The sequence below is a fragment of the Streptomyces sp. NPDC032721 genome (assembly GCF_055579625.1).
This window is the reverse complement of the sequence record NZ_JBVIMX010000001.1, coordinates 230,370-688,932: the sequence shown is the minus strand read 5'-3', so window position 1 is coordinate 688,932 and position 458,563 is coordinate 230,370. Positions and strand designations below refer to the sequence as shown.

Sequence of the window (458,563 nt, the reverse complement as noted above, 5' to 3'; positions counted from 1 at the left end):
CGGGAGCCGCCGACGACCGGCGGGGAACCACCACAGGGAAGTACCGGGAAGAACCGGGGAAGAAGGGGAACGCCGTGGCGAAGGGCCGCAAGAACGGTAGCTACTCAGAGATATCCGAGGAACTCTCCGCCCTGATGCGGACGGGATGGGCGGACACCGAGCGGCACGACCTGGAGCTCGACGAGCAGGCCCCGTACGCGGCCCGCCGCCGCGCGGCGCTCTCCGCGCTCTTCCCCGGCGAGCGCCTGGTGATCCCCTCGGGGAACCTCAAGACCCGCTCCAACGACGACACCTACCCGTTCCGGGCGTACACCGGCTATGTGCACATGTCCGCGGACCAGGCCAGGGACGGTGCCCTCGTCCTGGAACCCCGTACCGACGGCGGCCACGACGCGTACTGCTACCAACTGCCGCGCGACAGCCGGGACGACAACGAGTTCTGGATCGGCAACACCGCCGAACTGTGGATGGGCCGCCGCCGCTCCCTCGCCGAGTCCGAGCGCGTGCTCGGCCTGCCGTGCAGGGACGTCCGCACGGCCGCCGCCGACCTGGCGGCCGCCGCCTCCGCCGGCGTACCGACCCGGATCGTCCGGGGCATCGACCCGGCGCTGGAAGCCGCCGTCAGCACCGACGAGGACCGCGACGAAGCGTTCGAAGAGGCGCTCAGCGGGCTGCGTCTGGTCAAGGACGAGTGGGAGATCGGCGAGCTCCGCAAGGCCGTGGACTCCACGGTGCGCGGCTTCACCGACGTGGTCGGCGAGCTGTCCGCCGCGATCGCGTCCTCCGAGCGCTGGATCGAGGGGACCTTCTTCCGCCGCGCCCGCCTGGAGGGCAACCACGTCGGCTACGGCTCGATCTGCGCCGCCGGCGAGCACGCCACGATCATGCACTGGACGGACAACGACGGACCGGTGCGGCCGGGCGAACTCCTGCTGCTCGACGCCGGAGTGGAGACGCACAGCCTCTACACCGCCGACGTCACCCGCACACTGCCGATCAACGGCACCTTCACGCCCCTCCAGCGCAAGGTGTACGACGCGGTGTACGAGGCCCAGGAAGCCGGCATGGCGGCGGTGAAGCCGGGTGCCGCCTACCGGGACTTCCACGAGGCGTCCCAGCGCCACCTCGCGGCCAGGCTGGTCGAGTGGGGCTTCATCGAGGGCCCGGCCGACCGCGCGTACGACCTCGGGCTCCAGCGCCGCTTCACGATGGCGGGCACCGGGCACATGCTCGGCCTGGACGTCCACGACTGCGCCCAGGCCAGAAACGAGGACTACATCGACGGCCCGCTGGAGCCGGGCATGGTGCTCACCGTCGAGCCCGGTCTGTACTTCCAGGCGGACGACCTGACCGTGCCCGAGGAGTGGCGCGGCATCGGCGTCCGGATCGAGGACGACCTGCTGGTCACCGACGACGGCAACGAGAACCTGTCGGCGGGGCTGCCGAGGTCGGCGGACGAGGTCGAGGAGTGGATGGCGCGGTACGCGGGCTGAGCCGGCGCGGGTTCGCGCATTCGGTGCGCCGCCCCCTGCCGGTCGGCTACCGCCCGTCCAGCAGCGGCCGCAGTGCCACGACCAGGCGTTCGTACTCCTCGGGCCGGTTGTAGACCTGCCCGCAGACACGGATGCCGCCGCCGCCCTGCCAGGGCCAGATCAGCACCCGGAAGCCGAGCCGGGCCGCGATCTCCTCGCGCAGGGCGGCGGCCTCATCGGGCGTCCTGGCCAGCCCCGGCGGCAGCCGCAGCGACCGCATCGGGAGGCGGTCGTCGGCGGGCAGCGGGGTCAACCCCGGCAGCCCGGCGAGGAGTTCGGCGCCGTACGCAGCCAGCGTGCTGTTGTGGGCGCGTACGCGGTCGGCGCCGAGGTCCGCGAGCAGGCCGAGGCCGTCGGGGGCGGCGAGCCACCCGGTGTAGTCGACGGTGGCCCGGAACTCGACCGCGCGCGGGAAGCCCCGGCCGTCCTCCCAGGAGGGGACGGGCGCGGGTACGCGCTGCCGGTGCTCCGGGGACGCCACGAGCACGGCACTGCCCGGCGGCGCGTATGCCCACTTGTGCAGGTTACCGAACCAGAAGTCGGGCCCGCCCGCCAGGGGTTCGGCGAGCGTCCCCGGCGCGTGGGCGCCGTCGACCACGGTGGCCACGCCCCGCTCCGCGAGGTCCGCGATGAGCGCGGGGGTGGCGATGAGGCGGGCCGTGGGCGAACTGATCTGGTCGAGCACGGCGACCCGGGTACGGGGCGTGAGTGCGGCGAGCACCGCCTTGCGCACCGCCTGCTCGTCCGGCAGCGCCGGGTCGAGGGCGGCGGTCACGACGCGGGCGCGGCGGGCGGCGGCAGCGGTGACCGTGCCGTAGCCGTGGTCGGTGACCAGGACCTCGTCGTCGGGCGCCAGCCGCAGCGCGTCGAGCGCGAGGTGGGCGCCCTCGGTGGCGTTGGCGACGAACGCGGCGCCCTCGGGGTCGGTACCCAGGTGGGCCGCGACCCGGTTCCGCGCCTCGGCGACTCGGTCGGGGACGCCGATGAAGAAGGAGTCGGGGTCGGCCGCGGCTTCGTCCGCGATGCGCCGCTGGACTTCGGCGACGGGGAGGGGAACGGCACCGAAGGACCCGTGGTTGAGGTGGGCCACCTGGCCGGAGAGCCGGAACAGCTCGGCGCCGCCGGGGAACGCGGCGGGCTCGGTGATCGGTCGTCTCATCGGGGTGAAGTTAGGTTGACGCCTTTTCCGTGTCAAGGGAGCCCGCAGCGCGATGGTCCGGTCCGGGCCGGTGTGGCACGATGGTCTGCCCAATACCCCCAGGAGGTATCTGAGGGGCGGGTGAGGACCAAGTGGACCAAGGGGTGGTGGAGATGAAGGTGGAAGGTTTCGCCGAGGCCGGTTACGAGGAAGTGCGCCGGGTCTTCCAGCAGTTGGTCGACGACGGCAGGGAGACCGGCGCGGGCGTCTCGGTCTGGCGCGACGGCCGGGAGGTCGTCCGGCTGAACGGCGGCTGGGCCGACGCCGCCCGCCGCCGCCCCTGGCGCGACGACACGTTGGTGCAGCCCTACTCGCTGTCCAAGACGTTCGTGACGCTCGCCGCACTGGTGGCGGTCCGCGACGGCGCACTCGAACTGGACGAGCCGGTCGCCGGGGTCTGGAAGGAGTACGGGGTCCGGGGCAAGGAGCGCACCACCCTGCGCCAGGTCCTCACGCACCGCGCGGGCCAGCCGCGCTTCCCCGCCGAAGCGGCGGGGCTCGACCTCCTCGACTCCGCGGCCCTGCGCAGCAGCCTCGCGCAGGCGGCGCCCGAGTACCCGCCGGGCACCGCGCTGGGGGAGCACGCGCTGACCTACGGCCACCTCGTCGACGGCATCCTGCGCGCGGGCTGCGGCGTCACGCTGGGGGAGATGTACGACGAGGTGGTGCGGCCCGCACTGGGCCTCGACGCCTGGTTCGGCGTCCCCGACGAGGCACTGGACCGGGTCGCCGAGTTGGAGTACGCGGACCCGGAGTGGCCGCGACAACTCCACGCGGCGCCCTGGCTGCAGGTGCCCGACGGATTCCTGGACATCGGCCGTATGAACACCCGCGCCTGGCGGCAGTCCGTCTTCGGCGCGGCCAACCTGCACACCACCGCCACCACGACGGCCCGCTTCTTCGCCACCCTCACCAGCGCGGAAGGACCCCTGCGCGAACTCCTCGGCGAGCGGCTGCACACCGAGCTCCTCACGTCCCAGGTCACCGGCCACGACGAGGTGTTCGGCACCAGGATCACCTGGACCCTGGGCTTCGTACGCGACCGGGGGAAGATCGCCAAGGGCGGAATCGGCGGCTCCGCCGCCTGGTGGTCCCTCGGCCACCGCCACGCGTGCGCCTATGTGACCCGCCGCTTGGCCGACCACTCCCGCGCGGCGGAGATCGCCGCGGCCCTCGGCGACGACCTGTCGGTGGTCGGCGAGGACTGAGCGCGGGCGGGGCGCGAGGCGGGGTGCGCGGCGGGGCGCCGTCAAGGAGCCGTCAGCATCCACGACCGTCCCGACAGGGAGCCGTCAAGGGAGGGTGACCGGACACCGGACGACAGGTTGCCTGATCAAGGGCAACCGGACCCGAGGGCCCGACTCAAGCCTCAAGCCTCAAGCCTCAAAGGGAGTTGACCGTTCATGAGCCTGGAGAACGTCGTCGGCGTCGTCGTGGCCCTCAGCGTCGTCGGATACCTGGTGGCCGCGATGCGCCACCCGGACAAGTTCTGACACCCGGCCGTCGGGGCCGTCCAGAAGATGGTGTCCCGGAGTATCGTCCCGAACGCTTCGATGTGGGGCGCCTCGGCGGGCGCGCGGGCGTGCGGGCGTGCGGGCGCTCGGGTCAGGAGCGGTGCGGGGTGACCAGGCCGGATTCGTAGGCGAGGACGACGAGTTGGGCCCGGTCGCGGGCGTGGAGCTTGGTCATGGCCCGGTTGATGTGGGTCTTCGCCGTCACCGGGCTGATCACCATGCGGCCGGCGATCTCGTCGTTGGACAGGCCCTGCGCGACCAGGGTGACGGCCTCGCGTTCGCGGCCGGTCAGCTCGTCGAGCCCCGTGACGGGGGCGGTGGCGCGCGGCTGGGCGATGTACTTGTCGATCAGCTTGCGGGTGATCGCCGGGGCGAGCAGCGCCTCGCCGCGCGCGGCCACGCGTACGGCGTGCAGGAAGTCCTCCGGCACGATGTCCTTGACGAGGAACCCGGCGGCACCCGCGCGCAGCGCGTGGAGCACGTACTCGTCCAGGCCGTAGTTGGTCAGGATCACGACGTGCACGGCGGCCAGCGCCGGGTCGGCGGCGATGCGACGGGTCGTCTCGATGCCGTCGAGGACCGGCATCCGGATGTCGAGGAGCGCGACGTCGGGCAGGTGCTCCCTGGCCAGGGCGAGGCCCTCCTCCCCGTTCGACGCCTCGGCCACCACCTCGATGTCCTCTTCGAGATCGAGGAGCGCGCGGAACCCGCTGCGCAGCAACGGCTGGTCGTCGACCAGCAGGACCCGGATCATGACGGCTGCCCGACGGGGAGTTCGGCCTGGACGGTGAACCCGCCCTCCGCACGGGGTTCCGTGCGCAGCCGGCCGCCGAGGGCGGTGACGCGTTCGCGCATGCCGAGCAGGCCGAGACCCGGGCCCGGTGTCGGTGTCGGGGCGCTTCCCGGCGCGGCTCTGCCGTCGTCATCGATGCGTACGGCAAGGGAGTTGGGGCGGCAGTCGATCCGTACCGACGCCGCGGCGGCGTTCGCATGGCGCGCGGTGTTGGTGAGCGACTCCTGGACGATCCGGTAGACGGTACGGTCCACCGCCGCCGGTATGCCGAGCGGCTCTCCCTCGATCGTCAACGTGGCGTCCAGGCCCAGCAGTCGGGCCCGTTCCACGAGTTCTCCCACGTGCTCGATGCCACGCGGCGGGGCGGTGTCGTCGTCGCGCAGCGCCTCCAGGGTCGCGCGCAGTTCCCGGCTCGCCTCGCGTCCCGCCTCCTGGATCGCCAGCAGCGCGGGCGGCACCTCCTCGCCCCTCCTGCGCGCCACGTGGACGGCGACTTCGGCCTGCACCTTGATCACCGAGATCTGGTGCGTGAGCGAATCGTGCAACTCCCTTGCGATACGCAGCCGTTCCTCGTCGGCACGGCGCCGCGCGGTCTCCTCCCGGGTGCGCTCGGCCTGCTCCGCCCGCTGTTCGGCCTGCCGCAGGGCCTCACCGGCGGCGCCCGCCGCGACCAGCCAGGCGATCTCCAGGGCGCCCCGGGCCTGCGCGAATGCCGCGCCCGTGTCGTGCAGGCCCGAGGCCAGGGCCGCGAGCGGAAGCACGGCCAGCACGCCCACGCTCGCCGTCACAGTGAGGACGCGATGCCCCGCCCGGACGGCCGCGTACACCGCGAACAGGTAGGCGACGGCGGGTACATCGAACCCGACCGCCTGGTACCCCACCGAGCACAGCCCGGTGACGGCCAGGACGGCCACCGGAGCCCGGCGGCGCGCGAGGAGCGCCAGCCCGCAGGTCAGCAGCAGCCCGTAGCCGAGTGCGTCGAGGCCGGTGTCGAGGTCGTCCGTGGCGGAACGTTCCACGGAACCCTGCTCCGACAGGCCGGTGGCCACGAGTGCCGCGGCCACACCGACAGCGATCACCAAGTCCGCGACACGCGCCCGGACATCGGGCTCACCTGCACTCATGTGCGCACCTTAGCGGGCGGTCGCGACGGGGCGAGTCCCCCTGGTGGGCGAGCGGCGGACTACCGCGTACGCAGTAGCCGTACGTCCTGCTGCCGCGCTCGCGGCAGGCGGATACCGCGCGGGTGGCAGCGTGAAGAGACTGCGTTCGCCGGACGACCGGAAGCGGGTCCCGCGGACATGCTCGGACAGCACCCCGTCGCAGAACGATGAAGGAGCCCCACCATGTCTGTCCGCCGCCTGCTCGCCGCCGCTGCCTGCGCACTCCTGGGAGGCGTCGCGCTCGCCGTACCCGCTGTTGCACAGTCCTCGCTGGAGTCCGCCGCCGTCAGCGTCTACACCTTCAGCCTCGGGCGGATCGGCGCCACCACGGGCGGGCTGCTGGGGCTGGCGGCCCTGGTCGTTGCCGTACTGGCGCTGACCCGTCCCACAGGACGCTTCGGCGCCGCCAGGGGATCGCGCGCGGCTGTGGTGGCCCTCGCGGCTGGGCTGGTCAGCACGGTCCTAGGCGTGCTGGTCGCGGCCACCGCCGACGGCGGCCTCGGCACCGGCAACGGGCTGGGCGGCGCCTATGTGGCCGTGCTGCTGGGACTGCTCGGCACCGCCCTCGCGGGACTGGCCCTGCGGCGCGCGCGCCGCACCGCGTGAGCTGCGGGGAGGAGGGCGACAGGCTCCGGCATCGACCCGCTGGAGCCGCCCGCGTGGCAGGACACTTGTCGCCACAAGTGTCCTGCCACGCAAGCTACTTGTTCACCGCGTGCCTCTGCCGCCGTTCCGAAGCAGTGTGCCGAAACTCTTGTCGGAGTGGGTCGGCCTCTCTAATGTGAACCTTCAAATCTCCAGGAATCTTCTGTGCAGCACCAGTTGGGACTAATTTTGAACGATCAAATCCATCCGGGGGAGGGCTACCTCGACCACGCCAGGGTCGGGCCGCTCTCTCCTCCCGTCTTCGCCGCGCTCACCGCCGCGACCGCGCTCGCCGGCAGGCTCGAACCCGCCGACCTCGACCGGCTGTTCGCGCTCGCCGACGCGGCCCGGGTCTCGGCGGCGCGGCTGCTCGACGCCCGTCCGCACGAGATCGCCCTCGTCCCGTCCACCAGCAACGGCCTGTTCACCGTGGGCGCCGCGCTGCGCGGCCCCGGCACGCTCCTCGTATCGCGCACCGAGTTCCCCGCCAACCTCTACCCCTGGCTGCGCTTCGCCGGGCGCGGCGGCCCGGCCGTCCGGCTCGTCGAACCGGTCGACGGGCGCCACCTCACCCCCGACCTCCTGCGCAGCCACCTCACCCCGGACGTCACCGCCGTCGCCGTCAGCGCCGTCGACTCGCTGACCGGACACCTGGCACCACTGGCCGCGCTCAAGGAAATCCTGGGCCCCGGGCGGCTGTTGATCGTGGACGCCATCCAGGGACTGGGCGCCGTACCGCTCGAAGCGGACGCCGCCGACATCCTCGTCAGCGGCGGCCAGAAGTGGCTGCGGGCCGGGTGGGGAGCGGCCCTGCTGCTGATCCGCGACCGTTGCGAGGGGCATCTGGCCGCCGGGCTCGGCGGCTGGGCGGGCGTGACGGAGCCCTTCGCGGACCTGCACCCCATGCCGCCGCTCCCGGGCGCAGCCGCCCACCTCGCCACCAACCCCGACTTCACCGCTGCCGCAGCGCTCGGTGCGGCCCTCGACGATCTGGCCGAACAGGGGGGCCCGACAGCGGTCGGGGCCCGGGTCAGAGCCGCCCTGGCGGAGCTGCTCGACCGGGTGCGGCGGGCCGGCGGCGACGTACTGCTGGAGGATCTCGACCCGTACGAGCGCGCCGGAATCGCCTCTTTCCGGCTGCCGGGTCACGACCCCGCCACCGTTCACCAGGCTCTGGAGACGTCAGGCGTGATCACCACCCGACGCGACGAGTGGATCCGGCTTTCCCCGCACGCCTGTACGCCGGGCACGGCGCCGGACCTGCTGACCGAAGCGCTGCACGCGCTCACGCACACGCACAGGCGCGCACACACGCACACGGTCTCGCGGGGCGCGTCCGCACCGCCCCCTCCGCGCCCGCCCCCTCTGCAATTGCTCACCCCACGCCCCAGCCACCCCCAGGACCACACCCTCACCAGGAGCCGATATGTCCCACTCCTTCTCCCTGAGCCGCCGCCGCATCCTCCAGCTCGCCGCAGCCTCCGCAGCCTCGGCCGCCGGGTTCGGCCTGACCGCCTGTGGTGACAACGGGGCGGGCGGCGCGGCGGGCGGTGACGGCGACACCGGCCGGATCACCGTCTGGAGCTGGACCACCGCGGCCGAGGCCCTGCGCGGCGTCGTCCCCGACTTCGAGCGGGACAACCCCGGCATCAAGGTCAATGTCCAGGACGTCGGCAACCCGGCGATCTGGGACAAGATCACCGTCGGTCTCGCCTCCGGCGGCAAGGGCCTCGCCGACGTACTGCACATAGGCGTCGACTACCTGCCCGGCTACCTGGAGAAGTTCCCCGCAGGCCTCGCCGACCTGTCCGCGCTCGGCGCCGACCGGCACAAGGACGCCTTCGCGAAGGGGCTGTGGCCCACCGTCATCGGCAAGGACAAGGCCGTCCACGCCCTCCCCTGGGAGGTCAACCCGCTCGGAATGTTCTACCGCAAGGACTACTTCGACAAGGCGGGCGTCGACCCCGGATCCCTCCGCAGCTGGGACGACCTGATCGCCGCGGGCCCGAGGATCCGCTCCGCCACCGGCGCCCAGCTCCTCGGCCTCGACAAGCCCGGCACCACCCAGGACATGGACTTCTTCCAGAACCTGATGCAGCTTCAGGGCGCCTTCTACTTCGACGCCGACGGCAAGGTCACCCTCGCCTCCCCGGCCGCCGTTCGGGCCCTCACCGTCATCAAGCGCCTCAACGACGCCGGGCTGATCGCCGACACCGCAGGGGAGGGCACCGGCAAGCGCCTGCTCAGCCAGGGCAAGCTGGCCACCGACCCGAATCCCGCCTGGGCCGTGGAGTACCTGGCCACCAAGTTCCCCGACCAGAAGGGGAAATGGCGTGTCATGCAGCCCCTCGCCGCCGTCCCCGGCGGCGGCCGCAGCGCGCTCGTCAACTCCACCTACCTGGCCGTCTCCGCCGCCAGCCCGCGCCGCAAGGCGGCCTGGCGGTTCATCGAGTACGCGCTCACCAAGCCCGCCGAGATCAACCGGATGTTCGCCTCGGGCGGCGTGTTCCCCGCCCTCACTGCCGCGTACGCGGACCCGAGGTTCAGCGCACCGCACCCCTACTACGGCGGCCAGAAGGTACTGAAGTCCTTCGTCGACTCGCTCGGCGCCGGATCCGGGGCCACCAACTTCACCGGCGACTACCCCCGTGCGCTCAAGTTCGCCAGCGACGCCCAGAGCCAGGTACTGCTGAAGGGCGCCGACCCGGCCACCGCCCTCAAGGCCGCCGCCGAGCAGCTCGCCCGGCAGACCGGCCGCCGGCAGGCGGTCTGAGCATGTCCCTCGCACCCACCGAGCGCGCCCCCGCCACCGCCACCTCGGCGGGCCGCAGGACCCCCGGGCCAAGCGGACGGGCCGGCCGTGGACAACGGAGCCGGCGGGGGCAGCGCCAACTACTGACCCGGCGCTCCGTCCCGTACCTGCTGATCATGCCCGCCGTCCTGGGCTTCGCGCTCTTCAAGGCGTACCCGATCGTAGCCTCGCTCTGGATCAGCCTCACCACGGGCAACGGCGCCGACCGCCGCTTCGCCGGACTCGCCAACTACCGCCGCCTGCTCGACGATCCGCTGTTCTGGACCGCCCTGGAGAACACCGCGCTGATCCTGGTCGTCCAGGTGCCGCTGATGCTCGGCCTCGCGCTGCTCGTCGCCCTCGGCCTGGACTCCGCCAAGGTCTGGCTGCGCCCGCTGTGGCGGCTCGGGGTCTTCATTCCCTCGCTGACCGGGCTGGTCGCCGCGGGCGTGATGTTCTCGGTGATCCTCAACCGGGACGCCGGAGTGCTGAACTGGCTGCTGTCCCTGCTGGGCGTCGACCCGGTGAACTGGCTCGGCAGCCCCTCCTGGGCGCGCGTCGCCATCGTCCTCGTACTGACCTGGCACTACACCGGCTACAACGCGGTGATGTACCTGGCCGGACTCCAGGGAATCCCCACCGAGTTGTACGAGGCCGCCAAGGTCGACGGCGCGGGCCCGATCCGCCGCTTCGTCTCCATCACGCTGCCCCAGCTGCGGCCGATCCTGCTGCTCACCGTGGTGCTCTCCACGATCGGCACCCTCCAGCTCTTCGACGAGCCGTACGTCCTGACCGGCGGCGGCCCCGACAACGCCACCCTGACGGTGACCATGTACCTCTACAACAACGGCTTCAAGTACTTCGACTTCGGCTACGCATCGGCACTGGCGTACGTGCTCGCGCTGATCGTGTCCGTACTCGGGATCCTCCAGGTCAGGCTGGCGGGGGAGCGCCGATGAAGACGCTGAGGTCAACGAGTTCAACGACGAGGGTTGCCCGCAAACCCCGTAACCCCCGCAATCGCCGCAGCCCCCTGCTCACCCTGATGCTCGCTGGTGCCTTCGGGCTCTGCGTCGGCCCGTTCTACTGGCTCGCGATGGCCGCGACCCAGGACGACAAGGACGTCTTCTCCTGGCCGCCCAAGCTGCTGCCCGGTGGCCATCTCATGGAGAACCTAAGGGGGTTGGAGGAGTCCATCGGACTGACCCGGGTGCTGTTCAACAGCGTGCTGGTGGCGGGCCTCCAGACCCTCGGCGCGGTCGTCGTCTCCGTACTGGCGGGCTACGCCTTCGCCAAGTTCGACTTCCGGGGGCGCAACCTGCTCTTCGTACTGCTGCTCAGCACCCTGGTCATTCCCGACACGGTGATGCTGATCCCGATCTTCGAAATGATGATGGACGTCGGTCTGATCGACTCCTACCAGTCGGTCGTCCTGCCCGGCCTGGTCACCCCGTTCGGCATCTTCCTGATGCGCCAGGCACTGCGCTCGATGCCCGACGAACTCCTGGACGCGGCCCGGGTCGACGGCGCGGGCGAACTGCGGGTGCTGTGGCGGATCGTCGTCCCGGTCAACCGGCCGGTGATCGCGGCACTCGCGCTGTTCGTGTTCCTCGGTGCGTGGAACCAGTTCGTCTGGCCGCTGATCGCGCTGCGCAGCCCGGAGATGTACACGCTGCCGGTGGCCACGGCCACCCTCCAGGGCCTGTCCACCACGAATTACGCGCAGGTGCTGCTGGCCGGAGCGATCGCCGCCATACCCGTGATGGCCCTCTTTCTTGTCCTGCAACGCCAGTTCATCTCCGGCCTGCTGGCCGGGGCGACGAAGGAGTGACACCCATGTCTGCCGAACTCCCAGCCGAACTCCCAGCCGAACCGGGCTCCACCGCACCGGACAGCACCGCCCCGCACGACGCCCCGCAGTGGCCGGTCCAGGCCTGGCGCCCGAGCGTCCCGGACGGGGGCACCCGAGCGTCCGGCAGCCCGGATCGGCAACTACGGCTCGACACCGGCCTGTTCCACACCACCGGCGACCCCCTGGTCGTACACCTGCGCCTTACGGGGGCGGCCGACGACGATCGGCACAACCAGTTGGAAGCCACGGTCACGTCGGCGGGCGACGGCGCGGTCCTGATCGAAGTCACGGCCACCACTGGGGACGCGCCCGCGCACCACCCCACCCCCCTCGCACCCCTCACCCTCCACGCCGAATGGCGGGTCCCCTGCGTCGGCGCCACCGCCTACTGGACCCCCGACACCAGCGCCTCCCGCTGGCTGCCGCCGTCCTGGATCGCGCCCCGCACCGTTTCGCTCGTGCTGGGCGCCCCGGTCGCCAGCCTGGTCGGCGCCGACGACCGGGCCCTGTGCACCGCGGCCCTGGGGGAGACCGCCGAGCCGGTGCGGGTGGGCGCCGGGGTGGTGGAGGAGAGTGGCGAGTTCGCGTTCACCGTGGAACAGCAACTAACCCCGAACGGAAGGCCGTTGAGGCTCCGAATAGACCTGGGAGGCACCGGGGGAGACAAGCGGCACTTCGCCGCCACCCTCCAGGACGTGGCCGCCTGGTGGGGCGAGGGCCTGGACCACCCAGGGGTCGCCCCGGCCGCCCGGATGCCCGCGTACTCGACCTGGTACAGCCTGCACCAGAACGTCGACGCCGCCGCCGTCGAACGCCAGGCCGCCCTCGCCGCGGACCTCGGGTGCGAAAGCGTCATCGTGGACGACGGCTGGCAGACCGCCGACCGCAGCCGGGGCTACGGCCACTGCGGCGACTGGGAACCCAACCCCGAGTCCTTCCCCGACCCCGCCGCCCACGTCGCCGTGGTCCACCGGCTGGGACTCGCACATCTCCTCTGGTACGCGGTGCCCTTCATCGGCCGGCACAACGACGCCTGGCACCGCTTCAAGGGCATGGTCCTGCGCGAGGAACCCGAACTCGAAGCGGCCGTGCTCGACCCCCGCCACCCCGAGGTCCGCGGGTACCTGATCGAGAAGATCTCGCAGGCGGTCGAGCGGTGGGGCGTGGACGGGCTGAAACTCGATTTCCTCGACCGGTTCGCCGTCAGCGACCCGCCGCCCGCACCGCAGGGCGCCGACCGCGACGCCGTTCACGAGGGGGTACGTCAGCTCCTCGCCGACCTGGACACGCGGCTGCGCCGTACCCGCTCCGACGTGATCGTCGAACTCCGTCAGCCGTACGTCAGCCCGGGCCTGTGGCCGTACGCCAGCATGGTCCGCGCCACCGACTGCCCGCTCAGCCCCGCCGAGAACCGCCAGCGCACCGTCGACTGCCGGCTCACGGCCGGACCGCTCGCCGTGCACGCGGACATGATCATGTGGCATGCGGCGGAGAAGCCGGAAGCGGTCGCCGTGCACCTGATCAACGCGCTGTTCTCGGTGCCGCAGATATCCGTCGACCTGGCCGCCCAGAATCCGGACCAGCTGGCCGCCGTACGGTTCTGGCTGGGCTTCTTCCGTACGCACGCGGAGGTACTGCAGCAAGGGGCCCTGGAGCCCGCACACCCCGAACTCGGCTACCCCCAGATCCGCGCCCACGACACCCGCACCACCGTCGTCGCCCGCTACGCACCGCTGCCCGTCGCACTCCCGGGCGGGACCGGGCCGCGTGCCCTCCCCGGCGGGACCGGGCCCCGTACCCTCCTCGTCGCCAACGCTGACAGCGACCCCGTGGTCCTGTTGACCGCAGCGGGACCCGAACGGGCCCTGGCCCGCGTGCAGGACTGCCGCGGTGAGATCCTGTCCGAAACCACGCTCTACCTCGTCGCCGGTCCGAATCCGGTGACCGTACCGACCGGTGGCCTGCTCACCCTGACCCGCGAGCACTGAAGCGCGGGGCCGGGGACGGCCGTCCGCCGCCCCGGCCCCGCCGCCGCCCCCGCCGCCCCCGACCACCCAGAGGAACGCTGCGATGACCGCTCGACCGGTGACCATCGAGGACGTCGCACGCGCGGCCGGGGTCTCCCGCCAGACCGTTTCGAACGCCCTCAACGCCCCCGGCAGGCTGCGCGCCGGCACCCTCGCCCGGGTCACCGCCGCCATCGACGAACTCGGCTACCAGCCCGACCAGTCCGCCCGCAGCCTGCGCACCGGCACCCGCAAGGTCATCGGCTACCCCGCCCCCGCCGACAACCCCGCCGACCCCAACCCCCTGATGGGCGGCTTCCTCCAGGCCCTGGTCACCGCCGCCGACGCGGTCGGCCACCGGATCCTCCTCTTCCGCTCCGACCCGGGCAAGGGCGCGGCCGCGGTTGCCAAGTCCTTCCACGGGCTGATCGCGTCCCGCCAGATAGACGGGTTCGTCCTCTCCGACGTGGTCCACGACGACCCCCGGGTCGACGTGCTCACCGAGGCGGGCTTCCCGTTCGCGGTCTTCGGCCGCACCGCCCCGGGCCGCCCGCAGAACTGGGTGGACATCGACTCCACCGAGGCCACCGCCGAACTGGTACGACTGCTCATCGGCCAGGGCCACCGCAGGCTCTGCTACCTCAACTCCGCCGCCTCCCTGCCCTGGCTGGCCGACCGCAGAGCGGGCTTCCTCCAGGCGGCGGCAGCCGCCCCCGACGGAGCCTTCGAGGTCGGCGTACCCGACGACGACCCGGCCGCCCTTGCCCTGGCCGTCCAACGCCTCCTCACCGGCCCCGACCACCCCACCGCCCTGGTCTGCGCCTCCGACTGGCTGGCCCTGACCGCCTGCGAGGCGGTACGCGCCGCAGGTCGCACGGTCGGCACGGACATAGCCGTCACCGGCTTCAACGACCTCCCCCTGTGCACCCTCCTCCAACCCGCCCTCACGAGCGTGCGCCTCCCACTCCCCGCAATCGCCCACGCGCTGGTCGACCGCCTGATCACCGCGGTGGAAGACCCCACCACCACCCCGACAACGGGCCTACTGCTCCCGGCAGAGCCGGTAGTCCGCGCCAGCACACCGCTTCGCGCCCCATAGCGGCGGCGGCATTGCCACCCGTTGCACCCCGGTGTGTTTCCTCGTCGAGTAATTCCGGTCGGAGCCCTTTCCCGCATGCCTGCGCGTACGGAACTCGCAGGTAGGAATACGGCGTGTACGGAACCCCTGCGTACGGTTACGGCCATTGCGCGCGTGCCGCTCCGTCCGTTATCCGCCGGTCGGCCAGTGGCCACCAGAAGGGGTCCCCGGAATTGCTGCGCATGCCCATGCCGGTCCCCGGCCTGCCGGGCTCAAGTTCCTCAGGAGGCACATCTTTTCATCGTGACCGGAATGCATTCGCCTCAACTCTGCACCGACGTACCGCGCTTGATCGTGCATCACCCGAATCACATACTGCGCTGACCGGCGAGAGCGGCAATCCGCCCAGGCCGAAAGTTCGCTCTGGCCCCCATATCCCAAGCTCCTGGGGGAGACTTGCGCAGGAAATTCATCAGAAGACCAAAGGACGCACGGGCCTTGGTCATCGTGACGGCCACCTCGGTGGCCCTCGTGGCGGGCATGACGGCACCGGCGACAGCCGTCCCGGCCCCCGGCCCCGTCCCCGGCAGTACCGCCGCGAAGGACGCGGCGCGTTCCCATGGCAGCCAGCGGATCCAACTGGTCACGGGTGACCACGTGACGGTCGGCGCCGACGGCAGGCCGGCGGGATTCGAGCCGGCCAAGGGCCGTGAGCGCATACCCGTACAGGTGCAACGCGCCAAGGGGCACACCCTGGTGGTCCCCATGGACGCACAGCGCCTGATCGCCACCGGCAAACTGGACCGGCGGCTCTTCGACCTGGCGGAACTCGCCGATCCGCAGCTGCGCAGGAGCCACCGCGACGGACTCAAGCTGATCGTGCAGTACGAGCGGGGCGCGAGCACCGCACGGGCCGAAACGCGGGCCGCCGCCGGGGACCGGCGTACGTTCCCCACGCTCGACGCGGACGCCCTGCGCGCATCGGCGGGCGACATGGCCAAGGTGTGGGAGGCGTTGACCGACCGTCAGCAGAACGGCGTGCGGGTCACCGGCTCCGGTATCTCCAAGGTGTGGCTGGACAGCGTGCGCCGGGCGAACCTGGATCGCAGCGTGCGGCAGATCGGCGCCGACAAGGCGTGGCAGGCCGGGTACGACGGCAAGGGTGTCAAGATTGCCGTCCTGGACACCGGCGTCGACAAGACCCACGCCGACCTCACGACGCAGGTCGTCGGCGAGAAGAACTTCTCCGACTCACCCGACAGCACCGACCGGGTCGGACACGGTACGCACGTCGCCTCGATCGCTGTCGGCACGGGCGCGGCGTCGGGCGGGAAGTACAAGGGCGTCGCCCCCGGCGCCAGGGTCATCAACGGCAAGGTGCTCAACGACCAGGGCGTCGGCGACGACTCCGCCATCCTCGCGGGCATGGAGTGGGCCGCCGCCGAGGGCGCGGACGTGGTCAACCTGAGCCTCGGCGCCGACGACTTCCCCGAGATCGATCCGCTGGAGGCTGCGGTCAACAGACTGTCCGCAGAGAAGGGGATCCTGTTCGCCGTAGCGGCGGGCAACGAGGGCAGGTACGGCGCATCGTCCCTGGGCTCGCCGGGCAGCGCGGACGCCGCATTGACCGTCGGAGCCGTCAACAAGGACGACAAGCTGGCGTCCTTCTCCAGCACCGGCCCGCGCGTCGGCGACGGCGCCGTCAAGCCGGACGTGACCGCGCCCGGCGTCGCCATCGGCGCGGCAGCCGCGCCCGGCAGCCTGCTCGACACCGACCCCACCGTCGCGCACCCGGCCCCCGGCTACCTCCGGCTCGACGGCACCTCCATGGCGACCCCGCACGTCGCGGGCGCGGCGGCGATTCTCAAGCAGCGGCACCCGGGCTGGAAGTCCGCCGAACTCAAGGGCGCCCTGACCGGCTCCGCCAAGGGCGGGCCGCACACCGTCTTCCAGCAGGGCGCGGGCCGCGTCCAGGTCGACAAGGCGATCGCCCAGAGTGTGATCGCCGATCCGGTGTCGCTGAACTTCGGCGTCGCGCAGTGGCCGCACGCCGACGACAAGCCCGTCACCAAGAAGGTCGGTTACCGCAACCTCGGGACCAGCGACATCACCCTTGACCTGACGGTGGCCGCACTGGACCCGGCAGGCAAGCCCGCCCCGGCCGGATTCTTCACGCTCGGCGCGCAGAAGCTGACCGTGCCGGCCGGTGGCCGCGCCGAGGCAGACCTGACCGTGCACACCAGCCTCGGCACCGCCGACGGCACCTACTCCGGCTACGTCACCGCCACCGGCCCCGGCCAGTCCGTCCGTACGGCAGCCGCCGCCGTGCGCGAGCTGGAATCGTACGAGCTCACGCTCAGGACGCTCGGCCGCGACGGCAAGGACGCCACGTACTTCTCCAACAGCCTCACCGGCTTCTCCGGGCCGGGCAAGAACTTCGCTACGGGCATCCACAACGAGCCGGGCATCCACAAGATCCGCGTCCCCAAGGGCTCGTACGTTTTCAACGCGGGCATTTCCCAGGACCCGATGGACTCCTCCCGGGGCATCGACTGGATCGGACAGCCGAAGCTCGACGTGAACGGTGACACCACGGTCACCGTGGACGCCCGCACCACCAAGCCGGTGAAGCTCTCCGTGCCCGGCATCAGCCAGTCCGACTTCGGTGCGGCGGTCTGGCAGCGCGGGACCGGCGCGGACGCGGTGGGCGCCGGTTGGGTGCTCGGCGAAGGCTACGTCGACTTCCGTTCCGCCCACCTGGGCCCGGACGTCACCGACAGCCCCCTCGTACAGACCTGGGACGCCCACTTCGTGAAGGACCCCGCCACCCAGTACGCGGTGTCCTACGGCGGCAGGACGCAGCAGCTCGCGACCGGTTTCGTACGGGACACCAAGGCGAAGGAGCTGGCGACGCTCAAGGTCGACCTGGGGGCACCGGCCCCGGGCAAGACCACCATGTCCTCCCCGCACGCCCAACTGCCGGGCGCTTCGACGGGCTGGGGATACCTGGTGCCGCAGACCGCACTCGGCACGCGCACCTTCCACGTCTCCACCGGCGACGGCGTCCGGTGGCTGACCGACTTCGAGCAGTACGGTGCCCCCGACGCGAACGGCTACCTGCCCTGGGAAAGCAGCCACTGGATGGCCGGGGCGAAGCGGTACGAGGCCGGCCGGACCTACCGGGAGACGTTCAACACCGGCGTCTTCGGACCGCTCCTGAACAAGGACGCGGGCGTCTTCCGCACCGCACCGGATCCCGACTCGGGTGAGCAGCAGATCGTCGGCTCCCTGCCGCTGCTGGCGGACGGCAGGGGCCACCTCGGCCGCGCCTCGCTCACCTCCGCGGCCACCACCCTCTACCGCAACGGCGTCAAGGTCGCCGCGAACACCGACCCGCTGACCGGCGAGGCGCCCTTCCCCGTCGACGCCGCCGACGCCGAGTACCGGCTGACGGCCTCGGTCGAGCGCCCGGCGGAAGCCGCCGCCGTCTCCACCCGGGTCGACGCCGACTTCACCTTCCGCTCGAAGTCGGTCACGGCCCGCACGGCACTGCCGGTCTCCACGGTCCACTTCGCCGCTCCCGTCGATCTGACCTCGCACGCGCCGGCGGGCAGGACGGTGCGCGTCCCGGTGACCGTGCAGGGCTCGGCGGCCGGAGACAACCTGAAGTCCCTTGACGTGTCGGTGAGTTACGACGCCGGAAAGACCTGGCGGTCGGTCAAGGTCGAGAACGGGAGCATATCCGTGCAGAACCCGGCGAAGGACAAGACGGTCTCCTTCCGCGCCGACGTCGTGGACAAGCAGGGCAACAGGTCGGCCCTGACCATCCGTCACGCGTACATCGGCGCGTGAGGTAGGGCGGCAGGGAACAGCAGAACGGGCGGTGTGCCGGAGACCTTCCGGCACACCGCCCGCACACGTCCTGCACCGATGTCCCGCCACCGAGCACCAGTGCTCACTCGGTGGGCCGGATCACGGCGCGTCGGAGAACTGCGGATCCTTCTGCTGGTCGTAGATCTTCTCGCCGGACGCGTTGTAGGCATGGACGTGGGGGTCGGGTCCCGTATCTTCCTTGTCCGGGTTGCCGGCCGAGAGTTCCGCCGCGTAGACGAACGCGCCGCCTGCCATGACCGCCGGGTATTCCTTCGGGTCGTCGCCGTAACTGATGGTGACCTTGGCGATGTCGGGCGTGTAGTGTCCGGCGCCCACCACCTGGGACCTGCCCTTGCCGGCGGGCGTGCTGGTGGTGTCGAAGTAAGCGATCTTGCGACCGGTGCCCCACAGGCGATCGTTGATGAACGTGGGCGGAGAGCTCTCGCTCTTCCCCCGGTCGCCCTTCGCGACGCATTGCACGTACTTCCCGGCGGAGTTGACCGCCACGAGCACGCCGTCCCGGTCCGCTGCGGAGACGGGTGCGCGGACGGCGGCGACCGGGTGGAACCCCGAGGCGCCCGAACCCAGGCAGGAGGCCAGCACCTTTTCGGCGGTCCCGGCGTCGATCGGAGTCGTCTTCGCGCTGGTGACGGAGAACGACGTCTTCGGGACGGAACCGTGCCCGGTACCCGCGCTCGGCGGCGCGGTCGCGGGGCGCGGCGGGTTCCCGGCAGGGCCGGCGAGAAGCGGCTCGGCCTCCCCCGTCCCGCCGCTGACGGTCGCGACCGCGACGCTCATCGCCGCGACGCCGGCGGCGATGCCGAGCGGTACTCCCCACCTGCGTCGCAGTGAGGCACGGTTGCTCGCTGTGCTGTGCTCCGGGCCGTTCTCCGAGCCGATCTTCATCAGTAGCTCCTCTCGGATCCGCCGGTGGTCCGGCAGATCGCGATCGGAAGGAGCCGCGGGAATTCCGGGTGTGTGATTCATCGTGCGACCTCTTCCGGATGGACGGGATTCCTGGAACTGAACGACGCCGGAGCCGCGGCTCCGCTCACGAGGTCGGCCCCCAGCCTCCGGCGGGCCCGGTGCATCCTCGACTTCACGGTTCCGACCGCGACTCCCAGCGCCACCGCGGCCGCCTGCTGATCCAGGCCCGACCACATGCAGAGCTCGATGACGTCCCGTTCGTGGCGCGGCAGCCGGGCCAACGCCCGGTGGATCTCCGACATGCGACGCTCATCGTCGACCATGCCGGCGACCCGGTCCGCGTGGTCGGCCACCGGCTCGTCGTGCGAGACGAGCCGGCGCAGCAACGCCTCGGCCCGCCTCAGCCGCCGCCGGGTGTTCGACAGCAGCCGATCGGCGATGCCCAGCAGCCAGGGCAACGCCGAGTCGCGGACGAGAACCGTCTCCGACCGCCGCCGCCAGGCGTGCAGGAACACCGTCGACGTGAGGTCCTCGGCTTCGGACCAGTCGGCCGTACGCCGGAACAGGTGGTTGTAGACGGTTCTTCCGTGACGGTCGAAGATCTGACCGAACGCTTCCCGGTCGCCCTCGACAGCCCTCACCCACAGTTCCCTGTCGGGCTTCCCTCCGATCGGTACGGCGGGACCAGCATCGTTCAGTTCCATGCCCTGTACGTGTCCGGCACCCGGCCGAAGGTTCCCGTGAGGACGACTTCGTGGTTGCCGGCCACGCGGCTGCCGGGGAAGTGGCGGTGTATCGAGTCGCACGGCAATCGGCTCGGTCACGACTTCCACAGCTTCTACGGCCGGTCCCGCTGTGGGCGCGGAGAGGACGGCTGCCCAGGACGAGGCCCGGACCGAACTGTGCTTCGTACGACAGTCTCCTTGAAGGCCGCCGCCGCGCGCCCGGTCAGGACGAGCCTGCGCGGGCGGTCGTCGGCGTGGGTGAACTGGACGACACCGTCACGCCGGCCGAGGCTGATGTTGGTGAAAACGTAGCCGATCCTGACGGGCCCGGGTTCCCGGCCCTTCAGCCGAGCCGCAACGACGTCGGCCACACCCCGGCCCATGGGCAGGGCCGCCTGGCAGGACATCCGGCTCGGCGCTCCGCCCACCGACACTCCGGCAGCCGCGTCACCGACGGCGTACACCTCGGGGTGCGAGATCGAGCGCAGGGCGGCGTCGACGAGCATCCGGCCGCTCTCGTCCGTCGCGAATCCTGCCGCGCGTGCCAGCTCCGGCGCCTGGAACCCGGTGGTCCACACGACGGCGTCAGCGGCGAACGACGCGCCGTCGCGGGTGTCGAAGCCGTCCTCCCGCACCGCCGCGACCAGGGTCTTCGGATGGACCGAGACGCCCAGCCGGTCGAGAGCGTGCCGCAGGTGGGTCCGGGCGCGCGGCGCGAGCCCGGACCCCACGTCATCGGCACCGGTGAACAGCCGGACTCGCAACTCGGGGTAACTCTCGGCCAGTTCCGAGGCGGTTTCCAACCCGGTCAGCCCTGCGCCGACCACCGCGACCGTGCCGCCCGACGCGATGTCGGCGACCCTGCGCCGCAGCCGTGTTGCCTGCTCAGGATCGGCGACAGCGTACGCGTGCTCGGCTGCCCCCGGGACATCGTCGAGCCGCGCCCGGCTGCCCACCGCGTACACCAGAGTGTCGTAGCCGATCACTCGGGGCACGGCGCCCATACACACGGTCCGGCCGGCGCTGTCGATCGCGGTCACGCGTCCGACGACCAGTCGCACCGATGTGCCGCCGAGCTGTTGACGCAACGACAGCGCCGCCAATCGCTGCCCGGCGGCCAGCTGATGGAGCCGGACCCGTTCGGTGAACCGGTCCGAAGCGTTGACCAGCGTGATGGTGACATCGCTGCGGCGCAGCTTGCGGGCAAGGCGCTTGGCCGCCGACAGACCGGCGTAACCGGCGCCCACGACAACGAGGCGATGACTCATGGCATGACTTCCTCTGTGAAAACGGGCGGCTCCGGCGCCACCTCGGACAATCGATTGCCGCGCATCGGAGTCAGGCCGCGGACCGGGCCACGGCGACCGCCCAGGCGATGTACAGGAAGTTCACCACCAGCCGAGCCACCGCACCGGCCGGCCGCTCCAGCAGCCGGGGCCGGTCCGGGCGCGCGCGGCGCAGCGCGTCCGCATGGGACACCAAGTAGCAGGTGATCAGAACGGCGGCGGCCCAGCCCCCGAACGTCCTGGTGTGCGGAACCAGCACCAGCGCACCCACCACGACCTCCGCCGCCCCGCTGACCGCCACGAGGAGTCGCTCCCGGCGGAGCCACGCGGGTACCAGCATGCGGAAGTAGTCCGGGGCCAGAAAATGCATGACCCCGGTTACGGCCAGGAACACCGCCAGGGCGACGGCAGCGATAGCGTGCATGCCACGATGATCCATTCACCTCGTGCCTGGGCACTTGAACAAAACGATCGCCGCATCGTCTTCGCCTCCGGCCCCGAGGCGACGATGTTCGCCGAGTCCCGCCCGTTCAGCGTCGCCCAACACCGGTTGCCCGCGTGGAAAGCCGTGCTGCCGATCGGCGGCCACACCGAACTCCTCCAGCAGGGACGGCCCGTGGTGGCGGCGCCCGGGCTGATCGTTCCGCCCCAGCTGACCCACACCTGTGCGGCGACCTCTCCCTACATCGCCCTGTTCATCGACCCCTGGCTGCTGCCCTCCCGCAGCGTGCCGATACGGCTCGGTGCAGAAGAGGTCCGCCGCTTGCTCGCCGCGCTCGGCCCCGTCGATTCCAACGGTCCCGGCACCTGCGCGGACCTGGCCGCCGGATACGCCGAGCTGCGGACACTCGCCGGGCGCCCGCCCCTGCTCGATCCGAGAGTCGCCCACGCCGTCGACGTGTGTACGGCGAGCGATCCGGACATGCCCCTCACCTCCATCGCCACCGAGGTAGGCCTGTCGGCCCCACGGCTGCGCACCCTGGTCCGGCAGAACGTGGGCATCACGCTTGCCCGCCTGCGCCGATGGGGCCGGCTCCGCACCGCGATCGCCGACCTGCCGGACTCGACTGCCGCCCTGGCCGCAGCCACCGCGGGCTTCGCCGACCAGGCCCACCTCACCCGAACTGCGCGGGACTTCATCGGGCGCACGCCTGGCTCGCTGCGACGCGCCGAAGCGTAGGGGGAGCCCCCTTGACGGCCCGTCATGCCGCGCACCCCGAGAGAGACGTTCGCCGGTGCGCATCCGGCCGACCTGTCCGGCTCGGCTTCTACAGCCAGTCCCGCTTCTTGAAGACGACGTACAGGCTCACGCACACCGCTGCCATCAGCAGGATCGCGAAGGGGTAGCCGAGCGTCCAGTGCAGCTCGGGCATGGTGTCGAAGTTCATGCCGTAGATGGTGCCGACCAGGGTTGGGGCGAAGAGGATGGCTGCCCAGGCCGAGATCTTCTTGATTTCTTCGTTCTGTTCGAAGCCGGCCACCGCCAGGGCCCGCATTTCGGCGTTCTGCTGTTGGGTGACGAGGGTTGCGTTGACGGTGAGGATGTCGGTGAGGGCCTGGCGGAAGCCGTCGACGCGTTCGCTGGTGTGGGTGACGTGGTCGGCGACGTCGCGCAGGTAGCGCTGGAGTTCCTCGTCGGTGCGGTACTTGGTGAAGCCGGCCATCAGGCCGTTCAGCATGCCGATCAGGGGGCGGGTGGCGCGCTGGAACTCGACCACCTCGCGGGAGAGCTCGTAGATGCGGCGGGAGACTTCCGGGTCGCCGCGGAAGACCTCGGTCTCGATCTCGTCGATGTCGGTCTGGACTCCCGAGACGACGGGTGCGTAGCCGTCGACGACCGCATCCAGGATCGCGTACAGCACCGCCTCCGGGCCCAGGGCGAGGAGGTCCGGAGCCGCCTCCATCCGGCGGCGCACGGCGGACAGGTCCGGGGCCGCGCCGTGCCGGACGGTGATCACGAAGTCCGGGCCGACGAAGACGTGCAGTTCGCCGAAGTCGACCTCCTCCGGTGCGTCCAGGTAGCGGGCGGCGCGCAGGACGACGAAGAGGGTGTCGCCGTAGCGTTCCAGCTTGGGCCGCTGGTGGGCCTCCATGGCGTCCTCGATGGCGAGGGGGTGCAGGTCGAACTCCTCGGCCAGGGAGAGGAGTTCGGGTTCTGTCGGCCGGTGCAGTCCGATCCAGGCCATGCCGTCCGGGTGCTCGCGCAGCTGGCGGAAGGTCTGCGCGAGGGAGTCGGGGGTGGCCACGCGCACCCCGTCCCGGTAGAGCGCGGCGTTGACCACGCTCTCGTGGGAGTGGGGGGCGGGCCGGTGTGGGGTGTGTGGTGTGGGGGTCGGAGGAGCTGCGGGTGTGGGTGCGGGCTGTTTGCGCCACGGGCGCTTCTTCGCTGCCATGGGTGCGAACTGCCCTCCTTCGCCGGATTACGAAGCAGGATATACGGGGTAAATGGCGCTGGCATGGTGAAGGGTGCACCCCTGCTCTAGGTGGTGGTGGGGAAATGCGGACCGAAGTTGTCCGCAAGGGTGCGTAGCGTGTGGTGCATGACGACGAACGGCAGGGCCCACGCCAGTGCACCCCTTCTCGGCCGCCGCGCCCTCAATCGCGCCACCCTCGCCCGGCAGCTGCTCCTCAGCCGTACCGCCATGCCCGTCAAGGACGCCGTCCAGCACCTCGTCGGCCTCCAGGCGCAGAACACCAAGCCGCCGTACCACGCGCTCGCCGCCCGGCTCGACGGGTTCGCGCCGCAGGAGCTGTCCGGGCTGATGGCCTCGCGCGAGGTCGCCCGCATCGTCACCATGCGTTCCACCATCCACACCCTCACCGCCGACGACTGCCTCACCCTGCGCCCGCTGGTCCAGCCCGTCATCGACCGTGAGCTGCGCGTCTTCCTCAAGCGGCTGCCCGGTGTCGACGTGGCCGAGCTCGCGCCGCTGGCCAGGGAGCTCGTAGAGGAACGGCCCCTCTCGCTCAAGGAGCTCCGCGAAGGGCTGCTCGCGCGGTGGCCGGACAGTGATCCGCAGGGGCTGGCGACCCTGGCGCGCTGTGCGCTGCCGTTGCTGCAGACCACTCCGCGCGGGCTCTGGGGGGAGAGCGGGCAGGTCACGCTGACCACGTCCCGCAAGTGGTTCGGGCGGCCGGAGCCCGAGTTCTCGGCGAGCGAGAGCGCCGAGCTCCTCGACGCGACCGTGCTGCGCTACCTCGGCGCCTTCGGGCCCGCTTCCGTGCGGGACGCCCAGGCCTGGTGCGGGCTGACCCGGCTGCGTACCGCCTTCGAAAGGCTTCGGCCGCAGCTCCTCACCTTCCGCGACGAAAACGGCACCGAACTCTTCGACCTGCCCGACGCACCCCGCCCCGACGAGGACACCCCTGCCCCCGTCCGCTTCCTCCCCGAGTACGACAACCTGCTGCTCTCGCACGCCGACCGCAGCCGCGTCGGGCCCTCCGAGTACGCCACCCGCACCTGGTACGTCAACACCAGTTACTCCACCTTGCTGAGGGACGGCATGCTCGCGGGGATCTGGAGGATGGAGTCGGAGGGGGCGAAGGGGGCGGAGGGTGCGAAGGGTGCGGAGGGGGGTGGCGCAGCCCGTATTACCGTTGAGCTCTTCTCCCCGGCCACCCGTGCCCAGCGGGCCGAGATCGTCGAGGAGGCTTCGTACATGCTGTCCGTACTGTGTCCGGGTGCCGAGCACGACGTGCGGTTCGGGGAGTTCTACGGGACCAAGCTCAGTGGCTAGTCCGCCCGGCTAGTTCCCACTGCTAGTCCGCCCGGCCCGTCGCCGCCACCGTCACCCCGAGCCCGATCATCGCGAACCCGCCCGCGCCGCCGATCATCGACAGCCGTCGGTCCGACCGGGCGAACCAGTTACGTGCCGCCGACGCACCCAGCCCCCACAGGGTGTCCGTCACCAGGCCGATCGTCACCGGGACCAGCCCCAACAGCAGCATCTGGAGCGGGAGATGTCCCGCGGTGTGGTCGACGAACTGGGGCAGTACGGCGGCGAAGAAGACGATGCCCTTCGGGTTCGTCACGCCTACCAGCAGGCCGTCCAGCACTGTTCGCAGGTCGCCGCGTTGCTCGCCGGGCGAGGCGGATGAGGCGGATGAGGCCGACGGCGTCGAGGACGACGATGGGCCCGCCAGGTCCGTCGCGCGCAGGGACTTGCGGTGTCGGAAGGCCTGTACACCCAGGTAGATCAGATACGCCGCCCCCGCCAGCTTCACCGCCATGAACACCGTCGCCGAACTCTCCACCAGCGCCCCGATGCCCAGCGCCACGGCCACCACCAGGAAGTACGAGCCGATCAGATTGCCCAGTACCGTCGCCAGCGCCGTACGCCGGCCGTGTGCGAGGGCCCGGCCGATCACGAACAGCACGCTCGGCCCCGGAATCGCGATCACCAGCAGCGACATCGCCGCGAACGCCAGAATGCGCTCGGTGGACACCATGTCCTCACCACCCCTTACGGTTTTGACCGTTCTACCGTCGCACGGGTGCATCGAGCCCCGGGCGGCCATCCGGAAAGCAAGGGGAGCGCGCAGTGCGAGTGGTCATCGCCGAGGACTCGGTCATTCTCCGGGAGGGCATGGTCGAGTTGTTGACCGCCCGGGGCTGTGAGGTCGTGGCGACCGCGGGGGAGGCGGAGGGGCTGCTGGCGGCGGTGGCCGAGCACCTCCCCGACGTCGCCGTCGTCGACATCCGGATGCCTCCCACCCACACCGACGAGGGCATCAGGGCCGCCGTTCAACTGCGCGCGGACCACCCCGAGGTCGGCGTCCTCGTCTTCTCCCAGCACGCAGACCCCTCCTGGGCCGCCCGGCTGCTGGCGGGCGAGGCGTCGGGCGTCGGCTATCTGCTCAAGGAACGGGTCTCCGCCACCGCCGACTTCATCGAGTCGCTGCGCCGGGTGGCGGCCGGTGGGGTGGCGCTCGACCCGGAGATCGTCAGCCGCATGCTCAACAGCGGCACCCGACCCCTCGACCGGCTGACCGCCAGGGAGCGAGAGGTACTCGACCTCATGGCGCAGGGGCACTCCAACCGTTCCATCGCGGGACTGCTCGTCATCGCCGAGCGGTCCGTGGAGAAGCACGTGGCCTCGGTCTTCGGGAAGTTCGACCTGCCCGCGACGGATGCGGACAACCGGCGGGTCAAGGCCGTCGTCGCGTATCTCCAGGCGGTCGGGTCGTAGCCCCGAAGGTGCTGAGGGGGCGGATATCCGCCCCCTCAGGACGGGCGCTACCACCGTGGTCCAAAGTCTTCGTACGACCAAGAATTGAGTCATGTCACTGAGCACCGAAACCCCTCCCCGCCCCCTCGCGAAACCCGGCTGGGGCATCCGCGCCGAGAACCTGCGCCGCTCCTACGGCCGGGGCCGCGACGCCGTGCACGCGCTGCGCGGGGTCGACGTCTTCTTCGCACCGGGTACGTTCACCGCGGTGATGGGCCCGTCCGGGTCGGGCAAGTCGACCCTGCTCCAGTGCATCGCCGGAATGGACCCGCCGGACACCGGCACCGTCCACTGGGGACCCACCGACATCACGGCGCTTGCCGAACGGCGGCTCGCCCAACTGCGGCGCGCCGAAGCCGGGTTCATCTTCCAGGCGTACAACCTCATGCCCGCCATGACCGTCGAGCAGAACGTCGCCCTCCCCGCCCGCCTGGCGGGCGAGCGGGTGGACCGGCGCGCGGTCGCCGACGCCCTAGCCCGGGTCGGTCTCGCCGACCGGCGCAAGGAGCGTCCCGGCCGGCTCTCCGGCGGGCAGCAGCAACGCGTCGCCGTGGCAAGGGCGTTGTACGCAGGACCGCGCATCCTCTTCGCCGACGAACCCACCGGTGCGCTCGACCGCGCCACCGGCCGCGACGTGCTGCGGCTGCTGCGCGCGGGCGTCGACCACGAGGGGCGTACGTGCGTGATGGTGACGCACGATCCGGTCGCGGCAGCCTTCGCCGACCGGGTCGTCCTCCTCGCCGACGGGGTCGTGGTCGACGATCTGATACGTCCCACCGCCGCGCTGATCGCAGAGAAGCTGAGCGGGGGAGCGGCATGCTGAGGTTCGCTCTCGGGGCGCTGCGCGCCAGGCCGGTGTCCTTCGCGGGGCTGGCCGTCGCCCTCCTGCTGGCCGTCTCCGTGATCACCCTCTTCGGGACCCTCGTCGCCACCGCGATCAGCGGCACCGGCGGCGAACGGCTCGGAATGATCGGTGGTGCGTTCGGCGAGATCGCGATGGTGATGGCGCTGTTCGTGGTCGCCAACACGCTGTCGTTCTCCGTACGGCAGCAGGCCCGCGACCTGGCGCTGCTGCGGACCAGCGGGGCCACGCCGGTCCAGGTCAAGCGGCTCGTCCGCTGCCAGGTGGTACTGGTGACGCTCCTCGTGTCGCCGCCCGCCTGGGTGCTCGGTGCCTGGGGAGCGCGGTGGTTCCTCACCGGGCTCGTCGAGCAGGGCATCGTCCCGGCGGGCGCGCACGGGCCGTGGTCGCCGTGGCCCCCGCTGATCGGGACCGCCGCCACGCTGCTCGTCGGGACGGGTGCCGCCGCGATCGCCGCACGGGGCACCGTCCGGGGCAGACCCTCGTCGGCCGTCGGCCGGACCACTGAACAGGGCGGGCTGGGATGGCTGCGGGGCGCCGCAGGCGTCCTCGTACTCGGCGGCGCCGTACCCCTCGTCGTACTCACGGCAGGGCAGCCGGTGGAGAAGGCCGCCCAGGCCGCGCTGCTCGGATCGCTGCTCATGATGGTCGCGGTCGGACTGCTCGGACCGCTCCTGGCCCGGCTCGCCGTGGCACTGCTCGGGCTGCCGTTCCGGCTGATGGGCGCCACGCACCGGGGCGACGCGGGCGGCGCGCTCGCCGCCGACAACCTGCGCGGCCACGCCCACCGGCTGTCCTCCGCCGTGGTGCCGATCGCCCTGCTGGTGGGGCTCTCGACCACGTTCGCCGCCGTCACCGGAACCATGGAGCAGGTCGCCCCGCCCGGTGCGAACGCGGCGAGCGACATGTGGCTGCGCGGGGTCGAGCTCGCCATGCTGGCCGGCTTCGGCGCGGTGGCCACCGTGAACACCCTCGCCGCGATGACCGCGTCGCGGCGCCGCGAGTACGCACTGCTCACGCTGAGCGGCGCGACCCGGCGGCAGCTGATGCGCATGCTCGGCGCGGAGGCGACCCTTACCGCCATGACGGGAGTGCTGCTGGGGATCCTGGTCGCGGCGCCCATGAGCTCGGCGTTCGCGGTGGCCGCCACGGGCGGGCCGCTCCCCACGATCCCGGTGGCGGACTACGCGCCGCTGGTGCTGGGGACGGTTGCGCTGACCGTGCTGACGGTCCTGTTCACCGGCGTACGGGCGACAGCGGAGCCGGCGGTCACCGCCGTGGCGGCGCCGTGAAGGGGGCCGGGCGCAGAACCCTAGCCTTCGTCCTCATCGGCCTGCCGCTCTCCCTCCTCGGCACCGCCTACGTCCTGGCCGTTCTCTACGTCGGCGGCCTGCTCTCCCTCACCCTGATCGGCCTGCCGCTCCTCGCGGTCGGCCTGCGCGGCGCCCGCCACCTCGGGCGGCTGCACGCCCGGCTGGTGGCGGCGCTGCTCGGCGAGAAGGTCGACGCACCCGCGCCGCCGCCCGCAGTCACCGGTACGGTGCGCTGGGTCCGGGGCAGCCTGTCCGACGTGACCGCCTGGCGCAGCATGCTCTATCTGTTCCTGCGGCTCCCGGTGGACCTCGTGGCGTTCGTGCTCACGGTCGGCCTGCCGGTGTTCGCGGTGTGGTGCGCCGTGTGGGTGGTGGCCGGAGGGCGGGGGCTGTGGCTGTCGGTGGCCGCTGTCCTGGGCGGGCTGGCCGTTCTGGCGTGCACGCCCGTGGCGGGCCGCACGATGATGGGTCTGCACCGCTCGCTGGCCCGTGCGCTGCTCGGCCCCAGTGCCTCCCAGCTGCGGGTGAAGACCCTCGAACGGGCCCGGAGCACTGCCCTTACGGAGGGCGACCGCGACCTGCGCCAGGTCGAGAGGGACCTGCACGACGGTACGCAGGCCCAACTCGTCGCCCTCGCGATGACCCTGTCGCTGACCGCCGACGCGCTCGACGGCGAGGGGCTTGGCGGCGAGGGGCTTGACGGTGATGCGCTTGACGGCCGCGGTGCGCTCGACGGCCGGAGTGCGCTCGATCGCCCCCGTACCCTCGTCGCCCGCGCCCGTACCCAGACCGACGCAGCCATTGCGGAGCTGCGCCGCCTCATCGACGGCATCAGCCCCGCCGCGCTCGACCGCGGACTCGCCGAAGCACTCCCGCAGTTGACGGCTCAGGCGGGTGTGCCGGTCGCGCTCAAGGTGGAGGTGGCGCGGCGGCCCGACGCGGTGATCGAGCGGGTGGCGTACTTCTGCGTCGCCGAGCTCCTCACCAACATCGCCAAGCACAGCGGGGCGACACAGGCGTCGGTGCACGCGCGAACCGCCGGAGGGCTGCTGCACATCACGGTCCACGACAACGGCACCGGCGGCGCGACCGTCGGCGCCGGCAGCGGACTGGTGGGCCTGCGCGAGCGGCTGGCCTCGGTCGACGGCACCCTGACCCTCGACAGCCCGCCCTCGGGCCCGACGACGGCCGTACTGGAAATGCCGGTCCGCATCTGACCCCCTGAGCGGAGCCGAACCCATCCGCCGCCGTGCTGGGCCGGGGGGCGGGCGTCCCGGGCAGTAGTTCCGTGATCCACCCCTGTTCGGGGGTGGTGAGAACCGGGCCGGTGAAACAGGATGCTAGCGACCACTCGACTCGTAGGAAGCAGGGAAGAACGATGCGCGTCCCGATGACGATTGCCGACTTCCTGGACCGGGCGGAACTCGGGTTCGCCACCAGCCCCGGGGTGATCGACGAGCCGGACCAGCCCGCCCCACCGGTGCCGGTGACCACGTACGGGCGGCTCGGCGAGCGGGTGAGAGCGTGGCAGGCGGGCCTCGACGCGCTGGGCGTGCGCGAGGGGGAGCGGGTGGCGGTGGTCAGCCACAACTCCGCCCGCCTCCTGGAGCTGCTGTTCGCGGTGCCGATGAGCGGGCGGATCGCCGTACCGGTCAACTTCCGGCTGAAGACGGAGGAGATCGAGTACCTGGTGCGCCAGAGCGGTGCCTCCGTGCTCCTCGTCGACCCCGAGCTGGACGGGGCCACCGCGGGCATCAAGACGGACCACCGGTTCGTCCTGGGCGAGCAGACCGAGACGGAGCTGATGCGCTTCGGAGTGGACCCGCGCCCGTGGTCGAACCCGGACGAGGACGCCACCGCCACCATCAACTACACCTCGGGAACCACCGCCCGCCCCAAGGGAGTTCAGCTCACCCACCGCAACATCTGGGTGAACGGACTGACCCTCGGACTGCACGCCCGGGTGTGGGAGAGGGACGTCTACATGCACACCCTCCCCATGTTCCACTGCAACGGCTGGGGCATGCCGTTCGTGATGGCCGGTCTCGGCGTCAAGCAGGTGGTGCTGCGCAAGGTCGACGGGACGGAGATCCTGCGCCGCGTCGAGGAGCACGGGGTGACGCTGATGTGCGGGGCCCCGGCGGTGTGGAACCTGGTCCTGGACGCGGCGGCCTCCTGGCAGGGCGAGATCCCGGGCCGGGACAAGGTGCGCATCGTCTGCGCGGGCGCACCGCCGCCCAGCCGGACGATCCAGCGCGTCGAGGAGGAACTGAGCTGGCAGTTCACCCAGATCTACGGTCTGACGGAGACCTCGCCACTGCTGACGTTCAACCGCACGCGGCCCCAGGACGCCGGACTGCCGCCCGCCGAACGGGCCCGCAAGCTCTCCCAGGCGGGACTGCCCGCGCTGGGCGTCAAGCTCAGGGTCGCCGACTCCGGCGAGGTGCTGGCGCGGTCGAACGTCGTGCTGGACGGCTACTGGGAGAAGCCCGAGGAGACGGCGGCGGTGCTGAAGGACGGCTGGTTCCACACGGGCGACGGCGGCACCCTCGACAAGGCCGACGGACACCTGACCATCTCCGACCGCAGGAAGGACGTGATCATCACCGGTGGTGAGAACGTCTCCTCCATCGAGGTCGAGGACGCGATCTTCAGCCACCCGGAGGTGGTCGAGGTCGCCGTCATCGGCGTACCGGACGAGAAGTGGGGCGAGACGATCAAGGCGCTGGTGGTCCGCGAGGCGGGGGCTTCGGTGACCGAAGCCGACATCATCGCCCACTGCAAGGCACGCCTGGCGGGCTACAAGGCGCCGACGAGCGTGGAGTTCCGGGACGACATCCCGCGCACGGCCACCGGCAAGATCCAGAAGTTCAAGCTGCGCGAGACGTACTGGGAGGGCCGGGAGCGGGAGATCAACTGATACCCCTGCCCCTGCACCTTGCCCCGCCCGGTACTAGGCCCGCCGGATGCTCAGCCCGCCAGTGCCTCGGTGATCTGGCGGGTGGTCTGGGCGGCGACGCGGGGGTTGGCCGCCGCATAGGCGGTGTAGGCGTTGAGTCCCGTGGTCAGGGCCCAGCCCCGGCCACGGGCCCAGGTCGCGTCGTCCACGGCGAGCGCGGTCCTGAAGGCGGTGCGGGTGTCGGCCGTCATCAGGGTGTACGCGATGGTCAGGTCGCAGGCCGGGTCGCCGATCCCGAGGTTGCCGAAGTCGATCACGGCGCTGAGGCGGCCGTCGACGGTGAGCAGGTTCCCGGTGTGGAAGTCGCCGTGGAACCAGACCGGCGGACGGCCCCAGGCCGGGGCGTCCAGGGCCGCGTCCCACAGCTCGGTCATGGCGCGGGCGTCGAAGGTGCCGTCGACCTCCGCGATGGCGGCCCGGGTCGTACGGTCCCGGTCGGCCAGCGACTCGGAGGCGAGGTCAGGGCCTGCGGTGCCCGCCGCCGGGAACCCCGTGGGGGTGAACTGCTGGAGTGCGGTGAGGAATTCGGCGAGCTGGACGGCGGCGCCGGGGGAGTCGGCCAGTGCCTCGGTGGTCGCCACCTCGCCGTCCAGCCAGCGGGACACCGCCCACGGCCAGGGGTAGCCGAAGCCGGGCGCGCCCACCGCCACCGGAACCGGGACGGCCAGGGGAAGGTGCGGGGCGAGCCGGGGGAGCCACTCGGACTCCTTCGCGGCCTGCCCGATGGCGTCGGCGTGCCTGGGGAGCCGTACGGCGAGCTCCTCGCCCAGCCGGTAGATCACATGGTCCGAACCGGCCGGATCCAGCAGCTTCAGGGGCAGTCCGGCCCACTGCGGGAACTGGCTGCCGACCAGGCGTCCGGCCAGCTCGGCATCGATCGCGGGGCGGGGACGGGCGGAACTCCCGGTTGCCAAGTGCTGCTCCTGTACTGGGGTGATGGGCGTGGTCCGCATATTCTCGGGGGAACCCGGGGTGCGAGCGATGAGTTTTCGCGAGAACACCGGTCTGAACACGTACAAGACACGGCAACGGCAACAGCAACGGCAAACGGCAACTGCAACGGCCAAGCGCCGGCATACGGAACGCCCCGCAACGAGACCTTGAGGATCCACAGATGCGCACTCTGATCAGCACCGCCTTCATCTCGCTCGACGGAGTGGTGGAGGCCCCGGGCGGCGAGCCCGGCTACCGCAACTCCGGCTGGACCTTCAAGGAGATCGAGTTCCTCCCCGAGGCGTTCGAGATCAAGGGCCGCGAGCAGCAGGAAGCGACCGCGATGCTGTTCGGCAGGACCAGCTACGAGGCCTTCAGCCAGGTGTGGCCGGACATGCCGGAGTTCGCCGAGTACAAGCCGATGCCCAAGTACGTCGTCTCCAGCACCCTCAGCGAAGACGCCCTGGTCACGAACTGGGGCGAGAACACCATCCTGCGTACCCTCGATGACGTCGCCGCGCTGAAGGAGACCGAGGGCGGCCCGATCATCATGCACGGCAGTGCCACCCTCAACCAGGCACTCTCCGACGCCGGGCTGATCGACCGCTACCACCTGCTGGTCTTCCCGCTGCTGCTCGGAGCGGGCAAGCGGCTCTTCAGCACCACGGACAAGGACACCCAGAAGCTGAAGCTGGTCGAGCACGAGGCCTACGCCAACGGCCTCCAGAAGAACGTCTTCGACGTCGTCCGCTGACACCGGTGCGGGTGCGGGTGCCGGTGCCGGTGCCGCCGCCGGTCCGGACGCGCATCCCCCTGTGTCTGCCGCGCTCTGGTCACGCCGGTGATCCACGCGGCATGCTGACCCCCATGACAGCCCTCTCGTACGCCCACGGATCCGGTACGACGCCGCTGCTCGGCGACACGATCGGCGACAGTCTGGACCGCGCGGTCGCCGCCTTCCCCGGGCAGGAGGCGCTGGTGGACGTGGGGTCGGGGCGGCGCTGGACGTATCGCCAACTCGGCGCCGATGTCGATGAGTTGGCGCGGGGGCTGATGGCGCTGGGTGTCGGCAAGGGGGACCGGGTCGGCATCTGGGCGGTCAACTGCCCCGAGTGGGTGCTCGTGCAGTACGCCACCGCCCGGATCGGCGCGGTCATGGTGAACATCAACCCCGCCTACCGGTCGCACGAGTTGGCGTACGTACTCAACCAGTCGGGGGTCTCCCTCCTCATCGCCTCGCTCACCCACAAGGGCAGCGACTACCGCGCGCTCGTCGAGGCGGTGGCCGACGACTGTCCGGAGCTGCGCTCCGTGCACTACATCGGCGACCCGAGCTGGCGGGAGCTCACCGCCGACCTCGCCACGACCGGGCAACTCGCGGCACGCGTCGCCGAGTTGTCCTGCGACGACCCGATCAACATCCAGTACACCTCCGGCACCACCGGCTTCGCCAAGGGAGCCACCCTCTCCCACCACAACATCCTCAACAACGGTTACTTCGTCGGCGAGTTGGTGGGATACACGGAGAACGACCGGGTCTGTGTGCCCGTGCCCTTCTACCACTGCTTCGGCATGGTCCTGGCCAACCTCGCCGCGCTCACCCACGGGGCGTGCATCGTCGTCCCCGGTCCGTCCTTCGAGGCCGCCGCCGCCCTGCGCGCCGTCGAGGCGGAGCGCTGCACCGCGTTGTACGGCGTACCGACCATGTTCATCGCGGAGTTGGGGCTGCCGGACTTCGCCTCGTACGACCTCTCCACGCTCCGTACCGGCATCATGGCCGGATCGCCCTGCCCCGCCGAGGTCATGAAGCGGGTGGTCGCCGAGATGCGCATGGCGGAAGTGGCCATCTGCTACGGGATGACCGAGACCTCGCCCGTCTCCACGCAGACCCGGCGCGACGACGACCTGGCGCGCCGCACCGGGACCGTCGGGCGCGTCATGCCGCACCTGGAGGTCAAGGTCGTCGACCCGGCGACCGGGGTCACCCTGCCGCGCGGCCGGAGCGGCGAGCTGTGCACCCGTGGCTACAGCGTGATGCTCGGCTACTGGGACGAGCCGCTGAAGACCGCCGAAGTGATCGACGCGGCACGGTGGATGCACACCGGGGACCTCGCGGAGATGGGCGAGGACGGCTACGTCAGGATCGTCGGCCGGATCAAGGACATGATCATCCGGGGCGGCGAGAACATCTCCCCGCGCGAGATCGAGGAGTTCCTGTACGGGCACCCGAAGATCGCGGACGTGCAGGTGGTCGGGGTGCCCGACGAGCGGTACGGCGAGGAGATCCTGGCCTGCGTCGTGCCGCGCGACCCCGCCGACCCGCCGACGGCGGCGGAAGTGGCCGAATACTGCCGGGACGCGCTGGCGCACTTCAAGGTGCCGCGCCGGGTGGAGATCATGGAGGCCTTCCCGCTCACCGTCAGCGGCAAGGTGCGCAAGGTCGAACTGCGGGAGCGGTACGGGAGTTGAGGGGGTCGCGGGACCGGCGGGACACCCTGGCCGTGGCGCCTGCGGGCCACCGTCGCGGCGCCCCCGGTGGCCGGAATCCCTTGCTCGTACGGTGCTGCTGCGTCAGGATACGGGCCGGGGGATACGTGGCACGGGGGAGTGCGCGCCGGAGACGTGGTGCGCGCTGTGACGGGCGGCGGCGACCCCGCCCTGTCCGTAAACGGCCCCATTGAGGCGAGTGCACCCCATGAACCCAGTTGCCAGAATCCTCCAAGTCCTGTTCATGATCGCCGGGTTCGGCCTGCTCGTGTACGGCTACATCGAGACGGACGACGAGAAGGCCGAGAAGCGGCACACGCTGGAATGGGTCTGCGGGTTCGACATGGGCTCCAAGGAGAAGCAGCGCTGCGCGAGCTCCGGCCCCAACAACCACACCTTCTCCAACGGTGCCGAGAACACCGGCCTCACGATCTCCCTCGCCGGCGTCGGCCTGCTGGTCGCCTCCGCGTCCGTGGCGATCGGCGCGGGCCGGCCCTCCGCCTCGGCCGCTCCCACGGCCCCGTCCGGTGTCACTCCGGGCTACGGCGGTCAGCCCAACTACGCCCCGAACAGCCAGGGTTACTGATCAGCGCCGCATGCACACCCTCGGCCAGCGGTCGAGGCCCAGCGCCGCCTCCTCGGCGACGATCTCCCGCAGACCGTCCGTGAGTTCGGCGTCGGTGAGCGTGACGAAGCCGAGGCGCGCGTAGTACGGAGCGTTCCACGGCACCTCCGCGAAGGTGGTCAGGGTGAGCCGGTCGAGCCCAGCCACCTTCGCCAGGTGCTCGATCAGCGCGCGGCCCACCCCGCGCCGGGCGGCCCGCGGATGCACCGACACCTGGTCGATGTGCGCCGCCCCGTCCACCGGCTGCCAGATGAGGTACGCCACCGCACGGCCTTGCTCGCCGTCGAACACCCAAGCCCTGCCGTCGAGTTGGTACGAACTGAGCAGGTCGAGCGGGGGCGGGTCGTCGTCCGCGATCTCCGGCATGCCGAGCGCGCGGAAGGGCTCACCGGCCGCGCGCTCGATGTCCTGGAGGAGCGGCAGCTCGGCGGCGGTGGCCAGACGTACGGACATGACACGAGTATCGCGTGCCCCGGGCCCTTTCACGCCCCGCTGAGGAGCAGGGAGTCGGCCGTGGTGTTGGCAGGCTGCGGAGTGCCGGTCCGGTCGATGACGAAGAGCGGCACGCCGAGCGAATCGGCGCGGGCGCGAGTGTCGTGGGCGTACCCGGCCAGCGAGAAGAACACGCTGAGCGCCGATGAGTTGAGCCCGTGCAGCCACAGCGTTTCGACGTCCCGCAGGGTGGACGGCTCGGTACGCGGATCCACCTGCGCGACGAGTCCCGGCGCACGCAGGTCGATGCCGGAGGCGGGATGCTCGGGCGACTGGAGGATGTCCCGGAACCCGAGCCACTTGAGATAGAGCGCGGCGGCGGTGACGGCATCCCGCGCACTACGAATGGCCAACGGCCGAAACGGCGGCCGAGGCCGCGGGGGCCGTACGAAGGAGGGCCGGTAGACGGGGTCATCGGCGGAGTCACGGCCGTCCGGAACCCCCGGAACCCCGGAGCCACCGGGAGCCGCGCCGATCCCACCGGGGAAGGCCCCGGACCCGGTCGGCCCCGCGCCGGAACCATCCGGCCCCGCACCAGGTGGCACCGCGTCCGCCTCGGGCGTCCCCCGCCACACCCGCGCAGCCCCAGCCCCCAGCCCGGGCGGCCCGTCGGCCGGGATGCCCCCGGGGCCGCCCTGCGCACCTGGCCCCGCCGGAGAGGGCGGCACCCCAGCTGCGCTACGGGCGCCCGGCGCCTCCGGATGGGCGGGGACACCCGACCCGGGTGGGGTGTCCGGTGTGCGTGGGTCTGTCCAAGCGCCCGGTCCGCCCGACGGTCTCTCCGGGCCGCCCTGTCGTCCCAGTCCGCCCTGTTGGTCCGGGAGGGTGCCCGGCCCTTCCGGGGCGGGGGTTCGGTCACGGTCCGGTGAGGTCGGGGCAGGGCGGACCGGTATGCGTAATACCGTTCCGCAGCTGCAGCCCAGTTCCGGTTGGGGCCACTGGTCCTGGCGGCCGCAGGACGGGCAGCGGACCGTTACCCAGGAGTCCGTCCAGGTGCGGCGGGTGATCGGTTGCGGTGGGGCGCCGCGCAGCAGGGGCGGGGCCAAGGGTGCGCCGCACGCGCAGGGGAAGACCGACGGTACGAACGCGTGATCACGCCGGCACGCGGGGCACCGCACCGGCACGCTGCTTCCCATGGGGCGACCTCCCAGGTGGGGTTCCGGGCAGTAACGGTTCAGCGGTTCTGTGGTTCAGCGATGAGCACAGGGGCGAGTCGCCCTGGAACTTGGTGTGACCGGCCGATGCGCTCTGTCGTCCATGGTCACACCAAGTGTGAAGGCTTTGCAGGCACTTCCGCTTCTTTCTGTCCGGTTGTTGAAGCCGGCCCCGCCTCTCGAACCGTGGACGCATCCCTTGACGTCGCCACCCTCGCATCCTATGTTGCTTCCACATAGCAGAACAGTACTTCCGCATTACGGAAAACCGGCCTGAAGCACAGGAGTGACCCGATGCCCCGTATGACCGCTGCGCTCGCAGCAGTTGAGATCCTCAAGCGCGAAGGCGTGAGCCACGCGTTCGGCGTGCCCGGCGCGGCGATCAACCCCTTCTACAAGGCCCTCCAGGCCGGCGGCGGGATCAAGCACACGCTCGCCCGCCACGTCGAGGGCGCCTCCCACATGGCGGAGGGCTACACCCGTAGCAACGCCGGCAACATCGGCGTCTGCATCGGTACGTCCGGCCCCGCCGGCACCGACATGATCACCGGGCTCTACTCGGCCATCGCCGACTCGATCCCGATCCTCTGCATCACGGGCCAGGCGCCGGTCGCCAAGCTCCACAAGGAGGACTTCCAGGCGGTCGACATCGCCTCGATCGCCAAGCCGGTCACGAAGAAGGCGACGACCGTGCTGGAGGCCGCCCAGGTTCCTGGCGTCTTCCAGGAGGCCTTCCACCTGATGCGCTCCGGCCGCCCCGGCCCGGTCCTCATCGACCTGCCGATCGACGTGCAGCTCACCGAGATCGAGTTCGACCCCGAGACGTACCAGCCGCTGCCGGTCTACAAGCCGACCGCGAGCCGCGCCCAGGTCGAGAAGGCGATCTCCTTCCTGCTGGAGTCCGAGCGCCCGCTGATCGTCGCCGGTGGTGGCATCATCAACGCCGACGCCTCCGAACTCCTGGTGGAGTTCGCCGAGTTGACCGGCACCCCGGTCATCCCGACCCTCATGGGCTGGGGCATCCTCCCCGACGACCACGAGCTGAACGCCGGCATGGTCGGCCTCCAGACCTCGCACCGCTACGGCAACGCGAACTTCCTGGAGTCGGACTTCGTCCTGGGCATCGGCAACCGCTGGGCCAACCGCCACACCGGCGACCTGGCCGTCTACACCAAGGGCCGCAAGTTCGTCCACGTCGACATCGAGCCCACCCAGCTCGGCAAGATCTTCGCGCCGGACTACGGGATCGCCTCCGACGCCAAGGCCGCCCTGGAGCTCTTCGTCGAGGTGGCCAAGGAGCTCAAGGCCGAGGGCAAGCTCCCCGACCGCAGCGAGTGGTCCGCCTCCACCCAGGAGCGCAAGGCCCAGCTCCAGCGCCGCACCCACTTCGACAACGTGCCGCTCAAGCCGCAGCGCGTCTACGAGGAGATGAACAAGGCCTTCGGCCCGGAGACCCGGTACGTCACCACCATCGGCCTCTCCCAGATCGCCGGCGCGCAGATGCTGCACGTCTACAAGCCGCGCCACTGGATCAACTGCGGCCAGGCGGGCCCGCTCGGCTGGACCATCCCGGCCGCGCTCGGCGTTGCCACCGCCGACCCCGAGGGCCAGGTCGTCGCCCTCTCCGGCGACTACGACTTCCAGTTCATGCTGGAGGAGCTGGCCGTCGGCGCGCAGCACAACATCCCGTACGTCCACGTGCTGGTGAACAACTCCTACCTGGGCCTGATCCGTCAGGCGCAGCGCAACCTGGACATCAACTTCCAGGTCAACCTGGAGTTCGAGAACATCAACTCACCCGAGCTGGGTGTCTATGGCGTCGACCACGTCAAGGTCGTCGAGGGCCTCGGCTGCAAGGCCATCCGGGTCACCGAGCCCGACCAGCTGCTGCCCGCCTTCGAGGAGGCCAAGAAGCTGGCCGCCGAGTTCCGGGTGCCGGTCGTCGTCGAGGCGATCCTGGAGCGCATCACCAACATCTCGATGAGCGGTGCCGGTATCGACGCCGTCAACGAGTGGGAGGACGTCGTGACCGAGCCCGGTCACGCGCCCACCGCGATCCGGCAGTTCGTCGGCAAGTAGCAAGTAGCAAGTAGCAAGTAGCAAGTAGTAAGTAGCGCGCAGGCGAGTGCGGTTCGCTCGCCAGGTCGTAGTCGTACGTCCCCGCTCGGCGGATCGGGGACGTACCACCGCATTCGCGCACCCGGGGCCGGTCACAGCAGCACGCGGCGACCGGCCCCCTTGCCGTGCAGTCCCCGTCACGTAGCCCTCGTCATACCTGAGAGCTACGTGCAAGGTCCACTCCCGCGCGGGACGCCGACGACCACGGGTGATCCATAACTTCGGTACCGGCAACGCACGTTGCCAGGTACGGAAGGACCACCCGCCACCATGACGCCCCGCCCCAGCCCTCGCAGCCGTACCCGAGGCCCGCGCGCCGCCCGCCCCGGCAGGCTGCGCCGTACGCTGCTCGCCGCACTGGTCGCAGCCTCGGTGGCCGTACCGGTGGCGGGCGCGGCAGGGGCGACAGAGGTGCCCGCACCGGCGCCGACCGCCCTGGGGCGGCTGTACTCCCCGACCGCCGACGACCTGGCCGTACGGTACGAGACCCGGCGCGAGGACATCCGCGCCGCCGCCCGCGCCGCCGACGCGCACGGAGCGCACAAGCGGGCCGCCGTACTGCGCGAACTCGCCTCACCTGTAAGGCAGTTCCTCTCCTTCGACGGCCGTGACGGCGGACGCACCACCGAAGTCCTCGGCGACCTCGCGACGGCCGACCGGATCGCCGTCCTGGTCCCCGGCGCCGACACCTCCGTGGACCGCTACGGCCGGCTGCGCGACGGAGCCGAGGCACTGCGGGACCAGCTGGGGGAGGGGGCGGCGGTCGTCGCCTGGGTCGGCTACCGCACCCCGGCCACCATCAGCACGGACGCCGTGACCCCGGACCGCGCGGACGCCGGAGCCGAACAACTCCGCCTTCTCTCCGCTGAGTTGGAGCGGCTGCGGCCTGCCGCACACGTCTCCTTCCTCTGCCACTCCTACGGCTCCGTCGTCTGCGCCCGCGCCGCGCGCGGCCTCGACGCCGACAACCTCGTCCTCTTCGGCAGCCCCGGCACCGGAGTGTCCGACGCCGCCGCCCTCGGCACCCGAGCCACCGTCTGGGCCGGCCGGGGCAGCGCCGACTGGATCGCCGACGTACCGCACGTTTCCGTCGAACTCCCCTTCCTCACCGTCGGGTTCGGCGAGGATCCGATGAGCCCCGTCTACGGCGCCCGGCACTTCGACGCGGGGGACGGCGACCACAGCGGCTATCTGAAGCGCGGCTCGGTCTCGCTGCGGAGCATCGCCGGGATCGTGGCGGGCCGCGATGCGTAGGTTCCGCCCGTACGCCCTCGCCCGCCGCATCGACGCCGCAACCCCGCCCGGACGCGACCGCGCCGTGGACGCCCTGCGCGCCTTCGCCATCCTTGGCGTGGTCCTCGGGCACTGGCTGGTCACTGCGCTCGTCGTCGACACCGGCACCGTCCACAGTGCCAGCCCGCTGCACGGCATGCCTCAACTCGCCCCGATCTCCTGGGTGTTGCAGACCCTCGCCGTCTTCTTCATGGTCGGTGGGCACGTCGGCGCCAAGGGGTACGCCGCCGCCCGCGCCAGGGGTGAGACCTACCGGGGCTGGCTGGCCGCCAGGATGCTCCGGCTCTCCCGGCCGATCGCCGCCGTCGCCGTCACCTGGGCCTTCGTCGCCGCCGCGGTGTTCGTGGGCGGGGTCGCGCCCGACACCCTCAGCACGCTCCTCAAGCTGGTGCTCTCACCGCTCTGGTTCCTGCTGGTCTTTGCCGCGCTCACCGCCGCCACCCCGCTGGTGGCGAAGCTCCACCCGCTCTGGCCGCTCGCCGTCGTCCTGCACGTCGACCTCGTCCGCTTCGGGCTCGACGGCCCGCAGTGGCTCGGCTGGATCAACGTCGGCGCGGGCTGGCTCGTTCCGTACTGCCTCGGCGCCCTGTGGGCCAACGGCGGACTCCAGCCCCGGAAGATACGTACAACAGGGGTGAATCTGTTGGTGGTTGGCGTTGCCTCGACCGCCGCCCTCGTGGTGTTCGGGGGCTACCCGGCCTCCATGGTCGGCGTCCCCGGCGCGCAGGTCTCCAACCTCAACCCGCCCACCCTCGCCGCCGTCTGCTTCGGACTCGCCCAGTGCGGTGCGGCCCTGCTCGTCCTCGGCCCGCTGCGCCGGGTGCTGCGACGCCCGCTCGCCTGGGCGGCGGTCGCCCTGCTCAACCTGTCCGCGATGACCGTCTTCCTCTGGCACCAGACCGCGATGATGGCCGTCACCGCCCTCGGCCTCTTCGCCGGGCGCCCGCTGCCCGGACTGCACACCGAACCCACCGGCGCGGCCTGGATACTCGCCAGGATCGGCTGGCTGCCGGTGTTCGGCTGCGCGCTGCTGGTCTGCGGGGCGGCCTTCCGGGCGTACGAACAGGGAGTCGTACGAACCCGCACAGCACCGGCACCACCTGCCCGGGAGCCGGTGCGGCGCCATGCATAAGGTGACCCACATGGGGGGAGCGAAGGCCATGAGCCGGACGAAACAGCAGGTCACGTCGGCGGCGAGGCAGGTCAGGGAGGACCTTCTCACGCTGCGGGCCGACCCGCTGCCCAGGATGCAGGACGGCTGGCCGCCCCTGCTGCCGCACGTGCTGGTGTGGACCTTCGCGGTCGTCGTCTTCTTCTTCCACATCAACAACCTGCACTACGGCTTCGGGATCGACCGCGATCTGAGCGTGCTGTTCTCGGCGGTCCTGGGCGTGGCGATTGCCGGAGCGCTGATCTGGCCCGCAGCCGCCTGGTGGGTACTCTCCGCGAACACGCTGGTAATCGCCCTGTCGGCAAGGGACGGCGCCTTCGAATCGATGGCGGGAGCGTGGTCCGGGGCCGGGCTCGTCGGCCAGGCCATGGGGCTGTTCCTGCTCGCGCTGCGGGTCCGGCTGGTGCCGGTGGTGGCCGCGCTGGTGGTCACGATGTCGGCGGCACTGGCCGTCACCCCACCGCAGGAGCGGCTCTCCACCATCCCTCTCACGGTCCTCGCCGTCTCCGCACTCGCCGGAACCGCCCAGCGGCGGGCCAGGCTCGCCCGCAGCCGCCTCGTCGCACAGGAGGGCCTGACCGCCGAGGAACGCGCCCGCCGCACCCTCCTGGAAGAGCGCAGCAGGATCGCCCGCGAACTGCACGACGTGGTCGCCCACCACATGTCGGTGATCTCCATCCAGGCCCAGGTCGCCCCGCACCTGGTCGACGACCCGTCCCCGGAACTGCGCGAGAACCTCGCCGGGATACGGCAGAACGCGGTCGAGGCACTCACCGAACTGAGGCGCGTCCTGGGCGTGTTGAGGAACGGTGACGCCAAGGACGGCAGCACCGCCGGCAGTGCGGGACAGACCCCGCAGCCCACCCTCGACCGCCTCGACGACCTCCTCGCCAACGTCCGCGCGACCGGCCTGACCGTCGAGGCGCGGACCACGGGGGAGGTGCGCCAACTGTCCCCGGGCGTCGAACTCTCCGCGTACCGCATCGTCCAGGAAGCCCTCAGCAACGCCATGCGGCACGCACCGGGCGCCACCGTCCGGGTCACCGTCGCCCACCACACGGCGGCCCTCACCCTCAAGATTGCCAACAGCGCCCCCGCCAGGCCCGTCGCCCCCTCGCCCGGCGCCGGGCACGGACTGCTCGGGATGCGCGAACGCGTCGCCATGCTCGACGGCGAACTGGCCGCCGGACCCCTGCGCGACGGCGGCTACGAGGTCGTGGCCACCCTCCCGCTCACCACCGCACCCCACACCGACCGACAGGGGAGAGCCCGCCCATGACGAACCCGATCCGGGTGATGATCGCCGACGACCAGATGATGGTCCGCCAGGGCTTCACCGTCCTGCTCAACGCCGAGCCGGACATCGAGGTCGTCGGCCAGGCGGTCAACGGCCGCGACGCGGTCGACAGGGTCGCCGAACTCGACCCGGACGTCGTCCTGATGGACATCCGGATGCCCGAACTGGGCGGCATCGACGCCACCCGCATCCTCACCGAGCGGCCCGAGGCACGCCTGAAGGTCCTGGTCCTCACCACCTTCGACCTCGACGAGTACGTGTACGAGGCGCTGCGCGCCGGGGCGTCGGGCTTCCTCCTCAAGGACGCCTCCGCCGACGAACTCGCCCATGCGGTACGGGTGGTGGCGGGCGGGGACGCACTGCTCGCCCCCCATCTGACCAAGCGTCTGATCGCCGAGTTCGCGCGCGTCAGCTCCTCGGCGAAGGGGCCGCTCAAGGCACGGGTGGGCGAACTCACCGAGCGGGAGACCGAGGTGCTGTCCCTGGTCGCACAGGGCCTCTCCAACGCGGAGATCGCGGTCGAGCTGGTGGTCGCGGAGCAGACGGTGAAGACGCATGTGAGCCGCATCCTCCAGAAGCTCACCCTGCGGGACCGCACGCAGGCCGCCGTCTTCGCGTACGAGACGGGCCTGGTGCGGCCGTCCGGGTACTGATCCGGGCACTGATGCGCCGGACACGCCCTAACGCACCTCGGCGAGCACCCCGAGGACCGCCTGCTCGTCCGGTGCCGCCAGCAGCCGTTCCCGGAAGCCCGGGTCCATCAGTTTGCGTGACAGCAGCGCCAGGATCCGCAGGTGCTCGTCGCCCGCGGCGGCCTCCGGCACCGTGATGATGAAGATCAGCCGGGCCCTGGTCCCGTCCATCGACCCCCACTCCACGCCCTCCGCCGACCGGGCGAAGCCCACGACCGGTGAGGTCACCGCGTCCGTCTTGGCGTGCGGAATGGCGATCTCCTCGCCGAGCCCGGTCGTCCCCTGGGCCTCCCGGGCGAGGGCGGCGCGGACCAGTTCTGCCGGGTCGGCGACCTTGCCGGTGGTGGCCAGCATCGCCACCAGTTCGCGGATGGCCGCGTCCTTGGTGTCCGCCGCCAGTTCCGTACGTACGGTCCGCGCGGTCAGGTACCCGGACAGCACCTCGTCGTCCGCCGGACCCGCGGCCGGCCCCGAGGCCACCGCTCCCGTGCTCACCGCACCTGCCGCGGCACCGGCCGCCACCATGGCGGACTCCGTCGCGCCCACGGGTGCGGGGGCCGGCTGCCGTGCCTTGATACCGATCAGCGCGTTCGTGGTGAGCGCGGTGACCACCGTGCCCGCCGCCAGCGCCAGGAAGAACATCGGCACCCCGCCAACCGCACCGAGCACGGCCACGATCGGCCCGCCGTGCGGCACCGCGTCCGTGACCCCCGCCATACCGGCGATCGCACCGGCCACCGCACCACCCAGCATGTTCGCCGGAATGACCTGGGCCGGCCGGGCGGCGGCGAACGGAATGGCACCCTCCGAGATGCCGAACAGGCCCATGAACAGGGCCGCCACACCGGTCTCCCGCTCCTGCTCGGAGTAGAGCCCGCGCCGCAGGAGCGTGGCCAGGCCCTGGCCCAGCGGCATGACGGCGATGGCCGCCGCGCACATGCCCATCACATGGGAGTTGCCGGTGGCGATGAGGCCCGCGCCGAACAGGAACGCCGTCTTGTTGACCGGACCGCCCATGTCGAAGGCGATCATCAGCCCCAGGATCGCGCCCAGCAGGATCGCGCTGGTACCGGTCATCCCGCCGAGCCAGTCGGTCAGATGCGTGAACAGCCAGGCGATCGGCTTGCCGCACACATAGATGAAGAAGAGCCCGAGCGCCGTGGTCGAGATGATCGGGATCACGATGATCGGCATGATCGGCATGGCGAACTTCGGCACCGGGACCTTCTTGATCCACAGCACCAGATACCCGGCCAGGAACCCGGTCACGATCGCCCCGATGAACCCGGCGCCCGCCTCCGAGTCGTAGTACGAACCGTCGTTGGCGATCCACCCGCCGATCATGCCCGGCACCAGCGCGGGCCGGTCGCCGATCGCGTACGCGATGTACCCCGACAGGATCGGCACCATCAGCTTGAAGCCGATGACACCGATGTTGTTGATGTTCTCCCAGAACGACCCCTCGGGGATGACCAGTCCCTCGGGCGTCGCCTTGCCGCCGATGGCCAGCGAGATGGCGATGAGCAGACCGCCCACGACCACGAACGGGATCATGTACGAGACACCGTTCATCAGCGCCTTGTACGCGAGACTGCGCTCATGGCCACCGCCACCGCCCGACGCCCCGCCGGAACCGCCCGAACCGCCGGAACCCCCGGACCCGCCGCCCGCGCCGCTCTGCACGGGCGCGTCCTTGACCAGCTCGATCAGCTGCTCCGGGCGCCGGATGCCCTCGGCGACCCCGACGGCCAGCACCTTCTTGCCCGCGAAGCGTTCGCGGTCGACGTCCTTGTCGGCGGCGATGATGACGCCGTCCGCCTCGCTGACGTCGGCGGCGGAGAGCACGTTGTCGGCCCCGATGGACCCCTGCGTCTCCACCTTCATGTCGACGCCGAGCGCCTCGGCGGCCTGTGCCAGCTTCTCGGCAGCCATGTAGGTGTGCGCGATACCGGTCGGACAGGCGGTCACCGCGATCAGCTTGAGCCTGCGCTGCTCGTCGGACGGCCCACTCGGCGGACTGGCCACGGGAATCTCCTGACGCCGCACGGCGCACGTCGGGCGCGCGCCTTCTCCTGGTCCCTCCAGCATCGGGGCCGGGGATCGCGTACGTACTGGTGGGAGCGGGTCCGTTGGGCCGAACGGGGGAGGGGTGCGCAAAGGGCGCGGAGTACGGGACCGTCCGTACTCCGCGCCCTGGCGCTGCGTGCTGGTGAGAATGAGGCCGCGGTGGAGCGATGAGTGGCAGTGGACCGTTCCGCTCAGGTCGAGGAACGGACCTCTGCCACCTTCACCACCGCACTGGCTCGCGCCACCGCGGTCCTCGTATCGGCCCGTACCGCCGACCACCCCTCATTTCGGGCCGGCGGCACGGACAGCGACCTGGATCTGACCTCCCGTCAAATCCGGGTCGCAGTCTGTGAGTTACCAGTAGTGGCCAGGAATCGGTGGCTACTGGTTCTCGCGGAGCTCGCGCACCGCTTCCTCGACGCGCTTGCCGTACTCGGCGTCGGCGGCGTGGAAGTGCGCCAGGTTCTTCTCGACCACGTCGTCGCGGGTGACCTGCGAGAGGCCGCCGGCGATGTTGGCGATCAGACGGGCCTGCTCGTCGGACGACATCAGGCGGTAGAGCTCACCGGCCTGGAAGAAGTCGTCGTCCTTGACGTGCGCGGCGTTCGCGTACGTACCGGTCCAGCCGGACAGCTCGCGCGGGGCGCCCAGCGGGGCGTCCGTCTGCGCGGGACCGTCGTACGAGTTGGGCTCGTAGTTCTTGTCGTGGCGCGAACCGTAGCGGGTGGCGTGGTGGCCGTCGCGGCCGTAGTTGTCGGCGGGCGCGTTCTTCGGCGCGTTCACCGGCAGCTGGGTGTGGTTGACGCCCAGGCGGTAGCGGTGGGCGTCCGCGTAGGCGAACATGCGGCCCTGGAGCATCTTGTCCGGCGAGGCGGTGATGCCCGGGACGAAGTTGTTCGGGGAGAACGCGGCCTGCTCGACCTCGGCGAAGACGTTGTCCGGGTTGCGGTCGAGCACCAGGCGGCCCACGCGCTGCAGCGGGTAGTCCGAGTGCGGCCACACCTTGGTCACGTCGAACGGGTTGAAGCGGTAGTCCGCCGCCTCGGCCGCCGGCATGATCTGGACGTACAGCGTCCAGGACGGGTTGACGCCGCGCTCGATGGCCTGGAGCAGGTCCGTCTGGTGCGAGTTGGCGTCCTTGCCGGCGATCTCGGCGCCCTGCTCGGCGGAGAGGCAGCGGATGCCCTGGTTCGTCTTGAAGTGGTACTTGACGAAGAAGGCCTCGCCCTCGGCGTTCGTCCACTGGTAGGTGTGCGAGCCGTAGCCGTTCATGTGGCGGTACGAGGCGGGGATGCCGCGGTCGCCCATCAGCCAGGTGATCTGGTGCGTCGCCTCGGGGGCGTGCGCCCAGAAGTCCCAGACGTTGTCCGGCTCCTGCTTGCCCGTGAAGGGGTCGCGCTTCTGGGAGTGGATGAAGTCGGGGAACTTGATCGGGTCCTTGATGAAGAACACCGGGGTGTTGTTGCCGACGAGGTCGTAGTTGCCCTCTTCGGTGTAGAACTTCAGCGCGAAGCCGCGCGGGTCACGGACCGCGTCCGCGCCACCGAGGTTGTCCGCGACGGTGGAGAAGCGGATGAACGTCTCGGTCCGCTTGCCGACCTCGCTGAGGAAGTTCGCGCGGGTGAAGCCGGTGACGTCGTCGGTGACCTCGAAGTAGCCGTAGGCACCGGAGCCGCGGGCGTGCACGACGCGCTCCGGGATGCGCTCACGGTTGAATCGGGCGAGCTTCTCCAGCAGGTGCTGGTCCTGGAGGAGGAGCGGGCCACCGACACCGGCGGAGGCGGAATTCTGGTTGTCGGCGACCGGGGCGCCTGACTCGGTCGTGAGCACACGCTTCGACATGGTGACCTTGGGACCTTCCTGCGGGATCTGCTGGCGGCGTGAGGAGCGTAAGTACGCGGAGAACGCGGCGTCAACAGTTTGTTGAATTTAAGAATGGAACAAGTGTGAGACCCGGGCCGCGGCAGCGCCTGGGCGCGACAGGACAGGTGTCAGCGCCGCCGCAGCCCGGAGAGTGGGGGCGGCTTCGGTGAGGAAGCCGCAGGTCAGGCCCAGTGGCCCAACGGGTGTCAGGCTCAGTGGCCCGACGGGTTTCAGACCTGCGAGCCGGACAGCCGCTCGACCGCGCGCAGCAGCGCCGAGTGGTCCAGGCCGCCGTCGCCCTGGGCGCGCAGCGAGGCGACCAGCTGGGCGACGACCGCGCCGACGGGGAGCGCCGCACCGACGTTGCGGGCGGCGTCGGTGACGATGCCCATGTCCTTGTGGTGCAGGTCGATCCGGAAACCGGGCGCGAAGTCGCGGTTGAGGAAGTTGTCCTTCTTGCGGGTCAGTACGGTCGACCCGGCCAGACCGCCGTTGAGGACGTCGAGCGCGGCGGTGAGGTCCACGCCGGACTTCTCCAGGAAGACCACGGCCTCGGCGCACGCCTGGATGTTGACCGCGACGATCAGCTGGTTGGCGGCCTTCACCGTCTGGCCCGAACCGTGCGGACCGCACAGCACGATGGTCTTGCCGAGGGCCTCCAGGACCGGCTTGGCGGAGTCGAAGTCCGCCTGCTCGCCGCCGACCATGATGGACAGTACGGCCTCGATCGCACCGGCCTCGCCACCGGAGACCGGGGCGTCCAGGACGCGGATGCCCTTGTCCTTGGCGGCCTTCGCGAGGTCGATGGAGGTCTGCGGGGTGATCGAGGACATGTCGACCAGCAGCGCACCGGACTTCGCGTTCTCCAGGATGCCGTCGGCGCCGTAGGCGATGGCCTCGACCTGCGGGGAGGCGGGCACCATCGTGATGACGACGTCGGCGTCCTTGACGGCCTCGGCGATCGAGCCGGCACCCTTGCCGCCCGCGGCGACCAGACGGTCGATCTTGGGCTGCTCCAGGGTGTACCCGGTGACGTCGTAACCGGCCTTCAGCAGGTTCTCGGCCATGGGGGAGCCCATGATGCCGAGGCCGATGAATCCGATCTTGGGGAGGGTGCTCATGAGGGTGCCTCTCAAATGCGGTGTCAGTGAAGTCAGTTGGCGGCGCGGAGCGGCTGCGGGAGCCACTCGAACGCGCCGGCGCTCGGGCGGTCGCCCGGCTTGTACTCCAGGCCGACCCAGCCCTCGTAACCCGCCTTCTTCAGGCGGCCGAGCAGGTCGACGAAGTCGAGGTCGCCGGAGCCCGGCGCGCCGCGGCCCGGGTTGTCGGCGATCTGGACGTGGCCGGTCTTGTCGGCGTACGCGTCGATGACCTCGTTGAGGTCCTCGCCGTTCATCGACAGGTGGTAGAGGTCGAGCAGGAACTTGGCGTTGCCGAGCCCCGTCGCCTCGTTGACCTTGTCGACGACCGCGATCGCGGACGGTGCGCTCACCAGCGGGTAGAGCGGCGACTCCGGCTTGTTCAGGGCCTCGACCAGCAGGATCGCCCCGACACGGTCGGCCGCGCGGGCCGCCAGGACGAGGTTCTCCAGGGCCAGGGTGTCCTGGATCTGCGGGTCCACGCCCTCGACGCGGTTGCCGTAGAGCGCGTTGAGCGCCTTGCAGCCGACCGAGGCGGCGAAGTCGGCCGCCACGTCGATGTTGGCGCGGAAGCGGTCCGACTCCTCGCCGGGGAGCGAGAGCGCGCCCCGGTCCGGTCCGGGCAGTTGGCCCGCGTAGAAGTTCAGGCCCACCAACTGGGTGCCGGCGTCGTCGAGCGCCTTCTTCAGGGCGTCGAGCTCGGCCTGGTCGGGGGTGGGGGTTTCGATCCAGGGCCACCACAGCTCGACCGCCGTGAAGCCGGCCGCGGCGGCTGCCGCGGGACGCTCCAGGAGCGGGAGTTCCGTGAAGAGGATCGAGAGGTTCACATCGAAGCGCTGGTCCGTGCCGCGCTTGTCCGAGAAAAGAGGGGCCATAAGGCGTTCGGGCTCCTTCCGTATTGCGGAAGTTGTTTTCTGCTTGATGGAAGGTTGCAACTGGAGCTTCGCACTTGTCAAGAGGGGCTGCCGGATTTCATGGATCGCCGGTTAGGTTGAGCGCGTGCGATTGAGAGTGGAGTTCACGACCGAGCCCTTCGATCTCGACGAGGCGCCCCCGCATGCGGTGGCCGCCCGTGAGGTGATCCAGGCGGCCGAGCTGGACGCGGTCGACGTAGGCCCCTTCGGCAATACGGCGGAGGGCGGGGCGGACGCGGTGCTCACGGCGGTCGACGCCCTGCTGCGCAAGTCGCTCGCGGCCGGCGCCACCCGCGTCTCGCTGCAGGTCAACGTGATCGGCGAGGCCGCCGCCGACGATGGGCGGGACCGGAACGGGGAGGCTGGATAAATGACGGAGCCCGGGGATCACCCACTCGTCACGGCGGTCAAGCCGCTCGTCGACGCCATGGGGGCCGAAATGATGGAGCCGGGCCTGGCCGGCCGCGACGACGTGGTGCTCGCCTGGGAGGGCGAGGACGTCATAGCCGTGCGGCTGCCCCAGCTGTCGGACTCCCTCGACCACATCCTGGCCGCCCTGGAGCGGGGGCACGGCATGCCGCTCGCGGAGCTGGACCGCAAGTCCAAGCAGTCGGTCGTACGGACCCTGGAGGCGCGCGGCGCCTTCTCCGTACGGCACGGGGTGGAGACGGTGGCGGGGGCGCTCGGTGTCTCCCGCTTCACGGTCTACAACTACCTCAACCGGGAGAACGCCTCCAAAGGGGACTAGCTGAGGTCCGAAGTGCCCCTTTGGAGGGGGTGGGCCGCACCCCGTTTGATCGATCATTTTTGGCCGCCGCCGTCCTCGCAAGGGGACGGCGGCTTTTGTGTTCGCGAAGTTTCAACAAACTGTTGACGTCCAGTTGTTGAGAGCGTTAGCTATGCGCAGCCCGTCCAGCACAAGGCCACGGAGGCTCCCGTGACTTCGGTCCAGACACCGGGCCTCACCCGGTTCAACACCCTCTCCGAGACCGCGGCCCAGGCCGAACTCCACGAGGTGTGTGCCAGCTCGGCGTGGGGGAGCAAGCTCAGCGCTCAGCGCCCGTACGCCACCGCAGAAGAGCTTTTTCTCGCCAGTGACGCCGCCCTCGCGGAACTCACCGCCGAGGACCTCTCCGAAGCAATGGCGGGACACCCGCCGATCGGCCGCCCGAAGCCCGGGGACCCGACCTCAGCGCGCGAACAGCGCTCGATGGCCGGCGCCTCCGAGGAACTCAAGGCCGAGATGCTCGAACTGAACCTGGCGTACCAGGAGCGGTTCGGACACGTCTTTCTGATCTGTGCCACCGGCGCGACCGGTGAGTACATGCGCGATGCGGTGAAGACGCGGATCGAGAACTCGCCCGAGCAGGAGCGGGAGATCGTCCGCACCGAACTGGGCAAGATCAACCGCATCCGGCTGACCCGCCTCGTGGAATCGGAAGAAGAGAACTGATGAGTACCGCCACCACCGCCTCGGTGTCCACGCACATCCTGGACACCAGCATCGGCCGCCCCGCCGAGGGCGTCGCCATCACGCTGACCGCCCGCAGCGGCGCCGGCGCCGACTGGACGACGCTCGGCGGATCGAAGACCGACGCGGACGGGCGCTGCAAGGACCTCCCGGCCCTGCCGGAGGGCACGACCCACGTCCGGCTCGACTTCGAGACCGAGACCTACTTCGCCAGCAAGAAGAGCAAGACCGAAGCCGAGGCTCAGCAGGACGCCCCCCGCGTAAGGGACAGCGGCGCGTTCTTCCCGGAAGTGGCGATCACCTTCGCCGTCGTACCGGGCGAACACTTCCACGTACCGCTGCTGCTCAACCCGTTCGGCTACTCCGTATACCGAGGGAGCTAGCACCGATGCCCACCATTCTCGGCCAGAACCAGTACGGCAAAGCAGAGAACCGCGTCGTCAGGATCACGCGGGACGGCGACACCCACCACATCAAGGACCTGAACGTCTCGGTCGCACTCTCCGGCGACATGGACGACGTCCACTACTCCGGCTCGAACGCCAACGTGCTCCCCACGGACACCACCAAGAACACGGTGTACGCGTTCGCCAAGGAGCACGGCATCGAGTCCGCCGAGCAGTTCGGCATCCACCTCGCGCGTCACTTCGTGACCACGCAGGAGCCGATCAAGAAGGCCCGGATCCGGATCGAGGAGTACTCCTGGGAGCGCATCGCGACCTCGGACAACAACTCCAAGTTCATCGGCTCCGACGAGGTCAACCACTCCTTCGCCCGCAAGGGCCAGGAGCTGCGCACCACCCAGATCACCTTCGACGGGACGAACTGGGAGGTCATCTCCGGCCTCAAGGACCTGACGGTGATGAACTCCACCAACTCGGAGTTCTGGGGTTACGTCAAGGACAAGTACACGACGCTCAAGGAGGCGTACGACCGCATCCTGTGCACCGACGTCTCCGCCGCCTGGCGCTTCAACTGGACCAGCGACGACGACCGGATGCCCAACTGGGAGAAGTCGTACGAGCAGACCAAGAAGCACATCCTCCAGGCGTTCGCCGAGACGTACTCCCTGTCGCTCCAGCAGACGCTGTACCAAATGGGTTCGCGGGTCATCAACAGCCGTAGCGAGGTCGACGAGATCCGCTTCTCGCTGCCCAACAACCACCACTTCCTGGTCGACCTCGAACCGTTCGGGCTGAAGAACGACAACGAGGTCTATTTCGCAGCCGACCGCCCGTACGGCCTCATCGAGGCCACCATCCTCCGGGACGGGGTCGAGCCGCAGATCCCGGTCGACATGACCAACCTCTGACGCGGTCACGTCCGCGCCGCTCCCCGCCCGCAGTAGGGAGCGGCGCCGATCGACCGGAGGGAACGAACATTCATGGCACAGCCAGCAAAGGGGCCGGCAGCAGAAGGCCCGTGTTCCACCCGTAAAGAGGAGAGCACTCCGCTCGGGCAGCCGGTCGACCTCCTCGACCCCGTGCACCCGGTGGACGAAAAGCTCCCCGCCAAGCGGCTCGTCCCCGCCGCGCTCCAGCACATCGCCGCCATGTACGCAGGCGTCGTCACCCCTCCGCTCATCATCGGCCAGGCCTGCGGTCTGGACGCCGCCGGGATGACCCGGCTGATCGCCGCGAGCCTGCTGATCGCCGGACTCGCCACGATCCTGCAGACCATCGGCCTCACGAAGTTCGCCGGAAACCGGCTGCCCTTCGTCAACGCCGCCTCCTCCGCCGGCATCGCCCCGATGCTCGCCATCGCCGAGACCAGCGCGCCGGGACACCAACTCCCCGCGATCTACGGTGCGGTGATGGTCGCCGGAGTGTTCTGCCTCGCCATCGGCCCCTTCTTCGGGAAGCTGCTCCGCTTCTTCCCGCCGCTGGTCACCGGCGTCGTGATCACCCTCATCGGGGTGACGCTGATGCCCGTGCCCGTCGCCTGGGCACAGGGCGGCAACAAGGAATCCGCCGACTTCGGCGACATGAAGTACCTGGCGCTCGCCGCCTTCACCCTCGCCGTGATCCTGTTGATCCAGCGGTTCGGCAAGGGCTTCGTCAAGCAAGTCGCCCTGCTCTTCGGCATGTTGATCGGCACGCTGGCCGCCATCCCGTTCGGGCTGGCCGACTTCAGCGGGCTGAAGGAAGCCCCGATCGCCGCGCTCCCCACCCCCTTCGCCTTCGGCGCCCCCGAGTTCCAGCCCGCCGCGATCCTCTCGCTGTGCATCGTGATGCTGGTCCTGATGACCGAGTCCTCGGCCGGGATGCTCGCCCTCGGCAAGATCTGCGAACGCGACTGCGACGGGAAGACCATCACCCGGGGCCTGCGCACCGACGGCATCGCGACCCTGATCGGACCCGTCTTCGGCGGCTTCCCGACCAGCGCGTTCGCCCAGAACGTCGGCGTGGTCACGCTCACCAAGGTCCGCAGCAGGTACGTCGTCGCCGTCGCGGGCGGTGCGCTGCTCTTCCTCGGCGCCTTCCCCGTCCTCGGTGCGGTCGTCTCGATGGTCCCGATGCCCGTGCTCGGCGGCGCCGGAATCGTCCTCTTCGGCTCGATCGCGGTCAGCGGCATCCGTACCCTCTCCGAGGCCGGACTCGACGACAGCTCGAACATCATCCTCGTGGCGGTGGCACTCGGCGCGGGCATCATCCCGCTCGCCGCGCCCACCTTCTACGCGGACTTCCCCGCCTGGGCACAGACCGTCCTCGGCTCCGGCATCAGCGCCGGCGCACTGGTCGCGGTCCTGCTCAATCTCTTCTTCCACCATCTCGGCACCCGCGAGCGGCGCACGCCAGCGACGCCCGTGGCACTCAAATCCTCCTAGGGTCCTGCCGTGCCCATTCATCACAGAGGTAAAGGAACCAGTCCCATGGCAGCACCGGCAGCAAAAGCTTCGCGCGAGCCCGTCTCTCGTATCGTCATCGAGAACTGCGCGATCGCGACCGTCGACGCCAACGACACGGAATACGCGTCGGGCCACGTCGTCGTCGCGGGCAACCGGATCGAGTCCATCGGCGCGGGCACGGCGCCCGAGGGCCTGGAGAACGTGGTCCGCCGCATCGACGGCACCGGACATCTCGTCACTCCCGGCCTGATCAACACGCACCACCACTTCTACCAGTGGATCACCCGGGGCCTGGCCACCGACCACAACCTGTTCAACTGGCTCGTCGCCCTCTACCCCACCTGGGCGCGGATCGACGAACAGATGGTGACGGCGGCCGCCCAGGGCTCCCTGGCCATGATGGCCCGCGGCGGTGTCACCACCGCCATGGACCACCACTACGTCTTCCCGCGCGGCTCGGGCGACCTGTCGTCCGCGATCATCGGCGCCGCCTCCGACATGGGGGTACGTTTCACCCTCGCGCGGGGCTCCATGGACCGGGGCGAGTCGGACGGCGGCCTGCCGCCGGACTTCGCCATCGAAACCCTGGAGGGCGCGCTCGCCGCCACCGAAGCCACCGTCGACCAGCACCACGACGCGTCCTTCGACTCCATGACGCAGGTCGCCGTCGCGCCCTGTTCCCCCTTCTCGGTCTCGACCGAACTCATGAAGCAGGGCGCCGAGTTGGCGCGCCGCAAGGGAGTACGGCTGCACACCCACGGCAGCGAGACGGTCGAGGAGGAGAAGTTCTGCCACGAGCTGTTCGGCATGGGCCCCACCGACTACTTCGAGTCGACGGGCTGGCTCGGCAGCGACGTGTGGATGGCGCACTGCGTCCACATGAACGACTCCGACATCGCCGCCTTCGCCCGTACGGGAACCGGCGTCGCCCACTGCCCCTCCTCCAACGCACGTCTCGCCGCGGGCATCGCCCGGGTCCCCGACATGCTGAAGGCCGGAGTACCGGTCGGCCTGGGCGTCGACGGCACCGCCTCCAACGAGTCCGGTGAGCTGCACACCGAGCTGCGCAACGCGCTCCTCATCAACCGCCTCAACACCGAGCACCGCGAGCGGGCCCTCAACGCCCGCCAGGCGCTCCGCCTCGGCACCTACGGAGGCGCCCAAGTACTGGGCCGCGCGGCCCAGATCGGCTCGCTCGAAGCCGGCAAGCTCGCGGACCTGGTGATGTGGAAGATCGACGGCCTCGGCCACTCCACCATCGCCGACCCGGTCACCGCCATCGTCTTCGGCGCGGCGGCCCCGGTCACCCTGTCCCTCGTCAACGGCAAGCCCGTCGTCGAGGGGAACCACCTGATCACGGTGGACGAGGACGCCATCGCCCGCAGCGCGCGGGACGAGGCGCGCCGACTGGCCCGCATCGCGGCCGAACACTGATCGAACACTGATCGACATCACCGCGAAACGGCGGTGATCAACAATCTCCGGTCGGGGGGGACGGCCCCCGACCGGACCTGAACGGCCGAGCGGGCTGTTCAGGTGCCGCCCCGGGACATGGCCCAAAGCCTCGTGTCTCCGGGGCGGTCAGTACTACCTGGGCGCACCACCAGCAGCACCCGCACCACCGGCACACCGCACCGCCGCTCCACCCTCGGCACCGCCGTGCCTCCACAACTCCATAGCAAGCCCTTGCACCATGCACCACCTCCCAGAAGCGCGTGCCGCCCAAGTCGGTACTGGAAAACAACCGGAGGAGCCGCAGTGGCCACCAAGCCCAGGTTCACCAAGCAAGGCAACACCCCTTCAACTACCGAGCCCCCCGCGGCTGTTCACCCGGTGGACGAGAAACTCCCACCCCTGAAGATGGCCACCACGGGCCTCCAGCACGTCGCCGCCATGTACGCGGGCGTCGTCGCGCCCCCGCTCATCGTCGGCGCCGCCATCGGCCTCTCCCCGAAGGAACTCACCTTCCTCACCGGCGCCAGCCTCTTCATGGCCGGCATCGCCACCCTCCTCCAGACGCTCGGCGTCTGGAAGATCGGCGCCCGCCTCCCCTTCGTCAACGGCGTGACCTTCGCCGGCGTCGCCCCGATGCTCGCCATCGCCGACGGACAGTCCAAGGAGGACGCACTCCCCGTCATCTTCGGCGCGATCATCGTCGCGGGAGCCATCGGCTTCATCGGCGCCCCCTTCTTCTCGAAGCTGGTCCGCTTCTTCCCGCCGGTCGTCACCGGCTCGGTCATCACCCTGATCGGCGTCTCCCTCCTCCCGGTCGCCTTCGGCTGGGCACAGGGCCCCAACCCCAAGGCCGCGGACTACGGTTCGACGACCTTCCTGGGCCTGGCCGGCATCACCCTGGTCATCGTCCTGCTGCTGCGCCGCTTCACCCGGGGCTTCGTCAAGCAGATCGCCGTACTCCTGGGCCTGGTCATCGGCACCCTCATCGCGATCCCCTTCGGCGCCACCGACTTCAGCGCGGTCACCGAGGCGTCCGTGGTCGGCTTCCCGACCCCCTTCCACTTCGGCGCCCCGCAGTTCGTCGCCGCGGCGATCATCTCCATGTGTGTGGTCATGCTCGTCTCGATGACCGAGTCCACCGCCGACATGCTCGCCCTGGGCGAGATCGTCGAGCGCCCCGCCGACGAGAAGACCATTGCCGCCGGTCTGCGCGCCGACGCCCTGGGCTCCGCCGTCAGCCCCTTCTTCAACGGCTTCATGTGCAGCGCCTTCGCGCAGAACATCGGCCTGGTCGCCATGACCAAGATCCGCAGCCGGTTCGTGGTCGCGGCGGGCGGCGGCTTCCTGATCCTGATGGGCCTGTGCCCGATCGCCGCCTCCCTGATCGCGGTCGTTCCCCGCCCGGTCCTCGGCGGCGCCGGCATCGTCCTCTTCGGCTCGGTCGCGGCCAGCGGCATCCAGACCCTCGTCAAGGCGGGCCTGGAGAAGGACAACAACGTCCTGATCGTCGCCGTCTCGCTCGCGGTCGGCATCATCCCGATCACCTCGCCGAGCTTCTACCACCACTTCCCGGAGACCGCGAAGATCATCCTGGACTCCGGCATCTCCACGGGCTGCGTGGCGGCCGTCCTCCTCAACCTCGTCTTCAACCACATCGGCAAGCGCCGCGACGACGACGAGGTGACGGCCCCCATGGAGCCGGGCGCGGAAATCCCCCACCAGAGCGCGAAGCCGACAGCGGCCGCCCACTGAGGCCACTTCGGCCGAACGGTTCACAGCAGGGGCGGGCCCCGGAAAGTTGCCACAGCGCAACCCCGGGGCCCGCCCCTGCGTCATACCTCAAATCCCTTCGCCCGTACGTCAGTTGGCGTCGACCAGCGCCTCTCCCACGCCCGTCCGCGCGTACAGCACCACCCGCCCCGTGCGATGCGCGTCCACCAGGCCCGCCGCGCGCATTGCCGTCAGGTGCTGGGAGGCGCCGCCCGGGGTGATGCCCAGGCGGAGGGCCAGGTCGGTGGTGGAGGCGGGGGTGGTGAGTTCGGCGAGGAGGCGGGCCCGGGTGCGGCCCAGGACGCCGGCCAGGGTGTCCGAGCAGGCGGTCCGGGGTGGCTCCCAGAGGGTGCCGATACCGCGGGCCGGGTAGTGCAGGGTGGGGATGGGCTCGTCGTCGGCGAAGGCGGAGAAGATCCGCGGCCAGGTGAAGGCCGAAGGCACCAGGAGGAGACCGCGTCCTTGCAAGCGGCGCGGCCCGCTGTAGCAACGGTTGGGGACCTGCAACGTGCCGGTGTCCCAGGTGAGTTGGGGATCGAGGTCATCGAGAAGCGCCTGGGTGCCGCCCTCGGCGAACCGTTTCGCGCGGTGCGCGATGTCGCTCTCCAGAAGCCCGCTCAGACGCGGCCAGTACGGGGCGATGGCCACCTCCCAGTAGGCGGCGACGGTGTCCGCGAGGCGGGCCAGCTCCCGGTCCGGGTCGGCCCGGACGGCCGCCATCGCCTCCGTCAGTTCCGCCGATGTCGTACGGAGCCGGTGGGGCGGTGTTGCGCGCAGGGCTGCCAGTTCCACGTCAAGCGAGGGCTGCGGGGTGGTCGGCGGGGGCACCAGTACGCCGGGAATGGCGAGCGTCGGCACGATCACCAGGTCGAAGAGCGGCGCGAGATCGAGCTTGGCCGCCGCCAGCATCGGCCGCACCTGAGCGGCCCAATGCCGGTGCAGACCCTGGGGGTCGGCGCCCTTCAGCACCCGGACGCTGGCCACCACCTCCCACAGTGGCGACACCGCGAACCTGGTCCGCGCCACGTCTTCGAGCGTGAACTCGATCTCCAGGGTGCCGCCCGCCGGGTGCCGTGTGGTCATTTAGCCGAGGCTAAATCATTGGAACGCGTGGTGCGGCCCCTGCACCGTAACGCCCATGCAGTCAAAGAGATCTGTCCGAGCCGCGAGCCCGTGGCGGCACGCAGGGTTCCGTGCCCTCTTCACCGCCACCGCACTCAGTCATCTGAGCACCCACATCGGTTATGTGGCCGTGCCCCTGATCGCCGTGTCCGCGCTCGAAGCGACACCCGGGGAGGTCGGACTGCTCGCCACCCTGAGCACCCTCGCCTTCCTGCTCATCGGGCTGCCCGCCGGAGCCTGGGTGGACCGGATGCGGCACCGCCGGGTGCTGATCATGGCGGACCTGACACGCGCCGCGCTGTTCGCCTCGGTGCCGGTGGCCTGGGCGGCGGGCGTGCTCACCCTGGAGCAGCTGTACGCCGTGGTGCTGTTCAACGGCTGTGCGACCGTCTTCTTCGATGTGGGATCGCAGAGCGTCCTTCCACAACTAGTAGGCAGAGAAGGCTTGTTGGGGGCCAATGCCGCCGTGGTGGGCGTGCAGGCCGCCGGGACCGTGGCGGGCCGGGGCGCGGGTGGCGGACTGGTGGTACTGCTGACCGCGCCCTTCGCCGTGGTCGGCATGGGCCTCATCTATCTGGCCTCGGCGCTGCGGCTGCGTTCCCTGCCGGTCACCCCCGTCCCCGGCCGGCCCCCGCATCCCGTACCCCTGCGGGTGCAGATAGCGGAAGGGCTGCGGCATGTCCTCGGGCGCCGGGAACTGCGCGCCCTGGCCTTCACCGCATCCCTCTCCAATCTCGGCGCACAGCTCATCAACACGCTCCTCCCGCTGCTCTTCATCCGCGAACTCGGGCTCTCCGCGGGCTGGCTGGGCCTCTACTGGGCCATGGGCGGCCTCGGAATCCTGCTCGGCTCCCGGTGCGCCCGGCCGCTCGCGGCCCGGTTCGGCTACGGGCGGGGGATCGGTCTGGCAGGGCTGGTCCTGGCCCCCTCCGCGCTGCTCGTTCCGCTCGTCGACAAGGGGTTCTGGCTGGTGATCGCCGCGGCAGCCTGGCTGCTGACCAGCTTCGACTTCGGCGTCAACAACGTGCTGGGTGTCAGCCTCCGCCAGAGCCTCACCCCCGCCCCGCTCCTCGGCCGCATGAACGCCACCTTCCGCTTCATGCTCAGCGGCTCCCTCGCCATCGGCTCCGCTCTCGCGGGCCTGCTGGGAGAGTTCATCGGCATCCGCACCACGCTGTGGGTGGGGGCGGGCTGTCTGGCACTCGCCTTCCTTCCCGTATTCCTCTCACCGGTGCGCAAGCGGTATCAACTTCCGCAACCACAGGAAGAGTTGGCGTCGCCGCGACGTCAGCCGATCCGGTAGTCGTCCCCGTACACCTTCCACTCCAGCGGGGGCCGCAGCTCGAAGTTCTCCTCGTTCACGAAGACCCGCTGGGCCGTGTCGATGCGGCTGGTGTCCTCGTGTGCCTCCTCGCGCTTCATCGTCCGCTTCCGTACGTCGAGGAACGCGTGCAGGTACGCGCCCTGGCTGCCGCCGTCGGCGGGGGAGTCCGCCTTGCGCAGCGCGTGTGCGCGGATCGCGTCGAAGCCGTCGGGGCCGCCCGCCCCGTGCATCACCATCGCGTCGTAGTAGACGAACTGCCCGAGCGTGCCGAGCCCGTCCCGTTCGGCCTGCCGCACCGCGGGGTCGAAGTACACCCGGTCCCGCTCGTGGTTCTGCGCCTGCCGGAAGCCCGGGTCGCGTGCGGCTTCCTCCCAGTCGCGCACGAAGCGGGCGCCGAGCCCGCGGTGCGAGTCGGAGCCGTTCACCCGGCGCAGGGCGGGGAGGTACTTGGCCAGTACGTTGTCCGGGTCGGTGGCGGTGTAGCGCTCGACCAGCTCCAGCATGTCGCCGGTGCCGGAGCAGAACCCGATGATCCCGGCGGTGTAGCCGCGCCCGTCGCCGATGTCCTCGATGTAGCGGTACTGCTTCTTCCACTCCAGCGAGGAGTTCTCCGCGCTGGACACCAGCCGCATCGCGATGTCCTTCTTCTCCGGATCCCGCAGACCGGACGAGGCGCTGGTACGGGAATCCTCCCGCCTCTCCGCCGCCTCCGCGGTGCCCGCCGTGGCCGGTACGGCGGCCAGGGTCAGACCGAGCAGGGCGCGGGCGGCGTTCTGGGCGCGACGGGTGAGGGTGAGACGCATGGGACCTCCGGGGTCAGAGGGGACAAGGTTACGGATACCGGCCACCCTGAGACGGGCGGGCCCCCGGAACGGCTCCCTCACCCCGCCCGGTAGGTGTCCCCGTAGACCTTCCAGCGCAGCGGGGTGCTCAGCGAGAGGTTCCCCGCGCGCAGGAACACCCGCTGCGCGGTCTCTACCCGGCTGAGGTCCCCGTGCGAGGGCTCCCGCTTCATCGAGGTGACCCGTACATCGAGGAACGCCTCCAGGTACGCCCGCTCGTCGCCCCCCTCGGCGGGCGGCGCGGCCCGCTTACGGGCGCGCTCGCGCAGGGTGCGGAAGCCGGTCGAGTTCGGGCTGTCGCCGAGCCCGTGCATCACCAACGCGTCGAAGTACACGAACTGGCCCAGCGCCCCGAGCCCGTCCGCCTTCCCCTGCCGTACCGCCGGATCGAAGTACTCCCGGTCCCGCTGGACGTCCTGCGCGGCGCGGAACAGCGGATCGGTGTCGGCGGCCTCCTGCCACGCCCCGGTGAAGGGTTCGCCGAGCCCTGCGTGCGACTCGCTCCCCTTCACCGCGCGCAGGGCGGGCAGATACTCCGCCAGTACGTTGCCGGGGCGCGCGGCGGTGTAGCGCTCGACCAACTTCAGCATGTCGCCGGTGCCGGAGCAGAAGCCGACGATCCCGGCGGTGTAGCCGCGCCCGTCGCCGATGTCCTCGATGTAGCGGTACTGCTTCTTCCACTCCAGCGAGGAGTTCTCCGCGCTGGAGATCAGCCGCATGGCGAGCTCCTTCTTCGCGGGCGCGTCGAGGTCCGCCGGCCGGGCTGGAGCGGCGGGCTTCCGCGCGGCCGGCCGCGCGGGGGCGGGCGTCGTCGCGGGAGGTGTCGGTGCGGGTGGTGCCGGTGCGGCAGGCGTCACTGCCGTAGCCGCATCCGTGCCCCCGCCGTTCCCACCCGTATCCACGCTTACGCACCCCACCAGTACCGAGACGGCGGCAACCGGTCCCAGTACACGCATCACGGAATTCACCCGCTGACCTTGGCACGCGGGCACCCCCTGTACCGTCGGAGTCATGGAAGATCACTCCGTCGTCGACGTGGGCGACGTACGCATGGCGTACCGCTCCTGGGGCGACCAGCACGGCGCCCCCGTCATCCTGCTCCACGGAATCGGCAGTTCCGCCCTGAGCTGGGAGAAGACCGGCCAGGCGCTCGGTGAGGAATGGCGGGTGTACGCGCTCGATCTGCGCGGCCACGGCGAGAGCGACTGGCCCGACGAATACGACCTGGAGCTGATGCGGGACGACGTCCTGGGCTTCATCGAGGAGTCGAAGATCGACCGCGCGGGCGTGGTCGGCCACGGCATGGGCGGCGTCGTCGCCTACCTCTTGGCACAGGACCACCCGGACCGGGTGGAGCGTCTAGTACTGGAGGAGACTCCGGCACCCTTCGCGGGCGCGGAGGACGTGGTTCCGTCGGACGGGCCCGTCGACTACGACGAGAACGCCGTCCCGGAGATCCAGGCACAGCTGGCGGACCCGCCGTCCGAGTGGCTCGACCGGCTGGGCGAGATCGTCGCCCCGACGCTGATGGTCACGGGCGGCCCGGACAGCGAGATGGACCAGTCCTGGCTGCCGGACATGGCCGACCGCATCCCGGACTGCGCGCAGATCACGCTGCCGGGCGGGCACCGGATCCACGAGCGCAGTGCGCAGCAGTTCGCGGACAAGGTGAGCGACTTCTTCAGCAGCTGACGGGGCCGCCCGCGCGCCCGCACCCTGGTGTCCCCGCACCCCCGCATCCCCCGCTCAGCCGTCGAGCCAGTCGCCGTCCAGTGCGGTGGGCTCGTGACCCAGGCTGTTCCACAGGAAGTGCGGGTGCGCGGCGCCGAACAGATAGATGAGCAGCACGGTGTTCTCCCGCCAGCCGGGAGCACCGCCCATGTTCAGGGTGTGCCAGTAGTCCGCGCCGACCTGGCCCGAGCCGTTCTGTATCTCGTCGACGCCCTCGCCGCCCGACGCCGCGGCCGCGAGCGCCGCGACGTAGGTCTGGCGCAGGATGTCCCAGGTGGTCGCGGTGTCGCCGCGCCATTCGCCGTGCAGCGCCTCGAATCCGGCGAGTTCGGAGTGGAACAGTTCCCAGGCGGTGGGGAACTCGCTCCGGCACCGGTCGGAGAGCTCCGTGGCGCGCGGGCCCAACTTCTCCACGGCGGGCCGTTCTCCGGTGCGCAGGGTGATGCCCGAAGTCAGCAGTCCGGTACAGGGGTTGGGCTGGAGCCGGCACAGTACGCAGTCCTCGACCGGGGACAGGCCGGCGGTGATGCCGTCGTACCAGAGGGCGTGCCGGCCGTTCAGCCCCATCCACACGGCGGTGGCCCCGACCAGCCCCTCGTTCCACAGGACACCGCGCGACTCCGGCATGCACGCGTACTTGATCAGCGCGATGACGCTCGCGGCCAGCATGGTCTTGTCGTGCGCGGGTATCTCCGCCAGCCAGAAGTTGTTGATCTCGCCGGAGGCGGCGTCGGCGCGTACGTCCACCATGTCGTCCACCAGCCGGGACATCACCAGGATGGCGAGGTTCTCCTCGCGCCAGAGCTGGTCGTCGGGGGAGACGTGCCACCACAGGCAGTCCATCGTCTGGAGCATGGTGTACGTGGCCCGGTCCAGCGGGGTGGACTGCGGGAGCGCGACCTTGCCCTGCCGGTGCAGGTCGATCCAGTACTCGTCCACCGACCGCTTGTAGTTGATGAAGATCCCGCTGATCAGGGCACGGGCCCCGTTGATGTCGAAGTCTTCGGTGAGGCGTTCGTGGACGGTGCGGGTGGTGGCGGGGATGTCGAGGGCCATGCCGGTGCGTTTGTACTCGGGGAAGGTGAGGATGTCGTCCTCGTAGCGGTACCTGAGGGCACGGCCGGTGTCGGCGTCCTGGAGCGCCCTGTTCCACACCCAGCCGCCGGTCAGGACGGAGTCGAGCTCCTGGCGGTAGGGCCAGATCTTCACGGCGAGGGGCATGCCGTCGCTGCGGCGGAAGGCGTAGTCGCCGATGCGGCGCGGGGGCGGCTTGGGAAGCGTGGAGCAGAACAGGCACGAGCAGGGGGCGTGCTGCTCGTCGGGCGTGGCGGCGCGGTGTGCCGGAGAGCCCTCCGCGCGCTCGCGCCAGGCACCCTCCAGCATCTCGGCGACCAGCCTGCATAACGCGGCGTCGGTCTCCAGGGCGGGGAACGCCGCCCGGACGACGGCGAGTTCCTCGTCGAGCGCGCGGAGGCGGGCGGCGCCGTGTTGATCCGGCGCGGGAAACTCACGGGGGCGGCCGGTGGCGAGGGCTCCGTCCAGCCGGAGCGTGGTGTCGCCGCGAGGCCGGGGCGCGGCGTCGCCGACGAGCCGCTTCAACCGGGCGGCCCCCTGCGCCTCGCGCTGTTCGTAGGCGTCGGCGCGCGGCCGGACGTTCGCCTTGATCGTGTGCGCGAGGTGCTCGCTGATCCCGGCCTGACTGATCCCGTCTCGTTCCATAGTTCAGGACTCCCTGTGTCACCGGTCGTGCAATTCGCCGGGACCTGCGTACGCGGTGGGCTCCGGGAACCGCGGAGGGGAAGTAACTGGGCCTTCCCGCTGGCCAGTTACAGGCGGTTCGGGGTGGGGAATCGCGCCGCTGTCGACACCCGCTCACAAGGATTTCCGTAATCAGAGCAGAACAAACGTTCCAAGTTTCATGAGTCACTGAGCGGTGAAACGGCCGCGGCGGGACGGCTGCTGGGGCCGCGCGGACCGACCCGGCGACGGCGGTGGCGGGCGCCAGGCCGATGCGGGCATTTCTGCTGTTCAGGGGTGTGCTTACGGTACGCAACTCGACGTCCCCTGCGGGAAGTTCGCCGGAGGTGGAGCGAGTGTCCCGACGGGAGGGGTGTCTGCGCGGCGGAATCTTTTTCCGATGATCATGTTCGAGTGATGTTCGAGATTGAGCCATGAGGAGGGGGTGGGGGAGGGGAGGTGGCGGGCCCGGCCACGGCCGCCGGCCATGTGCGGGTGTGTGCGTGGCTGGCCGCGCAGTTCCCCGCGCCCCTGGATGGCTGGGGGCGCGGGGAACTGCGCGAGCAACCACACTCGACCCGCTGCTCACAACCCCTGGCCCCGCGGAGCGGTTTAGGGAAGGGGCGGGGAGGGGCACCTGCCCGCCGCAGGCGCGACACCGTCCGGTGTGGGGATTGGTGGTTCTGGGGGTTGTGGCGGGCCGACGACCGTGGCATACAGGTCTGGACCATTGCCCCCACGGATGAGAGGTCCAGTCGTGCAACGCCCCGCCGTGTACGCCGCGTTGACCTGCACCGCCCTCCTGCTCGCCACCACCACCGCCTGCACCGGTGCCAAAGCCCAGGCTCCGCTCGATCGGACCAGGCCCTCCACCCCCGGCGGGGTCACCGCCCAGGCGGGCAGCGCCACTTCCGTGCACGTCATGTGGAGTCCGGCCTCCGACGACATCGGAGTGGTGGCCTACGAGGTGTACGAGAAGGGCGCGAAGGTCAAGTCCGTCGCCGCCCCGGGCACCATGGTCGACGTGGACCGGCTCGCGCCCGCCACGGCGTACGCCTTCACCGTGCGCGCCCGTGACCTCGCCGGGAACCTCTCCGCGCCGAGCACCGTCGTCGCGGCCCGCACCCCGGCCCCCACCCCGGACGACCGCAAGCCGCCCACCACGCCCACCGGGCTCAAGGGGGAGGTGGCGGGCGCCGACGCGGTGACCCTGAGCTGGGGGCGGGCGAAGGACCCCGGCGGCGGCGTCACCGCGTACGACATCTACCAGGAGAACTCCCGCATCCACAGCGTGCGCGGCACCGAGACCAGCACCCGGGTCGGCGGACTGCGCCCCGGCACCGTCTACACCTTCACCGTCCGCGCCCGGGACGCCGCCGAGAACTCGTCCCCCGACAGCCGCTCCGTCGACCTGACCACCGCCGCCGGGCCGGGGCAGGGGCCCTCCACCGCTCCGACCGGGCTGACGGCCACCGCCCGTACCGCCGCCGGTTCGGGCGAGCGGACCGTCGTACTGAGCTGGACACAGCCGCGTACCGGCGGCGAAGTACGGGAGTACCAGCTGTACTTGAACGGGAAGTTCGCCACCACCATCGCCTGGGGTGCGGCCCCGCCGGACGGCCCGGCCACGTACACCTTCACGGTCAGCGACCCGCCCGGCACCCGCTACAGCGTCAAGCTGCGCGCGAAGCTGCCGGACGGGAAGTGGGGGGACTTCTCGGCGGCGCGGACGGTGACCTCGGGGGGTTGAGGCAGCGGGCGGGGACGGCGGCCGTTTCCCTGGCAGGCGCGGTGTTGCCCCTGGTCATGGGCAACCGGGAAACGGGGCGCGCGGCCCGCGAGCGGGGGCAAGGTCTTCGGTACCGGCAACGCCCGTCCAGGGCCGCCGGGTCCGGGTCCTCACCAGGTCCTTGGGCATCCTCAGCCTCAGAAGGAGAAGCGTGATGAGTCACCGCATGCGCATCGCCGCCGCGACCCTCAGCGCCGGACTGGTCCTCGCGGCCACCGGCCTCGGTACGGCCGCCCAGGCATCCGCACCCACGACCCCCACCGCCACGACCGTCAACGGGCCCGCCGCGGCGCCCTGTTGGGCCAGCGGCGGCAAGTGGTGGTGCAACAACAAGAGGGGCGCGGCGGTCTGGGCGGCCGACAGCGTCACCATCGTGGGCTACATGCACAGCAACCCGTCCTGGTTCGACTGCCGCCTGGAGGCCGACCCCACCGGCGGCGGTGGCCCGCACCCCAACCGGTGGCTACTGACCACCGCCGACAACGGCAAGCGGGGCTGGATGAAGGACAGCGACATCTACAGCGAGACGAACACCGTCGAAACCTGCTGAGCGGCGGGCCCCTCGGCCCGGTCCTGCCTCAGACGGTCCCCGCCGAAGCTCAGCTCCGTTCCAGCCGGCTCCCGCCGAACGCGCCCGACCCGTCCGCCGTCTCCCACCAGGCGGTCAGGTCGGGCTCGGTCATGCTGCGCCAGTTTGGGGTCTCCCGCACCATCGCCCGGCCCAGCGCCCTGCCCAGATCCACCATGGCGCGGCCCGCCGGGGCCCGGGCGGTGTCGTACGCGGCCAGGGCTTCGGCGGGGGTGCCGGCCGAGGTCATGGCCTGCTGGAGCGCGGCGGCGTCCTGGAGGGCCTTCACCGCACCCGCGCCCGTGTGCGGGCGGGCCACCGTCGCCGCGTCACCGACCAGGGCCAGCCGGTCGGTGGCGTAGTGCGGTGCGGTGAAGTCGTACAGCGGCTGTACGAAGCGGTCGGCGGGCCCGGTGGCCTCGATCAGGGCGGTGAAGAACGGCGGGAGGTGGTGCGTGGTGAGGTGGGCCAGGTGCTCCGCGAGGAGCGGGGTGAGGGCGCGCAGGCCCTCCGCCGGGAGCGTGTAACCGGCGGGCGGGGCCGTGTAGAAGACCCAGTTGACCCGGTGGCCGCCCTTGTCGTCGGGGATGCGGTAGATGACGATGTGCCCGCCGTCGAAGACCACGTACGCGCACTGGTCGACCGGCCACAGGTGCGCGTCGGGCAGCTTTGACTCGGGGTAGGCGCCCCGCCAGGCCAGGTAGCCCGCGTAGTCGGGGACGACCGACGGGCAGGCCGCCGTACGGACGAGGGAGCGGTAGCCGTCCGCGCCGATGGCGAGGTCGTACTCCTCGCCGTCCAGGTCGACGCCGCGCGTGGTGAGCCTGAGCTGCTTCGCCGCGGCACCGGTGCGGAAGTCCACCGAGTCGGGGACCCTGGCGCGCAGTTCGCGCCAGAGCGGGCCCCAGTTGTACGTGCGGAACGTGAAGGGCATGCGGGCCAGGTGGCGGCCGAGCGGGGAGGTGGCCGAGTCGTCCCGTACGTACCAATGGCGGTGGGTGAGCTGTACCCACGGCATGCCCGTGTCCATAAACCCGGCCGCCTCCAGCTCCGCGTACCTGGCGTCGTGCATCGCCACTCCGACGCCCCGGTCCGCGAGCCGGCCGCCGGTGCGTTCGTACACGGTGATCCCGGCGGCACCTCCCCGGTGCGCGGCGAGCGCCGCCGCGCAGCCCGCGATCGATCCGCCCACGACTGCGACCCTGCTGCCACTGATCATGTGCTCATTGTGACAGGGGAGTTGGGGCTCGGTCGCCCAGAGTAACGACGGGCGTGTGCCGCCGGGAGGGGTTACGAGGCCGTGGTCAGGCGGTGGTGTTCGGTCTCGTCGACCTGTTCGCCGGAGGACGGGAGGAGCTGGGGGATGCCGTCGACGATCGGGTAGCGGCGGTGCAGCCGGGGGTTGTAGAGGATGTCCTCCGCGGGGAGGAGGGTGAGCGGCCCCTTGTCCAGCGGGCAGGCGAGGATGCGGAGCAGCGGGTCAGTGGGGTTCATGGCTCAGTTCCTTTTCGGGGGTGGGCTCTCGGGTGGTCGAGGGGAGGGCGAGCAGGACGGCGATCGCGAGTGCCGCGCCCGCCACCCGGAGGGTCAGGTGCAGCGGGTCGCCGGGCAGCGACTCGCCGAACGCGACGCTGCCGAGGGTGGCCGTGTACAGGCAGGACGTGGTGGTGCAGACCGGGACGACGAGCGAGGCGCGGCAGCGTTGCAGCGCCGTCTGCGAGAGGATCAGGCCGCTCGCGCCGGTGACGAGGAGGAGGTAGGGGTACGGGGAGGAGAGCACGGCGGTGAGGGTGCCGAGGAGGTCGCCGGGGTCGAGGTGGGCGGAGACGCCCTTGATGGCGAGGGAGCTGACGCCGTAGACCAGACCGACGGCGACTCCGTAGGGGACACCGCTGGTGGGGCGGGGGGCGGGGCCTCCGGCGGTCGCACCTTGCCGGTCGGTGGTCGCGCCGTCCCGGTCGGTGGTCGCCCCGTCCCGGGCGGTGGTCGTGCCGTTCCGGCGGGCGTCCCTGCGGTCGGCGGACACGTACACCCAGAAGCCCGCGCCCAGCGACAGCCCGCTGAGCAGCAGGATCAGGGCGGGCGGCGAGTAGGTGCCGATCGGTTCCGAGCCGTCGTTCAGGGAGAGGACGACCATCAGCAGGGCCGCCACGATCGCCGCCATGGCCCAGCGCTCGCGGCCCGAGGTGCGTTCGCCGAGGGCGCGGGACGAGAAGAGGAGCAGCAGGACCAGACCGGAGATGAACAGGGCCTGGGCGACGGTCATCGGCAGGGTCCGGTAGACCACCAGCTGCGCCACGAAGCCGCCCGCGAGGGCGAGTGAACCGCCGATCCACAGCGGGCTGCCGATCAGCAGCCGTACGGCGCGGGCCGGGCGCCGGATGTCGAGTCCCGGCAGGCTCGTCAGGGCCCGCTTCTCCAGTACGAAGCCGCCGCTGTAGAGGACGTTCGCGAACAGCGCCGCCGCCACGCCCCACCACATCACTTGCTCCGATCGCCGTCGGGGGAGGGTGCGTCGGGGTCGCGGCGGCGCCGGGCGTGCACCAGGAGGATCGACGCGGCGGACGGCGTGGCGCAGGCCAGCCGGTCGAGCCGGCGCAGCGGGCGCGGTACGCCGTGGAAGGGCGCGCCCGCGATGCGTACGACGTCGAAACCGGACGCCGTCAGGAACTCCCGCAGGGCGCGCGCCGTGTAGAGCCGCAGGTGGCCGACGACCTCGCGGCCGGGGCGGCCGTGGATGCCGCGCAGGCTCACCTCGGAGAAGACGGGCTGGACACCGGCGAGGAGCAGGGCGCGGTTGTACCAGGCGGCCAGGTTCGGGGTGGAGAGCATGAGGTGGCCGTGCGGGGCGAGTACGCGGCGGATCTCGTCGAGGGCGCTGTCCGGGTCGACGAGGTGCTCGATGACCTCGCTGAAGAGGACGGCGTCGGCGGCGCCGTCCGCGAACGGCAGCCCGCCGTCGGTGAGTTCACCGCGTACGGCGTGCAGCTCGCCGGGCGCTGCGGCGAAGGCGGTGCTCGCCCGGCGCAGCGCGTCCTGCGACCAGTCGACGCCGACGATGCGGTGGCCGGTGAGCAGGGGAGCGGCGGTGACCGCAGCGCGGCCGTCGCCGCAGCCGATGTCGAGGACGGTGGCGCCGGGGGTACGGGCCAGCGCCCCGGCCAGCATCCGGGCCTGCCGGAGGCTGCGGGCGTCGCCGGAGGACACCGGGACTGCGGGGTTCTCGTAGAAGTCGCGGAGATGGGCGGGACGGGTGGCCTCCGTCGTCGTGGTGACGTCGGTGGTGGCGGCTTTGTCAGTCGCGGCCGTCATGAGGAACGACCTTTCTCGGCAGTGGAGTTGAGGTGCTGCTCGAAGATCTCACGCAGGTGCGTGCCGTCCTGCGGGCCGAGCAGTGCGCCCGACCAGCGCAGGGCGAGGTGGAGCCGGCCGTTGGTGCTGGCGGTGGTCACGGTCAGGCCGCGCGGCATCCGGGCGGGCGCGGAGAACCACACGGCCGAGGCCCGTCCGACGTCCTCGCCGAAGTCCAGCGGGTACGGGACGCGGCCGATGTTGCTCAGCAAGGTGGTCGACGTCCACGGCGCGAGGGTGCGGCGGATCTGCCGGGTGAGGGCGGCGCGTACGGCGACGGGGAGGACGGGCGCGGTCAGCAGCGCGGCGCCGTGCCCGAGCTGGGGCCGGGAGAGGGCCTTGAGCGCACGGGTGCGGTCGGCGGTGCGACGCAGCAGAGTATCGGTCGGCTCTCTCAACTCATCCGGAGTGAAGGGGACTTCGACCAACCGGGTGCCGTTGCCGATGGGCATGTCCATTCCGCGCGGGCGGTCGTCCACCGGCATGGTGATCCGCAGGGGGCGGGGCGGACCGCCGCGCTCCTGGTTCCAGTCGGCGATCATCCGGGCGGTGGCGACCATCAGCTGGTCGTTGACCGTGTACGGGGCGCCCTTGGGCCGCCGGGGGACCGGGAGGTCGGCGACGAGGATGCCGTTGCCGTCGCCGTCGGCGAGCGGGGTCCCCGGGGCGACGCGCGCGACCGGGGCGAACCCGGGGGAGGGGGCGGGCTGTTGGGGGTGCGCTTCGGGGCGGGGCGGGGCCTCGGCGGTCGGGGGCGAGTTGTCGCGGCCCCCGTAGATCTCGGCGGCCGTCGCCAGGATGCGCAGACAGGCCGGGCCGTCGAGGGCGGTGTGGTTGATCACCAGGACGAGGACGTTGCCGATGGCTTCGAGCCGGATGGGCGGCGAGAGCGACAGGGGCGGCGCCTGGGCCAGGGCACGGGCGCGGGCCAGCGGCAGGGCGTCGGGGGTGGGGTCGGGAAAGGTGACGACGGCGTCGGTGTCGGGCCCGTGCGTCAACTGCCACTCGTACCGCCGCCGGTACCAGGGCCCCGGCGCCTCGCGCATCAGAATGCGCGGATGCCGCCGCAGGGCCTCCAGGAAGGCGGCACGGAGCCGGGCAGGGTCAGGCGCGGCCGGGAGGTGCACCTCGATGTGCACGGTCTCGGGCTCGTGCGGGTCGAGGCAGTGCCGGGTGATCTCGTCCACGACGGAAAAGGGGGCGGTACCGGGCGAGCCGGGAATGGGGCGGGAGGTGTGCATCGTGGTCATGGCGTCCGATCTCCCTCGGGCGGATGGATCGTGGCGGCGGACGGAAGAATGGTGGGAAGAGCGGCCGGAGCTGTGCCTGGAACGGCAGCAGGAGCTGTGCCTGGAACGGCGGCAGGAGCTGTGCCTGGCACGGCGGTGGGAACAGCGGCCGGACTCGTGCCTGGAACAGTGCCCGGACCCGTGCCCGGAGCTGAGCCCGGAACCCCGCTCGGAGCGGCAGCCGGAGTCGTGGTCGGAACAGTGTCTGCAACCGTGCCCGGAACAGTGTCTGCAACCGTGCCCGGAACAGCGGTTGAAACCGCGGCCGGAAGCGCGCCCGAGGTGCCGCGGGGCGGGCGAGGGCCCCCACCCGGGCCCGCGCCCGGGTGGGGGCCCGGGTGGGGGCCGCCCGGTGCGGAACGGCCGGGGGCCGGGCGGGGCCGGCGCGTTGCCCGTGCGCTCACGGCACACCCCCGCCTGCGACCACCCGTCCCACGCACCCTCACTCCCCACCCGTTCCGCGCCTCCGCCAGCCGTCGCCGAGGGTTACCACCGCCGCCACCAGTGCGGTGAGTGCCAGTGCCTGGGCCAGGGGGCCGAAGGCGCCGGTTTCGGCGGAGGCCGGCATTCCTGCGCTCCAGGCTGCCGTGATGCCCGCGCCGGCCATCGCGGCCAGGGCGATCGGCGGCAGCAGGGTGTGGCGGAAGTGGGCGACCGCTGCCAGTGCCGGGACCAGCAGGGCCAGGGGGCCGGCCACCAGCACCATGACCACGGTCAGGGCCGCCAGGCCCAGGACCGGGCCGGGTGAGGGGGCCTCAACCCGTACGGTCGCGGGCTCCGGTTCGGGGTCGCGGCGGAACCACACCACCAGCCCGATCAGGGCCAGCAGAGCCACCCCGCCCCCGATCAGCCCGCCCACGTACCACTTGGCGGGCTCGAACTCCAGGGTGATCTTTCCGCCCTCGCCCTCCGGGATCAGCCAGCCCTGCTGCCAGCCGTCCAGCCGGACCGGGGCGAGGTCCTTGCCGTTCAGGGTGGCGCGCCAGCCGGAGTTCTCGTTCTCGTACATCTGGAGGTACGAGGCCTGGCCCGCGCCCACCGTCGCCGTACGGTCGTCGCCCGACCAGTCGGTGAGGTCCAACTCCCGTGAGGGAGAGTTGGATTCGGGGGAGGATGCGCCGGTGTTGTTGCGGCGCAGGGTGATGTCCGTGATGGCCAGCGGGCCCACGTCACCCGCCTCCACCCGGTGCGTGCCCGGTGCCAGCTGGGCCGTGCCGTCCCGCTGTTCGCCCGCGCACAGGGACACGTCGATCGGGCGTCGCTCCGTCAGATCGCGGAGGCTGCCGCTCGCGCTCGTCGCGTGCAGAGTGCCGTCGATGGACAGGATCGGACCCTGGCCGCACGGCAGCGTGAAGGTGCGGTCCGGGCTCGGCTGCGGGACGCGGAACTCCTCCAGCGCGGGGACGTACACCTCGCTCAGGCCGACCGGGAGCTGCAACTCCCCTTCCGCCACCGGGTTGTGGATGGTCAGCGGCGCCACCTTGGTGATGGTGATGTCCAGCCGGTCGGTGTTGATCGGCTCGAAGCGGGCGAGTCCGTTCTGGTCCACGGACGCCGTCGCCGCGCCGTCCGGGGAGCTGATCTCCACCTGCTCGGGACGGGTGGACAGGCCGCCCGCCGCCGCGAAGACGATCTCGCCGACCGGCCGCTTCACCGGCCAACGCAGGTGCAGCACCGACTTGTTGCCGGAGATCCAGGAGGTGGTGAGGTCTCCGTCCACCAGGTTGCGCGGGGTGAGGGAGGCGCCCAGCTTGGCCGTCGAGTCGGCCGTCGCCGTCAACTGGCGTCGCTGGTCCGGGGCCTGACGGTAGAGGAGCTGGTCCAGGGCCTCGCCCGGGACCGGGAGCGCCGTCGCCTTCAGCGAGTACGCGCCGTCCTCGTGCGTGGTGAACTGGCGGTGCAGGCCCACCTCGGCCGAGACCGGGGAGAGACCGCCCGGGTCGCTGCCCCGGTGCATCGAGAGCACGTCGGCGTCCGGTCCTCCGGGGCCCCGGGTGTCCGTGTCGTCGGGCAGCGCCAGCAGCTTCGTCACCTGGACACCGGGGATGTCGACGGCCGTGAAGCCGGCGCCCATCAGGCCGGGGCGGCCCTGCTGGGCCTCCTCGATCGTGATGCGCAGCCAACTCGCCTCGCCCGCAGGTGCCTTGATGCTCTGCGGCTGGCCGTTCGGCTGGAGGGGGCTGGTCTCGCTGCCCCGGTCGGTGTCCACCCGTACGACGGTCGGAGCGGCCCGCATCCCGTCCGAGGGGAGAGGAGTCACCCTGAGGGAGGAGGGGACGTTCGTCCGTCCGGTGAAGTCGACGCGCAGCCACTGTCCGGCCGGTTTCGCCGGGCTGCCCTCGGTCCACGCGGTGTCCGGGTTGCCGTCGAAGGCGTTCACCGGGTCGTACTGCGGCAGGTGGAAGAGCCAGTTGCCGCTGCTGGACGCCGTCACCGACTTGGCGCCGCGCAGCACCGCCGTCGTCTGGTGCTGCCGGCCCTGCGTCGGCAGGATCTGGCGCGGCTCGCGGCCGGGGTCCTGGAGGCTGCCCGGGTGATTGCGCTCCGTGGCGGTGTAGGTGTACGAGGTGTTGGTGTTGACCAGACCGAACCGGGTGTCGGCACGCCGCAGTCCGTCGCCCGCCGCGCGCAGCGAAGGGGAGCCCAGGCCGGGGGTGTTGTCCCCGGCGAGGACGCTGGGACGGTTGCGCATGGTCGGGTCGGCCGACAGCTGGAGCAGCGACTCGGGGCCGCCGCTCACCACGGCCGTGTCCGCGACGGGCTTGAGCCCGGCGCGCCCCGGCTCCTGTGCGCGTGACGGAGGCGCGTACACCTCGACCGCCTGCTGCCTCGGGTAGAGGCCCTCGACCTGGACCGGGGTGTCGTCCGGGATCCGGCCGCCGGTCAGCACCGGGCCGAACCCGGTGACCCGCTGGTAGCCGGAGAACTCCAGCGTCCGCTTGACCGTCTGCGGGGGTACGTAGCCGATCTGGTCGGGGTCGAGGTCATTGCGGACGACGACGTAGTGCAGCCCGGCCCGTCCCAGGTAGTCGGCGAGGCCGGGGACCTCGCCGCCGGACATCAGGGCCTGTTCGACCGCGTCCAGGGCGCGCCGGTTGCCCGGGGTGCCGAAGGGCACGAAGTCCCTTTGCGCCCAGGGGGATTCGGCGAGCACGTCCAGCGGCTGGTCGATGGTCGAGCCCCAGGTCTGGATGCCGTGCGCGGTCGCGGGGACGACCAGGGCGCGGCTGTCCGCGGAGTTCTTCTTCAGCCAGCCGGCCGTCTCCTCCCAGTGGCCGGGCAGCGCCTTGAAGGCGCCCGGCTGGAGGATGCTGCCGTTGACGTACGGCAGGAGCAGACCCGGCAGGACGAGGAGGGCCGCGAGCGCGGGCGCGTACCGGCGGCCGGGCACCGGCCTGGCGCCGCGCCGCTCGGCGGCCACGGACACCGCGTGCATCAGGCCGAGCACCAGCACGAGTGCCAGCCCCGACTGGAACTTGTAGATGTTGCGGAACGGGACCAGCCAGCCGTTCAGCCAGTCCTGCACCGTGCCCGGGAACAGCGCGCCGAGCGAACCGCCGTACCCGGCAAGGGTGACGAGGGCGACCGAGACGACCACCAGCAGCAGCCAGCGGCGCTCCGGCGCGTCCCGGCGGGCCAGCCCGGCGAGTCCGATGGCCGCGGCGAGCGCCGAGCCGAGGATGGTGAGTACGGAGGCGGCGACGGTCCAGCCGGCGGGCAGCCAGGGATCACCGAAGTGGAGGTAGGCCGTCCAGTTGCCTGCGCCGCGCAGCATCTCGGTGGCGGACATGGTGCCGGTGGTGGTCTGCGCCTGTTCCACGTACGGCATGAAGTTCTCGCCGTGGATGCCCAGCATCAGCAGCGGCACCACCCACCACAGGGTGGCGAGCAGCACCCCGGGCACCCACCAGATGATCTGGGTGCGGCGCCGTGGACCGGCGGGGCGGCTCAGCAGGTACAGGCCCACCGGAAGGAGGGCGGCGAGCGTGGACGCCGCGTTCACTCCGCCCATGAAGGGGATCAGCAGCGCCGAGCGCAGCGCGGAACTGCGCGCGCTCAGGCGGGAGTTGGTGAGGGGCAGGAGCACCCACGGCAGCAGGGCGCCGGGCAGGGCCGCCGCCGAGGTCGAACCGATGACGATGGTGTACGTCGGCCAGAGCGCGTACGCGGCAGCGCCGAGCAGCCGGGTCGGCGACGTGCCGATGCCCAGCCGCTCGGCGAGTCGCAGCGCACCCCAGAACGCCACGGTCACCACGAGCGACAGCCACAGCCGCTCCGCCAGCCAGACCGGCAGCTGCACCAGGTCGGACAGGGCGTAGTACGGCAGCATCGGGAAGGCGTAGCCGACGTACTGGTCGAAGATCCCGCCGAAGCCGGCCCGCGAGTGCCACAGCTCGCCCAGGTCGGCGAGGAACTTGAACGGGTCGGCCGCCACCCCGAGCTTCGTCTCGAAGGTCATCCGCCCCGGAGCCACCGCCAGGAAGGCAACCAGCACGGCGGCCCAGAACCCGAACAGCCAACGGCGCGATCTGGGTTCGTCGCCCCCGGGCCGGGAGCCGCCGGGAGGCGGCGCGGCGTGCGACGGCGGGCGGGGCGGAGCCGGGAGCGTACTGGTCATGGGCACCGCCGGAGGATGAGGAGGAGATTCCAGGTGGTGAATTCGCGCAGCACCGGAATCTTGGGGGCAAGGGACGGCAGCAGCGGCCAGTAACGGGCCCGCGCCGAAACCACGGAGACATCGCCGCGCGCCCTGACCTGGCGCAGCGTCGTACCGATATGGACCCGGAAGAGGTTCTCGCCCACCGTGTGCTTGGCGGGCCGGCCGGTGCGCCGCTCGTAGCGGCGGCGGCCCCGCTCGGCACCCAGGTAGTGCCAGGGCGCCCATTCGTGGCCGCCCCACGGCGAGTACCAGTTGGTGAACGAGACGTAGATCAGCCCGCCGGGACGGGTCACCCGCACCATCTCGCTGAGGAAGGTCTGCGGATCGTCCACGTGCTCAAGGACGTTGGAGGAGAAGCAGACGTCGGCGGCGCCGTCGGCGAGCGGCAGCAGATAGCCGTCCGCGACGACCGCGCCCTCCGGCGGCTTGCCCCCGTCGGGGGCCAGCTCCTTGGAGTCCGGCTCGAAGAGGAAGCACTCCGCACCGCGCCGCCGGAACTCCTCGGCGAAGTGGCCGCTGCCACCGCCGATGTCGACCACGACCCGGCCTTCGAGCGGAACGTACCGCTGGACCTGGTTGACCGCGTCCCTGGCGAGCAGCGAGTAGCAGTGGTCCGGGTCGTGCTGCTCGCGCATGAACGCCTTGAACAGTGCGGCGGAGCGGCGGAACGAGGGGTCCTTGAGAGTGGTGGGACGAACGCTCCTCATCGCAGTGCGGCCGCCTCTGTGGTCACGGCACGCGCCGCGGCGGATCTCGCCGACGCGGGGTGCATCGCCGCGGCCTCCGCGGCCACCGCGCGGAACTGGCTGACCGTACTGGACCAGCGGTAGGTTTCCGCGCGGGCGGCGGCGGCCCGGCCCATCGCCTCGCGGCGCTCCCTGCTGAGCGTGAGCGCGCACCAGGCGGCGGCGAACGAACTCTCGCCGCGGGCCAGCACACCGGTCACGCCGTCCTCGATCGAGTCCCGCAGCCCGGGGACGTCGAAGCCGATCGACGGAGTGGCCCGGGTCGCCGCCTCGGTGACCACCAGCCCCCACCCCTCGACGGCCGACGGATGCAGCAACAGCCAGGAGGCGCACAGCAGTTGGTGCTTCTCGGCCTCGGACACGTACCCCTTGAAGATCACGTCGGGGCCGGCCATCGCCTCCAGCCGCTGCCGCTCGGGGCCGTCGCCGACGATGACCAGCTTGCCGCCGGTCACCGGGCGCACCCGCTCCCACAGCCGCAGCAGCAGATCGATGCGCTTGTACTCGACGAGCCTGCCCATCGCGAGGAACACCGGCTCGGCCGAACGCGGGGAAGGTACGCCGGGGTCCTCGACCCCGTTGTGCACGACGCGGATGCGCTCGCGGTCGACGCCGAGCGCGCCGAGCGCGTTCGCGGTGGACGCCGACACGGCCACCAGCAGGTTGTCGCGCTGGGCCGCGGAGAGCGCCCAGTGTTCGAGGCGGCGTCCGATCCCGGCGGCGGGGCCGGGGAAACGCATGCCCCACAGCTCGGTGTGGACATGGTTGACCAGGCAGAGGGTGGGGCCTCGGTGCCAGAGGGGAGTCAGATAGGGCAGTCCGTTGCAGACCTCGACCATCAGGTCACAGCCGCCGACCTGCCGGGTGAAGGCGCTCGGGGCCCTGAGGAAGTGCCCCAGGTCACCGCCCGCCGACACGACCCGGTAGTTGCGGTACGCGGCCGGGCCGCCGCACAGCAGCGTCACCTGGTGGCCCAGCGTGGTGAGCCCGTCGGCCAGCCGGTCGACCAGCAGCTCCGAACCGCCGGCGGCCGGGTTGCCCAGGTCACGGCGGGACAGGAAGACGATTCTGCGCGGATGTGAAGGGGGTTCGTGGGTCTCTGGGGGCTCCGGTGACCGGAGTGCCCGCAGCGGTTTCGCGGCTTGCAGGGTGGGGGGTACGTGCTGGGGCATCCGAGCTCCAACTCGTGTCGAGGGTGTGGAACGTCCGAAGGAACGTCTGGAGGAACATCTGGAGCGGCACTGGGGCAACATCGGGAGGAACGTCTGTAGGAACGTCTGAGTGCGGGATGATGCGTGCGGTGGGGTGGGTAGGTAGTTTTCGCCACACAGTTCGGGGCGGCTACTCACCTGGGTGACAATTTCGGCACCGAATTCGGCTGATGCCTCATCACAATGTGAAGTCGGTAAGCGAGTCCGGAAATTACGGTGCTGTCCGCCGGCCCCGTACGACGAAGACCACCCCGGCCGCCGCCAGTGCCGCACCGGCCGCCCCGCCACCCACCGGCAACGTCTGCCCGACCAGCTTCAGCTTGCTGCTGTCGGCCTTGGCCAGCTCGACCTGCGCCCGCTGCGTGTCCTCGGTGAACTCCAAGCGGCGGCTGTCCAGCAGCACCATGGAATCCTTCTTCGAACCCGGTGCCCGCACGGTCTTCCGGGGGCCGATCATCGCGTACATGATGCGCCCGGTGCGCTGGTCGACGACCAGCTCGATGTTGTGGTTGGCGTACCACTCCTCGGCGAGCACCTGCCCCCGGTCCGGCAGTCCGACCAGGCGTCCCGGCACCATCCGGGTACCGGTCTTGGCCGCAGGTACGGAGCCGGTGAACCGGTAGCCCTCGTACCCCTGGATCTTCTTCGGACCGTCGAAGCGGAGGGTGACGGTGGAGCCCAAAGTGCCGTCCCACCAGCGGTAAGAGCGCTTCTCGACGTCGAAGGGGAACTTCAGGTAGGCCTCGCCGTCGAAGGTCGGCTGCTCCTTGCAGCAGTGCACCGGCTCATTGGTGCGGCGGTCGGTGACCCAGCGCTCCAGCGTCCACTGGAGGGAGTCGGTGGTGTCGGCGGCGGGCAGCGAGTCCTTGGTGTCGATCGAGGTCGACACGTCCCAGACGGCCCGGCCGCTGCGCTCGCTGTCGGCGACGTCACCGCGGACCTGCCGGGTGATGGTGAGCGGCTCGTTCTCGACGGTCTTGATCTGCTTGGTGTCGAAGTAGCTGCCCGTGCCGGTGAACACCGTCGTGGTGTCGATGTCGATCGGGGTGCTCTTGGCGCGTGGGCTGACGTACCAGGCCAGCAGGGGTGCGAGCACCAGCAGGAACACGCCGGTGCCGAGCAGGACCAGCGAGAGCGGTGAGGCAGTGCGACGCATACGGGCGCTCCAGGGGGACCGTGGCGGGGATGACTCGGAGGGTGACGCGGAATCTGTCACGCGGGGTGACGCGGGGTAATGCGAAGTGACTCGGGGCGGCTCTGAAAGGCACCGCGCGAGGTGACGCGGAGGTGGACCATGTGCACGGTGCGTATGGGCCGGGAACCGTAGGCGTGGTCTTGACGAGCTGTCAATCTCCTGATGACACTGTGGACTTGCTGTCAGGCTGCCGGTGGGGACCAGCGTCAGAGAGGCCTCCCGCCATGCCCAGACTTTTCTCCGCGCTCCTTGTATCCCTCGCCGCCGCCGCACTCGCGGTGGGCGCGGCGTTCGGCATAGTGGCGCTGCTGAACGCCACTCCGGAGCAACCGAATGTGCCCCTGATCAGCTATGAGACGGCGACACCACGGAAATGACCTCAAGTGAGACTTCCCCCACGGTGGCGGGCTACGGAGTGGTGGGTGATGTGGTGGCAGGCGGTGGCGTAGCGACCGGCGTCCCGGGAGTCCCCGGCGTCCCCGGCGTCCCGCGCAAGGAACAGCCCGCGGAACCGTCCGCCTGGGCGGACGTACCGCGCCTGCAGATACGGCAGTTCGCCGACCGGGCACTGGCCGAAGTGCCCTCGCTCGCCCAGCAGATCCTCGACGAGATCTGCCGCGAGCACCCCCGGATGCCCCTGCTCGTCGACGAGCACGGCGACCTGATGGCCCTGGTCGGGATCCGGCGCGCGCTGGAGGACTTCGTCCAGCACCTGGTACGCCAGGACGGCCGCCGCCCGCATCTGCACCTGGAGGTCTTCCAGGAGTTCGGCCGGGGCGAGGGTCTGCACGGCCGCTCCCTCAACTCCCTGCAAGCGGTCTACCGGTTGGGAGTACGCCTCGCCTGGCGGCGGCTGGCCGAGATCGGGCAGCAGGTGAGCATCCCGCCCCCCGCGATGTACGAACTGGCAGAGGCGGGCTTCTCCTTCCTGGACGGACTGGTCGACGAATCGGTGCGGGGCTTCGCGGAAGCGGCGGCCCGCCAGGCGGGCGAACGCCTGCGCCTGCAACGCAAGTTGGCCCAGGCGATTCTCCGCGAGCGGAAGCTGAAGGGCGACGGCGACCCCGCCGAATCCCTCGCCGAACTCGCCGCCCACGCGGCCCGGATCGGCTGGACCCTTCCCGAACGCGTCGCGGTGGGCGTGCTGTTGCGCCCGTCGCGGGAGAGTGTGGCACCTGCGGTGGGGGAGGAGGTGCTGCTCGACATGGAGAGCGAGCAGCCCCTGATGGTGGTGCCGGACCCGTCGATGCCGGGCCGCCCGGAGCAGCTGCGGCGCGCGACAAAGGGCTGGACGGGCGCGATCGGCCCCGCCGTCCCGCTGGCGGAGGCGGCCAAGTCGCTGCGCTGGGCGGCGGCGGCGGTCGGCCTGATGGAACGGGGCCTGCTGCCGGCGGGCGGCCTGCTGCACTGCACGGAGCACACGGAGGCGCTGGTGCTGCTCCCCCCGGAGGAACTGATCGGCGACCTGACGGCCCGCTGCCTGGCCCCTCTGGCGGGCTGCGGCCCCACCCAGGGACGCCGGTTGGCGGAAACGCTGCTGGCGTGGCTGGAGACGCGGGGCGGGGCGCCGGAGGTGGCGGCGAGGCTGGGGGTGCATCCGCAGACGGTGCGGTACCGGATGCGGCAGATCAGGGAGTTGTGGGGGGACGAGGTGGACGATCCGGATCGTCGCTTCGAGCTGGAGTTGGTGCTGCGGGCGCAGAGGCTGAGGGGAGAGCTTGCGGAGCCGGTCCGCTGAACGGCGGGGGGGCGCTGCCTCAGGCGTGGGCGGTACGTGGGGTGGGGGTCCGCTGCGCGGGCTTCTCCCCTCCCCGCCCCTTCCCGAAACTGGGGCGCTGCCCCAGACCCCGGCCCGTGCGGGTGGGCGGGGGTGGGTGGGCGGTCGGCCCTCGGGGTGGGGCAGAGGTGGCGGGCCCGGCCACCGCCGGTGGTCATGTGCGGGTTGTTCGTGGCTGGCCGCGCAGTTCCCCGCGCCCCTAGGCACCTAGGGGCGCGGGGAACTGCGCGAGCAACCCACCACCAGCCCGCACATCCCCACCCCCGGCCCCGCGGCCAGCGGTTTAGGGGAGGGGCGGGGAGGGGCATCGCCCGCCGCAGGCGCGACACCGCCGAGTGCTTCGGGTGGCACGTGGTGGCTGCCGCGCATTAGGTACAGCGGGGAGGGGTGTCCTCCGTCAGGGGCGACGTCGGCCCGGCATGCCTCCGGCCCGGGTCCGGGCGGGGCGAACGCCTGGGGTCGGGCCGGAGAGGGGGGCGGGAGTTAGCCCGCCAGTTGTTCGTAGGCCGGGAGGGTCAGGAAGTCGGCGTAGTCCGTGTCCAGGGACACCGTCAGCAGCAGGTCGTGAGCCTGCTGCCACTTGCCCGCCGCGAAGGCCTCCTCACCGACCTCCGCCCGGATCTTGGCCAGCTCCTCCGCCGCGATCCTGCGCGCCAGCTCGGCCGTCGCCTTCTCGCCGTTCTCGAAGACGACTCCGGCGTTGATCCACTGCCAGATCTGCGACCGCGAGATCTCCGCGGTGGCGGCGTCCTCCATCAGGTTGAAGATGGCGACGGCGCCCAGGCCGCGCAGCCACGCCTCGATGTAGCGGGTGCCGACCTGGACGGCCGCGACGAGGCCCTCGTAGGTGGGCTTGGCGTCGAGGGAGTCGATGGCGATCAGGTCACCGGCGGCCACCGAGACGTCCTCGCGCAGCCGCTGCTTCTGGTTCGGGTTCTCGCCGAGGACCGCGTCGAAGGAGGCCATCGCGATCGGGACCAGGTCGGGGTGCGCGACCCAGGAGCCGTCGAAGCCGTCGGCGGCCTCCCGGTCCTTGTCGGCCTTGACCTTCTCGAAGGCAACCTTGTTGACCTCGGCGTCACGGCGCGAGGGGATGAAGGCGGCCATGCCGCCGATCGCGTGCGCGCCGCGCTTGTGGCAGGTGCGGACGAGGAGCTCGGTGTAGGCCCGCATGAAGGGGGCCGTCATCGTCACCGCGTTGCGGTCCGGCAGGACGAACTTCGCGCCGCCGTCACGGAAGTTCTTCACGATGGAGAAGAGGTAGTCCCAGCGGCCCGCGTTCAGACCGGCCGCGTGGTCGCGCAGCTCGTAGAGGATCTCCTCCATCTCGTACGCCGCGGTGATCGTCTCGATCAGGACGGTCGCGCGGACGGTGCCCTGCGGGATGCCGACGTAGTCCTGGGCGTAGACGAAGATCTCGTTCCAGAGGCGGGCCTCCAGGTGCGACTCCGTCTTCGGCAGGTAGAAGTACGGGCCCTTGCCGAGCTCGATCAGGCGCTTGGCGTTGTGGAAGAAGTACAGGCCGAAGTCGACCAGCGCGCCCGGGACGGTGTTCCCGTCGGCGTCGCGCAGGTGGCGCTCCTCCAGGTGCCAGCCGCGCGGCCGCATGACGACCGTGGCGAGCTCGGAGTTGTCCTTCAGGGCGTACGACTTGCCCGACCTCGGGTCCGTGAAGTCGATGTTGCGGGTGTACGCGTCGATCAGGTTGCGCTGGCCGAGGACCACGTTCTCCCAGGTGGGGGCCGAGGCGTCCTCGAAGTCGGCGAGCCAGACCTTCGCGCCCGAGTTCAGGGCGTTGATGGTCATCTTCTGGTCGGTCGGACCGGTGATCTCCACCCGGCGGTCGTTCAGCGCGGCCGGGGCCGGCGCGACCTTCCAGGAGTCGTCCGCACGGATCGCGGCAGTCTCCGGGAGGAAGTCCAGCGAGGAGGTGCGGGCGATCTCGGCGCGGCGCTCACCGCGGCGGGCGAGCAGCTCGTTGCGGCGGGGCGTGAACCTCTGGTGAAGCTCGGCCACGAACGCGAGGGCCGCGTCGGTCAGAACCTCGTCCTGCCGGGGCAGGGGCTCGGCATCGACAATGGCCAGCGGGGACGGCGCTGGTGCGGACATGAGCTGTCACTCCTTCGCGGGCGGTGCCTTCGCGACCGCCGGGCGACGTCGCACGGCACGGAGTGCCGAGGGTGCCGAGGTACGGACGCAGGCGCCGTCTGATGTGTATCGGTCGATCAGGCGCTTCTGAACAGTGGATATTAGTTTCCTCATGGTGGAAGTTCAATGGTTTGTTGATGTCGAGATTCTTCGGGGCGACAGAACGTGTCCCTGAGTGCCGCCCCGCTCACGTCGTGTGCCCGCCGCCCGCCAGGCGTGCGAGGTCTTCGGGGAGATCGATGTCGTACGCCTCTGCCACATCTCCACATTCCACGAGTGTGACCTCCGCGGCGTGTGCCTTCAGGTAGGCGCGTGCCCCGCGATCCCCCTCGGCAGTCCTCGCGATGTCCGCCCATCGGTCCGCCCCGAAGAGCACCGGATGCCCGCGCTTCCCGTCGTACGAAGCCGCCGCGAGCCCCGCCCCCGCCGCGAGCCCCGCCCCTGCCGCCGCGAGCACCCGCGCCACGGCGGCGGCCCCGATCCCCGGCTGGTCGACCAGGGACACCAGTGCGGCGTCATAACTCCCCTCGCCTGCTAGGGAGTTGAGGCCCGCGCGCAGGGAAGTGCCCATGCCCTGAGCCCAGTCCGGGTTCTCCACCAGTACGCAGTCCGCCAGCTCGGCCCGCGCCCGCACCTCGTCCGCCGCCGCGCCCAGGACGACGTACACCTGACGGCAGCCGCCCTCCCGCAGCACGCGCACCGCGTGTTCCACCAGCGGGCGGCCCCGGTACTCCAGGAGCGCCTTGGGTCGCCCGCCGAGGCGCCGGCCGCCCCCCGCGGCGAGAAGCAGTCCTACGGTGTTCATGGTGCTGGATGTACGTGACATGGTCTCTGGATACCTCAGATACGGTCGGCGGTACGTCACAGGAGAGGCAGTTCGTAGTGAGTGGGGCGAGTGGGGCGAGTGGCGGCGGGGCTTTCGAGCCGCTGAAGCAGCAGGACCCACGGGCGGTCGGCGCGTACCGGCTGGTCGCGAGGCTGGGTGCGGGCGGGATGGGGGACGTGTTCCTGTCCCACACGCCGGGCGGCAGGGCCGTCGCCCTCAAGGTGATCAAGCCGCACCTCACCGGCGACCCGGAGTTCCGGCGCCGCTTCCGGCAGGAGGTACGGGCCGCCCGGCAGGTCGCGGGGCTGCACACCGCACCCGTCATCGACGCCGAGACCGAGGGGGACACCCCGTGGCTCGCCACGGCGTACGTCGCAGGACCCTCGCTCGCCGACGCCGTCGGCGCGCACGGGCCGCTGCCCGTCGACTCCCTCCTGCTGCTGGTGGCCGGAGTGGCGGAGGCGCTCCAGGCGATCCACGCCTGCGGCATCGTGCACCGCGACCTCAAGCCGTCCAACGTGCTGCTCGCGGCCGACGGCCCGCGCGTCATCGACTTCGGCATCGCGCACGCGGCCGGAGCGGGATCGCTCACCGCGACGGGCATCGCCGTCGGCACCCCCGCCTACATGTCCCCCGAACAGGCCGAGGGGCATCCGATCGGCCCGGCCACCGACGTCTTCTCGCTCGGCCTCGTCGCCTCGCACGCCTCCACCGGACACCCGGCCTTCGGCGACGGGACCCCGCACGGGGTGCTCTACCGGATCATCCACGAGCAGCCGCAGCTCACCGGTGTGCCCCCGGAACTGCACGACCTGATATCCCGCTGCCTCGCCAAGGACCCGGCCCAGCGGCCCACCCCGGCCCAGGTCATCGCCCTCTGCCAGGCGGCGGCGGGCGGTACGGGGCTGCGCAGGGCGGACAACTGGCTGCCCCCGGCGCTGACCGAGGCGATATCGGCCAGGCCCACGGCACCTTCGGCGACGGACACCCCCGGCAGCACACCCGGCAGCACACCCGGTGCTACGCCCGGCAGCACCCCCGGCGCCACGCCTGGTGCCGCACCCGGCGTCCACGCGTCCCCCGCCCCGGCGCCGCACACCCCGCCCGGTGCTTTCGGGCCGCCGCAGTCGGCGGGCGGGCCGTACGGCTTCCCGCCGCTGGCCGGAGCACCCGGCCAGCAGCCGTACCCGCCCCAGCAGGCCTACCCGCAGCAGCAGATGCCTCCGCTGCCGCAGCAGTACGCGTCCTACGCCTACCCGCAGCCGTACTCGTCGGCCGAGGACACACCCGCCTTCGGCTCGGGCCCCGGCCGGGCGGGCGCCCAGGCGGGCGGAACCGCTCCCGGGAACTCCGCGCCGGGCCAGGGGCCGCGCCCCAAGTCCCGTCGCACGCTGGCGTTCGCCGCCGTGGCAGCGGTGCTCGTCGCGGGCGGCGTCGGCGCGGGCACCGTACACCTGCTGGGAAATCAGGACGCGCCCCCGTCGACCGGCGGCCGGACCGACGGCCAGTCGGGGGAGACCCGGCAGCCCGGCGGGCAGACCCCGCTGCCGCAGCCGCCGCCCGCCACGTACCCGCCGGGACCGGCCGCCTCCTCCGTACCGCCGGGGGCGCTGGACACCCGCAAGAAGGGCACCCCGGCCCCGCCGCTGGAGGTCCCGCCGTCCGCGAAGAACCCCACGCCGGACGCGGTGCAGTCACCCTGAGGGAAGCCGCCCCGACGGAAGCCGCCCCGACGCGAGTCGGCGCGCTCAGTCCTGGAACGAGCCGTCGGTGCGGCGCTGGTGACGGCGCATCACATGGCCGCACTGCGGACAGTTCCGCAGAAAGATCGGCTTGATCAGCCAGGAGAACGTGACCACGTAGAGCACATTCCGCCCCGTCCGCCCCAGCAGGCTCTTGGTACACGTCCTGCAGTCGCGGCATCCGGTCGCCATGACAACCCCTTCGTCGGTGCGCGCCACTGCTGTGCGCGCTCTGCCTCCAACGTAGGTCCGCCGAGGTCAACAGGGGTGCGGGGCGGCCCCCTCGTGCCCGTACCGGGGCAGGACCGCATCAGTGATGTGACGGGCCCCCGCTCAACCCTGCGGGGCGAATTACGGTCCGTGCGGTGGCGCTCACGCGGCGGGAGCGTTAACGTGCCCGACGCCCGGGATCGTTCGGCAGAGAACGAACCCCGGCGCCGGCACAAGGGTGTGCGAGCGTGCGAAGGGGAGAGCTTTGTTGCGAAGCGTTGAGGAGCGGTGCGTGACCAGGACTGGTGACGACCCGCGCGTGGCGGAACTGCATACGGTCGTCGCCCGCCTCCGTCGCGAACTCGCCGCGCTCCCGGCCGAGTTGTCGGACCGGGCGGTCGCCGAGGACGAACTCGCCGAACTGGCGGCGATGGTCGTCGGCGGCGCGCCGGACGTGCTGCGGCTGCGCCGCTCGCTGTTACTGATCGCCGGGGCGATCGGCTCGGTGAGCGCCCTGGCACCCTCGGTCGGACAGGTCCGGGCAGCGGTCGACCGCTTCGACGACACCCGCCCCGCCGTCCCCGTCCAACCCACCGGCTCCGCCGGACCCACCGCGCCGGACCCGAACCGGTCCGGCGACTAGCGGGTCCACCGCCCGGCTGCCCCGCTACCCCGCCCGCTGCCAGTCCAGGGCCGCGATCTTCTCGATCTCGCCGGCCGCCAGCAGCGCGAACAGCCGGGCCGCCTCCTCCTTCTCGACGTCGTCGAGGGTCAGGGCGTTCGCGGACCCGTCCCCGGCGTCCTCCGCCTCGGCCTCCTCCACGTTCTCCCAGAGCATCAGCCCGCCCGCGAACGCGGTCAGCGACCAGCCGCTCTCGTGCGTCAGGGACACCTCGGGATTGGCCGTCTCCGGCTCCGCCAGCCCGTCGAGTACCAGGGTGCGGACGGTCTCCGCGTCGGGCTCGTCGACCGCGTTGCCCTGGACGTCGTACATGAAGTAGGTCATGGGGATTCTTCTGTTCCTTACCGTCTGATCAGCCTGCGGGCCGTCGCCGCCGCTACGGCGGACGTACGGGAGTCCACACCCAGTTTCGCGTAGATGTGCACCAGGTGGGACTTCACGGTCGCCTGGCTGAGGAACAGCGCCTTGCTGATCTGCTGGTTCGACAGCCCCTCGCCGACCAGCTGGAGCACCTCCAGCTCCCGCTTGGTGAGGGCCTCGGCGGGGGTGCGCATCCGGTCCATCAGCCGGTGCGCGACGGCCGGGGCGAGCGCGGACTGCCCGGCCGCCGCCGTCCGCACCGCAGCCGCCAGCTCCTCCGGCGGGGCGTCCTTGAGGAGGTAGCCCGCGGCCCCCGACTCGACGGCGGCCAGGATGTCGGCGTCGGTGTCGTACGTGGTGAGGACGAGCACCCGGGGCGCACCGGGCCGGGCGGTGATCGCGGCGGTGGCCTCCGAGCCGTGCATCCGGCCGGGACCGAACTGGAGGTCCATCAGCACCACGTCGACGCCCTCCCCGGCGGCCCGCTCGACGGCCGCCTCGGCGGTGGAGGCCTCCGCGACGACCACGAAGTCCGCCTCCGTGTCGAGCACAGCGCGCAGGCCCGCCCGTACCACCGGGTGGTCGTCGGCGAGCAGCAGCCGGATCGGAGGGGCCGTGAGCGGAGGGGGCGCGTCGCCGGTCATGTACGGGCTCCTGCGGGCAGAGGGAGGGTGATGGCCACGGCGGTGCCCTGGCCGGGGGCGGACTCGACGCTGAGGGTGCCGCCCAGCGAGCGGGCCCGGGCGCGCATCGCGGGCAGGCCGAAGCCGCCGTCGGAGCCCGAATCGGCGGACGGGTCGGTGGCCGGAGTGGCGGCCGTACGGCGCGTGCCGCGCGGGTCGAAGCCCTTGCCGTCGTCGACCACGTCCAGTGCGACCGAGGTGTCCATGAAGCTCAGGGTGATCTCGACCCGGTCCGCGCCCGCGTGCCGCACCGTGTTGGCCAGCGCGGACTGGGCGATGCGCAGCAGGGCGACCTCGTACGGGGTGGGCAGCTCCGTCGGCGTACCGCTGACCGAGAACTGGACGGCGGGGCCCGCACCGGCGGGGCGGGTGCACAGCCGCTCCAGGGCGGCGGCCAGCGAGCCGTGCTCCAGGTCCGGCGGGCTCAGCGCGCGGACGAAGCGGCGGGCCTCGGCAAGGTTGTCCTGGGCGGCCTCGCGGGCCTGCCTGATGTGCGCCAGGGCGGGGTCGCGCGCGGGCAGGGCGCGCTCGGCGGCGCGCAGCAGGAGCTGGATGCTGGAGAGGCCCTGGGCGAGGGTGTCGTGGATCTCGCGGGCCAGCCGCTCGCGCTCGGCGAGGGTGCCCGCGGCCCTTTCCGCCTCGGCCAGTTCGGCGCGGGTGGAGAGCAGTTCGTGGATCAGCTCGCGGCGGCGCTCGCTCTCGCGGTAGAGCGCCTGGTAGCCCAGCACCGTCGCCACGGCGACCGCGCCGCCGAGCAGCGGGCCGATGAAGGTGCCGGGGTTCACCGGCAGCCCGTGCAGGACGAAACTGGCGATCGCGGCCGCCGCCGTCACGGCCACGGCGGGCAGCCCCCACCGCATCGGCAGCAGGTGCAACTGGAGGAAGTACAGCGGGAAAGCCGCCCACAGCCCGTCCGGCGACACCGCGAGCAGCAGCAGCCAGGCCACCCACAGCGCGCCCAGCCAGATCGCGGCGGCCCGCCGCGAGTGCCCCACCGACGGGCTCAGCGTGCCGGCCGCGTACACCCCGGCCATCACCAGGGCGGCGGCCACCACCGCGTACGCGTGCGGACCGCCCACCGCGACGGCCTTCACGGCGGCCAGCGCCAGCAGCCCGGCCAGCAGCGCGTGCAGACAGACGCGCAGGACGCGCAGCACGGGCGTGAAGGTGGGGGAGGTAGGCGAGGTGGGGGAGGTGGGGGAGGTGGGGGCGTCCGCAGCGGAGGCAGGGAGGGGCTCGGGGGAGAGCGGGCGGGATTCCATGGTTCTTTCCAGGCTAAAGGGGACGCCCCACGGCGCGGTCAATCAAAAGGTTGATATCAAAGCGATCCGCCGTCCGATGTTTTGCCGCGCCCGCGCGACCAGGGTGGGGACCATGTTCGTCGCCTGGAGAGATCTCCGTTTCGCCAAGGGCCGCTTCGCCCTCATGGGCTCGGTCGTCGTCCTGATCACCCTGCTCGTCGGCCTGCTGTCCGGGCTGACCGCCGGGCTGGCCAGGGACAATACCGTGGCCCTCACCTCACTGCCCGCCGACCGCCTGGCCTTCGCCGCGCCGCCGGACGGCCAGCAGGTGTCGTTCACCAACTCGTCGGTGGGCGAGAGCGCGTGGCGGGACTGGGCGAAGCAGCCCGGCGTCGACAGTGCGCAGCCGATCGGCATCCGTACCGTCAACGGCTGGGCCGGGGACCGTACGGTCGCGGTCGCCGCCTTCGGCGTCGAACCGGCGGCGAAGCTGGCCCCCGAGTCCGGCCGGCTGGGCCCCGGCCAGGTGGTCCTGTCCACCAAGGCGGCCGAGGAACTCGGCCTCAAGGCCGGTGACAAGGTCCGCCTCGGCCCGGTCGAGGAGACGGTCGCCGCCGTCGCGGGCGACGCCATGTACAGCCACACCCCGGTGGTGTGGACCTCGCTCGACGACTGGCAGAAGCTCGGCCACAGCGGTACGACGATGGAGGAGCAGGCCACGGTGGTCGCGCTGACCGGCGACGGCGCCGACTACGCGGCCGGGGACAAGGCGACCGGGACGCAGTCCGTGCCGCTCGCCGACTCCCTCGCCGCACTCCCCTCGTACCAGGCGGAGAACGGCTCCCTCCAGCTGATGCGCGGCTTCCTGTTCGCCATCTCGGCGCTCGTCGTCGGGGCCTTCTTCACGGTCTGGACGATCCAGCGCAGCGGCGACATCGCGGTCCTGAAGGCGCTGGGCGCCTCCACCCCGTACCTGCTCAAGGACGCCCTGGGCCAGGCGGTCGTGATGCTCTCGGCCGGCACGCTGGCCGGTACCGCGGTCGCGACGCTGCTCGGGGCGGCGATCGGCGGGGCGGTGCCCTTCGTTCTCGACGCGGCGACGCTCCTGGTCCCGGCCTTCGTCATGATCGCGCTCGGCATCGTCGGCGCCGCCCTGTCCATCCGGCGCATCACCGCCGTCGACCCCCTCACCGCGCTCGGGAGTGCCCGATGACCCTCGCCCTGCACGACGTCACCCTCACCTACCCGGACGGCGACAACGCGCGGCTCACCGCCCTGGACGCGGTGTCCCTGGAGGTCGCCGCGGGCGAACTCGCCGCGGTCGTCGGCCCGTCCGGATCCGGCAAGTCCAGCCTGCTGGCCGTCGCCGCCACCCTGGTCACCCCCGACTCGGGAAGCGTCGTCGTCGACGGTACGGGGACGGAGTCGCTGAGCCGCGCGGAGAAGGCGGAGCTGCGGCGGGACCGGATCGGAATCGTCTTCCAGCAGCCGAACCTGCTGCCCTCGCTGACCGCCGCCGAGCAGCTCCAGGTGATGGCCCACCTGTCGGGGCGCAAGCCGCGCCAGGTGCGGGCCAGGGCGCTGGAGCTGCTGGAGTCGGTGGGGCTTTCCGACAAGGCGGACCGCCGCCCCCACCAGCTCTCCGGCGGGCAGCGGCAGCGGATCAACATCGCACGGGCCCTGATGAACGAGCCCGCCGTGATGCTGGTGGACGAGCCGACCAGCGCGCTCGACCACGAGCGCGGCGCGGCCGTCCTCGACCTGCTGCGGGTCCTGACCAGCGAGCGGGGCGTGGCCACGGTGCTGGTTACGCACGACCACTCGCACCTTGAGGTGGCCGACCGGACGGTCCGGATGGACGACGGGCGGCTGAGGGCGGGCGCGGTGGTCTAGCGGCGGCTGTCGGTTGTCGGCGGTCGGCGGTCGGCGGGCTGCGGGCTGGTCAGCTGTCGCGGGGCGCCGGGGGAGCCTCCGGTGTCCCGGAGTTCGAGTGGAGGATGTCGCGGGCCTGTGCCGCGGCGCGGGTGATGCTCTCGGAGATGAAGTCGACGAAGCGGGCGATGTTCTCCAGACGCACGGCGGCGGGAGTGTCCGGCCCCAGGACGCTCACGCCCTGCCGTGCGGTTTCGCTGAGGGTCGCGGTGGCGCGGGCGCTCGCCATCGTGGACTGGTACATGACGTCGTCGTCGACGGTGTAGCGCTCGCGGCGGCCCTCGTCGCGGTCCCGCCTGACCAGGCCCTGGCTCTCCAGGAAGGCGATCGCCTTGGAGATGGTCGCCGGGCTGACCTGGAGGCGCTGGGCGAGTTCGGACGCGGTGAGGCTGCCCGAGTCTGTGGTGTAGAGGCAGACCAGTACCCGGGCCGTCATCTTGGGCAGGCCCGACGCCATGAAGACGGTGGTGAACACCTCCTCGTACGCGCGCAGCGCCTCGGGGTCGCGCCCGTCGGCCGTCGGCAGTGCCTGCGGGTTCTGCGGTACGGACCGTTTGCGGCGGTGCGCGCGGTGCTCGGTGGCGCGGTGCGCGAGGTCGGCGCGGTAGCCGGTGGGGCCGCCGTTGCGCATCACCTCGCGGGTGATCGTCGAGGTCGGGCGGTCGAGGCGCCTGGCGATCTCCGCGTAGGCGAGGCTGTCGGCCAGTCCCAGCGCGATCTGCTGGCGCTCCTCCTGGGTGAGTCTGCCTCCCGGCATCGGGGTCTCCCTCTTCCTGCTGCGGCTGTGTGGTGTGGGCGACTATAGCGTTCACCTTCAATCCATTGCAACGCAACGGCCGGGTTTGTTGCATTGAATTCAAAACCATTGCAACACTTTTACTGATCTGACCTGCATCGATGAAGGCAGTGTGCAATGAATCTGTTGCCACGACTTGGAAAGCTACGTAGCTTTTCGTTCATCAGAAACGGAGCGGCCAACAAGGGCCGGCCGCAGAAGAAGGAGCAGGACCATGCAGTTCACCACCGCCGCCCCGATCGCCACCGTCCTCGACATCCCGGCCGGCTCCGTCCGGTTCATCGCCGCCGACCGCGCCGACACCACGGTCGAGGTCCGCCCCCTGAACGCCTCGCAGAACCGCGACGTGAAGGCCGCCGAGCAGGTCACGGTCGACTTCGCCGACGGCGTCCTGCGCATCGCCGCCGCACCCCCCAAGAACCGCCTCCTCGGCAACGGCTCCGGATCCGTCGAGGTCACCGTCCAGCTGCCCGCCGGATCCCGCGTCGAGGGCAAGGTCGCCGCCGGTGAGTTCCGCGGCGTCGGACGGCTCGGCGACGTCACCTTCGAGGGCGCGCAGGGCGCGGTCAAGCTGGACGAGACCGGGAACGCCCGCCTCACCCTCCTCGCCGGTGACGTCTCGGTCGGCCGCCTGGGCGGCCCCGCCGAGATCAGCGTCCAGAAGGGCGACATCCGTATCGCCGAGGCCCTGCGCGGCACGGTCGAACTGCGCACCGAAGCCGGTGCGATCACCGTCGGCGCGGCTCGCGGGGTCTCCGCCTCGATGGACGCCGGCACCTCGTTCGGCCGGATCGCCAACTCGCTCCACAACGCCGAGGGCGCCGACGCCGGTCTGCGGATCCGCGCGACCACCTCGTACGGCGACATCACCGCCCACAGCCTGTAGGCCCCGGCAGCAGCCGGAGACGTTCCGTTCGATGACACCCCTTCACTTCAGCCACAGGAGCACACCACCATGTCTGTCACCCTTACCGGCCAGGACCGCCCGGAACTGCGCAAGGCCATCCAGGACGTCGTCGACGCCGGATTCACCGGGATCACGATGCGCGTGCACGACGAGCGGGGCGAGTGGGCCGGCAGTGCCGGAGCCGCCGAGCTCGGCGGGAGCGAGCTGCCGCCCCTCGACGGTCACGTCCGGATAGGCAGCAACACCAAGACCTTCACCGCCGTCGTCGTGCTGCAACTCGTCGCCGAGGGCGCGATCGAGCTCGACACCCCGGTCGCCGACTACCTGCCCGACCTCGGGATCGACCCCGGGATCACCGTACGGATGCTGCTCCAGCACACCAGCGGCGTCTTCAACTTCACCGGCGAGTACTACGAGGACGGCACCGTCGTCCAGGGACTCCCTTCCACCATCTCGGGCAAGGAGTGGCTGGACAACCGGTTCAAGTCCTACCGGCCCGAGGAGCTGGCCGAGTTCGCCCTGGCCAGGCCGGCCCGGTTCGCGCCGGGCACCGACTGGAGCTACTCCAACACCAACTACGTCCTGGCCAGGCTGCTGGTCGAGAAGGTCACCGGCCGCTCCCTCGCCGAGGAGATGCGGCGGCTGATCGTCGAACCGCTCGGCCTGACCGGCACCTTCTGCCCGGACTCCGACCCGGAGCTCCCCGAGCCGCACACCCACGCCTACTACCGGTACGAGGACGCCGACGGTCAGCAGCACACGGTCGACGTCACCCGGCTGGACCCCTCCTGGATCTCCACCGGCGGGGACATGATCTCGACCACCCGCGACCTGCACACCTTCATCTCCGCGCTGCTGGGCGGCAAGCTCCTGCCCGCCCCGCTGCTCGCCGAGATGTGCGACCCGCACTCCAAGGTGGGTTACGGGCTCGGGGTGTTCGTGCAGGACGTGGGCGACGGCCGGGGCACCGTGATCACCCACAACGGCGGCGCGGCGGGCCACGGCGCGCTGATGTACTCCACCCCGGACGGCAGCAGGACCCTGACGGCCGCGCTGAACTACGTCGACGACGCCGAGCTGTCCCTGGCGGCCGCGTTCCAGCAGTCGATCCAGAGCCTCGTCAACGTGGTCTTCGCCGACGGGGCCGGTGCCGGGACCGCCGCAGGGACCGCCGACGAGACCGCCGACGGGTCCGCGCCCGCCGCATAGCCCCTCAGGACTGGGGCGGGCTCGTGGTGGTCAGCGCGACCGACAGGTCCTGGGCCACTTCCTGGAGGATCGGCACGATGCGGTCCGTGGCCGCCTCCGTGACCCGGCCGGCCGGGCCGGAGATGGAGACCGCCGCCGCGGTGGGGGAGTTCGGGACCGACACCGCCAGGCAGCGCACCCCGATCTCCTGCTCGTTGTCGTCCACCGCGTACCCCACCCGGCGCACCTGCTCCAGGGCCTCCAGGAAGCCCTCCGGAGTGGTGATGGTCTTCTCGGTGGCGGCGGGCATGCCGGTACGGGCGAGCAGGGCGCGCACCTCGTCCGCCGGCGTGTGCGCGAGGAGCGCCTTGCCCACGCCCGTCGAGTGCGGCAGCACCCGCCGTCCGACCTCGGTGAACATCCGCATCGAGTGCTTGGACGGCACCTGGGCCACGTACACGATCTCGTCGCCGTCGAGCAGCGCCATGTTCGCGGTCTCGCCGGTCTCCTCGACCAGCCGGGCCAGGTACGGGCGGGCCCAGGTCCCGAGCAGCCGCGAGGCGCTCTCGCCGAGGCGGATCAGCCGGGGGCCAAGCGAGTAGCGCCGGTTGGGCTGCTGGCGTACGTAACCGCAGGCGACGAGCGTGCGCATCAGCCGGTGGATGGTCGGCAGCGGCAGTCCGCTGCTGGCGGAGAGCTCGCTCAGGCCGACCTCACCGCCCGCGTCGGCCATCCGCTCAAGGAGGTCGAAGGCGCGCTCCAGGGACTGCACGCCGCCACTCGCGGCGGCAGGCTTGGAGGCGTCGGTGGCGCTGGCGCTGGACGTCGGCACGGAGCGGTCCTTTCGGGGCTGGCAGGCAAGGCAGCAGACTACCTGTGGTAGTCCCGGATGCCCCTCATGGCGGGAGCTACGTTCTACAGAGCGGAATTCTAATTCCATTCTGTGGAAACATCCAAGGGTGGTGTCGGTGATCACATCCGGCGGCCCCGGAGCGTGGGGACCCTTGACGGCACCGCGGCCCGGAGAAAGACTCCGCTTCAACAGAACGTTGAAGAAGAGTGAGAGTGAAGGAGCCCCGAGTGTCGGACGTGACCGCCGAAACCGTGCCGGACCTGGTGCTGCGCTCGCAGCGCGTCGTCACCCCCGACGGCACCCGCCCCGCCTCGGTCGCCGTCGCCGGCGGGAAGATCGTCGCGGTGCTCCCGTACGACGCCTACGGCCCCGACGGCGCCGGGATTCCGGCCGGTGCCCGCCTGGAGGACCTCGGCGAGGACGCGCTGCTGCCCGGTCTGGTCGACACCCACGTGCACGTCAACGACCCGGGCCGCACCGAGTGGGAGGGCTTCTGGACCGCCACCCGCGCCGCCGCGGCCGGTGGCATCACCACCCTCCTCGACATGCCGCTCAACTCGCTCCCGCCGACCACCACGGTCGACGGGCTGCGCATCAAGCAGGACGTGGCCCGCCCCAAGGCGCACATCGACACCGGCTTCTGGGGCGGCGCGATCCCCTCCAACGTGGCCGACCTCAAGCCGCTGTACGACGCGGGCGTCTTCGGCTTCAAGTGCTTCCTCTCGCCGTCCGGCGTCGAGGAGTTCCCCGAGCTCGACCAGGACCAGCTGGCCCGGTCCATGGCGGAGATCGCCGGACTCGGCGGCCTGCTGATCGTGCACGCCGAGGACCCGCACCACCTGGCCGAGGCCCCGCAGAAGTCCGGCGGCAAGTACGCCGACTTCCTCGCCTCCCGGCCGCGCGATGCCGAGAACACCGCCATCGAAGGGCTGATCGCGCTCGCCAAGCGGCTCGACGCCAGGGTCCACGTACTGCACCTGTCGTCCTCCGACGCACTGCCGCTGATCGCCGCCGGCAAGCGCGAGGGCGTCCGGATCTCCGTCGAGTCGTGCCCGCACTTCCTCACCCTCACCGCCGAGGAAGTCCCGGACGGGGCAACCGAGTTCAAGTGCTGCCCGCCGATCCGCGAGGCTGAGAACCAGGACGTCCTGTGGGCCGGACTGGCGGACGGGACGATCGACTGCATCGTCTCCGACCACTCGCCGTGCACCACCGACCTCAAGACCCCGGACTTCGCGTCCGCCTGGGGCGGCATCTCCTCCCTCCAGCTGGGCCTGCCCGCCATCTGGACCGAGGCCCGCAAGCGCGGCCACTCCCTCGACGACGTCGTCCGCTGGATGTCGGCGGCCCCCGCCGAGCTCGCGGGGCTGACGCAGAAGGGCGCCATCGAGGCGGGCCGCGACGCGGACTTCGCGGTGCTCGCCCCCGAGGAGACCTTCACCGTCGACCCCGTCGAGCTCCACCACCGCAACCAGGTCACGGCGTACGCGGGCAAGACCCTGCACGGCGTCGTCAAGCAGACCTGGCTGCGCGGCGACCGCATCAACGACGGGGGCGCGCTCACCGAGCCCGCCGGCCGCCTGCTCGAAAGGAACAAGTGACCCCCATGACGGACACCTCGGCGGGGATACCCTCCTTCACCGGTGACGCCAGCCCGTTCGGCGGCGGCGACCCGTACGCGGACTACCGCACGGCCGTCTTCCCGTTCACCCACCTCGCCGACCTGGCCGACCGCCGCCTCGGCGCGGGCGTGATCGCCGCGAACGACGAGTTCTTCGCCGAGCGCGAGAACATGCTCATCCCCGAGCCCGCCCACTTCGACCCCGAGCGCTTCGGGCACAAGGGCAAGATCATGGACGGCTGGGAGACCCGCCGCCGACGCGGCGTCTCCGCCGAGCAGCCGCACCCCACCGAGGACGACCACGACTGGGCGCTGGTCCGGCTCGGCGCCCCCGGTGTCGTACGCGGCGTGGTCGTCGACACCGCCCACTTCCGGGGCAACTACCCCCAGGCCGTCTCCGTCGAGGCCACCTCGGTGCCGGGCTCCCCGTCGCCCGAGGACCTCCTGTCCGCCGACGTGAAGTGGACGACCCTCGTTCCCCGTACGGCCGTCGGCGGCCACGCGGCCAACGGCTTCGCGGTCTCCGTCGAGCAGCGCTTCACCCACCTCCGCGTCAACCAGCACCCCGACGGCGGCATCGCCCGCCTGCGGGTCTACGGCGAGGTCGTCCCCGACCCCGCCTGGCTGACCACGCTCGGCACCTTCGACCTGGTCGCCCTGGAGAACGGCGGACGCGTCGAGGACGCCTCCGACCGCTTCTACTCGCCCGCCACCAACACCATCCAGCCGGGCCGCTCCCGCAAGATGGACGACGGCTGGGAGACCAGGCGCCGCCGCGACAAGGGCAACGACTGGATCAGCTACCACCTGGTCGAGCAGGCCGAGATCCGCGCCGTCGAGATCGACACCGCCTACCTCAAGGGCAACTCGGCGGGCTGGGCGGCCCTTTCGGTCCGCGACGGCGACACGGGGGAGTGGACGGAGATCCTGCCGCGCACCCGCCTCCAGCCCGACACCAACCACCGCTTCGTGCTCGCCTCCGCCCCGGCGGCCACCCAGGTGCGCGTCGACATCTACCCCGACGGCGGCATCTCCCGGCTGCGCCTCTTCGGCTCACTGACCGAACAGGGCGCCGCCGCACTGGCCGCCCGCCACCACGAACTCGGCGGCTGACGCGCCGAGTCCACCGACAGCGAGGGGGCCCGCCGGCCGACACCGGCGGGCCTCACCGCTGTTCCCATACCCCCTTACGCGGGGCGCCCGCGCCAGTCCAGGCAGACGATCATCGCGTCGTCGACCGCCAGCGACTCCCCGCGGTGTCCCGCCAGTTCACGCAGCACCGCATGCGGCACCTGCGGCGGCGGCAGCAGCCGGGTCGACTGGATCGCCCGGGCCAGCGCCCGCTCGCCGTAGCGCTCACCGCCCGGGGACGACACGTCGTACACCCCGTCGCTGACGAACAGCAGCCGGTCGCCGGGCTCCACCTGCCAGGACTGCGCCGTGTACACCGTGTCCTCGAACATGCCCAGCGGCAGCTGCCGTTCCAGCTCCACCGACTCCACCGCACCGTCCCGCAGCCGCCACACCCGGGGCGAACCCGCGTCGACGATCTCCACCCGCCCGGTCGGCAGGTGGAAGCGCAGCAGCAGCACGGCCAGGTGCAGCTCTCCCCGGTGCCGGCCGTAGACCGCCTGGTCCGCCAGACAGGCCTGGCCTGCCAGATCCAGGCCCGCCCGGCGCGCGTTGCGCAGGGCGTTGACGGAGAGACTGGTGAGCAGGGCCGCGTCGATGCCGCCGCCCGTCCCGTTGGTGAGGGCGAGCGTGAGGTGGTCGGCCGAGGCGGACCAGTCGTAGTTGTCGCCGTGGATCGCGTACGCCGGTTCCAGCTGCGCACCGAGCTCGTACTCGGCCCGGACACAGGAGCGCCCCGGCAGCAACTGCCACTGGATCTCCGCCGCCAGCGTCAGCCGCTGGGTCCTGCGCGCCTGGAGGTACAGGTCGGTGTCCCGCCCCGCCACCACGATCTGGTGCCCCAACGCCTCGGCCGCCTCGGCGAGTTCGGCGAGCACCTCTTCGTCGTGCAGCTTCTCGGGCAGCGTCACCGACAGGACGCCGAGCCGGTCGCCCCGTACCGTGACCGGCAGGTGTGCGGTCACCGAATCCGGGAAGGGGCCCGGGCACGAGTACGGCTGCTGCGCGCCGAAGGCCCTGCCGGGCGCCCCCGTGTGCGCCGATACGGGGTCGGCGGAACCCGGGAGCGCTCCGACCGGTTGCAGTATCGTCATGGCGTAGTCGGCCATGAGCAGGTCGACCGCCAGGGAACCGTAGAGGTCCGTGAGGACGGGGCGCACCGCGTCGAGCAGTGCGTGGGGGTCGGCGGCCCGCAGCGCGCGGTCCACGGACACGAGTCTGTCCAACGTCGGAGAATCACTTTCTCGAAGGATGTACGGGGAGGGCGAGCGTGGACCTTCAGGACTCACACCGGGGGGACCCGGCGGCGGAAGGTGCTGCCGCGAGGGTCGCCTGTGAGGTGATCGCCCTGCTCGAAGTGCTCTGGGAGCGCGGCCGGGACGCGGTGTCCCCCGCGCCGGTCTCTTCCTCGCAACTGCGGGTCCTGCACATCCTGGAGCGCGAGGAGGGCATCAATCTGCGCACCCTCGGCGAGGTCCTGGGCGCGGCACCGCCGTCGGTCAGCAGGCTCTGCGACCGGCTGGAGGCCGTCGGCTACCTCAAGCGGTCCGCGTCCACCGTCAGCAGGCGCGAGGTCGACCTGCGGCTGACCGGCCCCGGCCGCAGCTACCTGCGCGACCTGCGGGCACGCCGCGAGGAGGCGCTGGTCGCCGCGGTCGCGGCGATGCCGGCCGGGGCGCGCGAGGCGCTGGCGTACGGACTCGGCGAGTTCCGCTCGGCCGTGGAGGAGGGACTCGCGGCACGCCAGCGGCCGCTGGAGCGCCAAGCCGAAAAGGCCGCCCGCACCGCCTAGTCCGCCGCCTGGTTCGCCGCCTGGTTCCGGCATCCCGCCGCACCGCCCTTCCCGACTGCTGCGGGCCCGCGCCCGGTGACAACCCGGCTAGCCGGTCCGAGCGCGCATCGTATCGGGTGTGTGGGACTCGTGCACAAGTGGTGACTCAATGCCCCGGTATCGGCGGCTTGTTCGGGTTTGCTGTGAAGGTCCTGTGGGTTCCGCTTGGGTTCCGATCGCGGCCGACCGCGCTGTGCGCCGGACGACGAGGGGCCGCCGACCCGGTCGGTCGGCGGCCCCTCGTCGAGCGGTGCGCGGGTGCGCGGGTGTGGGGGTGCGCGGGTGTGCGGTGCGCGGGTGTGTGTCAGGCCGAGTGCCCGCCGTCCATGACCAGTTCGGCGCCGGTCACGAAGGCGCCCTCGTCGCTCGCCAGGAAGGAGACCAGCGAAGCCGCCTCGGCGGGGCGGCCGAACCGGCCGATCGCGGTGGCCGCGCGCTGCGGCTCCGCGTACGGTCCGTCGGCCGGGTTCATGTCCGTGTCGATCGCACCCGGGTGGATCAGGTTGACCGTGATGCCCCGGTCGCCGACCTCGCGGGCGAGGGCCTTGGTCATCCCGGTGAGGGCCGACTTGCTCATCGCGTACAGGCTGCTGCCGGGGCCACCGGTGTACTTGGTGAGAGCGGAGCCGGTCGAGATGATCCGCCCGCCCTCCTCCAGTACCGAGGCCGCGGCCTGGGAAGCCAGGAACACCGCCCGCACGTTCACCGCGAGCACCCGGTCCACGTCCGCCAGGGTGAGCCCCTCGATCGGGCCGAGCACGCCGATGCCCGCGTTGTTGACCAGTACGTCCAGCCGCCCGAAGGCATCGGCCACCGTTGCCACCGCCGCGGTCACCGACTCCGGGTCCGCCGCGTCCATCCGCACCGCGAGCCCGCGGCGGCCGAGCGCCTCGATCTTGCGCACCACGTCCCGGGCCGCCTGCTCGCCCTCCACGTAGGTGACCGCCACGTCCGCGCCGTCCTGGGCCAGCCGCAGGGCGATCGCGGCACCGATGCCCCGGCTGCCGCCGGTGACCAGGGCCGCCTTGGTGAGGGTCGCCGAGTGCGGCGCGGTGTTCGTCGCGGTGTTCGTCGTCGTAGACATGTCGCTGTCCTTGTCCTCGTGCTTCTCGTGAACCGCAAGTCCGAACCGGTGCTTGCGGTTTCAAGGAAAGCCGTCGGCCGCATCCCGTGCTGGCGCCATTCGGACACCGACTCCACTCCCCTGTCGGGGCGCCGAAACCCCTTCCCCGGAAGATCGGCCTGCCGGTACGGTGAGCGCTCCGCGTGCGAGCCGCCGAAGTCTCCACACCGCACCATCCGTTGGAGAGCGCGCCGTGGCCGCCACACCTTCCGCCGTACTCACCCCCGCGCCCAGCCGGGCGGCCAGGTTCGCCGACCTTCCCGTGCTGGCCGTCGCCGTGGTCTGGGGCGCCAGCTACCTCGCCGCCAAGGGCATCACCACCGCGCACACCGTCGTCGCCGTACTGGTGCTGCGGTTCGCGATCGTGCTGCCGGTGCTCGTCGCCGTCGGGTGGCGGAAGCTGCGGGCGCTGTCGGCGGCGCAGTGGCGGGGAGCGGGGCTGCTCGGGGTGGTGCTCAGCGGGATCTTTCTGCTGGAGACGTACGGCGTCGTGCACACCTCGGCCACCAACGCCGGGCTCATCATCAGCCTCACCATGATCTTCACCCCGCTCGCCGAGGCGGCCGTCACCAGGACCGCACCGCCCCGCGCCTTCCTGGCCGCGGCCGGGCTCTCGGTGCTGGGCGTGGTGCTGCTGACCCAGGGCGGCGGGTTCACCGAGCCGTCGACGGGCGATCTGCTGATGCTGCTCGCGGCCCTCGCCCGTACCGCGCACGTGCTGTTCATGGCCCGGATCAAGGCGGTCCAGGACGCCGACGCGCTGTCCCTGACGACGGTCCAACTCGGCGCGGCGGTCGTGGTGTTCGCGGTGCTGGCCGCCGCGCCGGGAACCGGTCCCTCGCCGTGGAGCGTGGCGGCCGGGTTCGGGGCGGGGGAGTGGGCGGGACTGGTGTTCCTGTCGGTGTTCTGCACGCTGTTCGCGTTCGGCGTGCAGATGTGGGCGGTACGGCGGACCTCGCCGTCGCGGGTCAGTCTGCTGCTCGGTACGGAGCCGCTGTGGGCGGCAGCCGTCGGCATCGCCATCGGCGGCGAACGGCTGGGCGCGGTCGGCCTGTTGGGCGGCGTACTGGTCCTGGCGGGGACGGCGTGGGGGCGGCGGGCGTCGGCCACGGGGTGACCGACGCGGACCCGACCGCCCCGTCAGCTCTCGCTGTCGACCCCGGTGCGCCTGCCGGTCCGTTCCGCGGCGACGATCATGGCCAGGCCCGCCGCCGCCAGCACGATGTTCGCGTAGATCTCGTAGCCCTTGAACCAGCCCAGCTTCTCCGCGACCGTCCACAGCTCGAACCAGTCGAACCACTCGTGCACGAGCCCGCCCACGCCCCAGAGCAGGAGCAGGAAACCGATGACTTCAAGGATGCGCTTCATGGGCCCCAGCCTGGCCGCTGCGGGGTCTCCCCCGGAATCCTTCGTACGGCTGCCCCGCCGGTGGGCCACCGCGCCGAAAGTCGCGACCTCGGCGACTTTGGTCGCCCCGTCGCCCCGAAGGCTCTCGGCACCGCGCCCACCTGCGTAGATTTGTACGTATGAACGATCTGGAGTACCGGTGGCTGCTGCCGTCGGCGTTGGGCCGGGCCGAGGCGTCCGGGGACGGCGGGGGGACGGGGGAGCGGCTGCGGCGGACCCCGCGCGACTGGATCGTCGACCTGTCGATGTTCTTCCTCGCCGCGCTCATCGGGCTCGGCGCGGCGACCACCTCGTACGAGGTCGGCAATCCCGGAGCCGTGCTCGTCTTCGACCAGATCACCGGGGCGCTCGCCTGCTGTGCGCTGTGGCTGCGGCGGCGCTGGCCGACCGGGCTCGCGATCGCGCTCATCGTGCTCGCGGTCGTCTCGCCGCCCGCCTCCGGGGCCATGGTCGTCGCGCTGTTCGGCGTCACCATCCACCGCCCGTTCAAGGTGGCGGGCCCGCTGGCCGGCGCCGCCCTGGCCAGCGGACTCCTGCAGAACGTGCTGCGGCCCGACCCCACGGTCTCCCTGCGGGTGTCCGTCGTCGCGGTGCTGACGATCGTGCTGCTCGTCGTCGGCTGGGGCATGTTCGTACGCTCCCGCCGCCAGTTGGTGGAGTCCCTGCGCGAGCGTGCGGTGCGCGCCGAGACCGAGGCCGTGCTCCGCGCCGAGCAGGCCCAGCGGCTGGCCCGGGAGGCCATCGCCCGCGAGATGCACGACGTGCTCGCCCACCGGCTCAGCCTGCTCAGCGTGCACGCCGGAGCCCTCGAATTCCGGCCCGACGCACCTCCCGCCGAGGTCGCCAGGGCCGCCGGGGTGATCCGCGACAGCGCCCACGAGGCACTCCAGGACCTCCGCGAGATCATCGGCGTCCTCCGCAGCCCCGGCGCCGGGGACGAGGACCGGCCGCAGCCCACCCTCGACACCCTCGACGCCCTGGTCGCCGAGTCCCGCCAGGCCGGTACGAAGGCCCTCCTCGACAACCGGGTCGACGACGCGGCAGCCGTGCCCGCGTCCCTCGGCCGCACCGTCTACCGGATCGCCCAGGAGGGCCTGACCAACGCCCGCAAGCACGCACCCGGCGCCGAGGTCACCGTCACCGTCACGGGCAGGGCGGGCGACGGGATCGCCCTGGCGATCCGCAACCCGGCCCCCGTCGGCCCGGTGCCCGAAGTACCCGGATCCGGCCAGGGACTGATCGGCCTCACCGAACGCGCCACCCTCGCCGGCGGACGGCTCAGCCACGGACCGGGGCCCGACGGCGGCTTCGTGATCACCGCTTGGCTACCGTGGGCGTCATGACGACCAGGATCAGGCTTCTCCTCGTGGACGACGACCCGCTCGTACGGGCCGGACTCACCTTCATGCTCGGCGGTGCCGAGGACATCGAGATCGTCGGCGAGGCCTCCGACGGGGCCCAGGCGCTCACCGCCATCGCGGAGTTGAAGCCCGACGTCGTCCTGATGGACATCCGGATGCCGGTCGTCGACGGCCTCACCGCCACCGAGAAGGTGCGGGCCGAACCGGGCGCCCCCGAGATCGTCGTCCTCACCACCTTCCACGCCGACGAACAGGTGCTGCGCGCCCTGCGCGCGGGCGCCGCCGGATTCGTCCTCAAGGACACCCCGCCCGCCGAGATCGTCGCGGCCGTACGACGGGTGGCGGCGGGCAACCCGGTGCTCTCCCCGGCCGTCACCCAGCAGCTCATCACCCATGTCGCGGGCACCGGCGGCGCCGAGGACCGGCAGGGCCGCGCCCAGCAGCGCCTCGCCCAACTCGCCGAGCGGGAAAGGGAAGTGGCCGTCTCCGTCGGTCGGGGCAGCTCCAACGCGGAGATCGCCGCCGAGCTCTACATGAGCGTCCCCACCGTGAAGACCCACGTCTCGCGCATCCTCGCCAAGCTCGGCCTCAACAACCGGGTCCAGATCGCGCTGCTCGCCCATGACGCCGGACTGCTCGACGACAGCGGCGACGTAGGCTGACACGGGGGACGCAGAGCCAACGGGAGGGACAGTCATGGCGGTTATCGATCTTCGGGAACACACCGAGGACTTCACGGCGCATCCGTACAAGTACTTCGCCGAGCTGCGCGAGAGCGGTCCGGCGCACTTCGTCCGCACCGCCGACGTCGAGGAGATGGTCCTGGTCGTCGGGTACGAGGAGGCCAGGCAGGCGCTCGCCGACCCCCGGCTCACCAAGGACTGGCGGGTCTTCGAGCAGTGGTCCGAGGAAGGCACCGCCCTCAGCGCCAACATGCTGGAGACCGACCCGCCGCACCACACGCGGCTGCGCAAGCTGGTCACCCGTGAGTTCACCGCACGCCGGGTGGAGGCGATGCGCCCCCGCGTCCAGCAGATCACCGACGAACTCCTCGACGCCATGACGGAGAAGGGACGTTCCTCGGCCGACCTGATCGACGCGCTGGCCTTCCCGCTGCCGATGACCGTCATCTGCGAACTGCTCGGCGTGCCCGACCTCGACCGCGACCGCTTCCGCGTCTGGTCCAACGAGGTGGTCGCACCGACCGGCCCCGAGGCCAGTGCCAGTGCCGTCAACGAAATGAGCATCTACCTCGGCGAGTTGATCGAGGAGAAGCGTTCCGCGCCCGGCGAGGACCTGCTCAGCGGACTCGTCAGGACCCGCGACGAGGACGGCGACCGGCTCACCTCCGAGGAACTCGTCGGGATGGCCTTCCTGTTGCTGGTGGCGGGCCACGAGACCACCGTCAACCTGATCTCCAACGGAGTACGGGCCCTGCTCGCCCACCCCGAGCAACTCGCGGCTCTGCGCGCCGACTTCGACGGACTGATCGACGGCGCCGTGGAGGAGATGCTCCGCTACGACGGCCCGGTGAAGACCTCCACCTTCCGCTTCGCCAGCGAGGCCATCGAGATCGGCGGTCTCGCCGTCCCCGCTGGAAAGGCCGTCCTGGTGGCCACCGGCGGGGGCGACCGCGACCCCGCCCGCTATCCGGAGCCCGACACCTTCGACATCCGCCGCTCCACCCAGGGCCACCTCGCCTTCGGCCACGGCATCCACTTCTGCCTGGGCGCCCCGCTGGCCCGCATGGAGGGCCGCATCGCCGTCCGCTCGCTGCTGGAACGCTGCCCCGACCTGGCACTCGACCCGGACGGCGGTGCACTGGAGTGGCACCCCGGACTGCTGATCAGGGGCGTTCGGAAGCTGCCCGTCCGCTGGTGATGCCGCGACCCTGGGTGGTATCGCCCCTGGCCGCAGCGCGGAACGCCAACGGGCTGCTCCCGGTGCGCTGTTGGAAGAACTTGCCGAAGTTCGCCGCGTCCCGGAAGCCCAGCAGGCCCGCCACCCGCGCCGCGCTGTGGTCGCTGTGCGCGAGCAGCCGCTGGGCCTCCAGGACCACCCGGCGGTCGATGAACTCCTTGGCCCCGACACCCGTCGCGGCGAGCGTGGCCCGCGACAGGGTGCGCGGGGCGTAGCCGAGCTCCCGGGCGTAGTCGTCGACGCGGCGGGTCCGGGCGAAGTCCCGTTCCACGGCGGCCCGGAAGCGCAGGTAGGTGTCGGGGTTGTCGCAGGTCACCACCTCCTCGCCGACCGGTGCGAGGCGCAGCAGGAGGACGGCGAGGAGGTGGCGGAGTACCGAGAGGTGGGTTTCGAGGGGGAGGGGGTGCCCGGCGCCGTCCCGTAGCGCCCGGAACTCGTCGTCCAGGTGGTCCAGGGCCCGCCGCGCCGCCGCCCCGGCCGCCGGCTCAGGGCGTCGTACCGTCGGCCCGAAGGGGTCGTCGAGCCGGGCCGTCGCGCTGGTCGCCGGATCCGGGAACCCCGCCTCGAACAGGACGAGCGCGCCCTCCGCCCCGTACAGCTCGTCCCAGCGGTGCACCTGCCCCGGCCGCACCCACAGCCACTCGCCCGGCAGCAGCCGGTACGACGCGAAGTCGACCATCAGCGGGAGCTCGCCGCTGTCCAGGACGAGCAGGTGGTGGAAGTCGGGGCGGTGCGGGACGGACAGCGAACCCGCGCAGGCGTTGCCGCGCAGGGTCGCGAGGGTCAGCACCTCGACACCGGCCGGGGTCGCGCTCGGCGCGTGGAACCTGACCTCGGGGATGGGCGCGGCTCCCGATTCACCCGCTTGTCGCTTTTTCACCACCATGTGTCCGGAGCGTACCCGGCATCCAGGCCGTTCACCTCCTATGTTGGAGGCGAGGCAGCGCGAGACCCCGTGCCGCCTCCCCAGAATCACCACCGCGATAACCCTCGGAAGGACCTCCCATGGCCAAGATCACCCTCTTCGGGGCCACCGGCACCATCGGCAGCCGCATCCTGCGCGAGGCCCTCGACCGGGGCCACCAGGTCACCGCCGTCGTCCGCGACCCGGCCAAGCTTGCCGGGCAGAGCCACCCGAACCTCACCGTCGTCACCGGCGACGTCTTCGACCCCGCCTCGGTGACGCAGAACGCCGAGGGCCGGGACGTCGTCATCAGCGCCATCGGCGGCGGCGACGGCCCGGGTCACGTCGCGACGATCGCACCCTCGGCGAAGTCCCTGGTGGAGGGCGTACGAGCGGTCGGCGGCGACGCGCCCCGGCTGATCTCGGTGGGCGGCGCTGGCTCGCTGCGCACCCCGGACGGCAAGCAGGTGTGGGACGCCGACGGCCTGCCCGAGTTCCTGCTCCAGATCATGCACGCGCACGGCGACGCACTGGACTACTACCGCACCGTGAACGACGTCGACTGGACCAACCTCAGCCCCGCCGGGACCATCGAGCCCGGCGAGCGCACCGGTTCGTACCGTACGGACACCGAGAACCTGGTCCTGGACTCCGAGGGCAACAGCCGGATCAGCGCCGAGGACTACGCGGTGGCGCTGGTCGACGAGATCGAGCGGCCGAAGCACGCGGGCGGCGAGCGGTTCACGGTCGGTTACTGACGGGACCGCACCGGACCGGACAGGAGGGGGCGGGGCGGGTCGGGCCCGGGGTCAAGCTCCCGGTATCTCCGCCAGCCCGACCGCCCGCCCCTCCCGCCGCGACACCTCGCACGCCTCCGCGACCCGCAGGGCCCGCAGTGCCTCGTGCCCGTCGCAGGGGTTCACGCGCTCACCCCGTACGACCTGGAGGAACGCGTCGAGCTCCGCCTCGTACGCAGGGGCGAACCGCTCCAGGAAGCCCGCCCAGGGCTTGGCCGGGGCGGGCGGCCCTGCCGGTTCCGCCGAGGTGATCGGGGTGCGGTCGTCGAGGCCGACCGCCAACTGGTCGAGCTCGCCCGCCAGTTCCATCCGTACGTCGTACCCGGCGCCATTGCAGCGCGTCGCCGTCGCCGTCGCCAGCACCCCGTCGTCCAGGGTCAGTACGACCGCGGCCGTCGCCACGTCCCCCGCCTCCGCGAACATCGCGGGCCCCGCCGCCGAGCCGACCGCGTACACCTCCACCACCTCGCGTCCGGTGACCCAGCGCAGGATGTCGAAGTCGTGCACCAGACAGTCCCGGTAGAGCCCCCCGGAGAGCGGGAGGTACGCGGCCGGGGGCGGCGACGCGTCGGAAGAGACGGTGCGCACCGTGTGCAGCCGGCCCAGTTCGCCCGTCCGCACCCGCTCGCGGGCCGTCGCGTACCCGGCGTCGAAGCGGCGCATGAAGCCGAGCTGGAGCAGCGTGCCCGCCCGGTCGACCTCGCGCAGGGCCTCCAGGGTGCCGGGCAGATCGACCGCGACGGGCTTCTCGCAGAACACCGGCAGCCCGGCCCGCGCCGCCTGTCCGATCTGCGCCGCGTGCGCGGCCGTCGCTGACGCGATGACCACCGCGTCCAGACCGGACCCCAACAGGTCGCCCGCAGCGGTGAATTGGGCCCCCACGCGCTGGGCGACCTCCGCCGCGCGTCCCGCGTCCGCGTCCGCGAGGACCAGCGAGTCCACCGCCGGATGACGGGCGAGCACCTCCGCGTGGAAGGATCCGATGCGGCCCGTCCCCATGAGTCCAATGCGCATGGCCCTCACTCGACAACAGGCTTGACGCACTGTCAAGGAATGTGTCAGGACATCAGGACATCGCGGCAACGTGACATCAGGGCGTCCGGACAACGCGATGTCCGGACAACCCTCCTTCCCCCGTACGTGACTTGATGACGCCACGTCGCCACGCCGCTACGCTCGCTGCCGTGCCAAAACAAGCGACCGACCCCACCGTCGCCCTCCGGCTCGGCGTGGACCGCAGCAGTCCCGTACCCCTCTACTTCCAGCTCTCCCAGCAGCTCGAAGCGGCCATGGAGAAGGGCCGGCTCCCGCCCGGCAGCCTGCTGGGCAACGAGGTCGAGCTCGCCGCCCGGCTCGGCCTGTCCAGGCCCACCGTCCGCCAGGCCATCCAGTCCCTGGTCGACAAGGGCCTGCTGGTACGCCGCCGGGGCGTCGGCACCCAGGTCGTGCACAACCAGGTCCGCCGCCCGCTCGAACTCAGCAGCCTGTACGACGACCTCGCCTCGGCCGGACAGCGCCCCGCCACCCGTGTCCTGCACAACGCCGTGGAGCGGGCCGGACCCGAGGTCGCCGCCGCACTCGGCCTCGCCGAGGGCACCGAGGTGCACCGCATCGACCGGCTGCGCCTGGCCCACGACGAACCCATGGCCTTCCTCCGCAACCACCTCCCCACCGGGCTGCTCCCCCTCGACAGCGCGGAACTGGAGGCCACCGGCCTCTACCGGATGATGCGGGCCGCCGGAGTCACCCTGCACAGCGCCCGCCAGACCGTCGGCGCCCGGGCGGCGGCACCCGAGGAGGGCGCCCTGCTCGACGAGAGCGCCGGGGCACCCCTGCTCACCATGGAGCGGCGCACCTATGACGGCACCGGGCGCGCGGTCGAGTTCGGCGCGCACCTCTACCGGGCGTCGCGGTACGCCTTCGACTTCCAGCTGCTCGTACGGCCAAACCATTGACGCCGTCGTACCGGCGCGGTTAGAACACCCCGAGGCCGTCAACCGGGCGGCGGGGGACACGAGGCGGACACACACCATGCCCACCACTCGCAAGGCCCGAACGGCAACCACGCTTGCCGCCACCTGCGCGGCAGCCGCACTCGTACTCACCGGATGCAGCGGCTCCGGCGGCAAGGGCTCCGAGGAGAAACCGGCCGCGAGCGACGGCGCGGGCGGCAAGGCCGCCGACACGCCCCGGATGAAGATCGCCATGATCACGCACTCCGGCGAGGGCGACACCTTCTGGGACATCGTGCAGAGCGGCGCCAAGGCTGCCGCGGCCAAGGACAACGTCGAGTTCCTCTACTCCGCGAACAAGGAGGGCAAGGAGCAGGCCCAGCTCATCGAGGCCGCCATCGACCAGAAGGTCCAGGGCATCGTGGTCACCCTCGCCAAGCCGGAGGCGGTCGGCGCCGCAGTGAGGAAGGCCGTCGCCGCGGGCATCCCCGTCGTCACCATCAACTCCGGCGGCCGGCACTCCAAGGGGCTCGGCGCGCTCAGCCACATCGGCCAGGACGAGGCCGTCGCGGGCCAGGGAGTCGGCGAGGAGCTCAACAAGCGGGGCAGGAAGAAGGCCCTCTGCGTGATCCACGAGCAGGGCAACGTCTCCCTGGAGGAGCGCTGCGCGGGCGTGAAGCAGGCCTTCAGGGGCAGCGTCGAGAACCTCAACGTCGAGGGCACCAACATGCCCGCCAGCACCTCCTCCATCGAGGCCAAGCTGCAGGCCGCCAAGGACATCGACGCCGTCGTCACACTCGGCGCCCCCTTCGCGGACGCGACGGTGAAAGCAAAGGCCGGATCCGGCAGCAGGGCCGAGGTCGACACCTTCGACCTGAACGCGGCCGTCGTGAAGAGTCTCAAGTCACAGGACGTGGGCTTCGCCGTCGACCAGCAGCCCTACCTCCAGGGGTACCTCGCCATCGACGAAATATGGCTGAATCGCACCAACGGAAACGTCCTGGGAGGCGGCAAACCCGTCCTCACCGGACCCGCGATCGTCACCGCGAAGGACGTCCCCGCCCTGGAGAAGTACACCGCCCGCGGCACTCGATGACACCGCCCAAGACCCACCCGCTGACCACACGACGCACCCCCATGCCCGATACTTGGGCGGCCGGGGTCTGGCTCAATACCCCCCGGCCGCACCGAGGAGTACAGCGAGAAGGGCACGACGTCGTGGCAAGGGTTCGGACAGGGGTACGTGCGCTGGGCGCCGTGCTCGCGGCGGTGCTCGGGGCTTCCCTCACCGGCTGCAGCAGCACGGGCGGCAAGCGGGCCGAGGAGCGCGCGGCAGCCGCCGCGGCCGCCGCCCAGGGCAAGGCCGCGGTGAACACCCCCAAGTGGACCTTCGCCATGGTCACCCACTCGGGTGCAGGCGACACGTTCTGGGACATCGTGCAGAGCGGGGCCAAGCAGGCAGCCGCCAAGGACAACATCGAATTCCTTTATGCAAACAACGCCGAGGCGCAGCAGCAGGCCCAGCTCGTCGACACCTACATCGACAAGAAGGTCGACGGCCTGATCGTCACCCTCGCCAAGCCGGACGCCATGAAGGAGGTCGTCGCCAAGGCCACCAAGGCGGGCATCCCGGTGATCACCATCAACTCCGGCACCGCCGAGTCCAAGGCCTTCGGCGCGCTCAGCCACATCGGCCAGGACGAGGTCATCGCGGGCGAGGCGGTCGGCGAGGAACTGGTCGGGCGCGGCAAGAAGAAGGCCCTGTGCGTCCTGCACGAGCGGGGCAACGTGGGCCACGAGCAGCGCTGCGCGGGCGTCAAGAAGACCTTCAAGGGCAGCGTCGAGAACCTCTACGTCGACGGCACCAACATGCCCGACGTCCAGGCGTCCATCGAGGCCAAGCTCCAGACCTCCAAGGACATCGACTCCGTCGTCACCCTCGGCGCGCCCTTCGCCGACGCTGCCGTCCAGGCCAAGCAGCAGTCCGGCAGCAAGGCCGAGATCGACACCTTCGACCTCAACGCCAGGGTCGCCGACTCGCTGGCCGCCGGCACCCTCGGCTTCGCCGTCGACCAGCAGCCCTACCTCCAGGGGTACGAGGCGGTGGACCTGCTGTGGCTCTACCGCTACAACGCCGACGTCCTCGGCGGCGGAAAGCCCGTCCTCACCGGACCGCAGATCATCACCAAGGACAGCGCGGCCGAGCTGAAGGCGTACACGAAGCGGGGGACCCGATGACAGCCACAGCACCCGCACCCGATCCCGCACCACAAGCGGGCCACGACGAACGGCTGATCCACACCTCACCGCTGCGCAAGCTGATGGGCCGCCCCGAGCTGGGCTCCATCGTCGGCGCGGTCGCGGTGTTCCTGTTCTTCTCGATCGCCGCCGACAGCTTCCTCCAGGCGTCCAGCTTCGGGACCGTGCTGTACGCGGCCTCCACGATCGGCATCATGGCGGTGCCGGTGGCACTGCTGATGATCGGCGGCGAGTTCGACCTGTCGGCCGGTGTGATGGTGACCAGCTCGGCGCTGGTCTCGTCCATGTTCAGCTATCAGATGACGGCCAACGTCTGGGTCGGGATCTTCGTGTCGCTGCTGGTGACGCTGCTGATCGGCGTCTTCAACGGCTTCATGCTGACCCGCACCAAACTGCCCAGCTTCATCATCACGCTGGGCACCTTCCTGATGCTGACCGGCCTGAACCTCGGCCTCACCAAGCTCATCAGCGGCACCGTCTCCACCAAGGGCATCGGCGACATGGAGGGCTTCGAGTCCGCCAAGGCCGTCTTCGCCTCGCAGGTCACCATCGGCTCGGTCAACCTCAAGGTCACCATCCTGTGGTGGTTCGTACTGATCGCCCTGGCCACCTGGATCCTGCTGCGCACCCGCGCCGGAAACTGGATCTTCGCGGTCGGCGGCGAGAAGGACGCGGCCCGCGCGACCGGTGTGCCGGTGAACAAGACCCGCATCGGCCTCTACATGGGCGTCGCCTTCGCCGCCTGGGTCTCCGGCCAGCACCTGCTGTTCTCGTACGACGTCGTGCAGTCCGGGGAGGGCGTCGGCAACGAGCTGACGTACATCATCGCGGCGGTCATCGGCGGCTGCCTGATCACCGGCGGCTACGGGTCGGCGATCGGCTCCGCGGTCGGTGCCTTCATCTTCGGCATGACGAGCAAGGGCATCGTCTACGCGGAGTGGAACCCGGACTGGTTCAAGTTCTTCCTCGGAGCGATGCTCCTTCTGGCCACCCTGCTCAACGCATGGGTACGCAAGCGTGCGGAGGCGAGGTCATGACGACGACCGACGACCGGATCGCGGACGCGGTCCCCGGCGCGCTGGTCGAGCTCGACCACGTATCGAAGTTCTACGGCAACATCAAGGCGCTGGAGGACGTCTCGCTGGAGGTGCACGCGGGCGAGATCACCTGCGTCCTCGGCGACAACGGCGCCGGCAAGTCCACCCTCATCAAGATCATCGCGGGGCTGCACCAGCACGACGCGGGCACCTTCCGGATCGAGGGCGCCGACACCACCCTGGTCAACCCGCGCGACGCGCTCGACCGGGGCATCGCGACGGTCTACCAGGACCTGGCCGTCGTCCCCCTGATGCCCGTCTGGCGGAACTTCTTCCTCGGCTCCGAACCGACGAAGGGACGCGGCCCGCTCCGCCGTCTCGACGTCCAGCTGATGCGCGAGACGACCAGGTCCGAGCTGCTGCGCATGGGCATCGACCTGCGCGACGTCGACCAGCCGATCGGCACCCTGTCCGGCGGCGAGCGGCAGTGCGTCGCCATCGCCCGGGCGGTCTACTTCGGCGCGAAGGTCCTGGTGCTCGACGAGCCGACGGCGGCACTCGGCGTCAAGCAGTCGGGCGTCGTCCTCAAGTACGTCGCCGCCGCACGTGACGCGGGACTCGGTGTCGTGCTCATCACGCACAACCCGCACCACGCCTACCTGGTCGGCGACCGCTTCGTACTGCTCAAGCGCGGCGCGATGTCCGGCAGCCACCTCAAGGCGGAGATCAGCCTGGACGAGCTGACCCGGCAGATGGCCGGCGGCACCGAGCTGGAGGACCTGCGCCACGAACTGGAGCGGGCCCCGGCACCCCACCTGCACGGTGTGACGGAGTAGACGGAGAAGGGCCCCCGGGTGGTGAGACGCACCACGATTCCCGGGGTGCCCGTCCCGCCGGACAAGTCCGGCACAGGTGGGAGTGGCAGAATCGGGCGCGGCGGGCGCCGTCCGCCGTCGGCCGTCAGCGGCCGGCCTCCCGAGACCCCGCAGGGACGATCCGAGTCGTGCGTTTCCCCCGCCGCCCCTCCCGGTTCCCCGGGACAGCGCCCACCGCGGAAGGCCCCGGCCGATGAGCAACACCTACCGAGACTTCGCCACGCGCGGCACCGCCCGTGCCACCGTGCTGCGCACCGTGGGACCCCGTGAACGGCGCTCCCACCTGACCGCGCCCCGGGTGCCCACCGTCGGGATCGACATCGGCGGCACCAAGGTGATGGCGGGCGTCGTCGACGCCGACGGCCAGATCCTGGAGACCCTCCGCACCGAGACCCCGGACAAGTCCAAGAGCCCCAAGGTCGTCGAGGACACCATCGTCGAGCTGGTCCTCGACCTGTCCGACCGGCACGACGTGCACGCCGTGGGCATCGGCGCCGCCGGGTGGGTAGACGCCGACCGCAGCAAGGTGCTGTTCGCCCCGCACCTCGCCTGGCGCAACGAACCCCTGCGCGATGCCATCTCCGCCCGCCTCGCGGTCCCCGTACTCGTCGACAACGACGCCAACACCGCCGCCTGGGCCGAATGGCGCTTCGGCGCCGGACGCGGCGAGGACCACCTCGTCATGATCACCCTGGGTACCGGGATCGGCGGCGCCATCCTGGAGGACGGGCAGGTCAAGCGGGGCAAGTACGGGGTCGCCGGCGAGTTCGGGCACATGCAGGTGGTCCCCGGCGGGCACCGCTGCCCGTGCGGCAACCGCGGCTGCTGGGAGCAGTACAGCTCCGGCAACGCCCTCGTCCGCGAGGCCCGCGAGCTCGCAGCCGCCGACTCCCCGGTCGCGTACCACCTCATCGAGCGCGTCGGCGGCAGCATCCACGAGATCACCGGGCCGCTCATCACCGAGCTGGCCCGCGACGGCGACGCCATGTGCGTCGAGCTCCTCCAGGACATCGGCCAGTGGCTCGGCGTCGGCATCGCCAATCTGGCCGCCGCCCTCGACCCGTCCTGCTTCGTCATCGGCGGTGGCGTCAGCGCCGCCGACGACCTCCTCATCGGTCCTGCCAGGGATGCCTTCCGCCGCCACCTCACCGGCCGCGGCTACCGCCCCGAGGCCCGGATCGCCAAGGCCCAGCTCGGCCCCGAGGCCGGAATGGTCGGCGCCGCCGACCTGGCCCGGCTGGTCGCCCGCCGCTTCCGGCGCGCCAACCGCCGCCGGGTCGAACGCCACGAGCGGTACGAGCGGTACGCGCAGGCCATCCGCACCGCCCTGCCCGACCCGGTGACGGACCCGGTGACGGATCCGGTGACCGACCCCGTGACGGACCGGGCCACCGACACCACTGCCCGCCAGCCCGCGGCGGACACCAGCGCCGCGGACCGTACGACCAGCGCCGACGGCGCACAGGGAACCACCCCATGACGTCAGCGATTCCGCGCCAGAACCACCACCCCGACGGCCGGGGCGACCGGCCGCCGGAGACCCGCCGCCATGTGATCGTGCGCCGCGTGATCACCGCGGCGATCATTGTCCTGCTCATCGGCATCCCCGCCGGGTACCTGCTGATCTCCGCCGAGCAGAGCCGCGACAGCGGCCGCAACAAGGAGCACGAGGCGTCCGCCGCCGGACTCACCGTCGGCTTCCCCTCCCAGGTGCAGCGGCGCATCTACCAGCTGCCGATCCCGCTGATGGCCCAGAACCTGGCGTACTACGAGACCAACAACTGGAAGACCAGCCGGATGCACGTCCGGTTCGCCACCACGCCCGCCGACCTCGACACCTTCCTCAAGGACATCGGCACTTCCACCGCCGCCCTCAAGGACGGCGACATCACCATCAGCGAGCACGACCGGCAGACCATCGGCTGGGTCTTCACCCCGCACCGCAAGTGGTCGGGACTCACCTACGAGCAGAAGGACCCGCTGCCCACCATCGACATCACCGTGGACCGCAGCGTCCCCGAACGCCCCTGGGTGTACGCGGTTTCCACCGCCAGCCCGTAGCGCCCGCGCGCAGCGCCCGTCCGCAGCCGGGCCGCAGAACGGGCGTCCTGTAGGGTGAATGGAATTTTGACTGCTTGCGGAAGAGGCGAAGATGACGAACGTCGTGCTGAACACCAACTTCGGGACCATCAAACTGAAGCTCGACGCGGAGAAGGCACCGAAGACGGTCGAGAACTTCCTCGCCTACGTCAACGCGGGCCACTACTCGGACACCGTCTTCCACCGCGTCATCCAGACCTTCATGATCCAGGGCGGCGGCTTCACCGAGGACATGTCGCAGAAGCCGACCCTCGCCCCGGTCGCCAACGAGGCCGACAACGGCCTGCAGAACACCCGTTACACGGTGGCCATGGCCCGTACCTCCGACCCGCACTCGGCGACGGCGCAGTTCTTCGTCAACACCTCGAACAACACCTTCCTCAACCACACCGCACCCACCCCGCAGGGCTGGGGCTACACGGTGTTCGGCAAGGTCATCGAGGGCCTCGACGTGGTCGACAAGATCGCCGCCGTGCCGACCGGCCGCCGCAACGGCATGCAGGACGTACCGACCGAGACCGTGGTCATCACGAGCGCCCAGGTGGAGAACTGACCCCGGCGCGACACCCCGCACGGACGATGGCGCCGCACCGGATTCCCTCCGGTCCGGCGCCATCGCCTCGTCGTCCCAGGATCCGAACCCACCGCACGTTCTTCACCCGAGGTGACTTGATGGCGAAGGTGACTTGATGGCGAACCGGCCGAACACGGGCCACGCGCCGTGGACACGCAGCTTCCACCCGGCGCGACCCGGCGCCCCGCGCCTGCTCTGCTTCCCGCACGCGGGGGGTTCCGCCAGCTACTACTTCCCGATGTCGGCGGCGCTCTCGCCCGCGACCGACGTCCTCGTGGTGCAGTACCCCGGCCGCCAGGACCGGGCCGCCGACCCCTTCGCCGAGTCCGTGGAGGCCCTCGCCGACGCGCTGTTCGCGGCGCTGGACCCGGACGACGACACCCCGCTCGCCCTCTTCGGCCACAGCATGGGCTCCCTCGTCGCCTTCGAACTCGCCCGCCGGCTCGACGCCGCGGGCCGCCCGCCCGCGGTGTTCTTCGCCTCCGGCCGCCCGGGCCCCGCCCTGGCCCGGGGCGGCTTCGCGCACCTGCTCGACGACGCCGGACTGATCGAGGAGCTCAGGACGCTCGACGGCACCGACCTCGCGGTACTGGACAACCCCGAGATCCTGGGCCTGGTCCTGCCCCCGATGCGCGCCGACTACCGGCTCCTGGAGGCCTACCGGCGCACCCCAGGACCCCCGTTGAGCTGTCCGGTCGTCGCGATGACCGGTGACGACGACCCCCGGGCGACGGTCGAGCAGGTACGGGCCTGGGCCGAGGAGACCACCGCCGGGTTCGAGGTACTGGTGCACCCCGGCGGCCACTTCTACCTGGCGGCGCGACAGCGCGAGGTGGTCGCCCAAATCACCGACCGGATACGGAAGTTCACCCCGCAGCCCTGCGAGAACGGCCCACTGTGACGATTCGCGTACTGCTCGCCGACGACCAGGAGATGGTCCGCCGTGGAATGCGGCGGATGCTGGAGGCCCAGGCGGACATCGAGGTGGTCGGCGAGGCCGCCGACGGGGTGGCGGCCCTGGCCGCGGCCCGACGGCTGCGGCCGGACGTCGCCCTGGTGGACGTACGGATGCCCCGGATGGACGGTCTGGAGGTCACCCGCACCTTGCAGGCGACCGCGGCCGAACTGCCCGTGAAGGTGGTCATCGTCACCACCTTCGACCTGGACGAATACGTCTACCCGGCGTTGCGCTACGGCGCGGTGGGCTTCCTGCTCAAGCGCTCGGGGCCGACCCTGCTGGTGGAGTCCGTCCGGGCGGCGATGGCGGGGGACAGCCTGATCAGCCCCTCGATCACGGTGCGGCTGCTCAAGCACGTCACCGGCGAGAGCCGCGCGCCGGGGCGGCCCGCCGAGCGCCCGGCGATGGTCGAGAAGCTCACCAAGCGCGAGGTCGAGATCGCGGCGAAGGTCGCCGAAGGGCTGACCAACGCGGACATCGCCGGAGAGATGTTCATCTCCGCCGGTACGGTCAAGACCCACGTCGCGAGCATCCAGCGCAAGATGGGCGTACGCAACCGGGTCGGCATCGCCGTCCGGAGCTGGGAAATGGGATACGCGACCGGGCTCTAGGTCCGCCGCCGCGCGGCCCCGCACCAGAGGCGCTGCCTAGGCTGGGGCGCATGACGACGAACGACCAACAGTGGGGCCGCATGCGGAAGTTGAGCTGCGGAGTGAGCGCCGCTCTGCTGCTGGGGCCCGCCTTCCTCGGGCCTCCCATGGGATTCCTGCTCGCCCTCAGCGCGTTCGTCGCCGTACTCGCGGTGCTGGCGCCCCTGCCCTGGGGCCGGATCACCCTGTCCGTGGCGGCGCTCGCGGCCGCCGGCCTGTCCGCGCTCACCGACATCGCCTACAGCGGGCAGCAGGGCATCACGCTGCTGTGGATGCCCTTCGAGTTCACCGCCCTGCTGGTGCTCACCGGGCGCCTCGCCCGACGGGCGCCCCGGCAGATCGTGACGGCGGTCGCCGCGCTGGTCACCCTGGCGCTGCCGCTGCGCTTCACCCTGCGCAACCCGGAGTCCGGCGCCAACGGCTCCCTCCTCATGATCCTGCTCACCCTGCTGCCCGTGGCAGGCGCGCTCCTGATCGGCGGCCATCTGCGCGCCGCCGACGAACGGCGGCGCCAGGCCGTCCTGCGGGCCCGCCGCGAGCAACGCCTGCACATGGCGCGCGTACTGCACGACTTCGTCGCCCACGAACTGACCGGCATGCTCCTCGAAGTGCAGGCCGCACAGACCACCCCGTACGACCCCGAGCAGTACCAGGAACTCCTCGGCAGGCTGGAGGAGTCCGGGCTGCGCGCGCTGGACCAGATGGACAGCGCCCTGCACACCCTGCGCCGGCCGGTCCAGGACGACGAAGGCGAAACCGAAGGCACTCCGCACGGCGTACCGGGCGACACCCCCTCCGAGGCGCTGCCCGAACCGGCCGCGCCACCCCTGCGCGTCCACGGACTCGCGGACCTGCCCGACCTCGTCGACCGCTTCGCCGCGTCCAGTTCCATCCCCGCCGCACTGGACCTCGACGAGGGCCTGCTCGGCGGACTGCGCAGGGAGACCGACGAGACGGCGTACGGCATGGTCATCGAGGCCCTGACCAATGTGCGCAGGCACGCGGCGGCCACCACCTCGGTGACCGTCTCCGCCAAGCGGGACGGCGCCGCGACGCTGCGGGTCGCCGTCACGGACGACGGAGGCGGCGGCGGTACCGGCGTGCCCGGCCGGCGGCAGGGCGGCGGAACAGGACTCGTGGGCATGCGCGAACGGTTCGCCGTACTCGGCGGCGAACTCGAAGCAGGCTCGACCGGCGGCGGCTGGAAGGTCACCGGCACCCTGCCGCTGTAGACCCGCCGCATACCCGCAGCGCACCCGTCGCGCATCCCCAGTGAACCGTTTCCACCGCCCAACGCCCCCGCTCGCCGGGGGCGTTGGCCGTTGCGCAGCCGCGAGGAGTCCCGGCGAGAAAGCCGGGCGATCTCTGCCGAACGGCAGATGTGCCCGAGGTACGGGAGGACGAATCTGGACCCGTCACCCCGACGAACCACCCCGTTGAAACACCGGAGGCAGACGTGCACCCCCTCGCCCGCTCGCGGACGACCACGCTGGAACTCATCGACATCACCAAGGACTACCGGGGCGGCAAGCGCGCCGTGGACAGCCTGACCCTGCGCATGGGCAACGGGATGCTCGGTCTCCTCGGTCCCAACGGCGCGGGCAAGTCGTCCCTGATGCGGATCGCCTCGACGGTCACCCGCCCCACCAGCGGCCAGGTCCTGTTCCACGGCACCGACGTGGTCGCCAAGCCGGACGTGCTGCGGCGCGCGCTGGGCTACCTCCCGCAGGACTTCGGGGTCTACCCCCACCTCACCTCGCGCGAATTCCTCACCTATCTGGCGGCGGCCAAGGGCCTCTCCGCCCGCTCCGCCCGCACCCGTATCGACGAACTCCTCGAACTGGTCAACCTGACCGAGGCCGTCAAGCGCCCCCTCGGCAAGTACTCCGGCGGCATGATGCGACGCGTCGGCATCGCACAGGCGCTGCTCGCCGACCCGCAGGTGATTGTCGTCGACGAACCCACCGCGGGCCTCGACCCCGAGGAGCGCGTCCGCTTCCGCAACCTGCTGAGCGACCTGGCGGCGGACCGCGTGGTCATGCTCTCCACCCACATCGTCTCCGACGTCGAATCCGTCGCCACCGACATCGCCGTGGTGGCCGGCGGACGGCTGCTGCGCCGGGGCACCCCCGAGCAGTTGATCGCCACCGTCGAGGGCCGGGTCTGGGAGGTCCTCGTCGACCCCGCCGACCTGCCGGCGCTCCAGCAGCGCCACCTGGTCAGCCGCATGGTGCGGACCAGCAGCGGCGTCCGGGTGCGACTGCTCACCCATCAGCCGCCGTACGCGACCGCCCAGCAGGTCCCACCCGACCTGGAGGACGCCTACCTGGCGACCGTCAACCACCTCGTCGGCGACGCCTCCGCCGGACTGCACGCACACGGTGCGGGAGGACGCTGACCATGGGAACGCTCTTCGGGCTCGTCGTCGGAGACTTCTGGGACCGGGTACGCCGCCCCGCGTACGCCGTGATCCTTCTCGCGGCCGTCGGCCTCGGCTACCTCGCCACCCCCGCCAGGGAGTCCGGCTGGGTGGTCATGCAGGTCGGCGAGTACCGAGGCACCTACAACAGCGCCTACCTCGGCATGGTGGTGGCACTCGCCGGAGCCGTATGGCTCTCGCTCGGCGGCTTTTACGTCGTCCGCAACGCCCTCTCCCGCGACGAGAGCACCGGCGTCGGACGGCTCCTCGCGGCCACCCCGGTCAAGAACCACCGCTATCTCGCGGCCAAGTTCCTCAGCAGCGTCCTGGTCCTCGCCTCGATGCTGGGTGTGCTCGTCGTGACCGCGCTGGTCATGCAGTTCGCCAGGGCCGAGGTGCCGGCCGTCGACGTCGTCGAACTGGTCAAGCCCTTCCTCCTGATCGCGCTGCCGCTGATGGTGTTCACCGCGGCCGCCGCCCTCCTCTTCGAGGCCGTTCCCGTGCTGCGGGCCGGACTCGGCAACGTCCTCTGGTTCTTCGTCTGGGCCTTCATCGCGATCGGCGGCCAGTCGCCCCACGCCCCCCTCGGCGGCATCGGTGTGCACCCGGTCGTCCAGTCGCTCGGCGGATCACTCAGGGCCGCGGGCATCGACCCGGCGCAGGTGGGCGAGTTCAGCCTCGGCCTGACCCTCGTCGACAAGCCCCTCAAGACCTTCGACTGGACCGGCTTCACACCGACCGGCGAGTACCTCCTCACCCGGCTCCTCCTCGTCGCGATCGCCGTCGCCCTGGCACTGGTGCCGACCCTGTGGTTCCCGCGCTTCGACCCCTCCCGGGGCAAGGCCCTCGCCGAGCCCTCGGCCGTCCGGCCCGGGGAACTCGCGGGATTCCCCGCCGTCGTGATCGAGGACGAGTCCGCACCCGCACGCGCCCCCCGGGCCTTCGGCGGGCTGCCCCGGAGCCAGGTCAAACCGGGCAACTCCGGGATCAGGCTGCTCGTCGGCGAAGTACGCATCCTCGTCCAGGGCATCCCGCTGTGGTGGTGGGCCGGCGTGCTCGTCCTGGCCGGGCTCGCCCAACTGGTCACACCCGCCACCGGCGTCTCCCGCTTCCTGCTCCCCCTCGCATGGATCTGGCCCGTACTGATCTGGTCCCGGCTGGGCACCCAGCGCCACGAGTCGGGAGTGGAGGCCATCCTCGGCGCCTACCCGGCCGCACACCGGCGGATCCTGGCCGAATGGGGCGCGGGCTTCCTGCTCACCGCGGCCGCCGGCATCGGACCCGCCGTCAGGATGGCGACCGGAGCGGACACCCAGGGACTGCTGCACTGGTTCCTCGGAGCGCTGTTCATCCCCTCCTTCGCCCTGGTCCTCGGCTCCTTCAGCCGTACGCACCGGCTCTTCCAGGCCGTCTACCTGCCCCTCTGGTACGGGACGGTCAACGGCATCACGCCCCTCGACTTCATGGGCGCGCTGCGCGGTCCCGACGGGCTGCCCGCCGGAATGCCGCCCGGCGTACTGATCGGCAGCACGGTGGTCATGCTCGGCCTCGTGTTCGCCGCGAACACCGCCCGCCGTGCGACGGCCTAGGGGGTGTTCAGCCGCACTCGTCGAGGGCGAACGCGATGACCCCCTCGGGCGGGAACCTGGCCCCCCGCAACGCGGCCGCCTCGAAGGCCTCCCGGCCGAGCACCTCCCGCATCAGTCGCTCCGCCTCGTCGTGCGGGGCACGCCAGTACGCCGACCCGAACCACGGCACCCCGATGGTGTTCCACTCCTCCTCGGCGGCCCCGAGCAGCACCGCCGCCCGGAAGCCCTGCCCGTCGGCGGCGGCGATCCAGCCCAGCAGATCGACGATCATGGCAACGCCCAGCCTGTCGCGGAAGTCCCGCTTCATGCGCAGGCACTGTCTCGCGTGCCGGGCCGCCACCCCCCGGTGGCCACCGGCCCACTCGGCGACGGCCTGCACGTACAGCGCGTAGGCCAGGGTCCACTTCTCGCCGTGCGCGTCACAACTGCTGCGCGCCTTGCGGCACAGCTCCACCGCCTGCCCCGGCTCCTCCAGGAAGACGCTGGCCATGGCGAGCTGGGCCTGCGCCATGATCACCATGCTGTTCAGGTCACCGAGCGCGGCGTACCGGTCGAGGGCCTCCTCCAGCAGCAGCCGCGCCTGCCCGGGTTCGTCGCGGAGTAGGGTGGCCGTGCCCGCCAGATGCGTGCCGTGCGCCAGCGCCACGTCGTCACCGAGTTGCCGGGCCAGCTCCCTGCACTCCGCCGACCTCGCCACGCTCTCGTCGATGTCCCCGCGCAGGTACGCGATCCGGCTCATCACCCACAGCGCCTTGGCCCGCTCCGGCGACGGCTCGCAGGCGAGACACAGCGCCCGGTCGAGCCAGCGCTGCGCCTCCTCCACATAGCCGCAGGAGACCCAGAACGAGTACAGCGCACCCGCCAGCCTCGCGCCGGCCAGCCCTTCCCCCGGCGTACCGAAGGAGAAGCCGAGCGCCTCACGGAAGTTGGCGTGCTCCCGCCGCAGCCGGTCGGCCCACGCCGCCTGGTCCGACCCGAACCACTCCGCCTCGCCCCGTTCGGCCAGCGCCAGGTAGTGGTCCCGGTGCCGGCGCCGCAGCGCGGTCCGCAGTCCGGCGTCACTGATCTGCGCGCGCCCGTACTCGCGGAGCGTCTCCAACAGCCGGAAGCGGATGCCCCCTTCGGACCGCTCGCGGATCAGCACCGACTTGTCGACGAGCCCGTCGACCAGGTCGAGGATCTCCTTGGCGGGGAGGTCCGTACCGGCACAGACGGCCTCCGCCGCCTCCAGGTCGAAGGTGTCGGTGAAGGTCGAGAGTCGCACCCAGAGCAACCGCTCGTCGTCCGTGCACAGATGGAAGCTCCAGCACACCGTCGCCTGAAGGGTCTGGTGGCGGGGCAGCGCGGTCGGCCTGGCTGTCGTCAGCAGCCGGAAGCGGTCGTCCAGCCGCGCCAGCAACTGTTCGGGGGACAGCGCCCGCAGGCGCCCGGCCGCCAGCTCGATCGCCAGCGGGATGCCGTCGAGCCGCTGACAGATCCGGGTCACCGTCGCCCTGGTCTCCGGCGACACCGGGAATCCACAGGGAACCGCGGCCCGTGCCCGATGGATGAACAGGGTGACGGCGGGCACCTCGTCGGCATCGTCCTCGCCGACCTTGCTGACCTCGCCGACCTCGCCGTCGTTCCCGGAATTGTTCCTGTTCCCGGAACTGTTCCCGGGCCCCTCGTGACCCCCGGTGTCCACGTCCGGCAGCACCCGCAACGGCGCCACCGGGAAGATGTGCTCCCCGTCGATGGCCAGCGGCTGCCTGCTCGTGGCGATCACCCGCAGGTTCGCGGCCGCCCGGAGCAAGGTGTCGACGAGTACGGCACAGGCACCGATCAGGTGCTCGCAGTCGTCGAGCACCAACAGCACCTGCCGCTCCCGAAGATGCCTGATCAGAGAGGCCAGCGGGGCGCGCCCCGTCTGGTCGTGGATCTCCAGCGCGGCGGCCACGGCGTGCGCCACGAGTCCCGGATCGGAGAGCCCGGCCAGCTCGACCAGCCATACGCCGTCCCGGAACGCCGACTTGAGGTTGAGCGCGGTACGGCGCCCGAGCCGGGTCTTGCCCACCCCGCCGACCCCGGTGAGCGTCACCAGCCGGTTGGCCGCCAACAGCTCCCGCACCCGGTCCAGTTCGGGCTGCCGTCCCACGAAGCTGGTCAGCTCGGTGGGCAGGTTGCCGGGCGACGACGGTTGCACGCCGTGACGGGGACGAACCTCGGTCCCCACCTGGTCGTCCGCCGCCACGGGTCCCGTCCGCACGGGTCCCGTCCGTACCAGTCCCGCCCCCACCGGTCCCGTGGTCACCGGCAGCGACGTGGCAGGCGGGTCCAGAGCAGCGTCGGCCGCCAGGATCTGTTCGTGTACGCGGCGCAGTTCCGCGCCCGGCTCGATGCCGAGCTCCTCGGCCAGCAGCCGGCGGGCGTCCCGGTAGGACCGCAGCGCCTCGGCCTGCCTGCCGGAGCGGTGCAGGGCCCGCATGAGCAGTCCGTGCAGCCGCTCGCGCAGCGGATGCGCGGCGATCAGCCTGCGCAGCTCGCCGACCAGGTCCGCATCGGCGCCGAGCAGCAGATCGACCTCGATCCGCTCCTCCAGCACGCCCAGCCGGTGTTCCTCCAGCCGGTCCCGCTCGGCGTCCAGCAGCGGACTGGCCAGCCCCTCGCAGAGCCCGCCCCGCCACAGCCGCAGCGCGGCGTGCAGCCCATCGGCCGCCGCGGGCAGGTCCCCGGCGGCGCGGGCGGACCGCCCGCGTTCCAGTTGCTCGGTCAGTACGCCCCAGTCCAGGGCCCCGGCCGGCACCGTCAACACGTAACCGGCCTCGGTCCAGTTGAGCAGCCGCGACGGCGCCCGGGCCGCTCGTGCCGGTTCCAGCACCCGGCGCAGTCCGGCGGCGTGCCGTTGCAGCAGGTTCACCGCCCGCCCCGGGGCGGCCGTTCCCCAGACCGCCTCGATCAGTCTCTCCCTGGACACGGGCCGGTTGGCGTGCAGCAGCAGCACGGCGAGCATCACCCGCTGCTGCACCGGCCCGGCATCCAGTTCCTCGCCGTCGCGCCACACCCGTAACGGGCCGAGCAGATCGAACCAAAGCGTTCCGGACATCGACTGGTCCTCCATCGACGCCACCCCCGTAAAGCAGTCGTCTAAAACTAACCGGCACCACGCCCGCCGGACACCCATGGGGCGGCCCCTTCGCACCAGTCCACCGCGGTATGTACAGCGGGACTGTCGCGCCAGGTGACGGGGGTGCTGGAACAGCCTGCCGAGCCGTCAACTCGGCCGTCCCCGACCTCTCGATGACTGCAGGCGCAGAAGCCTCGCGTACTGGAGACCCTCAGCGTCACTCCTCAGCTAAGACGCCGCCACGGCGCCGGAGGATGCCCGCCCAGGGCAAAAATTCGGTCACACCGCAACCGCCGCCGTACACCCGGCCGTACACACCAAGGAGGACCGGACCCCCGGGGCCCGGTCCTCGTTTCCTGCCCTGCTCCGTTCCTCTCCCACGCCCGCCGCCCGGACACCTACCCCAGCGCACCGTCGAGCCACCGGTCGAAGAGCCTCCGGCTCCGGCTCTCCAGCAGCCCCGCGTACCGGTGCGTGTCCGCCCTGATCTCCTCGACGGACACCCCTTCGGCCCCCGCGATCTCGTGGGCGTGCCCGATGAGCCAGGACTCGATGCCCGTACCCAGGACCTCCGCGTGGAACTGGAGCCCCAGCACGGAACTCCCGATCGCGAAGGCCTGGTTCGGGCACACCGGGGTGGCGGCCAGGTGCGTCGCCCCGTCCGGCAGGTCGAAGGTGTCCCCGTGCCAGTGCAGTACGGGAGTGGTCAGTTCGGCCAGCGGCGAATCCGCCCCGGCCGGGGACAGTTCGACGGGCCCCCAGCCGATCTCCTTCGCCTCGGCCGGATAGACCTTGGCACCCAGCGCGGCAGCGATCAGCTGCGCACCGAGACAGATACCGAGCACAGGCTCCCCCCGGGACAGCCTGGTCCGGATCAGCGTCAACTCCTCCTGGAGGAAGGGGTACGCATCCGTCTCGCCCGCCCCGATCGGCCCGCCGAGAACGACCAGCAACCGGGGATCACGCGCCTCGACCTGCTCAAGCAGCCACCCCTGCCCGGCATCCACGTACGTCGTCCTGATGCCCCGTTCCGCCAGCACCCGCTCGAAGGAACCGAGGTCCTCGAAGGCGACGTGCCGGATCGCCACGGCTTCGGTCGTCACCGCTTCTGTCATCTCGCTCATCCTCTCGGGTCGGAGATCCGGTACGAGCCGGTCAGAGGTCCAGTACGAGCCGGGAGCCGCTCGCCCGCGAGACGCAGATCATCATGGTCTCGCCGGACGCCTTCTGCTTGTCGGTGAGGATCGAGTCCCGGTGCTCCGGGGACCCCTCGACGACACTCGTCTCGCACGTCCCGCAGATCCCCTCACGGCAGGCCGCGAACGTCCGTACGCCCGCCCGGTCCGCGACGTCGAGGATCGACTCGTGCGGGGCGACCGACAGGATCACGTCCGAGCGCCGGCACACCACCTCGAACGCCGTCTCGCGCTCCTCCACCTCGGGCGGCACCGGCCTGGCCCTGAACCGTTCCGTACGCAGGCTGCCCTCCGGCCACCCGGCGCAGCGGTTCTCCACCGCGCCGACCAGGGGCTCGGGCCCGCAGCAGTACACCAGGCAGTCCTCGCGCGGCGCGGCCAGCGCCTTCGCCAGCGGGAGCAGTCCCGCCTCGTCCTGCGGATGGATCCGCACCCGGCCGCCGTACGCGGTCAGTTCGTCGAGGAAGGCCATCGACCCGCGGGAACGGCCGCCGTAGAGCAGCTCCCAGTCCCGCCCCTCGGCCTCGGCCGCCGCCACCATCGGCAGGATCGGCGTGATGCCGATGCCTCCCGCGATGAAGAGGTAACGGGGGGACGGCTCCAGCCGGAAGTGGTTCCTGGGGCCGCGTACCAGCACGAACGTCCCGACTCCCAGCGCCTCGTGCACATGGCGGGACCCGCCGCGCCCGTTCGGTTCGAGGAGTACGGCGATGCGCCACGCGTGCCGGTCGGCCGGGCTGCCGCACAGCGAGTACTGCCGTACCAGATCGGCCTCGGGAAGGATCAGATCGATGTGGGCCCCCGGTGTCCAGAGGGGCAGTTCCCGACCGGCCGGATCGACGAGGGTGAGGGTGACCACGCCGTCGGCGGCGGTCTGCCGCGCGCCGACGCGAAGGACGGTGGTGCATTCGTTCCTGGGTCCGGGCGCCTGCGGCGCCCACAGATCTGCGATGTCGACTGACATGTCCTGCTTACTTTCAGTGGAATGACTGGAATCAGAGGAATGAGGAGAGCCGGCCCGGTGCGCTCCCGCTGCGCACCGGACCGCCTCGGTCAGGCGAGCAGCCCCTGGCGGGAGAAGCTGTCGCGGGCGGCGGCGGAGTCCAGCAGCCCGATCTCCCGGGCCATCGAGACGATCTCCGTGTAGTTCAGCGACGTCAGGTCGACCTCACCGGAGGCCCGGCACTCGCGGATCATCTCGTCGGCCTGCGGGAAGCCGATCTGCCGCAGCATGGACAGCCAGACGTCCAGCTCCCGGTCCGCGAACCAGACCACGGGCTCGGCCAGTACGTCGGCGAACGCCGCACGCTGACGCTCCGTCAGCTCGTGGGAGAACAGCTGCGCCAGGGACATGAACAGCGGGCTGTGCACCATCTCGTCGTGCCGGTGCGCCGCCACCGTCTGCCGGTTGAAGGACTGGATCTCTTCGCTCTCACTGAGCAGGTGCAGATAGTCACTGATGAAGATCTCGGAAACCACCGCGGTGGCGAACTGGATCATCCGCCCCTGCCAGGGCTCCTCGGCCCGCCGCTGCCGCTCGCGCATGTGACGGACCAGGTTGAACCGGGGAATCTCCAAATCCCCCAGCCCACGGCGCGCACGCGTCAGCCGGCTCGCCTGCTCCACCAGGTGTACGTGGTACACCTCGTCGACCATCGTCTCGCAGACCGCCAGCTGCGAGGCCTCGGAACGCAGGCCCGGCATGGTCCCGCCGAGGATGTCGAGACAGGTCGGGTTCACGATCTCGGTCTCGATCTGTACGGTCTTGGCGTTGTACATCAGCCAGCCGCAGCTCAGCACCCGGGACTTCAGCTCGGGCGGGCACGACTGGTACTGCGGTAAGTGCCGGAACGGCAGGAGGCTTTCGAGGAAGTCCTCCTTGCCCGTCTCGAAGAACGGCTCCAGCTCCTGCTTCTTCACGTACGCCCGCCGGGGCCAACTGGCGGCGAGCCGCTCCAGCATGATCTTCGTGTGGGAAAGTTCATCGGTCTCGGCCCGGGAATCCAGGCCCTCGTCCATGATCACGAGTTCTGCTCCCATGCGGCATCACGGCCGCGGTTCACTTCTCGGGCGTGCACACCTCGCGTGTGCACTTCTCGGGTGTGCACTTCTCGGTGTGCACTTCTTCGGCGGTCAGCGATTGCGTCCGGTGGCGAACTCTCCGTGGAACATCATCAGTCCGTCGTCGCAGTCGTAGATCTTGGCGACCTTGTCCGTGTTGGTGTCGATCCGGATGAGGTGGTCGCTGACGAAGCTGGACACGAACACGGACTCCTCGTCGAACATCGCCGTGGCCGTGTGCGCGTTGCGGAAGTCGGCGGGCAGTTCGCGCCCGGGTCGCAGCCGCTTCAGGAAGCGCGGCTTGGCGGGGTCCTCGACGTCCCAGATCGAGATGTAGCCGTCCCTGCCGTAGTTGAAGGGACTCTCGAACTGCGGACCCCAGGAGTCCTCCTCGGCCACGTACAACTTGCCCTTCGCGACCGCCAGGTCGGAGGGCGACCGGTACATTCCGGCGCCGCCGGGGGTACGGGTGATACCGATGACGCGCTCGGCGGTGTCCAGCTCGGTGTCGACCAGCCAGACGCCGGGGCCCAGCACCGTGGCGCCCTGCGGCGTCCTCGACGTCGAGCCGACCTGCATGGTCCCGACGTACGCGTAACGGTTGTCGATCCAGGTCGCGTAGTGCGCGAACGCGCCGTACTCGGACTCCGTCCCCAGGGCGATCGCGTGGGTCGCCTCGACCTCGCCGGTGTGCCGGTCGGGCCGGTACACCCGTACCTCGCCGATGTCGTAGTCGTACCCGACACCCAGCCCGACGGTGCCCTTCGCGTTGAAGTTGACCCCGTGCGTCTGCCGTGTCAGTGCCCGGTCCGTGTAGAGGACACGCTGCTCCAGCGTGCCGTCGGACCTGATCCTGAAGCCACGTACGCGATCGTCCGTGTAGTGCGTGATGTACGTGAACTTGGAGCGCGGCAGGAACGTCGGGCCGTGCGTCTGCGTGTAGAGGGGCCGCGTCCACGGCATGATCGGCTGGTTGGGCGAGGTCTGCTTGAGGTTCGGCATGTCCGACGGCGTACCGGCGACGTCCAGCGGCACGATCTGCCGGATCTCCACGTCGGCGCTGCCGCCGTCCCAGTCGACGTCGTTCAGGTGCAGGACGACGACGGACCCGTTGAACGGCGGGATGGCGTCCGTGGCGATGTACACCGTCACCTCGTCCGAGGCGATCCACGAGTGCTGGAGACTGGCCGGCTGCCAGCCTTCGAGCTCCTCCAGCGGCACGGTGACCAACTTGTCCTCGTCCGCGTGGACGAGAACGAGTTCCTTGGACATCATGTTGACTCCGGTGAGAATGTGCATGCGCTTGTGCTCCTCCTACGACGACATTGGTGTCGGGCAACTCATCGTGCGGACTCCGGTTGCAGCACCGGTTGCAGAACTCGTTGCAGTGCCGTTCGGCCCGCCGGCCGGGCCCCAACCGGCGTGACGGGCGCGGCAGTCGGTGCGGGAAACGACAGGAGCCCCGCCGGTTTCCCGGCGGGGCTCGTGCGTGTGGGGAGATCAGACCAGCTGTGTTCCTGCGCCGAAGGTTCCCGCGCCGAAGGTCCCTTCCCCGAAGACAGGGCCGGGGGTCAGCCGGAGGTCCTTCCAGAGGCGGGTCCCGTCGAACCAGTGGTCGGTCATCAGCATCTCCAGACCGTGCCGTGCCGGGTCGTCGGCCAGGATCTCCCGGGCGCGGGCGGCGGACAGATCCCGCTCCGGCCACGGCAGCCCGCAGTGCGCGGCGACCGCGCGGAGCAGGGTGGCCACCTGGACGGGCGCCGGGGGAGCCGCGTGGTAGACGGCTGCCGAAAGCTGGTCCGCCGGTGCGATTCCGGCGGCCACCAGGAGGCGGGCGAGTTCCGCCGCCGAGATGACCGACAGCTCGGAGGTCCAGCCCTCCACGGTGCCGGGCAGGGCACGCAGGAGCCGCACCAGGCCGGGCAGCATCCAGGTGTCCCCTTCGCCGTGCACGAGGTGGGGGCGCAGGACGATGCCGCCCGCTTCGAGGACGGCGTCCTCGGCCTCGGCGCGGGTGAGGGAGGTGGGGGAGCCGGGGTTCCTGGTGAGCTGCTCGGGGGTGGCGTCGCGGAACGTGCCCCTGCCGTAGACGGACGCGGTGCTCAGGTAGACGATGCGCCGCACCCCTGCGCGGAGCGCCTCGTCGACCAGGTTCTGTGTGCCCCGCGCGTTGACGGAGCTGTTCAGCTCGGCCGTCGGACCGATGTACGACGCGCAGTGCAGCAGTACGTCGACGCCGTCGAGGGCACCGCGCAGCGAACGCGGGTCGGCGAGATCCGCCGGGACGACGCGCTCGTGCTCGGCCGGGGCCGACACCGGGCGGCGGTGCGACATCAGCCTCAGACGCAGGTTCTCGTACGAGGCCGCCTCGCGCACCACATGACTGCCGATGAAGCCCGCTGCACCGGTGATCAGCACGGTGCGTGCGGGGGGAGTTGCGGGGGAAGCTGCGGGGAGCGCGGCCATCAGCTCGGGTTCCCCAGCGTCAGGGTGGCGTCGAAGACCTGCGTGTCCTGCTGTGTCGCGGTCACCCGCACACGGAGCCGGCCCTCCGCGTCCAGGCCCTCGACCTCCGCCTCCATCCAGCACGGTGAGTCGAGTTCCGCGTAGCGGGTGAAGGCGCTCTCCATCCCCACCAGGATCGCGTCGGGCCGCTGGGTCGCGGCGCGTGCCGCCTGCCGGCCTGCCTCGATCAGCACCATGCCGGGCACGTGGTCGACCGGGTGGTCGAAGTAGATGGGGTGGTCGGTGTCGATCCGAAGTTCCCAACGCGTCGCTCCGGCCTGTGCCGGTGCGGCCAGCAGGACGTCCCTGGGGAAGGCGCGGCCGACGGCGGCAGGGGTGACCGGGGGGAGGAGCGAGCCCTCCGTCACGGTGGGCCGCTCGCCGCGCAGCCGGCGGTGGGCGCTGGGGCTGGTGCAGCTGAACCGTGCGCCGCCCTCGGCGACGGTGTGCCCGTCACGCACGACGGAGACGGTGTAGCGCATCCCGGCGATGGTCCGGCCGCGACGCACGATGTCGTGACACGTCGTGCGCAGTTCGACCTCGGTCGGGGTGCGGCCGACCTCGAACGCGGCGGTGTCGGCGCTGAAGGACATGTCCCACATCAGGAACTGGTGCCCGAACGGAACTCCGTACTCCGCGTGCGACAGCAGGCTTCCCACCTGCCGGATCGACTCGATCAGGAGCATCGGGTCCTGATGGCCGTCGACGGGGGCGAAGAGGGCGTGCCCCCTGGGCCACTGTGCGCTGACGACGAAGGCGTCCTCGTCCTGCGGGCCGCCCGCCGGGGAACCCGCGGCGCTATCCCACCCGGTGAGCAGTACTTCCGCCACGGCGGCACGGTGGACGTACCCGCGCGGAACCGTAGTGGTGGACAAGGGGCTCGGCATAGGGACGCTGTCGATCCTGGGCGCGGGAACGGCACTCAGCATTTCGGGCGCTCCTGTCTTCGTGGGAATGGAGAGTGACGGGTATGTACCCGTTCGCCCCGTCGGGGCGGAACGTGTGCAGCCAAAAGATAGAGGCAGCCGCACCGGCCTTCCGACCAGCGCATCCATCAAAAACAGGCAGCCCTGTCTGATTTTGGATCCCGGTTCGCTCGGCTTCGGTGTGCCTCTTGCGAGCGGGGCGGTGGTGGGAGGTGCAATTAGTCCACTAAGTCCCCCTTTCTAGCATCTGTGCCCGGGTGCGCTCTTCGTGCAAGGGGTGTTGGTAAACAGACAAGGGTGCCTGGTAATGTCGCAAATGGTGAGCGGTGTAACAGTTCGCCGGTGACCGTGCGTGGAGCTGCCCTAGGCGCCGCGTCGCGGGTTTCCCGTAACGCCTTCGATCACCGCGAAATCAACTGTGACCTGCACGAATGTGGTGCTGGGGGAGTCCTCGGCGAGACTGTGCCGGCGGCGGGGGCGCGCCTCGTGCGAGGGGTGCGATGACGCTCTGCCGGTCACGGCGGCCACGAATGAGTCAAAAAGTGCAGACAAGTCCGTTTGTTTTGAAGCAGAGGAAGTGAGCAGAGGCGATGGCCCAGCAAGAGCGTGGCATCCGGTCACGGCAATCGATCCTCGAAGCCGCGGCCTACGTGTTCGACCAGCGCGGGTTCGACGCGGCGAGCACGACGGAGATCCTCGCCAGGGCCGACCTCACCCGTGGCGCTCTCTACCACCACTTCCCCTCGAAGGAAGCGATCGCCTCGGCGCTGATAGAGGCGCACGGCCAGGCCCTGACGGTGTCGGACCAGGAAGTGAAGCTCCAGGCCGCGATCGACCTCACGCTCGCCTTCGCCCTCCAGTTGCAGCACGACACCCTGCTGCGGGCCAGTGTGCGGCTCGCCGTCGAGCAGTCGTCCTTCGCGCCCTCGGCCCGCACCCCCTACGAGCAGTCCGTCACGGCCGTCTCGGACCTGCTGCGGCAGGCGGGGCAGCAGGGTGAACTCCTGCCGGGCACCGACTTCCAGGAAGTCTCGGAGACCATCGTCGGTTCGTTCACCGGTCTCCAGGTGATGTCGCAGGTCTACAGCGACCGCCGAGACCTGCCGGACCGGACCTCCGCGCTGTGGCGGCTCGTCCTGCCGGGTCTGGCCGCGCCCGGCATCCTGCTGCGGCTGCGGACCACCCTTCCGCCCGAGGGCGAGGGTACTCAGGCGCCCGTCCAGCAGTCCGTCCAGCAGCCCGTCCAGAACCCCGCTCAGAACCCACACCCTGTTCACGGAGAGACAGCTCAGTCATGACACCGCCGGACGTTGCTCAGCTGCCCGCCTCGCGGGACAGCGAGGACCTGCGACGCTTCACAGACGAGATCTTCGCCGCCCTGCCGCGCGCCGATCAGCGGCAGTGGGCGCACGTCTACACCAAGGCCCTGCTGACCGCTCCGGGACGCAAGTCGGTCCGCAACCTGGCCGATTCCATGGGCATACCGGAGGCGGCGCACAGCCTCCACCAGTTCGTCAACGCCAGCCCCTGGGACTGGCTGCCGGTCCGCCGCTCGCTCCTGCAATGGGTGGAGGACCGGGACCGGGTCCGCGCCTGGGTGATCGGGCTGGCGACGGTGGAGCGGCGTGGCGAGCACTGCGCGGGCGTGCACCGCCGCTTCCTCCCCGAACGGGGCTGCACCGTCAACTGCCAAGCGGGCATAGGGGTGTTCCTCAGCGGCAGGCAGGTCCACACACCCGTCACGTGGCGGCTCCTGCTGCCGGACAGGTGGGCACAGGACGAGAGGCTGCGGGCGCGCACCCGGATACCCGTGGACCTCCGCGGCACCACGCTGGTCGGCCACGTCCTCGAACTCGCTGACTCCCTGGTTGCCGACAGCGGGTCCGCCCCGCGCCCCCTGGTGGCCGACCTCTCCCACGAGCAGGGCGTCGGATGGCTCCTGCGTACCCTGCGGGCACGCCACTACGACTTCGTCGTCGCCGTACCGGACAGCCTGTCGGCATGGTCCGGCTCCGGCTCCGGCTCCGGCCCCGTACTCGGCGCCCGTCGCCTCCTGGAGGCCGAGGGGGCGGCGGAGGACTCCGTGGGCCGGGCCGGCATCCGGCTGCGCAGCCGGTCGGTCGGCCTGCCGGGAGTGGCCGCAGGACTTCCCGAGTGCCGCCTGTTCTCCGTACCGTCGTCGTCGCCCGCGCAGTCCGACCGGCTGTGGATGACCAACCTCGTCGAAGAGCCCCCGGAGAAGCTGTACCGGCTGAGCAGGCTCGCGGACGTCTCCTCCGCCGTCGAAGCCCTCACCGACGAGTTCGGAATGGCCGCCTTCGAGGGCCGCTCCTATCCCGGCTGGCACCATCACATGACGCTGCTGTCGGCGGCCTTCGCCTTCAGTCGCCTGGGTGGAGCAGCCTCGCGGCTGCCCGGGCCGTCTGCGCACCGGGCAGCGTGAGCGGCAGCAGCCCCGCGGCGGCGGCCTGGGTCACGAAGTGCTGCCGCCCCCACCGCCGACGGTGCTCCGCAAGGGCGTTGAGCGTCGCGAAGTGCCAACGCCCCCGCACCTCGTCCTCCGGTACGGGAAGCCCCAGCGCGGCGAAGAGCCCGACCGTCCGCTCGCACGCCGCGTCCCAGGAACCGGCCAGCGCGTCGGCCCTGTTCCGCAGCGCCACGGGATTCATGGGCATCGCCGCGTACCGCTCGGGGCCGACCAACTCGCTTACCAGACCGTCGATTTGGTCCAGCGCCGCCGCGGAGATCTCCGAGCCGTGATCGTCAACAGCGTCGCGTACCCACGCACATGCCTGACTCCGGCGTACCGCCGCCGCCTCGCTCATGGCCGCCGGCGCGTCGACGAGGTGCTCCGCCGCCCCGACGGCTCGCAGGTCTCCGTGCAGCGCCGACAGGCCGGTGGCGATCAGTACGCCGTCACGCAGGAGGCCGCAGGTGGTGAGGCACACGTACCACCGCGCGTCATGACCCTCCGCCGCGCAGGGCTTCGGCCGCGGTGCCCCCTCGTGCGGAGGCTCCAGGGGCACGAGGCTCCGGCCGGTCGCGCGGGAGAGTGCCGCCTCCTGCTCGTACTGCGCGGCGTGGGCGGAGACCTGCGAACACAGTGGCATCGGCACCCCGCCCGCGACGAGCGAGCGGAGCGTGGCGGCCATGTCCACCTGGTGTGCGGCGAGTTCGGCGAACCGGCTGGCCAGCCGCCCGCGCACGTACGGATGAAGCGCCCGCTCTCGGGACAGCAAGTCTGCGGTACTCACAGTGCCTCGTCGTTTCTCTCGGTGATCCACGTGCAGTGCGGCCCGGCGCGGCGCGGGTGCGAACGGGTCGCACCCGCACCCGCGCCGGCGCGGTGCCGGTCAGCTCCAGTAGGTGAGCGGCTGCTCGGTGCCGCGTACGCCGATGAAGAAGCTCACGGCCGCCCGGTCGCGCCCCTTGGAGGGCCGGACCGCGTGGATGCGCGAGGCGTGCGAGAGGATCAGCATGCCCGCGGTCGGCTTCAGCGCCACGGCGGGCTCGGGGATCAGGTCGCGGTTGAGCCCGTAGCTGTCTGCGGAGGCGCGCAGGACGTCGTACTCCGCGTGCTCGTAGCCGCGCGACCACAGTTCGAGCTCCCCGCCCTCGTCGGCGGTCTGCAGGTACAGGTTGGCGGTCATCTGGGTCAGCAGCTCGGCCTTGCCGTCGGAGCGGTCCTCCCGGCGGAGGTCCTCCAACTCCCAGGACAGGAAGTCCTGGTGGGGGATCGCACCCTTGCCCTCGGTGAACACCCGGGCCTGGCCGACGAAGAGCGGATTGCCCTCCAGGTGCTCCATGTTGGCACCGCCCGGCCACCCCTCCTGGAGCTCCAGCCGGAGGCGGTCGATCGGGGAGAGGTACGGCGACCAGGCGTCCCGCAACGACTGGACGGCGGCCACGGCCTCCGAGAAGTAGCGCTGCTCGCGCTCCTTGGTGGACAGGCCCTCGTAGGTGTTCAGGCCCCACTTGTGCACACCGGGCACGTTCGCGTACTCGCCGTAGAGGCTGTCCTGCAACAGCTGCTGGGTGGCGCGGGCACACAGGTCCTGCGGGCAGTAGTCACGGACGACGATCGCGATGGCCTCTCCGTGGGCCAGTGCGAGGAGGTCGCCCCTGGTAATTCGCTCCGCTTCGATGACGCGCGGGTTCTCCATCTCGTCGAACGGGGAGATCTTCTTGGCGTCCTGTTCCGCAATCACGGGAAATCCTCTCGGAGGGAATGCAAAGAAATTCGGAGTGCACGGGGAGTCGAGCCCCGATGGCCACTCGACCATAAGGGCAACATTCCTGGACCCGCAGCACCGGAAAAGCCGGAAGAAAGATCCGTTTCGCTGCGGCTTCAGTGCGGCTTTGGTGCATCGGTGAGCACCCCCGATAACGCTTCGCCAAGAAGACGGGGAAGACGTGGCGCGGTGGATCGGGGAGTTGCCAAAGTATCGGTCGCCCTGTGCGCCCTTCGGCCCCCAACTCTCCTGGTGGCACAGGGAAAACAGCCGGGACGAGGGTGACTTGGATAGTGAACCCGCAGCTCACAGCTGGGGTACGTTGTGTCGCGCCGGAGGTGCACCCCATCGGGTGCTGCCGCACAGATGTACCCGGAGCCGACTGCGCCACCCTTGCGCAGTCGCCTCTCAGCCAGAGGGACTCACCTATGCAATTCAAAGTTCTCGGCCACTTCGAGGTCGTATCCGATGGAAAGGAAATCTGTACTCCAAAAGCCTTCAAGCAGCGGTCGCTCTTGGCGCTTCTGGTGACTCAGCACGATCAGTGTCTGTCGGCATCCAGCCTTGCGGAGAACCTCTGGGGCGAAGGCGGTCAGCCATCGACGGCCCGGGCCGCCCTACAGGTGTACATTTCCAAGATCCGACGGCATCTGACCGGCTTCGGATTCGACCCCGACGGGATCTCGACCAGCCTTCCCGGCTATATCCTCCGGCTGGGCGACAGCTCGCTCGACCTGGTCGAGTTCCGGAGTCTGGCCCGCCACCAGGACGGCGTCCGCGACGAAGGCCGCGAGGCCCTCGAACGCGAGTCCCGGCGGCTGAGCCAGGCGCTCGCCCTCTGGCGCGGTCCCGCGCTGGCGGACCTGCGCGACGTGCCCGCCCTGGCCGAGCTCGGCACCGTACTCGACGAGGCCTGGACCTCCACCACGGAGCGCAGGCTGGAGATCGACCTGCGGCTGGGCAGAGAACTCGCGATCCTCAGTGACCTGCGCCAACTCGCGCTGCGCCACCCGGAACGGGAGAAGATCCAGGCGCTGCTGATGACGGCGCTCTACCGCGCCGGCCGCACCGCGGAAGCCCTCGCCACCTTCCGGCTCCTGCGCTCGACGCTCATCGGCCGTTTCGGCGTGGAACCCAGCCGGATGGCCAGCCAGCTGCACCAGGCCATCCTCACCCGCGAGCCGTGGCTGGACTCGCACGCCGACGGCGTCTTCGCATCGGTCGCCTGAGCCGGTCGCCCGAGCGGGTCGCCCGAGCCGGTCGCTGAGCAGGCCACCGCGACGAGCGCCGAAGAAACCAACCACCACGTACATCATTAGGGCACAAGGATGAAGCTCCATGCGCGTCAAGTCAGTTGAGCAAGTTCTCGCCTCCGCGGAGGGGGCAGAAGGAAAGGGAAGGCTCCGCCGCGACCAGGGGTGGTTCGACCTGATCGTCACCGGCGTGGGGATGGTGCTCGGAACGGGCATCTTCGTCTTCACCGGCCAGGTGGCCAAACAGATGGCGGGCCCCTCGGTCGCCGTCTCGTTCGTCCTGGCAGCGGCCGTCTGCGGCTGCGCCGCCCTCTGTTACGCGGAGCTGGCCTCGGCACTCCCCGTCGCCGGCTCGGCCTACACCTTCACGTACGCCACCCTCGGCGAACTGGCCGCCTGGGTGATCGGCTGGGCGCTCATGCTCGAACTCACCCTCTCCGCCTGCGTGGTGGCCGTCGGCTGGTCCGGATACCTCCAGTCCCTCCTGGACACCGCGGGCATCCACCTCCCCGCAGCCGTCCGAGGGGGCGAGGGGTCCGTCGTGAACCTGCCCGCCGTGCTGCTCATCCTGCTCCTTGTCGCCCTGCTCGTCCGAGGCGGAACGGTCTCCAAGGGGGCCACCCGGGTCCTGGTCGCCGTCAAGGTGGCGGTGGTCCTGTTCGTCATCGCCGTGGGCGCCTTCTTCATCGACACCGCCAACTACAGCCCCTTCGTTCCGCCCTCCGCCCCCGCCGAGTCGGCCACGGGCATGCACACCCCGCTCCTCCAGTCCCTCGTCCCGGGGACGACATCGGCCTTCGGCATCACGGGCGTCATCACGGCAGCGGCCATGGTCTTCGTCGCCTACATCGGCTTCGACGTCGTGGCGACCTCGGCCGAGGAAACCCGCAAGCCCCAGCGCGACCTGCCGATCGGCCTGCTGGGCTCGCTCGTCATCGTGACCGTCCTGTACGTGGTCGTGAGCCTGGTCCTCACCGGAATGCAGTCGTACAGCCAACTGTCGGTGGACGCACCCGTCGCCGAGGCGTTCAAGGCCGTGGGACACCCCATGGTCGGCGCGGTCATCAGCGTGGGCGTGGTGGTCGGTCTCGTCACCGTCTGCATGGTGAGCATCCGGGGCCAGAGCAGGGTGCTGCTGGCCATGAGCCGCGACCGGCTGCTCCCGCCGGCCTTCGCCGCCGTGCACCCGAAGTACGCCACCCCCCACCGCAGCCTCCTCGCGCTCGGCGTGGTGATGGCGGTGCTCTCGGGGTTCGTGGACATCGGTGTGCTGGCCGACCTGGTGAACATCGGCACCCTCTTCGCCTTCATGCTCGTCTCCGCAGGCGTCGTCATCCTGCGCCGCACCCGGCCCGGCCTGCCGCGCCCCTTCCGCGTGCCGCTCGTGCCGCTGCTGCCCGGGATCTCCTTCGCCGCCTGCCTCTACCTGATGCTCAACCTCTCCCTGCTCACCTGGCTGACCTTCGTGATCTGGCTCGGTGCGGGACTGCTCCTGTACGTGGCCTACGGCCGCCGCCGCAGCGCCTTCGCCAAGCCGGCGAGCGTCCCCGTACCGCAGACCGGACAGCCGCCCGTACTGCAGACCGGACAGCAGGCCGCACACCCGGCCGAGCTCGCTCCCCGGATCCCCGTCGGCAGCGCGGCAGGCAGCAGCACCAGCCGCAGCAGCACCACCACGACCCCGAGCGGAGACGTCTGATGCGCTTCCCCAAGGCGTTCTGGCTCCTGTGGTGCGGTCAGGCACTGAACCGGGTCGGCATCCTGGCGCCCGCCTTCCTCGTGCTCTACCTGGAGCAGGGGAACCTGGTCGACAGCCGGACCACACCCCTGCTCGTCGGACTGTTCGGAATCGGCGTCGTCACCTCGGGACTGGTCGGCGGAGCCCTCGCCGACATGATCGGCCCGCGCCGTACGATCGTCGGCGCCCAGCCGGTCGCGGTCGCCACCGCACTGCTCTACCTCGTCACCACCCACACCGTCGCGCTGTGCCTGCTGGCCCTGGTGACCGGGTTCCTCTCGGCGGTCGACCGCCCGGCGAGCGCCGGGCTGATCCACAAGATCGTGCCCCGGGCCGACTTCGAACGCGCCTACAGCTTCTACCTCGTCGGCTTCAACATCGGCATGTCGCTCAGCCCGGTCATCTCGGGATTCCTGCTGGCGTTCTCACCGCCGCTGCTGTTCGTGGTCTGGGCCGTGTGCAGTGCGCTCTACGGTCTCCTCCTGATCGGCCTGCCCGCCGACACCGTCGCCGCCCGGTCCTCGGCCCCCGGCGCCTCCGTGATCCGGGAGGCCGTGCGGTCCATCGCCGAACCCTTCCGGTCCCGCGTGCTGGTCGCGTTCCTGAGCCTGACCTTCCTGATGGCGTGCATCTACCTCCAGGTCAACTCGTCGCTGCCGCTGGGAATGCGCAGCGAGGGCATGACCCCCGGCCAGGTCGGACTCGTGCTCGCGGTGAACGCGGTGGCCTCCGTCGTCCTGCTGCCGCTGGCACCGAGGGTCGCCCGGAACATGCGCGAGGAGGTACCCCTGGCACTCTCCGCGGCACTGATCGCGCTGGGCTTCGGCCTCTACGCCTTCGCCCATTCCGTACCGGTCTTCATCGTCGCGACGTTGATCTGGACCCTGGGCGAGGTGCTCTGGGCGCCCACGTCCGCCGGGTTCATCGCCAACCGCGCACCCGAGGGCAAGGTCAGCACCTACCAGGGCTCCCTCTTCTTCGCGTGGAACGCGGCGGCCGCGGTCGGCGGCCCCGCGGGCATCGTCGTGGCCGGCGCCTTCGGCTACAGCACCCTCTGGCTCTCCGTCCTGGCCCTCGGCCTTGCCGTTGCCCTCGGGTTCAAGGCGCTCGTACGAGTACCGGGGTTCCGGCCGCCGCCCGTTGCTCCCACCGCTCCCACCGCTCCCGACCCGACCGTTCATGACCGTATCCAGGTCTCCTGACAGAAAGCGATCACCCTCATGTCCCACTCCGACAACCCCACTCACCCTGTCGCGGTCGTCGTCGACGGCTACTCGGCGGGCGACTCCTACCCGCAGGCCTTCGCCGCCCTCGGCGCCCGGGTCCTGCACGTCCAGAGCACCGCGGAGCTCATGCCGACGCTCAGCCCTCCGACGCTCTCGGCGTACCTGGACAACGTGGTGTGCGCGGACGGCGACCTGGAAGAACTCGTCCGCCGCCTCAAGCCGTACGACCCCGTGTGCGTGGTGGCCGGCCAGGACGGCGCGGTCACCCTGGCCGACCGGCTGGGCGAGGCCCTGGGCGTACCGTCCAACGGCACGGCGATGTCCCCGGCCCGCCGCGACAAGTACGAGATGATCGAAGCCCTGCGCCGGGCCGGGGTGCGCTGCGCCGACCAGTTCAAGAGCGCGGACCCGCAGGCGATCGTGGACTGGGTCACGGCACGCGACAGCTACCCCGTGGTCGTCAAGCCGCTGAGCTCGGCGGCGTCCGACGGAGTGTCCATCTGCCGGACCGCCGAAGAGGCGCTGCGGGCCGCCGAGGCCGTACTCGCCACCCCGGACATCTTCGGGACGCGCAACCGCGAGGTCCTCGTCCAGTCGTACCTGGCAGGGACCGAGTACATCGTGGACACGGTCAGCTGCGACGGTCAGCGGTACACCTGCGGCGCCTGGCAGTACGAGAAGTCGCTGCTGCCCAACGGCAAGAACATCTACGACCGGGACATCCTGCTCGACGGCCGCAGCTCCCTCGTGGCCGACCTCACCGCGTACATCGACGAGGTCCTCGCCGCACTCGACGTCCGCTGGGGCCCGGCCCACGCGGAGGTCATCGTGACCCCGGAAGGACCCACCCTGGTCGAGATCGGCACCCGGCTCAGCGGCCACATCGACTCCGGCTTCCACGACGTGTGCCTCGGCCACAACCAGGCGGGCCTGACCGCGCTTTCCTACCTGCGGCCGGACGCCTTCAAGGAGAGTTACGGCCGCAAGTCGTACACCCGCCTCCAGCCGGCCGCCGTCTACGAGGCGCCCACGACACGGTCCGGCACGGTGACCTCCGTCGACGAGCCGACCGTCGCCGCGATCCACGCGCTGGAGAGCGTCCATCGCCTGGCAGTGAAGCTGAAGCCGGGCGACCGCATCACCCCCACCGACAGCCTGCTCACCAGTGTGATGCGCGTGCACATGACGGCCGTGGACGAGCACCAACTGTCCGCGGACCACGAGACGTTGCGCACGCTCAAGGAAGCGGTGTACCACGTGGCCGAGTAGCGGTAGCGCGCGTGCGGCGGGCGCTGCCCGCGGCTTCGGTACGGACCCGACCGGTCCGTACCGGGGCAAGCAAGCCCGGATGGTGGAACTGGTCAGACACCGGGACCTTAAAAGTCTCTGGCCGCTCGGCGGCCGTGCGGGTTCGAATCCCGCTCCGGGCACACTCAAAACTCAAAACGGCATGGATCTACGGATGCGAATCCGTGACCGCGATGACCTCGTCGAGCCGGTCCAGGGCGGCCCGAAGGCCGTCGGCCCTGGCCTGGATCCGGTCGCGTTCGGCGCGCAGCATGGCCCGTTGCTGGGCGTCGGTGTGTCCGGAGTCCCAGCACGGCAGGAGCTCGGTGATTCTCAGGCTGGTCAGACCGGCGGCGTACTTCTGCTGGAAGAAGCGGACCAGGGAGACGGCGTCCGACCGGTAGAGACGCTGATCGGAAGAGCTGCGCTCCGGTACGAGCAGCCCCTGCTGCTCGTAATACCGCACGGCCCGCACGGCACATGACCGCCTCGGCGGAAGCCGACCGGCCGGAGTGCGTCGGACTCGGCCCCGCGGCCCCGGCGGCACCGCACGCCGGGGGCACGGGTGGCCTCTCGAGGGTTCCGGCCGTGCCGGACCTGCCCCAGGGGGCGTGACAAGGCCCACTAGATTCACCCCGGCCATGTCATGTCCCGTGACGGATGAGAGGGTCGGGCGGGTGAGTGAGACGCCGAAGAACACCCTCCAGTACCGCTTTGACGGGCCAGAAGACGCCCCGGTCCTCATCCTGGGTCCCTCACTCGGGACCACCTGGCACATGTGGGACCGGCAGATACCCGAGCTGTCCCGGACCTGGCGGGTCTTCCGCTTCGACCTGCCCGGGCACGGTGGCGCGCCCGCCGAGCCCGCCGCTTCGGTCGGGGAGCTGACCGGGCGGCTGCTCGGGGTGCTGGACGAGCTGGGGGTCCAGCGGTTCGGGTACGCGGGCTGTTCCATCGGCGGGGCGATAGGCACCGAGCTGGCGCTGCGCCATCCGCACCGGGTGGCCGCACTGGCGCTGGTCGCCTCCTCGCCCCGGTTCGGCACCGCCGACGAGTTCCGCCAGCGCGGGGTCATCGTGCGGACCAACGGCACCGAGCCGATGGCCGCCGCCGCGCCCGGCCGCTGGTTCACCCAGGGGTTCGCCGCCGCGCAGCCCGCCATCGTCGAGTGGGCCGTCCAGATGGTCCGCACCACGGACCCGGGCTGCTACATCGCCGCCTGCGAGGCGCTGGCCGCCTTCGACGTACGGCCCGAGCTGGGCAGGATCGCCGCCGAGACCCTCGTCGTGGTCGGCGCGGAGGACCAGGTCACCGGTCCCGCCGAGGCCCGCACCCTGGTCGCCGGTATCCCCGACGCCCGCCTCGCCCTGGTGCCCGGCGCCTCCCACCTGGCCCCCGTGGAGCAGCCCGCCGCGGTCACCGACCTCCTGGTGCGCCACTTCACCTCCGCCTGGCAGGACTCCAGCACCACCCTGCTGGCGCCCGTCCCGCCGCTCCAGGCCCCCGTACCCGCCCCGGAAGCGGCGGCGGCTCCGGTGGATGCCGCGCCGCAGCATCCCGTCGCCGCCCCCGAGGAGCCGCTCCCGGCCGGCCGGCCCGACCCGTACGACGCCGGGCTCAAGGTCCGCCGCGAGGTCCTCGGCGAGGGGTACGTCGACCAGGCGCTGGACGGCGCCGACGAGCTGACCGGGGACTTCCAGGAGCTCCTCACCCGCTACACCTGGGGCGAGATCTGGACCAGGGACGGCCTCGACCGGCGCACCCGCAGCGTGATCGCGCTGACCGCCCTGGTCGCCCAGGGACGCCAGGAAACCCTCGCCACCCACCTGCGGGCCGCCCTGCGCAACGGGCTCACCCCCGCCGAGATACGCGAGGTGCTGCTCCAGAGCGCCGTCTACTGCGGCGTCCCGGCGGCGCACGCCGCCTTCGAGACGGCCCGCGAAGTGATCCGACAGGAGACCACCCCCCAGCCGTAGCAGGATGGAAACCATGAGCAGCAGCGAACCGAGCAGCATCTCCCTGACCAAGAAGTCCCACGCCTGCGTCCGCCTGGAGAAGGACGGCCGCACCCTCGTCCTGGACCCCGGCGCCTTCAGCGAGGCGGACGCGGGGATCGGCGCCGACGCGATCCTGGTGACGCACGAGCACCCCGACCACTTCAGCGAGCAGCACCTGCGCGCCGCCCTGGAGGCCAACCCGGCGGCCGAGATCTGGACGCTGCGCAGCGTCGCCGAACAGCTCGCCGCCGCGTTCCCTGGCCGGGTGCACACCGTCGGGCACGGCGACACCTTCACCGCCGCCGGGTTCGACGTCCAGGTGCACGGCGAACTGCACGCCGTCATCCACCCGGACCTGCCGCGCATCACCAACGTCGGCTTCCTCCTGGACGGCTCCGTCTTCCACCCCGGCGACGCGCTGACCGTCCCCGACCACCCGGTCGAGACGCTGCTCGTCCCGGTGATGGCCCCCTGGAGCAAGGTCTCCGAGGTGATCGACTACGTCCGCGAGGTCAAGCCGGCCCACGCGTACGACATCCACGACGCGCTCCTCACCGACCTCGCCCTGCCGCTGTACGGCCAGCACATCGGCAACCTCGGCGGCACCGCCCACAGGCACCTCGCCCCCGGCGAACGGGCACAGCTGTGACCTGCGGGGGCACCCCGCGAGCAGCCGTGAGCACCCCGACTGTCAGACCCCACGAGTAGGTTTGTGTACATGCGCATCGCGACCTGGAACGTCAACTCGATCACCGCCCGTCTGCCGAGGCTGCTGGCCTGGCTGGAGAGCACCGGCACCGACGTGCTGTGCATCCAGGAGACCAAGTCGACCGCCGAGCAGTTCCCCACCGACGCCCTGCGCGAACTCGGCTACGAGTCCGCGGTCAACGCCGACGGCCGGTGGAACGGCGTGGCGCTGGTCTCCCGGGCCGGCCTCGACGACGTCGTCACCGGCCTGCCCGGCGGCCCGGAGTACGGCGGGGTGCAGGAGCCGCGCGCCGTCTCGGCGACCTGCGGCCCGCTGCGGCTGTGGTCGGTGTACGTGCCCAACGGCCGCGAGGTCGCCCACGACCACTACGCGTACAAGCTGGAGTGGTTCCGGGCGCTGAAGGCGGCCGTAGCCGAAGACGCGGCGGGGACACGACCGTTCGCCGTTCTGGGTGATTTCAACGTCGCCCCGACCGACGCGGACGTCTGGGACCCGGCACTTTTCGAGTGTGCCACGCACGTGACCCCCGCCGAGCGCGCCGCCCTGGCCGCCCTGCGCGACGAGGGTCTGAGTGATGTCTTCCCGCGCGCCCTGAAGTACGACCACCCGTTCACGTTCTGGGACTACCGCGAGCTCGGATTCCCCAAGAACAAGGGCATGCGCATCGACCTCGTCTACGGAAACAAGCCGTTCACCGAGGCCGTCAGCGACTCCTACGTCGACCGCGAGGAGCGCAAGGGCAAGGGCGCGTCCGACCACGCCCCCGTGGTGGTCGACCTCGATCTCTGAGGTCACGGCTGCCCCTCGGGGCCCTGCGAGGGGTTCCTGAGGGGTCGTCAACACCCGCGCGCCTGTGGTGTGCAGAGCCATGTGGGTGCGAACCTGAACGGTATGAATTTCTTGGACACCTTTCGCAAGCGCCACAGCACGGCGCGGGGTACGGCGGTGTACACGTCCGACGACGCCGACCAGGAAGGCATCGCCGAACTGCTCTCCGAGTGCGAGCTGCTACGTGTCCGAGCCTCCCAGCAGGGCCTCGAACTGGACGACAGCCCCACCTCGTTGGCAGCCCTGGACCAGCTCCCGCCCCGCTGGCGGGACGACCCGGAGGAACTGCCCTGGCTGGGCAACGACGCCGGCCTCTACCTCGGCACCGTCATCGTCCGCACCGTCCCCGGCGCCCACTGGCACCTGTGGCCCAGCGGCACCCCCGTCGTGATGCTGGCCTCGGGCCGCGACATCGACGTGGTCGGAGCGGGCCTGGACTGGGCGGCGTACGGCGCCCCCGAGTTGTGCCAGGTGTACGCGGAGGCGTCCGAGGTCTAGGGGCCCGTCCAGGGGGCCGCCGGTGTGATCGTCAACGCCGCGCGTCAACCGCGTAAATACGGCTATTACCTGACCTGTCCTTCTTGTGCGTGTCGAGCGTGAAGTCCCTTTCCGGGATGGATAGTTTGCGCTGACCTCGACACAGCTGAGAGTGGGTAGGGCAGCGTATGGCCGTCGATCCGTTGATCGAGCTGGTGGGCGTCAACAAGTACTACGGAAAGTTGCACGTCCTCCAGGACATCGACCTCACCGTCGGCCGCGGGGAGGTGGTGGTGGTCATCGGCCCGTCCGGCTCGGGCAAGTCAACGCTCTGCCGGACGATGAACCGACTGGAGACGATCGAGTCGGGCAGCATCCGCATCGACGGGAACCCCCTCCCCGAGGAGGGCAAGGCGCTCGCGAAACTGCGCGCCGAGGTCGGAATGGTGTTCCAGTCCTTCAACCTCTTCGCGCACAAGACCGTGCTGGCGAACGTCTCGCTCGCGCAGACCAAGGTCCGCGGCCGGAAGAAGGACGAAGCGGACAAGCGCTCCCGGGAACTCCTGGAGCGCGTCGGCCTCACCGGGCACGCCGACAAGTACCCCGCCCAGATGTCCGGCGGACAGCAGCAGCGCGTGGCCATCGCCCGCGCACTGGCCATGGACCCCAAGGCCCTCCTCTTCGACGAGCCCACCTCGGCGCTCGACCCGGAGATGATCAACGAGGTCCTGGAGGTCATGCAGCAGCTCGCCGCCGAGGGAATGACCATGGTCGTGGTCACCCACGAGATGGGCTTCGCCCGCTCCGCCGCCAACCGCGTGGTGTTCATGGCCGACGGCCGCATCGTCGAGGACCGCACCCCGGAGGACTTCTTCACCCACCCGGAGAGCGACCGCGCCAAGGACTTCCTCTCCAAGATCCTCAAGCACTGAGCGGGGGAGCGACATGTTGCGTACCCGAAAACTCCTCGCGGCCCTCGCCCTCACCCTGCTCGCCGTCGCCTGCGGCAAGGAGGGCAGTCCGCCGGTCAAGGGCCCCAGCCCCGACGAACTCCCCGACTACAAGGTGGAGTCCGCCTTCTCCCTGCCGTCCTCGCCGACCTGGCAGAAGGCCAAGCGGCGCGGCCGGCTGATCGTCGGTGCCAAGGAGGACCAGCCGTACATGGGCGAGAAGGACCCGGCGACCGGCCGCTACTCCGGCTTCGACATCGAGATCGCCAAAATGATCTCGGCCTCGCTCGGCTTCGCACCCAGCACCATCCAGTTCCGCACCATCGCCTCCGCGAACCGCGAAACCGCCCTGCAGAACGGGCAGATCGACTACTACGTCGGCACCTACACCATCAACGACAACCGCAAGAAGCTCGTCGGCTTCGGCGGTCCCTACTACATGGCCGGCCAGTCCCTCCTCGTCCGCACCGACGAGAACGACATCAACGGGCCCCAGGACCTCGACGGCAAGCGCGTCTGCTCGGCCGCAGGATCCACCCCGTACCAGCGCATGCAGGCGGACTACCCGCAGGCCGACCTCGTCGCGTACGACACCTACTCGGTCTGTGTCGACAACCTGCTCACCTACCAGGTCGACGCCGTCACCACCGACGACACGATCCTGATGGGGTACGCCGCCAAGGTCCCCGACGAGATGAAGGTCGTCGGCGCCCCCTTCTCCAAGGAGCCGTACGGCATCGGCGTCCCGCGCAGCGACAACGCACTGCGGTTCGCCGTCGACGACGCGCTCGCCGCCCGCGAGAAGAACGGCGACTGGCAGAAGGCCTACGACGTCACGCTCGGGCTCTCCGGCCGCAAGGCCACCCCCGCGCCGCCCATCGACCGCTATCCGGCGAGCTGAGGGAGATCGCACCCGCATGAACGTACTCACCGACAACTTCTCCCTCTACGGCAAGGGATTCCTCGGCACGGTCGAACTCACCGTCTACGCCTCCCTGCTGGCGCTCGTCCTGGGCTTCGTCATGGCCTCCTGCCGGGTCTCCCCGGTCGGCTCCTTCCGGGCACTGGGCACCGCCTGGGTGACCGTGCTGCGCAACACCCCGCTCACCCTGCTGTTCTTCGCGGTGCTGCTGGGACTGCCGCGCTTCGGACTCGTCCTGCCCTTCCAGGTCTTCGCGGTGCTCGCGCTCGGCTGCTACACCTCCGCGTTCATCTGCGAGGCGCTGCGCTCGGGCATCAACACCGTGCCGCTCGGGCAGGGCGAGGCGGCCCGCAGCCTCGGCATGACCTTCGGCCAGACCCTGTCGACGGTCGTACTGCCGCAGGCGTTCCGCTCCGTCATCCCGCCGGTCGGCTCCACCCTGATCGCGCTCGCCAAGAACTCCGCGATCGCCGGCGCCTTCTCGGTGACCGAACTCCTGGGCACCTACAAGACCCTCAGCGAGCTGGGCTACAGCGTCATCTGGAGCTTCATCTGGATCGCTCTCGGCTACCTGATCATCACCCTCACCATCAGCGCGTTCTTCCACGCGCTGGAGAAGCGCTGGGGAGTCGCCCGATGAGCCGCGCCCTGTCCACCGAGTCCACCGCCCTCTACGACATCCCGGGCCCCAAGACCCAGCAACGCCACCTGATCTACGGGATCATCTCGACGATCCTGCTGCTCGGACTGGTCGGCTGGATCGTGTACCTCCTGTTCCACACCGACCAGTTCACGGCGGCCAAATGGACCCCCTTCGAGTACAAGGGCATCCAGGAACTCCTGCTCCACGGACTTGCCAACACCCTCAAGGCGTTCGCGTACGCGGCGGTGCTCTCGCTCACCCTCGGGGCGCTGCTGGCGGTCGGCCGCCTGTCAGAGCACCGCCTGCTGCGCTGGCTGTCCGGGCTGTGCGTGGAGTTCTTCCGCGCCATGCCCGTACTGGTGATGATCTTCTTCATCTTCGTGGCGCTGAAGGTCCAGCCGCTGCCCGCGCTGGTGGCAGGCCTGACGCTCTACAACGGCTCGGTGCTCGCGGAGATCTTCCGTACCGGAGTGAACTCCGTGGACCGCGGCCAGCGGGAGGCGGCGTACGCGCTGGGCATGCGCAAGACGCAGGTCATGACGCACGTACTGGTGCCGCAGGCGGTCCGGGCGATGCTGCCGACCATCATCAGCCAGCTGGTGGTCGCGCTGAAGGACACCTCCCTCGGATATCTGATCACCTATGAGGAGTTTCTCCATGCCGGAAAGCTCATCGCGTCCAATCTCGACTACGATTTGCCCTTCATCCCCGTAGTGCTGGTGATCTCGCCGATCTACATCGGGATGTGCATGCTGCTCTCCTGGTTCGCCAACTGGGTGGCCAGGCGCCAGCGGCGCAATCCCAAGACGGAGGCCGTGGACATCGGTCCGGCCGAGGCGGGGACGCTGCTGCCGAACAGGCGGTAGCTCAACAGAAGAGAGCACGGACCCATCCGGCAGCAGCCGGGGATCACTTGCCCCGAAGCGGTACCGACACGTAACCCGGGTCGGCCGCGGCGGACGAGAAGGTCAGCTGCGCGCCGGACGGGTTGTGCTCGATGTACGGCGCATTGCCGACCAGCTTGCCGAGGCCGAGCGGCCCCACGTCGTAGAGGTACGCGACGAGGGTGCCGCTCTCCTTGGTTTCACCAACGCGGGTGCGGGGCTCAGTCCTTGAGGGCGCTCTTGGACTGCCACTCGGCCCAGGAGACGTTCCAGTTGCCGTAGCCGTTGTTGAGGGCCTGGGTGCCCTTGGCGTCGTTGCCGGTGACCTCGAACGGGTCGCCGACCTGCACCTGGTCGTAGATCGACTTGGCGTCGGCGTCGCTCATCCCGACGCAGCCGGAGCTCTTGTTGGCGCTGCCGAAGTAGCCCTTGTTCCAGGGGGCGGCGTGCGCGTACATGCCCGACCAGGTCATCCGCATCGAGTAGTCGACCATCTTGTCGTAGGCGTCGCCCAGGCCGACGGTCTCGGAGCGCATGTTGATCGTGCCCTCCTTCGCCATCAGGACCGTCTTGCCGCGCCAGGACGCCTTCTTGCCGCCGGGGGTGCCCGCCGACATGGGTACGTCCTTGATCTCCTGGCCGTCGCGGATCAGCTTGAGGCGGTGGTTGTCGAGGTCGACCTTGACGATCTGGTTCTTCCCGATGGTGAAGTTCGTCTTGTAGTCGCGGACGAACCAGCCGCCGCCCTTGCCGGAGTCGACGCCGTTCAGATCGGCATCGAGGGTGACCTTGGTGCCGGGCTTCCAGTACTCCTTGGGGCGCCAGTCGACGCGGTCCTTGCCGGAGTAGTCCATCATCCAGCCCCAGGAGCCCTCGGTGTTGTTCGAGGTGGTGACCTTGAGCTTCTTCTCGACCTCGGCGCGGTTCTTCACCGGGTTGTCGAAGACGATCGACAGGGGGTGCCCGATGCCGATCGTGGTGTCCTTGCCGGGCGCCATCGACAGCTTGTTGACCTTGTCGGCCGCCGCCGTCCTGAACCCGGACTTCGCGGCGTCGGCGCCCGCGGCCTTCGCCTCGACCGTGTAGCTGGTGCCGGGGGAGGTGGTGCGGGAGGACGTCCAGGACTTGCCGTCGGTGGATATCTCGCCCGGCAGGACGCCGCCCTTGGTGTCCTTCACCGTGACGCTGTCCAGCTTGCTGCCCTCGGTCAGGGTGACCTTGACCGGCTCGCCCGCCTTCGCCTGCTCGCCCGACGCGCTCACGGAGACCTTGGTGCCGGCGGACTCCTTGTCGGCCGCGGAACCGGAATCCGTACCCGAACCGCCGCTGCAGGCGGTCAGGGCTGCTGCGGCCAGCACCGCGGTGCCGGTGAGGGCGGCGGAGCGAAGCCGGATGCGCGGGCGGCGTATACGGGTCAACTGGAAAACCTCCGTGGCGATGCGTGGCGCCGGCGTGCGGCACCTGTCCCTGTCTGTCCTCTCTGAAGGAGGTAATCCGTAAGGTCCCGGTTGCGGCAAACGAGGAACGCCCTTTGTGACAAGGGACGCAGCAAGTAAGGACGAAGGTCCCTGGACGGAGGTCCTTACGGCCCCTTGCGCGCGCGGGGGCGTCCGTGGCCCGCCCGGTGGCCCGCCGTCACCGTGGGTGCCTTGCCGTTGACCGGATTGCTCCCCATAATCGCGCGGTCCGCAGCCCCGCCAGTCGCTTCCCCATCGGAGGACACCGTGCGCAAGAGAACAGTCGGACCGCTGGTCGCAGCCGCCCTGCTCATCCCCTCGGTCGCCGCCTCGGCGCCCGCCGCGGGGACCGCCCCCGAAACCGCCGTCTCCGCCTCCGTACGGTCCGCCGCCTCCGTACGGGCCGCGGCCCAGGCTCCCGAGCCGCGAGGAGGCGGTGGGCGCAAGGTCATCCTCGACGCCGACATGGGCGAGCTGAACGACGACGCCGTCACCATGTTCATGCTCGCCAAGGCGAAGAACGTCGACTTCCTCGGCGTCACCGTGGTCAGCGGCAACACCTGGGTCGAGGAGGGCACCGCCTACTCGCTGCGCCAGCTGGAGCTGATCGGCCGCACCGACATACCGGTGGTCGCGGGTGCGGGCGAGCCGCTGATGCCCGGCCGGCAGGAGCGGCTCGCCGCCGAGAACGCGCTGTACGGGAAGGCGCCGTGGGCCGGGGCCTTCGACTCCGCGCGGCCACCGTCGTACGACAAGCTCGCCAAGCCCCCGTACGGCGGCTACCCGAGGACGAGGCCGAAGAAGGACACGGCCGCGGCCGACTTCATCGTCGAACAGGTCAAGCGCCACCCGCACCAGGTCACCGTCTTCGCCGACGGGCCCGCCACCAACCTCGCGCTCGCCGTGCGCACCCACCCCGAGATCGTGCCGCTGATCAAGGAAGTGATCTACATGGGCGGCGCCTTCGACAAGCCCGGGAACATCACCCCGGCCGCCGAGTTCAACTGGTGGTTCGACCCGGAGTCGGCCCGGATCGCCGTACGCACCCCGTTCCGCAAGCAGACGATCGTGCCGGACGACGCCGCACAGCACGTGGTCTACGGGAAGAAGGAGTACGACCGGATCGTCGCCGGGAAGCAGACCCCGATCAAGAAGATCTTCAAGGACCTCCAGGGCCCCGAGTTCGAGAAGGACCCGAAGGCCACCCACTTCCTCTGGGACGCGATCACCGCCGCCGTCTTCCTCGACCCGGCCGTCGCGAGGAGGACCGAGGTGCGGTACGTCGACGTGGACGCCAACTTCGGTGCGGACTACGGGCGTTCACTCGGATACAACCTCGCCGAGTTCAACGCGCCGAACAACCCGAAGGGCACCCGCAAGGCCGGGATCGTCCTCGACGTGGACGCCCAGCGGTTCTGGAACCTCTACATCGGGCTGCTGCGCAGCGAATAACCGCAGGCGCACACCCCTTGCGGTTGCGCGGGTTGCTTCTCATAATCCTGCCGCAACACGAGTTGCCAACTCGTGTTGCGGCAGGCGGGGTTTCCGTCCTGCGGAAGACGTAAGTCCTGTGGATGGCGTACGCAAGGAACTCCGGGGGTCGGCATGGCAACACGCCAGGACGTGGCGCAGCTCGCGGGCACCTCGCCCTCGGTCGTCAGCTACGTGCTCAACAACGGGCCCCGGTCCGTCGCCCCCGCCACCCGCGAACGCGTCCTGGCGGCGGTGCAGCAGCTCGGCTACCGGCCCAACGCGGTGGCCCGCTCGCTGAGGATGAGCCAGACGATGACCCTGGGGCTCGTGGTGCCCGACGCGGCCAACCCCTTCTTCGCCGAACTGGCCCGCTCGCTGGAGGATCACGCCTGGGCCGCCGGGTACACCCTGTTGGTCGGCAACAGTGTCGACGACCCCGACCGCGAGGCCGGATACATCCGCACCTTCGTGGACCGGCAGGTCGACGGCCTGGTCCTGATCCCCTCCCGGGGCGACCTGCCCTGGCGGGCCGAACTCGCCCGCTCCGGCGTGCCGAGCCTGGTCTTCGACCGCGAACTCGACGGCGTGGCCACCAGCTACGTCCTGGTCGACAACGCCCGCGGCGCCCGCACCGCCACCGAGCACCTCCTCGCCCACGGCCGCCGCCGGGTCGGCTGCATCGCGGGTCCGCTCGGCATCCACCCCACCGTCGACCGCGTCGTCGGCTGGCGCACGGCGCTGGAGCAGGCCGGTGTGCGGGCCGGCAGCGGCTCCGGCGGCCGCACCGGATGGGAGGCGGTGCCCGATGCGGCACCCCTGCTGCACGGTTCCTTCGGGCGGCTCGACGGCTACCGCTCCGGGCTCGCGCTGCTGTCGCGGGACCGCGCGGTGGACGCCCTGTTCGTCACCTCCGACGAGCAGGCGGCCGGAGTGCTGCGGGCCGCCACCGAGCTGGGCATCCGGGTCCCGGACGACCTCGCCCTGGTCTCCTTCGACGGCATCGCGGCCGGGGCTTACACGTGTCCGGCCCTGTCCACCATGCGCCAGCCGTACGACGAACTGGGGCGCACCGCCGTACGGCGGCTGCTGGACCGGATGAAGGACCCCGACCTGCCGCCGACCCGGGACGTCCTCCCGGTGGCCCTGCTGGCCCGGGGCTCGTGCGGCTGCCCGGACCCGGCGGGCGGCGAACACCCGCAATCCGATACGGAAACGAACGGTGATACCCAGTGAGCAACGAGCGCCTGGTCGTGGTCGGCAGCCTCAACATGGACCTCTCGGTCACCGTGCCCAGACTGCCGCAGCCCGGCGAGACCGTCGCCGGGGCCGACGTCGTGCGCGGGGCGGGCGGCAAGGGCGCCAACCAGGCCGTCGCCGCCGCCCGGCTCGGCGCCGAAGTGCGCATGATCGGCCTCCTCGGCGACGACGCGCTGGGCGGCGAACTGCGCGAGCAGCTCGCGAGCGAAGGCGTGGACGACGGGGGAGTGGCCCAACTCCCGGGAGTGGCGAGCGGATTGGCGCTCATCGTCGTCCAGCAGGACGGCGAGAACACCATCACCCTCTCCCCGGGTGCCAACCGCCACCTCGACGTGCCCGCCCTTGACACCCTCACCGGCGGCACCGTCGCCCGCCCCGCCGACACCCTCCTTCTCCAGCTCGAAGTGCCCCTGCCCACGGTGACCGCCGCGGCGCGGGCCGCCCGTGCGGCCGGTGCGCTGACGGTGCTCAACGCGGCGCCGCTCCCCCCGGAGACGGGGACGGAGCTCGCTGAACTCCTGCGCACCGTCGACGTGTTGGTGGTCAACGAGACGGAGGCCGCCGGACTGCTCACCCGTACCCACGACGACTGGGCCGGGCACGCCGAAGCCCTCCGCGCCCTCGGCCCCGGCACCGTCGTCATCACCCTCGGAGCAGACGGGGCGGTGGCCGCCGGGCCCCAGGTCGCCTGTACGGAGGGCGGATTCGAGGTCCGGGCGGTCGACACGGTCGGGGCGGGCGACGCCTTCTGCGCACAGCTCGCCCTCTCCCTCGGCTCCGGTACGCCGCTGCCCGCCGCGGTGCGCCGCGCCTGTGCCGCCGGAGCGCTGGCCACCACCCGGCGCGGCGCGCAGAGTTCGCTGCCCTCCGGCGCCGAAGTGGACGCGCTGCTCGCCGACTTCACCGACGTAACCCCGAACGGGCCCATGACGAACGAGGTGGACCATGCGTAACGACGGACTCTGGCACCCCAGGCTGCTGGAGATCATCACCTCCCTCGGCCACGGCGATCTGCTGGTCGTCGCGGATCCCGGGCTGCCCGTGCCGCCCGGTGTCGAGGTCGTCGACCTGGTGTGGCGGCGCGGCGATCCCGCGTTCCTGCCCGTACTCGAAGCGGTCCTCGACGAACTCGTGGTGGAACACGCCACCGTCGCCCACGAGGCCACCGACCCCGGCCTGCTGATGACCTTCGACCAGCAGTTCGCGGGTGCCGCACTCGACCGGGTGCCGCACGCACGGCTCAAGAAGCTGACCCGGCGGGCCCGCGCGATCGTACGGACCGGGGAGTCCACGCCGTACGCGAACGTCGTGCTGCGCGCGGGCGTCCCTTTCTGACTCTGACGCAGATTCTGACTACGTCTCAGGCCCCCTCCAGGAAGGCAGTTCAACGATGAACCGCAAGCAACTCGCCCGCGCCACCGCGACCGGCGCCGCCCTCCTCCTCGCCACCGCCCTGACCGGCTGCGGCCAGGAGGGCGGCTCGGGGTCCAAGGACTCCGCCAAGCCCAAGGACGGCAAGCCCACCGTCTGTCTGGTGATGAAGTCGCTCGGCAACGAGTTCTTCCAGACGATGCAGAAGGGCGCCGAGGCGCACGCCAAGAAGCTCGGCACGCTGGAGCTGAAGTCCAGCGGCATCCAGAACGAGACCGACATCGACGGCCAGGTCGCCGCCATCAACCGCTGCATCACCGAGCAGGCCGACGCCCTGGTACTGGCCCCCGCCGACTCCCGCGCGCTGGTCGCCCCGCTCGGCCGGGCCGCCAAGGCGGGCATCAAGCTGGTCAACATCGACGTCAAGCTGGACGACGGCGCACTGAAGTCGGCGGGCCTGGAGGTGCCGTTCGTCGGCCCCGACAACGCCGAGGGCGCCCGGCTCTCCGGCGAGGTCCTCGCCAAGAAGCTCGGCAAGGGCGGCAAGGTCGTCATCCTGGAGGGCAACCCGGGCGCGGCCAACGCCACCCAGCGCAAGGAGGGCTTCCAGAAGGCCGCCACCGCCGGCGGGCTGACCGTCGTCCAGTCCAAGACCGCGCACTGGGAGACCGACGAGGCGTACACCGTCCTGTCCAACATGCTCACCGCGCACCCCGACATCCAGGGCGTCCTGTCCTCCAACGACTCGATGACGCTGGGCGCGGTCAAGGCGATCGGCGCCGCCGGGAAGAAGGGGAAGATCCCCGTCGCCTCCTTCGACAACATCGAGGCCGTCAAGCCCTACCTCAAGGACGGCCAGGTCGTCGCGACCGTCGACCAGTACGCCGCCAAGCAGGCCGCCGACGGCATCGACGTGGCGCTCAAGGCCGTGAAGGGCGAGAAGTCCGAGGCCTGGGTGAAGACCGACGTCAAGGTCGTCACCGCGGCGGACGCGGGCTGACGGGGCCGATGAGCATGGACGACCTGAACACCACGCGCACCGGTGGGCACGACGGGCCTGCCGTTCCCGAAGGCTCCTACGTCCTGGAGGCCGCCGGGATCACCAAGGCCTTCCCCGGCGTCAAGGCACTGGACTCCGTACAGCTCCAGCTGCGCCCGGGCGAGGTGCACGCACTGCTCGGCGAGAACGGGGCCGGCAAGTCCACCCTCGTGCGCATCCTGGCCGGCATCCAGCCGCCGGACGCGGGCGGGATGAGGCTCGACGGGCAGCCGTACGCGCCCAAGGACGCGGCGGCCGCGATGCGCGCCGGTGTCCAGGTCGTCCACCAGGAACTCAACCTGCTGCCCAACCTCACCGTCGCCGAGAACCTCTTCTTCCAGCACCTGCCGCGCCGCTTCGGCCTGGTCGACCGCCGCACCCTCAACCGGCGGGCAACCGAACTGCTCGACGCCGTCGGGCTCGACGTCTCCCCGGGTACGAAGGTCGAGCGGCTCGGCATCGCACAGATGCAACTCCTCGAAATCGCGCGGACGTTGTGGCAGGACTGCCGGGTCCTGGTGATGGACGAACCGACCGCCACCCTCACCGCCCGCGAGACCGAGCGGCTCTTCGGGGTGATGCGCGGGCTCACCGCGCGCGGCACCGCCATCCTCTACATCTCGCACCACCTGGAGGAGGTGTTCGAGATCGGCGACCGGATGACGGTCTTCCGCAACGGCGGGCACGTCGTCACCAAGGACCTCGCCGACACCGACACCGCCGAAGTGATCCGCCTGATGGTGGGCCGGGACCTCTCCCAGGAGTACCTGCCGTACGTGGCCCGGCCCCCGGGCACCGAACTGCTCCGCGCCGAGCGGCTCCACCCGCGCGGCGGCAGCCCGGTCTCCTTCGCCCTGCACGCGGGTGAGGTGGTCGGCGTCGCGGGGCTGGTCGGCTCGGGGCGCACCGAGACCGTCCGCGCGCTCTTCGGCGCCGACCACCACGACGGCGGGCAGGTGTACGTCAAGGGGGAGCCGGTCCGCATCCGCACTCCCAAGGACGCGGTGCGGCACGGCATCAGCCTGCTCACCGAGGACCGCAAGGGCCAGGGGCTGGTCCTCGACATGCCCGTCGCCGCGAACATCACCCTCGCCGCGACCCACAGGATCTCGCGCGGCGGACTGCTCAGGCGCGCCGAGGAGGACAGGTACGCCCACGAGGCGGTCAAGGGCCTCGGAGTGCGAACTCCCGGTATCCGCACCGCCGTTCGCACCCTCTCCGGCGGCAACCAGCAGAAGGTGGTGCTCGGCCGCTGGCTGCTGGCCGGTACGGACGTGCTGGTCGTCGACGAACCCACCCGGGGCATCGACGTCGGCGCCCGCTACGAGATCCACCAGCAGCTGACCGACCTCGCGGGCGACGGCAAGGCGCTCCTCGTCGTCTCCTCCGACCTGCCCGAACTCATGGGCATCTGCGACCGGATCCTGGTCTTCTCGCGCGGCCGGATCGCCGGTGAGGTCGCCCGCGCCGACTTCGACAGCTCGCACATCCTCGCCCTGGCCTACTCGGGGTACGTCGCCGAAGGAGCAGGCGTCACCGATGCGGCCCCCCGCGCTGATGCGGCCCCCATCGCCGACGCACCCGTCACAGAGAACGGTGATTCCACCTCATGACCACACCGACGCCCACCGCGGGTCCCGCCGCCGAGGCCCCGTCCGCGCCCCGCCGCACCGCACGCTCACTCACCCGGCAGGTGATGGGCGAGGCGGGCATCGGCATCGCCCTGCTGGCCCTGGTCCTGATCTTCACGCTGACCGCACCCAAGTTCGCGACCTCCGAGAACCTCACCAACATCGCCACCGAGATCACCCTCAACACCATGCTCGCGGTGGGCATGACCTTCGTGATCCTGGTCGGCGGCATCGACCTCTCGGTCGGCTCGGTGATGGCGCTCTCGGCGGTCGTCTCCGGCGAGATCCTCACCTCCGGCGGCCTCGCCACCCCGGTCGCGGTGCTGCTCGCCGTCCTGGTCGCCGCCCTCGTCGGCATGGCCTGCGGGTTCGTCAACGGCTTCGTGTCGGAGAAGTGGCGCGTGCCGTCCTTCATCGTCACCCTCGGAATGCTGAACGTGGCGCGCGGCGCCGCCCTGGAGTACACGGGTGCGCAGACGCGCTACGACTTCCCGCCCGGCTTCAGCCACTTCGGCACCTCCACCCTCCTGGGCATCCCCTCGCTCTTCTGGATCGCCCTGATCATGGTGGTGATCGGCCACTTCGTGCTCACCCGCACCGTGTTCGGCCGGCTCGTCTTCGCGATCGGCTCCAACGAGGAGGCGGTGCGGCTCTCCGGACACCGTACGAGCATCGTGAAGGTCGCCGTGTTCGTGATCGCCGGATTCGCGGTCGGCATCGCGGCCGTCACCTACATGGCGCGGCTGAACATCGCCAGCCCGATCGTCGGCAGCGGATACGAGCTGTCCGCCATCGCGGCCGTGGTCATCGGCGGCGCCTCGCTCTCCGGCGGCAAGGGCTCGATGATCGGCACCCTGCTCGGCGCCTGTCTGCTCGGCGTCCTCACCAACGGGCTCCTGCTGCTGGGCGTCTCCGACTTCCAGCGGCAGATGATCACCGGCGCCGTCATCATGATCGCAGTGGTCGTCGACCACTACCGGGGCAAGCTGGCGGCGAGGATGCCGGAGAAGGCGGTGGCGGGCTGAGCCGCAGGTCCAGGCGCCGGTGATGACCCGGGCGCGGGCTCCGTCCGTCCCTGTTCCGGCGCCGGCCCGTCCGTGTCCCGGCACCGACCCGGCCCTGTTCCGGCGCCGGCTCGGCACCGACTTGCCCCTGTTCCGGCACCGACGCGTCCCTGTCCCGGCACCGACCCGGCCCCGCCACGGCCCCGTCCCGGAACCACACCGCTCCGATTACCGTCCGGTACTGGTGCTCGCGCCGCCCAGCACCGAAGCTCTCACCATGACGCATGAAGACGACCCGCAGGGCCCTCGTCCCCAGGACGTGGCGGGCACCGCGGGCACCCGCATCGAGCTGCCGCTGAGACGGGTGCTCGTGGCACTGCCGATCGCCGCGGTAGTGGTCACCGTGATCTGGGGCTACACCATCGCGGCCCTCATCGACGGCCCGAACTCGACGCTCTCCGCCACCCTGATGTCCGCACTGGGCCTGCTGCTCCTCTTCGTCGCCGTGACGTACGTGGGCTACGCGGTCCGCCCGCTGAGCATCGCCGCCGGTCCGCGCGGCCTGTCGGTGCGGCTGCCGCTCTACCCCGAACGCACGACGCCCTGGGACGACTTGGTGTCGGTACGGGCGGTGGGCGTACGGGGCGCCCAGTTCGTGATCGTCGAGGCGCGCGAGTCCGAGGGCTCGCTGCCGTACATCTGCCGGCCGAGGGCCGCGTACCGCCGCCTCTCCCTGATGACGGGTAGCGCCATGCAGGTCAAGGAGGGCCTGTGCTTCGAACGCCAGGTCTTCGAGCTGGTGCCGGAGGACGTGCTCGCGCTGGTGCGGGAGTACGCGCCCGAGGGTCTGCAGGTGGTGGACCAGCGGCGGTGAGGTCTGCCGTGGCTGAGCGGTGACGGAGCAGTGGCTGAGCAGCGACTGAGGTGACGATTCCTCGCACGGGTCTGCGTACCGGGCTGTCAAATCCCTTGTAAACACGCTCTTTCGGGGGACTCCTTCCCGAGGGGGCGCGGGGCTAGGCTCCTCGCACCCGGTCGCCCATGCAATTGCATATGGGATCCCACGGGCGGCGGTGACCAGTTGACCGAAGAGCCGGAAGAGGTGCGGTATGCGGATCAGCAATGGTGTGACGGCGAGTGCGATCACGGACGTCGAGTGGGTCAAGAGCAGCGCGAGCAGTGGGCAAGGGAACTGCGTGGAGTTCGCCTCCCTCACCGAGGGCGGTGTGGCGGTGCGCAACTCCCGCTTTCCGGACGGGCCGGCGCTCGTCTACACCCGTGCGGAGATCGCCGCGCTCATCGGCGGCATGAAGGCGGGGGAGTTCGACCACCTCGCCGACTGATACGGACGACGGCGTAGGTTGCCGAGGCGGACATGCGCTCGTAATTCTGGGAAGCTGATCAGACCTGTCACCTTTCCCGGGAGTGTGCATGTCCGCCGATCGTTTCGGGGAAGATCCGCTTTCGACGACGGCAGGCCCCCCGGCGGTGCGGGACAGCTCATTGTGGAGCAGGCCGGGGGCCGCCGCACGGGTACTGGGCGAGCACCTGCGCCAGCTGCGCAGGGAAAGGGGTTACGCGCTCAAGGACGTGGCGCCCGTGATCCGGGGATCGGTCTCCAAGGTCAGCCGCCTGGAGCGGGGCGAGAGCCCGCCCAAGGAGCGCGACGTACTGGACCTGATCGACTTCTACCGGCTCCCGCCCGACCAGAAGCAGGAGATCGAGAGCCTGTTGCGGCAGACCCAGGAGAGCTCCTGGTGGAACCAGTACGCGGACGTGACCCCCGGCTACTTGCGCAGGCTGATCGGCCTGGAGGGTTCCGCGTCACACATCTACACCTACGAGAACCACGTGGTGCCGGGGCTGCTCCAAACTCCGGACTATGCGCGGGCGGTGGTGACGGCGGCCATGCCCGGGGCGCTTACCCGGGAAATCGAGCGGCGGGTCGAATTGCGCATCGAGCGGCAGAAGGTCCTGTTGGGCCGGCACGCTCCGACCATGGTGGCGCTTCTCGACGAAAGCGTACTGAGAAGACCCATCGGTGGTCATTCGGTCATGCACGGGCAATTGCGTCATCTGTTACGGGCAGTGCACGGAACGGGAATCAATGTGAGGATCGTCAGCTTCGCGCGCGGAGCGAGTGTCGCACCCAGCTTTCCGATCACCCATCTGCGATTCCTCGACGGCGGACCCTCGGAATTGGTGTACGTCGAACTGATAGACAGCGCAATGTACTTGAGCAAGCCGCAGCAGGTCGAGGGATATCGGCGCGTGCTCAACGAACTCAGTTACGTCGCCGAATCGTGGAAGCAGAGCAATGCGATGCTGGAGGAAGCGGCGGAGGACATGAGGGAAAAGGCCGACAGCGACTAGTCCTGTCGGCCTCGGGTGCGGGAATGGTCAGAGGACCTTTCCCATGCCGCCCCATTCGACCCACTCCTCGTCGCCCAGCGACGCGGGAAGCGGCCCGTCGGGGCGCCAGAGGGTGACATCCTCCAGGCCCGGCTCCTGGATCTCCAGCCCCTCGTAGTACGCCCGGACCTCGTGCTTCTCGCGCACCCGCCCCCAGTTGCCGTGGGTGCTGACCCGCATCAGCTCGGTCACCCCGTCCCGTACCCGTACGTCGTCGCTGACCAGCTGGCAGATGACCATGAAGTCACCGGGCTTGAGCCGGGAACGTACGTTGTCGACGAGCTCCTGGGCGTCCGCATCGGGGATGCAGTGCAGTACGGAGACGAAGAGCGCGGCCACCGGCTGATCGAGGTCGATGAGCCGCTTGAAGTCCTCGTGCTCGAAGATCTCGTCGGTGTCCCGCATGTCCGCCTTGATCACGGCGGTCTCGGCGTTCTCCTCAAGGGTGGTCCGGCCGTGGGCGAGGACGATGGGGTCGTTGTCGATGTAGACGACGCGGGACCGGGGATCGACGCGCTGGGCGATCTGGTGCACGTTGTCCTGGGTGGGAAGGCCGGACCCGTGGTCGATGAACTGCCGGATGCCGTGATCCTTGGCGAGGATGCGGACCACCCGGCGGAGGAAACTCCGGTTGTTCTGCGCCAGGGTCTTGGTGCTCGGCGCGATCTCCAGGAGCTGGGCGCAGGCCTTGCGGTCGGACTCGTAGTTCTCGATGCCGTCGAGCAGCCAGTCGTACATGCGGGCCACGCTCGGCGATTCGATGTCGATCGCGTGCGCGGCGGACTTCTTCGCCTGACTCATGAGCTCCCCCAGGAACCTCGGCCGGATGAGGTGTGGCCGCAGGAACTGCTCATGTTAGAGAGGGGTTTCGAGGAGGGACAGACCACGTACGGGCGATGGCGGGTTGTCGCCCGATGACGGGGAGCGCGCGGGGCGCCCCGCCCTCATCGGCACCGGCGGGCCGCGGAAGTCAGCGGCGGCGGCGACGGTCGCCCGTGTCACCTCCCCGAGGGGGAGGAGCACTGGATCCGGCGCCGTGCCGGAGTACGCGCAGGTAAGGGTTCCACTGCTCATTCGGTATGCGGGCGAAGTCCGCGGTGGTGATTTCGCGAGGAGCCGGGCGACGGGAATTGTCGTTCGGGCAAGTTGACTCACACATGGGACTTCTCCTGTTGTTCCGGTCGACCGGTGCAGCCGGCCCTGGGGCCCGGAGCCACCTCGGGCCCCGTGGCTTCCTCACACACTAGAGGGCTCAATGCTTGCGATGGTCCCAGCTCCGTGCAATCCAGGTAAGCCGACCATGAGAGTTCATCAGCGGAGAATCAAGGTCATCCAAGCGTCAAGAACAAAATGATTCGGGCGGATTTGGTTGCCATTCGAGCATCCCGCCGAGCTGTACGCCATAGATGTCGATCTAGGAGTCATCGACGCATGGGCCGGTTCCTCAGGTATATGCAACTCCTCATGCAAATGGAATGCGATATTCCGCCATCTTGGAAGTCCGACGGCGGTCTTGCCTGCGTGGGGAGTCCGAGGCCAAGTTGGACCTGTGCGCCCGGCATACCCGCCATGCCACACGCCCCTCCCGCCGCCTGATCGGAGATCCCGTGGCCCCCTTCGTCCTGCCCCACTCCCTCGTCGGGCACGGCCCGCACGGCGTCATCGCCGTGCACGGCTGGCTCGCCGACCGCGCCGCCTGGGCCGGGATACTGCCCGACCTCGACCACGACGCCTTCCAGTACGCCTTCGTCGATCTGCGCGGCTACGGCGAAGCGCGTGAAGCGGCGGGCGAGTTCACCACCTCGGAGGGCGCCGCCGACGTGCTGGCACTCGCCGACCACCTCGGCTGGGACACCTTCTCGCTGCTCGGGCACTCCATGGGCGGCTGCGTCGTCCAGCGGGTGGTCGCGCGGGCGCCCGAGCGGGTGCGGCGACTGGTCGGCGTGTCACCCGTACCGGCAAGTGGGCTGCAACTCCCGCCCGACGCATGGGAATTGTTCTCCGGAGCGGCCGATTCCCCGGCCAACCGGCAGGCCATCATCGACAACACCACCGGCGGCGTACGGCCCCGGGCATGGCTGGACCGGATGGTGCGCCAGTCCCTCGACCGCAGCGACCCGAAGGCCTTCCGTGCCTGGCTCGACTCCTGGGCCGGGCAGGACTTCCACGCGGAGGTGGCGGGCTTCGACCGGCCCGCACTCGCCGTCGTCGGGGCCCTCGACCCGTCGCTGACCGCCGCCGTCATGCGGCAGACCTGGATGCAGTGGTACCCCCGGGGCGAGTTGACCGAGCTGGCCTCGGCGGGCCACAACGCCATGGACGAGACTCCCCTCGAACTCATCCGGACGGTCGAGGACTTCCTGCGGAAGGAGGAAGCGGCGTGAGCAGTGGGGCGGAGACCGAGGTGCTGATCCCCGACGTCTTCGATCCGAGGCTGTACGCGCAGGGCGTTCCGCACGCCGCGTACCGGCAACTGCGCGACACCCACCCGGTCTCCTGGCAGGAGGAGTACGAGGTGCTGGGCTGGCCCGCCGGGCCCGGCTTCTGGGCGGTCACCCGGCATGCCGACGTCGTACGCGTCCTGAAGGACGCCCGCGCCTTCTCCTCCCGTATCGGCGCCACCCAGATCCGGGACCCCGACCCGGACGACCTCCCCTTCATCCGGCGCATGATGCTCAATCAGGACCCGCCGCAGCACGGCAAGTTGCGCCGTCTCGTCAGCCGGGCCTTCACTCCAGGCCGCACCGATCGCTTCGAGTCACGGATCAGGACGCGCGCCCGGGGGCTCCTCGAAGCGGCGGTGCGCGATGCCAAGGAGGGCGGCGACGGGGTCCTCGACCTGGTGGCCGCCGTCACCGACGACTACGCCCTGCTCAACCTCGCCGACCTGCTGGGAGTGCCGCCCGGAGACCGCGGGCTGCTCCTGGAGTGGACCGAGCGCGTCATCGCGTACCAGGACCCGGACGAGCAGGACAAGGTGGTGCGCGGCCCGGACGGGCGGCCGGTGAATCCGAGGTCGCCCGCGATGCTGGGGGAGATGTTCGCGTACGCACGCGAGTTGGCGGACTACAAGCGACGCTTCCCGAGTGACGACATCATGACGGCGCTCGCGCACGCGGCGGGGGACGGGACCAGGCTCAGCGGGCCCGAGCTGGAGATGTTCTTCTTCCTGCTCACCGTCGCGGGGAACGACACGGTGCGCAGTGCGGCGCCGGGCGGATTCCTCGCGCTGGCCGAGGACGTACAGGCCCAACAGGCACTGCCAGGTGCCAGGTTGGAAACGGCGATCGAGGAACTGCTGCGGCGCCATCCGCCGGTTCTCAGCTTCCGGCGCACCGTCGTCGAGGACACCGAACTGGCCGGACAGCGACTGCGCGCGGGCGACAAGATCGTGGTGTTCCATGCCTCCGCCAACCACGACGAGCGCGTCTTCGCCGACCCGCACCGCCTCGACCTCGCCCGCGACCCCAACCCGCACGTGTCCTTCGGCCACGGCCCGCACGTCTGCCTCGGCGCCCACTTCGCCCGGCTGCAACTGCGCGTCCTGCACGAGGAAGCGCTGCGGATCCTGCCGCCCTACCGGCTCGCGGCCCCGCCCCGCCGACTGGTCTCGCACTTCATCAACGGAATCAAGTCCCTTGAGCTGTACGTGGGTTAACCGACTGCGCGGTGCGAATTGCGCGGCGGCGCGGGCAGCGGTGTCTGCGCCGCCCGCGTCACATCGGTGACCAGCTCCACCACATCGGGCCCGTACGCCTGGGAGTTGGCCACCTTCAGCAGCAGACAGAACGAACGGTCGCCGTGCTTGCGCGCCAGCTTCTCGAAGTTGCGGGCCAGGTAACGGGTGGCCGCCTGGTGGGTGATGGCGCGCTGCCCACAGAAGAGGAACACGGGCCGGGCGCCGTCACCGACACTGAGCCGGGCGAGCAGCACGTACTCGGCGATGCCGTGCTCCAGCCGGTAGCGCTCGGTGCCGATCTGGAACGCGCCCCGGTCCGGCGAGGGCTCGACGTCCACGTTGATCCGTACGCCGGGAAGCAGACTCGCCAGGTGGGCGGTGATGCGGCGGTTCGACGAGGGCCCGCCGACGCAGAACTCCGTACGCTCGCCGAAGCCCTGCTGGGCTATGTCGTGCGAAAGGATCTGGGAGTGCGCGCCACAGTCCTTGATCAGGGAGGACAGTTCGAGGAGCGCGAAGACGTCGGAGCGATGGAGGGCGCCGTCGGTGCCCGCGTCACGGTTGACGACCAGCAGGCATTCGGAGTTGTTGGGCAGCCCGAGGAACTCCTGCTTGCGCCGGAGTCTGCGGCGCAGGAAGTAGCTGCGGACGAGCCAGCCGAGCGCGGCGCCGAGGCCGCCGGCCAGCAGGCCCAGGACGAGGGTGCGGAGGTCGTCGTTCATGGGCGCGCATGGTAGCGGGCATGACAGGTCTGTGGGGTGGGCGGGGCGCGGGCGGGTCGGTGATGGCCGGTGATGTGTCGTTCGTACGGAAGTGGCGTGTTGGTGAGGGTGTTGGTGCGGGAGTTGGTACGGGTGTGACTACGGGGGTTGTGTGTCGTGCGGATTGCGGTTCCCGTCACAGGGCGAGACGCGCGCCGGGGCACCTGGCGGGGGCCCGGCGCCGGAGCTACGCTGCGCGGACGCCGTTCGCCTGGAGGCACGCATGCGTCGACCCACCCGGCCCGCCGTACGGGCACTGTCTCTGCTGGCCGCGACCGCCGCGGTCGTCACGGTGGGGGCAGCCGCACCACCGGGCGCCACGGTGCCCGCCGCCCCAACGGCGGCCTCGGCTACTCCGCCGACGAAGGTGCCGGTGGCCGTCGGCTACGGCGGCGCGGTCGCCAGCGTGGACGCCGACGCCTCGGCGGCCGGCATCGAGGTGCTGCGCAACGGCGGCAACGCGGTCGACGCGGCGGTGGCCACGGCCGCCGCCCTCGGCGTGACGGAGCCGTATTCGGCGGGCATCGGCGGAGGCGGCTACTTCGTCCACTACGACGCCAGGTCCCGCAAGGTGCGCACCATCGACGGCCGCGAGACCGCCCCGCGCAGCGCCGACAAGAACCTCTTCCTGGAGAACGGCAAGCCGATCCCCTTCGACGAGGCCATGACCAGCGGCCGGGGCGTCGGCACCCCCGGCACCCCCGCGACCTGGCAAGCGGCGCTGGACAGCTGGGGCACCAAGTCGCTCCGCAGCCTGCTGAAACCGGCCGAGCGGCTGGCCCGCGACGGATTCACGGTCGACGCCACCTTCCGTAGCCAGACACAGGGCAACGAGGCCCGCTTCCGCGACTTCCCCGCCTCGTCCAAGCTCTTCCTCCCCGGTGGTCAACTCCCGGTCGTGGGCTCGACGTTCAAGAACCCGGAGCTGGCGCGCACCTACGAGAAGCTGGGCCGCGAGGGCGTCGGCGCGCTCTACAAGGGCGAGCTCGCGCGCGACATCGTCCGTACGGTGAACAAGCCCCCGGTCGACCCGAAGGCCACCCGCAAGGTGCGCGCCGGTGACCTCACCGAGAAGGACCTGCGGCGCTACGAGGTCGAACGCCCGGCCCCGACGAAGGTGAACTACCGGGGGCTCGGCGTGTACGGCATGGCGCCGTCCACCTCGGGCGGCACCAGTGTCGGCGAAGCGCTCAACATCCTTGAGCGGACGGACCTTTCGAAGGCGTCGCAGAAGCAGTTCCTGCACCGCTACATCGAGGCGAGCCGGATCGCCTTCGCGGACCGGGGGCGCTGGGTCGGCGACCCGGCCTTCGAGAACGTACCGACGAAGGAACTGCTCTCGCAGCGGTACGCGGACTCACGCGAGTGCCTGATCAAGGACGACGCGGTACTGGTGAGCCCGCTGCCGCCGGGCGATCCGCGGAACCCGTCGCGGACGTGCGGCAGTTCGGGGACGGTGGCGCCGACGACGTACGAGGGTGAGAACACGACGCACCTCACGGCGGCGGACAAGTGGGGCAACGTCGTCTCGTACACCCTGACCATCGAGTCGACGGGCGGCAGCGGGATCACGGTGCCGGGCCGGGGCTTCCTGCTCAACAACGAGCTGACCGACTTCTCCTTCGCCCCGGCGAACCCGGCGGTGCACGACCCGAACCTGCCCGGACCGGGGAAGCGCCCGAGGTCGTCGATCTCACCGACCATCGTCCTGGACCGCCACGACAAGCCGGTGCTCGCGCTCGGCTCGCCGGGCGGGGCGACGATCATCACGACGGTCCTGCAGAGCCTGATCGGCCACGTCGACCGGGGTCTGCCACTGGTCGAGGCGTTCGCGGCCCCGAGGGCGAGTCAGCGGAACGCGGCGACGACGGAGCTGGAGCCGGGGCTGTGGGACAGCGCGGTACGGGGTGAGCTGGAGGCGCTCGGCCATGTGTTCAAGCTGAACCCGGAGATCGGGGCGGCGACGGGGGTGCAGAGGCTGGCGGACGGTCGGTGGCTGGCGGCGGCGGAGAAGGTTCGGAGGGGTGGGGGGTCGGCGATGGTGGTGCGGCCGGTGGGAGAGCAGTAGGAGGGGGAGGGGTGGGGTCCGCTGCGCGGGGCCTTTCCCCTCCCCGCCCCTTCCCGAAACTGGGGCGCTGCCCCAGACCCCGGCGGTGCGGGTGGGTGAGGGAGGGCTGCCGGGGCTGCGCCCCGGGCCCCGGGTGGGTGCGCTCGGGGTGGGCGAGGAGAGGTGGCGGGCCCGGCCACGGCCGGTGGTCGAGGTGTGGGTGTATGCGTGGCTGGCCGCGCAGTTCCCCGCGCCCCTGAGTACTCGTAGTTAGGGGCGCGGGGAACTGCGCGAGCAACCACCACCGGCCCGCACATCCGAACCCCTGGCCCCGCGGAGCGGTTTAGGGAAGGGGCGGGGGGGGCACTGGCCCGCCGCAGGCGCGACGCCGCTGAACGCTTGGAGCGCCACGCGGCGGCAGCCGCCTATTGAGCGCAGCGGGAAGGGGTGGGGTGGGGCACTGGCCCGCCGCAGGCGCGACGCCGCTGAACGCTTGGAGCGCCACGCGGCGGCAGCCGCCTATTGAGCGCAGCGGGAAGGGGTGGGGTGGGGCACTCGCCCGCCGCAGGCGCGACGCCGCTGAACGTTTCGGGCGCCGCGCGGCGGCAGTCGCAAATCGAGCGCAGCGGGAAGGGGTGGGGCATCGCCCGCCGCAGGCGCGACGCCGCTCAGTAGGTCGGGTGAGCGCGTTCCGCCCCCGGCGTCGTTCGGTGGCAGCCGCAGATTGAGGGGTGTGAGGGCCCGTCCCTCAGAGGGCCGTCAGTATCCTCGGCCCGTCCACCCCCACCGCCACCGTATGCTCCACATGCGCCGCCCTGCTCCCGTCCGACGTCACCATCGTCCAGCCGTCCGGCGAATGCCCCCACTCGTCGCCGCTGCCCGCGATCAGCATCGGTTCGATGGCGATCACCATTCCCCGGCGCAGCTTCACGCCCCGGCCCGGGCGGCCCTCGTTCGGGATGTCGGGGCCCTCGTGCATGGTGCGGCCCACGCCGTGGCCGCCGAAGCCGTCGGGGATTCCGTAGCCCGCAGTCCGGCACACCGTGCCGACCGCGTGGGCGATGTCGCCGACGCGGTTGCCGACGACCGCCGCCGCGATTCCGGCGTCGAGTGCCGCCCTCGCCGTCGCGATCAGCCGAAGGTCCTCCTTGCGTGCCCGCCCCACCGTGAAGCTGACCGCCGAGTCGCCCACCCAGCCGTCCAGCGTCGCACCGCAGTCGATGCTCACCAGGTCGCCGTCCCTCAGTCGGTAGTCCGTAGGGATCCCGTGCACGATCGCGTGGTTCACGGACGCGCAGATCACCCCCGGGAACGGCACCGGCGCCCAGTTCGGGCGGTAGCCCAGGAAGGGGGAGGTCGCTCCCGCGTCCCGCAGCACCTCACGGGCCACCTCGTCCAGCTCCAGCAGCGTCACGCCCACCGCCGCCGCCTGCTCCACCGCCGCAAGAGCCCTGGCCACGACTCGGCCGGCCTCGCGCATGGCATCCACGGACGCATCCGTCTTGATCTCGATCATGCCAATTATTATACCGGTCGAGAAGGTATTAGAATAACGGCATGGTCCGCACCCCCCTCACCCCCGAAGAGCGCGAACGCGGCGAACGCCTCGGTCGGCTGCTCCGTGAAACCCGCACCCTCTCCGGCCGCACGATGGGCGACGTGGCCGCCTGTGCCGGTCTGTCCGCCGAGACTCTGCGCAAGATCGAGACGGGCCGCGCGCCGACGCCCGCCTTCTTCACGGTCGCGGCCCTCGCCGGCACGCTCGGCCTCTCGCTCGACGACCTCATCGTGCGCTGCGAGCTGGTACTCACCTGACCCCGGTGCTCACCCGACCCCGGTACTCGCCTGAGTCCGGCAAGCGTCCCGATCCAGTCCTGGTCGCACCCCTCCGGAACATCGGCGCGCGCCCCGTCCGCGAGCCCCCGCGCGCGTAGTGTCGTGCCATGAACATCCGTGCCGCGCGTGCCGCCTTCGCCCGTACCCGCTACGTCAGCCTCACCACCTTCCGCAAGGACGGCAGCCCCGTCGCCACACCCGTGTGGATCGCCGGTGACGACGAGGCGCTCTACGTGTGGACCAGATCCGATTCCTGGAAGGTCAAGCGGCTCCGCCGCGACGGACGCGTCACCGTCGCCCCCTGCGACGTGCGCGGCCGGATCAAGTCCGGTGGGCCCACCGTCGAGGGCAAGGCCACCCTGCTCGACGAGGACGGGCTGCGGAAGGTGCGCAAGCTGATCTCCCGCAAGTACACCTGGCAGTTCTGGCTCACCGACCTGCCGGCCACCCTGGTCCGCCGCGGACAGCGCCCGCACGCCGCGATCAGGATCGACCTCTCGGCCTGACGATCGATCGGCGGGCCCCGCTCCTTCACCCCTGCGGGTGCGAAACAAGATCGACTCCCGCGGGTTCGCGGTGATGGTCTTGCCCCGCTCCTCCCGGCGGCTTACGTTCAAGCATCCACGTCCCAACTCTACGGGCGTAGAGGGTCTCTGACGTCCCGTCGGAAGTCGTGGGCAAGTGGGCAATGCGGGAACGGAACGTCGTTCGGTCGAACGGAGACGAGTCATGGCCAATGTCGTACGCGCCGCCCTGGTCCAGGCCACCTGGACAGGCGACACCGAATCCATGATCGCCAAGCATGAGGAGCACGCCCGGGAGGCCGCCCGGCAGGGGGCGCGGATCATCGGCTTCCAGGAGGTGTTCAACGCCCCCTACTTCTGCCAGGTGCAGGAACCCGAGCACTACCGCTGGGCCGAGGCGGTCCCCGAGGGCCCGACCACCGTACGGATGCGGGAGCTCGCCCGCGAGACCGGCATGGTGATCGTCGTCCCGGTCTTCGAGCGCGAGAGCTCCGGCTTCTACTACAACACCGCCGCCGTCATCGACTCCGACGGCAGCTACCTCGGCAAGTACCGCAAGCACCACATCCCCCAGGTCAAGGGCTTCTGGGAGAAGTACTACTTCAAACCCGGCAACGCGGGCTGGCCGGTCTTCGACACCGCCGTCGGCAAGGTCGGCGTCTACATCTGCTACGACCGCCACTTCCCGGAAGGCTGGCGGCAGTTGGGCCTCGGCGGCGCCCAGATCGTCTACAACCCCTCCGCCACCTCGCGCGGCCTCTCCGCCCACCTGTGGCAGCTGGAGCAGCCCGCCGCCGCGGTCGCCAACGAGTACTACGTCGCCGCCATCAACCGGGTCGGCCAGGAGGAGTACGGCGACAACGACTTCTACGGCACCAGCTACTTCGTCGACCCGCGCGGCCAGTTCGTCGGGGAGACCGCGAGCGACAAGGCCGAGGAACTCCTCGTCAGGGACCTCGACCTCGATCTCATCGAGGAAGTCCGCCACCAGTGGGCGTTCTACCGCGACCGCCGCCCCGACGCGTACGAAGGACTGGTTCAGCCGTGACCACCGTGCCTGCCGCCCACAGCCTGTACTCCCGCCACCAGGCGGTCCTGCCCGAGTGGCTCGCCACGTACTACCGCAGCCCCCTCGAACTCACCCACGGCGAGGGCCGCCACGTCTGGGACGCCGACGGCAACAAGTACCTCGACTTCTTCGGCGGCATCCTCACCACCATGACCGCCCACGCCCTCCCCGAGGTCACCAAGGCCGTCGCCGAGCAGGCCGGCCGGCTGATCCACTCCTCGACCCTCTACCTCAACCGCCCGATGATCGAGCTCGCGGAGCGCGTCGCGCGCCTCTCCGGGATCCCGGACGCCCGCGTCTTCTTCACCACCTCGGGCACCGAGGCCAACGACACCGCCCTCATGCTGGCCACCTCGTACCGCCGCTCCAACCAGGTCCTGGCGATGCGCAACAGCTACCACGGCCGCTCCTTCTCCACCGTCGCCCTCACCGGCAACCGCAACTGGTCCCCGACCAGCCTCTCCCCGCTCCAGACCCTCTACGTGCACGGCGGCGTCCGCCACCGGGGCCCCTTCGCCCAGCTCTCCGACGCCCAGTTCACCGAGGCCTGTGTCGCCGACCTCGAAGACGTGCTCGGCCAGACGCGCGGCCAGGTCGCCGCCCTCATCGCCGAACCCGTCCAGGGCGTCGGCGGCTTCACCTCCCCGCCCGACGGTCTGTACGCGGCCTTCCGCGAGGTCCTCTCCCGGCACGGCATCCTCTGGATCGCCGACGAGGTGCAGACCGGCTGGGGCCGCACCGGCGACCACTTCTGGGGCTGGCAGGCCCACGCCGAGAACGGCCCGCCGGACATCCTCACCTTCGCCAAGGGCATCGGCAACGGCATGTCGATCGGCGGCGTCGTCGCCCGCGCCGAGGTCATGAACTGCATCGACTCCGGCTCCATCTCCACCTTCGGCGGCTCCCCGGTCACCATGGCGGCCGGCCTCGCCAACCTCACGTACGTCCTCGAACACGACCTCCAGGGCAACGCCCGCCGCGTCGGCGGCCTCCTCCTGGAACGCCTCAGGGCGATCGGCGCGAGCGTCCCGTGCGTTCGGGAAGTACGCGGCCGGGGCCTGATGGCGGGCATCGAGATCGTCCGCCCCGGCACCGACCAGGCCTGGCCCGAGGCGGCCGGCACCGTACTGGAAGCAGCCCGCGAAGGCGGCCTGCTCCTCGGCAAGGGCGGCGGCCACAACACCAGCGTGCTGCGCATTGCACCCCCGCTGACCCTGACGGTGGCGGAGGCCGAGGAAGGCGCCGCCATCCTCGAACGAGCCCTGCACGAGGCCTAGGGCGTGTCATTCGGCTCAGGCCGGGGTCGCGGGGCCGGTCACGCACATCTGCGGCGTTGTCGTCAATCGACGACGCTCCGCGTCGCCTCAATCCTCCGCCTTGCATCTGCACGCACCCAGCCCCGCTCGGCCACCCCGAACGGGCGAGGCACCCCTGGTCGACCTGATCCGAAAGACACGCCCTAGGGAGGCGCAAGCAATGTCACGCACTCTGATCACCGGCGGTCTCGTCGTCACGGCCGCCGAAGAGATCCACGCCGACGTACTGATCGAAGGCGGCCGCATCGCCGCACTCGCGGCCCCCGGCACCCAGCAGTGGACGGCGGACCGCGTCATCGACGCGACGGGCAAGTACGTCATCCCGGGCGGCGTGGACGCCCACACCCACATGGAAATGCCCTTCGGCGGCACCTTCGCCGCCGACGACTTCGAGTCCGGCACCCGCGCGGCGGCCTGGGGCGGCACCACCACCATCATCGACTTCGCCATCCAGTCCCCGGGCCGCAGCCTCCGCGAGGGCCTCGACGCCTGGCACGCCAAGGCCGACGCCAAGTGCGCCATCGACTACGGCTTCCACATGATCATGGCCGACGTGAACGAGTCGTCACTGAAGGAGATGGACCACCTGGTGGGGGAGGGCGTCACCTCCTTCAAGGGTTTTGCTCGCTGACGTACCCGCGAATCGTTTTGCTGAATCGGTGGGTTGACCTGCGACGACAGGGGCTGTTTGCGGCGGTGGCGGGGCGTGAACGGGTGTCTGTGGGCCCGTTCACGCCGGGGTGCACACCGATTGCGGCGATCTGTAGGGAGCCCACAAAGCGGGCCGTGCGTGAGCGCGGCCGGAGGCGCAACTGACAAGGAGCACGGGTACACATGGCGCGTACACAGATCACCGGCGGGCTTGTCATCACGGCTGCCGAGGAGGTCCACGCGGATGTCCTGATCGAGGGCAGCCGGGTGGTCGCTCTCGCCGCCCCCGGCACCCAGAGTTGGACAGCAGAGCGCACGATCGACGCGACGGGCAAGTATGTGATCCCGGGCGGCGTCGACGCGCACACCCACATGGAGATGCCCTTCGGCGGGACCTTCGCTTCCGACGACTTCGAGTCGGGCACCCGGGCGGCGGCGTGGGGCGGCACCACGACGATCATCGACTTCGCGATCCAGTCACGTGGCGGCAGTCTCCGCGAGGGCCTGGACGCCTGGCATGCCAAGGCCGACGGCAAGTGCGCGATCGACTATGGCTTCCACATGATCCTCTCCGACGTCAACGAGTCCTCGCTGAAAGAGATGGACGGCCTGGTCGCCCAAGGCGTCACCTCGTTCAAATTGTTCACTGCGTATCCTGGCGTATTCCTTAGCGACGACGGCCAGATCCTCCGCGCGATGCAGAAGGCCACCGGCAACGGTGGGCTCATCATGATGCACGCGGAGAATGGCCTCGCCATCGACGTGCTGGTGGAACAGGCTCTGGCCCGGGGCGAGACCGACCCCCGCTACCACGGCGAGGTCCGCAAGGCCCTCCTGGAGGCGGAGGCCACTCACCGCCTCATCAAGCTCGCGCAAGTCGCCGGCGCCCCGGTCTACGTGGTCCACGTATCAGCCGAGGAAGCCCTCCACGAGATCGCGACGGCCCGCCACAAGGGCCTGCCGGTCTTCGGCGAGACCTGCCCCCAGTACCTCTTCCTCTCCACCGACAACCTCGCCGAGCCCGACTTCGAGGGTGCCAAGTACGTGTGCTCAACCCCCTTGCGCCCCAAGGAACACCAGGCCGCCCTCTGGCGGGGCCTGCGCACCAACGACCTCCAGGTCGTCTCCACCGACCACTGCCCCTTCTGCTTCACCGGCCAGAAGGAAAGGGGCCGCGGCGACTTCTCCAAGATCCCCAACGGGCTCCCGGGCGTCGAGAACCGCATGGACCTCCTCCACCAGGCCGTCGTCGACGGCCACATCACCCGCCGCCGCTGGATCGAGATCGCGTGCGCGACCCCGGCCCGGATGTTTGGCCTGTACGGACGGAAGGGCACCATCGCACCGGGTGCCGACGCCGACATCGTCGTCTATGACCCAGCTGCGGAGCAGACGATCTCGGCCGCCACGCATCACATGGCGGTCGACTACTCGGTATATGAGGGCAAGCGAGTGGAGGGTCAGGTAGAGACAGTGCTGTCCCGGGGTGAAGTGGTCATAGACCGGGGCGAGTTCAAGGGGAGGGCAGGGCATGGGGTGTACCTTGCACGCTCCACCTCGCAGTATCTCGGCTGAGGGAGTCCGAAGTGCAGGCTCTGCGAACGAGGGACGGCCCCAGGAGCGGGCGGGCTGTCTAGCGGAGGCGAACGGCGCTTTGGGCGGTCACGGCAACAAGGTCTACCTGCCATGACCGACGGCTCGACAGCAGCCCTGGACACCACCGACCCTGTGCCCGAGCTGCTGATCTTGCGGTTGTACTCCATGTCGGGGCCGAAGGGGAGCATCGGTGACGTGGCGAGGTGACGTACGCCGGAGTTGCTGCGTCAAGCTCGACGAGCTTGACGCAGCCGACAGCCTGCTCCGGGGTGATCTTCTGAACCTCGCCATCGACGAGATGGTCGTTCACTGGGCACCGTAGTGGGTGAGGTGGCTCCGGGGGACGAGCGAGCGGAGATCAGGTGGGCGGAGGGGCGAGTTCTGGCCTGACCCTATTTCCTATCTGTTTTCAAGCGAGGGCCTTGTATCGGGCGCGTAGGTCATCGAGGAGTACGGGGCCGTCGGGAAGCTGTACGAGCCAGAAGAGCCATCCGTTGACGGAGTGCCCGAGGGCGTTGGCAGCAGGCGTCGGAGAGTCGTACGGTTGCCCGTTCACGATGATGCTGCCGTTCTCGTCCACGATGGCCTCGGCAACTACCCCGTCCGGCTTTGGCGTCAGGGACGTTCCGGGCGGCAAGAGTCCGGCATTGATGAGGTCGGAGAGCCGAACCCACCTGTTTGTGATGCGCGGGGGTGCGGCGGGTGCGGGGGCCTGGTAGTGGTGGTTGCTGAGCTGTGTGAAGGCGTCGTGCACCACGGTGGCGATGAGGCTTCGACGCGCTGCGAGGAAATCTCCGTACGGCATGTGCTCCCATGCCTCCGGAAGAGCGTGCCAGTAGCGTTGCCGGTCGAGTTGATCGTGAGGGAGCTTCTTCGCGGCGAGTTGGCGGGGCCAGTATTCGACGGGGGGTTGGTCCGAAATGGCGATGTTGTCGCTCCATTCGACCAGAGCCATGTTGGCGATCTGATTGATGCGTTTGGTGTCCGTGACGCCGTTCTTCTTGAGGTAGTTCTTGGGGAAGAGATGGTGTCGTTCAATTCCCTTCTTCGTGGTGATCGCTGGATCCAGGCGGCTGCGGACCTTGCCGGCAGAGAGCAAGGAGTCGGCGTCCAGAACATTCAGAGCCGCGATGTACGCCATGAGCGCGGGTGACTTGGCTGCTCCGGTGTCGAGTTCGTTGGGCAGGGTGATGTCCCAGTAGTCCTGGGTCAGGGTGTCGTCGATCACCTTGTTGAGGGCGGCGAGGTAGCCGTCCGCGTCGCCGAGAGGGACGCCGGCAAGACGACCGAGGTCGTGTTCGACCTGGCTTTCGAAGGAGCCGGAGTAGCGACTGGTTGTGTGTGCCATGAAGAACCAGCGTGCGAAGGTTTCACGGAGCCGGTCGAGAGGTACTTGATAGTCGACGCGGCCGAGCAGCCACATGGCGTAGGTGAAGATCACCGCGTTGTCGGCGCTGATCATCTTGGAGCCTCGGAAACCGGCACGTTCCAAGCACTGTAGAAACTCGTGCCAGTTGGTCAGGTTGAGTACGTGCTTCTGAGCCTCCTGGAGTCGGCCGAGTTGGTCTTCGCGTAGCTCGGCCGACAGCCTGCCGGTCTCTGCGTCCCGTCCGCGCAGAATGGCGTAGACCTGCTTGAGGACCGCGCGCCGGAGTGCCAAGACAGCGGTGACTCGGAGGAGTTGTGCGGGTTCCGGAGTGATGTGCCAGTTGAAGGGGGAGGCCGCATTGGTGCTGGGGGAGTGGGACTCGCGGCAGAAGGTTTCGAGATCCTTCCGTCCTTGCTCCCAGTAAACCGAGAGGAGGGTGAGGATGAAGTCAGCCTGGTTGAGTTTCACACCGGTGCTGTTGATCCGGACGAAGACTTCTGCTACCTCTTCGTCAGTGACCGAATCTTCAAGTTCGACCACCTGGAAGGAATATGAGCCCAATCCGTATACGCCTTCCAGGGCGTTGTCGATCTGGTCGGACTCAAGCTGGTCGAAGTCACGCTTTTCGCGAAGGCGTTCGAGGAAGCTGCGCACTGCTGGGCGTCGGTTGTCCTCCTGCCACAACACGCTGATGTCCGGCAGGAACTCCGGGTCCTTCTCAATTGCTGCGTCGGTGACCGCGAAGGTGTGCCGGCTTGGATTGAAGGCGAGGCGGATGGGCTTGACGCTGAAATCCTCGCGCAGGATCGGCGTACCGGTGATGACCGCATACAGCGAGGTCACCCGCTGTTGACCGTCGACGATCAGTTGCCTCGGTGCGAACTGCTTTTTATCTACGCCGACTTGGCGTGCCCCCGGCTCTGCTCCTGTCTGCCAGAGCAGCAGCGAGCCGACGGGGAAACCCTTGTACATCGAGTCGAACAGATCACGCGCCTTGGCGGCGGGCCAGACGAACGGACGTTGTAGTTCAGGAAGAGCGATGGTGCCGTGCTGAACGCCGCGTACGAGATCGATGACATCGAGTGGGATGTTCTTGAACAGCTTCTTGGCCATGGTCCGCGCGTACTCCTGGAAACGGGGCGATGTCGAAGCAGGCTATCCGGCGCCCCTCATCGTGGGGAGATGGAACGTCGCTGCGGGAGGAGGTGGGACCGCGCCTTGTCTGGAGCCCTCGCCGTCACGAGCCGACGAACGCTCGGACGGTGTGGGCGAGATCGGGTGCGCCGCCCGATTTCGGCCCGCACGTCGTGCACCCTGTCGCGCCGCTCTTCACGTTCGAGTGCTGCGGGGAGACCTCGCGTTCGCACCGTGTGCACCGGCAGGGCCAGGGCGCGGACGATTCTGGGTATGGCACCAGCGGTTCCAGCCCGGCGGCATGCATCACGGCCTCCGCCTGGGTGGCCCGCCGATGCCGGATCCCGGCGCCACGGTCGACGGCAATGCACATGCGGCAGGCCGACGTTTTGCCGCTCTTCACGGCCTGGACCACCCTGCTGTACTTCGGAGAGACCTCGCGACCGTGGTCCTGGCACCGGCACAGCCATGGGGTGTTCGACCCTGGGTACGGCTCCTGCGGATCGAGGCCGGCAACCTGCATCACGGCTATTGCCTGGTCAGGATCGATCGCACGCAACGAAAGTGCCCTTTCGGCTCGTCACGGCCCTTCATCGCGGCAGATACGGGCTCGGAGCCCCGTGCCAGCTGATGCGCAGGGTGTCACGGGCGCGGGTCGCCGCGACGAAGAGCAGGGAGCGGGCCTTGCGTTCCTCGCGGAGGTAGCGCTGGGGGTCGGTGTCGCGGTAGCGGTCGATGATGGCGGTGCGGGGGATGACGCCGTCGCGGGCGCCGACGATGGCGAGCTTCTGGTATTCGAGACCTTTGAAGCGGTGCATGGTGCCGACGTGGACCTCGCCTTCGCCCTTGACGCCTTCCTTGGTGAGTTCGGCAGTGGAGATGCCTGCTTGGGTGTTGAGGTAGTACATGACCTGGCTCGCGACGTCGTGGTCGGCGACGCATACGGCGATGTTGCCCCGGGGGTCGCGGCGCGGTTCGTTGTCGCCGGAGGTGATTTCCTTGCGCCAGGCGTGCAGGGCTGTGGCCAGTTGGGCGAGTTCGTCGTCCCAGGAGTCGCAGGCGACGAGTTCGGGGGCGGGGCCGCGGAGTACGGAGCGGTAGCCGTCGAGGGTGTCCGTTCCGTCGTCGAGGTCGTCGTAGGCCGGGGCGCTGCCCTTGGTGTTCACGACCGCCATTGCGCGGGTGAGGATCTCTTGAGTGGTGCGGTAACTCAGGGTGAGACGTGAGGAGTTGCCGCGGATGTTCACGCCGACGGTGCCGAGGGTGACCTGTCGGTCGTAGATGCGTTGGTGGGTGTCGCCGGCGATGAACATGTCGTCGGGGCCGGACGCAACCATGGCGCGGAGCATCTTCCAATGGGCGGCACGGAGGTCCTGGGCCTCGTCGACGACGACGTGGCTGAAGCGGTGGGCGATGTAACGCATTCCGGAGCCGTCGTCCCGGTGGATGAGGTCCTTGCCGCCGACCTCGTCCTTGCGGTCCTGCCGGGACTGGATCTTGTCCGCGCGTGCCATCTCGAAGCGCGCGGCGCGTTCGGTGGCCTGCCCCCAGGTCTCGCGGCCGTCCTTGTCGAGGCGTGCGGCGAACTGTTCCAGGATCTTCCAGATCTGGGCGCGTTCAGGCCGGTTGAGCGCTCGTCCGCGCCCCGCTCGGCGGGCGTCGAAGTAGGCCTTGCGGGTGCCGAGGGACTGGCCGAGGATCACCTGTTCCCACTCCTCGTAGAGGAAATCGGGATCCCACCGCTTCTCTTCGAGCTCGATGAGAAGCCCCTGGAGCATGTCCTTCGCGGAGCGGTCGGGCAGGAGCCGCTTGCCGGAGCCGCTGAGGGGATTCTCGCTGAGTACGCGGGCCGCGAGCTTGTCGACGTGGGCGATTTCGACCCGCGCGAGGAGTTCGGGTTCGAGCAGGGAGGCGAGGCGGGCGCGAAGGTCGACGGTGAGGTTCTTGGTAAAGGTGGTCAGCAGGATCGCTTTGTTGCGGCCCGGGGGAAGCTGTTCGGCCAGGTGCTTGACCCGGTGGAGGGCAACGATGGTCTTGCCGGTCCCAGGGCCGCCGGAGACACGTGCGGGGCCCTTGTAGCGGCGGTTGACGAGCTTGGCCTGGGTGGGGTGGAGGAAGACCTTCCAGGCGCGGAAGTCACCTTCCTCCAGTACCGCACGCAGGTCGTCGTCGATGGTGGTGACGGTGGTGCGTGCCAGCGCCGCACCGAGATCGTGCCGCTCGGAGTCGTCGAGGGCGACCTCGACGGGGGCGGTGATCTCGCGGCGAACCTCGTCGATCGGCATACCGGCCGCGAGCCCGTAGAGGATGTCTTTGGTCAACAACGGTGCGCCGGAGACCAGTTGGTCGAGTTCCGTGCTCCTGGTGACGGCGAGCGCGAGGCCGATGAGCTGTTCGGCGACACCAAGGTCGCGCAGTTCGCTGCTCGAAATCCCAGCCAGAAGCGGCGTCTCGCGCTGTGACTGAGAGCTGGGCTCGGGAGAGGGAACGGGTTCGGGTGCTGGCGGGGTCTGTGCCTCGGGGGACGCTTCAGGGGTCTCGTCAACCGGGGTGAGGGTGACTCCCGCACGCTCCAGGACACTCTGCCCGACCACGGACAGGTCAACGAATTCGATCTCGCCCGTAACGCGGTTGATAGCGACGGAGAGCTCTTCGTAGACGTGTTTGCGGTGGCGTACAGCGACGACCAACCACCGTTCCTGACCCCGCTCGTCGACACCGGCCTTGGCCAGCAGCGCCCGGTAGGACTGGTCAATCTTGGCGCGGAAGACCCGGCCGTCGCCCTTGAGCGGCTTGAGATCGAGGCCGGGGTGATCCGGGTTCTGCCGGAACCGGTGGCAGAAGTCGTAGAACTTGCCCTTGACCGAGCGGTCGAGCTTGTACAGCTCGTGTTCGGCCTTCTCGTAGAGGCTGAGCCGTGCCGTCATCAGGAGGTTGGACCTTCCGTGTCAGGGAGGAGTGTGAGCAGGGTGTCGAGGTGGTCGAGCCAGTCGGCGGCGGTACGTACGGTCCAGCCGGCGGCGGCGTAGGCGTCGTCCCGCTTGCGCTGTTCGTCGCCGTGGTGCGTGTCGTCGGTCGCCGATTCGACGACGACGGCGACCTTGATACCGGGATCGCTCCAGGCGAAGTCGACCGGCCAGGCACGGTCCCCCAGCTCATAGCCAAAGATCGGGGCTCTCTTGCCACGATCCGCGATCTTCTTGGCCAATCGGGTGAGGTCGGAGTCGGGCTCGTCCTCCTCAAGGAGGTCGATGATGTCCTCGTCCCAAGTGGCGTCCCGGAGGAGCCCGGCGACCGCCTTCTCCAGCGACGAGGCCGTATCCGAGGCGGTGTCGCCAGCACCGGCAGTTGCCGGTTTTTCGGCCGCCGCTGTTTCGGGGTGCCGCTGGAGAATCAGCGATTCGAGTTCGCCGTTGCCTCCGCCGATCACCAGGATCTCCACCGGGAAGTCGGCGGCCTGGCTGCTCGCGAGTTGAACGCTGTCGCCTCGGGTGAAGGCCAGGAACTGCAACAGGTTCGACCAGTAGAGCCAGGATCGCCAGCGCAGCTTGTGCTCGTCGGTACCGAGGCTTTCCGGGCGGTCGTCCAGGACGGCGATTGCGCTCCACCCCGGGGTCTGTCCATCGTCCGTGCCGGAGATGTCGACGGTGTAGATCAGGGGCAGTCCGGTCTCGTCCTTGGCGTGCAGGACAAGGAGTTCACCATCGCCCTCCACCGATTCCTGGCCGAGCTTCCCGCCCCGGCCGAGAGTCATAAGAGCCTTGCGTACGGCCTGGCGCGCCTGGGTCCGGTCGGCCTGCTGCGCGAGCGGTTCCGGAGAGCTCATCAGGCCGCCGACGAGCGCCTGGGCACGCCGCCCCCAGGTGGTGCGGGACGGATGACGCAGGTAGGCGAGGAGCGTCTCGATGGGGTTGGTGAACACCGTGCCGGAGAGGTCGGCGCGGGCGCCTCCCATTTCCTCGTACCAGTCCTTGGCCGTATCCTGACCGAGCCGGCGGTAAGGCGGCCACACCGGTTGCGCCTTGGCCTTCTCACCCTTCTCGAAGAGCTCCAGATCGTCCCAGGTGATCTGGAAGACGATGTGTCCGTCCGCCCGCAGTTCGTTGCGCTTGGCACCGTCGGAAGCGATCCGGTTGTTCTCGCGGGACGCGTGGTAGCGGTGTCCGTCGAGGTAGGCCGTGACGTAGCGGCGGGGACCTTCGATGGACTCGAAGGTGAAGTCGGTCCGGGTGTACTCAAGATTGCGCTGGGCCGTCAGCCGCCATTTCGTGGCCCGCGCGCCGCCCGCCGCGCCCGGCCCGGCCCCGGCAAAGCTGAGGTAGCCGCTGTTGGTTCCGCTCTCGCTGAGCGCGGCGTCCTCCTGCTTCTCACTCCACTTACGCAGCGCCGCGAGGAAACGCGCTTCCAGGTCGGACTCGACCTGCTTGTCCAGGCCGATCAGCGCAGTGGTCGCCACCTTCTTGGTGTCCCAGGCGTCGATGAGTTTGCCGTCGGTGTCGCGCAGCGGCTCGCCGTTCTCATCGACGGGGCCGAGGAGGTCACCGAGGATCTCCAGGGCTTCCCGGCGGGATACGAGGTCCTGGTGACGTTCCTCGGTGTGCCGGTGCAGGCAGCGGTGGCAGGCCCGGAGGCCTTCCTCCTGGCAGGGGCACGCAAGGAGCACGGCACGAGCTTTGGTGAGCATGGCCTTGAAGTCGGTGGCGGAGGTGAGGCGGTCCAGGTAGCCGGTCCCGCCGGGCAGCCGGTCGAAGAGCACCAGGAAGTGCCGCTTCTCGCCGGTGGCGTGGTCGGGCATCTTTGCCAGGGTGGTGTCCAGGTGGGCGGGGTCTCCGCCGAACTGCCGGTCGACACCGAGGCGTAGCGCGGCCTTGAAGGAGTAGATCTTCTCGTCGACGAGCACGGTTGCCGCCGGCAGCAGCACCCGGAGCGCTTCGGTCTGCAACTGGTGGGCCAGCAGCACAGGCTGCTGGGGCACACTGGCGGGCTTCTTCCCGCGGCGCAGCGGGCACCACGGCTGGTGGTGCTTGACCTTGGGGTTGCGGGCGGCCGAGGAGTCCAGGGCGTCCGTTTCGTAGTCGAAGACGGGCTTGCCGTCCGCGGTCGCGGCCCCGCACGACGTGCACACGTAGAACGGTGCCATCCGGACTTCATGTCCGGCGAACTCGTCCTCGGACTGCCCGTCGAACCTCATCGGTCCGACGTTGATCCGCCGGATCGTTGCCTTGCGGCAGTAGTCGATGCCGAAGGTCTGCCCGGTGTGCCGCCAGGACGTGCCGGGCTCGATCTCCTCGTCCGGGATGTCCACCGCGTCGATGACGGTGTAGTACCGCTGGTCGCGGTCGTCCTTGTCGTCGCCGATCCGGGCGTCCTCGCGCTTGTCGCGGGAGGTGACCACGCTCGGCTCGATGACCTGGTGCAGGCACGATCCGTCGTCCGCGATCCGCGCGCTGTGGCAGCGCGGGCACGGATCGCGGTCGTCCTGGGCGTTCTCGGTCCGCACATAGCCGCACTCCTGGCAGAACCGCCAGGTGTGCCAGTCCGGTTGGGCCGAGCTGCCGATCTCGATGCCGGTGATCTGGTGCTTGTAGCCGTTGACGTAGAACGTATTGCCCGGGGCGAGCTCGGACAAGGCGTAGCGCCGAGGCCGGTCGTAGGGGCGAAGCTTGGAGTCGAAGCGCTCCTTGCCGGTTTTCGGGTCGGTGCCGTCGGGCCAGTACATCGTCGCGTTGAGGGTGGTGACCGAATCGATGAGTGCGTAGTTCGGGAGCAGCCCGAGGTCGCAGAGCGCTTGATGGGAAGTCACGAGGCCGCGCCTGTGCAGCCGCTTGCCGACTGCCCGGTGCTCGGCTTCGAGTTCGGCTTTGCGCTGGCGCTGTTCGTCCTCGCTGTCGTGGAGCTCGTCGCGGGCCTCGGCGATGAACTTCAGGCGTCGGCGCAAAGCGTCTTCCGCGTGCGCCCAATGCCGCTCGGCTTTCTCCACCTCGCTGCGCAGTTTCCGCCTGGCAAAGGTGCGCAGGTCGTCCCGCGACCGGGCGTTGAGCCCGACAGGGAACAGGTCGAGGAATCCCTTGACCAGGTCCTCGGCATGCGCGAGCGCCGCCTCGACCAGGTCGGTGAGATACCCGGACGGCCCGAAGAGGGCCGGTGCCTGGTGCGGAAGGGCGGGCAGCGGACGGCCGTCGGCACGCAGCAATCGTCCCCGCGCGGCGAGGTCGAGGAGATGGGCAAGGTACTGGCGGCGCAGGATCTCGATGGCTGACAGATGGCTGCCCGGGGGCACGATCTGCCCAGCGATCAACTCACGCGGTTGGTCCAGGTAGTACAGGTCGCGACGGCTGCGGTCCGGGATGGTCAGCAGGAACGCGTTTCCCGTCCGGCGCCCGGCACGACCGACCTGCTGGGCGTAGTTCGCGGCACGCCGGGGCAGAGCCGCGAGGACAACGGCCGACAAGTCACCGATGTCGATACCCATTTCCAGGGTCGGCGTGCAGGACAGCACATTGGGGTCCTTGAACCCGTGGCCCCCCTTGAACGCCGCCTCGACACGCTCCCGTTCCGGGCGGCTCAGCATCCCGGTGTGCTCGGCGGTGATCACCTGGTAGGTGGGGGCGTTGCGGTACAGCCGCCGGTAGTAGTCCTCACGGTAGTTGCGGTCCCGCTGGTGCTTTCCGAGCCCTTCGGGCCGATTCCCGGCCACGAGACGCCCCTTCCGGCAGCGGTACGACGGGCAGTGCTGTCCGTCCCACTGCCCGAGGAGGTCGGGGTGGACGGTCTGCTCCCAGAAGCAGGACGGGCACCGTACGAACGCCTCGTTGACCTCGGCTTCCTTCAACAGCTGTACGTCGATTGCGCCCGGCTTGAGACCGTAGATCCGCAGGCTGCTGTCGGTCGGGGTACGCACCGAGAGCAGCCCCGCCGTCACCAGCTCGGGCAGCAGTCGCGCCCAGAACTCGGCGGCCTGCTCGCGCGGCAGGCCGAGGCTGCGCTGCGCCCACCGCTCGTACCAGGACAGCCGCCCGGTCGCGAAGTCGAACTCGCTCTTCGTCTTAGGCGCGCTGAGCAGAAACACCGGGGCCGCGATCCCCTTGGGGAACGCGCGCATTCCGACGGGTCGCTTGCCCCAGATGAAGTACCGGCTGGTTCCGGCCTCCTTGAGGTACCCCTCCAGCCACCGGTGGCCGATCGCACCACGGGTCCGCAGCCGTTCCAGGAAGATCCGCAGGAACCCGAGGTACGTGGCGTCGTCCTGCTCGATGACAGGCAGTCCGCCGCCTCGCCCGTACGGTTCGGTGTGCGCGGCCTTGATCAGGGCGATCGCCGCCGCAGGGTCCTGGATACGGACGTTGGCAGCGGCGGTTCGGGTGAGCTCCAGGGTGCGGCCCTTACGGGACCGGAAACCGAACTCCATCAGCGCATCGAACGCGAATCGTTCGCCGACCAGCTCCCAGGTCTTACGGTCCCCTCCCCGCCCTTGCCCGGACAGCAGCCGCTTGACGCCCTTGATGTCATGCAGATCGGTGGGAACGACGGCGGCCAGCGTCGCGGGGTCGGTGGTGGCCGCGACGACGTTGGCGATCAGGTCGTGCAGCGCGGTCGGATGCTCCTCCGACAGGTGCCGCCTGAACAGCACCCGCAGGGAGAAGGTGTATGAGCGGCTGGCGACGAATCCGGCCCGGTGCGCGGCATCCTGCACCGAGTCGTTGAACATCAGGGTCTTTTCCTCACCCTGGTCCTTGTCCATCTCCCCACCGGTGAAAAGCTGGGTGATGGAGGCAGCAGCGAGCGCCGCCGCCCCGGTGCCGAGGAAGCGGATCGCGTTGTGCGAACCGCAGGCGGGGCACCAGTCGTCCTCGGCTGCGGTGGTCGCCGTATCGCCCACGTAGACGAGGACGAACGCCGAGTCGGAGCTGGAAAGCCGTGGCAGGCCGGTCTCCTGGTCGAAGTCCTTGACCGGATCGGGAAGCCGCAGCCGCCGCTCCGGCCCGTCCAGGACTCGCAGTTGACCGGCCCCGGAGGATGCGAGCGACGAGCTGTCACGGCGCACACCGCGTCCTGCGTCATCCATCGGGGCCGCGCCCGAACCCTCCTGCGCCTCCTGCTCGGTGGCAGCGATCAGGTTCCGGTTCCGCATCTTGTCCTGGCTGACCGAGGCCTGCCGGATCTTGTGCGTATCGACCTGGATGTCGGCATCATCGGTCTCCGGCGAGAACACTGCCCAACCGGACCGACCGCAGTCCCGGCAGTACACCGCCGGCAGGAACAGATTCGCCGACTGTCCGGCTGTCGCAGTCGTCACCGGAGCGGTCCGCGCCTGCTGATCGGCGTAGTTGTCCGACGTGCCGGCCGAGTCCCACTGGAACTCCGCCTTGGGCCACGGCAGTACGCCCCGTACGACACGGGACACCGACCGGGCCCACTGGTGTACCTCGATCTGCACGAAGGGACGCGGCTTCTCGGGCGTGGAGGCCGGATCGCGCGCCACCGACAGCAAGGCCACAAACCGGGCAAGGGCGGAGGCCGCCACCTCCGGATGCAGGGTGATCGCCTGCCCCCAAGTCTGCGCCCCCTTGCGCCACATCAGGTCCAGCACCTCGGGGATGGTCCGCACCTGACCGTCGAGGGAGTGCATCACCGCCGACGTCAGCATGTTGCGCTTCAAGTTGGCACCGAGGACGAACGGGTCGAGGTCCCTGCTCCCCGTCACGGCCTCGGCCAGCGCCGCGAGTTGTTCGTCGCCGAGGGAGGGGTCGGGCAGCGTGGCCAGAACGTCGGGCACCGGGATCGGCAGCAGCGGATCGAAGCCGCTCGGCGGCACGAACTCATCGACGCTCTGCCGCTCTTCCCCGATGATCGACGACTTGTCGAATTCTGTGCCGAAGACCTGGGTCGCCACGTCGAGCAGCTGCTGTACGCCGTCCTCGTCCGTACCGGACGCGAGCGTCGCCGAGGTCGCCACGGGACAGATCTGTCCCAACGGCCGCCCATCCTCCGACGCACCGACGGCCGAAGCGAGCCGCCGCAGCAGCATCGCGACATCCGTGCCCTGCGCACCGTCGTACGTGTGGAACTCGTCCACCACGACATAGCGGATGTCCGCCCCCTCCCACAACGGGGCGTCCTGGGACCGCTGGAGCAGCAGATCGAGCATCTTGTAGTTGGTGATCAAGATGTCGGGCGGCGACAGCCACATGTCGGAGCGGCGCGTGTAGACCTTGTCGTATTGTGTCGCCGCCTTGTCACCAATGTAGAGACCGGCCCGCACCTTGCCGATCGGGCCGTTCTTGCAGAGAAGGTCGTTGATGCGCTGCGCCTGGTCGGTGGCGAGCGCGTTCATCGGGTACAGGAACACGGCTTTGATGCCCGTACGCCCGGCGTTCCGCTCCCGGGCGCAGTGATCGAGTACGGGATAGAGGAAGGACTCCGTCTTGCCCGAACCGGTACCGGTCGTCACCAACGTCGGCCGGGGCGTGCGACCGCCCGCCGACGACAGCCGCTCGAAGGCCTTCGCCTGATGCGCGTACGGAGTCCAGCCGTCGGTCCGCCGCCAGTCCAGATACATCTCCCAGGACACGTCCGCCCCGACGAACGGCGTACGCAGGCGGAGGAACGGCCCGCGGAACATGCCGGAGTTCTCGTCCGCCAGGAACTGATACAGCGCCTGCCGCGCACCCTCGTCGGTGAGGGCGTAGGTGGTGGACAGGTACTGCAGCAGGCTCTCCTTAAGCCCTTCGGCTTCGAGCGTGGGCCTCACGGCTTGGGCACCTCCTGCTTGACCGGGTCCCACTTGCCGGCCTTGACGGCCTCGTCGAGTCGCTGCTGGAAGTGGGCATGGGCTTCGCGCATTTCGGCTTCGCGCTCGGCCTTGTAGAAGGGGGCGGTGTAGCCCTCGGGGACGGGGATGTTCTCAGGGTCTTCCCGGTACTTCAGGAAGTCCTGCCAGTGTTCCTTCTCCTGGCCGTGGCCGAAGGTGTACCGATTCCCGGCGATCTTGCGCTCGGTGGAGTCGAACCAGGTGACAGCGTCGAAGTCCTGCATGATCGGGAAACGGGCCCGGTACATGGTGACGAGCGTGTCGGCGTCGATCCCGAGCCAGACGGCGACGAGCGCGTCGATCTCGACGAGGGCGGCGCGGCGGGCGTACTCGGAGCGGAGAGGGGTGTCGCGCTGCCAGGTGGGGGTTACTGCGTGGAGCTCGGTCTTCATGTGCTTCCAGGGGCGGGCCCAGGGCTCGTAGGCAGCCCAGGTGGGGTCGTAGAGCTCCTGCCAGAGGTCGGCGTAGGCGGTGGTGAGGCAGTTGAGGCGGAGGGTGCGGAGGAGGAGGGCGGGGGCGAGGGGATGGTCTCGCTGTGGAGCAGGGAGGGTTTTCGAGCGAGTCTCGTGGAGGTGGGAAGCGTTGATCGTGCGTAGGAAGTAGTCGAGTGGGATGGACGACCACATGCCGCACACCAGAGCAGTATCGACATTCCGTGCCGCAGCGGCGCTGCGCAGCCCACCGACATGCGCAGGGCCAGGAGAAAGCAATCCGGCATAGAGCGCACGCTCTGTATCCGGAGCAATCTGGTTCCTCCACGCCACCCGATAGAACGTGGTGTATGGCTTCGTTGCTTTCGCGATGAATGCTTCGTCCACCATTTTGTCTGTGACCTCTAGCGGAGGGCATTCCAAGGCTTGGGCAAGTTCAGCCCGTGTCTCCTTGGCCTTCTCCTCGGAGCTCCGCAGCCGCTTCAACTCGCCATGGTCAACCCAGCGTTCCTGCTCACGGCGATAGGTGACCTCGTCCGTAACCCGCCGGTACTCCGACTCCGGCACGGCGTCCGACGCCAGCTCGACATGGTTGAGCCCCAGTACCTCGCCAGCACCCTGGCTGGGTTGCTTGAAGAACGGGTTGGCGACACCGAGTTGGGGCCCTTTGAGGATGACCTCGTCCCAGGAGTCAGCCTGGTAGTCCTCCCGGTCTTTCAGCCCCTTGTTGTAGTCGATGAGCGGTGTGTCCGCGTCCGGCCCGTAGACCGACTTCTTCGCCCCGCTCTCGTCAAAACCACGGGTGATCCGAGCGCCGAGCGCCCCAAGCCGCAGCGGATACGCCGCGAGCGCGTCGATCGCGGGGTCCTCCGCCGTGCTCACCGGTGTCAGCAACCGTGCCCGCTCAACATCGACGTCCTGCTCCCCGGAAAGTCGCTGCCACCTGCCCAGCGTGCGCGGCGTGACCCGGACGACACGGGTCCTGTGCGCCCGCTCGTCCCAGTCACCCTCGTACTTCACACCCGGCGCGTCACCGCTGCCGTCATGTGTGCCCGAATCCCGTAGCGCGTCGACGGAGAACAGCCATGACAGATGCTGGAAGTCAATCTCTCCGTACTCGCCGTAGACGTGCACACCGAAGTGACTGGACCGGCCGACGGGCGGTGGGAAGAAGCGGTTTCCCGCGTTGACGAAGTCGCCGTGCATCCGGAGCCGCCGATACGCTGCCTCCCTGAGCGCGGCTTCCTTGTCCCCGTTGAAGTGAGTGTCCGGGTGTACGAGGCCCGAGCTGCCGGATGCCGCCGCGTGCGCCCACACCTGGCACATGAACGCCCGGTACAGGTCTGGCTGGCTCCCCGCGATCAACGGATACACCTGTGACGCCGCCAGATAGTCCGCTGTCGTGACCGTCGACGTCACCTCGCCGAGCGCATACGCCGCCACCTTGGGCTTCGCCAGCTCCGCCGTCCGCCGCCGGTGCTTCTCCGCCGCAGCAGGCTTCTCCGTCAGCATGAACCACGGCTCGAACTCCGCGATGACGGAGTTCTCCTTCCACTCCGGCCGCACCCACGGCGGATTCCCCACCTGAAGGTCGAACCCGCCGCCCTCGGTGAAGGCCAGCGCGAAGTCCAGTTCCCAGTGCAGAAACCCCTGGTCCTCTGCGATGTCCCGAACCACGCTCATCCAGGGGAAGCGTGCCTCCGGGTCGAGCTGGTCCATGTCCATCTCGGTCTCGTCCTGGATGAGCTGCTCGTACTCGGCGAGGTGCTCCAAGGTGTCCAGGGAACTGCTGAGCGTCCCGTCCGGAATTGGGCCGCGCCCCAGCATGGACTCCAGGAAGTCCAGCCAGTCGTCGAGGTCCTTCAGCGGGACGAGGGGGCGGCGGGCCGCACGGGCCTGCGAAGGCGCCGGCTTCTTCGTCTTGACCGTCGTCTTCGACGGGCCGATCTCCTTCACCTCGCCGCGCGTCACACCGTCCGGCGACTCCTCGACATCCGAAAGGGAGGTCTGTTCACCTCCCAGGTCGAACAGTGTCGTGACCTCCACGAAGCGCGGCGCGCTCGTCGGCATCGGCACCTGCGCGTCGGCATCCGCAGACTTCGTACTCTCCGCTGCCGCCGACGCGTTCATCGCCTCCAGCAACTCGCCGAAGCTGCCCGCCCCTTCACTGCCCACCACCGGTGCGGCGAGATACGCGTCGTCCGTCCCGTCCAGCAGTTCCGCCCGCCCGACCGGCCAGAACCACAGCGCGCACCACGCGTCCATGACCCGCTTGAGCCGCCAGTACGGCGTACCGGCTGCCTCAAAGAGGTCCGCGTAGACCTTCTCCTTCGACATGCGAACGGACCCAGCACCAGCCCCGGCCGCGTCAGCCTCTTCCCATCGCAGAAACCCGAATTCTTCATCCTCCGGGTCCGCGCCCCACACATCGATACTGCGCGCGATCTCCCGCTCCGACAGCTCCATCCGCTTGGCCACCAGCGACCACAGGAACTCCGCCCGCCGAGCGGCATCGCGCAGCCGCGTGTACTGCGAGGCCGCCTCGTCGCCGGTCTTCCGGTCGAGGATGGGCTCGCCGGTCTTCTTGTTGAGCCGCCGCTTCGGAGTCTTGAGGAGCCCCTTCTTCCACTCTCCGAGCGCCTTGACCCCGTCGTCGGCCAGCTGCGCGAGGAGCTTCTTCGCGTCCCCGCTCGCCCCCGTGGCCGCCGCCCACCCGGGCGTCGGCAGCAGGAACTGGTGCACCGCTCCGTCCGGCAACGGCTGCCACGTCTCGCCCGCACGGAACGGCAGCGGGTCCGGTGCGAGCGTGCCCTTCGCGTTCAGCCACGCGGGCTTGCCCTTCCACGGGGACACGTCATTCGCCGCGTACACCGCCCGACGCCCCCCGATCAGCGAGTTACCCCGCCGCAGGTGCAGCCCGAACCACGGAGCCCGCATCCCCGGGTGCATGGTGTTGAGCCACAGCGAGACCTCGGCCAGTTCGACACCTGTGGAGTTCAGGTCCACGCCGTACGCGTTGTGCAGCGCGATGTACGCCTTGACCTTCTGCGTCTCCGTCAACGCGTCAGCCGTCGGGATGGAGACGCCCAACTCCTCCGCCCGACGCTTCAGATATTCCGAGGCGACCTGGTTGATCGCCTCGTTGAGGAAGGCCCCCGACCCCAGCGCGGGCTCACAGATCCGGAACTTCAGCAGCTCCGAGGCGCGGGTCCTGACAGCGTTTCCCTCAGCGTCCCGCACCTGGTCGAGCCGGTGCTTGAGGGCCAGTTCGACAGTGACCTTCGTCAGCGACTCCGGCGTGTAGTACGAGGCGGACGTCTCCCGGTCCCGCCCGGCGAGACGGTAGACGAAGCTGCCCGGCGGGTACTTCCGCGGCCCGCGCAGGCCCTTTGCCGCCTCGCCTTCGTCGTAGTAGACCCAGGTGTTCTCCGGGTATTCCTTGAGGCGCTGCGAAGGCACGAGCCAGGAGCCCTTCGCCGGGTCGCCGCCCTTGGCGACCTCGCACAGCTCCTCCTCGGCGATGATGCCGGTGTACGACATCAACCCCTCGTAGACCTCGCCCAGCTGGTTGATGCCGAGATTGCGGTACGAGATGAAGCCGGCCCGGCCGCCGGCCTTCTCGGCCTTCTTCAGGGTCAGCAGGCGAAGGATCTCGTGCAGCGCACTGTTGCGCAGTCGCAAGTCCAGCCAGGCCGGTGCGGAGTCCTCGTCGCTGCGCGGGTCGCGAGTCTCGGTGCCGATGAGCAGTACGGATGCGCGCTCGAAGAGTTCGCTGCGCAGTGGCTCGAAGCGCAGGCCCCGGTCCTCGCTGCGGTACTTCGCCTTGCGCCTGCGGGTCTCCTCGTCGTCACCCGGCAGCTCGTCGTTCGGCTCGGTGCCGTACGGCCGGTAGCCGTTGTTGACCTTCTTGAAGAGGAGGTCGAGCGAGGAGTGGAGGTGGAAACCGTTGCGGGCGTCCTCCTCGACCAACTGCTCGTCCCGCTGGACGAGTTCGCGCAGTCGGGCCATCGAGTACCCGGCCTCGTAGGAGCCGTCGTCCCCGGGGAGGATGCCCAGTTCCGGGCGGGCCTCGGCGTACAGCAGGAAGAGGATGCGGTAGAGGAAGCGCAGCGACTCGCGGGTGAGCTGGGTGGCGAACGGCAGGTCGGGGCGCTCGATCTCGCGGGGTTCGACGCCCGCTTCGTCGAGGCGGGCCAGGACCTCATTGGCGACGATCTCGACGGACTTCTTCAGCCCTTCGCGGAGTTCGCTGGAGACGCCCACCGCGTTGTCCCGAGAGGCCTTGACCAGGGCGTCGAGTGCCGGACCCTTACCGTCCTCGGCCGGGGTGAGCACGTCATGGCTGAACAGGCCCGCGATGGTGGCAAGTTCGCCGAATTGCCTGCGGTCGTTACGCTCCATCGCCCCGTCGAGATCGGCCGCGAGATAGCGGCCCTCGCCCCAAGCCTGGCGGTCGGCGAGCACGACGACTCCGCCGCACAGAAGCAGCACGAAGCGCGGTGCTGAGCCGCCCTCCTCGCCGATCTCGCTCTGGAACAGCCAGGTGGCGAGCGCCGCTCCGGTCTCGTAGCTCTCGTTGCCGCTGATCCGCATGGGGTGGAGCAGCCGACCGTAACCGTCGGCGTCCAGGGCCGCGTCGTTCTTCGTGGACCAGCCGCAGTCGACGGCCACGATGCCGTCACCGTGCCAGGCCACCTTGACCTCGTGCTCGCGTCCCGCACGGTGCACGGTCAGGGTGCGGCCGGCGTCTGCACTCTCCGTGTCGTCATTCCTGGCAGGAGCGGGGAACCCGAGAGCGCTGAGCACGTGCTGGTGCCAGTCCTGGACGCGTTCCCGCCATTCGGCGTCCTGGTAGGTGTTGAGGCGGGCCTCGAAGGCCGCAGCGTCGGGGTAGGAGTCGTCCTCGTCGTCCGCGTTCGCCTGCTCGGCGAAATAGCCCCGGTACTTCTCGTGGAGATAGATCCCGCGCAGCGCGCGCAGGGTCTCGCGCGGGGTGGGGCGAGTGTCGTGCTCGTCGGTTTCCCGGTTGGTCCAGGTCGCGAAGATGCCCTTCTTGAGGCCGTCGGTGAGCTGCTCGGCGAAGTAGTGCGCGGACAGGTACTCGCCGCGGTTGGCGAAGGCCTTGAAGTCATTGCTCATCGGTCGGTGTTCTCTCCGGCAACAGGTGCGGCAGGCACATCGGCGGGCGTTGCGTCCAGCGGTTCCAGGACGCCGAGGAGGCGCACCATCGGTGCTCCCGAGGTCCGTAGAGACCTGATCAGGGCCTTGCGGCGACTCGCGGTGAGGTTGACGTCCTGCTGGGCCTTGCGGGATCTGTTCGAGGCGGCGAACAGCGCGGCCTGCTTCCACAGCACGACCTGCTTCTCGTACGGCGCGAGAACCTTGTCGATCTGTTGCGCGTACTCGGCCTCGCGCTCGGTGAGGAACCTCGTGGCCACGTCCACGGCTTCCGGTACCAGGTCTTGCAGAGCGTCCCGGTTCACAGGTACGGAACGGCCGGGCATCTTCGGTCCGACCCTGCACGCCGCGAGGAAGGCATCGTCGATCCGGATGACGCGCGGCGAGTCGGGCAGTCCGACCACGGCCATCCACTCGACGACGGTGGGACGGCCGACCGCGTTGGAGTAGATGCCCTGGAGGAAGTAGACCGGGCCCTTCAGGTCTGCGGGAAGCTGCGCATCGAGCTTCTGGGCCGCGTCGAGGTCAGGGGCGTAGGCGAGGACGAACGCCTCGTCGTGCCGGAGGGCGGCCAAGGCCTTGTCGGTCACCCAGTCCAGGACGGGGTGGACGTCCGACACGTAACTCACGTTGGGCCACTGGCTCTCAGTGGTCTCGCGGGCGACCTTCAGACGCTCGGCGGCGAGGCCCTTGTCGAAGGTGAGACGCAGCCGGCCCTCTCTCTTTGCCGAGGGCAGGATGTTCTGGTCCGTCAGGTACGACTTGGGCAGCGCCTTCAGGCGGTGCAGGAGGTCCGGCGGCGGCTCGAAAGCGATCAAGCCATTCTCGTCACGACTCAGTTTGAGCGCGATGTCCGGGCTCAAGGGGAAATAGGTCTGACGCAGAGCCTCGTCGAAGTACGCGGCCGTGCCCGCAGCACCGAACAGGCTCGGCACCGTAGCGCAGGGCACGTCGTCGGTCGGCTTTTTGGCGCCCACGTTGCCCATCAGCTTGCCGAGCATCGCCTTGGCGCCGACCTTGGAGTTCTTGATGGACTGCTCGACCGTCCGCCCCGCGATGAGGTCACGGGTCAGCCGGTCCTCTTCCTCCTTCGCCCGGTACACCCCGGTGACGGACTCCGCCGAGCCCTCGATCCGGTGGGCCTCCTCCTCGCGGGCGAGAAGCTTGGCACCCACCAGACGGTCGTCGAGCATGAGCGGCTCAGCGCCGTCCTCGCCCTTGCGCCACTCCACGTCACTGGTGAGGACCAGCGCCCGGAACTGGGGCTCCTTCTCCTGCCCGTACCGGTCGATACGGCCGTTGCGCTGCTCGATGCGGATCAGCGACCAGGGGAGGTCGTAGTGGATCAGCTGGTTGCACTGCTGGTGGAGGTTGACACCCTCGGAGGCGACATCGCCGGTGAACAGGATGCGCACCGGGTCGGTCCGCAGCCCGAACTTGGAGATGATTTCCTTCTGCTCGTCCTCGGAGGAGGACCCTTCGCCGTACATCACCTGGACCGCGCCGCCGTACGCGAGCCAGGGCTTGTCCTTCAGTACGCTCTCGTCCACCTTGGCGTCGACCTTGAAGCCGAGCCGGGCCGGAACGGTCTCGGCCAGCCACTTCAGGGTGGGGATGCGCTCGGAGAAGACCACGACCCGCACGTCCGACTTCGGGCCGACCTTGATCGCGTCCAGCTCACGGACCAGGGCGTCGAGCTTGGCGGAGTCGTCGTCGCCGATGTCGGCGGCGAGCCGCTCCAGCTCCGCGATGGCCTCGCTCTCCACCTTGCGGGCCGCCTCGCGTGCCGCCGGGTCCTGCCCCTTCCTGACCTTCAGGGGTTTCGCCAGCACGCCGCGTCGGGCCGCGACGGAGGACTGGAACGCCTTGTGCGAGGACAGGAACGACTTGAGTAGGTTGTAGGCGACCATGGTGTCCGCGCACACCGAGTCGGCCTGCGGATCGCGCGGAGTCCACCGTGCAGCGAGCTCTTCCAGGACGGCCCGCTCCTTCGGCCCCGCCTCGGCCTTCACCGGCATGGAGGGGCCCCGGTCCGCCCACTTGACCTTTTCGGATCCGTTCGAGCCCTTGAGGGCATCCCTGACCTCGGGGTCGGTCTTGGTCCGCCGGATGTAGAGGTGGCCGAGATCTTTCACTTCGTACTCGGATGGATTGGCGATCGCCGTCTTGTCGAGCATCCGGATCAGCTCGGCGAAAGACTCCGCCGCACCGTTGTGCGGGGTCGCCGAGGCGAGGATCAGGGCGTCCGTGTGGTCAGCCAGGGCGCGGGCGAGGTCGTTGTTCTTGGTGCCCCGGTTGACCAGGTTGTGCGACTCGTCGATGACGACCGCGTCCCAGTGGGAGTTCTCCAGGTGGTGGGCGTACACATCGCTCTTGAGCGTGTCCACGGAGATGATCGCGCGCTTGAAGTAGGCAAACGGGTTTCGGCCGGCCGGGATCTCCCGCTGGATGCGCTGGATACCCGTGGAGTCCAGGCGTACCAGCGGGATGGAGAAACGGGTCCACAGCTCGCGCTGGAACTGCTCCAGGACGTGCGCCGGGGTGACGACGAGGATGCGCTCGCCACGCCCTCGGCGGATGAGCTCGGCGAGCAGGACGCCGATCTCCAGTGTCTTGCCGAGGCCGACGACATCGGCGATCAGGACCCGCGGTTGCGCGTTCTTCTCGGACAGCGCCAATTCGGCGGGCCGCAGCTGGTGGGTCTGCTGGTCCATGAGGAAGTTGTTGGCCAGGGCGAGACCGTGCTCGGTCTGCGGGAGAGCGGTCTTGCGGATCACCGCCTCCAGGTAGAGGCGCGCCTTGCGGTGGTTCGGGGAGTCGTCCGGGACGAGCCGGGTCTTCTTCGGGTCGAGCGTCTGGATGTCGTCGAGCTTGTCGTAGAAGACGGCGTCACTGCCGCGTACGAAGGAGGAGACCCCGGTGACCTCGACCATCCAGTCGTCGTCGCTCACCGGAGTGACCGTCTTGACCAGCCACTGCTCGTCACGGACCCGGACCTGTGCGCCCGGGGCGTATTTCGCCTTGCGGGTCAGGGCCGGAGCGGCACTCACGGCGTCAGGACCGACACCTTCCGCACCTTCGTCCATGTCCACGGCTTCGAACGCGTCCTGACCGCCGGTCTCCGCAACGCTGGTCACGTACCGCTCCATTTCTTCGTACCGCTACTTCTTAGGTGCTCCGGCCGTGCCCGGAGGGGGGAGGCGTGGCGCCTCGGACGTATGACGTATCTCTACCGCAGCCCACCGACAGTGGCCTGCGTGGTGGAGATACCGGCGCGGACGCCTTCTACAGCGCGGGCTGCATTGCGTACCGCTTCCGCAGGTCCTCGGACACCGCCTGCGAAGCGAGTTTTCGGCCCCGCTTGGGCGGTGCGGCTTTCGCTTCCTCGGCGGGTGTCGGCGGCGTCCCAGTGTCTGTCGGGGCGGCCGGCTCCCCGCTGTCCGCTGCGGCCTCGTCCGGTGTTTCCGCGGTGGGATCGTGGCCCGGCGAGGGCCGGTCGAGAGGGCTGACCTGGCCGTCCTCGTCCGCCTCCGCTGCCTCGCCGGCCGAGGTCGCGAACCGGTCGATGAGATCCCACACAGCGGGGGAAGGGGCGGCCTTCCTCGATGAGCGAGCCAAGTCCTCGGCCGAGGTCGTGGCATGTATCAGGGCGTGCCGGGCTTCCACCGGCGTCAGCGGCACCCCCTGCATGAGCGACACGCACTGCTCGGTGACCTCGTCCAGAGTGGGCCGGTCAGCGGGGGCGTACGCGAGCATCGACTTGATCAGCGGCAGAAGGGGGGCCGGTAGCCCCGTCAGGTCCGGAGGCTGTTCCTGGTCGGCCACCTGGGTCGCGATCCCCAGCCAGTCCGCGCCCTCGTACGGGTAGCGTCCGGTCGCCGCGTACAGCAGTACGGTGCCGAGCCCGTATACGTCGGCGGGCTCCTTCGGCTTGGTGCGTCCCAGCGCTTGCTCCGGGGCCATGCACCGCACCGTCCCGATGATCATGCCGTCCTGCGTGAGATTCGCCTGGTTCGCGTCTACGAAGGCCCCGAGCCCGAAGTCGATCAATATCGGGCCGTACTCGCCGAGCATGACGTTCTGCGGCTTGAGGTCCCGGTGAAGCAGACGCACTCGGTGGACCGCCCCCAAGCCCTCGGCGAGCAGAGCTCCAAGGCTGGCAACCAGCGGAGTGGGAAGCGTTCCCCAGCCCTGGACGTGTTCCTGAACCGTTCGGCCGGGGACGTACTCGACAGCCATCCAGGGCTGCTCGGCGTACGGATCGGCGTCGAGGAACCGCGCCACGCGGTTGGTGCCGACGACCGTACGGGCGATCAGCGCTTCCTTCTCGAAGCGGGCCCGGGTGGCCTGGTCCAGCTTGTCCCGTCGGATCACCTTCACCGCGACCGGGTCCCCGCCGGGCGAGTAGGCCAGATAGACCTCTCCCATGCCCCCCGAGCCCAGCTCGCGCTCGACCGTATAGCGGCCGATTTGCGCGGGCACCTCTGCCATGTGTTCTGCGTCACCCTCTCGCGCCCGCATGTTCCGTAAACGCCTGCACCAAAGGGGCCAGCTTATCCCTGTGACTGTTGGGGCGTTAGGGACTTCCTGCCCTTGACCGTGCGCGGGCGCCGATCGGGGGAGGGCTGCTGCGGCGGGAGGTTAGCGGACGTAGTCGCGGAGTAGCCGGGTGAAGGACATCAGCTCGCGCAGATCCTGTGGGGGCAGAGGCTCCTCGTCGAAGTGCGCGATCCGGTTCCGGATGGTGTTGACATGCTTGAGGTGATGGATGAACTGTCCCCGGTCGAGCGTCGGGTGTCCGAGCGTCTTCCAGTTGAGGTCGGCCTGCTCAGCCATCGTTTCTTTCTTCTGATCTCCGTCGAGAAGATGGACGTAGTCCCCGAACGACAGATCCGTGACCTTGCCCGTCCGGTCCTGAACCTTCACGCGGTTCTGAACGGCTCGAATCGCATCGGCGCTCAACATTGTGCCGAGCCAGCGTCGCAGCAGTGACTCGATCTCACCGAGGATGAAGAAGGGGCGCGCGGCGTGCTGGAAGCGCCGAATGATCTCGCGGTACGTAACTATCCCCGAGAGATCCCCTTCCGGGCCACGGACCAGCAGATACCCCTGCTCGACCAGCTGCGGCAGGCAGCTGAAGAGCTCCTGACGGCTGTCGAACACCGGCAGGGACTCCTGCTGCATGGCGTTCTCCAGCGTAGGCTCCTTGCCGTTCTCGTACAGGAGCGCCAGCGAACGCCAGGTGACGACACCGTGCAGATTGGTCCGCTCGCTGGTGACCGGGATCTGAGCGAACTCCTTGTGCCGCATGAGGTAGGTCGCCTCGGAGAGCTGAGCTCCCAGCGGCACACAGGTCACACCGCCGGACGCCGACGGCAGGTCTCCGATCAGTAGCCGCTGCGGCAGAGTTCCGGCCGGCAGCGGGTCCACCGGCGTCCCATCCTCCTCGTCCTCCACGGCAACGGGGACGGCGACGAGCGGTACGAGACGCACACGGCTTTGTGCGGCGCAGGTCGAGAAGTCCGGCAGAGTCGTCAGACCGGCAGTGGTGAGAACCTTGCTGATCTCCTGGACGGTCGGGCCCCGTCGAACACTGACCGCAAACAGCTGGAGGAGCTCATCGAGCCCAACCTCTGTCCCCTTGAGCGCGACGAGTTCCTGCGCGGTCGGTTTCCGGATCATCGGACGGCCTCCGGGTCCGGTATGCCGCGCAGCACTGTGGTCCGCTGCCCCATGGCGTGGTAGACGAGGTCTTCGAGTGCCGCCGCACGGGAATCGAAAAACGTCACGTAGTCGTTCGCCCGCAGCGCCTTCGGGTCGATGAGATGCGTGACCAGCACGTCGTCGAACCATTCCGGGCGCATATCGGCGGCTGCCGCCAAGTACTCCAGATACGCGGCGGGCGCGCCGCTGAGCGCTTTGGCGGCACGCAGCGACAGAGGTGTCTTGTTGACGATGGAGGTGGCGGGACGCTCCTCGTCGTTGGTCTTGCGCAGCCAGCTCTTGGGGAAGACCTGGTGGATGTCTACCCCGTACTCCTCCAGCCGACCCGGCACCAGCGGGGCCTCTGTGAAGTGCCAGTCCACCGCACCCTGCTTGATGAGAAGGGCGTATATCCCCTTGTATGCGGCGCTGTTGCGGGTCTTGAGTGAGCGCAGCCTGTCCGGGAAGAAGTAGGCGTCGGTGACCGTGTCGGGTGTGCCTTCGGCGCCCCGGATCCAGGTGATCAGCTGCTCGACGTCGCGGGTGAACCGGGTCTCGGTCGAGCCGCTGTACATCTCGCCGAGGACGCCGCACCAGTACCACTGCGCGATCTTCTCTTGGGCGGCGTCGCCGTCCGCCTCCTCACCGAGGATGGCTCGTACCGCAGCGAGCGGTACCAGCTGGGTGCGGTACGGCAGATCCGCCGCGTGCACGATGCACTGCGAGCGGAGGAAGTCGCCGACCCAGCCGAAGGCGTCCCGGACGACTGGCGCCAGCTCCTCGAAGTCCTCCAACGGAAGCTCAAGAAGGTCGCGGCGCTTACAGGAGACGCCGACCCCGTGATCCTGTTGCTTGCGGCGCCAGGTCCGCACCAGGGCTACCGCTTGCAGGAAGTCGCTACTGCTGAGGCCGTCGTCCACATCGACACTGGGGTTCCCCAGGACCGGGTGTTGGTCCGCGAGTTCCTCTTTGAGCGCGCGCCAGGAAGCACGCAGGTCGTAGTAGTCGCCGGTTTTCTCGGTGTACGCCAGGTTGCCCGCGTAGGTCGCCGTGAGCAGTTCGAAGACGTTGAGTGCGATGCCGCCGGCGTTGACCCGCTCGAAGACCGCACAGACCGCGTCCAGGGACGTCTCGGACGACAGATTGATCATGGGTACCTGAAACGCGCGCACATGCTCGAGCACTTGCTCCTCGAAAAGGGACCACAGGCGGAAGTTGCGCGCCTCGTCCGTCTTCTCGTACTCCCGGCGCCAACTGTTCACCGCCTGCGTGTCGAAGACGATGCGCAGCGGGAACAGTCCGGCCCGGCACTCACCTTCGGTGTCGGTCAGGTCATGTACGACCCGGCGGGCGAAGTCGGCGCGCAGCACCCGGTCCTCGGGCACGGAAACGATCGAGTCGTCGCGGTCGGACGGCGATCCCGTCGCCTTCTCGATGTCGATGTAGTACCAGCGCCGGACAGAGGCCCCCCGGGTGTTGGTCGTGTGCACTGGGGCGTCGGTGACGTACAACGCCTGGAAGAGAGAGGTCAGCCGCTGCTGGCCGTCGAGGAGCAGAAGTTTGGGGTCCAAATGGGCTGTATCCCCTGCGCCCTTGAGTGTCTTGGAGCGGAACCGCGTACTCCCGCCCGTCTGCAGGGTCATCGTTACGCCCAGCGGGTAGTCGAGCGTCACGGTCGCGATGATGGACCGGATCCGGTCGTCGTCCCACTTCCATTCCCGCTGAAAGTCGGGGAGTCGGAGCGCTCCTGACGCCACGTCGCCGAGAAGCGTCTTCAGCTTTGCGCTGTCCAGTCCTGCCACGTTCTGGGTACCCCGCCCTTGTGTCCCCGATGAAGAGGACAGTCCACCAAGCGATCGCTTATGCGTCAACATCGTATTGACGGGTGGATAGAGGTCGACGGCATCAGGTGAACGGCGGTGTAGTCGGTGTCAGGCGATCCACCGACTGGTTGCCGGGAGTCCCTCGCACAGAAGGGTGGGACGGGCATCCGGGAAGAGGGCTAGGAGCCGGGATGTGTCCGCTTGGGAAGCGGACACATCCCCTGCGCGCGGCGCAGAGGGCTGGACGACCGCATGGCTACCCGTTGTCTCCTCGATCATCTTGATGAGTGCCGACAGCGACGTCTGGGTGCCGAAGGCGAGGTTGACCGGGGTCGGGCTGACCACGCCGCGGAGCAGGGCATCGGTGATGGTGTCGCACACCGTGCCGACGTAGGTGAAGTCGCGGGTCTGGGTGCCGTCTCCGTGGAGGGGCAGCGGCTGCCCGGACAGGGCTGCCGTGAGCCACTTCGGGATGACGGCCGCGTATGGGTGGTCGGCGCGCTGGCCGGGGCCGTAGACGTTGAAGAAGCGGAAGGGGAGGACGGGGAGGCCGTAGCTGTGGTGGTAGGCGGTGAGGTAGGCCTCGGTGGCGAGCTTGGAGACGGCGTACGGGCTCATGGGGGCGGTGGGGAGGGCCTCGTGTTTGGGGAGGGTAGGGGCGGCTCCGTAGACCGAGGACGAGGAAGCGGCGATCACGTGGAGGTTGCCTGCTCGGCGGGCGGCTTCGAGGACGTAGAGGGTGCCGGTGGCGTTCGCGTGGTGGGTGGCCAGGGGGTCCTTCACCGAGCGGGGGACGGAGGGGAGGGCAGCGAGGTGGACTATCGCGTCAGCGCCCTGGAAGGCCTTGTCGAGGTCGGCCGGGTTGAGGATGTCGCCCTCGATGAGGGTGATGGTGGTGAGGTCGGCGAGGTTTTCGCGGTGGCCGGTGGAGAAGTTGTCGAGGACGCGGACCTCGGTGAACTTCGGGTTCTGGGTCAGGGCGCGGGCGAGGTTGCTGCCGATGAAGCCGGCGCCGCCGGTGATGGTGACGATCATGGGTGGGGCTCCTTGGGGTGAGGAGTTAGAGGGTTTCGATGCGGGGGCTGGTGAGGCGGTTGCGGCAGTCGAGGACGTACGGGGCGTGCTCGGTGATCGCCTTGTAGTCGAAGGCGTCGTGGTCGGCGAGGAGGACGACGGCGTCGGTGGCCGCGAGGGCAGATGGCGTGAGGGTGGTGCGGGGGACCGTGAGGACGGGGCTTGCCTGGGGGTGGGCTTCGTCCAGGACGTGGGGGTCGGCTGCGGTGACGTGGGCGCCCATGGTGGTGAGGAGGTGGGCGATGCGGGCGGCGGGGGTTTCGCGAGCGTCACCGGTGTTGGGTTTGTAGGCGAGGCCGAGGAGGAGGATGCGGGCGTCCTTGACCGGCTTGTTGCGGTGGTTGAGGGCTTCGGTGAGGCGGCGGACGACGTAGTCGGGCATGTGGTTGTTGACGTCGTTGGCGAGTTCGACGAAGCGGAAGCTGTGGCCGAGGGCGCGCTGTACGCGCCAGGAGAGGTACGAGGGGTCGACGGGGAGGCAGTGGCCGCCGACTCCCGGGCCCGGGGTGAAGGGCATGTAGCCGAAGGGCTTGGTGGAGGCGGCGTCGATCGCGGACCAGATGTCGATGTCCAAGTCGTGCGCGAACATGGCGAGTTCGTTGATGAGGGCGATGTTGACGTGGCGGAAGGTGTTCTCCAGGAGCTTCGTCAGCTCGGCTTCCTTGCAGGTGGTCACGGGGATGACGGTGTGGACGAGCGTGGTGTAGAAGCGGTGGATGGCTGCTGTGCAGGCGGGGGTGACGCCGGCGATCACCTTGGGGGTGTTTTCGAGCGTCCAGGTGCGGTTGCCGGGGTCGATGCGTTCGGGGCTGTAGCCGAGGTGGAAGTCCTTGCCGGGGGTAAGGCCGGAGGATTCGACGAGGAGGGGGGCGAAGAGCTCCTCGGTGGTGCCGGGGTACGTCGTCGATTCGAGGACAACCGTTGCGCCAGGGGTGAGGTGCGCGCCGAGTACGCGGGCTGTGTCCTCGACGTGGGAGAGGTCGGGGGCTCCGTCGCGGAGGGGTGTGGGGACGGTGACGATGGCGACGTCGAAGTTCGCGCAATCCGTCGGATCGATGGTGGGGCGGTACGCGCCGTTGGCGAGAAGCGGGGCGAGGCGGAGGTTCGGGATGTCTTCGACGTATGACTCGGCCGCCATCAGGTGCTTGACGCGGGCGACGTCAGTGTCGAGGCCGACGACGTGGTGGCCGACTTCGGCGGCGCGGACCGCGAGGGGTAAGCCGACGTAACCCTGGCCTACTACGACGACTCGGAGCTTGCGCATGGTGACGTACCTCCTTGTGGTGGGGTGCGGACTGTGGGTGGGGAGGGCAGTGCTGGGCGGGGCCTAGAATGGGCAGCGCTTGGCCGTACGGGACTCGCTTGGCCGCCTGTCCTGTGCGGCCGAGCGTCTTTTCCTGCCGGTCTTCCGGCCCGTTCCAGCCCCTGGAAACCATGGGGGAGCGGACGGGCCCGGTTCGTTACGATGGGCACGGCCCGCAAGCTGATGCGTCACGCTGTGTGACGTTGCGGTGCGACCGGTGTGGTCGCCCTGGTGCGGGTCTCCGCAATTGGGTCCGCTGTGGCTTGGCCATGGGCGGCGTACGTACGAAATGGAGCATCCGAGGATGGCTCGTCACCTGATCACCAGCGCGCTGCCGTACATCAACGGGATCAAGCACCTGGGCAACATGGTCGGGTCGATGCTTCCGGCGGATGTGTACTCCCGGTACCTCCGCCAGCGCGGTCACGACGTCCTCTATATCTGCGCCACCGACGAGCACGGCACGCCCGCCGAGCTCGCTGCGAAGGACGCCGGACTGCCGGTCGCCGAATTCTGCGCCAAGCAGCACGACGCGCAGAAGGCGATCTACGACGGCTTCGGGCTCTCCTTCGACTACTTCGGGCGCAGCTCCTCGCAGCAGAACGTCGAGATCACCCAGCACTTCGCGCGCAAGCTCAAGGAGAACGGGTTCATCGAGGAGCGGGCCATCCGCCAGGTCTTCTCGATCGCCGACGACCGTTTCCTGCCGGACCGCTACATCGTCGGCACCTGCCCGCACTGCGGTTACGACAAGGCCCGCGGCGACCAGTGCGAGAACTGCACCCGCGTCCTCGACCCGACGGACCTGATCGACGCCCGCTCCGCGATCAGCGGGAGCAGCGAGCTGGAGGTCCGCGAGACCAAGCACCTGTTCCTGCTTCAGTCGAAGCTCGCCGGTGAGGTCGAGGCCTGGATCGACGCGGTGGGTGGTGAGTGGCCGCAGCTGGCTTCGTCGATCGCACGGAAGTGGCTGACCGAGGGGTTGCACGACCGGGCGATCACCCGGGACCTGGAGTGGGGCGTCCCGGTCCCGGCCGACACGTGGCCGGAGCTGGCGGCCGAGGGCAAGGTCTTCTACGTCTGGTTCGACGCTCCGATCGAGTACATCGGCGCGACGAAGGAGTGGGCGGACCTCGACCCGGCGGCGCGCGACTGGAAGTCCTGGTGGTACGAGGCCGACGACGTCCGGCACACGGAGTTCATGGCCAAGGACAACGTCCCGTTCCACACGGTGATGTTCCCGGCCACCCAGCTCGGCGTGCGTGAGCCGTGGAAGATGGTCGACTTCGTCAAGGCCTTCAACTGGCTGAACTACTACGGTGGGAAGTTCTCCACCTCGCAGCAGCGCGGCATCTTCACGGACGCGGCCCTGGAACTGCTGCCCGCCGACTACTGGCGCTACTTCCTGATGGCCAATGTCCCGGAGTCCGACGACACCTCGTTCACGTGGGAGCTGTTCTCCTCTTCGGTGAACAAGGACCTGGCGGACACCCTCGGCAACTTCGTGAACCGGGTGCTGTCCTTCTCGCGCAAGCGCTTCGGCGACGAGGTTCCGGCGGGCAAGGCGGCCGGCGAGGCCGAACAGAAGCTGGGCGCGGAGATCGCCGGGCTGCTCGCCGAGTACGAGGGCCACATGGATGCGCTCCAGTACCGCAAGGCGGCGGCTTCGCTGCGCGCGCTGTGGAGCGCGGGCAACTCCTACCTGGAGGAGAAGGCCCCGTGGCTGGAGATCAAGACGGACGAGGAGGGCGCGGCGCTCACCCTGCGGACCGCGATGAACCTGATTCACCTGTACGCGGTGGTCTCGGAGCCCTTCATCCCGGCTTCTGCCAAGGCGATGCGTGGGGCATTCGCGCTCGCTGACGACAACGCGGTGTGGGTGACGGAGGAGCAGGCCAAGGCACTGGACGCGGTGCCCGCCGGGACGCCGTTCATGGTGCCGCCGGTGCTCTTCGCCAAGATCACCCCGGAGGACCTGGAGTCGTACCGGGAGCGCTTCGGCGGTGACGACGCGGGCTGACGTCTGCGCAGCACCACTCGCCCGTACTGCCCCGGTGATCATGGGGTGGTGCGGGCGTTGTGCTGCCCGGAGAGCTTTGAGGGCGGGGCGTTGACGCACCGGAAGCACGGGGTTCCGTGGGTGACTTCGAGCCAGGTTGTGGCGGCGGAGCCGGGGACGAGTTCGAGGTAGTCGGCGAAGCTTCGGCCGGTGAGGTGGAGGAGGAGGCAGGCGATGCCGCCTCCGTGACCGACGAGGATCGTGGTCTGGGGTGGGGCGCTGCTGACTTCGTTCCAGAGGTGCAGGTAGCGGGCTTGTACGTCCTCTGAGGACTCGCCGCCCGGTGTGCGGAGCTGGTGGATCGGGACGCCGGCGGTGGCGGCTTCGGCGGCGGCTGCGTGGCGCGGCTTTCCCCCGAGGTGGCCGCTGTTCTTGGCGGACAGGCGAGGATCCTGGCGTACTTCGGGTGGGGCGAGCCGGTCGGCCAGGAGGGCGGCGGACTGCTGACAGCGTGACATGGGGCTGACGAGCATCCGATCGATGTTGATGTTCAAGTCGGCGAGCGTAGCGGCGACTTGGCGAATGTCGGCTATGCCCTGTGGGCTGAGGGTGCCGCCGAGGGCTTGGCCTTGATGGATGCCGAAACGATTCTCTTCGGTCTCGCCGTGTTTGATGAGGAAGATGTGGTGAGTGCGCATGACGGGTGCCTGCCTCTCGGTACGTCAGTCCCATTCGCGGACGTCGACATGGGCGGATACGGCGGCGAGGACCTGGTCGTGGTCGGCGCGGCTCATCGCGGGGAAGCGGTCGTAGTGCCACTCGATGTACAGGACGGAGAGCAGGCCGATCGTTCCGTCGCTGAGCAGCTTGCGGAGCACGGGATACTCGGCGCCCTCGATGTCCATCTTCACGACAACCTGATCGTCCGGGGCGACGGTGCGGTGCAGCCAGGCGCTGAAGTCGATGGCCGACACGGCGACCGGGGCGTCGTAGTCGATCTGCTGGTCGTACATGGGCGGGACGCGCTTGCCGGGCATGACGGTGGAGCTCTCGTGGTGGCCGAGGAAGAGGTCGATCGTTCCGTCCTGCGTCCATACCGCGCTCTGCGAGATTTCGACCCGGGGTGCGGGGGCCGCCTGTGCCACCTGGGCGTGGATGGAGGACAGGAGTTCCGGGTTGGGCTCGAAGGCGTAGAAGTCGTGGTCCGGGAGCTCGTGGATGAAGCGGTTCAGGACGATTCCGAGGTTGGTGCCGCAGTCGATGAAGACTTTGCGCATGGGGAGTTCTCCTGGGTGGTGGGGTGGGGGAGTTCGATGGTGCGGACGAGTAAGTCCGTGAGGAGGAGAAAGTCGCCGGTGGTGGGGCGGTAGTAGCGCTCCTGGTAGCGGATGGTGATCTGGCGGACCGGTTCGTCGCCGCGGTACGGAGGAAGGCCGCCCCAGCAGTAGAGCTGGCCGCCCGGGGCCTTGAAACGGCGCAAGCGGCGGGGCAACGGGCCCTTGGGGCTCCCGTCGTTCAGCCGCGTGAACGTAAGGCTGAGGAACGCTTCGTGGGCCAGGGACTCGGCCTCGTCCCGGTGGCTCGTGCCGAAGGACTGCTTCAGGGCGTGCAGCGCGGCGCGGTCCCCGTCCGCTTCTACGATGCGGTCACGGAGCTCGCGGTCCCAGACGATGCCGAGATGACCGTGGAGTACGGGTTCGTCGGTGAGGAAGTAGCCCAGGACGCGGCCGAATTCGCGCTCGTACGGGCACAGGAAGTTGTTGTAGAGACCCTGGCGGGCGCCGGATACGGTCTCGACCTGCCAGTGGATGCGGGCCGTGAAGGGGGTGTCCCACCAGGCCAGGTGTGCCGGCTGCCAGAGGAGGTCGGCGACGCTCAGGACGATGATGGCGAGTGCGACCAGCGCTACCGGCCAGCTGAACACCTCGGCGTAGTGAGCCTTGGGGAGCATGAGGACTGTGATCGCCAGGGCCGTGTGGGTGCAGATGTTTTCCCAGAAGAAGATCCCGGAGGCGAGGACGACGGCGACGTTGAACAGTGCCGTTGCCATCAGGACGCCGATGAACAGCCGTTGATCGAAGAAGGCGAACAGGCCGGCCGCCTCCGTGGCCATGGTGAGCAAGTTGAGCGGGCGGTTGATGAGCCGCGTGTACTTCAGGGCGCGGGTGACGAGTGCGGGGCGAAGTAAGCGCGCCCAGCCCCAGCAGTACGCGGAGGCCGCGAGGTAGTGCGTCTGGTTGTGCCAGACCCACGACCAGGGACGAGGGCCGAGCCTGGCCTTGCTCCAGGCGGGTTTGACGTAGTGCGACAGCGAGACGCAACCGAGGACCAGCAGGAGAGCCGGGCCGGTGGAGGGGATGTTCAGAAGCGCGGCTGTCACGAACCAGGCGAGGTACGCCTTGAGTATGCGGACGGGCATCATCGCGTGGTGCTTCCAGCCGCGCAGCTTTCCGCAGTAGATGGCCAGCCAGAGGAGTAGGGAAGGAGGCCAGAAGAGGGACGCCCCGGCGGTCAACAGGAGCATGAGCTTGGCGCGCCGCTGGGCAGGGACCGGCTCCGTCAGGTCGTAGTCGGTGGTTGCACCTTGCCAGGTGAGGAGCGTCGTGACGATGGCGATGAACCAGCGGAAGGGCGCATCCACATGAGGGGCGGGGAGCGCCAGGAGCAGGAGAATCAGGACTGTAGCGAGTGCCCGTCGGAAGAAGGTGGGCCGCGCGGAGAGCGCCCATACCGTCGGGGAAATCGCGGTCCGGTAGCAGAGCAGCGTTACGCCGGTGATCACGAGGACGCCCGCCTGGCCGGTGAGCTGAGGTATGTCCATGGACAGCTACCTGGCGGACCGGGCGAGAATGCGGGAGGGCGCCTGTTGGAGGCTCTCCAGGTACGTGGCGATGCGCTCGCGCGGGTCGGCCAGCAGATGCTGATCGCGGTGCCGTACGACGTTCGCACGGAACTCCTGCTGACGGCTGAGGAAGTCGAGCACCGCGCCGCGTTCCACCTGCGGAGCGCAAGAGCCGAGTTCCGCTTGAGTGACCGCCGTGGCGCACCAGTGCTGGTCGTACGTCGGCAGCGGGACCAGGTGGACCGGCTTCCCGAGGGCGAAGGCCTCGCTGATGAGGTTGAAGCCGGCGTTGGAGAAGACGGCTTCGGAGCGGGCGAGGTCCGTGAGGAAGGCTTCACGGTCGAATGGGCGGATCTCGACGTTGGCGTCGGCGTACTGGCGTAGCGAGCCGAAGTCGGAGGCCTGGGCATAGATCCGCAGGGTCCGATCCGGAACGTGCTGGCGATAGACGTCTGCGAGGACGCGCACGGAGCTCTCGGGGCCGTGCGAGAAGTAGCGGGAGAAGTAAGCCGTGGCGAGCGGCGTGGTAGTCGTGGTGGCGGTGCGGATGCGCTCGGGCAGGACTGGGGGGAGGAATTCCAGGTGCGTGTCCTTGGCCTGCAAGGGGACGAAGGAGCAGATGAAGGAGCGGTTGGTGCGGGGTGCGAAGTAGCGAAGCCGTTGCTCGTCTGCGGTACGGGCGTACGTGCCGACGGGCGGCAGGTCGAGGTGCCGGTACTTGCTCTGCTGGTCGATGGAGACGAGCGGCTTGCCGAAGTGGTACGCGAGGCGTGCCGCGTTCGGCTCGTAGTCGCTGACGAAGACGTCCGGAACGCCGCTCTGCTCGAATGCGCGCCGCAGGCGGAGGTGTTGAACGGCGCCCTTCGGGAGCTGGGCGATGTTCGCACGCAGTGCGTCACCGAGGTGGATGCGGTCCTGCCGGGCGAGGAGGGTGGGCATCCAGGCGTCCCGGGTGAGGAAGCCGAGCTCCCGGAAGTAGGCGACGCGGGCCGGGCCGTTGGTGATGATCTGCACTTGGTGGCCGCGTTCGCGGAGATACTGGGCGATCACCCCCTGACGGACTGAATGGCCCATGCCGATGCCATTGACGCCTATGGCGACGCTGAGCGGGCGTATCTGGAAGGACATAGCTATCCCTTCGGACAGGTTGAGGTGGTCAGGAGGGTTGGGAGAGCCGGGAGACGACGTTGCGCGTGATGGCCGCGACGTGCGGATCGGAGGCGAGGAGACGTGCCCAGTCCGTGGTCGCGGCGGTGAAGACGGTGCCCGTGGACTCGTAGAGGCCGAGAGTGGCGGCGCGTGGGCTGGAAACGGCCGGCTCGCGGGCGGCGACGTTCCAGTCGGAAGGCAGAGGGGCGATGCCGAGGATCTCGAAGTTGGGAGGCGTACCGTCCTCGCCGGTCGGGCGCGGGCGGCCGTAGCGGTCAATGGCGTACGTGGCGCCGTCGCACTCGTAACCGATCAGGGCTTGATCTTGGCCAAACGTTTCTCCAGTACGCAAGCCCGTACCAGCGAAGGCCCAGTGGTCGGAGTCGGTGACCGTATAGCCCAGGGGCGTACGTGACCCGTCCCAATGGCCACCACCGTTGCGGTAGCTCACGCCGAGCAAGGCGTTCTCGGGTTCGGACTCCCACCAGTGGTCGGGGCAGCCGATCGAACTGTCTGGATCTGTTCCGGCAGGTGCGTGCGGAGGGAACTTCGAGCACTCCACCTGGGTCGCGTCATCATGCGTGAGGTGCACGCGCCACCAGCAGGTATTTGCGCCGAAGTTCGCTATGTTGCCGCCTCCGTCGCGGAAGGCCGTGACGTGACGACGGGTGTCGCTGCTCCAGTACTCGTCGTGCCCCGCGGACAGCAGGAGACGGTATCCGTCACCGAGGTGTCGGCCGCGCGCGATGTCGAGGTCGGTGCAGAAGTCGCTCTCGAATCCGTTCGCTTCCAACCAGGCGATGAACGGTGCGTCCCAGTGGGCGAACGTCTGCCTCGGAGAGGCGGGGTCGTACGCATCCGGGAGGCCCTTGACCGGGCCTCCGACCCCACCGCCGGGACGACGCAGGCTGACCTGCGGGGCGCTGTAGAGGTTCCCTCCACCTGCGGAGTTGTACGCGTGATAGGTGAGGACAGGGATCTTGTAGAGAGTGCTCCTGCCGGACGGCACGCGCGGGGTGACCACAAACAGCAGACGGTTCTGGCGTGCGTCGAGCACGGGTGGGTCGGAGGGCGGCGTCACGCCGAGCACCGCGATGTACACGCCGGATTCCCAGTCCCTCGGCACTGCGAAGTCGTACGCGGGCCACTGCCAGTCCTCGTCGAATCGGCCGGAGGGAGCGGGCTGGCCGGCCCATATGACGCTGCCCGCGAGCTGGGTGGCGGCGCCGTACCGGTAGAAGTCGACGCGGAAGAGGTGGGCCGGGGTGGCGATGTGCAGCCGTATGACGTCCCCGGCGCGCACGCTCGGCCTGGCCGGGTAGCCGTCGACAGCGATGCGTTCCTGGCCCGTCATGACCCGGCCACGGGCTGTGCGACCCCCGAGTAGTGGTACGGGTCGACCGGCTGGATCTGCGCGGTCCAACCGAAGGATCCGAGCTGCGCGGTGAGTTCAGCGGGGGAGTGCAGCACCTTGACGACGGAGTGAGAACTTCCGTCAGCCAGCCAGCGGCGCACCATCGGCACGTCGGCCCCGGGCTCGACTTCCTCGATCTCCCTCTTCCTCCTGGAGTCGTCGAGAAGGACGACGTGGCCTCCTGGTTTGAGGGCGAGCCGCAGCGACCGCCAGAACTGTGGGAGCAGCGCCGGCGGTACGTGGCTGAGCCAGAAGGCGAAGAAGACCGTGTCGTACTGGCGGTCCGGTGCCCAGTTGAAGATGTCGGCCTCGACGAATTTCGTACCGGTGCCACTAGCACGCTCGCGGGCAGCCGACAACATCTCAGGTGCGGCGTCCACAGCGGTGAGGCTGCGCGACCGGGGCGCGAGGAACTGCGTCCACTGCCCCGTGCCACAGGCCAGTTCCAGAACGTCACCTTGGATGGACAGCGTGTCGAGGACGGTGACGAGGCGCGTCAGGTCCATCCGCTCGACGTATGCGTCGTCGTACTCGGCGGCCCGTAGCCGGTAGTACTGAATCTGCTGCTGCGTGATGGCAGACAACTTGAGGCTCCTTCCGATTGATCCAGTCGGTGATGAGAGGGAGCGGCTGCGGCAGATGCGCTGCCCGGAGAGGGCCTCAGACCGACAGCTCCGCCCAGACCGTCTTGCACCTTCCGGGGCCGATGACCACTCCCCAGTTCGCGGCGAGCTCCCCGACGATCAACAGACCGCGGCCGGCGACCTCGTTCTCCTGAACGGGCCGCCGACACGGGAGCACCGAGCTCGTGTCGCGGACCTCGATCCGTACCAAGGAACCGTCGTAGGCCACGCGCAGACCCACCGGGCCTTTGCCGTGTGCGAGCGCGTTCCCGACGACCTCCGAGACGACGAGTACCGCGTCGTCACCTGGCACCTGCCAGTCGAGCAAGGTGGCGACGACGAGCCGACGGGCCTTGCCGCATGAAGCGAGTTCTTCCGGAAGTGCCCACTCCTCGATGGCCCTGAAGGCTCCGGTGCTTCGCTGCTCGCCCGAGTGCGCGTTGATGCCCGGTCTGGGGGTGGCGCTGCTCTTCGGCGTTGCTGTCATGGAGATCTCCCCGCTCCGTTCTCATCAACCGGGGAACCAGAGTGAGGAACATGGCGCGAGAGCGCATATCCCGGTGTGAATAAAGGGAGTTGGGCTGCAATATGGCAGAAGCAATGCCAGCATGAGGCGCTGGAAGCGTCACCTTGGCCGAGCCTGGGAGGGGCCGTGGGAAACGAGCGCCGATGCACCCAGTGCGGATGCCCGCTGAGCCGTTACAACCCGGGCGGACTACTGTGTGGGGCCTGCGAGAAGGAGGCGCCGCAGTCAGTTGTTCAAGCCGTCACCATCCCTGCTCAGGTCTGGTCGGACTCCGAAATCCAAGTGGCCCTGCAGGCGATGGATTTCGGTCTGGTCAGCCGTCTCGTACGGAAACTGGCCGGACTCCGCCAAGATGACCTTGCCCGACTCACCGGCTTGAGCCAGGGTTACCTGTCCCAGTTGGAATCCGGGAGCCGCAGGCTCTCACGCCTCGACAAGACGCAGGCCTTTCTCGACGCCCTGAAGGTGCCGGAAGGCCTTCGCCCGGTCTCCGCGTCGACTGACAGCTCACGGGCGCCGGACGGGGTCGCTGGTACGGCGACCTCAGCGGGCTTGCACGATCTGGCTGCGGGGGCGGCGGAAGCGTCCGGACTGTTCGCTGAGCTCATCGCCCCGAGCAACGTCGACGACGACACCCTGGAGCAGTTGGGTTTCGCTGTCTCCAGGATCGCGACCGACTACGTTCACGCCCCGCTCCTACCGCTGTTCCACCAGCTCATCGCGGTGCGAGACGAACTTTTCCGTCTCCTTCGAGGGAGGCAACGTCCGCAACAAAGCCGCGAGTTGTTCATGTTGGCGGGGACGGTCTGCCTTCTTCTCGCGCATGCTTCGCAGAACCTCGGCGACCAGCAGTCCGCGATGACGCAGATCCGCACCGCCCGCAGCTGCGCCGAACAAGCAGACCACACGGGTCTGCGCGCGTGGATCGCGGGTACCGTGGCCTTGATCACCGAATGGTCGCCGCAGAACCGGATGTCGCTGAAGCTCATCGAGTACGCCGCGGGCCTGGCACCAGCGGGTGAGTCGAGGATTCGGATCGCCGCGATCGAAGCACGCACCGCAGCCAGAATCGGCGACCACACAAGGGCTCTCGCCGCCCTCGGCCGCATCCGCCAGGCCCAGGAAGAGGCGCCGCAGAATGACGGCCTCGGACACTTCGGCGGTCTGCTCACCTTCCCCAGGGCCAAACAGGACTACTACCTCGGCGGTGCGTACACGCTCATCGGTCAGTACGACGAGGCGCGGGAGCATGCCACGGCAGCGATCGAGGCGTACCGCTCCGGGCCGCGGGAGGAACGGTCGTACGGCGACGAGGCCTTGGCCCAGATCGATCTGATCACGGTGGGAATCATCCAGGGCGACACAGATGGTGCGACTGCGGCCGTACGGCACATCCTGGATCTCCCTCCGGAGATGCGCATCCAGCAGCTGGGCACGGCCATGACACGCCTCAGCTCTCTGATGGGCCGCCCCGCACTGCGGGGCAACCGAGACGCAAGCGAACTCGCGGACTTGATCCAGTGCTACCGGGTCATGGACGGGGCGACAGCGCTACCGTCATTGCGATGAACGAGATACCTCTGAGCCCCGAAGCCGCCGCCGAGCTGGTCTGCCGCGAACTCGGCATGGATACAGGCACGTTGACGTCCCTGCGGGACCATGCCACTGCGGTCTACCTCCTGCCGGAAGCCCGCACCGTGGTTCGCGTCAGCCGCGCGGGAGGCGAGGAGAACATAGCGCGAGCCGTGGCCCTCACGCGCTGGCTGGCCACCCAAGGGGTGCCGGTCACGGAGCCGCTTGAGGTGCAGCAACCGGTCGTTGCCGGTGGGCACGTGATCAGCTTGTGGCACCACTACCCGCAACCGGAGGGGACGCCGCCCGGCGTGGAACATCTGGGTGCTCTGCTGAGGCAGCTGCACGAGGTGCAGCTGCCTCCGGTTGAGCTCCCGCGGTACCGGCCGCATGTCTCCCTCCGAGAGACCGTCCGCGCTAGCCGGACGCTGAGCCTGGATGACGCCGGCTGGCTCCTTGATCGCTCGGACGAGCTGCTGAAGGCGTACGACCAACTGGACTTCCCACTCGGCGAGGGCCTGATCCATGGAGATGCGTACCCGGGCAACGTCCTGTGGGACGGGGCGGGTGCCCGCCTCGGGGACTGGGACGAGGCGGCGTTCGGGCCGCGAGAGGTTGACCTTGCCAACACGTTTCAAGGAGTGCGCTTCGGCCGGACGCCGGAGCAGCTGCGGGAATTCTCGGATGCGTACGGGTACGACATGGCGGGCTGGCCGGGGCTGCCGGTGCTGACCGGACTCCGGGACCTGCACACGCTGGGGTCCTTCATCCGTCGGGCCGACCGGGGGGACTCGGAGGCTGCTGCTCAGCTGGGGCTGCGGCTGGAGGTGCTCAAAGTAGGGGATGGTTCAGCGAGTTGGCGTGCGCACTGAACGCATCGTGCTGCTCGGGTCTGCTCGCGCCGCGGCCTGGAGAGCTTCCTCTTCAACAGCGACACGAGGTCGGCCTCCTCCATCCGCCAGATCGGCTCGTGGGCGAGTGCCAGCGCCGGGTTACGGCATCGAGCGGGCTGGCCCGCTGATTCGCAGTTCCGGGCGCAACCGGTCAGAGAGCCAACGCAGCGCATCCACAGGCCTGACCCGTATGACCTCCCCGGTCACGCATGATCGAGGCCGCTGTCGGTACGGCATGGCAAGATGAGCGCGTTTACGTGACTGACAAACCAAGAAGCGGAACAACCGGGGGAGCGCGAGTGCGTGAGGTCGTCTATTTGTCCGAGGGCAAGCTGAGCGGGTTCCTGCCGGAGCCCAGGCGAGCCCTTCCTGCCATCAAACTGCACGCGGGCGTATCAATGGCAGGGGTCAACGTGGAGAGCCCCGCGGCGGACCTCGACCGGGACCGGTTGCGCCACCTCAGCCGAGTGGAGAAGGATCTGGAGCGGATCGCACTGTCGCATCTGGAGCCCGAACTCACCCCCGGTAGCTGGGTGCAGTTCGAGGCTCCGCTGAGCTGGATCACGCTCCGCGGCAGGTACCAGGACCTCGTACTGTTCGTCGACCCTGCTCCCGCCCCTTCCGAAGCTAGCGCCACTCGCCGTGTGTTGCTCCACGGGTCGGCTCGTCACCTGAGCGGCCGTCCCCCTGTCCAGATCGACGGACCTGCGCTAACGGGCCTAGAGGGCGGAGGCCATAGCGCCGGTACGACCTTCGTCACGCAGGCCGGGTACGTCCTCGCCGCGCTGGCCCAGAGCCCGGTCGGGCTCGGTGTACAGGACGACAACGCTGAGCCCGCACCGGCGTCAAATTTGTCCCAGGCTGGCATCCGCGAGCTACTTGCAGCCCTTGATGCCGAGAGCGCCGAGGTCAGCACCTCAGCACGCATGATCGGTTATGCCCGTGTGAGTGCGCTGCTGCCTGCAACGGCAACCGACGGAGGCTGTCTGGTCGCAAGCCCATTGATCGTGGAGTACGTCAGTTAGTGTGCTGGCCGCGCGGAGCAATGGAGCGCGCCGAGCGGAGCCGAAGCGTTCCAGAAGGAGCACGTCATGGAAGACGGGACTGAGGCCGTTCGCGGTGCTCCCCTGGTGGTCCGGCAGATCCGTGACGTTCTAGTGCGAGAGTACGTTGGCCTGCTCGACATGGACGACGTCTCGACAGGATCCACAACACAGCACGAGAGGATCTTTCTGTCGCGGGCACTGGCCGCAAAGGCAGTGCAGACGGTCACAGACTGTACGGCAGTGGAAGCGGCGTCGTCAGTTGTCGACGGAGTGAACGACCATGGTGTCGATGCCGTATTCACCTCACCCGCCACTGGGGAGATGTGGCTGATCCAAGCAAAGTGGAGTGAGCAGGGTACCGCCCGGCTGGACAGCGTCGACGTCCAGCAACTGCTCAACGGCGTCGAGCAAATCTTTGACCTCCGCTACGACCGATTCAACGCGAGGTTCCAACAACTGGCCTCCAGGATCGACGCGTTGCTCAGCGAGACAATCGTTCAGGTGCACCTGGTTTTTGCGACCCTGGGCGACGAAGGTCTGTCGCTTGAGGCAGATGATCTGCTGATCGAACGTTTGAGTGAATTCAACCAGGTCGCCGAGATGCTGGACTACCGGATCCTGGGCGTACGCGACTTCCACGCCGCCGTACGAGCAGATTTCCCACCCGAGCCCGTGACAGTCACCGCCACCTTGTCGGACGGCTGGCACCTCAACTCGACGCCCTTCCGGACGTATCTTGGCACCGTGAGCGCCGATGAACTGGCCGGGTGGTACGAGCAGTACGGCCCACGGCTCTTCGACAGTAACGTGCGCCTGTCGCTGGGGGCGACCGATGTCAACACGGGCTTGGTCAGCAGCCTGCTGAACGCCCCTGATGAGTTCTGGTACCTCAACAATGGCATCACGGTGCTGTGCGACTCGATCCACACCACGTATATCGCCCGACGCGCTCAAGGCCAGCCGGTTCTGCTGAAGTTGAGCAACGCCCAAGTCGTGAACGGGGCGCAGACGTTGGCCGCTGTCCATCAGGTCCACGAGCAGGAACCGCGGGCGGTCGCCGCAGCGCTCGTCGCGGTCCGACTCATCTGCCTGGACGGGGCCCCGAACGACCTGGCGCAACGGATCAGACGAGCCACGAATACGCAGAACCACGTGGAAGCGCGAGACTTTGCCTCGCTTGACCCCCAGCAAGCACTCATCCGCCAGGACCTCGCCCTGTCTCTGGGTAAGTCGTACGTACTCAAGCGCGGCGCCCCGGAGCCGTCACCGGCCGCAGGGTGCACGATGGCCGAGGCGGCGCTCGCCCTCACCTGCGCCTACCCCGATGCCGCACTGCTAGCCCGCTACCAGGCGGACGGGGATGTGCTGTGGCGCAGCGGCTCGCGCGGCTTCTACTCCCGGCTGTTCGACAGCCGACCGGGAGCGTTGCAGATCTGGCGGTCCGTCAGCCTCATGCGGCAAGTCCGTGACGAGCTTGCCGTCCTGGCAGATCGTCTGGAGGGACGCCAGCGCGTCGTCGCCGACCGAGCCGCGCTGCTGGTCGCTCACGCGGTCTTCCAGCTCATCGGCGGCGACGGAATCGATGAGCCGGGCGATGACTGGGAAGCGCGGGGCCAAGACGCTGTCAAGCGCACGATTGAGGTCGTTATCGCTCTGACCGCGCACTTGAACGCCCGCTACGGACAGCACGCCTTCCTCCCCCGGATCTTGCGCGACGCGCAGGCCTGCCAACATCTCGTCACAGATATCTTGCAGACGCTTCGACACGGAGCTGGAAGACCACTCGTCGTCCCCCCGCGTCCGAACCGTGGGCGACGCCCCAACACCGTGCCCTTCCTCGTCCAACACCGGCTCATCGACGACGGCGCCCAGGTGATCTACCGTCCGAACACCGCCACGGAACGTGACGCCGTGAGCGAGTGGCTCGGTGGGGACCCTGAACGCTACCTGGCCACCTGGGTCAACGACACCCGCAAGCCTCTGATCTGGGCGCTGGACGGCCAACGCTACTCACCGTCCGGTCTGGTGTTGCAGATCTGGGATCGGGCCAACTGGGCCGAACAGCCCGCGGCGGTGCAGGGTACGACGCGGTGGCACGTGCCTGGCGAAGGCACCCTGGCCGATCTGGCCGGCGAGCTGCTGGCGGACCTGGAAGCGGCAGGCGACGGTCCTGGTGTGGAGTGATGGGCACGTTCTCGACGAGCGCTACGAGCTGCGCCGACAACTCGGCCGTGGCGCCATGGGCCACGTCTGGCTGGCGTACGACCGCCGATCACGGCAAGCAGTGGCCGTCAAAGGTATCCATCGGGATCTTCACGATCCTCGTCACCCCGAGGAACTGATTCAGCGCTTCATGCTTGAGGCCGACCTGCTGGCGCGTTGGGAGCACCCGGGCATCCCGGCATTCATCGACGCACGCGTGGATTCTGTTGCGAGCGACGCCTACCTGGTAATGGAGTACGTTCTTGGGCGAGACCTCACCCAAGTCATCACGGACAGAAGCCGCTTGTCCGAGGACGAGATCACCTCCGTCGCTATTCAAATCTGCGGCATCCTCGAACATACGCATGCGATCCCCGTCATCCACCGGGACCTCAAACCCGCCAACATCATGCTGACCGACCGTCATCGGGTGGTAGTGCTGGATTTCGGCGTGGCCAAGGTGTTCAGGGCGAATCGGACACGACTGACACAGGGCAACAGGGTCCTTGGCACCGTCGCATACATGTCGCCCGAGCAGTGCGAGGGGCGGGACGTCCATCCGCGCAGTGACCTCTACTCCCTTGCCTGCGTAATCTACGAACTACTCACCGGCATACCGCCCTTCGCCGACACGGATGCTGCCCGGGTCATGCACAGGCACCGATTCCAGGCGCCAGCGCCGGTCAGTCTGTTGCGGCCAGGTGTCTCCCCCACCCTGGAGGCCATAGTCATGGCCGGACTGGCGAAGCGGGCGAGCGACCGCCCAGCCACCGCTGGCGAATTCCGGAGCCAACTTGAGTCAGCGAACGAGCCCCTCCCTACGTACCCGCGGGCCACGTCTAGGTCACCCTCTCCACTTTCCGCTCCAGGTACTCCTGCACTCGAGATGCTTCCTACTGCCGTGCGAATGACAGCCGCGCAAGCGCTCTTCGACGAAGGGCTCATCGCACAGGCCATGCCGGAATACGCCCGCCTCGCTCAAGACCTGGCAGATCTCGGTCCAGAGCATTTCGAGGACGCAGTGCAGTGCCATGTCGGTGTCGCAAAGTGTCAAAGGAGCCTCGGTTTCCACGAGGAGGCTCTCAAAGTGCTTTCGGCCCTCGCGGACGAGCTTCGATCCCGGCCACCTGACGACCGGCTTCTGCTCGAGGTCCGCTTCAACATCAGTCAGTTGCGCCTTGACCTGGGTGACGAACACGGCATCACCGAGCTCGCCGGCGTCTACCAGGCGCTGACGGCCGCGGCTCGTCCGGAAGACGCGGCAATAACCGTCGCCGTCCGTCGGGCGCTGAATCGCGCCACGCTGGGGTGACATCAGAGGACGTTCCGGTTGAAAACCGGAACGTCCTCTCAAATGATGAGCGGGAGAATGTGATGGAGATCAGGTGCATGTTTGCCTCCGCGTTCGCAGTGTCCGAGGAGACAGCGCCCGGGTGCGCGCTGTAACAGAGCGCTCAACTCATTCGCGCACGCCAAGCCCCTGTGGAGGCACTCCCGATCTATCTCGCCTTCCGGGAGAAGGTTCAGCGGCGCCGTCCGCCGTGAAACGTCACTCCAGGCCTCGTTCGTCCACTCCTTGGAGTGATGCAATTCCGCTTATGTGCACGACAGGTCACCGGAAGGGGAAGCATGCTGGTCCTCCCGCACCGGGCCCGGGTGGTGCGGACTCTTGCCGTGCGGACACCTGGAGGGTGTGTGCCCCAGCAAGCTCCCCTGGAACCAACGGAGATGATCGGCGGCATCGTCGGTCATCTCCTCCACATCGGCTACGACGAGTGCACGGTGCTCCGGCTCGACGTGGCCGGGGGTGGCGAGGAGGGCGTCACCGCGCTCGGCAAGGCGCTCTTCGGGGTGAAGCCCGGTGAGAGCCTGCGACTGTACGGATCCTGGACAGAACACCCCCGATACGGGCGGCAATTCAAGGTGGTCCGCTGCGAGCGCACGTTGCCCGCCGGGAAGCGGGCGATCCGCCTCTATCTGGCCTCGGGCATGGTCCGGGGCATCGGCCCCGTGCTGGCATCGGGAATCGTGGATGTCTTCGGTGAGCAGACCTTGAAGGTCATCGATTCCGATCCGCAGCTGTTGCTGGAAGTGCACGGCATCGGGCGGGTGCGGCTCGGACGGATTGCCGAGGCGTGGCAGGAACACAAGTCCATCGCCGAGATCATGGTGTTCTTGCAGGGGTTGGGGATCACTCCCGGGCTCGCCGTAAGGATCTACATGGCGTACGCGGACAACGAGGAAGACCCGCTTCGGATCGTCCGTGATACCCCTTATCGGCTGTGCCGGGACGTGCATGGGGTCGGCTTTGTCCACGCCGACACGATCGCCCTCGCGGTCGGCATTCCCAAGCACAGTGATCAGCGAATTCAGGCCGCCCTGCTCCACACTCTCGACCAGGCCGGTGCCGGTGGGCACTGCCATTTGCCGGTACGAGTACTGCTCGCGCGCACCCGTCACCTGCTGAGCGACGACGACCCGGCAACTGCGGAGATCCTCGATCAGGCGGTCCTTCGCCTCGCCCTGCAAGCACTGTGCGGTCAGGGAGAGATGGTGATCGAGACGTTGCCCCTGCCGGTGCTGGATGGAACCGACGCGGTCGAGGACACAGAGATCGCGACGCTTGTGCACCGGCACCGAGACGAAACCCAACTCGCCCTCCACGTAAAGCGTCTGCTTACCTGCTCCGGTGATCTTGCCGACTTCGTCGACTGGCAGGCGCAGCTTCTCACCCCGGCCGGCGAAGAGGACAGCGGGTTGACCGATGAACAGCGGCAGGCTGTTCTTGCTGCCCTGATCTCGCCGCTGTCTGTCCTCACCGGCGGGCCTGGTTGCGGCAAGACCCACACGCTGCGCACCCTGGTGGACATCGCGAGCGCGGCAGGAGCGGTCGTGGCCCTGGCGGCACCGACGGGGAAGGCCGCCAAACGGCTGGAGGAAACCTGCGGGCAGGCCGCGATGATCGTGCACCGGTTGATCCGGCCCCCGGGAGGCGACTCGCTCTTCGACCACGCCAGTTTGCTGGAGAGCGCCGACCTGGTCGTCGTCGACGAGGTATCGATGCTCGATCTCGCCCTGGCCCGGCGTCTGTTCGCCACCGTCCGAGGCGGTTGCCACCTTCTACTGGTCGGCGATATCGACCAGCTGCCCAGCGTCGGACTGGGGCGTGTCCTACGCGACCTTCTCGACGTCCAGGACATCCCCCGGACCCGACTCACCAAGGTCTTCCGACAGCAGGACGACAGCGCGGCGATCGTCCTCAACGCCCACCGCATCCTGCACGGCGACGTGCCGCAGGAGGACCCGAAGGCGTTCTGGAATCGGCCCGTCGACGCTGCTGAGGACATTGCTGCACAGGTGGTGGACCTGGTCACCGACCACATGCCCCGGCACTTCGGCGTCAGCCCCCAAGACATCCAGGTGCTGTGCCCCGGCAAGAAGAACATCGCGGGCATGACCGACCTAAACCGCCGTCTCCAGGAGCGGCTGAACCCGCCCACCGACCACACCCCCGCCCACCGGCCACACCCCCGCGCACTACCACGACGGAGCGGCCTTCCGCCTCGGCGACCGCATCCAGCAGATCCGCAACAACCCCCACCGTGGTGACACCGGCGTCTTCAACGGCACCACCGGAACCATCACCTCCGTCGACCCCGAAAACCAGCTCACCGTCACCTTCCACAACGGCGATACGGCCGACTACCCCTTCACCGACCTCGACGAGCTGGTCCACGCGTACGCCCTGACCGTTCACCGATCCCAGGGCAGCAAGTACCCGTACGTCATTGTTCCCATGATCAACGCCGCCGGAATGATGCTCCTCCAGCGAAACCTCCTTTATACCGCCGTCACCCGCGCACGCCGCGGCGTCATGCTCATCGGTCAGCGCGACGCGGTCACCCAGGCCCTCGCCAACAACCGCACGCAGCGCCGCAACACCGCCCTCACCCACCGCATCACGCACACCGACGAGACTGTTGTTCCCGCGCCTCGACCCCCGGCACCGGCCGGCCAGCTCGCCTGGGGCTGAGGCAGGGCAGGGCAGGAGACGGCAGCGGGCGTTCTTCCCAGATCCCGGCCCGCTGCACACACTGTTTGCGGGGCCGGCCCGAGGGCTCCAGGGGGAGGCAGTTCATGACCGCTCGACGGGGGCGTCGTTCGGCCGCACGCCGACGACGCGAAGCACGGTTCAAGGCCGCCAGGGTGTGCGGAGCGCTCGTACTGCTCCTGCTCGTGGTGTTCTGGTCCCGTATCTGGGGATACGTCGCCGCGTCGCTCGCCGTTGCTGCGGCAGGCGGCGCGGGGTGGTGGCTGTGGCAGACGCACCGGCGACTGCGGCATGACGACGGCACCTGGCGGCAGGAGGACGCCGTCCGGGCCGGGCACCGTACGCTCGCCGAAGTCGACATGATGACCGGCGACGAATTCGAGGAGCTGGTTGCCGAGTTGTGCCGCAGGGATGGCTGTACAGAAGTGCGCCGCGTCGGAGGCAGTGGCGACAACGGTGCGGACGTCACCGGCCGCCTGCCGGACGGGCGGACCATGGTCATCCAGTGCAAGCGCTATACCCCGTCCAGCAGCATCAGTAGCCCGGAGCTACGCGGCCTTCTCGGCTCGCAGACACACTTCAAGGCCGACGTGGCCATCTTCGTGACCACTACCCGCTTCACCGGACCGTCCGTGAAGTTCGCCTTGGAGAACGACATTCTGGCCATCCACCGTGACCACCTCGGCCTCTGGAACAGCGGTACCCCGCTGGCCGCCCTGAGCGCCGTCAACGGCGCGGGTCAAGGCGACCGGCAGCATCGGGCCCGGTGGAAGAAGACCTACGGGACGTAAACTCGGCAGAACTTGCCCCGATCCGGCACCAGTGCGTACAGGCTACGGATGGGCGCCGTCGGACCCCATGGTCCGGTAGATGAAGTCCGCGACGATCCAGTGCCCGGCGGCCCCGGTGACTCCCTCCCGGGCAACGACTCGGGTGAGTAGGCGCGCCGCGTGACACGTGCTGATGACTGCTTGAACAGGATCTTCGGTGATCGCGCTGTTGTCCCGAAGGATCTGGTGGAGGGCATGAGCTGCTTCTCCGAGGGCGGTGTCGTCGGCTTTGGCATCCGGCACATGCCGAAGCGCACCAAGCACCATCAGGTGCTGATAGAAATCGCCAGGGACCCACCGGTCCTGGTGGGAGCTCAGCCACTCGACATCGGTGACCAGCGTGGCGGGTTCGAGGGTGAGCTTGATCCCCGTCTCCTCCGCAGCTTTGGTTCCCGGAGTATCTGGCTGGCGTGAGAACTTACGGCGGACGTCTTCGACGCGGGTAGTGAAGGGAGGAGCGTCGAGGATCGTGTAGAAGACCGTCCGGGCCAGGGCACTCAAGTACTCGTGATCGTAAGGTTTAACGGCCTTCTGAGGATCGGCGAGGGCATTCTGCACGAGCGTCTCGAAGGTGTTCACGGCGTACGTGCTCATATTGGCGCGGGGAGCCTGCGGGTTCTTCTGCGCAGCATCCGCGGCCCGTGCCCCCGCGAGCCAGCAGAGGTTGTTAAGCTCGCCGAGCGAGCGGGCGGCGGCAGCGCGAGCGGCGGCGTCGCGCAGCCGGGCTACGTGGTGATCGGGCACCGGTGGCAGATGTCGCTTCTCCAGTTGGTGGTCGAAGTAGCGGACGGTCTCAGCAGCGATGACCTCCTGCACCAGCTCCACAAGTTGCAGCTGCCGGTCTTCGGGGGTGTCCGGACCGAAACCTAGACGCGCGGCCAGGTGGGCGTCGAGTACCGAGACCGAGGTGCCCATGCTCGTTCCGTGCGGCACGTAGTGGGAGGCCTCGCGGGGCAAATAGCGATTGGTCAATTGAGGTTCGGGGACGGCGTCCACGTCCCCGCCGGCCTGAGCGAGGGCCTCATGGACATCGGCGGGCTCCCAGATGAAGGCGGTCGGCGGGCTGTCCGGATGGACGGCCAGGATTCCCGTTTGCACGGCTGTGGCCACGGCGGTCGCGCCGTCGTCAGGAACAGGGTGCAACGGTTCGGGCCACATACGCAGGGGCGTGATCGGCGAAGTGTGCGGAGCGAAACGTAACAGCGCCAATACGACCGCCTCGGTCCGCACATCAGCTTTTGGAACCGGGCTCTCCGGAGTGAAGACCACCGGGTGCTCGGCGGCGACGGCAGCGTGCTGTGCGGCTTCCCACCGTGCGGCCACCTGCTGAGTGCGTCCACACCGCACGATCTGTTCCTCGGCCTGTGCCTGCTGGTTCCGACGCTGGGCTACCCGTTCGGGGTCGAGCAACCGTTGCATCTTCTCCAGCAGTTTGGGGGTGCACTGGACGCACACGGCCGATTGTCCCAGGCAGAGGTTGTCGTAGGCGGTACGGGACGTAAGGGCGAGCAGCCCCTCGCAACTGCTGCACGACCGGGTGGGCACCGTCGCCTGAATGCCGGCGGCGGCAGCGATGTGGGCCGGCCCCCACCCCCGGGTGTCGATCGCGGTGACCTTGCGGCTCCAGTGCACGAACCCGTGGGAGGAGTTCTGGCAGGCTCTCTCCCAGTACTGAGCCCCAATCGAGGTGAGCTCCTCGGGCACGCCCGAGTAGCGGCGCAGCTCAAGCGGCAGCAGCTCGAACCCGTCATCATCGGGCTCTTCCGTGACTGTCCCATCGCCTTCTTGCGGCTCCGGAGGCGCATTCTCCGCCTGGCCTTCGTCGGGGCTCCCGGCGCTGGCCTCGGCGCAGTCGTGGCACCTGCTGAACCCTGACTTCGCGTTGCTGTGCTCCGAGCGGGAACGCACCACGACTTCCTGGCCGCAACCGGAGTGCAGGATTTCTGCATGCGAGACGGAGGCGACCGTCGCGGTCACCCAACTGACCAGCCCGCCGAGATCGGCGACGCGGAATACCCACGCTCCCTCAGTGTCGAGTGCCCAGTACCGGGCGCACAGGTTCTTCACCTGCTCGCTGCACTCGGCGCTGATGGTGACTCGCAGATGGGGGCCCTCAGATGAGGGGTAGAGCAGCACGGTCGGCTCACCAACCCCCAGCTTCGCGCGCTCTCGACGTCGTCGACGTTCTCGCTTGCCCATGGCTTCCCCCTGTTGACCTATGGAATTGAGGGATCATAAGAAGAAGGGGTGGGGTGCGCGTGATGGAATTCGCAGGTCCGAAAGGGTGCGTCGCTCCCTGAGCAGGGCTTTGTGGCACTGCGAGCCACCAGCGGTACCCCCGAATGGGTGACGTCAGAGAAGGCTGGCTTGATGCGGGTGGAGTATACCGTCGCAGTCGACACACTCCGTAGTGGCTGCTGTGCGGAGCTGATCGCGGCGTGCCTCTGCGGAGTGGGGCCCACGGGGTGAGAGCGCGGCCGAGACGGCTGGTGGGTCCTCCGGCAAGTACTTGAAAGTCCTGGTGAGAGGGGGCCGCTCTTCGTGAAGCGACGGTGTGGTGGTCGCGTTCCGTAGACGCGATCATCGGGAGGTCCTTGCCGTGGCTCCGATTCTGTTTACCGTTGCGCTGTTGCTGCCGTTCGTGACGGCCGCCAGCCCGTTCGCGCTGTGTGAGGCGCGTGCGTGGGTACGTCCTGGACGGGGGCGTCACCGGCTCGTTGTGCGGGGGCGCCACGCGGCTCCCGGCTGGGGAGGTCGGCGATGAGCAATCGTCGGCCCTCGGGTGCTGTCCCGAACGTGCTTCTGCGCTGGGGGAGTTGCAGGATCGCGCCGCTCTTCCCCGAGCCCAGGAAGACGGTGCGAACTATCGCACCCCGCACCGCGTTCGAGGCTTCCCTCATGAAGGTCCGCAACGGCGTGATGTGGAAGGAGCTGCCCGCGTCATTCGGGCGTCACCACAGCGTTTATCAACGGGTGTTGGACTACTTCGAAGAAGGGCTGTGGGAGAAGGCGGTCATCGCCCTGGGCGAGTACGACGGCACACCGGTCCCGCCCCTCTACCGACTCCCGAACTTCAAGATCACGGCGTCGTTCGACGCCCGGTTCACCCGTGCGGACATGGACACACTGGGCGACGTAGTCTCGCAAATTCCAAGCTCTTCACCGCCTACCCCGGTGTCTTCTTCAGCGACGACGGCCAGATCCTGCGCGCGATGCAGCGGGCCGCCTCCAACGGCGGGCTGATCATGATGCACGCCGAGAACGGCCTCGCCATCGACGTCCTCGTCGAACAGGCCCTGGCCCGCGGCGAGACCGACCCCCGCTACCACGGCGAGGTCCGCAAGGCCCTGCTGGAGTCGGAGGCCACCCACCGCGTCATCAAACTGGCGCAGGTCGCGGGCGCACCGCTGTACGTGGTCCACGTATCGGCGGAGGAAGCCCTCAACGAGATCGCCGCCGCCCGCCACAAGGGCCTCCCCGTCTTCGGCGAGACCTGCCCCCAGTACCTCTTCCTCTCCACCGACAACCTCGCCGAGCCCGACTTCGAGGGCGCGAAGTACGTCTGCTCAACTCCCCTGCGCCCCAGGGAACACCAGGCCGCCCTCTGGCGCGGCCTGCGCACCGACGAACTCCAGGTGGTCTCCACGGACCACTGCCCGTTCTGCTTCACCGGCCAGAAGGAAATGGGCCGCGGCGACTTCTCCAAGATCCCCAACGGGCTCCCGGGCGTGGAGAACCGCATGGACCTCCTCCACCAGGCCGTCGTCGACGGACACCTCACCCGCCGCCGCTGGATCGAGATCGCGTGCGCGGCGCCGGCGAGGATGTTCGGCCTGTACGGGAGGAAGGGCACGATCGCCCCGGGCGCGGACGCCGATGTCGTCATCTACGACCCCGCCGCCGAACAGACCATCTCGGCTGCCACGCACCACATGAAAGTCGACTACTCCGTCTACGAGGGGCGTCGTATCACCGGGCGGGTCGAGACCGTCCTGTCGCGGGGGGAAGTGGTGGTCGAGCGGAACGAGTTCAGGGGGCGGGCCGGGCACGGGGCGTACCTCGCGCGATCCACTTCGCAGCATCTGGGGTAGGGCGGCAGGGGAGGAGCCCCTGCTCGTGGCCTAAGCTCGGCCTTAAGTTTCCGGAATGCCAGAGGTGGATCATGACCAGCGAGGAGCTTCTGGCTGTTCTTGCCGCCGTCGGTCATGCTCAGCGCCTCCGGGTCATCGTCGAGCTCTCCGAGGGGCGGCTGTACGTCAGTGAGCTGGCCCGGCGGCTCGGGATCTCCAGGCCGCTCCTCTACATGCATCTGGAGCGGCTGGAGAAGGCCGGCATCGTCGTCGGCAACCTGGAGCTCTCCGACGACGGCAAGGCGCTCAAGTACTTCGAGCTGGCGCCGTTCGAGCTGCAGTTGAACGTCGGTACGATCCTTGCGGCCGCACTCGCGGACGAGGCTGTGGCCGAGGAGAAGCAGTAGTAGGGGGAGTTGTTCATGACCGGGGCTGTCATTGCCATCGCCATCGTGCTGATCGTCGTGGGGGGCATCACGGTGAGTGCGGTCGCCTACTTCCGGCTGCAGCGCCACCGTGCCGACGCCCTCGCGCTGGCCGAGTACCGTCGGCTGGCGGAGGAGGCGGTCGCCGGACAGGAGGCGCTGCACGCGCAGTTGGCGGGGCTGGGGGAGCGGGTCGGGGCCGTCGAGAAGTTGCTGCGGAGTGTGGACTGACCCCGGCCCGGTTGTTTGGTTGTCGGTGAGTGGACAGGGGTTATTGGCGTACGGCTGCCAGGTCGCCCGGGCGGCTTCGCAGGACCGCCGCCGTCGACAGCAGCGTGGTGCCCAGGGTGAGTACGAGGGCGGTGGCGACCACCGTGACGAAGATCCACGGGGGGCCGTCGGGCATGGCGGTGCCCAGCACGCTCAGGCTCAGGGGGACCAGCGTCAGCAGTGCCACCAGCACTCCCAGTACGATGCCCGAGACCGCGACCAGTACCGCTTCCACCGTCATCATCCGCATCACCTGACGTCGGGTGGCGCCGATGAGGCGTTGCAGCATGAACTCCCTGCGCCGTTCCGTCGTCGACAGCACCTGGGTGTTGACCAGGGCGATCGTCGTGTAGCCGACGACCACCGCGAGGAGCAGGTACGACATCCAGCTCTGGGTGTCGTCCTGGGTCGCCTGTACCTGGGTGAGCGAGTCGCGGTCCTTGACCCGTAGGCCCGGGTGGTCGGCCGTCAAGGAGGCCAGTTTGGTGTGGAGTTGGGTGGGGGAGGTGCCGGGGGTAGCCGTGACCATGATCTGGGGGACCAGGCCGGTGTCCGTGTGGGCGACCAGGAGCGAGGCCGGTAGCAGGGCGGTCTCGTAGCCGCGTTTCCCTTCGACGGTGGCGACCAGTTTCAGGCCGATCCGGGTGCCGTCGCCCAGGTGCATCGGTACCGTGTCGCCGATCCTGTGTCCTTCGGTGTAGCGGGTCGGCAGGGCGACCGTGTTTCCGTGCAGGGCGTCCAGGGAGCCTTCGGAGGCGCGGAAGGCTGTCGTCCGGGTCAGGCCTTCCGGGGTGATTCCCTGTAGGGGGAGCGGGATGGGGTCGGCCTTCTCTGATCGTTCGTCCTGCTCGTCTTCTTCTTCGTCCTCTTTTGGTTCTTGCTTGGGGGCGAGGGGTTCCAGGTAGCCCAGGCTGGGGATTTGCGCGGAGGCGGCGGCCACCCCGGGCTGTTCGCGGATCGTATCGACCATGTTGAGCGGCAGGCCGCCGGAGTCGGAGGTGACGACCAGGTCCGCGCGCAGGCTTTCGTCGAAGGCACGTTGTGCGCCGGTGGACTGGGTGGTCTGCAGGTAGATCAGGGCGATGGCCAGACCGGTGGCGAGCATGACCGGCATGACGGCTCCGGCCAGTTGGGGCGCGCGGGCCTTGGCGTTCAGCATGGCCAGGCGGCCGGACAGGCCGGACAGCGCGCGTGTCGGTGCGCTCAGGACGGCGGTGATTCCCTTGGCGAGGCCGGGGCCGAGCAGGCCGAGACCGGCAGCCCACAGCATCGCGGCCGGGGTCGCCGTGCTGCCTGCCGCGGGGCCGTCCATGTGCGCGGTGACGATGGCCAGCGCCGTGCCGCCGCCCAGGAAGAGCAGGGCGAATACCAGGCGTACGCCGCTGAACCAGCGGTGCTGCAAGGCGGCTTCGGAGAGTGCTTCGGTGGGGCGGGTACGGGCCGCACGGCGGGCGGCGATGAACGCGGCGCCCATCGCCGTGAGCAGTGCCGTACCCGCGCCGACGACCATCGGCACCCATCCCGCGCGGAACTCGATCGACTCCGGTACCACCCCGCCGCCGGCGAACGCGGCGAGCAGCCATCTGCCGACCGAGGGGCCCGGCCAGCAGGCGAGCGCGGTGGCGAGTACCGCTACGCACAGGGTCTCGCCGAGGATCAGGCGGCGCAGCTGGCCCGGTGTGGTGCCGATGGCGCGGAGCAGGGCCATCTCCCGTTGCCGTTGCCGGATCGACAGGCCCAGGGTGCTGGCCACGACGAACACGGTGACCATCGCGGACAGGCTGCCGAAGACCGCGGCGAGGCTGACCAGGTTGCTGCCGTCGGCGATGACGTCGGGGTCTTCCGCGCGGCCGCGTTCGTCACCGGTCATCACGGAGGCCGACTGTCCGGCGACCGCGTCGCGCACGCCCCGCGCGACCGTTTCGGGGTCGGTTCCTGGGGTGGTGAACACGCCCAGGGAGTCGACCTTGTCCGGGTGCTGGGTGAGCCGGGCGGCCTCCGTGTCGGTGAGGAAGATGCTGTTCAGGGCGTCGGGGCCGGTTGCCAGGCCGGAGATCTCGTAGGTGCGCGAGCTTCCTTGGAGCAGGAGGGGGAGCGCGTCGCCCAGTTTCAGGGCGGCCTGGCGGGCCAGGTCCGTACCGACGACGATCTGGCGGGGCGTGGACGGCGGGGTGCCTTCGGCCAGTCGGTACGGGGCCAGGCGGGCGGAGGACCAGCCGTGGCCGGTCACCTTGCGGGCGGGTGCCGTGTTGTTGTCGTTGGTCTTCTCGGGGGGTACGGCGGCGGGGAACGACACGTCCTTCGTCACCTCGGTGACGCCCGGTACCGATTGGAGCTTGTCCGCCAACTCGGCGTCCACGCGGACGCGTTCGGGGTACAGGTCCCTGCCCCGGTTGCCCGGGTAGTGCTGGTCCCCGGTGACCACGATCGGTGCGGCGGCCAGGCGTACGGGCGGAGCGGCGTTGTGCAGCCCGGTTTCGAGCAGTCCGCCGGAGCCGATCACGATCGCGGCGCCGAAGAAGAGAGCGATGAAGGAGGCGAGGAAGCCGCCCTTGTGGAAGCGCAGGGTGCGCAGAGCGATCCTGATCACCGGTGCACTCCGTGGCCTGCCTGCTGCGGGGCGGCGGTCCGGTTGCCCCAGGCGCCCAGGTGCGTCATCTGCTCGGCCACCTGGTCCGCGGAGGGGCGGTCCAGGGCGCTGACCAGCTGTCCGTCCGCCAGGAACAGCACGCGGTCGGCGTGCGAGGCGGCCACCGGGTCGTGGGTGACCATCACGATGGTCTGGCCGCCCCATTCGACGGCCTCGCGCAGCAGGGTCAGCACCTCGCGTGCGGTGTAGGTGTCCAGGGCACCGGTCGGTTCGTCGCCGAAGACGACGGCGGGCTTGGTGATCAACGCCCTTGCTATGGCCACACGTTGCTGCTGTCCGCCGGAGAGTTCGCCGGGGCGGCTGGCGCGTTTGCCGGCCAGGCCGACCCGTTCGAGCACCTCGTTCACCTCGGCCTTTCTGGGCTTGCTGCCCGCCAGTCGCAACGGCAGCGTGACGTTGTCGAGCACGCTCAGTGCGGGGAGCAGGTTGAACGCCTGGAAGACGAAGCCGATCCGTCGGCGGCGGAGTTTGGTCAGCTGCTTCTCCTTGAGCGTGGCGAGGTCCACGCCTTCGAGGGTGACGGACCCCGAGGTCGGCCGGTCGAGTCCGGCCGCGCAGTGCAGGAAGGTGCTCTTGCCCGAGCCCGAGGGGCCCATCACCGCGGTGAAGGTGCCCTGGCCGAGGCTGACGCTCACTCCGTCGAGGGCGTCCACTCGGTTCTTCGGTCCGCCGTACGACTTGCGTACGGCATCAAGACGTACGACTTCCGGTGCTGATGCCAGCGCCTGTGCCGGTGGGGCTGCGGTCGCGTTCATGGGTGGTGTCCTTCGTGGGTGCGGGCGTGGGCGTGAGTGCCGGCCCGGGAGGAGGGAGGGTGGTTTTCAGGGGGCCCGGTTCGGCGAGCACTCGTTTGGCGTCGGCGAGCGGGTCCGGGGGCGGGCGCAGCAAGGTGTGGGCGACGGTCAGGTTCAGACGGGCGGCGGCCACCACGGCGTACGAGAAGTAGAGCGCGAGGACCAGGCAGAAGGCCGCGGCGATGAGGGCCGCGGGCCAGGAGTCGATCCACACCCCGATGCCCGAGCCGTCGGACTGGCCGATGCGTATCCCGGTCCGGTAACTCCCGTCCGTCTGGTGGTTGGTGATGGACCAGAACCAGAAGGGGAGCGCCACTCCTGCCAGGATCACCAGCCACAGCGCCAGCGTGAGCACGTCCACCAGGAGCAGGAACGGGAACGCCAGCAGGAGGTACGTCAGGTCCCGGAAGAGCACCGGGTCGGTGCAGCGGGCGTTGATGTGGCCCGACAGGCCCGGTTCGGCGGCTTTCCGGTAGCTGTACGGGATCGGCGCGTCGACCAGTACGGCCCGGCCCCGCTCGACCTGCGCGCAGCAGCGCACCACCCAGGCCGAGCCGATGGTGAGCACCACCGTGAGCGTGAGCTGGCTGAACAGGAAGGCCGAGAGCAGGGCGGCGGCCGTCACGAGGAACAGGAAGGGGCCGGCCACCAGGTGGGTGGCGAGGTAGGCGGTTGCCCGCCAGGGGGCGGGGGAGGCCAGCATTCGGAGGGGGTTGGGGTGGTGGGGGAGTCGGCTGCCTGTCGTGAAGGCGGTGGGCTTGAGGCCGCCTGGCTTGGGGCCGTCTGCCGTGCGGCTGCCTGTCTTGAGGTCGCTGGTCATCCCACGCTCCGCAGCAGGTTCTCGATCTCCTTGAGGCGGCCGTCGATCAGGTTCAACCGCTCACGCAACAGGTCGAGTTGGGCCGTCGACTGCTCGGCCAGCTTGCGGTAGTGGGCCATCGCAACCGCGTCGGCGCGATGGCGCTGAAGTCTGAAGTACGACACCACGCCCGCGGTGCTGCCGCCGACGAGGATCAGGATGATGGCGATGGTGATGACAGCGCCGGTCATATGGGTGTTCCCTTCGCGTCGTCGCGCCCCTCGGCAGGCCTCTCGGCAGGCCCCTCGGTGAGCTCGGCGGTGAGCCCGGGCCCCGGAGTGTCCGCCGCGACAGCCGCAACGACGTTTTCGATGGTCAAGTGCAGGTGGAACTCTGCCAGTTGGAAGTACTTGAGGGCCTTTCCCGAGTCGGAGAGTTCCAGGTGACCGACGACTATTCCGGCCTGCTCCAGACGTTCCAGGTGCATGTAGAGCAGCGGCCGGGAGATCTTGAGCCGGCGTGCCAGCTCGCTCACGTACCGCTGCCCCGTGGCGAGTTCGGCGATGACCCGCAGGCGTTGCGCATGCCCCACGGCGGCGAGAACGGTCAGTAACTCCTCGCTCGTCATGGTTCGTCCTCATCGGCAGACCCCGGTATGTAAGTCGAGACTGACATGTGCTCTGAAAATCTGTCAACTGTCGGTTGCAGAAGTGTATTTGGCGTTGACGGCCTGGGCCTGCACCTGTAAGTCTCGTCTTACACGCGTCGGACAGCAGTGACCATCACCAAGGAGCTGAGCACGTGCAGAAGCAGCCGATCACCGTTCGAGCGGCGAGTTGGAGCGCCTTACATCCAGGACGCGCCATCGCGGGTTGGTTCGTGTTCGTCGCCCTGTGCCTGGCCGTCGGCATCGGCCTCGGCACCAACCGCGCGACCGCTCAGGACTTCCTGGTGGGCGAGTCGGGGCGCGCCGAAGCCATCGCCACCGAGGCGAAGGTGCTGGAGGCGCCGTCCGAACAGGTCATGATTACGGCGAAGGCCGGACCGCTGGACGAGACCAAGGCCCGGAGTGCGGCCGATGACCTCACCGCCCGGATGAAGAAACTGCCCGAGGTGCTGGCCGTGGCGGCCCCGGTCCGGGCCCAGAACGGCAAGATGCTCATGGTCGAAGTGACCATGAAGGGCGTCAAACGGGAGGTGAAGGAGCTCGTCGATCCGCTTCTGGAGCAGACCGCCCAGGTGGGGGCCGCCCACCCCGACCTCGTCGTGGAGGAGACCGGCGACGCCTCGGTCAGCAAGGGCCTGGACAGTCAGCGCAGTGCCGACCTCGCGACGTCGGAGCTGATCTCCTTCCCGGTCACGCTGGTCACGCTGTTCCTCGTCTTCGGCTCGCTGATCATGATCGGGGTGCCGCTCCTGCTGGCACTCACCTCGATCGCCGGCGCCTTCGGTCTCTACATGGCGGCGTCCCACCTGCTGCCCGACACCGGCGTCGGCATGAACGTCATCCTGCTGATCGGCATGGCCGTCGGCGTGGACTACACCCTCTTCTACCTCAAGCGGGAACGCGAGGAGCGCGAGAAGGCGGCCGGTCGGCTGAGCCCGGAAGCCGTGGTGGGCATCGCCGCCGCGACCTCGGGACGGGCGATCGTGGTCTCCGCCCTCGCCGTGATCATCTCGACCGCGACCCTGTTCCTGGCCACCGACGTCATCTTCTCCTCGCTCGCCGTCGGCACCATCGTCGTCGTCTTCACCGCCATGATCAGCTCGGTGACCGTACTGCCCGCCCTGCTGGTCAAGATCGGGCACCGGCAGGACCGCAGGGCCGCCCGCGCGGCAGCGGCGGGCAAGGCAGGCAAGGCAGGCAAGGCAGGCAAGGCAGGCAAGGCGGGCAAGACGCCCGGGCGTGCGAAGGCGGCACAGGAGACCGGCCGGCTGTGGACCGCCCTGCTGCGTCCCGCGCGCAACCACCCGGCGGCCACCCTCGTGGTGTCGGTCCTGGTGATGGCCGGGCTCGCCCTCCCCGCGTTCGGCATGGAGCTGCGGGTCCTCAACAAGGACACCCACTCCCGCGAGATCCCGGAGATGAAGGCGTACGACCGGCTCAACGAGGCCTTCCCCGAGATGCTCACCGAGCACTGGGTCGTCGTACGGGTCGGCACGGACCAGCGGGGCGAACTGCGCTCCGCGCTCGCGGACCTCACCCGGCGCACCCAGGCGGACCCCGCCTTCGCCAAGAAGCAGCCCGCACCGCGTACCTCCGCCGACGGCCGGGTGAGCGTACTGAACCTGAGCGTGCCGCACCGGCTGAGCTCCGCCGAGGCCAAGGACACCCTGCGGCAGCTGCGCGAGGACCACCTCCCGGCCACGGTCGGGAAGATCGACGGCGCGGAGTACGGAGTCGACGGTACGTCCGCGCAGGACGCCGACTACCTGGCCCACCAGAACGCCAAGCTGCCGGTGGTCATCGGGTTCCTGTTGCTGCTGACCTTCCTGCTGACGGCGCTGGTCTTCGGCTCGGTGGTCCTGGGGCTGCTCGGGGTGCTGCTCAACCTGCTGTCCGTGGCAGCCGCGTTCGGCCTGCTGGTCGTCTTCTTCCAGTGGGGCCTCGCCTCGGCCGTGTTCGGCTTCGACGAGAGTGCCACCAGCGCCATCGGTTCGCGGGTGCCGCTGTTCCTCTTCGTGATCCTCTTCGGCCTCTCGATGGACTACCAGGTCTTCGTGGTCAGCCGGATCAGGGAGGCGGCGCTGAGCGGAGTGCCCACGCGCAAGGCGGTGCTGGACGGCATCGAGAGCTCCGCGAAGGTGGTCACCAGTGCCGCCGTCGTCATGGTGACGGTGTTCTCCAGCTTCATCCTGCTGCACCTGGCCGAGATGAAGCAGATCGGCTTCAGCCTCGCCGTCGCGGTCCTGCTGGACGCCTTCATCATCCGCGTGATGATCCTTCCCTCGGCCATGATCCTGCTGGGCAACGTCAGTTGGTGGCCCTCGACCAAGATGCGGCGGGCGCAGGCCGGTGCCGCCGGGGCCTCCCGTCCGTACGTCCGCAGCGCCTCCGACACGGACACCCCGGTGGCGGCAGGTTGACCTTCAAGCCACTTGAAAGCCGACAATCGGCCGCATGGACGACACGCCAGACACGCCAGCCACGCCAGGGCCACCCGCCTCACCCGCCACCCCCGACCCCGGCGAGCTCATGAGCATCGGTGCCTTCGCCCGCCGGGTGGGTCTCGCCCCCAGCGCACTGCGGTTCTACGACGACTGCGACGTGCTGCACCCCGCCCGCGTCGACGAGGCGACCGGATACCGCTACTACGCCCCCGGCCAGGAATCCCGCGCGGTCCTGGTCCGGCGGCTGCGCGAGGCGGGGCTGCCGCTCACCGAGGCATCGGCCGTCCTCGACGGCTCCCACGGGGAGGCGCGGGCGGTACTGGAGGCGCACGCCAGGAAGGCGCGCGAGACGGCGGACTCCGCACAGTCGGTGATCGCGGAGATCCTCGGCGGACTGCCGGACGCGGGCGGTGCTCCCCGGGCGACGGTGCGGCTCGGCGGGGCGGAGCTGGCCAGTGCGGTACGTCAGGTCGCTCCGGCGGTCGCGGGCGGTGCCGCGCGGGAGGAGTTCCCCGTACTGGGCCACGTACTGATCGAGTGCGAGCGCCAGGAGGTGCGGCTCGTCGCCACCGACCGCTACCGGCTCGCGGTACGGGCGTTGCGGCCAGCCGAGTTCACCGGCGTACCGTGCCAAGTGCTCCTGGATGTCGATGAGTTGACGGCCCTCGCCGCGTGGGCGGTACGGGTTCCGGAGCTCCGTGTCGAGTTCGGCGAGGCCGGGATCCGGTTGTACGGCGACGGGGGCGGCGACTCGCGGCAGCTGAGCACCGCCGCAGAACCCTTCCCCGACTACCGCCAGATGCTGGACCACCTGCCCGCAGCCCGCCACCGGATCATCGCGGACCGGACGGCGCTCGCTGCGGCGGTCGAGCAGGCAGCGGGTTCCGGCGGACGGCCGGTGGTGATGCGTGCCGACGAGCAACAACTCACCCTGAATCCGGGCGAGTCGGCGGTCTGCCTGACGGTCATCCGTACCGGGCCGCCGGTCACCCTCGCGTTCGATCCGGCCGTACTCCTCCCCGCGCTCGACGCCGGAGTGGGGCCCGACGTGCTGCTGGAGATCTCCTCGCCGTCCGCTCCGGTGGTCGTACGGTCCGCCGACCAGGGGAGTTTCACGACCCTGGTGATGCCGGTCAGGAACCCCCGCGCGACCACCGACGACTGAACTGAACTGCCCCACCCCACCAGGAGGAATGTCCCCATGGATCCCCAGAACCCCGTCGTCCAGCTCTGCACCCAAGGCATGCACGCCGAGTCCCAGGGGCGGAACGATGACGCCCGCGACCTCTTCAGGAAGGCCTGGGAGCGCGCGCAGGACGACTACGAGGCGTGCATCGCCGCGCACTACCTCGCCCGCCACCAGCCCACCCCCGAGGAGACCCTGCACTGGAACCAGGAGTGCCTGACCCGCGCGGACCTGGTCGGCGACGACCGCGTCACCGGCTTCTACGCTTCCCTGCACCTCAACATGGCCAAGGCGTACGGCGATCTGGACCGGCCGGAACCGTCGCGCGAGCACTACGAGTCGGCCGCCGAGCACGTGGGGGCGGTGCCGCCGGGACCCTATGGCGACGGCATCCGGATGGCGGTGGCCGAGGGGCTGCGCACCGGCGGCGGCCCGGAGGCGCCGAACGCCACGGCCGCCGACGATGCCCTGGCCGGACTCTTTGCGAAGCTCTGCGCACGCGGTGACCTCAAGGCCCTCGGGCTGATCCTGCCCGCGTACCTCACCCACCTCGGCACCGACGAGGACCGGACCCGGCTGCTCACCGCCCTGCACATGGTGCACGCGGGCCGCTGGCTGCCGGACGACGAGCAGGACGAACTCGCGGCCGCGATGGGCAGGTTGACGCCGACCGGCTGAATTCGCCCGGCTGACCCCGAGCGGCCGACCCGCTACGAGATGGACCTGAGCGGCCCGTGGGACTCGTGCTGGAGTTTGTCGATGGCCTCTGTCGTCTGGTCGTCCGCCGGAAGGAAGACGACCAACTGCTGGGTGTCCGAGGCGAGTTCGAGCGTCTCGCGCAGCAGCCGGAGCTGGAGTCCGCCCGGGTGGTTGAGCCGGAGCGTGCCCCGGCGCGGGATCACCTGGCTGTTCAGGCGGCCGGTGAACTCCGGTCCCGCGATGGGCGAAAGCTCGGCGGTGAGCCACTCCAGGTTCTCCAGCGACGGCGCCTGCCACAGGTCGAAGGCCTGCTCGTCCGCGACGTCGTCCCAGTCGACGAAGAAGGACCGGGCGCGCGGGTCGGTGAACAGATAGCGGTTGAGGTTCGGCTGGGCGACGTCGAGCAGTCCCGTGCCACTGGTGACCGACTGGAAGCCGCTGGTACGGGCCAGGATGTCGCCGAGCCGGTTGGTCACGATGGCGACACCGGGCTCCAGCAGGCGCAGCGTCCGCAGCACGGAGGGCCGTACCTGCCGGGACGGCGGCACGGGCCGGACCTGGACGGCGCACTCACCGCCGGTGATCTTCGCGAGGTAGCGCAGGTGGTTGCGTTCCGAGGGGTCGAGGCTGAGGGCCTCGGCGAGCGAGTTGACGACCGTCGGCGAGGGATTGCGGTCGCGCCCCTGCTCGATGCGGGTCAGGTACTCGACGCTGATGCCTGCCCAGGTGGCGAGTTCCACGCGGCGCAGACCCGGCGAGCGGCGCCGGCCCCGCGCCGGAAGCCCGAGGGATTCCGGCTGGATGCTGTCACGCTTGGCCCGGATGAAATTGCCCAACGGAGTCCCCATGGGGCAAAGATACAGGGCGAGTTGACGGCCGGGCGTGAACGGACGGAGAACGCCCGGAGCCTGCGGAGGGTGGCCCTCCGGGGGCTAGCCTAAGTACGGTCTCGTTGTTCTCCGGGCGCCGCCCAATGATGGTGGACATGGAGAACATGTCGACGCGGCGTTCCAGTCAGGCGTTGCTGGTATTCGGGCTGCTCGTGGTGGCGGCCAATCTGCGGGCGAGTCTGACCGGCGTCGGGCCGTTGCTGGACCAGGTGCAGGCGGACCTCGGACTGGCATCGAGCGCGGCGGGCCTGCTGAACACCCTTCCGTTGCTGGCGTTCGCGGCGCTGTCCCCGATGGTGCCGCGGATGGCCGCGCGGTGGGGGGCCGAACGGCTCCTCGGGGGCGCACTGGTGGTGCTGACCGTGGGCATCGCGGTGCGCTGGCTGCCGTCGGCCGTCGGGCTGTTCGCGGGAACGGTGCTGATCGGTGCGGGCATCGCCGTGGGCAACGTACTGCTGCCGAGTCTCATCAAGCGCGACTTCCCCACCAAGGTGGGTCTGCTGACCAGCGCCTACGCCACCGTGATGGGCGGCGTCGCCGCCATCGCGTCCGGCGTCGCGGTGCCGATCAGCGAGGTCGCGCCCGGCGGCTGGTACACCGCCCTGGGCTGGTGGGGGCTGGTCTCGGTGGTGGCCTTCCTGGTGTGGCTGCCCCAGATGCGCAACCGGCCGGCCTCCCCGCAGGCGGTCCGCGGGCACCGGCTGCCCTGGCACTCGGGGCTGGCGTGGGCGGTCACCGCGTTCATGGGGCTGCAGTCGCTGGGCTTCTACGTCGTCGTGACGTGGCTGCCGCAGGTGTTCCAGGACAACGGCATCAGCGCCGCGGCGGCGGGCTGGCTGCTGTTCCTGTTCCAGGCGGTCGCGGTGCTGACGAGCCTGGCGGTGCCCGGTGCCCTGCGGTGGGCACGCGACCAGCGGGTGCTGGCGACGGTCTGCTCGGCGATCATGCTCCTCGGTTACGCCGGACTGTTCCTCGCACCGAGCTGGGCCCTGCTGTGGAGCGTGGTCCTCGGACTGGGCGGCGGCGCCTGCCTGGTGCTCGCGCTGGCCTTCATGAGCATGCGGGCCCAGGACGCCACCTCGGCGGGCGCGCTGTCGGCGATGGCCCAGTCGGTCGGCTACCTGCTGGCCGCCGTCGGTCCGGTGGTCTTCGGGCTGCTGCACACGGGCGGCTCGGACTGGAAGGCGCCGCTCATGCTGATGATCGTCGCCGCGGCGGCCCAGACGGCCGTGGCGCTGGTGGCCGGCCGGGGCACGGTGCGACCGGTGGACGGGCCCGAGGCCAAGGAAGCCCCGTCGACTTCGGAAGGTGTCTCTTCGTCCAGCCACTGATCATCCGGAAGGGTGGCGAGGCATCGCCGACCGGGGGAGACCTGCGCCCGAGCGGGCGGCGCAGCAGGGGAATGGGGCTGGGGGAAACATGTTGCCGATCGCGTTGGACAGGAAGTCGCGGCTGCCGATGACCGTGCAGATACAGTCGGCCATCCGCGAACGCATACAGGACGGCACCCTGCATCCGGGTGTCCGGCTCCCGTCGAGCCGCGACCTCGCCGGGGACCTCGGGGTCTCCCGCAGCGTCGTCGTCCAGGCGTACGCACTGCTGATCGCGGAGGGCTTCCTCCGCTCCACCCGGGGGTCGGGCACCAGCGTGGCGACGCACCTGCCGCGCCCCGCCCGGGGCCCGGCGGTGCCGGCCGCCCCGGCCGCGCGGACGGAGGCCCGCTACGACCTGCGGGCCGACGCGACCAGCTCGGTGTTCTTCCCGTCCCGTGACTGGCTGCGGGCCTACGAACACGTGAGCCGGTCGATCAGCGGTGCGGGGCCCCGGCAGCACCCCCTCGGGGTTCCCGAACTCCGGCACGAACTCTCGGCGTACCTCGGCCGTTCACGCGGAGTACTGGCCAGTGCCGCCGAGGTGGCCGTCACCGCGGACTTCGACCACGCGCTCGGCGGCCTGTGCCAGGTGCTCCTGCGCGAACTCGGTGTCGACCACCTCGCCGTGGAGAACCCCGGCCGCCCCCGGCAGGTCAGGCTCGCCAAGCAGGCCGGACTGCGGGTGACCGGAGTGCCGGTGGACGAGGAGGGCATCGACGTCGACGCGCTGGAGCGGTCCGGGGCACGCGCCGTGCTGGTGACACCGATGTCACAGGTGCCCACGGGAGCCGTGCTGTCGGCCGCCCGGCGGGAGGCGCTGCTGCGGTGGGCCGCCGCGGTGGACGGCTGGGTGATCGAGCACGACCGGGACGGGCACCTGTGGCTCGGCACCGGCAGCGGACCGCTCGCCCTGCAACGGCACCGTCCGGAGCGGGTCATCCACGCCGGGACGACCGGGCCCCTGCTCGGCCCGGTCGTACGGCTCGGCTGGGTGGTGGCGCCCCCGGCGGTGGCGGAGCGGCTCGGCCGGGCCCCGCTGGGCTCCCCGGATCCGCTCACCCAGCTGACCTTCGCGCACTTCGTCTCCTCCGGCGTGCTCGACCAGCACGTCCGGCACGTCCGGAGCGTCTTCCGGCGCCGGCGCTCGGCGCTGCTGGAAGCCGTCGAGGAACACCTGCCCGGTGCCAGGACGACCGGCGGACCCGCGGGTACGCACGCGTACATCCAACTGCCTGACGGGGTCGACGATCTGCGGCTGGCCGCCGCCGCACGGGCGAGGTCCGTGCTCGTCCATCCGGGCCGGCACTTCCAGCTCGGCCGCCAACAGACCGCGCCCGGCGTGGTGTTCGGGTACGGGGCGGTACGGAGCGGCCTGATCGCGGAAGCCGTCGGCGTGCTCGCCGCCGCGATGGGACAGACGGGCAGACTGCTGGCCGCGTGACACCAGTCACAGTCGGCCAGACCAGTGGATGCCGTACCGACCGGACCACTCGGGGCTTTCGTTGCGCGCCGGAGCGGGAACGTGATGGCCTGCGGCACATGAGGAATCCCGAGTTGCTCTTCCACCGGCGCGACTCGCCCACGACGTACCGGCCTCGATGGCCGGACCACGTCGCCCCGGGCGGTGGCGGGAAATCGATTCGAACATCCGCTCTCACCTCTGCGGACGCGTGCTGCCGCGGTCCCGTTCCTGCCGGGACGGTGACGGGACGTTGAAGACCGTAGGAGTCGTCGGGGCCGGCGTCATCGGGGCGTGCGTGGCCCACAGCCTGACCCAGCGCGGGGTACGGGTGCACCTGGTGGAGCGCGACCGGCCCGGCGGCCTGACCACGGACGTCAGCTTCGCGCGACTGAGCGCCTTCCAGCAGCCCACCTACGCACGCTTCGAGCTGAGCCACACCGGAATTCTCGAACACCTCCGTTTCGCCGGGCAGTTCGACTCCGCACCGTGGTGGCACCCCACCGGCAGCCTGGCCTGGAGCGACGACCGGGCCGACGGCAGCGCGGGTGCCGACGACAGCCGGGCGTTCGCCGCGACGGTCGATCAACTCGCCGCCTGGGGCTACCGGACGGTCCGCTGCGAGGCGGCTCGGCTGAACCGGGAACAGGAGCCGGACATCGCGTTCCCGCACGAGCGGACACCGGTCGTGCTGTTCCCCGACGAGGCCTGGATCGACGGGCCCGCCATGGTCTCCGCGCTGATCGCGGCGGCCCGCGAGACCGGGCTCCTGACCTTGTGGAACGCCGCCGCCGACGGTCTGGAGACCCGTGCGGGACGAGTGGCTGCGGTACGGCTGGACACCGGCGGGCGCATCGAGGTTGACAACGTCGTCAACGCCGCCGGGCCCGAGGTGCCGACGGTGGCCGCGATGCTCGGAGCGCCCGTGCGCTCGGGGGTCGCGACCCGCAGCAGCCTCGTGATCGACCTGAAGACCGACACCGATCCGGTGCGGCACGTCCTGCGCGGCGCACAGGCGCACATCAGGTCGGCAGGGCCGGGCCGGGTGCGCGTGCGCTCCGAGCAGGTCGACGCCCGGCTGCCGGCCGACACCCGGTCCGATCCCGGCGACGAACTCGTCTCCGACCTGCTGGAACGCGCGTACCGCACGGTTCCGGCGCTGGCTTCGGCCGCCGTCGAACAGATTCGTTTCGGCACCGCGGTGTTCCCGGCCGACGGATTTCCGGCCGTCGGCGCGCTCTCCGGCGTCGACGGGTACTACGAGGCATTCGCCAACAGTGGCATCACGCTCGCCCCGTTCATCGGGCGCACCCTGGCCACGCAGATCACCACGGGGGAGATCCACCCCCTGTGGAGCCGGTCCTCTCCCGATCGCCTGCGGAAGGCGCCGTAGGGAACCGCGACCGGCCACGCACAGCAACGCCGTCCACCAGAACGCCGTAAACCAACGTGGGGGAAGCATGCCCGCATATCCCGAACTCAAGACGCTCATCGAAAGCTCCATGTCCGAGGAGCCCGAGGAGATACGCAAGATCCGAACCGGCACGATGGCCGATTCCCCGGGGTCGTACGACCAGTACTTCACCGCTTGGGACTTCGCGAACGGAATCGTCCGCGACTATTCGATGAACCTCTACCAGCTGTCTCGGATGGCGACGGACGAAAGCCTCTCCGTCGAGAGCATGCTGACGGTCTTCCGTACGATGGACCCCATCTACAGCACCTTCCTCGGCTACAACGGATTCCCGACCCTGGCGGAATACGCGGGCCAGATCGCGAAGCCGGTGGAGGACCGCCGGGAACTGGTGGACCGGCTGTTCACGTTCACCGAATACGTGAACCGGCTGACCGCCTGGTCGCACCACTACTTCCCGTGGCACGTCGGCGAGCACTACCGCTACCCCGAGAGCGACGCGTCGGCGCAGCAGGAGTACACGCCCTCCCCGGTCGCAGGCGGCGGCGACCCGCTCCTGACTATCCCGATCAAGCTCACCTGGCAGCCGCTGGGCATCGAGGTGCACGCCGAGATCGCCGGCGACCTCAACGAGGAACTCTGCGCGGACTTCGTCAAGTCCCTGCCGTTCACGGTGCTCCAGGACCACGCCGTCGTCAGCGGTGAGTCCATGTACGCCTGGGCGCCCCTGGTCAGCGTGGCGCCGACGCCGGTACGGGAACGCATCTGCGACGCGCCGATCGGCCGGCTCAGGTTCAGCCAGGCCACCGGCAACAAGCTGATCGTCCAGTACGGCCCGACCTCCGAGACGCTCAGCAACGCCGTCCTCGGCAAGGTGGTCGACGAGCACCTCGACCGGCTCCCCGAGGTGGGCAGGGCCGTCTGGGAGAGCACCTTCCGCACCAAGGAGCACATCTGGCTCACCGCCGAACTCCTGTAGAACCGCCGGGTGCCAGGGTGAGCGGCCGGCCAGAAGAGGTGAGGGAATGACCAGTCAGACCAGTAAACCCACCAGGGATCTCCTTTTCCCTGAGCTGAGCGATTCGATCGAAGAACGCATAGCCTGGTTCCAGCACATGCAGAAGAACCAGCCCCTGCGTTTCCGCCCGGAATACAACCTGTGGGAAGTCTTCCGGTACGAGGACGTGCACCACGTACTCAAGAACCCCGACACCTTCTCGGTGACCAACAAGACCCACATGGGCCTGCCGTTCTCCTTCGGCAGGGCGGACATTCCGGAGCACCGTTTCCTGCGCGGGTTCGTCGGGCGGTCGTTCGTGCCGAGCAACATCGAGGCACGGGCGCCCGAATTCGAGACCATCGTGGACTCGCTGCTGGAACCGGCCCGCAACTCCGGCAAGATGGAAATGATCGGCGAATTCTGCTATCCGCTCATGGAACGTGTCATCGGTGACATGTTCGGGCTGCGGATATCGGGCCCCGACCGGTTCCGGGAATGGTCGGACCAGATGTTCGGCCAGCTGATCGGGGTCCGTTCGCCGGACCACGCCGATGTGGTCGGCCTGTTCCAGGACCAGCTCGCCGACCGCAAGCTCCACCCGAATGACGACCTGATGAGCGCCCTGCTCGCCGCACGCGCCAAGGACGACCGGCTGGCGGAAGAGAAGATCGTCCACATGTGCCTGGATCTGGCCACCGCCGGAAACGCACCCCTCGCACTCATGCTGGGCTACGCCTTCGCCCGCTTCTGCAAGGACCCGGAGTTCTACCAGACCCTGCGGCGGGATCCCGCACTCATCCCCGGGGCCATCGAGGAGATCCTGCGCTACGACTTCTCGTGGTTCAACCTGTGGCGTGCCGCCCGGCACGACACCGTCCTCGGCGGACACGAGATCAAGGCGGACGCGCACATCGTCGTCTGGGACTCGTCGGCCAACTTCGACGAGAGCCACTTCCCGCACGCGGAGCGCTTCGACATCAGGCGTTCCCCCAACCCCCATCTGACCTTCGGGCAGGGCATGTACATCTGCCTGGGCCTGCCGCTGGTCCGCACGCTGGGTCGCGTCGTGCTGGAGCGGATCGTCGCTTCCTTCTCCGAGTTCGGCTCCGACTCGGCCAGGCCCATGCAGACCCTGGAGCAGATGAAGGACTACATCGTGTCGCTCGGCGTCGACGTGACGCCGTCGCGGGTGGCCGTTTCCTGATCCGCCGGCCGTCGCGCGAGGCGCCGGTGCCCACGAGGGCACCGGCGCCTTCGTGCGTCCGTCACCGAACGAGTCGCGGCGGGGCGACCACCGCGCCAACCACCGCGTCAACAACAGGTGGACGCGCGTCGACCCCGTACGGCAAGGGCTTGCTGACGGACCCTTGCCAAGGCCGGGCACGGGGTCCACGATGGGGCCTTCCCGCCCCGCCCGAGGGCCGTTCGCGGGGCATCGTCCGACCGGGTTCGGCGCGGTTCGGCGCGGCCCGAAGTGGAAAGAGCTACCGGAACCCGAACGCATCGCACCGCGCGTGCGCCCCACCTCCCGCTCCATCCGCGCCGCGCGTACCCGAACCAGGAGGTACCCCCTTCATGCCGATGGACTTCGGACTCGTCCTGCAGACCGATCCGCCCGCATCCGAGGTCGTCGGCCTGATGCGCCGCGCCGAACGCAACGGGTTCCGCTACGGCTGGACCTTCGACTCCGCCGTGCTCTGGCAGGAACCGTTTGTCATCTACAGCCGGATCCTGGAACACACCGAGCGGCTGATCGTCGGCCCCATGGTCACCAACCCGGGCACCCGCACCTGGGAGGTCACCGCCTCCACCTTCGCCACCCTCAACGACATGTACGGCAACCGCACCGTCTGCGGCATCGGCAGGGGCGACTCCGCCATGCGGGTCGCGGGCCGCAGGCCCACCACCCTCGCCAGACTCGGCGAGGCCATCGAGGTCATCCGCGACCTCGCCGAAGGGCGCGAGGCCAAGGTCGACGGGCAGTCGCTGCGGATTCCCTGGGTGCGGGACGGGAAGCTGCCGGTGTGGATGGCGGCGTACGGACCCAAGGCGCTGGCCCTGGCGGGCGCGAAGGCCGACGGGTTCATCCTCCAGCTCGCGGACCCGTTCCTGACCGAGTGGATGATCCGGGCGGTACGGGACGCCGCCGCCGACGCGGGCCGCGACCCCGCCGAGGTCAAGATCTGCGTGGCCGCCCCCGCGTACGTGGGCGACGACCTCGCGCACGCCCGCGACCAGTGCCGGTGGTTCGGCGGAATGGTCGGCAACCACGTCGCGGACCTGGTCACCAAGTACGGGTCCGACTCCGCCTTCGTACCGGCGGAACTCACCTCCTACATCGAGGCGCGGCAGGGCTACGACTACGCGCACCACGGGCGGTCCGGGAACCCGGACGCGGACTTCGTGCCGGACGAAATCGTCGACAGGTTCTGCCTGTTGGGGCCCGCCGAGGCGCACATCGAGAAGCTGCGGGCGCTACGGAAGCTGGGCGTGGACCAGTTCGCCGTGTACGACATGCACGACGCGCGCGAGGCGACCATCGACGCGTACGGCGCCACGGTCATCCCGGCACTGGCCCGTACCTAGCCGTTCGCGGCGCGCCGGCTCCCGAGCAGCCGAGTACCTGAACTCCCTTACTACGACGAAGGGTTCAGCCGTATGACCGAGACCGCTCCAGGAAGCTCCCCGTTCGAGGCCGTGCCCAACGGCCGGGAAGAGCTGGCGCCCGGGGCGGTCCCGCCCGACCCGCGCTTCGTGAACGACGACCTGCTCCCGGTGCCGGTGGCGGCCCGCCGCTGGACCACGTACAACTTCGCCGCCCTGTGGATCGGCATGGCGCACAATATCCCCTCCTGGCTGCTCGCCTCGGGGCTCGTCGCGCTCGGGATGGACTGGCTGCAGGCCGTCGTCACCATCGCGCTGGCGAACCTGATCGTGCTGGCCCCGATGCTGCTCACGGGCCATGCCGGACCCAAGTACGGGATCCCCTTCCCGGTCCTGGCACGTGCCTCGTTCGGGCTTCGCGGGGCCAATCTGCCCGCGCTGATCAGGGCGGCGGTGGCCTGCGCCTGGTTCGGCATCCAGACCTGGATCGGCGGGCAGGGGATCTTCGTCCTGCTGGGGAAGATCTTCGGCGGCTGGACCGAGGCGTCGGAGATCGGTGGGCAGCCGTGGACGCTGTGGCTGTGCTTCCTGCTCTTCTGGGCGGTCGAACTCGCCATCATCTACCGGGGGATGGAGACGCTGCGCCGCTTCGAGAACTGGGCGGCGCCGTTCGTCATCGTCGGCGCGCTGGTGCTGCTGGTGTGGATCACCGTCAAGGCGGGCGGCATCGGGCCGCTGCTCGACCAGCCCTCGAAGCTGGGCTGGGGAGCGGACTTCTGGCCCGTCTTCTTCCCCGCCCTGATGGGCATGATCGCCTTCTGGTCCACCCTGAGCCTCAACATTCCCGACTTCACGCGCTTCGCCTCGGGCCAACGCGCCCAGATCTGGGGGCAGTCGCTCGGACTGCCGACCACGATGACGCTCTTCGCGCTGCTCTCCGTCTTCGTGACCTCCGGCTCCCAGGCGGTGTACGGGGCACCGGTCTGGGACCCGGTCGCGCTCGCGGCGAAGACCGACAACGTCTTCGGGCTGCTCTTCGCGCTGGTGACCGTACTCGTCGCGACAATCTCGGTGAACCTGGCGGCCAACGTCGTCTCACCGGCGTACGACCTCGCCCACCTCGCGCCCAAGCGCATCAACTTCCGAACGGGCGCTCTCATCACGGGAGTTGTGGGCGTGGTCATCATGCCGTGGAAGCTCACGGAGACCCCCGAGCTGTACATCTTCACCTGGCTGGGACTGGTCGGCGGACTGCTCGGCACGGTCGCCGGAATTCTGGTCGCCGACTACTGGATCGTCCGCAAGACGGTCCTCGACCTCGCCGGTCTGTACCGGCGCGACGGGCGCTACTGGTACACGGGCGGCTGGAACTGGCGGGCGGTCGTGGCCTTCGTCGTCGGCGGAGTGCTCGCGGTCGGCGGCTCCCACTCCGCCCCGGGGAAGGGGCCCTTCCCCGGGGACGGACTCGTCCCGCTCCTGAAACCTCTCGCGGACTACGGATGGGCGGTGGGACTCGCGGCGTCACTGCTCGTGTACGTGGCGCTGATGGCCACGCCGGGCCGCCGGGCCGCCGAATCGGCGGCGCCTAGCCCGGACTTGAGACACTGACGAGGCGTGCGGCCTGCCGCTCGGTCGCGGCCATCGCACCGTATGCGACGAGGTGGACGAGGCAGTGCTCGCTGAACGGCGGGACCATCCAGGTGCGTACGTCCTCCTCGGTGAGGTGGTGCGGAGCCAGGGCGGCGAGCAGGGCGACACGTGCGCCGGGCCGGTCTTCGCACTGAGGCAACCGGGCGTCGTCCAGGGCGACTTGGCTGACCCCGTCCCACCCTTCGACGACCTTCTCCACGTACGCCACGTCGTCGTCCGACAGCAGCCCGGCGCCCATCGCGGCCGCCTCGCGCAGCCCCGCGTAGGCGATGGCCACGGCGGAACCCGGGGTCGCCCAGGCCGGTTCCTCGCCCTCGGTCCGCAGCAGCGGCACGCTCTCGCCCGGCGCCGGTACGCGGCGGACGGTGGCGGCGATGTGCTGTCCCGGCCCGCTGGCGACGAGCCGCGCCCGGCGGTCCGCGCCGTCCAGCGGGGGACGGGTCAGGAGGGAGTCGGCGATGCGGTTCATGAAGTGGAAGGCGAGCGAGGTGCCGATGAACTCCTCGGCGTGGGCGGCCGGGAAGGGCTGCGGGGAGCCGATGTCCCGCCCCCAGGCGAGGAGTTGGGCGTGGTACGCGTCGTGCGGGGTCTTCCCGTCCCCGATCCGCGCCGCGAGGTCGGGCTCGCCGCCGGCGTGCAGGAGGAAGAGGTGGGCGTTGACACAGAAGTGGCAGCCGTTGGTGAGGGAGGTACCGGCGGCGACGAGCTCCTTGTCGGTGCGCGGGGCGTCCCCGGAGAGCAGGGCCTCGCGCATCAACGCCCAGAACCCCGTGAGGAGATGGGGCGAGGGGGACAGGACGGCGAAGGTGGGCGGGTGCGAGACACCGAAGTCGGCGAGCACCTGTGCGTAGACGTCGGCAGTCGTCCCGGTGGCGGACTCGGGCGACTCGGGCGAGGTGAAACGAAAGGATCCGGTCATGGGGAAGATGCTCGCTCCGGAGGGGGCGCGGGCGCGTCCTACGGCCGGAGTCTCTTCTGCCTGCGCCCGGTAAGTCAGTTGTGTGGGCGTCTACTTCGGCGGGAGTAGCGCGAACCTCCCCTCAGGGGAGGAGGCGGGACGCCGGAAGGGGAGGGAGGGTGGGGTGCCGGGGGTTGTGCGTGGCGGGTGCGGAGGGGGTGGCGGTGAGGCGAGAGCCTGGTGCGGAGGGGGCGGCTGTGGCGCGAGAGCCTGGTGCGGAGGGGGCGGCTGTGGCGCGAGAGCCGGGTGGGTCGGGCCCGTCGGGGCTGGGTGGGGCGTGTCGGGCCGGGCCGGTCGTGTCGGGTCCGTGGGTGCTGGGTGAGCCGGGTCCGTTGTTGCCGGTCGTGCCCGGTGCGCCTGGGGCGAGTGCATCGGGTCGATCTGCTTCGAGTGCGTCGGATTCGTCCGGGGCGGCTGGGCCGGACCTCTCGGTGTCCACTGCGTCGGGGCCGGTAGTGGTGTCTGGCGAGTCGGAAATTTCGGTGTCGAGTGCGGTCGTGCCCGGTGCGCCCGGGGCGAGTGCGTCGGGTCGGTCTGCTTCGAGTGCGGCGGATTCGTCCGGGTCGGTTGGGTCGGACACCTCGGCGTCCACTGCGTCGGGGTCGGCCGTGGTGTCTGGTGCCCGGGGGTGGGCCCGGCGGTCGGTGGGGCTGCTGGATCTTCTGCTTGCCTTTGTGATCTGTGGGGCCGTGCTGCTTGCCTCGTTCGTCGGGGGTCGGCTCGATCCTCTCGGTGTGGTGCTCGTTGTGTGCGGTTCGCTCGTGCTTGCCGTGCATCGGCGGGCGCCCGTGGCGGTGCTCGCCGTTTCCGCGCTGTGCATGCTCGGGTTCGTCGTGCACACCCAGCCGGGCACCTCGGCCGCCTTTCCCGTCGTGGCAGGTGTGCACGCCGTGACGCGGCAGGGGCACCGGCTGGGGGCCGTTGTCGTCGGGGTGCTTTTCCTGGTGGGGTTCTTCGTGGCCGAGCCCTCGGGGGGCGGCCTTGAGCGGACCTTGCTGCTGCACGGGTGGTTCATCTGCGCCGGGGTCACCGGGCTCATCGACAAGAACTGGCAGGCCTATCTGCGGCAGACCGAGCAGCGGGCCCTGGAGGCCGAGCGCACCCGCGAGGAGGCCGCGTTGCGCCGGGCGGGCGAGGAGCGGCTGCGGATCGCCCGCGAGCTGCACGACTCGCTCACCCACAGCATCTCGATCGTCAAGCTTCAGGCGGGGGTCGCCGTGCACCTGGCCCGCAAGCGCGGGGACGAGGTGCCCGAGGCGCTGATCGCCATCCAGGAGGCCAGTGGTGAGGCGATGCGGGAGCTGCGGGCCACCCTGGAGGTGCTGCGGACCGACGTCGTACCGCCCGGCACGGGCCTCGACCGGCTCGACGACCTCGTGGAGCGGGCCCGTGCCGCCGGGCTGGCCGTAAGGGTGGTCACCACGGGGGAGGAGCGGCGGCTGCCCGCGGCGGTCGACAGGGCGGCGTACCGGATCGTGCAGGAGGCCCTGACCAATGTGGCCCGGCACGCCGGCCGCGCCAAGGCCACCGTCCAACTCGACCGTACCGCGCACCTGTTGACCGTACGGATCGAGAATGACGGGGGACCGGCCTCTGGTGCTGTGCCGCCGCTGGTCCCCGGGACCGGGCTCACCGGGATGCGGGAGCGGGTCGCCGCGCTGGGCGGCGAGCTGGAGGCGGGACCGCGTGCCGGTGGCGGATTCGTCGTGGTGGCCCAACTGCCGTTGGGTGATGGGGAGAAGGGGGAGTGGGGCTCGTGATCCGGGTGCTGATCGTCGATGACCAGGCACTGATGCGTGCCGGGTTCCGGGCGCTGCTCGGTGCCGAGGACGACATCGAGGTCGTGGGCGAGGCGGCGGACGGGCGTGCGGGCGTCGAGCTGGCCCGCCGCCACGTACCCGACGTCGCACTCGTCGACGTACAGATGCCGGTGATGACGGGCATCGAGGCGACTCGCGAGATCGCCGCCGACCCCGCACTCGCCGCCACCCACGTCGTCATCCTGACGAACTACGGGCTCGACGAGTACGTCTTCGACGCGCTGCGCGCCGGGGCGGCCGGATTCCTGCTCAAGGACACCGAACCCGGCGAACTCCTCCAGGCCATCCGGATCGCCGCCCGGGGCGACGCGCTGCTCTCGCCGTCCGTGACCCGGCGGCTGATCACCGAATTCGTGTCACGCCCGCCGGACCGGTACACCGCACCGGGCTTCGAGAGCCTGACCCGACGGGAGAGCGAGGTCACAGGACTGGTCGCACGCGGCCTGACCAACGAGGAGATCGCCGCCCACACGGGCATCAGCCCGCTGACCGCGAAGACCCATGTGAGCCGGGCAATGGTGAAGCTGGGCGCCCGCGACCGTGCCCAACTGGTCGTCTTCGCCTACGAGTCGGGGCTGGTGACGCCGGGCCCGGCCGTCTGACGCAGCCTCCGCCCGGCCGCCTGACGCCGAGCTGCCCGCTACTGCGGATCGGGGAGCGGCTCACCCGTCTCCAGGAACGTCTTGATGCTGGAGAGCAGCACCGGCCACCCCTCCCTGAGCATCGGCAGCACGGTCGAGCCCGCGTCGAACCCGTCGTGGACGACCCTCAGCCGGGTCGTCGGACCGGTCGGCGTGATTTCGTACGTCACCCTGGACCGCGACTCCGCCGCCACCTGTGCCCGCAGCCCCTCGTCCATGCCGGTGGCCTCGGCGAACGCCGGGGTGAAGGTGTGCCAGGTGTACGAGAGCAGCCGCCCGGGCTCCACCGCCAGGACGACCTGCTCGGGGTCGGGCAGGCCCAGCCCCAGCCCGTGCCAGGTCATCGTGGAACCCACCAGCCAGTCCGACTCGAAGGTGATCTTCCAGTAGCGGCTGGTGAACGCGGGATCGGTCAGGGCCTGCCAGACGCGGTCCGGGGTGGCCCCGACGTACATGACGTAGTCGAAGGCGGTGCTGCGGTCCAGGTCGTCCATGCGGCCATTCTGCGCGCGCGGCCGGGGGACGGCACGGCGAGCGGGGGGGGCGGCACGGGCGCTGACCCGGTCGGGACCCTTATCCCCTGTCCCTATCACTCCGACGCCCGCAGCCGCTGCCAGACCGCCTTCGCCGCGTTGTGCCCCGACATCCCGTGCACACCGGGCCCCGGCGGCGTCGCCGACGAGCAGATGAAGACCGCCGGGTGCGACGTGGTGTACGGAAACAGCGACAGCTTGGGGCGCAGCAGCACCTGCAGCCCCGAGAAGGCGCCGCACGCGATGTCGCCGCCGATGTAGTTCGCGTTGCGGCCGACCAGCTCGCGCGGGCCCGCCGCGGCGCGGGCCAGGACCCGGTCCCGGAAGCCGGGGGCGAAACGTTCGATCTGGCGCTCGATCGCGTCCGTGAGGTCACCCTCCCAGGCGTGCGGGACGTGCCCGTACGCCCAGAAGACCTGCTTGCCCTCCGGCGCCCGCGACGGATCGGCCAGGCTGGGCTGTGCGGTGATCAGGAACGGGGCCTCGGGCGCCGTACCGCCGGAAGCCTGCCGCAGGGCCTTGCCGATCTCGCCCTTGGTCGGGCCGATCTGGACCGTCCCGGCCCGGCGTGCCTCCTGCGCGGTCCATGGCACCGGGCCGTCCAGCGCGTAATCGATCTTGAAGACGCTCGCGCCGTACCGGTAGTTCTCATACGCGTTCCCCAGCCCGGCGATCCGGGCGAGTGCCGTCGGCGAGGTGTCGAAGACGTACGCACGGGCCGGGGGCAGGTCGTCGAGCCGCTTCACCTCGAACCGCGTGTGGACGACGCCCCCCAGGTCCCGCAGGTACGCGGTCAGCGCGTCCGGGATCGCCTGCGAGCCGCCGCGCGGTGCCGGCCAGCCGTTCTCGTGCGCGGCCAGCGCGAACATCAGGCCGACCGCCCCCGTCGCGAATCCGCTCAGCGGCGCGATCACGTGCGCCACCAGCCCCGCGATCAGCGCCTTCGCCTTCTCGTCGCGGAACCGCCGCATCAGCCAGGTCGAGGGCGGCAGCCCGGTCAGCCCGAACCGGGCGAGCGTCACCGGACCGCGCGGCAGCGCGGTCAGCGGCAACGACATGAAGTCCCGCGAGAGGGTGTCCCACTTCCCGAGGTACGGGGCGACCAGCCGCCGGTACGCCCCCGCGTCCCGCGCCCCGAACGACGCCGCGGTCTCCGCCACCGACCGGGACAGCACTGCCGCCGTCCCGTCGTCCCACGGATGCGCCATCGGCAGCTCCGGGTGCAGCCACTCCAACCCGTACCGCTCCAGCGGCAGATTCCGGAAGGCGGGCGAACCGATCCCCAGCGGGTGCACCGCCGAGCACGGGTCGTGCCGGAACCCGGGCAGCGTCAGCTCCTCGGTCCGCGCCCCGCCGCCCACGGTGTCCTTCGCCTCGAAGACCTCCACGGAGAACCCGCGGCGGGCCAGCTCGACGGCGGCGGTCAGCCCGTTGGGGCCCGCACCCACGACCACTGCATCCAGCATCCGCGCCACCTTGGACTCCTCACGCCACGTCCCACAAGGAACCCCAGGGTATTCCCGTGCGCCGACGGGCACGGCGGCGGTATGGTCCGGCCTCGTGAACAGCATGCCCGGACCCACCGAAGACCCCACGACCGCGACCACTGCCGACGCAGCCGCAGCCGCCGCCGTGAAGGCCATGGCCGAACGCCTCGTCACCGTTCCCGGTGTACGCGCCGTCGCCCTCGGCGGCAGCCGCGCGCGGGGCACCCACCGCCCCGACTCCGACTGGGACCTAGGCCTCTACTACCGGGGCGACATCGACGTACCCCAACTGGCCGCCCTGGCAGCCGAGTTCACCGGTACGCAGGTGGAGGTGGCGGGCCCCGGCGGCTGGGGGCCGTGGGTGAACGGGGGTGCCTGGCTCTCCGTGGGCGGCACCCCCGTCGACTGGATCCTCCGCGACCTCGACCGCGTGGAACGGGTCTGGTCCGACTGCCGCTCCGGCCGCTTCGAGGTCGGCGTGCAGGCCGGCCACCCGCTCGGCTTCTGGTCCCCGGCCTACCCGGGCGAGGTCGCCCACTGCCGCGTACTGGCCGACCCGCAGGGCGAGTTGACCGCCCTGCGGGCCGAGACGCAGCACTACCCGCAAGCCCTGCGCGAAGCCCTCGTCGCCGCGTCCTGGGAGGCGGAGTTCTCGGTGGCCAACGCCCGCAAGTCCGCGAGCGGCGACGACGTACTCCATGTGTCCCTGTGCCTGTCCCGCGCCTTCGGCGTCCTCGCCCAGGCGATGCTGGCCCACGCGGGGCAGTGGTGCGTAAACGAGAAGGGCGCCCTGGCCGCAGCGGCCCGACTCCCCTCCGCCCCCGCCGACTTCACGGAACGCGTGACGGCGGCGCTACGGAGCCTGGACACGGCTGCGGTGGCGAGCGCGGCGACGCTGGTGTCAGAGGTACGGGACCGTCTGGCGCGCTAACACCGCGCCACGAACCGCGCACCCAGAGCACCCGCGCCGCCCCACCGCCCCCGGCCTTACGGCACCCGCGCCGTCCACTCCTCCGTGCCGAACTTCGTCGCGGCCAGTTTCTCCGCGCGGGCCATCTCCTCGGCAGTGACCTTGCCGTTCTCCAGGCCGTACCGGCCGCGGAACGAGCCGATCATGCGCTCGATCACTGCTTCTCGCCCCAGGCCCGTCTGGCGGCGCAGTGGGTCCACGCGCTTCTTCGCGCTCTTGGTGCCCTTGTCGGAGAGTTTCTCCCTGCCGATGCGCAGGACCTCCGTCATCTTGTCCGCGTCGATGTCGTACGCCATCGTCACGTGGTGCAGCACCGCGCCGCCCGCATCGCTGACCACGCGCTTCTGGGCGGCGCCCGCGATCTTGCCCGCGTCGGTGGCGATGTCGTTGAGGGGCTGGTACCAGGCCTTGACGCCCATGTCGCCGAGCGCGCCGAGCACCCAGTCGTCCAGATAGGCGTAACTGTCGGCGAAGGACAGGCCCTGGACGAGGGCCGTGGGGACGGCGAGAGAGTAGGTGATGGTGTTGCCCGGTTCGATGAACATGGCTCCGCCGCCGCTGATCCGGCGCACCACCTGGATCCCGTGGCGCTCCGCACCCGCCGGGTCGACCTCGTTGCGCAGCGACTGGAAGCTGCCGATGACGACGGCGGGCGCGCCCCACTCCCAGACGCGCAGCGTGGGCGGGCGGCGGCCGGCCGCGACCTCGGTGGTGATGACCTCGTCCAGCGCCATGTGCAGCGCGGGGGACTGCGGGGCCTCGTGGATGAGCTGCCAGTCGTAGTCCGTCCAGTCCGTGGCGTGCGCGAGCGCGCGGCGCACCGCGACGGCGATTCCGTCGGAGGTGAGACCGAACATCACCGTGCCCTCGGGGAGGGCCGCTTCGATACGGGCGGCCAGGCCCGCGGCGTCGGTGTCGGCGGGGGCACCTTCGAGGGCCCGGTTGATCGCGAGGATCGCCTCGTCGGGTTCGAGGAAGAAGTCGCCCGCCACGGTGACGTCGCGCAGCGCGCCGCCCTCGACCTCCAGGTCGACCACGACGAGTTTGCCGCCGGGGACCTTGTATTCACCGTGCACCGTGCTGCCTCCGCGATTCCATCGTGAAACGCTAGAAATGTCTGACTCATCCGAGAATCGGCTGTGAGCTGCGACAACGCAAATTCCCGGAGGTTCATTCCGGCACCGCCAAGTGATCGGGAATGGGCGCATCATGGCTCGATGACCTCTCCTGACGGCGCTCGGGCCGCTGCCCCGGCCACCGCCCCTGCCACCGCCCCAGTCGCCACCCCTGCCACCGCCTCCGCACTGCTCCTGGTCGATCTGATGCCCCGCATCCTCGGCCTGCCGCTCGCCCCGTACGACGGTGACCTGGTGCTGCGGCGCTGCCGTGCGCTGGCCGCCGACTTCCGGGCCAAGGGGCTGCCCGTCGTCCAGGTACGGGTGGATCGGCCCGGAGTCGCCGAGCAGCCCGCCGGGAGCGGATTCGCCGAGGAGCTCGTCGAGCCCGGGGATGTGGTGGTGGTCAAGCAGACCCTGGGCGCGTTCCACGGGACCGGCCTGCACGAGGAGTTGGCGAAGCGGGACGTGCGTACGGTGGTCGTCGCCGGGGTGGTGACCACCATGGGCGTGGAGTCCACCGCGCGGGCCGCACTCGACCTCGGCTACGACGTGGAGTTCGTCGCCGACGCCATGTCCGGGCTCGCCGCCGACGAGCACGACTTCACCGTCCAGCGCATCTTTCCCCGCCTCGGCGCGGTCCGGAACGCAGGTGCGTACCGGGTGGACCCCTTCGTGCCCGTCGGCTTCGAGGTGCCGCGCACGCTCGACGCCGGGGAGTTCCGGCTCGTACCGCTGGCCCCCGAGCACAACGAGCAGGACCACGCGGCGTGGATGTCCAGCATCGAGCACATCCGCAACACGCCGAAATTCGGGCGGAGTTGGCCGCCGGTGGAAGGGGCGACGCTCGCCGAGAACCTGCGGGGCGTGTACGGGCACGCGCGTGACTTCGCGGACCGCAGCGGGTTCACCTTCGCCGTCCTCGACCCGGCGACGGACGCCGTGATCGGCTGTGTCTACCTCTACCCGGACCGGGACGATCCGCAGGTGGCGGACGTCAGGTCGTGGGTGAGCGCGGAGCGGGCCGGGCTGGACGGGGCGCTGGCCGATGCGGTCGCCGGGTGGCTGGAGCGGTCCTGGCCGTTCGGCACCGTCTCGTACCGCTGAACCGAGCCGAGCAGCAGTAGCCGTCGTAGCAGTAGCAGTAGTAGCAGCAGTAGAAGAAAGGCCGCGCATGTTCACCACCCGTCCCACCCTCCAGGGCACCTTCGGCATGGTGTCCAGCACCCACTGGCTCGCCTCCCAGTCCGCGATGGCGGTGCTGGAGGACGGTGGCAACGCGTTCGACGCGGCCGTCGCCGCGGGCTTCGTCCTGCACGTGGTCGAGCCGCACCTCAACGGGCCCGCCGGTGAGGTCCCGATCCTGCTCGCCCCGGCCGGTGGCGAGGCGCGCGTGCTGTGCGGGCAGGGGCCCGCCCCCGCCGGGGCGGACATCGCCCACTACCGGGGGCTCGGCCTCGACCTGGTGCCCGGCACCGGGCCACTGGCCGCCGCCGTGCCGGGCGCGTTCGACGCGTGGCTGGTGCTGCTGCGCGACCACGGCACCAAGTCCCTCTCTCAGGTGCTGAGTTACGCCATCGGATACGCCGAGGAAGGTCACCCGCCGGTCGCCCGGGTCGGCGAGACCGTCGAGACCGTACGGGAACTCTTCGAGACGGAGTGGGTCAGTTCGGCGGAGGTGTACCTGAAGGGTGATCAGGCGCTGAGCGGGGGCGGGCTGTTCCGCAATCCCGCGCTCGCCGCGACCTGGCGGCGGATCCTGCGCGAGGCCGTCGCGCCGGGGCGTGACCGGGAGGGCGAGATCGAAGCAGCGCGGGCGGTCTGGCGCGAGGGCTTCGTGGCCGAGGCGCTCGTCGCCCAGGCCGCCCGGCCGACCATGGACACCAGTGGCTGTCGGCACACCGGCACCCTGAGCGCCGCCGATCTGGCGGGATGGTCGGCCCACTACGAGGCCCCGACGACGTACGACTGGAACGGCTGGACCCTGTGCAAGGCGGGCGGCTGGAGCCAGGGCCCCGCCTTCCTCCAGCAATTGGCGCTGCTGCCGGACGAGTTGCCGCCGTACGGCAGCGAGGAGTACGTCCACCTCCTCGTCGAGGGCAGCAAGCTGGCGATGGCGGACCGGGAGGCCTGGTACGGGGACGCGCGGCCGGTGCCGCTGGCGGACCTGCTGTCGTACGAGTACAACGAGGAGCGCCGGAAACTGGTGGGGGAGCGGGCCTCGTACGAACTGCGCCCGGGCAGCCCCGGGGGCCGGACGGCGCGGCTGAGCGCGCATGCGGGGGCGGCGGGCAAGGGGACGGGAGCGGTGACGGCACCGCACGCCGCGGGCGCCGGTGAGCCGACCGTCGCCGGGCACGGGGATCCTGGTGAGCCGACTGTTGCCCCCGACGGGACTGTTGCCCCCGACGGCTCCACCCGGGGCGACACCTGCCACCTCGACATCGTCGACCGCTGGGGCAACATGGTCGCGGCCACGCCCAGCGGCGGCTGGCTCCAGTCCAATCCGGTCGTGCCGGAGCTGGGCTTCCCGCTCGGGACGCGGCTCCAGATGGCGTGGCTGGACCCCGGCCTGCCGAACTCGCTCACGCCCGGACGCCGCCCCCGTACGACCCTCACGCCTTCGCTGGCGCTGCGCGACGGGGAGCCGGTGATGGCGTTCGGCACGCCGGGCGGGGACCAGCAGGACCAGTGGCAGCTGCACTTCTTCCTGGCGGTGGCCTACGGCGGGCTCGGCCTCCAGGAGGCGATCGACGCACCGAACTGGCACCAGGACTCCTTCCCCGGCTCCTTCTACCCGCGCGGCATGCTGCCCGGCTCGGTCACCGTCGAGTCCCGGATCGGCCGCGCGACGATCGCGGCGCTGCGGTCGCGGGGGCACCAGGTGACCGTGGGAGGGGAGTGGTCGGAGGGGCGGCTGTGTGCGGTGGCGAGGGATCCCCGGTCGGGGGTGCTGTCGGCGGCGGCGAACCCGAGGGGGATGCAGGGGTACGCGGTGGGCCGCTGACCGCCCGGGCCCGACCCATTGGCGGACCTGACCCATTGTCGGAGGGGCGTGCTTTGCTGGAGGCATGATCGAGAACACGCTTGTCGTCCAGGTCGAGGCAGCTGTGCGGGAAGCCGCAGCCGCCGAGATCATGCCGCGCTTCCGGCAGCTCGCCGCGCACGAGGTGCTGGTGAAGAACGGCCCGCACGATTTGGTCACGGTCGCCGACCGGGGCGCCGAGGAACACCTCACCGCCGCCCTCACGGCGCTGCTGCCCGGCTCGGTGGTCGTCGGCGAGGAAGCGGTGCACGCGGACCCGTCCCGGTACGACGCCATCAGGGGATCCGCGCTGGTCTGGATCGTCGATCCGGTCGACGGCACCCGGCAGTTCGTCCAGGGCGAACCGGGCTTCTGCACACTGGTGGCGCTGGTGGAGGACGGCACCGTCCGGGCCTCGTGGACGTACGCCCCGGCCAGGGACGAGATGGCGGTGGCAGTGCGGGGTGAGGGCGCCTGGCTGGACGGGGTCCGGCTGCGCTCCGGGGCACCGGAGCCCGGCGCCCCGCTGCGGATCGCGATGTCGCACCCCGACTACACGACGCCCGAACAGAAGCAGGCCCTGCTGGGCCTGCGGACCGAGGGCGTCGAGGCCAGGCCGTGCGGATCGGCCGGACTGGAGTACCTGGCGGTGGCCACGGGACAGCTGGACGCGGTGGCCTTCAACTGGGAACTGGCCTGGGACCACGCGGCGGGGCTGCTGCTGGTGGAGGAGGCGGGCGGTACGGACCTGACGCTGAGCGGCGAGCGGTACCGCATCGCAGGGGCCAACGCGCTGCCGTTCACGGCGGCGCGGGACGGGAGGACGGCGGAGGCGGTGAGGGGGCTGCTGGCGGGGTGAGGGTACCTGGGCGGCGGACCTCCTCGTTAGGCCCCGTCATGCGCCCTCCATGCGTCCCCTATGCGCCCTCTACGCGTCCTCGGTCAGCAGGGCCGCGAGCACCAGCCTGGCCTTCTCGCCCATGGTGGCGTTCACCGTCCGGTACGCCCGCAGCTCGTTCAGCGCCACCGACAGCGCCCACCCCCGGCCCCGCTCCCACGCCGCCGCGTCCGCCCCCGTCGCCTCGCGGAAGGTGGTGCGGGCCGGTGGGGTCAGCAGGTACCAGGCCGCGATGAGGTCGACCGCCGCGTCGCCCAGGCCCAGGCAGCCGAAGTCGATGACCGCCGTCAGCCGGCCGTCCGCCACCAGGACGTTCCCCGGCTGGAGGTCGGCGTGGATCCACACCGGCGGGCCGGCCGGGTCGGCGGCCCGGAGCGCGCCCTCCCACACCCGTAGCGCCGCGGCCGGGTCGATCTCCGACGTCAGGGCCGCGACGGCCTCGCGCGTCGAGGCGTCCCGGGAGGCGAGCGTCTCGCTGCGGTACGAACGCGGGCCGCCCGTCGGGTCGATGGCGTGCAGCGCCGTGGTGAAGGCGGCCAGGTCCGTCGCCAAGGCCGCGCCGCCGCTGACGGCGGCCGGGTTCGTGCCGTCGAGCCAGTGGTAGACGCCCCACGGGAGTGGGAAAGCGGGGCTCGGCTCACCGGCCGCCAGGGGTGCCGGAATGGGGACGGGCAGCTCAGGAGCCAGCTTCGGCAGCCAGTGGCGCTCCGTCAGGATGTCCTCGGCCGCGCCCTCGTGCCTCGGCAGGCGTGCCGCCAGGTCCGTGCCCAGCCGGAACATCGTGTTCGCGGTGCTCTCCGCCCCCGCCTCGGCGACCGGCAGGTCCGCCCACTGCGGGAATTGGGCGCGCAGCAGCTTCCGTACCAGGGACTCGTCGATCTTCATACGGCTGACCGTAGCCGCCCCAACCCGCCTCAGAACAACAGGTTTTCCTCCCGCGCCCCGCCGCCCGTGGCCCCGGCTCCCTCCAGCTCCAGCAGGGCCCGCTTCCGCTCCAGTCCGCCGCCGTACCCCGTCAGGCTGCCGCCCGAGCCGATCACCCGGTGGCACGGCACCACGATGCTGATCGGGTTCTTCCCGTTGGCGAGCCCGACCGCACGGGACGCGCCCGCCTTGCCGAGCTGCTCGGCGAGCTGCCCGTACGAACGCGTCTCGCCGTACGGGATCGTCAGCAACTGCTCCCAGACCGAGCGCTGGAAGGGTGTCCCCTCCAGGTGGATCGGGACGGTGAAGGTCGTCAACTCGCCCGCGAAATAGGCGTTCAGCTGCTCGACGACCTCGGGGAAGGGGCCGGCCCCGACGTCGCCCACGCCGACCCGGTCGCCGAAGGTCTCCGGCGGGGGCATGTGGCGGTGGTCGACCATGTAGATCGCGGAGAGGGCTCCGTCGGTCGCCACGAGCGTCAGTGGATCGTACGGGCTGTCGATGACGGTGTGCTGCTTGAGGCCGGACATGGCGTCAGTTCCCTTGTGTCTGCTGTGTCTGCGTCGGAAGGTGGTTGATGGGGTGGGCGTCGGTCGCCCACAGGTACTGCACGGCGTACGCCCGCCACGGCCGCCACTGCGCGGCCCGCGCGGTGAGCGCCGCCGGGGTGTGCGGCAGACCCAGCTCCTGGGCGGCCCGCCGGATCCCGAGGTCCGACGGCAGGAACGCGTCCGGATCGCCGAGCGCCCGCATCGCGATGACCTCCGTCGTCCACGGTCCGAAACCGGGCAGCTCCAGGAGCCGCGCCCGCGCCGCGTCCCAGTCGCTGTCCAGATCCAGCTCCAGCGAGCCGTCCGCCAGCGCCCCGACCAGCGTCGTCAGCGTCGTACGACGGCTGCGCGGCAGAGCGAGGGACTCCGGGTCCAGCGCGGCCAGCGCCCCGGGCGACGGGAAGAGGTGGGTCAGCCCGCCGCCCGCCGGGTCCTCGACCGGCTCGCCGTGCGCGGTCACCAGCCGGGCCGCGTGCGTCCGGGCCGCCGCCGTCGACACCTGCTGCCCCAGTACCGCCCGTACGGCGAACTCGGCGGCGTCCGTCGTCCTCGGCACCCGCCGACCGGGCGCCGCCGTCACCAGCGGCGCCAGCAGCGGATCGGCGCCGAGCCGCTCGTCGACGGCCACCGGGTCGGCGTCCAGGTCGAGCAGCCAGCGGCACCGGCTGATCGCCTGGGTGAGGTCCCGCAGGTCGGTGAGCGAGAGCAGGCAGGCGATGTGGTCGCGCTGCGGGGTGAGCGTCGCGATCCCGTGTCCGTACGGGAGGCGCAGGGTGCGCCGGTAGGAGCCGTCGCGCCACTCCTCCACCCCCGGCACCCCGGTCGCCGCCAGATGCCCGAAGAGGTTCGACGGCTCCAGCGGTGCCCGGAACGGCAGCCGCAGCGCGATCGCGCCCGGAGTCTGTGGCAGGTTCTGCCGCCCGCGCGCCCGCAGCTCGCTCGGCGACAGGGCGAAGACCTCGCGGACCGTGTCGTTGAAGGTGCGGATCGAGGAGAACCCGGCCGCGAACGCGATGTCCGCCATCGGCAGCCCGGTCGTCTCGATCAGCAGCCGCGCGGTCTGCGCCCGTTGCGCCCGCGCCAGGGCCAGCGGCCCCGCCCCCAGCTCGGCGAGCAGCTGCCGCTCGATCTGCCGGGTCGAGTAGCCGAGCCGCCTGGCCAGCCCCGGCACCCCCTCCCGGTCCACCACCCCGTCCCGTACGAGACGCATGGCACGGGCGACGACATCGGCGCGGGCGTTCCACTCGGGCGAGCCCGGACTGGTGTCGGGCCGGCACCGCTTGCAGGCCCGGAATCCGGCCTGCTGGCAGGCGGCGGCGCTCGGGTAGAACGTCATGTTCTGCGGCTTCGGCGGTACGACGGGGCAGCTCGGACGGCAGTAGATACGGGTGGTCAGGACGGCCGTGAACACCCAGCCGTCGAACCGTGCGTCCTTGGACTGCACGGCACGTACGCAACGCTCGGTGTCGGTGTGCATGGCGGAAGGCATGCCTCAAGAATGGGGCACCGGGGCAGGCCGGGGCTGGCGGAAATCCGACATCGACGTGCCATGGCCAGGGCTTCGCCGAGCGCCTGCGGCTAGCCGCCGCCGTGCAGCTCCCGCGCGAAGATCTCGTACGCCGCCGAACCGAACAGCACGAACCGCACCTCCGTCAACGGCGCCGCCGCCACCTCCCGGCACGTCGCCACCGCGATCCGCGCGCCGTCGTCCATCGGCCAGCCGTACACCCCCGTGGAGATCGCCGGGAACGCGACAGTCCGCGCACCCAGCTCCACCGCCACCCGCAGCGACTCCCGGTAACAGGACGCCAGCAGCTCCGACTGGTCGGCTTCCGCCCGGTGCACCGGACCCACCGTGTGCACCACGTACCGGGCGGGCAGGTTCCCGGCCGTGGTCGCCACCGCCCGCCCGGTCGGCAGGCCCTTGCCGTAGCGGGAGGCCCGCAGCCTGCGGCAGTCGGCGAGGACGGCGGGGCCGCCGCGCCGGTGGATCGCGCCGTCGACGCCGCCCCCGCCGAGCAGCGAGGAATTGGCGGCGTTCACCACGACGTCGACGTCCTGCTCGGTGATGTCGCCCTCGACGAGCGTGAGCCGCACGGCCGGGCCCGGCGTCATGACAGCGACTCCAGCAGTGCGGGCAGCGCGCTGCCGATGGGCTCGCGGACCACCAGGTCAGCGCGGTCGTCGTACGGGGTCGGCTCGGCGTTCACGATGATCAGCCGCGCCCCGTTGTCCACGGCCAGCTCCGGCAGACTCGCGGCCGGGAACACCTTGAGGGAGGTGCCCACGGCGATGAAGACCTCGCAGGCCTTGGTGATGCTCACGGCCTCGGCCACCACCCCGTCGTTGAGGTGCTCGCCGAACAGCACCGTCGACGACTTCAGGATCCCGCCGCACTCCTCGCACGCCGGGTCCGCCTCACCCGCCTCGACCCGGGCCACCGCCTCCGTCATCGGCGTGCGCTTCCCGCAGCCGGTGCAGGTCACCGACCGCGCGTTGCCGTGCAGCTCGATCACCTTGCGCTCCGGCAGCCCGGCCGCCTGGTGCAGCCCGTCCACGTTCTGCGTGATCACCCGCACCGCGACACCGGGCCGCCCGTCCAGCGCCGCGACGGCACGGTGGGCGGCGTTGGGGGCCGCGTTCAGCAGGATCCCGGTACGGCGCACCTGCCAGGCACGGCGACGGATCTCCGGATCGTTCATGTAGTGGCTGTACGTGGACAGCTTCTCGGCCTCGGGGTCGCGCACCCACACACCGTTCGGCCCCCGGTAGTCGGGAATGCCGGAGTCGGTGGAGATGCCGGCGCCGCTGAGGATCGCCACGAGTGTCATGCCGCGAGATTAGGCGGGGGCGGGGTGATGCGCGAGCGCAATTCCCGGCGCAGCCGGGGCGCCGTCACGGCCACGAACAGCCCGAACACCAACAGCCGTTGCAGCCCCGGCTGCTCCTGCACGCGGCTGTGCAGCGGCCCGTACACCGCGTAGGCGTTCGCCGCGATGTCCGTGGCCATCACCGCACACACCAGCCACACGCCGCCCGTGCCCCGCCCGCGTACCGCACCCCGTACGACCAGGAACAGTGCCAGCGGGTCGAGCACCGCGAGCGACGTCCAGTACAGGTCGAGCCAGCGCGGCGCGAAGTCGGCGTGCGGGCGCAGACCGTACGTGAAGAGGTCGAAGAGGTGGGTGTACGTGCCGATCAGGAGTGCCGCGGCATAGACGGCGACGACCGCCCAGCGTGCGGCACGTGCGCGGCGTGTGGAGGTCAAGTGGGTTGCTCCAGCTGGGAGTTGATGAGGGTGTCGCCGGTTTCCGTGCGGTAGTAGAGCACCGAGCGGCCCGCCCTTCGGCGGCGTACCAGGCGGGCGTCGAGCAGGACCTTCAGGTGGCGGCCCACCGAGCCCAGGGCGAGGCCCGTCAGGGCGACCAGTTGGGTGGTGCTCTTCGGGGAGGCCAGGAGCGCGAGCAGGTGGGCGCGGGCCGGGCCGAGCAGGGCGCCCAGCGCGTCCAGGGCCAGTGGTCTGCTCGGTTCCGCCAGTGCGCCCGCGCACGGGTACATCACCGCGTACCGGTGCCGGCCCTCCCAAGCGACCCAGCTCGTCGAGAAGGTGACCGGGACGAACAGCAGCTGGGCCCCGGAGATCTCGCGCGGCGGATAGTCGTGCGTGTTGATCTGCAGCCGGTCGCCGCCCAGCCAGCGCATCCCCGGCAGCATGTCGTCCAGTGCCGCCGCCCAGCCGCCCCGGCTCAACTGCGCGGTGCGCGCGACCACATCGGCCTCCAGCACCCGGCGCCGACGCGGCCACTCCGGCAGCACCATCCCCTCCCACACCCACTCCAGCAGATCGGCGGCCCGGTCCGCGAGGTCGGTGCGGTCGCGTAGTGCGGCGGGCGGCGGACCGTCGAGGGCCACGGTCAGGTCGTCGATCACGGAGTCGGGCCGGGTGGCGCGCATCCGGGCCAGCTCCTGCCCGAAGCTCTGCTCCTCGTCGGCGAGCGGGGTCGGGGTGATGAAGTCGGCGTTCCAGGTGGGCCGGAAGGCGCAGTCCAGCAGCAGCGCCGTGACCGGGGCGTCGGCCAGCCGCTGCCGGAAAGCCGGGAGGTGGGTGTCGAGCCAGGCGCGTTCGCCGGGGTGGGAGAGGGGGCGTTGCAGCCACACCAGCATCTTGAGGCTCGAAATCGCTTCCGTGAGCGGGGAGATGACGAACCGTCCGCCCGCGAGGGTGTCGGCATTGACCTGCCACCAGCCCATCCCACTCCACCCCCGCCCTTGGCCCTTGACCCTTGGCCTCTGGACCTTGGTTCTGGGCCCCAAGTCCGTGGCCCTGTCCCGCTCCGACCTTTCGCGCTCGTGCGAAACATTACCGCCGCCCGTACCCGGCTGCCGAGACTCGTCCCCATGAACACCTATCGCGAGCTGTTCCGGCAGCCGGAGTTCACCCCCCTCTTCCTGACCGTCTCCATGAAGTCGGCGGCGCAGACCGTCGCCGGCCTCGCACTCGGCACCCTCATCTACGCCCGGACCGGCTCGCCGCTGCTCTCCTCGCTCGCGATGTTCGGCCCCTCCCTCGCCCAACTCCTCGGCGCCACCACCCTGTTGTCCGCCGCCGACCGGCTCCCGCCGCGCGCCGCGCTCACCGGAATCGGCCTGCTCTTCGGGCTCGCCGCCGCCGTCCAGGCCATCCCCTGGCTGCCGGTGTGGGCCGCCTTCGCCGTCCTCCTGGTGCTGGGCGTCTTCGCCTCGCTCAACGGCGGCATCACGTACGGCCTCCTCAACGAGATCCTCGTACGCAGGGGATTCCTGATCGGCCGCTCCGTGATGAACATGTCCAACGGCGTCATGCAGATCTGCGGATTCGCCCTCGGTGGCGTCCTCACCCAGGTGCTCTCGCCACGCGGCGCACTCCTCGTCAGCGCGGGCCTCTACCTCGTCTCGGCGGTGTTCGCCCGCTTCGGCCTGTCCCGTCGGCCGCCGCGCGCCACCGGCCGCCCTTCGGTCGCCGAGACCTGGCGGAGCAACGCCAAGCTCTGGTCGTCGAAACCGCGCCGCTACGTCTACCTCGCGCTGTGCGTGCCCAACGGGCTCATCGTCGGCTGCGAGTCCCTCTACGTACCGTACGCACCGGAACAGGCGGGCCTCCTGTTCGCCTTCGCGGCCTGCGGGATGCTGATCGGGGACACGGTCGTCGGCCGCTTCGTCCCCCCGGCGTGGCGGGCCAGGGGCGGACCGGCGCTGCGGCTGCTGCTCGCCGCGCCCTATCTGGTGTTCTTCCTGCACCCCTCGCTGCCGTTCGCCCTGGCCGTCGTACTGGTCGCCTCCATCGGCTTCGCGGCGACCCTGCTCCTCCAGGAACGGCTGATGGCCCTCACCCCGGACGAACTCAGTGGCCACGCGCTCGGCCTGCACAGCTCGGGAATGCTCACCATGCAGGGCGTGGGCGCGGCGCTCGCGGGCGGCGTCGCCCAGCTCACGTCACCGGCGACGGCCATGACACTGCTGGCGGCGGCCTCGGTCGCGGTCACCCTGGTCCTGGAACGGGGCCTGCGTACGGAGCTCCCGAAGGGCGGCCCCGTCAAGGTCTCCACGACCATGCCCCCGACCCCGACCCCGACCCCAGCCACCGAGGCCGACGACCCCGGCAGCCCCACCACGACCCCGGCTCCGGGCACCACTCGCTGACCCGGCCCGCGCCACCCGGCCCCCGCCCTACCCCTCCCGCCGCCCGTCCACCAGCTCCACCGCCCCCGACCCCTCCGCCAGCGCCGCGAGCCCCGCCAGGATGCGGTCGCCGAGCGAGCCGATGGCGTACGTCTTCACCTCGTCCACCGGCACCAGCCGCCAGGACAGCAGCTCCGCCTCCTGCAACCGGATCGCCGCCAGCCGCTCCGCGTCCAGCACCCCGCCGTCGTACAGATACGCGGCGATCGGCGGACGCTCCTCGCCCCGGACCCAGTCGACGACCAGCAGCTTCCCCAACTCCACGTCGAGCCCGATCTCTTCGAGCGTCTCGCGCCGCGCCGCCTGCCGGGGAGTCTCCCCGGTGTCGGACTCGACCGTCCCGCCGGGCAGCGCCCAGCCCTCGCGGTAGTTCGGCTCGACGAGCAGGACCCGGCCCTCGGTGTCGCGGAAGAGGGCCGCGGCTCCGGCCAGGACGCGGGGGAGCGAGGCAATGTACGCGGCGTACTCAGTCAGTTCTTGGGTCACCCGTAAAGCCTAGGGGCCCCGTGTGCCCGCTCGCTCGCGATCACCCGCGCCCCCGCGCCCCTCAGGCCCGCTGCGTACCGGAGATCACTCGTCCGTACGGGACTTTGCCGCGCGCCGCAGCCTCGGGTGCCGCCGGTCGGGGCCGTGCTCGGTGATCGCGTCACCGACCATCGCCCGTACCGCGTCCCGCAGTCCGTGCAGCGCCTGGTGCCTGGCCGGGCCCGCGCCCGGGTCCTCGCGCAGCTCCTTGATCAGCGCCCAGCACAGGCCGAGCATCACGAGCACGAAAGGCAGCGCGACCAGGATCGTCGCGGTCTGCAGGGAGTTGAGGCCGCCCGCGACGAGCAGACCGGCCGCGACCGCCGCCATCAGCACGCCCCACAGGACCACCAGCCAGGTCGGCGGGTGCAGCGAGCCCCGGCTGGTCAGCGAACCCATCACCAGCGAAGCGGAGTCGGCACTCGTCACGAAGTACGTCATCACCAGCAGCATCGCGATGACCGAGGTGACGGTCCCGATCGGCAGCGCGTCCAGCATCGTGAACAGGGATGCCTCCGCACCCTCCTTGACCGAGCTCGCCAGGTCGGCGACCTTCGTCTGGTCGAGCCGGATCGCCGAACCGCCCATCACGCAGAACCAGATCACCGTCGCCCCGCTGGGCACCAGCAGCACACCGATCAGGAACTCGCGGATCGTCCGGCCCCGGGAGATCCGGGCGATGAACGTGCCCACGAACGGCGCCCAGGACAGCCACCACGCCCAGTAGAAGATCGTCCACGCGCCCAGCCAGTCGCTGTTGCCGAACGCGCCGGTACGGGTCGCCATCGGGAGCAGCTGGTCGAGGAAGCCGCCGACGGCCGCCGGGATGGCGTCCAGGATGTAGACGGTCGGGCCGAGGACGAAGACGAAGAGCATCAGGCAGGCGGCCAGTACGAGGTTGATCGTGCTCAGCCACTTCACGCCCTTGTGCAGCCCGGAGAAGGCGGAGAGCACGAAAGCCGCCGACAGGGCGCCGATGATGATCAGCTCGACGGTCTTGGTGTCCTCGATGCCCGTCACGATGTTGAGGCCCTTGGCGACCTGGAGGGCGCCCAGGCCCAGGCTGGTCGCCGTGCCGAAGACGGTCGCGAAGACGGCGAGCAGATCGATCACCTTGCCCTGCCAGCCGTCGGCGCGACGGCTGCCGAGCAGCGGTACGAAGGCCGAACTCAGCCTGTTTCCGCGGCCCTTGCGGAACGTCGCGTACGCGAGCGCGAGGCCCGCGATGCCGTAGATGGCCCACGGGGTGAGCGTCCAGTGGAAGAAGGAGTACTCCAGGGCCGCCCGCGCCGCGTCACCGCTGCCCGCCGGGGCGCCGGAGCCCGGGGGAGGGGTGAGGTAGTGCTGGAGCGGCTCGCCCACGCCGAAGAACATCAGGCCGATGCCCATGCCCGCGCTGAACATCATCGCGATCCAGGCCACGTTGGTGAACTCGGGCTCCGAGTCGTCCTTGCCCAGACGGATCCGGCCGAACCGGCTCAGCGCGATGCACAGGCACATCAGGAGGAAGACGTCGGCCGCGATGACGAAGAGCCAGGCGAAGTTGGCGAGGACCCAGGCGAGCGCGGTGGAGGAGGCGCTCTCGAAGGAGTCCTTGCCGAGGAAGGCCCAGGCGACGACGGCGGCCACCGCGAGCACACCGATGAGGATGACTGTGTTGTCCGGTTTGCCGTCCCCGTGGGGACCCTCCTGGGCGGTGTCCGGGTCGGGGGCGGGCGACGGTGGATCGAGGGATTCCGTACTCATGCCGGACACCTTATGGTGCGTCATGTCGTGATATTGGCGGTTGGCACGCCGCCATGAGGGGCGGGTGCGGATCCGATGGCCATGGGCAGGGGGCGGGTGCGCCGGTTATGGTCGGGACGGCGCGACTGCCTGTTCGAAAGCAAGGGATGCATGGTGGCGGACGGAGCAGTAAACACTGCAGTTGAGGGGTCGGGGAACGGCGGGGCACACGTGCTCGTCGCAGCCGACAAGTTCAAGGGCTCGCTCACGGCGGTACAGGTCGCCGAGCGGGTCACCGCAGGACTGCGCCGGGTGGCACCCGGCGTGACCGTCGAGGCACTCCCGGTCGCCGACGGCGGCGACGGAACGGTGGCGGCGGCGGTCGCCGCGGGCTTCGAGCAGCGAGAGGTACGGGTCACCGGCCCGCGCGGCGAGGGGCTGACGGCGGCGTACGCCTTCCGCGAGTCCGACGGCACCGCCGTGGTGGAGATGGCGGAGGCCTCCGGCCTCCAGCACCTCCCGCCGGGCGTCTTCGCGGCGCTCACGGCCACCACGTACGGCTCGGGCGAGCTGCTGCGGGCGGCGCTCGACGCCGGTGCGAAGACCATCGTCTTCGGCGTCGGCGGCAGCGCGACGACGGACGGCGGCGCGGGCATGCTGGCCGCGCTCGGCGCCCGCTTCCTGGACGCGGACGGGAATCCGGTGGGCCCGGGCGGCGCGGCACTCGCCTCGGTCGCGACGGCCGACCTGTCCGGCCTGGACCCGCGCTTCGGCGCCGACGGCGGGGTCGACCTGGTCCTGGCCAGCGACGTGGACAACCCGCTGACCGGCCCGAAGGGCGCGGCGGCGGTCTACGGCCCGCAGAAGGGCGCCTCCGAGGCGGACGTGGCGACCCTGGACGCCGCCCTCACCCACTTCGCGTCGGTGCTCGGCCAGGAATGGGCGGACTCCCCGGGCGCGGGCGCGGCGGGCGGCATCGGCTACGGGGCCCTCACGGCCCTGGGCGCCCGCTTCCGCCCCGGCATCGAGGTCATGCTCGACGTACTGGGCTTCGCCCCGGCACTGGCCAGGGCCACCCTGGTCATCACCGGCGAGGGCTCCCTGGACGCCCAGACCCTGCACGGCAAGGCCCCCGCGGGCGTAGCCGCCGCAGCCCGCGCCCAGGGCATCGAGGTGGTAGCGGTCTGCGGCCGCCTAGCCCTCCCCGCAGAAGAACTGGGCCGCGCGGGAATCCGCCGCGCGTACTCCCTGAGCACCCTGGAACCGGACGCCACCAAGAGCATGGCGAACGCGGGCCCACTCCTTGAACAGGTAGCCGAACAAATCGCCCACGACTTCCTGACCTAACCGAGCAGATGGGGGCGGAGCCCGGCCCAAACCGGACCCCGCCCCCTCACCCTCCCGGCAACCGAAACGCATCCAGTGCCAACGTCATCTCCGTAAGATCCCGAGGCCTCGAAAGCGACCGAGAGGTCAGCTGTTCCAACCGCCGCAGCCGGTTGAACACCGTGTTCCGGTGGCAGTAGAGCCGCCCCGCCGCCCGCCCCGCCGACCCCTCCGCCACCAGCCACGCGTCCAACGTCTCCAGCAACACCGCCCGATCCCCCGCATCCAGCTCCAGCAACGGCCCGAACACCTCCGCCACCAACCTCGCCGCCAGCTCCGGCTGACTGACCACCAGCGCGGTCGGCAACCGCTCGTCCAGCGGCACGATCCGCCCGCCGTCCCCCGGAAGGTCCGGCGACGCACACCCCCACGTCCGCAGCGCCGTCTCCGCCAGCCGCAGCGCCAGCCCCAGCTCGCCGAGCCCGGCCACCACCGGACTCATCCCGCCAGGCCCGGCCCGCCGCCGCTCCAGCTCCGCCGCCAGCTCCGCGAGCCCGGTGTCCGCACCGAGTGCCACCACGGCCACCTCGTAATCCGTCCGCATCCGCCAGAAGAAGCGCATCCCGCCGACCGCCGTCACCCGGTGGAACTCGCGCCCGTCCCGCCGCTCGACCCGCAGGGCCACCACCGCGTACCGCCCCTGCTCGGGCAGATCGAGCCCGGCCGCCGCCCGCGCGACCAGCGCGGGCGCGGGTGCCTGCGCGTCCAGCAGCGCGTCCAGCAACGCCTGCACGCGCTCGTCGGTGCGCCGCTGCATGTCCTCCTCCGTATTGCGGTACGCCCCCGCCACCGTCGCCGCCTGCCGGTCCATCGCCGTCCACACCCGCGACGCGGTGTGCACGAGCACCGGAAGCGCGTCCGGGTCCTTCGCCCGTACGGTCTCCAGGAGTTCGTCCCACACCAGATAGCCCGCCCTGCGGTACGCGTGCAGCAACAGGTCCAGCGACAGCCCCTGTTCGGCCCGCCGCCTGCCGAGCTGCTCCGCGTATTCAAGGTCGCGGCGCGGCGCCGACCGAGGAGCCGCGATGCCCTCGATGCCGTACTTCAGCGCCTCGTTGATCTGCTCCCAGTGTTCGTCTGCCGGTACGGCGATGTCGTATTGCGGGGAGTGCGCCCGCAGTTCGGCGATCAGCAGGTCGGTGAGGTGGCCGACCCGCTCCACCAGCTCCTGGGACGCGCTCGTCAGAACCGACCACTCACGGTCCGTGCGTGCTCTTCGGCCACTCATGACCGGTGAGGATGCCACCGTCGGCGCTCCCTGGACAGACCTCTTGTGCCCGTGCACAACGCCCGCCGTGCGGCGCTGGTCATCGGCAGCGATTCATGCATACCCGCTGGACGGTTACACGTGTCTGCTGTTGGTCTGTGGGCCCGCAGGTCAGCAGGGGGCAACACGGTTCCTCGGTAAGGAGGTTGGTCCCATGGGATCTCCCACGGACTCCGGCGGCAGAACGCCGGGGCCCCCGGTGTCCGCCCTGGAGGTACGGGGTCTGTCCGTCGGGTACGGCCCGGTACGGGCACTGAGCGGGGTCACCCTCGACGTCCCGGCCGGAGCGGTGGTCGCCGTGCTCGGCGGAAACGGAGCGGGCAAGTCCACCCTCCTGAGGGCGATTTCGCGCACCCTGGGCTACCACCGGGGCGCGGTCACCGCGGGCACCGTCAGCTACGGCGGACGCGACCAGAGCAGTACGAGCGCCGCCCGGGCGGTGGCCTCCGGGATCGTCCAAGTACCCGAAGGGCGGCAGGTGTTCGCCCGGATGACCGTCGCCGACAACCTCCGCGCGGGCGCCCTCGGCGCCTCCGGAGGCCGCCGGGCCGCCCGCGAGGCACTCGCCCGCGTCCACGAACTGTTCCCCGTCCTCGCCGACCGTGCCCGCCAGCACGCCGGCCTGCTCTCCGGCGGCGAACAGCAGATGCTCGCCATGGGAAGGGCGCTGATGTCCGCCCCCAGACTCCTCCTCCTCGACGAACCCTCCCTGGGCCTCGCCCCACTGATGGCCGCCCGTATCGCCGAAACCATCCAGCACATCAACACCACCGGCACCTCCGTCCTCCTCGTCGAACAGAACGCCGCCCTGGCCCTGCGGCTCGCCTCCACGGCGTACGTACTGGACGTCGGCGAGGTCGCCCTGCACGGCCCCGCCGCCGAACTCGCCGCCTCCGACGAGGTCCGCCGCCGCTACCTCGGGGTCGTCGACGAAACGGCCGCCGAGGACGCGGACCGCGCCCAGACGGCGGCACCGGCACTGAGCAGGTGGACCGCATGACCCAGGACAATGCCGCAGCCGCATCCGAAGCTGCCGCAGCCGAAGCAGCCACAACCGAAGCAGCCGCAGCCGCCCCCGCACCCACCACCGAACCCCCCGCCACCCCCCTCCAAGTCACCGACGTCACCGTCAGATTCGCCGGACTCACCGCCCTCGACCACGTCTCCTTCACCGTCGAACCCGGCAGCGTCCACGCCGTCATCGGCCCCAACGGGGCAGGAAAATCAACCTGCTTCAACGTCCTGTCGGGAGTCTGCCGCCCGGCATCCGGCTCCGTCCGCTTCGGCGGCACCGAACTGACCGGCCTGCCCCCGCACCGCATCGCCGCCCTCGGCGTCGCCCGCACCTTCCAGAACCTGGCACTCCCGCCGACGGCCACCGTCACCGACAGCCTCATGCTGGGCCGCCACCGGCTCACCCGGGCCGGCTTCCTCGCCACCGGACTCCGGCTGCCCTCCGCCGCCCGCGAGGCCCGCCAACACCTCGAACGGGTAAGGGAGATCGCCGACTTCGTCGGACTGGCCGCCGATCTCGACCGGCCCGCCGGAGTCCTCCCGTACGGAAAACAGAAACTCGTCGAGCTCGCCCGCGCCCTGTGCATGGAACCGCGACTGCTCCTCCTGGACGAGCCCGTCGCGGGCATGACCGCCGACGAACGGCGCGCCACCGCCGCCGTCGTCGCGGGCGTACGCGACAGCCTCGGCATCTCGATCGTCCTGGTGGAACACGACATGGGGGTGGTGATGCGGCTCGCGGACGCGGTGACCGTACTCGACTTCGGCAAACGCATCGCGGGCGGTACGCCCGGCGACGTACAGAACGATCCGGCCGTCATCGAGGCCTACCTGGGGGCACCCACACCATGACGACCTTCGTCGAACTCCTCCTCGGCGGCCTCTCCATGGGCGCCGTCTACGCCCTCATCGCACTCGGCTTCGTCGTCATCTTCAAGGCCACCGAGGTCGTCAACTTCGCCCACGCGTCCCTCCTCCTGGCCGGCGGCTACCTCACCGCCGTACTCCACGACGACCTCGGCTTCTGGTTCGCGCTCGCCGTCGGAATCGCGGGCGCGGCGGTCGTCGGCGCGGGCGTGGAATTCCTGGTCATGCGCCGCTACCGGGGCAGCGACCACAGCGTCCTGGCCATCGTCACCATCGGCGTCGACATCCTCCTGATCACCGAACTGACCCGGCGCATCGGCACCCGCGTGCTGTCGCCCGGCGACCCCTGGGGCGACAAGGTCGTCACCCTCGGGTCCATCTCCATGGCCCAGACCCGGATCGCGGCACTGCTCGCGGCGGCCGTCCTCATCGCCGCGTTCCTGCTCGCCTTCCGCTACACCTCGTGGGGCGTCGCGATGCGCGCCGCCGCCGAGAACCCGCAGACCGCGGCCCTGATGGGGATACGCCTCGGCAGGGTCTCGCTGTCCGCCTGGGCGGTCGCGGGCGCGCTCGCCGCCGTCGCCGCGCTCTTCCTGACCGTCTTCCCGACCCCCGGCCTGGAACGCGCCACCTCGCTCGCCGCGATGAAGGCCTTCCCCGCCGCCATCCTCGGCGGCCTGGACTCCACGACGGGCGCCCTCGCGGGCGGGCTGATCGTCGGCGTCGTCGAATCCCTCGCCACCGGCTACCAGAACGACCTGTCCTTCCTGGGCAGGGGCATCGGAGACCTCGCCCCCTATCTGGTGATGGTGGCGGTCCTGCTGATCCGCCCGGCGGGCCTCTTCGGAACGAAGGAGCCGGCCCGTGTCTGACACCGACGCCGCCGCCGACACCACCGCCGACGCCAACGTCACGTCGAGCGCCGCCACCGCCGCCAGCGCTGTCACCGGAGCGGGGGCCCCGCCCTCCCGGGGCGCGCCGCCGACCCCGCGCCCCACGCGATGGCGCACGCCCCAGCCGTACCTCTGGACCGCCTTCGCGATCCTCCTGCTGGCCCTGCCCTTCTACCTCGACCGCTTCTGGCTCCAGGCCGGACTGTTCGCCATGGCCGCCGCCATCGCCGCCATCGGCCTCAACCTCCTCACCGGCTCCACCGGGCAACTCTCCATGGGGCACGCCTTCTTCCTCGCCGTCGGCGCGTACAGCTACTGCGTGCTCGCCGCCGACAGCACCACCGAGAACGGCCACGCACTCACCGGATTCGGCCTGCCCGGCTGGCTCGCCGCCCTCCTCGCGGTGGGCATCGCGGGGATCGCGGGCGGACTCTTCAGCCCCATCGCGGGACGGCTGCGCGGCGCCTATCTCGGCATCGCGACACTCGCACTGATCTTCATCGGGCAGCACGTCCTGTTCAACGCCCGCGACCTCACCGGCGGCTTCAACGGCCGTTCCGTACCGCCCCTCTCCCTCTTCGGCATCGACTTCGACAACTCGCAGACCGTCATCCTCAACGTCCCCTTCGAAGCGACCGAGAAGCTCTGGTACGCCGCCCTCGTCGCGCTCCTCCTCTGCGCCCTCTTCGCCCGGGGCATCCTGCGCGGGCGGCCCGGCCGGGCCATGAACGCACTGCGCGACCACCGCATCGCGGCCGGGGTGATGGGCGTGCCCGTCGCCCGCTACCGGGCCTCCGTCTTCGTCCTGTCGTCGATGTACGCGGGTCTGGCGGGCGTGCTCCTCGCCCTGGTCTTCGAGCGGACCGTCCCCGAGTACTTCGGGATGACCCTCTCGCTGGAGTTCCTCGCGATGATCGTCATCGGCGGCCTCGGGTCGGTGCGCGGCGCGGTGATCGGCGCCGCGTTCGTCTCCCTGCTGCCCCAACTCCTCACCCGCTACAGCGATTCGCTGCCACTGGTCACCGCTCCCGGCACCACCGCCGGAGGCATCGCTCCCGGCGAGGCGGCCCGCTACCTGTACGGCGCGGCGGTCGTCGCCGTGGTCCTCTTCCTGCCGGGCGGTCTCTCCCGGCTCCGGCTCCGCCTGCCGCGAAAGGGCTCGAAATGAAGCTACGCACCGTGAAGACACGTACCGTACGGAAGAACCGCGCGCGTGCCGCCGTGCTCGCCACCGCGCTCGCCCTGACCGTCGCCGCCACCGGATGCAGCAGCAAGGCCGGCACCGGCAGCGAGGGCAAGGAGGACGCCAAGGGGATCAAGACCGGCGACGGCGTCACCGACAAGGTCATCCCGCTCGGCATCCTCACCGACCTGACCGGGGTGTACGCCTCACTGGGCAAGAGCGTCACCCAGGCCCAGCGGCTCTGGGCCAAGGAGGTCAACGCGGCGGGCGGCATCTGCGGCCGCAAGATCGAACTCGTCGTCCGCGACCACGGCTACGACCCGCAGAAGGCCGTCTCCGCCTACACCGAACTCGAACCGCAGGTGGTGGGCTTCGCCCAGTTCATCGGCTCGCCCTTCGTCGCCGCCGTCAAATCGCGTGTCGACGGCCAGGACAAGGGCCTGGTCCTGCCGCAGGCGTGGTCCGCGTCGCTGCTCGGCAGCCCGTACGTCCGTGTCGTCGGCGCGACGTACGACATCGAGACCATCAACGCCATCGACTACCTCCTCACCCAGAAGCGCATCGCCAAGGGCGACAAGATCGGCCACGTCTACTTCGAGGGCGACTACGGCGAGAACGCGCTCCAGGGGTCCAAGTACGCGGCCGCGCAAGCCGGGCTGACCGTCGTCGAACAGAAGATCAAGCCGACCGACAACGACATGTCGGGGCAGGTCACCGCCTTGAAGAAGGCCGGGGTCAAGGCCATCGTGATCAGTGCGGGGCCGCGCCAGGCGGCGTCCCTGGTCGGGGTGGCGGCGGCGGGCGGCTTCCAGGTCCCCGTTGTCGGCAACAACTCCGCCTTCGCGCCGCAGCTGCTGGCCACTCCGGCGGGCCCGGCCCTGACGAAGGACTACTACGTCGCCGCCTCCACCCTGCCCATCGGCTCCCCGGAATCGGCCCCGGCGGCGCTCGCGAAGGCCTATGCGGCGGACTATCCGAAGGACGGCCTGGACAACGGGGTCGTGGCGGGCTACTCGGCGGGGAAGGTCTACGGCGAGGCGCTCACCAAGGCGTGCGCGGACAAGGACCTCACGCGGGCGGGGATCGGCAAGGCGCTCCTCACCATGAAGTCCTTCAACAACGGCTTCGGGATCACCCACGACTTCTCGGACCCGAAGGCCCCCTCGACCCGCCAGTCCGTCATCCTAAAACCGGACCTCAAAACCCCGGGCGGCCTCAAGGCAATCCAACCCGCCACCACCTCCACCCCAGCCAAAACCTTCACCCCATCCTCCTGACCCCGCCCGTATCCCCTCGCGCGGGCGGGGCATACCGCCGCCTCCTTGGGCGGCGGGGCCGCCTGTACGCCCCCGCCCCCTTGGGCGGCGGGGCCGCCCCCCGGGGGCGGGACGGGCGGGCAAGGGGGCGGCCCCCGGCGGAGCCGCACCCCTCGCTCCTGCCCCAGCTCCGCCTTGGCCCCGGCTCCGCTCAAGAGTGGTCCGCTGCGCGGGGCTTCACCCCACCCCGCCCCTTCCCGAAACCGGGGCGCTGCCCCGGGCCCCGGGCCCGTGTGGGCGGGCAGGGGGTGGGTGGGTTGCCGGGGCTGCGCCCCGGGCCCCGGGGTGGCAGCCCGGTGGGGGTGGGTGGGGGAGGTGCGGGTCGAGTGTGGCTGGTCGCGCAGTTCCCCGCGCCCCTGAAGGGGCGCACCCCTGCGCGGGGGTGGGTGGGTACGCGGTACCCCTGCGAGGAGGGGGGGGTCGTGCCCGCGCGGCGGAGCCGCAGAGTGTCATAGCCCCGCGCCCCTGACAGGGCGCACCTCGTGCTGTGTCCCCGAGCCAGATGGCGATCATGGGGCGGGCCCGTTGTCAGTGGCGGCCAGTAATGTCGTGGCATGCCTTCGGACGACTCCACCACCCCGCCCGTATCCCAAGCGCAGACACCCACCCACCCCGCCGACAGCCACGGCCTCATCCAGGTCCGCGGCGCCCGCGAGAACAACCTGCGGAACGTTTCCGTGGACCTGCCCAAGCGCCGCCTCACCGTCTTCACCGGCGTCTCCGGCTCCGGCAAGTCCTCGCTCGTCTTCGGCACCGTCGCCGCCGAATCGCAGCGGCTGATCAACGAGACGTACACGGCGTTCCTCCAGTCCTTCATGCCCAGCCTCGGCCGTCCCGACGTCGACGGGCTGCACAACCTCAGCGCCGCGATCGTCGTCGACCAGGAGCGGATGGGCGCCAACTCCCGTTCCACGGTGGGCACAGCCACCGACGCGTACGCCATGCTGCGCATCGTCTTCAGCCGCATCGGCATACCTGCGATCGGCGGCGCGGGCGCCTTCAGCTTCAACGTTCCCGAGGGCATGTGCCCGCGCTGCGAGGGCATCGGCCAGGTCTCCGACATCGCCGTGGACGAACTGGTCGACCGGGAGAAGTCGCTCAACGAGGGCGCGATCACCGTGCCCGGCTTCGCCGTCGACTCCTGGCCCTGGCAGATCATGGCCAACTCCGGCTTCTACGACCCGGACAAGAAGCTCGCCGACTTCACCGAGCAGGAGTGGGCCGACTTCCTGCACAAGCCACAGGTGAAGGTGCGGGTCGGGAAGAACAACTTCACCTACGAGGGCCTGGTCGTGCGCGTGCAGCGGACCATCCTCGTCAAGGACCGCGACTCGATGCAGGCCCCCACCAAGGCCTTCGTCGACCGTGCGGTCGTCTTCGCCGACTGCCCCGACTGCGGGGGTACGCGGCTGACGCAGGCCGCGCTCTCCTCGAAGATCGCCGGGGTCAACATCGCGGAGTGCTCGGCGATGCAGATCAGCGACCTGGCCAAGTTCGTCCGGGGCATCGACGACCCCGGCGTCGCCCCGCTCCTCGTGAACCTCCGCGGCCTGCTGGACTCCCTCGTCGAGATCGGCCTCGGCTATCTCAGCCTCGACCGCCCGGCGGGCACGCTGTCCGGCGGAGAGGCGCAGCGCGTCAAGATGGTCCGCCACCTCGGGTCCTCGCTCACCGACGTGACATACATCTTCGACGAACCCACCACCGGCCTGCACCCGCACGACATCCGCAGGATGAACGACCTCCTGCTGCGCCTGCGCGACAAGGGCAACACCGTCCTGGTCGTCGAGCACAAGCCCGAGGTCATCAGGATCGCCGACCACATCGTCGACCTCGGCCCCGGAGCCGGTGAGGCGGGCGGCGAGCTCTGCTACAGCGGCGACCTCGCCGGCCTGCGCACCTCAGGCACCCTCACCGGCGACCACCTCGCGCACCGCACCGAACTGCGCACGGAGGTCCGCCGTCCCACCGGACACCTCTCCATCACCGATGCCAACCAGCACAACCTGCGCAACGTCAGCGTGGACATCCCCACCGGTGTGCTCACCGTCGTCACCGGCGTCGCGGGCTCAGGCAAGAGCTCCCTCATCCACGGCAACCTGCCGGGACGCGACGGCATCGTCATCGCCGACCAGTCCCCGATCCGAGGCTCGCGCCGCTCCAACCCGGCGACGTACACCGGCCTGCTGACGCCCATCCGCAACGCCTTCGCCAAGGCCAACGGAGTCAAGGCCGCCCTCTTCAGCGCCAACTCCGAGGGCGCCTGCCAGAACTGCAACGGCCTCGGGCTCGTCTACACCGACCTCGCGATGATGGCCGGGGTCGCCTCCGTCTGCGAGGTCTGCGCCGGCAAGCGCTTCACCGCCGAAGTCCTCGCCTACACGCTCAACGGGAAGAACATCAGCGAGGTCCTCGGCATGTCCGTGACCGAGGCCCACGAGTTCTTCACCACCGGCCAGACCCGCACCCTGCTCTCCCGCCTCAAGGACGTCGGCCTCGGCTACCTCCGCCTCGGCCAGCCCCTCAACACCCTCTCCGGCGGTGAGCGGCAGCGGATCAAGCTGGCCATCCACATGGCCGAGAAGGCGGCGACGTACGTCCTGGACGAACCGACGACCGGACTGCACATGGCCGACGTCGACAAGCTGCTCGCCCTGCTGGACCGGCTCGTCGACGACGGCAACACCGTGATCGTCATCGAGCACCACCAGGCGGTGATGGCCCACGCCGACTGGCTGATCGACCTCGGCCCCGGCGGCGGCCACGACGGCGGCCGGGTGGTCTTCACCGGCACCCCCGCCGAGCTGATCACCCGGGGGGACACCCTCACCGCACAGCACCTGCGCGAGTACGTCCAGGGGGAGGACGGGGCCTGACCCTAGGGGCCTGTTCCCGGCCCGTCACACAAACTGTTGCGGCCGGAACAGAAAATCCTTCCCGGCCGCGAGAGCTGAAATCGGGCAGAAATGTCCCCGCATGCCAGGGAAGAATTTCCGTGCTACTGTCGATCTCAGTTGCAGTTGTGGTTCCCATAGATTTTATTTCCGGCTCACGCCGGACGGGGCAATCATCACGGCGACGCGGGCTCCGTGCAGTGCGGAACCCGGGTACTGCCCCAAGGAGATTTGACATGGCTACTGGCACCGTGAAGTGGTTCAACGCGGAAAAGGGCTTCGGCTTCATCGAGCAGGACGGCGGCGGCGCCGACGTCTTCGCCCACTACTCGAACATCGCCGCCCAGGGCTTCCGCGAGCTCCAGGAAGGCCAGAAGGTGAACTTCGACGTCACGCAGGGCCAGAAGGGCCCGCAGGCCGAGAACATCACCCCCGCCTAAGCAGCACAGGCAAGCAACACGCAGCTGGGGCCCGCACCTTGGGGTGCGGGCCCCAGCTCGTTGCATTTTCCGGGCCCGGACCGCGCAGCGCCCCCGGCCCCGTACCTCCCGGCAGTGCCTCTGCCGCCCGGTGGGGCGGCGCACTGCCGCGTACTTCCGTGTTCACCCGTCGTGCCGAACGCTCCGCACCGTGCCCCGCGCACCGCGCCGGACCGTACGGCGGGATTTCCCCGCAGCGCCCGGATCTCTGAGCGGCGCCGCTCGCTGGTTTTTCGAATTCGGCCGAATTTTTCGGCCTGCAGTCGAAAGGCCAGAATTCGCATTCGTATTTCCGGCTCGTTCCTGCGATTCCACGCGGCGTTCAACTACTGACCGCCGCCCGGAATTCCTCGATACGTGCCGCATCGAGGAAAGGTTCCGCATGGACCGCAACACCCGTAGCTCTCGCACCAATGACCGGTACTCCCGTACCCGTACAGGCGGTTCCACCGGATCGGCCGGAGCCGGCCGTGGCGGCTACCGCTCGGCCCCCGCGAACCGGTCCCGCTCCGGCGGCTACGGGCGGCGCCCCGCAGCGGTGCAGGGCGAGTTCGCCCTCCCGGTGACCGTGACCCCGCCGCTGCCCGCCGTCGAGGCCTTCGCCGACCTGGAGATGCCCGCGCCGCTGCTCGCCGCGCTCGCCGCCGAGGGCGTCAGCGTGCCCTTCCCGATCCAGGGCGCCACCCTCCCCAACTCCCTTGCCGGACGCGACGTCCTGGGCCGTGGCCGGACCGGCTCCGGCAAGACCCTCGCCTTCGGCCTCGCCCTGCTCGCCCGCACCGCGGGCAAGCGCGCCGAGCCCCGCCAGCCGCTGGCCCTCGTCCTCGTACCGACCCGCGAGCTCGCGCAGCAGGTCACCGACGCGCTCACCCCGTACGCCCGCTCGCTGCGGCTGCGCCTGGCCACCGTCGTCGGAGGCATGTCGATCGGCCGCCAGGCGCACCAGCTGCGCGGCGGCGCCGAGGTCGTCGTGGCCACGCCCGGGCGGCTGAAGGACCTCATCGAGCGCCGGGACTGCGTCCTGGACCAGGTGGGGATCACCGTCCTCGACGAGGCCGACCAGATGGCCGACATGGGCTTCATGCCGCAGGTCACCGAACTCCTCGACCTGGTACGGGCGGACGGCCAGCGGATGCTGTTCTCCGCCACTCTCGACCGCAACGTCGACCTGCTCGTACGCCGCTACCTCAACGACCCGGTGGTGCACTCCGTCGACCCGTCGGCGGGCGCGGTCACCACCATGGAGCACCACGTGCTCCATGTGCAGGGCCTCGACAAGCACGCGACCACCACCGAGATCGCCGCCCGCGACGGCCGGGTGATCATGTTCCTGGACACCAAGCACGCCGTCGACAAGCTGACCGACCACCTGCTCAGCAGCGGGGTGCGGGCCGCCGCGCTGCACGGCGGCAAGTCCCAGCCGCAGCGCACCCGCACCCTGGAGCAGTTCAAGACCGGCCATGTCACCGTGCTGGTGGCGACCAACGTCGCCGCCCGGGGCATCCACGTCGACAACCTCGACCTGGTCGTCAACGTGGACCCGCCGACCGACCACAAGGACTACCTGCACCGCGGCGGCCGTACCGCGCGTGCCGGTGAGTCCGGCAGTGTCGTCACCCTGGTCACGCCCAACCAGCGGCGCGAGATGAGCCGGCTGATGCAGGCCGCGGGCATCACCCCGCAGACCACCCAAGTACGCTCCGGAGAAGCCGAGTTGAGCCGGATCACCGGGGCACGGACGCCGTCCGGGGTGCCCGTGGTCATCACGGCACCGGCCTCCGAGCGACCCAAGCGCGGCGGCTCCGGGGCACGCGGCCGACGCCGCCCCTCCGCGGCCCGGCGCAGCGGCGGAGCCTCGCAGCAGTCCCCGGCCCGCAACGCCGCCTGAGTCACTGTCGTACGGCTTCGGCCGACCCTCCCGTTTCTCCACCCCTCCCACCTTGTCGAGGCATCATGCGCGTAGTCATCGCCCGCTTCCCCTTCGAGCTGGTCAAGAGCGAAGTACAGGTCGCGATGAAGGGCATCAAGCCCGAACCCGTCGTCACGGGCGAGTCCGTCACCATCGGCCGCCGCACCTACCCCGTCAAGCAGGTCGGCGAGGTCATCACCCGGCAGGACCGCCGCGACTTCAGCGCCGGTGAAGTGGTGCGGGCGCTGACCCGCCTCGGGTTCACCTGCACCGACCCCGTGGCCGCGACTCCCCAGGCGGTGGCGCTCACGCCGCTCCAGGAAGCGCGGAGCCTGCTGGGGTCCTCCGCGCGCGTCTGACCCGGCCGCACGAACGGGACCCTGAGCGGGACCAAGAGCGGGACACTACCGGGGGCCGGGCGAAAAGGCCCCCGGTAGAGTGCCCTCCCATGCCGGAATCATGGGTCAATTCCGCCGAACGCATCGGCGCGGACCTCCACTTGGACCTCCCAGCCGAGAAGGGCGGCCGACAGGCCGCCCTCACCCGCGCCCTGCGCGAGGCGATCCGCGAGGGCAGGCTCGCCCCCGGCACCCGGCTGCCGCCCTACCGCTCCCTCGCCGCCGACCTCGGCATCGCCCGCAACACCGTCGCCTCCGCCTACGCCGAGCTGGTCGCCGAGGGCTGGCTCACCGCCCGCCAGGGTTCCGGCACCCGGGTCGCCGAACGGGCCGCCCCGCCCCGGCCCCCGCGCGCCGCGAAGAAGGCCCCGCCGACCCCGCCCCGGCCCGCGCACGACCTCCGCCAGGGCCAGCCGGACGCCGCCTCGTTCCCCCGCACCGCCTGGCTCGCCGCCTCCCGGCGTGCGCTGACCGCCGCCCCCAACGAGGCCTTCGGCCCCGGCGATCCGCAGGGCCGCATCGAACTGCGCCGCGCCCTGGCCGAGTACCTGGCCCGCGCCCGGGGCGTGCGCACCACCCCCGACCGCATCGTCATCTGCTCCGGCTTCGCCCACGCGCTGCGGCTGCTGTACGGGGGAGTCCTGCGCGGGCCACTGGCCGTGGAGGAGTACGGCCTGCCCTTCCACCGGGGGCTGCTGAGCGCCGCAGGCGTACGCACCGTACCGATCGGCATCGACGAAGAGGGCGCCAGAACAGGGGAGTTGGCGGCCCACCGGGGGCTGCGGGCGGTGCTGCTCACGCCCGCGCACCAGTTCCCGACCGGCGGGCCGCTGCACTCCGAGCGGCGGGCCGAGGTGGTCGACTGGGCGCGCGCCCAGCAGGCGCTGGTGCTGGAGGACGACTACGACGGCGAGTTCCGCTACGACCGCGAACCGGTCGGCGCCGTCCAGGGCCTGGACCCGGAGCGGGTGGTCTACCTCGGCTCGGTGAGCAAGAGCCTCTCGCCCGCGGTGCGGCTGGGGTGGATGGTGCTGCCCGAGCACCTGGTCGGGGCGGTCCTGGAGGTGAAGGGGCTGCGGGAGGCGTGGGCGAGCGTGCTGGATCAGCTCACGCTCGCCGACTTCCTCGCCTCCGGGCACTACGACCGGCACGTCCGGCGGATGCGGCAGCGCTACCGGGTCCGCCGAGACGAGCTCGTCGCGGCGGTGGCCGAGGCCGCGCCGCACGTCCACGCGACCGGCATCGCGGCCGGGCTGCACGCGGTACTGAGGCTGCCGCCGGGAACCGAGGGCGACGCGCTGCGGGCCGCCGCGCACCAAGGGCTCGCCCTCGACGGCCTGTCGGGCTTCCGCCACCCGGAGGCGGCGGGGGAGCGGGCTCCGGACGGACTGGTGGTGGGCTACGCGACGCCGCCGGAGCACGGGTACCGGGCGGGGCTGGCCGCGCTGTGCAGGGCGCTGGAGGCGGGGATCTGAGGGCGTCGGCCGCCTGCGCGCCCGGGTCCCGCGCCAGTTCCGCCCCGTAGCCGCCCGCCCGCTCGGACACCGCCGGCCACGTCCGCACGAACAGCCGCGCCGCCTCCATGGGCATCGGCACCCTGGCCGCCCCTGACGGCCGCACCAAGGCTCTGGTTCGGGTCCTGGGCCGCCCCGGACCACCGGGAGGCGATTTCCCGCCCGCGCTCCGCAGTCCCGTCAGGCGTCCACCTGGCGCCTTTGTGGACCACACGAAAGAGGGCCCCGAGTCGGTTTACCGACTCGGGGCCCTCTTTCGTACTGCTACGGCAGCTGTGCTGCCCGCGCCTCGCGACGGTTGTCGCGGAAGGTGTTCACCCGGCGGGCCGTGGCGAACAGGGGGATGACCGCACCCAGGACGACCTGGAGCGCGCAGCCAGTCTGGAGCAGGAGCTGACCGCCGGGGGCGTCGAACGCCCAGGCCGCCAGCAGCCCCATCGCGCCGATGATCCAGCTCAGCATCGCGACGGCGAGCACACCGCGCGGCTTCGGGTACTCGACCCGGCTGACCATCAGCCACGCCACACCCAGCACCGCGAGCAGCGTCGGGATGAACGGAAGCTCAAGGAGCACGATCGAGACGACCGTCAGCGCACCGAAGGGGCTCGGCATGCCCTGGAACATGCCGTCCTTCATCGCGACCACCGAGAATCTGGCCAATCGCATGATCACCGCCAGCAGCACCACGATCGCGGCCAGTGCCGCCACCTTCTGCTGTGCGTCGTCCGCCACCATTCCGTACACCAGCACGAAGTAGGCGGGGGCGAGCCCGAAGCTGATCAGGTCGGACAGGTTGTCCAGCTCCGCGCCCATCGGCGAGCTGCGCAGCTTGCGGGCCACCAGGCCGTCGCACAGGTCGAAGATCGCGGCGAGGAGCATGAGGATCACGGCGGTGGCGGCGCTGTTGCGCGCCATGCCGGTCTCCTGGCTGCCCTGGAGGTGCGGAATGAGGATTCCGGTGGTGGTGAAGTACACCGCCATGAATCCGCACGTCGCGTTACCGAGGGTGAGGGTGTCCGCTATCGACAGCCTCAGACTGAGCGGCATGTCCTCCGCATCGTCCTCGGCTTCCGCCTCCGGAACCCAGCCGGCCTGCGTCTCTGGATCAGTCACGGTCAATTCGAGTCACCCCCGCGGTAGTGGTTTGGCCCACCTCGACCGCGACATCGACACCTTCCGGGAGGTAGATGTCCACCCGGGAGCCGAAGCGGATCAGGCCGATCCGCTCGCCCTGCTCGACCTTGGTCCCCTGTGGGAGGTAGGGCACGATGCGGCGAGCCACAGCGCCTGCGATCTGCACCATCTCGATGTCGCCGAGTTCGGTGTCGAAGTGCCAGACAACGCGCTCGTTGTTCTCGCTCTCCTTGTTGAACGCCGGAACGAAACCGCCGGGCACGTGCTCGACGGACGTCACCGTGCCGGCCAGCGGCGCGCGGTTGACGTGGACGTTCAGCGGGCTCATGAAGATCGCGACGCGGGTGCGCCCGTCTTTCCACGGCATGATGCTCTGCACCACACCGTCGGCCGGCGAGATGACCCGACCCTGGGTGATCTCGCGCTCGGGGTCGCGGAAGAACCACAGCATCCCCGCCGCGAGCGCGGTGGTGGGAACGGCTGCGGCGGCCCAGCGGCCCGACTTGCGCGCCTTGACCAGGGTGAGGGCCGCGGTCGCGACGGTCGGCAGGAGCCACGGCGATGCTCCGCGAGCAAGGCGGCCCTTGGGGATGAGACCCGAGGAGTCGCCGTCGCGTGGTGCAGAGGTTTGGCTGTGGGGCATGGATGACCTTCGTAGCGGATGATGCCGCGCAGAGACGGGGGAGGTGGCGGCTTTCCGGCGATGGTATCGGTTGCGGGGTGCAACTGGGCAAGCCGGAAAGCGAGTCAGAGGCCGGAAGACGATGACAGGGTGTGATCTTCTTCGCGTTGAAATCTACGCAAAGCGAACATTCAGCCCTGCAGTCGATATTCCTCCAGCAGGCGCCTACCAATGATCATTTTCTGGATCTCGGCGGTACCTTCACCGATCAGCAGCATGGGTGCCTCGCGGTAGAGGCGCTCGATTTCGTACTCCTTCGAGAAGCCGTACCCGCCGTGAATGCGGAAGGCGTCCTCGACTACCTCCTTGCAGTACTCGGAGGCCAGGTACTTGGCCATCCCTGCTTCGAGGTCGTTTCGTTCCCCGCTGTCCTTTTTGCGTGCTGCATTCACCATCATCGCATGAGCGGCTTCGGCCTTGGTGGCCATCTCGGCCAGCTTGAACTGGATCGCCTGGTGCTGGGCGATCGGCTTGCCGAAGGTGTGGCGCTGCTGGGCGTACGAAACCCCCAACTCGAAGGCACGCTGAGCGACTCCGCAACCACGTGCGGCGACATTGACCCGGCCGACCTCGACACCGTCCATCATTTGGTAAAACCCGCGGCCGGTGGTCCCGCCGAGCACGCGATTGGCCGGAATGCGCAGTCCGTCCATGATCAACTCGGTGGTGTCAACGCCCTTGTATCCCATTTTGTCGATCTTGCCGGGAATGGTGAGACCTGGGCGGACTTCGCCGAATCCCGGCTCCTTCTCGACCAGGAACGTCGTCATCGACTTGTGCGGGGCGGTGCCCTCGGGGTGACCCTCGTCACTCCGGCAGAGAACCGCCACCAGCGTGGAGGAACCGCCGTTGGTCAGCCACATCTTCTGGCCGTTGAGCACGTACTCGTCGCCGTCGCGCACGCCCTTGGACGAGATCGCCGACACGTCCGAGCCGAGCGCCGGCTCCGACATCGAGAACGCGCCACGCACCTCGCCCAGCGCCATCCGGGGCAGGAAGGTGTCCTTCTGCTCCTGCGTGCCGTGCTGCTTGAGCATGTACGCCACGATGAAGTGCGTGTTGATGATGCCGGACACGCTCATCCAGCCACGGGCGATCTCCTCGACGCAGAGCGCGTATGTGAGAAGCGACTCACCCAGACCCCCGTACTCCTCGGGAATCATCAGCCCGAACAGGCCGAGCTCCTTGAGCCCCTCGACGATGTCGGTGGGGTACTCGTCGCGGTGCTCCAGCTCGGTCGCGACCGGAATGATCTCCTTGTCGACGAAGTTCCGGACCGTGGAGAGGATTTCCTGCTGGATGTCGGTCAGACCGGCGGTCTGGGCGAGACGGGCCATGGCTACTTCTTCTCCTGCTTCTTGTCCTGGATCTTCGGCTCGGGACGGCCCGGCTGCTCGCCGCCGCGCTCCTTGATGTACGTCTCGGTCGGGACCATGACCTTGCGGCGGAACACGCAGACGACCGTGCCGTCCTGCTTGTAGCCCTTTGTCTCGACGTAGACGATTCCTCGGTCGTTCTTCGACTTCGAGGGCGTCTTGTCGAGCACGACGGTCTCGCCGTAGATCGTGTCGCCGTGGAACGTCGGCGCGATGTGCTTGAGCGACTCGACCTCCAGATTGGCGATCGCCTTGCCCGATACGTCCGGTACGGACATGCCGAGGAGCAGGGAGTAGATGTAGTTCCCGACGACGACGTTCTTGCCGAAGTCGGTGGTCTTCTCCGCGTAGTTGGTGTCCATGTGGAGCGGGTGGTGGTTCATCGTGAGGAGACAGAAGAGGTGGTCGTCGTACTCGGTGACCGTCTTGCCGGGCCAGTGCTTGTAGACAGCGCCGACCTCGAACTCCTCGAAGGTGCGTCCGAACTGCATGGTGATCAGGCCTCCGGGGCTTCGAACTTCGAGGTGCGCTGCATACCGGCGGCCCGGCCCTTGCCGGAGATGACCAGTGCCATCTTGCGGCTGGCCTCGTCGATCATCTCGTCGCCGAGCATCGCGGAGCCCTTCTTGCCGCCCGCCTCGGAGGTGTAGTAGTCGTACGCGTCGAGGATCAGCTCGGCGTGGTCGAAGTCGTCCTGGGACGGGGAGAAGATCTCGTTCGAGGCCTCCACCTGGCCCGGGTGCAGCACCCACTTGCCGTCGAAGCCGAGCGCCGCCGCACGCTTGGCGACCTCGCGGTAGCCGTCGACGTTGCGGATCTGGAGGTAGGGGCCGTCGATCGCCTGGAGGTCGTTGGCGCGGGCCGCCATCAGGATCTTCATCAGGATGTAGTGGTAGGCGTCGGCGCCGTAGCCGGGCGGCTGCTCGCCGACGACCAGGGTCTTCATGTTGATCGACGCCATGAAGTCGGCCGGGCCGAAGATGATCGCCTCGGTGCGCGGGGAGGCCTCCGCGATGGCGTTGACGTTGTTGAGGCCCCGGGCGTTCTCGATCTGCGCCTCGATGCCGATCTTCCCGACCTCGAAGCCCATCGTCTTCTCGATCTGGGTGAGGAGCAGGTCCAGCGCGACGATCTGCTGGGCGTCCTGCACCTTCGGCAGCATGATGCAGTCGAGGTTCTGGCCGGCGCCCTCGACGACCGTCACCACGTCCCGGTAGGTCCACTCGGTGGTCCAGTCGTTGACCCGGACCACCCGCGTCTTGCCGGTCCAGTCGCCCTCGTTGAGGAACTTCACGATGGTGTGCCGCGCCTCGGGCTTGGCCAGCGGAGCGCAGGCGTCCTCCAGGTCCAGGAAGACCTGGTCGGCGGGGAGGCCCTGGGCCTTCTCCAGGAAGCGGGGGTTCGACCCGGGGACCGCGAGACAGGAGCGGCGGGGACGGAGTCGGTTGACAGTCATGCGGGGACCTCCGAGATTTCCAGGGGGCTGAGCTTGTTCGCTTTTCGGATCTCGTCGACGATACGGCCGATGATCTCCGTGATCCCGAAGTCCTTCGGGGTGAAGACGGCGGCGACTCCCGCACGCTTCAGTTCGGTGGCGTCGGCGCTCGGGATGATCCCGCCGACGATGACGGGCAGCTCGGGCGCACCGCCCTCCCTGAGCCGTTCCAGCACGTCGGGCACCAGCGCCGAGTGCGAGCCCGACAGGATCGACAGACCCACGCAGTGCACGTCCTCGGCGAGCGCGGCGTCCACGATCTGCGCCGGGGTGAGCCGGATGCCCTGGTAGACCACCTCGAAGCCGGCGTCACGCGCACGCACCGCGATCTGCTCGGCCCCGTTGGAGTGCCCGTCCAGGCCCGGCTTGCCGACCAGCAGGCGCAGCCGGCCGGAACCCAGCTCGTCGGCGGTCCGCCGCACCTTCTCCCGTACGAGAGCCAGCGGCGTGCCCGCCTCGGCGGTGACGGCGACCGGGGCCGACGAGACGCCCGTCGGGGCGCGGAACTCGCCGAACACCTCGCGCAGCGCCTCCGCCCACTCCCCGGTGGTGACACCGGCGCGCACGCACTCCAGGGTCGCCTCCATCAGGTTCTCGTCACCGGCGGCGGCCTCCCTGAGCATGTCCAGGGCCTGCGCGGTGGACGGGAAGACCAGCGGGTCGCCCAGCCCCTGCCGCTCGTTGGCCTGGTCACGGGTGGTGCGCCACTCCCCGAGGGCGGCGACGACCCGGGCCTCGACGGCCGGGTCGACCGTCATGATCGCGGCGTCCAGGTCCGAGGTGAGCGGGCTCGGCTCGGTCGCCTCGTACGAGTTGACGCCGACGATCTTCTCCTCGCCGGACTCGATACGGGCCCGGCGCAGTGCGTGCGAGGCCACCAGTTCCGACTTGAGGTAGCCGGACTCGACGGCGGCGAGCGCACCGCCCATCTCCTGGATGCGGTCGATCTCGGCCAGGCAGTCGTCGACGAGCGCGCCGACCTTGGCCTCGATGACATGCGATCCGGCGAAGATGTCCTCGTACTCCAGGAGGTCCGACTCCAGGGCCAGGACCTGCTGGATGCGCAGCGACCACTGCTGGTCCCAGGGGCGGGGGAGCCCCAACGCCTCGTTCCAGGCCGGGAGTTGTACGGCGCGGGCGCGGGCGTCCTTGGAGAGGGTGACGCCCAGCATCTCCAGGACGATGCGCTGGACGTTGTTCTCCGGCTGGGCCTCGGTCAGGCCGAGCGAGTTGACCTGCACGCCGTAGCGGAAGCGGCGCTGCTTGGCGTTCTCGATCCCGTACCGCTCCCGGGTGATCTTGTCCCAGATGCGGCCGAAGGCGCGCATCTTGCACATCTCCTCGATGAAGCGGACGCCCGCGTTCACGAAGAAGGAGATCCGGGCGACGACGTCTCCGCGCCGGTCGTCCGGGATCTGCCCGGACGCGAACACCGAGTCGAGGACGGCGATCGCGGTGGACATCGCGTAGGCGATCTCCTGGACCGGCGTGGCTCCTGCCTCCTGGAGGTGGTAGGAGCAGATGTTGATCGGGTTCCACTTGGGGATGTTGTTGACCGTGTAGCAGATCATGTCGGTCGTCAGGCGCAGGCTCGGTCCCGGCGGGAAGACGTGCGTCCCGCGCGACAGGTACTCCTTGACGATGTCGTTCTGCGTCGTCCCCTGGAGCCGGCTGATGTCCGCGCCCTGCTCCTCGGCGACCACCTGGTACATGGCCAGCAGCCACATGGCCGTGGCGTTGATGGTCATCGAGGTGTTCATCTGCTCCAGGGGAATGTCCTGGAACAGCCGCCGCATGTCGCCGAGGTGGGACACCGGGACCCCGACCCGGCCGACCTCGCCCCGGGCCAGCACGTGGTCCGGGTCGTAACCGGTCTGGGTGGGCAGGTCGAAGGCGACCGACAGGCCGGTCTGGCCCTTGGCGAGGTTGTTGCGGTAGAGCGCGTTGGAGGCTTCGGCGGTGGAGTGGCCGGCGTAGGTCCGCATCAGCCAGGGGCGGTCCTTGGGCCGTGGCGCCTGACGACCCGTCATTAGATGTCCCGGAAGCGGTTGATGGCGTCGAGGTGCGTCGCTCGCATCTCGTGGTCACGGACTCCCAGGCCCTCGCTGGGGGCGAGTGCCAGGACGCCGACCTTGCCCTGGTGGAGGTTGCGGTGGACGTCGTACGCGGCCTGGCCGGTGTCTTCGAGCGAGTACACCTTCGACAGCGTCGGGTGGATCTTGCCCTTGGCGATCAGGCGGTTGGCCTCCCACGCCTCGCGGTAGTTGGCGAAGTGCGAGCCGATGATGCGCTTGAGCGACATCCACAGGTAGCGGTTGTCGTACTCGTGCATGTAGCCGGAGGTGGAGGCGCAGGTGGTGATCGTCCCGCCCTTCCTGGTCACGTAGACGCTGGCGCCGAAGGTCTCGCGGCCGGGGTGCTCGAAGACGATGTCGATGTCCTCGCCGCCGGTGAACTCGCGGATGCGCTTGCCGAAGCGCTTCCACTCCTTCGGGTCCTGGGTGCGCTCGTCCTTCCAGAACTTGTAGCCCTCGGCGTTGCGGTCGATGACCGCCTCGGCGCCCATCGCCCGGCAGATCTCGGCCTTCTCCGGGCTGGAGACGACACAGATCGGGTTGGCGCCGCCGGCCAGCGCGAACTGGGTGGCGTACGAGCCGAGTCCGCCGCTGGCGCCCCAGATCAGGACGTTGTCGCCCTGCTTCATGCCGGCGCCGTTGCGGGAGACCAGCTGGCGGTACGCGGTCGAGTTGACCAGACCGGGCGACGCGGCCTCCTCCCAGCTGAGGTGGCCGGGCTTGGGCATCAGCTGGTTGGACTTGACGAGGGCGATCTCGGCGAGGCCGCCGAAGTTGGTCTCGAAGCCCCAGATGCGCTGCTCGGGGTCGAGCATCGTGTCGTTGTGGCCGTCCGAGCTCTCCAGCTCGACGGAGAGGCAGTGCGCGACGACCTCGTCGCCGGGGTGCCAGGCGTTCACGCCGGGCCCGGTGCGCAGCACGACGCCCGCCAGGTCGGAGCCGATCACGTGGTACGGCAGGTCGTGACGCTTCGTCAACTCGCTGAGGCGGCCGTACCTTTCGAGGAAGCTGAAGGTGGAGACCGGCTCGAAGATCGAGGTCCAGACCGAGTTGTAGTTCACGGAACTGGCCATGACCGCCACCAGAGCCTCGCCCGGGCCGAGCTCGGGCACCGGCACGTCGTCCAGGTGGAGCGACTTGCGGGGGTCCTTCTCGCGGGTGGTGAGTCCGGCGAACATCTCCGCCTCGTCCTTGTGCACGGTGATCGCGCGGTAGGACTCGGGGAGCGGCAGGGCTGCGTAGTCCGCGGCAGTCGCTGCCTGCGACTGGATCGCGTCCAGGATTTCCTTCACGGGGTGCCTCCGGCGAAGCGTGTTGAGCGCTTGAGGGTTACGTCGGGGTGCTCGGGAGGAGCGGGGTGGAGGTGTGCCGTCGGTTCGGCGGTGGAGCGAGGGTTTCGGCAGCGCGGGGTGGTGCGCGGGAGGTGCCTGTGACGCAGGCGGCCGGGCACGTACACCGGGAGGTGTACGGGGACAGCCGGCGTACGGAAGGTCGCTGTACGCCGGTCACCCGGACAACATCAACGTAATGGCACCGCGTGCCAACGGCAAGACACTGGGTGCCATAAATTTATGAACGATGATCGATCACCGCAGGTCAGGGGCGTGGAACGCAGAACACCGCTGGGGAGCGAGCTCCCCAGCGGTGCGGTGAAAGTGCGGTAAAACGGTCCGTTCAGCCCTTCGCGAGGGCCCGTTCGATGGTCTGCATGATGTCCTCCAGCGGGGCGTCCGTACGCGCCACCGTCACCAGCACCTCGCCGGTGACCGAGGCGGTGGCCGACTGGGCGGCGACGGCCGCGTCCGGGTGCTCCGGGGTGCTGCGGCCCGCGCCGATGCCCGAGCCGAAGGTGCGCCGGACGATGGCGAAGGCGTGGTCGAGCTGGGTCTCCACGTCCCCCTGGCCGCCCGCCCGCAGCCAGCGCCGCAGTACGTGGTTGTGGGCCGTGACCACCGCCGAGGCCGCGACCTCCGCGAGGAGCGGGTCGTCGTTGCCGGGGTGGTGGTCGTGCTCGTCGAAGTGGCCCAGGAGATAGCGCGTGAAGAGGCGTTCGTAGCGGGCCACCGAGGCGATCTCGGCCTCCCGGAGGGTCGGCACCTCCCGGGTCAGCTTGTAGCGGGCGACGGAGACGGCGGGCGCCGCCGCGTACATCCGCATGACCTCCTTGATGCCCCGGCACACCGTGTCGAGCGGGTGCTCGTGCGGGGGCGCCGCGTGCAGGACCGCCTCGGCCCGTACGAGGGTGTCGTCGTGGTCCGGGAAGATCGCCTCTTCCTTGGAGCGGAAGTGGCGGAAGAAGGTGCGCCGGGCCACCCCGCCCGCCGCGGCGATCTCGTCGACCGTGGTCGCCTCGTACCCCTTGGTGGCGAAGAGCTCCATCGCGGCCGCCGACAGTTCCCGGCGCATCTTGAGGCGCTGCGCCGCGGCGCGGGTGCCCGCGGCACTTTCCGGGGCGTCGGGCGCGGAACTGTTACGAGAAGTCCTGGGGGCCTGGGGCATGCCCTGAACGTAACCCATGGCCGCGCGGCTCCGCGTCGTAGGGGGCGGGCCGCCAGGGGGTTGCAGCAGCCCGCCCCACCCGGCGGGGGAGTCCCCGCCGGGACGGGGAGATCCGCGCCGGCCCTCAGCGCCGCGCATACTCCCGGAAGCCGCGGCCGGTCTTGCGGCCCAGGCAGCCCGCTGCCACGAGGTGTTCGAGCAGCGGCGCGGGCGCCAGGCCCGGGTCGCGGAACTCGCGGTGCAGCACCTGCTCGATGGCGAGCGAGACGTCCAGACCGACCACGTCGAGGAGCTCGAAGGGGCCCATCGGGTAGCCGCCGCCCAGCTTCATCGCGGCGTCGATGTCGTCCAGCGACGCATAGTGCTCCTGGACCATCTTGATCGCGTTGTTCAGGTACGGGAACAGGAGCGCGTTGACGATGAAGCCCGCCCGGTCGCCGCAGTCCACCGGGTGCTTGCGGATCTTCGTGGTGAGGTCGCGGACCGTGGCGTGGACGTCGTCCGCCGTCAGGACGGTACGGACGATCTCCACCAGCTTCATCGCCGGGGCCGGGTTGAAGAAGTGCATCCCGATGACGTCCTGCGGGCGTGAGGTGGCGCGGGCGCAGGCGACGACGGGCAGCGAGGAGGTGGTGGTGGCGAGGATCGCGCCCTGCTTGCAGACCTTGTCGAAGGCGGCGAAGAGCTGCTGCTTGACCGCGAGGTCCTCGGCGACCGCCTCCAGCGCCAGGTCGACGTCGGCGAACGCGTCGATGCTGCCGGCCGGGGTGATCCGGGCCAGGGCCTCGTCGCGGGCCCCGGCGGTCATCCGGCCCTTGTCGACGGAGCGCGAAAGCGACTTGTTGACACGGGACTTGGCGGCGTCCGCCTTCTCCTGGCTGCGGGCCGCGAGGACCACGTCGTAGCCCGCCTTGGCGAAGACCTCCGCGATGCCGGAAGCCATCGTTCCGGAGCCGGCGACGCCGACCGTACGGATCTCCCGGCCGTCCGCGAGCGGCGGCGCCTCAAGCGGGGTGAGGGCGTCGCGGACCACCTCCGTACCGCCGGGGGCGTCGTACGTGTAGAAGCCGCGCCCCGCCTTGCGGCCGGTCAGCCCGGCCTCGCTCAGCTGCTTGAGGATCGGCGCGGGGGCGTGCAGCCGGTCGTGCGACTCGGAGTACATCGCCTCCAGGACGGTGCGCGCGGTGTCCACGCCGATCAGGTCCAGCAGGGCGAGCGGGCCCATCGGCAGACCGCAGCCGAGCCGCATCGCGGCGTCGATGTCCTCGCGGGAGGCGTACTTGGCCTCGTACATCGCGGCGGCCTGGTTGAGGTAGCCGAAGAGCAGTCCGTCCGCGACGAAACCGGGCCGGTCGCCGACCGCGACCGGCTCCTTGCCGAGGTCGTGCGCGAGGTCGGTGACGGCCGCGACGGCGGTCGGCGCGGTCAGCACCGAGGAGACGATCTCGACCAGCTTCATCGCCGGGGCCGGGTTGAAGAAGTGCATGCCCAGGACGCGTTCGGGCCGCGCGGAGTCGGCGGCGAGGCGGGTCACCGAGAGTGCGTTGGTGCCGGTGGCCAGGATGGTGTCCGGGCGGACGATGCCGTCCAGCTCGCGGAAGACCTGGTGCTTGGCCTCGTAGGACTCCGGGACCACCTCGATGACCAGGTCGGCGTCGGCGGCTGCGGAGAGCTCGGTGGAGGTGCGGAACCGGGCCAGGATCCCGTCGCGCTCGGCCTCGGTGATCCGCTCGCGGCGCACGGCGCGGGCGGTGGAGGTCTCCAGGGCGGCGATGGCGTGGTCGGCCGCCTCGATGCTGAGGTCGATGCCGATCACCGTGCGGCCCGCACGGGCCAGCACCTCGGCGATGCCGGCGCCCATGGTGCCGAGACCGACGACGGCGACGGTGGTCAGGGAGGAGAGAGGGGTGGTGGAGACAGGGGTGTCCATCACGGGACTCCAGAGAATGAGTGACGACTGAAGAGGGGCGTCTGCGAGCAGGGTCGAGACGGAACGCCCGCGCACGAAGCGGCGTACGGGCGTGAAATGTCGTACCTGAGCTGCGAGGACGGCACACGCGACGTGCAGGGGGAGGTGCTTGAGGTGCGTGCGGTGCCGAAACCGCGCGAGAGAAGCGGCGGACCCTGTCCCAGGCCCTGCCGTACAAGAACGCCGAACCGACTTGCACCCGAGGCGGCTGCGTCACCAGGCCGCCAAGAGTCGAACTTCCAGCGGGGATTGAGCCCTGTGGTGGGGGCGACCCGCTCACATGAGACTAACTCGCCAGTAACGAGCGCGCCAGCCCTCGGCGCCGGCCCCCGTATGTGATCTACGCCGCTGTGCACGCCGCGCCCGCGACGCCGTGGTGCCGTGTTCGACCGCGCCCCGGGGACGGGCCGCGCTGGCTACGCTGGCCCGCATGGACGAGGAACTGCGGTCCCTGATCGATCGGCTGGCCGAAGAGGCCGGGGAGTCGGCGACGTACGAACGGCTGATCGGCGACGCGGATGCGGACGCACTCGCCGGTGTCCTCACCGAGCCCCAACAGCCCCTCTGGGCACGTGAGATCGCGGCCTTCCGGCTCGGCTGCGCCGGGGACCGCAGAGCCTTCGAGGCGCTGGTGCTGCTGCTCAACCACCGTGACTCCGAACGCTGTGTCTCCGCGGCGTACGCACTCGCCCGGCTGGACGACCCGCGCACCGCCCGCGCGGCGGCGGCCCTGGCGACCAACACCATGCGGACCGCCTATGCCCTGCACCCGGTGCGGCTCTTGACCGAGCTGCGGGCGCCGGAGTCCGTGCCCGCGCTCATCACCACGCTGCGCGGGCTGCTCGCGCCGAACGAGCCGCACTGGCGGGTGGCGCTCGCATGTGTGGAGGGGCTCGGGCAGCTGCGCGACCCCCGGGCGGCCGGGGTGCTCGAAGCGGCGCTCGGTCACCCCAAGTTGGGGGCGGCGGCCGCGGCGTCGCTGAGCCGCCTGGAACAGCGCACCTCGTAGACGGTGGCGCCGCCCAGCTCGAAGGACTCCTCGCCCTCGTCGACGGTGAAGCCCGCCCGCGCGTAGAAACGGAGCGCGCGGACGTTGTCCCGCAGGACCCACAGGCGCATCGTTCCGAACCCGGCGGCCCGCGCCTGCCCGGCGGACTCGCTCATCAGGGCGCGTCCGGCGCCGGTGGAGAGCCGGTCGGGACGCACGTAGAGGGTGAACAGCTCGGCGGCCGAGGGGTCGGGCGCGCTGCCCGGCGCCTCCCGGTAGGGGCCCCAGCACGCCCAGCCGACGACCTCGCCCGCCTGCTCGGCGACCAGGTTCACGAACTCCGGTCCCGCGGCGGTGAAGTGCTCGCGCCGCGTGGCGAGCTCCGCCTCCGGGCTCATCGCGTCCAGGTACGGCTGCGGTACGAGGCCCGCGTACGCCGACTGCCAGCCCCGCACCCGGATCGCCGCCACGGCCGGGCAGTCGGCGAGGGTCATCGGGCGGACGAGGGGGCCAAGGCGTGCCCCGGGTGCTGTGCTCGGTGCTGTACTCATCACCCAAGGGAACACATGTTCCCTTATGTCCCGCAACCCCGATTTTGGCGGCTTGCCCGCGAGGTGGTTGGGTGAGCGCGACCCACCCGAGAACCAAGTGCTGGAGGAAGAGGCATGGCGCAGGTAGAGGCCACGACGGAGCGGATCATCGCGGCGGATGCGGAGACGGTGTTCGACACGCTGGCCGACTACAGCGGCACGCGCGGCAAGCTCCTGCCCGAGCACTTCAGCGAGTACGAAGTGCGCGAGGGTGGCGACGGCGAGGGCACCCTCGTCCACTGGAAGCTCCAGGCCACCAGCAAGCGGGTGCGCGACTGCCTGCTGGAGGTCACCGAGCCGACCGACGGACAGCTCGTCGAGAAGGACCGCAACTCGTCCATGGTGACCACCTGGACCGTCACCCCCGCCGGCGAGGGCTCGTCCAAGGCGGTCGTCACCTCGGTGTGGACCGGCGCGAGCGGCATCGGCGGCTTCTTCGAGCGGACCTTCGCACCCAAGGGGCTCGGCCGGATCTACGACGCCGTGCTCGCCAACCTCGCGGCCGAGGTCGAGAAGTAGCCGAAGTGGTCGAGCAGTCGGGGAGAGCGGCCGCGAGGTCAACTCCCCGGAGTTCCCGGGCCGTTACGGGCAGAAGGGCCACTCACCGTTTCGAGTGGTCTTCCGTGCCGGTCGGTTGTACGCCGTAGGGGCTCTCACCGGCCCGAACTCCCCCCGCGTACGCCCCGCGCGTCAATCGTCGCGCTTGCTCCGCCTTGTTGCCGAATGCGACAAATGGGCGGCGCAGGCGTGACGAGACGGCGCGACGCGCGACGAGGGGAGCGATTCAGTGGGCGGCATCACCCTGGTGAAGGACGGGCAGGACGCACAGCGCCCGTCCCGGACCTCCACCGGCACGGACGTAACGCGCGAAACGCGGGGGGCCGACGGACCGCCTCCCGCCTCCCGCCCCGAACCGACGGGCCCCGCAGGGGAGTTCTCCCCGCGCCGGGTCCGGCTCGTCTTCTGCGGACTGATGCTCGCGCTGCTCCTCGCCGCGCTGGAGCAGATGATCGTCGCCACCGCCCTGCCGAAGATCGTCGGCGATCTGCAGGGCCTGGACCGGATGTCCTGGGCGATCACCGCGTACCTCCTCACCTCCACCATCGGCCTCCCGGTCTACGGGAAGCTCGGCGACCTCTTCGGCCGCAAGGGGGTCTTCCTCTTCGCCATCGTCGTCTTCATCGTCGGCTCGGCACTGGCCGGCTGGTCGCGCACGATGGACCAGCTGATCGCCTTCCGGGCGATCCAGGGCGCGGGCGCCGGCGGCCTCATGATCGGCGTGCAGGCGATCATCGCGGACATCGTGCCGCCCCGGCAGCGCGGCCGGTTCATGGGCCTGATCGGCGCCGCCTTCGGACTCGCCTCGGTGGCCGGACCGCTGCTCGGCGGCTTCTTCACCGACCACGCCTCCTGGCGCTGGTGCTTCTACATCAACGTCCCGTTCGGGCTCGTCACCCTCGCCGTCGTCGCCGTCGTGCTCAAACTGCCGAAGCCCACGGTCCGCCCCCGGCTGGACATCATGGGCGGGGTGCTGCTCGCCGCCGCTTCGACCTGCCTGGTACTGCTGACCAGTTGGGGCGGTACGGAGTACGAGTGGGACTCGCGGGTGATCCTGGGGCTCGCGGCGGGCGCCGCCGGAACGTCCCTGCTGTTCATCGTCGTCGAGCACTACGCGGCCGAACCGATCATCCCGCTGCGGCTGTTCCGCGACTCGGTCTTCAACATCACCGGCCTCGTCGGGGCCGTCGTCGGCATCGCCCTCTTCGGCGCCGCCAGCTACCTCCCGACCTTCCTCCAGATGGTCGACGGCGCCAGCGCCACCGAGTCCGGGCTGCTGATGCTGCCGATGATGGGCGGCGTCGTCATCGCCTCAATCGTCTCCGGGCAGCTGATCAGCAGGACCGGCCACTACCGGATCTACCCGATCGCGGGCAGCGCGCTGTCCGCGCTGGGCATGTGGCTGCTCTCCCGGCTGGAACGCGGCACCGCACAGCTCGACTACAGCCTCTGGATGGCGGTCCTCGGCGTCGGCATCGGCCTGATCATGCCGGTGCTCGTGCTGGCCGTGCAGAACTCCGTGAAGCCCGGCGACCTGGGCACCGCCACCAGCGCCAACAACTACTTCCGGCAGATGGGCGGTTCCATCGGCGCCGCCGTCTTCGGCACCCTCTTCGCGGGCCGCCTCGTCGACGCCCTCGCCGACACGCTGCCGTCCGGCGTCGACCTGCCCGACCCCTCCTCGATCACCCCGCAGCTGGTGCACTCGATGCCGCCGCCGCTGCGCGACGCCTACATCGAGGCGTACGCCGAGGCCATGCCGCGCATCTTCCTCTACCTCGTGCCGGTGCTCGTGCTCGGCCTGCTCATCGCCTGCTTCCTCAAGGAGAAACCGCTGGTGTCCCACAACGCCCCCGTCGAAGCGGAACCCGCCGAGGTCTACCTCGGCGAGCCCTACACCGCCGTCGTCCCGCCCGCCCGTAGTACCTCCCCGGGCGGAGTACCGGTCTGCGGCACCGTCCAGCACCCCGACGGAACCACGGTGCCGCGCGCCGCGCTCACCCTCATCGACGTCGGCGGGCGGCAGGTCGGACGCGGGGCCAGCGGCGACGACGGGCGGTACGCGCTGAGCGTGGCCGGACCCGGCAGCTACGTCCTCATCGCGGCGGCCGGCGGCCACCAGCCGCAGGCCGTCACGGTCACCGTCGGCGAACGCCCCGTCGAACTGGACGTCGTCCTCGGCGGAGCGGGCCGCCTCGCCGGTACGGTGCGGACCGCCGACGGCACCCCGGTCCGCGACGCCGCCGTGACCCTGACCGACGTACGCGGAGAGGTCGTGGCCTCCACCCGCAGCGGGCGGGAGGGCGGTTACGTCATCTCGGAGCTGGTCGCGGGCGAGTACACGCTCGCCGCGAGCGCACCCGCCTTCCGGCCCGCCGCCCTCCCGGTCAGCGTGCAGTCCTCCCGCGAGGCCAGGCAGGACATCGAGCTGGCGGGCGGCGCGGTGCTGCGCGGCACGGTACGGGCCAACGCCGGGCGGCCCGTCGAGGACGCCCGGGTGACGCTCCTGGACGCGGCGGGCAACGTGGTCGACACCATGACCACCGGGTCCGACGGCACCTTCCGCTTCGTCGACCTGTCCTCCGGCGAGTACACGGTGATCGCGGCCGGCTACCCGCCGGTGGCCACCGTCCTCCAAGTGGCGGGCGGCGGACGCACCGAGCGCGACCTCCAGCTCGGCCACGAGGACTGAGCCACCGCCCCGCGCCGCCCCCGGGATCCCAGGGGCGGCGCGGGCGCGCGGGGTCGACGGCAGGGGCCGTCCCGGAGCAGCCGGGGCGGCCCCGCCCATTTCGAACTGCCTGTGAAGGAAAGGCCGTTGCCGCAGATGGGAAATCGACAGTTGTCAACCCCAGCGCGCACGGCGCACGCGCGGCGTGCACGGCCGCCGCCGCAGCTCGGACGGCCGACAAAGATGCATGTCGACACCTTGTCGTACGCCCGCCCGGCCGGGGACGGTAGAAGCGATCTTCACCCATTGGCCCGCCACACCCCCCGGGAGCTGCGCATGAGCGTGACGAGTCGGTACAAGGACACGTGGGAAGGGTTCTGGCAGGACGCGCCCGACCGGGCGGGCGCGGTCCTCTGGGACGCGGAGCCCGCCCTCACGGCGGGCGTCCACCTCGCCCTCTTCGAGCCCCATATGACCGACTCGGCGCTGCCCGTGGTCGACGTCGGCTGCGGCAACGGCACCCAGACCCGCTATCTCGCCGACCGGTTCGCCCGGGTCGCCGGCATCGACCTGGCGCCCGCCGCCATCGGTCTCGCCCGTCGCTTCGACCCGGCGGGCCAGGTGCGGTTCGTGGTCGCCGACGCCACCGAACCGGCCGGCGTCACCGAACTGCGCGACGAACTCGGCCAGGACACCCAGGTGTATCTGCGCGGCGTACTGCACCAGGCCGAACCCGCCGACCGCACCGCACTCGCGCAGACCGTGGCCGCACTGCTCGGGAAGCGGGGGAGAGCCTTCGTGGTGGAACCCGCCGAGACGGCCGGGACCCTGCTGCGCGCCCTCGCCGAACACCCCGACGGACCTCCGCTCAAGCTCCGCCACCTGCTCGCCCACGGCCTCGTCACCGGCGGCCTCGCCGAGGGCCAGGCGCGCGAGGTCTTCCGGGAGGCGGGCCTCAAGGTCATCGCCGCCGGTGAGCTGCCCCTGACCACCACCGAGTACCTGGCCGACGGGACGCGCATCGAGCTGCCGGCGCGGTGGATGGTGGTGGGGCGCACGGGGTGACCCAACCACCCGGCAGGGGACTTCAGTAACGTGATCGCCACTTCTGTTCCACGGTGACCGTTCCACGGTGACCGTGGTTCCCGAGAGAAGGGCGTGAGCAGTGGTGAAGATCCTCATCAGTGCGGACATGGAAGGCGCCACCGGCGTGACCTGGCCCGCCGACGTGCTGCCCGGCACCCCGCAGTGGGAGCGGTGCCGGGCCATGTTCACCTCGGACGTGCAGGCGGCGGTGCTCGGCTTCTTCGACGGCGGCGCCGACGAGGTCCTGATCAACGAGGCCCACTGGACCATGCGCAACCTCCTGCTGGAGCGCCTCGACGAACGCGCCCAGATGCTCACCGGCAGGCACAAGTCGCTCAGCATGGTCGAGGGCGTCCAGCACGGCGACGTCGACGGCATCGCCTTCCTCGGCTACCACACCGGCGCGGGCACCGACGGCGTCCTCGCGCACACCTACCTCGCCAACTCCCTCACCGGGGTGTGGCTCAACGGCGAACGCGCCAGCGAGGGCCTGCTCAACGCGCATGTCGTCGCCGAGTACGGGGTGCCCGTCGTGCTCGTCACCGGCGACGACCTGACCTGCCGGGACGCCGAGGGGTACGCGCCCGCCGCCCGCAAGGTCGCGGTCAAGGACCACGTCTCGCGGTACGCCGCCGTCTGCCGGACCCCCGCCCGCACCGCGGCGGACATCCGGGCCGCCGCGAAGGACGCCACCGCGCTCGCCGTACGGCACGAACCGGTGCGCGGGGACGCGTTCACCGTCGAGATGGAGTTCGACGCGGCACACCTGTCGGACGTGGCCACCGTGGTCCCCGGAGTGAGCCGTACCGGTGAACGGCGTGTCGCCTACACCAGCCCCACGATGTATGAGGGCATTCGTACCTTCAAGGCGGTCACGACGATCGTCTCGTCCGCTGTGGAGGAGCAGTATGGGTGACCGTGGCGAAGTAGCAGGGCGTACGGGTGCCGGGGCCGGGGTCATCGACACCGTCGCGCTGGACGAGGTGGTGGCCTTCACCTCCGACCTCATCCGCATCGACACCACCAACCGGGGCGACGGCGACTGCCGCGAGCGCCCCGCCGCCGAGTACGTCGCCGAACGCCTCGCCGCCACCGGCCTCGACGTACAGCTCCTGGAGCGCACCGAGGGGCGGACCAACGTCGTCGCCCGACTCGCCGGAACCGACCCTTCCGCCGATGCGCTGCTGGTCCACGGGCACCTCGACGTGGTCCCCGCCGAACCCGCCGACTGGTCCGTGCACCCGTTCTCCGGCGAGGTCAGGGACGGGGTGGTGTGGGGGCGCGGCGCCGTCGACATGAAGAACATGGACGCGATGGTGCTGTCCGTCGTACGGGCCTGGGCGCGCGCGGGAGTGCGGCCCCGGCGGGACATCGTCCTCGCGTACACCGCCGACGAGGAGGCCAGCGCCGCCGACGGCTCCGGGTTCCTGGTCGCCGAGCACGCGGACCTCTTCGAGGGCTGTACGGAGGGCATCAGCGAGTCCGGCGCGTACACCTTCCACGCGGGTCCCGGCAAGGAGATCTACCCGATCGCGGCCGGCGAGCGCGGCACCGGCTGGATGCGGCTCACCGGGCACGGCAGGGCCGGGCACGGCTCCAAGGTCAACCGGGACAACGCGGTCAGCCACCTGGCCGCCGCCATCGCCCGGATCGGCGAGCACGAGTGGCCGGTGCGGCTCACCCCGACCGTCCGGGCCTGTCTGCGCGAACTGGCCGCGCTGCACGAGCTGGACACCCCCGACCCCGACCGGCCGGACTACGACGTCGACGCGGTGCTCAACAAGCTGGGCCCGGCGGCGGCGCTCGTCGAGGCAACCGTACGCAACAGTGCGAATCCGACCATGCTGGACGCCGGGTACAAGGTCAACGTGATCCCGGGCAGTGCGACGGCCTTCGTCGACGGAAGGTTTCTGCCCGGGGGCGAGGACGAGTTCCGGGCCACCATGGACAAGCTCACCGGGGAGCACGTCGACTGGGAGTTCCACCACCGGGAGGTCGCCCTCCAGGCCCCCGTCGACTCCCCGACCTACCATCAACTCGCCGATGCCGTACGGAAGTTCGCACCCGAGGGGCATGTGGTGCCGTACTGCATGTCGGGCGGTACGGACGCCAAGCAGTTCTCCCGCCTCGGCATCACCGGCTATGGCTTCGCGCCACTGAAGCTGCCCGAGGGCTTCGACTATCAGGCACTCTTCCACGGGGTCGACGAACGAGTCCCGGTCGAAGCACTGCACTTCGGGGTGCGCGTACTGGACCATTACCTTCGCGGTGCCTGAACCGCACGGTGCCCCAACGACCGGGGGCCCCGCACCACTCGGACTAGCAGGGGGAGTTGCAGCATGGTGCCCATTGGGCCATACGGAAGCTGGCCGTCGCCGATCGACGCCTCGCTCGCGGCCTCGCACGACGGGGCCCCGAGTTTCGTCGGCATGGTCGGCGACGAGCTGTGGTGGACCGCGCCCCGCCCCGGCGAAGGCGGTCGCAGGGCACTGCTGCGGATGCGCCCCGACGGCGGCGAAGGACCCCTCGCCGAGGAGTCCGTGCTGCCCGCACCGTGGAACGTGCGCAGCCGGGTGGTCGAGTACGGCGGCAGCCCCTGGACCGGGGCGGCCCGCGAGAGCGGCGGCCCCCTCGTCGTCTTCGTGAACTTCACCGACCAGCGGCTGTACGCGTACGAACCCGACGCACCCGGCTCCCCGCCCCGCCCGTTGACCCCCGCAACGGCCGTCGGCGCCGCCGGCGGGCTGCGCTGGGCCGACCCGGTGCTGCACGGCGACCAGGTGTGGTGCGTCCTTGAGGAGTTCACCGGGGACTCGCCCACCGACGTGCGCCGGGTGATCGCCGCCGTACCGCTCGACGGCTCCGCCGCCGACGACCGGGACGCGGTCGTCGAACTCACCGACGACCGGCACCGCTTTGTCACCGGCCCCCGGATCTCGCCGGACGGGCGGCAGGCCGCCTGGATCGGCTGGGACCACCCCCGGATGCCGTGGGACGGCACCGAGGTTCTGGTCGCCGAAATCCCCTCCGGCGGCGGGCAGTTCACCGGCGTACGGGCCGTGGCGGGCGGACCCGAGGAGTCGGTCTGCCAGGTCGAGTGGGACCGGGACGGCACACTGCTCTTCGCCTCGGACCGGGGCGGCTGGTGGGAGCTCTACCGGCTGCGGCGCGACGGGCGGCGGATCAGCGGAGCGCTGTGCATGGGCCGGGACGAGGAGTTCGGCGGGGCCCTCTGGCAGATCGGGCTGCGCTGGTTCCACCCCCTGGACAGCGGACTGATCGCGGTCGTGCACGGCAAGGGCGCCACCGCGCTCGGCATACTCGACCCCGAGACCGGCGAACTCGTCGACGCGGCGGGCCCCTGGACCAAGTGGTCGCCCACCCTCGCCGTGCACGGCGACCGGGTCATCTCGGTGGCCGCCAGCCCGCGCAGCGGATACGAGATCGTCGAACTGTCCACCGCCACAGGACGGGCCCGCGTCATCGCCGCCCCGCACGACGACCCGGTCGACCCCGCGTACTACCCCGAACCCCAGATCCGCACCTTCACCGGACCCGACGGCCGCGACATCCACGCCCACATCTACCCGCCGCACCACCCCGAACGGATCGCCCCCGCCGAGGAGTTGCCGCCGTACGTCGTCTGGGTGCACGGCGGACCCACCGACCACGCCCCGCTCGTCCTCGACCTGGAGATCGCCTACTTCACCTCGCGCGGCATCGGCGTCGCCGAGGTCAACTACGGCGGCTCGACCGGCTACGGGCGCGAGTACCGCGAGCGGCTGCGCGGCCAGTGGGGCGTCGTCGACGTCGAGGACTGCGCGGCCGTCGCCCTCGCACTGGCCGACGAGGGCACCGCCGACCGGCGCAGGCTCGCCATCAGGGGCGGCAGCGCGGGCGGATTCACCACCGCCGCCTCGCTCGCCGGCACCGACGTCTACGCGGCGGGCACCATCAAGTACCCGGTGCTCGACCTCGTCCTGTGGGCCACCGGCGAGAGCCACGACCTGGAGTCCCACTACCTGGAATCCCTGATCGGGCCGTTCGCGGAAAACGCCGAGCTGTACGCGTCGCGCTCACCGGTCGAGCACGCGGACCGGATCACCGCACCGTTCCTGCTGCTCCAGGGGCTCGACGACCCGATCTGTCCGCCGGTGCAGGCCGAACGCTTCCTCGCCCGGATGGCGGGGCGCGGCATACCGCACGCGTACATCGCCTTCGACGGAGAGGGCCACGGCTTCCGCAGGGCCGAGACGATGGTGCGGGCGCTGGAGTCCGAACTCTCCCTGTACGCGCAGGCGTTCGGGATCGACCGCAGTGACGTCCCCCGATTGGAGCTCGACAAGTGAACCCCGGCGCAGCACTCGGAGAACTGTCCCGCCCGGCCCGGCTGCGGCCCGGCGCCCGGGTCGCGATCGTGGCCCCCAGCGGCCCGGTGCCCGAGGACCGCCTGGAGGAGGGGCTCGGCATCCTGCGCGAGTGGGACCTGGAGCCGGTGGTGATGCCCCATGTGCGCGACCGGCACCCGGAGTTCGGCTACCTGGCGGGCGGCGACGCGGACCGCGCCCGGGACCTCACCGAGGCGTGGTGCGACCCGTCGGTGGCGGCGGTGCTGTGCGCGCGGGGCGGGTACGGGGCCCAGCGGATGGTCGACCTCGTCGACTGGGCGGCGATGCGGGCGGCCACCGCCGCACAGGGGCGGCCCAAGCCGTTCGTGGGGTACAGCGACGCGACGGCGCTGCACGAGGCGTTCGCGGTCCGGATGGGGATCTCCACCCTGCACGGGCCGATGACGGCGGCCGTCGCCTTCCTCAAGGACGGCCCGACCCAGGAGTCCCTGCGGGCCACGCTGTTCGAGCCGGAGCGCGTACGGACGCTGGGACTTCCGACCGCACGCCCGCTGGTGCCGGGCCGGGCCCGGGGAATCACCCTCGGCGGCTGCGTCTCGCTGCTCGCCTCCGACCTCGGCACCCGGACGGCCCGACCGTCGGCACGGGGAGGGCTGCTGGTCATCGAGGACATCGGCGAGGAGGCGTACCGGCTGGACCGCATCCTCACCCAGCTGCTGCGGTCCGGCTGGCTGGACGGCGTCGCGGGCATCGCACTGGGCTCGTGGGTGGACTGCGGCCCCTACGAGGCCGAAATCCGGCCCGTACTGCTCGACCGGCTGGGCCGACTGGGGGTGCCGGTGGTCGAGGAACTGGGCTTCGGGCACAGCGCGACCGCGCTGACCGTGCCGCTGGGCGTGCCCGCGGTGCTGGACGCGGACGCGGGGACGCTGACCCTGGACGCCCCGGCGCTGCTGTGAAGCGGTGAAGCCGTGACGTGGGTGCGCCGGGGTGTCACCCGTACGGCCCGTCCCTCGCCGCGCCGTGTCCTTGGCCCGCTCATCCTGTTTACGGACACGACAGCCGCACCGGGCGTGCTGTGCGGAGACTGCTCAGGAGGCGCGAGTGACACGGAAGAGTGCGGCGATGACGATGGCGGCGGCGGGCGCGGCGCTGGTCCTGTCGGCGGGCGCGGCCGGGACGGCGACGGCAGCGACGGTGACGGTGACGGAATCGCCCGTCGCGGCTCCTGCCGCCGCCCCCGGCACCGTCCGGACAGCGGTCATGGACCGGCCCGACCCGCTGCCGAACTTCGTGGGCCGGAACCTCTTCCGCGTCTACTCCACGGTGAGCGCCGAGAACGCCCTCGACATCAGGGACCTCAGCGGCGACCACCGCAAGGTGCTCTGGCCGCCCAACTGGAAGGTCTGCACCCAGTCCCCGAAGGCGGGCGCCAAACTCAACGGCGGCACCCTCAGACTGGGAGTCGTGAAGACCGACGAGAGGTGCCCGTAGCCCCTGCCGGGCCCCTGCCGACGTAACCTGGCCGGATGTCCGAACCTGCCACCCACCTCTCCCGTCACCTCGCCGAGGGCCCGCGGGTGGGCATCCGGCCGTTCCGGCTCGACGACGCGGAGGAGTTCACCGCGCGGGTCCGGGAGAGCCGGGAGCTGCACCGGCCGTGGCTCGCCCCGCCGGACAGCCCCGAGAAGTACCGGGACTACGCCGGCGTACTGATCGGTGACCCGTCCCGGGCCGGTTTCCTCGTCTGCACCCGCGACGACGGCCGCATCGCGGGCTTCATCAACATCAACAACATCGTCGAGGGCGCCTTCCAGAACGGTGCCCTCGGCTACGGCGGCTTCGCCCACGCCACCGGCCGGGGCCTGATGTCCGAGGGCCTGTCCCTCGTCCTGGAGCACGCCTTCGGCCGCCTCGGCCTGCACCGCCTGGAGGCGAACATCCAGCCCGGCAACGAGGCGTCGCTCGCCCTCGTCCGGCGCGCCGGTTTCCGTTACGAGGGCTACTCGCCGGACTTCCTGTACATCGCCGGAGCCTGGCGCGACCACGAACGCTGGGCACTCACGGCGCCGGAGCTGCGGCCGGGGACATCGGCGTAACACGGCACACGCCAAAACCCTTTGCCGGAGGGCGAGTCGGACCGCCAGGGTGGGGCCCATGGCCAATCACCCCACCCGTCACCTCACCCGCCTCAACCCCGCCGCGCTGCATCCGACCCCCGGCTACCACCACGTCACCGTCGCCGAAGCGGGCCGCACCGCCCACCTCGCCGGACAGTGCCCGCTCGACGTCCACGGCGACCTTGTCGGACCCGGTGACGTGCTCGCCCAGACCGACCAGCTCGTGGCCAACACGCTGACCGCGCTCGCGGCCGTCGACGCCGGGCCCGAGGACGTCGTCCGGACCGTGATCTACGTCGTCACCGACGCTACCGACGACCCCGGCCCCCTCGGCTCGGTCTGGCAGCGGCTCACCGCCTCACCGCTGGCACCCGCCTTCACCAGCGCGAGCACCCTCATCGGGGTCGTCAGGCTCGGCTTCGCCGGGCAGCTGGTCGAGCTCGACGTCACTGCCGCCCTTTCCGATTGATCTTCATGGTGTCCATGTCGGTCGCCTTGGAGCGGAGCTCGCCGTGGCCGTGCCCGAGGGTCTTGAGAGCGCGCTGCGCGAGGTCCTCGGCCAGCGCGCACGCCATCTCTTGGCCGTCCTCGGCGTCCGACACCACCAGATAGCGCATCGAGAAGTGCTTGAGCGGCACGTCGTAGGTGAGGGAGCCCTCCTCGGTGAACTGCATGGAGGTGAGGCCGTGCGCGTCCTGCTCGGCCAGCAGCCGGGTGCGGCTCTCCTCGGTCAGACCGTCCCAGGTGCCCCGCACGATGACCCGGTACGTGTGCTGCGTGCTCATCTTCCGTCTCTCCCTCTTGCCCCCGCTGCTGCGAAAGCGCCAGCCTACGGCGGTCGGCCGCAGGGCGCCTTTGCTTAATACTGACCGCCGGAACCCCTGGTCAGGGCGGCGCCCGGCGTGTTCGGATGGACAGGGAAGAGGCGTGTGCCCCGCTGCGCCTGGACGTGCCTGGATCCGAGTGAGGTTGTTTTGGCCACGACCGTGCGACGTGCCGTACTGACCCTGCCCGCCGCCCCGTTGGGCCCGGAGAACCCGCTGCCGGGACTGCGCACCCTCGACCAGGTCCATGTGCTCGACGAGCGGGCCAAGGAGGGCATGCCGCGCGACATGGCCCGTCAGGTCGGCCACGCACCACTGCGCACGCTGCTCCCGGTACGCACGCTCGACGGGTACGGGCGCACCCGCACGGAGACCGCGCTCGACGCCGTCGTGATCGAGAACCACCGGCTGCGGGCGACCGTCCTGCCCGGCCTCGGCGGCCGGATCCACTCCCTCCACCACAAGCCGACCGGCCGCGAACTCGTCTACCGCAACCCGGTCCTCCAGCCCGCCGACTTCGCCCTCAACGGGGCCTGGTTCTCCGGGGGCATCGAGTGGAACATCGGCGCCACCGGCCACACCACCCTCACCTGCGCCCCGCTCCACGCGGCCGTCGTGCCCGCCCCGGACGGCGGCGAGATGGTCCGGCTGTGGGAGTGGGAGCGGCTGCGCGACCTGCCCTTCCAGGTGGACCTGTGGCTGCCCGCCGACTCCGACTTCCTGTACGTCGGCGTCCGCATCCGCAATCCGCACGAGAGGCCCGTCCCCACCTACTGGTGGTCCAACACCGCCGTCGAGCAGACCGACCGCACCCGGATACTCGCCCCCGCCGACGAGGCCTGGCACTTCGGGTACGACCGGACGCTGGAGCGGGTCCCGGTGCCGCGCTCCGAGGACGTCGACCGCACCTACCCGGCACGCGGCGAGGTCCCCGCCGACTACTTCTACGAGGTGCCCGAGGCCGCCCGGAAGTGGGTCGCCGCACTGGACGGGGCGGGCGAGGGCCTCGTACAGACCTCCACGGACGGACTGCGCGGCCGCAAGCTCTTCCTCTGGGGCACGGGCGGCGGCGGACGCCGCTGGCAGGAATGGCTGACCGAACCGGGCACCCCCGGCTACGCCGAGATCCAGGCCGGTCTGGCCCGCACCCAGCTGGAACACGTGCCCCTGGAACCCGAGGCGGAGTTCAGCTGGCTGGAGGCGTACGGGCCGCTCGCGGCGGACCCCGCCGCGGTCCACGGCGACGACTGGGCCCAGGCGCGCACGGCGGCCGAGCGCGCCCTGGAGGCGGCGCTGCCGCGCACCGCCCTCGACACCGCGTACACCGCCTGGCTGGTGCACGCGGACCTGGAACCCGGCGAGCGGCTGGCCACCGGGTCCGGATGGGGCGCCCTGGAAGTGCTGCGCGCCGGACTCAAGCTGCCGGGCACGCCCTTCCCCGAGTCCACCCTCACCGAACAGCAGTCTCCCTGGCTGGAGTTGCTGCGTACGGGAACCTTCCCGTACCCCCGCAGGGTCACCCCGCCCGGCCCGACCCTGGTCGCCCCGCACTGGCGCGACATGCTGGAGACCGCCCCCGCCGAACCCCTCACCGAGTACCACCTCGGCGTGGCGCAGTGGCACGCGGGCGATCAGGCCCAGGCGGTACGGAGCTGGGAGCGCGGCCTGCAACTGGCCCCGTCCCGCTGGCCGTTGCTTCGCTGTCTGGCCTTCGCCGACCGCGAGGCGGGCCACGCCGAACGCGCCGCGGACCTGTACGCCGAAGCCTTCGCCGACCTGTGCGAGGAGCGCCGCGAGGGCGAGCACTGGACGGCCGCCACCGCGGCCCTGGGCCGCGAGGCCATCGAGGCACTGCTCGCGGTGGACCGGCCCGCCCAGGCCCGCACCGTATGGGAGGGCCTGCGCCCGGAAACCAGGGCAACGGGCCGGTTCCGCCTGGTCGAGGCGCTGCTGCTGGCGGCGGAGGGCGACCGGCGGGCCGCCCGGGCGGTCTTCGATGCGGGGGTCGAGGTGGCCGATCTGCGCGAGGGCTCGACGGAGCTGAGCGACGTCTGGGCGACGCTCACCGACGACCCGGTCCCTGCCCGGTACGACTTCCGGCGGCGGTCGGGGGACTGAACCGCCCCCGCCCCGCCCCCTGCCCTGCGTACCCTGCCCTGCCGGGTGATCGGCCCCTCAGGAAGACTCCGGGCCGCCCCGGTCGACGTACTCGAAGACCGAACCGTCGGGGTGCAGTGCGATCAGGTTGCGGCCCACCGGGGTCGCCACCGGGCCCGCGATGATCTGCGCACCGGCGGCGGTCAGCGTGATGTGGGCCTGCTCCACGTCCTTCACCGCGACCGTCGCCGCCACCTTCCGCAGCAGGTCGATCTCCTCACGATCCCCGCTCATCAGCAGGAAGCAGCCCACCGCCGCGACGGACACCCCGCCGCGCTCGAAGCGCTGGGCGCGGGTGCCCGTGATGCGTTCGTAGAAGGCGGCCGTGGTGTCCAGCGCGGCCAGGTCGTCGAGGTAGATGCGCAGTGTGGTGCCCAGGATTTCCATGGAGGCGAGGGTAGTTGGGCCGGGCCGGGGGCGTGATCGATTCCGTGAGCACGGAGCGCGCGACGCTCAGACGCGGCACAGGATCTCGCCGTGCGGCACCATGAACCAGGCGTCCTCGCGGGTGCCCCACTCGCGCCAGGAGTCGGCGATCTCCTTGAGCCGGGCGGGAGTTGCGTGCCCGCCGTCCACGGCCAGGGTCGCGTACGAGGACGCCGTCGTACGGTCCGCCCACAGGCCGCTCCACCAGGCGCGCTCGTCCTCGGTCGCGTAGCACCAGCTCCCGGCCGAGGAGGTGACGTCGGTGAACCCGGCCCGCTGAGCCCAGGCGCGCAGCCTCCGGCCGGCGTCCGGCTCGCCGCCGCTCGCCCTGGCGACCTGTCGGTACAGGTCCAGCCAGCCGTCCAGCACCGGGAGTTCGGGGTACCAGAACATCGCCGCGTAGTCCGCGTCCCGGGCCGCGACGATGCCGCCGGGGCGGCAGACGCGGCGCATCTCGCGCAGCGCGGTGACCGGATCGCCCACGTGCTGGAGCACCTGGTGGGCGTGGACCACGTCGAAGGAGTCGTCGGGGAAGTCGAGGCCGTGCACGTCCGCGGTGCTGAACCCGACGTTCGTCAGGCCGCGTTCGGCCGTGGTCGCGCGGGCCTGGTCCAGGATGCCGGGGGCGGCGTCGACGCCGGTCACCCGGCCCTCCGGGCCGACCAGTGCGGCCAGGTCGGCGGTGATGGTGCCAGGGCCGCAGCCGACGTCCAGCACGGCGGCGCCGGGGCGCAGGTGGGGGACGAGGTACGCGGCGGAGTTCTCGGCGGTGCGCCAGGTGTGCGAGCGCAGTACGGACTCGTGGTGGCCGTGGGTGTAGACGGCGGTCTCTTTCGGCATGGCGGTACCCCGTTCACGCGTGCTGGTCGGTGAGTGGTTTCACCGTAAGCCCGGATGTCGCATCGTGAGATATGTGTCTTGTGATGTGGACACGGAGCTTGTGGGGGAAGGGCTGTGCGTACCGGAGGAGTTGACGGGTACGCGATGCACATGGATACGAACACGGATACGAAAATGAGCGGGATCGCGGGAGCGGCGCCGAATCTGGACCTCTCGCGCGAGATCGTGAAGGTGGTCCGCGACACCGTCGCCGATGAGCTCCGCGAGCGGCTGAAGGAGCAGCGCCGCCCCGCCCGGCTGTACGCGGGCGCGGGCGCGGCGGGGCTCTACGGAGGCGGTGCCTTGGTGGCAGGGGTGGTGCTGGCGCTCGGTCTGGTGCTGCCGATGTGGGCCGCCGCGCTGATCGTGGCGGCGGCGCTGCTGGTGGCTGCCGTCGTGCTGCGGCGGGCGGCGCGGCCGGGGCTCGGATCCGGCTCCGCCATGGGTGCGAGTACGGGTACCGGGGCGCCTGGCGTGGCCCCGGGGGTCGCGCCAGGCGCCGTGGCCGAGGCGGCTACTTCCGTCCCCGGGGTCCCGCCCGTACCGGGGAGGGCGCCCGAGGTAGGCACGAAGGGGGACCCGGCCACGAAGCGAGTTGCGGACACACCCTGACCGCGACTGCTGCCAGGGTGACCCCATGACGGTCCTCGAAACCCGCGCACTCAACCGCGCGACCCTCGCCAGGCAACTGCTCCTCGACCGCGCCGAACTGCCGGCCCTCGGCGCCGTCGCGCACCTCGGCGGGATGCAGGCCCAGGAGCCGCAGGAGCCGTTCGTCGGACTCTTCTCGCGGCTGCGCGACTTCGACCCCGCCGAGCTGTCCGGCCTGCTGACCGGGCGCGAGGTCGTACGCACCCACCTGATGCGCCGCACCGTCCACCTCGTCACCGCCGCCGACGCCCTGCGCTGGCGCTCCCGGCACGACGCGATGCTGCGGCAGAAGGTCCTCGGCGTCTACCGCAAGGACCTCGCCGGGGTCGACCTCGACGAACTCGCCACCGCAGGGCGGGAAGTGATGGCCGACGGCGTGCCCCGCTCGATGGGCGAACTGGCCGGGGCGGTCGCAGCACGCTGGCCGGACACCTCGCGGCGCCCGCTGGGGGAGTCGCTGGTGGCCGCCCTCATCCCCATGGTGCAGCTGCCGCCGCGCGGACTGTGGCGGACCAGGGCGGGGGTGCGCAACCTGCCGTTCGCCGACTGGCTGGGGCAGGAAGCCGAACCGCTGTCCGGCGACCCCGCCGACCCGGTGGGCCAGGAGCTCGTACGGCGCTATCTGGCCGCGTACGGTCCCGCCGCCTCCGCCGACCTGCGCGCCTGGTGCGGGCTCGCCGGGCTGCCCGCCGCCGTCGCCGCCCTGCGGGACGAGCTGGTCACCTTCCGCGACGAGCGGGGCCGCGTACTCCTCGACCTGCCCGGCGCACCGCGTCCGGACCCCGGCACTCCGGCCCCCGTGCGGTTCCTGCCCGCCTTCGACAACGCCATCCTCGGCTACCAGGACCGCAGCCGGATCATCGACGACGCGCACAAGGGCCTCTCGGTGGACGGCAAACGGGCCGTCCTCGTCGACGGGCGGGTCGCCGCGACCTGGGACGTCGAGGCCGGCACCGGCACCGTCGTCGTGTCGCCGTTCGTCCGCCTCGGCCGGGCCGCCCGTAAAGAGGTCGCGGAGGAGGGGAGCGCGATGGCAGTGTTCCTGTCCGGGAGCGAGTGCGACGGGGTGCGCATTCGAGAGATCGAAGACGTGTGACATGTGAAGCGGGACGTGTGAAGTGGGACGTGTGAAGTGGGTGGCATGAAGAAGCGCACCATGGGCTTCAGTCTGTACGCGGACGAGGAAGGGCTCGACTGGGTCAAGGACCGCGTGCGCGATGCAGTACGGCCGCCGCGGAGCGCCCGGATCACCGCTTACGCCGTCCTCCGGGGGGAGGACCTCGCCGACGCGTACGACTTCCTGGCCGAGCAGTGGGCCATCGAGCACCCGGGCCAGGACAGCGGCGCCCGCGAACCGGTGAAACTGCGCCTCCGGTTGGAGTGCTCGCTGAAGACCTGGCGGGCGGTCCGCAAGGCCGTGCTGCACGGCCTGTGCCCGGAGGGTTCGGGACCGCACGTCTGCCGGGTGCCCTGGGCGGCCTGACTCTTTCTCGCCCTTCCCCCGCCGGTCACGCCACCCGGTACGGCTCCGCCTCCTCGTGACGGAACGTCAGGCCGTGCCCGGGGGCACCCGAGTTGACCCGCAGGGAACCGCCCGAAGGGTCCAGCACCCCGTCGAAGAACATCGACTCCACCCGTACGTGGTCGTGGAACCACTCCACGTGCCGCAGATTGGGCACGGCCGCCGCCAGATGCGCGTGCGCGTGCGGGGCGCCGCGCGTGGAGACCTCCAGGCCGTGCGCCTGGGCGAGGGCGGCGGCGCGCAGGAAGTCCGTCGGGCCCCCGCACCGGGTCGCGTCCAGCACCAGGCAGTCGACGGAGCCCGACGTCACCATCCGTGCGAAGAGCGCCAGTTCGCCGCCGTGCGCGCCCGCCGCCACGTCCGACACCACCGCGTCCCGCACCACCCGGAGCCCCGTCAGGTCCGCCGGGGGGACCGGTTCCTCGAACCACCCCACCCCGTACTCGGCGAGCGGACCACCGATCCGTACCGCCTGCTTGCGGGTGTAGCCGCCGCTCGCATCCACGTACAACTCCGCCTGCGCGCCGATCACTTCGCGCGCCAACCGGGTCCGGTCCAGGTCGCGGACCGCGGCCCGCCCCCGGGCCTCGCCGATCCGGATCTTGACGCGGTCGATGCCCTGGCCGTGCACCCACCCGGCGAGCTGGGAGGCGAGATGCGTGTCGTGGTACGTGGTGAACCCGCCGCTGCCGTACACCGGCACCGCCTCCCTGGCCGCACCGAGCAGCCGGACCAGCGGCAGCCCCAGCAGCCGGGCCTTGAGATCCCACAGGGCGAGGTCGAGCGCCGAGATCGCCGCCGAGGTGAGGCCCGGCCCGCCGCGGTCGCGCACCGTGCGGCACATCGTCTCGTGCGCCGCCGGTATGTCGAAGACGTCCAGACCGAGCAGCAGCGGGGCCAGGTCGTGGGCGATCAGGGTGGCGACGGCGGTGGGCGCGTACGTCCAGCCGGTGCCGTACACGCACTCCGATGACCGCACCTCGACCACGACCACGGGGGTGCTCTCCCAGTGGAGCGTGGAGTCCGCCTCGGGGGCGTCGGTGGGGACCGAGAAGCAGGTCACCGTCACCTGTTCCAGGGCGAGCCGGCCGGGTCCGGGTGCGGTGTCCGAAGCGTTCACGGTGTCACGGCCCCGTCAAGCGTTCCGCCGCCGCAGGACGACGGACCGGATGCGGGCGAGGAGGTGGGAGAGCCGGGTGCGCAGCGTCGGGCGCCAGGCGGGGTCCGGCCGGTGGGCGTCCTGGGTCAGCCTCATCTCAGGGCTCCTGAACCTGGGGCAGCACCTTGGTGCGGTAGAAGTCGAAGAATCCGCGCTGGTCGGGACCGATCTGGTGCACGAACACCCGGTCGAAACCCGCGTCGGCATGGGCCTGGAGGCGCCCCACGTGCGCGTCGATGTCATCGCCGCACACCACCTTCGAAGCCACCATGTCCTTGGTGACGAGCTGTGAAACCTGCTCGAAGTGCCGGGGCGTGGAAAGTACTTGGCCCAGCTCGCCGGGCAGTTGCTCGTTCGGCCACAGGCGGTGCGCGGTGTCGACGGCCGCCGCACGGTCCGGGCCGTAGCAGACCTTGTAGCCGCCGCTCACCGGCTTCGCCCCGCCGCCGCCCTTGCGGAACCGGGTCACCGCGCCCTCGTCCGGCTTCATGGTGATCAGGCCGTCGCCGATCCGGGACGCGAGGGCCATCGCCCGGGGGCCGAAGGCGGAGACGTCGATCGGGACGGGCTCGTCGGGGACGGTGTAGAGGCGGGCGTTCTCCAGCCGGTAGTGCTTGCCGTCGTGGCTTACCTCGTTGCCGTCGAAGAGGTTGCGGATCAGCTGGACGGCCTCTTCGAGCATGTCGAGGCGGACCCGGGCGCTCGGCCAGGGGCCGCCCATGATGTGCTCGTTGAGCGCCTCGCCGCTGCCCACGCCGAGCCGGAACCGGCCGCCGAGCTGGACCGCGGCGGTGGCCGCGGCGTGCGCCACGATCGCCGGGTGCATCCGTACCGTCGGGCAGGTCACCGCCGTCTGCACCGGCAACGACACTGCCTCCGACAGCGCGCCGATCACCGACCACACGAACGGGCTCTGCCCCTGCTCGCCGTTCCACGGGTGGAAGTGGTCGGAGATCCACAGGGCCTTGAAGCCCGCCTGCTCGGCCATCCTGGCCTGTTCCACCAGCTCGGCCGGGCCGAACTCCTCGCACGAGAGGAAGTAGCCGAATTCGGTCATGAGGGGCGCGCCTTCCGATTCCGCAGGGATGTGCTGCCTCTGCTCCGGGTAACCCGCGGTGACGTCCGGAAACACCCCGATCACGGTGTTTGGCCCGGCCCGCCCCGGGCACGCGGGACTGGTCGCCGCCCGCCGCAGCCGTCCGCAGGGGAGTCGAACGTGAACAGTCCCGGGAACCATTCCGCGCACCACTCCGCGAACCCTTCCGCGAGCCCGTCCCCGAACCCTTCCCCGCACCGCTCGGGAAGCAGGCCGGGGCGCCGCCCCCGCGTCGTGGTCGTCGGCGGCGGGTTCGCCGGGCACCAGACCGCCCGCACCCTCTCCCGGCAGACCCAGGGCCGCGCCGAGATCGTGCTGCTCAACCCCACCGACTACTTCCTCTACCTGCCGCTGCTGCCCCAGGTCGCCGCCGGAATCCTGGAACCCCGCCGGGTCAGCGTCTCGCTCACCGCCACCCTGCCGGGCGTACGCCTGGTCCTGGGCGAGGCCGGACACGTCGACCTCGCGGAACGCCGGGTGCACTACACCGACCCCGAGGGGCAGGCCGGTGAACTGCCGTACGACCGGCTCGTCCTGGCCGTCGGCAGCGTCAACAAACTGCTGCCCATACCGGGAGTCACCGAGTACGCCCACGGCTTCCGCGGCCTGCCCGAGGCGCTGTACCTGCGCGACCACCTCACCCGGCAGATCGAACTGTCCACCGGGTGCGACGACCCCGCAGAGGCCGCCTCGCGCCGCACCTTCGTGGTCGTCGGCGCGGGCTACACCGGCGTCGAGGTCGCCGCACACGGAGCGATGTTCACCGACGCCCTGGTACGCGGCCGGGGCGACGGCACCCCGCAACGGCGCCCGCGCTGGCTGCTCCTCGACATCGCCGGGCGGGTCCTGCCCGAACTCGACGAACGGCTCTCCCGCACCGCCGACAAGGTGCTGCGCGAGCGCGGCGTCGACGTACGCACCGGGACGTCGGTGAAGGAGGCCACCGCGCGCGGAGTGCACCTCGACGACGGCGAGTTCGTGCCGACCCGCTCGCTCATCTGGTGCGTGGGGGTACGGCCCGACCCGCTGGTCTCCGCCCTCGGCCTGTCCGTCGAACGCGGACGGCTGCTCGTCGACCCGCACCTGGGCGTGCCGGGCCGCCCGGAAATCTTCGCGTGCGGTGACGCCGCCGCCGTGCCCGACCTGACCCGGCCGGGGGAGTTCACCCCGATGACGGCGCAGCACGCAGCACGCCAGGGCAAGGTGTGCGGCCACAACGTCGCCGTCTCGCTCGGCCTGGGCGCCCCGGAGATGAAGCGTTACCAGCACCACGACCTCGGTTTCGTGGTCGACCTGGGCGGGGTCAAGGCCGGCGCGAACCCGCTCGGGGTTCCGCTGTCCGGGCCGCTCGCCGGGGCGGTCACCCGTGGCTACCACCTCGCCGCGATGCCGGGGAACCGGGTCCGGGTCGCCGCCGACTGGGCGCTCGACGCCGTACTGCCGCGCCAGGCGGTCCAGTTGGGGCTGGTCCGGTCCTGGTCGGTGCCGCTGGACACCTCGGCGCCCGAGCTGGCGAGGGTGCCGCGCCAGCAGGACCGCAGGAGCGGGGACTGAGCAACGGCGGCGCCGCGAAACCACCGACCACGTACAGCAACACCCGTACAGCAGAGGAGAGACATGCCCGCCGAAGGTCTCAACACCGCAGAACTCACCGAACTCGCCCAGCAGTTGAGGGTCGACTCGGTCCGCGCCACGGACGCGGCCGGGTCCGGACACGCGACCTCTTCGATGTCCGCCGCCGAACTCGCCGCCGTACTCCTGGCGAACCACCTCCGCTACGACTTCGACCGCCCCGACCACCCGGGCAACGACCACCTGATCCTCTCCAAGGGCCACGCCTCGCCCCTCCTCTACGCCCTCTACCGGGCGGCCGGTGCGATCACCGACGAGGAACTGCTGACCTTCCGCAGCCGGGGCAGCCGCCTCGAAGGACATCCGACGCCGCGCCTGCCCTGGGTGGACGTGGCGACCGGCTCGCTCGGGCAGGGGCTGCCGATCGGGGTCGGTGTGGCGCTCGCCGGGAAGCGGCTGGACCGGGTCCCCTACCGGGTGTACGTGCTCAGCGGCGACAGCGAGATGGCCGAGGGCTCGGTGTGGGAGGCCGTCGAGCACGCAGCCGCCGAACAGCTCGACAACCTCACCCTGATCGTGGACGTCAACCGGCTCGGCCAGCGCGGCGCCACCCGGCACGGCGGCGACCTGGACGCGTACGCCCGCCGCCTCAGCGCGTTCGGCTGGCACACCGTCGAGGTCGACGGACACGACGCCGAGGCCGTCAACAGGGCCTACGGAGAAGCCCGTTCGACCCAGGGGCAGCCCACCGCGATCCTCGCGCGCACCGTCAAGGGCAAGGGCGTCAGCGAGGTCGCCGACCAGGAGGGCAAGCACGGCAAACCGCTCTCCGACGCCACCGCGGCCATCGCCGAACTCGGCGGCGTACGGGCGGCGCACGTCGACGTCGCCAAGCCGACGGCGGCCCGCACCCTGCACGCGGTGCCCAGTGGGCACCTGACACTGCCGCGCTTCGAGACCGCCGCCCGGGGCGGCGAGCAGGTCGCCACCCGCGACGCGTTCGGCAAGGCGCTCACCGCGCTCGGTTCGGCGCGCGGCGACGTGGTCGTCCTGGACGGCGAGGTCGGCGACTCGACCAGGGCCGAGTACTTCGCCGAGGAACACCCCGACCGCTACTTCGAGTGCTACATCGCCGAGCAGCTCCTCGTCGCGGCGGGCGTCGGCATGCAGGTGCGCGGCCATGTGCCGTACGTCGCCACCTTCGCCGCCTTCCTCACCCGCGCCCACGACTTCCTGCGGATGGCGGCCATCAGCCGGGCCGGCCTCAATGTGGTCGGCTCGCACGCCGGGGTCGCCATCGGTGAGGACGGGCCCTCCCAGATGGGCCTGGAGGACCTGGCGATGATGCGCGCCGTGCACGGCAGCATCGTGCTGTGCCCGTGCGACGCCAACCAGACCGCGAAGCTGGTCGCGGCCATGGCCGACCTCAGTGGCATCCGCTACCTGCGCACCGCCAGGGGCAAGAGCGATGTCATCTACGGTCCCGACGAGGAGTTCCCGGTGGGCGGGTCCAAGGTGCTGCGGCAGGGTGAGCGGGACCGGCTGACCCTGGTCGCGGCCGGGACGACGGTCCACGAGGCGCTGGCGGCGGCGGATCTGCTGGCCGCGGAGGACATCGCCGTACGGGTCGTCGATCTGTACTCCGTCAAGCCGGTGGATGCGCAGACGTTGTGGACGGCGGCGGAGGAGACCGGGTGTCTGATGACGGTGGAGGACCACCATCCGGAGGGTGGGCTCGGGGACGCGGTGGCCGAGGCGTTTGCCGACGGGCGGCCTGTGCCTCGGCTGGTGCGGTTGGCGGTTTCGTCCATGGCGGGGTCGGCGACGCCTGAGGAGCAGTTGTACGGGGCGGGGATTGATGGGGAGTCGATTGCGGCGGCGGCTCGTCTGCTGGTGGAGAAGGCTGTGGTCCGCTGACCTGGCTTGCTTGGCGGTGGGGTGGGGGGCCATGGCGGAGGTGGGGCGGGGGCGGGGTGTTCGGCTCCGCCGGGGGCCGCCCCCTTGCCCGCCCGTTCCGCCCCCGGGGGGCGGCCCCGCCGCCCAAGGGGGCTCGGCGGGGCCCGCCCTAAGGGGCGGGGGCGTAGCCGCGCGCCCTTGGGAACTGCTGTCTAGTTGCTCTTGGTGCCTGTCACCGCGCTCAGTGGGGCTGCGATGGATTCCAGGCTTTTCCTTTCGCTTTTTACGCCCAGTACTGACTCCACCAGGCCCGCCGCCACCATCAGTCCCGCTCCGATGCAGAACGCCAGTGTCGTGTCGCCCGGCTTGCCGCTGCTCACCAAGCCGTTGAAGAGGATCGGGCCGGTGATGCCGCCCAGGGCCGTGCCCACCGCGTAGAAGAACGAGATGCACATCGCCCGCGTCTCCAGCGGAAAGACCTCGCTCACCGTCAGGTACGCCGAGCTCGCTCCGGCGGAGGCGAAGAAGAGAACGACGCACCAGCACGCCGTCATCGTCGTTGCCGTGAGCATCCTGTTCTGGAACAGCATCGCCGTGCCGAACAGCAGCAGCCCCGACAGGATGTATGTCCCGGCGATCATCGGCACCCGGCCCACCGAGTCGAAGAAGTGGCCCAGGACCAGCGGCCCCAGCAGGTTGCCTACCGCGATGACCGCGAAGTAGTACGCCGCGGATCCGGTGCCCACGCCGAAGAACTTGTCCAGGATGACCGCGTACCCGAAGGTGATCGAGTTGTAGAGGAACGCCTGCCCGATGAAGAGCGACAGGCCCAGGATCGCCCGCTTGCGGTACTGCGAGAAGACCGTCCGCATGATCTCCAGGAAGCCGACGGAGCCGCGCTGCCTGACGGTGATCTCCTCCTCCGGCTCCGGCAGCCGCTCGCCCGTCTCGTCGGCGACCTTCTGCTCCACCGCGGAGACGATCCGGTCCGCCTCCTGGGACCGGCCGTGCACCATCAGCCACCTCGGGCTCTCCGGCACATGGCGCCGTACGAGCAGGATCACCAGCCCGAGCACCACCCCGATCGCGAACGCGAGCCGCCAGCCCACGTCCTTGGGGAAGAGGTCCGTGTCGAGCAGTGCCACCGACGCCAGCGCGCCCAGTGCCGCGCCGGCCCAGAACGTACCGTTGATGATCAGGTCGATACGGCCGCGCAACCTGCTCGGGATCAGTTCGTCGATGGCCGAGTTGATCGCCGCGTATTCGCCGCCGATTCCGAATCCGGTGATGAACCGGCACACGAAGAAGAACCAGGCCGATTCGGCCAGTGCGGTCGCCGCGGTCGCCGCCAGATAGACGGCGAGCGTGATGATGAAGAGTTTTTTGCGGCCGTAGAGGTCGGTGAGACGGCCGAAGAACAACGCACCCGCACAAGCACCCGCGACATACAGCGCGGCGGCCGTCGTCGTCACTTGTGCGGTCGTGATCTCGATGCCGCTGCCCTCTTCGGCGAGGCGGACGACGATATTGCCGACGATGGTCACTTCCAGGCCATCGAGGATCCACACCGTGCCGAGGCCGATGATGATCCTCCAGTGCCAGGGGGACCATGGCAGCCGGTCCAGCCGCGCCGGAATGCGCGTGCGGACCTCCGGGAACTCCCTGCTGTCTGTTGTTGTCATGGCGCGACGGGTACCCCACGCCGAATCGAACAACGCTCGGCCGATGAGGGTTTGCTCCAGACGAGTCGGGTTACCCGCACCACCGAGGCTGACATGGCAAATACTTCAGAGAACACCCCCAGGAAATCACCCGCCAAGGCCAAGACCGAGGCCGATGAAAACCCCGAAGCCGACGACGAACAGCGCGAACCGCGCGGCGAAGAAGAGCGCGGTGCTTCGAAATCAGCGCGGAAACCCGCGCGTAAACCCGGGCCCATGCAAGTGCTGCGGGCCGCCCGGGAGCAGATTTCGGAACTCACCGGAATGACCGCGGAATCCGTGTCCTCCTTCGAACAGACGGAGGACGGCTGGGTGCTGAGGGTCGAGGTGCTCGAACTTGAGCGCGTCCCCGACACCATGAGCCTGCTCGCCTCGTACGAGGTCCAACTCGACCCCGACGGCGAGCTGACCGGATACCGCCGCGTCGGCCGTTACGAGCGCGGCCGGGCCGACAAGAAGTAGCGGCCGGCAGACAGAACCGGCAATCAGAGAAGGAGGACCGTTCCCAATGACCGTAGTTCCGGCACAGCAAGGTGGAGGCGGCGGCGGTACCAGTGGCCTCTACGACGTCCTAGAACTCGTCCTCGACCGGGGACTCGTCATCGACGCGTTCGTCCGCGTCTCCCTGGTCGGCATCGAGATCCTGAAGATCGACATCCGTGTCGTGGTGGCGAGCGTCGACACGTATCTGCGCTTCGCCGAGGCGTGCAACCGCCTCGACCTGGAGACCGGCGCCAAGAAGCCGTCCGGTCTCACCGACATCACCGGCGACATGGTGGAGAAGGGCGCGTCCGGCAAGACCAAGGGCGCCCTGTCCGGTGCCGCCGAGACGATATCCGGCGCGTTCCAGCAGGCGCGTGAAGAGAGCAGCCAGCCGAAGGCGCGGGCCCGGCGGACGACCACCCGCCGGAAGGAGGAGCAGGAATGAGCACGTACGTCTACGGCATCACGAGGGCGGCCCACCCCGGACTCCCGGAGAAGATGGGCGGCGTCGGCGATCCGCCCCGGCCCGTGCGCCTCATCCGTACCGGCGAACTGACCGCCGTCGTCAGCGAGGCCCCCGAGGACCTGCGGCCCAAGCGCCGCGACCTGCTCGCCCACCAGAGCGTGCTGTCCGAGGCCGGCGCGAGCGGCGCCGTACTGCCCATGCGCTTCGGCAGCGTCTCGCCCGACGACGACGCGGTGAACACCGTCCTCGCCGAGCGCGAGAAGCACTACCTGGAGCGGCTCGACGCCCTGGAGGGCAAGGTCGAGTACAACGTCAAGGCGACCCACGACGAAGAGGCCGTACTCCACCACGTACTGGCCGAGAACGCCGAACTGCGCACCCTCAACGAGGCCAACAGGGCGGCAGGCGGCGGCAGTTACGAGCAGAAGCTGCACCTGGGCGAGCGCGTCGTCGCCGCCGTGCAGCAGCGCGAGAAGCAGGACGCCGCGCTGGTGCGCCAGGCGCTGGAAGGTGTCGCGCTCGACGTCAGCCCGGGGCCCGAGAGCACCGGCTGGCTGGCCAACGTGTCCTTCCTGGTGGGGCGTGAGGACGCCGCCTCGTTCAGCGACGCGGTGGACGCGCTCCAGCGCGAGGCCCCGCATCTGGTGCTCCAGGTCAACGGGCCGCTGCCGCCGTACAGCTTCGTGGAGTGAGAGAAGGAATCCATGGGTCTCCTGGGAGAGCTGCTCCTGCTTCCGCTGGCCCCTGTCCGCGGCACCGGCTGGGTGCTGCGGCAGGTGGTCGCGGAGGCGGAGAAGCAGTACTACGACCCGGCGGCCATCCAGGGTGAACTCCGCCGTCTTGAAGGGCTCCTCGAATCCGGCGAGATCGACGAGGCCGAATTCGACCGCCGGGAGGACGAGCTCCTGGACCGGCTGGAGCACATGAACTCGAACCGGAAAGCAGGATCGCCATGAACAACAGGCTCGGCCTGGGGCTCGCGGTAGGAGCGGGCTATCTGCTGGGACGGACGAAGAAGCTCAAGTTCGCCTTCGCCGTCGGCACGTTCGTCGCGGGCAAGAAGCTGCAGCTGAGCCCGAAGGCCCTGATGGACTTCGCGTCCTCCCAGTTGCAGAACAACCCGCAGTTCAAGGAGCTGGGCGACCAGCTGCGCGAGGACCTGCGCGGCGTCGGCACCGCGGCCACCGGGGCGATCATCAACCGCCAACTGGGCGGACTGGCGGACCGGTTGCACGACCGTACGCTCAATGTGCAGGACAAGGTCGCGGGCGTGGTGCCCGACATCACCAGCCTGAAGGACCAGGACAAGGGCCAGGACGAGGAGTACGACGAGGAGCCCGAGGAGCAGTCGGAGGAGCGCGAGCGGCCCCGGCGGCAGACCCGAAAGAGGGCGGAGTCGTCGGGCTCCGGTTCCTCCGGCTCCGGTGCCTCCCGCTCAAGCTCCCGCTCGTCCGGTTCCGGTTCCGGCTCCCGTTCGTCCGGCTCCCGCTCGTCGGGCTCCGGCACCCGTACGGCCAAGAAGACCGCGTCGGGCTCCGGCGCCGACAACGCGAAGAAGACCGCCTCCGGCACCGCGCGCAAGACCGCGTCCGGGACGGCGCGCAAGACCGCTTCCGGCACCGCCAAGAAGACGGCCGGAACCGCGAAGAAGACCGCATCGAGGGGAGGCCGGAACCGTGGCTGACGTCAAGGACACGACCAAGGGCCTCACCGGCGCCCTGAAGCCGGACAGCGAGATCACCGACCGGCTGAAGGAGGAGTTCCAGGCGTACCTGGCCGCCCAGGCCGAACGCCTCCTGGTGGGCGCGGGCCGCAAGCTGGGCCAGTCCACCGCCAAGCTCACCGACATAGCCGAGGGCAACAGCCCGGGCTTCGCCAAGCTGGCCCTGGACGGCGGCCGCAAACTGGCCGAGGGGAAGGGCCCGGTGCGCAGCGCCGTCGAACTCGGCGCCGGCCACCTCAAGGACAAGGCGAAGGACGCGGTGTCCGGGCTGTTCGGCGGTGGCAAGGGCAAGCGGAAGAAGGGCGGCGGCGGGGGCAGGCCGATCGTGATCCTGGAGACCGTCGACGTCGGCGTGCCCGTCCGGGTCGCGTACGACCAGTGGACCCGCTACGAGGACTTCTCCAGCTTCGCCAAGGGCGTCAAGAGCGCCACCACCGCCGACGACACCAGCTCCGACTGGAAGCTCAAGGTCTTCTGGTCCAACCGCAGCTGGAAGGCGCACACCACCCAGCAGGTGCCGGACGCGCGCATCTCCTGGACCTCCGAGGGCGCCAAGGGCACCACCAAGGGCGTCGTCACCTTCCACCCGCTGGGCGACAACATCACCCGCGTCCTGCTGGTCATCGAGTACTACCCCAAGGGGCTGTTCGAGCGCACCGGCAACATCTGGCGCGCCCAGGGCCGGCGGGCCAGGCTCGACCTCAAGAACTACGCCAGGCACATCTCCATGAAGGGCGACATCGACGACGGCTGGCGCGGCGAGATCGAGGACGGCGAAGTCGTCAAGACCCACGAGGACGCCATCGCCGAGGAGGAAGAGGCCCGCGCCGAGGAGGAACAGCGGGCGGCCGGCGAGCACGACGGCCAGGACGGCCAGGACGAGCCGGACGACGAGAACCCCGACGACGAGCACGAGGCGGAGCACGAGGCCGAGGGCGAGTACGAAGAGGGCGACGAGCACGACGAGCCTGACGAGCTCGACGACGGCGAGCCCGAGGGCGAGTACGACGAAGAGGAAGAAGGCGAGGAAGAGCCCGAGGACGAGCCCGAGGCCGAGTACGTGGACGAGGGCGACGAGGAAGAGGAAGAGGGCGAGCCGGAGGCCGAGTACGAGGACGCCGAACTCGTCGAGGGCTCCGAGGCCCCCGGCGAGGAGGACGCCGACTCCCGCAAGCAGCGCGAGTACGCCGAGTCCGGGAACCGGGGCCGCCGATGACGACCGCCGCCAGAATGCCCGACCCGTACGGTTCCGGAGGCGGGGCCAACCTCGCCGACATCCTGGAACGCGTACTCGACAAGGGCGTGGTCATCGCAGGAGACATCAAGATCAATCTCCTCGACATCGAGCTCCTCACCATCAAACTCCGTCTGATCGTCGCCTCGGTCGACAAGGCCAAGGAGATGGGCATCGACTGGTGGGAGGACGACCCGTCGCTCTCCTCCGGCGCCAGGCGCCGCGAGATCGCCGCCGAGAACGAACGCCTCAAGCGCCGGATCGCCGACCTGGAAGCGGCCGACACGAAGTCGGTCGACGCCGGGAGCGGGGGCGACCGGACCCAAGGCAAGCCCAAGAGGCGCGAGCGGGAGCTTGAATCCGCTCCTGACGGGAACACAGAAGAGGCATGACAGCCACCACGGACAGCACGGGCAAGGACGGCCGGGTTCCCCAGGAGGAGCTCCGCTACGTCTACGCCGTCACCCGCCCCTTCGACGGGGTCGTCCCCGAGGAGGGCGGGCGCGGCCTGGACGGCGAACCGCCCCGGTTGCTGCGCCACGGCGACCTGGTCGCCGTGGTCAGCCCGGTGCCCGCCGCCGACTTCGACGAGGCGCCGCTCAAGGCCCACCTCGAAGACCTCGACTGGCTCGCCGCCACCGCGCGCACGCACCAGAACGTCGTCACCGCCCTGACCACCGTGACCAGCCCGCTCCCGCTGCGCCTCGCGACCGTGTGCCGCGACGACAGCGGGGTGCGGCGGCTCCTGGAGTCGGGACACCAGCGTTTCGCCGCGACGCTGGACCGGCTGGAGGGGCGGGTCGAGTGGGGGGTCAAGGTGTACGCCGAGAACCCCGCGCCCGCCCCGGCCGCGGAAGCCGCCGCCCAGGAGGCCCCCGCCCCGAGCGCGGACGCCCCCGGCGCAGGCCGCAGCTACCTCCAGCGGCGGCTGGCCCAGCGCCGCACCCGCGAGAGCGCGTCGAAGCGGGCGGACGCACTCTGCCGACGGCTCCACACCGAGCTCTCGCAGCGTGCCGAACACGCGACGCTGCACCGCCTCCAGGACGGTCGGCTGTCCGGCCACAGCGGGCAGAACGTACTCAACGCCGCCTACCTGGTGCCCCGTACGGAAGCCGAGGCCTTCGTCGAGCGGGTGCGCGCGCTCACGCCCGAGGGCGATGACGGCGCAGGCGTCCAGGTCGAACTCACCGGGCCGTGGGCCCCGTACTCCTTCGCGGACATCGCGGACATCGCGGAAAGCGCGGACATGGAGGAGGAGGAACCGAAGGGGGAGCCGGCATGAGCCACTTCACCGACGACCACGACGTCGACGCGCTCGCCCAGCGCGAGATCGCCCTCGTGGACCTGCTCGACCGGCTGCTCGCGGGCGGGGTGGTGCTGGCCGGGGACCTGACCCTGCGGATCGCGGACGTCGATCTCGTACGCATCGACCTCAACGCGCTCATCAGCTCCGTCAGCGAGAACGTGCCGTCCCCCTTCGAGGAGCTCCGATGACCACCGAAGACCTCACACCCGCGACCGCCGAGGAGCTCACCGCCGAGGACCTCACGTCCGCCGCCGTCGAGAGCCTCACCTCCGCGACCACCGAAGACCGCACCCCCGCGACCGCCGACACGACCCGCCGCCGGGTCGAGCTCGACGCCGACACCGTCGAACGCGACCTGGTGAAACTCGTCCTCACCGTGGTCGAGCTCCTCCGCCAGCTGATGGAACGCCAGGCGTTGCGCCGCGTGGACACCGGGGAGCTCACCGAGGATCAGGAAGAGCGCATCGGCATGACGCTGATGCTCCTGGAGGACCGGATGGGCATCCTGCGCGACAAGTTCGGACTGGAGCCGGAGGACCTCAACATCGACCTGGGCCCGCTCGGCCCCCTGCTGCCACGGAACTGACGACGGTGACCGAGAACTCCACCCCCGATACACCTGATGCATCCGATACACCTGATACGCCTGATACATCCGACGCATCCGACGCATCATCCGACGACGGGCCGGCCGCGAAGGGCTCGGGCGACCGCAAGACCCGGATCACCATCCTCGTCGCCCTCGCGGCCAATCTGCTCATCGCCGTCGCCAAGGGGATCGGCGGCCTCGTCGCGTCCTCGCCCGCCCTGCTGTCCGAGGCGGCGCACTCCGTCGCCGACAGCATCAACGAGGTCTTCCTACTGGCCGCCCTGCGCCGCAGCCGCCGCCCCGCCGACCGCCAGCACCCCTTCGGCTACGGCAAGGAGCGGTACTTCTGGTCGCTGCTCGCCGCCGTCGGCATCTTCGTGCTCGGCGCCGGCTTCTCCTTCTTCCAGGGCGTCGAAGCCCTGACCAAGCCTCCGAAGGCGGAAGCCACCAGCGGTTACGTCGCCGGGCTGATCGTCCTCTTCGTCGCACTCGTCGCCGAGGGGACCTCCCTCGTCCGCGCCCTGTGGCAGGTCCGCAAGCAGCCAGGCAAGGGGCTCGGCAAGGATCCGGCGCTGCGCACCGTCGTCGCCGAGGACTCCACCGCCGTCGTCGGCGTCCTCGTCGCCATGGCCGGGATGGTCGCCCACATGCTGACCGGGCAGATCGCGTACGAGGCCGCCGCCTCGCTCACCATCGGACTGCTTCTGGTGTACGTGGCCTACCGGCTCGGCTCCGAAGCCCGCGCCCAGCTCATCGGCGAGGCCGTCGACCCTGAACTGCGCGACGGCATCCGCGACCTGCTGGACGAGCAGCCCGAGATCGACCGGGTCGCGGCCCTGCTCACCATGCGTCTGGGCATGGAGTCCACCCTCGTGGCGGCCCGTATCGACCTGATGCCCGGCCTGGACAGCGAGCAGGTCGAGCTGGTCTCCGAACGGATCAAGCAGCACATACGGAAGAAGTGGCCGGAGGCCGACCAGGTCTTCCTCGACGTGACGGAGGCTCCCACGGACGAGGGCGCCGACGGCGAACTCGTACCGGGGGAGCCTCAGCAGGGGTCTACAGAGCCGTCTGGGCGGTAGGCAGCGGCCGGTACACGGTGAGTGCCTCGTCCCACTTGTCGACGACGAAGGCGGACGGGGCTTCGGCGACCTCGCCGTCGTACGCCAGCGGCGTCCCCGGCTCCAGGCCCGCGATCCGCACCCGCCGCATCCGGCCCGCCGCGTGGAAGGGCGACCGGCTCAGCGGCCCGGACAGCGCGGCCAGCACGAGCCGCAGCCCCGGCAGCCGTCCGCCGTGCACCACGCGGACATCGAGCAGGCCGTCCGCGAGATCGAAGCGGCGGCCCGGCGTCGGCCCCATCCGCTGGTACAGCCCGTTCCCGGCGAACAGCATCCACATCCCGCGGTTCTTCCCGCGCACCTCGGCCTTCAACGGCCGCTCCCTGCGCAGCACTTCGTACGCGGCCAGTACACCGGCCGGCCAGCCGCCGATGCGCGGCGACCAGTGCTCGCGGATGCGGACCATCTCCGGGTAGACGCCCAGGCTGAAGGTGTTGAGGAAGTAGCTGGGGGAGCCGTCGGGGTTCGGGCCCGGGGTGAAGCGCCCCAGGTCCACCTTGACCGCGTCGCCCGCCTCCACCGCGCGGCAGGTGTCCTGCACGGTCTCGATGTTCAGGTCGTACGCGAAGTGGTTGAGGGTGCCGCCGGGGAAGACGGCGAGCGGGACCTTGGCGCGGGCGGCGGCCACCGCGGCCCGGTTGACCGTGCCGTCGCCGCCGCAGACGCCGAGCGCGCGGCCCTGCGCGACGGCCTTGTCCAGCTCCGCGCACAGGTCCGCCGGATCGACTTCGCGGACCTCCGCGTCGGGCAGGGCGTCCCGTACGAGCGCGGCCTTGGCGGCGGCGCTGCCGGAAGCCTTGTTGACGACGACCACCAGGTCCTGGCCCGCGGGCAGCCTGGGCGCGTCCGTGTGCGGCCGTCCCGGCGACGGCAACTGGTCGCGGGTGGGCACGAGTCCGCGTATGGCGAAGGCGGCGCCCACGCCGAGCGCGGCACCGACCAGGACGTCACTGGGGAAGTGCGCGCCGGTGTAGATCCGGGACAGCGCGACCGCGCCCGCCACGGGTGCGACGGCGGCGCCCCAGCCCTTGGACTCCAGCGCGACACCGGTCGCGAACGCGGCGGCGGACGCGGAGTGCCCGGACGGGAACGACGTGGTGATGGGCTGCCGTTTCAGCTGCCGGATAAGCGGTACGGAGTCCAGTACGGGCCTTGTCCGGCGTATGGAGCGCTTGCCGACGGTGTTCACGGTCGCCGACGCCAGCGCGAGCGAGGCCACCCCGCGGATCGCGGCCCGGCGGGCGCGGGTGCTGCCGCCGAACGCGGCCATCCCGGCCGCCGCACCGAACCACAGCAGCCCGTGGTTGGCGCTGTGGCTCAGCCGGGGAAGCACCCGGTCGGCACCAGGCCAGTGGCGGGCGGCCACGGCCTGGAACACGGCGTGATCGCGACCGGCCAGCCAGTCGGCGATCCGACGGGTGGTGGCGTGAGAGGCGTGGGAAGCATGGGCTGCGGTACGGGAAGAGGGCTCTGACATGGCACCCGGTTACCCGCCGGAGCCGGTCCGAACCGGTACCAAGGTCCTTCGCACGGCTCCTCAGCGGCCTTCGCTCCCCGGTGGACCGCCGTTGCCCGGCTGACCGTCGTTGCCCGGAAGGGCGTCCCCCGGCAGGACATCGCCCGGCAGGGCGTCGAGGCTCACCACGCCCAGCGGCAGGCCGTCCTCGGCGACGGGCAGCCGGCGCACCGCGTACTGGCGCATCAGCCGTACCGCCGTCGCGATCTCGTCGTGGGGGCCGACGGACACCGGGGCCGGGGTGCACACCGAACGGACGTCGACGGCCAGCGGATCGAGTCCGTCCGCCACCGCCCTGAGGGTGATGTCCCGGTCGGTGAGCACCCCGATCAGCCGGTTGTCCTGTGCCACCAGGACATCGCCGACGTCCTGCGCACGCATCAACTGGGCTGCCTCGACGAGCGAGGCGTCCGGCCGTACGGCCGCGACCCCCGCCGTCATGACTTCCCGTACGAACTGGGCCATGACGCTCCGCCTCTTCCCTCGCGTCGCGGATTCCGTGGGGCCGCCGAGTACCCGCAGGCGGGTCCGCCATGCCCCGTTCCGGGTGCGGCCCGTGGGCGGCCGATTCCAACATCCTTTGGGATCAGGGGGTTTGGGCCCTGCGAGGCGGGGGACCCGGATCGCGGCCGCAAGGCCACTGGGATAGGGATGGGCTCCGGGTGCGGATCTGCGGCCGTCAGGGACGGCGGTCGCGGAATCCGTGCCCGGAGCGGACCCCGAATCCACCCCAGGTGGCTCCCAGTTGATTTCCCAGGTGGTTCCAGGGAAGGACGGAGCGATGGCGCTCCTGGCCGTTCTGCTGCCCGTGTTCATGCTCGGCGCGATACTCGCGCTCGGCCGTCTGGAGGACGTCCTGCTCGCCCCACCGGCGGCGCGGGACGGCGAACCGGCGGACCCGCTCGTCCGCCGAACGAAGGGATGAGTGCGAAGTGGGCAAGGTGCTCTACAAGCCGCTGGGAATGATCTTCGGAATGGCGGGCGGCATGCTCGCCGGTGCGGCGTTCCGCAAGACCTGGAAGGCCGTCACGGGTGAGGACGACGCCCCGGACGGACTCGACCGCGAGCGCCGCTGGCGCGAGATCCTGCCCGCGGTCGCGGTGGAGGGCGCGATCTTCGCCGTCGTACGTACGGCCGTGGAACGCGGCGGTGCCACCGTGGTGCACCGGATCACCGGCTACTGGCCGGGCTGAGGCCGCGCGCGGGTCCGGCTCTTCCTGCTCTTCCTGCTCTTCCTCCTCTTCTTCCCGCTCCTTCCTGCCGGAGCTGTGGCCGGCCGCCGGATGTGCGGCCGGTCACAGCTTCCGCCATCCCCCGTTTGCCCTGGGTGCGCCAGGGCAGGCGAACCCTGTGCTTCGGACCGGAGGCACGTCCGTGGGAGCGGTGACAGCTGCTCCGGGCGTGCGCCGTGCGAACCGGCGGACTACCGGCTGCTGCTCTCCCTCTCAGCGGTGACACCCATCCGTCAGCACCGTTTCCGAGGTTTCCAGGGAGCAACACACGATGCGCACTCGTACGCACGGAAAGCATCCGCACGACGACGCCCCCGACACCGCCGCCGCGTTCCAGCGGCTGGTCAGGCTGCCCGAAGGGCACGAACGCGAGGTGATCCGGCAGGAGATCGTCAACGCGTGGCTGCCGATGTCCGAGCGGCTGGCCGCCCGGTTCCGCAACCGGGGCGAATCGCTGGAGGACCTGCGCCAGGTGGCCGCGCTCGGGCTGGTCAAGGCCGTCGACCGGTACGACCCGGAACACGGGTCCGCCTTCGAGAGCTTCGCCGTACCGACGATCACCGGCGAGATCAAACGGCACTTCCGCGACCACATGTGGACCCTGCACGTGCCGCGCCGCGTCCAGGACCTCCGCAACCGGGTGCGTACCGCGCACCAGGAGCTGGCCCAGACGATGGTGGGGCGCTCCCCGACGGTCGCCGAGATCGCCGCACAGGCCAAGATGACCGAGTCCGAGGCACTGTCCGGGCTGGAGGCGCTCGACTCCTTCACCGCGCTCTCCCTCGACGCGGAGCTCCCCGGCAGTGAGGACGGCTACTCCCTCATCGACTCCATCGGAGCCGCCGACCCCGCCCTGGACGTCATCGTCGACCGCGAGTCCGTCAAGCCCGGCCTGAGTCAACTCCCGGAGCGGGAACGGAAGATCCTCTACATGCGGTTCTTCCGCGACATGACGCAGAGCAGCATCGCGGAGGACCTCGGCCTGTCCCAGATGCACGTGTCGCGGCTGATCACCAGGTGCTGCACCCAGCTGCGGGCGCAGGCGCTGAAGGAAGCGGCGTGAGCGAGGGCGTCAACGCCGCCGGCCGGGCCGCCGGTCGGGGCCGGGACGATCGCTCCGGCCGGCGGCGGCCAGCGCCGTATGACGTGCCATCACGTCCACGGCCTGCCCCTCGGCCATGGAGAACGCCTGCCGGGCTCCCGTACGAAACAGCGTCAGCACCCCCTGCACGGGGCCGGGGCCCTGACCGGCCCCCGCCGGCCCGTCCGCAGGCGCCGACAGCGGAACGCACACCAGCGAACTGACCGCCGCCCGCACCAGCATCGGCAGCCCGGCCGCGTCGTGGCCGAACCCGTCGGTGTCCTCCGGGCGCACCTGGAGCACCCCGGAGGCGCCCCGGGCGGCCTCCATCACCAGGGGGCAGCGGTGCGGGTCCTGTGCGGTGAGTTCGTCGCGGAGTGGTACGTCGGCGGCGCCGAGCACCGCGATCCGGCGCAGCGTGCCGCCGCCCGCCAGATCGACCACGACCCAGTCCGCGAACCGGCCCGCCAGCACCTCGGCCGCACTGTGCAGCACGGCCTCCCGGCCGCCGTCCGGGGGAGTGCGCAGCAGGGCCGTCGCCATCGCGTCGACGAGGCCGAGCAGTTCCGCGTGCCGGGTCGCCTCGGAGAGGTCGGGCACGGGCACGGGGCGGCCGGAGTCCTCCGTCTCCGTACGGGCGGGGGAGGGGCCGGTGGGTGCGCCGGACTGGAAGGTGACCAGCACCGCGGGGTGGGGTTCGTCCGGCGGACGCAGCGCCGTCAGTGTCACCAACAGGGCTTCTGTCGGCCGCTGTTGGAGCCGTACGGTCACGCTGCGGTCGCCCTCCCCGCGCGCCACCGCCGCCGTCTGCGAGCGGAACGCGGCGCGGTCGCCGGGCGTGAGGAGCGGTGCCAGCGGGCGGCCGGTGGCGTAACCGGCGCGGACGCCGGTGAGATGGGTGGCAGCGAAGTTCATCCGCCGTACGACGGTGTCGCGGTCCACCAGTGCGACGGCCAGCGGCAGCCGCTGGAACAGGGCCTTGAGCAGCTGCCGTTCCTGCCGGTCGGCGACCGCCGAGACGCTGAGGGGTTCGTCGCCCGTGGTGGTGCCCCGGGCCATCCGCTCGTAGCGCGGCCACAACTCGTCCACCGCGTACTGGAGTTCGATGAGCGAGGCGTCCAGGGCCGCGAGGTGTTCCGTCGCGGGCAGGGAGCGGGCGGTGCTCAGCTCCGCCACCCGTCTGACGAACTCCGCCAGTTCCTCGCCGAATTCGTCCCGCTGCGTCATGCGCATCAGCCTAGCCACGGACACCGTTTCGCGGTCCGTTCGGCGGGAAACCGCACACCGAGGAGGCACTCTGTGATGCGAGCCGAAACGGACTGCCGGGCACCGGAATCCGTCTCCGTCGCACGCACGCTGAGCACCCTGGCGGAACAGTCCACCCGGTGCACGGCGGTCTGCTGCGGAGCCGTGACGACACTCATGCACAGCGGACGGGACCGTACGGCGGCCACCCATCCCGACCTCGCCACACTCGCCTCCGTACAGCTCGACCGGGGCGAGGGGCCCATTCCCGCCGCGCTGGAACGGGGCGAACCGGTCGGCGCCGACGATCTGCTCGCCGACGACAGGTGGCCGGAGTTCCGCGCCCTGGCGATCGACTCGGGGGTACGGGCCAGCCTGACGCTGCCGTTCTGCCGGGCGGGCATCGAGGTCACGCTGAGCCTGTACAGCTTCCGGCCGGGGGGACTGGCCGCCGTGGAGCACGGGGCGGCGGGCATCCTCGGGGAGCAGGCGACGGCCAGTCTGGTGCGGGAGCGGCGGTTCCACGAGGCGTTGACGGAGGTCGGGCAGTTGTCGCAGGCGATGCGGTCGCGGGCGGTGATCGACCGGGCCAGTGGGATCGTGATGCATGTGCTGAGGTGTGACGAGGGGGAGGCGTTCGACTTCCTGCGGAGGGTCTCGCAGGACACGAACCGCAAACTGGCCGAAATAGCCGAATCCATCGTCCAAACCCGAGGCCAGACCCTTCCCACCTGAGCGGCCACTCTCCCGCTGCGCCGGATGGCTCTGCTGCCGCGTGGCGCCGGTCTGGGCGCGCGGCCCGCGCTGTCACCGAGCGGTGTCGCGCCTGCGGCGGGCAGGTGCCCCTCCCCGCCCCTTCCCTAGACCGCTGGCCGCGGGGCTGGGGGTTGGGATGTGCGGGTGCGTCGTGGCTGGTCGCGCAGTTCCCCGCGCCCCTAAAGGGGCGCCTCCCCGCCCCCGCCCCCCTTGGGCACCGGGGCCGCCCCCCGGGGGCGGGACGGGTGGGCAAGGGGGGCGGCCCCCCGACCCCGCTCGGACCCTCGCTCCCGTCCCACCTCCGCCATGGCCCACCTACGCCGCCCCCCACCTCCCCGTGCGCCCCCACCCAACCCCACTTATAAAGGGCCATGGGGGGCCGCCCCCGAGCAGCCCCCCAAAAAAACAGGACCCCCACCCCCACCCCCCAGAGGCCCCCATGCAGCGGACCCTCCCCCAGGACGACCAAGGCCGCGTCCGGCACGGACCCCCCGCGCCCTCCCCCGGCCTCCCCGTCCTCCCGGAGCTCGCCGCCGCCCTGGCCGCCGCCGCCACCCGCACCACCCCCGAACCCCCCGGCGGCGGCGAAGCCATCCGGGTCGCCGCCACCGGCCACTGGCTCCGCCGCGGCCTCGACGTCGATCCGCGCCACGTCGTCGCCGCCCCCGGCGCACCCCCGCTCCTCTTCGCCCTGATGGCCGCCATCGGCGGAGACGTTCTGCTGCCCCGCCCCTGCCCCGCCTGGTGGGCACCACAAGTACGTCTCCTGGGCGGCGCCGCCCAGTCCGGCTACCACGTACCCACGCCCGCCGAGTGCGGCGGCGTCCCCGACCCGTACGCCCTGCTGGAGACCGTCCGGCGGGTGCGGGACGAGGGGGGCCACCCCCGCGTCCTGCTGCTGTCCGTGCCGGACGACCCGACCGCGACCGTCGCCCCTCCCGAAGTGGTCCACCAGGTCTGCGAGGCCGCCCTCGCCGAGGGCCTCGTCGTGATCAGCGACGAGACCTGGCGCGACACCCTGCACCGCGCGGAGCACGTCTTCGTCAGCCCCGCCGAGATGTTTCCCGAGCTCGTCCTCGTCATCGCCGATCTGGCCGGTGCCCTCGTGCCCACCGCCTGGCGGGTGGCCGTCGCCCGGCTGCCCGACACTGAGTACGGGGTCACCACCGGCGCCCGCACCCTCGACGCCCTCGCCGCGCTCGGCGCCACCGTCTCCGCCCCGGTCGCCGCCGCCGCCGTCTACGCCCTGCACGACCCCGAACCCGTCGTGGCCCGCGCCCGCGCCGCCGCCTCGCTGCACGCGCGCGTGCAGGGGGCCGTCCACCGGGCGGTGCTCACCGCCGGTGCCCTCGCCCGGCCGCCGACCGCGGGGCGTCATCTCTACGCCGATCTGGACCCGCTGCGGGCCGGGCTCGCCGCGCGCGGCGTCACCGATTCGATGGAGCTGGAGGAGTACCTCACCCGTCGCCTCGGCACCCCCGTCCCCGGCGGGCACCGGTTCGGCGACCCGCTGGGCTCGCTGCGCGCACGGATCTCCACGGCGCCCCTGCTGGGAGCAACCCCCGCACAGCGATCGGAGTCCCTGTCGGCGGAGGAGCCGCTTGAACTGCCGCACCTGGAGCAGGCGTTGAGCCACCTGGGCACCGCCCTCGCCGAACTGGGCTGAGCCGGCCACCGCGCCGTACACGCACGCCCGCTGTATACGCCACCGAACGGAGCCTTTCGATGACGGAACAGACCGAACTCACCGACCCCCCGGAACGCTCCGCGGGCCCCGGCCGTGCGGCGGACCTGGTGGAACGATCCCGGCCGCCGGCGCGTTCCCCCCGTACCCGCCTCCGCCCGCTCGGCGAGGTCCGCAGCACCCCCTGGCCCCGTACCTTCGCCGACCGCCTCACCGCCCCGCTCCCCGGCGTGCGCGCGCTCGCCAGGCTGGCCCGCGAAGGGGCCATCCGGCCGGGCCGCGACGGGCTGCGCGACATCGCCAGGCTGCCGTTCGAGCCGGGGCCGCTGCCGGTGGTCGACGCCGCGACCGTCGCCGTCACCTGGGCGGGCCACGCGAGCTGGGTGGTGCGGATCGGTGGGCTCACCGTGCTCACCGACCCGGTCTGGTCCCGGAAGATCCTCGGCACGCCCGCCCGGATCACGCCCGTGGGCGTGCGCTGGGAGGACCTGCCGCCCGTCGACGCCGTCGTCATCAGCCACAACCACTACGACCACCTCGACGCGCCCACCCTGAAGCGGCTGCCGCGCGAGACCCCGCTGTTCGTCCCGGCCGGTCTCGCCCGCTGGTGCCGCCGCCGGGGCTTCACCCGCGTCACCGAGCTGGACTGGTGGGAGTGCGCCGAACTGAAGGGCGTACGGCTCCACTTCGTGCCCGCCCACCACTGGAGCAAGCGCTCCCTCACCGACACCTGCCGCACTCTCTGGGGCGGGTGGGTGCTGAGCGATCAGAACGACGGACAGAGCGTCTATTTTGCCGGGGACACCGGGTACGGGCACTGGTTCCGCGAGATCGGCGACCGCCACCCCGGCCTCGACCTGGCCCTGCTCCCCATCGGCGCGTACCACCCCCGCTGGTGGCTGCGCGACGTCCACATGGACCCGGAGGAAGCGGTACGGGCGTGTGCCGACGTGGGGGCCCGGCGGATGGCGCCCATGCACTGGGGCACCTTCGTGCTCTCCGCCGAACCCGTCCTCGAACCCCTCACCCGCGTCCGCGCCGCCTGGGAGCGGGCCGGCCGACCGCGCGAGGAGCTGTGGGACCTGCCGGTCGGCGCCTCCCGCGTCATGACCTGAGGGGAGAGTCCCGATGGGGGAGGAGTGGTCCCGCAATCACACCGGTGACGAGCGCCGCATCCGCCGCCACAGCGACGGCACCGCACTGATCAGCAGCGTCGCCGCGATCGCCGCCGCCACCCCCTCCCAGGGTTCGGCGAACAGCGTGCCGCCCAGCACCCCGATCACCTGGTACGCCGCCGCCCACGCCAGACAGGCCGGTACGTCCCCCCGGGCGAACCGGCCGATCGGCATCTTCGCCAGCAGGCACGCCAGCATCACCGGAATGCGCCCGGCCGGTATCAGCCGCGACAGTGTCAGGACCTTCGCCCTGTTCTCCTCCAGCTTCCGCTGGGCCTGTGCCAGCCGCTGCTCCGGCGCCCGCCTGCGCAGCGCGTCCAGCCACTTCGACCCGTGCTCGGAGCGCACCCCGCGCAGCCCCAGCCAGTACAGCGCCAGATCGCCGGTGAACGCGGCGGCCGACGCCACCGCGAAGACGATCACCAGCGACACCGGCGGCACGCTCTGGTGCAGTGCGACCACCGCCGCCGTACTCACCAGCGCCCCCGTCGGCACCACCGGCACCAGCGCGCCCAGCACCACCAGCGCGAAGAGCGCCGGATAGCCGACCGCCTGCTGGGTCGCTTCGGGCGGCACTGTGACGTTCACCGCCCGTACCGTCTCCGCCAGCCACTGTCCCGTCTGTCCGGCGTCGCCCTGCGCGGCCCACCACTGCCCGCTCACGCAGGTCCTTCCGTCGTCACTGTCACGCTCTCGCCGTGCTCCAGCCGGTGCACCGCCACGTCCGGCGCCAGCAGGGCCGCCTTCCGTACGAACTCGTGGCCCGGAGCGTGGAACTCGTGCGGGCGTACTCCGTCCAGCCCGATCGGCCAGTATGTCCCGTAATGGATCGGAATCGCATTTCGCGGTCCCAGGAGGGCGAGCGCCTGTGCCGCCCGGCCCGCGTCCAGGTGCCCCGGGCCGAGGTTCGGGCCCCAGCCGCCGACCGGGAGCAGCGCGGTGTCGATCCGGCCGACCGCCTCGGCCATGCCGTCGTACAGCCCGGTGTCCCCGGCGAAGTAGGTCGCGGACCCGCCCTCGACGACGTACCCCAGCGCCGGACAGCGGTGCGGGCCCACCGGCAGTCGCCGCCCGTCGTGCTCCGCGTGCACCGCCCGCACGGTCAGCGGACCCACCCGCAGGCTCTCGCCGGGCGCCAGCTCCGCCGTGCGGAACGCGCGCAGCCCGGAGATCCGGCGCACCGCGCCCCGCGGCACGACCACCAGCGTGCCGGGGGCCAGCCGGGACAGCGAGGGCAGGTGGAGGTGGTCGGAGTGGAGGTGCGAGACCAGCACCACATCGGCGTTCAGCGCCCGCGCGGTGGGCAGCGCACCCCTGCGCCGGCGCAGATGCGCGAAGCGCCGTACGAACAACGGGTCGGTCAGCACCCGCACCCCGGAGTCCTCGACCGTGCAGGTCGCATGCCCCCACCAGGTGACGGCGGTTCCAGCGATGCTCACAGCTGTCCGGGCTTCACGGTGTTCCGGGCTCCTTCTTCCGACGCCCGTCCACCCTACGGCGCCCCCCCGCGCCGTTCGTACGCGCCTCCTCGCGCGGGCCCGGCCCGGAGTAGGGTCAGGGGCGGTGACAGCGGCGAAGGGGACGGGTCATGGACGACATGCGTACGGACTCCGGTGAGGTGCGTGTGGCAGTCATCGCCAGCCTGACCCCCCTCGAAGAGCTCGACCGCGACCCCTTTCTGGTCGACGCCCGGAGCCAGTACGCGATGTGCGTGCGCTGGGCCGCCGACAAGGGGTACGTCGTCACCCGCCAGCTCGTCGTGCACGGACTGCCCAGCGACCACCGCGCCCTGTGGGCCGACGTCGAGTCCGGCCAGGTCGACTTCTTCGTCGTCCCCAACGAACGCGTCCTGGACCGCGCCCTCGCCTCCGCCCGCGACTTCTCCGCCGAGTGCGAACGGCGCGGCGTACGGCTGGAGGAAGCGGGGCTCGACGAGCCCGTCTACAGCGCACCGATGAAGGCCGACGTGCACCGGCGGATGTCCATGCCGACGGCCGGATATGACGGCTGCTGACCGCCTTGCCGGCGCATCGGCCCACTGTGCCCCGCTGTCCGGTCCGGCCTCATGTCCGCTTTGTGGCAGGGTGGCCGGACGAACAGGCCCTTGACCGCAGGGCCGACAGGGACAGAGGTGGTACGGCGTGGTGGCCGAGGGGCGCGGGCGAAGAGCGGGCTTGCGGCATGCGGGCGGCACCCTGCTGCGAGTGATCACCGTCTGGGCGGTGTCCACGCTCACCATGCTGGCCCTCGCCGGGATCCTCCCCGACTTCCAGCTCCAGAGCGACGACTCGGAGTCCGTCACCCGGATCGCTGTCACGGCCGGCTGGGGCGCCGGTGCCTTCGGTCTCCTCTCCGCCCTGGTCTGGCCGCTCGCCGTACGGGCCCTCCTGCTGGTCCCCGCCCTCGTCCTGGGCCTCCTCGTCTTCTTCCTCAACGGCTCCCTGCTGCTGCTCGCCCTCAGCCTCATCCCCGACGGCAGCGGCAGGTCCGACCCGCAGACCGCGGTGGTCGTCGCCGCCGTGATGTCCGCCGTCGCCTCCGCGACCTCCACCGCCTTCGCGGTCCGCGACGACGAGGCGTACCGCCGCAGGCTCGCCCGGCTCGCCCAGCGCCGGCGCGGCGGCGGACGCGACGCCGGACGGCACGGCATGCCCGGCACCCTCTTCGTCCAGCTCGACGGCCTCGGCCACGACACCCTGCGCCGCGCCCTCGACAAGGGCCTGATGCCCACCGTCGCGAGCCTCGTCGAACCCGAGGGCGCCACCCTCCCCACCCACCGCTTCGCCCCCTGGCGCACCGACTGGTCCAGCCAGACCGGCGCCAGCCAGCTCGGCATCCTGCACGGTTCCAACCACGACGTCCCCGCCTTCCGCTGGTACGAGAAGGAAACCGGCCGGACCATGGTCTGCTCCAGCCCGGCCAGCACCGCCGAACTCCAGCAGCGCGCCATCGAGCGCACCGGCGACGGCGGCCTCCTCAGCCACGACGGCGCCAGCCGGGGCAACCTCTTCTCCGGCGGCGCCGACCAGCTCGCCCTGGTCCTGTCCATCGCCGCCCGCCGGGGCCCCAACAACCGCTCCCGCGCCGGATACTTCGCCTACTTCTCCGACCCCGCGAACGCCGTCCGCACCGCCATGTCCTTCGTCGCCGAGGTCGTCCGCGAGATCCACTCCTCCGTCCGCTCCCGGCTCCGCAAGGAGACCCCGAGGATCGGCCGGGGCGGCTTCTACCCCTTCATCCGCGCCTTCGCCACCGTCGTCGAACGCGACGTCGTGGTCGCCGCCGTCATGGGCGACATGCTGGCCGGCCGCACCGCCGTCTACGCCGACCTGGTCGCCTACGACGAGGTCGCCCACCACTCGGGGCCGCGCAGCCAGGACGCCGACAAGATCCTCCGCCGCCTCGACCGCTCGCTCGCCCTCCTCCTCAAGGTCGCCGAGCACGCCCCGCGCGCCTACCGCGTCGTCCTGCTCTCCGACCACGGCCAGAGCCCCGGCGAAACCTTCGCGGGCCGCTTCGGCCTGACCCTGCGCGACTACGTCCGCGCCAGCTGCGGACTGAACGTCCCGCGCCGCGCCCGGCGCACCAAGAGCGGCGCCGAGGCCCGCGACGCTGTCCGCATCGCCCTGCACCGCCCGGTCGTGGGTACGCAGGACGCCCCCGCGACGCCCGGTACGTCCGCCTCGCCCAAGGCATCGGCCGGCACCGACCCGATCGTCCTCGCCTCCGGCAACCTCGGCCTGATCAGCTTCCCCGACCTCCCCGGCCGCGCCACCCGCGAGGACATCGACCGCCGCCACCCCGCCCTGCTGCGGATGCTGTCCGGCCACCCCGGCATCGGCTTCGTGCTCGTACGCAGCGAGGAGTACGGAGCCGTACTGCTCGGCTCCGGCGGCGCCGAGATTCCGCTGCCCGAACTCCGCGACGGCGAAGGCCCGTTGCGGCACTTCGGCAAGGGCGCCGCCGACGCGATCCGCCGCACCGACGGCTTCCCGCACACCGCCGACCTCATGGTCAACTCCGCGTACGACCCGAAGACCGGCGAGGTGCACGCCTTCGAGGAGCAGATCGGCTCGCACGGAGGTCTGGGCGGCGAACAGACCCGCCCCTTCCTGATGTGGCCCCTCACCCTCACGCAACCGGTGCCCGACGGCACCGAAATCGTCGGCGCGGAAGCCGTTCACCAGGTACTTCGCCGCTGGCTGCGCGAATGCCAGGGCCCGCAGGTGCCGTTGGGGGCCGCGCAGGAATCCCCGTGGAACGACCCGGTCGAAGGAGGTTTTCCCGCCACGGACCGCGCCGTACAGGATGAAAGAGCTTGATTTGGTGCAGCCTTGCCCGTACCCGACCATGGCTGTCGCCCGGCGACCCTGGGCACTTCGTACGGCGAGAGGCACCACCCCATGCACGACCCCGGAACCGTTCCCCCGTCGGCTCCGGCCGATCCCACCGAAGGTCCGGAGAGCGGCAGCAAGCACGCCCGCCGCTTCGGCCTGGGGATCGCCACGACCCTGGTCATGGGCAACATCATCGGCGGCGGAATCTTCCTCCTCCCCGCCTCCGTCGCCCCCTTCGGCACCATCAGCCTGGTCGCCTTCGGCGTCCTGACCCTCGGCGCGATCTGCCTGGCCCTGGTCTTCGGCAAGCTGGCCAACCAGCACCCCAGGACGGGCGGCCCGTACGTCTACGCCCGCGAGGCGTTCGGTGACTTCGCCGGATTCCTGGCCGCCTGGAGCTACTGGATCACCGCCTGGGTGTCGAACGCGGCGCTCGCCGTGGCGGCCGTCGGCTACCTCGACGTCCTGATCCCGCTCGGCGACTCCAAGACGGCGATGATGCTGGCCGCCCTGGTCATCCAGTGGCTGCCCGCCGCCGCGAACCTCGCCGGGACCCGGTACGTCGGAGCGGTCCAGGTCGTCGCCACCGTACTGAAGTTCGCGCCGCTGCTGCTGGTCGCGGTCGGCGGCCTCTTCACCTTCCAGGCGGACAACCTGGGCCCGTTCCAGGCGAGCGGCAGCGGCGCGGTCGGCGCCGTCTCGGCGTCCGCCGCGATCCTGCTCTTCAGCTACCTCGGCGTCGAATCGGCCGCCGTGAGCGCGGGCGAGGTCCGCGACCCGCGCCGCAACGTCGGCCGCGCCACCATCCTCGGCACCCTCGGCGCCGCCTTCGTCTACCTCCTGGGCACCCTCTCCGTCTTCGGCAACGTCCCCCACGACAAGCTGGTGGACTCCGGGGCACCCTTCTCCGACGCCGTGAACCACATGTTCGGCGGCACCTGGGGCGGCACGGTCGTCGCCTGCGCGGCCCTCGTCTCGATCCTCGGCGCCCTGAACGGCTGGACCCTGCTCAGCGCCCAGACCCCGTACGCCGCCGCCAAGGACGGCCTCTTCCCGGCCGTCTTCGCGACGAAGCGCCGGGGCGTCCCGACGGTCGGCGTGATCGTCACCGTCGTCCTCGCCTCGCTCCTGACCGTCTACAACTACACGGCGGGCTCGGACGGGGTCTTCGAGATCCTGGTCCTGGTGACGACGTTCACCGCCACCGTCCCCTACCTGCTCGCCACCGCCGCCCAGCTGTACTTCCTGCTGTCGGGCCGGTCGGACCGGGTCGACCGGGGCCGGCTGATCCGCGACGGAGTACTGGCGGCACTGGCGGCGGGCTTCTCGATGTGGCTGGTCGCCGGGTCGGGATACGCGGCGGTCTACCAGGGAGTACTGTTCCTCTTCGCCGGAGTGCTCGTCTACGCGTGCATGTCGGCGCACAAGAAGCGCGGCGCGGTCGCGCCGTAGGGCCCCGGGGTCAGCGGAGTCCCGAGGGGCGCCTGCGCAGCACCCACACCCCGCCCCCGGCCAGCCCGGCCACCCCCGCCAGCACCCCGATCGCCACCGGCCGGTCCATCCCCAGCAGCGTCGCCTCCGGCGCTGCGGCCGCCACCCCCGGCGCCCCCGCCAGCGGCGCGCCGCCCGCCTTCGCGTCCGAGGGCAGCATGTCCATGTCGCTCGAACACACCACCGGAACCTGCGACTTGGGCAGGTACGCGCACGCCGTGCTCGCGGACCGCAGCGCCCCCGCCCCCTCCGTCCCGACCCGCGCCGACGACGTCAGCACCGCCGAGCCGTGCGCCCGTACGTCCGTCGTCCACACCGCCTTGCCGCCCACGACCTTCGCCCGCTGGCCCGCAGCGCCCGCCGTCGCACCGGCCGGGAGTTCCTGTTCGACGCGCAGGGCGGTCAGGTGCCCCGGGCCCTGGTTCCGTACGGTCACCGTGTAGTCGACCTTGGTGCCCGCGCCGACCGTCTCGACGCCGTTGGTCAGGGCGATGGACACGGCCGGCGGGTTGTTCTGCGCGTCCGCGGGGGCGGCGGGGGACGCCGCGTTCACGACCGCGGGGCCCCCGAGGAGCAGCAGCGGTACGGCGGCCAGTACGCACGTGGTGGTGATACGACGCGTGGGAGCGGGCATGAGGATGTCCCTCCGATGGGGGCCGTGGGGCGGCCGGGGCCAAATGATCGGGGCCCATCGGAGCACCGCCCACCGCCCCCCGCCCGGCCGCACGGCCGTCGCGACGGGAGGATTCACTCTTACGCGCCGTTACCCGCCGCCCGCCAACGTCTCCCGCACCAGCGGTGCGACCTCCTTCGCGAAGACCTCGGTCTGGTGGTCCCGGTCGTCCTCGGGCCAGAACACGAACGCGTTCATCCCGGAGTCCCGGTGCAGCGACACCAGCGTGTCGGCCCACTGCCGGGCCGTGCCGCGGAAGGGGTCACCGGAGCCGGAGCCGGAGCCGGATACGGATGCCGACCGCGCCGGTGCGATCATGCCCGCCACGTTGTAGACCTTGCGCAGCCCCGCCACCTCCGCCGGATCGCGGCCCGCCCGCTCCGCGCCCTCGGCGATCAGCGCGTTCCCCCCCGGCCAGTTCGGACGGCGGGAAGTACGAGCTGGACACCACCCAGCCGTCCGCCTTCGCCCCGAGCAGCCGCAGCGCGCGCGGCCCCGTCACGCCCAGCCAGATCCCCAGGTCCCGGTCGGCGGCGGGCGGTCCCGGGTGGGCGCCCCGTACCGCGTAGTACGTGCCGTCGGTGCGCACGGCGCGTTCGCGGCTCCACACCGCGCGGATCACGTCGATGCCGTCGCCCAGCGCTCCGAGCGCGGACGCAGCGGCAGGTTCGCGACGCACGGCAGCACCATCAGGCCGTCGGTGTGGGCCAGGATCCAGTTGACCAGCGTCCAGGTGTCGTAGAAGGCGGGCTGGTACGGGTGGTCCTGGACGGTGACCAGGTCGAGCCCGGCCTCCTCGATCCGCTTGGCCGCCAGGACGGGGCGCAGCGGGTCCGCCCAGGTCGGGTCGACGTTGGCGCCGAGCAGTACCCGGTTCACGGCACGATCAGCGTCTTGCCCCGGGCCCCGCCCGCCCGGCTCCGGGCGACCGCCTCCGCACCCTGCGCCAGCGGCACCTCCGCGTCCACGGTGATCTTCAGCCGTCCCGCGTCCACCGCCTCCGCGAGCGTCGCCAGCAGGTCGCTGCGCGGTGACATCTCGAAGCCGAGCACCTCGACGCCCGGCGGGGCCTTCGCCGGGTCCTGCTGGTGCAGGCTGGTGAGCGCCACACCGCCGTCGTGCACCAGCGCCGCACTGGCCGCGAAGTCGTCCCGGGTACGGGAGACCAGGTCCACCACCGCGTCCACGCCGTCCGGGTACTCCTCGCGCACCGCCGCCGCCAGGTCCTGCTCCGTGGTGTCGATGGTGACGGCCGCGCCCAGCGCACCCATCCGCTCCTGCTCGGGACCGCGTACCGCCGCCAGTACCCGTACGTCGGCGGCAGCGGCCAACTGGGTGAGGTAGGTTCCTACGCCGCCCGCCGCGCCCACGATGAGCAGGCTCTCGCCCTCCCGTACGGCCGCTGCCTCCAGGATCTGGGCGGCGGTCATCCCGGAGACCGGCAGCGCGGCGGCCTGGGCGAGCGGCACGTTCTTGGGGGCGCGGGCCAGTGGCGCGTCCTCGGAGGCGCTCACGTACTCCGCGTACGAGCCGTAGCCGATGGCCGCGCCGCCCGCCTGGCCGAACACCTCGTCGCCCACCGCGAACCGCGTCACCCCCTGGCCGACCTCCGTCACGGTGCCGGCGAAGTCGCTGCCCATGACCAGCGGAAACACATGAGGAGCCATCCCCTCCAGCATCCCGTCGGCGATCAGCCAGTCGACGGGATTGAGCCCGGCGGCGGCCACCTTCACGAGGATGCGGCCGGGTTCCACGGCGGGCTCGGGCACCTCGACGAGTTCGGGGGCGGCCCGGAAGGTCTGTACGGCTAGTGCGCGCATGACCCCAGAATCACCGCCGCGCGCCGCCGCCGCATGTCGGCCCGGGGCCGCCCGTCCCGCCCGCCCGCGCTCTCAGGCCGTTGAGGTCGCCCGCAGGTAGTCGACCGTGGCGGGGTCCGCGGGCAGGAACGTCTCGATGGCGAGCTCGGCCACCGTGACGTCCATCGGGGTGTTGAAGGTCGAGATCGACGACACGAAGGACAGCACCGTGCCGTCGACCTCGATCTGCAGGGGCAGCGCGAAGTACGCGGCCGGCGGCTCCGGGGGGAACGCCTCGCCCTGGCGGGCGGGCGGCTGCGGATAGGCCGCCACCTCCTCGTACAGCGCGCGCAGCGGGGCCGAGCGGTCGAGGGCGATCTGCCGCTGCATCTGGTGCAGGAGGTGGTCGCGCCACTGCGGCAGGTTGCGGATGCGCGGGGCGAGGCCCTCCGGGTGCAGGGCGAGACGCATCGCGTTCGGCGCGGGCACCAGGAGGTGTTCGGCGACCCCGCCCAGGAGCAGCTGGATGCCCCGGTTGGCGGCGATCACGTGGTACGTGCCGTCGACGACCAGCGCCGGATACGGCTCGTACCCCTGGAGCAGCTGGTCGATGCCCGCCCGCAGGGCGCCCATCGACGGGTCGTCGAGGGGCGTCTCGGCGTACCGCGGGGCGTAACCCGCCGCGAGCAGCAGGTCGTTGCGCTCCCGGAACGGGACGTCGAGGTGTTCGGCGAGCCGCAGCACCATGTCCGGGCTGGGGCGGGAACGGCCCGTCTCGATGAAGCTGATGTGGCGGGCGGAGGAGTCGGCGCGCAGGGCCAGCTCCAGCTGGCTGAGCCGACGGGTCTCGCGCCAGTGGCGCAGTCTGGCGCCAACTCCGGTTTCGGTGGCGAGGGTTGTCATGGCACGACGGTATCCGCAGAGGGGCGCAGGTTCGCCGGCCGGGGCTTTGACAGGATGTGCCGATGACCTACGAAGTGGCAGACGTGGTGCCCGCCGGACGGATGCGGGACGGGGAACAGCCGGTGCTCGCGCTGCCGGGCGGTCTTGAGCTGCGGCCCTGGCGGGCGGCGGACGCGCCGGAGTTCGTGGAGGCGGGCCAGGACCCGCAGATCCAGCACTGGAACCGGCCCGGCAGGATCGACCTCGCGGAGGCGGAGCGGCGGATCGAACGGTGGAACGACCGGTGGCGCGACGAGCGGTCCGCGATATGGGCGATCGCGGAGCCCGGCGGGGGAGCGGTGCGCGGGCTGGCGGGAATCGGCGACATCCTGCTGGCGCACGGCATGGGGGAGGTCCTCTACTGGCTGCTGCCCGCCGCGCGGGGCAGCGGAGTCGCCTTCGAGGCGACGGTGGCGATGAGCCGCTGGGCGGTCGACGACCTCGGACTGCACCGGATCCGGCTGACCCACTCGATCGGCAACCCGGCCTCCTGCCGCGTCGCCGAGAAGGCCGGTTTCGCGTACGAGGGGACCATGCGCAGCGCCCTGCTGCACGCGGACGGCTGGCACGACGAGCACCTGCACGCGCGCGTGCAGGGCGACCCTTGGCCGGAGGACTGAGGGGCTGCGGCGAGGGGCTCCTGCGAGGGGCTCCTGCGAGGCTTCTTCGGCCGGAAGGTGGCAGGCTGATCAGTACCAGGTACGGGTACGGGTTCGGGGACGAAGGGAGTTCAGCCATGGCCACTGAGCCGCTGTCGCAGAAGGAGATCGAGGACCGGCTGCGCGAACTGCCCGGCTGGTCACTGGAGGAGAGCCGGATCGCCCGGACGTACCGGCTCGGCACGCACATCGCCGCCGCCGCGATGGTCGTCCATGTGGCCGCCATCCAGGACGAGTTGGACCACCACGCCGACCTCCTCCTCGGCTACCGCACCCTCTCGCTGTCCGTGAACACGCACAGCGTGGGCGGCGCCGTCACCGAGCTGGACTTCGAACTGGCCCGCCGGATCGAGGACATCGCACCGGGGCACGGCGCGGAGAGGTAGCCGCTCCCGGCAGTGGGCGCTTCAGGAGGCGCTTCAAGAGGTGCTTCAGGAGGTGCTTGAGGGGTACGAGGTCCCGCCCCGCGCGCCGAAGCCGGGGCGGGAGTCCGCGCTCAGCCACCGCGCGTAGGTGGCGCTCCGGGAGACGGCCTCGCCGTACGCGGCGGCCGTGTACCCGGCCACCGCCCTCGCCGCTTCGGCAGCGGGCGCCCCTGGATGCCAGCCGAGCAGATGGCGCCAGGAGAGCGGGGCCCCGGCCAGCGGAACCGTCACTATGCCCGGCGACGGTGGGAACGTGGCCCGGCACAGCCCGACCGCACGCCCCACCTGCACCAGGTGCACGCAGGACGCCGTGTCCGTCTCGTACACCTGGATCGGCGTGAAGCCCGCCCGTGCGCACGCCTCCGTGAAGCAGTCCGCGAAGCAGCCCTCGCCCGGCACGTCCGTCCAGCACTCGCCCGAGAGCCGCGAAAGCTCCAACTCCCCTTCTCCGGCGAGGGGATGGCCCTCCGGGAGCATCACGAACACCGGGTCGTTGCCCACCACCTCCCAGGTCAGCCGGTCCGTCGCGGGCGGGCGGCTCTCCCCGCAGGTGCCGATCAGGGCGAAATCGAGCCGCCCCTCGACGAGCATGGTGCTGATCTCGCCGACGGACCAGGTGGTGTGCGTCGTCACCGGCACGGTGGGGCGGGCGGTGGCCAGCTGGTCGACCAGACCGCCGAGCAGCGGACCGTGCGTGGCGCCGAGCCGGAAACGGTCGAGATTGGCCCAGGTGTTGGCGAACCGGACGGCGTCCTCCTGGAGTTCGCGCACGGCGGGGAGCAGGATCCGGGCCCGGTCGAGCACCAGCTCACCGAGGGGCGTGGGCCGCGATCCGGTGTGGTCGCGGTCGAACAGCGGCCCGCCCAGGGCCCTTTCGATGCGGCGCAGCTGGGTGCTGAGCGCGGGTTGCGCGAGCCCGAGGGCGGCTGCGGCCTTGGTGAGGCTTCCGGCGTCGGCAATGGCTCTTACGGTCCGCAGGTGGCGCAACTCCAGCTCCATACCGGCAAGTTATGGGGCTCGGATACCCCCGGCAATACGTGTGCGCGAGTTGTGTCGAGTTGTTGTGGGGGGAGTGGGAGTGGGCGGTGGCGGGCGGTGGCCGGATCGAGTCGTACAGTCGTCCGCATGTTGCTCGATTACAACGCCGAGGCCGCCGTCTACGACGAGACCCGGGGCGGCGAACCGCGCGCGGCGGCCGCTGCGGAGGCCGTGCTCGGACTGGTCCCGAGTGGAGGCGTGCTGGTCCCGACTGGAGGCGTGCTGCTCGACGTCGGCTGCGGTACCGGCATCGTCACGGCCCGGCTGGCCGGGGGTGCGGCCGGGCTGCGGGTGCTGGGCGTGGATGCCGCGCACGGAATGCTGCGCAAGGCGGCGGACCGGCTGGGCCCGCACTCCGTCTTCCTCGGCGATGCCTCTCGACTCCCCTTCTCCGACGGTGGGTTGGCCGCCGTGAGCGCGGTGTGGCTGCTGCATCTGGTGCCCCAGGACGCGGTGCGGCGGATCGTGGCGGAGGCGGGCCGGGTGCTGCGGCCCGGCGGGGTGTTCGTCGCGACCGTGGACAAGGACGTGGCGCACGACGTGGGCAGCGACATCGACGAGGTGCTCGGGCCCTGGCGGGACGACACGGCGGCATCCGACCGGGCGGACCGGGTGACGCAGTACGCGGCGGCGGCCGGACTCGTGGTGGCGGGCGGGGCCCGCTTCACCGGGCACGGGCAGGGGCGGACGCCGGGCCGTACGGCGGAGACGCTGCTCCGGGGGAAGTTCGCCTCGTGGTTCAAGGCGGGGGAGCGGGAGGCGCAGCGGGTGGCGGAGGCGCTGCGCGGGCTGCCGGGGCAGGAGGTGCGGCGGGAGGACCCGACGTACCGGGTGAGGGCGTTCCGGAAGGAGCGCTGAGCCGGGGAAGAGCGGGAAAGCACGCGCGGCACCGGCCCGCAGCAGAGCCCCGCACTGGGCGGGCTGGAGCGGACCGGTGCCGGGTCGTACGGAGTCAGTCGACCTCAACTCCCTGTCGCACGAGGGGAGTCAAGACCCGGTGGTCTCCCGCTACGGCTTGGGGAGAAGGCACCCCTGCTTGGTCAGGTCGATCTTGCTGCCCGCACCGATGCACGGCACCATCCCGTACGTCTGCTGGCCGTAGTTGATGCCCTGGCGGACGGTCACCTTGCCGTTCTCGTCCACCTCGCACGGGTTGTTGTCCGTGCACTCCTCACCGGACTCGTTGCCGGTGTTGTTGACGGCGACGACCTTGCCGGTCGCGTCGTCGAGCACCGGGGAGCCGGACGTACCGCCGATGGTCTTGCAGTCGGAGGTGTAACGGACCGAGTCCTTCCAGGTCCAGTTGCCCTCCTTCAGCTGGTACGCGAAGCCGTCGACCTTGCAGCTGTACGTCTTCTTCCAGTAGCCGGAGACGACCGTGATCGCCGTCCCCTGCGCGGGGCGTTCGGAGGTGAGCTCCAGCGCCTTGATGCCGTACTTGCTCTCTATCTGGGCGTAGGTGCTCTTGACCTGGTACAGCGCGACGTCCGTGTCGGTCATCGTGCCGTACGCGATCTTGCTGGCGGTGAGCGTGCCGACCTTCTGGGCGGCACCGTTCAGCAGGGAGAAGGTACGGGTCGACGGCTTGTCGACCAGGACCTCGCCCGCTGCCGGGAAGCCGGTCTCCAGGCAGTGTCCGTTGGACATCACCAGGGCCGGGTCCTCCGGCTTGGAGGCCGCGGTGCGCACGACCGAGCCGGAACAGTTGCTGAGCGCCACCGTTCCCGCGAAGTCGACAGCCTTGGCCTTGGCCTTGGGCGCCTTGGTGCCCGCCTGGTCCTTCGCTGCCGCCGGTGCCTTTGTGGGGGCGGCTGCCGGGCCGGCTATCGCGGGTGCCGCTCCGGCCCCGACGAGCAGGGTCGCGAGCAGTGCGCCGACGAGAGGCTTGTTCATGTGGGGGTCCCCTCCGTGCCATGTGTGACCGGGGCTGAGCAGCCCCGGTTGTCATGGGCATTGTTCGGGGATTCCAAGTGTTGAGACAAGGGGGTATCTGTGAGGCTGCTGTGCGCATTGCGGCGCAGGGGGACACAAGAGGACACATCCCCCCCGCGCCGCAACGACCCTCGGGCTTGCGGCCGTTCGCCGCTACCGCTTCTTGGCGGGCTGAGGCAGTCGGCAGCCCCAGCGGTCCAGGTCCACCTTGCTGTTCGACGAGATGCAGCGTGCGATGCCGTACGTCTGCTGGGCGTAGTTGATGTTGTGACGCACCGTCACCTTGCCGTGCCTGTCCACCTCGCACGGGTTGTTGAGGGTGCAGCTCTCGCCGTCATTGTTGCCCGTGTTGTTGACCGCGACGACCTTCTTGGTGCGGTTGTCGATCACGGGGGAGCCGGAGGTGCCGCCGATCGTCTCGCAGGCGGGGGTGTACCGGAGGGAGTCCTTCCAGGTCCATTCGCCCTCCTTCAGCCGGTACACGAAGCCGTCGATGTGGCAGCCGTAGGTCTTCTTCCAGTACCCGGAGACGACCGTGATGGCCCTGCCCTGCCGAGGGTGCTTGGTGTCCAGCTCCAGCGCCTTGATCCCGTACTTCTTCTGGATCCCCGCGTAGCTGTCGGTCAGCTGGTACAGCGAGATGTCCGTGTCGGTCATCGTCGCGTACGCCAGCTTGCTCGCGGTCAGCGTGCCGACCTTCTCGGCCTTGGCGTTCAGGAGGGAGAAGGTCCGCTTCGACGGCAGGTCGACGACGACCTCACCGGCGCCCGGCATGTCCTGCTCGGTGATGCAGTGCCCGTTGGACAGGATCAGCGCCGGGTCGTTCGGCCGCGACTGCGGCATCCGGACGACCGAGCCCGAACAGTTGCTGAGCGCGACCGTACCCGCGAAGTCGACCGGCTTCGACGTCGGCTTCTGGGTGGCGGCCGAAGAGGTGAGCGCGGACGCGGACGCGGACCGTGCGGTGGTGGCCGCCGTGTTCTGGCCGGCAGCCGCGACCGCGGGCGCCGCACCGGCGCCCAGCAGCGTGAGCGCCGCCAGCGCACCGAGGAAAGGCTTTCTCATACGGGGATCCCCCTCCGAGTGACGAATTGTCAGGGGCATTCTTGGAGGGGGACGCGCGCCGGGCAAGGGGTTTGGCCCGATCAGGTGATCCGTATCTGGTCCAACCCACCTGCCGGAGGCGTCAGTTGGCCGGAACCGGCTCCAACTGCCACCACTGGTGCGGGGAGTCGGTGTCCTCCCACTGCTGCACCCCGGCGCCCTCCGCCGTGCTGCCGTCGACGACTTCGAGCAGCAGCCCGCTGATCCAGCTGACCAGGGACACCCGGCCCGGCGCGTCAGGATGCCGCTCGACGATCCACTCCTGGGCGCCGAAGTTGTTGGCGCTCCACTGCTGGACGCGGGTGCCGTTCTCGACGCGGGCACCGGCGACGTCCAGCCGCTTGCCGCTCGCCTCGTTCACCACGTGGTGCAGCCCGCTGCCCTCGTGCACCGGAGTCAGCCGCCACTGCTGGGCGGCGGCCCCGGAGTCCTTGCCCTGCTGCACCCGGGCGCCGCTGCCCTTCGCGCCGTCACGCACTTCGAGGAGCAGCCCGCTGTGGACGTTGCGCAGCAGGCAGACGCCCGCCGGGATCGATGCGAGCTCTTCGGCGTGCATGACCGGCCTTTCGTGGGCGGGGCGGGGTTGGGGCGGGGGACGTGAGGTTCCGGACGCCGAGTCTACGACGATCTTCGTACGAGGGCCGGGGCACGGGAACTGGGTACGGGGCCGAAGTGCGGGCGCTCGCGGCGGAGATGCGGGTTGCCTGGGTGGCGTTCGCCAGGGACGGGGAGCCGGGCTGGGCCGCATGCGGTTCGGGCCCGGGGACATGACGGAGCCGCCGTCCGGTCCGAGGGCCGGGCGGCGGCTCCGTGGCCGCTGGGGCGGGAGGGCCTGGGTGGAGGGCGTCCGCGCAGCAAGGGTGGGGGTGGTCAGGCGCCGAAGGTGGCCGGGTCCGGGCCCAGGCGCTTGCCCTCGTCCAGGGCGGCGAAGGCCGCCATGTCGTCGGCGTCCAGCTCGAAGTCGAAGACGTCGATGTTCTCCGCGATCCGCGACGGCGTCACGGACTTCGGGATCACCACGTTGCCCAGCTGGAGGTGCCAGCGCAGCACCGCCTGGGCCGGGGTCTTGCCGTGCTTGCGCGCGACGGCGACCACCGTCGGGACCTCCAGTAGGCCCTTGCCCTGGCCGAGTGGCGACCAGGCCTCGGTCGCGATGGAGTGCTTCGCGTGCATGGCGCGCGACTCGGACTGCTGGAGCTGCGGGTGCAGCTCGATCTGGTTGACCGCCGGAACGACCGAGGTCTCGGCGAGCAGCGTCTCCAGGTGCTCCGGAAGGAAGTTGGAGACGCCGATCGCCCTGGCGCGGCCGTCCGCGAGGATCTTCTCGAAGGCCTTGAAGGTGTCCACGAAGGTGCCCTGGGGGGCGACCGGCCAGTGGATCAGGTACAGGTCGACATGGTCGAGGCCCAGCTTGCCGAGCGACTCGTCGAAGGCGCGCAGGGTGGAGTCGTAGCCCTGCTTGTCGTTCCACAGCTTGGTGGTGACGAACAGTTCGTCACGGGCGATCCCGGAAGAGGCGAGCGCGCGGCCCGTGCCCTCCTCGTTGCCGTAGATCGCGGCGGTGTCGATGCTCCGGTAGCCGGCCTCAAGGGCCGAGCTGACCGCTGCCGTGGCCTCGTCGTCCGGCACCTGCCAGACGCCGAATCCGAGCTGCGGCATTTCGACGCCGTTGTTGAGGGTCAGGGAGGGGACCTTGCTCACGAGGAAACGATCCTTACTTCGTCGGGGGTGTCTGCCCTGTTGTAACGATCATCAACAGGCAGACATTCCCGGCTCGGCCGATTTTGCTTTACCGGGTAGCTTTCATCCTGCTTTATGTAGATCATCCGAGTATGACCACCCCGAACGATTCCAGCGATTCCACTGCTCCTTCCTCTTCCTCACCTGCGACCCGCACCTTCGACGAGCTGATCGCCGAGGCCGACTCCGTCGCGGTCGACGGCTGGGACTTCTCCTGGCTGGACGGCCGGGCCACCGAGCAGCGCCCCTCCTGGGGATACCAGCGCCTGATGGGCGAGCGGCTCGCCGTCGCCTCCGCCGCGCTCGACATCCAGACCGGCGGCGGCGAGGTGCTCGCAGGCGCCCCCGAGCTGCCTCCGGTGATGGTCGCCACCGAGTCCTGGCCGCCCAACGTGGCCAGGGCCACCGAGCTCCTGCACCCCCTGGGCGCGGTGGTCGTCGCCGACGAGGACCGGCCGCCGCTGCCCTTCGCGGACCACGCCTTCGACCTGGTGACCAGTCGCCACCCGGTGAAGGCGTGGTGGCCGGAGATCGCCCGCGTGCTGAGGCCGGGCGGCACGTACCTCTCCCAGCAGGTCGGCCCGGCGAGCGTCTTCGAGGTCGTCGAGTACTTCCTCGGCCCGCAGCCCGAGGCACGGCTGGGCCGCCGTCCGGAAACGGCGCGCGAGGAGGCCGAGGCGGCGGGACTGGAGGTCGTCGACCTGCGGTCGGAGTCGCTGCGGACCGAGTTCTTCGACATCGGCGCGGTCGTCTACTTCCTGCGCAAGGTGATCTGGATGGTGCCCGGCTTCACCGTGGACGCGTACCGGGACCGGCTGCGTGAGATGGACGCGCTGATCCGCCGCGACGGCTCCTTCGTGGCGCACACCGCACGCTTCCTGATCGAAGCGCGCAAGCCCTTCTGATCCACCGCCCCGCCAAACCTCCTCAGGCGAGCGAAACGAGCCCCAGATAGTCCGGGCTCCAGAGGTCCTCGGTGCCGTCCGGCAGGACCAGCACCCGGTCCGGGTGCAGGGCCTCGATCGCGCCCTCGTCGTGGGTGACCATCACGATCGCGCCGGGGTACGAGTCGACGGCGGCCAGCACCTCGGCCCGGGAGGCCGGGTCGAGGTTGTTGGTCGGCTCGTCGAGCAGGAGGACGTTCGCCCCGGAGTGCACCAGACCGGCCAGCGCGAGCCGGGTCTTCTCGCCGCCGGACAGCACTCCCGCCGGTTTGTCGGCGTCGTCCCCGGAGAACAGGAACGCCCCCAGCACCCGGCGGGCCTCGCCGTCCTCCAGGTGTGGCGCCGCAGACGCCAGGTTCTCCCGTACGGTACGGGCCGGCTCCAGGGTGTCGTGCTCCTGGGCGAAGTAGCCGAGCCGCAGCCCGTGCCCGTGGACGACGCGGCCCGAGTCCGGGGTCTCGTGGCCGGCCAGCAGGCGCAGCAGGGTCGTCTTGCCCGCCCCGTTGAGGCCGAGGACGACCAGCCTGCTGCCCCGGTCCACGGCCAGGTCGACGCCCTTGAGCACCGGCCGGCCGGCGTACGACTTCGTGAGGCTGACGGTGCCGAGGGGCATCCGACCGCACGGGGCGGGTTCCGGCAGCCGGATCCTGGCGACCTTCTCCGTGCGGCGTACCGGGGCCAGGTCGCTCAGCAGGCGATCCGCGCGGCGGGCCATGTTCTTGGCGGCGACGGCGGTCGCGACGTTGGCGCGCATCCGGTCCGCCTGGTGGTGCAGGGCGGACGCCTTGCGCTCGGCGGCGGCCCGCTCCCGGGTACGCCGCCGCTCGTCCGCCTCGCGCTGGGTGAGGTACGCGTGCCAGGGCGTGTTGTGCACGTCTAGGGCGGCGCGGGCGGGATCGAGGTGGAAGACCCGGTTGACGGTGTCGGCGAGGAGGCCGGTGTCGTGGCTGATCACCACGAGTCCGCCGCGGTGGGAGAGGAGGAAGGTGCGCAGCCAGGCGACCGAGTCGGCGTCGAGGTGGTTCGTCGGCTCGTCGAGGAGGAGGGTGCCGTGGTCGGCGAAGAGGATGCGGGCCAGCTCGACGCGGCGCTTCTGACCGCCGGACAGCTCACCGACGGGGCGGTCCACGACGCTGCCGGGCAGCCCGACACCGGCGGCGACGCGGGCGGCCTCGGCCTCGGCGGCGTACCCGCCACGGGCCTGGAAGTCGGCCTCGGCACGGGTGTACCGGGCCATGGCCCTGCGCTGCTCGGCCGGACCGGCGGCCCCGGCCATCGCGGCTTCGGCGGTACGCAGCGCCCGCACGGCACGGTCGAGGCCGCGGGCGGAGAGGATCCGGTCGGTGACGGAGACGGCCGGGTCGGCGGCCCGCGAGTCCTGGGCCAGGTACCCGAGGGAACCGGTGCGGGACACGGTGCCGGCGGCGGGCGGGAGCTGCCCGGCGAGGGTGTTGAGGAGGGTGGTCTTACCGGCCCCGTTGCGGCCCACGAGGCCGATGCGGTCGCCGGGGGCGATGTGGAAGGAGACGCCGGACAGGAGGAGACGGGCGCCGACGCGGACGTCGACACCACGGGCGGTGATCATGGAATTACGCTCCGGGATAGCAAAAGGACACACGTGTGGCGTGAACGCGGGTCCTCAGCTAAGAAACACGGGGCGTAGACATGCCCCCAAGGTATGCCCCCTCACCACCGCAAGGCGAACGATTTCGTCCCGTCTCCCTTGGGCACCGGGGCCGCCCCCCGGGGGCGGAACGGGTGGGCAAGGGGGGCGGCCCCCGACCCCGCCCCACTGCTTCGGTCCCGGCCCGCCCCGGCGAGCGGGTACGGCAGGAGCCGCAGGGAGTCGGGGACGTGGGTTCTCAGCGGTACAAGGCGCTGACTTCGGTCTCGTAGGCCTTCTCGATCGCCTTGCGCTTCAGCTTCAGCGAAGGGGTCAGCAGCCCGTGCTCCTCCGTGAACTGGTGTGCCAGGATCCGGAACGTCCGGATCGATTCCGGCTGGGAGACGAGGGTGTTCGCCGCCACCACCGCCCTCCGCACCTCCATCTCCAGATCCGGATCCCGCACCAGCTCCTTCGGCGCCAGCGGGGATCTTCCCTGCATCGCCAGCCAGTGCTCGATCGCCTCCAGGTCGAGCGTGACCAACGCGGCCACGTACGGCCGGTCGTTGCCCACGACGATGCACTGGGCGATCAGCGGATGCGCCCGCACCCGCTCCTCAAGACCCGTCGGCGACACGCTCTTGCCGCCCGACGTCACCAGGATCTCCTTCTTGCGCCCGGTGATCGTCAGATACCCGTCCTCGTCGAGCGCCCCGACGTCCCCGGTCGACAGCCACCCGTCGTGCAGCACCGCCGCACTCGCGGCCGGGTCGTTGAGGTAGCCCGCGAAGACGTGCCCGCCGTGCAGCCACACCTCGCCGTCGTCCGCGATGTGCACCGTCGTACCGGGCAGCGGCAGCCCCACCGTGCCGAAACGGGTGCGCTCCGGCGGATTGGCCGTGGCCGCCGCCGTCGACTCCGTCAGCCCGTACCCCTCGAAGATCGTCACGCCCGCGCCCGCGAAGAACAGCCCGAGCCGCCGCTCCATCGCCGAGCCGCCCGACATCGCGTGCCGCACCCGCCCGCCCATGGCCTCGCGCACCTTGCCGTACACCAGCTTCTCGTAGAGCTGGTGCTGCATCCGCAGGGAGGCCGAAGGCCCGGGGCCCGTACCGAAGGCCTTGTGCTCGACCGCCTCCGCGTAACGGACCGCCAGCTCCACCGCCTTGTCGAAGACGCCCACCTTCCCGTCGGCCTCCGCCTTGCGGCGCGCCGCGTGGTAGACCTTCTCGAAGACGTACGGCACGCCCAGGATGAAGGTCGGCCGGAACGCCGCCAGGTCCGGCAGCAACTCGGCCGCCGCCATGGCCGGTTGGTGACCCAGCTTGACCCGGCCCCGTACCGCCGCCACCTCCACCATCCGCCCGAAGACGTGCGCGAGCGGCAGGAAGAGCAGGGTGGAGGCCTCGTCGCCGGGGGAGGAGCGGAAGACCGGCTCCCAGCGGGCTATGACGGTGTCCGTCTCGGTCATGAAGTTCGCGTGCGTCAGGACGCAGCCCTTGGGACGGCCGGTGGTTCCCGAGGTGTAGATGACGGTGGCCACGGTGTCGGGGGTGACCGCGCGGCGGTGCCGGTGCACCACGTCGTCGTCCATCTGTGCGCCGGAGGCGACGAGTTCGTCCATCGCGTCGGTGTCCAGCTGCCACAGCCGGTGCATCCGGGGCAGCCGGTCGATCACGGAGGCGACCGTCATCGCGTGGTCCTCGTGCTCGACGACGCAGGCCACCACCTCCGCGTCGTGCAGCGTCCAGAAGACCTGCTCGGTGGAGGCCGTCGGATAGACCGGAACCGGCTGCGCGCCGACCGCCCACAGTGCGAAGTCGAACAGCGTCCACTCGTACCGCGTACGGGACATGATCGCGACCCGGTCGCCGAACCGCACGCCCTGCGCGAGCAGCCCCTTCGCGTACGCCAGCACCTCGTCACGGAACTCGGCCGAGGTCACGTCCTGCCAATGGCCGTCCACGTCCTTGCGGCCGAGGGCGACCCGGTGCGGATCCTCCTCGGCGTGGCTGAAAACCACATCCGCCAGTCCACCCACCTGAACAGAAGCGGCCGTGGGTGGGACAGTGAACTCGCGCAATGGACTGCTCCTTGTAGCGCTCCGCACAGCGCCGGTGACGGTACCCCAATGCGCCCCGGTGCGGGAGGCTCGGACGGCGACCTTACTTGGGGGTAAGTCGGACCGGGGGGAATCTCCACGGAATCTGTACGTTGCACCCGCTGGGCACCTACGGGGGTACGGTTTCAGCCACCGGGCTCGTATGGGTGTTCGCAGGGATCGGGGGCGCGACGGGGAGACGGCCACCGCCGGTTTCCGCCCTACCCGCCCCTGTGCAGCCGGTCCGCCCCCGCGAGGATCGCCGCCGCCAGCGCGTCCGCCGCCTCCTGCGAGGCCGGTCGCCTGCGCCCGTGGAGCAGCACGAAATCGACGGTGCCCAGCTCGGGCAGCGCACCCCCGCCCCCGCCCCCGCCCCCGCGCTGCCGCAGCGGCGCGAGCCCCGGCGGGATCAGCCCGTGGGTGTGCGCCATCACCCCGAGCCCGGCACGGGCCGCCGCCACCAGGCCGCTCAGGCTGCCGCTCGTACAGGCGATGCGCCAGGGCCGGCCGTGCGCCTCCAGCACTTCCAGCGCGCGGGCCCGGGTGATCGCGGGCGGCGGGAAGAGGATCAGCGGAACCGGCCGGTCCGGGTCCAGTCGCAGCCCGGGCGCCCCGATCCAGGTCAGCGTGTCCTGCCAGACCAGCTCGCCGTGCGTGTCGTCGGCCCGCCGCTTGGCCAGTACGAGATCGTGCCGCCCGCTCTCCAACTGCCGGTGCAGCACGCCCGAAAGCTCCACGGTCAGCTCCAGGTCCACCTCCGGATGATCACGCCGGAAGGTCTCCAGGATCTCCGGCATCCGGGTCAGTACGAAGTCCTCCGAGGCCCCGAACCGCAGCCGCCCGCGCAGCCGGGTGCCCGTGAAGTAGGCCGCCGCCCGCTCGTGCGCGGCCAGGATGGTGCGGGCGAAGCCAAGCATGGCCTCGCCATCCTCGGTGAGCGCCACCCGGTGGGTGTCCCGTACGAACAGCCGCCGTCCGGCCCCGTCCTCCAGCCGCCGCACGTGCTGGCTGACGGTCGACTGGCGCAGCCCGAGACGGCGCGCGGCCTGGGTGAAACTCAGCGTCTGCGCCACGGCGAGAAAGGTCCGCAGATGGGTCGGGTCGTACATACTCAGCCACGCTATCGCCCCTCCCTCCCGGCCACCCCCCATCGCGATCCGTGATGACAGTCAGCACGGTGTGCGGCTTTCCCGATGGCCCTGGTGCGGGAGACGATGACCTCCATGAACCGCCTCAAGCTGCCCTCCTGGCTACCGGTCGACGCCTACATCCTGGCGCTGATCGGCACCGTCGCCGTCTCCAGCCTGCTGCCCGTCTCCGGCACCGCCGCCGACGTGCTGGACAAGGTGACGATCGGGGCGATCGCGCTGCTCTTCTTCCTGTACGGGGCGAAGCTGTCCACCGAGGAGATCGTGGCGGGCCTCAGGCACTGGCGGCTGCACCTCACGGTGCTGGCCGCCACCTTCCTGGTCTTCCCGCTGCTCGGCCTGGCGGCGCGCGGCCTGGTCCCGTACGTCCTGACCCCCCAGCTCTACAGCGGCTTCCTCTTCCTCTGCCTGGTCCCTTCCACGATCCAGTCGTCGATCGCCTTCACCTCGATCGCGCGCGGAAACGTCCCGGCGGCGATCTGTGCGGGCTCGTTCTCCAGCCTGGTGGGGATCGTGGTGACCCCGCTCCTGGCGGCGGGACTCATCGGGGGCGACGCGGTCAGCTTCTCCGGCGGGTCGATCCTGAAGATCGTCTTCCAGCTGCTCGTGCCGTTCGTCCTGGGGCAGCTGCTGCGCCGCTGGGTGGGCGGCTTCCTGACCCGGCACAAGAAGGTGCTCGGCTACTTCGACCGGGGCTCGATCCTGCTGGTCGTGTACGCGGCGTTCAGCGCCGGCATGGTGCGCGGCATCTGGAACCAGGTGTCGCCCGGCCGGCTGGGGGCGCTGCTGCTGGTGGAGATGGTGCTGCTCGCGGTGATGCTGTGCCTGACCTGGTACGGGTCGAAGCGGCTGGGCTTCCCGCGCGGGGACCGGCTGGCCATCCAGTTCGCGGGCTCGAAGAAGAGCCTGGCGGCGGGACTGCCGATGGCGAGCGTGCTGTTCGGGGCACAGGCGAGTCTGGCGGTGCTGCCGCTGATGCTGTTCCACCAGATGCAGCTGATGGTGTGCGCGGTGATCGCGAAACGACGCGCCCAGGACCCGGAGGCGGCACCCGGGCCCCTCGCCGCGACACCGGCCACGGCAGACGGGGCCGCACGGCCCGCAGGTACCGGAACTCCCGCACAGTGATCTCTGGCAAGATCGTCAAGTGACCTCCGCGATACGTTCCTTCGCCTCCCGCACCCGCCCCTGCGCGCTCACCGTGTGCAGGGGCTGTTGCTGCGGCGATGCCCGCAAGAACCCCGGCACCGACCACGAGGGCCAGCTGCGCCGCCTGCGTGAGGCGGCGGCCGAGTCCGCGGGCCATCTGGTCGTCCGTACCAGCGACTGCCTGGGACCGTGCGGACAGGCGAACGTCGTCGTGGTCCAGCCCTCCACCGAGGGCCGCCGCCGGGGCGGCAGGGCGGCCTGGGTCGGCTGGGCGCTGGACGACGACAGCACGGACGAGATCCTCGCGTGGGTGGCGGCGGGCGGCCCGGGCATCGCGAAACCGCCCGCGACGCTGGAGCTCCAGTTCTTCCCGGCCCCGGTCGAGACCCGAACGCCCAAACGCTGACCACGGACAGGGAGGAGACCGGACCATGCACACGACCATCACCCCGTTCACGCTCACCCCGTGGAAGGACAAGCAGCGCCACGGCCGCACCACCCTCGGCTGGGAGGGCACCTCCCCGGAGTTCGGCGACCTCCGCGTGGTCCACCCGCTGGGCCGGGACCAGCCGAACACCCTCGCCACGGAGGCCGGTGGCGCCCGCGTCCCGCTCGCCCGCTTCGAGACGCGCGGCGCCCACGTGGACCTGGTGTCCCTGCCGACCCTCAACCGCGCGACGCTCCGCGTGGGCGACGCCCTGGTCCGCATGAACCGGAACCGCTGGGCGCTCACCCACCGCGCCCGCTCCCTCCGCCTGACGTACCTGGGCGACTCGTACCGCCTCAAGGCCCTCGGCCGGCACGCCTACGAACTGTCCCGGCAGCCGGACACCGAGGACCCGGGCGTCCGTCTCACGGTCCACGGTTCCGGCATGGGCAGCCGCCGGAAGCTCACGGTCCGAGCCGCCGGCCGGGCCCTCCCCGCGGACATCTCCCTCGCCCTCGTCTTCTCCGCAGTCGACCGCTCGGTCCTGACCCGCCGGGGCGCGGTCCGGGCGGCCATCTCGCGACTCTTCAACCTGTGGGCGGAATGGCATGCCTGAGCGGCCACGGAGGGTCAGAAAACTGAGTCAGTCGGGCAGGATGATGCGGTCCTCGCCCGTGTAGATGTTCATGTTCGAGCCGCGGAGGAAACCGACGAGGGTCAGGTCGGTTTCGGCGGCCAGGTCCACGGCCAGGGACGACGGGGCGGAGACCGCGGCCAGGAAGGGGATGCCGGCCATCACCGCCTTCTGGGCCAGTTCGAAGGAGGCTCGGCCCGAGACCAGGAGGATGGTTCGGGAGAGGGGGAGGCGGTTGTCCGTGAGGGCGCGGCCTATCAGTTTGTCGACCGCGTTGTGGCGGCCCACGTCCTCGCGTATGTCGAGGAGTTCGCCGGATTCGGAGAAGAGGGCCGCCGCGTGCAGGCCGCCCGTCCTGTCGAACACCTGCTGGGAGTCGCGCAGGCGGTCGGGGAGGGTGGCGAGGAGTTCCGGGGCCACCCGCAGTTTCGGGGTGTCTGCGATCGGGAAGCGGGCCGTCGTGCGGACCGCGTCCAGGCTGGCCTTGCCGCAGAGGCCGCAGGAGGAGGTCGTGTAGACGTTGCGTTCCAGGGTGATGTCCGGGACGGGGGTGCCGGGGGCCAGGCGTACGTCCACCACGTTGTAGGAGTTGGTGCCGTCCTCCTTGGCGCCCGCGCAGTAGACGATGTTCGCCACTTCCGCGCCGGCGCCGAGTACGCCTTCGCTGACCAGGAAGCCCGCGGCCAGCGCGAAGTCGTCGCCGGGGGTGCGCATGGTGATCGCCAGGGGCTTGCCGTTGAGCCTGATCTCCAGGGGCTCCTCCGCCACCAGCGTGTCCGGGCGGGTCGAGATCGCTCCGTCCCTGATGCGGATGACGCGGCGGCGTGCGGTGACCCGGCCCATGGTGAACCAGTCCTCCCCGAGAGTGACGAGTGTGCGTGGTTGCGTGTGTGCGTGTGCACAGTGCGTGCCATTCTCCGTCGGGTCGGCGGGAAGCTCCAAAGTCTGGGTGGCGAATGCTGTTGATTCACGCGCCCTCGTACCGGTGAGTCACAAAGAAGACTGGGTCGCTCCGACTGTCCGCAATGAGGGGTGGAGTCGCCGCATGACCGGTTCACGGATCGTCGCGCTCGGGCATTACCAGCCGGCCAAGGTGCTCACGAATGAAGACCTGGCGAAGCTGGTCGACACCAGCGACGAATGGATCACCAGCCGGGTCGGCATCAGAACCCGGCACGTCGCGGGCCCGGACGAACCGGTCGACGAGCTGGCGGCGCACGCGGGAGCCAAGGCGCTCGCGTCGGCCGGACTGGATCCCGCCGACATCGACCTCGTGCTGGTCGCCACCTCCACCGCCATCGACCGCTCGCCGAACATGGCCGCGCGGGTCGCCGCGCGGCTCGGCATGGGTTCGCCTGCGGTCATGGACCTCAATGTCGTCTGCTCGGGATTCACGCACGCACTCGCGACGGCCGACCACGCGGTACGGGCGGGGTCCGCGAACCGGGTCCTGGTCATCGGTGCCGACAAGATGACGGAGGTCGCGGACTGGAGCGACCGGTCCTCGTGCGTGCTGGTGGGGGACGGGGCGGGGGCGGTCGTCGTCGAGGCCGTGGAGGGGGATGCGGGGGCGGGAGGCTCCGGATTCGGGGATCATGCGGGGGCCATCGGGCCCGTGCTCTGGGGGTCCGTACCCGAGATGGGGCATGCGGTACGGATCGAAGGGACGCCGCCCCGGTTCGAGCAGGTCGGGCAGAGCGTGTACCGGTGGGCCACCACGCAGCTGCCGCCGATCGCCCGGAAGGTGTGCGAGCGGGCGGGGCTCGCGCCGGAGGAGCTGGCGGGAGTCGTGCTGCACCAGGCCAACCTGCGGTTGATCGAGCCGTTGGCGCAGCGGATCGGGGCGGTGAACGCGGTGATCGCGCGGGACGTGGTGGACTCCGGGAACACTTCCGCGGCGAGCATTCCGATGGCGTTCTCGAAGCTGGTCGAACGCGGTGAGATCGCCTCCGGGGCGCCGGTCCTCCTCTTCGGATTCGGCGGAAACCTGTCCTACGCGGGCCAGGTCGTCCGCTGCCCGTAGCCGCGTCGCCCGAAGTCACGTCCCCCCACCAGGCCGCCTGCTGCACCCGCCTGACCGCCAAACCTGCCCGCACGCCCGCCTGCCTGCCCACCCGCACGCCCGTCTGCCTGCCCGCTTCTCGGCGGACAGGCAGGCGGGCGCCTTCGTCGCGTCGGGGCCGGGCTCCTCGCTCCGTGCGGTCCACGCCGAGCCCGTTGACCAGCAGGGCCGTGTGGTCGTGGAGGGTGCTGTCGGCGTCGAAGCAGCGGCGGACGAGGGGCGGGACGCCGCGCGCGGTCCCCTCGCCGACACCCCGGGCGGCCCGTCGCATCGCGCGGGCAACGGCCTCCGCGCCGCAGCGAACGCAGGGATTCCCACCTACAGTTGCCGCCGACCGGGACCAGAGTTGCCGCTGTGAAACAGGTCGCCACATGTGACTCAATACGCATCAACTCATGGCCGAACATGGGTAGTTGAATCGTGAAGCGCGCGGACTACAGTCTTCGATTCGAAGGCCTCTGAAACCTTCGATCCGCCCTCACCCGATCCCTTGTGCGACACAGCCGAGAGGTCTCTCGACCATGCGCCCGCTCCTTCTCGCTCCCCCTCCGCTTTCGCCCCAGCTCACACCCCGCGACCGCCGGCTCTTCCAGGAGTACGGGCAGGGGCCTGCCGCCCCCGTTCCGTACGCCCTCGTCCATGAGGCCTTCGAGCGTCGCGCCGCCGCCACTCCGCACGCCGTCGCCGCCGAGCACCGGGGTACGACGGTCACCTACGGCGAACTCGACCGGCTGGCCGGGCGGCTCGCGGCCCGGCTCGTCCGTGCGGGCGTACGCCGCGGTGACCGCGTCGGGCTGTTCGTACGCCGCTCGATCCCGATGCTGGTCGGACTGCTCGCCACCCTCAAGGCCGGTGCCGCCTACGTTCCGCAGGACATCGGGCTCACCCCGGCCGCCCAACTGCGCCATGTCATCCGCACCGCGGGCACCAGGGTGGTCCTCACCCAGGCGAGATACGCGGAGCGCGTGCCGCTGTTACCCGGGCAGGTACGGATCGCCGTGGACGAGACGCCCGACGGGGCCCCGCCGGGCGTACCGGAGTCCGCGCCGCCGCTGCCGGCCGCGGCCGGGCCCGGGGCGCGGCCCGACGACGGGTGCTACGTCCTGTTCACCTCAGGCACCACGGGCGCCCCCAACGGAGTCACCGTTACCCACCGCAACGTCTGCAACCTGTTGCTCACCGAACCCGGCGGCCTCGGCATCGGCCCCGGGCAGCGGGTCGCGCAGATCCTCAACATCGCCTTCGACATGGCCGCCTGGGAGATCCTCGGCTCGCTCCTCGGCGGCGGCACCCTCGTCATCCGCGGCAAGGACATCGCCGAGACCGTACGCAGCGCACACGTCGTGATCGCCACACCGACCGTGCTGTCGGGGATCGACCCGGACGGCTGCCCCGAGGTACGGACCGTGGCGGTCGCGGGCGAGCCGTGCCCCCGGCCGCTCGCCGACCTGTGGGCGCGGAACCGGACCTTCTACAACTGCTGCGGCCCCACCGAGACCACCATCGTCAACACCATGCGCCGCCATTCGCCCGAAGCGGAGCTGCTCACCATCGGGCGCCCGACGCCCAACAACACCGTCTACATCCTCGACGAGCACCGCCGCCCCGTCCCCATCGGCGCGACCGGCGAGATGTGGGCGGGCGGTGCCGGAATCTCCGCCGGATATCTCGGCAACCGGGCGCTGACCGACGAGCGGTACGCCCCCGACCCCTTCATGGGGCACGGCCACCGGATGTTCCGCACCCGTGACCTCGGGCGCTGGACCCCGGACGGGGAGCTCGAACACCTCGGCAGGACCGACGACCAGGTGAAGATACGCGGCTTCCGGGTCGAGCCTGACTCGGTCTCGGCCGTCCTGGAGGCACTGCCCGGATGCACCCGAGCGGTCACCCTGCGACGCGACGCGCGCAGCCTCGTCTCGTTCGTGTGCCCCAAGGACGTGGACCCGGAGGCGGCGCGCGCCGCGGTGGCCGCCGTGCTGCCCTACTACTGCGTGCCCAGCGCCGTACTGCCGGTCTCGGCGCTTCCCGAGACGGACCGGGGGAAGGTCGACAAGGCGGCACTGCGGCGGCTGGCCGAGGGGGCGGCCCTGTGACCACCTCCCCGCCGCTGCGACAGCCGCTCCCTCCCGAGGCGGAGCCCCCGGCCGGACGGGGACCCGGCGCGGCACAGGACCCGCAGACCTCACTGCCCCCGCTGCCCCCGCTGACCTCCTGGCCCCGGCGGATCCTCAAGCACCCCCGGCTGATGCACTACAACCGCCTCGCGGGCCTCGTCATCGTCGCGAACCTGGTCTTCCTCGGCACGGCCGACGGCCTGTCCGACACCCGCACCCTCGGGTACGCCGCGCTGGCGAACTTCGCGCTCGCCGTCGTCGCACGCCAGCAGTACGTCATCAACTTCCTTTTCAGGCTTGCTACCTGGGCTCCGGTGAGCTGGCCGCTGAAGGTGCGCTGGACGCTCGGCAAGGTGTACCACTTCGGCGGGCTGCACCTGGGCGGCGCACTGGCGGGCACCCTGTGGTTCCTCGCCCTGACGGTGACGGTGGCGGTGACCGGTGAGGGCCCTGCCGGGATGCGGGCCGTGTCGTACGCGCTGGTCGTCCTGCTCGTACTGATCGTGGCGACCGCCCTGCCCCCGTTCAGGTCCCGGTTCCACGACCACTTCGAGAAGATCCACCGCTTCGGCGGCTGGGCGGCGCTGCTCCTCTTCTGGGCGCACACGCTGCTCCTGGCGCGCGGCCCCTCGGATCCCGGCATCTGGATCCTCGCCCTGGTCACCCTCAGCGTCGCGCTCCCCTGGATGCGGCTGCGCAAGGTCGACGTACGCATCGAACGGCCCTCCTCGCACGTGGCGTTGGCCCGTTTCGACCACGGAGTGACGCCCTTCGCCGGTTCGTCCACGGCGATCAGCCGCAGCCCGCTCAAGGAGTGGCACTCCTTCGCCAACGTGCCGTCCCCCGGGCAGAGCGGCTTCCGGCTGACGATCTCCCGCGCGGGCGACTGGACGGGCTCCTTCATCGACGACGCCCCCTCCCGGGTGTGGGTGAAGGGCATCACCACCGCGGGCGTCGCCAACATCGAGACGCTGTTCAGCAAGGTGGTGTACGTGGCGACCGGCAGCGGCATCGGACCCTGCCTCCCGCATCTGCTCGCGGCCGAGGTGCCCTCCCGGCTGGTGTGGGCGGTGCGCGACCCCCGCAGGACCTATGGCGACGCGCTCGTCGACGAGATCCTCGCGGTGCAGCCGGACGCGGTCGTCTGGGACACCGGCAAGGACGGCAAGCCCGACATGGTGCGCCTCGCCCACGCCGCGTACCGGGACTTCGGCGCCGAGGCCGTCATCTGCATCTCCAACAAGAAGCTGACCTGGCAGGTGGTGCACGGCCTTGAGCGGCGAGGCATCCCGGCCTACGGCGCGATCTGGGACTCGTAACCCCTTTACCGGAGAGGTCCGTTGATGAATCTGAAGATCGACAGGGACGGCCGGGTGGTGGTCGTCAGACTGCACCGCCCCGCCGTGCTCAACGCGCTCAGCAACGAGCTGCTGAGTGAACTCCTCGACACCCTGCGGCCCATGGACCGCGATCCCGGTGTCGGCTGCTTCGTCGTGACGGGGTCGGAGAAGGTGTTCGCGGCGGGCGCCGACATCCGGGAGATGGCGGACCGGACGGCGGCGGAAATGGCTGCCGACGACTACTTCGCGGGCTGGGAGGAGTTCGCCGACTTCCGTACGCCGAAGGTCGCGGCGGTCAACGGCTATGCGCTGGGCGGTGGTTGTGAGCTGGCGATGATGTGCGACTTCGTCATCGCGGGGGAGTCCGCCGTCTTCGGACAGCCGGAGATCAAGCTGGGGGTGATTCCCGGCATCGGCGGCACGCAGCGGCTGACCCGTCTCGTGGGCAAGTCCAAGGCCATGGATCTCGTCCTCACCGGCCGCACGATGGACGCGGCGGAGGCCGAGCGTTCCGGCCTGGTGGCCAGGGTGGTCCCCGACGAGCAGGTGCTCGACGAGGCGCTGCGGGCGGCCACGGCCATCGCCTCGTACGGCCGGGCGGCGGTGACGGCGGCCCGCGAGACGGTCGAGCGTGCGCTGGAGACCGGCCTGCGGGACGGCATCCGCTTCGAGCGGCGGGTGTTCCACGCCCTGTTCGCGACCGACGACCAGAGCGAGGGGATGCGGGCGTTCCTGGAGAAGCGGCCTCCCCGGTTCAACGGCCAGTGACCCGCACGGCACAGGGGGCGGGTGCCGTGCCCCGCTCGGCCCCGGCACGCCGCAGGAGGCGACCGCGTCCTGGACGGGACGAGTATCCGAGGCGACGGGGGGCCGAGGCGCACGGTGAACACGTCCGGCGGGTCGCCGCCGACCGCGGAGTGCGGGTCGCCTCGGCGGCCTTCGCGGTCCCTCCGGTGACGGCTTCGGCCGCACGTCGGCCGCTTCGGCAGCTGGTCCGTCGAAGGGGCACTGATCGCCGGGGCGGGCACCGCTCCGGGCGGAGCCGCCGGAGTGGTCTTCGCCCCCCCCGTGACCTCGGTCCGGCACCTTTGAGCGGCTTGCGGGCAGTTCTTTGTCCTGGGCGTGGAGAAAGTTGTGCCGGATTCCTGCGCAACTTCTTCCCACTCCCGGCAGCCGCTGCTACGTTCCCCTCCAAAGAACCGCCGGAACAAGCCAGTTGAGGCGTGCGGCCCCGGCGGCAGAGGTAGGAGGGGGCACGTGAGGCGCATGACGGCTCGACCCGCGAACGCGCACCAGGCGCGACTGCTCCGCCTGCTGCGTGACGGCGGGCCCAATTCCCGGGCCCAGTTGGGGGATCAGGTCGATCTCTCGCGGTCCAAACTGGCCGTCGAGGTGGACCGGCTGCTGGAGACCGGACTCGTCGTCGCCGACGGGCTCGCGGCCTCGCGCGGCGGACGCCGCTCGCACAACATCCGGCTCGCGCCCGCCCTCAGGTTCCTCGGCATCGACATCGGTGCCACCTCCATCGACGTCGCCGTCACCAATGCCGAGCTGGAGATCCTGGGGCACCTCAATCACCCGATGGACGTACGGGAAGGGCCGGTCGCCGTATTCGAGCAGGCCCTCGCACTGGCCGCCAAGCTGCGGGCCACCGGGCTCGCCGACGGTGGTTTCGACGGAGCCGGAATCGGTGTTCCGGGACCCGTGCGCTTTCCCGAGGGCGTGCCCGTCGCGCCGCCGATCATGCCCGGCTGGGACGGCTTCCCGGTCCGGGAGGCGCTCAGCCAGGAACTCGGCTGCCCCGTCATGGTCGACAACGACGTGAACCTGATGGCGATGGGCGAACAGCACGCCGGGGTCGCCCGTTCCGTCGGTGACTTCCTGTGCGTCAAGATCGGTACGGGTATCGGCTGCGGCATCGTCGTCGGCGGCGAGGTCTACCGGGGCACGACCGGTAGCGCGGGCGACATCGGGCACATCCAGGTCGAGCCCGACGGCCGTCCCTGCGCCTGCGGCAACAAGGGCTGTCTGGAAGCCCACTTCAGCGGTGCCGCCCTGGCCCGCGACGCCGAGGCCGCGGCCCGGGCCGGTCAGTCGGAAGAGCTCGCGGCACGGCTCGACTCCGCCGGATCGCTCAACGCCGCCGATGTGGCGGCGGCAGCCGCCGCCGGGGACGCCACCGCGCTGGAACTGATCAGGGAAGGCGGCAACCGGGTCGGCCAGGTCATCGCCGGACTGGTCAGCTTCTTCAACCCGGGCCTGGTGGTGATCGGCGGCGGGGTGACCGGCCTCGGTCACAATCTGCTGGCGAGTGTGCGCACCCAGGTCTACCGCCAGTCACTGCCGCTGGCGACCGGCAATCTTCCCATCGTGCTCGGCGAGTTGGGGCCGGCCGCCGGAGTGATCGGCGCCGCCCGGCTCATCAGCGACCACGTGTTCTCCCCGGCCTGACCGCCGGTTCCGGCATCACCTGCACCCGTACCCGAAGCACCACCTGCACCCGTACCCGAAGCACCACCCGCACCCGCACCTGGCACAGCCCTGTCCGCTCACGGCCCTATCCGCCGAGGGGAACCGTCATGGCACCAGAGCACGCGGCACCACCCGCACCACCCCCGTCCGACTCCCCTCCCCCCGGCAGCACTTCCGCACCCCTCCTCACCATGTCCGGCATCACCAAGTCCTTCCCCGGCGTCCGGGCACTGGACGGAGTGGACCTCGAAGTCCTGGCAGGGGAGGTGCACTGCCTCCTCGGGCAGAACGGAGCCGGGAAGTCCACCCTCATCAAGGTGCTCGCCGGCGCCCACCAGCCCGACGGCGGACAGATCACCTGGTCGGGCGCGGCCGTCCAGCTCAAGTCCCCGATCGCCGCCATGCGGCTCGGCATCGCCACCATCTACCAGGAACTGGATCTGGTGGAAGGGCTGACCGTCGCCGAGAACGTCTTCCTCGGGCACGAGCCCACCACCGCCGGATTCGTCGTACGAGGAAGGGCCGCGCGCACCGAGGCCACCGCGCTGCTCGCGCGGCTCGGGCACCCCGAGATCGATGCGGGACGCCTGGTCGGTTCGCTCTCGGCCGCCCAGCAGCAGATCGTCTCGATGGCGCGTGCCCTCTCGCACGACGTACGGCTCATCGTCATGGACGAGCCGTCCGCCGCCCTCGACCCCGACGAGGTCGACAACCTCTTCCGGATCGTCGCCGCGCTGACCGCCGACGGGGTCGCCGTCGTCTACATCTCGCACCGCCTGGAGGAGATCCGGCGCATCGGCGACCGGGTCACCGTCCTCAAGGACGGGCGTGCCGTGGCCGTCGGGCTGCCCGCCCGGGACACCCCGACCCGCGACATCGTGGCGATGATGACCGGCCGGAACGTCGAGTACGTCTTTCCCGAGCAGCGGTTGCAGGACCGGGTGGGGGGCTCACCGGAGCCGGTGCTCAGGGTTCAAGGGCTCTGCCGGAAGGGGGAGTTCGAGCCGCTCGACCTCGAAGTGCGGCCCGGGGAGATCGTCGGGCTCGCCGGACTCGTGGGCTCGGGGAGGTCCGAGATCCTGGAGACGATCTACGGGGCGAGGAAGCCGTCCGCCGGGCAAGTGGCGTTGGGTGGACAGGAGTTGAGGGTCGGGAGCGTGCGGGCTGCCGTGCGGGCCGGCATCGGGCTCGCGCCGGAGGAGCGCAAGGCGCAAGGGCTGCTCATGCTCGAATCCGTCACCCGCAATGTGTCCGTCTCCTCGTTGTCGCGGTTCTCGCGCGGCGGCTGGGTCGATCGGCGCGCCGAGCGGCGCGAGGCCCAACTGGCCACGCGCGAACTGTCGTTGCGGCCGGACAATCCCGATGCCCGGATCCGCACCCTGTCCGGCGGCAACCAGCAGAAGGCCGTACTCGCCCGCTGGCTGCTGCGCGGCTGCCGCGTTCTGCTGCTCGACGAGCCCACCCGTGGCGTCGACGTCGGTGCCCGCGCCGAGCTGTACGCGGTGATCCGCCGCCTCGCCGACGAGGGACTGGCCGTGATCCTCGTGTCCAGCGAGGTCCCCGAAGTGCTGGGGCTCGCCGACCGGGTGCTGGTCCTCAGGGAAGGCCGGGTCGTGCACACGGCTCCCGCGCGCGAACTCGACGAGCACCGCGTGCTCGACCTCGTAATGGAAGGGAGCCCGGCCTCATGACACCGTCCGAGGCTACGTCGCAGGTGGATCTCAAGTCGCCCCAGGAGAAGGGGGATCGGAACCGGGTCGGGTCCGGGCTGCGGTTCGACGTCCGCAACCTGTCGCTGCTCGGCGTGCTGGCCGTACTGATCGCGGTCGGCGGCATCACCAAGCCCGACCAGTTCCTGGACACCGGGAACCTCCAGCTCGTCCTCACCCAGGCCTCGATCATCGGCGTCGTCACCGTCGGCATGACCTTCGTCATCACCAGCGGCGGCATCGACCTCTCGGTCGGCGCGATCGTGGCACTCGCCTCCGTCTGGGCGACCACCGTCGCCACCCAGGAGTACGGCTTCGCGGGCATCCTCTTCACCGCGGTACTCGTCGGCACGGCCTGCGGGTTCGTCAACGGACTGCTCATCGCGTACGGCAAGCTGGTGCCCTTCATCGCCACCCTCGCGATGCTGGCGTCCGCGCGCGGGCTGGCCCTCCAGATCACCGAGGGCCGCACCCAGATCGTCACCGTGGAATCGGTCCTCGACCTCGGCGTGCCCGACGCGTACGTTCTCGGCATCCCCCCGCTGGTGATCGTGTTCGCGCTGGTCACCGTACTGGGCTGGCTGATCCTCAACCGGACCACCTTCGGCCGCCGCACCCTCGCGGTCGGCGGCAACGCGGAAGCCGCCCGGCTGGCCGGCATCGACGTACGACGCCAGCGGCTCTACCTCTACCTGCTGTCCGGCCTGTGCTGCGGAATCGCCGCCTTCATGCTGGTCGTCCTCTCCGGCTCCGGCCAGAACACCAACGGCAACCTGTACGAGCTCGACGCCATCGCCGCCGCCATCATCGGCGGCACCCTCCTCACCGGCGGGCGCGGCACCGTCGTCGGCTCCGTGCTCGGAGTCCTTGTCTTCACCACGATCACCAACATCTTCGCCCTCAACAACCTCCAGAGCGACGTCCAGCAGATCGCGAAGGGCGCGATCATCGTGGCCGCCGTACTGGTCCAGCGACGCACCGCGCGCGACGACGTCACGTAGGGCAGTACCGGGCGGGTGGCGGGGGCGACCCGTTCGCCGCCCCCTCCCCCCTCCCTTCCTCCCGGCCTCGCCGCCATCGCCTCGTAACCCGCCCTCGTACCACTTCAGTTGACCGTTCGAGTCGAAGGGTTCCACCGTCATGCCACGAAACTCCGCAAGTCCGGGAACCAGCCGCAGAGGGATCCTCTTCGGTGGTGCCGCCGTCTCCGCGACCGCACTCCTCTCCGCCTGCACCAGCAACGAGCCGACGAAGAAGGACAACGCCCCGGCCACCGGCAACCAGCCCGCCGCCGACGACAAGCCCGGCAAGAAGGTCACCATCGGCTTCGCCGGGCCGCAGGCCGACCACGGCTGGCTCAACGCGATCAACGTGAACGCCCGCGACCGCGCCAAGAAGTACTCCGACGTCACCCTCGACATCACCGAGGGCTCCAACGACACCGCCGCCCAGATCGGCCAGATCCAGACCCTGATCAACAAGAAGGTCGACGTCCTGGTCATCCTGCCGACCGACGGCAAGGCCCTCACCGCGATCGGCCTCCAGGCCATGAAGGCGGGCATCCCCGTCGTCAACCTGGACCGGGTCTTCGCCGACCAGCAGGCGTACCGCTGCTGGATCGGCGGCGACAACTACGGCATGGGCCTCAACGCGGGCCGCTTCATCGGCGAGAAGCTCAAGGACAAGCCGAACGCCAAGGTCGTCGAACTCGCCGGGGTCGACAGCCTGGAACTCACCAAACTGCGCACCGAGGGCTTCGACGCCGCCCTCAAGAACTACCCGAACATCAAGAAGGTGGCCCGCCAGGCAGCCGACTTCACCGTCGAGTCGGGACAGGCCAAGATGGCTCAACTCCTGCAAGCGCAACCGCAGTTCGACGCCCTCTGGAACCACGACGACGACCAGGGCGTGGGCGCCCTGCGCGCCATCGCACAGGCCGGGCGCAAGGACTTCCTGATGGTCGGCGGCGCCGGTGCCAAGTCCGCGATGGACGCCATCAAGGCAGACACCGGAGTGCTCAAGGCGACCGTCCTCTACCCGCCGACGATGTCCGCGTCCGCCATCGACCTGGCCCGTGCGCTCGGCCAGGGCAAGGGCATCGGCGGCATGGCCGAGCTGGAGATTCCGGCCTCGATCACCCTCTACTCGGCCGTCGTCACCAAGGAGAACGTCGACGACTACCTGCCGCAGGCCTTCACCTGACCGCGCCGGGCGCCAGGTCGAACCGTACGAGAAGTACGGCCGTACGAGCAGCGAGGAGGACCCGGATGAACGGGAACGGGAACGGGACGGTCCGGACGGAAGTGGCGGCGGACGCGGCGGCGAACGCCGTGGCGGCGGACGCGGTGGCGGGGACGGGGGGAGCGGGCGCGGGCCCCCCGGCGCTCGGCATCGGCATGGTCGGCTACTCCTTCATGGGCGCCGCCCACTCCCAGGGCTGGCGCACCGTGGGCCGGGTCTTCGACCTGCCGGTGCGCCCGGTCCTCGCGGCGGTCTGCGGCCGCGACGGCGACGCCGTACGGGCCATGGCCGACCGGCACGGCTGGGCGGCGGCGGAGACCGACTGGCGGGAGCTGATCGCCCGGGACGACGTGCACGTCGTCGACATCTGCACCCCGGGCGACAGCCACGCCGAGATCGCGATCGCGGCACTGGCGGCCGGTAAGCACGTCCTGTGCGAAAAGCCCCTCGCGAACACCGTCGAGGAAGCGGAAGCGATGGTCGAGGCCGCCCAACAGGCAGCGGGAAGAGGTCAGTTGGCGATGGTCGGGTTCAACTACCGGCGGGTGCCCGCTCTCTCCTACGCCCGTACGCTGATCGCCGAGGGCAGGCTCGGCACGCTGCGGCACCTGCGCTTCGGGTACCTCCAGGACTGGCTGGTCGACCCGGAAGCCCCGCTGGGCTGGCGCCTCCAGCGAGACCGGGCGGGCTCCGGCGCGCTGGGCGACCTGGGGGCGCACATCGTGGACCTCGCGCAGTACCTGGCGGGGGAGCCGGTGGTCGGGGTGTCCGCGCTGACCGAGACCTTCGTACGGCTGCGGCCGGATCCGGAGGCCGCCGGGCGGGCGGGGGCGCCGGCCAGGGGCGAGGTGACCGTCGACGACGCGGCGCTGTTCACCGGGCGGATGGCCTCCGGCGCGCTCGCCTCCTTCGAGGCGACCCGGATGGCGGCCGGCCGCAAGAACTCGCTGCGGCTGGAGATCAACGGCGAGAAGGGCTCGCTCGCCTTCGACCTGGAACGCCTCAACGAGCTCTCCTTCCACGACCACACCGAGGCCGCCGACACGGCGGGCTTCCGCCGGATCCTGGTCACCGAGCCCGGCCATCCCTACCTCAGGGCCTGGTGGCCGCCCGGCCACGCGCTCGGCTACGAGCACACCTTCGTGCACCAGGCCCGGGACCTCCTCGTCGCCGTCGCGGACGGCACCGAACCCAGGCCTTCGTTCGCCGACGGGCTCCAGGTGCAGCGGGTGCTCGCGGCGGTGGAGGAGAGCGCGGAGAAGAGCGCCGTGTACACGCCCGTACTGCCAGTGCAGCCCGTACCGCCCGTGTCACCCGTACCACCCGTGTCGCCCGCGCCGCAGCAGTCCTAGGAGGAGATTCCCTTGCCACGCCCCTTCACCCTCTTCACCGGCCAGTGGGCGGACCTCCCGCTGGAACAAGTCTGTGCGTACGCCCGTGACTTCGGCTACGACGGACTCGAACTCGCCTGCTGGGGCGACCACTTCGAGGTCGACAAGGCACTCGCCGACCCCGGCTACCTGGACTCCCGGCACGCACTCCTCGACAAGTACGGCCTCAAGTGCTGGGCGATCTCCAACCACTTGGTCGGCCAGGCCGTCTGCGACAGCATCATCGACGAACGCCACCGCGCCATCCTGCCCGCCCGTATCTGGGGCGACGGGGAAGGGGAGGGGGTGCGCCGCAGGGCCGCCCTCGAAATGGCCGACACCGCCCGCGCGGCAGCGGCCTTCGGCGTCCGTACGGTCGTCGGCTTCACCGGCTCGTCGATCTGGCACCTGGTCGCGATGTTCCCGCCGGTGCCGCCCGGCATGATCGACCGGGGGTACGAGGACTTCGCGGAACGCTGGAACCCGATCCTGGACGTGTACGACGCGGAGGGCGTGCGGTTCGCCCACGAGGTGCACCCCAGCGAGATCGCGTACGACTACTGGTCCACCCACCGCACCCTGGAGGCGGTCGGCCACCGTCCCGCCTTCGGGCTGAACTTCGACCCCTCGCACTTCGTCTGGCAGGACCTCGACCCGGTCGGTTTCCTCTACGACTTCCGCGACCGGATCTACCACGTCGACTGCAAGGAGGCCCGTACGCGGCTCGACGGCCGCAACGGGCGACTGGGTTCCCATCTGCCCTGGGGCGACCCGCGCCGCGGCTGGGACTTCGTCTCCGCAGGTCACGGCAGTGTGCCGTGGGAGGACGTGTTCCGGATGCTGCGCTCGATCGAGTACGAGGGACCGGTCTCGGTGGAGTGGGAGGACGCCGGCATGGACCGGCTGGCCGGGGCGCCCGAGGCCCTCGCCCACCTCAAGCGGTTCGACTTCGAGCCGCCGACGGCCTCGTTCGACGCGGCCTTCGGCGGCGGAGACCAGGAGGGCGGCGAATAGGGGAGCGGAGCAGGGGGTGGGGGAGCGGGTCCGGCGCGGTGCCTGACCCACTTTGTCCACCCCCTGGGCAAAGCCGACTTCTTTGCCGCGCAAGCCCTTTCGGCCACGTACAAACACCGCTACCGTCCAAGACGTGTACATGACATAGGTGGCCCCGGAGTGACGGCGCACCCCGGTTCCACGGCACCAGCCCCGCAGGCAGGGGCAACCCGTCCGTTCCGCCCGGCCATTCCTTCCGGAGGACCCCGTGCACGGAAAGCGCCCGAGAACTCCCCACCTCACAGGAACCACCAGAGCCACAGGCACCACCAGAGCCAGGAGGGCACTGGCCCTCCTCACCGGCAGCCTCCTGGCCGCCACCTCCTTCGCCTTCACCGCCCCGCAGGCCGCGACCGCCCTCCCGCAGGCACCTGCGGCACCCGCCGACGAGGAGTTCCAGCAGGTCACCCTCGCCAAGGGCGCGGAGGAAATGGGCGAGCCCATGTCCCTCGCGGTGCTCCCGGACCGCTCGGTCCTGCACACCTCGCGCAGTGGCGACCTCCGGATGACCGACGCGGCGGGCAACACCCGGGTCGTGGGCAAGATCCCCGTCTACTCGCACGACGAGGAAGGCCTCCAGGGCATCGCCCTGGACCCCAAGTTCGCCGAGAACAGGGCCCTTTACCTCTACTACGCACCCCCGCTGGACACCCCGGCCGGTGACGCCCCCGAGAACGGCACCGCCGCCGACTTCGCGAAGTTCGACGGCGTGAACCGGCTCTCCCGCTTCGTGCTCAAGGCGGACGGCACCCTCGACAACGCCAGCGAGAAGAAGGTCCTCGACGTTCCCGCGACCCGCGGCATCTGTTGCCACGTCGGCGGCGACATCGACTTCGACGCGGCGGGGAACCTCTACCTCTCCACCGGCGACGACTCCAACCCCTTCGCCTCCGACGGCTTCACCCCGATCGACGACCGTCCGGGCCGCAACCCGGCGTTCGACGCCCGCCGCAGCTCCGGAAACACCAACGACCTGCGCGGCAAGATCCTCCGCATCAAGGTCAACGACGACGCGTCGTACACGGTCCCGGCCGGCAACCTCTTCGCCCCCGGCACCGCCAAGACCCGCCCCGAGATCTACGCGATGGGCTTCCGCAACCCCTTCCGCTTCAGCGTCGACAAGAAGACCGGCGTCCTGTACGTCGGCGACTACGGCCCCGACGCCGGTGCCGCAGACCCCAAGCGCGGCCCGGCCGGACAGGTCGAGTTCGCCCGCGTGACCAAGCCCGGCAACTTCGGCTGGCCGTTCTGCACCGGCAACAACCAGCCGTACGTCGACTACGACTTCGCCACCAAGACCTCCGGCGCCACCTTCGACTGCGCGGCCCCCAAGAACGACTCGCCGTACAACACGGGCCTGGTCGACCTGCCCCCGTCGCAGGCCGCCTGGATCCCGTACGACGGCGGCTCGGTGCCCGAGTTCGGCACCGGCTCCGAGTCACCGATGGGCGGCCCGGTCTACCGCTACGACGCGGCGAACCCCTCCCCGGTGAAGTTCCCCGAGGCGTACGACGGCGACTTCTTCGCCACCGAGTTCGGCCGCCGCTGGATCAAGCGGATCGAGATGGGCGAGGACGGCACCGTCCAGAAGATCAACCCGTTCCCGTGGACGGGCACCCAGGTCATGGACAGCGCCTTCGGCCCCGACGGCGCGCTGTACGTCCTCGACTACGGCACCGCCTGGTTCGGCGGCGACGAGAACTCCGGGCTCTACCGCATCGAGAACGCCACCGGCGGCCACTCCCCGTCGGCCACCGCCACCGCGAACAAGACCTCGGGGCAGGCCCCGCTCAAGGTCGCGTTCTCCTCGGCCGGCACCACCGACGCCGACGGCGACGCCCTCACCTACAGCTGGGACTTCGGCGACGGCACCGCCAAGTCGACGGAGCCCAACCCCACGCACACGTACAAGAAGAACGGCACCTACACGGCGACGGTGACGGCGAAGGACCCGAGCGGGCGGACCGGCTCGGCCAGCGCGCACGTCGTCGTCGGCAACACCGCACCCAAGGTGACCCTCGAACTCCCCGCGGAGGGAACGCTGTTCGACTTCGGTGACGAGATCCCCTTCAAGGTGAAGGTGACCGACCCGGAGGACCAGACCGGCGGCAAGCCGATCGACTGCGCCAAGGTCAAGGTCACCTACATCCTCGGCCACGACAGCCACGGCCACCCGATCACCTCCGCCAACGGCTGCTCCGGCACCATCAAGACCTCCTCCGACGGCGGCCACGACCCCAACGCCAACATCTTCGGGGTCTTCGACGCCGAGTACACCGACGGCGGGGGCGGCGGTCAGGCCGCGCTGACCAGCCACGACCAGGCCCAGCTGCAGCCCAGGCACCGACAGGCCGAGCACTTCAACAGCCAGTCCGGCACCAGGATCTACGAGAAGGCCGCCGCGCACGGCGGCAAGACCGTCGGCGACATCGAGAACAACGACTGGATCTCCTTCAAGCCCTACAACCTCACCGGCACCACCAAGCTCACCGCCCGGATCTCCTCCGGCGGCGCGGGCGGCTTCCTGGAGGTGCGCACCGGCTCGGCCAACGGACCGATCCTCGGCTCGGCACCCGTCCCGGTGACCGGCGGCTGGGAGGTCTTCCAGGACGTCGACGTACCGCTGCGCGCCGTACCGAAGAAGACCACCGAACTCTTCCTGGTCTTCAAGGGCGGGGCGGGCGCGCTCTACGACCTCGACGACTTCAAGCTCTCCAGCAGCGCACCCGACAAGACCGCCAAGCGCGTCCTGGTCTTCTCCAAGACGGGCGGCTTCCGGCACGACGCCATCCCCGCGGGCATCGCCGCGCTGAAGGAGCTGGGCAGGACCAGCAACCTCACCGTCGACGCCACCGAGGAAGCGGCCCAGTTCACCCCGAGCAACCTGGCCCGCTACGACGCGGTCGTCTTCCTCTCGACCACCGGCGAGGTGCTCAACGCCGACCAGCAGAAGGCGTTCGAGAACTACATCCGCACCGGCGGCGGCTACATGGGCGTCCACGCGGCGGCCGACACCGAGTACGACTGGCCCTTCTACGGCGGTCTCGTCGGCGCGTACTTCGACTCGCACCCGCAGATCCAGAAGGCCACGACCCGCGTCGAGGACGCCGAGCACCCGGCGACCGCGCACCTGGGCAAGTCCGTCGAGCGCACCGACGAGTGGTACAACTACCGCACCAACCCGCGAGGCAAGGCCCGTATCCTCGCCACCCTCGACGAGACCACGTACACCGGCGGCACCATGAAGGGCGACCACCCGATCGCCTGGTGCCAGACCTACGAGGGCGGCCGCTCCTTCTACACCGGCAGCGGCCACACCAAGGAGTCGTACGCCGAACCCGCCTTCCGTCAGCACCTGTTGGGCGGACTGCGCTACGCGGCCGGCCAGGTCAAGGCCGACTGCAAGCCGCAGACCGGCTACCGGCCGCTCTTCAACGGCGAGACCCTGGAGGGCTGGAAGCAGGCCGGACCCGGCAAGTTCACCGTCGCGGACGGCGAACTGCGCTCCGAGGGCGGCATGGGCCTCCTCTGGTACCAGGCCAAGGAACTCAAGTCGTACTCGCTCAAGATGGACTGGAAGATGACCGGAGACGACAACTCCGGTGTCTTCGTGGGCTTCCCGGCCTCCGACGACCCCTGGTCGGCCGTCAACAAGGGGTACGAGATCCAGATCGACGCGAGCGACGCACCCGACCGCACGACGGGATCGGTGTACTCCTTCAAGTCGGCGAACCTCAAGGAACGCGACCGGGTGCTGCGCCCGCCGGGCCAGTGGAACAGCTACGAGATCAAGGTCCAGGGCGAACGCCTGCAGATCTTCCTCAACGGCGCGAAGATCAACGACTTCACCAACACGGACCCGGCGCGCAGCCTGAAGGACGGCCACATCGGGCTGCAGAACCACGGAGCCGATGACCAGGTGTCCTTCCGGGACATTCAGCTGAAGGAACTGCCCTCCTAGAAAAGGTGGTTGAGGGGGCTCTTGTACCGGGCGGCGGGCGGGGAGGCGCCGTACCTCCCGCCCGCCGTCCTAGCCCCCTCCAAGGTCACTCGCGCACGATTCCTCACTGTGCACCTCACTTCACCGTGCACCTCGCGTCACTGTGCACCGCACTGTTCACCGCCGACCCCACGGACGACTGGGAGACACCTGTGCCGAACTCCGCAAGCGAGGAAACCCAGCAAGCAGACACACCTGGCGGACGAACGGGTCGTACCGGGGTCTGGTTCGTGGGCGCGCGTGGCTCGGTGGCCACGACGGCGGTCGCCGGGTGGGCGGCCGTGGCGGCGGGACTGCGCCCGCCGACCGGGATGGTCACGGAGACCGGCCCCTTCGCACAGGCGGGGCTGCCACCCCTGGACTCGCTGGTCTTCGGCGGCCACGACACGGCGAGCTGCCCGCTGCCCAAGCGGGCGGAGGAGCTGGAGGCCGGGGGAGTCCTGCCGTACGGACTGACCTCGGCGGTACGGGCCGAACTGGCCGCCGCGGACGCGGAGATCAGGCCCGGCGGCCCCCTGTCCGCCGACCCGCGCCCGCACGCCACCCTGATCGACGCGTTCGCGGCGGACATCGCCGACTTCCGCACCCGCCACGCGCTGGCGCGAGTGGTTGTCGTCAACGTCTCCTCCACCGAACCCGCCCCGGCGGACGACACCACCCTGCCCCCCAGCTCGCTCTACGCGGCGGCGGCGATCCGCACAGGCAGCCCGTACGTAAACTTCACGCCCTCAACAGGACTGAACACCCCACTCCTCGCAGCCGAGTTGAAAGAAAGCCGAATCCCCTACGCCGGACGTGACGGCAAGACGGGCCAGACGCTGCTGCGGGCAGTACTCGCCCCGATGTTCGTGCAGCGGGCGCTGGAGGTACGCGCCTGGTCGGGGACGAACCTCCTCGGCGGCGGGGACGGAGCGGCCCTCGCGGACCCGGCAGCGGCGGCGGCGAAGAACGCGGGCAAGACCAGGGTCCTCACCGACGCACTCGGCGAACTCCCGCAGGGCGACGTCCACATCGACGAGGTCCCGGCACTCGGCGACTGGAAGACGGCCTGGGACCACATCGCCTTCGAGGGCTTCCTCGGCACCCGGATGACCCTCCAGACCACCTGGCAGGGCTGCGACTCGGCACTGGCCGCCCCCCTGGTCCTGGACCTGGCCCGCCTGGCAGCCCGCGCCCAGGAACACGGCCTTACGGGCCCGCTCCCCCTGTCCTTCTACTTCAAGGACCCGGACGGCACGGCCTCCCCCTCCCTCTCCGACCAATACACCCAACTCACAAGATTCGCCCACTCCTTGACCGAGGCAACCCAGTGACCCCCCGCCCCCTTGGGCGGCGGGACCGCTACGCCGCCCGCCCCCTTGTGCAGCGGGGCCGCCCCTACGCCGCCCGCCTCCTTGGGCGGCGGGGCCGCCCCCCGGGGGCGGAACGGGCGGGCAAGGGGGCGGCCCCCGACGGAGTCGCACAACTCGCCCCCGCCTCACCTACGCCCCCGCCCCCACGGCAAGTGGCCCCCCGCTCCCACCCCTGGCTCGAACTCCTCCGAATCTCCGCCCTAATCTCCGTCCCCGGCGACGCCCTAACCGGCGCCGCCACCCTCCGCACCCACCGTCCCACCCCCCGAACCGCCCTAGCCCTCGCCGCCTCCCTCTGCCTCTACGAAGCCGGTATGGCCCTCAACGACTGGGCGGACCGAGAAGAAGACGCCATCGACCGCCCCCACCGCCCCATCCCCTCGGGCCGGATCTCCCCGCACGCCGCCCTGACGGCATCCTGCGCCCTGACAGCCGCAGGCCTGACGCTGGCCGGCCGAGCGGGCAGACCCACATTCGCCGTGGCGGCAGCCCTGACCGCGACCGTCTGGGCGTACGACCTCAAGCTCAAGCACACCCCCGCCGCCCCGGCCACGATGGCGGCAGCCCGCGCCCTGGACGTCCTCATGGGAGCAGTAGCAACAGCAACAACATCGCCAACCCAAACCCCAACCCCCACCCCCCTCCGCACAGCCCTGACCGCCGCCCTCCCCTCCGCAGCCATGCTCGGCGCGCACACGTACGCAGTGACCGAGGTGTCACGCCACGAGACACAGGGAGGCTCGACCACAGCCCCCCTGGTCGCACTGGCAACCACCACGGCGGTAGCAACAAGGACCGCCCGCACACCCAGCACACCTCGTGCACCCCGCACGTCCCTCACAGCCACCACCCTCGCCGCCACCTACCTCCACACCACCGCCAAGCCCCTCCTCCACGCCGCCCTGAACCCCTCCCCACCCCTCACCCAGCGAGCGGTCGGCGGCGGGATACGAGCCATGATCCCGCTCCAGGCCGCGCTGGCGGCCAGAGCCGGTTCGCCGGTCACCGGAGCCGCGCTGATGCTCCTGGCCCCGCTCGCCCGCCGCCTAGCGCGAAAGGTGAGCCCCACATGACCCCCACCACACCCACCACACCCACGACCCCCACCACACCCGCCCCCCTCCGCCTCGGCTACGGCACCAACGGCCTCACCGACCTCCGCCTCGACGACGCCCTGGACCTGCTCGCGGACCTCGGCTACGACGGCGTGGGCCTGACCCTCGACCACATGCACCTCGACCCGGCAGCACGGGAGCTCCCCACTCGAACAGCCGAGTTGGCCCGCCGCCTCGATCGCCTCGGCCTCACCGTCACGATCGAGACCGGAGCCCGCTACGTCCTCGACCCCCGCCGCAAACACGGCCCGTCCCTCCTGGACCCGGATCCCGACGCCAGGGCATTGCGCGTGGGTCTCCTGGGTACGGCCATCAAGGTCGCGGCAGACCTGGGCGCCCACGCCGTACACCTCTTCAGCGGCGTCACGCCCCCCGGCACCCGGCCCGACACCGCATGGGAACGTCTGACGGAGTCACTGGCCCCGGTACTGGAGGCCGCCACCACCAGCGGCATCCCCCTCGCGATCGAGCCCGAACCCGGCCACCTCCTCGCCACGCTCGCCGACTTCCACCACCTCCGCCACCTCCTCGGCGGCCCGGAACACCTGGGCCTCACCCTGGACATCGGCCACTGCCAGTGCCTGGAGACGGCATCGCCCGCAGAGTGCGTCCGCGAGGCCGCGCCCTGGCTGCGCCACGTACAGATCGAGGACATGAGACGGGGCGTCCACGAACACCTCCCCTTCGGCGAGGGCGAGATCGACTTTCCCCCGGTCCTGGCCGCCCTGTCCGCCACCGGCTACCAGGGCCTGACCGTGGTCGAACTGCCCCGCCACTCGCACGCGGGCCCCCAACTGGCCACCGAATCAATCCAGTTTCTGAAGTCATGCCACTCCTCCCCGGCCTCCGAACTCACCCCGGCAGGAGGCACCGCATGACAACGCCCCCCACCACAGCCACCACCCCCACCAGCACCTCCCAACTCCACGCCACCCTGGAAGCCCACCTGACCGACGATGCCCGCAACTGGCTGACCAAAGCCCTGACCTCAGCGAACAGCCAAACCCCGGCCCCGGAACGCCGCACACCACCCTGGGAGCTGAGCTTCGCCGGCGCAGGCCGCCACTGCCGCGCCCGCCCGTCACCACCCCCGGACGCCGGCCCGGCTCCTGACCTCGCCGACGCCGCCCGCGTGCTCCTCCTGCACGCCGCGCACGCCGACCTCGGCACCGTGCTGCGCCTCTACTCCGGCGGCAGCGCCGCAGAACGCCGCGCGGTCCTCCTGGCGCTGCCCCACCTCGACCAACTGCGCGACGGCTCGGCCCTGTCCCTGGTCGAGGACGCGCTTCGGGCCAACGACACCCGCCTGGTCGCCGCAGCGGTCGGTCCGTACGCCGCAGCTCACCTGCCCCCGCACGCCTGGCGGCACGCCGTCCTGAAGTGCCTCTTCACCGGCGTCCCGGTCGCGGCGGTAGCCGATCTCGTACGCCGCGCGCACGGCGACACCGAACTGGCCCGCATGCTCACCGACTACGCCACTGAACGCACGGCCGCAGGCCGCCCCGTCCCGGCCGACCTCCACCACGTCCTCGACCTCACCCGCGCACGCGCCCGCACGCACACGACCCCCGCCGAGGAATCCTGATGCGCATCTTCGACCCGCACATCCACATGACCTCACGCACCACGGACGACTACGAGGCGATGTACGCGGCCGGAGTCCGCGCCGTGGTGGAACCCTCCTTCTGGCTCGGCCAGCCCCGCACCTCGCCCGCCAGCTTCTACGACTACTTCGACGGACTCCTCGGTTGGGAACCCTTCCGCGCCGCCCAGCACGGCATCGCCCACCACTGCACGATCGCCCTCAACCCGAAGGAGGCGAACGACCCCCGCTGCACGCCGGTCCTGGACGAACTGCCCCGCTACCTGGCCAAGGACTCCGTCGTCGCCGTCGGCGAGATCGGCTACGACTCGATGACCCCGGCCGAGGACACCGCGCTCGCGGCCCAGCTCCAACTGGCCGTGGACCACGGCCTGCCGGCCCTCGTCCACACCCCGCACCGCGACAAACTCACCGGCCTGCACCGCACCCTCGACGTCATCCACGAATCGCACCTCCCCCCGGAGCGCGTACTCCTGGACCACCTCAACGAGACCACGGTGAAGGCCGCCCTCGACAGCGGCTGCTGGCTCGGCTTCTCCGTCTACCCCGACACCAAGATGGACGAGGACCGAATGGTCGCGCTCATCAAGGAACACGGCACGGACCGCATCCTGGTGAACTCGGCGGCCGACTGGGGGAGGAGCGACCCCCTCAAAACCCGCAAGGTGGCCGACGCACTCCTCGCCGCAGGATTCTCCGCCGACGACGTAGACAAGGTCATGTGGCGCAACCCCGTCACCTTCTACAACCTCAGCGGCCGCCTGGACCTCACCACCCCCACCCCCCCACCCCTCCACCAAAACAACTCCATCCTCCGAGGCAGCTCCTGACCCCTGCCCCGACCCCCCTTGGGCGGCGGGGTTGCTACGCCGCCCGCCTCCTTGGGCGGCGCCGCCCCGCCCCCACCCGTTGCCCCGCTCCCTTGGGCGGCGGGGCCGCCCCCCGGGGGCGGAACGGGCGGGCAAGGGGGCGGCCCCCGGCGGAGCCGCATCCCCCGCCCCCGCCCCACCTCCGCCATGGCCCCCCACCCCCACCCCACCCGCACCCACACGCCACCCCCCACCCCCACCGGAAGGTGCCCGCATGCGCTTCCGCCACCCCAACGGCTCCACCCTCCACCTCGCCTACTGCACCAACGTCCACCCCGCCGAAACCCTCGACGGCGTCATGGCCCAACTCCGCGACCACTGCGAACCCATCCGCAAACGCCTCGGCAGAGACCGCCTGGGCATCGGCCTCTGGCTCGCCAGACCCGCCGCCCACACCCTGGACACCGACCCCGCCGCCCTCCGCGCCCTCCGCACCGAACTCGACCGGCGCGGCCTCGAAGTCGTCACCCTCAACGGCTTCCCGTACGAAGGCTTCGGCGCGCAAGAGGTCAAGTACCGCGTGTACAAGCCCGACTGGACCGACCCGGAACGCCTCGCCCACACCACCACCCTCGCCCGACTCCTCGCGGCCCTCCTCCCCGACGACGTCACCGAGGGCAGCATCTCCACCCTCCCGCTGGCCTGGCGCACCCCGTACGCCGACGACCCCACCGCGGCCGCCACCGCCCACACCGCGCTGACCACCCTCGCCGGACGCCTCGACGCACTGGAGGAACTCACCGGCAAGTCCCTCCGCATCGGCCTGGAACCCGAGCCCGGCTGCACCGTGGAAACCACCGCCGACGCCATCGGCCCCCTCACCTCACTGGCCCACCCCCGCATCGGCATCTGCGTGGACACCTGTCACCTCGCCACCTCCTTCGAGGACCCGGCCACCTCCCTCAACGCCCTCACCTCGGCGGGCATCACCATCGCCAAGGCCCAGCTCTCCGCCGCCCTCCACGCGGAACACCCCCACCTCCCCGAGGTCCGCAAGGCCCTGGCCGAGTTCGCCGAACCCCGCTTCCTCCACCAGACCCGCACCCGCCCAAGCACGACAACCAGCACCAGCACCACCCCCAGCCCCCAGCCCTCCACCCCCCTCCTCGGCACGGACGACCTCGCCGAAGCCCTCACCGGCTCCGCCCTGCCGGACGGCACCCCCTGGCGATCCCACTTCCACGTCCCTCTGCACGCCCCACCGGCCCCGCCACTCACCTCCACCCTCCACGTGCTCAAGGACGTCCTGTCCCGCCTCGTCGCCGGTCCCTCGGGCCACCCGCTCACCCGCCATCTGGAGGTCGAGACCTACACCTGGCAGGCCCTGCCGCCCGAACTGCGCCCCCGCAACCGGGCCCAGCTGGCCGACGGCACGGCCGCCGAACTCACCCTCGTACGCGACCTCCTGACGGACCTAGGCCTGAAGGAACTCCCATGACGCCCACCCCAACCACCTCCACCAGCGAACCTCCCACCCCCCTCCTCGTCCTGGACGTGGTCGGCCTCACCCCCCGCCTCCTCGACCACATGCCCCGCCTCAAACAGCTCGCACAGTCCGGCTCCCAGGCGTCCCTCGGCACCGTTCTGCCCGCCGTCACCTGCGCCGCGCAGTCCACCTTCCTCACCGGCACCACCCCCGCCGAACACGGCATCGTCGGCAACGGCTGGTACTTCCGCGACATCGGCGAAGTCCTGCTGTGGCGCCAGCACAACGGACTCGTCCAGGGCGACAAGCTGTGGGACGCCGCCCGCCGCGTCCACCCCGGCTACACCGTCGCCAACATCTGCTGGTGGTACGCCATGGGCGCGGACACCGACATCACCGTCACCCCCCGCCCCGTCTACTACGCCGACGGCCGCAAGGAACCCGACTGCTACACCCGCCCCCCTGCCCTCCACGACGAACTGACCTCACGCTTCGGCACGTTCCCCCTCTTCCACTTCTGGGGCCCGGGCGCCGACATCGTCTCCTCCCGCTGGATCATCGACGCCACCCGCCACATCCTCCGCACCTCCCACCCCGACCTGGCCCTCTGCTACCTCCCGCACCTCGACTACGACCTCCAGCGCTACGGCCCCGACGACCCCCGCTCCTACCGCGCGGCAGCCGACCTGGACGCCGCGATGGCTCCCCTCCTCGACGACGCCAAGGCCGAGGGCCGTACCGTCGTCGCCCTCTCCGAGTACGGCATCACCCGCGTCTCGCGCGCCGTCGACATCAACCGCGCCCTGCGTCGCGCGGGGCTGGTCGAGGTGCACACCCAGGACGGCATGGAGTACCTCGACCCCATGACCTCCCGCGCGTTCGCCGTGGCCGACCACCAGATCGCGCACGTCTACGTGCGCCGCCCCGAGGACCTGGAAGCCACCCGCGCCGCACTCGTCGGCCTGGACGGAATCGCCGAACTCCTCGACGACGAGGGCAAGAAGGCCCACGGACTCGACCACCCGCGCTCCGGCGAACTGGTCGCCCTCGCGGACCCGGACGCCTGGTTCACGTACTACTACTGGCTCGACGACGCCAAGGCGCCGGACTTCGCCCAGCTCGTCGAGATCCACCGCAAACCCGGCTACGACCCGGTCGAGCTGTTCCTCGACCCGCTCGACCCGTACGTACGCCTCAAGGCAGCCAAGGCGGTCGCCCGCAAGAAACTCGGCATGCGCTACCGGATGGCCGTGGTCCCCCTGGACCCGTCACCTATTCGCGGCAGCCACGGCCGCCTCCCCGAGAGCGACGACGAAGGTCCGCTCATCCTCTGCTCCACCCCCCACGCGATCACCGGCCGCACAGCGGCCACCGAAGTGAAGGCACTGCTGCTCCACCTCGCAGGCCTGCACTGATGTCCCACTGCTTCCACTGCTTCCACTGCCTCCACTGAAGCAGACGGCACTGACAATCCAGGGAGACCCAGAACCATGAACCGCTCCAGCAAGGCCAACGACCTCGAACTCACCCAGCGGCTCTCCAGACGGAACATGCTCGGAGTCGCCGCAGGCACCTCTGCCGCAGCCCTTCTGGGCCTCGGCAGCCTGGGCGCCACCCCCGCCGCGGCGGCCGGAACAGCCGAAGCACCCGCAACCGCCGCCCGGGGCAAGGGCCGTGGTCGCCCCGTGCTGCCCCCGGGACGCCTCGGCATCCAGCTCTACTCGATCCGCGACAAGGTCTCGACCCTCGGCTTCGCCAAGGTCTTCGCCGAGCTCCAGCGGTACGGCTACGACGAGGTCGAGTTCGCCGGCTACACCCAGGGCTCCGCGGGCCCCATCACGCTGGCCCAGCTACGCCGCCTCACCCGCGACCACGGCCTGCGCGGCATCGGCAGCCACGTCGGCTACTACGACGACAACAACCCGGGCGCCTACACCTTCGCCCAGAACCTCGACAAGGTACTCGACGACGCCCAGGCCCTCGGCCTCCCGCACATCGGCACCGCCTCAGGACCCTGGCGCTACGGCACCACCGTCGACGGCTGGAAGCGCTGCGCCGAGGACTTCAACAAGTACGGCGAGGCAGCCCGCAAGCGCGGCATGAAGTTCTACCAGCACAACCACGCCGAGGAATTCTCCTTCGCCACCGACAAGCCGGGCACCCGCCTCTACGACGTCCTGCTCGCCGAGACCGACCCGCACCTGGTCCACCTCGAAATGGACATCTACTGGGCGTACGTGGCCCAGTTCCGCTTCTCCAAGCGGGCGGACGGCACCCCGGCCCCCTTCGACCCGCTGCGCTACGTACTCAAGCAGCCGCACCGCTACCCGCTCTTCCACGTCAAGGACGGCGAGCACGACGCCGCCCAGCGCGACGGCTACCGGATGACCGACGTCGGCGACGGCGACATCGACTACAAGCGCTTCATCTCCGCCGTCAACCGCACCCACCAGGGCCGCACGGCCCACCACTGGCAGGCCGAACACGACCAGCCGGCCGACTCGTTCGCCTTCGCCCGCAAGTCCAGCGCCCACCTGCACTCCCTGCGCGAACGCGACTGCTGACGCCCCACCCCCTCACCCGACACCCACCCACTCACCCGACACCCCACCCCCTCACCCGATCCCCTGGCGGTCGGGCAGCAGCGCGAACTCCCGCTCCGCCTCCTCCGGCACCGTGCGCTCCACCATCCGCACCAGGAGCGCACGGTGCCGCAGCAGCGGCGCCCGCCGGTCCTCGCACCCCTCCTCCCGGTCGTTCCCCGCGCCGTGCGCGGTGGCGAGCAGCACCAGGTCGTCCAGCCCCGCCATCAGCCGCCGCGACACCTGAGGATTGCCCTCCACCGCCAGCCGGATCTCGCTGAACCCCAGATCCACCAGATCCCCCCACGTCGGTACGGACTGCACGAACCGCACCGCGCCGTCCTTGTCCTTGTGGTGCAGCGTTCCCAGCGGAAGCCCGACCGCCACCGACAGGAACTGCACGATCCGGTCGAGCGCCTGCACGGCGGTCGTCGGATCGTGCACGGCGGGGGACAGGGCCCGCAGCGCGATGTCCGCGAGCTGCCGCAGCCCGAACCCGAGATCCTGGTGGAAGGTCCGCTCCACCCCCACCGAAACCCAGTTCCGCGGCACCCGCCGCGCGGGCGGCGGACCACCGTGCACCGCGAGCAGCGGCGTACCCGCCACCACGAAGTCCCCGATCCGCGGAATCAGCCGCAGCACCACCCCGTGCCGCGCCGCCGTCCGCACCATCCGCGCGATGTACGCGTCCCGCAGCACCCCTGCGCGCCCCTCGTACGACAGCCGCGCGGTCTCCTCGCCCAGCGGCGCCCCGTCCTCCCAGTCCCGCTCCTGCTTGCGCAGTACCGCGACGGCCTCGCGGCCGACCCGGTCGATGACGTACCCGACCCGCATCATCCGCAGCATGGAGTTCACGTACGCGATGAACAGGACGAGGCTCAGCCCCACCATCGCCATCGTCACCAGGCTCTGCACCAGCGGCACCGAGGACACTCGCCGCGGATCGGTCTCCCCGTCGTACGCGGACAGGACCAGCAGCGACGTCACGAAGGTGGCCAGGAAGACGCTGAACGTGAGCTTGGTGATCCGGCTCCGTACGAAGATCCGCACGACGCGCGGTGTGAACTGCCCGCTCGCCATCTGCAGCGCCACCAGCGAGATGCTGAAGACCACACCGATGAAGGTCATCATGGCCGAGCTGACGGTCGTGATGATCGTCTTCGCGTCCTCGGCGATACCGATCAACTGCGCCAGCTCGTCGTACGACTCCGAATCACGCAGCGCCGAAATGATCGCCGAGTCCACGCCCGCCGCGAGGACGCCGACGAGCACGGCTGCCGCGAGACTCAGCGCGGGCGCGAACCAGAAGGTGTCCCGCAGATGCTCCCGCAGAGGTGAAAGCGGCCGGGGCATGCGATAACGCGAACCAAGTGGAGTACTCACCGGCCGAGGGTAGGACGCCCAGGACCCCTAGGTGCCGACCCGACCGCATGCCACTTCAGACGTACACGGAACGGTCCTCCGGTCTGATCCGTACGGGCCAACCGCCCGAGAGGATTGACCTACAAGCCCGCAATCACCCCATTCCATTTCCTGGAGCACTGCCCATGAAGACCGCAGCCGTCGTCGCCACCGCCGGAACCGTCGCAGGCGTCGCCTTCCTCGGCTTTGTCGCGGTGCCCGCGGTCCGCGACTGGTACGACGGCCGCCACGAGCAGTCCGCGACCTACGCCTCCGGCACCGCCGCCAAGCAGGACCGCCCCTCGGTCCCGCGCTGGCTGCCCGACGCCGCGCAGGGCATCTCGTACTCGATGACGACCACCGGCGGCGACCGCCTCCTCAAGGCAACCCTCCCCACCGCCTCCACCCTCCCGCCCACCTGCAAGAAACTCGACGCCGCCAAGCCCGCCGCCGACCCCGCCCTCAACGCCGACTGGTTCCCCAAGAGCGCCCGCAACGCGGCCACCCACCGCTGCGACCTCTACTACGCGTACGCGGACGGCGACACTCTGTACGCCTGGCAGCAGAACGACGACTGGATCACCTCCAACAAGGCCGCCGCAGGTCACTGACCACGCAATACGCAGGTGAAACCCACCCCGATCCCCTGGTATTGTTTTCCATGTCGGAACGGGACAGCGCAAAACACCCCGGAACGACAGACACCTTGTCCGGGTGGCGGAATGGCAGACGCGCTAGCTTGAGGTGCTAGTGCCCTTTATCGGGCGTGGGGGTTCAAGTCCCCCCTCGGACACCACTCAGATCCCCACGGTCCTTCAGGGCCGTGGGGATTTTGCGTTTTAGCCTCCGGCCCTCTCCGCCGTCTCCGGCCCGGAAGATCCGGTGATGAGGTTCGGGTCGGCGGTGCAATCGTTCCTGCGGCCCCGGCTGCTCACTGAGGACGACGACTCCGGCGTGGCCGTGAAGGACCTCGTCGGCCCCCTGCTCACCCTGACCGTCCTGCTGCTGGCCTTCGTGCTGGTCACCACCAACGGCTCCTACGGCAGGGCTGAGGTGGCTCAGGGCTCGCCCCTGCCGGAACTGTTCGCGGCGATCCGAGGCGCCATTGGGGCCGAGCAGGGCGAACACCTCGCCCCGGACGATGTCGAGGTCCAGTCCGTTCACGACGGGCTTCCCGCCGTAGCGTTTGCCCAAGTCCCTTATCCGCCTCAGTTACGTTGAGTTCCCGATGATCCAGGAGTGATGAATGATGCTGAGTCCCCAGGCCGGTCCGGGTGAAGTGATGGTGCCGAGCGATGTTTTCGGGTTTCCCGGGGTGGGCTTCGGCGGTTACGCGGCCGGACTTGTCGCGCGGAACCTCAAGGGCGAATCGGCGAAGGTCAGCTTCCGGCGGCCGATGCCGCTCGGGGTGCCGGTGGAGTTGCGGTCCACGGAGGCGGGTGGGTACGAGCTGGCCGACGGCGACGGCGTACTGCTGACCGCGCAGAGGCACGGTGAGGTGCCGATGCCGCCCGCGATACCCACCTGGGAGCAGGCGGTCAGGGCCGCGGAGGAGCGGGGCCTGTCGGGTTCCCCGCTCTACCGCAGCGACTGCTACGGGTGCGGTGCGGACCGGGCGCCCGGGGAAGGGCTGCGGCAGGACTTCTCCGTGGTGCCCGAGCTGTCCCTGGTGGCGACCGCGTGGCGGCCGGACCCCGCGCTGGGCAAGGGGAGCACGACGCTGTCCGACGAGCAGCTCTGGGGTGCGCTCGACTGCCCCGGCGGCTGGGCCTGCCGCATCTTCGACGACGCACCGCACGAGACGGTGACCGCGTACCTCGCGACCACCGTGACCAGGCCGGTCGTGCTGGGTGAGGACCACGTGACCTTCGGCTGGGCGGTCTCGCGGTCGGGGCGCAAGTACCTGGCCGGGAGCGCCATCGTGACCCGGGAAGGGGAGCTGTGCGCGCGGAGCGAGGCGCTGTGGCTCGCACCCGCCAAGTAAGGTGACCCTTATTTGATGATGTCGCTGTCGAAGTGAACGCTGGAGGCCCCCATGGCCCTGACCGCCCCGCCCCCCGTCGGCACGACCCGCCGACCGCCCCGGATCGCCCGGCCCGAGCCCGTGGAGCGGGCCGAGAGCGCCTGGGTGCGACGGGCCGTCGCGGAGGGTGACGTCTGGGAGGCGGTACGGCGGGCCGGGGGCGGGCCGGTCGTCGAACCCGATCCGGCGGGGGACCCGGCGTACCGGGTGGTGACCTTCCTGTGGCGCGGGAACGCGGCCACGCGTGCCGTGCTCGTCATGCCGAACAAGGTCGTCGACCCGCGCGACCTGGGGCGCAACCTGATGGAACGGGTGCCGGACACCGACGTGTGGCACTGGTCGCTGCGGATGCGGGCGGACTGGCGGGCCACCTACGGGTTCTGCGTCGACGAGGGGGACGGGCCGGAGCCCGGGGCGGAGGGGTACTGGGCCCACCTGCGTGCGCGGCAGGTGGCCGACCCGCTCAACTCACGGACGCTGACCCGGCGTTGGGGCGGCGATCCGGTCTCGTACGTCGAGCTGCCGCAGGCGCCGTCCGGTGGCCAGTGGCAGCGGCGCGAGGGCGTGCCGCGCGGGACGGTGACCGCGCACGAGGTGCGCAGCGAGCTGCTGGGGAACGAGCGGCGGGTGCATGTGTACGAGCCGCCTGGCGGCGGCCGTGACCTGCCCGTTCTGGTGCTGATGGACGGCGAGATGTGGCAGCCGGGGCTCGATGTCGCGGCGCTGCTCGACAACCTGATCGCCGAGGGACGGATCCCGCCGCTGGTGGCGCTGCTGCCCGAGTCGGTGGCGGTGGGGCAGCGCTGGGAGGAGCTCGCCTGCAACGAGCGCTTCGTCGGGTTCCTTGAGTGCGAGCTGCTCCCGTGGGCCGGGGAGCGGCTGTCGCTGACCGACGATCCGGCGCGGACCGTCGTCGCCGGACAGAGCCTGGGCGGGCTCACCGCCGTGTTCGCGGGGGTGTCCGCGCCCGGGCGGTTCGGGCGGGTACTCGCGCAGTCCGGGTCCTTCTGGTGGCCGGACGTGCCCGACGCGGCGGACTCGGAGTGGCTGACCGGGCGGATCGCGGCCGCCGAGCGGGTGCCCGTGCGGTTCTGGCTTTCGGTGGGGGAACAGGAGTGGGTGGCGCTGCCCGCGGCGCGGCGGCTGCGGGACGTACTGGTCGCCAAGGGGTACGCCGACGCGGCGTACCGGGAGTACAACGGGGGCCACGACTACCTGTGCTGGCGCACCGAACTGGCCGACGGGCTGGTGGAGTTGCTCGGGGAGCGGGGCGGGGACCGCTAGTCGCGGATCGGCGCGGCCCCGCGCTCCCGAGGGGGCGCCCCTTGACGGGGCGCCCCCTCAGTCGTCAGGCGAGGGCGTCAGACGGGGGATTCCTGGAGGTGGGAGACGCAGCTCGCGTGGGGCGCCGGGCCGTGCACCGTCGTCCAGCCCTCCGGGACCTCGCGGAAGACCGGCCACAGGGAGTGGTGGCCCCGGGGGCCGCGCAGGACCAGGTGGGTGGGTTCGCCCGTCTCGCCCGTGGTCTCCGGGGCGTCGAAGGGGGAGGGCGTGGTCATGAGCGGTCCAGCTCCTTCAGGCGCGTGGCGAGGACGGCGCAGATCTCGTCCAGGGGTCCTGGCTGGGTCAACTCCGGGTGCAGGCAGTCGAGATCGAGGTTGGCGAGGGTTCCGGTGACGTACGGCTGCCAGGCGTCCGGGGTCAGCCAGGTCTCCTCGCGGGGGGCCGCCGCCGTGAAGAAGAGCACGTCGCCCGCGAAGGGGCGGTGTTCGTGGGCGCGCATCAGGCGGGCGTTGTTGACCACGATGTCCACCACCGCCGAGAGCGTACGGTCCGGGAGCCCGGCCAGTGCGCTGCCCTCCCGGTGCAGGGTGGCGAGGACGTCCTCGCGGGTCAGCTCGTCCGTACGGTCGTAGCCGGCCATCCGCAGAAGCGCGGTGAGCGCGTCCTTCTCGGCGGGGATCGCCGAATCGCGCCACTGGTCCGACGGGTAAGCGTCCAGCATGGCCAGCAACTCGACCTCCTCGCCCGCCTCCTGCAGTTGTACGGCGACGGTGTGCGCGAGCACTCCGCCGACCGACCAGCCGAGCAGCCGGTAGGGGCCGTGCGGCCGTACCGTGCGCATCGCCGCGATGTACTCGGCGGCCATCTCCTCCATGGTGGCGGGGAGTCGGGTGTCCGGGTCGCCCGCCAGGCCGCGGGCCTGGAGGCCGTACACCGGCTGGCCCGGGGCGAGGCGCGAGAGCAGCCCCGAGTAGCACCAGCTGATGCCGCCCGCCGGGTGGAAGGCGAACAGCGGTGTGCGGTCACCGGTGGCGCGCAGCGGGAGCAGCAGGTCCAGGGCGTGGTCCGACGCGTCGTCGCCCGCGTCCAGCCGGGCGGCGAGGGTGGCCGGGGTCTGGGCCTGGAACAGGGTGCCGATGGTCAGTTCGGCGCCGAGGGTGTCGCGCACCCGGGCGACCAGGCGGGCCGCCAGCAGCGACGTACCGCCGAGGTCGAAGAACGCGTCGTCCACGCCCACCCGGTCCACGCCGAGCACATCGGCGAAGAGCCGGGTGAGGGTCTCCTCGCGGTGGCCCGACGGGGCCCGGCCGGTGTCGGCGGTGCCGGTGAACGCCGGGGCGGGGAGCGCACGCCGGTCCAGCTTGCCGTTCGGGCTCAGCGGGAGCTCGTCGAGGACGACGATCACGCCGGGCACCATGTGCTCGGGGAGACTGCGGGCCAGCCGCGCCCGCAGCGCCTCCGGGTCCGGGGCCTCGCCCGCGAGGGCGGGGGTGGCGTAGCCGACCAGCCGCTGGTCGCCGGGCCGGTCCTCGCGGACCAGCACGCCGACCGCACCGACCGCCGGGTCCTGCGCCAACTCGGCCTCGATCTCGCCCAGTTCGATGCGCTGACCGCGCAGCTTCACCTGGTGGTCGGTGCGGCCCAGGTACTCGACCTCGCCGCTCTCCGTCCAGCGCGCCAGGTCGCCCGTACGGTACATCCGGGTGCCCGGGGAGCCGTACGGGTCGGCGACGAAGCGCGAAGCCGTGAGGGAGGGGCGGCCGAGGTAGCCGTCCGCCAACTGCACGCCCGCCAGGAAGAGTTCGCCCGGGATGCCGGGCGGGCACGGCTGGAGCGCCGCGTCCAGGACGTACAGCCGGGTGTTCCACACGGGACGGCCGATCGGGACTGGGCCCGAGGCGGCCGCGGAGGTGTCGCACGGGTGGTACGTCACGTCCACCGCCGCCTCCGTCGGCCCGTACAGGTTGTGCAGCGGTACACCGCCGCCCAGCACCCGGCCGAACTCGCGGACCGTCTCGCGCGGCAGGGCCTCACCGCTGCAGAACACGTGGCGCAGCCCCGTGCACGAAGCGGCGGCCGGCTCGGTCAGGAACACCTGGAGCATCGACGGCACGAAGTGGCAGACGGTGACGGCCTGTTCGCGGATGACCCGGGCCAGGTAGGCGGGGTCCTTGTGGCCGCCGGGCTCGGCGACGACGAGCGCCGCACCCTCCCGGAACGCCCAGAAGAACTCCCACACCGATACGTCGAACCCGGACGGCGTCTTCTGCAACACCCGGTCGGCGGGGTTGAGTTCGTACTCCGCCTGCATCCAGCGCAGCCGGTTGTCGATCGCCGCGTGCGACACGACGACACCCTTGGGGCGGCCCGTCGAGCCCGAGGTGTAGATGACGTACGCCGGGTGCTCCGGGGTGAGCCCGGGGACCGGATCCGTGGTGGCGTACGCGGTGTGGTCGAGGTGGTCCAGGGCGACCAGCGGGATGCCGGAAGACGGGACCCGGTCCGCGCGGTCCGCGAGCACGCACGCGGGCTCGGCGTCGGCCAGCATGTAGGCGAGGCGGTCCGCCGGGTAGTCCGGGTCCAGCGGCAGATACGCGCCGCCCGCCTTGAGCACGGCGAGCAGTACGACCACCAGTTCCACCGAGCGGGGCACGGCGACCGCCGCGACCGCACCGGGGCGTACGCCCAACTCGATGAGGCGGTGCGCGAGTTGGTTCGCGCGCGCATTCAGTTCCGCGTACGTCAGCCGCTGCTCGCCGAAGACCAGCGCCGTGGCGTCGGGGGTGCGGGCGGCCCGCTCCTCGATCGGGGCGATCAGGGTGGTGGCGGGCACCGGGCGGCCGGTCGCGTTGAACTCGTTCAGCACCAGGTCGAGTTCGGCCTCGCGGGCGATCGTGTGCGAGGCCAGCGGGGTGTGCGGCCCGGCGTGCGCCACGTGCTCCAGGAGTTCCAGGAAACGGGACTGGTGGCGGGCGAGCTCGTCGGTGCCGTAGAGGGCGGGGTTGCCGTCGTAGTCGATGCGCAGACCGCTGCCGTCGGTGCGGTCGTACACATTGACGGTGAGGTCGTCGACCGGCCCGGCCGAGAGGTTGTGCGCCTCGGTGCGGGCGCCCGCGAAGGTCAGCGCGTAGTCGAACGGCATCACGTTGATCAGCGGACCGACCAGGGACCGGCCCTCGCCGAGCAGGCCGAGGTCGCGGCGGATGTCCTCGTACCGGTAGCGCTGGTGGCGGCGCGCGGCGCGGATGCCGAGCACCACCTGCCGGGTCAGCTCGGCGAAGGTCGCCGACGGGGCGACGGTCAGACGCAGCGGCAGCACGTTCATGACCATGCCGGGGACGCGCAGCGCCACCGAGCCCATCCGGCCCATCATCGGCAGGCCGAGTACGACCTCAGCGGAGTGGGTGGCCCGGGAGACGTAGAGCGCCTGCGCGGCGATCAGCACCTCCGGCCAGGTCGCGCGGATCGACGAGGCCAGCTCGCGCAGCTGGTCGGTGGCCGTCGCCGAGAGGTGGGCGGTACGGCGGTGGAAGGTGCGCGAGGGCAGCGCGGTGCGCCCGGCCAGGTTGGGTGCCTCGGGGCGGTCGGCGAACGCGCCGTCCCAGAAGCGCCGGTCCTTGTCGTACGTCTCCGAGACCCGGTAGCCCGCGTCCTCCTCGACCAGGTCCGCCAGCCGCCCGAACGGGCTTTCCGACGGGCTCTCGCCCGCGGCGAGCGCCGTGTAGACCTCGGCGGTGCGGCGGGCCAGCAGCGAGTAGCCGAAGCCGTCCATCACCACGTGGTGCACCCGCTGGTACCAGAGCCAGCGCTCGTCGCCCACCCGGAACAGGGCGTGCGCGAACAGCGGTCCTGTCGCCAGGTCGAAGGGGGTGGCGAGGTCCGCGCGCATCCACGCCTGGGCCTCGGCGAAGGCGTTCGGCGACTCGCGCAGGTCGGCGACGTGGAGCGGGAGTTGCAGGTTCTCGACGCCCAACTGGAGCGGTCCATCGGCCGTTTCGACGATCCGTACGCGCAAGGCATCCGCCTCGGCGACGATCTGACCGAGCGTCCGGGCGAAGAGGTCAGGGTCGATGGGCCCGTGGATCTCCAGGCACTCGGCGGTGTTCTGCGCCGGGCTGTGGGGGTCCAGGGCCTGTGCGAACCACATGCCGGTCTGGGCCGAGGTCAGCCGCAGGGGCTGCATGGGGAGGGTGGGGCGGAGCGCACCCGGGTCGACCGGGGCGGCCGTCGTACGGGACGTCATGAAGCCGCCCCCAGGAGCGGTGCCCAGGCTTCGATGGCCGGCTGCTCGGCCAGGTCGACGAAGGAGGCGGTGGTGCCGTGGTCACGGCGCCACCGTTCCAGGAGCGCCATGATGCGCATCGAGTCCAGGCCGTAGTCGACCAGGCTCTCGTCGACGGGTATGTCCGCCGGGTCCTCGCCCAGGAGGTCGGCGACGTCGGCCCGTATCTGCTCGACGGTCAGGGGGGTGGTGGCGGTGTTGTGGTCTGTCATGTCGTCAGATCCCCTTCAGGACGTCGTCGGTGGTGGTGACGACCGCACAGCGGCCGGCCGCGTACTTCAGCGCCATGTCGTGGTCCGCGCGGGAGAAGTCGGCCACCGCGTCCGCGACGAGGAACGCCTGCACATCGCGCATCCACGCGTCGCACGCCGTCATCAGTACCCCGATGTGCGCGTAGACACCGACGATCACGAGCTGGTCGCGGCCCGCCATGCGCATCCGCTCCTCCAGGTCGGTGCGGACGTACGCGCTGTACTTCCACTTGGTGATGACGGTGTCGCGGGGCTCGGGGGCGACCGGACCCGCGATGGCCTTCGCGTGCTCGTCGTCCGGCAGGCCGGGGCCCCAGAAGTCCTGCTGGAGGCCGCGCTCGGCGGGGGACTGGCCGCCGGGCTGGGCGGAGTACATGACGGGAATCCCGGCGGCGCGGGCCGCCTTCGCCAACTCGCCCACGTTGGCGAGGAGTTCGTTGGTGGGCGAGGTGCCCTCTTCGTACGCCGTCAGGAAGTGGTTCTGCAGGTCGTGGACGAGCAGCACCGCACGGTGCGGGTCGACGGTCCAGGAGACCCGGTTCTCCGGCAGCTCGTCAGGGGTGGGCATGGCGTACGGGGCGACGGCGGGCAGGGCCATGAGGGGGGCGCCTTTCGGGGGAGCGGGGTGGTGCTGGTGCGTGTGTGGGTGGGCCTGTGGCCTGTGGTGGGGTTCAGTCCTGCGGAGTGGCGGCGATCGAGCGCTGGTCCTTCTTGCTGATCTTGCCGATGCCGGTCTGCGGGAACGCCGTGACGAACTCCACCCGGTCGGGGACCTTGTACGCGGCGAGCCCTCGCTCGCGTACGAACTTCTTGATGGCGACGGCCTTCAGCGGCTGGGCGTCGGCGCGCAGGATCACGTACGCGCAGGTCCGTTCACCCAGGTACTCGTCGGGGACGGCGACCAGCGAGACGTCGTGCACGGCGGGGTGGCCGAGGATGATGTTCTCGATCTCCTCGGGTGCGATCTTCTCGCCGCCCCGGTTGATCTGGTCCTTCGCCCTGCCCTCGACGACGAGGTGCCCGGTGGGCGTCCGGCGCACGATGTCGCCGGTGCGGTAGAAGCCGTCGGCGGTGAAGGCGCGGGCGTTGTGCTCGGGGGCCCGCCAGTAGCCCCGGATGGTGTACGGGCCGCGGGTCAGCAGGTGGCCGGGCTCGCCCTCGGGGACGTCCACGTCCTCGTCGTCGACGATCCGGATCTCGTCGGCGGCGGAGATCGGCCGGCCCTGGGTGGTGACGATCGTCTCCGGATCGTCGTCCAGCCGGGTGTAGTTGACGAGTCCCTCGGCCATGCCGAAGACCTGCTGGAGCGTGCAGCCGAGCGCGGGGGAGACCCGGCGGGCCGCCGCCTCGCTGAACTTGGCGCCGCCGACCAGGAGGACTTCGAGGCTGGAGAGGTCGTACGAGGTGGTGGAGCCGGACTCCGTCCACACCAGTGCCAGCGGCGGGACCACTCCGGTGATCGTGACGCGTTCGCGCTCGATCAGCGGGAACGCGGTGTCCGGGTCGGGCTGCGGGCACATCACCACGCGGCCGCCCGCGTACAGGATGCCGAGCGAACCGGGGGAGGAGAGCGGGAAGTTGTGGGCTGCGGGCAGGACGACCAGGTAGACGGAGTCCTCGGTCACGCCGCAGAGTTCGTTGGAGCCCCAGAGCGAGTAGATGTAGTCGTCGTGGGTGCGGGGGATCAGCTTGGGGACGCCGGTGCTGCCGCCGGAGAGCTGGAGGAAGGCCAGGTCGGAGGGGTCCGGTCCGTCCAGGGGCAGTGCGGGGAGCGGGACTTGGGAGAGCGGGGTGTGCTCGCCCGGGTCGCCGACGACGAAGACGTGGCGCAGGGTGGGGACTTCGGAGCGGACCTTGGACGCCAGGTCGCGGTAGTCGAAGCCGGCGGCCCTGTCCGGGATGACGTAGGCGACGGCCTCGGTGAACTCGCAGAAGTAGTGGATCTCGGTCTCGCGGTGCGCGGGGAGGGCGAAGACCGGGAGGGCGCCGAGGCGGAAGAGGGCGAAGATCACCTCGAAGAACTCGGCGGTGTTGGGGAGCTGGACCACTACGCGGTCGCCCTTGGTGATGCCCCTGGCGGCGAAGCCGGTGGCCAACTCGGCGGCGCGGGTGTCGAGTTCGGCGTAGGTCCAGTTGCGGTCGCCGTCGGTTATCGCGGTGCGGGTGGGGTGGGCTTCGGCTCGGGAGCGGAGCATTTCGCCGAAGGTTTCGCCGGTCCAGTAGCCGTTGGCGCGGTACTGGGCGGCTAGGGGGGCGGGCCAGGTGGGGGCGTCGGGCAGCACGGGGGGTCCTTGGCGGGGTGGGGTGCCGGGCCACCTTCCCTGGGGGGTGGGGTGGGTCCGGGCGGTGGCGAGGAGGGGGTGGGTGGGGCGGGGGTGTTGGGGCCATGGCGTAGGTGGGGCGGGGCGAGGGGTGCGACTCCGTCGGGGGCCGCCCCCTTGCCCGCCCGTTCCGCCCCCGGGGGGCGGCCCCGCCGCCCAAGGGGGCTCGGCGGCGGCCCTGCCGCCCGAGGGGGCTTGGCACGCGGCCGTGCCGCCCGAGGGGGCTCGGGGGGTTACTTGGTGGTCATGGACTTTTGGATGTCTTCGAGGACCGAGACGGCTGCCTGGGGGCCGCCGAGGCTGGTCCACTTGGAGCCGTCGATCTCGGTGACGTGGCTGTCCTTGACGGCGTTGAGCTGCTTGTACGCGGGCTTCGCCTTCAGCTCGGTGAAGAGCTTCGCGTCCTTGCCGGTCGAGGTCAGGGTGCCGATGAACAGCCAGTCGGCGTCGATCTGCTTCAGGTCCTCGTCGCTGAGCGGCGTCGAGTGGCCCTGGCCCTTCTCGTTCTGGATGCCGGGCCGCTTGAAGCCGATCTCCTTGACGACGTCCGAGATGAACACGCCCTGCTGCATGACCGCGGTGCCCTTGGCGGAGTAGCGGGCCACCGACACGTTCTTGGTCGCGTTCGCACCGAGTGCCTTCTTCACCTCGGCCAGCTTGGTGTCGTACCCCTTGAGGAACTCGGTGGCCTCGTTGGACTTGCCGAGGACCTTGCCGGCGAGTTCGAAGGACTTCTTCCAGTCCTTCTTCTTGTCGAGGGTGACGACCGTCGGCGCGACCTTCTGGAGCTGCGCGAGGATCTGCTTGTCGGCGAGCTGGCCGGCCAGGATGACGTCCGGCTTGGCCTGGATGACCTTCTCGATGTCCGGTCCGGTGACCGCGCCGACGACCGGGATGCCCTTCGCCTGGTCGGCGAGGTAGCCGGGTGCGCCCTTCTGGCCCCGGCCCGCGGACAGGCCGACCGGCTTGACCTTGAGGGCGAGTGCGGAGTCGAGGTCCATCTCGCTGAGCACGACGACGTTCTTCGGGGCGGCCGGGACCTTCACCTCGGCGCCGGTCGCGTCGGTGACGCTGACTTCCTTCGCGTTCTTGGCCTGGCCCGCGGCGTCCGAGCCCTTGGTGCCGGACTCGTCCGAACCGCAGGCGGAAAGGGTGAGGGCGGAGGCGAGGGTGAGGGCTGCCACCGCGGTCAGCCGGGCGCGCGGGGTGAGGTTCGACGACATGTCCGTGATCTCCATGCTGAGGTGAAGGCGAAGTGATGACCGGCCAGGAACCGGACATACAGGGGTAAGTCACCCCTGGGTCGAGGTATCTCGAAACCTCCCTGCGACAGCAGGGAGTTCGAACTACCCCGACCAGGGGTTCGAAGTCTAGGTTAGGTTAGGCTAACTTCATGTTGGTTGCGCAAGAGGGGCGGGTCCGGGAGTCCGGATCCGAACCCCCCATACCGGGCTCGGCGAGACTCCATCGCCCCACGCTGCTGGCGGCAGCGGCACTGTTGCTGCTCCTGCTGGGACTGTGCGTGCTGTCGCTGCTGATCGGATCGGGCTCGAATCCGATGGCCCGCGCCTGGGGATTCCTCACCGGGGACCCGTCCGCCCGCGCCGACGCGCAGATACGGCTGGCCGTCATGGACGTACGGCTGCCGCGCACGCTCGCCGGACTCCTCGTCGGCATCGCGCTCGGCGCCGCGGGCTGTCTGCTCCAGGCCGTCACGCGCAACCCCTTGGCCGAGACCGGACTGCTGGGCGTCAACTCCGGTGCCGCGCTCGGCGTGGTGATCGGACTCACGTACTTCGGGGTGACCTCGGCGTACGGCGTCCTGGTGTGGGCGCTGGTCGGCGGCATGGCGGCGAGTTCGGTCGTTCTGCTGCTCGCCGCTTCGGGCCGGGCCGCCGGGTCGCCGCTGCGGCTGGTGCTCGCCGGATCGGCGCTCGGCGCGACCTTCCACGGGGCGACCTCGTACGTCCTGCTCGGTACGCAGTCCACCTTCGACACGTACCGCTACTGGACGATCGGCTCCCTCGCGGGCATCGAGACCGAGGACACGTACCCGCTGATCCCGTTGATCGCGGTCGGGCTGCTGATCGCCTTCGCGTGCGTACGTCCGCTGTCCGCGCTGGCACTCGGCGACGACAGCGCGCGTTCGCTCGGCCATCACCCGGGACGGATCCGGCTGATCGTGGCGGTCGCGGTGACGCTCCTCGCCGGGGCCGCGGTCGCGCTCGCCGGACCGATCGCCTTCCTCGGCCTGCTCGCCCCGTACGCGGCACGTGCCGTCACCGGGCCGCGGATGGCGGGCCAGTTGGTGCTGTCCGGGCTGGTCGGCGGGGTCGCGATGATCGCCGCAGACCTGCTGGCCCGGGTGGTCATCCGGCCGTGGGAGACACCGGTGAGCGTGCTGCTGGCCTTCATCGGCGGCCCGTTGCTGATCTGGATCGCGCGCTCACGGCGCATGTCGACGGCGGGGGCGGGCGCATGACGCCGACGAAGGGCCAGACGGACAACCAGGCGGACAACCAGGCGGACATCCAGACGGACCTGGGGTCCACCACAGGTGGGTCAGGCGGGTCAGGTGGGTCAGGGGAGTCCCCGGACGGTTCGCCCACCCTCACTCCGCCCGACTCCACCCCCGTACGCCTCGGCACCCTCTCCTGGCTCTTTCCGTACCGCAGCGCGCTCGTGGCCGTTGGGCTCGCGGTGGTCATCGGGGTGATCGTGGCGTTCGCCGCCTTCGCCAGTTCCACCGGGATGAGCCTCGGCGACACCGTCGCGGGGCTTCTCGGAACCGGGGATTCTGCGACCGTGATGCTCGTCCAGGAGTTCCGGCTGCCGCGCATCGCGGTCGGGCTGATGGTCGGTGCCGCGCTCGGCATCGCGGGCTGTCTGACCCAGACCCTGGCCGGGAACCGGCTCGCCACCCCCGACATCATCGGCGTCAACGACGGTGCCACCGCGGCCGTCGTCGCCTCCGTCGTCGGCTCGTCGACCGGCATGATCGGCGACTGGTGGCTGGGACCGCTCGGCGCGGCGCTGGCCGCCATGGTGGTCGTCCTGTGTGCGGGCGGCGCGGGGCGCGGCGGTTACCGCATCCTCGTCGTCGGCATCGGCGTCTCGACCGTCATCGGCGCCGTCACCGACCTCGTGATGTCCCGCGAGAACGACAACACCGCCGGTGGCGTCTTCCTGTGGACCGTCGGCTCGCTCAACGGCCGGGACTGGGGCGTCGGTACGCCGCTCTCCTTCCTGCTCCTCGTCCTGGTGCCGCTCGCCCTGATCGTGGGCAGCCGCCTCCAACTGCTGCGCTTCGACGACGACATGGCCGCCACCCTCGGCGTCAACGTCCCCCGGGTACGGGCCGTCGCCCTCGCCATGGCCGTCGTCCTGGCCGGCATCGCCGTCGGCATCGGCGGCCCGATCGCCTTCGTCGCGCTCGCCGCACCCGTACTCGCCGCACGGCTCAGCGGACCCACCCGGGTCCCCGTCATCGGCTCCGCCCTGGTCGGTGCCGCCCTCGTGGCGGGCGCGGACGCGCTCGGCCGGGTGATCGCCCCGGTCGAGATCCCGGTCGGCGTCGTCACCAGCGTGCTCGGCGGCCCCTTCCTGCTCTGGGTCCTCTTCGGCAAGAAGGCCTCGGCACAGCCCGCCGGACCGTCCAGGGCCGCCTCCCCCTCGAAGCCCGCCTCCCCCTCCAAGTCCACCCGGACCGGAAAGGCCTGATCCCGTGGAACTGACCGTAGAGGCGCTCACCGCCGGATACCCCGGCCACCCCGTCGTCGACGGCGTCGACCTCACCGTCCCCAGCGGGCAGGTCGTCGCCGTCGTCGGCCCCAACGGCTGCGGAAAGTCGACCCTGTTGCGAGCCGTCGCCCGCCTCCACAAGCCGGAATCGGGCACCGTGCGCGCCGGGGACGCCGACGTCTGGCAGCTCACCCAGCGCAAGGCAGCCCACCGCATCGCCCTGCTCGCCCAGTCCCCGCAGGCCCCCGAGGCGGTCACCGTCGCCGGTCTCGTACGGTACGGACGCCACCCGCACCAGGGCCTGTTCCGGCAGTGGTCGCGCGAGGACGAGGCGGCGGTACGGGAGGCCCTGGACGCCACCGGCACCACCGTGCTCGCCGAACGCCGCCTCGACCAGCTCTCCGGCGGCCAGCGCCAGCGCTGCTGGCTGGCCATGGTGCTCGCCCAGCAGACCCCGATCGTGCTCCTCGACGAGCCGACCAGTGCGCTCGACCTCGGGCACGCCGTCGAAGTCCTCTCCCTGGTACGGGAGGTGGCGGCGGCCGGCCGCACCGTCGTGATGGTCCTGCACGACCTGGCCAGCGCCGCCCGCTACGCCGACACCGTCGTCGCCATGAACCAGGGCCGCGTCGTCGCCCACGGCCCCGCGCGCGAAGTGGTCACCGCCGAGCTGGTCAAGGAGCTGTACGGGGTCGACGCCGACATCCTCGCGGCCCCCGGCGACGGCTCGCCCGTGGTCGTACCGACGGCCGCCGCCCCCGTACGGGAACCGGCGGCCCAGGCCGGCTGATTACCCGGTTGCTGTTTACGGCACCCGGCTCAGTGCGAAGTCCGCCGCCGTCCAGGCCAGCCCCACCGCGCCGTCGAGCATCGCCCGCTCGGCGGCCGGGGCGGCGGCCGCCGCCGTGAACTCCGGCTGGTGCGGGCTGCTGGTGCCGCTGCCGATGTCCAGCATCGGGTGGATCGACGGCACCACGTGCGACACGTTGCCCATGTCGGTCGAGGCGAAGGGGCCGCGCACCTGCGGCTCGGGCCGACCCAGCTCGCGGGCGTTCGCCGCCCACAGCGCGGCCAGCCCCGCGTCCGTACGGAAGTCCAGGTAGTCGGGGGACGGCTGCCCGAGCGTGACCTCGCAGCCGGTCGCCAGCGCGCCCGCCCGGAAGCAGTCCTCGACCCGGCCGCGCAGCTCCCGCAGCTCCGCCACCGCCGGTGTGCGCAGCGCGTACGCGGCACGGGCCCGCTCCGGGACCGCGTTGAGCGCCGTGCCCGCCTCGGTGGTGATGCCGTGCACCTTCCAGTCGCCGGGGAGGTGCTGGCGCAGCAGCCCGAGTGCCACCTGCGCGACGGTGAGCGCGTCGGCCGCGTTCCGTCCCTCGTGCGGGTTCATCGCGGCGTGCGCCGACCTGCCCGTGTACGTGACCTCCAGTGACCCCATCGCGTACGACCGGAACTCCGCCATGTCGAACGGGCCCGGGTGGATCATCATCGCCGCGTCCACCCCGGCGAACGCCCCGGCATCGATCAGCAGCGCCTTCCCCGCCCCGCTCTCCTCGGCCGGGGTGCCCAACACCCGCACGGTCAGCCCGAGTTCGTCCGCGTACGGAGCGAGCGCGAGCGCCGCACCGACCCCGGCCGCCGCGATCAGGTTGTGCCCGCAGGCGTGCCCCATCCCGGGCAGCGAGTCGTACTCGCAGGCCAGCGCCACGGTCGTGGGACCCGAGCCGATCGTCGCCTCGAAGGCGGTGTCGAGCCCGTACGCGGGCGCGGTGACGGCGAACCCGTGGCCGCGCAGCACATCCGCGCACCAGGCGGCGGCACGGTGCTCCTCGAAGGCGGTCTCCGGGTGGGCGTGGATCCGATGGGCGAGCGCGAGGAGCTCCTCGCGGACCTCGCCGACCCGGGCCCGCATCGCGGCCTTGAGCTTGCTGCTGTCCGTGCTGTCCGTGCTGTCCGACACCTGTTGGTCCTCCTGACCATGGCTTTTCTCCGTGGTACCGGCCACCCTACGGGGCTCGGGGAGGGCGGTGGCGCGCCTCCCGGGGTGTCCCTGGGGTGCCCTCGCAACGCCTCCCGGGGCGCCTCTTCAACACCGTTCGCCAGGACCGGTGTTGTCCGCACGCCCGTGCCGATACCGTTGATCGACCACGGACCGGGACGACGGGGGAGTGCCTGATGCTGGATCCCATTTCGGTGACCGCCATCACGGCGGTGCTGGGGACGATCGCGACCGGCACCGGGAGCGAGGCGGGGAAGTGGATCTGGCAGTCGGCCGGAAGGCTGGTGCAGCGAGCCCTGGGCCGCGAGGTCGCCGCTCCGACCGGCAGGGCCCAACTGGAGGACGTCGCACGGCAATTGCACGCAGCCGTACGCCGTGACCCCGCTCTCGCCCGTGACTGGGCGGCCTTCGCCGGTACGGTCCCGATGGGCGGCGGCATCCGCTCCGTACCCCGACTGCCCGCAGCCGCGCACTCCTTCACGGACCGTCAGAAGGTGCTCAAGCTCCTCGACGCCGAAGCCTCGCGCAAGGCGGACGGCCGCCCCAGAGCCGTACTGCTGCACGGACCCGAGGGCATCGGCACCAGCGCCGCCGCCGTGTTCTGGGGCAACCGGGAGGCGGCGGCCCGCTTCCCCGACGGGCAGCTGTACGTCGACCTGCGGGGCGGCGGCGGCCCGGACGGGGCCATGGACCCGGGTGCCGTACTGCGCGAGATCTTCCGCCAACTCGGCGTGCCCGACGAGGAGATACCCCCGGCGCAGGAGCACAGGGCGGAGTACTTCCGCAGCTGCGTGGCCGAGCTCGGGCTCCTCGTCGTGCTCGACCACGTGACCTCCGCCGCCCAGGTGCGCGGACTGCTCACCTCGGCGCCCCGCGTCGTCACCGTGATGGTCGCCCGCGACCCGCTCTTCGGGCTCGAAGCCCTGCGGATACCCGTGGGGCCGCTCGCCGACAAGGACGCCCGCCGGCTCCTCGTCGGGGTCGCGGGCAAGCCCGCCGTCGACGCCGCCCGCGACCGGCTGCCCTCGGTACTGGCCCGTTGCGCGGGCTCGCCCTACGCGCTGCGGGCCGCCGCGACCCGGCTGGCCCACGTGCCGCCGCCCCGTACGGAAAGGTCACTGCTCACCGCCATGACCGACAGCAACCCTGGCAGCACTCCCGACAGCACCTCCGACAGCACTCCCGACGCAGCCTCCAGTGACGCCGTCCGCACCGCCATCGAGGACTCCTACCGCACCCTCGACCCGGTCACCGCCCGGGTCTACCGGCTGACCGCCCTGCGCCCGTGGCCCAGCTGCACGGCAAGGGTCGCCGCATGGTCCGCGAACCTCAGCGCCGACGAAGCGGCCCGCGCCCTCGGCATCCTCGCCTCGGTCCAGCTCCTGGACACCACCCCGGCGGGCCGCCTCCACTACCGGCCGTCCGTACGCGCCCACGCCGAACAGGCCGCCCTCCGCGAGGACGGGGTGGCGGTGTGCTCGACCGCCGTACGGCGCGTCCTGCGCGGCCTCCTGCACTTCGCCGAACCGACTGCCCGTGCCGCCCTGCCCGAGAGCTGGCGCTCACCCCAACCCGCTTCCGAAGACGAGCAGTTGACGTACGAGAGCCAGGGTGACGCGGTCGCCGCCCTGGCCACCGAGGCGGGCAACCTCGCCGAAGCGGTGGCCGCCGCCGACGAGTTCGAGGAACCGGGTACCGTGTGCGGGCTGGTGCGCGCGCTCTGGCCCCTCCAGCTCAAGGCCGGCCACCTCGAAGTCCTGCTGCCCGCCCTGCACACCGGAGCCCGCACCGCCGACGCGCACTTCCCCGGCACCCGTACCGCCGGAATGACGCACGCCCACCTCGGCTTCGCGCTCACCGCCCTCGAACGGTACGAAGAGGCCGAGCGGGAACTGCGCGCCGCCGCCCGCGACGAGAGCGCGGCGGGCCACGTACGGGGGCACGCCTCGGCGGTCGAGGGGCTCGGGCTGCTGCGGCTGGCGCAGTGGCGCTGGGCGGACGCGTACGCACTCTTCGAGCAGGTACGTGAGCTGTACGCGGGCATCGGTCCCGACGACGAGGGCGCCGCCGACCTGCCCCGCGCCCTCGCCCTGCTGTCCCGCCACCGGGGCCGCGCGCTGGCCGGTCTAGGCAGGCTCGACGAGGGGCGCGAACTGCTCGGCACGGCGCTGCGGTCCCTCCGGGAGATCGGCGACACCTACAACACGGCCCGCGCCCTCACCGATCTCGCCCGTACGTACGTGGACGGGACCCGGCCCCCGGGCGAGGCGGAGCGGGCGGCGGCGCTGCCGCTGGTCGACGAGGCGCTCACCCTCCTGGAGAAGGAGAACGCCTTCCAACACCTCGCCTATCTGCGGCAGTTGCGAGCCCTGTGCGTCAGTGCGGACGGGATTCCTCGACCGGAGTGATTGTCACCGGGTGCGCCGTCGGACCGGTGCGTACGGTCAGACTGTGCGGCGGCGGTCCCGTCCCGAGGCAGGCGTGCAGCGCGGAGGCGCACGCGACCGGGTCGACGTCCGGTCCACCGGTGAGCCGCAGCAGCACGCCCGAGCGCGTACGCACCGTACAACTCCCCGGCCCCGTCACGTACACGGCGAGCGCGCACTGCGGGAAGCGCTCCAGTATCTCGGCCGTCCAGTGCTCCGGACCGCCGAAGCGCGGATCGTCCGGCGCCCCCTCGCGATGGATGACGTCCGCGAGTGCCAGCCGCCCGGGGTCGCGGGTGTCCTCGTGCACCGAGGTGTGTACGTCGCCGGGGGCGAGCGGTGCGCCGCGCGGATCGGCGTAACGGGTCACCGACACCTCGCCGGGTACGCCGGTCGGCCGGGTGACGACCCGGACGGGGGCGGTGCGGTGCGCGGGTTCGTACGGCGGCAGCGGGAGTGGGAGGAGCGTTGCCGGGACGGGTGGTTCCGGGCGGTCCATGAGGCCGTAGAAGAGGGTGCGCAACAGGGCCGCCGCCTCGCCGGGGACCGCGCTGGCGAACTCGGCGGCCTCGGTGAACGGGATGTGTGTAGCGAGGAGTTGGTCGAGTTGGGGTGCCAGTGAGCCGTACGGGTCCAGGCGCGGTGCCCCGGCCACGAAGTCGGCGACCGGGGACTCGGGGTCGAGCGCGGCCAGGGGAGCGGCTCCGAGCAGTACGGGGAGCCCGAGGGCCGCCGCGTAGTAGGAGACCGCGCCGTGGTCACCGATCACCGCGTCCGCCGCGAGCACCGCCTGTCGCCAGTGGTGCAGGGGGTCGATCAGGGTCAGTCCGGCGCGGCGTGCCCGGTCCAGCCAGGCGCGGACCTGGCCGGGGCCGTGTCCGTACCAGATGTTGGGGTGCAGGACGGCGGCGATCCGGTACTCGTCGGCGGGGAGTTCGGAGGTCAGCCGGGGGAGCAGACCCGGCAGCAGGTCTTCGTCGCCGCCGTCGCCGAAGAGCGACTCGGGGTTCCAGGTGGAATTGAGGACGACGAGCCGCTGGCCGGGGCGGACGCCGAGGGCCCGGCGGAACCGGTCGCGGTGCGGGAGCGCCGCCAGCATCCGGTCGAAACAGGGGTCACCGGCCAGTACTCCGGTGTGCGCGGCCTCGGGGCAGGCCTCCTTGAGACGGTGCTGCTGCTCGGGGTGCGAGAGGACGAGGGCGTCGGCGAAGGGGATGCCGTCGTGCAGCAGCCAGTCGGGGGAGAGGCCGAAGGTGGGCGGTGGCGGAGACGGTTGCCCGGGACTGGGCGAAGGGCGACCGGTGTCCGGTGTCCGGTGTCCGGTGTTGCCAGCCTCTTAGTGTAGCCAACGCCGTGCGACAGGATCGTCAACTTCCCGGAAATGAGGTGGAGTTGGCCGCCGAAGCTGGCGGATATCGCCAGGTCCACCGGTGTCGCCAGCGCCTGCTCCCACGGCAGTACCGGAAACCCCGTCTCCGCCAGCAGCTCCGCCACCCCGCCCCCGAAGGGCGAAGACCCGGGGCAGGTCACCAGCAACTGCACCCCGTGGTCGTCGTCGAACAGCGGGAGTACGTCGAGCAGCCGGGTCGCGGACGTGACGTTGTGCACCACGAGCAGCACCTTCAGGCACCGCCCCCTGGAGGCCCAGCGGGACGCGTCGTCGCCCACCGGCACCCGTATCCAGCCCTCGCCGCCCGGATCCACCACCGCTCGCCCCCGTTCCGCGCCCACCGCTCCGTACCGTATGACCGGGCCACGATATCCAGGCGCCCGCCGGGCCGCGCGGGGCCTCCCGGAACAGCGGCCGAAGCCGTCCCCGGCGGACCGGTCCGGCCGGGACGTCACATTTCAACTCCCTGTGTCGTCAATCTTGTTGGATCGGTATGGCGACGCGCCTACCCTGAAGGTCCGTCTGAGGGGGTCGTATGAGCGCAGGCAGCGGCAGCGGACTCAGCCAAGGGAACGGAGCTCGGCCCGGACCGCCCGGCAAGGGCGAGAAGCTGGCCGACTGGGCGGACGGGCGGCTGGGGCTCTATCCGCTGGCCAAGGCCAACATCCGGAAGATCTTCCCGGACCACTGGTCGTTCATGTTCGGCGAGATCTGCCTCTACAGCTTCCTGATTATCATCCTGACCGGCATCTACCTCACCCTCTTCTTCGAGCCCAGCAGCGCGGAGGTCGTCTACAACGGGGTGTACACCCCGCTCAACGGCATCCGGATGACCCGTGCGTTCGAATCCACCCTCGACATCAGCTTCGAGGTGCGCGGCGGACTGCTGATCCGGCAGATCCACCACTGGGCGGCGCTCGTCTTCGTCGCGGCGATGCTCGTGCACATGATGCGGGTCTTCTTCACCGGGGCGTTCCGCAAACCGCGCGAGGTCAACTGGCTGTTCGGCTGGACGCTGCTGTTCCTCGGCCTGATCACCGGGCTGACCGGCTACTCGCTCCCCGACGACCTGCTCTCCGGCACCGGGCTGCGGTTCGCGCACGGGGCGATCCTGTCGGTGCCTGTGGTGGGCACGTACCTCGCGTTCTTCCTCTTCGGCGGGGAGTTCCCCGGGGACGACATCATCGCCCGGCTCTATCCGATCCACATCCTGCTGCTGCCGGGGATCATGCTGGGGCTGGTCGTCGCCCACCTGATCCTGGTCTTCTACCACAAGCACACCCAGTTCGCGGGGCCCGGCAGGACCGAGAAGAACGTCGTCGGCGCACCCTTCCTGCCCGTGTACGTGGCGAAGGCGGGCGGCTTCTTCTTCCTCGTCTTCGGCGTCCTCGCGGTCATCGCCGCGGCCTTCTCGATCAACCCGGTGTGGGCGATCGGCCCCTACCGGCCCGACCTGGTGTCCACTGGCGCCCAGCCCGACTGGTACCTCGGGTTCTCCGAGGGGCTGATCCGGGTGATGCCGAGCTGGGAGATCAACGCCTGGGGGCACACGCTCCAACTCGGCGTTTTCATCCCCTTCACGCTCTTCCCGCTGATCATGGCGGCCATCGCGGTCTACCCGTTCATCGAGGCGTGGGTGACCGGCGACAAACGCGAGCACCACCTCGCGCAGCGCCCGCGCAACGCGCCCACCAGGACCGGGCTCGGGGTCGCCTGGCTGACGCTGTACGCGGTACTGCTGATCGGCGGTGGCAACGACCTGTGGGCCACCCACTTCCACTTGTCGATCAACCTCATCACCTGGTTCGTGCGCATCGCGGCCTTCGTCGGACCGGTGCTCGCCTTCGTCATCACCCGGCGGGTCTGTCTGGGGCTCCAGCTGCGCGACAGCGAGAAGGCCCTGCACGGCAGGGAGAGCGGCACCATCAAACGGCTGCCGCACGGTGAGTACGTCGAGGTGCACACCCCGCTCTCGCAGGCCGAGCTGCACACCCTCACCTCGCACGAGCAGCCCGTGCCGTACGAGATCGGGGCCGAGGTCGACGCGAACGGGGTGCGGCGGCACATCCGGCGCACCGACCGGCTGCGGGCCAGGCTCGCCAAGGCGATGTACGGGCCGGGGACGCAGGTGCCGAAGCCGACGGTGGAGGAGTACCGGGCGCTGCACGGCGGAGGCTCGCACGGCGGAGGTTCGCACGAGGAGAGCGGCGAGCGCAGGCACTGAGTCGGCCGAGCCGTCCGAGCGGGCGGGGGCGGGGCGTCCCCCACGGGAGCGTCCCGCGCCCGCGCACCCTTCCCGCTGTTGTCATGCTCACGTAGCGTGGCTCGGGTTGTGTCCCGAGTGAACCAGTGAGCAGGGGGAGACAGTTGCTTTCCGCACGCGCACGAAGAACCCGCACCTTACTCGTCGGAGCGATACTCGCGGCGCTGCCCGCGGCGACGCTGGTACCGGCCGCCGCAGCGGCCGTACCCGCACCGCCGAAGGCAGCGCCCGCCGCTGCCAAGGCCGCGCCCGCAGCCGAGCACGCCGAGCACGCAGACCAGAAGCAGGATCTCCCGTACCCCGACGTCGACGTCCGGGGCTCAGCCCGCCGGGCCCCGACCGCCGCCCAGTTCGGCGCCGCGAAGGAGCTGGACCGGGCCGCCGTCCGCTGGGGCCGCTTCGGCTCGCCGCGCCTGGTCGCCCCGCGCGGGAAGGCGCCGCTCACCGGGGCAGACACCGCGTCCCCGCGCACCGTGGCACTGGACTACGTACGCGAGAACGCCGGTCTCTACGGGCTGACCGCCGCCGACATCAAGGGACTTGAGGTCACCAAGTCCTACCGCACCGCCCACAACGGGGTGGAGCACGTCTTCGTCGGACAGCGCGTGGCCGGCGCACTCGTCCACGGCGGGCAGCTCTCCGTCGCCGTGGACAAGCAGGGACGCATCGTCACCGCCGCCGGCAGCCTCGTCCCCGGCGTCAAGCCGGTCGGCGCCACCGCCGTGAACCGTACCGGCGCGCTCGACAAGGCCGCCGCGGCCGTCGGCACCAAGACCGTCCCCGCCGACGCACTCGCCGAGAGCGTCCTCTTCCCGCTCGCCGACGGCACCGCACGGGCCGCCTGGCGCATCTCGCTCACCGCCGCCAACGGGCACATCTACGAGAGCGTCATCGACGCCGCCGACGGCCGCGTCCTGCTGCGTACCGACCTCACCAGCAACGAGGGCCCCGAGGGCAAGGCCTTCACCGGGCAGAACGCCTCCGTCGGCAGCCAGCAGACCGTCCCCTTCAGCGGACTCGGCCGCTCCTGGGTCGAAGGCCGCACCACCACCGGCAACAACGCCGAGGTCTCCCAGAACCTCGACGGCAAGGAGACCCTCGGCTACCAGCCGCAGACGCCGCCCGCCGGGGACCCCGCGTACCAGCACTTCGACTACACCTTCACGGACGCCTTCCGCACCAGCAACGGCACCGACCTCACCACCGACCGGGACGCCGTCGTCACCCAGGCCTTCTACTACACCAACCGGATGCACGACTTCCTCTACGCCCTCGGCTTCGACGAGGCCTCCGGCAACTTCCAGGAGGACAACCTCGGCAAGGGCGGCAAGGGCGGCGACCGCGTCAAGGTGTACGTCGACTACAACGCCAGCGGCAGCAGCGCCTGCAACGCCAACTTCGGCACCCCGCCGGACGGCCAGAAGCCGACCATGCGAATGTTCGTCGGCCGCACCTCCTGCAACAACTTCAACACCCACCGCGCCATGAACGGCGACACCGTCGCCCACGAGTACAGCCACGGCCTCTCCCACCGCCTCGTCGGCGGCGGCAGCATGGGCAACGGCTCCCAGACCGGCGGCCTCGGCGAGGGCTGGGGCGACGCCATCGCCACCTCCATGTGGAGCGACCCGGTCTACGGCGAGTACAGCAACGGCAAGCCCACCGGCATCCGCCGCTACGCCTACAACAACAGCCCGCTCACCTACGCCAACCTCTGCGAGGGCGGCTGCCAGGTGCACCGCGACGGCGAGATCTGGGCCGCCACCATGTGGGACACCCGCTCCGCCCTGGTCGGCGTGCACGGGGAGGCCGGCGGCAAGCAGCGGCACGAGCAGCTGATCGTCGACGGCATGAAGATGACCCCGTCCAACCCCGACTTCCTCGACGCGCGCGACGGCATCCTCGCCGCCGACCGGGCCGACTACGGCGGCGCGAACCAGTGCGTGCTGTGGGGCGCCTTCGCCAAGCGGGGCATGGGCGCGAGCGCCACCTCCTCCGCGCAGGACCAGGCCACCCCGGCCACCGACCTCCCGGCGAGCTGCAGACCGACCGCCGACGCGGGCGGCCCGTACACCACCGAGGAGGGCACGGACGTTCAGCTGAACGCGGGCGGCAGCACCACCCCCGGCGGCGGCGCCGCCTACGCCTGGGACTTCGACGGCGACGGCGCCTACGACGACGCCACCGGACCGACCCCACTCTACGACCGGGTGGGCCAGGACGGCACCGCCACGGTCGGACTCCGGGTCTCCAACGCGGCCGGAGCCGCCACCGACACCGCGACCGTCACGGTCACCAACGTCGCGCCGAGCGTCTCCTTCGAGGTCCAGGGACCGCGCGAGGAAGGCGGCAAGCTCACCATCACCGGCAAGGTCACCGACCCCGGCTGGCTCGACAAACTCACCGCCACCGTCGACACCGGCGACGGCAAACCGGTGCCCCTGGAAGGCCAGTCGGAGAACGGACGCCCCGACGCCACCCTCACCTTCGCCAAGGAGGTCGTCCACGGGGACAACGGCACCTTCACCGTGAACCTCTGCGGCAGCGACGACGACGCCCAGGTGTGCAAGGCCACCGAGGTCTCCGTCAGCAACGTCGACCCCAAGGCCGCCATCGACAGGTCGGCGGCCGTCGACCTCGCCGGCGGAAAGACCCTCGTCGTCAAGGCGGGCGCCGAGAGCACCCTCTCCGCACGCGTCACCGACCCCGGCAGCGACGACGAGAAGCTGACCTGGACCTGGGGCGACAAGACCCCCGACACGGTGACGGACTCCCTGGTCAACCCGCCGGACCCGGACCCCGCCAAGAGCCCCACCGTCCAGCCGCGCGACCTCACCGACACCAAGAAGCACACCTACGCCAAGCCGTGCCTCTACGACCTCGGCCTCGGCGTACGCGACGACGACGGCGGCACCGCCAAGGACGGCGTCAAGGTCGTCGTCCAGGGCAACGCACACCTCTCCCTGCTCGCGGACCTCTGGTACGTCAAGTACCTGACCGGTGACCTCACCGGGCTCGGCAAGGAGCGCCTGGACTGCTACCTCAAGATCGTCCAGCACTCCAGCGCGGTCTTCGGCGGCGCCGGTGACCCGGTGGACATCTCCACCCAGGGCAAGGCGGCACACGCACTGTCCCTCACCCTCTTCAACGAGAAGCGCGCCCTGGACCGCCAACTCCTGGCCGCCTGGCTGAACTTCGCCCACGGTGCCTTCGACCCGGCCGAGAAGGTCGACACGGACGGCGACCTCAAGGCGGACACGCCGTTCCTGACGGCCCTTCAGAACGCGGAGAAGGTACGCCTCGACCCGGCCGCCACCGACAAGGACCTCGCCCGCCAGGCGAAGATCCTGCTCTGCGTCAACGTACCGTTGGTGTAATGACATCACGGGTACGACGTGCGGCCGCCGCCGCTCTCCTGGTGGGAGTGGCGGCGGCCGCGTGCGTCAACCCGGGTGAGGGGAAGGGGAGTTCGAGCCCGCCGGGGAGCGGGTCGAGTGGTTCGGTGAGTCGGACGCCCTCGCCGGGTCTCACCGAACCGGCGGAGCCCAGCAAGCCCCCGTCTCCGTCTCCGTCTCCTTCTCCGTCCCCCTCCTCCGCTCCCCGCGAGCTCACCGAGGCCGACTCCGGCCGCACCCTCACCCCGCGCGTGGGCGACACGGTGCGGCTGCGGCTCTCCGGCGAGTGGCGGTGGACCGCCCCGACCGCCGACGGAGTCACCACCGGAGGGCCGAGCCTGGTCCTCGTCCCCGTCGAGTACGAGTCGGACCCCGGCTACCGCGAGTGGGAGATCCGCGTGCTCCGGCCGGGCACGACGACCGTGCGCTCCACGGGGCAGCCGGGGCCGCGCGTGCTGGAGCTGACCTTCCGGGTGGCCCGGTGAAACCGTGGAGCCGGTAAACCCGTAACGCCCCGACCCGTACGAGAGCCACCCAAATTCTGCTTATGATGCGCGGGTGTTCGATTCGAGGCACATCAAGACCTTCCACGAAGTGGTCCGCACCGGAACCTATTCCGCCGCGGCGCGCTCGCTGGGCTACACCCAGCCCGCCATCACCCAGCAGATGAAGGCGCTCGAACGCGAGGTGGGCACTCCCCTCTTCACCCGCGCTGGCCGGGGACTGCGCCTCACCGAGGCCGGCGAGACCCTGTCCCGGCACGCGGCGGCCATTCTCGACACCATGACCACCGCCCAGCAGCAGATGAACGCGCTGACCAGGCTGCACACCGGGCGGGTGCGGGTCTGCGCGTTCCCCAGCGCCAACGCCACCCTCATACCGGAGACCATGGCCCGGCTGGCGGCCGGGCACCCCGGGGTGCGGGTCGAGCTGAGCGAGGAGGAGCCGCCCGAGTCGCTGCACCGCCTCGTCAGCGGCGAGTGCGACATCACCCTGGCCTTCACCTATCCCGGACTGCACGAGGACGTCCCCGAGGAAGTGGTGGAGATCCCGCTCCTGGAGGACCAGCTCCTCGTGCTGCTGCCGACCCGGCACCCGCTGACCAGGCGCCGCGCCGTCCGGCTCGCCGACCTGGCGGAGGAGCGGTGGATCGCGGGCTGTCTGCGCTGCCGCGTCAACTTCCTCCACGAGTGCGCGGAGCAGGGCTTCGCGCCGGACATCGCGTTCACCACCGACGACAACCTGGTCGTGCAGAGCCTGGTCGCCGAAGGGCTCGGCATCGCGATGATGCCCGGCCTCGTCCTCAACTTCCTGCGGCACGAGAAGGTGACCGGCCGGGCCCTGGCCCCCGCCTCCAAGCGGCAGGTCTCCGCGTACGTCCTGCGGGAACACCTGCGGATACCCGCCACCACACTCGTACTGGACGAGCTGAAGACGGTCGCCGCCAACAAGATCGGCTGCTGAAAGCAGGGCGGGCCGGACGCACCCGTTCCGCCCGCCGCCGCTCCCACCCATAAGCACGTTTTGGGGAACGGCGTAGAAATCGGCGTTGGACGTGATGGATCGGACGGCCGCACGCTGCCGGTATGACCACGACTTCGACCGCCTACACGCCCCCGCGTACGACCGCCCGCCTGGACGCCCTCGTCGCCTCGGTGCGCGAAGCCGTGGGCCGCGGCCTCCCGCCGGACCTCACCGCCTACCTCGTCGGCGAGCGCCTCGCCCCGTACCTCGGCACCGACGACCTGCTCACCGACGAACAGCGCGAGAGCGACCCCCACTGCTACCGGCAGCACCTCCTGCACGCCGAACACGACGGCAGCTTCTCGATCGTCGCACTCGTCTGGCTGCCCGGCCAGGAGACCTCCGTCCACGACCACGTCTCCTGGTGTACGACCGGGGTCCACCAGGGCGAGGAGCGGGAGCGCCGCTACCGCCTCGTCCCGGCCGGACACGGCGTCGAGGCACACCTCGTCGCGACCGAGGACGTCGTCAACCCGCTGGGCGCGGTCTGCGGGTTCGCCCCGCCCGGCGACATCCACAAGGTCTGGAACGCCTGCACCGACGTGGCGATATCCCTGCACGTCTACGGCGCCGACATATCCCGCATCGGCTCCAGCGTCCGCCGCGTCTACGCACTGCCGGCCGACCGCTGATGGCGCTCCTGCGGGAACGCCCGACCAGGCCGGCCACCCGCCCCGCCGCACCCCGCAAGCTGCCGGGCCTCGCCCTGGCGGCGGCCGGGGTCGCGGTCGCGTGGCTGATCCACCTGCTGGTGCCCGCCGTGCCGATGCTGACCGCCGCCGTGGTGCTGGGCATCGTCGTCGCGCACGTGCCCGCCGCCCGTCCCCTGGTACGGGGCGGAGCGCGGCCGGGACTGACCTTCGCGGCGAAGCGGCTGATGCGGGTCGGCGTCGTCCTGCTCGGGCTCAAGCTCAGCCTGGACGACGTACTGGGCATCGGCTGGGCGACCGTCCTCATGGTGCTCTGCGTGGTCGCCGCCACCTTCTTCGGGACCTGGTGGCTCGGCCGCAGAATGGGCCTGCCCGGCGACCAGCCCCTCCTCATCGCCACCGGCTACTCGATCTGCGGGGCGTCCGCGATCGGCGCCGTCAGCGAAGCCACCGACAGCGACGAACGCGACACCGCCACCTCGGTCGCGCTGGTCACCCTCTGCGGCACCCTCGCCATCGCCGTACTCCCGCTGCTGCACGGCCCGTTGGGGCTCACCGACGCCGAGTTCGGCCGCTGGGTCGGCGCGAGTGTCCACGACGTCGGCCAGGTGGTCGCCACCGCGCAGACCGCGGGCCCCGGCGCGCTCGGCGAAGCGGTGCTGGTCAAACTCATGCGCGTGGCACTGCTCGCACCGCTCGTCGCCGCGGTCGCCCTCTCGGTACGCCGACGGCGCAGGGCGGCCCCCGCGGAGGGCGGCGTCAAGGCCAAGCGCCCGCCGCTCGTCCCGCTGTTCGTGGTCGGCTTCCTCGCGATGGTCGCCCTGCGCAGCACCGGCTGGCTCCCCGGCACGGCCATCGACCTGGCCCAGCACGCCCAGGAACTCCTGCTGGCCGCAGCCCTCTTCGGGCTGGGCAGCGCCGTGCACCTGCCCACCCTGACCCGCACGGGCGGCCGCGTGGCCGGACTCGGACTCGCCTCCTGGGTGGTGGTGGCGGGCGTCTCCTACGGAGGCGTACTGCTGACCACGGGCTGACGCGGCCGGCGCGCCGGTCAGGAACGGCTCACCGACCTGGTGACGCCCGCGACGACCGTCGTCGCCAGCAGCCAGCCGGTGATGATCAGCAGGTAGCTCAGCCCCTGGTGCCAGCCGTCCGGTGCGAAGGCCTTCTCCTGTCCGAAGTCGATGATCGGCAGGAGGAGGTCCAGGGAGTAGAAGACCGGGCTGAAGCCGGGCGCCTCACCGGCCTTCAGCGGGCGCGGCGGGGTGAGCGCGTACGCCAGGGACGCGGCCAGCAGCAGTGACAGCAGCCAGACCGCCGCCCGCATCGGCCGGAACCCGTACCCCACGGTGACGTCCTGGAGGTGCCCCCAGATCCGCGCGTACCACGGCAGCGTCGTGCGGTGCCGGCGCAGCTTGGCGAGCTGCACGGTGCGGGCCGCCCGGTCGTCGCCGATCCTGCGGTACGCGGCCGTCAACTGCTCGTAGGAGTACGGGACGTAGCCGTCGCTCTCGCGGCCCAGTACCGGCAGCCGCCGCTCGGCGGGCTCGTGCGGGGCGAGCGCGGAGTAGCCGAGGCCGTCGAGGCGCACCCGGTCCGGCCAGGTTTCCGGCGCGATGTGCAGCAGGTCCAGCTGGGAGCGGCGGAGATTGACCTCGCCCTCGACCGGGGCCGCCTCCCGGAACCACAGCTCGCCGATCACGCAACTGCTGGCCCGCAGGGCCACACCGCCCGGGTTGGCCAGCCGGGCGTGGCTGAGGTTGAGCTGCCCCGGAATCCGCGCACCCCGCAGGTTCACCCGCCCCTCGGCACGCAACCGCATCGCGTGCACATCGGTGCCGACGGACAGGGTCTCCGCCGTCAGGGCGGTCCCGCCGGCGGGGGCACGCAGGTACGCGTCGTCGAGGAACACCGCGCCGGCCACGTTCGCGCCGTCGAACTGCACCGTCCCCTCGCTGTCCAGACCGACCGCCGACAGCACGTGGCCGAGTGAGGACTGCGTCATCTGGAGCAGCGGCTCCGGGGCCGCGCCGTCGTCGGCCCCGCTTGCCGGTGGACGTAGTTGTGCCCGGTCCAGGAACACGGCGCCCGCCGCATGGAGACCGTTGAGCTGGACCGTGCCCGTGACCCGGCAGTCGTTCATCCGCAGGGTGCCTTCGAGGCGGGCGGAGGACGCGTTCAGCCCGCCGTTGAGCACCGAGCCGCTCAGGTTGAGCTGGCGCAGGTGCGCACCACGGAAGTTGATCCGCTCCGCCACCCAGCACTCGGCGACGCGCAGCGCGCCGTCGATCCGGGTGTACCTCAGGTTCAGTTCGCCGGTGATCCGTGCGCCCCACAGGAACAGGGCCGGGGTCTGCCCGCCGTGCCCGTCCGTACCGCCGAGCAGCAGCGCCCGCAGGGCCGCGGCCCGCACCGTCCGTTCGGGACCCCAGGAGTGCCCGTCCGCCGGGTCGTCGTCGGGCGACTCGCGGAAGTCGATCAGCTTGCCCTGCGCGAAGGCCTCCCGGACCCGCCGCTCCGCCGCCGTCCAGTCGTCGATCTCCACCCGCGCGACTCTCGCCGCCCGCCGACGGAGTGTCAACCACTGCCCACGGCATGAGGATTGGCACGGCAAACGCACCCGCCGGGCCCTTCCCGGTGAATTCCCGGGGTTCCTGGCCGCGGTTCCCTCCGGAGGGCTAGGCTCGGAGCTCCGACATCTGCGAAGGGGATGGGATGAGCATGTCCCGGCCCAACGACCCGGCCCCCGGCCCGTTGTTGCTGGAGCGCGAGGCAGAACTGGCCGCGGCCGGCCGGGCGATAGGCGCGCTCTGCGAGGAACCCGCGCGCGGTGGGGTCCTCGTGTTCCGAGGGGTGGCCGGGAGCGGGAAGACCGCTCTGCTGGCCGAGGTGCAGCGGGTGGCCGGGGAGCGCGGGTGCGCGGTGTGGTCCGCGCGCGGCGGCGAGACGGTCACGTCCGTGCCCTTCCACGTCGTACGACACCTCCTCCAGCCCGCGCTGACCGTGACCGGCGAAGCCGACGCACGCGAGCTGCTCGGGGAGCGGTACGGAAGCGCGGGACCGGCGCTCGGGATCGCCCCGCCCAGTGACGTGAAGGCGGATCCGCAGGGTGTGCGGGACGGCCTCGACGTGCTGGTGAGCAAGCTGGCGCACGCGCACCGGCCGCTCGTGCTGGTGGTCGACGACGCGCAGTGGAGCGACCTGGAGACGCTGACCTGGCTCGCGCACTACGCCGAGCGCGGCGCCCGGCTGCCCGTGCTGATCGTCGTCGCGTACCGGACCGCGGAGACCGAGGGCGAGAGCGCCGCCCTGCTGCGGCGGCTCGGCGGGGCAGCCGCCGACGGCGCCGTGCGGCTGAGCGAGCTGACCCCCGACGCGACCGCCCAGCTCACCCGCGAGGAGCTCGGACAGCACGCGGACGACCCGTTCTGCCGCGAGGTGTGGGCCGTCACCGGCGGGAACCTCTACGAGACGGTCGAGCTGCTGGCCCGCGCCAAGGACGCGGAGCTCGACCCCGTCGAGGAGAGCGCCGGACGGCTGCGGCCCCTCATCGTGTCCGCACGCGCCCCGGGACTGGTGGAGCGCCTCATGGGCATGGGCACCACCACCGCCCACTTCGCCTTCGCCGCCAGCATCCTGGAGAGCGACATCTCCCTCGAACTGGCCGCACAGCTCGGGAACATCCCCGTCGACGACGCCGCCGAATGCGCCGAACGGCTGCGCGGCGCCCGCATCCTCACCGGTACCGAGCGCCTCGACTTCGTGCACCCGACCATCGCGCAGGCCGTCTACCGGGCGATCCCCAAGGGCCTCCGCACCGCCATGCACGGCTTCGCCGCCCGCCGCCTGACCCTCGCCGGACACGGTGCGGCAGCCGCCTCCCGCCACCTCCTCGAAGTACTTCCCGAGGGCGACGAGGAACTGGTCGAGCGGATGCGGGCCGCCGCCGAGGAGCACGCGGCCGTCGGCGCCCCGGACGCCGCCCGCCGCTGTCTGGAACGGGCTCTGCTGGAACCGCCGCTGCCCTCCCTGCTCTCCCAGGTGGAGTACGAACTCGCCAAGGTCATCCATCTCAGCGCCCCCGCCACCACCGCCCGCTACCTCAAGTCGGCCCTGGAGCGGCCGGGGCTCGACGAGGAACAGCAGGCCGACGCCGTCTTCCTGCTCTCCCAGGCCCTCACCCACAACAACCAGATCAGCGAGGCGGGCAGGATGGTCGCCGCGGCGGCGGCAGCAGCGCCCGCCGGACGCAACCGCATGCGGCTGCAGACCGTGCACTTCCTCTGGGAGGGCGTCCACGCCACCGAGCTCGACTGGGTCGGCCGCTCCCGGCGGCTCGCCGAGGCCGCCGAGCGGGTCACCGGACGCGACACCACCGAGCAGGCCCTGCTGATGCTCCGCGCCTTCGACGTGACCGCGACCGGAGACGACTGCCGACTGGCCGTCCAGGTCGGCGACCGCGCCCTGGTCAACGGCAGCCTGCCCGTCGGACTGTCCTGGACCGACACCACCTGGGGCTTCGAACCGCCCGCCCTGCTCGGCCTCAGCTATCTCTTCGCCGACCAGCTCGACCGCGCGGACGCCCTGTTCACCGAGGCCCGCGAAGCGTTCGCGGCAGCGGGCTGGAGCGGCGCCCACCTGGCCTTCGCGTACGCACTCACCGGCTACCTCCAACGCCGGCGCGGCAACCTGCTGCGGGCCGAGCGCGACCTGCGCGAGAGCGTGCGGCTCGCCGAGCGGGTGGGCCACAAGCTGCCCGTCCACTGGGACGCCGTCAGCATGCTCATCGACACCCTGCTCGCCCGGGGCCACGTCGAGGAGGCCCGCGACGTAGCCGATTCCTTCGGATTCCACACCCCCTACCCCGCCACGCTGGTCTTCCCGGACGCCGCTTCCGTACGCGGAAAACTCCTGCTCGCCCTCGGCCGCACCAAGGAGGCCGCCCTCGAACTGGAGGCGGCGGGAGAGGCGTTGACCTCGCAGGGACGGCACAACCCGGTGATCGCCCCGTGGTCCCTCGACCTGGCCCGCGCGGTCGCCGCCGACGACCCGGACCGGGCCGCGAGCCTGGCCGGGTACGCCCGCGAAAGAGCCGAGCGCATCGGCACGTACACGGCGATCGGCGAAGCCCTGCGCTGCGAGGCCGCCCTCACCGAGGGGCCGCGCGCCGCCGAGCTGCTGAAGCGCGCGGTGGACTGCCTCCAGGAGTCGCCCTGCGCGTACGAACACGCCGCCGCCCGCGTCGAATGGGGCATCGCCGCCCGCTCCCGCACCGAACTGGAGAAGGGCCGCAAGCTGGCGCTCGGCTGCCACGCCGACGGACTGGTGGAGACGGCCGACCGGGAACTGGAACGGCTGTGACCGGAGGCGGCGGGCGCGATCGTGCCCTCCGCCTCCGCTCCTCCTACTTCTCCAGCACCTTGTGCGCGTTCTCCGGCAGCCGGAAGAACACCGCCGACGACACCAGGCACAACGCCGCCACGTACCAGGCGAACAGCCCCGGGTTCCCGAGGTCCTTGAACAGCGTGCCCATGTACGGCGCCGTACCGCCGAACATCGCCACCGTCAGCGAGTACGGGAACCCGATGCCCGAGGCCCGCACCCTGGCCGGGAAGATCTCCGCGTTCACCGCCGCCGAGATGGAGGTGAACCCGGTCAGCAGCACCATGCCGCCGCACTGCACCAGCACCAGCGTCCCGAACGACACGCCCCCGTCCACGATCCCCAGCAGCGGCACGATCAGCACCGCGAACCCGATCCCCGAGAACAGCAGCAGCGGACGCCGCCCGATCCGGTCCGACAGCAGCCCGCCCAGCGGTTGCAGCACCGCGAAGAACGCCAGCGAGATCGTGCCCGCGAGCAGCGCGTCGGACTTCTCGAACCCCCCGTTCAGCTCGGCGTACGTCGGCAGGTACGACGTCCAGGTGTAGTAAGAGATGGTGCCGCCCGCCGTGATCCCGCAGATCAGCAACGACTGCCTCGGGTACTTCTTCAGCGCGTCGAACAGGCCGGGCCGCTCCGCCCGGTCCACCGGCGCATGCGTCTCGTGCGCCCCACGGCGAATCCAGAACCCCACCAGGCTCAGCAGCGCCCCCAGGACGAACGGAACGCGCCAGCCCCACCCGTCCATCTGTGTGTCGCTGAGGTTCGACACCAGCAGCGCCGCGATGCCCGAGGCCGCCAGCTGGCCCGCCGTCGTCGACACGTACTGGAAACTGGAGAACAGACCGCGCCTGCCCGGCCCCGCCGACTCCACCAGGAACGTCGTCGACGCCGCGAACTCGCCGCCCACGGACAGGCCTTGGAGCAGTCGCGCCACCACCAGCACGATCGGCGCGAGGATCCCCGCCGACGCGTACGTCGGGGTGAGCCCGACCAGCAGACTGCTGCCGCCCATCAGCAGGATCGTCACGGTCAGCGCCGCCCGCCGCCCGTGCCGGTCCGCGACCGCGCCGAGCACCAGACCGCCGACCGGCCGCATGAAGAAGCCGACGGCGAAGACCGCGAAGGTGGACAGCAGCGGCACCAGCGAGTTGCCGGAGCTCTTGGGGAAGACCTGGGTGGCGATGAAGGTCGCGAGGAAGGTGTAGGCGTACCAATCAAACCATTCAACCGCGTTGCCCACGGAGGCCGCGAGCAGCTGGCGTACGGGCCGGCGGGCGCCGGAATCGGGGGGCTTGGGGAGTCCAGGGGGAGTGCTGGAGGTCGCGGGCGCGGGCGTCTCTGTCATGGTCCGGACGATTGCCGAGATGTGGATCAGGCACAAGGGGCCTCTGTGAAGGCTGCGTTAAGGAGTGCCCTGGTGTACGGGTGACGCGGAGCGGAGAAGAGGGTGGTGGCCTGCGCCTCCTCCACCACCTCGGCGTCCTTCATCACCAGGACGCGGTCGCTGATCCGGCGTACCACCGACAGGTCGTGGGAGATGAACAGCAGCGCCAGGCCCAGGCGTTGCTGGAGCGAGTCCAGCAGATCGAGGATCTGCCTGCGGATCGACGCGTCCAGTGCCGACACCGCCTCGTCGCACACCAGCAGGCGCGAGCCCGGTGCCAGGGCGCGGGCGATGGCGACGCGCTGCCGCTGCCCGCCGGAGAGCTGGTGGGAGCGGCGCGTCAGGTGTTCCGGGCCGAGGCCGACCAGTTCGAGCAGCTCGCGGGTGCGGCGTTCGCGGTTCTCGCGGCCCTGCCGGGGGAGAGCGCGGGGAAGCGCCTCGCCGAGGATGCGGGCGACGGTCCAGCGCGGGTCGAAGGAGCCGTGCGGGTCCTGGTGGATGAGCTGGATCCGGTCCCGGAGCGGGCGCCGGTGCCGTTCGGGGAGTACGGACCAGGGCCCGCCGTCGAGGCGGACCTCGCCCGCGTCCGGCCGCAGCAGTCCGAGGGCGAGCCGTGCCACGGTGCTCTTGCCGGAGCCCGACTCGCCGACCAGGGCGACCGTCTCGCCCGCCCGCACCTCGAAGGTCACCTCCCGGCAGGCGGTGCGGCTCCCGTACGCCTTGGTGAGGCCCGCCACGGAGAGGACGGGGGCGCCGGTCTTCGGGGCGCGGGCGACGGGGGAAAGGCGCGAGGCCTCCAACAGGGCTCGGGTGTACGGGTGTTGGGGCGAGGTGAGCAGTTCGGTGGTGGGGGCGGTCTCCACCACCTCGCCGCCGCGCAGTACGGCGGTGCGGTCCGCGACGCGGGCGACCACCGTCAGGTCGTGGGTGATCAGCAGCAGCCCGGTGCCGGACCGCTTGGCCTCGGCGAGCAGGTCCAGGATCTGCGCCTGGACCGTCACGTCCAGCGCGGTGGTCGGCTCGTCGGCGATCAACAGGGCCGGGGAGGCGGCCAGTGCGGAGGCGATGAGCGCGCGCTGCCGCAGCCCGCCGGACAGTTCGTGCGGGTACTGGGCGGCGCGCGCCTCGGGGTCGGGGATGCCGACCTTGCCCAGGAGTTCCACGACGCGTGCGCCCCGCTCGGATTTCGGAGCCGTACGGTGCAGCCGCATCGGCTCCGCGACCTCCGTGCCGACCCGGCGCAGCGGGTCCAGGGAGCCCAGGGCGTCCTGCGCGACGAGGGCGACCGTACGGCCCCGCACCGTACGCCAGTCGCGGGCGGTGAAGGCGGTCGCGTCACGGCCGTCGAGCCGCAGCGTGCCGGCGGAGGTGCGTGCGCCGGGGCCCGCCAGGCCGAGCAGGGCGCGTGCCACGGTGCTCTTGCCCGAGCCGGACTCGCCCACCAGGGCCAGGCATTCGCCGGGAGCCACGGACAGCGACACCCCGCGCACGGCGTGCAGAGAGCCGAAGCGGACGTGCAGGTCCTCGACCGCGAGGAGGGGCGCCGCGGGCCGCGACTCCGCGAGCGGGGAGCCCTCGGGGCCGGCCCGCCGCTCGGCCGCCTCCGCCGTCCCGGTCGGTGCTTGTGTCACAGCCGTACCTCCTTGGTCTTCCTGCCGCCCGATGTGTTCTCGTACGACGCCCCGGAGCGGTTGCGCAGCCGGTGGCCCAGCACCGTCACCGAGAGCACCACCGCAGCGATCGCCAGTCCCGGGAAGGTGGCCGTCCACCACGCCGTCGCCAGGAACTCCCGGCCGTCCGCGAGCATCGCCCCCCACTCGGCGGCCGGCGGCGGCGCGCCGAGCCCCAGGAAGCTGAGCGCCGACCCGGAGACGACGGCCGTGCCGGTGCCGATGGAGGCCAGCACGAGGAGCGGGCCCAGTACGTTCGGCAGCACGTGCCGCAGGACGATCAGCGGGCGCGGCACCCCGAGCACCGCCGCCGCCTCCACGTACCCGGAGCGGATCGCGAGGAGCGCCTGACCGCGTACGAGACGGGCGTACGTGGGCAGCGCCGCGACCCCGATGGCGACCAGCACGTTCGCCGTGCCGGAGCCGACCACCGTGACCACCAGCAGCGCGAGCAGCAACTCCGGGAACGCGAGCAGGACGTCGAGCACTCGCATCAGCACCCGGTCCGCCCAGCGCGGCCCGGTCGCGGCCAGCAGCCCGACGAGGATGCCCGCCACCGCCGCGAAGAGGGTCGCGCCGAGCCCGATGACCAGCGAGGGCCTGGCCCCGTGCACCAGCCGGGCGAGCACGTCCCGGCCCAGCTCGTCGGTGCCCAACAGGTGTGCCGTGGAAGGGGGTTGGAGTGCGGCGAGTACGTCCGTGTCCTGCGGTCCCTGCGACACCAGCAGCCCGGGGAAGAGGGCCGCCACCGCCAGGAGGGCCAGGACGGCGGCGGGCAGCACGGTGCCGAAGGATCGCCCCCTGGCGTCCGTACGCTCGCCATGTCCGCTCCGTCCGCCGTCCCGTCCGTCCCGTCCGCCGCCGAAGACCTGCGCGACCGCGCTCACACTCCCGCCCCTTCCGCCCGCAGCCGCGGATCGATCACCAGATACGCCAGGTCCACCAGCAGGTTGACCACCACGAACGCCGCCGCCGACAGCAGCACCAGAGCCGTCACCACCGGAATGTCCTTCGAGGTCACCGCCGTCACCAGGACCCGTCCGAGCCCCGGCCGCGCGAACACCGTCTCGGTGAGCACCGCCCCGCCGAGCAGACTCCCCACCACCCACCCCGAGAGCGTCGCCACCGGGAGCGCCGCATGCCGCAGCGTGTGCCGCAGCAGTACGTCCTTCTCGGTGGCGCCGCGCGCCCGAGCGGTCAGCGCGAACGGGGTGCCCAGCGCCGTGTCCAGCTCCTGGCGCACCACCCGGGCCAGCACCCCGCCGATCGGCAGCGCGAGGGTCAGCGCGGGCAGCACCAGCGCGGCCGGACCCTCGCCACCGGCCGCCGGGAGGAGCTGGAAGCGGTACGCGAGGAACGTCAGCCCCAGGATGCCCAGCCAGTACGACGGCAGCGACACGGCGAGCAGCTCGAAGACGGAGGCGACCGACCGCGCCACCCGCCCCCGTCCGGCGGTCGCCAGCGCCGCCACGAAAGCGATCAGCAAGGACAACACCGAAGCGACGAGGGCCAGTTCGACGGTCGGCCCGATCTGGTCGGCCAGCACGTCGGCGACCGGCATCCCCAGCTGGTACGAGGTGCCCAGGTCGCCGGAGAGCAGCGCGGCGAGCTGCCGCAGGTACTGCACCGGCCACGGGTCGTCGAGCCCGTAGTCCGCACCGATCCGTGCCCGCAGCTCGGGCGTCGCCGCCACCCCGGGCCCCAGCACGGTGTCCACCACGTCGCCCGGCACCAGGTGCAGCGCGACGAAGGCCAGCGAAGCCGCACCCCACAGCACCAGCACCCCGGCACCCAGCCGCCGCCCCGCGATCCGCAGCGGCGCGGGCACCCGTGCGCCCTCCTTCGCAAGCACCTGCGCACCTTCCTTCGCAAGCACCCGCGCACCCTCCCTCGCAAGCACCTGCGCACCCTCCTTCCCGGCCATCAGCGCGCGCCGTCCACCCACGCGTCGTGGAACAGCGGCCACGCCGACGCGTCGAACGTCACCCCGTGCACCCGGCCCCGCACCCCGAGCTGCCGGGTCGAGACGAAGGCGGGCAGCGCGTACCCCTCGGCGACGATCCGCTCCTGCACCTTCCCGTACAGCAAATCCCTTTGCTTGCCGTCCAGTTCGGAGGTCGCCGCGTCCAGCCAGCCGTCGATACGAGGATCGTGCAGCCTCGACCCGTTGGCCCCGCCGTCGGCCAGCTGGCTCCTGGAGTGGAAGACGGTGCGCAGCAGGTCCGGGTCGGAGCCGCCCCAGGCGTACGCGATGAGGTCGTAGTCGCCCCGGTCGCGGACCGGGGTGTAGCTGCCCGCGTCCAGCGGCTTGAGGACCAGCTCGATGCCGACCTTCTTCAGCGCGTCCTGCACGGCCGTGTCGTACGTCTTGCGCTCGGCCTTGGTGTACGCGGGCACGTACAGCAGGGTCAGCGAGAACCGCTTCCCGTCCTTGGTGCGGTACCCGTCGGCGTCGCGGCTCCGCCAGCCCAGACCGTCCAGGAGTGCGTTCGCCTTCGCCGGGTCGTACCCCCAGCTCTTCTCGACTCCCTTGCTGTAGCCGGGGGTTGACGGGCTGAGCGGTCCCCAGGCGCGCCGGTACTGGCCGGAGAAGACCGCCTTGGTGATGGCCTCGGTGTCCACCGCGTGCCGCACGGCGAGCCTGGCCTCGCGCCGGTCGAAGGGGGCGCGGGTGGTGTTGAGGAAGTACGAGTAGACGATGCCGGGCGAGTCGTGGCTCTGCACCGTCAGCCCCGGCTGGGACTTGAGGGCGGTGATGCGGTGGGCGGGCAGCGCGTCGGCGATGTCGGCCTGGCCGGAGGTGGCGGCGCCTACCCGGGTGGCGTTCTCCGGCAGGAAGCTGACGACCAGCCGCTCGACATGGGCCGGGCCCTTGTTCCTGGCGGAGGCGGGCGGCCAGGCGTACGCCGTGTTGCGGGTGAAGGTGAGCTTCTGGCCCTTCACCCGCGAGGTGAAGGTGAAGGGCCCTGTGCCCACGCTCGCCGCCCCGCCCGCCGACAGCTCCGCCGCCCGCTCGCGCAGCGCCTTGGGGGAGTGGAAACCGAGATAGGTGGTCGAGACGGCGTGCAGGAAGGGCGCGTACGGCCGCTTCAGGTGCACCACCGCGAGGTGCGGGCCCTTGACCTCGGTGCGGTCGTAGGGGCCGATGAGGGTGGCGGCGTACTGGGACTTGGTGGCCGGCGCGACGATGTGGTCGAAGTTCGCCCGTACCGCCTCGGCGTCGAAGGGGGTGCCGTCACTGAACCGCACGTCCTCGCGCAGGGTGAAGGTGTACGCCCGGCCGTCCTTCGACACCTCCCACTTCTTCGCCAGCCACGGCTCGAAGGTGCCGTCGTCGCGCTGCGCCACCAGCGAGTCGAAGACGTTGCGCATCAGGACGCCCACGATGTCGGCGGGGGAGACGTGCGGGTCGAAGACGTCCGGCTCCACGTCGGTCGCGAAGGTCAGCGTGCCGCCGTCCCTGGGAACCGAGGAGCCCGAACCCGCAGTGCCGCTACCGCTGGTGGAGCAGGCGGTGAGACCGGCGGCGGCTGCCGCGCCTGCGGTGAGGTAGAGGAAGGATCTGCGGGTGGGCACGGGACGGGCTCCGTTCGGGAGTGCGCGGAAGGTGCGGAGGTGTGGGCGGCGGTGGGGGCGGAGACGTGTGCGGAGGTGTGTGCGGAAGGGGGGCGGTCATGTGAGGCGGGGGACCGCGCGCCAGGCGCGGACGGTGATGCCGTAGACCTCGCCGTCTGCGGCGGTCCTGCGGGCGGCGGCCTCACCGGCGGCCTCGAAGAACTCCTGCTGCCGGTGCGCGGGCAGCAGCCTGCTGAAGTACGTGCCGAACGTCGACGCGTGGAAGTCGCGGTACCGCTCCGCGCTCTCCGCCCGCACCGGCACGTGCCGTTCGTACGACGCGGCGATCTCGAAATGCCGCTCCAGCAGCGCCCGTACGTCGTCGGCGGGGCGGGCCCGCACCCCCATCGGGACGATCCCGGCCAGGCCGTCGTCGGCGCCGAGCAGCCGCAGCGCGTCCCGGGCGACCACGTCCTCGCCGCCGAACCCGGCCGCGTCCGTCACCGGATGGTGGGTGGTCAGCACGAAGGCGCCACCACGGGCGAGGTGCGCGGCGATCCAGGCGAACGCCCGGTCCTCGTCCGGATACAGCCAGTGCAGCACGGACGTCATGAACGTCACGTCGAACCGGTCGTCCAGGCGCGGGAGTTCGAGTAGATCGCCGACCAGCAGCTCGGCCCGGCCCGCCAGCCGGGTCCCGGCCTCCCGCACCCGGTGGCCGGATCCGTCGACGCCGACCGCCCGGCCCACCGTGGGCCACCGGTCGAGCGCCGCGCCCAGCAGCGCGCCGGTACCGCAGCCCAGGTCGGCCACCGAGGAGGGGAACGGCGGGGCGAGATCGAGGACCCAGTCGTGGTCCTGGGCCTGCCGGATGCGGCTCACGTCGTCGTAGCCGGACAGGGTGCGGGCGCGGGACAGGATGTCGCCCGGCGTCAGGGCGTCGTCCGGGGTCAGAGTGTCGGCCGGTGCCAGGGTGTGGGCCGGTGCCAGGGTGTCGTCGGTCATCGCGAGGGCCCTTCGGTCAGCGGTTCGGCGATCAGGTCGGAGATGCGCCGGCGCACCGCCGACTGGTCGTGGTTGCGCAGCAGGTTGATCCGGTTGCGCGCCAGGTCTCCCCGGTGCACGTACTCGTACAGGTCCTGCCGCTGGCCGAAGCTGTCCGCCGTCAGGTCCCAGGCCAGCCTGAACAGCCGGGACTTGCGCTCCGCGTCGATGTCTTTGCCGTGCATGTACCGGTCGAGCAGTGGACGCAGTTCCGGTGCGGCCAGGTCCTTCTCGGTGGGCTGCATGAGGATGCCGGACTGGCCGATGCCCCGGACGACCGACACCGCCCGGCCCGCCACCGAGGCCGCCCACACGGCCGCCGCCGGAGTCGGCCCCGGTGCCAGGAACCCGCTGTCGGTACGGTGTGCGGTCGCCTCGCCCGCGTCGAGGAAGTGGTCCAACAGCTGGGCGTACCCGGCGAGTTCGCCCAGCTCCTCCTGAATGTTGCGGAACCCGTCGACACCGATCGACTCGGCGAGGAGCGTGCCGACGCCCAGCAGGGTGCGCAGCCGCTCGCGGTAGCGGACCTGGCCGATGTACTGGCTCCACGCGTTGATCCGGCCGAGTCCCTCGCGGGCCAGCGCGCCGTCACCGAGCAGGAACACCCGGTCCCACGGCACCTCGACGTCGTCGAAGAAGAGCATCGCGTCCTGCTCGTCGTACCGCCCGGCGAACGGGTGCGCGTGCCCGTGCGCCTGCGAGCCGAACGGCTCCCGGCACAGGATGCGCAGCCCCGGCGAGTTCAGCGGCAGCGAGAACCACACCACGAACTCCTCGGAGCCGCGCTGCGCGAACGACGCCGACAGGTACACCAGCACCTCGTGCGCGAACGGCGCCAGCGTCGTCAGCTGCTTCGCACCCCGTACGACGATTCCCTCACTGTCCTCGTGCAGTACGCGCAGGGCCTGGTCCGGATTGTCGAGGGGCGTCGCGGACCGGTCGATCTGCGGATCGCCGAGCGCGTGGGTGAGCAGCAGGTCGCGTTCGGCGGTGAAGCGGTGGTAGGCCGCCGCGTGGTCCCCGAAGCCGGGCCTGTTGGTCTCCAGGCGGTGCCGGAAGTCGAGCAGGCCCACCGCGATGGACGACATGAACGCGGGCGAGCGGCCGTGCTGCCCCCACGACTCGCGCATCCACACCTCGGCGCTGTCGCGGGCTGCCCTCAACTCCTCGGCGGTGGTGGGCGGGTGGTAGCCGCGCCCGATACGCAGCCCGGACACCTCGTCCTCGACGGTGAGCAGGTCGCGGTGGGCCGGGTCGTGCTGGAGGTCGAGCAGCCGGGCGATCTCCTGGACGGGCGCGGCGAACGCGGGGTGCTCCGCGACGTTCTTGATCTCCTCGCCGTCGAGCCACACGCTGCGCCCGTCGTCGAGGCTCGCCAGATAGCGGTCCCCGTCGAGCGCACCGAGCGGTTCGACGGAGGAGTGCAGTGAACTGGTCATCGGATGTGTTCTCCCTGGTGGATCGGGGTCGGGCTCTGGGTCGGCGTCGGCGTCGGGGCCGGCAGGGGTACGAGGCTGCGGTAGCGCCCCGCGTGGTGGACCAGCGGTCTGCCGGGCGTGCTGTGCACCGCGACCACCCGCCCGATCAGCAGCGTGTGGTCGCCGCCGGGCACGACCGCGGCGATCCGGCAGTCGAACCAGCTCAGGCAGTCCGCGAGCACCGGAGCCCCGGTCCCCTCCCGCAACAGCTCTACGGGCGGCGGGAGTTGACGCCGGTGGGCGGGGGCGGCGAAGTGGTCCGCGACGTCCTGCTGGTCGGTGCGCAGCACGTTCACCGAGAGGACCCCGGAGGCCCGGGCCGCCCACACCATCGGGCTGTCCCGGCCGATGGCCACCCCCACGAGGAGCGGGTCCAGCGACAGGGAGGCGAAGGCGGACACAGTCTTCGCCGGGGTGTCGTCCCGGTAGCGGGTGGCGACGACGGTCACTCCGGTCGGGAAGGTGCGGGCGGCGGCGAGGTACTCCTCCGCCGTCACCGCGGGCAGCTCGGTCCTGGTCGCGGTCATCGCACGCTCACCCCGTATCCGGTCAGCCAGCCGTCGATCGCCAGGAGCTGGTCGAGTCCGCCCGTCGGGTGCGGGGCGGCACGCGGCCCGGGGAGCACCTCTCCCGCGTCCAGCCGGCGCTTCACCTCGCCCCGGTCGACCAGGTCGAAGAGCGGACTGTCGCGGAGCAGCAGTTCCTCCACGCCCGTCCGGAGCGCCTGCCCGTACCCCGGTGCCGAACTGGCCGGGTAGCCGCTCTTGGGCCGGTGCAGCACGCTGTCCGGCAGCAGGTCGCCGACCGCGCGGCGCAGCAGCCCCTTGGGGACGCCGCCGGTGTTCTTCAGCGCCCACGGCACGTTCCACAGGTACTCGACCAGCCGGTGGTCCGCGAACGGCACCCGCACCTCCAGGCTCGCCGCCATGCTCATCCGGTCCTTGCGGTCCAGCAGCGCGGGCAGCCACCGGGTCAGCGCCAGGTACGAGATCCGCCGCGCCCGCAGCTCCGCCCCCGACTCGCCCGCCAGCAGCGGGACTTCACCGAGCGCGTCGCTCAGCCGCTGGGCCGCGTACTCCTTCGGCCGGACGAGCGCGGAGACCTCGGGCCGCAACAGGCCGGCCGGGGACGGCTTGCCGTACAGCCAGGGGAAGGCGTCCAGCGGGTGGTCGTGGTGGAAGAACGTGTAGCCGCCGAAGACCTCGTCGGCGACCTCCCCGGACAGGGCCACCGTGACGTGCCGGCGCACCCCCTGGAACAGCAGGTACAGCGAGACGTCCGGCTCGCCCCAGCCGGGCCTGTCCCTGGCCTCCAGGCCAATCCCGCGATGCGCGAGCAGCTCGCTGCCCGGCACGGTCACCGAGGTGTGCGCGGTACCGAGCAGTCCGCTCAGCTCCTGGATGTACGGGGCGTCGCTGTCCCGGTTCCAGTCGCCGAGCTTCTCGGGCCGCTCACCGGCGGGGAAGTCCACCGAGAACGTCGAGACCTTCTCGCCGCTTTCCCCCGCCCGCCCGGCCGCCAGCGCGGTCAGGGTGCTGGAGTCGAGCCCGCCGGACAGCAGCAGGCCCAGCGGTACGTCACTGACCAGTTGCCGCCCCACCGTGTCGGCGAGGATCTCGCGCACCCGGTGTGCGGTGGTGTCCAGGTCGTCGGTGTGCGGGCGGCTCTCCAGGGTCCAGTACGGGCGCTCGACGGGCCCGCCCCGGGCGAAGCGGACCGTGTGTCCCGGCCGTACGGTGCGCAGACCCCGGAAGACGGTGCGGCCGGGGGTCGGCGCGGACGGGACGGCGAACAGCTCGGCCAGGCCCTCGGCGTCGGTCTCGGCCCGGAACAGCGGATTGGCGAGCACCGCCTTCGGCTCCGACCCGAAGAGGAGGTGACCGCGGTCCGACGTCCAGTACAGGGGCTTGACGCCCAGCCTGTCCCGGACGAGCAGCACCTCCTCGCGCCGCACGTCCCAGACGGCGTACGCGAACATCCCGTTGAGCTTCGGTACGGCCGCCTCGCCCCACTGAAGGTGGGCGCGCAGCACCACCTCGGTGTCGGACCGGGTGACGAACCCGTGCCCCAGGGAGGCGAGTTCGGCGCGCAGCTCGCGGAAGTTGTAGACCTCGCCGCTGTACGTGATCACCGCGAGCGGCCGGCCCTGCGCGTCGTGCACCGCCATCGGCTGGGTGCCGCCCTCGACGTCGATGACGGCGAGTCTGCGGTGGCCGAACGCGGCCCGTTCGGAGAGCCAGACGTCCCCCGCGTCCGGGCCGCGCCGGACCATCGAGTCCGTCATGGCACGCAGTGTCGCCGACTCGGTGCGCAGATCGCGCTCCCAGTCGATCCAGCCGGTTATTCCGCACATTGCGTGGCCTCCCAGGTGCAGCCGGGGCCGTCGGGCCCGTCGGCGAGTTCGTGTCGGGCGGTGAAGCCCTTGGCGGCGATGTTGGAGCCGGTGGCGTGCACGCAGTACTCACAGGGCGAGGCCAGCGTCAGCGGCACGCCCCTGGCCTCGGCCTTCTTTCGGTAGTCCCAGATCGCACAGTGCGAGATCTCCAGCACCGCCCGGTCGGGACCGTCCTCGACGATCCGGTAGTCGGACCCGTACAGCTCGGCCTGCCGGGCGATCCGCAGCACCGGATCCAGGGCGCCGTGCCCCTGCTCGGGCTCGACCCACCGGTGGACCTCGGCACCGGCCCGCGCCCAGGCGGCGAGCTCGCCGTGCCCGTAACGCGACACCAGGAAGCGCTCCATCAGGGCCTGCGCCCGGAAGAAGACCCGCTGCCAGGCGTCCGGCGAAGCGAACTCGGTCGGCTGGGAAGGGAGTTCGTGGAAGATCTCCGACCGTACGGAGATCCAGTCGTCGATGTCCCGGCCGCCCCGGGTCTCGGTGAGGTACCGGGTCAGTCCGGCTTCGGCCTCGAAGAGGCGCTGCCGCCACAGGGCGGCACGCTCCGACGGGCTCATGTCGGTGGAGTACTTCTGCTTCATGAGCAGCTCAGCTCTTTCGACCGTGCGGAAAGTGAAGGGGGTGCGGCGGGAAACGGAGCACGGAAGCTGAAACCGGGGATTCGAAACTCCGTCCGCCTGCAATGAATCGGCAGACTACGAAGCCGAATTCCCTTCCGTCAACGGAAATCCGGGAGGCCGTGCACGGCGCATCCTGTGACTGCGAATAACAGCATCCACAGGTTAATTCCTGTTCGGCGTCCGGGAATTTACGCTGACCCCATGGCGCTGTTCGAAGGCTTCGAAACACTGACCGTGCAGGGTGCGGACGGAGTGCCCGTACGGGTGCGCAGGGCGGGCCAGGGCCCGCCGCTGCTCCTGCTGCACGGCTTCCCGCAGACGCACGCGATGTGGCACGCCGTGGCCCCGCGCCTCGCGGAGGACTTCACCGTCATCGTCACGGACCTGCGCGGATACGGGGAGAGCGGCACGCCCCGCACCGAATCCGGGGCCGAATCCGGGGCCGAATCCGGGGCCGATTCCGGGGCCGGTACCGGCTCGGCGTCCGGGTACAGCAAGCGCGCCATGGCCGCCGACCAGGTCCGTGTCATGGCCGAGCTCGGTCACGAGCGGTTCCGGGTGGCCGGCCACGACCGGGGCGCCCGGTGTGCCTACCGGCTCGCCCTCGACCACCCGGACCGGGTGGAGCGCATCGCCGTCCTCGACGTGGTGCCCACGCTGGACGCCCTGCGCGACATCGACGCCGAAGGCGCCCGCCAGCTGTGGCGGTGGTTCGCGCTGGCCCAGCCGGAGCCGGTGCCCGAGCGGCTGATCGCCGCCGACCCCGAGGGGTTCCTGTTCGCCGCCCACCGCGCGCTCTTCGCGCCCGAGGCGTACGAGGCCTACCGGTCGGCGGCGGCCCGCCCCGGCGTCGTACACGCGATGTGCGAGGACTACCGGGCGATGTTCGGCCCCGACCTGGCGCACGACGAGGCCGACCTGCGGGCAGGCCGGCGGATCGGGGCCCCGCTGCTCGCCCTGTGGGGCAAGCGGGCGCACGTCGAGGCCCGGCACGAGGTGCTCGCCGTGTGGCGGCGATGGGCCGACGACGTACGGGGAAGGGCACTGGACTGCGGGCACTTCCTGCCCGAGGAAGCACCCGAGGAGACCTATGCGGAGCTGCACGCCTTCTTCACGGCGTAGCCGGTGTCACGGTCCGGGACCCGGCGCTCCCTGGGCGCGCACGGCATCCGCACCACCTCTGCGGAACCCGCCGACCGGTACTCCCGGACCAGCTCGCCCACCAGTTCACGGTCGGCGGCGCCCACCGGCGCCTGCACCAGGATCAGCGCCTGCGGGTCGTCGACCGGGCGGAACGCCGAGAACAGCAGCTCAAGGCCGCCCTTGCCCGGCAGCAGCACCGACACCTGCTGCGCCGTCAGATCGCCCACGCCCTGGCACTCCCACCACGGCCCCAGCTCGGGAAAGTCCGCGCGCAGCGTCGCGTACACCTCTCTGGTGCGCGGGTCGGAGTCCGCCAGGCGGGCGGTCTGGCCCCGGAAGTGGGCCAGTACGGCGCGGGCCACCGGCTCCCAGTCGAGCAGCGTCGAGCGGAACGCCGGATGCCCCGCCACGCACCACATCAGGTTGCGCCGCCCGACCGGGATGCCGGCCGGGTCGGTCCACACGGCGGCGTACGCGTCGTTCCACGCGGTGATGTCGAAGCGGGAGTCGAGCAGCACCGCCGGGCTGCTCTCCCAGGTGTCGAGCAGGGTCTGCACCCGGGAGGCCACCTCGTGGTGCCCCGCCCCGTCGGACGTCGGCGGCAGCAGGCCCGACAGGGCCAGCACGTGGCGGTACGAGACGGCGTTCAGCCCCAGCGTCCGGGCGACCGCCTCCAGGACCTTCCGGGACGGGATGACCCGCCCCTGCTCCAGCCACGTGTACCAGGCCAGGCCCACCCCGGAGAGCGCGGCGACCTCCTCGCGGCGCAGGCCGGGGGTACGGCGGCGGCCGGTGTCGGGCAGCCCCACCTCGCGCGGGGCGCGGCGTTCTCGATGCGCACGCAGAAAGGCGCCCAGCTCTTTTGAATTCGCCGAATTCGCGGCGTTCTCGTACTCGTTGTCGCCGTCCTGACCGGGGGTATTCCGGTACTGATTTCCGAGGTTTCCAGGATTTCCGGGGGAGGAGGAATGGGTTGCGGGGATACGGGAATTCGTTGCGGGGGTACGGGAATTCATCGACTGTGCCGCCTTCCGGATCGAGCCTTGCCGCGCCGGGGTCAGCCTAGCCCCGCCCCGGTCAACCCGGCCCGAAATGACGGCAGTTGTCCGTCAGCCGAAACGCGGTGTTAGGAATTCCGCAACAGAGTCCGCCGCCCGCACCGCCTCCGCCGAGGTGGCCACGGACAGCTGCCAGCAGTGCGTCGTCCCCGGCCACAGCTCCGCGCGGCACTCCCCGCCCGCCGCCAAGACCCGCTCCGCGAACCGCACGGAGTCGTCGGACAGGACCTCGTCCCGGCTGGCCTGAAGCAGTACGGGCGGCAGCCCGGCGAGCGCCTTGTCCTCGGCGAACAGGGGCGAGGCGGCCGGATGGCGCGGATCGGCCCCGGCGAGGTACGCCTCGGCCGACGCGCCCAGCGAACCCCGGCCCAGGAGCGGGTCGGTGTCCGCACAGCGGTCGTACGACCCGGCGGTCAGCGTCAGATCCAGCCACGGCGAGAGCCCGATCGCGGCGACCGGCGCGGGCAGCCCCGCCTCCTGGGCGGCCAGCAGCACCGCCAGCGCCAGCCCGCCCCCCGCCGAGTCCCCGCCGACCGAGACGCGGTCGGCGGGCGTGCCGCCCTCCAACAGGGCGGTGTAGGCGGCGAGTCCGTCGTCGACGGCGGCGGGGAAGGGGTGCACCGGAGCCAACCGGTAGGCGGGCAGCACCACTTGGACGCGTACACGGTCCGCGAGGTGCGACGCCAGGGGGACACCGATCTCCGGCGAGCCCACGCGGTAGCCGCCGCCGTGGAAGTGGAGGTGGACGCCGCGCGGCGCTCCCTGCCGGGGCTGCACTCGCAGCGCCGGGCGCCCGCCCAGCACCTCGTTCGTCACACTCATCCGCGCAGCTCCGCCAGCAGTCGGCCCAACTGCTGCGGACTCGCGTGCAGTTCGGGGGTGGGGGCGACGCACAGCAGGATCGTCGTCACTCCCGGGTGACGATACGCGGCGATCCGCTCGCGGAGGGCGGCGGGCGAGCCGTGCAGCCAGAGCGCGTCCACGAGGGAGTCAGGCAGCGCGGCGGCGGCCCCGGCCCGGTCGCCCGCCTGGTAGCGGTCGTACGACTCCTTGAGCTGGTGACCGCGCCCGAGCCACTCGTGGAAGGCGTGGTACGGCTTCTGGTTGAGGATCCAGCCGAGGAACCCGCGCCCGGCGGCACGCGCGTACGCGGAGTCGGCAGTCGGGCAGAGGAAGAGCTTGACCACGGTCTCCTTGGCCGACGGCCCGCCGGTCGGCTTTCCGGTCAGCTCCTCGGTCGGCTTTCCGGTCAGCTCCTCGCTCGGTTTCCCGGGCGGCAGGCCCTCGGTGCCCGCCGCGATGACCCGGGGCACGTCGTCGGCGGTCAGCAGGTTCAGCACCGCGCCGTCGCCGTCCTCGTACGCCACACGCAGCATGCGCGGACGCAGCGCCCCGACCAGCACCTTGGGCGGTCGCGGCAGGGTGTGGCCGAGGCTGAAGCCGGGGGCCGACAGGGTCTCGTACGCGTCCCCCACGGGCAGCCCGTGCAGGGCGCGCTTCAGGAACCGCACGGTGTCGCGGACCCGGGCGAGCGGCCGGTCGTGGGTGACCCCGTTGAGCGCGGTGGTGTGCGCGGGGACGGAAGCGCCGACACCGAGCAGGAGTTGGCCCTCCGCGAGCTGGGAGAGGGTGGCGGCGGTCTGCGCGAGGATGCCGGGGCCCCGGGTGAGGACGGGCACCACTCCCGTGCCGAGGCGCAGCCGCGGCTGCCAGGCGGCGGCGGCCGTGAGCGGGGTGAAGGCGTCGATGCCGCCGCCCTCACCGGTCCAGGCGTCGGTGTAGCCGAGATCGGGCAGTGCCTCGACGAGGTGGCGGTGGCCGGGGAGGGAGAGGGTGGGGAGGGGGAGGTTGATGCCCCAGTTGAGGGGGGCGGGGGAGGTCATGGGGTGGCGACTCCTTCTTCGGTGCGGACGCTGGGTGCGTCTGTGACTCGTGTGGTGCCGGCTCGTGTGCGGCCCGCCGTGCGGAACCGCCGTAGCGGCCGCTCCACCAGGTAGTGGCTCAGCGCCGCCAGCAGCACCGTTCCCAGCACCGTCACCGGGAACAGCACCGCGAAGTCCGCGCTGCCCGCCCGCTGTCCGGTGATCCGCAGCCAGCCCTCGACCACGACCATGTGCCACAGGAACAGCCCGTACGACACCCGCCCGAGCCACGCCGGAACCGGCCTGGCCAGCAGCTTCGCCGGCCCGCCCGCAGCGTTCCCGAGCGCGAGCGGCGCGATCAGGGCCACCGCCACCACCGCGTACAGCGCGTGCTCGATCAGCGCCTCGGCCACCGACGGGTAGCGCAGCGTCGTCCCGCTGACCGGCGTCGACACCACCACGTACGCCAGCAGCGCCACGCCCCAGCACCACCACGGCCGCCGCACCAGACGACGTACCGCCGCCGGGGGTCCGCCGGGCCGCGCCGCCAGAACGGCAAGCGCCATCCCGGCCGCGAAGTAACCCGCGTACTCCGGCAGCCACAGCGACGGCAGCGGATAGGCCCCGGCGGACGGTACGTGCGTGGCCACCAGCGAACCGATGGTCACCAGCTCGACCGCCACCAGCACCCCGAACACCGCACCGGTCCGCCCGCGCCGCAGCAGCGGATGGAGCGCGAGTGCCAGCAGCGGCAGTACGGCGTAGAACGCGACCTCCGTCGCCAGGCTCCAGGTCTGCGTGATGCCGAGCGGGATCGGGCCCTGCTCGTAGATGTGCAGCAGCAGGAAGGTGCGGAGCGCGGGCCAGAGCTCCCCGAGCGTGTCGCGGCCGAACCACACGAGCGAGACCAGCGCCACCAGCCAGTACGCGGGCAGGATGCGCAGGACGCGGTGCCACAAGTAGCGGCCGGTGAAGGGGGGTTGGCCGCCGTCGCGGGCGGCGTTCGCGTACGGGCGGTAGAGCAGGAGCCCCGACAGTACGAAGAAGATCGGCACGCCCACCGTGAACCGGGAGACGACGGGACCCAGCGGGCCCGCCTCGCCGATGCCGAGCCAGCTGGAAGCGACCTGGCCGGTGTAGATGCCGACGTGCAGGGCGATCACCAGGAGCGCGGCGACGGCACGCAGGCCGTCCAGGGCGGGGGCGCGATTGCGGGTGGTGTCGGGGGTGGGGGCCGTGGTGACCGGGGTGGCCGGGGTGGCTGTGGGGGCTGTGGTGGCCGTGGTGGCCGCCACTTGGGTCTCAGACGCGCTCATCAGCCTCGGCCCCTTCCTGAGCCACAGCTTCCTCAGCCGCAGCGCCCCGCGTCACCCGCAGCCGCCCGACCAGCGGTACGGCCACCAGCCCGGCCAGCAGGGCGAGTCCGCCGCCCACCACCGCCGTTCCGGTGTCGGCGTGCGCGAAGGTGCCCGCGATTCCGACGCCGACGGACGTGCCCGCGTACAGCGTCGCGCTGTTCCAGGAACTGGAGGTCGCGCCCAGTTCGGGCCGGGCCGAGATCAGCAGCGTCTGGATGATCGTGCCGAACGCGCCGCTCGCGAAGAACCACACCAGCACCGCCGCGTACGCCACGATCGACGACGTACCCAGGGCCGCCAGCACGGCCCCGGCACCCAGCACCAGCGACCAGACCGGAATCCATCCGGCGTCGCCCGCACCCCTGGCCCTGGCCCGGTCGCCGATCCGTCCCGCGGTCAGCGAGCCCAGCGCGCTGCCCGCGCCGACCAGGATGCCGAGCAGCCCGAGCGCGTTCACGGACAGCCCGAACCGGTCGTGCAGCGCGGTGCCGAGGAAGGTGTACGCACCCAGGTTCGCGGCCTGGAGCAGGAACACCACGATCAGGGTGTGCCGCAGCGTGCGGTCGCCCCACACCGAGAACACCGCCCCGAACCGCAGGGGTTGGGGCTCCCGCGGCGCCTGCGCGGCAGCCCTGTCGGCACTCTTGCCCGGTGCCTTCGTCTGCGCGAGCACCAGCGGCACGGCCGCCACCGTCAGCACGGTCAGCGCCCAGAACGAGGCCCGCCAGCCGCCCCACCCGGCCAGGAAGCTCCCGGCCGGAACACCGAGCACCTGACCCGCCGAGAAGAGCGCCATCCCGTAACCGACCGCCCGCCCGCGCACCGCCTCGGGCGCGGTCTCCGCGAGGTGCGCCCAGATCGACGGGCCCGCCAGCGCCGCGCCCAGGGCACCGAGTACGCGGGCGATCACCAGCACGGTCAGATTGCCCGCGACGGCGGCCAGCGCGTTGCCGAGCAGGAACAGGACCGTTCCGGCCAGGATCGTCGGACGCCGCCCGAACCGGTCGGACACCGCACCGAGGAAGGGCGCCGTCAGCGCGTACACCAGGGTGTAGGCCGTCACGGTGCTTGCCGCAGCGGCCACCGACACCCCGACCGAACCCGCGATCGTCGGCAGCAGCGGCGACACCAGGAAGGTCTCGGTGCCGATCAGGAAGAGCAGCAGATAGACACCGGTGTACGCCGCCCAGGGCACCTTGGGGCCGGCTGCGGCGGTGTCGGTGCCCGCCCGTTCAGCGACGGACGGGGGAGTTTCGGGGGGCACGGGGTTCCTCTCGCCGGGCAGGGTGGGGGAGCGGGCGGTCCGCCCTGCCGGATGGCGGCAGGGGCGCGCCCACGTGCTCGATCGTCGCGGTGCCCGCCGGGAGCAGCCAGATCCCGAATCATGCTGTTACTGGCACACACAGGCTGGGCAGTTCGTCGCCCAACTCCCGCCGCAGCGCCCCGAGGAACCGTTCCGCGAACACCGGATGCCCGGCCGGTCCGGGATGCAGCCGGTCCAACTCCGGTGGCTCCAGCAGCAGTTCGGCCTCACCCGGTCCGAACACGTCCAGCCCGTCGACGTAGTGCAGCGCCGTGTCCCCGTGCGTGCGCAGGAGTCGTACGACCGCCTCGGTGTGTCTGCGGCAGTCCTCGATCGTCAGTCCGGACGGGCCTGGCACCGTCTCGCGGTCCGGCGCGAGGATCGTCGACATCAGGACGAACGGAGTGCCCGGGTGCCGCTCGCGCACCGTACGGACGAAGCCGACGAGCGCCGAGCGGAAGGCGTCCGGACTGTGGCTGCCCAGCGCCTGGATGTTGATCCCGACGCACGCCGTCAGCAGCTCGGCGGGCAGGTCCCGCATCAGCCGGGCGGTCATCGGCTGCAGGCAGCAGGCGGCCCCCAGCGCCAGCGACGTCAGATCGAGCCCCGCCCGGCGGGCGACGAGCGCATGCCAGGCGCGCACCGGGGACGCGGCGCCGCGCCCCTGCGAGATGGAACTGCCGTAATGCACCCAGCGTGGCTGGAGGGACGTGTCGGGCGCGAGCGAGGAACCCGCGTCGAGCGCCAGCGAGCGCAGCCGGAACTGGTGGTACGTCGGCAGCCACAGCTCCACCGTGACCGGGCGTCCCGGCTCGCCCGGCAGCCTTGCCACCCGGAAGTGCGCATCGCCGCCGTCCGCCGTGAGGCCGACCGTCCCGGTGGGCAGCCCGTCGCAGACCACGTCGAGCCGGGGGAGCTCCTGCGGGCCGTTCAGGCGTGGTGCGGGGTCGGCCTGGTAGTGGCAAGTCAGGGTGCGGCTGTCGGTACGGAACGTCAGCCGCACCCCGGCAGGCATGGCGGCTCGCCCGATGCCGCCCTCCGGCAGGTGCAGCCGCGCTTCGTCGTACGGCACGCGCCAGGGCGACACCCAGCCGCCGTCGGGTGCGCGCTGCACGGAGACGGCGCCGCGGAAACGGAGCGCGGGGTGGTCGCACGGCACGGTCACGGGGGTGGTCACTGCTGACACGTGGGTCCCTCCTCGGGTCGGGGTCGCGTCATCTTCCGTGGCGCGGGGAGGGGCCAACCAGTCGTTGCGGATGCTGTGACTGGAACTCACGGCCATGACGTACGGCACAGGTGTTGCGATCGTGACTGATGAGTCAGTCAGCACCTCAATGCAGGGATCAGACGGACTGCGCGTTGAGATTTGCTCAACACATGCGTACGGTGGCCGACCATGCAGCACGAAGCAGCGGGACCCCTGGATCCCGAGCCCGGCACCGAGTCCGGCACCGAGTCCGCGCCCGAGTCCGCCCCCGAGCCCGCGTCCGCCGTGGCCGCCCGGGTGCGGGAGGTCATCGCGGCGGCCGGGGTCAGCCAGCGCGAGTTCGCACGGCGGGTCGTGATGGACCCCTCCAAGCTGTCCCGCTCGCTCGGCGGCACCCGTCGCTTCACCGCCGCCGAACTGGCCAGGATCGCCGATACGGCCGGTGCGGACGCGGGCTGGCTGCTCGGCTCGCAGGCTCCCCGCCCGGCGGCCGCCGCAGCGGTACGCCGTACCCGGGGCGCGGCGGCCATCACGGCCCCGGACGGCGGCCGGCCCCTCCAGATCGTCCGCGAGACCGTCCGCCTGATCGCCGAGCGCGGCTTCCACGCGGTACGGGTCGCCGACATCGCCGAGGCCTGCGCCACCAGCACCGCCGCCATCCACTACCACTTCCCCGGCCGCGACGACCTGCTCGAAGCGGCCGTCCGCTGGTGCATGGACGAGGACACCGCGCGCCGGGCCGCCCGTACCGCCGAGGCGCGGGACGCCGCCGACGAACTGCGCCAGCTCATCGAGCTCCAGACCCCCTACAGCGAGCAGCAGCGCCGCCAGTGGCACGTCTGGCTCGACCTGTGGGCCGAGGCGGCCCGCTCCACCGCCGTGGGCCGGCTGCACGTCGAGTACTACCGGCAGTGGCGGGACACCGTCGCCGACGTCGTACGGCGCGGAGTCGCGCAGGGCGCCTTCAGGACCGGCACCGACCCCGAGGCCGCCGCACTCCGGCTGACCGCCCTCATCGACGGCCTCGCCAGCCAGGTGCTCGCCTCCACCCCCGCCGGAACCGGACCGGACGGCGGCACCAGCGCGCAGGACATGCACGAAGCGCTGCTCGCGTACGTGGACGCCACGCTCACCAGTAGCGGCAACTGACGGACCGTCAATCAAGCACTACCACAAGGAGATTCCGTATGTCCGTGAACCAGGACGTCATCATCACCTGCGCCCTCACCGGCGCCGGGGACACCGTCCGCAAGAGCCCGCACGTCCCCGTCACCCCCGAGCAGATAGCCAGGTCGGCCGTCGAGGCGGCCGACGCGGGGGCGGCCGTCGTGCACATCCATGTGCGCGACCCCGAGACCGGCGACCCGTCGCGCGACCCGCGCCTCTACCGCGAGGTCGTCGAGCGGATCAAGGAGACCGGCACCGACGTCGTCATCAACCTCACCGCGGGCATGGGCGGCGACCTGGTCATCGACCCCGACCAGCCGCTCAAGGACTTTCCGCTGCCCGGCACCGACCTCGTCGGCGGCCTGGACCGGCTGCCGCACGTCGAGGAGCTGCTCCCCGACATCTGCACCCTGGACTGCGGCTCGCTGAACTTCGGCGACAACCTCTACATCTCCACCCCCGACATGCTGCGGGCCGGTGCCAAGCGCATCCAGGAGCTGGGCGTACGGCCCGAGTTGGAGATCTTCGACACCGGGCAGCTGTGGTTCGCCAAGCAGCTCCTCGCCGAGGGCCTGCTCGACGACCCGACCGTCTTCCAGCTGTGCATGGGCATCCCGTGGGGCGCCCCGGCAGACCCGGGCGTACTCCAGGCGATGGTCAACATGCTGCCCGAGGGCGCCCAGTTCGCCAGCTTCGCGCTCGGCCGGATGCAGATGCCGTGGGCCGCCCAGTCCATCCTGCTCGGCGGCCACGTCCGCGTCGGCCTGGAGGACAACCTCTACCTCGGCAAGGGCAACAAGGTCACCAACGCCCAGCTCGTCGAGCGCGCCGTGACCCTCACCGAGTCGCTCGGCTCGCGCGTCGCCACCCCGGACGAGGCCCGCCAGAAGCTGGGCCTCAAGCCGCGCGGCTGAACGCCCCGCCGCCGCCTCGCCCTTCACTCGCACCTGTTCCCCCAGGCCCCGATACCCCCACACCCCCACGCCCTCATCCGCGAGGAGTTCCCCCACCATGAGTTCTGCCCCCGTGCCCGCCGCCCCGTGCGCCCCCGAGGACGTACGCCGGGTCGCCTGTGTCGGCGCCGGTGTCATCGGCGGCGGCTGGGTCGCCCACTACCTGGCCCGTGGCTACGACGTCACCGCCTGGGACCCGGCCCCCGACGCCGAGCAGAAGCTGCGCCGCCTCGTCGACGCCGCCTGGCCCGCACTCGTACAGCTCGGGCCGGCGGACGGCGCTTCCCCGGACCGGCTCACCGTCACCGCGACTCTCGAAGAAGCTGTCGCAGACGCCCAGTTCGTGCAGGAGAGCGCGCCCGAGAAGTTGGAGCTCAAGCGCGACCTGCTCGCCCAGCTCGACGCCGCCGCGCCCGCCGGGGTCGTGATCGCGTCCTCCACCTCCGGCTACCCGATGACGGACATGCAGACCGAGGCCGCCGACCCCGGCCGGCTCGTCGTCGGCCACCCGTTCAACCCGCCGTACCTGATCCCGCTCGTCGAGGTCGTCGGCGGCGAGCGGACCACCCCGGAGGCCGTCGCCTGGGCGTCGCGCTTCTACGAGGTCGCGGGCAAGTCGGTCATCACCATGGACCGCGAGGTCCCCGGCTTCATCGCCAACCGCCTCCAGGAAGCCCTGTGGCGCGAGGCCCTGCACATGGTCGCCAACGGCGAGGCCACCGTCCGGGAGATCGACGACTCCATCACCGAGGGCCCCGGTCTGCGCTGGGCGTTCATGGGCCCGATGCTCACCTTCGCGCTCGCGGGCGGCGAGGGCGGCATGGCCCACATGCTCGACCACTTCGGCCCCTCCCTGAAGTCCCCGTGGACCCGGCTCGAAGCGCCGGAACTCGACAAGAAGCTGTACGACGACGTGGTCGCGGGATGCGACGACGCGGCGGACGGCCGCACCATCGCGGACCTCGTCGCCGAACGCGACCAGGGCGTCATCGACGTACTGCGCGCGACCGGCCGCCTCCCGCACCAGCGCACCGGGGGAGAGGCCAAGTGAGCGACCCGAACACCACCGACCCGAACACCACCGAAGCGGCTGCCACCGAACCGGTCGGCACCGAACCGGTCGGCACCTTCGCGCACCTGCCGCTCGTCCACCACACGGTCCGGCCCGAGTGGATCGACTACAACGGCCATATGAGCGAGGCCTTCTACGTCCTCGTCTTCGGGTACGCCACCGACACCATGATGATCGAGACCGGACTCCACGCGGGCTACCGCGAGAGCACCGGCTGCTCCCTCTACACGGTCGAGGCGCACATCAGGTACCTCAATGACGTGCCCGAGGGCGCCAGGCTCGCGGTCCGCACCCGGGTGCTGGGCGCGGACGCGAAGAAGCTCCGCTTCGCCCACGAGCTCTTCGTCGTCGACGCCGCCGATGACGAGTCCCCCGCGACTCTCCCGGCCGACGCCGAGCCGGTGGCCACCACCGAACTCCTCGCCCTCCACGTCGACCAGGCGGCGGGCCGGGCCACCCCGTTCCCCGATGCCGTCCGCGAACGGCTGGTCTCCCTCACCGAGGAAGCCCCGGTGTGGGCGGGCCGCTCGATCGTCCAGGTGCCCTCACCCCGTTCCTGATCCCGGCGCTGCTCCCGGCCCCGACTCCTGGTGGAGTTCGGCGCTCACCGAGAGCCGGATCTGCGCTTCCGTCCAGGCGGCGCGGGCGGCTTCGGTGCCGAGCGGGAGCGCCGTCAGGAGGTCGCGTACGAGCCCGGCCGCCCGGTCGAGACCGCACCGGGCCAGCCAGGCCGCCACGTCCTCCAGCCGGGCCCGCACCGAGGGCGGCGGGTTGCGCAGCCCGTGGTGCGCGGCCTCGGCGAGCGCGCCGAGCGCGTCGTCCAGCGCCGCACCGATCGGGTCGGCGGAGTGCCCTTCAACTCCCGGGCGCGACACGAGGGTTGACGTGGCGGCCGGGGTCAGGTCGGGGACGGTCACCGCCCCGTCCGGGGTCAGTACGGCCAGCGGGTCGATGTGGACGCGCCCCCGGGAACGGGACAGCACCCCACTCACGTACCGGACGGGACCGCCCTCCCGGAGCGCCCCGGCCAGGACGTCCAGCGCGCCGGGGCAGAGCGGGTTGTACACCGCCGAGACCAGCGCAGCCGTACCCACGGCGTCGTACACCTCCACCTCCAGCCGCTGCTCGGCCGGGTCGTACGACGCCGGGCCGATCCGCGACAGTTCCACCACCCGTACGCTCTCCGCCTCGACGCGCGGCCGGATCAGCCGGGGCGGCTGCCCGTCCCTGGCCGCCGAGTACGCGGCGAGATCCCGTACGAGCAGGGAAGCGGGCAGGTCCGCCCAGGACGAACCCGCGGGGACGACGGTGGTGGTGGAGACCCGGCTGCGCGCCAGCGACAGCGCACGGCTCGCCGTCCGCCGGGCGGACTCGCTGACCAGGCTGCCCGAGGCGAGCGCCCGCAACGTCGTCCCGGCCACCCGCCGGGCGGCCAGCTCGGCCCCGCCGAGCAGCTCGTCGAGGGGGAGACCGGTGTGCTTGTCGGCCGGCCGGGGCCAGTCCTTGCGCAGCACCAGCACCAGACCCGCGTCGGGGTGCGCGAAGAACACCTCGGCCGCCGTGCCCGTACCGTCCCCGTCGGCGCCGCCGGCCGCGCTCACCCGGCAACCCAGCGAGGTGAGCCGCACCCGCCGCAGCGGGGTCTCCCCGGCCTCCCGCACGCCCAGTACGTCGGCCCGCGCGTCGGGGTCCGCGAGGGCGGCGCGACGTCTCGCGTACAACTCCCCGGCGAGGGCGGCGAAGTCCTCGGCCCGGTACGCGGCACTACGGGCGTGGTACGCCGCCAACTGCCCGGCGAGTGCCTCGACCACTCCGGCGGGCCAGTGCAACGAGGCCGCCGACAGCCGCTTGCCGGCCTGGCGCAGGGTGCCGCCCAGCAGCGGACCGGAATGCGCGACACCGTCGAGGAGGAGGTCCCCCACCGCGTCGAGCGCCCTGTCCAGGGCGGTGGTCGAGGTGGCGGTGGGCCGGGGACGGCCGGTGCCGCCGACGTGGACGCGGGCGGGAGCGGGAGCGGCGGTGCCGCCGTCGGCATCAGGATCCGCATCCGCATCCGCGGCCCGGAACGCCCACACCGCGAGCGCCAGCATCTCGCCCCGCAGGGTGGCCGTGGCATCCGTCAGGGCATACCCGATCTCGCCCGGCACCGGGAACCGGACGGTACAGGTGGGCAGTTCCACCCAGGGCGCCGTACCGTCCGCCCCGCCCCGGTGCACCTGGGCCGCGTACCCGCGCACGAACGTCCGCCGAGCAGCCGCCATCGAGCGAGCCCCGACCGCCGTCACCAACGCCTCGTCGCCGAACCCCCCGGGCGACCAGACGGCACCGGGCGCCACTCCCGGAGCGACGGGACCGGCGCCAGGCACGGCATCGACCGCGGAACCGGTGGCGGCGAGCCCAGCCGCAGTGCCAGCCGCGGCGCCGGTAGCCGCGACACCAGCCGCAGCGCCTGCCGCAGCACTAGCCGTGGCACCGGAAGCCGTAGCGCCAGCCGTGGCACCGGTGGCGGCGAGACCAGCCGTAGCACCGGTAACTGCGGCCCCGGCACCGGCAGCCACGACGCCAGCCGAAGCGTGAGCCGTGGTACCGGTGGCCGCGAGACCAGCCGCAGCACTAGACGTGGCACCGGTGGCCGCAGCACCGGTAACGGCAGCACCGGTACCCGCGACCCCGGTCGCAGTGCCAGCCCCGGCACCGGTAGTTGCGACCCCAGGCACAGCGCCAGCCGTCGCACCGGTAGCCGCACCACCGTCCGCGCCACCAGCCTCACCACCGTCAGCCGCACCACCAGCCGCCCCGGCCGCGTCAGCGGCCCCCGCACTCCGCTGATACGCCAGCACCAGCCCCACCAGATGGCGGCAGATCCCCGGTGCCGCGCACGAGCAGCGGCCGGGGTCGAGGCCTGCGCCCGGCGGGAGTTCGGTCTGTGTGCCGTCCCCGAACACGGCCCGCACCAGGCCGTCCGCCGTCGCGGAGATCTCGGGGCCGGAGCCCGCCTCCCAGTCCTTCGTGGCGCGCTTCACCAGCCCCCGGTTGGCGAGCGAGGCCAGGGTGTCGGGAGTGAGCGCGAGCAGATCCGCCCGGACCGTGGTCATCCGCCCAGCCTTTCCGCGACGAACGCGGCCAGCTGCCCCGGCGTCATCGCCCCCATGTGCGCACCCACGTCCGCGAGCCGCTGCCCCAGCTCACGGTCGTACGCGGGATCCGCCGCCTCGTCGAGCGCGGCGAGACCCAGCACGGTCGTGCCCTGTTCGACCAGCCCGCGCACCGTCCGCACCAGCCGGTACGGATCGCCGCCCTCGTAGAAGTCGCTGATCACGGCGAAGACGCAGCGGCGCGGGTTGTCGATCAGCCCCGCGCCGTAGTCCACGGCACGGGCGATGTCGGTGCCGCCGCCCAGCTGTACCCGCATCAACAGCTCGACCGGGTCGGTGACCTCGCTCGTCAGGTCGACGACGGACGAGTCGAAGGCGACCAGATGGGTCTTGAGCCCCGGCAGCCCCCAGAGACAGGCCGCGGTCACCGCCGAATGGATCACCGAACTCGCCATTGACCCGGACTGGTCGACCAGCAGCACCAGTTGCCACTGCTCCAGATGACGGCGGGTACGGGAGTGGAAGTGCGGCTTCTCGATCAGCAGCCGCTTCTCGTCGGGGCGGTAGTGCGCCAGATTGGCCCGCAGCGTCTTGCGGAAGTCGAAGTTCCGGGCGATCCGGTGGCTGCTGGGGCGGCGCGACCTGGTCCCGGAGAACGCCTGCCGCACCTCCGGCTTCAGCCGCTCCATCAACTGCCGCACGACCTGCTCCACGATGCGCCGGGCGAGCCGCAGCACCTCCGGGTTCATCAGGTGCTTCGTGCGCAGGACCGCCTTGAGCAGCGTCGCACTGGGCTCGATCCGCTCCAGGACCGCCGGATCGGTGACGATCTCCTGGATGCCGTACCGCTCGACGGCATCGCGCTCCAGCCGCTCCACGGTCTCCTTCGGGAACAGCCGGTGCACCTCGTCGATCCAGTCGACGGCCGTCACCGCCGAAGGGCCGCTCCCGCCGTGCCGCTCGCCGCCGGCGTCCGATCCTGCACCCCCGGAACCCCGTACCCCGCGCCGTGCCCGCTCGGGATCACGTCCGTACAGCCACTCCAACGCCGCGTCCCGCGCCGCCCCCTGGCCGCTCAACGCCCCCGTGCAGCGCTCCGCCGGCTCGCCCAGGATCAACCGCCACCGCTCCAGCCCGGCATCGACCGGACCCCCGCCCGTCCCGCCGCTCATGCGGTCACCTTCCCGCTCTCGTGCTCCCCGCCGGCCAGCCCGTACCGCCCGAGCAGTGCGTCCACCGACTCCTCCAACACCCGGCCGCGCGCCGTCACCAGCGGATCGGCGACCGTCCGCAACAGCGTCCTGGCGGACCCGCGCACACCCCGCCGCGCCATCAGCCGCCGTGCGATCCGCTCGCGCTCGCGCGGCGGGAAGAACGCGAACGCCTGCCGGAGCGAGGGCAGCGCCACCAGGAACTCCTCGTCCGACATCGCCTCCACGATCGAGTCCAGTACGTGGACCAGCGATCCGTCCCCATCTCCATCCCCGTCCCCGTCCCCACCGCCCCGGGCCACCTCGTCGCGCGCCACGGCGAACAGCCCCGCCAGCCAGTCCCCGAGCAACCCGCCGCCAATGGTGAAGTCCCGTACCGCTTCCGCCGGTTCCGGGCTCCGTTCCCCGTCCCGGTCCTGGTCCCGCAGCTCCCGGTGGAGTGCGAAACCCGCGCCCCGCAGATCCACCGGAGCCTCCGGGTCGAGGGAGATCCGCCGGGCCGCAGCCGCCACCGCCCCGGTCGGCACCCCGAGCAGCTCCGCCGCGTGCACGCAGGCATCGCGCAGTGCCACCACCGCGCGCAACCGGCCGAAGTCCACCCCCGGCGCCCCACGCAGCCCTTCGAGCAACCACAGCAGCCGGACCGCCGCACCGTCGACCACCGATCCCAGCAGCGGGCCGCGCGCCACCCCGTACACCCGGTCGTGCCGCCACAGCCCGAGCGCCGTCGACAGGACCTCGCCGAGCGGGCCGGGTTCCTTCAACTCGCTCACACAGTCGGCCAGTTCGGACAACAGCCGGGCGGACACCGAGCCGACCCCGCACAGCACCGCGTCGAACAGCGCGCCCGCCAGCCCGTCCGGGCCGGACTCCCGAGCCCGCTCGGTGAGCGCGGTGGCCGACGCCTCGTCGAGCCGGGCACCGTACGCCCCCGCCTCGACCAGCGCCGCGTCCCGCCCCGTACCGTCCCGGGGCTCCCACCGTTCGGTGAACACCGGATCCGCCCCGTGCGCCGGGCCGGCAACCCGCCCGTGCCCGGGCACCCCGAGCACCCGCAACCGGTGCAGCAACCGGCTCCGCTCCAGGTCCCGCGCCGACCCGAGATCCAGCGACACCGGCTCGTCGGCCCTGATCCCCAGCCCGGCCAGCGCCGCCGCCACCTCGTGCACCAGGGGCGGCGCCGGAGTGTCCGGATGCAGCTTTCCCGTCCGGTCCCCGCTGCACGCGGCAACCATCTCGACGACCACCGGGTGCGACCCGACGGCGAGTTCCCCGCGTCCGGTCCACGGCAGCGGCCGGTCCAGATCGTCCGCGATCAACGCACCGGCCAGCCCGTCCAGTACGTCGGTCCTGGCCGGGGCGGGGTGCCCGCGCAGCGCGGTCAGCCCCTGTGTCAGGGTGCGGGCGGCGATCAGATCCGCCGTGGACACCGGGTGCTTGCGGCCCCGCAGCCGCGCGACGACGGTACGCGTCAGCCCCTCGGCGGCGGCCTCCACCCCGTCCTCCCACACCCGCTGGTAGTAGCCGGGCGACGGCATCCCCGACTGGTACCCGGCGAAGGCGTCCAGCTGCCGGAAGGAGTACGGCACCAGGTAGCTCCCGGACAACGCCCCCTCCGCAGGAGCCGGAACCCCGGGCCAGCGCGCCTTCCTCCGGCGCGCCTCCGCCACCCCTTCCCCGGCCAGCCTCCGCAGCGCGGGCGTGTGGAAACCGCCCGTCACCACCAGCACCGGCCGCTCCCCGGCAGCCCGCACCGCGGCCCGCACCCACGACGCCATGTACTCCTCGCGCGCCCGGTCGCCGGAGTCCGCCTCGGCCTCGCCGCGCACCAGCTCGAAGTACGCGTCGAGGCGTTCCGCGAGTCCGGCCGCCGGTTCCACCTCGAACAGCCGGTCCCACAGGGCGTCCACCGAGTCCACCGCGAACCGCTCGCGCAGCCGGTCCGTGGCCTCCGCGTACCGGGCCTCCGCATCCGCGTAGCGGTTCGTGCGCTCCGCGAACGCCGGGTGCCAGGCGGGCAGGTCGATGAACCGGACCTCGGCCCCGGCCGCCCGCCCCGCCGTCAGAGCCACCCACTCCGGGGAGTACTCGCACAGCGGGGTCCACGAGGTGGCCGCCCGCTCCCCGTCCCGGTAGTGGCTGAACACGGCCACCGGCAGGTCGTGGCCGAGCAGCAGCTCGTCCAGCCGGCCGTTCAGGTCGGCCGGACCCTCCACCAGCACGTACGCGGGCCGCAGCGCGGCGACCGTCTCCGCGACCAGTCGCGCACAGGCGGGGGAGTGGTGCCGCACCCCCACGAACCTCACCGCGCCGCTCCCCACCGCGTTCACCCGTCCAGCAGATGACGTGCGTCGTGCAGGGCCTGCCACTGCGGACCGCGCCGCCGGACCACCCGCTGCTCCAGGAAGCGGCGCAGCCGGGCCAGGTCCTCCGGGCTGTCCTTCGCGGCGGTGCCCGCCAGACAGGCCACCACATCGGCGGCACTGCCCGCCTCGCCCCGCAGGAACCACCCCCGTACCCCGACCGCGTGCGCGACGGACACCGCCTCGGCGGTGCTCATCACCGCCGACAGCCGGTCCGAACCCGAACCCGAACCGCTCTGTCCCGCTCCGCCGCCGGACCGCAGCTCCCGGAACGTCCCGACCAGCACCTCCAGGACGTCCCTGTCCGGTGCCACCGCCACCCCCGACCGGGCGAGCAGTGCCCCGGCCTCCGCCTCCACCAGCGCGAGTTCCGTGTCGAGGTCGGGGATCGGGAAGACCGTCTCGAAGTTGAACCGGCGCTTGAGGGCCGCGCTCATCTCGTTGACGCCCCGGTCCCGGGTGTTCGCCGTCGCGATGACGTTGAACCCCTGCCGGGCGAACACCATCCCCTCGGGCCCGTCCAGCTCCGGAATCGCCACCACCCGCTCGGACAGCAGCGAGAGCAGCGAGTCCTGCACCTCCAGGGGACACCGGGTGATCTCCTCGAACCGGACGATCCGGCCCTCCGCCATACCGCGCAGCATCGGCGCCGGGACCAGCGACCGCTTCGAGGGGCCCTCCGACACCAGCAGGGCGTAGTTCCACCCGTATTTGATCTGGTCCTCGGTGGTGGCCGCACCGCCCTGCACGGTCAGCGTCGACGTACCGCTGACGGCCGCCGCGATCAGCTCCGACAGCAGCGACTTCGCCGTGCCCGGCTCGCCCACCAGCATCAGCCCACGGCTGGTGGCGAGGGTCACCAGCGCCCGGTCCACCAGCGACGGATTGCCGACGAACTTCCGGCTGACGCCCGCCCCGGCGTCCCCGACCACGAACCGTCTGGCCGCCCGCAGGCTCAACTCCCAGCCCGGCGGCCGGTGGTCGGTGTCCGCCGCCCGCAGCGCGGCCAGCTCGTCCGCGTACCGCACCTCGGCGGGCGGACGCTGCAACCGGACGTCCCCGCCCGGGCCGTGACCGTTGCTCCCGCTCATCGCACGGCCCCTTCCGTGAGGTCCGTCAGGTCGGCGAGCACCTCGGACGCCGCGACCGGGTCGAGGTCGCCGAACCGCAGCCCACTGTCCCTGTGCGACCAGTACGCATCGGGACGGTCGGCGACGACGACCCGCTCAAGCCCCTGCTCCGGGATCACGTCGATCGCGCCGACCGCGATGCCACCGTCGAGGTCGATCACCGCATAGAGGTTCTCGCCGAGCTTCTTGCTGATCCAGCACTCCACCCCGGCGTCCTGCGGCACCCCACGGTCCCAGCCCCGCTTGGTCAGCCCGAGCATCTTGGTGGTCGGCACCTTCAACCCCTCGAACCGGGCGAGACTGCTGCCCTCGGCCTCCGCCGGGGTCAGCCGGTGCACCGCACGCCCCAACTGGGCGAAGGGCTGCAGGATCTCGTAGTCGGCGAACACCTCCGACCAGGCCGACACCGCCTCCTCGCCCAGCGTCAGCGGATGCGCCAGCCGCACCGAAGCGTCCTCGGGGAGCACGAACACCTCCTCCTCGACGTCCGCGAGCGTACGGTCCTCCGCCACCCGGAACGCCGTACCCGCCCCCTGCTCGGGCTCGCACACCCACACCAGCCTGCGCACCAGGTGCCACATCAGCGGATGCCGGACAAACAGTTCCCGGAACTCCTCCGCCGACCACGACCGGCCCGCGACCATCGCCGACTCCAGCCGCCGCACCTGGTCGGACGCGATCGTCCGCACGTCCTTCTTCAGCGCCATGAACCGCTTGCGCTCCGCCGGGGCCAGCTCCGCGTCGTCCCTGGCCCCCGGCTTCGGGAGGTCCTTGAGCCGCTTGCCGTCACCGTCCAGGACGTACGGACGCAGCTGCTCGTCGAAGCCGACGGTGAAGCGGCGCGTGCCGTAGTCCACGACCGTCGAACCGTCCGCGTCGAGCCCGAAGTCCGGCACCAGCCGGTCCGAGAGCTGCTCCCCGGTCAGCCCGAGCCCCTCCGCGACCTGCGCGATCTTCTCCTGCGCCTTCGCCTTGAGCGCCTTGAACTTCACCCGCTGGGCGATTCCGTGCAGATGCAGCAGCGCCACGTCGGAACCGATCGCGGCCAGCACCTCCAGGCCCTCCACCGCACGGTGGTGCGCCCCCGCCCCGGGCCAGACCCGCAGGATCGGAGTCAGCCGCCGCACCGTCTCGTCGTCACCGACCGCCCCCAGCGCGTGCAGCGCCCAGCTCTCCTTGGGCGGCAGCCCGGCAAGCCGCCACTCCTCGAACAGCGCCCACCCGAACTCGGCCAGCGCCGCCGGATCACACACCTCCCGCACGGCAGCCAGACCCGGGTACGGCTCCTCCGGCTTCGACAGCGCCAGCATCGTCACCACGTGCCGCGCCGACTCGACCGGCAGCGCCGCCTTCCCGCCGCGCACCGCGAGCTGCGGCAGCACCCCCGGCTCCGCCCACGCCCCGACCACCGGCATCTTCGCCGGCAGCGCGGTACGCAACGGATCCGCGTGCAGCAGTACGTCCACGGCCTCGGCAGCCTCCGCCCCGTACCCGGCAGCCGCCGCCGACACCACCTCGGCACCCTGCTGGGCCGCGATCAACCGCAGCGCCCGCTCGCCCGCCCGCCGCTCCGCACCCGCCACGCCCACCGCGTCCGGCACCAGCAGCCCGGCCGCCGCCACGGCGTGCCGCGCGAACCACGAACGGGCCAGCGGGGAAACCGACTTGAGCCGGGTCAGCCAGTCCGCCATCAACCGGGCCACCCGTACGTCGACGTACGGCATCAGCAGCATCCCGTGCATGGCAGGACGGCGCTTGACCACTCGCAGCAGCAGGCCCAGGGCGTCCACCCCGAACCGTCCGGCCACCGGCTTCAGCAGGTCCTCGCCGTCCCACAGGTCACTGGGTTCCCAGGTGTCGAGGAACGGCCGCACCTCCTCCTCGGCACGCATCACGAACAGCACCGCGGACGGCGTCGACGCCTCCGTCAGCTCCTTGCGCACCTTCTCCGCGGAGAACCCCGCCACCTGGCTCCCGTACCAGGCGTTCTGGTACCAGGAACGGGTGTTGGCCCACTGCTCCCGCTCACCGGGCGCCCACACCACGGCCGCCTCCGCCGTCACCGTCAGCCCGGTCACCGCACGGGGTCTCGCCCCGGTCCCGCCAGGACGCAGCCACGGCGGGGAGACCAGCACCTCTGGAAGCCCGTCGGCCGGGGCGTCCGGCAGCTGCCCGGACGCGTCGGCCAGCGGGCGGACCAGCTCCGCGACTGCCTCGGGCAACGACGGCAGCACCGCCTCCACCAGCGCCCGGTGCCCGTACACATGACCGCGCAGCAGTCGGCTCGCGACCTGTGCCCGCGTGGACCCGCCCCGTGCGGCCGTCGCAGCCAGCAGCCGCAGTGCCCGCACCGGCCACCGGCCCACCGCCTCCTGGAGAGCCGGGCCGGCCCACTTCTCCTCCACCTGAGCGAGCAGGGCCGTGAACGCCTCGTCGGTGGGAAACTCCGTCAGCGCCTTCGCCAGCAGCCGCGACTCGTCCAGGTTCCCGCCCGCCTGGGCCACCTGCTCCATGAGCGGACGCGCCGCCGCCGTGCCGATCCCCTCGGCCAGGGTGGCGATCGTGCTCACCGACCAGCCGGTCCAGCCCAGCCACGAGGTCCCGCCGAGTGTCTCCAACTGGTCGGCCGAGCCGAGCGAACACATCAGCAGCGCCCGCACCGCACCGCCCTGCTCGCCGTCCGGCCCCGGGTCCGCGCAGCACGCGTCCACCCACTCGGTCTGGGTCGGCAGCAGGTACGCGGCCACGATGCGCCGCCGCCCCGTGCCCAGTTCCGCCCCGACCGCCGCGACGGTCCGCTCGTACGTCGCGTCGTCGGTGGCGGCGAGCAGCGCCCGCACCCGGTCGACGGCCGGGCGCCGGGCGTACGCGGTGGAGATGCCGTTCCCCTCGGCCAGGACGGTGATTCGTTGCTGCCGGCGGCGGGACTGGAAGTAGTCGTAGTGCAGCTGCGTGTCCAGGTACTCGATGACCGTCCGGGCCGCGAAGGGCAGCCCGTGCCGTTCGACCAGGGCGTCGATCCACTCGCGCTCGGGGGTCCGGGGGATCATCGCCAGCACCGCCGCGGCACCGACCGGGTCCGGGCTGCCGGCCAGGTGCCGCCGAGCCGCCTCGACCAGCCCGGGATCGCTGTCCTTTTCGGCCATGCACGATTCGATCATCGAACGGTGCTCCGCGAGGACCGCGTCGAATTCCGCGACCGCCGTCGGGGACGCGGGCGTCGGCCTGCGCGTGATGCCCCCGCGCCGGGTGTGCAGCACCCGCCGCCACGACGCCGGAAGCACGAAGGTCTCCTCGTCGGGGATCACCACGGGCGCCTCGACGCCGACCGCCGCAGGAGCGGACCGAGGCGCCGCAGGGGATACGGGAGGCGCAGAGGACGGAGAGGACGGAGCGTCAGCGGCCGAGCCGACCGCGACGTACCCCTTGCGTTCCTTCTCCGCCACCGCCTTCGCGAGCGCGACGGCCGCGGCCCGCTCGGAGGGGTGTTCCTTCACCTGCGTACGGCCGTCCGTGCCGATCCGCCCGTATCGCACGGTCAGTGCGGTCCCCTCCGCACCGGCCTCCCAGAACTTGGCCGAACCGCCCTCGACGTACTCCCAGCGCCCCACAGTGCCCACCCCATCGTGCCCGTACATCACGGCCGTCGGCCGCTCTCCGATCAAGTACGAACACAGTAACGAGCACCACTGACAACGCCCCGCCCAGCAGGCGGAACCGCAGGTCAGCGACTGGCGGGAAGTCCGCCCGCCCACACCGGGGCGGTCCCCGCCAGCCGGCACACCATCAGATAGAGGGGGATGGGCGGGGTGTACGGAGCCGGGCCCTCCGGGGCGTGGATCAGCCGCAGCCGCGAGGACCCCACGTACGCCCCCGCCGCGTACTCCGCGGGCTCCGGCCACGGCAGCCCGAGGTCCGAGCCCGAAGGAACGATCCACCACCAGCGGTCCGCGTCGGCGAACACGCAGCCCGGTCGCGCCAGTTGCCTCAGCAACCGCTGCCCGTGCCGGGCGGGGAGCCCCACCGCGTCACAGCCGAGCGGGGTGTGGTCCTGGCCGGGCGGCAGCACCAGCCGGGGCGTGGAAGCCGAGGAGGAGGCGGACGAGGAGGACGAGGAAGAACCGGAGGAGGAACCGGGACCGCCGGAGCTGTGACGGCGCATCCGGGTCAGCCGGTCGGCGAGACGATGGCTCATCGCGTACCACTGGTACCACTGTGGGACAGCTCGGCCCACACCGTACGGCCGCAGTCCTCGCCGTACTCCTGCGAACCCCAGGTGTCGCACATCGCGTCGACCAGGAACAGCCCGCGACCGTGCTCCCCGGCGGAATCGGAGGCGGCCTTGCTCCGCAGCGTGGGGCCGTCGGCGCCGACCCCTTCGTCCTGTACGGATATGCGCAACCGGCCGTCCCCGTCGGAGAGCTCGCACCGGACCCGCTCGCTCCCCGTGTGGATCACCGCGTTGGTCACCAGCTCGGACACGACGAGCGCGGCGGTGTCGCCGACGTCCCCGAAGAGTCCCCAGTACGCCAGCCGGTCCGTCGTCAGATGCCGTGCGCGCGCAACCGACTCCGGACATGCGGGCAGCGCAAATCCGAACCTTCGGACATGGGCTCCCTGAAGAGGGCCCATGACCTGGGGAAAGAGCGTGGAGCCAGGTACCACGACCGCATCCTCACCAGTGGGGGAGCGGCTCCCGCGCACCGCCTCCCCCGATGCGGTGCGCGGCAGCCGCGTGAACCAGTTCACGCCACAACTCTCCCTCTGCCCTCTCCACTTGGCAAGGGGCACTCTGAAATTTTCAGAGTGTCGTTTCGGAGATCAGGAACGCGTGGCACACTGCATCGCAACAGCACGTGAGATCAACCGGCAATCGGTGACGGTGAGTTACGGGGAGGACATTCATGAGTGAACCGAGGTCCGCCCCGACCGTCGGTCAGGTCGTGCTCGGGAAGCGGCTCCAGGACCTGCGCGAGCGCGCCGGACTCACCCGTGACGAGGCCGCGAAGGTGCTGCACGTCGCCCCGGCCACCGTCCGTCGGATGGAGACCGCCGAAGTCACCCTCAAGATCCCCTACGTACAGGTGCTGCTGAAGGCGTACGGCAGCAGCGACGCCGACTGCGACGCCTTCGTCGAGCTGACCCAGGAGGCCAACCGGCCCGGCTGGTGGCAGCGCTTCCACTCGATCCTGCCCGACTGGTTCAGCATGTACGTGAGCCTGGAGGGCGCCGCGTCCCTGGTCAGGTCGTACGACCCGCACTTCGTGCCGGGACTCCTGCAGACCGAGGACTACGCGCGTGCGGTCATGCGCACCGGAGCCATCGGCCAGACCCGCCCCGAGGACGTGGAACGGCACGTCGCGCTGCGCATGGAACGCCAGGCACTGCTCACCGGACCCGACGCCCCCACCCTGTGGGCACTGATGGACGAGACGGCGCTGCGCCGCCCGGCCGGCGGACCCGATGTGATGCGCGCCCAGCTCGACCGGCTTCTCGACGTCGCCGAGATGCCCAACGTCACGCTCCAACTGGCGGAATTCTCCGCCGGACCGCACCCGGGCACGTACGGCCCGTTCGTCCTCTTCCGGTTCGCGGTCCCCGAACTTCCCGACATGGTCTACAGCGAGTACCTGACCGGAGCCGTCTACCTCGACGCGCGCCTCGAAGTGGCCACCCACCTCGAAGTCATGGACCGCATGGCAGCGCAGGCCGCCACCGCACCACGCACCAAGGAGATCCTCGCGGATTTCCGCAAGGAGCTCTGAAGCCGAATGTCCCGCATACCCCGCGACGGCCGCCACGTCGACCGAGCAGGTGACCGCCGCAGCGACCGGCGGGCCGACCGGCGCCCCGGCCACCGCATCTACAACGGCATGCCCGCCGGCGACCTCCCCACCGACGGCTGGTCGAAGCCGTGGAGCGGCGGCAACGGCGGCAACTGCGTGGAGACCATGAAGCTGGCCGACGGCCGCATCGCGGTCCGCCAGTCCGCCGACCCCGAAGGCCCCGCCCTCATCTACACCCCCGGCGAGATCGCGGCTTTCATCCAGGGAGCGAAGTCCGGCAAGGCAGACTTCCTCCTGACCTGACCTGACCTGACCTGACCAGACCTGCCTGATCCGATGACTGACTTGATGGCTCACCTCCCCCTGTTCTTAGCGCACTTGACCCCCAGGAGATTCAAATGACCGGGCAGGACCGCACCACCGGCAGCTCCGCTTCCGTCGAGATCGACACCAGCAAGCCGCACCCGGCCCGGATGTACGACTGGTTCCTCGGCGGCAAGGACAACTACCCGGTCGACGAGGAAATGGCCAAGCAGCTCCTCCTCCTGGACTCCCGGGGCCGCGACATGGCCCGCGTCAACCGCGCCGTGATGCACCGGGCCACCCGCTGGCTCGCCGAGAACGGCATACGCCAGTTCCTCGACATCGGCACCGGCATCCCCACCGAGCCCAACCTCCACCAGATCGCCCAGGCCGCCGCCCCCGACGCGCGCATCGTCTACTGCGACAACGACCCCATCGTGCTCGCCCACGCCGAAGCCCTGCTGCGCAGCACCCCCGAGGGCGCCACCGAGTACATCCAGGCGGACGCCCGCCGCCCCGAGGAGATCCTCGAACGCGCGGGCAAGGTCCTCGACTTCGACCGGCCCATCGCGCTCTCCCTCGTCGCGCTGCTGCACTTCGTCGGCGACGAGGACGGTGCTTACGAGATCGTCCGCAGGCTCATGGACCGGCTGGCGAGCGGCAGTTACCTGGTGCTCTCGCACGTCGCCCGCGACTTCGACCCGGAGGGCGCCGCCAAGGCCGCCGCCATGTACAAGGCCCGCGGCCTCACCCTCCAGCCCCGCTCCCGCGAAGAGGTCACCCGCTTCTTCGACGGTTACGAGCTCGTCGAGCCCGGCGTCTCGCTGGCCGCCGAGTGGCACCCCGAGCTGGGCGAGCCCGTCCCGGTCGCCGGTGACGAGCCGATCCCGGGCTGGGTGGGCGTCGCCCGCAAGATCTGACGGATCGGATCGGATCGATACGGTCCGATCCAGTCCGGTCCGGCTGGTGGTGGCCGCCCCCAGGGACGGCTACCGCAGCACCAGCACCAACACGGCGAGCGCCAGCATCCCCGTCATCAGGGCGGCCCAGAAGTACAGCTTCCGCAGGTGCTCGGCCATGACGGCCACCGCATGGACGCCGTCCCTGGTGGGAAAGACGTAGTACTCCGTCCTCGGCGCCTGGACGTACGTCACCCGGTACACCGGAAGCTGCTCGAAGCGTACGTTCCGCAGGAGCTCCGGTCCCTTGGCCCGGGACCGGTCGAGGTCGTGGCGGTGGCTCTCGTCCAGCATGTCGCCGAACGGCTCGTCGGGGTCCTCCAGCACCAAGGACGACCAGTTGCCGAGAGTCTTGACCCTCTTCCGGGCGGACCCCGGCGGGTATTCGCGCGGGCGCTCGGTGATCTGCGGATCCGACGTGACGCGACGGATCCTCCCCTCCGTCCAGAAGGAATTGCTGGCCTTGCCACCGCACTTCTTGCAGGTGACAGTGCCATCGGCGTCACACTTCCGGCACGGTACGAAACCATCCCCCTTGCAGTCCCCGCACTGGGTTCTTCCGTCTCCCGCGCAGGTTCTGCAAGCGGCTTGAGGCGTGTGGCACCGCCGGCACTTGACCCGTGTGCGTGACCGGCGCTCGTCCGGCGTGAGCTTCGGCGGGATCCAGTCGCTGCCGGCGTTCTCGCCGCCGCAGTAGTCGCAGGCGCTCGTCGTCCCCTGGCACTCCGCGCACTTGACGCTCGCGGGGCAGTCCACCCGGCCCTTCTCGCAGTCCGGAGCCGGACACGGCACCCGGCCGTCACCGCACGCACAGGGGACGTTCTTCGCGCTGTCGCGCAGCAGCAGGTCCTTGGCCAGGGTGTCGTCCACACCACGCGGCGGCGGCAGTTCCACGGCGTCCAGGTCGTCGTACACCTCAAGTTTCGCCAGCCGCTCGGGGAGCGGACCGTGCTCCCGGCGCTCCTTGGCCTCGCGGGTCTCGGTCAGCCGGGTCACCTCGCACCGGCTCCGGTGCATCTCCTCGATGCGCGGTGCGTGGGCGGGAGTTCCCGGCTTGAGCAACCCCTCGACCGCCGCGCGTATCTCCTCGTCGGACAGTGCCCCGGCCATGTCGGTGCCTCTCTGCCGTCACTGACCCTGCGCAGCGAGGTTAGAGGTGG

General features: G+C 70.8%; 389 protein-coding genes, 2 tRNA genes and 3 pseudogenes. 229 read left to right on the top strand and 165 right to left on the bottom strand.

Features of this window, described 5'->3' with window-relative positions; all coding sequences use genetic code 11:
• The first annotated feature begins 74 nt into the window (after nt 1–74).
• Entirely contained in the window at nt 75–1,493 is a 1,419-nt protein-coding gene (locus ACZ5PB_RS02935) for an aminopeptidase P family protein (protein WP_468687195.1), read from the top strand.
• Between the two features lie 46 nt (nt 1,494–1,539).
• Here the strand turns inward: ACZ5PB_RS02935 and ACZ5PB_RS02930 are convergent, their stop codons facing one another.
• Complete coding sequence (locus ACZ5PB_RS02930; protein WP_468687193.1) at nt 1,540–2,691, bottom strand: aminotransferase class V-fold PLP-dependent enzyme; 1,152 nt, start codon at nt 2,689–2,691, stop codon at nt 1,540–1,542.
• 152 nt (nt 2,692–2,843) lie between these two features.
• Here ACZ5PB_RS02930 and ACZ5PB_RS02925 point away from each other — a divergent pair, with 152 nt between their 5' ends.
• Together ACZ5PB_RS02925 and ACZ5PB_RS02920 are read left to right on the top strand one after the other, a co-directional pair.
• Nucleotides 2,844–3,938, top strand: coding sequence for a serine hydrolase domain-containing protein (locus tag ACZ5PB_RS02925; protein WP_468687191.1), 1,095 nt, complete (start codon nt 2,844–2,846; stop codon nt 3,936–3,938).
• Between the two features lie 195 nt (nt 3,939–4,133).
• A complete protein-coding gene (locus ACZ5PB_RS02920; protein ID WP_468687189.1) occupies nt 4,134–4,223 on the top strand; it encodes a potassium-transporting ATPase subunit F in 90 nt (29 codons plus the stop codon).
• A gap of 112 nt (nt 4,224–4,335) precedes the next feature.
• Here ACZ5PB_RS02920 and ACZ5PB_RS02915 read toward each other — a convergent pair whose 3' ends face one another.
• Both ACZ5PB_RS02915 and ACZ5PB_RS02910 read right to left on the bottom strand, forming a co-directional pair.
• On the bottom strand, nt 4,336–4,998 hold the full coding sequence (locus ACZ5PB_RS02915; RefSeq protein ID WP_468687188.1) for a response regulator: 663 nt from the start codon (nt 4,996–4,998) through the stop codon (nt 4,336–4,338).
• On the bottom strand, nt 4,995–6,161 hold the full coding sequence (locus ACZ5PB_RS02910) for a sensor histidine kinase (protein WP_468687186.1): 1,167 nt from the start codon (nt 6,159–6,161) through the stop codon (nt 4,995–4,997). Before ACZ5PB_RS02910 ends, ACZ5PB_RS02915 begins: the two co-directional genes overlap by 4 nt.
• Nucleotides 6,162–6,383: 222 nt before the next feature.
• On the opposite strand from ACZ5PB_RS02910, the gene ACZ5PB_RS02905 reads away from it, so the two are divergent.
• The 8 genes from ACZ5PB_RS02905 to ACZ5PB_RS02870 all read left to right on the top strand — a co-directional run bounded on the left by ACZ5PB_RS02905 (nt 6,384) and on the right by ACZ5PB_RS02870 (nt 18,424).
• On the top strand, nt 6,384–6,806 hold the full coding sequence (locus ACZ5PB_RS02905; protein ID WP_468687184.1) for a DUF6223 family protein: 423 nt from the start codon (nt 6,384–6,386) through the stop codon (nt 6,804–6,806).
• A gap of 228 nt (nt 6,807–7,034) precedes the next feature.
• A complete protein-coding gene (locus ACZ5PB_RS02900; RefSeq protein ID WP_468687182.1) occupies nt 7,035–8,369 on the top strand; it encodes an aminotransferase class V-fold PLP-dependent enzyme in 1,335 nt (444 codons plus the stop codon).
• The gene (locus ACZ5PB_RS02895) at nt 8,272–9,618 is read left to right on the top strand and encodes an ABC transporter substrate-binding protein (protein ID WP_468687180.1); all 1,347 of its coding nucleotides are present in this window, start codon (nt 8,272–8,274) and stop codon (nt 9,616–9,618) included. The genes ACZ5PB_RS02900 and ACZ5PB_RS02895 overlap by 98 nt, the downstream gene beginning before the upstream one ends.
• A gap of 2 nt (nt 9,619–9,620) precedes the next feature.
• Entirely contained in the window at nt 9,621–10,595 is a 975-nt protein-coding gene (locus tag ACZ5PB_RS02890) for a carbohydrate ABC transporter permease (protein ID WP_468687178.1), read from the top strand.
• 86 nt (nt 10,596–10,681) lie between these two features.
• Nucleotides 10,682–11,467, top strand: coding sequence for a carbohydrate ABC transporter permease (locus tag ACZ5PB_RS02885; RefSeq protein WP_468687176.1), 786 nt, complete (start codon nt 10,682–10,684; stop codon nt 11,465–11,467).
• Nucleotides 11,468–11,472: 5 nt separating this feature from the next.
• Nucleotides 11,473–13,476, top strand: coding sequence for a glycoside hydrolase family 36 protein (locus ACZ5PB_RS02880; protein WP_468687174.1), 2,004 nt, complete (start codon nt 11,473–11,475; stop codon nt 13,474–13,476).
• Between the two features lie 82 nt (nt 13,477–13,558).
• Nucleotides 13,559–14,593 (top strand): LacI family DNA-binding transcriptional regulator, encoded by a 1,035-nt coding sequence (locus ACZ5PB_RS02875; protein ID WP_468687172.1) that lies wholly within the window; start codon nt 13,559–13,561, stop codon nt 14,591–14,593.
• A gap of 519 nt (nt 14,594–15,112) precedes the next feature.
• The gene (locus ACZ5PB_RS02870) at nt 15,113–18,424 is read left to right on the top strand and encodes a S8 family peptidase (protein WP_468688252.1); all 3,312 of its coding nucleotides are present in this window, start codon (nt 15,113–15,115) and stop codon (nt 18,422–18,424) included.
• A gap of 120 nt (nt 18,425–18,544) precedes the next feature.
• Here ACZ5PB_RS02870 and ACZ5PB_RS02865 read toward each other — a convergent pair whose 3' ends face one another.
• The 4 genes from ACZ5PB_RS02865 to ACZ5PB_RS02850 form a co-directional block, all read right to left on the bottom strand.
• Nucleotides 18,545–19,351 (bottom strand): hypothetical protein, encoded by an 807-nt coding sequence (locus ACZ5PB_RS02865; RefSeq protein ID WP_468687170.1) that lies wholly within the window; start codon nt 19,349–19,351, stop codon nt 18,545–18,547.
• Nucleotides 19,352–19,428: 77 nt separating this feature from the next.
• The gene (locus ACZ5PB_RS02860; protein ID WP_468687169.1) at nt 19,429–20,076 is read right to left on the bottom strand and encodes an RNA polymerase sigma factor; all 648 of its coding nucleotides are present in this window, start codon (nt 20,074–20,076) and stop codon (nt 19,429–19,431) included.
• Nucleotides 20,077–20,210: 134 nt separating this feature from the next.
• The gene (locus ACZ5PB_RS02855) at nt 20,211–21,365 is read right to left on the bottom strand and encodes an NAD(P)/FAD-dependent oxidoreductase (RefSeq protein ID WP_468687167.1); all 1,155 of its coding nucleotides are present in this window, start codon (nt 21,363–21,365) and stop codon (nt 20,211–20,213) included.
• A gap of 70 nt (nt 21,366–21,435) precedes the next feature.
• Nucleotides 21,436–21,807: a MauE/DoxX family redox-associated membrane protein gene (locus tag ACZ5PB_RS02850; RefSeq protein ID WP_468687165.1), complete on the bottom strand. Its 372-nt coding sequence runs from the start codon at nt 21,805–21,807 to the stop codon at nt 21,436–21,438.
• A gap of 6 nt (nt 21,808–21,813) precedes the next feature.
• Between ACZ5PB_RS02850 and ACZ5PB_RS02845 the strand changes: the two genes are divergently transcribed.
• Nucleotides 21,814–22,563 (top strand): helix-turn-helix domain-containing protein, encoded by a 750-nt coding sequence (locus ACZ5PB_RS02845; RefSeq protein WP_468687163.1) that lies wholly within the window; start codon nt 21,814–21,816, stop codon nt 22,561–22,563.
• Nucleotides 22,564–22,651: 88 nt separating this feature from the next.
• On the opposite strand, the gene ACZ5PB_RS02840 is transcribed toward ACZ5PB_RS02845, so the two are convergent.
• Nucleotides 22,652–23,776: a magnesium and cobalt transport protein CorA gene (locus ACZ5PB_RS02840; RefSeq protein WP_468687162.1), complete on the bottom strand. Its 1,125-nt coding sequence runs from the start codon at nt 23,774–23,776 to the stop codon at nt 22,652–22,654.
• Between the two features lie 147 nt (nt 23,777–23,923).
• Between ACZ5PB_RS02840 and ACZ5PB_RS02835 the strand changes: the two genes are divergently transcribed.
• Complete coding sequence (locus ACZ5PB_RS02835) at nt 23,924–25,120, top strand: winged helix DNA-binding domain-containing protein (protein ID WP_468687160.1); 1,197 nt, start codon at nt 23,924–23,926, stop codon at nt 25,118–25,120.
• A 22-nt stretch (nt 25,121–25,142) separates the two neighbouring features.
• Here ACZ5PB_RS02835 and ACZ5PB_RS02830 read toward each other — a convergent pair whose 3' ends face one another.
• Nucleotides 25,143–25,832, bottom strand: coding sequence for a LysE family translocator (locus ACZ5PB_RS02830; RefSeq protein WP_468687158.1), 690 nt, complete (start codon nt 25,830–25,832; stop codon nt 25,143–25,145).
• 98 nt (nt 25,833–25,930) lie between these two features.
• Between ACZ5PB_RS02830 and ACZ5PB_RS02825 the strand changes: the two genes are divergently transcribed.
• From ACZ5PB_RS02825 to ACZ5PB_RS02805, 5 genes are all read left to right on the top strand, one after another.
• Complete coding sequence (locus tag ACZ5PB_RS02825) at nt 25,931–26,572, top strand: response regulator (protein WP_468688250.1); 642 nt, start codon at nt 25,931–25,933, stop codon at nt 26,570–26,572.
• A 91-nt stretch (nt 26,573–26,663) separates the two neighbouring features.
• Entirely contained in the window at nt 26,664–27,434 is a 771-nt protein-coding gene (locus tag ACZ5PB_RS02820; protein ID WP_468687156.1) for an ABC transporter ATP-binding protein, read from the top strand.
• A complete protein-coding gene (locus tag ACZ5PB_RS02815) occupies nt 27,428–28,765 on the top strand; it encodes an FtsX-like permease family protein (RefSeq protein WP_468687154.1) in 1,338 nt (445 codons plus the stop codon). The genes ACZ5PB_RS02820 and ACZ5PB_RS02815 overlap by 7 nt, the downstream gene beginning before the upstream one ends.
• Nucleotides 28,762–30,003: a sensor histidine kinase gene (locus ACZ5PB_RS02810; RefSeq protein ID WP_468687151.1), complete on the top strand. Its 1,242-nt coding sequence runs from the start codon at nt 28,762–28,764 to the stop codon at nt 30,001–30,003. Before ACZ5PB_RS02815 ends, ACZ5PB_RS02810 begins: the two co-directional genes overlap by 4 nt.
• A gap of 161 nt (nt 30,004–30,164) precedes the next feature.
• The gene (locus ACZ5PB_RS02805) at nt 30,165–31,706 is read left to right on the top strand and encodes an AMP-binding protein (protein ID WP_468687149.1); all 1,542 of its coding nucleotides are present in this window, start codon (nt 30,165–30,167) and stop codon (nt 31,704–31,706) included.
• Between the two features lie 50 nt (nt 31,707–31,756).
• Here ACZ5PB_RS02805 and ACZ5PB_RS02800 read toward each other — a convergent pair whose 3' ends face one another.
• The gene (locus ACZ5PB_RS02800; protein ID WP_468687147.1) at nt 31,757–32,659 is read right to left on the bottom strand and encodes an aminoglycoside phosphotransferase family protein; all 903 of its coding nucleotides are present in this window, start codon (nt 32,657–32,659) and stop codon (nt 31,757–31,759) included.
• Nucleotides 32,660–32,859: 200 nt separating this feature from the next.
• On the opposite strand from ACZ5PB_RS02800, the gene ACZ5PB_RS02795 reads away from it, so the two are divergent.
• The 3 genes from ACZ5PB_RS02795 (at nt 32,860) to ACZ5PB_RS02785 (ending at nt 35,751) form a co-directional block, all read left to right on the top strand.
• A complete protein-coding gene (locus ACZ5PB_RS02795) occupies nt 32,860–33,432 on the top strand; it encodes a dihydrofolate reductase family protein (RefSeq protein ID WP_468687145.1) in 573 nt (190 codons plus the stop codon).
• A gap of 113 nt (nt 33,433–33,545) precedes the next feature.
• The gene (locus ACZ5PB_RS02790) at nt 33,546–35,147 is read left to right on the top strand and encodes an AMP-binding protein (protein ID WP_468687144.1); all 1,602 of its coding nucleotides are present in this window, start codon (nt 33,546–33,548) and stop codon (nt 35,145–35,147) included.
• 226 nt (nt 35,148–35,373) lie between these two features.
• On the top strand, nt 35,374–35,751 hold the full coding sequence (locus tag ACZ5PB_RS02785) for a hypothetical protein (RefSeq protein WP_468687142.1): 378 nt from the start codon (nt 35,374–35,376) through the stop codon (nt 35,749–35,751).
• On the opposite strand, the gene ACZ5PB_RS02780 is transcribed toward ACZ5PB_RS02785, so the two are convergent.
• Complete coding sequence (locus tag ACZ5PB_RS02780; RefSeq protein ID WP_468687141.1) at nt 35,752–36,243, bottom strand: GNAT family N-acetyltransferase; 492 nt, start codon at nt 36,241–36,243, stop codon at nt 35,752–35,754.
• Between the two features lie 29 nt (nt 36,244–36,272).
• Nucleotides 36,273–36,635 (bottom strand): hypothetical protein, encoded by a 363-nt coding sequence (locus ACZ5PB_RS02775; RefSeq protein ID WP_468687139.1) that lies wholly within the window; start codon nt 36,633–36,635, stop codon nt 36,273–36,275.
• Nucleotides 36,636–37,730: 1,095 nt separating this feature from the next.
• Here ACZ5PB_RS02775 and gcl point away from each other — a divergent pair.
• The 5 genes from gcl (at nt 37,731) to ACZ5PB_RS02750 (ending at nt 43,968) form a co-directional block, all read left to right on the top strand.
• Complete coding sequence (gene gcl / locus ACZ5PB_RS02770; RefSeq protein WP_468687137.1) at nt 37,731–39,515, top strand: glyoxylate carboligase; 1,785 nt, start codon at nt 37,731–37,733, stop codon at nt 39,513–39,515.
• A gap of 309 nt (nt 39,516–39,824) precedes the next feature.
• On the top strand, nt 39,825–40,808 hold the full coding sequence (locus ACZ5PB_RS02765; RefSeq protein ID WP_468687135.1) for an alpha/beta hydrolase: 984 nt from the start codon (nt 39,825–39,827) through the stop codon (nt 40,806–40,808).
• Complete coding sequence (locus ACZ5PB_RS02760) at nt 40,801–41,979, top strand: acyltransferase family protein (protein WP_468687133.1); 1,179 nt, start codon at nt 40,801–40,803, stop codon at nt 41,977–41,979. Before ACZ5PB_RS02765 ends, ACZ5PB_RS02760 begins: the two co-directional genes overlap by 8 nt.
• 28 nt (nt 41,980–42,007) lie before the next feature.
• Nucleotides 42,008–43,297 (top strand): sensor histidine kinase, encoded by a 1,290-nt coding sequence (locus ACZ5PB_RS02755; RefSeq protein WP_468687131.1) that lies wholly within the window; start codon nt 42,008–42,010, stop codon nt 43,295–43,297.
• Nucleotides 43,294–43,968, top strand: a complete 675-nt coding sequence (locus ACZ5PB_RS02750) for a response regulator (RefSeq protein WP_468687129.1) — start codon at nt 43,294–43,296, stop codon at nt 43,966–43,968. Before ACZ5PB_RS02755 ends, ACZ5PB_RS02750 begins: the two co-directional genes overlap by 4 nt.
• 27 nt (nt 43,969–43,995) lie before the next feature.
• Here the strand turns inward: ACZ5PB_RS02750 and ACZ5PB_RS02745 are convergent, their stop codons facing one another.
• The 4 genes from ACZ5PB_RS02745 to ACZ5PB_RS02730 all read right to left on the bottom strand — a co-directional run bounded on the left by ACZ5PB_RS02745 (nt 43,996) and on the right by ACZ5PB_RS02730 (nt 49,951).
• On the bottom strand, nt 43,996–46,095 hold the full coding sequence (locus tag ACZ5PB_RS02745; RefSeq protein WP_468687128.1) for a fructose-specific PTS transporter subunit EIIC: 2,100 nt from the start codon (nt 46,093–46,095) through the stop codon (nt 43,996–43,998).
• 360 nt (nt 46,096–46,455) lie between these two features.
• Nucleotides 46,456–47,916, bottom strand: a complete 1,461-nt coding sequence (locus ACZ5PB_RS02740; RefSeq protein ID WP_468687126.1) for a catalase — start codon at nt 47,914–47,916, stop codon at nt 46,456–46,458.
• 251 nt (nt 47,917–48,167) lie between these two features.
• Nucleotides 48,168–49,058: a 2-hydroxy-3-oxopropionate reductase gene (locus tag ACZ5PB_RS02735; RefSeq protein ID WP_468687124.1), complete on the bottom strand. Its 891-nt coding sequence runs from the start codon at nt 49,056–49,058 to the stop codon at nt 48,168–48,170.
• 32 nt (nt 49,059–49,090) lie between these two features.
• Entirely contained in the window at nt 49,091–49,951 is an 861-nt protein-coding gene (locus ACZ5PB_RS02730; RefSeq protein WP_468687122.1) for a TIM barrel protein, read from the bottom strand.
• 124 nt (nt 49,952–50,075) lie between these two features.
• Here ACZ5PB_RS02730 and ACZ5PB_RS02725 point away from each other — a divergent pair, with 124 nt between their 5' ends.
• The 8 genes from ACZ5PB_RS02725 to ACZ5PB_RS02690 all read left to right on the top strand — a co-directional run bounded on the left by ACZ5PB_RS02725 (nt 50,076) and on the right by ACZ5PB_RS02690 (nt 57,516).
• Nucleotides 50,076–50,360: a hypothetical protein gene (locus ACZ5PB_RS02725; RefSeq protein WP_468687120.1), complete on the top strand. Its 285-nt coding sequence runs from the start codon at nt 50,076–50,078 to the stop codon at nt 50,358–50,360.
• Nucleotides 50,361–50,738 carry a helix-turn-helix domain-containing protein gene (locus tag ACZ5PB_RS02720; RefSeq protein ID WP_468687118.1) on the top strand — a complete coding sequence of 126 codons (378 nt, stop codon included), beginning with the start codon at nt 50,361–50,363 and terminating at the stop codon, nt 50,736–50,738. It abuts the gene before it with no gap.
• Nucleotides 50,739–50,927: 189 nt separating this feature from the next.
• Nucleotides 50,928–51,443 (top strand): 2-oxo-4-hydroxy-4-carboxy-5-ureidoimidazoline decarboxylase, encoded by a 516-nt coding sequence (gene uraD / locus ACZ5PB_RS02715; RefSeq protein WP_468687116.1) that lies wholly within the window; start codon nt 50,928–50,930, stop codon nt 51,441–51,443.
• Nucleotides 51,443–51,844 carry a hydroxyisourate hydrolase gene (gene uraH / locus ACZ5PB_RS02710; RefSeq protein WP_468687115.1) on the top strand — a complete coding sequence of 134 codons (402 nt, stop codon included), beginning with the start codon at nt 51,443–51,445 and terminating at the stop codon, nt 51,842–51,844. The genes uraD and uraH overlap by 1 nt, the downstream gene beginning before the upstream one ends.
• Nucleotides 51,845–51,849: 5 nt before the next feature.
• Nucleotides 51,850–52,773 carry a factor-independent urate hydroxylase gene (gene pucL, locus ACZ5PB_RS02705; protein ID WP_468687114.1) on the top strand — a complete coding sequence of 308 codons (924 nt, stop codon included), beginning with the start codon at nt 51,850–51,852 and terminating at the stop codon, nt 52,771–52,773.
• 72 nt (nt 52,774–52,845) lie between these two features.
• Nucleotides 52,846–54,288, top strand: a complete 1,443-nt coding sequence (locus tag ACZ5PB_RS02700; protein WP_468687112.1) for a nucleobase:cation symporter-2 family protein — start codon at nt 52,846–52,848, stop codon at nt 54,286–54,288.
• Nucleotides 54,289–54,333: 45 nt separating this feature from the next.
• A complete protein-coding gene (locus ACZ5PB_RS02695) occupies nt 54,334–55,743 on the top strand; it encodes an 8-oxoguanine deaminase (protein ID WP_468687111.1) in 1,410 nt (469 codons plus the stop codon).
• A gap of 426 nt (nt 55,744–56,169) precedes the next feature.
• Nucleotides 56,170–57,516 carry a nucleobase:cation symporter-2 family protein gene (locus ACZ5PB_RS02690; protein WP_468688248.1) on the top strand — a complete coding sequence of 449 codons (1,347 nt, stop codon included), beginning with the start codon at nt 56,170–56,172 and terminating at the stop codon, nt 57,514–57,516.
• Between the two features lie 108 nt (nt 57,517–57,624).
• Here the strand turns inward: ACZ5PB_RS02690 and ACZ5PB_RS02685 are convergent, their stop codons facing one another.
• Nucleotides 57,625–58,617 (bottom strand): DUF5937 family protein, encoded by a 993-nt coding sequence (locus tag ACZ5PB_RS02685; RefSeq protein ID WP_468687109.1) that lies wholly within the window; start codon nt 58,615–58,617, stop codon nt 57,625–57,627.
• Between the two features lie 55 nt (nt 58,618–58,672).
• Between ACZ5PB_RS02685 and ACZ5PB_RS02680 the strand changes: the two genes are divergently transcribed.
• Nucleotides 58,673–59,959, top strand: coding sequence for an MFS transporter (locus ACZ5PB_RS02680; RefSeq protein ID WP_468687107.1), 1,287 nt, complete (start codon nt 58,673–58,675; stop codon nt 59,957–59,959).
• Here ACZ5PB_RS02680 and ACZ5PB_RS02675 read toward each other — a convergent pair.
• Together ACZ5PB_RS02675 and ACZ5PB_RS02670 are read right to left on the bottom strand one after the other, a co-directional pair.
• Nucleotides 59,944–60,783, bottom strand: a complete 840-nt coding sequence (locus ACZ5PB_RS02675) for a chitosanase (protein WP_468687105.1) — start codon at nt 60,781–60,783, stop codon at nt 59,944–59,946. The genes ACZ5PB_RS02680 and ACZ5PB_RS02675 overlap by 16 nt on opposite strands.
• Nucleotides 60,784–60,860: 77 nt before the next feature.
• Nucleotides 60,861–61,778, bottom strand: coding sequence for a chitosanase (locus ACZ5PB_RS02670; protein WP_468687103.1), 918 nt, complete (start codon nt 61,776–61,778; stop codon nt 60,861–60,863).
• Between the two features lie 55 nt (nt 61,779–61,833).
• Here ACZ5PB_RS02670 and ACZ5PB_RS02665 point away from each other — a divergent pair, with 55 nt between their 5' ends.
• Complete coding sequence (locus tag ACZ5PB_RS02665; protein ID WP_468687101.1) at nt 61,834–62,514, top strand: alpha/beta fold hydrolase; 681 nt, start codon at nt 61,834–61,836, stop codon at nt 62,512–62,514.
• Between the two features lie 54 nt (nt 62,515–62,568).
• Here the strand turns inward: ACZ5PB_RS02665 and ACZ5PB_RS02660 are convergent, their stop codons facing one another.
• Nucleotides 62,569–64,272, bottom strand: coding sequence for a hypothetical protein (locus ACZ5PB_RS02660; protein WP_468687098.1), 1,704 nt, complete (start codon nt 64,270–64,272; stop codon nt 62,569–62,571).
• Nucleotides 64,273–65,047: 775 nt separating this feature from the next.
• Here ACZ5PB_RS02660 and ACZ5PB_RS02655 point away from each other — a divergent pair.
• Both ACZ5PB_RS02655 and ACZ5PB_RS02650 read left to right on the top strand, forming a co-directional pair.
• Nucleotides 65,048–66,040, top strand: coding sequence for a fibronectin type III domain-containing protein (locus ACZ5PB_RS02655; protein WP_468687096.1), 993 nt, complete (start codon nt 65,048–65,050; stop codon nt 66,038–66,040).
• 193 nt (nt 66,041–66,233) lie between these two features.
• On the top strand, nt 66,234–66,629 hold the full coding sequence (locus ACZ5PB_RS02650) for a hypothetical protein (RefSeq protein ID WP_468687095.1): 396 nt from the start codon (nt 66,234–66,236) through the stop codon (nt 66,627–66,629).
• A 49-nt stretch (nt 66,630–66,678) separates the two neighbouring features.
• Here the strand turns inward: ACZ5PB_RS02650 and ACZ5PB_RS02645 are convergent, their stop codons facing one another.
• The 9 genes from ACZ5PB_RS02645 to pgfA form a co-directional block, all read right to left on the bottom strand.
• The gene (locus ACZ5PB_RS02645) at nt 66,679–67,866 is read right to left on the bottom strand and encodes an FAD binding domain-containing protein (RefSeq protein ID WP_468687094.1); all 1,188 of its coding nucleotides are present in this window, start codon (nt 67,864–67,866) and stop codon (nt 66,679–66,681) included.
• Nucleotides 67,867–67,937: 71 nt separating this feature from the next.
• Nucleotides 67,938–68,141 carry a Trm112 family protein gene (locus ACZ5PB_RS02640; protein WP_468687092.1) on the bottom strand — a complete coding sequence of 68 codons (204 nt, stop codon included), beginning with the start codon at nt 68,139–68,141 and terminating at the stop codon, nt 67,938–67,940.
• Nucleotides 68,128–69,129: a DUF4149 domain-containing protein gene (locus ACZ5PB_RS02635; RefSeq protein WP_468687091.1), complete on the bottom strand. Its 1,002-nt coding sequence runs from the start codon at nt 69,127–69,129 to the stop codon at nt 68,128–68,130. Before ACZ5PB_RS02635 ends, ACZ5PB_RS02640 begins: the two co-directional genes overlap by 14 nt.
• Nucleotides 69,129–69,959 carry a class I SAM-dependent methyltransferase gene (locus tag ACZ5PB_RS02630; RefSeq protein ID WP_468687090.1) on the bottom strand — a complete coding sequence of 277 codons (831 nt, stop codon included), beginning with the start codon at nt 69,957–69,959 and terminating at the stop codon, nt 69,129–69,131. The genes ACZ5PB_RS02635 and ACZ5PB_RS02630 overlap by 1 nt, the downstream gene beginning before the upstream one ends.
• Complete coding sequence (locus ACZ5PB_RS02625; protein ID WP_468687089.1) at nt 69,956–71,248, bottom strand: condensation protein; 1,293 nt, start codon at nt 71,246–71,248, stop codon at nt 69,956–69,958. The genes ACZ5PB_RS02630 and ACZ5PB_RS02625 overlap by 4 nt, the downstream gene beginning before the upstream one ends.
• A 481-nt stretch (nt 71,249–71,729) precedes the next feature.
• Nucleotides 71,730–75,905 (bottom strand): alpha-(1->3)-arabinofuranosyltransferase domain-containing protein, encoded by a 4,176-nt coding sequence (locus tag ACZ5PB_RS02620; protein WP_468687088.1) that lies wholly within the window; start codon nt 75,903–75,905, stop codon nt 71,730–71,732.
• The gene (locus tag ACZ5PB_RS02615) at nt 75,902–76,654 is read right to left on the bottom strand and encodes a class I SAM-dependent methyltransferase (protein ID WP_468687087.1); all 753 of its coding nucleotides are present in this window, start codon (nt 76,652–76,654) and stop codon (nt 75,902–75,904) included. Before ACZ5PB_RS02615 ends, ACZ5PB_RS02620 begins: the two co-directional genes overlap by 4 nt.
• Nucleotides 76,651–77,865, bottom strand: a complete 1,215-nt coding sequence (locus ACZ5PB_RS02610) for a glycosyltransferase family 4 protein (protein ID WP_468687085.1) — start codon at nt 77,863–77,865, stop codon at nt 76,651–76,653. Before ACZ5PB_RS02610 ends, ACZ5PB_RS02615 begins: the two co-directional genes overlap by 4 nt.
• A 250-nt stretch (nt 77,866–78,115) precedes the next feature.
• A complete protein-coding gene (gene pgfA / locus ACZ5PB_RS02605) occupies nt 78,116–79,060 on the bottom strand; it encodes a cell envelope lipid trafficking protein PgfA (RefSeq protein ID WP_468687083.1) in 945 nt (314 codons plus the stop codon).
• Between the two features lie 263 nt (nt 79,061–79,323).
• Here pgfA and ACZ5PB_RS02600 point away from each other — a divergent pair, with 263 nt between their 5' ends.
• Together ACZ5PB_RS02600 and ACZ5PB_RS02595 are read left to right on the top strand one after the other, a co-directional pair.
• The gene (locus ACZ5PB_RS02600) at nt 79,324–79,476 is read left to right on the top strand and encodes a hypothetical protein (RefSeq protein WP_468687082.1); all 153 of its coding nucleotides are present in this window, start codon (nt 79,324–79,326) and stop codon (nt 79,474–79,476) included.
• Nucleotides 79,473–80,837 carry a PucR-like N-terminal domain-containing protein gene (locus ACZ5PB_RS02595; RefSeq protein ID WP_468687081.1) on the top strand — a complete coding sequence of 455 codons (1,365 nt, stop codon included), beginning with the start codon at nt 79,473–79,475 and terminating at the stop codon, nt 80,835–80,837. The genes ACZ5PB_RS02600 and ACZ5PB_RS02595 overlap by 4 nt, the downstream gene beginning before the upstream one ends.
• A 522-nt stretch (nt 80,838–81,359) precedes the next feature.
• On the opposite strand, the gene aceB is transcribed toward ACZ5PB_RS02595, so the two are convergent.
• Both aceB and ACZ5PB_RS02585 read right to left on the bottom strand, forming a co-directional pair.
• Nucleotides 81,360–82,985: a malate synthase A gene (gene aceB / locus ACZ5PB_RS02590; protein WP_468687079.1), complete on the bottom strand. Its 1,626-nt coding sequence runs from the start codon at nt 82,983–82,985 to the stop codon at nt 81,360–81,362.
• Between the two features lie 226 nt (nt 82,986–83,211).
• Complete coding sequence (locus ACZ5PB_RS02585) at nt 83,212–83,829, bottom strand: nucleotidyltransferase family protein (protein ID WP_468687077.1); 618 nt, start codon at nt 83,827–83,829, stop codon at nt 83,212–83,214.
• A 77-nt stretch (nt 83,830–83,906) separates the two neighbouring features.
• Here ACZ5PB_RS02585 and ACZ5PB_RS02580 point away from each other — a divergent pair, with 77 nt between their 5' ends.
• Nucleotides 83,907–85,553 (top strand): serine/threonine-protein kinase, encoded by a 1,647-nt coding sequence (locus tag ACZ5PB_RS02580; protein ID WP_468687075.1) that lies wholly within the window; start codon nt 83,907–83,909, stop codon nt 85,551–85,553.
• A gap of 45 nt (nt 85,554–85,598) precedes the next feature.
• On the opposite strand, the gene ACZ5PB_RS02575 is transcribed toward ACZ5PB_RS02580, so the two are convergent.
• Nucleotides 85,599–85,784 (bottom strand): hypothetical protein, encoded by a 186-nt coding sequence (locus ACZ5PB_RS02575; protein ID WP_468687074.1) that lies wholly within the window; start codon nt 85,782–85,784, stop codon nt 85,599–85,601.
• 310 nt (nt 85,785–86,094) lie between these two features.
• Here ACZ5PB_RS02575 and ACZ5PB_RS02570 point away from each other — a divergent pair, with 310 nt between their 5' ends.
• Entirely contained in the window at nt 86,095–86,445 is a 351-nt protein-coding gene (locus ACZ5PB_RS02570) for a DUF5955 family protein (RefSeq protein ID WP_468687073.1), read from the top strand.
• 24 nt (nt 86,446–86,469) lie between these two features.
• Here the strand turns inward: ACZ5PB_RS02570 and ACZ5PB_RS02565 are convergent, their stop codons facing one another.
• From ACZ5PB_RS02565 to ACZ5PB_RS02555, 3 genes are read right to left on the bottom strand one after another with little or no spacing between them, the layout of a single operon-like run.
• A complete protein-coding gene (locus ACZ5PB_RS02565; RefSeq protein ID WP_468687071.1) occupies nt 86,470–86,808 on the bottom strand; it encodes a hypothetical protein in 339 nt (112 codons plus the stop codon).
• Between the two features lie 17 nt (nt 86,809–86,825).
• Entirely contained in the window at nt 86,826–87,488 is a 663-nt protein-coding gene (locus ACZ5PB_RS02560; protein ID WP_468687070.1) for a response regulator, read from the bottom strand.
• Nucleotides 87,485–88,789 (bottom strand): sensor histidine kinase, encoded by a 1,305-nt coding sequence (locus tag ACZ5PB_RS02555; RefSeq protein WP_468687068.1) that lies wholly within the window; start codon nt 88,787–88,789, stop codon nt 87,485–87,487. The genes ACZ5PB_RS02560 and ACZ5PB_RS02555 overlap by 4 nt, the downstream gene beginning before the upstream one ends.
• A gap of 112 nt (nt 88,790–88,901) precedes the next feature.
• On the opposite strand from ACZ5PB_RS02555, the gene ACZ5PB_RS02550 reads away from it, so the two are divergent.
• Both ACZ5PB_RS02550 and ACZ5PB_RS02545 read left to right on the top strand, forming a co-directional pair.
• The gene (locus ACZ5PB_RS02550) at nt 88,902–89,981 is read left to right on the top strand and encodes an ABC transporter permease (protein ID WP_468687066.1); all 1,080 of its coding nucleotides are present in this window, start codon (nt 88,902–88,904) and stop codon (nt 89,979–89,981) included.
• Nucleotides 89,978–90,661: an ABC transporter ATP-binding protein gene (locus ACZ5PB_RS02545; protein ID WP_468687065.1), complete on the top strand. Its 684-nt coding sequence runs from the start codon at nt 89,978–89,980 to the stop codon at nt 90,659–90,661. Before ACZ5PB_RS02550 ends, ACZ5PB_RS02545 begins: the two co-directional genes overlap by 4 nt.
• 49 nt (nt 90,662–90,710) lie before the next feature.
• On the opposite strand, the gene ACZ5PB_RS02540 is transcribed toward ACZ5PB_RS02545, so the two are convergent.
• Nucleotides 90,711–91,457, bottom strand: coding sequence for a helix-turn-helix domain-containing protein (locus ACZ5PB_RS02540; RefSeq protein WP_468687064.1), 747 nt, complete (start codon nt 91,455–91,457; stop codon nt 90,711–90,713).
• A gap of 253 nt (nt 91,458–91,710) precedes the next feature.
• On the opposite strand from ACZ5PB_RS02540, the gene ACZ5PB_RS02535 reads away from it, so the two are divergent.
• Complete coding sequence (locus ACZ5PB_RS02535) at nt 91,711–92,382, top strand: DUF4097 family beta strand repeat-containing protein (RefSeq protein ID WP_468687063.1); 672 nt, start codon at nt 91,711–91,713, stop codon at nt 92,380–92,382.
• 69 nt (nt 92,383–92,451) lie between these two features.
• Nucleotides 92,452–93,612 carry a serine hydrolase domain-containing protein gene (locus ACZ5PB_RS02530; protein WP_468687061.1) on the top strand — a complete coding sequence of 387 codons (1,161 nt, stop codon included), beginning with the start codon at nt 92,452–92,454 and terminating at the stop codon, nt 93,610–93,612.
• Nucleotides 93,613–93,616: 4 nt separating this feature from the next.
• Here ACZ5PB_RS02530 and ACZ5PB_RS02525 read toward each other — a convergent pair whose 3' ends face one another.
• Nucleotides 93,617–94,423: an IclR family transcriptional regulator gene (locus tag ACZ5PB_RS02525; protein ID WP_468687059.1), complete on the bottom strand. Its 807-nt coding sequence runs from the start codon at nt 94,421–94,423 to the stop codon at nt 93,617–93,619.
• 257 nt (nt 94,424–94,680) lie between these two features.
• Here ACZ5PB_RS02525 and allB point away from each other — a divergent pair, with 257 nt between their 5' ends.
• Both allB and alc read left to right on the top strand, forming a co-directional pair.
• The gene (allB, locus tag ACZ5PB_RS02520; RefSeq protein WP_468688247.1) at nt 94,681–96,045 is read left to right on the top strand and encodes an allantoinase AllB; all 1,365 of its coding nucleotides are present in this window, start codon (nt 94,681–94,683) and stop codon (nt 96,043–96,045) included.
• A gap of 5 nt (nt 96,046–96,050) precedes the next feature.
• Nucleotides 96,051–97,178 (top strand): allantoicase, encoded by a 1,128-nt coding sequence (gene alc, locus ACZ5PB_RS02515; RefSeq protein ID WP_468688246.1) that lies wholly within the window; start codon nt 96,051–96,053, stop codon nt 97,176–97,178.
• Between the two features lie 74 nt (nt 97,179–97,252).
• Here alc and ACZ5PB_RS02510 read toward each other — a convergent pair whose 3' ends face one another.
• Entirely contained in the window at nt 97,253–98,422 is a 1,170-nt protein-coding gene (locus ACZ5PB_RS02510) for a PP2C family protein-serine/threonine phosphatase (protein ID WP_468687057.1), read from the bottom strand.
• 44 nt (nt 98,423–98,466) lie between these two features.
• Between ACZ5PB_RS02510 and ACZ5PB_RS02505 the strand changes: the two genes are divergently transcribed.
• Nucleotides 98,467–98,988 carry a MarR family transcriptional regulator gene (locus tag ACZ5PB_RS02505; protein ID WP_468687055.1) on the top strand — a complete coding sequence of 174 codons (522 nt, stop codon included), beginning with the start codon at nt 98,467–98,469 and terminating at the stop codon, nt 98,986–98,988.
• A 343-nt stretch (nt 98,989–99,331) separates the two neighbouring features.
• Here ACZ5PB_RS02505 and ACZ5PB_RS02500 read toward each other — a convergent pair whose 3' ends face one another.
• Nucleotides 99,332–100,111, bottom strand: a complete 780-nt coding sequence (locus ACZ5PB_RS02500) for an SDR family NAD(P)-dependent oxidoreductase (RefSeq protein WP_468687054.1) — start codon at nt 100,109–100,111, stop codon at nt 99,332–99,334.
• Nucleotides 100,112–100,343: 232 nt separating this feature from the next.
• On the opposite strand from ACZ5PB_RS02500, the gene ACZ5PB_RS02495 reads away from it, so the two are divergent.
• Nucleotides 100,344–101,267, top strand: a complete 924-nt coding sequence (locus tag ACZ5PB_RS02495) for a DMT family transporter (protein WP_468687053.1) — start codon at nt 100,344–100,346, stop codon at nt 101,265–101,267.
• A gap of 23 nt (nt 101,268–101,290) precedes the next feature.
• On the opposite strand, the gene ACZ5PB_RS02490 is transcribed toward ACZ5PB_RS02495, so the two are convergent.
• Nucleotides 101,291–101,518 carry a hypothetical protein gene (locus tag ACZ5PB_RS02490; RefSeq protein ID WP_468687051.1) on the bottom strand — a complete coding sequence of 76 codons (228 nt, stop codon included), beginning with the start codon at nt 101,516–101,518 and terminating at the stop codon, nt 101,291–101,293.
• Between the two features lie 158 nt (nt 101,519–101,676).
• Between ACZ5PB_RS02490 and ACZ5PB_RS02485 the strand changes: the two genes are divergently transcribed.
• Genes ACZ5PB_RS02485 through ACZ5PB_RS02475 form a run of 3 tightly spaced genes read left to right on the top strand, consistent with a single transcriptional unit; the run spans nt 101,677 to nt 104,799 of the window.
• Entirely contained in the window at nt 101,677–102,900 is a 1,224-nt protein-coding gene (locus ACZ5PB_RS02485) for a sensor histidine kinase (RefSeq protein ID WP_468687050.1), read from the top strand.
• Nucleotides 102,897–103,580, top strand: a complete 684-nt coding sequence (locus ACZ5PB_RS02480) for a response regulator (protein WP_468687049.1) — start codon at nt 102,897–102,899, stop codon at nt 103,578–103,580. The genes ACZ5PB_RS02485 and ACZ5PB_RS02480 overlap by 4 nt, the downstream gene beginning before the upstream one ends.
• Nucleotides 103,581–103,614: 34 nt before the next feature.
• The gene (locus ACZ5PB_RS02475; protein WP_468687048.1) at nt 103,615–104,799 is read left to right on the top strand and encodes a cytochrome P450 family protein; all 1,185 of its coding nucleotides are present in this window, start codon (nt 103,615–103,617) and stop codon (nt 104,797–104,799) included.
• Here the strand turns inward: ACZ5PB_RS02475 and ACZ5PB_RS02470 are convergent.
• Nucleotides 104,765–105,724, bottom strand: coding sequence for a helix-turn-helix domain-containing protein (locus ACZ5PB_RS02470; protein ID WP_468687047.1), 960 nt, complete (start codon nt 105,722–105,724; stop codon nt 104,765–104,767). The genes ACZ5PB_RS02475 and ACZ5PB_RS02470 overlap by 35 nt on opposite strands.
• Before the next feature lie 119 nt (nt 105,725–105,843).
• Here ACZ5PB_RS02470 and ACZ5PB_RS02465 point away from each other — a divergent pair, with 119 nt between their 5' ends.
• Nucleotides 105,844–106,500: an NAD(P)-dependent oxidoreductase gene (locus tag ACZ5PB_RS02465; RefSeq protein WP_468687045.1), complete on the top strand. Its 657-nt coding sequence runs from the start codon at nt 105,844–105,846 to the stop codon at nt 106,498–106,500.
• 51 nt (nt 106,501–106,551) lie between these two features.
• On the opposite strand, the gene ACZ5PB_RS02460 is transcribed toward ACZ5PB_RS02465, so the two are convergent.
• Nucleotides 106,552–107,553, bottom strand: a complete 1,002-nt coding sequence (locus tag ACZ5PB_RS02460) for a Gfo/Idh/MocA family protein (RefSeq protein ID WP_468687044.1) — start codon at nt 107,551–107,553, stop codon at nt 106,552–106,554.
• Nucleotides 107,554–107,687: 134 nt separating this feature from the next.
• Between ACZ5PB_RS02460 and ACZ5PB_RS02455 the strand changes: the two genes are divergently transcribed.
• The 13 genes from ACZ5PB_RS02455 (at nt 107,688) to ACZ5PB_RS02395 (ending at nt 120,952) form a co-directional block, all read left to right on the top strand.
• Complete coding sequence (locus ACZ5PB_RS02455; protein ID WP_468687042.1) at nt 107,688–108,494, top strand: GntR family transcriptional regulator; 807 nt, start codon at nt 107,688–107,690, stop codon at nt 108,492–108,494.
• A 76-nt stretch (nt 108,495–108,570) separates the two neighbouring features.
• A complete protein-coding gene (locus ACZ5PB_RS02450) occupies nt 108,571–109,587 on the top strand; it encodes a sugar ABC transporter substrate-binding protein (protein ID WP_468687041.1) in 1,017 nt (338 codons plus the stop codon).
• 122 nt (nt 109,588–109,709) lie between these two features.
• Nucleotides 109,710–110,729, top strand: a complete 1,020-nt coding sequence (locus ACZ5PB_RS02445; protein ID WP_468687039.1) for a sugar ABC transporter substrate-binding protein — start codon at nt 109,710–109,712, stop codon at nt 110,727–110,729.
• The gene (locus tag ACZ5PB_RS02440; protein ID WP_468687038.1) at nt 110,726–111,787 is read left to right on the top strand and encodes an ABC transporter permease; all 1,062 of its coding nucleotides are present in this window, start codon (nt 110,726–110,728) and stop codon (nt 111,785–111,787) included. The genes ACZ5PB_RS02445 and ACZ5PB_RS02440 overlap by 4 nt, the downstream gene beginning before the upstream one ends.
• Complete coding sequence (locus tag ACZ5PB_RS02435; RefSeq protein ID WP_468687037.1) at nt 111,784–112,623, top strand: ATP-binding cassette domain-containing protein; 840 nt, start codon at nt 111,784–111,786, stop codon at nt 112,621–112,623. Before ACZ5PB_RS02440 ends, ACZ5PB_RS02435 begins: the two co-directional genes overlap by 4 nt.
• A gap of 232 nt (nt 112,624–112,855) precedes the next feature.
• Complete coding sequence (locus ACZ5PB_RS02430; RefSeq protein WP_468687035.1) at nt 112,856–114,142, top strand: ROK family glucokinase; 1,287 nt, start codon at nt 112,856–112,858, stop codon at nt 114,140–114,142.
• A complete protein-coding gene (locus ACZ5PB_RS02425) occupies nt 114,139–114,723 on the top strand; it encodes a sugar kinase (protein ID WP_468687033.1) in 585 nt (194 codons plus the stop codon). Before ACZ5PB_RS02430 ends, ACZ5PB_RS02425 begins: the two co-directional genes overlap by 4 nt.
• Nucleotides 114,724–114,814: 91 nt before the next feature.
• Complete coding sequence (locus ACZ5PB_RS02420) at nt 114,815–115,315, top strand: peptidylprolyl isomerase (protein WP_468687031.1); 501 nt, start codon at nt 114,815–114,817, stop codon at nt 115,313–115,315.
• 136 nt (nt 115,316–115,451) lie between these two features.
• Nucleotides 115,452–116,237 (top strand): thioesterase II family protein, encoded by a 786-nt coding sequence (locus tag ACZ5PB_RS02415; protein ID WP_468687029.1) that lies wholly within the window; start codon nt 115,452–115,454, stop codon nt 116,235–116,237.
• Entirely contained in the window at nt 116,234–116,905 is a 672-nt protein-coding gene (locus tag ACZ5PB_RS02410) for a response regulator (RefSeq protein WP_468687028.1), read from the top strand. Before ACZ5PB_RS02415 ends, ACZ5PB_RS02410 begins: the two co-directional genes overlap by 4 nt.
• 50 nt (nt 116,906–116,955) lie before the next feature.
• Nucleotides 116,956–118,176: a sensor histidine kinase gene (locus ACZ5PB_RS02405; protein WP_468687027.1), complete on the top strand. Its 1,221-nt coding sequence runs from the start codon at nt 116,956–116,958 to the stop codon at nt 118,174–118,176.
• Between the two features lie 224 nt (nt 118,177–118,400).
• Nucleotides 118,401–119,342 carry an ABC transporter ATP-binding protein gene (locus tag ACZ5PB_RS02400; RefSeq protein ID WP_468687024.1) on the top strand — a complete coding sequence of 314 codons (942 nt, stop codon included), beginning with the start codon at nt 118,401–118,403 and terminating at the stop codon, nt 119,340–119,342.
• A gap of 2 nt (nt 119,343–119,344) precedes the next feature.
• Nucleotides 119,345–120,952, top strand: coding sequence for an ABC transporter permease (locus ACZ5PB_RS02395; protein ID WP_468687023.1), 1,608 nt, complete (start codon nt 119,345–119,347; stop codon nt 120,950–120,952).
• A 7-nt stretch (nt 120,953–120,959) separates the two neighbouring features.
• On the opposite strand, the gene ACZ5PB_RS02390 is transcribed toward ACZ5PB_RS02395, so the two are convergent.
• From ACZ5PB_RS02390 to ACZ5PB_RS02360, 7 genes are all read right to left on the bottom strand, one after another.
• On the bottom strand, nt 120,960–124,034 hold the full coding sequence (locus ACZ5PB_RS02390) for an AfsR/SARP family transcriptional regulator (RefSeq protein WP_468687021.1): 3,075 nt from the start codon (nt 124,032–124,034) through the stop codon (nt 120,960–120,962).
• A 419-nt stretch (nt 124,035–124,453) separates the two neighbouring features.
• Nucleotides 124,454–125,170: a glutamine amidotransferase gene (locus ACZ5PB_RS02385; protein ID WP_468687020.1), complete on the bottom strand. Its 717-nt coding sequence runs from the start codon at nt 125,168–125,170 to the stop codon at nt 124,454–124,456.
• Nucleotides 125,171–125,210: 40 nt separating this feature from the next.
• Nucleotides 125,211–126,215 carry a PDR/VanB family oxidoreductase gene (locus ACZ5PB_RS02380; RefSeq protein WP_468687019.1) on the bottom strand — a complete coding sequence of 335 codons (1,005 nt, stop codon included), beginning with the start codon at nt 126,213–126,215 and terminating at the stop codon, nt 125,211–125,213.
• Nucleotides 126,216–126,304: 89 nt separating this feature from the next.
• Entirely contained in the window at nt 126,305–127,291 is a 987-nt protein-coding gene (locus ACZ5PB_RS02375) for a diiron oxygenase (protein WP_468687017.1), read from the bottom strand.
• A gap of 93 nt (nt 127,292–127,384) precedes the next feature.
• Nucleotides 127,385–128,611 carry a lactonase family protein gene (locus ACZ5PB_RS02370; protein WP_468687016.1) on the bottom strand — a complete coding sequence of 409 codons (1,227 nt, stop codon included), beginning with the start codon at nt 128,609–128,611 and terminating at the stop codon, nt 127,385–127,387.
• 201 nt (nt 128,612–128,812) lie between these two features.
• The gene (locus tag ACZ5PB_RS02365; RefSeq protein ID WP_468687015.1) at nt 128,813–129,778 is read right to left on the bottom strand and encodes an NAD-dependent epimerase/dehydratase family protein; all 966 of its coding nucleotides are present in this window, start codon (nt 129,776–129,778) and stop codon (nt 128,813–128,815) included.
• The gene (locus ACZ5PB_RS02360; RefSeq protein ID WP_468687013.1) at nt 129,778–130,692 is read right to left on the bottom strand and encodes a ScbA/BarX family gamma-butyrolactone biosynthesis protein; all 915 of its coding nucleotides are present in this window, start codon (nt 130,690–130,692) and stop codon (nt 129,778–129,780) included. Before ACZ5PB_RS02360 ends, ACZ5PB_RS02365 begins: the two co-directional genes overlap by 1 nt.
• 641 nt (nt 130,693–131,333) lie before the next feature.
• Here ACZ5PB_RS02360 and ACZ5PB_RS02355 point away from each other — a divergent pair.
• Together ACZ5PB_RS02355 and ACZ5PB_RS02350 are read left to right on the top strand one after the other, a co-directional pair.
• Nucleotides 131,334–132,041: a ScbR family autoregulator-binding transcription factor gene (locus ACZ5PB_RS02355; protein WP_468687012.1), complete on the top strand. Its 708-nt coding sequence runs from the start codon at nt 131,334–131,336 to the stop codon at nt 132,039–132,041.
• Entirely contained in the window at nt 132,038–133,186 is a 1,149-nt protein-coding gene (locus ACZ5PB_RS02350; protein ID WP_468687010.1) for an IS701 family transposase, read from the top strand. The genes ACZ5PB_RS02355 and ACZ5PB_RS02350 overlap by 4 nt, the downstream gene beginning before the upstream one ends.
• Here the strand turns inward: ACZ5PB_RS02350 and ACZ5PB_RS02345 are convergent.
• Nucleotides 133,125–133,997, bottom strand: coding sequence for a hypothetical protein (locus tag ACZ5PB_RS02345; protein WP_468687009.1), 873 nt, complete (start codon nt 133,995–133,997; stop codon nt 133,125–133,127). The genes ACZ5PB_RS02350 and ACZ5PB_RS02345 overlap by 62 nt on opposite strands.
• A 99-nt stretch (nt 133,998–134,096) precedes the next feature.
• On the bottom strand, nt 134,097–134,951 hold the full coding sequence (locus tag ACZ5PB_RS02340) for a 2OG-Fe(II) oxygenase (RefSeq protein WP_468687007.1): 855 nt from the start codon (nt 134,949–134,951) through the stop codon (nt 134,097–134,099).
• A gap of 452 nt (nt 134,952–135,403) precedes the next feature.
• Between ACZ5PB_RS02340 and ACZ5PB_RS02335 the strand changes: the two genes are divergently transcribed.
• The 5 genes from ACZ5PB_RS02335 to ACZ5PB_RS02315 all read left to right on the top strand — a co-directional run bounded on the left by ACZ5PB_RS02335 (nt 135,404) and on the right by ACZ5PB_RS02315 (nt 140,622).
• Complete coding sequence (locus ACZ5PB_RS02335; protein WP_468687006.1) at nt 135,404–136,204, top strand: AfsR/SARP family transcriptional regulator; 801 nt, start codon at nt 135,404–135,406, stop codon at nt 136,202–136,204.
• A gap of 109 nt (nt 136,205–136,313) precedes the next feature.
• Nucleotides 136,314–137,927, top strand: coding sequence for an amino acid permease (locus ACZ5PB_RS02330; RefSeq protein ID WP_468687004.1), 1,614 nt, complete (start codon nt 136,314–136,316; stop codon nt 137,925–137,927).
• Entirely contained in the window at nt 137,927–139,168 is a 1,242-nt protein-coding gene (locus ACZ5PB_RS02325) for an MFS transporter (protein WP_468687003.1), read from the top strand. The genes ACZ5PB_RS02330 and ACZ5PB_RS02325 overlap by 1 nt, the downstream gene beginning before the upstream one ends.
• 18 nt (nt 139,169–139,186) lie before the next feature.
• A complete protein-coding gene (locus ACZ5PB_RS02320; protein ID WP_468687001.1) occupies nt 139,187–140,461 on the top strand; it encodes an ATP-grasp domain-containing protein in 1,275 nt (424 codons plus the stop codon).
• A gap of 73 nt (nt 140,462–140,534) precedes the next feature.
• Nucleotides 140,535–140,622 (top strand) — tRNA-Leu (locus ACZ5PB_RS02315).
• Between the two features lie 26 nt (nt 140,623–140,648).
• Here ACZ5PB_RS02315 and ACZ5PB_RS02310 read toward each other — a convergent pair.
• Nucleotides 140,649–140,954, bottom strand: coding sequence for a MerR family transcriptional regulator (locus ACZ5PB_RS02310; protein ID WP_468686999.1), 306 nt, complete (start codon nt 140,952–140,954; stop codon nt 140,649–140,651).
• 202 nt (nt 140,955–141,156) lie between these two features.
• On the opposite strand from ACZ5PB_RS02310, the gene pcaDC reads away from it, so the two are divergent.
• The 8 genes from pcaDC to ACZ5PB_RS02270 all read left to right on the top strand — a co-directional run bounded on the left by pcaDC (nt 141,157) and on the right by ACZ5PB_RS02270 (nt 147,871).
• Nucleotides 141,157–142,455, top strand: coding sequence for a bifunctional 3-oxoadipate enol-lactonase/4-carboxymuconolactone decarboxylase PcaDC (gene pcaDC, locus ACZ5PB_RS02305; protein ID WP_468686996.1), 1,299 nt, complete (start codon nt 141,157–141,159; stop codon nt 142,453–142,455).
• Nucleotides 142,456–142,492: 37 nt separating this feature from the next.
• Nucleotides 142,493–143,125: an MBL fold metallo-hydrolase gene (locus ACZ5PB_RS02300; protein ID WP_468688243.1), complete on the top strand. Its 633-nt coding sequence runs from the start codon at nt 142,493–142,495 to the stop codon at nt 143,123–143,125.
• A gap of 69 nt (nt 143,126–143,194) precedes the next feature.
• Nucleotides 143,195–143,974 carry an exodeoxyribonuclease III gene (locus ACZ5PB_RS02295; protein ID WP_468686994.1) on the top strand — a complete coding sequence of 260 codons (780 nt, stop codon included), beginning with the start codon at nt 143,195–143,197 and terminating at the stop codon, nt 143,972–143,974.
• Nucleotides 143,975–144,076: 102 nt separating this feature from the next.
• Complete coding sequence (locus ACZ5PB_RS02290) at nt 144,077–144,511, top strand: DUF6278 family protein (RefSeq protein ID WP_468686993.1); 435 nt, start codon at nt 144,077–144,079, stop codon at nt 144,509–144,511.
• A gap of 167 nt (nt 144,512–144,678) precedes the next feature.
• On the top strand, nt 144,679–145,422 hold the full coding sequence (locus tag ACZ5PB_RS02285; RefSeq protein WP_468686991.1) for an amino acid ABC transporter ATP-binding protein: 744 nt from the start codon (nt 144,679–144,681) through the stop codon (nt 145,420–145,422).
• A 13-nt stretch (nt 145,423–145,435) separates the two neighbouring features.
• Entirely contained in the window at nt 145,436–146,341 is a 906-nt protein-coding gene (locus ACZ5PB_RS02280; RefSeq protein ID WP_468686990.1) for a glutamate ABC transporter substrate-binding protein, read from the top strand.
• A gap of 16 nt (nt 146,342–146,357) precedes the next feature.
• A complete protein-coding gene (locus ACZ5PB_RS02275) occupies nt 146,358–147,002 on the top strand; it encodes an amino acid ABC transporter permease (RefSeq protein ID WP_468686988.1) in 645 nt (214 codons plus the stop codon).
• Complete coding sequence (locus ACZ5PB_RS02270) at nt 146,999–147,871, top strand: amino acid ABC transporter permease (RefSeq protein WP_468686986.1); 873 nt, start codon at nt 146,999–147,001, stop codon at nt 147,869–147,871. Before ACZ5PB_RS02275 ends, ACZ5PB_RS02270 begins: the two co-directional genes overlap by 4 nt.
• 43 nt (nt 147,872–147,914) lie before the next feature.
• On the opposite strand, the pseudogene ACZ5PB_RS02265 reads toward ACZ5PB_RS02270, so the two are convergent.
• Both ACZ5PB_RS02265 and ACZ5PB_RS02260 read right to left on the bottom strand, forming a co-directional pair.
• A pseudogene (locus ACZ5PB_RS02265) lies at nt 147,915–148,103 on the bottom strand (acyl esterase); the annotation flags it as partial.
• A gap of 7 nt (nt 148,104–148,110) precedes the next feature.
• Nucleotides 148,111–149,307: a L,D-transpeptidase gene (locus tag ACZ5PB_RS02260; protein ID WP_468686984.1), complete on the bottom strand. Its 1,197-nt coding sequence runs from the start codon at nt 149,305–149,307 to the stop codon at nt 148,111–148,113.
• A gap of 306 nt (nt 149,308–149,613) precedes the next feature.
• On the opposite strand from ACZ5PB_RS02260, the gene ACZ5PB_RS02255 reads away from it, so the two are divergent.
• The 10 genes from ACZ5PB_RS02255 (at nt 149,614) to ACZ5PB_RS02210 (ending at nt 159,494) form a co-directional block, all read left to right on the top strand.
• Nucleotides 149,614–150,798 carry a nucleoside hydrolase gene (locus tag ACZ5PB_RS02255; RefSeq protein WP_468686982.1) on the top strand — a complete coding sequence of 395 codons (1,185 nt, stop codon included), beginning with the start codon at nt 149,614–149,616 and terminating at the stop codon, nt 150,796–150,798.
• A gap of 153 nt (nt 150,799–150,951) precedes the next feature.
• Nucleotides 150,952–152,052, top strand: a complete 1,101-nt coding sequence (locus ACZ5PB_RS02250) for a LacI family DNA-binding transcriptional regulator (protein ID WP_468686981.1) — start codon at nt 150,952–150,954, stop codon at nt 152,050–152,052.
• Nucleotides 152,049–153,029: a ribokinase gene (locus ACZ5PB_RS02245; RefSeq protein WP_468686980.1), complete on the top strand. Its 981-nt coding sequence runs from the start codon at nt 152,049–152,051 to the stop codon at nt 153,027–153,029. Before ACZ5PB_RS02250 ends, ACZ5PB_RS02245 begins: the two co-directional genes overlap by 4 nt.
• The gene (rbsD, locus tag ACZ5PB_RS02240) at nt 153,022–153,411 is read left to right on the top strand and encodes a D-ribose pyranase (RefSeq protein WP_468686978.1); all 390 of its coding nucleotides are present in this window, start codon (nt 153,022–153,024) and stop codon (nt 153,409–153,411) included. Before ACZ5PB_RS02245 ends, rbsD begins: the two co-directional genes overlap by 8 nt.
• Nucleotides 153,412–153,466: 55 nt before the next feature.
• Nucleotides 153,467–154,447 carry a substrate-binding domain-containing protein gene (locus ACZ5PB_RS02235; RefSeq protein WP_468686977.1) on the top strand — a complete coding sequence of 327 codons (981 nt, stop codon included), beginning with the start codon at nt 153,467–153,469 and terminating at the stop codon, nt 154,445–154,447.
• A 14-nt stretch (nt 154,448–154,461) separates the two neighbouring features.
• Nucleotides 154,462–156,099 carry a sugar ABC transporter ATP-binding protein gene (locus ACZ5PB_RS02230; RefSeq protein WP_468686976.1) on the top strand — a complete coding sequence of 546 codons (1,638 nt, stop codon included), beginning with the start codon at nt 154,462–154,464 and terminating at the stop codon, nt 156,097–156,099.
• Nucleotides 156,096–157,142, top strand: a complete 1,047-nt coding sequence (locus ACZ5PB_RS02225; RefSeq protein WP_468686974.1) for an ABC transporter permease — start codon at nt 156,096–156,098, stop codon at nt 157,140–157,142. Before ACZ5PB_RS02230 ends, ACZ5PB_RS02225 begins: the two co-directional genes overlap by 4 nt.
• A gap of 256 nt (nt 157,143–157,398) precedes the next feature.
• Nucleotides 157,399–157,995 carry a hypothetical protein gene (locus ACZ5PB_RS02220; RefSeq protein ID WP_468686973.1) on the top strand — a complete coding sequence of 199 codons (597 nt, stop codon included), beginning with the start codon at nt 157,399–157,401 and terminating at the stop codon, nt 157,993–157,995.
• 235 nt (nt 157,996–158,230) lie between these two features.
• On the top strand, nt 158,231–158,464 hold the full coding sequence (locus ACZ5PB_RS02215; RefSeq protein WP_468686971.1) for a DUF397 domain-containing protein: 234 nt from the start codon (nt 158,231–158,233) through the stop codon (nt 158,462–158,464).
• Between the two features lie 88 nt (nt 158,465–158,552).
• Nucleotides 158,553–159,494 (top strand): helix-turn-helix domain-containing protein, encoded by a 942-nt coding sequence (locus ACZ5PB_RS02210; protein ID WP_468686970.1) that lies wholly within the window; start codon nt 158,553–158,555, stop codon nt 159,492–159,494.
• A gap of 27 nt (nt 159,495–159,521) precedes the next feature.
• On the opposite strand, the gene ACZ5PB_RS02205 is transcribed toward ACZ5PB_RS02210, so the two are convergent.
• Complete coding sequence (locus ACZ5PB_RS02205; protein WP_468686968.1) at nt 159,522–160,334, bottom strand: SAM-dependent methyltransferase; 813 nt, start codon at nt 160,332–160,334, stop codon at nt 159,522–159,524.
• 806 nt (nt 160,335–161,140) lie between these two features.
• Here ACZ5PB_RS02205 and ACZ5PB_RS02200 point away from each other — a divergent pair.
• Entirely contained in the window at nt 161,141–161,917 is a 777-nt protein-coding gene (locus ACZ5PB_RS02200; RefSeq protein ID WP_468686966.1) for an alpha/beta fold hydrolase, read from the top strand.
• Nucleotides 161,914–163,191 carry a cytochrome P450 gene (locus ACZ5PB_RS02195; RefSeq protein WP_468686964.1) on the top strand — a complete coding sequence of 426 codons (1,278 nt, stop codon included), beginning with the start codon at nt 161,914–161,916 and terminating at the stop codon, nt 163,189–163,191. Before ACZ5PB_RS02200 ends, ACZ5PB_RS02195 begins: the two co-directional genes overlap by 4 nt.
• Here ACZ5PB_RS02195 and ACZ5PB_RS02190 read toward each other — a convergent pair.
• Entirely contained in the window at nt 163,188–163,934 is a 747-nt protein-coding gene (locus tag ACZ5PB_RS02190) for a hypothetical protein (RefSeq protein ID WP_468686963.1), read from the bottom strand. The two genes, ACZ5PB_RS02195 and ACZ5PB_RS02190, sit on opposite strands and share 4 nt — an antisense overlap.
• A gap of 262 nt (nt 163,935–164,196) precedes the next feature.
• Between ACZ5PB_RS02190 and ggt the strand changes: the two genes are divergently transcribed.
• Nucleotides 164,197–166,041, top strand: a complete 1,845-nt coding sequence (gene ggt / locus ACZ5PB_RS02185) for a gamma-glutamyltransferase (RefSeq protein ID WP_468686962.1) — start codon at nt 164,197–164,199, stop codon at nt 166,039–166,041.
• 727 nt (nt 166,042–166,768) lie between these two features.
• Here ggt and map read toward each other — a convergent pair.
• Nucleotides 166,769–167,536, bottom strand: coding sequence for a type I methionyl aminopeptidase (gene map / locus ACZ5PB_RS02180; protein WP_468686961.1), 768 nt, complete (start codon nt 167,534–167,536; stop codon nt 166,769–166,771).
• A 41-nt stretch (nt 167,537–167,577) separates the two neighbouring features.
• On the opposite strand from map, the gene ACZ5PB_RS02175 reads away from it, so the two are divergent.
• From ACZ5PB_RS02175 to hydA, 6 genes and pseudogenes are all read left to right on the top strand, one after another.
• On the top strand, nt 167,578–167,835 hold the full coding sequence (locus ACZ5PB_RS02175; protein WP_468686960.1) for a helix-turn-helix domain-containing protein: 258 nt from the start codon (nt 167,578–167,580) through the stop codon (nt 167,833–167,835).
• Between the two features lie 128 nt (nt 167,836–167,963).
• Entirely contained in the window at nt 167,964–168,362 is a 399-nt protein-coding gene (locus tag ACZ5PB_RS02170; RefSeq protein WP_468686958.1) for a PPOX class F420-dependent oxidoreductase, read from the top strand.
• 223 nt (nt 168,363–168,585) lie between these two features.
• Nucleotides 168,586–169,428 (top strand): nitrilase-related carbon-nitrogen hydrolase, encoded by an 843-nt coding sequence (locus ACZ5PB_RS02165; protein WP_468686956.1) that lies wholly within the window; start codon nt 168,586–168,588, stop codon nt 169,426–169,428.
• A gap of 5 nt (nt 169,429–169,433) precedes the next feature.
• Complete coding sequence (locus tag ACZ5PB_RS02160; RefSeq protein WP_468688242.1) at nt 169,434–170,726, top strand: aspartate aminotransferase family protein; 1,293 nt, start codon at nt 169,434–169,436, stop codon at nt 170,724–170,726.
• A gap of 199 nt (nt 170,727–170,925) precedes the next feature.
• Nucleotides 170,926–171,387, top strand: a pseudogene (locus ACZ5PB_RS02155) (amidohydrolase family protein); the annotation flags it as partial.
• Nucleotides 171,388–171,599: 212 nt separating this feature from the next.
• On the top strand, nt 171,600–172,991 hold the full coding sequence (hydA, locus tag ACZ5PB_RS02150) for a dihydropyrimidinase (RefSeq protein WP_468686955.1): 1,392 nt from the start codon (nt 171,600–171,602) through the stop codon (nt 172,989–172,991).
• Between the two features lie 430 nt (nt 172,992–173,421).
• Here the strand turns inward: hydA and ACZ5PB_RS02145 are convergent, their stop codons facing one another.
• The 10 genes from ACZ5PB_RS02145 to ACZ5PB_RS02100 form a co-directional block, all read right to left on the bottom strand.
• Nucleotides 173,422–175,494, bottom strand: a complete 2,073-nt coding sequence (locus ACZ5PB_RS02145; RefSeq protein ID WP_468686954.1) for a GmrSD restriction endonuclease domain-containing protein — start codon at nt 175,492–175,494, stop codon at nt 173,422–173,424.
• Between the two features lie 611 nt (nt 175,495–176,105).
• Nucleotides 176,106–178,442 (bottom strand): UvrD-helicase domain-containing protein, encoded by a 2,337-nt coding sequence (locus ACZ5PB_RS02140; RefSeq protein WP_468686952.1) that lies wholly within the window; start codon nt 178,440–178,442, stop codon nt 176,106–176,108.
• Nucleotides 178,442–185,266: a DEAD/DEAH box helicase gene (locus ACZ5PB_RS02135; RefSeq protein WP_468686951.1), complete on the bottom strand. Its 6,825-nt coding sequence runs from the start codon at nt 185,264–185,266 to the stop codon at nt 178,442–178,444. Before ACZ5PB_RS02135 ends, ACZ5PB_RS02140 begins: the two co-directional genes overlap by 1 nt.
• A complete protein-coding gene (locus ACZ5PB_RS02130; protein ID WP_468686950.1) occupies nt 185,263–190,896 on the bottom strand; it encodes a hypothetical protein in 5,634 nt (1,877 codons plus the stop codon). The genes ACZ5PB_RS02135 and ACZ5PB_RS02130 overlap by 4 nt, the downstream gene beginning before the upstream one ends.
• Nucleotides 190,893–194,072, bottom strand: coding sequence for an SNF2-related protein (locus tag ACZ5PB_RS02125; RefSeq protein ID WP_468686948.1), 3,180 nt, complete (start codon nt 194,070–194,072; stop codon nt 190,893–190,895). The genes ACZ5PB_RS02130 and ACZ5PB_RS02125 overlap by 4 nt, the downstream gene beginning before the upstream one ends.
• Nucleotides 194,073–194,220: 148 nt before the next feature.
• Nucleotides 194,221–195,426, bottom strand: coding sequence for a serine/threonine-protein kinase (locus ACZ5PB_RS02120; RefSeq protein ID WP_468686946.1), 1,206 nt, complete (start codon nt 195,424–195,426; stop codon nt 194,221–194,223).
• Nucleotides 195,427–195,576: 150 nt separating this feature from the next.
• A complete protein-coding gene (locus ACZ5PB_RS02115; protein ID WP_468686944.1) occupies nt 195,577–196,617 on the bottom strand; it encodes a CBS domain-containing protein in 1,041 nt (346 codons plus the stop codon).
• On the bottom strand, nt 196,614–198,440 hold the full coding sequence (locus ACZ5PB_RS02110) for a GmrSD restriction endonuclease domain-containing protein (RefSeq protein WP_468686942.1): 1,827 nt from the start codon (nt 198,438–198,440) through the stop codon (nt 196,614–196,616). Before ACZ5PB_RS02110 ends, ACZ5PB_RS02115 begins: the two co-directional genes overlap by 4 nt.
• 129 nt (nt 198,441–198,569) lie before the next feature.
• On the bottom strand, nt 198,570–199,496 hold the full coding sequence (locus ACZ5PB_RS02105) for an NAD-dependent epimerase/dehydratase family protein (protein ID WP_468686941.1): 927 nt from the start codon (nt 199,494–199,496) through the stop codon (nt 198,570–198,572).
• 25 nt (nt 199,497–199,521) lie between these two features.
• Nucleotides 199,522–200,799, bottom strand: a complete 1,278-nt coding sequence (locus ACZ5PB_RS02100; RefSeq protein ID WP_468686940.1) for a nucleotide sugar dehydrogenase — start codon at nt 200,797–200,799, stop codon at nt 199,522–199,524.
• Between the two features lie 343 nt (nt 200,800–201,142).
• On the opposite strand from ACZ5PB_RS02100, the gene metG reads away from it, so the two are divergent.
• Nucleotides 201,143–202,858: a methionine--tRNA ligase gene (gene metG, locus ACZ5PB_RS02095; RefSeq protein WP_468686938.1), complete on the top strand. Its 1,716-nt coding sequence runs from the start codon at nt 201,143–201,145 to the stop codon at nt 202,856–202,858.
• A 38-nt stretch (nt 202,859–202,896) separates the two neighbouring features.
• Here the strand turns inward: metG and ACZ5PB_RS02090 are convergent, their stop codons facing one another.
• The 7 genes from ACZ5PB_RS02090 to ACZ5PB_RS02060 all read right to left on the bottom strand — a co-directional run bounded on the left by ACZ5PB_RS02090 (nt 202,897) and on the right by ACZ5PB_RS02060 (nt 209,352).
• On the bottom strand, nt 202,897–203,535 hold the full coding sequence (locus tag ACZ5PB_RS02090) for a histidine phosphatase family protein (RefSeq protein WP_468686937.1): 639 nt from the start codon (nt 203,533–203,535) through the stop codon (nt 202,897–202,899).
• 24 nt (nt 203,536–203,559) lie between these two features.
• Entirely contained in the window at nt 203,560–204,114 is a 555-nt protein-coding gene (locus tag ACZ5PB_RS02085; protein WP_468686936.1) for an FkbM family methyltransferase, read from the bottom strand.
• Nucleotides 204,066–205,658, bottom strand: a complete 1,593-nt coding sequence (locus ACZ5PB_RS02080; RefSeq protein WP_468686934.1) for a hypothetical protein — start codon at nt 205,656–205,658, stop codon at nt 204,066–204,068. The genes ACZ5PB_RS02085 and ACZ5PB_RS02080 overlap by 49 nt, the downstream gene beginning before the upstream one ends.
• 6 nt (nt 205,659–205,664) lie before the next feature.
• Nucleotides 205,665–206,807 (bottom strand): glycosyltransferase family protein, encoded by a 1,143-nt coding sequence (locus ACZ5PB_RS02075; protein WP_468686932.1) that lies wholly within the window; start codon nt 206,805–206,807, stop codon nt 205,665–205,667.
• 28 nt (nt 206,808–206,835) lie between these two features.
• Nucleotides 206,836–208,182: a N,N-dimethylformamidase beta subunit family domain-containing protein gene (locus ACZ5PB_RS02070; RefSeq protein WP_468686930.1), complete on the bottom strand. Its 1,347-nt coding sequence runs from the start codon at nt 208,180–208,182 to the stop codon at nt 206,836–206,838.
• The gene (locus ACZ5PB_RS02065; RefSeq protein ID WP_468686928.1) at nt 208,179–208,826 is read right to left on the bottom strand and encodes a methyltransferase domain-containing protein; all 648 of its coding nucleotides are present in this window, start codon (nt 208,824–208,826) and stop codon (nt 208,179–208,181) included. Before ACZ5PB_RS02065 ends, ACZ5PB_RS02070 begins: the two co-directional genes overlap by 4 nt.
• Before the next feature lie 76 nt (nt 208,827–208,902).
• Entirely contained in the window at nt 208,903–209,352 is a 450-nt protein-coding gene (locus ACZ5PB_RS02060) for an ATP-binding protein (protein ID WP_468686927.1), read from the bottom strand.
• A 321-nt stretch (nt 209,353–209,673) separates the two neighbouring features.
• Between ACZ5PB_RS02060 and ACZ5PB_RS02055 the strand changes: the two genes are divergently transcribed.
• The 8 genes from ACZ5PB_RS02055 (at nt 209,674) to ACZ5PB_RS02020 (ending at nt 219,946) form a co-directional block, all read left to right on the top strand.
• Nucleotides 209,674–210,960, top strand: coding sequence for a helix-turn-helix domain-containing protein (locus ACZ5PB_RS02055; RefSeq protein ID WP_468686926.1), 1,287 nt, complete (start codon nt 209,674–209,676; stop codon nt 210,958–210,960).
• Complete coding sequence (locus ACZ5PB_RS02050) at nt 210,957–211,835, top strand: aminoglycoside phosphotransferase family protein (RefSeq protein ID WP_468686925.1); 879 nt, start codon at nt 210,957–210,959, stop codon at nt 211,833–211,835. Before ACZ5PB_RS02055 ends, ACZ5PB_RS02050 begins: the two co-directional genes overlap by 4 nt.
• Before the next feature lie 320 nt (nt 211,836–212,155).
• Nucleotides 212,156–212,881, top strand: a complete 726-nt coding sequence (locus ACZ5PB_RS02045; protein WP_468686923.1) for an SAVMC3_10250 family protein — start codon at nt 212,156–212,158, stop codon at nt 212,879–212,881.
• Nucleotides 212,882–212,947: 66 nt separating this feature from the next.
• A complete protein-coding gene (locus ACZ5PB_RS02040; protein WP_468686921.1) occupies nt 212,948–215,086 on the top strand; it encodes an AIPR family protein in 2,139 nt (712 codons plus the stop codon).
• Nucleotides 215,076–216,416 (top strand): serine/threonine-protein kinase, encoded by a 1,341-nt coding sequence (locus ACZ5PB_RS02035; protein WP_468686919.1) that lies wholly within the window; start codon nt 215,076–215,078, stop codon nt 216,414–216,416. Before ACZ5PB_RS02040 ends, ACZ5PB_RS02035 begins: the two co-directional genes overlap by 11 nt.
• Before the next feature lie 416 nt (nt 216,417–216,832).
• Nucleotides 216,833–218,713, top strand: a complete 1,881-nt coding sequence (gene recD2 / locus ACZ5PB_RS02030; RefSeq protein ID WP_468686918.1) for an SF1B family DNA helicase RecD2 — start codon at nt 216,833–216,835, stop codon at nt 218,711–218,713.
• Complete coding sequence (locus ACZ5PB_RS02025) at nt 218,679–219,137, top strand: ATP-binding domain-containing protein (protein ID WP_468688240.1); 459 nt, start codon at nt 218,679–218,681, stop codon at nt 219,135–219,137. Before recD2 ends, ACZ5PB_RS02025 begins: the two co-directional genes overlap by 35 nt.
• A gap of 104 nt (nt 219,138–219,241) precedes the next feature.
• Nucleotides 219,242–219,946, top strand: coding sequence for a restriction endonuclease (locus tag ACZ5PB_RS02020; RefSeq protein WP_468686917.1), 705 nt, complete (start codon nt 219,242–219,244; stop codon nt 219,944–219,946).
• Nucleotides 219,947–219,988: 42 nt separating this feature from the next.
• On the opposite strand, the gene ACZ5PB_RS02015 is transcribed toward ACZ5PB_RS02020, so the two are convergent.
• Nucleotides 219,989–222,184: a hypothetical protein gene (locus tag ACZ5PB_RS02015; protein WP_468686916.1), complete on the bottom strand. Its 2,196-nt coding sequence runs from the start codon at nt 222,182–222,184 to the stop codon at nt 219,989–219,991.
• 561 nt (nt 222,185–222,745) lie between these two features.
• Here ACZ5PB_RS02015 and ACZ5PB_RS02010 point away from each other — a divergent pair.
• The 4 genes and pseudogenes from ACZ5PB_RS02010 to ACZ5PB_RS01995 all read left to right on the top strand — a co-directional run bounded on the left by ACZ5PB_RS02010 (nt 222,746) and on the right by ACZ5PB_RS01995 (nt 224,711).
• Nucleotides 222,746–223,228, top strand: a complete 483-nt coding sequence (locus ACZ5PB_RS02010; protein ID WP_468686915.1) for a transposase — start codon at nt 222,746–222,748, stop codon at nt 223,226–223,228.
• Nucleotides 223,135–224,076: pseudogene (locus ACZ5PB_RS02005) on the top strand (amidohydrolase family protein); the annotation flags it as partial. The gene ACZ5PB_RS02010 and the pseudogene ACZ5PB_RS02005, both read left to right, overlap by 94 nt.
• Nucleotides 224,077–224,147: 71 nt before the next feature.
• The gene (locus tag ACZ5PB_RS02000; protein WP_468686913.1) at nt 224,148–224,462 is read left to right on the top strand and encodes an ArsR/SmtB family transcription factor; all 315 of its coding nucleotides are present in this window, start codon (nt 224,148–224,150) and stop codon (nt 224,460–224,462) included.
• Between the two features lie 15 nt (nt 224,463–224,477).
• On the top strand, nt 224,478–224,711 hold the full coding sequence (locus ACZ5PB_RS01995) for a hypothetical protein (protein ID WP_468686911.1): 234 nt from the start codon (nt 224,478–224,480) through the stop codon (nt 224,709–224,711).
• A 40-nt stretch (nt 224,712–224,751) separates the two neighbouring features.
• On the opposite strand, the gene ACZ5PB_RS01990 is transcribed toward ACZ5PB_RS01995, so the two are convergent.
• Genes ACZ5PB_RS01990 through ACZ5PB_RS01970 form a run of 5 tightly spaced genes read right to left on the bottom strand, consistent with a single transcriptional unit; the run spans nt 224,752 to nt 229,621 of the window.
• Complete coding sequence (locus ACZ5PB_RS01990) at nt 224,752–227,340, bottom strand: ABC transporter permease (protein ID WP_468686910.1); 2,589 nt, start codon at nt 227,338–227,340, stop codon at nt 224,752–224,754.
• Nucleotides 227,337–228,155, bottom strand: coding sequence for an ABC transporter ATP-binding protein (locus ACZ5PB_RS01985; protein ID WP_468686908.1), 819 nt, complete (start codon nt 228,153–228,155; stop codon nt 227,337–227,339). Before ACZ5PB_RS01985 ends, ACZ5PB_RS01990 begins: the two co-directional genes overlap by 4 nt.
• Nucleotides 228,091–229,014: a sensor domain-containing protein gene (locus ACZ5PB_RS01980; protein WP_468686907.1), complete on the bottom strand. Its 924-nt coding sequence runs from the start codon at nt 229,012–229,014 to the stop codon at nt 228,091–228,093. Before ACZ5PB_RS01980 ends, ACZ5PB_RS01985 begins: the two co-directional genes overlap by 65 nt.
• Complete coding sequence (locus tag ACZ5PB_RS01975; RefSeq protein ID WP_468686905.1) at nt 229,011–229,244, bottom strand: hypothetical protein; 234 nt, start codon at nt 229,242–229,244, stop codon at nt 229,011–229,013. The genes ACZ5PB_RS01980 and ACZ5PB_RS01975 overlap by 4 nt, the downstream gene beginning before the upstream one ends.
• Nucleotides 229,241–229,621: an ArsR/SmtB family transcription factor gene (locus tag ACZ5PB_RS01970; protein ID WP_468686903.1), complete on the bottom strand. Its 381-nt coding sequence runs from the start codon at nt 229,619–229,621 to the stop codon at nt 229,241–229,243. The genes ACZ5PB_RS01975 and ACZ5PB_RS01970 overlap by 4 nt, the downstream gene beginning before the upstream one ends.
• A 173-nt stretch (nt 229,622–229,794) precedes the next feature.
• Between ACZ5PB_RS01970 and ACZ5PB_RS01965 the strand changes: the two genes are divergently transcribed.
• Genes ACZ5PB_RS01965 through ACZ5PB_RS01955 form a run of 3 tightly spaced genes read left to right on the top strand, consistent with a single transcriptional unit; the run spans nt 229,795 to nt 233,968 of the window.
• Complete coding sequence (locus tag ACZ5PB_RS01965) at nt 229,795–232,080, top strand: MMPL family transporter (protein ID WP_468686901.1); 2,286 nt, start codon at nt 229,795–229,797, stop codon at nt 232,078–232,080.
• Between the two features lie 34 nt (nt 232,081–232,114).
• The gene (locus ACZ5PB_RS01960; protein ID WP_468686900.1) at nt 232,115–233,269 is read left to right on the top strand and encodes a DNA polymerase III subunit beta family protein; all 1,155 of its coding nucleotides are present in this window, start codon (nt 232,115–232,117) and stop codon (nt 233,267–233,269) included.
• 36 nt (nt 233,270–233,305) lie between these two features.
• Nucleotides 233,306–233,968: a hypothetical protein gene (locus ACZ5PB_RS01955; protein WP_468686899.1), complete on the top strand. Its 663-nt coding sequence runs from the start codon at nt 233,306–233,308 to the stop codon at nt 233,966–233,968.
• Nucleotides 233,969–234,000: 32 nt separating this feature from the next.
• On the opposite strand, the gene ACZ5PB_RS01950 is transcribed toward ACZ5PB_RS01955, so the two are convergent.
• Nucleotides 234,001–234,837, bottom strand: a complete 837-nt coding sequence (locus tag ACZ5PB_RS01950) for a helix-turn-helix transcriptional regulator (RefSeq protein ID WP_468686897.1) — start codon at nt 234,835–234,837, stop codon at nt 234,001–234,003.
• A gap of 137 nt (nt 234,838–234,974) precedes the next feature.
• On the opposite strand from ACZ5PB_RS01950, the gene ACZ5PB_RS01945 reads away from it, so the two are divergent.
• From ACZ5PB_RS01945 to ACZ5PB_RS01915, 7 genes are all read left to right on the top strand, one after another.
• Nucleotides 234,975–236,210: a CynX/NimT family MFS transporter gene (locus ACZ5PB_RS01945; protein WP_468686895.1), complete on the top strand. Its 1,236-nt coding sequence runs from the start codon at nt 234,975–234,977 to the stop codon at nt 236,208–236,210.
• A 127-nt stretch (nt 236,211–236,337) separates the two neighbouring features.
• On the top strand, nt 236,338–237,693 hold the full coding sequence (locus ACZ5PB_RS01940) for an aminotransferase-like domain-containing protein (protein WP_468686894.1): 1,356 nt from the start codon (nt 236,338–236,340) through the stop codon (nt 237,691–237,693).
• A gap of 271 nt (nt 237,694–237,964) precedes the next feature.
• A complete protein-coding gene (locus tag ACZ5PB_RS01935; RefSeq protein ID WP_468686893.1) occupies nt 237,965–239,104 on the top strand; it encodes an NAD(P)/FAD-dependent oxidoreductase in 1,140 nt (379 codons plus the stop codon).
• 67 nt (nt 239,105–239,171) lie between these two features.
• Nucleotides 239,172–240,104, top strand: a complete 933-nt coding sequence (locus ACZ5PB_RS01930) for a cucumopine synthase-related protein (RefSeq protein ID WP_468686892.1) — start codon at nt 239,172–239,174, stop codon at nt 240,102–240,104.
• 46 nt (nt 240,105–240,150) lie between these two features.
• Entirely contained in the window at nt 240,151–241,329 is a 1,179-nt protein-coding gene (locus tag ACZ5PB_RS01925; protein ID WP_468686890.1) for a cytochrome P450, read from the top strand.
• A gap of 377 nt (nt 241,330–241,706) precedes the next feature.
• Nucleotides 241,707–242,711, top strand: coding sequence for a TIGR03842 family LLM class F420-dependent oxidoreductase (locus tag ACZ5PB_RS01920; RefSeq protein ID WP_468688238.1), 1,005 nt, complete (start codon nt 241,707–241,709; stop codon nt 242,709–242,711).
• Between the two features lie 72 nt (nt 242,712–242,783).
• Nucleotides 242,784–244,337 carry an NCS1 family nucleobase:cation symporter-1 gene (locus ACZ5PB_RS01915; RefSeq protein WP_468686889.1) on the top strand — a complete coding sequence of 518 codons (1,554 nt, stop codon included), beginning with the start codon at nt 242,784–242,786 and terminating at the stop codon, nt 244,335–244,337.
• On the opposite strand, the gene ACZ5PB_RS01910 is transcribed toward ACZ5PB_RS01915, so the two are convergent.
• On the bottom strand, nt 244,315–245,298 hold the full coding sequence (locus tag ACZ5PB_RS01910) for a carboxymuconolactone decarboxylase family protein (RefSeq protein ID WP_468686888.1): 984 nt from the start codon (nt 245,296–245,298) through the stop codon (nt 244,315–244,317). The genes ACZ5PB_RS01915 and ACZ5PB_RS01910 overlap by 23 nt on opposite strands.
• A gap of 650 nt (nt 245,299–245,948) precedes the next feature.
• Between ACZ5PB_RS01910 and ACZ5PB_RS01905 the strand changes: the two genes are divergently transcribed.
• Nucleotides 245,949–247,097: a sensor histidine kinase gene (locus ACZ5PB_RS01905; RefSeq protein ID WP_468686886.1), complete on the top strand. Its 1,149-nt coding sequence runs from the start codon at nt 245,949–245,951 to the stop codon at nt 247,095–247,097.
• Complete coding sequence (locus ACZ5PB_RS01900) at nt 247,094–247,759, top strand: response regulator (protein ID WP_468688236.1); 666 nt, start codon at nt 247,094–247,096, stop codon at nt 247,757–247,759. The genes ACZ5PB_RS01905 and ACZ5PB_RS01900 overlap by 4 nt, the downstream gene beginning before the upstream one ends.
• A gap of 38 nt (nt 247,760–247,797) precedes the next feature.
• Here ACZ5PB_RS01900 and ACZ5PB_RS01895 read toward each other — a convergent pair whose 3' ends face one another.
• Together ACZ5PB_RS01895 and ACZ5PB_RS01890 are read right to left on the bottom strand one after the other, a co-directional pair.
• On the bottom strand, nt 247,798–248,292 hold the full coding sequence (locus ACZ5PB_RS01895; RefSeq protein ID WP_468686885.1) for an SRPBCC family protein: 495 nt from the start codon (nt 248,290–248,292) through the stop codon (nt 247,798–247,800).
• A gap of 95 nt (nt 248,293–248,387) precedes the next feature.
• Complete coding sequence (locus tag ACZ5PB_RS01890; RefSeq protein ID WP_468686884.1) at nt 248,388–249,797, bottom strand: phytoene desaturase family protein; 1,410 nt, start codon at nt 249,795–249,797, stop codon at nt 248,388–248,390.
• A gap of 175 nt (nt 249,798–249,972) precedes the next feature.
• Here ACZ5PB_RS01890 and ACZ5PB_RS01885 point away from each other — a divergent pair, with 175 nt between their 5' ends.
• The gene (locus tag ACZ5PB_RS01885; protein WP_468688235.1) at nt 249,973–250,749 is read left to right on the top strand and encodes a nucleotidyltransferase domain-containing protein; all 777 of its coding nucleotides are present in this window, start codon (nt 249,973–249,975) and stop codon (nt 250,747–250,749) included.
• A gap of 56 nt (nt 250,750–250,805) precedes the next feature.
• On the opposite strand, the gene ACZ5PB_RS01880 is transcribed toward ACZ5PB_RS01885, so the two are convergent.
• Nucleotides 250,806–251,864 (bottom strand): lipoate--protein ligase family protein, encoded by a 1,059-nt coding sequence (locus ACZ5PB_RS01880; protein ID WP_468686883.1) that lies wholly within the window; start codon nt 251,862–251,864, stop codon nt 250,806–250,808.
• A 141-nt stretch (nt 251,865–252,005) separates the two neighbouring features.
• Between ACZ5PB_RS01880 and ACZ5PB_RS01875 the strand changes: the two genes are divergently transcribed.
• From ACZ5PB_RS01875 to ACZ5PB_RS01865, 3 genes are all read left to right on the top strand, one after another.
• Complete coding sequence (locus ACZ5PB_RS01875) at nt 252,006–253,010, top strand: isochorismatase family protein (RefSeq protein WP_468686882.1); 1,005 nt, start codon at nt 252,006–252,008, stop codon at nt 253,008–253,010.
• A 67-nt stretch (nt 253,011–253,077) separates the two neighbouring features.
• Nucleotides 253,078–254,910, top strand: coding sequence for a gamma-glutamyltransferase family protein (locus ACZ5PB_RS01870; RefSeq protein WP_468686880.1), 1,833 nt, complete (start codon nt 253,078–253,080; stop codon nt 254,908–254,910).
• A gap of 64 nt (nt 254,911–254,974) precedes the next feature.
• Complete coding sequence (locus tag ACZ5PB_RS01865; protein ID WP_468686879.1) at nt 254,975–255,787, top strand: inositol monophosphatase family protein; 813 nt, start codon at nt 254,975–254,977, stop codon at nt 255,785–255,787.
• A gap of 69 nt (nt 255,788–255,856) precedes the next feature.
• Here ACZ5PB_RS01865 and ACZ5PB_RS01860 read toward each other — a convergent pair whose 3' ends face one another.
• The 7 genes from ACZ5PB_RS01860 to ACZ5PB_RS01830 all read right to left on the bottom strand — a co-directional run bounded on the left by ACZ5PB_RS01860 (nt 255,857) and on the right by ACZ5PB_RS01830 (nt 261,552).
• Nucleotides 255,857–256,711 carry an aminoglycoside phosphotransferase family protein gene (locus ACZ5PB_RS01860; protein ID WP_468686878.1) on the bottom strand — a complete coding sequence of 285 codons (855 nt, stop codon included), beginning with the start codon at nt 256,709–256,711 and terminating at the stop codon, nt 255,857–255,859.
• Nucleotides 256,712–256,740: 29 nt separating this feature from the next.
• Nucleotides 256,741–257,280 carry a methylated-DNA--[protein]-cysteine S-methyltransferase gene (locus tag ACZ5PB_RS01855; RefSeq protein WP_468686876.1) on the bottom strand — a complete coding sequence of 180 codons (540 nt, stop codon included), beginning with the start codon at nt 257,278–257,280 and terminating at the stop codon, nt 256,741–256,743.
• Between the two features lie 4 nt (nt 257,281–257,284).
• Nucleotides 257,285–258,778 (bottom strand): AlkA N-terminal domain-containing protein, encoded by a 1,494-nt coding sequence (locus ACZ5PB_RS01850; protein WP_468688234.1) that lies wholly within the window; start codon nt 258,776–258,778, stop codon nt 257,285–257,287.
• A 101-nt stretch (nt 258,779–258,879) separates the two neighbouring features.
• Nucleotides 258,880–259,416, bottom strand: coding sequence for an O-acetyl-ADP-ribose deacetylase (locus tag ACZ5PB_RS01845; RefSeq protein WP_468686874.1), 537 nt, complete (start codon nt 259,414–259,416; stop codon nt 258,880–258,882).
• Nucleotides 259,413–260,132: an SIR2 family NAD-dependent protein deacylase gene (locus ACZ5PB_RS01840; RefSeq protein ID WP_468686873.1), complete on the bottom strand. Its 720-nt coding sequence runs from the start codon at nt 260,130–260,132 to the stop codon at nt 259,413–259,415. Before ACZ5PB_RS01840 ends, ACZ5PB_RS01845 begins: the two co-directional genes overlap by 4 nt.
• On the bottom strand, nt 260,129–260,569 hold the full coding sequence (locus tag ACZ5PB_RS01835; RefSeq protein ID WP_468686871.1) for a hypothetical protein: 441 nt from the start codon (nt 260,567–260,569) through the stop codon (nt 260,129–260,131). The genes ACZ5PB_RS01840 and ACZ5PB_RS01835 overlap by 4 nt, the downstream gene beginning before the upstream one ends.
• Complete coding sequence (locus ACZ5PB_RS01830) at nt 260,566–261,552, bottom strand: ArsR family transcriptional regulator (protein WP_468686870.1); 987 nt, start codon at nt 261,550–261,552, stop codon at nt 260,566–260,568. Before ACZ5PB_RS01830 ends, ACZ5PB_RS01835 begins: the two co-directional genes overlap by 4 nt.
• Nucleotides 261,553–261,699: 147 nt before the next feature.
• Between ACZ5PB_RS01830 and ACZ5PB_RS01825 the strand changes: the two genes are divergently transcribed.
• A complete protein-coding gene (locus ACZ5PB_RS01825; protein ID WP_468686868.1) occupies nt 261,700–262,980 on the top strand; it encodes an MFS transporter in 1,281 nt (426 codons plus the stop codon).
• A 27-nt stretch (nt 262,981–263,007) separates the two neighbouring features.
• Here ACZ5PB_RS01825 and ACZ5PB_RS01820 read toward each other — a convergent pair whose 3' ends face one another.
• Together ACZ5PB_RS01820 and ACZ5PB_RS01815 are read right to left on the bottom strand one after the other, a co-directional pair.
• Nucleotides 263,008–263,505, bottom strand: a complete 498-nt coding sequence (locus tag ACZ5PB_RS01820; protein ID WP_468686867.1) for an NUDIX domain-containing protein — start codon at nt 263,503–263,505, stop codon at nt 263,008–263,010.
• 84 nt (nt 263,506–263,589) lie between these two features.
• Nucleotides 263,590–265,290, bottom strand: a complete 1,701-nt coding sequence (locus ACZ5PB_RS01815) for a BCCT family transporter (protein WP_468686865.1) — start codon at nt 265,288–265,290, stop codon at nt 263,590–263,592.
• A 150-nt stretch (nt 265,291–265,440) separates the two neighbouring features.
• Between ACZ5PB_RS01815 and ACZ5PB_RS01810 the strand changes: the two genes are divergently transcribed.
• Entirely contained in the window at nt 265,441–266,616 is a 1,176-nt protein-coding gene (locus ACZ5PB_RS01810; protein ID WP_468686864.1) for a glycerate kinase, read from the top strand.
• 46 nt (nt 266,617–266,662) lie between these two features.
• Here the strand turns inward: ACZ5PB_RS01810 and ACZ5PB_RS01805 are convergent, their stop codons facing one another.
• Nucleotides 266,663–267,883 (bottom strand): PucR family transcriptional regulator, encoded by a 1,221-nt coding sequence (locus ACZ5PB_RS01805; RefSeq protein WP_468686863.1) that lies wholly within the window; start codon nt 267,881–267,883, stop codon nt 266,663–266,665.
• A gap of 238 nt (nt 267,884–268,121) precedes the next feature.
• Here ACZ5PB_RS01805 and ACZ5PB_RS01800 point away from each other — a divergent pair, with 238 nt between their 5' ends.
• The 10 genes from ACZ5PB_RS01800 (at nt 268,122) to pdxR (ending at nt 280,350) form a co-directional block, all read left to right on the top strand.
• The gene (locus ACZ5PB_RS01800) at nt 268,122–268,922 is read left to right on the top strand and encodes an ABC transporter ATP-binding protein (protein WP_468688233.1); all 801 of its coding nucleotides are present in this window, start codon (nt 268,122–268,124) and stop codon (nt 268,920–268,922) included.
• Complete coding sequence (locus ACZ5PB_RS01795; protein ID WP_468686861.1) at nt 268,919–269,788, top strand: ABC transporter ATP-binding protein; 870 nt, start codon at nt 268,919–268,921, stop codon at nt 269,786–269,788. Before ACZ5PB_RS01800 ends, ACZ5PB_RS01795 begins: the two co-directional genes overlap by 4 nt.
• Nucleotides 269,785–270,675, top strand: coding sequence for a branched-chain amino acid ABC transporter permease (locus tag ACZ5PB_RS01790; RefSeq protein ID WP_468686860.1), 891 nt, complete (start codon nt 269,785–269,787; stop codon nt 270,673–270,675). The genes ACZ5PB_RS01795 and ACZ5PB_RS01790 overlap by 4 nt, the downstream gene beginning before the upstream one ends.
• A complete protein-coding gene (locus tag ACZ5PB_RS01785; RefSeq protein ID WP_468686859.1) occupies nt 270,668–271,864 on the top strand; it encodes a branched-chain amino acid ABC transporter permease in 1,197 nt (398 codons plus the stop codon). The genes ACZ5PB_RS01790 and ACZ5PB_RS01785 overlap by 8 nt, the downstream gene beginning before the upstream one ends.
• Nucleotides 271,865–271,875: 11 nt before the next feature.
• Entirely contained in the window at nt 271,876–273,156 is a 1,281-nt protein-coding gene (locus tag ACZ5PB_RS01780; protein ID WP_468686857.1) for an ABC transporter substrate-binding protein, read from the top strand.
• A 593-nt stretch (nt 273,157–273,749) separates the two neighbouring features.
• The gene (locus ACZ5PB_RS01775) at nt 273,750–276,071 is read left to right on the top strand and encodes an ATP-binding cassette domain-containing protein (protein WP_468686856.1); all 2,322 of its coding nucleotides are present in this window, start codon (nt 273,750–273,752) and stop codon (nt 276,069–276,071) included.
• A 254-nt stretch (nt 276,072–276,325) separates the two neighbouring features.
• Nucleotides 276,326–276,529, top strand: coding sequence for a cold-shock protein (locus tag ACZ5PB_RS01770; protein ID WP_069572018.1), 204 nt, complete (start codon nt 276,326–276,328; stop codon nt 276,527–276,529).
• A 421-nt stretch (nt 276,530–276,950) separates the two neighbouring features.
• A complete protein-coding gene (locus ACZ5PB_RS01765) occupies nt 276,951–278,456 on the top strand; it encodes a DEAD/DEAH box helicase (protein WP_468686855.1) in 1,506 nt (501 codons plus the stop codon).
• 65 nt (nt 278,457–278,521) lie between these two features.
• The gene (locus tag ACZ5PB_RS01760; protein ID WP_468686854.1) at nt 278,522–278,836 is read left to right on the top strand and encodes an SCO5918 family protein; all 315 of its coding nucleotides are present in this window, start codon (nt 278,522–278,524) and stop codon (nt 278,834–278,836) included.
• Nucleotides 278,837–278,925: 89 nt separating this feature from the next.
• Nucleotides 278,926–280,350 (top strand): MocR-like pyridoxine biosynthesis transcription factor PdxR, encoded by a 1,425-nt coding sequence (pdxR, locus tag ACZ5PB_RS01755; RefSeq protein WP_468686852.1) that lies wholly within the window; start codon nt 278,926–278,928, stop codon nt 280,348–280,350.
• A 303-nt stretch (nt 280,351–280,653) separates the two neighbouring features.
• On the opposite strand, the gene pssA is transcribed toward pdxR, so the two are convergent.
• The 9 genes from pssA to ACZ5PB_RS01710 form a co-directional block, all read right to left on the bottom strand.
• Nucleotides 280,654–281,508: a CDP-diacylglycerol--serine O-phosphatidyltransferase gene (gene pssA, locus ACZ5PB_RS01750; protein WP_468686851.1), complete on the bottom strand. Its 855-nt coding sequence runs from the start codon at nt 281,506–281,508 to the stop codon at nt 280,654–280,656.
• Nucleotides 281,495–282,166: a phosphatidylserine decarboxylase gene (locus ACZ5PB_RS01745; RefSeq protein WP_468686849.1), complete on the bottom strand. Its 672-nt coding sequence runs from the start codon at nt 282,164–282,166 to the stop codon at nt 281,495–281,497. The genes pssA and ACZ5PB_RS01745 overlap by 14 nt, the downstream gene beginning before the upstream one ends.
• A gap of 170 nt (nt 282,167–282,336) precedes the next feature.
• Nucleotides 282,337–283,542, bottom strand: coding sequence for an acyl-CoA dehydrogenase family protein (locus ACZ5PB_RS01740; protein WP_468686848.1), 1,206 nt, complete (start codon nt 283,540–283,542; stop codon nt 282,337–282,339).
• Nucleotides 283,543–283,544: 2 nt separating this feature from the next.
• The gene (locus ACZ5PB_RS01735) at nt 283,545–284,072 is read right to left on the bottom strand and encodes a MaoC family dehydratase (RefSeq protein WP_468686846.1); all 528 of its coding nucleotides are present in this window, start codon (nt 284,070–284,072) and stop codon (nt 283,545–283,547) included.
• 5 nt (nt 284,073–284,077) lie between these two features.
• Nucleotides 284,078–285,037 carry an HpcH/HpaI aldolase/citrate lyase family protein gene (locus ACZ5PB_RS01730; protein WP_468686844.1) on the bottom strand — a complete coding sequence of 320 codons (960 nt, stop codon included), beginning with the start codon at nt 285,035–285,037 and terminating at the stop codon, nt 284,078–284,080.
• Nucleotides 285,034–287,061, bottom strand: a complete 2,028-nt coding sequence (locus ACZ5PB_RS01725) for a methylmalonyl-CoA mutase family protein (RefSeq protein WP_468686843.1) — start codon at nt 287,059–287,061, stop codon at nt 285,034–285,036. Before ACZ5PB_RS01725 ends, ACZ5PB_RS01730 begins: the two co-directional genes overlap by 4 nt.
• A 44-nt stretch (nt 287,062–287,105) precedes the next feature.
• Nucleotides 287,106–288,443 (bottom strand): crotonyl-CoA carboxylase/reductase, encoded by a 1,338-nt coding sequence (ccrA, locus tag ACZ5PB_RS01720; RefSeq protein WP_468686841.1) that lies wholly within the window; start codon nt 288,441–288,443, stop codon nt 287,106–287,108.
• Between the two features lie 382 nt (nt 288,444–288,825).
• Nucleotides 288,826–289,668, bottom strand: coding sequence for a TetR family transcriptional regulator (locus ACZ5PB_RS01715; RefSeq protein ID WP_468686840.1), 843 nt, complete (start codon nt 289,666–289,668; stop codon nt 288,826–288,828).
• A 106-nt stretch (nt 289,669–289,774) separates the two neighbouring features.
• Nucleotides 289,775–291,580 (bottom strand): 3-hydroxyacyl-CoA dehydrogenase family protein, encoded by a 1,806-nt coding sequence (locus ACZ5PB_RS01710; protein ID WP_468686838.1) that lies wholly within the window; start codon nt 291,578–291,580, stop codon nt 289,775–289,777.
• Nucleotides 291,581–292,049: 469 nt separating this feature from the next.
• On the opposite strand from ACZ5PB_RS01710, the gene ACZ5PB_RS01705 reads away from it, so the two are divergent.
• Nucleotides 292,050–292,628: an adenylosuccinate lyase gene (locus tag ACZ5PB_RS01705; protein WP_468686837.1), complete on the top strand. Its 579-nt coding sequence runs from the start codon at nt 292,050–292,052 to the stop codon at nt 292,626–292,628.
• Here ACZ5PB_RS01705 and ACZ5PB_RS01700 read toward each other — a convergent pair.
• Complete coding sequence (locus ACZ5PB_RS01700; protein WP_468686836.1) at nt 292,565–293,158, bottom strand: GNAT family N-acetyltransferase; 594 nt, start codon at nt 293,156–293,158, stop codon at nt 292,565–292,567. The two genes, ACZ5PB_RS01705 and ACZ5PB_RS01700, sit on opposite strands and share 64 nt — an antisense overlap.
• A gap of 114 nt (nt 293,159–293,272) precedes the next feature.
• Here ACZ5PB_RS01700 and ACZ5PB_RS01695 point away from each other — a divergent pair, with 114 nt between their 5' ends.
• The 10 genes from ACZ5PB_RS01695 to ACZ5PB_RS01650 all read left to right on the top strand — a co-directional run bounded on the left by ACZ5PB_RS01695 (nt 293,273) and on the right by ACZ5PB_RS01650 (nt 304,450).
• Nucleotides 293,273–293,716, top strand: coding sequence for an SRPBCC family protein (locus ACZ5PB_RS01695; RefSeq protein ID WP_468686835.1), 444 nt, complete (start codon nt 293,273–293,275; stop codon nt 293,714–293,716).
• A gap of 268 nt (nt 293,717–293,984) precedes the next feature.
• Complete coding sequence (locus tag ACZ5PB_RS01690; protein ID WP_468686833.1) at nt 293,985–296,447, top strand: MFS transporter; 2,463 nt, start codon at nt 293,985–293,987, stop codon at nt 296,445–296,447.
• A 315-nt stretch (nt 296,448–296,762) separates the two neighbouring features.
• A complete protein-coding gene (locus ACZ5PB_RS01685) occupies nt 296,763–297,491 on the top strand; it encodes a class I SAM-dependent methyltransferase (RefSeq protein WP_468686831.1) in 729 nt (242 codons plus the stop codon).
• A gap of 103 nt (nt 297,492–297,594) precedes the next feature.
• On the top strand, nt 297,595–298,428 hold the full coding sequence (locus ACZ5PB_RS01680) for a M55 family metallopeptidase (protein ID WP_468688231.1): 834 nt from the start codon (nt 297,595–297,597) through the stop codon (nt 298,426–298,428).
• The gene (locus ACZ5PB_RS01675; RefSeq protein ID WP_468686829.1) at nt 298,421–299,788 is read left to right on the top strand and encodes a M20/M25/M40 family metallo-hydrolase; all 1,368 of its coding nucleotides are present in this window, start codon (nt 298,421–298,423) and stop codon (nt 299,786–299,788) included. Before ACZ5PB_RS01680 ends, ACZ5PB_RS01675 begins: the two co-directional genes overlap by 8 nt.
• 63 nt (nt 299,789–299,851) lie before the next feature.
• Complete coding sequence (locus ACZ5PB_RS01670) at nt 299,852–301,861, top strand: S9 family peptidase (RefSeq protein WP_468686828.1); 2,010 nt, start codon at nt 299,852–299,854, stop codon at nt 301,859–301,861.
• Entirely contained in the window at nt 301,858–302,820 is a 963-nt protein-coding gene (locus tag ACZ5PB_RS01665; protein ID WP_468686826.1) for a S66 peptidase family protein, read from the top strand. Before ACZ5PB_RS01670 ends, ACZ5PB_RS01665 begins: the two co-directional genes overlap by 4 nt.
• Nucleotides 302,821–302,965: 145 nt before the next feature.
• Nucleotides 302,966–303,355 carry a hypothetical protein gene (locus ACZ5PB_RS01660; protein WP_468686825.1) on the top strand — a complete coding sequence of 130 codons (390 nt, stop codon included), beginning with the start codon at nt 302,966–302,968 and terminating at the stop codon, nt 303,353–303,355.
• A gap of 35 nt (nt 303,356–303,390) precedes the next feature.
• Complete coding sequence (locus ACZ5PB_RS01655; protein ID WP_468686823.1) at nt 303,391–303,960, top strand: GNAT family N-acetyltransferase; 570 nt, start codon at nt 303,391–303,393, stop codon at nt 303,958–303,960.
• Between the two features lie 58 nt (nt 303,961–304,018).
• Nucleotides 304,019–304,450 carry a RidA family protein gene (locus ACZ5PB_RS01650; RefSeq protein WP_468686822.1) on the top strand — a complete coding sequence of 144 codons (432 nt, stop codon included), beginning with the start codon at nt 304,019–304,021 and terminating at the stop codon, nt 304,448–304,450.
• Here ACZ5PB_RS01650 and ACZ5PB_RS01645 read toward each other — a convergent pair.
• Nucleotides 304,428–304,766 carry a DUF6204 family protein gene (locus tag ACZ5PB_RS01645; protein ID WP_468686821.1) on the bottom strand — a complete coding sequence of 113 codons (339 nt, stop codon included), beginning with the start codon at nt 304,764–304,766 and terminating at the stop codon, nt 304,428–304,430. The genes ACZ5PB_RS01650 and ACZ5PB_RS01645 overlap by 23 nt on opposite strands.
• Before the next feature lie 189 nt (nt 304,767–304,955).
• Between ACZ5PB_RS01645 and ACZ5PB_RS01640 the strand changes: the two genes are divergently transcribed.
• Complete coding sequence (locus tag ACZ5PB_RS01640) at nt 304,956–306,923, top strand: DUF5107 domain-containing protein (protein WP_468686820.1); 1,968 nt, start codon at nt 304,956–304,958, stop codon at nt 306,921–306,923.
• Between the two features lie 57 nt (nt 306,924–306,980).
• Here the strand turns inward: ACZ5PB_RS01640 and ACZ5PB_RS01635 are convergent, their stop codons facing one another.
• Both ACZ5PB_RS01635 and ACZ5PB_RS01630 read right to left on the bottom strand, forming a co-directional pair.
• A complete protein-coding gene (locus tag ACZ5PB_RS01635; protein WP_468686819.1) occupies nt 306,981–307,349 on the bottom strand; it encodes a VOC family protein in 369 nt (122 codons plus the stop codon).
• Nucleotides 307,350–307,415: 66 nt separating this feature from the next.
• Nucleotides 307,416–308,228, bottom strand: a complete 813-nt coding sequence (locus ACZ5PB_RS01630; RefSeq protein WP_468686818.1) for a methyltransferase domain-containing protein — start codon at nt 308,226–308,228, stop codon at nt 307,416–307,418.
• A 174-nt stretch (nt 308,229–308,402) separates the two neighbouring features.
• Here ACZ5PB_RS01630 and ACZ5PB_RS01625 point away from each other — a divergent pair, with 174 nt between their 5' ends.
• From ACZ5PB_RS01625 to ACZ5PB_RS01615, 3 genes are read left to right on the top strand one after another with little or no spacing between them, the layout of a single operon-like run.
• The gene (locus ACZ5PB_RS01625) at nt 308,403–308,879 is read left to right on the top strand and encodes a phage holin family protein (RefSeq protein ID WP_468686817.1); all 477 of its coding nucleotides are present in this window, start codon (nt 308,403–308,405) and stop codon (nt 308,877–308,879) included.
• 25 nt (nt 308,880–308,904) lie between these two features.
• Nucleotides 308,905–310,014: a winged helix DNA-binding domain-containing protein gene (locus ACZ5PB_RS01620; RefSeq protein WP_468686815.1), complete on the top strand. Its 1,110-nt coding sequence runs from the start codon at nt 308,905–308,907 to the stop codon at nt 310,012–310,014.
• Between the two features lie 45 nt (nt 310,015–310,059).
• A complete protein-coding gene (locus ACZ5PB_RS01615) occupies nt 310,060–310,401 on the top strand; it encodes a hypothetical protein (protein WP_468686813.1) in 342 nt (113 codons plus the stop codon).
• A gap of 25 nt (nt 310,402–310,426) precedes the next feature.
• Here ACZ5PB_RS01615 and ACZ5PB_RS01610 read toward each other — a convergent pair whose 3' ends face one another.
• Nucleotides 310,427–311,560 carry an enolase C-terminal domain-like protein gene (locus ACZ5PB_RS01610; protein WP_468686811.1) on the bottom strand — a complete coding sequence of 378 codons (1,134 nt, stop codon included), beginning with the start codon at nt 311,558–311,560 and terminating at the stop codon, nt 310,427–310,429.
• Between the two features lie 136 nt (nt 311,561–311,696).
• On the bottom strand, nt 311,697–312,656 hold the full coding sequence (locus ACZ5PB_RS01605; protein WP_468686810.1) for a TIGR03557 family F420-dependent LLM class oxidoreductase: 960 nt from the start codon (nt 312,654–312,656) through the stop codon (nt 311,697–311,699).
• 273 nt (nt 312,657–312,929) lie between these two features.
• Here ACZ5PB_RS01605 and ACZ5PB_RS01600 point away from each other — a divergent pair, with 273 nt between their 5' ends.
• Both ACZ5PB_RS01600 and ACZ5PB_RS01595 read left to right on the top strand, forming a co-directional pair.
• Nucleotides 312,930–314,249, top strand: a complete 1,320-nt coding sequence (locus tag ACZ5PB_RS01600; RefSeq protein ID WP_468688229.1) for an NAD(P)/FAD-dependent oxidoreductase — start codon at nt 312,930–312,932, stop codon at nt 314,247–314,249.
• A 63-nt stretch (nt 314,250–314,312) separates the two neighbouring features.
• A complete protein-coding gene (locus tag ACZ5PB_RS01595; protein ID WP_468686809.1) occupies nt 314,313–316,184 on the top strand; it encodes a transketolase in 1,872 nt (623 codons plus the stop codon).
• A gap of 191 nt (nt 316,185–316,375) precedes the next feature.
• Here ACZ5PB_RS01595 and ACZ5PB_RS01590 read toward each other — a convergent pair whose 3' ends face one another.
• Nucleotides 316,376–317,845, bottom strand: a complete 1,470-nt coding sequence (locus tag ACZ5PB_RS01590) for an MFS transporter (protein ID WP_468686807.1) — start codon at nt 317,843–317,845, stop codon at nt 316,376–316,378.
• Nucleotides 317,846–317,938: 93 nt separating this feature from the next.
• Between ACZ5PB_RS01590 and ACZ5PB_RS01585 the strand changes: the two genes are divergently transcribed.
• The 11 genes from ACZ5PB_RS01585 (at nt 317,939) to ACZ5PB_RS01535 (ending at nt 324,767) form a co-directional block, all read left to right on the top strand.
• The gene (locus ACZ5PB_RS01585; RefSeq protein WP_468686806.1) at nt 317,939–318,346 is read left to right on the top strand and encodes a gas vesicle protein GvpO; all 408 of its coding nucleotides are present in this window, start codon (nt 317,939–317,941) and stop codon (nt 318,344–318,346) included.
• Between the two features lie 46 nt (nt 318,347–318,392).
• A complete protein-coding gene (locus ACZ5PB_RS01580; protein ID WP_468686804.1) occupies nt 318,393–318,812 on the top strand; it encodes a gas vesicle structural protein GvpA in 420 nt (139 codons plus the stop codon).
• The gene (locus ACZ5PB_RS01575; protein ID WP_468686803.1) at nt 318,809–319,525 is read left to right on the top strand and encodes a GvpL/GvpF family gas vesicle protein; all 717 of its coding nucleotides are present in this window, start codon (nt 318,809–318,811) and stop codon (nt 319,523–319,525) included. Before ACZ5PB_RS01580 ends, ACZ5PB_RS01575 begins: the two co-directional genes overlap by 4 nt.
• 12 nt (nt 319,526–319,537) lie before the next feature.
• Nucleotides 319,538–319,789: a gas vesicle protein GvpG gene (locus ACZ5PB_RS01570; RefSeq protein ID WP_468686801.1), complete on the top strand. Its 252-nt coding sequence runs from the start codon at nt 319,538–319,540 to the stop codon at nt 319,787–319,789.
• Complete coding sequence (locus ACZ5PB_RS01565; RefSeq protein WP_468686799.1) at nt 319,786–320,517, top strand: DNA primase; 732 nt, start codon at nt 319,786–319,788, stop codon at nt 320,515–320,517. The genes ACZ5PB_RS01570 and ACZ5PB_RS01565 overlap by 4 nt, the downstream gene beginning before the upstream one ends.
• A complete protein-coding gene (locus ACZ5PB_RS01560; RefSeq protein WP_468686797.1) occupies nt 320,510–321,772 on the top strand; it encodes an SRPBCC family protein in 1,263 nt (420 codons plus the stop codon). Before ACZ5PB_RS01565 ends, ACZ5PB_RS01560 begins: the two co-directional genes overlap by 8 nt.
• Nucleotides 321,769–322,182 (top strand): gas vesicle protein, encoded by a 414-nt coding sequence (locus ACZ5PB_RS01555; protein ID WP_468686796.1) that lies wholly within the window; start codon nt 321,769–321,771, stop codon nt 322,180–322,182. The genes ACZ5PB_RS01560 and ACZ5PB_RS01555 overlap by 4 nt, the downstream gene beginning before the upstream one ends.
• Nucleotides 322,179–323,072: a GvpL/GvpF family gas vesicle protein gene (locus ACZ5PB_RS01550; RefSeq protein ID WP_468686795.1), complete on the top strand. Its 894-nt coding sequence runs from the start codon at nt 322,179–322,181 to the stop codon at nt 323,070–323,072. Before ACZ5PB_RS01555 ends, ACZ5PB_RS01550 begins: the two co-directional genes overlap by 4 nt.
• Nucleotides 323,069–323,284, top strand: coding sequence for a gas vesicle protein (locus tag ACZ5PB_RS01545; protein WP_468686794.1), 216 nt, complete (start codon nt 323,069–323,071; stop codon nt 323,282–323,284). Before ACZ5PB_RS01550 ends, ACZ5PB_RS01545 begins: the two co-directional genes overlap by 4 nt.
• Nucleotides 323,285–323,451: 167 nt before the next feature.
• On the top strand, nt 323,452–323,682 hold the full coding sequence (locus tag ACZ5PB_RS01540; protein WP_468688228.1) for a gas vesicle protein K: 231 nt from the start codon (nt 323,452–323,454) through the stop codon (nt 323,680–323,682).
• A 5-nt stretch (nt 323,683–323,687) separates the two neighbouring features.
• The gene (locus tag ACZ5PB_RS01535) at nt 323,688–324,767 is read left to right on the top strand and encodes a cation diffusion facilitator family transporter (protein ID WP_468686793.1); all 1,080 of its coding nucleotides are present in this window, start codon (nt 323,688–323,690) and stop codon (nt 324,765–324,767) included.
• Here the strand turns inward: ACZ5PB_RS01535 and ACZ5PB_RS01530 are convergent.
• Entirely contained in the window at nt 324,745–326,283 is a 1,539-nt protein-coding gene (locus ACZ5PB_RS01530) for a phosphatase PAP2 family protein (RefSeq protein ID WP_468686792.1), read from the bottom strand. The two genes, ACZ5PB_RS01535 and ACZ5PB_RS01530, sit on opposite strands and share 23 nt — an antisense overlap.
• Before the next feature lie 60 nt (nt 326,284–326,343).
• The gene (locus tag ACZ5PB_RS01525; protein WP_468686791.1) at nt 326,344–326,787 is read right to left on the bottom strand and encodes a CBS domain-containing protein; all 444 of its coding nucleotides are present in this window, start codon (nt 326,785–326,787) and stop codon (nt 326,344–326,346) included.
• A 316-nt stretch (nt 326,788–327,103) separates the two neighbouring features.
• On the opposite strand from ACZ5PB_RS01525, the gene ACZ5PB_RS01520 reads away from it, so the two are divergent.
• The 3 genes from ACZ5PB_RS01520 (at nt 327,104) to ACZ5PB_RS01510 (ending at nt 328,617) form a co-directional block, all read left to right on the top strand.
• A complete protein-coding gene (locus tag ACZ5PB_RS01520; protein ID WP_468686790.1) occupies nt 327,104–327,247 on the top strand; it encodes a hypothetical protein in 144 nt (47 codons plus the stop codon).
• Between the two features lie 7 nt (nt 327,248–327,254).
• Nucleotides 327,255–327,515: a DUF4235 domain-containing protein gene (locus tag ACZ5PB_RS01515; protein ID WP_468686789.1), complete on the top strand. Its 261-nt coding sequence runs from the start codon at nt 327,255–327,257 to the stop codon at nt 327,513–327,515.
• A 310-nt stretch (nt 327,516–327,825) separates the two neighbouring features.
• Nucleotides 327,826–328,617 (top strand): RNA polymerase sigma factor SigF, encoded by a 792-nt coding sequence (locus ACZ5PB_RS01510; protein WP_468686788.1) that lies wholly within the window; start codon nt 327,826–327,828, stop codon nt 328,615–328,617.
• A 9-nt stretch (nt 328,618–328,626) separates the two neighbouring features.
• Here the strand turns inward: ACZ5PB_RS01510 and ACZ5PB_RS01505 are convergent, their stop codons facing one another.
• Nucleotides 328,627–329,862: a PAS domain-containing protein gene (locus tag ACZ5PB_RS01505; RefSeq protein WP_468686787.1), complete on the bottom strand. Its 1,236-nt coding sequence runs from the start codon at nt 329,860–329,862 to the stop codon at nt 328,627–328,629.
• Between the two features lie 75 nt (nt 329,863–329,937).
• Here ACZ5PB_RS01505 and ACZ5PB_RS01500 point away from each other — a divergent pair, with 75 nt between their 5' ends.
• The 3 genes from ACZ5PB_RS01500 (at nt 329,938) to ACZ5PB_RS01490 (ending at nt 333,435) form a co-directional block, all read left to right on the top strand.
• Nucleotides 329,938–330,615, top strand: coding sequence for an ANTAR domain-containing response regulator (locus ACZ5PB_RS01500; protein WP_468686785.1), 678 nt, complete (start codon nt 329,938–329,940; stop codon nt 330,613–330,615).
• Nucleotides 330,616–331,075: 460 nt separating this feature from the next.
• Entirely contained in the window at nt 331,076–332,302 is a 1,227-nt protein-coding gene (locus tag ACZ5PB_RS01495) for an aminotransferase class I/II-fold pyridoxal phosphate-dependent enzyme (protein ID WP_468686783.1), read from the top strand.
• Nucleotides 332,303–332,361: 59 nt separating this feature from the next.
• Nucleotides 332,362–333,435, top strand: a complete 1,074-nt coding sequence (locus ACZ5PB_RS01490; RefSeq protein WP_468686781.1) for an MBL fold metallo-hydrolase — start codon at nt 332,362–332,364, stop codon at nt 333,433–333,435.
• Between the two features lie 36 nt (nt 333,436–333,471).
• Here the strand turns inward: ACZ5PB_RS01490 and ACZ5PB_RS01485 are convergent, their stop codons facing one another.
• Both ACZ5PB_RS01485 and ACZ5PB_RS01480 read right to left on the bottom strand, forming a co-directional pair.
• Entirely contained in the window at nt 333,472–334,104 is a 633-nt protein-coding gene (locus ACZ5PB_RS01485) for a DedA family protein (protein ID WP_468688227.1), read from the bottom strand.
• Between the two features lie 50 nt (nt 334,105–334,154).
• Nucleotides 334,155–334,934, bottom strand: a complete 780-nt coding sequence (locus tag ACZ5PB_RS01480; protein ID WP_468686780.1) for an MBL fold metallo-hydrolase — start codon at nt 334,932–334,934, stop codon at nt 334,155–334,157.
• Nucleotides 334,935–335,083: 149 nt separating this feature from the next.
• Here ACZ5PB_RS01480 and ACZ5PB_RS01475 point away from each other — a divergent pair, with 149 nt between their 5' ends.
• From ACZ5PB_RS01475 to ACZ5PB_RS01465, 3 genes are all read left to right on the top strand, one after another.
• Nucleotides 335,084–335,509 (top strand): hypothetical protein, encoded by a 426-nt coding sequence (locus tag ACZ5PB_RS01475; protein WP_468686778.1) that lies wholly within the window; start codon nt 335,084–335,086, stop codon nt 335,507–335,509.
• Between the two features lie 160 nt (nt 335,510–335,669).
• Nucleotides 335,670–337,817 carry a phage holin family protein gene (locus tag ACZ5PB_RS01470; protein ID WP_468686777.1) on the top strand — a complete coding sequence of 716 codons (2,148 nt, stop codon included), beginning with the start codon at nt 335,670–335,672 and terminating at the stop codon, nt 337,815–337,817.
• An 81-nt stretch (nt 337,818–337,898) separates the two neighbouring features.
• Nucleotides 337,899–339,284, top strand: coding sequence for an amino acid permease (locus tag ACZ5PB_RS01465; protein WP_468686775.1), 1,386 nt, complete (start codon nt 337,899–337,901; stop codon nt 339,282–339,284).
• A 10-nt stretch (nt 339,285–339,294) separates the two neighbouring features.
• Here the strand turns inward: ACZ5PB_RS01465 and ACZ5PB_RS01460 are convergent, their stop codons facing one another.
• The 6 genes from ACZ5PB_RS01460 to ACZ5PB_RS01435 form a co-directional block, all read right to left on the bottom strand.
• Nucleotides 339,295–339,957: a hypothetical protein gene (locus ACZ5PB_RS01460; RefSeq protein ID WP_468686774.1), complete on the bottom strand. Its 663-nt coding sequence runs from the start codon at nt 339,955–339,957 to the stop codon at nt 339,295–339,297.
• A gap of 129 nt (nt 339,958–340,086) precedes the next feature.
• Nucleotides 340,087–340,314 carry a hypothetical protein gene (locus tag ACZ5PB_RS01455; protein WP_468686773.1) on the bottom strand — a complete coding sequence of 76 codons (228 nt, stop codon included), beginning with the start codon at nt 340,312–340,314 and terminating at the stop codon, nt 340,087–340,089.
• Entirely contained in the window at nt 340,259–340,675 is a 417-nt protein-coding gene (locus ACZ5PB_RS01450) for an LLM class flavin-dependent oxidoreductase (RefSeq protein WP_468686772.1), read from the bottom strand. The genes ACZ5PB_RS01455 and ACZ5PB_RS01450 overlap by 56 nt, the downstream gene beginning before the upstream one ends.
• Complete coding sequence (locus tag ACZ5PB_RS01445) at nt 340,615–340,875, bottom strand: hypothetical protein (protein ID WP_468686770.1); 261 nt, start codon at nt 340,873–340,875, stop codon at nt 340,615–340,617. The genes ACZ5PB_RS01450 and ACZ5PB_RS01445 overlap by 61 nt, the downstream gene beginning before the upstream one ends.
• Complete coding sequence (locus ACZ5PB_RS01440) at nt 340,872–341,816, bottom strand: NADP-dependent oxidoreductase (protein WP_468686768.1); 945 nt, start codon at nt 341,814–341,816, stop codon at nt 340,872–340,874. Before ACZ5PB_RS01440 ends, ACZ5PB_RS01445 begins: the two co-directional genes overlap by 4 nt.
• A gap of 72 nt (nt 341,817–341,888) precedes the next feature.
• Nucleotides 341,889–342,698, bottom strand: a complete 810-nt coding sequence (locus tag ACZ5PB_RS01435) for a helix-turn-helix domain-containing protein (protein WP_468686767.1) — start codon at nt 342,696–342,698, stop codon at nt 341,889–341,891.
• Nucleotides 342,699–342,760: 62 nt separating this feature from the next.
• Here ACZ5PB_RS01435 and ACZ5PB_RS01430 point away from each other — a divergent pair, with 62 nt between their 5' ends.
• On the top strand, nt 342,761–343,357 hold the full coding sequence (locus ACZ5PB_RS01430; protein ID WP_468686765.1) for a GNAT family N-acetyltransferase: 597 nt from the start codon (nt 342,761–342,763) through the stop codon (nt 343,355–343,357).
• A gap of 116 nt (nt 343,358–343,473) precedes the next feature.
• Complete coding sequence (locus ACZ5PB_RS01425) at nt 343,474–343,782, top strand: 4a-hydroxytetrahydrobiopterin dehydratase (protein ID WP_468686764.1); 309 nt, start codon at nt 343,474–343,476, stop codon at nt 343,780–343,782.
• A 45-nt stretch (nt 343,783–343,827) separates the two neighbouring features.
• On the opposite strand, the gene ACZ5PB_RS01420 is transcribed toward ACZ5PB_RS01425, so the two are convergent.
• Nucleotides 343,828–344,820: a LysR family transcriptional regulator gene (locus ACZ5PB_RS01420; RefSeq protein ID WP_468686762.1), complete on the bottom strand. Its 993-nt coding sequence runs from the start codon at nt 344,818–344,820 to the stop codon at nt 343,828–343,830.
• A 129-nt stretch (nt 344,821–344,949) separates the two neighbouring features.
• On the opposite strand from ACZ5PB_RS01420, the gene ACZ5PB_RS01415 reads away from it, so the two are divergent.
• Nucleotides 344,950–345,717, top strand: a complete 768-nt coding sequence (locus tag ACZ5PB_RS01415; protein ID WP_468688225.1) for a class I SAM-dependent methyltransferase — start codon at nt 344,950–344,952, stop codon at nt 345,715–345,717.
• A 150-nt stretch (nt 345,718–345,867) separates the two neighbouring features.
• Here ACZ5PB_RS01415 and ACZ5PB_RS01410 read toward each other — a convergent pair whose 3' ends face one another.
• The 4 genes from ACZ5PB_RS01410 to ACZ5PB_RS01395 all read right to left on the bottom strand — a co-directional run bounded on the left by ACZ5PB_RS01410 (nt 345,868) and on the right by ACZ5PB_RS01395 (nt 349,596).
• The gene (locus ACZ5PB_RS01410) at nt 345,868–346,752 is read right to left on the bottom strand and encodes a S1 family peptidase (RefSeq protein ID WP_468686761.1); all 885 of its coding nucleotides are present in this window, start codon (nt 346,750–346,752) and stop codon (nt 345,868–345,870) included.
• A 192-nt stretch (nt 346,753–346,944) separates the two neighbouring features.
• Entirely contained in the window at nt 346,945–347,856 is a 912-nt protein-coding gene (locus tag ACZ5PB_RS01405; protein WP_468686760.1) for a trypsin-like serine peptidase, read from the bottom strand.
• A 121-nt stretch (nt 347,857–347,977) separates the two neighbouring features.
• Entirely contained in the window at nt 347,978–348,451 is a 474-nt protein-coding gene (locus ACZ5PB_RS01400; RefSeq protein WP_468686757.1) for an RICIN domain-containing protein, read from the bottom strand.
• A 314-nt stretch (nt 348,452–348,765) separates the two neighbouring features.
• Complete coding sequence (locus ACZ5PB_RS01395; RefSeq protein ID WP_468686755.1) at nt 348,766–349,596, bottom strand: aldo/keto reductase; 831 nt, start codon at nt 349,594–349,596, stop codon at nt 348,766–348,768.
• A gap of 131 nt (nt 349,597–349,727) precedes the next feature.
• Here ACZ5PB_RS01395 and ACZ5PB_RS01390 point away from each other — a divergent pair, with 131 nt between their 5' ends.
• A complete protein-coding gene (locus tag ACZ5PB_RS01390) occupies nt 349,728–350,540 on the top strand; it encodes a class I SAM-dependent methyltransferase (protein ID WP_468686753.1) in 813 nt (270 codons plus the stop codon).
• A 22-nt stretch (nt 350,541–350,562) separates the two neighbouring features.
• On the opposite strand, the gene ACZ5PB_RS01385 is transcribed toward ACZ5PB_RS01390, so the two are convergent.
• The 3 genes from ACZ5PB_RS01385 to ACZ5PB_RS01375 form a co-directional block, all read right to left on the bottom strand.
• Nucleotides 350,563–352,164 (bottom strand): ABC-F family ATP-binding cassette domain-containing protein, encoded by a 1,602-nt coding sequence (locus tag ACZ5PB_RS01385; protein ID WP_468686752.1) that lies wholly within the window; start codon nt 352,162–352,164, stop codon nt 350,563–350,565.
• Between the two features lie 277 nt (nt 352,165–352,441).
• Nucleotides 352,442–354,265 (bottom strand): AMP-dependent synthetase/ligase, encoded by a 1,824-nt coding sequence (locus ACZ5PB_RS01380; protein WP_468686751.1) that lies wholly within the window; start codon nt 354,263–354,265, stop codon nt 352,442–352,444.
• A gap of 239 nt (nt 354,266–354,504) precedes the next feature.
• Complete coding sequence (locus ACZ5PB_RS01375) at nt 354,505–355,392, bottom strand: LysR substrate-binding domain-containing protein (protein WP_468686749.1); 888 nt, start codon at nt 355,390–355,392, stop codon at nt 354,505–354,507.
• A 114-nt stretch (nt 355,393–355,506) separates the two neighbouring features.
• Here ACZ5PB_RS01375 and ACZ5PB_RS01370 point away from each other — a divergent pair, with 114 nt between their 5' ends.
• The 3 genes from ACZ5PB_RS01370 to ACZ5PB_RS01360 are packed head-to-tail and all read left to right on the top strand — an operon-like array spanning nt 355,507 to nt 357,623.
• Nucleotides 355,507–356,559: a bile acid:sodium symporter family protein gene (locus ACZ5PB_RS01370; RefSeq protein WP_468686746.1), complete on the top strand. Its 1,053-nt coding sequence runs from the start codon at nt 355,507–355,509 to the stop codon at nt 356,557–356,559.
• A gap of 19 nt (nt 356,560–356,578) precedes the next feature.
• Nucleotides 356,579–356,986, top strand: a complete 408-nt coding sequence (locus ACZ5PB_RS01365; protein ID WP_468686745.1) for a (2Fe-2S) ferredoxin domain-containing protein — start codon at nt 356,579–356,581, stop codon at nt 356,984–356,986.
• Between the two features lie 25 nt (nt 356,987–357,011).
• Entirely contained in the window at nt 357,012–357,623 is a 612-nt protein-coding gene (locus ACZ5PB_RS01360) for a hypothetical protein (RefSeq protein ID WP_468686744.1), read from the top strand.
• A gap of 27 nt (nt 357,624–357,650) precedes the next feature.
• Here the strand turns inward: ACZ5PB_RS01360 and fdhD are convergent, their stop codons facing one another.
• Entirely contained in the window at nt 357,651–358,484 is an 834-nt protein-coding gene (fdhD, locus tag ACZ5PB_RS01355; protein WP_468686743.1) for a formate dehydrogenase accessory sulfurtransferase FdhD, read from the bottom strand.
• A gap of 202 nt (nt 358,485–358,686) precedes the next feature.
• On the opposite strand from fdhD, the gene ACZ5PB_RS01350 reads away from it, so the two are divergent.
• From ACZ5PB_RS01350 to ACZ5PB_RS01260, 19 genes are all read left to right on the top strand, one after another.
• Nucleotides 358,687–359,664, top strand: coding sequence for a beta-ketoacyl-ACP synthase III (locus tag ACZ5PB_RS01350; RefSeq protein WP_468686742.1), 978 nt, complete (start codon nt 358,687–358,689; stop codon nt 359,662–359,664).
• A gap of 560 nt (nt 359,665–360,224) precedes the next feature.
• On the top strand, nt 360,225–361,799 hold the full coding sequence (locus tag ACZ5PB_RS01345) for an amino acid adenylation domain-containing protein (RefSeq protein WP_468686741.1): 1,575 nt from the start codon (nt 360,225–360,227) through the stop codon (nt 361,797–361,799).
• Nucleotides 361,800–361,891: 92 nt separating this feature from the next.
• Nucleotides 361,892–363,139 carry a ferredoxin reductase domain-containing protein gene (locus tag ACZ5PB_RS01340; protein WP_468688224.1) on the top strand — a complete coding sequence of 416 codons (1,248 nt, stop codon included), beginning with the start codon at nt 361,892–361,894 and terminating at the stop codon, nt 363,137–363,139.
• Nucleotides 363,140–363,163: 24 nt separating this feature from the next.
• Nucleotides 363,164–363,928 carry an enoyl-CoA hydratase-related protein gene (locus ACZ5PB_RS01335; RefSeq protein ID WP_468686739.1) on the top strand — a complete coding sequence of 255 codons (765 nt, stop codon included), beginning with the start codon at nt 363,164–363,166 and terminating at the stop codon, nt 363,926–363,928.
• A 498-nt stretch (nt 363,929–364,426) separates the two neighbouring features.
• Nucleotides 364,427–365,611, top strand: coding sequence for an ROK family transcriptional regulator (locus ACZ5PB_RS01330; RefSeq protein ID WP_468686738.1), 1,185 nt, complete (start codon nt 364,427–364,429; stop codon nt 365,609–365,611).
• 212 nt (nt 365,612–365,823) lie between these two features.
• Nucleotides 365,824–367,323: a sugar ABC transporter ATP-binding protein gene (locus tag ACZ5PB_RS01325; RefSeq protein ID WP_468688222.1), complete on the top strand. Its 1,500-nt coding sequence runs from the start codon at nt 365,824–365,826 to the stop codon at nt 367,321–367,323.
• A complete protein-coding gene (locus ACZ5PB_RS01320; protein WP_468686737.1) occupies nt 367,320–368,342 on the top strand; it encodes an ABC transporter permease in 1,023 nt (340 codons plus the stop codon). Before ACZ5PB_RS01325 ends, ACZ5PB_RS01320 begins: the two co-directional genes overlap by 4 nt.
• A 139-nt stretch (nt 368,343–368,481) precedes the next feature.
• Entirely contained in the window at nt 368,482–369,543 is a 1,062-nt protein-coding gene (locus tag ACZ5PB_RS01315; RefSeq protein ID WP_468686736.1) for a substrate-binding domain-containing protein, read from the top strand.
• A gap of 194 nt (nt 369,544–369,737) precedes the next feature.
• The gene (locus ACZ5PB_RS01310) at nt 369,738–370,934 is read left to right on the top strand and encodes a Gfo/Idh/MocA family protein (RefSeq protein WP_468688221.1); all 1,197 of its coding nucleotides are present in this window, start codon (nt 369,738–369,740) and stop codon (nt 370,932–370,934) included.
• 12 nt (nt 370,935–370,946) lie between these two features.
• Entirely contained in the window at nt 370,947–371,966 is a 1,020-nt protein-coding gene (locus ACZ5PB_RS01305; protein WP_468686735.1) for a sugar phosphate isomerase/epimerase family protein, read from the top strand.
• A 247-nt stretch (nt 371,967–372,213) separates the two neighbouring features.
• Nucleotides 372,214–375,966, top strand: a complete 3,753-nt coding sequence (locus tag ACZ5PB_RS01300) for a ThuA domain-containing protein (protein WP_468686734.1) — start codon at nt 372,214–372,216, stop codon at nt 375,964–375,966.
• A 191-nt stretch (nt 375,967–376,157) separates the two neighbouring features.
• Nucleotides 376,158–377,318, top strand: a complete 1,161-nt coding sequence (locus ACZ5PB_RS01295; protein ID WP_468686733.1) for an inositol-3-phosphate synthase — start codon at nt 376,158–376,160, stop codon at nt 377,316–377,318.
• A gap of 191 nt (nt 377,319–377,509) precedes the next feature.
• Nucleotides 377,510–378,430 (top strand): SCO3242 family prenyltransferase, encoded by a 921-nt coding sequence (locus tag ACZ5PB_RS01290; RefSeq protein WP_468686732.1) that lies wholly within the window; start codon nt 377,510–377,512, stop codon nt 378,428–378,430.
• Nucleotides 378,427–379,350 (top strand): sugar phosphate isomerase/epimerase family protein, encoded by a 924-nt coding sequence (locus ACZ5PB_RS01285; protein ID WP_468686730.1) that lies wholly within the window; start codon nt 378,427–378,429, stop codon nt 379,348–379,350. Before ACZ5PB_RS01290 ends, ACZ5PB_RS01285 begins: the two co-directional genes overlap by 4 nt.
• Complete coding sequence (locus ACZ5PB_RS01280; protein ID WP_468686729.1) at nt 379,347–380,057, top strand: EboA domain-containing protein; 711 nt, start codon at nt 379,347–379,349, stop codon at nt 380,055–380,057. Before ACZ5PB_RS01285 ends, ACZ5PB_RS01280 begins: the two co-directional genes overlap by 4 nt.
• The gene (locus ACZ5PB_RS01275) at nt 380,057–380,905 is read left to right on the top strand and encodes a TatD family hydrolase (RefSeq protein WP_468686727.1); all 849 of its coding nucleotides are present in this window, start codon (nt 380,057–380,059) and stop codon (nt 380,903–380,905) included. The genes ACZ5PB_RS01280 and ACZ5PB_RS01275 overlap by 1 nt, the downstream gene beginning before the upstream one ends.
• A 253-nt stretch (nt 380,906–381,158) precedes the next feature.
• A complete protein-coding gene (eboE, locus tag ACZ5PB_RS01270; protein WP_468686726.1) occupies nt 381,159–382,382 on the top strand; it encodes a metabolite traffic protein EboE in 1,224 nt (407 codons plus the stop codon).
• Nucleotides 382,379–383,785, top strand: a complete 1,407-nt coding sequence (locus tag ACZ5PB_RS01265) for a nucleotide pyrophosphatase/phosphodiesterase family protein (protein ID WP_468686725.1) — start codon at nt 382,379–382,381, stop codon at nt 383,783–383,785. The genes eboE and ACZ5PB_RS01265 overlap by 4 nt, the downstream gene beginning before the upstream one ends.
• A 75-nt stretch (nt 383,786–383,860) precedes the next feature.
• Nucleotides 383,861–384,934: a sugar phosphate isomerase/epimerase family protein gene (locus ACZ5PB_RS01260; protein ID WP_468686723.1), complete on the top strand. Its 1,074-nt coding sequence runs from the start codon at nt 383,861–383,863 to the stop codon at nt 384,932–384,934.
• A 51-nt stretch (nt 384,935–384,985) separates the two neighbouring features.
• On the opposite strand, the gene ACZ5PB_RS01255 is transcribed toward ACZ5PB_RS01260, so the two are convergent.
• Nucleotides 384,986–386,305 carry a DUF2254 domain-containing protein gene (locus ACZ5PB_RS01255; RefSeq protein WP_468686721.1) on the bottom strand — a complete coding sequence of 440 codons (1,320 nt, stop codon included), beginning with the start codon at nt 386,303–386,305 and terminating at the stop codon, nt 384,986–384,988.
• A gap of 194 nt (nt 386,306–386,499) precedes the next feature.
• On the opposite strand from ACZ5PB_RS01255, the gene ACZ5PB_RS01250 reads away from it, so the two are divergent.
• The 5 genes from ACZ5PB_RS01250 (at nt 386,500) to fes (ending at nt 389,660) form a co-directional block, all read left to right on the top strand.
• Nucleotides 386,500–386,964 carry a hypothetical protein gene (locus tag ACZ5PB_RS01250; protein WP_468686720.1) on the top strand — a complete coding sequence of 155 codons (465 nt, stop codon included), beginning with the start codon at nt 386,500–386,502 and terminating at the stop codon, nt 386,962–386,964.
• A 97-nt stretch (nt 386,965–387,061) separates the two neighbouring features.
• Nucleotides 387,062–387,149, top strand: a tRNA-Leu gene (locus tag ACZ5PB_RS01245).
• A 107-nt stretch (nt 387,150–387,256) separates the two neighbouring features.
• Nucleotides 387,257–387,574 carry a hypothetical protein gene (locus ACZ5PB_RS01240; protein WP_468686719.1) on the top strand — a complete coding sequence of 106 codons (318 nt, stop codon included), beginning with the start codon at nt 387,257–387,259 and terminating at the stop codon, nt 387,572–387,574.
• A 25-nt stretch (nt 387,575–387,599) separates the two neighbouring features.
• Complete coding sequence (locus ACZ5PB_RS01235) at nt 387,600–388,337, top strand: hypothetical protein (RefSeq protein ID WP_468686718.1); 738 nt, start codon at nt 387,600–387,602, stop codon at nt 388,335–388,337.
• A gap of 51 nt (nt 388,338–388,388) precedes the next feature.
• Nucleotides 388,389–389,660, top strand: a complete 1,272-nt coding sequence (gene fes, locus ACZ5PB_RS01230; RefSeq protein WP_468686716.1) for an enterochelin esterase — start codon at nt 388,389–388,391, stop codon at nt 389,658–389,660.
• A 77-nt stretch (nt 389,661–389,737) separates the two neighbouring features.
• On the opposite strand, the gene ACZ5PB_RS01225 is transcribed toward fes, so the two are convergent.
• From ACZ5PB_RS01225 to ACZ5PB_RS01200, 6 genes are all read right to left on the bottom strand, one after another.
• Entirely contained in the window at nt 389,738–389,935 is a 198-nt protein-coding gene (locus ACZ5PB_RS01225; RefSeq protein WP_468686715.1) for an MbtH family NRPS accessory protein, read from the bottom strand.
• On the bottom strand, nt 389,932–393,843 hold the full coding sequence (locus ACZ5PB_RS01220) for an amino acid adenylation domain-containing protein (RefSeq protein ID WP_468688219.1): 3,912 nt from the start codon (nt 393,841–393,843) through the stop codon (nt 389,932–389,934). Before ACZ5PB_RS01220 ends, ACZ5PB_RS01225 begins: the two co-directional genes overlap by 4 nt.
• Before the next feature lie 56 nt (nt 393,844–393,899).
• Entirely contained in the window at nt 393,900–394,154 is a 255-nt protein-coding gene (locus ACZ5PB_RS01215) for a phosphopantetheine-binding protein (RefSeq protein ID WP_468686714.1), read from the bottom strand.
• 4 nt (nt 394,155–394,158) lie between these two features.
• Nucleotides 394,159–394,791 (bottom strand): isochorismatase family protein, encoded by a 633-nt coding sequence (locus ACZ5PB_RS01210; RefSeq protein WP_468686712.1) that lies wholly within the window; start codon nt 394,789–394,791, stop codon nt 394,159–394,161.
• A gap of 73 nt (nt 394,792–394,864) precedes the next feature.
• Entirely contained in the window at nt 394,865–396,475 is a 1,611-nt protein-coding gene (locus tag ACZ5PB_RS01205) for a (2,3-dihydroxybenzoyl)adenylate synthase (protein WP_468686710.1), read from the bottom strand.
• Between the two features lie 272 nt (nt 396,476–396,747).
• On the bottom strand, nt 396,748–397,737 hold the full coding sequence (locus ACZ5PB_RS01200) for an ABC transporter substrate-binding protein (RefSeq protein ID WP_468686709.1): 990 nt from the start codon (nt 397,735–397,737) through the stop codon (nt 396,748–396,750).
• A 170-nt stretch (nt 397,738–397,907) separates the two neighbouring features.
• Here ACZ5PB_RS01200 and ACZ5PB_RS01195 point away from each other — a divergent pair, with 170 nt between their 5' ends.
• From ACZ5PB_RS01195 to ACZ5PB_RS01185, 3 genes are read left to right on the top strand one after another with little or no spacing between them, the layout of a single operon-like run.
• The gene (locus ACZ5PB_RS01195; RefSeq protein WP_468686707.1) at nt 397,908–398,996 is read left to right on the top strand and encodes a FecCD family ABC transporter permease; all 1,089 of its coding nucleotides are present in this window, start codon (nt 397,908–397,910) and stop codon (nt 398,994–398,996) included.
• Nucleotides 398,993–400,234: a FecCD family ABC transporter permease gene (locus tag ACZ5PB_RS01190; protein ID WP_468686705.1), complete on the top strand. Its 1,242-nt coding sequence runs from the start codon at nt 398,993–398,995 to the stop codon at nt 400,232–400,234. Before ACZ5PB_RS01195 ends, ACZ5PB_RS01190 begins: the two co-directional genes overlap by 4 nt.
• Before the next feature lie 4 nt (nt 400,235–400,238).
• Nucleotides 400,239–401,045 carry an ABC transporter ATP-binding protein gene (locus tag ACZ5PB_RS01185; protein ID WP_468686703.1) on the top strand — a complete coding sequence of 269 codons (807 nt, stop codon included), beginning with the start codon at nt 400,239–400,241 and terminating at the stop codon, nt 401,043–401,045.
• A 15-nt stretch (nt 401,046–401,060) separates the two neighbouring features.
• Here the strand turns inward: ACZ5PB_RS01185 and ACZ5PB_RS01180 are convergent, their stop codons facing one another.
• Nucleotides 401,061–402,164 (bottom strand): M20 family metallopeptidase, encoded by a 1,104-nt coding sequence (locus tag ACZ5PB_RS01180; protein WP_468688218.1) that lies wholly within the window; start codon nt 402,162–402,164, stop codon nt 401,061–401,063.
• 263 nt (nt 402,165–402,427) lie between these two features.
• On the opposite strand from ACZ5PB_RS01180, the gene ACZ5PB_RS01175 reads away from it, so the two are divergent.
• Complete coding sequence (locus ACZ5PB_RS01175) at nt 402,428–404,659, top strand: tetratricopeptide repeat protein (RefSeq protein WP_468686702.1); 2,232 nt, start codon at nt 402,428–402,430, stop codon at nt 404,657–404,659.
• Here the strand turns inward: ACZ5PB_RS01175 and ACZ5PB_RS01170 are convergent.
• Complete coding sequence (locus tag ACZ5PB_RS01170) at nt 404,628–405,776, bottom strand: hypothetical protein (RefSeq protein ID WP_468686700.1); 1,149 nt, start codon at nt 405,774–405,776, stop codon at nt 404,628–404,630. The two genes, ACZ5PB_RS01175 and ACZ5PB_RS01170, sit on opposite strands and share 32 nt — an antisense overlap.
• An 826-nt stretch (nt 405,777–406,602) precedes the next feature.
• Here ACZ5PB_RS01170 and qcrB point away from each other — a divergent pair.
• From qcrB to ACZ5PB_RS01140, 6 genes are all read left to right on the top strand, one after another.
• Nucleotides 406,603–408,291 carry a cytochrome bc1 complex cytochrome b subunit gene (gene qcrB, locus ACZ5PB_RS01165; protein ID WP_468686698.1) on the top strand — a complete coding sequence of 563 codons (1,689 nt, stop codon included), beginning with the start codon at nt 406,603–406,605 and terminating at the stop codon, nt 408,289–408,291.
• A 143-nt stretch (nt 408,292–408,434) separates the two neighbouring features.
• Complete coding sequence (locus ACZ5PB_RS01160; RefSeq protein ID WP_468686696.1) at nt 408,435–411,707, top strand: M36 family metallopeptidase; 3,273 nt, start codon at nt 408,435–408,437, stop codon at nt 411,705–411,707.
• A gap of 125 nt (nt 411,708–411,832) precedes the next feature.
• Nucleotides 411,833–412,210, top strand: a complete 378-nt coding sequence (locus ACZ5PB_RS01155; RefSeq protein ID WP_468686693.1) for a hypothetical protein — start codon at nt 411,833–411,835, stop codon at nt 412,208–412,210.
• A 73-nt stretch (nt 412,211–412,283) separates the two neighbouring features.
• Nucleotides 412,284–413,189 carry a LysR family transcriptional regulator gene (locus ACZ5PB_RS01150; protein ID WP_468686692.1) on the top strand — a complete coding sequence of 302 codons (906 nt, stop codon included), beginning with the start codon at nt 412,284–412,286 and terminating at the stop codon, nt 413,187–413,189.
• A gap of 122 nt (nt 413,190–413,311) precedes the next feature.
• Nucleotides 413,312–413,881: a cysteine dioxygenase family protein gene (locus tag ACZ5PB_RS01145; protein WP_468686691.1), complete on the top strand. Its 570-nt coding sequence runs from the start codon at nt 413,312–413,314 to the stop codon at nt 413,879–413,881.
• Complete coding sequence (locus ACZ5PB_RS01140) at nt 413,881–414,933, top strand: YeiH family protein (RefSeq protein WP_468686689.1); 1,053 nt, start codon at nt 413,881–413,883, stop codon at nt 414,931–414,933. Before ACZ5PB_RS01145 ends, ACZ5PB_RS01140 begins: the two co-directional genes overlap by 1 nt.
• Nucleotides 414,934–414,950: 17 nt before the next feature.
• Here ACZ5PB_RS01140 and ACZ5PB_RS01135 read toward each other — a convergent pair whose 3' ends face one another.
• Entirely contained in the window at nt 414,951–416,444 is a 1,494-nt protein-coding gene (locus tag ACZ5PB_RS01135; protein WP_468686688.1) for a membrane-associated oxidoreductase, read from the bottom strand.
• A 170-nt stretch (nt 416,445–416,614) separates the two neighbouring features.
• Between ACZ5PB_RS01135 and ACZ5PB_RS01130 the strand changes: the two genes are divergently transcribed.
• Nucleotides 416,615–419,260: an ATP-binding protein gene (locus ACZ5PB_RS01130; protein WP_468686687.1), complete on the top strand. Its 2,646-nt coding sequence runs from the start codon at nt 416,615–416,617 to the stop codon at nt 419,258–419,260.
• Nucleotides 419,261–419,303: 43 nt separating this feature from the next.
• On the opposite strand, the gene ACZ5PB_RS01125 is transcribed toward ACZ5PB_RS01130, so the two are convergent.
• The 10 genes from ACZ5PB_RS01125 to ACZ5PB_RS01080 all read right to left on the bottom strand — a co-directional run bounded on the left by ACZ5PB_RS01125 (nt 419,304) and on the right by ACZ5PB_RS01080 (nt 431,394).
• Nucleotides 419,304–420,629, bottom strand: coding sequence for an MFS transporter (locus tag ACZ5PB_RS01125; protein ID WP_468686685.1), 1,326 nt, complete (start codon nt 420,627–420,629; stop codon nt 419,304–419,306).
• Nucleotides 420,630–420,655: 26 nt separating this feature from the next.
• Complete coding sequence (locus ACZ5PB_RS01120; RefSeq protein WP_468686684.1) at nt 420,656–422,299, bottom strand: dipeptide ABC transporter ATP-binding protein; 1,644 nt, start codon at nt 422,297–422,299, stop codon at nt 420,656–420,658.
• Nucleotides 422,296–423,225: an ABC transporter permease gene (locus ACZ5PB_RS01115; RefSeq protein WP_468686681.1), complete on the bottom strand. Its 930-nt coding sequence runs from the start codon at nt 423,223–423,225 to the stop codon at nt 422,296–422,298. Before ACZ5PB_RS01115 ends, ACZ5PB_RS01120 begins: the two co-directional genes overlap by 4 nt.
• A complete protein-coding gene (locus ACZ5PB_RS01110; RefSeq protein WP_468686680.1) occupies nt 423,222–424,190 on the bottom strand; it encodes an ABC transporter permease in 969 nt (322 codons plus the stop codon). The genes ACZ5PB_RS01115 and ACZ5PB_RS01110 overlap by 4 nt, the downstream gene beginning before the upstream one ends.
• A 71-nt stretch (nt 424,191–424,261) precedes the next feature.
• Nucleotides 424,262–425,914, bottom strand: coding sequence for an ABC transporter substrate-binding protein (locus ACZ5PB_RS01105; protein ID WP_468686678.1), 1,653 nt, complete (start codon nt 425,912–425,914; stop codon nt 424,262–424,264).
• Nucleotides 425,915–426,010: 96 nt separating this feature from the next.
• The gene (locus tag ACZ5PB_RS01100; protein WP_468686677.1) at nt 426,011–426,898 is read right to left on the bottom strand and encodes a class I SAM-dependent methyltransferase; all 888 of its coding nucleotides are present in this window, start codon (nt 426,896–426,898) and stop codon (nt 426,011–426,013) included.
• On the bottom strand, nt 426,895–428,376 hold the full coding sequence (locus tag ACZ5PB_RS01095) for a 4-hydroxyphenylacetate 3-hydroxylase family protein (RefSeq protein WP_468686675.1): 1,482 nt from the start codon (nt 428,374–428,376) through the stop codon (nt 426,895–426,897). The genes ACZ5PB_RS01100 and ACZ5PB_RS01095 overlap by 4 nt, the downstream gene beginning before the upstream one ends.
• Nucleotides 428,373–428,942 (bottom strand): flavin reductase family protein, encoded by a 570-nt coding sequence (locus tag ACZ5PB_RS01090; protein ID WP_468686674.1) that lies wholly within the window; start codon nt 428,940–428,942, stop codon nt 428,373–428,375. Before ACZ5PB_RS01090 ends, ACZ5PB_RS01095 begins: the two co-directional genes overlap by 4 nt.
• Nucleotides 428,939–430,768: an asparagine synthase (glutamine-hydrolyzing) gene (asnB, locus tag ACZ5PB_RS01085; protein ID WP_468686673.1), complete on the bottom strand. Its 1,830-nt coding sequence runs from the start codon at nt 430,766–430,768 to the stop codon at nt 428,939–428,941. Before asnB ends, ACZ5PB_RS01090 begins: the two co-directional genes overlap by 4 nt.
• Nucleotides 430,756–431,394, bottom strand: a complete 639-nt coding sequence (locus ACZ5PB_RS01080) for a hypothetical protein (RefSeq protein ID WP_468686672.1) — start codon at nt 431,392–431,394, stop codon at nt 430,756–430,758. Before ACZ5PB_RS01080 ends, asnB begins: the two co-directional genes overlap by 13 nt.
• Nucleotides 431,395–431,634: 240 nt before the next feature.
• Between ACZ5PB_RS01080 and ACZ5PB_RS01075 the strand changes: the two genes are divergently transcribed.
• Nucleotides 431,635–432,555, top strand: a complete 921-nt coding sequence (locus tag ACZ5PB_RS01075) for an alpha/beta fold hydrolase (RefSeq protein ID WP_468686671.1) — start codon at nt 431,635–431,637, stop codon at nt 432,553–432,555.
• On the opposite strand, the gene ACZ5PB_RS01070 is transcribed toward ACZ5PB_RS01075, so the two are convergent.
• From ACZ5PB_RS01070 to ACZ5PB_RS01045, 6 genes are all read right to left on the bottom strand, one after another.
• Nucleotides 432,522–433,433 (bottom strand): helix-turn-helix domain-containing protein, encoded by a 912-nt coding sequence (locus ACZ5PB_RS01070; RefSeq protein ID WP_468688217.1) that lies wholly within the window; start codon nt 433,431–433,433, stop codon nt 432,522–432,524. The two genes, ACZ5PB_RS01075 and ACZ5PB_RS01070, sit on opposite strands and share 34 nt — an antisense overlap.
• A 252-nt stretch (nt 433,434–433,685) precedes the next feature.
• The gene (locus tag ACZ5PB_RS01065; RefSeq protein ID WP_468686670.1) at nt 433,686–434,456 is read right to left on the bottom strand and encodes an alpha/beta hydrolase; all 771 of its coding nucleotides are present in this window, start codon (nt 434,454–434,456) and stop codon (nt 433,686–433,688) included.
• Nucleotides 434,453–435,517 carry an LLM class flavin-dependent oxidoreductase gene (locus ACZ5PB_RS01060; RefSeq protein ID WP_468686669.1) on the bottom strand — a complete coding sequence of 355 codons (1,065 nt, stop codon included), beginning with the start codon at nt 435,515–435,517 and terminating at the stop codon, nt 434,453–434,455. Before ACZ5PB_RS01060 ends, ACZ5PB_RS01065 begins: the two co-directional genes overlap by 4 nt.
• Complete coding sequence (locus ACZ5PB_RS01055) at nt 435,514–436,812, bottom strand: acyltransferase family protein (protein ID WP_468686667.1); 1,299 nt, start codon at nt 436,810–436,812, stop codon at nt 435,514–435,516. The genes ACZ5PB_RS01060 and ACZ5PB_RS01055 overlap by 4 nt, the downstream gene beginning before the upstream one ends.
• On the bottom strand, nt 436,799–438,118 hold the full coding sequence (locus ACZ5PB_RS01050) for an MFS transporter (RefSeq protein ID WP_468686665.1): 1,320 nt from the start codon (nt 438,116–438,118) through the stop codon (nt 436,799–436,801). The genes ACZ5PB_RS01055 and ACZ5PB_RS01050 overlap by 14 nt, the downstream gene beginning before the upstream one ends.
• Nucleotides 438,119–438,236: 118 nt before the next feature.
• A complete protein-coding gene (locus tag ACZ5PB_RS01045) occupies nt 438,237–439,343 on the bottom strand; it encodes a GDSL-type esterase/lipase family protein (protein ID WP_468686664.1) in 1,107 nt (368 codons plus the stop codon).
• Between the two features lie 210 nt (nt 439,344–439,553).
• Here ACZ5PB_RS01045 and ACZ5PB_RS01040 point away from each other — a divergent pair, with 210 nt between their 5' ends.
• From ACZ5PB_RS01040 to ACZ5PB_RS01025, 4 genes are all read left to right on the top strand, one after another.
• Nucleotides 439,554–440,513, top strand: coding sequence for a TetR/AcrR family transcriptional regulator (locus ACZ5PB_RS01040; protein ID WP_468686663.1), 960 nt, complete (start codon nt 439,554–439,556; stop codon nt 440,511–440,513).
• Between the two features lie 38 nt (nt 440,514–440,551).
• Nucleotides 440,552–441,445 carry a beta-keto acid cleavage family enzyme gene (locus ACZ5PB_RS01035; RefSeq protein ID WP_468686662.1) on the top strand — a complete coding sequence of 298 codons (894 nt, stop codon included), beginning with the start codon at nt 440,552–440,554 and terminating at the stop codon, nt 441,443–441,445.
• Nucleotides 441,446–441,542: 97 nt separating this feature from the next.
• A complete protein-coding gene (locus tag ACZ5PB_RS01030) occupies nt 441,543–442,535 on the top strand; it encodes a 3-hydroxyacyl-CoA dehydrogenase NAD-binding domain-containing protein (protein ID WP_468686661.1) in 993 nt (330 codons plus the stop codon).
• Nucleotides 442,536–442,621: 86 nt separating this feature from the next.
• Entirely contained in the window at nt 442,622–443,116 is a 495-nt protein-coding gene (locus ACZ5PB_RS01025) for a thioesterase family protein (protein ID WP_468688215.1), read from the top strand.
• Here the strand turns inward: ACZ5PB_RS01025 and ACZ5PB_RS01020 are convergent.
• From ACZ5PB_RS01020 to ACZ5PB_RS00990, 7 genes are all read right to left on the bottom strand, one after another.
• Entirely contained in the window at nt 443,102–444,922 is a 1,821-nt protein-coding gene (locus tag ACZ5PB_RS01020; RefSeq protein ID WP_468686660.1) for a hypothetical protein, read from the bottom strand. The two genes, ACZ5PB_RS01025 and ACZ5PB_RS01020, sit on opposite strands and share 15 nt — an antisense overlap.
• 725 nt (nt 444,923–445,647) lie before the next feature.
• Nucleotides 445,648–446,823 carry a VWA domain-containing protein gene (locus ACZ5PB_RS01015; protein WP_468686659.1) on the bottom strand — a complete coding sequence of 392 codons (1,176 nt, stop codon included), beginning with the start codon at nt 446,821–446,823 and terminating at the stop codon, nt 445,648–445,650.
• The gene (locus ACZ5PB_RS01010; protein ID WP_468686657.1) at nt 446,820–449,192 is read right to left on the bottom strand and encodes a DUF5682 family protein; all 2,373 of its coding nucleotides are present in this window, start codon (nt 449,190–449,192) and stop codon (nt 446,820–446,822) included. Before ACZ5PB_RS01010 ends, ACZ5PB_RS01015 begins: the two co-directional genes overlap by 4 nt.
• Nucleotides 449,189–450,316 carry an ATP-binding protein gene (locus ACZ5PB_RS01005; RefSeq protein ID WP_468686656.1) on the bottom strand — a complete coding sequence of 376 codons (1,128 nt, stop codon included), beginning with the start codon at nt 450,314–450,316 and terminating at the stop codon, nt 449,189–449,191. Before ACZ5PB_RS01005 ends, ACZ5PB_RS01010 begins: the two co-directional genes overlap by 4 nt.
• On the bottom strand, nt 450,313–454,020 hold the full coding sequence (locus ACZ5PB_RS01000) for a DUF4132 domain-containing protein (protein WP_468686655.1): 3,708 nt from the start codon (nt 454,018–454,020) through the stop codon (nt 450,313–450,315). Before ACZ5PB_RS01000 ends, ACZ5PB_RS01005 begins: the two co-directional genes overlap by 4 nt.
• A 59-nt stretch (nt 454,021–454,079) precedes the next feature.
• Entirely contained in the window at nt 454,080–454,550 is a 471-nt protein-coding gene (locus ACZ5PB_RS00995; protein WP_468686653.1) for a hypothetical protein, read from the bottom strand.
• Nucleotides 454,547–455,020: an ATP-binding protein gene (locus ACZ5PB_RS00990; protein ID WP_468688214.1), complete on the bottom strand. Its 474-nt coding sequence runs from the start codon at nt 455,018–455,020 to the stop codon at nt 454,547–454,549. Before ACZ5PB_RS00990 ends, ACZ5PB_RS00995 begins: the two co-directional genes overlap by 4 nt.
• A gap of 239 nt (nt 455,021–455,259) precedes the next feature.
• On the opposite strand from ACZ5PB_RS00990, the gene ACZ5PB_RS00985 reads away from it, so the two are divergent.
• From ACZ5PB_RS00985 to ACZ5PB_RS00975, 3 genes are all read left to right on the top strand, one after another.
• A complete protein-coding gene (locus ACZ5PB_RS00985; protein WP_468686651.1) occupies nt 455,260–456,120 on the top strand; it encodes a helix-turn-helix domain-containing protein in 861 nt (286 codons plus the stop codon).
• A 108-nt stretch (nt 456,121–456,228) separates the two neighbouring features.
• Complete coding sequence (locus ACZ5PB_RS00980; RefSeq protein ID WP_468688213.1) at nt 456,229–456,444, top strand: DUF397 domain-containing protein; 216 nt, start codon at nt 456,229–456,231, stop codon at nt 456,442–456,444.
• A 95-nt stretch (nt 456,445–456,539) separates the two neighbouring features.
• Complete coding sequence (locus tag ACZ5PB_RS00975; protein ID WP_468686649.1) at nt 456,540–457,364, top strand: SAM-dependent methyltransferase; 825 nt, start codon at nt 456,540–456,542, stop codon at nt 457,362–457,364.
• Nucleotides 457,365–457,433: 69 nt separating this feature from the next.
• Here ACZ5PB_RS00975 and ACZ5PB_RS00970 read toward each other — a convergent pair whose 3' ends face one another.
• Nucleotides 457,434–458,513: a hypothetical protein gene (locus ACZ5PB_RS00970; protein WP_468686648.1), complete on the bottom strand. Its 1,080-nt coding sequence runs from the start codon at nt 458,511–458,513 to the stop codon at nt 457,434–457,436.
• Nucleotides 458,514–458,563 lie beyond the last annotated feature (50 nt).

Coding starts and splice junctions, on each gene's coding strand:
- ACZ5PB_RS01280 (WP_468686729.1), top strand. CDS start 379,347: ATGACAACGCCCCCCACCACAGCCACCACCCCCACCAGCACCTCCCAA.
- ACZ5PB_RS01920 (WP_468688238.1), top strand. CDS start 241,707: ATGGACTTCGGACTCGTCCTGCAGACCGATCCGCCCGCATCCGAGGTC.
- ACZ5PB_RS02885 (WP_468687176.1), top strand. CDS start 10,682: ATGCTCGCTGGTGCCTTCGGGCTCTGCGTCGGCCCGTTCTACTGGCTC.
- ACZ5PB_RS02615 (WP_468687087.1), bottom strand. CDS start 76,654: ATGAGGAGCGTTCGTCCCACCACTCTCAAGGACCCCTCGTTCCGCCGC.
- ACZ5PB_RS02385 (WP_468687020.1), bottom strand. CDS start 125,170: ATGACAGAAGCGGTGACGACCGAAGCCGTGGCGATCCGGCACGTCGCC.
- ACZ5PB_RS01810 (WP_468686864.1), top strand. CDS start 265,441: ATGGTGGCGGACGGAGCAGTAAACACTGCAGTTGAGGGGTCGGGGAAC.
- ACZ5PB_RS01015 (WP_468686659.1), bottom strand. CDS start 446,823: ATGAGCGGCGGGACGGGCGGGGGTCCGGTCGATGCCGGGCTGGAGCGG.
- ACZ5PB_RS01745 (WP_468686849.1), bottom strand. CDS start 282,166: ATGCCCCACAGCCAAACCTCTGCACCACGCGACGGCGACTCCTCGGGT.
- ACZ5PB_RS02355 (WP_468687012.1), top strand. CDS start 131,334: ATGGCCCAGCAAGAGCGTGGCATCCGGTCACGGCAATCGATCCTCGAA.
- ACZ5PB_RS01040 (WP_468686663.1), top strand. CDS start 439,554: ATGCAGCACGAAGCAGCGGGACCCCTGGATCCCGAGCCCGGCACCGAG.
- ACZ5PB_RS02470 (WP_468687047.1), bottom strand. CDS start 105,724: ATGGTGGTGAAAAAGCGACAAGCGGGTGAATCGGGAGCCGCGCCCATC.
- ACZ5PB_RS02020 (WP_468686917.1), top strand. CDS start 219,242: ATGACCGCTCGACGGGGGCGTCGTTCGGCCGCACGCCGACGACGCGAA.
- ACZ5PB_RS02785 (WP_468687142.1), top strand. CDS start 35,374: ATGAACCCAGTTGCCAGAATCCTCCAAGTCCTGTTCATGATCGCCGGG.
- ACZ5PB_RS01345 (WP_468686741.1), top strand. CDS start 360,225: ATGCGCCCGCTCCTTCTCGCTCCCCCTCCGCTTTCGCCCCAGCTCACA.
- ACZ5PB_RS01695 (WP_468686835.1), top strand. CDS start 293,273: ATGGCGCAGGTAGAGGCCACGACGGAGCGGATCATCGCGGCGGATGCG.
- ACZ5PB_RS01495 (WP_468686783.1), top strand. CDS start 331,076: ATGCAGCGGACCCTCCCCCAGGACGACCAAGGCCGCGTCCGGCACGGA.
- ACZ5PB_RS02170 (WP_468686958.1), top strand. CDS start 167,964: ATGAACATCCGTGCCGCGCGTGCCGCCTTCGCCCGTACCCGCTACGTC.
- ACZ5PB_RS01100 (WP_468686677.1), bottom strand. CDS start 426,898: ATGACCGACGACACCCTGGCACCGGCCCACACCCTGGCACCGGCCGAC.
- ACZ5PB_RS02550 (WP_468687066.1), top strand. CDS start 88,902: ATGTTCGTCGCCTGGAGAGATCTCCGTTTCGCCAAGGGCCGCTTCGCC.
- ACZ5PB_RS01805 (WP_468686863.1), bottom strand. CDS start 267,883: ATGAGTGGCCGAAGAGCACGCACGGACCGTGAGTGGTCGGTTCTGACG.
- hydA (WP_468686955.1), top strand. CDS start 171,600: ATGGCGCGTACACAGATCACCGGCGGGCTTGTCATCACGGCTGCCGAG.
- aceB (WP_468687079.1), bottom strand. CDS start 82,985: ATGTCCGCACCAGCGCCGTCCCCGCTGGCCATTGTCGATGCCGAGCCC.
- ACZ5PB_RS01890 (WP_468686884.1), bottom strand. CDS start 249,797: ATGCTGGATGCAGTGGTCGTGGGTGCGGGCCCCAACGGGCTGACCGCC.
- ACZ5PB_RS01550 (WP_468686795.1), top strand. CDS start 322,179: ATGACAGCCACCACGGACAGCACGGGCAAGGACGGCCGGGTTCCCCAG.
- ACZ5PB_RS01525 (WP_468686791.1), bottom strand. CDS start 326,787: ATGGCCCAGTTCGTACGGGAAGTCATGACGGCGGGGGTCGCGGCCGTA.
- ACZ5PB_RS02335 (WP_468687006.1), top strand. CDS start 135,404: ATGCAATTCAAAGTTCTCGGCCACTTCGAGGTCGTATCCGATGGAAAG.
- ACZ5PB_RS01570 (WP_468686801.1), top strand. CDS start 319,538: ATGGGTCTCCTGGGAGAGCTGCTCCTGCTTCCGCTGGCCCCTGTCCGC.
- ACZ5PB_RS01055 (WP_468686667.1), bottom strand. CDS start 436,812: ATGAGCGCGTCTGAGACCCAAGTGGCGGCCACCACGGCCACCACAGCC.
- ACZ5PB_RS01410 (WP_468686761.1), bottom strand. CDS start 346,752: ATGAACAAGCCTCTCGTCGGCGCACTGCTCGCGACCCTGCTCGTCGGG.
- ACZ5PB_RS01035 (WP_468686662.1), top strand. CDS start 440,552: ATGTCCGTGAACCAGGACGTCATCATCACCTGCGCCCTCACCGGCGCC.
- ACZ5PB_RS02575 (WP_468687074.1), bottom strand. CDS start 85,784: ATGGCGACCGGATGCCGCGACTGCAGGACGTGTACCAAGAGCCTGCTG.
- ACZ5PB_RS01925 (WP_468686890.1), top strand. CDS start 240,151: ATGACCAGTCAGACCAGTAAACCCACCAGGGATCTCCTTTTCCCTGAG.
- ACZ5PB_RS01430 (WP_468686765.1), top strand. CDS start 342,761: ATGACCTACGAAGTGGCAGACGTGGTGCCCGCCGGACGGATGCGGGAC.
- ACZ5PB_RS01710 (WP_468686838.1), bottom strand. CDS start 291,580: ATGGACACCCCTGTCTCCACCACCCCTCTCTCCTCCCTGACCACCGTC.
- ACZ5PB_RS02930 (WP_468687193.1), bottom strand. CDS start 2,691: ATGAGACGACCGATCACCGAGCCCGCCGCGTTCCCCGGCGGCGCCGAG.
- ACZ5PB_RS02465 (WP_468687045.1), top strand. CDS start 105,844: ATGGCCAAGATCACCCTCTTCGGGGCCACCGGCACCATCGGCAGCCGC.
- ACZ5PB_RS02735 (WP_468687124.1), bottom strand. CDS start 49,058: ATGAGCACCCTCCCCAAGATCGGATTCATCGGCCTCGGCATCATGGGC.
- ACZ5PB_RS01955 (WP_468686899.1), top strand. CDS start 233,306: ATGGATCCCCAGAACCCCGTCGTCCAGCTCTGCACCCAAGGCATGCAC.
- ACZ5PB_RS02720 (WP_468687118.1), top strand. CDS start 50,361: ATGACGGAGCCCGGGGATCACCCACTCGTCACGGCGGTCAAGCCGCTC.
- ACZ5PB_RS02645 (WP_468687094.1), bottom strand. CDS start 67,866: ATGATCAGTGGCAGCAGGGTCGCAGTCGTGGGCGGATCGATCGCGGGC.
- ACZ5PB_RS02560 (WP_468687070.1), bottom strand. CDS start 87,488: ATGACCGGCGACGCGCCCCCTCCGCTCACGGCCCCTCCGATCCGGCTG.
- ACZ5PB_RS01060 (WP_468686669.1), bottom strand. CDS start 435,517: ATGACCTCCCCCGCCCCCCTCAACTGGGGCATCAACCTCCCCCTCCCC.
- metG (WP_468686938.1), top strand. CDS start 201,143: ATGGCTCGTCACCTGATCACCAGCGCGCTGCCGTACATCAACGGGATC.
- ACZ5PB_RS02060 (WP_468686927.1), bottom strand. CDS start 209,352: ATGACAGCAACGCCGAAGAGCAGCGCCACCCCCAGACCGGGCATCAAC.
- ACZ5PB_RS02545 (WP_468687065.1), top strand. CDS start 89,978: ATGACCCTCGCCCTGCACGACGTCACCCTCACCTACCCGGACGGCGAC.
- ACZ5PB_RS02780 (WP_468687141.1), bottom strand. CDS start 36,243: ATGTCCGTACGTCTGGCCACCGCCGCCGAGCTGCCGCTCCTCCAGGAC.
- ACZ5PB_RS02670 (WP_468687103.1), bottom strand. CDS start 61,778: ATGCGTGTACTGGGACCGGTTGCCGCCGTCTCGGTACTGGTGGGGTGC.
- ACZ5PB_RS02225 (WP_468686974.1), top strand. CDS start 156,096: ATGACCACACCGACGCCCACCGCGGGTCCCGCCGCCGAGGCCCCGTCC.
- ACZ5PB_RS02555 (WP_468687068.1), bottom strand. CDS start 88,789: ATGGAATCCCGCCCGCTCTCCCCCGAGCCCCTCCCTGCCTCCGCTGCG.
- pucL (WP_468687114.1), top strand. CDS start 51,850: ATGCCCACCATTCTCGGCCAGAACCAGTACGGCAAAGCAGAGAACCGC.
- ACZ5PB_RS01565 (WP_468686799.1), top strand. CDS start 319,786: ATGAACAACAGGCTCGGCCTGGGGCTCGCGGTAGGAGCGGGCTATCTG.
- ACZ5PB_RS01175 (WP_468686702.1), top strand. CDS start 402,428: ATGCTGGATCCCATTTCGGTGACCGCCATCACGGCGGTGCTGGGGACG.
- ACZ5PB_RS01815 (WP_468686865.1), bottom strand. CDS start 265,290: ATGAGTACGGAATCCCTCGATCCACCGTCGCCCGCCCCCGACCCGGAC.
- ACZ5PB_RS01620 (WP_468686815.1), top strand. CDS start 308,905: ATGACGGTCCTCGAAACCCGCGCACTCAACCGCGCGACCCTCGCCAGG.
- ACZ5PB_RS02660 (WP_468687098.1), bottom strand. CDS start 64,272: ATGGAACGAGACGGGATCAGTCAGGCCGGGATCAGCGAGCACCTCGCG.
- ACZ5PB_RS02740 (WP_468687126.1), bottom strand. CDS start 47,916: ATGTCGAAGCGTGTGCTCACGACCGAGTCAGGCGCCCCGGTCGCCGAC.
- ACZ5PB_RS02145 (WP_468686954.1), bottom strand. CDS start 175,494: ATGGCCAAGAAGCTGTTCAAGAACATCCCACTCGATGTCATCGATCTC.
- ACZ5PB_RS02600 (WP_468687082.1), top strand. CDS start 79,324: ATGCCCAGACTTTTCTCCGCGCTCCTTGTATCCCTCGCCGCCGCCGCA.
- ACZ5PB_RS02325 (WP_468687003.1), top strand. CDS start 137,927: ATGCGCTTCCCCAAGGCGTTCTGGCTCCTGTGGTGCGGTCAGGCACTG.
- ACZ5PB_RS02680 (WP_468687107.1), top strand. CDS start 58,673: ATGCAGTCAAAGAGATCTGTCCGAGCCGCGAGCCCGTGGCGGCACGCA.
- ACZ5PB_RS02860 (WP_468687169.1), bottom strand. CDS start 20,076: ATGGAACTGAACGATGCTGGTCCCGCCGTACCGATCGGAGGGAAGCCC.
- ACZ5PB_RS02485 (WP_468687050.1), top strand. CDS start 101,677: ATGAACGATCTGGAGTACCGGTGGCTGCTGCCGTCGGCGTTGGGCCGG.
- ACZ5PB_RS01865 (WP_468686879.1), top strand. CDS start 254,975: ATGATCGAGAACACGCTTGTCGTCCAGGTCGAGGCAGCTGTGCGGGAA.
- ACZ5PB_RS02390 (WP_468687021.1), bottom strand. CDS start 124,034: ATGTCCGGAACGCTTTGGTTCGATCTGCTCGGCCCGTTACGGGTGTGG.
- gcl (WP_468687137.1), top strand. CDS start 37,731: ATGCCCCGTATGACCGCTGCGCTCGCAGCAGTTGAGATCCTCAAGCGC.
- ACZ5PB_RS02230 (WP_468686976.1), top strand. CDS start 154,462: ATGGACGACCTGAACACCACGCGCACCGGTGGGCACGACGGGCCTGCC.
- ACZ5PB_RS01790 (WP_468686860.1), top strand. CDS start 269,785: ATGACGACCTTCGTCGAACTCCTCCTCGGCGGCCTCTCCATGGGCGCC.
- ACZ5PB_RS01490 (WP_468686781.1), top strand. CDS start 332,362: ATGACGGAACAGACCGAACTCACCGACCCCCCGGAACGCTCCGCGGGC.
- ACZ5PB_RS02920 (WP_468687189.1), top strand. CDS start 4,134: ATGAGCCTGGAGAACGTCGTCGGCGTCGTCGTGGCCCTCAGCGTCGTC.
- ACZ5PB_RS01235 (WP_468686718.1), top strand. CDS start 387,600: ATGATGCTGAGTCCCCAGGCCGGTCCGGGTGAAGTGATGGTGCCGAGC.
- ACZ5PB_RS01360 (WP_468686744.1), top strand. CDS start 357,012: ATGCACACGACCATCACCCCGTTCACGCTCACCCCGTGGAAGGACAAG.
- ACZ5PB_RS02190 (WP_468686963.1), bottom strand. CDS start 163,934: ATGAACGACGACCTCCGCACCCTCGTCCTGGGCCTGCTGGCCGGCGGC.
- rbsD (WP_468686978.1), top strand. CDS start 153,022: ATGCGTAACGACGGACTCTGGCACCCCAGGCTGCTGGAGATCATCACC.
- ACZ5PB_RS02120 (WP_468686946.1), bottom strand. CDS start 195,426: ATGGCAGAGGTGCCCGCGCAAATCGGCCGCTATACGGTCGAGCGCGAG.
- ACZ5PB_RS01405 (WP_468686760.1), bottom strand. CDS start 347,856: ATGAGAAAGCCTTTCCTCGGTGCGCTGGCGGCGCTCACGCTGCTGGGC.
- ACZ5PB_RS01260 (WP_468686723.1), top strand. CDS start 383,861: ATGAACCGCTCCAGCAAGGCCAACGACCTCGAACTCACCCAGCGGCTC.
- ACZ5PB_RS02280 (WP_468686990.1), top strand. CDS start 145,436: ATGTTGCGTACCCGAAAACTCCTCGCGGCCCTCGCCCTCACCCTGCTC.
- ACZ5PB_RS02530 (WP_468687061.1), top strand. CDS start 92,452: ATGTCTGTCACCCTTACCGGCCAGGACCGCCCGGAACTGCGCAAGGCC.
- ACZ5PB_RS02270 (WP_468686986.1), top strand. CDS start 146,999: ATGAGCCGCGCCCTGTCCACCGAGTCCACCGCCCTCTACGACATCCCG.
- ACZ5PB_RS02430 (WP_468687035.1), top strand. CDS start 112,856: ATGAGCAACACCTACCGAGACTTCGCCACGCGCGGCACCGCCCGTGCC.
- ACZ5PB_RS02175 (WP_468686960.1), top strand. CDS start 167,578: ATGGTCCGCACCCCCCTCACCCCCGAAGAGCGCGAACGCGGCGAACGC.
- ACZ5PB_RS02285 (WP_468686991.1), top strand. CDS start 144,679: ATGGCCGTCGATCCGTTGATCGAGCTGGTGGGCGTCAACAAGTACTAC.
- ACZ5PB_RS02895 (WP_468687180.1), top strand. CDS start 8,272: ATGTCCCACTCCTTCTCCCTGAGCCGCCGCCGCATCCTCCAGCTCGCC.
- pdxR (WP_468686852.1), top strand. CDS start 278,926: ATGCCGGAATCATGGGTCAATTCCGCCGAACGCATCGGCGCGGACCTC.
- ACZ5PB_RS02910 (WP_468687186.1), bottom strand. CDS start 6,161: ATGAGTGCAGGTGAGCCCGATGTCCGGGCGCGTGTCGCGGACTTGGTG.
- eboE (WP_468686726.1), top strand. CDS start 381,159: ATGCGCTTCCGCCACCCCAACGGCTCCACCCTCCACCTCGCCTACTGC.
- ACZ5PB_RS01950 (WP_468686897.1), bottom strand. CDS start 234,837: ATGGGGACTCCGTTGGGCAATTTCATCCGGGCCAAGCGTGACAGCATC.
- ACZ5PB_RS00975 (WP_468686649.1), top strand. CDS start 456,540: ATGACCGGGCAGGACCGCACCACCGGCAGCTCCGCTTCCGTCGAGATC.
- ACZ5PB_RS00970 (WP_468686648.1), bottom strand. CDS start 458,513: ATGGCCGGGGCACTGTCCGACGAGGAGATACGCGCGGCGGTCGAGGGG.
- qcrB (WP_468686698.1), top strand. CDS start 406,603: ATGAGCGCAGGCAGCGGCAGCGGACTCAGCCAAGGGAACGGAGCTCGG.
- ACZ5PB_RS02630 (WP_468687090.1), bottom strand. CDS start 69,959: ATGACGGCCGCGACTGACAAAGCCGCCACCACCGACGTCACCACGACG.
- ACZ5PB_RS02420 (WP_468687031.1), top strand. CDS start 114,815: ATGACGAACGTCGTGCTGAACACCAACTTCGGGACCATCAAACTGAAG.
- ACZ5PB_RS01970 (WP_468686903.1), bottom strand. CDS start 229,621: ATGACGAGCGAGGAGTTACTGACCGTTCTCGCCGCCGTGGGGCATGCG.
- ACZ5PB_RS02535 (WP_468687063.1), top strand. CDS start 91,711: ATGCAGTTCACCACCGCCGCCCCGATCGCCACCGTCCTCGACATCCCG.
- alc (WP_468688246.1), top strand. CDS start 96,051: ATGACGGACACCTCGGCGGGGATACCCTCCTTCACCGGTGACGCCAGC.
- ACZ5PB_RS01765 (WP_468686855.1), top strand. CDS start 276,951: ATGGACCGCAACACCCGTAGCTCTCGCACCAATGACCGGTACTCCCGT.
- ACZ5PB_RS01195 (WP_468686707.1), top strand. CDS start 397,908: ATGTTGGTTGCGCAAGAGGGGCGGGTCCGGGAGTCCGGATCCGAACCC.
- ACZ5PB_RS02540 (WP_468687064.1), bottom strand. CDS start 91,457: ATGCCGGGAGGCAGACTCACCCAGGAGGAGCGCCAGCAGATCGCGCTG.
- ACZ5PB_RS02905 (WP_468687184.1), top strand. CDS start 6,384: ATGTCTGTCCGCCGCCTGCTCGCCGCCGCTGCCTGCGCACTCCTGGGA.
- ACZ5PB_RS01735 (WP_468686846.1), bottom strand. CDS start 284,072: ATGCAGTTCGGACGCACCTTCGAGGAGTTCGAGGTCGGCGCTGTCTAC.
- ACZ5PB_RS02440 (WP_468687038.1), top strand. CDS start 110,726: ATGACAGCCACAGCACCCGCACCCGATCCCGCACCACAAGCGGGCCAC.
- ACZ5PB_RS01275 (WP_468686727.1), top strand. CDS start 380,057: ATGCGCATCTTCGACCCGCACATCCACATGACCTCACGCACCACGGAC.
- ACZ5PB_RS01685 (WP_468686831.1), top strand. CDS start 296,763: ATGAGCGTGACGAGTCGGTACAAGGACACGTGGGAAGGGTTCTGGCAG.
- ACZ5PB_RS01860 (WP_468686878.1), bottom strand. CDS start 256,711: ATGAAGATCGACGAGTCCCTGGTACGGAAGCTGCTGCGCGCCCAATTC.
- ACZ5PB_RS02730 (WP_468687122.1), bottom strand. CDS start 49,951: ATGGCCCCTCTTTTCTCGGACAAGCGCGGCACGGACCAGCGCTTCGAT.
- ACZ5PB_RS02460 (WP_468687044.1), bottom strand. CDS start 107,553: ATGCGCATTGGACTCATGGGGACGGGCCGCATCGGATCCTTCCACGCG.
- ACZ5PB_RS01180 (WP_468688218.1), bottom strand. CDS start 402,164: ATGCGGGCCCGGGTCGGCGAGGTCCGCGAGGAGCTCCTCGCGCTCGCC.
- ACZ5PB_RS02845 (WP_468687163.1), top strand. CDS start 21,814: ATGATCCATTCACCTCGTGCCTGGGCACTTGAACAAAACGATCGCCGC.
- ACZ5PB_RS01730 (WP_468686844.1), bottom strand. CDS start 285,037: ATGACTGTCAACCGACTCCGTCCCCGCCGCTCCTGTCTCGCGGTCCCC.
- ACZ5PB_RS01075 (WP_468686671.1), top strand. CDS start 431,635: ATGGCGCTGTTCGAAGGCTTCGAAACACTGACCGTGCAGGGTGCGGAC.
- ACZ5PB_RS01005 (WP_468686656.1), bottom strand. CDS start 450,316: ATGAGCGGGAGCAACGGTCACGGCCCGGGCGGGGACGTCCGGTTGCAG.
- ACZ5PB_RS02665 (WP_468687101.1), top strand. CDS start 61,834: ATGGAAGATCACTCCGTCGTCGACGTGGGCGACGTACGCATGGCGTAC.
- ACZ5PB_RS02865 (WP_468687170.1), bottom strand. CDS start 19,351: ATGAAGATCGGCTCGGAGAACGGCCCGGAGCACAGCACAGCGAGCAAC.
- ACZ5PB_RS02480 (WP_468687049.1), top strand. CDS start 102,897: ATGACGACCAGGATCAGGCTTCTCCTCGTGGACGACGACCCGCTCGTA.
- fes (WP_468686716.1), top strand. CDS start 388,389: ATGGCCCTGACCGCCCCGCCCCCCGTCGGCACGACCCGCCGACCGCCC.
- ACZ5PB_RS02695 (WP_468687111.1), top strand. CDS start 54,334: ATGGCAGCACCGGCAGCAAAAGCTTCGCGCGAGCCCGTCTCTCGTATC.
- ACZ5PB_RS01650 (WP_468686822.1), top strand. CDS start 304,019: ATGGCCAATCACCCCACCCGTCACCTCACCCGCCTCAACCCCGCCGCG.
- ACZ5PB_RS01030 (WP_468686661.1), top strand. CDS start 441,543: ATGAGTTCTGCCCCCGTGCCCGCCGCCCCGTGCGCCCCCGAGGACGTA.
- ACZ5PB_RS02100 (WP_468686940.1), bottom strand. CDS start 200,799: ATGCGCAAGCTCCGAGTCGTCGTAGTAGGCCAGGGTTACGTCGGCTTA.
- ACZ5PB_RS02295 (WP_468686994.1), top strand. CDS start 143,195: ATGCGCATCGCGACCTGGAACGTCAACTCGATCACCGCCCGTCTGCCG.
- ACZ5PB_RS01095 (WP_468686675.1), bottom strand. CDS start 428,376: ATGACCAGTTCACTGCACTCCTCCGTCGAACCGCTCGGTGCGCTCGAC.
- ACZ5PB_RS02010 (WP_468686915.1), top strand. CDS start 222,746: ATGAGCAATCGTCGGCCCTCGGGTGCTGTCCCGAACGTGCTTCTGCGC.
- ACZ5PB_RS02915 (WP_468687188.1), bottom strand. CDS start 4,998: ATGATCCGGGTCCTGCTGGTCGACGACCAGCCGTTGCTGCGCAGCGGG.
- ACZ5PB_RS01250 (WP_468686720.1), top strand. CDS start 386,500: ATGAAGACCGCAGCCGTCGTCGCCACCGCCGGAACCGTCGCAGGCGTC.
- pgfA (WP_468687083.1), bottom strand. CDS start 79,060: ATGCGTCGCACTGCCTCACCGCTCTCGCTGGTCCTGCTCGGCACCGGC.
- ACZ5PB_RS01855 (WP_468686876.1), bottom strand. CDS start 257,280: ATGTCCGGCCTCAAGCAGCACACCGTCATCGACAGCCCGTACGATCCA.
- ACZ5PB_RS02375 (WP_468687017.1), bottom strand. CDS start 127,291: ATGGGAGCAGAACTCGTGATCATGGACGAGGGCCTGGATTCCCGGGCC.
- ACZ5PB_RS02405 (WP_468687027.1), top strand. CDS start 116,956: ATGACGACGAACGACCAACAGTGGGGCCGCATGCGGAAGTTGAGCTGC.
- ACZ5PB_RS01980 (WP_468686907.1), bottom strand. CDS start 229,014: ATGACCAGCGACCTCAAGACAGGCAGCCGCACGGCAGACGGCCCCAAG.
- ACZ5PB_RS01435 (WP_468686767.1), bottom strand. CDS start 342,698: ATGACAACCCTCGCCACCGAAACCGGAGTTGGCGCCAGACTGCGCCAC.
- ACZ5PB_RS01385 (WP_468686752.1), bottom strand. CDS start 352,164: ATGATCACCGCCCGTGGTGTCGACGTCCGCGTCGGCGCCCGTCTCCTC.
- ACZ5PB_RS01370 (WP_468686746.1), top strand. CDS start 355,507: ATGAACCGCCTCAAGCTGCCCTCCTGGCTACCGGTCGACGCCTACATC.
- ACZ5PB_RS01455 (WP_468686773.1), bottom strand. CDS start 340,314: ATGATCGCACCGGCGCGGTCGGCATCCGTATCCGGCTCCGGCTCCGGC.
- ACZ5PB_RS02835 (WP_468687160.1), top strand. CDS start 23,924: ATGACGACGAACGGCAGGGCCCACGCCAGTGCACCCCTTCTCGGCCGC.
- ACZ5PB_RS02380 (WP_468687019.1), bottom strand. CDS start 126,215: ATGTCAGTCGACATCGCAGATCTGTGGGCGCCGCAGGCGCCCGGACCC.
- ACZ5PB_RS02830 (WP_468687158.1), bottom strand. CDS start 25,832: ATGGTGTCCACCGAGCGCATTCTGGCGTTCGCGGCGATGTCGCTGCTG.
- ACZ5PB_RS01500 (WP_468686785.1), top strand. CDS start 329,938: ATGCGAGCCGAAACGGACTGCCGGGCACCGGAATCCGTCTCCGTCGCA.
- ACZ5PB_RS02250 (WP_468686981.1), top strand. CDS start 150,952: ATGGCAACACGCCAGGACGTGGCGCAGCTCGCGGGCACCTCGCCCTCG.
- ACZ5PB_RS02890 (WP_468687178.1), top strand. CDS start 9,621: ATGTCCCTCGCACCCACCGAGCGCGCCCCCGCCACCGCCACCTCGGCG.
- ACZ5PB_RS01850 (WP_468688234.1), bottom strand. CDS start 258,778: ATGCACACCGACACCGAGCGTTGCGTACGTGCCGTGCAGTCCAAGGAC.
- ACZ5PB_RS02870 (WP_468688252.1), top strand. CDS start 15,113: ATGACGGCACCGGCGACAGCCGTCCCGGCCCCCGGCCCCGTCCCCGGC.
- ACZ5PB_RS01320 (WP_468686737.1), top strand. CDS start 367,320: ATGACACCGTCCGAGGCTACGTCGCAGGTGGATCTCAAGTCGCCCCAG.
- ACZ5PB_RS01635 (WP_468686819.1), bottom strand. CDS start 307,349: ATGGAAATCCTGGGCACCACACTGCGCATCTACCTCGACGACCTGGCC.
- ACZ5PB_RS01960 (WP_468686900.1), top strand. CDS start 232,115: ATGGACGACACGCCAGACACGCCAGCCACGCCAGGGCCACCCGCCTCA.
- ACZ5PB_RS01715 (WP_468686840.1), bottom strand. CDS start 289,668: ATGGGTTACGTTCAGGGCATGCCCCAGGCCCCCAGGACTTCTCGTAAC.
- map (WP_468686961.1), bottom strand. CDS start 167,536: ATGATCGAGATCAAGACGGATGCGTCCGTGGATGCCATGCGCGAGGCC.
- ACZ5PB_RS02130 (WP_468686950.1), bottom strand. CDS start 190,896: ATGAGCAATGACTTCAAGGCCTTCGCCAACCGCGGCGAGTACCTGTCC.
- recD2 (WP_468686918.1), top strand. CDS start 216,833: ATGATCGGCGGCATCGTCGGTCATCTCCTCCACATCGGCTACGACGAG.
- ACZ5PB_RS02080 (WP_468686934.1), bottom strand. CDS start 205,658: ATGGACATACCTCAGCTCACCGGCCAGGCGGGCGTCCTCGTGATCACC.
- ACZ5PB_RS01285 (WP_468686730.1), top strand. CDS start 378,427: ATGACCCCCACCACACCCACCACACCCACGACCCCCACCACACCCGCC.
- ACZ5PB_RS01375 (WP_468686749.1), bottom strand. CDS start 355,392: ATGTACGACCCGACCCATCTGCGGACCTTTCTCGCCGTGGCGCAGACG.
- ACZ5PB_RS01210 (WP_468686712.1), bottom strand. CDS start 394,791: ATGGCCCTGCCCGCCGTCGCCCCGTACGCCATGCCCACCCCTGACGAG.
- ACZ5PB_RS00980 (WP_468688213.1), top strand. CDS start 456,229: ATGCCCGCCGGCGACCTCCCCACCGACGGCTGGTCGAAGCCGTGGAGC.
- ACZ5PB_RS01605 (WP_468686810.1), bottom strand. CDS start 312,656: ATGACCGAATTCGGCTACTTCCTCTCGTGCGAGGAGTTCGGCCCGGCC.
- ACZ5PB_RS02090 (WP_468686937.1), bottom strand. CDS start 203,535: ATGCGCACTCACCACATCTTCCTCATCAAACACGGCGAGACCGAAGAG.
- ACZ5PB_RS02650 (WP_468687095.1), top strand. CDS start 66,234: ATGAGTCACCGCATGCGCATCGCCGCCGCGACCCTCAGCGCCGGACTG.
- ACZ5PB_RS01460 (WP_468686774.1), bottom strand. CDS start 339,957: ATGCCCGCTCCCACGCGTCGTATCACCACCACGTGCGTACTGGCCGCC.
- ACZ5PB_RS01350 (WP_468686742.1), top strand. CDS start 358,687: ATGACCGGTTCACGGATCGTCGCGCTCGGGCATTACCAGCCGGCCAAG.
- ACZ5PB_RS01625 (WP_468686817.1), top strand. CDS start 308,403: ATGAGCGGGATCGCGGGAGCGGCGCCGAATCTGGACCTCTCGCGCGAG.
- ACZ5PB_RS02855 (WP_468687167.1), bottom strand. CDS start 21,365: ATGAGTCATCGCCTCGTTGTCGTGGGCGCCGGTTACGCCGGTCTGTCG.
- ACZ5PB_RS00995 (WP_468686653.1), bottom strand. CDS start 454,550: ATGAGCCATCGTCTCGCCGACCGGCTGACCCGGATGCGCCGTCACAGC.
- ACZ5PB_RS02455 (WP_468687042.1), top strand. CDS start 107,688: ATGACGCCACGTCGCCACGCCGCTACGCTCGCTGCCGTGCCAAAACAA.
- ACZ5PB_RS01675 (WP_468686829.1), top strand. CDS start 298,421: ATGGGTGACCGTGGCGAAGTAGCAGGGCGTACGGGTGCCGGGGCCGGG.
- ACZ5PB_RS00985 (WP_468686651.1), top strand. CDS start 455,260: ATGAGTGAACCGAGGTCCGCCCCGACCGTCGGTCAGGTCGTGCTCGGG.
- ACZ5PB_RS02640 (WP_468687092.1), bottom strand. CDS start 68,141: ATGAACCCCACTGACCCGCTGCTCCGCATCCTCGCCTGCCCGCTGGAC.
- ACZ5PB_RS01265 (WP_468686725.1), top strand. CDS start 382,379: ATGACGCCCACCCCAACCACCTCCACCAGCGAACCTCCCACCCCCCTC.
- ACZ5PB_RS02370 (WP_468687016.1), bottom strand. CDS start 128,611: ATGCACATTCTCACCGGAGTCAACATGATGTCCAAGGAACTCGTTCTC.
- ACZ5PB_RS01225 (WP_468686715.1), bottom strand. CDS start 389,935: ATGACCACGCCCTCCCCCTTCGACGCCCCGGAGACCACGGGCGAGACG.
- ACZ5PB_RS01645 (WP_468686821.1), bottom strand. CDS start 304,766: ATGAGCACGCAGCACACGTACCGGGTCATCGTGCGGGGCACCTGGGAC.
- ACZ5PB_RS01140 (WP_468686689.1), top strand. CDS start 413,881: ATGGCGCTCCTGCGGGAACGCCCGACCAGGCCGGCCACCCGCCCCGCC.
- ACZ5PB_RS02085 (WP_468686936.1), bottom strand. CDS start 204,114: ATGCGCAAAGTCTTCATCGACTGCGGCACCAACCTCGGAATCGTCCTG.
- ACZ5PB_RS01145 (WP_468686691.1), top strand. CDS start 413,312: ATGACCACGACTTCGACCGCCTACACGCCCCCGCGTACGACCGCCCGC.
- ACZ5PB_RS01910 (WP_468686888.1), bottom strand. CDS start 245,298: ATGACCGGATCCTTTCGTTTCACCTCGCCCGAGTCGCCCGAGTCCGCC.
- ACZ5PB_RS02880 (WP_468687174.1), top strand. CDS start 11,473: ATGTCTGCCGAACTCCCAGCCGAACTCCCAGCCGAACCGGGCTCCACC.
- ACZ5PB_RS01870 (WP_468686880.1), top strand. CDS start 253,078: ATGTTCACCACCCGTCCCACCCTCCAGGGCACCTTCGGCATGGTGTCC.
- ACZ5PB_RS01945 (WP_468686895.1), top strand. CDS start 234,975: ATGGAGAACATGTCGACGCGGCGTTCCAGTCAGGCGTTGCTGGTATTC.
- ACZ5PB_RS01130 (WP_468686687.1), top strand. CDS start 416,615: ATGAGCATGTCCCGGCCCAACGACCCGGCCCCCGGCCCGTTGTTGCTG.
- ACZ5PB_RS02365 (WP_468687015.1), bottom strand. CDS start 129,778: ATGGCCGCGCTCCCCGCAGCTTCCCCCGCAACTCCCCCCGCACGCACC.
- ACZ5PB_RS02925 (WP_468687191.1), top strand. CDS start 2,844: ATGAAGGTGGAAGGTTTCGCCGAGGCCGGTTACGAGGAAGTGCGCCGG.
- ACZ5PB_RS01975 (WP_468686905.1), bottom strand. CDS start 229,244: ATGACCGGCGCTGTCATCACCATCGCCATCATCCTGATCCTCGTCGGC.
- ACZ5PB_RS01170 (WP_468686700.1), bottom strand. CDS start 405,776: ATGCTGGCGGCGCTCCCGCACCGCGACCGGTTCCGCCGGGCCCTCGGC.
- ACZ5PB_RS02290 (WP_468686993.1), top strand. CDS start 144,077: ATGAATTTCTTGGACACCTTTCGCAAGCGCCACAGCACGGCGCGGGGT.
- ACZ5PB_RS01400 (WP_468686757.1), bottom strand. CDS start 348,451: ATGCACGCCGAAGAGCTCGCATCGATCCCGGCGGGCGTCTGCCTGCTG.
- ACZ5PB_RS01255 (WP_468686721.1), bottom strand. CDS start 386,305: ATGCCCCGGCCGCTTTCACCTCTGCGGGAGCATCTGCGGGACACCTTC.
- ACZ5PB_RS01700 (WP_468686836.1), bottom strand. CDS start 293,158: ATGAGTACAGCACCGAGCACAGCACCCGGGGCACGCCTTGGCCCCCTC.
- ACZ5PB_RS02745 (WP_468687128.1), bottom strand. CDS start 46,095: ATGCTGGAGGGACCAGGAGAAGGCGCGCGCCCGACGTGCGCCGTGCGG.
- ACZ5PB_RS02105 (WP_468686941.1), bottom strand. CDS start 199,496: ATGATCGTCACCATCACCGGCGGCGCCGGCTTCATCGGCAGCAACCTC.
- ACZ5PB_RS01995 (WP_468686911.1), top strand. CDS start 224,478: ATGACCGGGGCTGTCATTGCCATCGCCATCGTGCTGATCGTCGTGGGG.
- ACZ5PB_RS02765 (WP_468687135.1), top strand. CDS start 39,825: ATGACGCCCCGCCCCAGCCCTCGCAGCCGTACCCGAGGCCCGCGCGCC.
- ACZ5PB_RS01575 (WP_468686803.1), top strand. CDS start 318,809: ATGAGCACGTACGTCTACGGCATCACGAGGGCGGCCCACCCCGGACTC.
- ACZ5PB_RS01740 (WP_468686848.1), bottom strand. CDS start 283,542: ATGGCCCGTCTCGCCCAGACCGCCGGTCTGACCGACATCCAGCAGGAA.
- ACZ5PB_RS02040 (WP_468686921.1), top strand. CDS start 212,948: ATGGAAGACGGGACTGAGGCCGTTCGCGGTGCTCCCCTGGTGGTCCGG.
- ACZ5PB_RS01670 (WP_468686828.1), top strand. CDS start 299,852: ATGGTGCCCATTGGGCCATACGGAAGCTGGCCGTCGCCGATCGACGCC.
- ACZ5PB_RS01795 (WP_468686861.1), top strand. CDS start 268,919: ATGACCCAGGACAATGCCGCAGCCGCATCCGAAGCTGCCGCAGCCGAA.
- ACZ5PB_RS02795 (WP_468687145.1), top strand. CDS start 32,860: ATGCGCACTCTGATCAGCACCGCCTTCATCTCGCTCGACGGAGTGGTG.
- ACZ5PB_RS01215 (WP_468686714.1), bottom strand. CDS start 394,154: ATGACAGACCACAACACCGCCACCACCCCCCTGACCGTCGAGCAGATA.
- ACZ5PB_RS01425 (WP_468686764.1), top strand. CDS start 343,474: ATGGCCACTGAGCCGCTGTCGCAGAAGGAGATCGAGGACCGGCTGCGC.
- ACZ5PB_RS02165 (WP_468686956.1), top strand. CDS start 168,586: ATGGCCAATGTCGTACGCGCCGCCCTGGTCCAGGCCACCTGGACAGGC.
- ACZ5PB_RS01885 (WP_468688235.1), top strand. CDS start 249,973: ATGGCCGAACGCCTCGTCACCGTTCCCGGTGTACGCGCCGTCGCCCTC.
- asnB (WP_468686673.1), bottom strand. CDS start 430,768: ATGTGCGGAATAACCGGCTGGATCGACTGGGAGCGCGATCTGCGCACC.
- ACZ5PB_RS01825 (WP_468686868.1), top strand. CDS start 261,700: ATGAACACCTATCGCGAGCTGTTCCGGCAGCCGGAGTTCACCCCCCTC.
- ACZ5PB_RS02215 (WP_468686971.1), top strand. CDS start 158,231: ATGCGGATCAGCAATGGTGTGACGGCGAGTGCGATCACGGACGTCGAG.
- ACZ5PB_RS01335 (WP_468686739.1), top strand. CDS start 363,164: ATGAATCTGAAGATCGACAGGGACGGCCGGGTGGTGGTCGTCAGACTG.
- ACZ5PB_RS02805 (WP_468687149.1), top strand. CDS start 30,165: ATGCGCGTCCCGATGACGATTGCCGACTTCCTGGACCGGGCGGAACTC.
- ACZ5PB_RS02635 (WP_468687091.1), bottom strand. CDS start 69,129: ATGTGGTGGGGCGTGGCGGCGGCGCTGTTCGCGAACGTCCTCTACAGC.
- ACZ5PB_RS01530 (WP_468686792.1), bottom strand. CDS start 326,283: ATGTCAGAGCCCTCTTCCCGTACCGCAGCCCATGCTTCCCACGCCTCT.
- ACZ5PB_RS02840 (WP_468687162.1), bottom strand. CDS start 23,776: ATGGCAGCGAAGAAGCGCCCGTGGCGCAAACAGCCCGCACCCACACCC.
- uraH (WP_468687115.1), top strand. CDS start 51,443: ATGAGTACCGCCACCACCGCCTCGGTGTCCACGCACATCCTGGACACC.
- ACZ5PB_RS01325 (WP_468688222.1), top strand. CDS start 365,824: ATGTCCGGCATCACCAAGTCCTTCCCCGGCGTCCGGGCACTGGACGGA.
- ACZ5PB_RS01775 (WP_468686856.1), top strand. CDS start 273,750: ATGCCTTCGGACGACTCCACCACCCCGCCCGTATCCCAAGCGCAGACA.
- ACZ5PB_RS02620 (WP_468687088.1), bottom strand. CDS start 75,905: ATGACCAGTACGCTCCCGGCTCCGCCCCGCCCGCCGTCGCACGCCGCG.
- ACZ5PB_RS02140 (WP_468686952.1), bottom strand. CDS start 178,442: ATGACGGCACGGCTCAGCCTCTACGAGAAGGCCGAACACGAGCTGTAC.
- ACZ5PB_RS02330 (WP_468687004.1), top strand. CDS start 136,314: ATGCGCGTCAAGTCAGTTGAGCAAGTTCTCGCCTCCGCGGAGGGGGCA.
- ACZ5PB_RS01475 (WP_468686778.1), top strand. CDS start 335,084: ATGGACGACATGCGTACGGACTCCGGTGAGGTGCGTGTGGCAGTCATC.
- ACZ5PB_RS02625 (WP_468687089.1), bottom strand. CDS start 71,248: ATGACCACGATGCACACCTCCCGCCCCATTCCCGGCTCGCCCGGTACC.
- ACZ5PB_RS02075 (WP_468686932.1), bottom strand. CDS start 206,807: ATGTCCTTCCAGATACGCCCGCTCAGCGTCGCCATAGGCGTCAATGGC.
- ACZ5PB_RS02050 (WP_468686925.1), top strand. CDS start 210,957: ATGAACGAGATACCTCTGAGCCCCGAAGCCGCCGCCGAGCTGGTCTGC.
- ACZ5PB_RS01590 (WP_468686807.1), bottom strand. CDS start 317,845: ATGACAACAACAGACAGCAGGGAGTTCCCGGAGGTCCGCACGCGCATT.
- ACZ5PB_RS02210 (WP_468686970.1), top strand. CDS start 158,553: ATGTCCGCCGATCGTTTCGGGGAAGATCCGCTTTCGACGACGGCAGGC.
- ACZ5PB_RS02565 (WP_468687071.1), bottom strand. CDS start 86,808: ATGACCTACTTCATGTACGACGTCCAGGGCAACGCGGTCGACGAGCCC.
- ACZ5PB_RS01555 (WP_468686796.1), top strand. CDS start 321,769: ATGACGACCGCCGCCAGAATGCCCGACCCGTACGGTTCCGGAGGCGGG.
- ACZ5PB_RS02205 (WP_468686968.1), bottom strand. CDS start 160,334: ATGAGTCAGGCGAAGAAGTCCGCCGCGCACGCGATCGACATCGAATCG.
- ACZ5PB_RS01930 (WP_468686892.1), top strand. CDS start 239,172: ATGCCCGCATATCCCGAACTCAAGACGCTCATCGAAAGCTCCATGTCC.
- ACZ5PB_RS02275 (WP_468686988.1), top strand. CDS start 146,358: ATGAACGTACTCACCGACAACTTCTCCCTCTACGGCAAGGGATTCCTC.
- ACZ5PB_RS01985 (WP_468686908.1), bottom strand. CDS start 228,155: ATGAACGCGACCGCAGCCCCACCGGCACAGGCGCTGGCATCAGCACCG.
- ACZ5PB_RS01545 (WP_468686794.1), top strand. CDS start 323,069: ATGAGCCACTTCACCGACGACCACGACGTCGACGCGCTCGCCCAGCGC.
- ACZ5PB_RS01125 (WP_468686685.1), bottom strand. CDS start 420,629: ATGACAGAGACGCCCGCGCCCGCGACCTCCAGCACTCCCCCTGGACTC.
- ACZ5PB_RS02750 (WP_468687129.1), top strand. CDS start 43,294: ATGACGAACCCGATCCGGGTGATGATCGCCGACGACCAGATGATGGTC.
- ACZ5PB_RS01505 (WP_468686787.1), bottom strand. CDS start 329,862: ATGACGCAGCGGGACGAATTCGGCGAGGAACTGGCGGAGTTCGTCAGA.
- ACZ5PB_RS01760 (WP_468686854.1), top strand. CDS start 278,522: ATGCGCGTAGTCATCGCCCGCTTCCCCTTCGAGCTGGTCAAGAGCGAA.
- ACZ5PB_RS01390 (WP_468686753.1), top strand. CDS start 349,728: ATGACCACCCCGAACGATTCCAGCGATTCCACTGCTCCTTCCTCTTCC.
- ACZ5PB_RS02850 (WP_468687165.1), bottom strand. CDS start 21,807: ATGCACGCTATCGCTGCCGTCGCCCTGGCGGTGTTCCTGGCCGTAACC.
- ACZ5PB_RS02435 (WP_468687037.1), top strand. CDS start 111,784: ATGACGACGACCGACGACCGGATCGCGGACGCGGTCCCCGGCGCGCTG.
- ACZ5PB_RS02760 (WP_468687133.1), top strand. CDS start 40,801: ATGCGTAGGTTCCGCCCGTACGCCCTCGCCCGCCGCATCGACGCCGCA.
- ACZ5PB_RS02220 (WP_468686973.1), top strand. CDS start 157,399: ATGACGCATGAAGACGACCCGCAGGGCCCTCGTCCCCAGGACGTGGCG.
- ACZ5PB_RS01895 (WP_468686885.1), bottom strand. CDS start 248,292: ATGGACGACCTGGACCGCAGCACCGCCTTCGACTACGTCATGTACGTC.
- ACZ5PB_RS02015 (WP_468686916.1), bottom strand. CDS start 222,184: ATGGGCAAGCGAGAACGTCGACGACGTCGAGAGCGCGCGAAGCTGGGG.
- ACZ5PB_RS01725 (WP_468686843.1), bottom strand. CDS start 287,061: ATGCGGACCTACGCCGGCCACTCCACCGCCGAAGCCTCCAACGCGCTC.
- ACZ5PB_RS01440 (WP_468686768.1), bottom strand. CDS start 341,816: ATGCGCGCACTAGCCGTACAGACCTTCCGGGCCGCCCCCGAACTCGTC.
- ACZ5PB_RS01310 (WP_468688221.1), top strand. CDS start 369,738: ATGGTCGGCTACTCCTTCATGGGCGCCGCCCACTCCCAGGGCTGGCGC.
- ACZ5PB_RS01595 (WP_468686809.1), top strand. CDS start 314,313: ATGCCCGCCGAAGGTCTCAACACCGCAGAACTCACCGAACTCGCCCAG.
- ACZ5PB_RS02475 (WP_468687048.1), top strand. CDS start 103,615: ATGGCGGTTATCGATCTTCGGGAACACACCGAGGACTTCACGGCGCAT.
- ACZ5PB_RS01315 (WP_468686736.1), top strand. CDS start 368,482: ATGCCACGAAACTCCGCAAGTCCGGGAACCAGCCGCAGAGGGATCCTC.
- ACZ5PB_RS02070 (WP_468686930.1), bottom strand. CDS start 208,182: ATGACGGGCCAGGAACGCATCGCTGTCGACGGCTACCCGGCCAGGCCG.
- ACZ5PB_RS02610 (WP_468687085.1), bottom strand. CDS start 77,865: ATGCCCCAGCACGTACCCCCCACCCTGCAAGCCGCGAAACCGCTGCGG.
- ACZ5PB_RS01705 (WP_468686837.1), top strand. CDS start 292,050: ATGGACGAGGAACTGCGGTCCCTGATCGATCGGCTGGCCGAAGAGGCC.
- ACZ5PB_RS01940 (WP_468686894.1), top strand. CDS start 236,338: ATGACCGTGCAGATACAGTCGGCCATCCGCGAACGCATACAGGACGGC.
- ACZ5PB_RS02115 (WP_468686944.1), bottom strand. CDS start 196,617: ATGATCCGGAAACCGACCGCGCAGGAACTCGTCGCGCTCAAGGGGACA.
- ACZ5PB_RS01465 (WP_468686775.1), top strand. CDS start 337,899: ATGCACGACCCCGGAACCGTTCCCCCGTCGGCTCCGGCCGATCCCACC.
- ACZ5PB_RS02690 (WP_468688248.1), top strand. CDS start 56,170: ATGGCCACCACGGGCCTCCAGCACGTCGCCGCCATGTACGCGGGCGTC.
- ACZ5PB_RS02815 (WP_468687154.1), top strand. CDS start 27,428: ATGCTGAGGTTCGCTCTCGGGGCGCTGCGCGCCAGGCCGGTGTCCTTC.
- ACZ5PB_RS02490 (WP_468687051.1), bottom strand. CDS start 101,518: ATGAAGCGCATCCTTGAAGTCATCGGTTTCCTGCTCCTGCTCTGGGGC.
- ACZ5PB_RS01615 (WP_468686813.1), top strand. CDS start 310,060: ATGAAGAAGCGCACCATGGGCTTCAGTCTGTACGCGGACGAGGAAGGG.
- ACZ5PB_RS02685 (WP_468687109.1), bottom strand. CDS start 58,617: ATGACCACACGGCACCCGGCGGGCGGCACCCTGGAGATCGAGTTCACG.
- ACZ5PB_RS01080 (WP_468686672.1), bottom strand. CDS start 431,394: ATGAAGCAGAAGTACTCCACCGACATGAGCCCGTCGGAGCGTGCCGCC.
- ACZ5PB_RS02350 (WP_468687010.1), top strand. CDS start 132,038: ATGACACCGCCGGACGTTGCTCAGCTGCCCGCCTCGCGGGACAGCGAG.
- ACZ5PB_RS02425 (WP_468687033.1), top strand. CDS start 114,139: ATGACGTCAGCGATTCCGCGCCAGAACCACCACCCCGACGGCCGGGGC.
- ACZ5PB_RS02675 (WP_468687105.1), bottom strand. CDS start 60,783: ATGCGTCTCACCCTCACCCGTCGCGCCCAGAACGCCGCCCGCGCCCTG.
- ACZ5PB_RS01655 (WP_468686823.1), top strand. CDS start 303,391: ATGTCCGAACCTGCCACCCACCTCTCCCGTCACCTCGCCGAGGGCCCG.
- ACZ5PB_RS02395 (WP_468687023.1), top strand. CDS start 119,345: ATGGGAACGCTCTTCGGGCTCGTCGTCGGAGACTTCTGGGACCGGGTA.
- ACZ5PB_RS01845 (WP_468686874.1), bottom strand. CDS start 259,416: ATGACGCCGGGCCCGGCCGTGCGGCTCACGCTCGTCGAGGGCGACATC.
- ACZ5PB_RS01420 (WP_468686762.1), bottom strand. CDS start 344,820: ATGGAGCTGGAGTTGCGCCACCTGCGGACCGTAAGAGCCATTGCCGAC.
- ACZ5PB_RS02585 (WP_468687077.1), bottom strand. CDS start 83,829: ATGAACACCGTAGGACTGCTTCTCGCCGCGGGGGGCGGCCGGCGCCTC.
- ACZ5PB_RS02235 (WP_468686977.1), top strand. CDS start 153,467: ATGAACCGCAAGCAACTCGCCCGCGCCACCGCGACCGGCGCCGCCCTC.
- ACZ5PB_RS01875 (WP_468686882.1), top strand. CDS start 252,006: ATGACCTCTCCTGACGGCGCTCGGGCCGCTGCCCCGGCCACCGCCCCT.
- ACZ5PB_RS02875 (WP_468687172.1), top strand. CDS start 13,559: ATGACCGCTCGACCGGTGACCATCGAGGACGTCGCACGCGCGGCCGGG.
- ACZ5PB_RS01090 (WP_468686674.1), bottom strand. CDS start 428,942: ATGACCGCGACCAGGACCGAGCTGCCCGCGGTGACGGCGGAGGAGTAC.
- ACZ5PB_RS01065 (WP_468686670.1), bottom strand. CDS start 434,456: ATGAGTGTGACGAACGAGGTGCTGGGCGGGCGCCCGGCGCTGCGAGTG.
- ACZ5PB_RS02500 (WP_468687054.1), bottom strand. CDS start 100,111: ATGTCTACGACGACGAACACCGCGACGAACACCGCGCCGCACTCGGCG.
- ACZ5PB_RS01520 (WP_468686790.1), top strand. CDS start 327,104: ATGGCGCTCCTGGCCGTTCTGCTGCCCGTGTTCATGCTCGGCGCGATA.
- ACZ5PB_RS02450 (WP_468687041.1), top strand. CDS start 108,571: ATGCCCACCACTCGCAAGGCCCGAACGGCAACCACGCTTGCCGCCACC.
- ACZ5PB_RS02595 (WP_468687081.1), top strand. CDS start 79,473: ATGACCTCAAGTGAGACTTCCCCCACGGTGGCGGGCTACGGAGTGGTG.
- ACZ5PB_RS02000 (WP_468686913.1), top strand. CDS start 224,148: ATGACCAGCGAGGAGCTTCTGGCTGTTCTTGCCGCCGTCGGTCATGCT.
- fdhD (WP_468686743.1), bottom strand. CDS start 358,484: ATGGGCCGGGTCACCGCACGCCGCCGCGTCATCCGCATCAGGGACGGA.
- ACZ5PB_RS01630 (WP_468686818.1), bottom strand. CDS start 308,228: ATGCCGAAAGAGACCGCCGTCTACACCCACGGCCACCACGAGTCCGTA.
- ACZ5PB_RS02700 (WP_468687112.1), top strand. CDS start 52,846: ATGGCACAGCCAGCAAAGGGGCCGGCAGCAGAAGGCCCGTGTTCCACC.
- ACZ5PB_RS01220 (WP_468688219.1), bottom strand. CDS start 393,843: ATGCAGCCCCTGCGGCTGACCTCGGCCCAGACCGGCATGTGGTTCGCA.
- ACZ5PB_RS02790 (WP_468687144.1), top strand. CDS start 33,546: ATGACAGCCCTCTCGTACGCCCACGGATCCGGTACGACGCCGCTGCTC.
- ACZ5PB_RS01190 (WP_468686705.1), top strand. CDS start 398,993: ATGACGCCGACGAAGGGCCAGACGGACAACCAGGCGGACAACCAGGCG.
- ACZ5PB_RS01585 (WP_468686806.1), top strand. CDS start 317,939: ATGGCAAATACTTCAGAGAACACCCCCAGGAAATCACCCGCCAAGGCC.
- ggt (WP_468686962.1), top strand. CDS start 164,197: ATGCGTCGACCCACCCGGCCCGCCGTACGGGCACTGTCTCTGCTGGCC.
- ACZ5PB_RS01580 (WP_468686804.1), top strand. CDS start 318,393: ATGACCGTAGTTCCGGCACAGCAAGGTGGAGGCGGCGGCGGTACCAGT.
- ACZ5PB_RS01200 (WP_468686709.1), bottom strand. CDS start 397,737: ATGTCGTCGAACCTCACCCCGCGCGCCCGGCTGACCGCGGTGGCAGCC.
- ACZ5PB_RS02755 (WP_468687131.1), top strand. CDS start 42,008: ATGAGCCGGACGAAACAGCAGGTCACGTCGGCGGCGAGGCAGGTCAGG.
- ACZ5PB_RS01510 (WP_468686788.1), top strand. CDS start 327,826: ATGCGCACTCGTACGCACGGAAAGCATCCGCACGACGACGCCCCCGAC.
- ACZ5PB_RS01830 (WP_468686870.1), bottom strand. CDS start 261,552: ATGGGCTGGTGGCAGGTCAATGCCGACACCCTCGCGGGCGGACGGTTC.
- ACZ5PB_RS02415 (WP_468687029.1), top strand. CDS start 115,452: ATGGCGAACCGGCCGAACACGGGCCACGCGCCGTGGACACGCAGCTTC.
- ACZ5PB_RS01840 (WP_468686873.1), bottom strand. CDS start 260,132: ATGACACTCGTGGCGATCCTCAGCGGCGCCGGCATCTCCACCGACTCC.
- ACZ5PB_RS01915 (WP_468686889.1), top strand. CDS start 242,784: ATGACCGAGACCGCTCCAGGAAGCTCCCCGTTCGAGGCCGTGCCCAAC.
- ACZ5PB_RS01330 (WP_468686738.1), top strand. CDS start 364,427: ATGACGGCTCGACCCGCGAACGCGCACCAGGCGCGACTGCTCCGCCTG.
- ACZ5PB_RS02820 (WP_468687156.1), top strand. CDS start 26,664: ATGTCACTGAGCACCGAAACCCCTCCCCGCCCCCTCGCGAAACCCGGC.
- ACZ5PB_RS02320 (WP_468687001.1), top strand. CDS start 139,187: ATGTCCCACTCCGACAACCCCACTCACCCTGTCGCGGTCGTCGTCGAC.
- ACZ5PB_RS01770 (WP_069572018.1), top strand. CDS start 276,326: ATGGCTACTGGCACCGTGAAGTGGTTCAACGCGGAAAAGGGCTTCGGC.